The organism is Shinella lacus, assembly GCF_010994755.1.
In the GTDB taxonomy this organism is placed as follows: Bacteria; Pseudomonadota; Alphaproteobacteria; order Rhizobiales; family Rhizobiaceae; genus Shinella; species Shinella lacus.
The window spans coordinates 1-450,205 of sequence record NZ_WHSB02000004.1 but is presented as its reverse complement, the minus strand read 5'-3'; the positions used below and the strand labels follow the sequence as shown (position 1 = coordinate 450,205).

The window sequence follows — 450,205 nt, the reverse complement described above, 5'->3', positions numbered from 1 at the left end:
GCTGCTCTACGATTCGAACCCGGAAGAAGAAGAAGCCGAAACCGAACTGAAGGCATCCGCCATGATTGCAGCCATCCGTGACGCCAAGGCCGGCAATGCCGCGAAGGTCCAGCGCGACGTCGCCTCCGTCGGGGCGGGGGTGAACATCCTGCTCGTCGACCACGAGGACAGCTTCGTGCACACGCTGGCCAACTACTTCCGCCAGACCGGCGCGAATGTGACGACGGTGCGCACGCCGGTGCCGGGGGAGGTGTTCGACCGCCTGAAGCCGGACCTCGTCGTGCTGTCGCCCGGCCCCGGCACGCCGAAGGATTTCGACTGCAAGGCGACGATCAAGAAGGCGCGCGCCCGCAACCTCCCGATCTTCGGCGTCTGCCTCGGCCTCCAGGCGCTCGCCGAGGCCTATGGCGGGGATTTGCGCCAGCTCGCCATTCCCATGCACGGTAAGCCCTCGCGCATCCGCGTGCTGGAGCCCGGCATCGTCTTTTCCGGCCTCGGCCGCGAGGTGACGGTCGGCCGTTACCACTCGATCTTCGCCGATCCCTCGACCCTGCCGCGCGATTTCATCATCACGGCGGAGAGCGAGGACGGCACGATCATGGGCATCGAACATGCCAGCGAACCGGTCGCCGCGGTGCAGTTCCATCCGGAATCGATCATGACGCTCGGCCAGGATGCCGGCATGCGCATGATCGAGAACGTGGTGGCGCACCTGTCCAAAAAAGCCAAGGTAAAAGCCGCCTGAGGCTTTGACAAAACGGCCGAACTGGCCGATAGCAGGCCCAAGAGAAAACCGCGTGCACGTCCCCGTGCGCGCGGTTTTGCGTTGATGGGCACGGCTTTTGCAACTCGGTTGCATCTGCATGGAAAGAACGGCCATGGAAAACACGGATAGCAAGACGGTCAAGCGGCTGGCGCTGTGGGGCATTCCGCTGTCGCTCGGCGTGATGGGGCTGAAGCTCGTCGCCTGGTGGGTGACGGGTTCGGTGGCGCTGCTCTCGGATGGCATGGAATCGAGCGTCAACGTGGTTGCCGCCATCGTCGCCTTCGCGGCCATCACCTATGCGGCAAAGCCCGCCGACAAGACGCATCCCTTCGGCCACCACAAGGCGGAATATCTTTCGGCGGTTCTGGAGGGCGTGCTGATCGTCGTCGCGGCGCTGCTTATCGTTGCGGAAGCGCTGCCCGCGGTCATGGCGCCGACGCCGATCGAAGCGCCGGCGCTCGGCCTCGCCATCAACTTCCTGGCAGGCGTCATCAATGCGATCTGGGCCTTCGTGCTCATCCGCGCCGGCCGGCGCTATCGCTCGCCGGCGCTGTCGGCGGATGGCCAGCATATCCTGTCCGACGTCGTCACATCGATCGGCGTGCTCGTCGGCCTCGTGCTGGCGATCGCGACGGGCTATGCGGTGCTCGATCCGCTGCTGGCGGTGCTCGTTGCGCTCAACATTCTCTACCAGGGCTGGAAGGTCATCGCGCATTCGGTCGACGGGCTGATGGACCATGCGGTGGAGCCGGAGGAAGCCGATGCCATCCAGGCGGCCATCGCCGCCCATGGCGCGGGCTCGCTCGGCGTGCACGACCTGAAGACGCGGCGGGCAGGCTCGGCGACCTTCGTCGATTTCCATCTGGTCGTGCCGGCGTCGATGCCGGTCGGGCAGGCGCATGATATCTGCGACCGGCTGGAGGATGCCATCCGCGCCGTCCAGCCCGGCGCGCAGATCGCCATCCATGTCGAGCCCGAGACGGAAAAGGCGCATGGTATCAGGGTCAAGATCGAGGAGGCATGACGATGAGCAAGACGGACGTATCGGGACTGTCGCAACTGGGGCAGGCGGTGGAGCTTCCCGTCAATCCGGACACCGCGGTGCTGGAAAAGGTGCCGAGCAACCACGCCGGCACGGATTTCGTCGTGCGCTTCACGGCGCCGGAATTCACCTCGCTCTGCCCGATGACCGGCCAGCCGGACTTCGCGCATATCGTCATCGACTATGTGCCGGATGGCTGGCTGGTCGAATCGAAGTCGCTGAAGCTTTACCTGCATTCCTTCCGCAACCATGGCGCCTTCCACGAGGATTGCACGATCGACATCGCCAAGCGGCTCGTCGATCTCTTGCAGCCGAAATGGCTGAGGATCGGCGCCTACTGGTATCCGCGCGGCGGCATTCCGATCGACGTGTTCTGGCAGACGGGGGAGGCGCCGAAGGGCGTCTGGCTGCCCGACCAGGGCGTGCAGCCCTATCGCGGACGCGGATAAGGCGGCGGCGGTTGCCCGCCGCCTCTTAAAAATCAGCCGAAGGCGAGGGCGAGGCCGGCGAGTGCCGTTGCGCCACCGATGATACGGGCCGCGATCGCGCCGCCGGAAAGCCGCGCGATGCCGAGACCAAGCCCGATGCCGGCGCCATGCAGCAGCGCGGTCGCGATGACGAAGCCGATGCCGAAGGACAGCGCGCCGGCCGATCCGAGTTCGCCGCCATGGGCATGGCCGTGGAAGAGCGCGAAGACAGCGACGATCGCGGCCGACACGACCGTGTCGAGCTTCACCGCCATGGCGACGAGCAGGCCTAGGGCCACGACCGAGGCGAGGATGGCGGGCTCGACGAAGGGCAGGGCGATGCCGGCGAGCGCAAGGCTGAAGCCGAGCGCCATGGTCGCAACGAAGGCGGTGGGCACGGCCCACAGCGCCTTGCCACCGATCTGCGCCGCCCAGAGGCCGACGGCGACCATGACGAGGATATGGTCGAGGCCGAACAGCGGATGCGAGAAGCCGGCCATGAAGGAGCCGTGCTCTTGCGGGTTGAGATGGGCAAAGGCCGGTGCCGTCGTGGCGGCGAGCGCTGCAAGCGCCAGCGTGATGCGTCTGATCATGGTGTCCCCTGTTGCGCCGGTGGGAGCCCCGGCGTTTTGTCAATGAGAACCGCATCCTAGGAGCTAGGCTCCGGGCAAGTCCATACGCAAATTGCGTAAGTGCGGGCGGCGGCATTTACCCTGTTTTCCGGTGGCGCGGACGTGCTCTATCGCGCGCTATCGGTTTTGTTGCATTGTCTTGGCCGGTGAGTCGCATTATCTGACAGCGACAGGACTATTCTGACGAGCAATCGGAGATTTTGCATGAGCGACGAGGACGACAAGAAGACGGAACTGCCCCTGGGCAAGGAAACGGAGGCGAACCTTTTCAAGTCGCGTTCGATCTTCATCTATGGGCCGATCAACCAGGAACTGGCGCAGAAGGTCTGCTCGCAGCTCGTGGCGCTCGCCGCCGCCAGCGACGAGGACATCCGCATCTACGTGAATTCGCCGGGCGGCCATGTCGAATCGGGCGATTCGATCCATGACATGATCAAGTTCATCAAGCCGAAGGTCTGGATGATCGGCACGGGCTGGGTCGCCTCCGCCGGTGCGCTGATCTATGTCGCGACGCCGAAGGAACGCCGGCTTTGCCTGCCGAACACCCGCTTCCTGCTTCATCAACCGTCGGGCGGCACCCGTGGCATGGCGTCTGACATCGAGATCCAGGCCCGCGAAATCATCAAGATGAACGAGCGCCTGAACCGGATCTTCGCCGAGGCCACCGGCCAGCCGATCGAGAAGATCGCCAAGGACACGGACCGCGACTACTGGCTTTCGGCCGAAGAGGCCAAGGGCTACGGCCTGGTCTCACGCATCGTCACCTCGCAGGGCGACATCTGAGGCTTTCCGCCTTTCCGAATTGACGAAGCCCTCCCGTCGTGGAGGGCTTTTTCTTTTGGGCGCTTGCGCTTTGCGCCTCCCGCCGGTATAGACGGCCTCATGTTGAAGACCAGCGCACAGATCATCGAACGAGTTTCCCGCGGCAGCGCAGCTGTTCGTGAGCGTTCGCGCGGCTTCTCCTCGCTTCTTCTTCTCGGCCTTACGCGCGGTTGCCGGGTTCGTTGAGGAGCGCCCGGCGGCCGAAAAGCCCGCCCAGGCCATAGCTCCTCGTTTCACCCTACGCATTAATTCCGGTTTGGCCGCCCACGGCCAGCATTCGCCGTCGCAAAATGCGCACGCTTGCGCTAAGACGCTTTCGCGAATGCCGGGACGACGAAGAGACGAAGACGATGATTTTGAAGACCCATACGCCCAAGCAGGGCATGCCCGAGGCCGCCGCCAAGTACCAGGCCTACCCGACCATCAACATCCCGGACCGCACCTGGCCCGGCAAGGTGATCACCGAGGCGCCGATCTGGTGTTCGGTGGACCTGCGCGACGGCAACCAGTCGCTGATCAACCCGATGGGCCACGACCGCAAGGCCCGCATGTTCCAGCTCTTGCTCGACATGGGTTTCAAGGAAATCGAGATCGGTTTCCCCTCCGCCTCGCAGACCGATTTCGACTTCGCCCGCTGGTGCGTCGAGCAGGGCAACGTGCCAAAGGATGTTTCCCTCCAGGTGCTGGTGCAGTGCCGGCCGGAGCTGATCACCCGCACCTTCGAGGCGCTGGAAGGCGCGCATAACCCGATCATCCACTTCTACAATTCCACCAGCGAGTTGCAGCGCCGCGTGGTGTTTGCCAAGGATGTTTCCGGCATCAAGCAGATCGCGACCGATGCGGCCAAGATGATCACCGACATGGCCGCCATGGCCGGCGGCGGCTACCGCTTCGAATATTCGCCGGAAAGCTTCACCGGCACCGAGCTGGAAGTGGCGCTCGAGATCTGCAACGCGGTCGTCGAGATCGTCAAGCCGACGGCCGACAACAAGCTGATCCTCAACCTGCCCTCGACCGTCGAGATGGCGACGCCCAACATCTATGCCGACCAGATCGAGTGGATGTGCCGCAACATCGACAACCGCGAGAACGTCATCATCTCGCTGCACCCGCACAACGACCGCGGCACCGGCATCGCCGCCACCGAACTCGCCTTGATGGCGGGTGCGGACCGCGTCGAAGGCACGCTGTTCGGCAATGGCGAGCGCACCGGCAATGTCGACGTCGTCACGCTGGCCTTGAACATGTACACGCAGGGCGTCGATCCCAAGCTCGACTGCTCCGACATCGAGCGCATCAAGGCGGTCTACGAATATTCCAACGAGATGGCCATTCCCGAGCGCCACCCCTATGTCGGCGAACTTGTCTACACGGCCTTCTCCGGCTCGCACCAGGACGCCATCAACAAGGGCATGAAGGCCATCAAGAAGGCCAACAAGCCGCTTTGGGAAGTGCCCTACCTGCCGATCGACCCGCAGGATGTCGGCCGCTCCTACGAGGCGATCATCCGCATCAACTCGCAGTCCGGCAAGGGTGGCATCGCCTATATCCTGCAGGAAGACTACGGCATCAACCTGCCGCGCAACCTGCAGGTCGAGTTCCGCGAGGAAATCCAGCGCATCACCGACGAGGAGGGCGTGGAGCTGCCCTCGAAGCGCATCCACCAGAGCTTCATGGATCGGTATGTCACGCAGCCCGGCACGCGCCTGCGCTTCGTCGATCACCACACCTATCCGGACGATGCCGGTCAGAAAGGCACGCGCATCGTTGCGGCCGAGGTCACCGACGGCGGCGAGACGAAGCGCATCGAAGGCAAGGGCACCGGCCCGATCGACGGCTTCATCAACGCGCTGTCGATCTATCTCGGCATCCCGATGTCCGTGGCGGATTATTCCGAGCATTCGCTCCAGCACGGCTCGAACGCCGCCGCCATCGCCTATGTGGAAGTCGAGCATCCGGGCGGCAAACTGTTCGGCGTCGGCATCAACACCAACATCGTGACGGCCTCGCTCGAAGCCATCGTTTCGGCCGCCAACCGCGTGCTCGCGATCCGCGGCTGAGCCGTTTGCGCGTCACAATCGAATGCGCCCCGGTCGCCTTGCGGCCGGGGTTTTTTGTATCAGTACATTCTTAACTATCCTGTGAAATATTATAGTTCATAGCGAAAGGCTGCCTCGATCGATGAGGTGGCGGCAATGATTGCTTGATCGCGGAGCTGCCTCTGGCGGCCGATACCCATTGCGTGCGCGGCGCGAAAAGCCGCAAATTTCTGCTTTTCAGGACATTACGGAATGCCAGTCGCGACCCGGCTTATGGCTGGCCATGTCGCGTGGCTACTCATCGGGGGAGATGTGACTATGGGCATGCGCTTCGGAATTTCCACCCGTCTCGGGCTAGGCTTCGGCTTTCTCGTCGTTTTGATGATGGTGTTGACGTGGACATCGGTCTCGCAGGTCAACAGCATCAACCACGACCTTGGCCGCATCAACGATGTTAACAGCGTCAAGCAGCGTTTCGCGATCAACTATCGCGGCAGCGTGCACGACCGCGCCATCGCCATCCGTGACGTGGTGCTCGTCAGTTCGGACGACGAGCGCAAGGAGGCGATCGCGCTGATCGACAAGCTCGCCGCCACCTATGCCGAAAACGAAAAGAAGATGGCGGACATGGTGACGCCGCCCGATGGTGCAACCGCCGAGGAACGCACGATCCTCGCGGAAATCGCCGACATCCAGGCGAAGACCAATCCGCTCGTGGCCGAGATCATCGATCTGATCGCCAAGGGCGACGCGGCAAACGCACATACTGTGCTGCTCGAAAAGGCCCGTCCGCTCTTCGTCTCCTGGCTCGGCGCCATCAACAAGTTCATCGACTACCAAGAGAACCTCAACAAGACGATCGGCGGCGATGTCCGCACGTCGGCGAGCGGCTTCGGGAACCTGGCGATGATCGAGCTTTCGGTCGCCGTCGTGCTGGCGCTTGCCGCTGCCTTCCTGGCGAGCCGCTCGATCACGCGCCCGGTCGGCCAGCTGCGCGCCACGCTTGGGGCAATGGCCCGCGGCGAACTGGACAGCTAGTCGGTGACCGACGGCCGCAAGGACGAGATCGGCGACCTGGCGCGCGCCGTTGCCGAGGTTCGCGATGCGACCCGCGCCCGGGCTGACGAACGCTCGCGTGTCGATGCAGACCGCGCCGCCGCCGAGCATGCCCGCATGAGCGCCGATGCGGATGCCCGCTCCATCCAGGCCTCGCGCACCGCGACCGCTGTCGGCGAGATCGGGCTCGCCCTCGAAGAGATGGCAAACGGCCGCCTCGACTACCGCATCACGCAGGGCTTCGACGCCGAACTCGATACGCTGCGCGTCAACTTCAACGCCTCGATCGGCAAGTTGCAGGAGACCGTCGAGGCGATCGGCCGCATTGCCGGCTCCATCGATGCCGGTGCCCGCGAGATCAGCGGTGCCACCAACGATCTCGCCCGCCGCACGGAGCAGCAGGCGGCCTCCGTCGAGGAGACGGCGGCGGCGCTGGACGAGATATCGACGACGGTCGCCGACTCGACCAAGCGGGCGGAAGAGGCGGGCTCGCTCGTTGCCGAAACCCGCCGCAACGCGGAAAAGTCCGGTGACGTCGTCGCCCAGGCGGTTGCCGCAATGGGCGAGATCGAGCGCTCGTCCACCGAGATCAACAACATCATCAGCGTCATCGACGACATCGCCTTCCAGACAAACCTGCTGGCGCTCAATGCCGGCGTCGAGGCGGCGCGGGCCGGCGAGGCGGGCAAGGGTTTTGCCGTCGTCGCGCAGGAGGTCCGTGAACTCGCCCAGCGCTCCGCCACGGCGGCAAAGGAGATCAAGCAATTGATCAACAGTTCCGGCGAACAGGTCCGCGCCGGCGTGTCCCTCGTCGGGCAGACCGGCACGGCGCTGACGGGCATCGTCTCCGGCGTGCAGGAGATCAACCGTCACGTCGTCTCGATCGTGGAGGCTGCCCGTGAGCAGGCGACCGCGCTGAAGGAGATCAACGCCGCCGTCAACAGCATGGACCAGTCGATCCAGCAGAACGCGGCGATGGTAGAGGAGACATCCGCCGCCAGCCAGACGCTTGCAAGCGAATCCGTCTCGCTTTCCGGCCTGCTCGCGCAGTTCCGCGACGGCGGCCAGCGCCGCCCGGCAGCGGTTGCGTCGTCGCAGGCCCGCTCCGCGCCGGCACGGCGTTCCGCACCGGCGTCACACGGCAATGCGGCCCTCAAGGCGAGCGAATGGGAAGACTTCTGATCGTTGCAGCGATCTGATCAAGCCGGCTGGATTCCAACGAATCCGGCCGGTTCTGTTTTGCCGTCAGATCGACGCGGACACGGTTTCCGCCAGCCGCTCCAGCCCAGGATCGGCCGAGGGGCCGACCACTACATAGGAGGCGTTGCCCTTCTGCCAGGAGACGAGGCCGATGTCGTTGCGCATGCTCTCGGAGAGGGCCGTCGCGCTTCCGACCGGGTCGCTCTGGAGGAAGCAGATGGCGAAGATCTCGTTTTCGGCGTTGCGGTAGAGAAGCTGCGCTGTCGGCTTGCCGCCGGCGACCAGCAGGCGTGCGCCTTCGAACGTGAGGTTCTGGCCGGACAGGTCGGGCAGGGCAAAATTCACGCCGGTGCTGGCCGAAAGCCATTCGACGATGTGATCCTGCTCGCTCGCCGGCACTTCCACGAGATGGCGCGTCTGGCGCGAATAGATGCGGTGATAGTCGGCGATGTCGTCGAGCCAGGTGCGGGCAGGGGCGAACTGGGTGGAGGCGAGTTCCTGCGCGGCGTCCCGCTGCTCGGAGACGAGGTAGCCGGCGGCACCGCCGGCGATGAACAGCGCCATCGAGGCGGCAAGCGCCTTCGGCCAGAACGGCGATTTTCTGCGCGGGGCGGCGGTGGCGATCGGAATGGCGGCGAAACCCGATTTCGGCGGTTCGTCCTCGGTCTTGCCGGCGTCCTTGATGTTGCGCACCAGATCGAGCGGGATCGGTTCCTGCAACAGCCTGTCGAAGGCGCGCGCACCGAATTCGCTGCCGAGCTTCAGTTTCTCGTAGACGCCGCGCGCGTCGTCGTCCTCGGCGAGGATGGCGTTGATTTCGTCCACTTCCGAATCCGGAAGCTGGCCATCGAGATAGGCCGACAAGCGTACTTCGAGCGGGAGACCCTGTGTGCTTTCCACGATCAGGCCCTCCTTTCCATCTGTTCGGAGATCATGGCCGCAAGCCTGATGCGGGCCGCCGAAAGCCGGCTCATCACGGTGCCGATCGGTATCCCCAGGATATCCGCTGCCTCCCGGTAGCTATGGCCTTCCACATTCACCAGGAGGAAGACGCTCGAAAGGCCTTCCGGCATGGTCATGATCAACTTGTGCAACTGCTTGGCATAGACCGCCTTGTCCGCTGATGCCTCGACATGCAGGTTATCCTGCTCGGCAACATCTACCGTGCCGGACCCTGTGCGGACCTTTCGCTTGCGGATTTCGTCCACCCAGAGATTGCGCGTCATGGCATAAACCCAGCTTTCCAGCCGGCCTTCCCCGTTCCAGAGATGGCTTCGCGTGATGGCTCGCTCGCATGCCTCCTGTACGAGGTCGTCGGCATCGCTGCCGTTTCGCGTCAGTGTCATGGCGAAACGACGCAGCTTCGGCAGCAAATTGACCAATTCTCGTCGGAACTCATTCGATTCTGCCGTCGGACGCATTGCTTTTCCAAGGAAACGTTCGGGATCAAAACTCTATTCGCCCCCGGGTGGGCAGCGAGTGTCTGATATGAAACATTCTTCCTAAGCTCTGCAAGCATGAACGGCAACCCGGAGCGCAGTTTCCCGCGTTCCCTCAACGATTGATCTTTTGTTGGCCGGCGCCGTCCCGTTTTCGGACGGCGCGGCCAGCGATGTCAGTAAGTGGTGCGCTCGCCACCGAGCGACTGGAGCAGGGCGCGGTAAGCCCAGGTGTTCTCGCCGCCGCGATCGCGGATTTCGACGAGCTGGACGCGGGCACCCTCGATGTCACCCTGCTCGATCAGGGCCTGGCCCATATAGGAGCGGGCGAGAATGTAGTTTTCGTCCTTCTGCAGCGCCCGCTTGTAATAGGTCATGCCGAGCTGCATGTCGCCGAGCTTGCGGGTGTTGTAGCCCATGTAGTTGAGAATGCGCGGGTCTTCCTGGTCGGAAGCGGCGCGCAGCGCCCGCAGCGCGTTCTCGTACTGGCCGGCATAGGCGAATTCGCGGGCCGCCTCATAGAGCTTGTTGTCGATCTCGATCTGGCTCTTCTTCTCTTCGCCTTCCGGCGGCTTTTCCTCGGCCGGCGTGCCTTCGGTCGGCGTCACTTCCGCCGGCTTCAGGTCCTCGGGCGCGACGCATTCCTTCTTTTCCTCGTTCCAGATCTTGCCGTCCGTGCAGGTGGTCGTCGTTTCGGTGGCGACCGGCGGCGTCGTGGTGTCGGAATCCGCCGCGCGGGCGGCGACAAGCGCCGTCAGCGAGGCGGCGGCGCAGAATGAAAGCAGCATGGTGTGGCGGAGCATTGTCATGGGTTCCCCTCTCTATCGGATCGTCTGCCGGGCGCTGGCCGTCTCGTTTGGACCTGCCCTTCCTGCATATCGCAGGCAGGTCTCTCTGAGGAGTTGTTACGGATGGCGGGAGGGATTTATTCGGCCTCGCTTTAGAAACGCGTCGTCTCCGCGAGCGTCAGCGCAAGGCCGTCCTGGGTCAGCGCGTAGCGCTCGCGCATGACGTTCCAGTTCCCCGGCGCACCGGAAATCGAGAAGAGATTGTAGCCGGCCGGCGGCTTGTGGCCGCCAGGTCCCTGCGAGGCGGATGCGATGCCGACGACCGGCACCTGCTTCGTCTGGCCGGGCAGCCAGTGCACGGTGTTGAGATGGGTGTGGCCGTGCAGCACGAGCTCCGCACCGCCGGTGGAGATGGTGGCGGCGAAGCGGCGGATACCGATCATGCGCTTGTGGAAGGATGTCGCGCCGCGGATCGGCGGATGGTGGATCATCACGACGCGGAAGAGGCCCGCTTCACCCGCCGCGCGCAGCATGTTGACCGCCTCGCGCGCCTGCCGGCTGCCGAAATAGCCCGAAGCGGAAAAGGGCGGCGTCGCCACCGCCGTCGAGCAGCCGATGATCGCCACCTGGCCGCGCACGCGCAGATAGGGGAAGACGTGCACGTCCTCTTCCCATTCCGCAGGGGCCGCGTCGCCGCGCATGTAGGGATACCAGGCGCGTGTCGACTTCTCGTAGGCGCCGCGCACATAGGCGTCGTGGTTGCCCGGCACGACCGAGACGTGCTCCGGCGTGCCCGCTTCCGGCAGCCATTTCTTCACGGCCGCGAATTCGAGCGAGGAGGCGAGGTTCACCAGGTCGCCGGTGATTGCCAGATGGTCCGGGTCGCGCCGCTCGATATCGTCGAGCACCAGGTCGAGCGTGTTGGTGAACAGGTGCCGGCGGCGGTTGCGGTGCCAGTTGACGAAGCCGGTGATGCGCTTAGAAAACAGCTCCAGGAATGTCAGGGCGGGCAGAGGCCCAAGATGGACGTCCGATATATGGGCAAGTCTGAACATACCTTTCCTTAGAGCATAAGGCCGTTAAGGGAAACGCAAGGCGTGGATATTCGCGACGCTTTGACGCTGCAAGACTTGATTTGGCCCAAAGGTTCCGGCGAAGTGCCAGAATGGAACACGACACGCCGACAAGCACTACGCCGCCGACCCGCCGCCTGCTGGCGCGGCTGGTAACGCGCATGGCGCATGGTTACTTCGCGCTTGCCCGCGGCATGACGATGGGCGTGCGCGCGGCCTGTTTCGACGATGCAGGCCGCGTCTTCCTGGTTCGCCACAGCTACGTGCCCGGCTGGCACCTGCCGGGTGGCGGCATCGAGCGCGGCGAGACGGCGCTGGAGGCGCTGGAGAAGGAAATGCGGGAGGAGGGCAACCTCGCCCTCGGCGCGCCGCCAGCGCTCGTTCATGTCTATTTCAACCGGCAGACCAGCCGGCGCGACCATGTGCTGCTCTATCGCTGCGACGGCGTCACGCAGACGGCGCCGCGCCTCAAGGACCGCGAGATCGTCGAGGCGGGCTTCTTTGCGCTGGATGCGCTGCCGGTCGCCACCACGCTCGCCACGAGCCGGCGGCTGGAGGAACTCGCCGGCCGGGCGCCGTTTGCGGATTTCTGGTAGGTCAGGCGGCCTTGAGTTACTCCCGGCCATGCGGCGCTTCGAGGTCGATCTCCGGGCCGACCGGCACGATGCCCGTCGGGTTGATCGCCGTGTGCGAGCGGTAATAGTGCTCCTTGATGTGGCGCATGTTCACCATCCCGGCGATGCCGGGCACCTGGTAAAGCTCGCGCAGGTAGCCGGCAAGGCTCGGGTAATCGGCGATGCGGCGGATGTTGCACTTGAAGTGGCCGACATAGACCGGATCGAAGCGCACCAGCGTCGTGAAGAGCCGCCAGTCGGCCTCCGTGATACGGTCGCCGGTGAGGTAGCGTTTTTGGGAAAGCCGCGTCTCCAGCCTGTCCAGCGTCTCGAAAATCTTTACGACAGCGTCGTCATAGGCGGCCTGCGTCGTGGCAAACCCGGCCTTGTAGACGCCGTTGTTGACGCTGTCGTAGATCGTGTCGTTCAGCGCATCGATCTCGGCGCGCAGGTCTTGCGGATAAAAGTCGTCGCGCGAGCCGGTAATGCCATCGAAGGCGGTGTTGAACATGCGGATGATCTCGGCTGATTCGTTGGAGACCATGCGGTTCTGTTTCTTGTCCCACAGGACGGGCACGGTGACGCGGCCGGAATAATGCGGATCGGCTTTCTGGTAGACCTCGTAGAGCGCGGACGCGCCGAACAGCGGGTCGAGCGTGCCGCCATTCTCGCCCTTGAATTCCCAGCCCTTCGCCAGCATCAGCGGATCGACAACGGAGACGGTGATCAAGTCCTCCAGCTTTTTCAGCTTGCGGAAGATCAGCGTGCGGTGCGCCCAGGGGCAGGCATAGGAGACGTAGAGGTGGTAGCGCCCGGCTTCGGCCGCAAAGCCGCCTTCTCCCGAGGGGCCGGGCGCGCCATCCGGCGTGATCCAGTTGCGGAACTGCGAGGCGGCGCGCTCGAAACGGCCCTTCGTCGCCTTCGTATCGTACCAGACGTCGTGCCAGACGCCGTCCACCAGCATGCCCATGATCGTTCCTTCCGCTTTGTATCTTCGCTTTTAGATAGCGCATGGGCGGGGCGTGGATAGGCGCATTTTGATGAACAGTGCGTTTTGCTCTTTGACAAGCGGCGATTTTCTGCTATCCGCGCTGGTCAGGACCGGCGCGATTGGCCGGCAAGGAAGACGAACGAATGTTCTACCCGGGAAGCCCACGACGACGCTGATGCCCCCGCACGCACCCTTCGACGGTGCGCGATCACCCGCATCCACAGCTTCGCATACGGTTTCTCGCTTCCCATGAACATGCTCAAGCACGATCTCGTCTACCTGACGGAAGATGCGTCCCACGACGCGGCCATCGAACACATCAACGAAGAAGCCTTCGGCCCCGGCCGGCATGTGCGCGCCGCCGCCCGCATCCGCGAGCAGGGCCCGCACGACCTGTCGCTCTCCTTCATCTGCACCGATGACGGCGAGACGATCGCCTCCGTGCGCATGACGCCGGTGCTGGCCGGCGGCGTGAAGGGCCACTTGCTCGGCCCGCTCGCCGTGCGCCCCTCGCACAAGAACCAGGGCATCGGCCGCGAACTGCTGCGCATCGCCTGCGCCGCCGCCAAGCGCAAGGGCTCGGAAGCCGTGGTCCTCGTCGGCGATCCGCCCTATTACGGCCCGCTCGGCTTTGAGAAGGTCGCGTGGAACGCGCTCACATTTCCGGGGCCGGTCGATCCGGCGCGGGTGCTGGTCATGCCCTTTGCGACGGATACGCATGAACGGCTGAAGGGCGTCATCGCCTGGCGCTGCGACGAGGGGCAAGCCCCCCGCCGGGATTGATCAGTCCTTCAATTCCATGAAGCGGATGCGGTTCTGGAAGGGGTCGGTCACGGTCACCTCCCACCGCGAGCCTTCATCCTCCAGCCCCGGCTTCATGTAGCGATAGTCCTTGCCGATCAGCTCCTTCTGGAAGCCGCGGATGCCCTTCATGTAGACGACCATGTTGCCGCCCGGCGTGGCGTCGCCCGCATGTTCGGAAAGGTGCAGCCGCAGCCCGCCGCGCGACACCTGGGTGTAGAGCGGGAAATTGTCGCCATAGCGATGCTCCCAGTCTACGGAAAAGCCGAGGAAGCCGAGATAGAATTCATGCGCCTTCGCCACATCGAAGATGCGCACGATCGGCACGGCCTGCTCGAATTGCGGACCGCTCGCCGGCGGCTTCGCCTCGATTTTCGCGGACAGGATGTTCCACGTTTCGACGCCGAACTGGCGGGCGACGATTTCCAGCGCTTCGCTGTGGGTGATCTCGATCGTGCGGGCGGCGAGCGCCTCCCGCAGGGTTTTCGCCATGGTTTTGGCATCGCGATAGTCGCGCATATCCGTTCCTCATCTCCGGCGAAGTCTTCGTCAGTGCCCGCATTGCCGACGCCTTCGCCCAACGATGAACGGTGGAGAAAGGTTTTCTGGGGAGGCGTTCGCCATGCCTTGGAAAGGCGCGGATCTGCCGGCCGCCTCCGGCCGTGCGGCCAGGCTAAAACATTTCCGGTTCGCCGGAAATGTTTTAGATTTTTGTTTTTGACGCATTGTCCGACGCCGAAGCGATGCCGCTTCGGCTGGAAATGCTTTGGCCGAACGGCACGGGCGATTCCAGCCGAAAAGGGGTCAGCGTCCTTCGCGATACCAGGTGGCGGAGAAGGCGAGCAACAGCAGGCCGACGCCGGCAAAACCGGCGAAGAGCGGCAGCGAGTTGATGCCCTTCAGCACGGTCTCGTCCGTCATTCGCAGCGACAGGCGGTTTGCATCCGCCGTGCGCACCTGGCCGGTGACCGGCAAGAGCGGCGGCAGCGAGATCGCGTCGCCATTCTCGTCGACGAGGCGGCGCACGGTGCCCCTGGTGGCGTCGGCGAGGGGCTTCAGCGTCTCCGTCGTCGAGATCGTCGCCTTGAATTCCGGCGCATCGACCGCGCCGACATGCACGAGCGCGCTCAGATCGTCATTGGTGATCTCGTAGAGGCCCGTCTCGGTGGTCGGCACTTCGGCGCGGTAGAGGCCGGGCTCGGCTTCGGTGAGCGCCACCTGTTGCGTGGCGCCGGAGGGCAGCTTCAGCGTCGCCTCACCGGGCGCATCGCCGATCGTCTGGCGGTTAATCTGGAGCGTGCGGCCGAACGTGCGCGCCGTCAGAGCTTCCTCTTCCAGCGCCGGCTCCTGCATCAGCCAATGGGCGGTGCGGCGATAGAGCGAGACATGCGGGCCGCCGCCTTCGAAGCCGCGCGCCCAGAGCCAGCCCTGGTCGGAGAGCAGCATGGCGACGCGGCCCTTGCCGGCGCGGTTCAGTACCAGCAGCGGCTTGCCCTCGTTCGCTTCCATCACGACATTGCCCTCGGGGCGCTGCACGTCGACGGTGCGGAACCAGCGGCCCCAGCGCGGCGGCTCTTCGCCGGCCCCTTCGAGCCCGCGGGTGACGGGGTGCTTGCGGCCCTGTTCGGACAGGCGCGGATAGAAGGCGGCCTCGTTCATCGAGCCGGTCGGGTTGGCCGGCAGCACGACGGACAGCGGCGTGCTGGCGATCGAATCGTTGCCCGCATGTTCCGGCCCTGCCGCGATCAGCAGCGCGCCGCCGTTTTCGACATATTGCGCGATGTTGTCGTAGTAGAGGATCGGCAGCACGCCACGGTGCTGGTAGCGGTCGAAGATGATCAGGTCGAACTCGTTGATCTTGTCGACGAAGAGTTCGCGCGTCGGGAAGGCGATCAGCGACAGTTCGTTGATCGGCGTTCCGTCCTGCTTTTCCGGTGGCCGCAAAATCGTGAAGTGCACGAGGTCGATGGCCGTGTCGGACTTCAAGAGATTGCGCCAGGCGCGCTCACCTGCATGCGGTTCGCCGGAGACCAGCAGCACGCGCAGGTTCTCGCGGATGCCCTCGATGACATGGACCGCGCGGTTGTTCGCCGTGGTGATCTCGCCCTCGACCGGGGCGACCTCGAATTCCAGAATGTTGTTGCCGCCGCGCGGAACGGTGAAGCCCAGCGGCTGCTCGGTGCCGGGCTCGGAGATCTCCGAGGCGATCTCGTTGCCGTTGAGGCGCACGGTGACGCGGGCGGCCGCGTCGGTGCCGGCGCCATCGTCCACCACGCGGAACTTCAGCTCCTGCGGTTCGCCGACGATGCCGAAGCGCGGGGCGCTGACCACCTCGATGCGGCGGTCGAACTCGTCCGGCCGGCCGGTGATCAGCCCGTGGATCGGCGCGTCGAAGCCGGAAAAGGCGGACGCCTCCGGAATGTCGTGCACCTGGCCGTCGGTAATCAGGATCGCGCCGCCGACGCGCGAGCGCGGCACGTCAGCGATGGCCGCGTTGAGGGCGTCGAACAGGCGTGTCGAGGGCGTGTCGGACGTGCCGTCGTCGCCCGCCTCCACGATGCGCGGCTCGATGCGGGGATAGCGCGCAAAGCGTTCCCTGAGCCCTTCCAGCGCGGCATTGGTCGCGGCAGTGCGCGCTTCGCTGTCCTGGCTCTGGCTGCGGTCGACGATGACCGGCACGACCGTCGACAGCGCCTCGCGGTCCTCCTGCAGGAAGACCGGGTTGGCGAGCGCCAGCACGAGCAGCGCCAGCGCGATGGCGCGCACGAAGGACCCGCGCAGGCCCCGCCAGAAACCGAGTGCCGCCAGCGCCACGCCGGCCAGCGCGATCAAGGCGATGGCGATCCAGGGCAGGAAGGGGGAGAACTGGATGGTCATGTCATTGTCCCAGCCGTTCGAGGAGGGCGGGCACATGTACCTGGTCCGCCTTGTAGTTGCCGGTGAGCATGTACATCATGATGTTGACGCCGGAGCGGAAGGCGTGGTCGCGCTGCACCTCGTCCGGCGGCACCGTCGGCAGCAGCGCCATGCCATTGGCGTCGATCGCCCAGGCGCCGGCAAAGTCGTTGCCCGTGATCATGATCGGCGAGACGCCGTCGCCGGCGCGCGCCGGGCGGGTCGGGTCTTCGGCGCGGTCGAGCTCCGCCTCGATCCACAGCGGGCTTCCGGCATAACGGCCGGGGAAATTCGCAAGCAGATAGAAGGCCTTGGTGAGAACGTGATCGGCCGGCACCGGCTCCAGCGGCGGAATGTCGAGGTTGGCGAGGATCGCCTGGAGGCGCTCGGTGTTCGGGCTCGTCGCCGTGTCGTTGAGCGAGACGAACTGGTCGCGCGTATCGAACAGCACCGTTCCGCCATTGCGCATATAGGCGTCGATGCGGCTGATCGCGGCGCTCGACGGCATCGCGGCCGTGGCGCTCACCGGCCAGTAGATGATCGGGTAGAGCGACAGCTCATCCTTGGAAATATCCACGCCGACCGGCTGGCCGGGCTCCAGCGTCGTGCGGTAGGTGAGGAATTCCGTGAGGCCGGCGAGGCCGCGTTCGGAAATCCGGTCCACCTCGCCCTCGCCGGTGACGACATAGGCGAGATGCGTCGTGTCGAGCCGCGACAGGATCGCCTCGTCGCCGGGCTTAGCATCATCCGCCCGGCTTTCCGAGGGAAACGCCAGGAGTGTGGTGGCGAAGAGCGCCAGCAGCAGGGCAGCGGTAGCGCCGCGCGCCGGCCGGCGGCGGACCGCAGCGGCGAAGGCGCCGCCGATGAAGAGCACGATGGCGCAGTCGGCCAGGAGCAGCAGGGCTGCGAGCGTGAAGAGATGCGGTTTCAGCGACCAGGTCTCCCTGCCGGCCAGCGGTTCGCGTAGGACCGACGTGCCCTCGGCGACCATAAGCGGGCGGATTTCGTGGCCCGGCGGGAAGAGGTTGTGCGCGACATAACCGTCCTCCGTGCCGTAGAGGCCGGGCGGATTGTCGAAGCTTGCGATCCGGCGCGTGCCGTCGCCAGTGGCGAGCGGTTTGGCTTCGCCGGTGGCGGCGGCGAGCGTGCCGTTCGCGGTCATCAGGCGGTAGGGCGGCAGGCCGGGGCTTTGCTCGCCATCGCTGGTCGAGACGCCGCCGCCGCGCGAAAGCTGTACGGTGCGGCGAAGCATTTCGACGAAATCGCCCGACAGCGGCAGGTTGGACCAGCCGGTTTCGGCGCTGATGTGGAACAGCACGAGGCGGCCGGAGCCGAGCGGGCCGGTCGTCACCAGTGGCGTGCCGTCGGCAAGGCTTGCCCAGGTGCGTTCGGCAAGGTCCGGCGTCGGTTCGGCGAGCACCTGGCGCTTGATGAGGATGTTGTCCGGCGCGCGCATGCCGAAGAACGGGCTGTTTTGCGGATAGGCGGAGAGCGGCTGGGGCTCGGACCAGGACAGAGCGCCGCCGAGCGCGCGTTCGCCCTTGCGCAGCAGCACCGGCACCAGCGGATCGTCGGCAGGGGCGGCGGCGAGGCGCGGGCCGGCAAAGCGGATCAGCATGCCGCCCGCCTCGATCCAGCGGCGAACCTCGCCCTGCGCATCCTCCGGCAGGCGGCCGATATCGGCCATGATCAGCACGGAGGGGTTCTGTTCCAGGAGTTCGGGGATCGCCACCGAAAGGTCGGCGACGCTCGGCTCCAGCAGGTCGGCATAGGGCGCGAGCGCGCGGTTGATATAGTGCAGCGGCGAAAGCAGCGGCTGGCTGGCATCCACCACCTCGCCGGACAGGAAGGCGACGCGGCGGCGGCGGAAACCGTCATCCAGCAGGTAGGTGCCGCCGGCATTGGCGAGCCCGTCGATCGTCACGCGGGCGAAGTCGTTGCGCAGTTCGAAGGGCGCGGTGATCGTGCCCGTCGTGGTCGTGCTGCCGGCTGCGAAATCGGCCGTGCCAGTGGCGATCGGCCGGCCGCGCGAATCATGCGCCGTCAGCGGCAGGCTTTGCGCCGCGCCGCCCTCAAGGCGGGTGAGCGTCAGGGAGAGCGCATCCGCACCGTTCGTGGCGGCAGTGATGGCGACGGCGGAGGCGCCGTCCCCCTGAATCATGCGGAATTCGGCGGGGGACAACGCCTGCAGGGCGGCGACCGTCTCGTCGGTCTCGCCGGTCGCCATGCCGTCGCTGATGAAGGCGATGGTGCCCGGTGCTGTCCCGTCGAGCGCGGTGCTGAGCGATGCGACGGCGGTGGCGCGGTCGGCGGGCAACGGGCGGGGTTCGGCGGCGGCGAGGCGGTTGCGGGCGGTCGCGGCATCGACCGGCACGGCGTCGTGCTGGCGGTCGGCGGTCAGCACCAGCGAGATCGGCACGTCGCGGCTTTCCGCATCATCGATCAGCGTGGATACGGTATCGACGCGGCGCTGCCAGTCGGTGGCGGAGGCCCAACTGTTGTCGACGACGAGCACCAGCGGGCCGGTGCTGGCGAGCGTGTTGGTGCGCGGGTTGAAGACCGGGTCGGCGATGGCGAAGATGATGGCGGCGGCCATCAGCATGCGCAGCAGCGTCAGCCACCAGGGGCTCTGCGCCGGCGTTTCCTCGCGCTTCATGATGGAAGCGAGGATGGCGAAGGGCGGGAAGACCTCGACGAGCGGCTTCGGCGGCGTCAGGCGCAGCAGCCACCAGATGACGGGCAGCAGCACCAGCGTCGTGAGAACGGCGGGAAAGGCGAAGGCGAAAGCGCTCATCGGCCGCGGCCCTCCGTCTTCATCGCCGGCATGCCGGAAAGGTACATGTGCACGGCGACCAGCGCCTCGGAGGCGAGCCGGTCGGTGCGGTGGGGCACGAAGCTCCAGCCGAGATGGCGCAGATTGTCGGCCAGCGCCTCCCGGCGCGCGACATAGGCGCGGGCATACTCGTCCTTCAGCGTCTCGGCGCGGCCGGCGGTGAGCTTCTGGCCGGATTCCGGATCGGTGAATTCGGTGCGCCCGACATAGGGGAACACTTCTTCCGCCGGATCGGCGATCTCGACGACATGGCCGCGCAGGCCGCGGCGGGCAAGCGGCCCGAGCCGGTCCATCACGTCCTCGACGGGATCGAGAAAATCGCCGATCAGCACGATGTCGCTGCTGCCGCGGATCATGCTGGTATCCGGCAGGCCGCCGGTCGTGCCGTTGTGCATGAGGGCGGTTGCCAGACGCTCGGCGGCGTTGCGCGCGGCGATCGGCTCCATGATGCCGGGGCAGCCGATGCGCTCGCCGGAGCGGGCGAGGATTTCGGCGAGTGCCAACAGCAGCACGAGCGCGCGGCTCTCCTTCGAGACGCTGCCGAAGGTGGATTTGTACATCATCGACGGCGAGAGATCGGCCCAGATCCAGACGGTGTGGGCTGCCTCCCATTCGCGGTCGCGAACATAGGTGTGGTCGTCGCGCGCCGAGCGGCGCCAGTCGATGCGCGACAGGCTTTCGCCGTCGACATAGGGGCGGAACTGCCAGAAATTCTCGCCGATGCCGCGCTTGCGGCGGCCGTGCCAGCCGGCGATGACGGTGTTGGCGAGGCGTTGCGCCTCGACCATGCAGTCGGGGATGAAGGCAGCCCGGGCCTGCGCCCGCGAGAGCACCTCGCGGGTCGGGGTCGGTTGGACGATCTGGCCGACGGACGCCATGCTCTTTGCTCCGCTCAGCCGCCCGCCTGCCGGACAAGGCCTGCGATGACATCACGCACGGACATGCCCTCGGCGCGGGCGCCAAAAGTCAGCGCCATGCGGTGCTGCAGGACGGGTTCGGCCAGCGCCAGCACGTCGTCGACGGAGGGCGCGAGGCGGCCTTCGTAAAGCGCGCGGGCACGGGCACAGAGCATCAGCGCCTGGCCGGCGCGCGGGCCTGGACCCCAGGCGACGTGCTTGTCGGTGCCGGCGACGCCATTGCCCGGGCGGGCGGAGCGCACCAGCGAGAGGATCGCGTCGAGCACCTTTTCGCTGACCGGCATCTGGCGGATGAGGGTCTGAATTTCGATGAGCCGTTCGGCGGAGATTGCCGCACTGGCATGCGCCTCGTGCACGCCGGTGGTTTCCAGCAGGATCTGCCGCTCGGCGGCGAGTTCCGGGTAATCGACATCGACCTGCAGCAGGAAGCGGTCAAGCTGGGCTTCCGGCAGCGGATAGGTGCCTTCCTGCTCCAGCGGGTTCTGCGTCGCGAGCACGTGGAAGGGCTTCGGCAGGTCGTTGGTCTGGCCGGCGACCGTCACGTGATATTCCTGCATGGCCTGGAGCAGGGCGGACTGGGTGCGCGGCGAGGCGCGGTTGATCTCGTCGGCCATCAGGAGCTGCGTGAAGATCGGGCCGGGCACGAAGCGGAAGGAGCGCTTGCCGTTCTCGTCCTGGTCCATCACTTCGGAGCCGAGGATATCGGAGGGCATCAGGTCGGGCGTGAACTGGATGCGGCTGGAGGCAAGCCCGAGCACGGTGCCGAGCGTGGCGACCAGCTTGGTCTTGGCGAGGCCCGGCACGCCGACCAAGAGCGCATGGCCCCCGGAGAGCACGGCAAGCATGGTCTGCTCGACCACGCTTTCCTGGCCGAAGATCACCTTGCCCACTTTCTGGCGGATGATGGCGATATCGGAGAGCGCGCGCTCGGCGGCGGCGATGACCGCTTTTTCGTCCAGGCCTGCCTCGGGGGAATTCTGAACGCCCATGGTCGTCTCCAGTGTCGGTTCCAACGTAACACGAATCGTGGCTTTGCCATGTTCGCATGCTTCATAGAGAGCTTATTAGCTCACCCGTGGCTGACAAGCGGCCACGAAATGACTATCTCGTGAGAAAGAGGTGTATCCACCCTTTCCTCGATCAAGAGGGCCTCAATCAAGAGGACCCTCTCGCGGAGATAGGGTTCAACCGGGACGGAACAATGGCAACGGGCGAAATTCGCGAAAGCAGCGACGCGGCGGGACTGGCCGCCTTGATCTCGCGGGCAGCCGCGGAAACCGGCGGGCGCGGCCTGCCGCCGGTCGAGCGCTGGAACCCGCCGTTCTGCGGCGACATCGACATGGAGATCCGCGCCGACGGCACCTGGTTCTACATGGGCACGCCGATCGGCCGCGCGCCGCTGGTGCGGCTGTTCTCGACGGTGCTGCGCAAGGACGAGGACGGCAACACTTACCTGGTGACGCCGGTCGAGCGGGTCGGAATCCGCGTCGTCGATGCGCCGTTCCTGGCGGTCGAGATGAATGCGGCGGGCGAGGGCGAGGCGCAGACCCTGACCTTTCGCACCAATGTCGGCGATGTCGTGGAGGCGGGGGCGGAGCATCCGCTGCGTTTCGTGATTGCCGGTGAAAACAATGAGTTGAAGCCGTATCTTCTCGTTCGCGGCCGGCTGGAGGCGCTCGTCTCGCGGGCGGTGATGTACGAACTGGTCGAGCTCGGCGAGACGATCGAGATCGACGGCGTGGAGATGTTTGCGCTACGCTCCGGTGGCGTGGTTTTCCCGGTCATGCCGGCGGCCGAGCTGGATCAGCTTTCCCGATGAGTTTTCCACCTTACAGCGCCGCGGAATTCCGCCGCCGGGCCATGCAGCAGACCCTCACGCTCGGCGACGAGAGCTGGCGCGATCATGGCGACAGCCTGCTCAATCCCTCGGTCATTCCCCATCTCGAAGGCATGCACCTGCGCGACGCCGCCGTGCTGATCCCCGTCGTCGACGATGGCGAGGAGGCGCGCGTCATCTTCACGCAGCGCACCACCACCATGCGCAAACATTCCGGCCAGGTCGCCTTTCCGGGCGGAGCGGTCGATGACGAGGATGCGGACGTGGAAGCGGCGGCGATGCGCGAGGCGGAGGAAGAGATCAGTCTCGACCGCCGTTTCGTCGAGCCGGTCGGCCGCCTGCCGCAGTACAAGGCGCTGTCCGGCTTTTCCATTACGCCGGTGCTGGCGGTGGTGCAGCCGGGCTTCGAGCTGATCGCCAACCCCGACGAGGTGGAAGCGGTCTTCGATGTGCCGCTCTCCTTCCTGATGGACCCGCGCAACCACGAACGCGGCAGCGGCGTCTGGCTCGGCGCCGAGCGGCACTATTATCGTCTGCCCTATGAGGGGCGGAACATCTGGGGTATCACCGCCGGCATCGTGCGGATGATCTATGAAAGGCTTTATGCATGACCTCTGTTTCGGGCGAGGCGTGGTTTACCGATCCGGCGCTCGTGCGCGTGCTGGCGCTGCTCAACAGCGACGGCGGCGAGGGGCGCGTGGCGGGCGGTGCCGTGCGCAACAGCCTGATGGGCCTGCCGGTCGCCGATGTCGATATCGCCACGACGCTGAAGCCGGAGGCGGTTGCCGAGCGGGCGAATGTCGCCGACATCAAGGCGGTGCCGACCGGCATCGAGCATGGCACGGTGACGCTGGTGATCGACGGAAAACCCTTCGAGGTGACGACGCTGCGCCGCGACGTCGAGACCGACGGCCGGCACGCCGAGGTCGCCTTCGGCGCGGACTGGCAGATGGATGCCGAGCGGCGCGACCTCACCATCAACGCGCTCTATGCGACCGCGGAGGGCACGGTCGTCGATCTCGTGAACGGCTTGGCCGATATCGAGAGCCGCACGGTGCGGTTCATCGGCGATGCCGCGACGCGCATCGCGGAGGATCACCTGCGCATCCTGCGCTTCTTCCGCTTCTTCGCGCTCTATGGCAGCGGGCGGCCGGATGCCGAGGGCCTGAAGGCCTGCGCGCGGGCGAAGGACAAGCTCGGAAAGCTCTCGGCCGAACGGGTCTGGTCGGAGACGAAGAAGCTGCTGGCGGCGCCTGATCCCGGCCGCGCGCTGCTCTGGATGCGCCAGGCCGGCGTGCTCACCGAAATCCTGCCCGAGACGGAAAAATGGGGCATCGACGCCATTCCCGGGCTGATCGACGCCGAAAAGGCCTTCGGCTGGACGCCGGATGCGCTGCTGCGGCTGGCCGCCATGGTGCCGGCGGACCGCGAGCGGCTGAAGGTGCTCGCCGAGCGTCTGCGCCTGTCCAAGGCGGAGGCGGCGACGCTTGATTATTGGGCTTCTGCGCCGGAGATCGCGCCAAAACTGGCGGAAACGGCCTTCGACCGGTTGCTCTATCGCAACGGCCCGCAGGGGCTGACGATGCGGCTGAAACTGGCGCTCGCCGGCGCCCGGGCGCGCGGCCTCGGCGATGCAGACGCGCTGGCTTTCGCCGGCCTGTGCCAGCGGCTGCTGGCGCGGGTACAGAAATGGCAGAAACCATCCTTCCCGTTGAACGGCGCGGATGTGCTGGCAGCCGGTCTTCCGGCGGGGCCGAAGGTCGGCACGCTGCTTGGCGCGATCGAAGAGGAATGGGTGGCGGGCAATTTCCATGAGGGCCGGGCAAAGTTGCTTGCCCGGCTGGAAGCCCTCGTCAGGGAAGGCTGAGAAATGTCACGCGGCGTCGGCGGCTTTTTCGTCGACGATGCGTTCCTTGATGTGATCGACGGTGCTTTCCCGGATCATCGTCTCGCCATGTGCGGTGCGCATGTGCTCGACGGCGCGGCGCACGACTTCGGCGTCGTCATTGGCCCGCGTATGCCAGTCGCATCCGGGGACGAGTGAACCGCATTCAAAAAGTCTCATGACCTATCTCCTGTCGTTTCAACGGAACCAGTGTAGCAGATGAGGCCCGATCGGCCAAACCGGGACCGGACCCGCGGCTGAAAGAGCCGTCGTCAGAAACGGCAAAAGCCGCCCGGAGTTCCGCTCCGGCTTAGGAATATTCGAGGCGCTCCCAGACAGCCGTCAGGCGGCGTCTTCGTCCTTTGCCCAGGCGTCGAAGCAGGCGGACGACTGCAACTGTTCCGGCCGTGTATGGTGGTCGGCGAGGTGGTGGACCGTGCCGCCGGCAATGCGCCGCCGGGCTTCTTCGACGAAATAGGAATGTGGAAGGTCCATGCCGCTTTCGACGCGCATGGTTTCTGCAAAACGATCGAGAAAATCGGCGGATTGCGGGTCGATGCCCGACGTTGCCGCATGCTGTGTCGCGACTGTCATGATAACCTCCTCCATGAGATCATGCCCGAGCATGATACCACGAAAGGGGTAGAGCCGTTAATCACAAGGCCGTATTGCCCACCGTTATTTCAAGGCCAGCGCACCACCGGGGGCAGCGACGAAAGGATGGAATCGACATTGCCGCCGGTCTTCAGGCCGAAGATCGTGCCGCGGTCGTAGAGCAGGTTGAACTCGACGTAGCGGCCGCGTCGCACGAGCTGCTCGTCGCGGTCCTCTTCCGTCCAGCCCTTGTTGAAGTTCGAGCGCACGATGCGCGGATAGACCATGGCGAAGGCGCGGCCGACATCCTGGGTGAAGGCGAAATCCGCCTCCCAGCCGCCGATCTCTTCCGGCGAATGCAGCCAGTCGTAGAAGATGCCGCCGGTGCCGCGCGGCTCATTGCGGTGCTTCAGGAAGAAGTAGTCGTCGCACCAGTCCTTGAACTTCGCGTGGTCTGCGACCGGATGGCGGTTGCAGGTGATCTCCATCGCCTTGTGGAAGAGCTGGGTATCGGGATCGTCCATCACGCGGCGGCGGTCGAGCACCGGCGTCAGGTCCGCGCCGCCGCCGAACCAGCGGCTGGTGGTGACGACCATGCGGGTGTTCATGTGCACGGCCGGCACGTTGGGGTTCACCGGATGGGCGATCAGCGAGATGCCGGAGGCCCAGAAGCGCGGGTCCTCGTCGGCGCCGGGAATCTGGCCGCGGAATTCCGGCGAGAACTCGCCATGGACGGTGGAGGTGTGCACGCCGACCTTCTCGAAGACGCGGCCGTCCATCATCGACATGCGGCCGCCGCCGCCTTCGCCATTGTCGCGCTGCCAGTCCTTGCCGACGAAGCGGCCGGGCGGCAGGTCGGACAGCGGGCCTTCCAGTTCGTCTTCCAGCGCCTCGAAGCTGGCGCAGATCGCGTCGCGAAGATGTTCGAACCAGGCGCGGGCGTCGGCCTTCTTGTCTTCGATATCCTCGGGCAGGCCTTTCGGCAGGTCTGGTCGTTCCATGGTGCTTCCCGCTGCCGGCGGAGCGCCGCCGAATCGCATTTTCGCCACAGTTCCCAACTTTGCGCCATTTGGCAACCGCGCAGCGCGATCGGCCGGGGCGGCAGGACTCGCAAAACGTGCCGCGGCGGCTTATCTTCCTTACGTTGAATGTGCTGCCGGAGGAAATCTGTATGGCGCGTGTTCCCGGTCCGCCCCCGATGCAGGGGCTCCGGCGCCAGATCGAGCGCCGCCGCCGCGAAAACCCCGCGGGCGACGGCCATTTCGTGCGCGAGACCTTCTGCCTCGAGCGGCAGGCGGCGCGGGAAAAGGCGCGCGAATGGTTCGACCAATGGCCCAAAGCCGCCTACTGGACGGAGGTCGAGAGCTGGCGCGCCATGGAAGGCGACCGCATCGAATTCACCATGCGCCGCCTGCCCAGCGCCGACTGAGGCCTAGGACCGATCGACATTCAGCCCATGCCGGTCTGCAAAATGGCGCTTTTGCGCGCTTCCGGTGCTCACGTACATTGAGTACGCTGCGCTCCGGGTCACGCAAAATCACCATTTTCGCCGCGGCCTGTGCTGAATGTCGATCGGTCCTACGCCGCCATCGCGATGCGCCGGCTTTCCTGCGTGCGTCCGCCATACCCCCAGCTTTCCATCGGGACTTCGCGCACGATCACGTAGGTGACCGGGTGGAGCGGCGCGCCGACGGCCTCTTCCAGCAGCGCATAGGCGGCGGCGATGAAGCGCTCCTTTTCCTCCGCCGTGTTGGTGCCCTCGCTGACGGTGACTTCGAGATAGCCGGCGGCCGGCTGCCGGCGCACGCCGACGGTCCAGGCCTCGGCGTTCGTCTCCTCGATGAAGACGGCGGTCGCCTCGGCGCGCTTGTTGAGCAGGGTTGCCGCAAGGCGGGTGGCCTCGTCCTGGAGATGCAGGCGCTCGGCATAGGTGAGGCTGCGGCCGGCAATGCGGATATGAAGGAAGGGCATGGTCGTCTCCTGTCGCTGTTGACGGGATGAGCCTATTGCGCGACTATCGTTTTTAAAATTGAGAAGTGTTATCGTAATGGTTTTGGAAAACTGAATGTTTTCGTCGCGCAATTTCGACATGGACGTGCTGCGCACCTTCGTCACCGGGGTGCGCTTCGGCAGTTTCGCCAAGGCCGCGGAGGCGCGGGGTCGCACGCCCCCGGCCGTCAGCCTGCAACTGAAAAAGCTGTCGGATATGAGCGGGCAGACGCTGTTCACCAAACAGGGCAGGGGGCTGGCGCTCACCGATGCCGGCGAGGCGCTCTACGATTATGCGGTGCGCATTCTGGAACTGAACGACGAGGCGATGATGATGCTTGGCTCCAGCCGCTCGCTCGATGGCTGGCTGCGCATCGGTATCCCGCAGGATTTTGCCGAAACCTCGCTGCCGCCGGTGCTCGGCCGGTTTTCGCGGGCGCATCCGAAGCTTCGGGTGGAGGCGCGGGTCGATCGCGGCGCCAAGCTGGTAGCGGCGGTGGAACGCGGCGATCTCGACATGGCGGTCACCTGGGGCGGGCAGAAGAGCGCCCATTGCCGGCATATCGCCACGCACCCGATCGTCTGGATCGCGGCGGCGGATTATGACCTGCCGCCCGGCGAGCCGGTGCCGCTCATCGCCTTCGACCCGCCCTGTTCCTTCCGCGCCGCCGCCGTCGATGCGCTCTCGGCCACGGGGCGCGACTGGCGGCAAGTCTTTGCCAGCCCTGGCCTTGCCGGGCTCTGGGCGGCGGTGACGGCGGGGCTCGGCGTGACCATCCGCACCATGACGGCGGTGCCGCCGCATCTGCGCGTGCTTGATCCCGAGCGGGCCGGCTTGCCGGCGCTCGGCAGCGTCGACCTGATGCTGCACACCGCCGAGGCCGTGCCCGCCGCACCGGTGTCGCGTCTGCGGGATATTTTGCTCGAAATGCTTGTTGTCCCGTCCTGATGGCACCAACCGCGGGAAGTTCGATTGACGCCGGACCGCCGCCCCCCTATCTTGCCGCCATCATCATCAACAGAAAGGCGCCGTTGCGGTTCTAAAGCACGGCTTACAGTCCTTGTTCGAACTCGCGATTGCCGTCTTCCTCATCCTCCTCAACGGGGTCTTTGCCCTTTCCGAACTTTCCATCGTTTCCGCGCGTAAACCGCGCCTGAAGACCATGGCCGCGCAGGGCTCGCGCGGTGCCGCCGCCGCGCTGCGGCTGGCGGAAAACCCCGGGAAATTCCTCTCCACCGTGCAGATCGGCATCACGCTCATCGGCGTTCTTGCGGGTGCCTTTTCGGGTGCGGCCCTCGGTAGCCGCCTGCGTGACATCCTGTTTGCCGAGGGCGTGCCGGACTGGCTGGCCGATCCGCTCGGCTACGGTATCGTCATCTTCCTCATCACCTATCTCTCGGTCGTCGTCGGCGAACTGGTGCCCAAGCAGATCGCGCTGAAGAACCCGGAGCGTTTCGCAACGCTCGTGGCGCCGGCCATGTCGCTGCTCTCCAAGATCGGTGCGCCGGCCGTCTGGATCCTCGATGCCTCGACGCGGCTGATCTTCCGCCTGCTCGGCCAGCACCAGGTTGCCGAAAGCATCGTCACCGACGAGGAGATCAAGACGATCGTCGCCGAAGCCGAAGCCGCCGGCGTCATCGAAGGCGGCGAGAAACTGATGATCGCCGGCGTCATGCGCTTTTCCGACCGCGAGGCGCGCGGCCTCATGACGCCGCGAAACGACGTCGACTGGATCGACCTCGGCGATACGGTGGAGGAAATCCACCAGCAGCTCGTCGACAGCCAGCATGGCCGCCTGCCGGTCGCCGATGGCGGGCCGGAGACCATCGTCGGCATCGTGCAGAAGCGCGAGCTGCTCTCCGCGCTGCTCACCGGCCAGCCGCTCGACATCCGCACCTTCATCCGTCCCGCGCCGATCGTGCCGGATACGATGGATGCGATGCGCGTGCTTGAAAAGCTGCGCAATTCCGAAGTGCCGATGATGCTCGTGCATGACGAATACGGCCACTTCGAAGGCGTCATTACGCCCGCCGACGTGCTGGAAGCGATCGCCGGCGTCTTCCGCGCCGATATCGAGGAAGGCGACGACGAACATGCCGTGCAGCGCGAGGACGGCTCCTGGCTGATCGCCGGTTCCATGCCGATCGACGAGATGGCCGACCGCCTCGGCCTGCTGCTGCCGGCCCGCCGCAGCTACCAGACCGCCGCCGGCATGGTCATTGAATCGCTGCAGAAGCTGCCGAAGACCGGCGAGGTCACGGAAACCCAGGGCTGGCGCTTCGAAGTCGTCGACATGGACGGTCGCCGCGTCGACAAGCTGCTCGCCACGCGCCTCGATTAAGCCGGATCGGGTTCGAGCAATCTCGGACCCGGCCCTTCCGCGGCAAGCGTGTCCCACGGGTTGCGCAGCGGACATTCCTGCATGGACAGGCACCCGCAGCCGATGCAGCCGTCGAGCTGGTTGCGCAGCTTGGTAAGCCGCGCGATGCGCTCGTCGAGCAGGCTGCGCCAGGTCTCAGAGAGCTTGCGCCAGTCCTGCGCCGTCAGCGGGCGGTCGTGCGGCAGCACGGACAGCGCGTCCGCGATTTCCGACAGGGGAATGCCGGTGCGCTGCGCCACCTTGATGACCGCGACGCGGCGCAGGATGCTGCGCGGATAGCGCCGCTGGTTGCCGCGGTTGCGCTGGCTGCGGATCAGCCCTTTCGTCTCGTAGAAATGCAACGTGGACACCGCCACCCCGCTGCGTTCGGCGACCTCGCCGACGCTGAGTTCCCGGGGGATGGCGTCGCGCGCGTTTTTTTCAGTCATGGCTGTTGACCTCAACTTTGCTTGAGGTTTTATACCAGCGGCTCCCTGCTTTTCCAACATGGAGCTGAACCGCATGACAGACAGACTGACCATCGCCCTCATCTATGGCAGCGGCCGCGAAGGGCGTTTCGCCGATACGATCGCGGGATGGCTGGAACCGGCGCTGGCGGGCTTCGGGCAATACACCATCATCCGCATCGATCCGGTGGAGCTGACCTTCACGCCCGGCGGCCTCGACGAGGCCTCGGCACAGCTGGTCGAAAGCCGGATCTCGCAGGCGGATGCATTCCTCATCGTCACGCCGGAATACAACCACGCCTATCCGGCGGCGCTGAAGGCGATCATCGATTGCTGCTTCAGGCCCTGGCATGCCAAGCCCATCGCCTTCGTCTCCTATGGCGGCGTTTCCGGCGGCCTGCGCGCCGTCGAGCAACTCCGCCTGGTCTTCGCCGAGCTGCACGCCGTGGCGATCCGTGAAACGGTGAGCCTGTCGCACGCCTGGACGCAGTTCGACCCGGTCGGCAATCCCTTCCGCCCCGGCCAGCTCAACGGCCAGCTTGCCGTGCTCATGAAGCGGCTTTCCTGGTGGGCGCATGCTCTGAAGGCGGCGCGCATCGCGACGCGCTATGACGAGGTGGCGGCATGAAGCCGGACTTTTATGCGACGGCAGAAGTCGCCCGCTCCCGCGACGAACGCCGGCGCAATGCGACGCTGCTCTTCATCAGCACGCTCACCATCATGTCGGGCGCGACGATCTCAGCCTCGCTGCCCGGCATCGCCGCGCGGTTTGCCGATGTGGAGAATGTCGCGCTGCTGAGCCGGCTGGTGCTGACGCTGCCGGCGATGTTCATTGCGTTGTTTTCTCCGGCGGCGGGTTTCCTCGTCGACCGTTTCGGTCGCAAGCCGCTGCTGCTTGCCTCGCTCGGGCTGTTCGCCGTTGCGGGTGCCTCCGGCCTCATCCTCGACACGCTGCCCGGCCTCCTCATCGGGCGCGCCGTGCTGGGCCTTGCCGTCGGCGGCATCATGACGGCGACGACGGCGCTGGTCGGCGATTTCTTCCAGGGGCCGGCGCGTGATCGCTATATGGGCCTGCAACAGGCCTTCGCCGGCATCGGCGGCACGATCTTCCTGACCGGCGGCGGGTTCCTCGCCGAAGTGCACTGGCGCGGGCCGTTCTTTATCTACACGGTGGCGATCCTGCTGGTGCCGGCAGCACTCGCCTTCCTGCCGGAGCCGCGCCGGGTTCGCCCGGCCGGTCCCGCCACGGGGAGGGGCAGGCTCGACGGGCGCACGACGGCGCTGCTCGCCCTGCTGTTCCTCGCCGCCGCCGTCAACATGATCGCCTTCTACATGATCCCGACGCAGCTTCCCTTCTATCTCGAATCCCTTGGCTTCGCCGCACCCAGCCTTGCCGGCACGGCGATCGGCGCTGGACAGCTCGTCGGGGTGGCGAGCGCGCTCGCCTTCGCGCCGTTCCGCCGCCTGCTCGGCATCATGGGTGTCTTCGGCCTCGGCTTCGTCTCGGCCGGGCTGTCGTTCCTGCTGCTTTCGGGGGCGGAAAGCTACGGCAGCGTGCTGGCGGCCATGGCGGTGTCGGGCATCTGCATGGGCACGATCATGCCGAATTTCGCCGCTGCCGCCATGCTGCTGGCGCCGCCGGCACTGCGCGGCCGCATCTCGGGCCTGCTGGTATCGGGCATCTTTGCCGGCCAGTTCCTGTCGCCGATCGTCTCGCAGCCGCTGATCACCGCCACGGGTTATGACGGCGCTTACATGATCGTCGGCTCGGTGGTGCTGGTCTTCGGCATCGCGGCCGCGGCGGTGCGGCTGGCGCGGCCGGGTCATGGTTAGGTCAGACGAAACCCGTCTGGCGCAGCGCCTCGCCGCAGATCATCGCGGCGGAGAGCGCGACATTGATGGAGCGCTGTCCCTCGACCATCGGAATGAGCACCCGGCCATCCGCCGTGTCGTGCACGCGGTCCGGCACGCCCGCACTTTCGCGGCCGAAGAGCAGGATGTCGTCCGGCCGATAGGCGAAATCCGTGTAGCGCTCCGCCGCCTTGGTGGAGGCGAGCACGAGGCGGCGGCCGCTTGCAGCCCGCCACGCCTCGAAATGCTCCCAGCTCACATGTCGCGTCAGCGTCACGGCGGCGAGGTAGTCCATGCCGGCGCGTTTCAGGCTGCGGTCGGAGATGTCGAAGCCGGCCGGCTCTATAATGTCGACCGACAGGCCGAGGCAGGCGGCGAAACGCAGGATCGTGCCGGTATTGCCGGCGATATCGGGCTGGTAGAGGGCGATGTGGAGCGCGGACATGGGCTGTCGCCTATTCCAGATGTGGCGACAAGGCAACAGAATTGGCCGGAGCGATGAAATTGCGACAAAGTCACTGGCAAATTGCGTCGTTTCAGGCTAACCAAGGCGCATCTACAACGCGAGAAGAGGGAGGATCATGATGGATACCACGCATCGATTGCGCCTCCCGGCTGGAATCACGCCTCTTCTCGCTTAGGCACCTCGCCGCACAAAATCCCATCGCATACCTTATTCAATTCGCTGTGTGACGTTTTCCTCGCCGCGCGGCAGTCCTGCCGGAACTCCGTTCCTGACCGCGCCGTTTTGCGTTGTCCGTCTCGGTTCCGTCTTTATGTATTACGGAGAAAGCCATGTTCGGCTGGTTCGAAAGACGTTTGAATCCCTATCCTTCCGAGGCGCCCTCGCTGCCGCCGAAGGGCCTTTTCGCCTTCCTGTGGCACTATACCAGGCCCGCGGGCCTGTGGCTCTTCGTGCTCGGCTTCTGCTCCATGGTGCTCGGCATCGCGGAAGTGCTGCTGTTCCAGTTCCTCGGCAACATCATCGACTGGCTGTCGAACAGCGACCCGAACACGTTCCTGTCGCGTGAGGGCGGCACGCTGATCTGGATGGCGGCGCTGCTGCTTATCGTCATCCCGGGCGTGGGCGCGTTGCACACCATGACCATGCACCAGGCGCTCGCGGGCAATTTCCCGATGATCGCCCGCTGGCAGATGCACCGCTACCTGATCCGCCAGAGCATGACCTTCTTCTCCAACGAGTTCGCCGGACGCGTTTCGACGAAGGTGATGCAGACGGCGCTTGCCGTGCGTGAGACCGTGATGAAGATCATCGACGTCTTCATCTATGTCGTCAGCTATTTCATCTCGATGATCGCGATCATCGCCTCGGCGGACCTGCGTCTCGTCGTGCCGCTGCTCGTGTGGTTCGTCGTCTACGTCTGCATCCTGCGCTATTTCGTGCCGAAGCTCATGGTGATCTCGCGCGAGCAGGCGGATGCGCGCTCGATGATGACGGGCCGGATCGTCGACAGCTATACCAACATCGCGACGGTGAAGCTGTTCTCGCATGCCGGCCGGGAGGAAACCTATGCCCGCGAAGGCATGGATGGCTTCCTGCAGACCGTGCACAAGCAGATGCGCCTCATCACGCTGTTCAACATCACGATCGACATCAACAATGTCGTGACGATGTTCTTCACCGCGGCGGTCGGCATCTACTTCTGGATGAACGGCGACGTTTCGGTCGGTGCCGTGGCGGTGGCCGTGGGCCTTGCCATGCGCATCAACGGCATGTCGCAGTGGGTGATGTGGGAAGTGACCGCGCTGTTCGAGAATATCGGCACGGTCTATGACGGCATGGGTATGATGACCAAGCCGCACGACATCAAGGATGGTCCCGAAGCGCCGCCGCTGCCGGTTTCCAAGGGTGCGATCAGCTTCGACCACGTCCGCTTCCACTACGGCAAGAATAAGGGCGTAATCGAGGACCTGTCGCTGTCGATCGGTGCCGGCGAAAAGGTCGGCCTCGTCGGCCGCTCCGGCGCCGGCAAGACGACGCTGATGAACGTGCTTTTGCGGTTTTACGATCTCGAATCCGGCAAGATCACGATCGACGGCAAGGACATCGCGACGGTCACGCAGGACAGCCTGCGCTCGCAGATCGGCGTGGTGACGCAGGATACCTCGCTGCTGCACCGCTCGATCCGCGACAACATCGCCTACGGCAAGCCGGAAGCGACGGACGCGGAGATCATCGAGGCGGCCAAGCGCGCGAATGCCTGGGAGTTCATCGAAAGCCTCGTCGACCAGCAGGGTCGTGCCGGCCTCGATGCCCAGGTCGGCGAACGCGGCGTCAAACTCTCTGGCGGCCAGCGCCAGCGCATCGCGATCGCCCGCGTCTTCCTGAAGGACGCGCCGATCCTGGTGCTGGACGAGGCGACCTCGGCGCTCGATTCGGAAGTCGAGGCGGCGATCCAGGAAAACCTCTTCGCCCTCATGCAGGGTAAGACGGTGATCGCGATTGCCCACCGCCTCTCGACGCTGACGGAGATGGACCGTGTCGTCGTGCTCGAAAAGGGCCATCTGCACGAGACCGGCACCCATGCCGAGCTCGTCGCCAGGGGCGGCATCTACGCCGACCTCTGGGCCCGCCAGTCCGGCGGCTTCATCGCCGACGACGCCGAAGCGGAAGTGGCGGCGGAGTAACCGGACAGAAGACACCCCTTTCCAGCAGAAGGGGTGTCTTCATAATAGTTCTTATCCGCGAGCCCGCGCAAAAGTGGTGCACGTTGAGAACGGTCGTAGATCGTCACCACCTTTCCAATCTTTAATTTGTCCCCCGCCCAAAACCGCCTATATCGGAGGCATGATCTTCCGCACGCTCTTCTCCTGGTTCGAGAACTGGATTCAGCCCTTTGCGCGGCGGGATGACCTTCGGCCGCCGCAGGGGCTGCTCGCCTTCATCTGGTTCTATGTCAGCCAGGCCAAGGCGCCGTTTGCGGCGATGCTGGTGCTGGGCGGTATTACGGCGGGCATCGAGGCGGCGACCTTCTGGTTCGTCGGGCGGCTGGTCGACATCCTGGCGACGGTCAAACCCGGTGACGGGTGGAGCGGGCTGATTGCGGCGCATGGGCCGGAACTGCTCCTGATGCTCGGTCTCATCGGCCTCGTGCGATTCGTCGTCACCTTCCTGACGGCGCTGGTCGACCAGCAGGTGATCACGCCGGGCTTCTACAATCTGGTGCGCTGGCAGTCCTATGTGCATGTCGCGCGCCAGTCGCTCTCCTTCTTCCAGAACGATTTCTCCGGCCGAATCGTCACGAAGGTCTGGTCGGCGGGGCAGGCGACCGGCGACGTCATCACGTCGTTCATGGAAAGCATCTGGTTCGTGACGATCTACACGGCCTCGACGCTGGTGCTGCTCGGCGGGCTGGACTGGCGGCTGGCCGCCGTGCTGGCCGTGTGGCTCCTGGTCTTCTCGGTGCTCGCGCGCTATTTCGTGCCGCGCATCCGCGAACATTCGCGCCAGACCGCCGAGGCCGCGTCCATGCTCAGCGGCCGCATGGTCGATGCCTATTCCAACATCCAGACGCTGAAACTGTTCGGGCGCGACGACGCGAACGACCGCTACATGCGCAACGGCTTCGACATCTTCCAGACAACTACGTTGAACTTCACGCGGTTCCTCACCGGCGTGCGGGCCTCGATGGCGCTCGTTTCCGGCCTGATGATCGTCGCCATGGCGGTGCTGTCCATCCATCTCTGGCTCGGCGGCATCGCCAGTTCCGGCGCTGTCGCCTTCACCATGGCGCTGGTGCTGCGGCTGAACTTTTTGCTCAACCGGCTGATGACGCAGTTGAACAGCATCATGCGCAATATCGGCACGATCCAGAATTCCGCCGACCTCATCTCACAGCCGATCGGCCTCGTCGATGTGCCGGATGCGACGGAGATGAAGGTCACGCGGCCGGAAATCCGCTTCGAGAACGTCCGCTTCCATTACGGCCGCCAGTCCGGCGTCATCGACGACCTGACGCTGTCGATCCGGCCGGGCGAGAAGGTGGGCATTGTCGGCCGGTCGGGCGCCGGCAAGTCGACGCTGGTCAACCTGCTGTTGCGCTTCTACGATCTGGAAGGCGGCCGCATCCTCGTCGGCGGCGAGAACATTGCGCGCGTGACGCAGGAGAGCCTGCGCGCCAATATCGGCATGGTCAGCCAGGATACCGCGCTTTTGCACCGCTCGATCCGCGACAATATCCTGTTCGGCAATCCGGATGCCACCGAGGCCGAGGTGATCGAGGCGGCGAAGAAGGCCGAGGCGCACGATTTCATCCTGTCGCTCGAAGACCAGCGCGGCCGCACCGGCTATGACGCCCATGTCGGCGAGCGCGGGGTGAAACTCTCCGGCGGCCAGCGCCAGCGCATCGCGATCGCCCGCGTCATGCTGAAGGACGCGCCGATCCTCGTGCTCGACGAGGCGACCTCGGCGCTCGATAGCGAGGTCGAGGCGGCGATCCAGTCCAATCTCGAACGCCTGATGCGTGGCAAGACCGTGCTCGCCATCGCCCATCGCCTCTCCACCATCGCCGCCCTCGATCGCCTGATCGTCATGGACCGCGGTTCCATCGTGGAGGAGGGCACCCATGCCGAGCTCGTCTCGCGCGGCGGGCTCTATGCGGATCTCTGGTCGCGCCAGTCCGGCGGGTTCCTCGGACACGAGGAAGCGGCGCAATAGGGCCGCAAAGCGTCGTTTCGCGACTGCTTTTTCAGACGGGAAGCGCTGGATGTTCAAGGTGATGGGGGTGGCTTGTCAAGATGCCCCGTTTTTCCCGCGACAATGTGCCCACCTCCCCTTGCCAAGGCTGGACATAATTTGCGATCAAGCATAGAACGCGCCGGATTGACGGGGAATCTATGGCCGTATTGTGTCCGGATCTGACCGGTTTCCAAGGGGCGTGGCGGGTTTCCGCAGACTTTGCGTGAGAGGATGGTTTAGCCGTGAGCGAACACGAGACATCAAGCGAATCCCTGGGCGAGCCCACTCGCCGCGATTTCCTTTACCTGACCACCGGGATGGCTGGCGTCGTGGGCGGCGTGGCAGTTGCCTGGCCGTTCATCGACCAGATGCGTCCGGATGCGTCGACGCTGGCGCTCGGCGCCATCGATGTCGACGTCTCCAGCCTGACGCCCGGCATGTCCCTGACCGTCAAGTGGCGCGGCAAGCCGGTGTTCATCCGTAACCGGACGGACCAGGAAGTTGCGGAAGCCAAGGCCGTCGAGCTTGGCGACCTCAAGGACCCGGTCGCACGCAACGCCAATATCGCGACCGACGCCCAGGCGACGGACCTTGATCGTTCGGCGGGCGCGGGCAAGGAAAACTGGATCATCATGGTCGGTGTCTGTACCCACCTCGGCTGTATTCCGCTCGGCCAGGCCGGCGATTTCGGCGGGTGGTTCTGTCCCTGTCATGGTTCTCACTACGATACCGCTGGTCGTATTCGTAAGGGTCCGGCCCCCGAGAACCTCGCCGTGCCGACCTTCGCGTTCGTTACCGACACAGTTATCAAGATCGGTTGAGGGGACACCTGATAATGAGTGCTGATCATTCCACCTACCAGCCGACGACTGGCATCGAAAAATGGGTCGACTCGCGCCTGCCTCTGCCGCGCATGATCCATGACAGCTTCGTCTCCTACCCGGTTCCGCGCAACCTGAACTATGCCTACACCTTCGGCGCCATGCTGTCGGTGATGCTGATCGTGCAGATCCTGACCGGTATCGTTCTGGCCATGCACTATGCGGCCGAAACCACCGTCGCGTTCAACTCGGTCGAGAAGATCATGCGCGACGTGAACCACGGCTGGCTGCTGCGCTACATGCACGCCAACGGTGCGTCGTTCTTCTTCATCGCGGTCTACCTGCACATTGCCCGCGGCCTTTACTACGGCTCCTACAAGGCGCCGCGCGAAATCCTCTGGATCCTCGGCGTGGTCATCTACCTCCTGATGATGGCGACGGGCTTCATGGGCTACGTTCTGCCCTGGGGCCAGATGTCCTTCTGGGGTGCGACGGTTATCACCGGCTTCTTCTCGGCCTTCCCGTGGGTCGGCGAGTGGATCCAGCAGTTCCTGCTCGGCGGCTTCGCGGTCGACAATCCGACGCTGAACCGCTTCTTCGCGCTGCATTACCTGCTGCCCTTCATGATCGCCGGCGTCGTCGTTCTGCACGTCTGGGCGCTGCACGTCACCGGCCAGACCAACCCGACCGGCGTCGAGGTGAAGTCCAAGACCGACACGGTCGCCTTCACGCCCTATGCCACGCTGAAGGACGCTCTCGGCGTCTCGGTCTTCCTGATCATCTTCGCCTGGTTCGTCTTCTACATGCCGAACTATCTCGGCCACCCGGACAACTACATTCCGGCTGACCCGCTGAAGACCCCCGCCCACATCGTTCCGGAATGGTACTACCTGCCGTTCTACGCGATGCTGCGCGCCATCACCTTCAACGTCGGCCCGATCGACTCCAAGCTCGGCGGCGTCCTCGTGATGTTTGGCGCGATCATCGTGCTGTTCTTCCTGCCCTGGCTCGATACGTCCAAGGTTCGGTCCGCCGTCTACCGCCCGTGGTACAAGCTGTTCTTCTGGATCTTCGTGGCCAACGCCATCCTGCTCGGCTGGCTCGGCGCCATGCCGGCAGAAGGCATCTATGTCATCCTCTCGCAGCTCGGCACGCTCTACTACTTCGGCTTCTTCCTCGTCATCATGCCGATCCTCGGCCTGATCGAGACCCCGAAGCGCATTCCGAATTCGATTACGGAAGCGGTTCTGGAAAAGAAGAACGCCAAGCTGGCCAAGGCCTGAGAGCGAGGACTAGGAACCATGTCAATGAAAAAGCTTGTTGCAGGCCTTCTGTCGCTCGCACTCGTCGCCGGTCTCGGCGTCTCCTTCGCCACGGCGGAAGAGGCAGCGCCCGCCGCCGGTGCAGAGGCGGAACACGCCACGCCGCACTATCCGATGCATAAGCCGAAGGAACAGGAATGGTCGTTTGCCGGTCCGTTCGGCAAGTATGACAAGGGCCAGCTCCAGCGCGGCCTGAAGGTCTACACCGAAGTCTGTTCGGCCTGCCATTCGATGAGCCTGGTCTCCTTCCGCACGCTGGAAGGTCTTGGTTACTCGGAGGCGCAGGTCAAAGCATTCGCGGCGAACTACGAAGTGCAGGACGGCCCGAACAGCGACGGTGAAATGTTCACCCGCAAGGCCGTTCCGTCCGACTATTTCCCGTCGCCCTATGCAAACCACGAGGCGGCTGCCGCCTCGAACAATGGCGCGGCCCCGCCGGACTTCTCGCTGATCGCCAAGGCGCGCGGCATCACCCGCGGCTTCCCGCAGTTCGTCTTCGACATCTTCACGCAGTACCAGTCCGGCGGACCGGACTACATCTACTCGCTGCTGACCGGATACGACGAAGAGAAGCCGGCGCATCTCGAAGTCGCCGAAGGCACGCACTTCAACCCGTACTTCGCCAATGCCGCCGCACTCGCCATGGCCAAGCCGCTCTCCGACGACCAGGTCACCTATGACGACGGTTCGCCGCAGACGGTCGACCAGTACGCGCACGACGTTGCCGCCTTCCTGATGTGGGCCGCAGAGCCGCATCTCGAAGAGCGCAAGCGTACCGGCTTCATGGTCATGGTCTTCCTGGTGATCTTCACCGGCCTGATCTACCTGACGAAGAAGTCGGTCTACGCGAACAAGGAACACTGAGCGGCTACACCGCTCGGCAGCAAAGGCGGCCTCCGGGCCGCCTTTTTTGTTGAGGGCCAGCGCCTCACCTGCAATAACCGGAGGAAAGCCCTCCGCAGTCGGGAATCCCCATGTCCACGCTCGAAAACGAACTCGTCGCCGCGATCCGCAACATTCCGGATTATCCCAAGCCCGGCATCATGTTCCGCGACATCACCACGCTGCTCGGTAACCCGCGGGCCTTCCGCCGCGCGGTGGACGAGCTGGTGCATCCCTATGCGGGCATCGGCATCGCCAAGGTCGCCGGCATCGAGGCGCGCGGCTTCATCCTCGGCGGCGCCATGGCGCACCAGCTGTCGACCGGCTTCGTGCCGATCCGCAAGAAGGGCAAGCTGCCGCACGAGACCGTGCGCATCGCCTACAGCCTGGAATATGGCGTGGACGAGATGGAAATGCACAAGGACGCCATCAAGCCCGGCGAGAAGGTGATCCTCGTCGACGACCTGATTGCCACCGGCGGCACGGCGGAGGCGGCGGTGAAGCTCCTGCGCCAGATCGGCGCCGACATCGTGGCGGCTTGCTTCGTAATCGACCTGCCGGATCTCGGCGGGCGCAAGAAGCTCGAAGCGCTGAACGTGGAAGTGCGCACGCTGGTGGCGTTCGAGGGGCACTGAGCCCCTCGACGATCAAACGAATTCCAGCACCGTGCTTTCGAATCGGATGACCGGTTCGCCGTTCTGGTTCTTGCCCGCACACAGGATCGTGTTGACCAGGCGGCCGGCGCGGGAGGTGAGCTCGCGGGACGCCAGCAGGGTCACCGAATAGGTAATGGTATCGCCGGCAAAGACCGGCTTCAGCCAGCTTAGCTTCGTAAAACCCGGGGAGGGGCCGAGGTTCGGCGGCGTGATGCCTTCGCGGACGAGCCGCTTGCATTCGCCGAGCCAGAACGGCACGAAACATTTCATCCAGCCGGCGCTGGAATGCCAGCCCGAGGCGCAGAGGCCGCCGAACAGGGCCTCTTTCGCCAGTTCCTCGTCGAGGTGGAAGGGTTGCGGGTCGAAGTTCTTCGCGAAGCGGATGATGTCTTCAGCAGTGAAGGTCAGGCTGCCGATCTCGACCGTCTGGCCGAGGGCATAGAGTTCAACCATGCGCATGGGCGGCTCCTTCGCTCGGCGCCAGGCGCATCATGTTGATATATTCGCTGACGGCGACGATCTCGCCGCGTTGGTTCGTCACCTCGGCGCGAAAGCGCACGATGCCGATCTCCGGGCGCGAGCGCGAGGCACGGGCGTCTAGCACCACGCAATGGCCGCCGAGCGTATCGCCGGCCAGCACCGGCCGCTTCCATTCCATGAGGTCCACGCCGGGCGAGCCTTCCGAAGTCGAGCCGTTGATATAGGCCTCGTAGAGCATGCGCATCATCACCGCGCTGGTGTGCCAGCCGGAGGCTGCGAGTCCGCCCAGAATGCTGGCGCGGCCGGCCTCTTCGTCGAGATGCATCGGCTGCGGATCGAATTCCGTCGCGAACGCGATGATCTCGTCTGCCGTCAGGGTCCGCTCGACAAAGTCGAAGCGGCGGCCCGGCGTAAAATCTTCAAAAGTGTAGCGCGTCACATCCAGATCCGTCTTGTTGCGGGCGAACAATGGCGAGCGCGGCAGGGTTTTGCAAGGTCCTGACGGGCCGATCGCTTGCCAGCGGGCCCCCCGTGCGTAAGGTGGCGCCGGTTGCGGACACGAGGAGACGACGATCCATGCAGACCTTGAAATCCGTGCTCGAGGGCGCAGCCGGCGAGGGCATCATCTCCGCCGATCAGGCCGGCAGCCTGCTGCCCTATATGGAGGCGCGCGGCGTGCTTTTGCAGCCGCCGCGCACGGATGCAGTGGATATTGCCGGCGCGGAGGAGGATCGCGCCATTGCGCCGATCGAGGATACCGAGGCGCCGCGTTTCGTGCGCGGTTTCCATGATGTGCTGATCACCATCGGCGTCGCCATCGTCATGGCGGGTGTGTGGGGCGTCGGCGCGTTCTTCGCCGCGCTGCCGGCCATCATCATCCTGGCCGAAATTCTGGTGAGGCGGCAGCGGCTGGCGCTGCCGGCCGTGCTGCTGACGCTTCTTTATGTGCACTGGATCTTCGTCACGACGATCATCGCGCTGGACAGCTTCATGGGGCAGCCGGAGCCGGAACCGGTGCTGCATTTCGTGCTCGTCCTCCTGCCGTTCGCCGTGCTGCTGCCGCCCTTCTACTGGCGCTATCGCATTCCGCTGTCGCTCAGCCTGTGCTTCCTGTCGGTCGCCGCCGTCGTTCTCGCCTTGATTTTCCTCGGGCTTTCGCGCCTCACCGGAAGCACCGAAGTGATCGCCGATCATCCCATCATCTCGTCGGCCATCTTCTTGGCGGCCGCACTGGTGCTGTTTGCCGTGGCCATGGTCTATGACCTGTCGGACCGGTTCCGCGTCACGCGCCGCTCCGACGTCGCCTTCTGGCTGCACCTGATCACGGCGCCGGCGCTGCTCTATTCGACGCTGGCCTTCGTGTTCCTCGGCGATTTCGCCAATGAGCGGCTGTTCAGCGGCAGCAAGGGCCTGCCGGACGCGCTCATCATCGTCGGCGTCGTCGTGGTGCTCATGGCAATCGGGCTGGTTCTCGACCGGCGGGCATTCGTCACCTCCGGGCTGGTTTCGCTCGGCCTGGCGGTCGCGAGCCTGCTGCAAGGCGTTGAGGCGGCACCCGAGAGCTACGTCTTCCTGACGCTGCTGATCGTCGGCCTGGTGGTGCTGACCATCGGCATCGGCTGGCCGCATTTCCGGCGCTGGACGATGACGCCGCTGCCCGCGACGCTCAAAGAAAAACTGCCGCCCCTTCGGTGAAGGGCGGCAGCTTGAACGGTGTCGGGAATGTCGGGCTGTTGCTTCAGGTGTTGAAGCGGAAGTGGATGACGTCGCCGTCCTGGACGACATATTCCTTGCCTTCGTCGCGGCCCTTGCCGGCTTCCTTGGCGCCCACTTCGCCCTTGTAGGCGATGTAGTCGTCATAGGCGATGGTGAAGGCGCGGATGAAGCCGCGTTCGAAATCTGTGTGGATGACGCCGGCCGCCTGCGGGGCCTTGGTGCCGCGCACGATGGTCCAGGCGCGGGTTTCCTTGGGGCCGACCGTGAAATAGGTGATCAGGTCGAGCAGGTGGTAACCGGCGCGGATCAGCCGGTCGAGGCCCGCTTCCTCAAGGCCGAGCGCCGAGAGGAATTCGACTGATTCCTCTTCCGGAAGCTGGGCGACCTCGGATTCGATCGCGGCCGAGATGATGACGCATTCCGCACCCTGTTCCTTCGCCATGGCGGCGACGGCTTCGGTATGCGCATTGCCGGTCGACGCGTCGGCTTCCGAAACGTTGCAGACGTAGAGGACGGGATGCGAGGTCAGGAGGTTCAGGCCCTTCAGGACCTCGATCTCTTCCGGCGCCAGCGTCTTCAGCAGAAGGCGGGCCGGCTTGCCCTCGTTCAACAGCTTGACCACGGCTTCCATGATCGGCAGTTGTGCGAGCGAATCCTTGTCCTTGCTGGCCGCGCGCTTGCGGGTCTGCTCGACGCGGCGTTCCAGGCTTTCGAGGTCGGCGAGCATCAGCTCGGTCTCGATCGTGTCGGCATCGCTGACCGGATTGATGCGGCCCTCGACATGGGTGATGTCGTCGTCCTCGAAGCAGCGCAGCACATGCACCACGGCATCGACTTCGCGGATGTTGGCGAGGAACTTGTTGCCGAGGCCTTCACCCTTCGACGCGCCGCGCACGAGGCCGGCGATGTCGACGAAGGAGATGCGCGTCGGGATGATCTCCTTGGAGCCGGCGATGGACGCGAGCGCCTTCATGCGCGGGTCCGGCACCGCCACTTCGCCGGTGTTCGGCTCGATGGTGCAGAAGGGATAGTTTGCCGCCTGCGCCGCCGCCGTCTTGGTCAGCGCGTTGAAGAGGGTCGACTTGCCGACATTCGGCAGACCGACGATACCGCATTTGAAGCCCATTGAGGTGGTCCATTCGTCTCGAAATTCGTTGCCATCGCTATGGGCGAAGGACGGGGCAGGGTCAAGTGTTTGCGGCACGCAAGGCCTTGAAGTCGAGCTTCGTGCGGTGCACAATAGGTTTCTGACACCGCTCGAAGGCAAATCGCGAGGAGACTTTCGATGAGCAATGGTGATGTTACCCTCACCCCGAAGATCGACACGAAGCCCAAGCTCGAACGGCCGAAGCTCTACAAGGTCATCCTCGTCAACGACGATTACACGCCGCGCGAATTCGTCGTGCTGGTGCTGAAGGCCGTCTTCCGCATGAACGCGGATGCGAGCCAGCGCGTGATGATCACCGCGCACAAGCTCGGCACCTGCGTGGTCGTCGTCTGCGCCCGCGACATCGCCGAAACCAAGGCGAAGGAGGCGACCGACCTCGCCAAGGAGGCGGGATTCCCGCTGATGTTCCAGACGGAGCCGGAAGAGTAGTTTCACCCGATATTAGCGGTTTCTGTCTAACATGCCGTCATGTTCGAAGAAGCCTCCACCTGGCATTATGCCGTCGCCTTCGTGCTCTTCCTCATTCTGGGGGCGGTCGGGCATGTCTGCCGCGCGGTCTTCAACGTCCTGCCCGACCGGCTGTCGGACAAGCCGATGCTGGATCTCATGATCAGCGACGGTTACAATATGGACGACCATATCCTCGGCACAGAATATGACGATGCCGGCTATTACCGGCTCGATTCCTGGCGGAATTTCCGCAATTCCACCCTCGGCTGCGGGTTTGCCGGCATCGCCGTGATGCTGTGCTCCGAGGGTGCGTCCGGTGTTATCGCGCACGGCATCGAGACCGGGTTTGCCTGGCTGTGGGACCTGTTTCTCTACCGTCTCCAGACGCTGCGCTGGCTGTAGCGATCACTCGCCCTTGTTGCCGAGCAGCTTCTTCAGCATCTCCGCCATCGGTCCCGTCGTCGGGAGAATCTTGGGCTGGGCGTGGTTGCGGGCCGCGCGGATGTGGGATTGGGCGGCGGGTTTTTGCGCGGGTGCTTTTTCCCCGTCCGGCTTGCTGCCGGTGGCGAGCGCCAGCTTGTTCATCAGCTGCGAATCCTCGCCGCGCACCAGCATCTCGGCATTGAGGGCCAGTTCGTCGAGCAGCGGGTCGAGCCAGGTGTGGTCGGCTTTGGCGAAGTCGCCGAGCACATGGTTGGTGACGAGTTCCTTCACACCCGGATGGCCGATGCCGAGGCGCAGCCGGCGGTATTCCCGGCCGCAATGGGCGTCGATCGACTTGATGCCGTTGTGCCCGCCATGGCCGCCGCCGGTCTTGATGCGTGCCTTGCCGGGGGCAAGGTCCAGTTCGTCGTAGATCGCGACGATGTCCTTGGGTTCGAGCTTGAAAAAGCGCATCGCCTCGCCGACGGATTCGCCCGACAGGTTCATGAAGGTCTGCGGCTTGACGAGCAGCACCTTCTCCCCGGCAATCTCGCCTTCGGAGATTTCCGCCTTGAACTTCTTCGACCAGGGCGAGAACGGGTTCTTGCGGTGGATCGCGTCCACCGCCATGAAACCGATATTGTGGCGGTTGCCCGCATATTTTGCGCCCGGATTGCCGAGCCCGGCGATGATCAGCATGGAAGGATCCGTCAAAACGATCTGTTGCCGCTTTCACCACCGCGAAAGTGGCCTAAAGTCAACCGTTGAAGATTATTTCTTCGCGCCGTTCTCCGCGGTGCGGGTGCTCGGCGGCAGGCCGTAGGCGGTGAAGATGCGGTCCTGCTCTCCGCTCATGATCAGCTTGTCGAGTTCGGCCTGCAGGCTCTTGATGAGGTCTGGCGGCGTGTCCTTGTGGCAGGCGATGCCGTAGACCTGGCCGGCCAACATCATCGCCTTTTCGACCGGCTGGCCGTCCTTCACCATTTTCTCGTAGGTCTTGATGGAGGTGGGCATCAGGTCGATGCGGCCGCTCAGGAGCTTGCGCACGGTGATGTCGATATCGCTTGCGAGATCGATGTCCTTGAAGCCGATCAGTTCGAGCGCCTCGACGGCGAAGTCGCCGCGCTGCGAGCCGACCCTCAATTCGCGCGCCTTGACGATCGTCAGCCCATCGTATTTTTCGCCCTTGCGCTTCAGGAGAACCATCTGGTCCTTGAGGAGCGGATTGACCCAGACGAAGCGCTCGGCGCGCTCGCGGTTGTAGCCCGTGGTGAAGACGCAATGCATCGGCTGGTTTTCGGCCATGGCGAAGGCACGCGCCCAGGGCATGATTTCCAGCGTGTAGTCGATGCCGGCCGCCTTGGCGATCGCCTCGACCTGGTCGACCGCGATGCCGGTGATCTTGCCGTCCTTCGTGTAGTTGAAAGGGGCGTATTCCTCGGTGACGAAATGCAGCGTTTCGGCAAGCGGTGCGGAGAGGGGGGCGAGCGACAGGCTGAGCGTCAAAAACAGCGTCTTCATCGTCTCGTCCTCGTTCCTCGTCAGGAGGCGGCGGCCAGGCGCTCGGGCGGCCTGGCCGGCATCGTGAATTCGTCCAGCTTTTGAAGCAGCGCGTCAAGCGGCAGCGGCCGGCTCAGCAGATAGCCCTGGCCGAACTCGATGTTCATCGCCTGGAGGATGTCCCATTGTTCCTCCGTCTCGATGCCCTCGGCCACGACCGCGCAGCCCATCTGGTGCGAGATGGTGCGGATGCCTTCGACCAGCATGCGGCTCTTGCGGCGCACGTCCGGCTGGTCGGAGGACAGCGAGCGGGTGAAGGACTGGTCGACCTTGACGATATCGACGGGGAAGCGGTTCAGGTAGGAAAGCGACGAATAGCCGGTGCCGAAATCGTCGAGCGCGATGCGGCAGCCGAGCTCGGAGAGCGCGTCGAGCACGTCGCGCACCACCGGATTGTCGAGCATCAGCACGGCCTCGGTGATTTCCACGACGATGCGCGAGGGCGTGATGCCGTTTTCGAGCAGCAGGGCGGCAAGGCGGTTCGGCAGGACCGGCTCGAACTGCAAGGGCGAGAAATTGACCGCGAGATAGGTGTCGGACAGCCCGTCGAGCTTGGAGATGACGGCGAGGCTGGCGATGGATTTCGACAGGATGCAATCGCCGATGCGGCCGATCGAGCCGTTCTCCTCGGCAATGCCGATGATCTCGGCCGGCGGCAGCAGGCCGCGCTCGGGGTGGTTCAGGCGCATCAGCGCCTCGAAGCCGGCCACGCGCCCGTCGGACAGGCAGACGATCGGCTGGAGATAGGCGGTAAACCAGTCGTCGCGCAGGCCCTGATCGATGAACTGCTCGGTTTCCAGGCGCTTGCGGGCGATATCGACCATGTTGTTGTCGAAGAGCTGCACGCCGTTCTTGCCGTCGCGCTTGCGGGCATACATGGCCATGTCCGACTTTTGCAGCAGGCAGGCGGCCGTGGCGGCGTGGTCGGGATAGATCGCGACGCCGATGCTGGCGCTGACATTGAGTTCGGCGCCGTTGACGACGAGCGGCGCGCGCAGGCTTGAAACCAGGCGTTCGCTGACATCCAGGGCGAGCTGGCGGGCGTTCGGCGCGGAAAGCAGGATGGCGAATTCGTCGCCGCCGAGCCGCGCGATCCGGTCATTGGCGCGCAACTGCCGGCGCAGGCGCATCGCCACCTGGCAGAGCACGTCGTCGCCGGCGGCATGGCCGAGATTGTCGTTGATCCACTTGAAGCGGTCGAGGTCGACGAAGAGGCAGGCGAGTTGGTGGCCGAGCGTGTCGACCTCGCCGATCAGCTCGTCGAGCACGCCCTCGAAGCCCTGGCGGTTGAGCAGGCCCGTCAGGTGGTCGGTGATCGCCTGGCGGTGGTTGCGGTTTTCCGCCTCCTTGAGGTCGGTGACATCGGTCATGACCGAGAGCGACAGCGCCTGGCGGCCGCTGCTCGCCTCCGCGCCGGTTTCAAGGATCAGCACGTCGATCACGCTGCCATCGGCGCAGCGGAAGCGCACCGTCACCTCGCAGATGCCGGCCTCCGATTTGCTGGTCGCGTGGCGTTTGCGGTAGGTTTCGCGGCATTCCTCGGCGACGAAATCGGTGAATTCCTGGCCGATCACATGCTCGCGGCGGTAGCCGGTCGCGGTCAGCCAGTAGTCGCTGACGGCGGTGATGCGGTTCGCCGCATCGATGGAGAAGAGCATGGCGGGCGTGAGGTTGTAGATGTCGGTGGCGCGGGTATGCGCCAGCTTCAGCTCGTTTTCCTCGCGCTCCAGCTTGCTCTGCATCTCGTTGAAATTATGGGCGAGCGCGCCCATCTCGTCGTTCGAGGTCCAGTCGACATGATGGCGCGAGCCGAGCCGCCGGGTCGCCTCGATCGCCGCCGTCAGGCGCATCAGCGGGCGGATGATGGTGATGCGGTTGCCGATGATGGCAGCGGTGAAGAGCGTTGCCACGGCAAAGAAGAAGATGGCGAAGATGCCCATCTCGTCCTTGGTGAAGCGCGAGAACAGGCCTTCCTTGCGGATCCAGATTTCCGCCGAGCCGACCTTCTTGATGCCGTCGCTGGCGCGGTAGAGGATATCGGTCTTGACGATGGAGCGCGCGTCGTTCGGATCGGGGCTGAGTTCGGGCTTGCGGATGTCGATCACATCCGAGGTGTCGCGCACGCGCACGAAGCTGATATCGGCGTCCGCCTGGAGCGCGCCGACGATCTGGTCGATGCTGTCCTTGTCGAAATCCCACAGCGGTTTTCCGAGCGCCTGCACATTGGCCTTCAGCAGCACTTCGGTGTTTTCCAGGCGCTCGCGCGCCACGCGGTCGGACGACAGGATGAGGAAGAGCACGAAGAGCGGTGCCACGAAAACGAGCAGGGCGCCGATGACGATGGCAATGAAGCGGCTCTCCACCGAATGCATTTTCATGCCGGTTGCCCCCCTGCCATGATGCGAAGCCAGCCCATAGTGCCCCTCTTAGGCTTTCGTCGTTCTTCCCGGGCTTAGCCTTTCACCAAAGTCTTAAATGTTGCTGAAATGCCGATCCGGAAAAGTGCTGATAATTCAGACTTCCCGCAACGGTAGCGCTGGCATTTTGACAAAGAAAAACCCCGCATCCGGGCGGATGCGGGGTTTTCGAGAAGGATCCCGTTAAGAGGGATTATTCTTCCGTAGCAGCCACTTCTTCTTCTTCCTTCACGCCAGCAGCCGGAACGGCGATGGTGGCGATCGTGAAGTCGCGGTCGGTGATGACCGGGCTCGTGCCCTTGGGCAGCTTGATGTTGGAAATGTGGATGCCGTCGCCGACCTTGAGGCCAGCGAGGTCGGCCGTCAGGAATTCCGGAATGTCGCCGGCCGAAGCATGCAGCTCGACAGCGTGGCGTACGATGTTCAGAACGCCGCCGGCCTTGATGCCCGGGGACTTCTCTTCGTTGACGAAGTGAACCGGCACTTCGACGACGACATGGGTGTCGCCCGAAACGCGGAGGAAGTCGACATGCATGGTGAAGTCGCGGACCGGATCAAGCTGGTAGTCCTTCGGGAGCACCTTGATCTTCTCGCCGTTGACGTCGATCGTGGCGACCGTCGTCTTGAAGCCGCCGGCGTGGATACGCTGGGTGACGTCCTTGGTCGAGATGGCGATCGAAAGCGGGGACTGCTTGTCGCCATAGATAACTGCAGGAATAAGACCGTTGCGGCGAAGTTCACGGGAGGACCCCTTACCAACCCGTTCGCGCGTTTCGGCCTTGAGCTCGTAAGTGTCGTGGCTCATGGCTTAACCTTTCGTGTGTTACTGGAGAGCTTTGCGCAGGCGGAGTGAACCGCGGCTGCGTAAAACTTGAGGATTTTTTGAAAGCCTCATCCGCATTGCCTCCAAGGGTGTCTACGCGGACGGGGGCTCGATAAACGAGAATGCCCGGAAATGCAAGGCCCGCGCCCCGATTGACCCCCGCATTGACATGGTGCGGTCACGATTGGATGTTGGGTATAGACCAGATCGGCGAAGGAGACCACGATGCGACGACAGATCCTGATGGCCTCGGCCGCCCTTGCGCTCGTCTGCGCAAGCCCTGCTCTGGCACAGGAGGTCTCGGCATCCGGGGCCGAGAGCATGCAGCAGAAGCTGACGCGCTACCTGCCGCAGGATATGATCGACGCCGGCCTGGTGACGGTGAAGGCCGCAAGCTCGTTCTACGAGCTGCGCTTCAACCCGACGGTGCTCATCGACAAGGCGAAGACCGGCGCGGTGCAGGTCGAGGGCCTGAAGCCGCTGACGGCCTATCTGCGGCCGATGCCGGAGGGCACCTACCGCATCGAGGCGAACGACAGTCTCGACATCAAGGGCACGATCGACGCCGCACCCGGCAAGAACTCCTTCACCTATCTCGTCGAGTCGATGAAGCTCGACGGCATCTACGATCCGGAAATCCTCTATTTCACCTCCGCCGACTGGACGGCAAAGCGGCTCGCCTTCACCAGCACCTCCTCGCAGGAAAGCGTGACGGCCAGCGTCGGCGAGACGGCGATGCGCGTTGCGGCCGAGAAGAAGGATGCCGGCACGCTCGACATCACCAGCACCGGCGTGATGAAGGCCTTTGCCGAGACGATCACCGGAGGCCCGAGTGGCCGCGTCGATATCGGGGCGGACACGGTCGATATCGATGTCAGCCTGGATGGCGCGCGCTACAAGGTGATGCAGGAACTCGTCTTCTTCGTGCTCGACAACATGCACAAGGACAAGCTCGAAGCGCCGGATGCGGCGCGGCTGAAGGAGTTGCTGCGCGCCTCCATGCCGATCTTCGACAACCTGACGGAGACGATCAAGGCTTCGAACGTGACGGTCGGAACGGACAAGGGCACGTTCGGCGCGGCGGCCGTCAGCTACAATCTCGACATGAACGGCATCGCGCATTCGACCCGCTTCGGGTTCGGTTTCGACGTCGAAGGACCGAAGCCGCCGGCCGGCGTGCTGCCCGTCGCCTTCGAGGGCGCGCTGCCGGAGCGGGCGACCTTCAAGGCGGCCGTCACCAATCTCGACCTTGCCGGCGCTGTCACCTATCTGCTCGACAATGCGGATTTCACCAAGACGGAACCGCTGACCGAGGCGCAGAACAAGGAGATCGGCCGCATCATCCTGCCGGACGGCTCGATGACGGTGCAGTTCGAGGACGTCTCGGCGGTCTCGCCGATCTATGACGTGCACCTGTCCGGCACGATGCTCGTCTATCCGGAACAGAAGGATCGCCACAGCGCCGACGTGAAGATCACCATGCGCGAGTTCGACAAGACGGTCGCCTATCTCCAGAAGAATGCCGCCACCGTGCCGGAGTTCGGCCAGGCGGCCTTCGGGCTTTTGATGATGAAGGGCCTCGCGCGTGACGCGGGCGGCGGCGCGCAGGTCTGGGACCTCAAGGTCGGCGAGGACGGCAAGGTGCTGATCAACGGCCAGCCGCTGCCGTTCCAGCAGTAAGGTTTCAGCCGCGGCGCTTGGCGGTGAGCCGGGCGAGCCCCAGCATCAGGCCGCCGGCGACCAGTCCCCAGAACGCGCCGGAAATGCCGGCAAACGAGACGCCCGAGGCGGTAACGAGGAAGGTCACTGCCGCCGCTTCGCGTCCCTCGATTTCCTTGAAGGCATTGAGCGCGGAATTGGCGAAGGCGCTGATCAGCGCGAGGCCGGCGACCGCCTGTATGAGGATCGGCGGGGCGAGGGCGACGAAGGCTGTGACCGCGCCGACGAAGGGGCCGAACACCACATAGCAGACACCCGCGACGATCGGCGCCCAATAGCGTCTCTTCGGGTCCGGATGGGCATCGCTGCCGGCGCACATGGCGGCGGTGATGGCCGCGAGGTTCACCGCGTGGCTGCCGAAGGGGGCCGAGAGCAGGGAAAAGACGCCGGTCGTGGCGAAAAGGGGCGCTGGCGCGGGTTCGTAGCCGTTGACCTTCAGCACGGCGATGCCCGGAATATTCTGCGAGGCCATGGTGACGATGAACAGCGGCAAGGCGATGCCGACGAAGCCCGCCACTGTGAAGATTGGCATCACGAATTCCGGGTTCGGCGCCAGCGAATCAGCGAGGCCGGCCAGCGCGCCCGGCGGCACCTCGACGCCGAAGGCCAGTACGGCGATGAAGGCGGCAAGCGCCGCCGGCACCGCATAGAGCCGGTTGAACGCGCCGACGATTGCCCAGGCCAGCACGATCGGCAGGCCGAGCAAGGGATTGAAGGCGATCGCCTTGGCTGGCGCGAAACAAAGGCCGATCAGCACGCCCGCAAGCATGGCGTTGGCGAGCGAGGTTGGAATGGCGGCGACCATGCGCCCGAGCGGCTTCCAGAGGCCGGCAATGACGATCAGCACGCCACAGACGAGAAACCCGCCGACCGCCGTCTGGAAACCGCCCTCGATGGGACCGGAATTGGCGAGCAGGGCCGCGCCCGGCGTCGACCAGGCGATGGCGATCGGAAGCCTGGTCACGGCGCTGAGCAGGATCATGCTCACGCCAAGCGCCACGCAGACGGCCATGAGGCCGGACGTGGCCTGCGCCTCCGTGGCGCCGACGCCGGTGAGGCCGTGCAGCACGACCGCGAAGGAGCTGGCAAAGCCGACGAAGGCGGTGAGGACGCCCATGAAAAGGGCCTGGGCGGAAAAGTCACGAAGCATGATGAAATCGGTCATGGAAAGGGAGGCGCAGTCGTAACAGGCGGCGTGGTGCTTGGAAACAGCCTTGTCGGGGCAGGGCGCCGTTACCACATGGAGGCTTCGACCTTGGTGCTGCTGGACCAGCCGGCAGAAACGTGGCTATAGTCCTTGAGCGTTGTATTCTAATGCGACGATCGGTCGGAAGCTTTCGGGGAGGAGAGCGGATGCCTGCGCGTTTCGATCACGCGGATCATGTTCAGACCGTTGCGGCCCATGCCTCGGCTGCGGCGAGTTCGCCCGTTGCCGCCTCGTGGCGGCGCTGCCTCACCCTGCATGGCCTTTCTCCGGAAGAGGCGCGCGTGCCCTGGCGGCTCACCGAATCGGAATTCCGCCAGGCCCGCGCCCGCTCCAGCGCCCTCATCGAGGAAGCATCCGGCGAGATCGACCGGCTGTTTGCCACCGTCGGCAAGGCCGGCTGCTGCCTGCTCCTGACGGACGAGAACGGCATTGCGCTGGAACGCCGGGGTGCTGCCGGCGACGATCGCGATTTCCGCGGCGTCGGGCTCTGGTCCGGCACGGTCTGGAGCGAGGCGAGCGTCGGCACCAATGGCATCGGCACGGCGCTTGCCGACGAGCGGCCGGTGCTGATCCTCCGCGACCAGCATTTCCTCTCGCAGAATACCGGGCTCTCCTGCACGACGGCGCCGATCCGCGATCATACCGGCCGCATCGCTGCCGCGATCGACATCTCCACCTGCCGCGACGATGCGAACGAGATGACCATGTCGATCCTCTCGCAGGCCGTGCGCGACGCGGCCGCCCGCATCGAGGCGGGGTTGTTCCGCCGCGCCTTCGCCGCCGCCCGCATCCTGCTCGTCCCCGTCGATGGCCGCGCGGCACCGGCGCTTCTTGCCGTCGACCGCGACGATCTCGTGCTCGGCGCCACCCGCGCGGCGCGCCAGTTCCTGGGCCTCGACGACCGGCGTATCGCCGCCGGCGTTCCCGCGTCCGATCTCCTGCATGAGAACCGGGCGGAGGAAGGCGGCGACCTCGACGATGCCGAGCGCGCAGCGCTTCGCCGCGTGCTTTCGCGCGCCGGCGGCAATGTCAGCCAGGCGGCCGACCAGCTCGGCATCAGCCGCGCGACGCTTTACCGGAAGATGAAGAAGCTCTCGATCAACTGATGCTGCGGCGCAGCACAGCCTGTCGCATCGCTCTGTCTCAATTCTGAAACAGTCCCCGCCGCCATCGCCGGCACGCCCCTATCATGAACGCGCGAAGCGCAGCACCATCCTCTCCGACGGCCCATCCGGGGCCTTTTCGTGGGAGGAAAGACCATGCTGCATCAGAAGATCGTCGAAAACCCGTACAAGACGAAGTACGGCAACTTCATCGGTGGCGAGTGGAAGGAGCCGGTCGCCGGCCGCTACTTCGACAACATCACGCCGATCACCGGCGGCAAGCTGTGCGAGATCGCGCGCTCCGACGCCGCCGACATCGAACTCGCGCTCGACGCCGCACATGCCGCCAAGGACAAGTGGGGCCGCACTTCGGCCACCGAGCGCTCCAACATCCTCATGAAGATCGCCCAGCGTATGGAGGACAATCTCGACCTTCTCGCCCGCGCGGAAACCTGGGACAACGGCAAGCCGCTGCGCGAAACCATGGCAGCCGACATTCCGCTCGCCATCGACCATTTCCGCTATTTCGCCTCGTGCGTTCGCGCGCAGGAAGGCTCGATCGGCGAGGTCGACCATGAGACGATCGCCTACCACTTTCACGAGCCGCTCGGCGTCGTCGGCCAGATCATCCCCTGGAACTTCCCGATCCTGATGGCGACATGGAAACTCGCTCCCGCACTTGCCGCCGGCAATTGCGTCGTGCTGAAGCCCGCCGAACAGACGCCGTCCTCGATCCTGCTCTGGGCCGAACTCGTCGGCGACCTGCTGCCGGCCGGTGTGCTCAACATCGTCAACGGCTTTGGTCTGGAAGCCGGCAAGCCGCTCGCCTCCAACCCGCGCATCGCCAAGATCGCGTTCACCGGCGAGACGACGACCGGCCGCCTGATCATGCAATATGCCAGCCAGAACCTCATTCCCGTCACGCTGGAACTCGGCGGCAAGTCGCCGAACATCTTCTTCGCCGACGTGATGAACGAAGACGACGACTATCTCGACAAGGCGCTCGAAGGTTTTGCGATGTTCGCGCTGAACCAGGGCGAGGTCTGCACATGCCCGAGCCGTGCGCTGGTGCATGAGAAGATCTACGATCGTTTCATGGAAAAGGCCGTCAAGCGCGTCGAGAAGATCGTACAGGGCAACCCGCTCGACATGGCGACGATGATCGGTGCGCAGGCATCCTCCGAACAGCTCGAAAAGATCCTGTCCTACATGGATATCGGCCGCCAGGAAGGCGCGGAAGTGCTGACCGGCGGCGGGCGCAACGAACTTGAAGGCGACCTTGCCGGCGGTTATTACGTCAAGCCGACCATCTTCCGGGGTCACAACAAGATGCGCGTCTTCCAAGAGGAAATCTTCGGGCCGGTGGTCTCGGTCACGACCTTCAAGGACGACGCGGAAGCGCTCGAAATCGCCAACGACACGCTTTACGGCCTCGGTGCCGGCGTGTGGAGCCGCGATGCGAACCGCTGCTACCATTTCGGCCGCGACATCCAGTCTGGCCGCGTGTGGACCAATTGCTACCATGCCTATCCGGCCCACGCCGCCTTCGGTGGTTACAAGCAGTCGGGCATCGGCCGCGAAACGCACAAGATGATGCTGGACCACTACCAGCAGACCAAGAACATGCTGGTCAGCTACTCTCCCAAGGCGCTCGGCTTCTTCTGAGCGACCGCCTCCCTTCTCCCCGCCTGCGGGGCGAAGGCAACAGACGGGCGGACCGGGGCGTGACCCCCACCTTGCCCAACCGCCCGACCCTCTCCCCCAGCGGGGAGAGGGTACGCTTTTGGAGGAGAGCCGCATGACCGAGACGACTGGCGAGCCGCGCGTGGTGGCGACCGATGCAGCGCTTGCGCTGATCCGGGAAATCCAGGCGGATTATCCGAAAATCCTGTTCCACCAGTCCGGCGGGTGCTGCGACGGCTCCTCGCCGATGTGTTACCCGACGGACGACTACATCGTCGGCGACCGGGACGTGAAGCTTGGCGAAATCGGCGGGGTGCCGGTCTATATCAGCGAGAGCCAGTTCGGCGTGTGGCAGCACACGCAGCTGATCATCGATGTCGTGCCCGGCCGGGGCGGCATGTTCTCGCTCGACAATGGCCGGGAGAAACGCTTCCTCACCCGCTCGCGCCTGTTCGGCGGCGGCGAGGCCTGCCCGCTGCCGGGGCGTTGAAGCTGAAGAATACCCTCGCTCCATCCCCGACGTCATCCTCGGCCTTAAGCCGAGGATCCATCTGCACGCTCGGAGGGTGGATGGTCGGGTCAAGCCCGACCATGACGGAGGAGAGGTTTGGCGGATTGTGTCAGCAGTCTGACCCGCGGTAACGGCGGGCTCGTCGTTTCATATAATGACGTTCTCAGCGCACCGGGCACTGGCCGGACTTGAAGACGCGGAAGCCGGCGGCTTCGGCCGAGCAGGCATTGCCGAACTCCTTCAGATCGTTGCCGCGGCGGCCGCAGACCGGATTGAAGTCCATCGTGCAGGCCCGCTGGTCGCGCGGCCGCTCGCGGTCGCCCCGATTGTCGCCCTCACGATCGCGATCCCGGCGGTCCCTGTCGTTGCGATTGCGATCACGGTCGCGGTTCTGGTCCCTGTCGCGGTCGGGACGGCTCCAGCCGTCGCGATCCTGATCCTGGTCCTGCCAGCCGACATTGTCGCGATCCGGGCGGCGGAACTGGCATTCCCCGCGGCCGACGATGCCGTAGCCGCTGGCGCGCGCTTCGCAGGCATTGGCGAAGGTCTGGCGGTCACGGCCGCGCTCGCCGCAGACCGGCGCATATTCGCGCGTGCACATTTGCGGCGGGCGCGGATTGTAGCCGCTGCCGCCCTGGTCGACCTCGACCGAGCAGGCCGCAAGCGTGCCGGCGGCAAGAAGGATGGCAAGGCGGCCCGCCAGCCGGCGGAAGAATGGCGACATCGAAATCATGGATTTCCCCTAACGAATCTATGCGGAACTTAGCGCATAAAGCGAGGAGCCGGTATCGGCCGCGGGCAGAAATCGAAACGGTGGAAAATCAGTCGAAGAGGCTCGATACCGACTCTTCCGCGCTGGTGCGGTTGATCGCCTCGCCGAGCAGGTTGGCCGTCGAGATGACGCGGATGTTGTGCGCCGACTGGACGGAGGTGGTCGGCTGGATCGAGTCGGTGATCACAAGCTCCTTGAGCTTGGAGGAGGTCACGCGGGCCACGGCACCACCGGAGAGCACGCCGTGCGTGATGTAGGCGGTGACGCTGGTCGCGCCGTTCTTCAGCAGCGCTTCGGCCGCGTTGCAGAGCGTGCCGCCCGAATCGACGATATCGTCGATCAGCAGACAGTCCTTGCCGGTGACATCGCCGATGACGTTCATCACTTCGGATTCGCCTGCGCGTTCGCGGCGCTTGTCGACGATCGCCAGTTGGCAATCGAGGCGCTTGGCGAGCGCACGGGCGCGCACCACGCCGCCGACGTCCGGCGAGACGACCATGACGTTTTCGAGATTGTAGTTTTCCTTCACGTCACGCGCCAGGATCGGCACGGCGTAGAGGTTGTCGGTCGGAATGTCGAAGAAGCCCTGGATCTGGCCGGCATGCAGGTCGAGCGTCAGCACGCGGTCGGCGCCCGCCTCGGTGATGAGGTTGGCGACGAGCTTTGCCGAGATCGGTGTGCGCGGACCCGGCTTGCGGTCCTGGCGGGCGTAACCGAAATAGGGGATCACGGCGGTGATGCGCCGCGCCGAGGAGCGGCGCATGGCATCGATCATGATCAGCAGTTCCATCAGGTGGTCGTTGGTCGGGAACGAGGTCGACTGCACGACGAACACGTCTTCGCCGCGCACGTTTTCCTGGATTTCGACGAAGATCTCCTGGTCTGCGAAGCGTCTGACCGTGGCACGGCCGAGCGGGACATTCAGATAATTGCAGATCGCTTCGGCCAGAAGCCGGTTCGAATTGCCCGCGAAAACCTTCATCTATGGTCCGCCTGTGCTTATGCTGATGGGGGGCCTTTTACCGGCAATGCCTGCGAATGCAAGGGCTTTGCCGTATGGGAAAAGCGTTTCTTCGCATTTGCCTGTGATTAAACCCCGGACGTGCTTAACCGCGCGTGGCGCCGCGCCAGTCGAGATACTCGCGGATCGTCTTCTGGGCGATGCCCTCCATCGTGCGTGCCGGTACAGCCGCCCACGGATCGGATGCCGTGCCCGAGACACTTTCCTGCCCCTGGATGCGATGGAGCCGCGCGCCGCTGCCGTCGAGCACGTCCCAGACATAGACCACGGTCGTCTTGCCATTGTCGTTCATCGCGGAAAAGTAGCCCTTCAGGATGTATTTGCTGGAATTGTCGGAAGCGCTGCGGATCGTCAGGCCGTTGGTGCGTGCTTCCGCGCCCAGCCGCTTGGAGAGCGGCGTGACCGCCTCGACCGGCGCGCCGATGATCGGTAGGAAGCGGATCGTCTCGCCGGCCTCGGCAGCGGTCGGGACGGCCGCGATCTCCTCGGCGCCGACCGAGGTTTCCGCTGCCAGCGAGCGCTGCGCCGTGGTGCGGGCAAGGGCGGCGTCGGATTGCGTGGTGTCGCGCCGCGTGCCGCTGTTGCGGGCGAGCGCGTCGGCCTGGGCCTCAAGCGTGCCGGCGGTGTCCGTGCCGGTCGAGGTGCCGTTGCCGTTGGCGGGCGTGAAGGCGGTTTCCTGCGTGGTCGTGGTGACCGGCGTCGACTGCGCGCTCATCTGGTCGAGGTCGTTCTGGGTGACGGGCGGCGAGTTGAAGCTGCCGCCGCCGACATCGACCTGCGGCGTCAGCGCATCCGTGCTGTTGCAGCCGGCAAGGGTGGCAATGAGGCCGATCAGTGCTAGCCGCGTCATCAGCTCCTGCATCGTTTTCGTCCGTGTCCTGTGGGAGGCCTTTTTGCCTCCTCCGTCCCCGCAACGATTTATGGGTGGCGCTCCATTGCCTGTCAATTGCGGGATCTTGTGAGCCCTCACCGGCCCGTCAGACTTCGATGAAATCCAGTCCGTAGCGCGACAGTGGTTTTGGCGTGTCCGTCGTCGTCAGATAGGTCTGGCCGAGCGTCATCGCGGTGCCGGTGTCGGAGTCCAGGATGATCGTGTGGACGAAGAGCGACATGTTCGGCTCGATCTCCTGCGGGTTGCCGAGCAGGAACATCTGCTGGTCCATCCAGGAGGGCGCAAAGCGCGCGCCGACGGAATAGCCGCAGGTGTTCAGCCGGTGGCGCGCAAGGCCGCGCTCGTCGATGAGGCGGGCGAAGGTCTCGAAGACGGTGCCGAAGGTATTGCCGGGGCGCAGCACCATTTCCATCGCCTGGATTGCCTCGCGGCAGGCGCTGTAGAGCTCGCGGTGGCGGTTGGACGGCGTACCGATGAGGGCGGTGCGCATCATCGGCGCATGGTAGCGGGCGCTGACGCCGGCCCATTCGAGGGTCAGTTGGTCCTCGGCATCGAGCTTGCGTCGGCCGGACTTGGAGCGGCAGAGCAGGGCATCGGCGCCGGAGCCGATGACGAACTCGTTGGCGGGATAATCGCCGCCGCCGGCCAGCACCGCACCCTGGAGCGCGGCCAGGATCGTCGCCTCGTCGCCGCCGGGAACGATCAGCGGCAGGGCCGCTGCCAGCGCGTCGTCGGACAGGGCGGCGGCACGCTCGACATAGGCGATCTCGGCCGGGCTCTTGATGAGGCGCAGGCGGCTGACGATCGCCGAGGCGTCGACGATCTGGCCGAAACTCTGGAGCTGGTTGTCGAGCAGGCGCGCATTGCGGCCGGTGAGGCCATGCGTGTCATATTCGATGCCGATGCGGCAGCCGAGAAGGTCGAGGTCGGAGAGCAGGTTCTTCAGGTCCATCGTCGGGTCCGCATTGACGCGGTCGACCCAGATCTCGATTTTTTCGATGTTGGAGGTGTGGCGGGCCTGGCGCAGGTCCGCGGAGCGCGTCAGCAGCACCATCTGGCCGTTCGCCTTGACGATGAGCGTCTGGAAGAAGCAGTAGCCGAACGTGTCGTAGCCGGTCAGCCAGTACATGCTCTCCTGCGAAAACAGCAGCATGGCCTCGATCTTCTCTTCGCGCATGCGCGACGTCAGGCGCTGGAGCCGGTTGGCGTATTCCTCGGTGTCGAAGTGAAGGGCCATGGCGGTGTTCTCCCCCGTCCTCATCTAATCTGTGGGCTTACGCCCTTATCATGATCGCCGAAATCTGGCGTCCGTAATCGGGCTCCTGCCGGTGGGTCGTGCGCCGGTAGGAGTAGAAGCGATCCTCGTCGGGATAGGTGCAGATATCGAGGTTTTCTGCCGTCACCCCGGCATCGCTCAGCCGCTGCGTGGTCAGTCCCGGCAGGTCGAACATGGCATGCCCGGCCTTTTGCGAGGGCGTGAAATAGCGCTCGTAGGCTTTATCGACCGCGAGGAAGCGTTCGACGAATTCCGGGCCGACCTCGTAATTTTCACGCCCGATCGAAGGGCCGAGGCTGGCGAGGATGTTTTCGCGTTTCGCGCCAAGCGCTTCCATCGCGGCGATGGTGTTTTCCAGCACGCCATAGAGCGCGCCCTTCCAGCCGGCGTGCGCCGCGCCGACGACGCGTGCCTGCGGGTCGCAGAACAGGATCGGGCCGCAATCGGCCGCCAGCACGCCGAGCACGATGCCGGGCGTGGCGCTGACCAGCGCGTCGGCCTGTGGCCGCGCGCCGTCATAGCTGTCGTCGACCACGATCACGTCGGGCGAATGGACCTGGTGCACGGTGGCGAGCCGCTCCGGCGCGGCTGCGAACCAGCGCGCGACGCGGGCGCGATTCTCCTCGACATTGCCGCGCGCGTCCTTCGAGCCGAGACCGACATTGAGGCCGCGATAGATTCCCTCCGATACGCCGCCGGCCCGGGTGAAGAAGCCGTGCTGCGCCGCATAACCGGCGCCTTTCGCCAACAGCGGGCTTTCGATCGGGGAGGGAAGCGCTTTATCCTGCATGGTCTCTCGGCTGGGCTTGGGGACGGGCTGCCGGGCAAGGATTCCGCCGGGGCATTCGGGGTGCAAATCGGGCCGGATGTTGTCCGGCCCGAGGCCCGGTGTCAATCCGGCTGGCGGAAGGGAGACAGTGCGAGCTGCGTGCTGCCGACGGCTAACACCTTGAAAAGATCGCCCATTTTACCCGCACCCGAGCCTGCCAGCCGGTCGACATCGGCAAGAATCGACTGCTGCGTCGCCTCGTCGCGGTGGCGGCCGAGCGCGGAGGCGCGTTCGCCGATGCCGAGGCCGACGAGGAAATCACCCTGGTGCAGCATGCCGTGCACATGCAGGCCCGCACTGAGGGCAGCACCGGCCAGGCGTTCGAAGTCGACATGGCTCGTCAGGTCCGCCTCGCCGGGATGGGCGAGCGGCGGGTCGAAATCGTGTTTCAGTACCGCCTGCAACGTATCGCCGAAGCCGGTGACGAAATGGCCGTAGTCGATCACCAGCGCGGTGCCGCCGAAACGGGCGATACGCTCGCCGATCGTCGCCATCACGGCTTCGCGGGCCGGCGCGATCTCGAAGATTGTGCCGTTCGGCACGGACTTGTGATGTTCCGGCATGAGCGCCGGGTCGAGGCTGGCGACACCGGCGGCGAAGGTGAGTTCATCCTCGGCGTCGAGGCCAACCAGGCGTTCGCGAAACCCGGCCGTGGTCTTGATGAACTGGCGGATCGGGATCGCGTCGAAAAGCTCGTTGGCGGCGAGCAGGACGAAACCGTCCGGCAGTTCCTCGAAACTGTCGTGCCAGGTGACGCGGGAGGCGTGTGTGCCGAGCGTCTCGTGCTGGATGGTGCGCAGCTTCGGGCTCGTCTCGATCAGGTGGATCGTCGCGCTGTCATAGAGCTGCGGCGCGAGCTTGGCGATGACGCGCAGCATGTCGGCCATCATCGTGCCGCGGCCGGGGCCGATCTCGGCGATGCGCACCTCGGAAGGCCCGCCGTGTTTCTGCCAGGCATGGACGAGGAAGATGCCGAGCATCTCGCCGAATAGTTGGCTCACCTCCGGTGCCGTGACGAAATCGCCGGCGCGGCCGAAGGGGTCTCGGGTGCGGTAATAGCCGTGTTCGGGATCGGCGAGGCAGAGCGCGAAATAGTCGGTGACGCTGATCGGGCCGTTGGTGCGGATCAGCGCCTTGATCTTGCGGGCGAGGGGTGTCGGCATGGGCGTGCTCAGGCGCTTGCCGGCCGGGCCGCGCGGGCACGAACGATCGCCCACAGGCCGAGGGCGAGCATGGGCAGCGAGAGCAGCATGCCCATGGTGAGCCAGCCGCCGACGAGATAGCCGAGCTGCGGGTCCGGCTCGCGGAAGAACTCCACCGTGATGCGCGACAGCGCATAGCCTGCGACGAAGATGCCGGTGACGATGCCGGGGCGCTTCAGGGCGCCGAACCGATAGATGGCGATGGCGAGCACGGCGAGAAGGACGATGCCTTCGAGGCCTGCCTCATAGAGCTGGCTCGGATGGCGGGCGAAGGGGCCGGCCTCCGGGAAGATGACGGCCCAGGGCGCGTCCGACAGGCGGCCCCAGAGCTCGCCGTTGACGAAATTGGCGATGCGGCCGAAGAACAGGCCGATCGGCACGACGGCGGCGACGATGTCGAACAGGCTCCACATCGCGATACCGTTGCGGCGGGCGAAGAGGATCATGGCGAGCGTCGTGCCCGCAAGGCCGCCATGGAAGGACATGCCGCCGTTCCAGACCTGGAGGGCGCGCAGCGGATCGGCCGCGACGTTCGGGAAATCGTAGAACAGGATATAGCCGATGCGGCCGCCCAGAATGATGCCGACGGCGGCCCAGACGAGGAAGTCGTCGAGCTGGGTGCGGCTCATCGGCGCGCCGCCCACCCACAGCCGCGGCGTCTCGATCAGCCGGCGCGCATAGACCCAGCCGAGCAGGATGCCCACGACATAGGCGATGCCGTACCAGTGCACGGCCACCGGGCCGATGGAGAAGGCGATCGGATCGATCTCCGGGTAGGGCATGATGGCGAAGAGTTGGGCTATGTTCGTCAAGGCTAATGTCTTCCGGTTTTCGCGCGGAAGATGGAGGCGCCTTACGGCAGGGTCAAGGCGATAAATCGTGATAGGGCGCCGCCGAGTGGCCCGAACGGCCGGCGATCCACCGGAATCCGCTTGCAAGGAACGGTTCCAGACCCTACCTCAGTGCCAAGGCGCGGGCGAGGATTGCCCGCAGGACCACCATCGACACCCGAGGAGGGCAGACCATGACCACCGGTGCCAACCGCATTCTCGACGACTTCGCCAAGCTGATGACCGATGCCGCCGGCGCCGCCCAGGGCGTGCGCAAGGAGGCCGAGACGGTGTTCCGCGCGCAGGCCGAACGCTTCATCAACGGCATGGACCTCGTCAAGCGCGAGGAATTCGAAGCGGTGCGCGAAATGGCGATCAAGGCGCGGGACGAAAACGACGCGCTGCTGAAGCGCATCGAGGCCCTCGAAGCCCGCCTCAACACGGGCAACTGAGCTGTTTCAGGACAGGTTTTGCTAGACGAGAGCCGGTTGGCGTGATTCACATCGCGCCAACCGTTTTTTTTAATAAAATTTTTACCCCTGTGGACACATCCGAAAAGCCCTTTTCGCAGAGTCCTTTAAGCCTCCGACCTGAATCTTTTTCGCAACCTCTGTCCACAACCGGGCGGAGAAAATGGCGGGGCGGGGGCTGGCGTCGTGACTCCGCCGTTATACACTGATTTTAAATGATGATTCGAGACGGGCAGCGCAAGCTTCGGGCAGGGTAAGTCGTCCAGATTGCGTTTAGTGCCGAGCAATCATTCAGTGTTGTATCTCCGAGTATGGTTTGCAGCGTCGCGGTGTGAGCGCGATTTTGCACGCCTGCCGGTCGAGAAGGTGATGCATGAGCCTTATGGAATTGGATATCGGGCGTCAGTCCAACCCGGTCGACATGATCGAGTTCGTCGCGGCCAACAATGATTGGACCTTCGAACGCTCCGGCGAAGACGAGATCGCGATGACCGTCGAGGGCAAGTGGACGGACTACCACGTCTCCTTCTCGTGGATGGAAGAGTTCGAGGCGCTGCACCTTGCCTGCGCCTTCGACATCAAGGTTCCCGAAAGCCGCGTCGCCGAGGTGCACTGCCTGCTCTCGCATGTGAACGGCCAGGTGCTGATGGGCCATTTCGACCTGTGGCGCCGCGAGGACGTGGTGATCTTCCGCCAGTCGCTGCTGCTTGCCGGCGGTGCCGAGCCCACCAACAAGCAGGTCGAGGTGCTGCTCTCCAGCGCGCTTGAAGCCTGCGAAGCCTATTTCCAGGCCTTCCAGTTCGTCGTCTGGTCCGGCATGGCGGCTGAAGCCGCCGTCGATGCGGTGCTCTTCGAGACCGTCGGAGAAGCGTAAAAATGGCAGTTGCAGGTTCAGGGCCAATCGTTCTCATCGGCGCCGGCAATATGGGCGGCGCGATGCTGGCCGGCTGGTTGAAGAGCGGCATTGCCGGCTCCTCGGTGATCGTGATCGATCCCGGCCCGCAGCCGGCCATGGCCAAGCTGATCGCCGATAACGGTGCGCGCCATGAAACGGCAGCCCCCGAGGGCTTGAAGGCCGGCATCCTCTTCGTCGCACTCAAGCCGCAGCTCATCGATCAGGTCCTGCCGGGCCTGAAGGGGCTGGTCGGGCCGGAGACCGTCGTGGTTTCGGTTGCCGCCGGCAAGACGATCGCCAATCTCGAAGGTCATCTCGGCGAGGCCGCCACCGTGCGCGCCATGCCGAACACGCCGGCGATGATCGGCCGCGGCGTGACGGGCGCCTTTGCCAATGCCCGGGTTTCCGAAACGCAGCGCGATTTCGTGCATTCCCTGCTGAAGGTCAGCGGTCCCGTCGAATGGGTCGCGACCGAGGGCGATATCGACGCCGTCACGGCGGTCTCGGGCAGCGGCCCGGCCTATGTTTTCTATCTCGTCGAGTGCATGGCGGAGGCAGGGCGCAAATTGGGCCTGCCGGCGGACCTCGCCATGCGGCTCGCACGGGAAACCGTCGCGGGGGCTGGTGAATTGCTTCACCAGTCCCCCGACGACGCCGGCCGCCTGCGCCAGAACGTCACCTCGCCCGGCGGCACCACGGCCGCGGCCCTCTCGGTCCTGATGGCGGAGAACGGCATGCAGCCGCTCTTCGACAAGGCCATCGCCGCCGCCCGCACGCGCGCCGAGGAACTGGCGGGCTGAGCTCGTTGTTTTACGCAATTCCTGACGGAAGACCGCTTCACACTTTTCCTGGAATTGCTTCCAAGGATTTCCCATGAGCGACACCATTACCTATGCCGATTTCGAACGTGTCGATATTCGCGTCGGCACCATCATCGAGGCGCTGCCCTTTCCGGAAGCGCGGAAGCCGGCCTACAAGCTGACGATCGATTTCGGCCCCGAGATCGGCACGAAGAAATCCTCGGCGCAGATCACCGTACACTACACGCTGGAAGAACTCGTCGGTCGCCAGGTGCTGGCCGTCGTCAACTTCCCGCCGCGCCAGATCGGTCCGGTGCGCTCGGAAGTGCTGACGCTCGGCTTCGAGGACGAGACTGGCGCGATCGTTCTCGCCGGCGTCGGCCAGCCGGTGCCCAACGGCAAGAAGATGTGCTGAGCCCGCGAGAGACGACTAGCCTTACCTCACCCACCATCGTCATCCTCGGGCTCGACCCGAGGATCCACGCCCACCCGCTGCGGGTGGATGCTCGGCTCAAGGCCGAGCATGACGGAGGAGGGGTTGGAGGCCTGTGGTCTGGAGAGCCAGGCCTAGTGGATATCCCGCGACACCGGCGGTCCTAGCCGGAAGTCGGTAAATTCGGCCTCAAAACCTTCGCGCTGCGGCGAGCAGGCCGTGACGCCGACCGAGAGGTCCGGAACCTCCGGCGGGAAATAGGCGAGGCGGGCCACCCGCCATTCCGTCAGGGCGTCCGTCCGATACTGGATGAAAAGCGCGTCGCCGTTGCGTGTCACCCGCACCGAGATCAGGTCGAACTCGTGGTCGATGCGGAAGGCGGACCAGTCGGAATGGCCGCGCGTCACCACCACGCTGAAATGTTTCGCGCCGTCGGTGAATTCGATGCCGCATTTCACCCACAGGGTTTCGTCGTGGCGGATCATAAGACCGGCCTGGTCGTAGAGCGTGTCGTAATGCCCGCGAAACGTCGTCTCCAGCGTGAAGTCGCCGGTCCATGATCGGTGCAGGAAATGGCCGCTGTCAGGCTGGAAGCCGTAATAGGTGCGCTGCCAGAAATCCGTCTTGAGGCCGGTCTTGATGTGGAGGTGGCCGTCGCGGACGGCACCTGCCGGCGGCGGATTAAACCAGGTCATGCCGTCAAAGGGAAAATCGCTCATCGGTTCCTCCTGTCGATCATGCAGGAATGCGGATCGTCGCGCGGAGCCCGCCCATCGGGCTGTCCGACAGCGTGACATTGCCGCCGTGGCTGCGCGCGATGTCGCGGGCGATGGCAAGGCCGAGGCCGGTGCCCGACGCATCGAGATTGCGCGCCTCGTCGAGGCGGAAGAACGGCTTGAAGACGTCGTCGCGCGAGCGCTCCGGAATGCCCGGTCCGTCGTCGTCGACGGTGATGGTCAGCCATTTGGCGCGGTGGCGCGCCTCGACATGCACCGTCTTGGCATAGCGCATCGAATTCGAGACGAGGTTGCCGACGAGCCGGCTGAAGGCGTTCGGGCGCACCATGACGTCTTCTTCGCCGTCGATCTCGCTGGAGAAGGCGCGTTCGTGCAGTTCGGCTTCCATGGCGAACTTTTCGAAGAGGTCGGAGAGCCGCAATTGCCCCACATCCTCCTCGACATCGCCGCGCGCGAAGGAGAGATAGCCTTCGAGCATGGTCTGCATGTCGGCGACATCCTTGTGCAGGCCCTGCAGGTCCGGATTGTCGCCGGCGAGCGCCAGCTGCAGCTTGAAGCGGGTGAGGATCGTGCGCAGGTCGTGGCTGACGCCGGTCAGCATGGCGGTGCGCTGTTCCATCTGGCGCTCGATGCGCTCGCGCATGAGGATGAAGGCGAGTCCGGCGCGGCGCACCTCGTCGGCGCCGCGCGGCGCGAAATCCTCCGGCATCTTCTGGCCCTTGCCAAAGCTTTCCGCCGCCTGCGCCAGCGCCAGGATCGGCCGGATCTGGCCGCGCAGGAAGAGGATCGAGATGGTGATCAGCACCAGCGAGGTGCCGACCATCCAGAGCAGGAAGATATGGGTGTTGGAGGCATAGGCCTGGTTGCGCCGGGCGTAGACGCGCAGGATCTTGTTGTCGAGCAGGATGCGGATCTCGACAAGATTGCTTTCGCCGACGGTGTCGATCCAGAACGGGCGGCGTATCTGGCGCACGATTTCTTCGCTCAGGATTTCATCCAGGATGTTGAAGAACGGCTTGGTGCGTGGCGCCGGCAACTCGGTGCCGGGTTCGATGGCGACGTTCAACTCCAGCCGCTCGCGCGCGATGCGGATGATCTCGGTATAGTTGGCATCCTGCGGGTAGGTGTCGATGAGATCGATGATGGCGGCGATGTCGCGCGTGACGGCGGTCGACAGGCGCTGCGTCACGAGCTGCCAGTGGCGCTCCATGAAGACGAAGGCGACGACCGATTGCAGCAGCACCATCGGGATGATGATGATGAGCAGCGAGCGCGCATAAAGACCTGTCGGCAACTGGCGGCGCAGCCAGCGGCCGAGACGCTTCCAGCCGGCGGCCGGCGCGCGCTCGATATCCCGCTTGAAGGTCTCGAACGTGGTCATCGGACCGGTATTTCCCTATGGGCGCGGTGGCGTTTCTGCGAGTCGCGCCAAGAGCTTGCCTTCGGGTTTTCATGCAAAGGCGCACGGAAAACCGCGTTAAAGCTTTTGTTGAAGTGACCTCGGCAGCGCACGGTCAGCCTTGCTCCACGCTCAATCGATAGCCGATGCCGCGCACGGTTTGCAGCCACACCGGGTTGGACGGATCGTCCTCGATCTTACGCCTCAAGCGATTGATCTGCACGTCGATTGTGCGTTCTCCCACTTCTGTTTCTTCGCCGATCAGCTCGTGGCGCGGAATGGTTTCGCCGGCGCGCAGCGAGAAGAGCAGCATGATCTCCTGCTCGCGGTCGGTCAGCCGGATGGCGTCGCTGCCGCGCTTCAGCTCCTTGCGCACGATGGAGAAGGTGTAGGGGCCGAACATGACCTGCTCGATCTTCGGCGTCGTCGGCGGGGCGTTGCGCTTGAGGATGTTGTTGATGCGCAGCACCAGTTCGCGCGGCTCGAAGGGTTTGGAGAGATAATCGTCCGCGCCGGCCTCCAGGCCTTCGATGCGGGCCTTGGATTCGGCGAGCGCCGTCAGCATCAGGATCGGCACGGGGCGGATGTCGCGCAGGCTTTTCGTCAGCGACAGGCCGCTTTCGCCGGGCATCATCACGTCCATGATGATGAGGTCGAAATCGAGGCCGCGCAGCTTCCGCCGTGCCTCGTCCGCATCGCCCGCCACGGTCACGCGAAAACCCTGCTCCATCAGGTAGCGGTTGAGCAGCTCGCGGATGCGGGTGTCGTCGTCGACGACGAGAAGATGGGATGCGTCGTCGGAGGGTGCGCCGGCAGCGGTCATCGTCTTCCTCCTTTAGTCTTTCATTCGGTCTTGGCGTTCTGCATGCCGGTGAGGAACTGGATCACCACCCGGCGGTCGTCCGCGTTCATCGCCTCAAATGCACGGGCGATGCGGCGGGATTGCGGCTCGGCAAGCGCCAGCGCCAGGTCCCGTCCGGCCCGTGTCGGGTAGAGCTTTCGCTGGCGGCGATCCTCGGGGCCGGCCACCTGCTGGATATAGCCGGAATCGATCAGCTGCTTCAAGACGCGCGCCAGGCTCTGCTTGGTGATCTTCAGCGTGTCGAGCAGGTCGGCGACCGTCATGCCGGGCTCGCGGTTGACAAAGTGCACGACGCGGTGGTGCGCGCGGCCGAAGCCGCTCTTTTCCAGGATCGCGTCGGGATCGGAAATGAAGTCGCGATAGGCGAAGAAGAAGCCCTCGATGATCTCGAAATCGATGCGTCCGCCGCCTGTCATGGCATCCTCGTGCAGCTCGTCTTCGCCGCTCTTGTCCGCCACCTGCCGGGCCACGTTGTCATTTCCTTTCATGCCTTGCCGTCCCCGCGTAATTTATAGCAAAATACGTCAGTTTTATTGACATATTTTTCCGCCCTTGATAGGGTCCGCGCGCATTGCGGTCCCCGGGCGCCGAAGAATTCCGGTGTTTTGCCGATCCCCAATCCGGATTACGCTCTCAATCAGGTAATCCTGCCCGTTTCTGGTTAGACCGTAACGGGCGAAACAATCAACTTGAAAGAATGGCGCGGCAGCGCCGGAGGATGACACGATGGCAGTTCCCTTTGACCAACTGGACGGACAAATCTGGTTCAACGGCGAATTCGTCGACTGGAAGGACGCAAAGATTCACGTGCTGACGCACGGCCTGCATTATGCAAGCGCGGTGTTCGAAGGCGAGCGCGCCTATGGCGGGCGCATCTTCAAGCTCACCGAGCATAACCAGCGCCTGCATGCCTCGGCCGAAATCCTCGGCTTCAAGATCCCCTATTCGGTGGAAGAGCTCGATGCGGCCACCACCGAACTCCTGAAGCGCCAGGGCTTTTCGGAAGCCTATGCGCGGCCGATCGCCTGGCGCGGTTCGGAGATGATGGGCGTTTCGGCGCAGAACAACCGCATCAACGTGGCAATCGCCATCTGGCAGTGGGGCAGCTACTTCAATCCGGCCGAAAAGCTGAAGGGCATCCGCCTCGATATTGCCGAGTACCGCCGCCCGGACCCGAAGACCGCGCCGTCGAAGTCGAAGGCTGCCGGCCTCTACATGATCTGCACGATCTCCAAGCACGCCGCCGAAGCCAAGGGCTATGCGGATGCGTTGATGCTCGACTATCGCGGCCAGGTGGCGGAAGCCACCGGCGCCAACGTCTTCTTCGTCAAGGACGGCGTCATCCACACGCCGGTGCCGGACTGCTTCCTCGACGGTATTACGCGCCGCACGGTTATCGGTCTCGCCAAGCGCCGCGGCTATGAGGTCGTCGAGCGGGTGATCATGCCGGAAGAGCTTTCGGACTTCTCCGAATGCTTCCTGACCGGTTCGGCCGCCGAAGTGACGCCGGTCTCGGAAATCGGTCCCTACCGCTTCACGCCGGGCACGATCTGCGAAACGCTGATGAACGACTACATGAAAGAAGTCTACCCGGTCGCGGCAGCTGCGGAATAAGCGGCTGCGGGTGTGGAAACACCCCCCTCTGCCCTGCCGGGCAGAGGGGGGTAAACCCCACCACAACAAAGGCGGCCACAAGGGCCGCCTTCTCTTTTTCAAATAGGCCCGCAGCTTACCGCTTGCCGAGCACGGCGCCGACGATCGCCGTCAGCACGCCGCCGCCGACGAGGCCGCCGATGCCGTCGGCGACCAGGCCGCTGAGGCCGGCTTCACCGCCCAGCATCTGCAAGAGAAGGCCGCCCCCGACCCCGCCGATGGCGCCGACCACGGTGCGCACGATCGCGCTCACGGCTGCCTGTTTCAACGCGGCACCGGCCACATTGCCGCCGATGGCGCCGGCGATGAGCTGCGTGATGATGGGTACCAATGCTTCCATGACTTCCCCTCCGAAAGGTCCACCCGGAATGAGAGTGCCCGAGCCGGACGCTTGCCTCGCTGCCGGGCGCGGTCTGGAGCCCGCGCGCCGTTGCCGAAAAATTCGGCAGCTGCAACGTGCGAACAATTTTGGGATAAGTCAATTTACCCGTGTGCGTCCTGCACCGGAGATTTGCCCCGCAGATCTGGCCATGAAAAGAGGCGGCCGCTTGCGCGACCGCCTCCTCCTTCCCCGCATGGCTTGGTGCCGCGGTTGTTATTCTGCTGCCGCGATGACGCCGCGGCGGATCTGGTCTTCCTCGATCGATTCGAAGAGGGCGCGGAAATTGCCCTCGCCGAAACCTTCGTCGCCCTTCCTCTGGATGAACTCGAAGAAGATCGGGCCGATCACGGTTTTCGAGAAGATCTGCAAAAGGATCTTCGTCATGCCGCCATCGACGACGCCTTCGCCGTCGATCAGGATGCCGTGTTTCTTCATGCGCTCGACAGGCTCCTCATGACCGACGACGCGCACATAGGAGCGGTCGTAATAGGTCTCCGGCGGGCCGGGCATGAATTTCACGCCGTTTGCCGCGAGCTTGTCGGTGGCGTCGTAGATCCCGTCCGTGCCGACGGCGATGTGCTGGATGCCTTCGCCCTTGTATTTCTTCAGGTATTCGACGATCTGGCTCGTCTCGTCCTTCGATTCGTTCAGCGGGATGCGGATCTTGCCGCAGGCGGACGTGATGGCGCGCGAGACGAGGCCGGTGATGCGGCCGTCAATGTCGAAGAAATGGATCTGCTTGAAGTTGAAGAGTTCGCGGTAGAAATCCCACCACTTGTCCATGTTGCCGCGATAGACATTGTGGGTCAGGTGATCGAGGAAATAGAAGCCGACACCTTCCGGCTTCGGATCGCGCGCGCCCGTCCAGTCGAATTCCGCGTCATAGGCGGAACCCTTGGCGCCGTATTTCTCGATGAAGTAGAGCAGGGAGCCGCCGATGCCGACGATGGCCGGCACATCGAGCGCCTTGTCGTCGCCGTCATAGGGCGTGGCACCCTTGGAGACGGCATGCTCGAAGGCATGTTTCGCATCGACCACGCGCCAGGCCATCGAGGCGGCGCAGGGGCCGTGCACGTCGGCGAATTTCATGGCATGCGAGCCGGGCTCGGCATTGATGACATAGTTGATGTCGCCCTGGCGCCAGACGGAGATCGCCTTCTCGCGGTGGGTTGCGACCTTGCTGTAGCCCATGCGGGCAAAAAGCTCTTCCAGCTTTTCCGGCTCGGGATGGGCGAACTCGACGAACTCGAACCCGTCGGTGCCGGCCGGGTTGTCGGCGGTGATCACGGCCGGCGGTGCGTCATGCGGGAAAGGTCCCATGGTTCGTCCTCCTCGATTGGATGTGGGAGGAGTATGGCGCGTCTTCCATGCAATGTGCGTGCATAGTACTTGCATTTTGGCAAATCGATGCGATGTTCGTGCATGAATATGAGTAAAGGAGGGCAATCCATGCAGCTCGACGACTTCGACCGAAAGCTGCTGATGCATTTGCAGCAGGATGCGCGCCTGACGAACAACGAGCTGTCGGAGCGCATCAACCTGTCGCCCTCGCAATGTTCGCGCCGGCGCATCCGGCTGGAGGAGGAAGGCGTCATCCGCGCCTACCGGGCGGAGCTCGACCGGGAAAAGCTCGGCCTCGGCATCGTCATCGTCGTCACGGTGACGCTCTCCACGCACAACCGCGACAATGCGGTGCGCTTCGCGCGGCTGATCTCCAACCTGCCGGAAGTGCTGGAGGCGTTTTCGCTGACGGGCGAGATGGACTACATCATCAAGGTGGTGGTGCCGAACCTCAAGGCGCTCTCCGCCTTCGTCAACGACGTGCTGCTGCCGCACGAATCCGTCTCGCATGTGAAGACGGCGATCGTGCTCGACACCTTGAAGGAAACGACCGCCTTGCCGCTCTGAGGATTGTTGCCCTTCGGCAACAGCCGTCCGCATTGCCCTGTTCCCGGCGGAACACGTTGGAGTCCGGTGCCGTTGTAGAAACCAGACACACACGGACAAGATGTCAGGGAACAGGACAATGCAGTCGAACTCCACCAGCCAGCAGAACCCGGTCGCGACGCGCCTGCGTCCCGTCGTCTACCTCTATGCCGCGGTCAATATCGCCGTCGTCGCTCTGCTCTTCTCCACCGTCTCGCCGACGCTTGCGACCGGCCCTGCGCAGGAACTGGCAAGCCTGCGCTGAGTTCGCGCTTGGTCTTCGCTCTGCCTTGCGGCTATATCAGGCGCAAAGCGGCAACCGAGCGAGGACCCCATGGGCATGCTTCAGGCGGGCATCATTCCCGTCACCCCCTTCCAGCAGAACTGCACCATTCTCTTCGACAACGAGACGAAGGAAGGCGTGGTCGTCGATCCCGGCGGCGACGTGGAGGTGATCCTGCAGACGGTGAAGGACAACGGCATCACGGTGAAGGAAATCTGGCTGACGCACGGCCATATCGACCATGCCGGCGGCGCCAAGGAACTGAAGGAAGCGCTCGGCATCGACATCGTCGGCCCGCACAAGGACGATCTCTCCCTGTTGCAGCGGCTGGAAGCGCAGGCCTCCATGTTCGGTGTGCCGATGAAGGTCAGCAACGTCGTGCCGGACCGCTGGCTGGAGGATGGCGACAAGGTGTCCTTCGGCGACCACGAGTTCGAGGTCTATCACACGCCGGGCCATGCGCCCGGCCACGTCATCTACTTCAACCGCGGCCAGGGTTTCGCCCATCTTGGCGACGTGCTGTTCCAAGGCTCGATCGGCCGCACGGACCTGCCGGGCGGCAACCACCAGCAACTGCTGGATTCGATCCGCGACAAGGTGTTTCCGCTCGGCGACGAGGTCGGCTTCCTCTGCGGCCACGGCCCGGGCGGCAAGATCGGCGAGGAGCGCCGCACCAACCCGTTCCTGCGGGGTCTCTAGAAGTGAAAAAGGCGGGCGCCATGTGGCGCCCGCCTTTTGATGTGAGACCGCTTTCGCCTCAGCCGGCGGTGCAGAAGTGCTCCAGGCCGTCGTAACCGACGAAGGTTCCGGTGTTCGGGTTGAACGACCGGTAGCGCTGCGAGCAGTAGTTATACCAGGACTGGGTCCACGGCTCATAGGTCGGCACGACGACCGGCTGGCGATAGATCACGCGCGGCTCGGGCTCCGGGTAATAATCCGGCTCCACATAGACGCGGCGTTCTTCATAACGCGGCTGGTTGGCGATCGCGTTGCCGATGATGACGCCCGTGGCCAAGCCCAGCGCACCGCCGATGACGGCATCGCGGCCATGGTTGCGACCGTGATTGCGGCCATAGTCGCGGTCGCGGTTATGGCGGCGCGGCTTGCGATATTCGTAGGGGTCGCCTTCGCGCCAGTAGCCGTCACGATTGCGGTCGCGTGCTTCAACGACGCCCGCGGTTGCGGTGAGCGTCGTCGCGGCGACGGCAGCGGACAACACGAGTGTCTTGATGAATTTGTTCATAGTGCCGTTCCTTTGGACGCCGGCCTTTGCCGGTGATGACGGGAACAAACTAAAAGAGTACGGCTGAACGGTGGCTGAACGAAAAAACCCGGCATCTCTGCCGGGCTCCAACTTGAAAATCCTGAGTGAAAGCCGGTTCAGCCGGCGATCTGCAGGTTGACCGCCTTCGGCCCCTTGCCGCGACGATCAGGTTCCGTGTCGAAGCTTACCTTCTGGTTCTCGGAAAGGCCGTTCAGGCCGGAAGCCTGCACAGCGGAAATGTGTACGAAGATATCTGCACCACCGTTGTCGGGCTTGATGAAGCCAAAGCCCTTCTCGGTGTTGAAGAATTTTACGGTGCCAGTCTCGGCCATGCGTCAGGTCCTTTTCTCTCTGCCCGTATATTTGGCGGCGGGCAGCATATAGTTTTGCCCCAAGGGGCGTTAGGCAGGCAGTTCTCGAGGTTGAGGAAAGGGTCCTGTTTTCACCGCAGCCAGCCATCCCCAGACAATCTTATGGACTGTGCGGATCTTGGCTGCCCGGAATTATTTCGCGTCTCCGGCGCGCTTTTATTCAAGGTCTTCCCGTGTTCGCAAATTGCCCGAACGGCGCAAGAGTGATGCGTTTGTGTGAAATTGGCAAGCAAAAGTTTTGGGGTGTGTTTGATGTGCCTCACTTTGGTCAAATTCCGGGCGATTGCCGAAAAATGCCGCAGGTTACAGGCGCATCGCACCGTCTGGTATGACTTATATTGTGAGGCTCAAAGCAACGTGCGCGGCGGGCGCCGCCGTCACTCCGTCGCGCTCGCGCGGGACACGCGCAGTAGTGTGCCGCTGGCATCGTCGGTCAGGAGAAGCAGGGCTCCGTCGGGCGCCACGACCACGTCGCGGATGCGGCCGAACTCGCCGTCGAACAGCCGCTCTTCCGAGACGATCGCCCCGCTCTCGTCGCGCTCTAGGCGAGCGAGGAGCTGGTATTTGAGCGCCGCGACGAGAAGGTTGCCGTCCCATTCCGGGAACATCGCGCCGCGGTAGACGGCTATCGCGCCCGGCGCAATGGACGGGTCCCAATAATAAAGCGGGTCCTCGAAACCCTTGGCCGACGAGCCGAGGTCGAATTCGGCGCCCGAATAATGCCGGCCATAGGAAACGAGCGGCCAGCCGTAGTTGCGGCCGGGCTGCGGGTTGTTGATCTCGTCGCCGCCGCGCGCGCCATGCTCGGCCGACAGGAGCGTGCCGTTCTTCGGGTCGATCGCCAGGCCTTGCGGGTTGCGGTGGCCCTTCGACCAGATTTCGGCAAGCCCGTCGGAGGTGCCGAGGAAGGGATTGTCGGCATGCGGGCTGCCGTCCGGGTTGATGTGCAGGATGGCGCCGGCATGGTCGCGCGGGTCCTGCGCGCGTTCGTCCTCGCCGCGGTCGCCGATGCCGAAGAACAGGCTGCCGTCCTTGGCAACCGCGATGCGCAAGCCGAAATGCTGGCCGCGCGGCGTAAGCCGGCTCATCAGGAAGATGCGTGTCGTGTCTTCGAGCGCGGTGTCGTCGGCCGAGAGTTTGGCCTTGGCGACCGCCGTGCCGGCGCCGCCATCGCCCCTGGCGCTGTAGGTCAGGTAGAGCGTGCGGCTCGTCGCGAAATCGGGGGCGAGCGCGATATCGAGCAGGCCGCCCTGGCCGGTCGTCGCGACGGCGGGCACACCGCTGATCGGGGCGGAGATCCGGCCGTTCTTCACGAGGCGGAGCGTGCCCTGCTTTTCCGAGACGAGGTAGCCGCCATCCGGCAGGACTTCGACGGACCAGGGCTGCTTCAGGCCGGTCGCCAGCGTCTCGACGACGAGCGGGGCCTTCTTGCTGGGGAATTCGCGGGTTTCTGCGGCGGCGGGGGAGGTGGCAAGTGTGGCGGCGAAAAGGAATGCCGCGGTCGCGCTCTTTACAATGGCTTGCACGCGCCGAATGTCCTGTCGCATCACCGTCTCCCGTCCTTCGCCGTTAACTGGCCCAGAGCGGGGCGGCTTTCAAGAGCGCAGTCGGCGCGGTGGCGTCACTTTTGCGTGGGCTGAAGGTCGGTGGCGGTCTTCTCGATGCCGGACGTCTTGATCGTGTCCAGCGCCACGGCCGGCGGCGACATCAGGCTGATGACCATCGCGACGCAGGCGGCGAGCGCCGTCATGGCGATCAGGAACATGGCGCGGGCCTCGCGCACCTTCGGCTTGTTGCCGACCTTGTCCTCGTCCAGAAACATCGTTTTCCCCTTCGTCTTCCGCTTCGCTGTGACATCGAAAAAGCCCGCCGAAGTCGGCGCTTGAAGGACCGAATTGCGGCAAGGCACGGCATTTATTGTGGCGAAAAGATGGCAGGGTAAAAAAGCCGGATTTTCAGTGTTTTCGGCCGAATAGACCGCCCGGTTCCGCCGTTCTAGATGCCTCTTCGGCCGAACTGGCGGAGGGGCCGGACGACACGCGTTTCGGCGGGTGCGGCGCTTGCTGCCGCGGTGAGTTCGGCCAGCGCCTGCACGGGCTCGTCCTCAAGCTCGGGGTAGGTGAGATTGAAGCTCGTCGGCGCCAGTTCCGGACGGGCGAGCAGGTAGCCCTGCATCAGCGGACCGCCCATCTCGCGGCACATCTCGATCATCTCCGGCTCCTCGATGCCGGCCACGATGGCGGTGATGCCCTTCTGGGCGAACTGGCCGATGACGACGCGCAGCAGCGCAAGGCCGGCGGAGTTTTCGGCAAAGCTGCCGAGCCAGGCCGTATCGAAGGTCACGAATTGCGGCTGCAACCGTTGCAGGCGTTCGAGGTCGCGGTCTTCCCCGGTATAGTCATCGATGGCGATGGCGAAGCCGCTTTCGTGCAGCCGCGTGGCGAAACGCGACAGCACGTCCGGGTCGTCATAGGGATGTTCGCGGATCTCGCAGGCAATACGTGCCGGCGGCAGGCCGGCCTCATGGGCCGCAAGCCGCAGCCACTCCACCTCCTGGCGGATCGCCGGCTGCGTCAAATAGAGGCCCGCCTGGAAGTTGATGATCAGCGCCGCGTCTCGGCGGCCGAGCGCCCCGGCATTCAGGATATGCAGGCTGCGGCAAAGGCCGTCCACCGCGGCGCGCTCCTCCGGCGGCACGCGCTGGAAGAAATCGGCGGGCGAGCAGGGCATGTCGCCCATGCTGGCGCGGATCAGGCCCTTGAACGCTGCGATCTGCAACCGGCCGTCCGCCCGTTCCGAAAAGATCGGCTGGAGGGCGGATTGCAGCAGATAGGGGCCATAGAGCGCGCTGAGGGCGCCGTCCGGTTGACGGACGAGATTGGAAAATATGCTTCTTTCGCTCATGCAGCGCACCATCCGCCGGAACGATCACGACGGGGCCAGCATAGGCGGCACCCCTTAACGGCACCTTAATCTTTCGCGTAAAAATCTCCATTGTTAAAAGTCGTTTCAACCAATTAGTGTGATGATTTCACGACGCCGCCACAATTCATTCGCGTCGTTGATGGCGTTCATGAAATTTTGCGTGCACGCCCGGCTTTTCCGCTTTTTTCGCCCTTCGCGCTTGCAAGACCGGCGCACATTCGACATAGACCTAACCGCTATGGAGCCCGGCGCTCCGGGTCCATGGCGTCAAGCCGTCTTTGAACCCGATGAGGACATCTCCATCATGGCCTTTCTTGCCGACGCCCTTTCCCGTGTGAAGCCTTCCGCCACCATCGCCGTTTCCCAGAAAGCGCGCGAGCTGAAAGCCAAAGGCCGTGACGTCATCGGGCTTGGTGCAGGTGAACCCGACTTCGACACGCCGGACAATATCAAGCAGGCGGCCATCGACGCGATCAACCGCGGCGAGACGAAGTACACGCCGGTCTCCGGCATTCCGGAGCTGCGCGAGGCGATCGCCAAGAAGTTCAAGCGCGAAAACAACCTCGACTACACGGCCGCGCAGACGATCGTCGGCACCGGCGGAAAGCAGATTCTTTTCAACGCCTTCATGGCCACCATGAATGCGGGCGATGAAGTCGTTATCCCGACACCTTACTGGGTGTCCTACCCGGAAATGGTGTCGCTGTGCGGCGGCACGCCGGTCTTCGTCGCGACGACGCAGGAAAACAATTTCAAGCTGAAGGCCGAAGATCTCGAAAAGGCGATCACGCCGAAGACCAAGTGGTTCATCTTCAACTCGCCCTCCAACCCGTCGGGCGCTGCCTATAGCCATGACGAGTTGAAGGCGCTGACGGACGTGCTGATGCGCCATCCGCAGGTCTGGGTGTTGACCGACGACATGTACGAGCACCTGACCTATGGCGACTTCAAGTTCGCGACGCCGGTCGAAGTCGAGCCCGGCCTCTACGACCGCACGCTGACGATGAACGGCGTCTCCAAGGCCTATGCGATGACCGGCTGGCGTATCGGCTATGCGGCCGGCCCGCTCTCGCTCATCAAGGCGATGGACATGATCCAGGGCCAGCAGACCTCCGGTGCGTGCTCGATCGCCCAGTGGGCGGCCGTCGAGGCGCTGAACGGCACGCAGGCCTTCATTCCGGAAAACAAGAAGATCTTCGAAGGCCGCCGCGACCTCGTCGTCTCCATGCTGAACCAGGCCAAGGGCATCGAGTGCCCGTCGCCGGAAGGTGCCTTCTACGTCTATCCGTCCTGCAAGGGGCTGATCGGCAAGACCGCGCCGTCGGGCAAGGTCATCGAGACGGACGAGGATTTCGTGTCGGAACTCTTGGAATCGGAAGGTGTCGCCGTCGTGCACGGCTCGGCCTTCGGCCTCGGCCCGAACTTCCGCATTTCCTACGCCACCTCGGAAGAGCAACTCGAAGAGGCCTGCAAGCGCATCCAGCGCTTCTGCGCGGCCTGCAAGTAACACGGCTTTGCCACCACGATCGAAACCCGCCGGAGACGGCGGGTTTTTTGTTTCCGGGCCGTGACATTTCCGCTTTCGCTTCCGATATAGGGAAAAGACGAACATCGGAGCAGGACCATGAAAGCCAAGTCACTCCCCATCGCCGGCCTGGTGACCCTTCTCGCCGCCACATCTGCGCTTGCCGCGGACGGCTATGGCAATGCCGAGCGGGGCGAGGCAGCGCCGCATGGCAGGATCGTGGTCAACGACCGCGCCGAGGCGATGTCGATCTACGATTATTTCCTGAACAATCCGGGCAAGTCCCGCACCGTGCGCTTCGATCCGGGCGAATATTACAAGGGCCTGACCCGCGAGTACGACCGCTAAAGGCCAATCCTCCCTCTATAAGCCGATCATCGTCAGCATGATGAAGGTGGCGAAGAGGATGAAGTGCGTCATGCCCTCGATGGCGTTCGTCTCGCCGTCATTGAGGTTGATGGCGGCGGCGATCAGCGTGATCATCACCATGACCGTCTGAACCGGCGTCATCGCCATGACGAAGGGCTGGCCGGTATAGAGCGCGATCGCCTCCATCACCGGCACCGTCAGGATGACGGTGGAGAGCGAGGCGCCCATGGCGATGTTGACGACGGACTGCATGCGGTTGGCAAGTGCAGCGCGCAGCGCCGTCAGGATTTCCGGCGCCGCCGAGATCGCCGCCACGACTACCGCCATGAGTGCGGGCGGTGCACCGGAGCCTTTTAAGCCCACGCCAAGCAGCACGGACATCACTTCCGCAAGTGCGCCGATCAGCACGACGCCGAGAACGATCACGACGATTGAGAAGGTCGCCGGTTCGTTCTCGACCGGCGCCTTGCGCGGCAGGCCTTCCTTCCGCTCGGCGCGCGGATAGGCATAGCTGAAGAAATAAGAGTGCGGGCCGACCTGCATGCGCAGGAAGACGCCGTAGAGCGCGATCATCGCGCCGATGGTGAAGGCGGAATAGAGGTGCCAGCTTTCGCGCGGCACGAATTCCGGCACGACCATGGAAATGCCCATGGCCGTCAGGATCATCACGCCATAGGTCTTTCCCGAATCGTCATTGTAGGGCTGTTCGCCATGGCGGATGCCGCCAAGCAGCGCCGCGAGGCCGAGGATGCCGTTGATGTCGAGCATCACCGCGGCATAGATCGTGTCGCGCACCAGCGTCGGCGAGGTCTCGCCCTGCATCATGATCGCCAGCACGACCACCTCCACCAGCACCGCCGCCAGCGTCAGGATCATCGTGCCATAGGGATCGCCGACCTTCGAGGCGAGGATTTCCGCATGGTGCGCGATGCGCGTCGAGACGAGGATGATCGCGACGACCAGCGCGAAAGCCGCGACGAGCAGCGGCAGGCGCCCCATCTCCAGGAGGCTGTGTTCCGTCGCATAGGCGAGGATGGCGGCCGCGAGGCCGACGAACAGGACACGTTCCTTCATAAGGCTGGAGAGCATGGGCGGGCGGGCTCCTCGGCAGATGCGGCTGCCCTAGATGTAGCCGAGCTGCGCCAAAAGGAAACGCCCGCGGTGGAGGAAACCGCGGGCGTTTTACCTCCACGGGGGAGGCGGGTGCGGGCGCGCCGGATTGCGGCGACGTGCCCGCACGGGATGTCAGGCGACGTTTTCGAGGATCGGGTAATCCGTGTAGCCCTTGGCGCCGCCGCCGTAGAACGTGCCCTGGTCCGGGGCGTTCAGCACCGTGTCGTTCTTCAGCCGCTCGACGAGGTCCGGGTTGGCGATGAAGAGCTTGCCGAAGGCGACGAGGTCGGCCTTGTTTTCTTCAATGGCGTCGATCGCGAGTTCGCGGTTGTAGCCGTTGTTGACCATCCAGGCCGCCTTGCCGCCGGCCGCCTGGTAGGCTGCGCGCAGTGCCGCATAGTCGAACGGCGTGTCGCCCTGCTGGTGATCGCGCGGGCCGCCCGTGGCGCCTTCGATGACGTGGATATAGGCGAGGCCGTATTTGGCGAGGCCTTCGACGACATAGGTGAAGAGCGGCTGCGGGTTCGGGTCGGAGGAATCGTTGGCGGGCGTTACCGGCGAGATGCGGATGGCCGTGCGGCCGGCGCCGATTTCCGCGGTGATCGCATCGACGACCTGGAAGAGCAGGCGGGCGCGGTTTTCGATCGAGCCGCCATATTCATCCGTGCGGACATTGCTGCCGGAGCGCAGGAACTGGTCGATGAGGTAGCCATTGGCGGCGTGGATCTCGACGCCGTCGAAGCCGGCATCGATCGCGGCGCGGGCGGCGCGGCGGTAATCCTCGATGATGCCCGGAAGCTCGTTAAGCTCAAGGGCACGCGGCTCGGAGGTTTCGGCGAAGGTGCCGGTGCCGTCCTCGTTGATGAGGTAGGTCTTCGACTTGGCGCGGATCGCCGACGGGGCGACCGGCTTGCCGCCGTTCGGCTGGAGCGTGTCATGCGAGATACGGCCGACATGCCACATCTGCACGACGATCTTGCCGCCGGCCTTGTGCACGGCGTCGGTGACCTGCTTCCAGCCTTCGAGCGCTTCCGGCTTGTAGAGGCCCGGCACGTCGGCATAGCCCTGGCCCTGGTGGGTGATGGCGGTCGCTTCGGTGATCAGCAGGCCGGCGGTGGCGCGCTGCTCGTAATAGGCGGCGTTCAGCGTGTTCGGCACGGCGCCCGGCGAGCGGTTGCGCGTCAGCGGCGCCATGACGATGCGGTTTGCGAGCTGGATATCACCGATCTTGAGGGGGTCGAAGAGCGAGGTCATGAAGGGTCCTATTCTGGCTTGGGAAGCGCTCAGAGTGCGCGGTTGATGTGGTGGAGAAAGGCCGCGATCTTTTCGTCGTCGCGTTTGAAGAACACCCACTGGCCGACCTTGCGCGTGGTGACGAGACCGGCGCGCTGCAAGGTGGCAAGGTGGGCGGAAACCGTGGACTGCGAGAGTTCGCAGCGCTTTTCGATCTGGCCGGCGCAGACGCCGAAGTCCAAAGGATGCTCCTGCCCGGCGAAATGCTCGCCCGGATCCTTGAGCCAGGCAAGGATCTCCAGCCGCTTGGGATGGGCAAGCGCCTTCAGGATTTCGATTTCGTCGGTGTCGGGCGCGGTCATCTCTATCGTGATCTGTCGATGATTATATCGTATGTTCCCGATATTGTGTTCGCCGCTTGCCGATACAAGGGGGCCACCCCAAAAAAGGCTACAAAAAATCGGCAAAAAAAGAGGGCCACAAGCGAAGCCTGGGCCCTACAGTTGTGAAGGTTTATAACCTCCAGAGGGGAACAGCCAACGCGCGGCACTGGGAGGAGAAAGACCGCAAGTGCGTTGGCTATCACGAATATGGAGAAGGCGAGCCGCTTCTTCAAGAGAAGGACGTGCCAAGTTTTCTAACAATGTTGAAAATTTTGCCTTGGTTAATGAAAGGCAAAAAAAGAGGGCCGCAAGATCAACTTGGGCCCTTTATAGTTTTGAAGGTAATAAAACCTCCAGAGGGGAACAGCTGCTGCGGTGGCACTGGGAGGAAAAAGCCACCAAAGTGCATCAGCTGGCTGCGATATGGTGGTTTTTTGGGCATACATCAATCATTTAATGTGCATGCCAGCCATGCATTAGGCGCAGGCCTTGCCGATCACCCTTTTTAGAAGTTCCAGTTGCGTGCCTTGGCGACGATGAAATCCCTGAAAACCTTGAGTTTCGCGGAGTTCTTCATCTCGCTCGGATAGCAGAAATAGGTATCGAAGGACGGGATGTCGGCGCTCACCGGCAACTGCAGGAGGCCGGGATCGCGTCCGACAATATAGTCCGGCAGCATCGCGACGCCGATGCCGAGCAGGCAGGCGCGCTTGATCGAGGTCTGGCTGTTGATTTGCAGGATGGAGGGGCGGGGATTGTCCGAATCGCGGCCCGCGATCTCCAGCCAGTTGACGTCGAGCAGGTAGTTCGGTGCCGGCTCCCCGAAGGTGATGATCTTGTGGTTGTCGAGATCGTCGATCGACTGCGGCTCGCCGTAGCGGTTGATGTAGGAGGGTGCGGCATAGACGTGCATGTGCACGGTGAAGAGCTTGCGCTGGATGAGGTCCGACTGCTGGGGCTCGCGGAGCCGAATGGCGCAGTCGGCATGGCGCATGTTCACGTCCAGCTCCTCGTTGTCGAGGATGAGCTGCACCTGCATGTCCGGGTAGAGGGCGAGGAATTCCTGTACCTTGTCGGTCAGCCAGCCCTGGCCGAGACCGACCGTGGTGGTGATGCGCAGCTTGCCGCTCGGCTTCTCGGTGTTTTCGGTGAGCTGCACGCGCACGCTTTCGAGCTTCATCAGCACGTCGTGGGCGGTTCGATAGAGGATTTCGCCCTGTTCGGTGAGGATCAGGCCGCGGGCATGGCGATGGAAGAGTTTGATGCCGACATCCTGCTCCAGCGCACTCACCTGGCGGCTGATGGCCGACTGCGAGAGGTGCAGCTTGTCTGCCGCATGCGTGAACGAGCCGGCCTCGGCCGCGGCATGAAAAATCCGCAGCTTGTCCCAATCCAGCGGCATTCTATCCCCCATATGTCTTTATGGCGGGGAACCATAGGTTTCCCGCCTGGTCGCTGATTCAACTGTTCCCACGTGGGAGGTCGGATCGTATCCGCCTCCCTTAGTTGGCGGCTTCTACTCGGCCGCAATTGCGACAGGCATATGACCTGCAAGGTATTTTTCGGTTTCCAGAGCCGCCATGCAGCCCATGCCGGCGGCCGTGACCGCCTGGCGATAGATGTCGTCGGTGACATCGCCTGCGGCAAAAACGCCCGGCACGTCCGTCGCCGTGGAATCGGCCGCCGTCCAGAGGTAGCCGTTCGGCTTCTGGCGCAGCTTGCCCTTGAAGAGTTCGACCGCCGGCGCATGGCCGATCGCCACGAAGACGCCGTCGATGGCGACGTCGCGCGTCTCGCCGGTCTTCACGTTGCGCAGCTTCACGCCGTTGACGGAGGCCGGCATCGGGGGCTTCGGATCGGCGCCCAGATATTCGACGACCTCATGGTCCCAGACGATCTTCACGTTCTCCTTGGCGAACAGGCGCTCCTGAAGGATTTTTTCCGCACGGAAACCGTCGCGGCGGTGAACCACGGTCACGGTCTTGGCGAGGTTCGAAAGGTAAAGCGCCTCCTCGACGGCCGAATTGCCGCCGCCAACGACGATGACGTCCTTGTTGCGGTAGAAGAAGCCGTCGCAGGTGGCGCAGGCCGATACGCCAAAGCCCATGAACTTGTGCTCGGTCTCGATGCCGAGCCACTTCGCCTTCGCGCCCGTGGCGATGATCAGCGCGTCGGCGGTCCATTCGGTGCCGCTGTCGGTGGAGACGCGGAAGGGGCGCACGTTCATGTCGACATTGGTGACGAGGTCGTTGACGATCTCGGCGCCGACATGTTGCGCCTGCTTCAGCATCTGTTCCATCATCCAGGGGCCCTGGACCGGATCGGCATAACCCGGATAGTTTTCCACGTCGGTGGTGATCATCAGCTGGCCGCCCTGTTCCATGCCGGCGATCAGCACGGGCTCCAGCATGGCGCGGGCGGTGTAGATGGCGGCGGTGTAGCCGGCAGGGCCGGACCCGATGATGAGCACCTTTACATGACGGGCAGACATGGTCGTTCCTTTCGGGGTTCTTGCCCCAATCGCCAAGCCGCGCGGTTGCGCGCAGGCATCGGCCAGCGTGTCGTTGTTCGACCTTCATTTATGAAGGGAGTGCCGCGAGTTTCAAGTGCGCGCGCGGCTTTGCCAACAGACAAGCGAAGGCGCGTGACATATTTGTGCCTCTTGCACTAACAATGTTGCGCTGATGCGGCGATTCGGGTCACATCCGGTCGTCATCCTGAAAGGTTTCGAAAAGTCCCATGTTCCGTGCCGAACTCGACGCTATCGACATGCGTATCCTGAAAGAGCTTCAGGCCGACGGCCGGATGACCAATGTGGAGCTGGCCGCCCGCGCCGGTATTTCCGCGCCGCCCTGTTTGCGCCGTGTGCGAAAGCTGGAGGAGGCAGGCATCATCGAGGGTTATACGGCGCTCCTGAACGCGCCGTCGCTCGGCTACGATCTCGTCGCCTTCTGCATGGTCGGGCTGAAGCACCAGTCGGAGGCGAACCTCAAGGCCTTTGCCGCCGCAACCGGCGAATGGTCGATGGTGCGTCAGGCCTGGATGGTCTCCGGCGACAGCGATTTCCTGCTGCACTGCGTTGCCGAAAACCTCACCCGATTCCAGGATTTCGTCATCGAGGTGCTGACGGCCAATGCGCAGGTCGATACCGTGCGCACCATGCTGACCATCCGCCAGGTCAAGAAGGTCGGGCTGGTCGAGCTCTGAAATTCCAAAAACGCGACAGGATTTCTTCCGCAAGTGCCGGCGTGGAATTCACCGGCGCATGGCTGCCGCTTGCCGGGGCCTCGGGAAACTGGCCGATGGTGGTTTCCCGGGAAAGTGCCGCGATGAAGCGGTCTATCTTGTCGTGCCGGCCGGAGGGCTGGAAAATTTGCACGGGCACGCCCAAAGCGGCTGCCTCGCCCACCATGTTGGTCGAATCGCCGGTCACGACGATCTCGTCGGCCCAGGCGAGATAGGCGAGCAGCGGGTTTTCGCCCGTGCCATCCCAGAAGCGAGCGTTCGGTTCCTTCGCGAGGTCTGCGAGCGCCTTGGCGAGCGAGGGCGGTGTGCGGCGCGAGGCCGTGATCATCAGCCCACATCCTTCGTCGAGTTTTGCGCGCAGCCCGCCGAGCAGGCGGTCGATATCGCCTTGCGTGAACCGGTGATGCCGGCCGTTCCCGCCGACGAGCACGGTGATGCGCGGTTGGGGCAGGGGTGTCAGGGCGGCCTCGAAGGCAGCATGCGCCTCTGCCAGCCGTTGCGGCGAGAGCCGGTTGGGGGCGGTGGTGACGACGAGCACATCGTCGCCGCGCGGTGCGTCGTGCTGCTGCACAATCATCAGGTCCGCGCCGTGCCGGCAGGTGCGCGGGTCCTTGAAGAGCACGCAGAAGGTGGCCGGCGACAGCGATTTCAGCTTGCGCAGATAGGGCACCGCGCGCCGGCCCGTGGCGAGGCAGATGTCGGGCCACGGTGGCACGAGCGGTGAGCCAGTCTTCGACGGTGCGTCCTTCGGGTCGATCGGCCCCCAGGGCATCAGCCAGGTGAAGGCGCGGCGCGGCGTGACGCGGCGCAGGATTGGCGCGGCACCCAACGCCTCCGCAAGGCCGACCAGCGGCTGTTCGTCGCCGGCCTTGCCGTCCGTCAGGACCCAGACGACGGGGGCGCCGCTTTCCGCCATCTCAGGACCGCGGTCCCGTCAGGAGTTTTTCGTAGACGGAAAACTCCTTTTCCAGCATCTGCCGGGTGGTGAAATTCGCCAGGACGTGTCGCCGGCCGTTTTCGCCCATGGCGGCCAGACGCTCGGGATTGGAGAGTGCGTCTTCCAGCGCGGCGGCCAGCGCGGCGACGTCGCCGGGTGGCACGAGCCAGCCGGTCTCGCCGGGCAGCACCGTTTCGAGGCTGCCGCCGTGGTTGGTGGCGATGACAGGCGTTCCCATCGCCTGGGCCTCGATCGCCGCGCGGCCGAAGGCTTCCGGGTCCGTGGAGGCGGAGACGGCGAGGTCGGCGGCGGCGAGGAGGGCGGGCACGTCTCGCCGGCTACCGGTGAAATGCAGGCGGCCTTCGAGGCCGAGGCGGGCGCTGTCGCGCTGCAATTCGGCAACCAGCGCCTCGGAGCCGCCGCCGACGAAGGCGAGGCACAGGTCGGGCCGGGCGAGGCGGGCGGCGGCTTCCAGGAGCACGGCATGGCCCTTCCACCGCGTGACGCGGCCGACCATCACCACCAGCGGACCGTCGGCTGTTGCCCCGAGTTCGGCCCGCAACGCCGCCCGTGTCTTGGCGGAAATGCTCGCGGGGTCGAAAAGCGCCGGCTCGACGCCGCGGGGGGCGACGACCACGCGAGATTCCGGAAAGCCGTAGACCTCGGTGATGTGCCGGCGGATGAACTGCGAGTTCGCGATGACCAGCGGCGCGCGCAACATGGCGCTGTTGTAGAAGCGTTTCAGGGCATTGCCGTGGCTGTAGACGCCGTGAAAGGTCGTCACGAAATGCACCGGCCGTTTCGCGAGGCGCCGCGCTAGCAGGCCGACCCAGGCCGGCACGCGGCTGCGGGCATGGATGATGTCGATGCCTTCCGCGTCGACGAGCCGCGCGATGGCGCGTGCTGCCGAAACGGCGGCGAAGGGCGATTTCTTGCCGACCGGGATTGTCACATGCCGGGCGCCGGCAGCCTCTGCCGCCGCGACCAGCGGTCCGCCGGCGCTGGCGATCCAGTTCGCCACGCCGAGGGTGCCGAGATGGCCGGCCATTTCCACCGCGCTGCGCTCCACCCCGCCATCGCCAAGCGCCGGCAGAAGCTGGATGATGCGGGGTGCCGCGGCCTCTCCGTCGCGCACGGCAAAATCCTTGATCTTGCGCTGCCAGGTCTGTTCGCGGGCGTGCCGGGCGGCGTTTTCGCCGAGGCGCTCGCGAAGCGCGCGGTCGCCGAGCAGTCTGTCCAGCGCCGCCGTCACGGAGGCGCCGTCGGCGCCGTCGCAGAGCAGGCCGGTCTCGCCGTCGAGCACGGCGTCGGAGGCGCCGCCGTCGCGGCCGGCGAGGCTCGGCACGCCATGCCAGGCGGCTTCGAGATAGACAAGGCCGAAGCCTTCGACGGAGTTGCCCTCGCGGCGGGCGGGCATGGCGAAGACATCGGCGAGTTGGAGAAGGGCGGCCTTTTCGTCCTCCGAGACGCGGCCGTGGAAGATCACGGCATCCGCGACGCCGGCCTCCCGGGCGAGGGTTTCCAGCCGCGCGCGATCCGCGCCGTCACCGGCGACATGAAGTTTCAGGCCGGGATAGGCGGGGCCGAGTTTCGCCACGGCTTCGATTAGCTTGTCGACGCCCTTGCGCGGCTCCAGCCGGCAGAGCGTCATGATCTGCAAGCCGTCGCCATGGAGGGTGCGCAGCGCCTGCACCCGTTCCGGATCGGCGTCCGCCTGGGCGGGAACGGTGGGGGTGACGACGCGCAGCCGCTCGGCCTTCACGTAAGGCGCTGCAAGGCCGGCGGTGAAGGAGGAATTGGCGATGACGTCCGCCGCCTTGGCCATGGCGGCGCGGATGCGCTCGGCCTTGCGCGGGGAGGGCGTTGCCGGGAACTCCATGCCGTGGGCGAGCACGGTGATCGGCACGGCGACGGTGCCGAGGTTTTCGACGCTTTTCCAGGTATCGGCGATGATCTGGTCGAAAGCGCCTTTGCGGGTGAGTTTCTCCGCCGCGCGCGCCTTGCGCCAGCGCCGCAGCGGTTTCCAGCCGGAAAAGCGCGTGATGCGGAACGGCCGCTTCGGATCCGCCGCGTCCGCTTTGCCGTCGGCGAGAACCGTGACGGTGTGCCCGCTTTCCTGAAGCGCGAGCGCCATCGATCCCATCATGTTTTCGATCCCGCCGACGTCAGGCGGAAAACATTGCGTCAGTATAAGGATGTTCATCGTGATGATAGGCTGTCGGGGCTCGATGGGACTGCCCGCGCGCGATGGCGGCGGCATGTTTCGCAGAACTCCTATCACCGCGGGCCGATATGGTCTATGGAGGCGCGCGCGACAGGAGACGATGACGAATGCAGACGATAGCATGCATGAAATGGGGCACGCGATATCCGGCGGATTATGTCAACCGCCTGTGGTCCATGATCAAGCGCAACACCGTTCGCCCCACCCGGCTCGTTTGTTTTACGGAAGATCCCAGCGGCATCGACCCGGCCGTCGCCGTCTTCCCGCTGCCGCCGATCAATATTCCCGAGCGCGTCGCCTGGAAGCCGTGGCGCAAGATCTCGCTGTGGCAGGCGCCGCTGGCCGATCTCGAAGGCGATGTGCTGTTCGTCGATCTCGACGTGGTCATCACCGGGCCGCTCGACGACTTCTTCGATTATGCGCCGGGCCGATTCTGCATCGCGGAAAACTGGACGCAGCTTGGTAAGGGCATCGGCAACACCTCGGTCTATCGCTGGACCGTCGGCACCAACACACACATCTTCAACGACTTCATCCGCGACCCGGATGCCAAGGTCAACAAGCATATCATCTCGCAGCGTTACGTCTCCGCTGCCGCCGAGGGCATGACCTATTGGCCGGCCGAATGGTGCGTCAGCTTCAAGCACACGCTTTTGCCGCGCTGGCCGATGAATTTCTTCAAGGACGTGCCGCTGCCGTCGGCCACCCGCATCGTCGCGTTCACCGGCAAGCCGGACCCGGACGAGGCGGTGATCGGCGAATGGCCGGTCAAGGCCTGGTGGAAGAAGGCCTACAAACACGTGCGGCCGACGAAGTGGATCGACGAGAACTGGCGCTAGATTTTTGTTTTGCCGCATTGTCCGACGCCAAAGCGATGCTGCTTTGGCCGGAAATGCTCAGCGCACATTCTCCAGATACCATCGATAGGCGCGGGAAATGCCTTGGCGCAGGTCCGTGGCCGGCCGCCAGCCCAGGCGCGCCAGCTTTTCGTTCGACATCAGCTTGCGCGGCGTGCCGTCCGGTTTTGACGGATCGGTCTCGATCCGGCCTTCGAAGCCGACGACGTCAGCGATGAGCTTCATCAGGTCGAGAATCGGGATGTCTTCGCCCGAGCCGACATTGATGTGCTCGTAGTCCTCATAGTTCTTCAGGATGAAGACGAGCGCATCAGCGCAGTCCTCGCTGAACAGGAATTCGCGGCGCGGCGTGCCGGAACCCCAGATCGTTACATGGTCGAGGCCTGCAAGCTTCGCCTCATGCGCCTTGCGGATGAGCGCCGGCACGACGTGGCTGGTCTGGAGGTCGAAATTGTCGTGGGGGCCGTAGAGGTTCGTCGGCATGGCGGAGATGAAGCGGGCGCCATGCTGCTTCATATAGGCCTGGCACAGCTTGATGCCGGCGATCTTGGCGATCGCGTACCACTCGTTGGTCGGCTCAAGGTCGCCGGTGAGCAGCGCATTTTCCTTGATCGGCTGCGGCGCGAATTTCGGGTAGATGCAGCTCGACCCGAGGAAGAGCAGCTTTTCGACACCCGCCTCATGGGCGGATTTGATGACGTTCAGTTCCATCGTCAGGTTGCGCTGGAGGAACTCCACCGGGTTGCGGTCATTGGCGAGGATGCCGCCGACCTTGGCGGCCGCCATGACCACGGCGTGCGGCCGGTGTTCTGCGAGGAAGCGCTCGACATCGGACCGTTCTTCGAGATCGACCGTGTCGCGCTGGGCGAAGAGGATCTCGCAATTCTCTGCTTCGAGCCGCCTCGCGACGGCGCTGCCGACCATGCCGCGATGGCCGGCGACCCAGACGCGTTTTCCCTTGAGCTCATACATGTCAGAGCCGGCCCTTGTCGGAGAACTCTTTCTGCATGAGCTTCAGGTCTTCCCGTACCATTTCGCGGGCAAGCTCGTGCGCACTCGTCTCGTGGCGCCAGCCGAGCACCGTCTCGGCCTTTTTGGGATCGCCGAGCAGGAGGTCCACTTCCGTCGGGCGGAAGTACCGCGGGTCGATGCTGATCAGGCATTTGCCGGTCGCGGCGTCAAAACCCTTCTCGTCGGCGCCCTGGCCCTCCCAGCGGATGGTCATGCCGACCTCGGCAAAGCACCATTCGGCGAACTGGCGCACGGTGGTCGTGGTGCCGGTCGCCAGCACGTAGTCGTTGCCCTGCGGCTGTTGCAGCATCAGCCACATGCCGCGCACATATTCCTTGGCATGGCCCCAGTCGCGCTTGGCGTCGAGATTGCCGAGGAAGAGCTGGTCCTGCTGGCCGAGCTTGATGGCGGCGACGGCGCGGGTGATCTTTCGCGTCACGAAGGTTTCGCCGCGCAGCGGGCTTTCGTGGTTGAAGAGGATACCGTTCGAGGCGTGCAGGCCATAGGCCTCGCGGTAGTTCACGACGATCCAGTAGGCGTAGAGCTTGGCCGCCGCATAGGGCGAGCGCGGATAAAACGGCGTCGTCTCGCTCTGGGGAACCTCCTGCGCCTTGCCGTAGAGTTCGGAGGTGGAGGCCTGGTAGAAGCGTGTCTTCTTCTCCAGCCCCAGGATGCGGATCGCCTCCAACATGCGCAGCGTCCCGATCGCGTCGGCATTGGCGGTATATTCCGGCGTCTCGAAGCTCACCTGCACATGGCTCTGGGCGGCGAGGTTGTAGATCTCGTCTGGCTGGGTCTGCTGCACGATGCGCACGAGGTTCGTCGCATCCGTCATGTCGCCGTAATGCAGGAAGAACTGCGGATCGGGCTCGTGCGGGTCCTCGTAGATGTGCTCGATGCGCCCGGTATTGAACGAGGAGGAGCGGCGCTTGATGCCGTGCACGATGTAGCCCTTATCGAGCAGCAATTGCGCGAGATAGGCGCCATCCTGACCCGTTACGCCCGTAATCAAAGCCACCGGTTTCTTGGACAAGTCTGTTCTCCAGGGTGAAGGTGCAAGCGGCTTAAACCCGAACGCCCGGGCGATCAACCGCCGAATCCGGGCGGCGGATGTTATCGCGCCAGGAGGCCGGCGATGCGGTTCTTCAGGTGAAGCGCCTCGCGGAAGGCAAAATCACCTGCCGTCAGCAGCGGATGGCCCTTGCGGGACGCGCGCTGGCTCTTCAGCACGGCCGCGCCGTTGCCGCGCGGCGCGGTGCCGTTCTTGGCGACGATATTGGCGATCAGCGTGAGGATATTGTGGTCTTCCAGCACGCGGCGGCGCGCCTCGATGATGGCGGGCAGGCGCTTCTCGTATTCACCGTTGTCGATCGCCGCGCGCGTGATGGCGAAGGCCTCGTCCGGCTTGCGGATGTCGATGGCGATGAAGCTCTCGGCCGGGAAATAATCGGCAGCGTTCGGTGCGCCGAAATAGAAGGGCAGCGACAGGCCGAGGAAGGGGTCGGCGAGCTTTTCGGTGAAATGGTGCGGGGCGAGGTGGTTCTCGATCGCGAGATGATACTTGTAGGGATCGATCGATTCCGCCTTGTCATCGACTGGCCGGTGGCCGCGGCCGAAAACGTCGAGGTCGGGCATGCGCGCGGCCATGGCCTGCGTGAAATCGTAGCGCAGCCGGTGCAGCGTGTGGCCCTGCCGCTTGGTCGAGCAGACCGTGCCGATGACTTTCGTCTTTTCCGGAAAGTGCCCGGCAATTTCATCGGCGGTCATCAGGTGCTGGCTGCCGTTGCCGTAGAACCAGCGCAGGCCCGCCTGGCTGTAGATCCGGCCGGGATGGCGCAGCGCGAAGGGCTCCTGGCTCGTCACCACATGGCCGAACTGCCGCGTATAGGCACGGCTGTAGATCTTGATGCCGGAGGGTTCCGTCGTGAAGAGGATGGTGTTTTGCGGCGCGCAGGCAAGCGTTTCCACCCGCATCGGGCGGCGTTCGCCACCGGCAGGCGGCATGTTCTCGTAGACCGCCAGCCAGTCGTAGTCGCGCGCATCCGGATCGAAGGTGAAGGTCACGCCGTGGCGTTGCGCAAAGCCTGCAGAAAGCTGCCGGGCAAGCGGGCTTATGCCATGCCCCCGGTTGATCGGGCCCATGACCTTGACCACGGTGGCAGTGCTGCCGCCACCGGCTGGGCTATTGTCGTCTTCGGAAAGAATGGCGGTTCTCCTTCGAACGGCCGCTCGCGATCAGCCCCAGGTGACGGCAAGGATCTCGTAGGCCTTGGCGCCGCCGGGTGCGTTCACTTCGATCGAATCGCCGACTTCCTTGCCGATCAGCGCACGGGCGATCGGCGAGGAGATGGAGATGCGGCCCTGCTTCACGTCGGCTTCCTGGTCGCCGACGATCTGGTAGACCTTCTCTTCCTCGGTGTCCTCGTCGACGAGCTTCACCTTGGCGCCGAACTTGATCTTGGCGCCGGACATCTTGGAAAGGTCGATGACCTCGGCGCGCGCGACGTAGTCCTCGACCTCGGCGATGCGGCCTTCATTGTGGCTCTGGGCTTCCTTGGCAGCGTGGTATTCGGCGTTTTCGGACAGGTCGCCATGGGCGCGTGCTTCGGCGATCGCTTCGATGATTCTCGGACGCTCTTCCTGCTGGCGCCAGCGCAGTTCTTCCTGCAGCTTGACGAAACCGCCGTGAGTCATCGGTACTTTTTCAACCATTTTATCCCGTCCTTCAGCCCGCGTCGCGCGGGCTCCCGCCCGCATGAACGCAAAAGAAAACGGTCTCCGGAGAAGATTCCCCGGAACCGTCGAAAGCATTTGAACGATGCTTATAGCAGATTGCGTCGGGCGAAAGCCAGTTTTTTCGCCGCAGGTGCAGCATCCGCCCACAGCGCCCGGAACAATCGGCCGCGTCTTCCAGTTAGCCGAATATCGCGGGAGGCGTGCATGACAATCGACAATTCGGACACGGACATGAGGAGCAGACCATGAGCGTGATGCAGAAGATTTCCGGTTATTTCAAGCAGCTCGCCGGCGAAGTGTCGGGCAACCAGGCCATGCACGACGAAGGGCGCCGCGAGGCGGCGGAGACCGGCTACCAGGAAAAACACGAGCAGGTGGTGCCCGTCGAGCCGCGCACGGTGCCGGGTGCAGAAAGCGTCGTGTCGGCAGAGACCGGCCGCGAAAAGGTCATCCATGCCGATGCGGTGCCGCAGTTCGAGGTTTCGCAGGCCGGCCGCAGCAATGACGGCGTTTCGAGCGCCAAGCCGCGCGTCATCACCGGCAGCGACGATGCCACTGTGCACCGCACGCCGCCCGGCATAGCGGCGCCCGCCCGCGACTGGTCCGCCGGTTTCGATGAGACCGCACCGCGGCAGGATACCGAGACCGGCGTCACCGATTATTCCGACCCCGAACAACTGAAGCTATACCGCCTCGTCCCGCTCGCGTCCGCCACGGACACCAACTGGGATCTCGCGCCGAACCAGGGCGAAGTGGTGGTGCGTGCCCGCTCCTCGGGCGACGCCCGCGTGGTCGCAGCTGAAGCGGAGCTCGATTATCTGGAAATCGATGCGCTGCCTGCGGACGGCAATTCCACCACCTCGTCCAGCGCCTTCCGCAACGAGAAACTTTACGCCGTCGTCGATGAGAGCGATCCGGCCTATCCGCTGGACGGCCCGCGGGAAGTCGTCGCCGGCACCGTGCGTGTCGACAACATCCGCCCAACCGAGCTTTGAGGAGGTCGCCATGACCCGCAGCCAATCCGCCCGCACGGCGGCCAAACAGCGTGACATTCAGGACGAGGTGGCGGCGGCCGACCGCAAAGCCGGGGAGGACAAGGCGAAGGCCATGCAGGCCGGCGCGCGCCTCTATCCCGTGCCGCCCTTTCCCGAGCAGCACCAGCCGAAACCCGGCAATGAGGCCAAGCTCGATCCTGCACCGATGTATGACGCGCCCTTCTATAAGGGCTCGGAAAAGCTGAAGGGCAAGGTGGCGCTCATCACCGGCGGCGATTCCGGCATCGGCCGGGCCGTCGCCGTGCTCTTCGCCCGCGAGGGTGCGGACGTGGCGATCGCCCATCTTGCCGAAGGCGGCGACGCGAAGGACACGATCGCCGCCGTCGAGGCGGAGGGTCGGCGCTGCATCGCGCTTTCCGGCGACGTTAAGGACAAGGTTTTTTGCCGCATTGCGGTCAAACGCACGGTGAAGGAGCTTGGCCGGCTCGACGTTCTCGTCAACAACGCCGCCTTCCAGGTCCATGCCAAGGATATTCTGGACCTCTCGGAAGAGCATTTCGACGAGACGCTGAAGACCAATCTCTATGGCTATTTCTTCATGGCGCAGGCGGCGGTGCCGCACATGGAGGCGGGTTCCGCCATCATCAACACCGGCTCTGTGACCGGCCTCGAAGGCTCCAAGGCCCTGCTCGACTATTCGATGACCAAGGGCGGCATCCATGCCTTTACGCGCTCGCTGGCAAGCCAGCTCGTGCCGCGCGGCATCCGCGTCAATGCGGTGGCGCCCGGCCCGGTCTGGACGCCGCTCAACCCCTCGGACAAGGAGGCGGAAGACGTCGCCAAATTTGGCGCCGACACGCCGATGAAGCGCCCCGCCCAGCCAGAGGAGCTGGCGCCCGCCTATGTCTTCCTCGCCTCGCCGCAATGCTCCAGCTATATCACCGGCGAAGTCCTTCCCATCATCGGCGGCTATTGAGCCGCCGATGCCAACCGCTTTTTCATTGACTGCGCTCTCTAGAACATATAGTGAACAAATATGAAGAAATCGCTGCAACAACGCTTGGCCATCCTATCCGATGCCGCCAAATACGATGCCTCGTGCGCTTCCAGCGGAACGGTCAAGCGCGACTCCGTTGCGTCGGGCGGGCTGGGCTCGACGGAAGGGGCGGGGATCTGCCATGCCTATGCGCCGGACGGGCGCTGCATCTCGCTCTTGAAGATCCTGCTCACCAATTTCTGCATCTTCGATTGCGCCTATTGCATCAACCGCTCCTCCAGCAATGTCGAGCGCGCCCGCTTCACGCCGGAGGAGGTGGTCTGGCTGACGCTGGAATTCTACCGGCGCAACTATATCGAGGGGCTTTTCCTTTCCTCCGGCATCATCCGCTCGCCGGATCATACGATGGGCGAGATGGTGCGGGTGGCGCGTGAACTGCGCACCGTGCACGGCTTTCGCGGCTATATCCATCTCAAGTCCATTCCCGACGCCGCACCGGAGCTGATCGAGGAGGCGGGGCTTTATGCCGATCGCCTCTCGCTCAACATCGAGCTACCGACGGATGCCGGCATAGGCCGGTTTGCGCCGGAAAAGCGACCGGACGGCATTCGCCGCGCGATGGGTGACCTGCGCCGCAAGATTGAGGCGGCGGACGATCCCACTCTCCAGACCAAGCGGCGCAAGCGCTTCGTGCCGGGTGGCCAGAGCACGCAGATGATCGTCGGCGCCGATGGCGCGGACGATGCGACGATCCTGAAGACGAGTGCCCGGCTTTACGGCAGCTACGGCCTGAAGCGCGTCTATTATTCCGCCTTCAGCCCCATTCCCGATGCGTCGCGCGCGCTGCCGCTGATCAAGCCGCCTCTGGTGCGCGAGCACCGGCTCTACCAGGCAGACTGGCTCTACCGCTTCTATGGGTTCGGCGTGGACGAGATCACCTCCGGGACCGGCGGCATGCTGGATCTCGACATGGACCCCAAGCTTGCCTGGGCGCTTGCCAACCGCGACGCCTTTCCGATGAACGTCAACCGGGCGGAGCGCGAACGGCTGCTGCGCGTGCCGGGCCTCGGCACGAAGACGGTGGATGCCATCCTCTCCAGCCGCCGCTTCCGCCGCCTGCGGCTGGAGGATCTGGCGCGGCTCGGCGTGTCGCTGCGCAAGGTGCGCGCCTTCATCGAGGCGGAGGGTTGGACGCCGCGGCGGCTGGCCGATCGCGCCGACCTGAAGACGCTTTTTGCGCGCAAACCGGAACAGCTTTCGTTGCTCTGATGCACACGATCCCTCTTGTCGGACGAGGCGATTTTTCCGAGTGGCGCGACGCCGCCCGCGCACTCGCTGCCGCCGGCATTTCGCCGCGCGAGGCGGACTGGCGCATTTGCGGGGTGGAGCATGAGCTTTTCGATGCCGTCGCGCCGCCGCAATTGCCGAAGCCGGATGCCGCCGCCCCGCCGCTCACCGTGCCGCCGGCCTTCCTGCCCCTGGCCGAGGCTGTCGTCTGCCATACGGAGCCCGGCCGGTTTCACATGCTCTACCGGCTGCTCTGGCGCCTGCAATCGGATCGCCGCCTGCTGGAACTGACGGCGGACAAGGATGTCGCCTGGGCGCGGCTTCTCGCCAAGAACGTCCATCGCGACAGCCACAAGATGACGGCCTTCGTGCGTTTCAAGGAGATTGCCGGCGAGACGGCGGGGCGCCGACGGTTTTTTGCCTGGTTCGAGCCGTCGCATTTCGTCGTGGCGCGCACCGCACCGTTCTTCCGCCGGCGCTTTGCCGACATGGACTGGATCATCGCGACGCCGAACGGCACGGCAAGCTGGGATGGCGAGACCCTGATCTTCGACACGCGCCCCGGCGAAAATCCCGGCCATGGCGACCCGACCGATGAACTCTGGCGCACCTATTATGCAAGCATCTTCAATCCGGCCCGCCTGAAGCTGAAGGCCATGCAGGCCGAGATGCCGAAGAAATACTGGCGCAACCTGCCGGAAGCCGATCTCATTCCCGAGATGATCGCCAATGCCGAGGCGAATGTGCGCGCCATGGCCGAGCGCGCCGCGAGCGACCCGCCGCTCTTCCACTATCGCCTCCAGGAGGCCGCGCAGCCCCTGTCGCAGATCGTGCCTGCCGGCGCCGGCACGATCGAGGCGGTGCGCGAGGAGGCGCGCCACTGCACGCGCTGCCCGCTACATTGCACAGCGACGCAGACCGTTTTCGGCGAGGGGCCGCAGGATGCAAGCGTGATGATGGTCGGCGAGCAGCCGGGCGACCAGGAAGACCTCGCCGGCCGCCCCTTCGTCGGCCCGGCGGGCAAGGTTTTTGACGCGGTGCTGAAGGAGGCCGGCATCCCCCGGCCGTCCCTCTATCTCACCAATGCGGTGAAACATTTCAAATATGAGCCGCGCGGCAAACGCCGCATCCACCAGAAACCGGACCGCGGCGAAATCGACCATTGCCGCTGGTGGCTGGCAAAGGAGGTCGAACTCGTCAAGCCACGTCTGATCGTGGCGATGGGCGCCACCGCGCTCTATGCGCTGAGCGGTGAACAAAGGCCGCTCAATCAGGTCCGCGGCAAACCGATCGCCATGCAGGGCGACATGGTCCTATACCCGACCATCCACCCGTCCTACCTGCTCCGCCTGCCGAATGAGGCCGAACGCCAACGCCAGCACGCGCTGTTCGTCGAGGACATGCTGATGGTCGGGCATTTGAAGGAGACGATGGGGTAGGTTATGCAGCCTGCGAAAGCAGGTCCTTGGGCAGATGCGCGCGCGCGTCGAGCACTTCGAGGCCGACGATGCGGCCGTCCTTGTCGAAATCGAGCATGATGCCCTGCGACACCTCTTCCGTCTCGATGATGTCCTCATGCGAGAAGCGGATATAGGCCGCGTCCACGACGGGGTCGTATTCGACTTTCACGGTCATGCCGGCTTCCTGGCGCCTCTGTCGATAAATGCGGATATTATTCGTACCTCATCGCTCGCTTCAACACAAACGACGCGCAATATGCGCCCGTCGAGTGCCTCTATCGCGCGATAGCGTCGCTCCACCTCGGGTCCGGACGGGTCGCTCAAACGCCATTCAGGCGCACGAACGGTAGCCTCGATCCAGGCTGGATCAAGCTTGCGCTCCCGCATCACGGTTTCGGCGTGAAGCGAGTAGCGCAAGGGCTTGTCCATTATGGCCTCTCAGAAATACGACTGCAACGGCCGCACTTCGAGCTGGCCCTGCTTGAGCGCCCGGATCGCCTGGGCGGCGGCAAGGGCGCCGGCCATGGTGGTGTAGTAGGGCACCTTCTGCATCAGCGCGGCGCGGCGGAGCGACTTGGAGTCCGAGATGGCCTTGTTGCCGTCCGTCGTGTTGATGACAAGCTGGACCTGGCGGTTGCGGATGGCGTCCTCGATATGCGGGCGGCCTTCCTGCACCTTGTTGATCTTGACCGCCTCGATGCCCTTTTCGGCGAGGAAGCGGGCGGTGCCGGAGGTCGCCATCACCTTGAAGCCGATGCCGGTGAGGATGTTGATGGCCGGCAGCACGCGGTCCTTGTCCTCGTCGCGCACCGAGACGAAGACGGTTCCTTCGCGCGGCAGGTCGACGCCGGCGCCGAGCTGCGATTTGGCGAAGGCCAGCGCGAAATCGGTGTCGAGGCCGATGACCTCGCCGGTCGAGCGCATTTCGGGGCCGAGCAGCGTATCGACGCCCGGGAAGCGGGCGAAGGGGAACACGGCTTCCTTGACGGCGATGTGCTTGAGGTTGCGCGGGTCCGGCTTTTCGCCATAGGCGGCGATCGCCGCGTCGAGGCTCTCGCCGGCCATGATGCGGGCGGCGATCTTGGCGATCGGCGCGCCGATGGTCTTGGCGACGAAAGGCACCGTGCGCGAGGCACGCGGGTTGACTTCCAGCACGTAGATCGTGCCGTCCTTGATGGCATATTGCACGTTCATCAGGCCGCCGACATTCAGCGCCTTGGCAAGCGCCTTGGTCTGGCGTTCCAGCTCGTCGACGGTCTCGCTGGAGAGCGTGTGGACCGGCAGCGAGCAGGCGCTGTCGCCCGAATGGATGCCGGCTTCCTCGATATGCTCCATGATGCCGGAGACGAAGACGTCCTTGCCGTCCGAGATGGCGTCGACATCGACTTCGACGGCATTCGACAGGTAGCTGTCGAAGAGCAGCGGGTTCTTGCCGAGCAGCGTGTTGATCTGGCCAGTCTTGTCGTTCGGGTAGCGCTGCTTGATGTCTTCCGGCACCAGTTCCGGCACGGTGTCGAGCAGGTAGGTCTGCAGCATCGATTCCGAATGGATGATCTGCATGGCGCGGCCGCCGAGCACGTAGGACGGGCGCACGACGAGCGGGAAGCCGATCTCGGCGGCGACGAGGCGCGACTGCTCGACCGAATAGGCGATGCCGTTGTTCGGCTGGGCGAGGTCGAGCTTCTGGAGCAGCTTCTGGAAGCGGTCGCGGTCTTCGGCCAGGTCGATCATGTCGGGCGCGGTGCCGAGGATCGGGATGCCGTTCTTTTCCAGTGCCTCGGCGAGCTTCAGCGGAGTCTGGCCGCCGAACTGCACGATGACGCCGACGAGTTCGCCCCTGGTCTGCTCGGCCTTCAGGATCTCGATGACGTCTTCGGCCGTCAGCGGCTCGAAATAGAGACGGTCGGAGGTGTCGTAGTCGGTCGAGACGGTTTCCGGGTTGCAGTTGATCATGATCGCTTCATAGCCGGCATCCTTCAGCGCGAAGGCGGCGTGGCAGCAGCAATAATCGAACTCGATGCCCTGGCCGATGCGGTTCGGGCCGCCGCCGAGGATGACGACCTTCTTGCGATCCGAAATGCCGGCCTCGGAGCGCGCGGCTCCTGCAAACGGCGTCTCGTAGGTCGAGTACATATAGGCGGTCGGCGAGGCGAATTCGGCCGCGCAGGTATCGATGCGCTTGAAGACCGGGCGCACGTCGAGGTGATTGCGCAGTTCGGCCACTTCCTTCGGGCGCTTGGCCGAAAGGGTGGCGAGGCGCGCGTCGGAGAAGCCCATGGCCTTCAGCATGCGCAGGTTTTCGGCGTCTTCCGGCAGGCCGTGCTCGCGGATGCGGGCCTCCATGTCGACGATCGCCTTGAACTGCTCGATGAACCACGGGTCGATCTTGGAACCGTCATGTACCTCTTCGGGGGTGAGGCCGAGGCGCAGCGCCTGGGCGACCATGCGCAGGCGATCGGGCGTCGGGCGGGAGATCGCGGCGCGGATGGCGTTGCGGTCGTTGCCGTCGCCGAGGCCCGGGATTTCGATCTCGTCGAGACCGGTCAGGCCGGTTTCGAGGCCGCGCAGGGCCTTCTGCAAGGATTCGGCGAAGGTGCGGCCGATCGCCATCACTTCACCGACCGACTTCATCGCGGTGGTCAGCGTCGGCTCGGCGCCGGGGAATTTTTCGAAGGCGAAGCGCGGGATCTTCGTCACCACGTAATCGATCGACGGTTCAAAGGAGGCCGGGGTCGCACCACCGGTGATGTCGTTTTCCAGCTCGTCGAGCGTGTAGCCGATGGCGAGTTTTGCCGCGATCTTGGCGATCGGGAAGCCGGTCGCCTTGGAGGCGAGCGCGGAGGAGCGCGAGACGCGCGGGTTCATTTCGATGACGACGAGGCGGCCGTTGGCGGGGTTGACGGCGAACTGCACGTTCGAGCCGCCGGTCTCGACGCCGATCTCGCGCAGCACCGCGATCGAGGCGTTGCGCATGATCTGGTATTCCTTGTCCGTCAGGGTCAAGGCAGGTGCGACGGTGATACTATCGCCGGTGTGCACGCCCATCGGGTCGATGTTTTCGATCGAGCAGATGATGATGCAGTTGTCCGCCGTGTCGCGGACGACCTCCATCTCATATTCCTTCCAGCCGAGCACCGATTCCTCGATCAGCACTTCCGTGGTCGGGGAGGCGTCGAGGCCGGAATTGACGATTTCGAAGAATTCCGAGCGGTTGTAGGCGATGCCGCCGCCAGTGCCGCCGAGCGTGAAGGACGGGCGGATGATGGCGGGCAGGCCGATCACGTCGAGCGCCTGCGCACCGATCGCCATGGCGTGGCTCATATAGCGCTGCTTGCGGTCGGTCTCGCCGAGGTTCCACTGGTTTTCCAGCTCGTCCAGCGCCTTGTCCAGCGCATCGCCGGAAAGCTCGGCCTTCACCCTGGCGCGCTCGGCCTCGTGCACCTTGCGGTCGAGGTCCTTGATCTCGGTGGCGTTGGCGAGCAGCGACTTCGGCGTTTCGAGGCCGATGCGGGCCATCGCCTCGCGGAAGAGTGCGCGGTCCTCGGCCATGTCGATGGCGGCGGGCTTGGCGCCGATCATCTCGACATTGTAGCGCTCCAGCACGCCCATGCGCTTCAGGGAGAGCGCGGTGTTGAGCGCGGTCTGGCCGCCCATGGTCGGCAGCAGCGCGTCCGGGCGTTCCTTGGCGATGATCTTGGCGACGACTTCCGGCGTGATCGGCTCGACGTAGGTGGCGTCGGCCAGGCCTGGGTCGGTCATGATCGTTGCCGGGTTGGAGTTGACGAGGATGACGCGGTAGCCCTCCTCCTTCAGCGCCTTGCAGGCCTGGGTGCCGGAATAGTCGAATTCGCAGGCCTGGCCGATGACGATCGGCCCCGCGCCGATGATGAGGATCGATTTCAAATCTTGGCGCTTGGGCATGTCTCTATCCGTTCTTCCGCGTGCGCGAAAATCCGGCCAAGGTGATGGGTTCACCGGCCGGGCGCGCAAAAATGGTCTGTCAAGGCTAGAAGCGGCTTATAGGCAAATGCGGAGGCGAGCGGAACCCCGAAAATGGAGCAATCGACAGGAAAAGTGCCGCTCTGTTTCCAGCGCCGCGCCCGCCCGATATACCCTTGGTTCGAACGGCCCGAGGCAAGGCCGAAAGCGAGCGGAAATATATGTTGATCTGGGAGGCCGGACCATGCTGCCGCAAGAAACGGATGTCCTGATCGTCGGGGCAGGGCCGACCGGCCTTGCGCTGGCCGTCACCCTGCAACAGGCGGGCGTTGCCCATGTGATCGTCGACCGGCTGGCCGCCGGCCAGAACACGTCGCGGGCGGCCGTCATCCATGCGCATACGCTGGAGGTGCTGGAGCATATCGGCGTCACCGACGTGTTGGAGCAGCGTGGCCTGCCGCTCACGCGCTTTGCGCTGCGCGAGCATGACAAGGCGCTGCTGGAGCTCGACTTTTCCATGCTGCCGTCGCGCTATGCGCAGATCCTGATGATCCCGCAGGACGAGACGGAGACGATCCTTGCCGAGCGGCTGTCGAGCCTCGGCGGCACGATATATCGCGGCGCTTCGGCGACGACGATCGAGCCGGACGCGACGGGTGCGGTCGTCCATCTCGATACGCCCGAGGGTGTGCAGAGCATCCGCGCCCGCTATGTCGTCGGCGGCGACGGCATGCACAGTGTGGTGCGCAGCGCTGCCGGCATCACCTTCGATGGCGAGACCTACAGCGAATCCTTCGTGCTCGCCGACGTGCATATGGACTGGGCACTGAGCGACGAGGTGTCGCTGTTCTTTTCGCCGGAGGGCATGGCCGTCGTCGCGCCGCTGCCGGGCGGGCGCTATCGCATCGTGGCCCCCGTCGAGGACGCGCCGGAGGCGCCGGACGTGGCCTTGGTGCAGGCGATTCTCGACGCGCGCGGGCTGCGCAAGGGCGTCAGCAGGGTGCGCGACGTGATCTGGAGTTCGCGGTTTCGCGTGCACCACCGGGTCGCCTCGCGTTACCGCGCCGGGCCGTTCTTCCTCATGGGCGATGCCGCGCATGTGCATAGCCCGGCCGGCGGGCAGGGCATGAACACGGGGCTCGTCGATGCCGTCGTGCTTGGCCGGCTGCTGGCCGACGTGCTCACCGGCAAGGCGCCGGAGGCGACGCTGGACCTCTATGAGGAGAAGCGTCGGCCGGCGGCGGCCGAGGTGCTGGAACTGGCAGGCCGCCTGACGAAGATCGCGACGGTCCGCAGCCGCATCGGCCGGACCTTGCGCAATATCGCCCTGCGGCTTCTCGGCACCTCGCCCGTCTTCTGCCGCAAGCTCGCCCTCAACGTCTCGGGCCTTGCCCGCAAAGGGCTTGGAATGGTTCCCACGCGCTGAGCGCGGGTCAGTCCGTCGCGAGAATGCCGGGCAGTTCCTTCAGGATGCTGTCGCGTGCCCTGAGGCTGGTGCGCGGTTCCTGTTTCTTCTCGTCCTGTATCAGCCGGGCGAAGACGACGGTGCGCTCGTCGCGGCGCGCCCAGCCGACATACCAGCCATAGGGGCGGCCGTATTCCGGCGTACCGTCGGCCTTGCGGGAATAGGCCATGCCCGTCTTGCCCTGCACGCCCCAGCCGTCCTCGATGTCGCGCCGCTCGACGATCTCCATGGCCCTGTCCATCGCATCGGCGGCGACCGGTAGTTCGTGGTTCACCAGCTTTTTCAGGAATTCCACCTGTTCGCGCGGCGAGATTTTCAGCGAGGAGGCGATCCAGGCGCGTTCCAGGCCGTTGTCCTTGCCGGGATCGCCCGCCATGTCGGCATTGCCGTATCCGAAAGCGTCGGCATAGTCGCGCAGCTGCTCGTAGCCGAGGAATTCGGCGATGCGCTGCGAATACCAGACGACGGACAATTCCATCCAGCGCTTCGGGCTGGTCGGCTGCCGCCAGGCATCGCCGCCCCAGTCCGGATAACCCTTCATGAAGGGCAGCACCGGTTCCTCGGCGTCTTCGAGATAGCCCGAATCGTAGCCCATCACGGCGAGCGGCACCTTGAAGGTGGAGGCGGGCGTCACGCGGGTCGTGCAGTCGCCCTTTTCCAGAAAGACCTCGTCGCTTCCCGCATCGGCGACGATGGTACAAATAATGCGGGCTTGCGCCGGCACGCTCATGCCCGCGGCCAGCAGGACGCCGGCCGCGAAAAGACGGATGTCCATCACGTTTTCCTCGAATTTTGAATGGCTTGCGCATTCTGGATAGCAATGCTTTGATGGTCTGGCAAAAGATCAATACTGGTCTCAGCCATGAGGAAAACTGGGGCATTGCCATGGTTCGGCCATATCTGCCGCTGAACGCGTTTCGCGCTTTCGAAGCCTCCGCCCGGCACCTGAGTTTTACGCGCGCGGCGATCGAGCTGAACGTGACGCAGGCGGCCGTCAGCCATCAGGTGAAGAGCCTGGAGGACCAGCTGGGTGTCGTGCTGTTCAAGCGCCTGCCGCGCGGGCTGATGATCACGGCGGAGGGCGAAAGCCTGCTGCCGGTGCTGCGCGACAGCTTCGACCGCATGGCTGACGTGGTGGAGCGCTTTCGCGGCGGGCATGTGCGGGAAATCCTGACGATCGGCGCCGTCGGCACCTTTGCGGTCGGCTGGCTGCTGCCGCGGCTGGCGAGTTTCCGCGAGCGCCATCCCTTCGTGGAGGTGCGGCTTTCCACCAACAACAACCGCGTGGACCTCGCCGCCGAGGGCCTCGACTTTGCCATCCGCTTCGGTGCCGGCGCCTGGCATGGCACGGATGCGGTCCGCCTGTTCGACGCGCCGCTCTCGGTGCTCGCCATTCCCGCGGTGGCGCGCGACCTGAAGGAGCCCGCCGACTTGCTCGGCATGACGCTGCTGCGCTCCTACCGCCGCGATGAGTGGACGCGCTGGTTCGAGGCCGCCGGGCTGCCGCGCACGCCGCCGCCGCAGAACGCCATCGTCTTCGATACCTCGCTCGCCATGATGGAGGTGGTGCTGCAAGGGGCGGGCGTCGGCCTCGCGCCGCCCTTGATGTTTTCGCGGTTGCTGGGGGCGGGGGCGGTGGTGCAGCCGTTCAAGACCAGCGTGACGCTCGGCAGCTACTGGCTGACCCGACTGCAGTCGCGCAGCGTCAGCCCCGCCATGTCCGCCTTCGCGGCCTGGCTGGAACAGGCGGTGGCGGAGGAGGGGCTGAGCTGAATGTCGATTGGTCCTAGGCCAGTCCCGGCATGACCAGCACCTTCACCTCGCCCGGTCGTGGCGGATTGGTCACCGCATCCGGCAGTTCATCGAGGCCGATGCGGCGGGAGACCAGGCGGTCGACCTTGATCGTGCCGGCGGCGATGAGGGCGGCGGCGCGGCCGTGCGTGAAGGGATTGACGAAGGAGGTCAGGATTTTCACCTCGCGGAAGAGCAGGTCGAAGGGCTCGAACGCCACGGTTTCCCCCTGCGGCATCACGCCGAGAATGACCACCGTGCCGCCATTGCGCGCAAGTCTCGGCGCCTGCTCCACCGTTTCGGCCACGCCGGCGCATTCGATGACCACGTCCGCCCCGCCCGGCAGCAGGCCGGCCTTTCCGGCGATGCCCTGGATGACGTCGCTGGCGGTGGGGTCGAAGGAACCGGTTGCGCCGATCTCCTCGGCGAGCGCCCGGCGCACCGCCTGACGGGTGACCAGGATGACGGAGGCGGCACCGGCAAGGCGGGCGAGCTGCACGACCAGCATGCCGATCACCCCGCCGCCGAGCATCACGACGGAGCTGCCGGGCTCTATGCCCGCCATGTCGATGCCGTGCAGGCAGCAGGCGAGCGGTTCGCAGAAAGCGCCGTGTTCCGGCGGCAGCGAGAGGGGCAGTTCATAGGCCTGCTTCTGCGGCACCAGAACATATTCGGCAAAACCGCCGTCGCGGTGAATGCCGATCGCCTGCAGGTTTTCGCAGAGGTTGACGCGGCCGCGCTGGCATTGGGCGCAGCGGCCGCAATGGATGTTCGGATCGCCGGTGATGCGCATGCCGGGGCGAAAATGGATGACGGCATGGCCGACCGCCTCGACGATGCCGGAAAATTCATGGCCAAGCGTCACCGGCGGCTTGCAGGGGAATTCGCCGTGGAAGAGGTGGCGGTCCGTGCCGCAGATGCCGGCGGCTTCAATCCGCACGAGCAGGTCGTCCGGGCCGGGCACCGGCTTTTCCACCTCGCGCACGAAAAATCCGCCGATCGCTTCCAGCCGCGCCGCCTTCATGCCGTCCTCCCATTTTCCTCGAGAGGATTAGGAGCGGGAACGGCCGGCGCGGTCAAGTCAGGTTGCGGCGACGCTTTAGTTCGGCATCGGTCGGCGTGTCGAACTCGAAGGAGCCGGTGGTGACCTCGCCGGCGCGGGCATATTTGCTGATGACGACGCCGGTGTCGCTGGTGCGCGAATCGACGAGCGTCAGCGCGCGCGGGAAGGCGGTGTCGCCGAACAGCCGCTTGCCCTTGCCCAGGATGACCGGGAAGGTGAAAACGTTGATCTCGTCGACGAGGTCGTTTTCGAACAGCGCCTTCAGGAACTCCGTCGAGCCCTGCGTCAGCAGGTCCGGTCCGTCCTCGTTTTTCAACGCCCTCACGGCGGCGATTGCGTCTGCGCCAAGAACGTGGCTGTTCTGCCAGGTGGCCCTGAAGGCCGGGTTGCGGGTCGCGACATATTTGTTGATGCGGTCGAAGAGCGGGCCGATCGGGTCGTCCTTCTCGACATAGGGCCAATGGGCGGCGAAGATGTCGTAGGTCTTGCGGCCGAGCAGCAGGTCGAAGGGTTTTGCAAACATCTCGCCGACCGCGGCACCGCCCTTCTCGTCGAAAAGCGGGGCCACCCAGCCGCCGAACTTGAAGCCACCGATCGGGTCCTCCAGCGGCCCGCCCGGCGCCTGCATGACGCCGTCGAGGCTGACGAATGCGCCGACATTGATCTTTCTCATGGGTCTTCTCCTCGCGTGATCGCTTGACTGATATCTAGAGACGCGCGGCGAAAGGGCGATCCGACACGGGGCTGAAAAATTATCAGCCGCGGCCCCAGCGGGCGCGCACCGCCTCGGCCCGGCTGCGGCTCACCGGTATTTCCCGCCCGTCCTTGAGCAGGATCGTGAGCCGGCCATCGCCGCGCAGGAGTTTTTCGACATGGGCGTCGGCGACGAAATGCGAACGGTGCACGGAAAGGCCGGGCGTGGGGCCGAGTTCCTCCAGCGCATCGGAAAAGCGCAGCAGGATCAATTCCCGGCCGCGGCTCGTCGTCACCTCGGTATAGTGGTCGGCGACGGTGAGATGCAAGATCGCACCGCGGTTTTCCGGCTTCAGGCGCCGCAGCAGCAAGACCTCGGCCCGTTCCTCCCGCGCAGGCGCCGGAGAGAGCGCTTGCGCCTGCTTGCTGCTCATCGTCATGAAGGTCAGGCCGCAGAACAGAGCGGAGAGCAGGAGGCCGGTCGCGATGCTTTCGGCGAGCACGGAAGGAGTGATCGTGCCGCCGAAGGTCAGCAGGCTGATCGCTTCCGTCGCAAGCCCGACGGGCACGCCGGCAATCAGCGTGCCGAGCGCCATGCGGCCGAAAAGGCTCGGGATGCGGTGGGCAAACAGCGTGTTGACGACGACGATGGTGACGATGGCTATGCCCCAGGCGACGGCGTGCAGCACGAGCCAGAAGCCGAGGCGCGGCACGGCGGCAAGCCGCTGAGACGTGCCGTAGGGGCCGGTCACCCAGAAGATCAGAACGACGGCGCCGAAGGTCGCCCAGAAGCGGGGCGAGCGCAGGAAGACCTGCAGTTCACGAAGCGCGGATTGCAGGAAGGGGCGTTCCACGAAGTTTTCCGTCCATTCGGGCCAAAGCGTTTGAGGCGATCCGATCAATGTCTGAAGACCGGAGCGATTTCAACCGCATCCGGAGCCCGCCATGACCTTCGAGCCGCTTCTCAACGCCCCTTCCGCCGTCCAGTTCCATGTGGCGACCGTGCTGCCGGCGGCCGTGCTCGGCGCCGTCCTGCTCGCCCGTCCGAAGGGCACGCCGGCCCATCGTCTCCTTGGAAAAATCTGGTTGTTGCTGATGGTTGCGACGAGTTTTTCGACCTTCTTCATCCACGACCTAAAGGTGATCGGCGACTTCAGCCCGATCCATCTGCTCTCCGTCTACGTCATCGTCGGCAGCGTGCCGGCGATCCGTGCCGCGCGCCGCCGCGATATCCGCGCGCACCGCGCGCATGTGGCCGGCATGTATTTCGGCGGCATCGTCGTGGCCGGGCTTTTCACGCTGGTGCCGCACCGCGTGATGGGCGCCATGATCTTCGATGGCGCCTCCGGTCTGGCAAGCGGGCTGGCGGCCGCCATCGTCAGCGTGCTGCTCGTCGCGGCGGGTGGGCTGGCCGTTCGCGAGGCCGGTTGGCTCGATCGCCTGCCGGCGGTTTTCCGTCGGCGCTGACGGCTGCTTTTCATTTTGCAAGGCGCCCGCCAGGCCCTATAAGCTGGTGCTGAGGAACGAATTCACTTTGTGGACGTTCGTCGGCAATCAATTCGGGGAAATGCGCCATGGAATGGAAAGGTCGCCGTCAGTCGAGCAATGTCGAGGACCAGCGCGGGGCCGGGGGCGGCCCTTCGCTCGGCCGCGGCAATGGCGGGTTCCGTATTCCGATGGGCGGCGGACGTCGCGCCGGCGGCGGTATGAGCATCGGCACGATCATCTTCCTCGTCGTCATCTACTTCATCTTCAAGGCGATGGGCATCGACCTGTTGCAGGTGATGGGCGAGGGCGGCGGGCAGGTCAGCGTGCCGGGCTTCGAGCAGACGGAAAGCGCCAGCCAGCGCTCCTCGCCGCAGGAAGAGGAACGCAAGGCCTTCATGGCGACGGTGCTTGCCGAGACCGAAGACACCTGGAACGGCATCTTCCAGACGGCCGGCGAACGCTACGAGGAGCCCAAGATGGTGCTCTTCTCGGGCTCCGTTCAGTCCGCCTGCGGCTTTGCCTCGGCGGCGTCCGGCCCGTTCTATTGCCCGGGCGACCGCAAGCTCTATCTCGACATGAGCTTCTTCGACGAACTCGCCAACAAGTTCGACGCGTCGGGCGATTTCGCGCAGGCCTATGTCGTCGCCCACGAGGTCGGCCACCATGTGCAGAACCTCACCGGCGTGCTGCCGCGCTTCAACCAGCAGCGCCAGCGCATGAGCGAGGTCGAGGCCAACCAGATGTCGATCCGCGTCGAGCTCCAGGCCGATTGCTATGCCGGCATCTGGGGCAAATATACCGAGCAGAAGGGTCTTCTGGAGCGCGGCGACCTGGAGGAGGCGCTGAACGCCGCAACCCAGATCGGCGACGACACGCTGCAGAAGCGCACGCAGGGTTACGTCGTGCCGGAAAGCTTCAACCACGGCACATCCGAGCAGCGCCGCCGCTGGTTCAAGCGCGGCTTCGACACCGGCCGGGTCGATGCCTGCGATACGTTCAAGGGCGATGTGTGATGAGGGATGCGCCGGCGGCACTGCCGCCGTCGGCGACCTTCAGGTCTTCCTCGACGATCGAGGCATATTTGCCGGAATGGGTGAGCGCGACCGCCAGCGCCACGACGAGCGTCGGCACGGCGATCGCGAGATTGCCGCGCAACTGCCAGAAGAACGGCCGGTGCACGACCTTTACCCACAGCAGGAAGGCCGCCGGAATGCCGGCGAAGGCCAGCATGTGAAAGGCGAAGCGCAGCGGCTGGAAGGGAGCACCTTCGCCCTGTTCCGCGGCGCGAAACACCCCGTCATCGTCCATGAACCAGGCGGCGGCCGCTGCAATGAGCAGCAGCAGGATGAAGAGCGGCTTCATCACGTTTTTCCACGAGAAGATGACGCAGGTGGCGATGAACAGGCAGAAGAAGCCGCTCGTCACCAACACCAGCGTGTCCGGCCGCGCGCCGAGCAGCGCCCAGGTCTCCATCCAGAAATCGCGGCTGGTGATCAGGAAGAGATAGAGGCCGGTCGCCAGGCTCACCGTCAGGCTCGCGAAGCTGGGTCTGGCGGAAAGATGGCTCGGGGCAGAGCGGGTCGACATTGCCGGTCCTCAAGAACTGATGCGCAGGCACACATCTCGGCGCGCACCGTTACCGGCGCATGACAATCCGCGTGTATCCGCGCATTTCTCTCACGAGGAACCTGACAGGACGCTGACGACGGGCCGTGCTGCGCGGCCCGTCGTCAGGGGAATCAGGCGCGCTTTTCGCTGTCCATATGGGCAAGCTGCGCGGCGGGGTAACGCTCGCCGGCCGCCGCATCCTTCGGCATGGCGGCTTCGATGGCCGCCAGATCGGCCTCGCTCAGCGAAACCGCCTGCGCGCCCAGCGCTTCCGCCAGCCGGTCGCGGCGGCGGGCGCCGATGAGGGGGACAATATCCGCGCCCTTCGCGGCGACCCAGGCGATGGCGAGCTGGGCGACGCTCGCACCCTTCTCCTCGGCGACGCGGCGCAGCGCCTCGACGAGGGCGAGGTTCTGCTCGACATTGCCCTCCTGGAAGCGCGGGCTGATGCTGCGGAAATCGCCGCCGGCGCTCGCGCCCTTTTGCCAATGGCCGCTGATCAGGCCGCGCGACAGCACGCCATAGGCGGTGATCGGGACGCCGAGCGCCCGGCAGGTCGGCAGGATGTCCGCCTCGATGCCGCGCGAGATCAGCGAATATTCGATCTGCAAATCCGCGATCGGGTGAACGGCGGCGGCGCGGCGGATGGTTTCCGACCCCACTTCCGACAGCCCGATATGGCGGATGTACCCGGCCTTCACGAGGTCGGCGAGCACACCGACGGTCTCCTCGATCGGCACGGCCGGGTCGAGGCGGGAGGGGCGGTAGATATCGATATAATCGGTGCCGAGCCGTTGCAGCGAATAGGCGAGGAAATTCCGGATCGCCGCCGGGCGCGAATCGTAGCCGCTCCACGCGCCGTCCGGACCGCGCAGCGCGCCGAACTTCACGCTGATCACCACGTCCTCGCGCAGGCGGTCGCTGAGCGCTTCGGCGATCAGCATCTCGTTGTGGCCCATGCCGTAGAAATCGCCGGTGTCGAGCAGGTTGATGCCGGCGTCGAGGGCGGCGTGGATGGTGGCGATGCTTTCGGCCCGGTCGGCCGGGCCATACATGCCGGACATGCCCATGCAGCCGAGCCCGATGGTGGAAACGGCGGGGCCGGTCTTGCCGAGGTGGGTGGTCTTCATGGCGTCTCTCCTGTGATCTGCCGTTCGGTCGAGAGCCTTTTACCGCGCCGGCCTTTGTGCGATAATCCGTCCTCTCCTGAACAGCTTGTGCGGTTTTCCAAACAATGAGCCAAATCCCCCTTGCCGATCTCGATGCCTTCGTGGCCATCGCCCGGGTGAAGAGTTTTCGCGCGGCCGCGAAACTTCGCGGCGTTTCCGCCTCGGCGCTGTCAGAGGCGATGCGGCGGCTGGAAGGGCGGCTCGACCTGCGCCTGTTCAACCGCACGACGCGCAGCGTGACGCTGACCGATGCCGGCGAGCGCCTGCTGGAACGCCTGGCGCCGGCGCTTGCCGAAGTCGAGGCGGCGATCGATGGCGTCAACAGCCTGCGCAACCGCCCGGTCGGCCGGCTGCGGCTCAACGTGCCGGGCGTCGTCGCCCGCTTCGTGCTGCCGCCGATCGCGACACCCTTCCTCCAGGCCTATCCCGGCATCACGCTGGAGGTCGCCTCCAACGATGCCCTGGTCGACGTGCTCGCCGAAGGTTTCGACGCCGGCATCCGCTATGAGGAGGCGCTGCACCAGGACATGATCGCCGTGCCGATCGGCCCGCGCCGGCAGCGTTTTGTCGTCGCCGCCGCACCATCCTACATCACCGAGCACGGCGCGCCGGACCATCCGCGCGACCTGATGCAGCATCGCTGCATCCTGCACCGGTTCGCCAGCGGCCGCGTGCTGCCCTGGGCCTTCGAACGCGGTGAGGAGAAGATGTCCCTGATGCCGCCCGCCTGCCTCATCTCCGGATCGAACGAGGTGGAACTGCACGCCGCCGAGGCCGGCCTCGGCCTCGTCTGCACCTTCGAGGAGTTCCTCGCGCCGGCGCTTGCCACCGGCGCGCTCCGGATCGTAATGCCGGAGTGGGTCCAGACCTTTTCCGGCCCTTTCCTCTACTATCCGAGCCGCATCCTGATGCCGGCGCCGTTGCGCGCTTTCGTCGATTTCGTGAAGGCCAATCCCTGGCCCGAATGAGGCGAAGCATCAGTGTGCCGCATCCGCATCATCAAAAATTTTGCGATGTTCACGGATTGTTTCGCGGGAAAAAGTGAAATACAACTCCTCGCCTGACGTTTTGCCCGCCGCGATGGGCGCCGATCATTCCAGAGGTGACACCATGATCGATGCCAGGTCCACCCGGCGGGGGCTCTTTCTCGTCTTCATGATCATGTTTCTCGACGTGATCGGCATCGCCATCATCATGCCGGTGCTGCCGACCTATCTGCGCGAACTGACCGGTGACGACATCAGCCAGGCGGCGATCGACGGCGGCTGGCTGCTGCTCGTCTATGCCGGCATGCAGTTCCTGTTCGCGCCCTTCATCGGCAACCTGTCGGATCGGTTCGGCCGGCGGCCGGTGCTGCTCGCCTGCATCCTCACCTTCGCCATCGACAACCTCATCTGCGCGCTCGCCACCAGCTACTGGATGCTCTTCATCGGCCGGGTGCTGGCCGGCATCAGCGGCGCAAGCTTCGGCACCGCAGCCGCCTATATCGCCGACGTCTCCACCGACGAGACGCGCGCGAAAAATTTCGGGCTGATGGGCATCGCCTTCGGCACGGGTTTCGCGCTCGGGCCGGTCATCGGCGGCCTGCTCGGCGAATTCGGGCCCCGCATTCCTTTCTATGGCGCGGCGGCGCTCGCCTTTCTCAATTTCGTCGCGGCCTGGGTCCTGCTGCCGGAAAGCCTGGAGCCCGCCAACCGCCGCCGCTTCGAGTTCTCCCGCGCCAATCCGCTCGGCGCGCTCTTGCAGATGCGGCAATATCCGGGCGTGCTCTGGGTCGGGCTCGTGTTCTTCTGTTACTGGCTGGCGCATGCCGTCTACCCCTCCGTCTGGCCCTTCGTTGCAGCGCTCCGCTACGGCTGGAGCGAAGGGCAGATCGGGCTGTCGCTCGGCGTTTTCGGCATCGGCGGGGCGGTCGTCATGGCCTTCGTGCTGCCGCGCGTCGTGCCGAAGCTCGGCGAATACCGCACCGCGATCGTCGGCCTCGCCTTCGCCGCACTCGGCCTCTCCGGTTATGCCGCAGCGTGGCAGGGCTGGATGGTCTATGCGGTGATCGCGCTGACGGCACTGGAAAGCCTTGCCGACCCGCCGCTGCGCTCGATCGCATCGGTCCGTGTGCCGCCATCGGCCCAGGGCGAGTTGCAGGGCGCGCTCACCAGCGTCTCCAGCATCACGACGATTGTCGGGCCGCTGATCTTCACGCAGGTCTTCAGCCACTTCACGGGGCCGGCCGCGCCGGTGGTCTTTGCCGGCGCGCCCTATGCGCTGGCGGCGGTGATCCTTTTCATCGGCCTCGTGATTTTCATCGTGAAGCTGCGCGGCGCCGATGCGGGGCCAAGCGAGACTCTGGCCGCGCAATCGCCCTGAAGCGCTTTCAACCGTGACGTTTTGACGAAATTTTCGCGCAAAACCTGCGCGAGAAACCCGATTCAGCGCATTTTTGATGAAAAGATCACAGCTACTCGATTGATCGCGGCGGGACTTTGTGATCCGAAGCGTCACGAAAGTGAGAATTATGATGCACATGGCCACGCACCGCGCGGACAATAGCTGGGGCGCCCATTTCCGGGCGACCTTCACCCTCGGCGTGCCGTTGATCGGCGCGCAGCTCGCCCAGCTCGGCATTCACACGACGGACGTGGTCATCCTCGGCCGCCTGGGGGCCGCGCATCTGGCGGCAATCGTGCTGGCGAGCCAGTTCTTCTTCACCATCTTCATCCTCGGTTCCGGCTTCGCCAATGCCGTGATGCCCATGGTGGCGCAGGCCTATGGCCGGGGCGATGCCGTCTCCGTGCGCCGCTCGGTGCGCATGGGCATGTGGGTGGTGCTGATCTATGCGGCGCTGATGATCCCGGTCTTCTACAATGTCGAGGGCATCCTGCTCTATGCCGGCCAGAAGCCGGAGGTGGCGGCCCTTGCCGGCAGCTACCTGAAGATCGCGCAATGGGCCATGGCGCCGGCGCTGCTCTTCATGACGCTGCGCGGCCTCGTCAGCGCGCATGGCCGGGCGGGCGTCGTACTTTATGTCACGATCGTCATCCTGTCGGTCAACGCCTTCTTCGCCTATGCGCTGGTGCTTGGCCATTTCGGCTTCCCGGCACTCGGCATCGAGGGGGCGGCGATCGTTTCCGTCGCGGTCAATATTTTGAGCTTCTTGCTGCTTACCGCCTATATCCAGCTTCGCCCGGAGCTGCGGCGCTACGAGCTATTCGTGCGTTTCTGGCGGCCGGACTGGCAGGCCTTCCGCGAGGTCGTTCAGCTCGGTCTGCCGATCGGCCTGACGATGCTCGCCGAAGTCACGCTTTTCACCGGCGCCTCGCTGCTGATGGGCAATATCGGCACGCTGGAACTCGCCGCGCACGGTATTGCGCTCCAGCTCGCCTCGATCGCCTTCATGATTCCGCTCGGCCTGGCGCAGGCCGGCACGGTGCGCGTCGGCGTGGCGCATGGCCGGGGTGATCGCCTCGGCGTGGTCCGCGCATCCTGGGCAGTGCTGGTCGTCGCGGCGGCCATCGCTGTCGGCGGCGGCATTCTCTTTGCGGTCGCACCCACCACGCTCGCCTCGATCTTCCTCGACACGGCCGGCAAGGATTCGGCCGCCGTCCTGGCGATCGCCGGTCCCTTCGTGGTGATCGCGGGTATCTTTCAGCTCGTCGACGGGCTCCAGGCGATTGCCGCCGGCCTGCTGCGCGGGCTGAAGGACACGCGCATTCCGATGATCCTGGCGCTGATCTCCTATTGGCCGATCGGCTTCCTCTGCGCCTGGTTCTTCGCCTTCCCGGCCGGCTTCGGCGGCGTCGGCGTCTGGTTCGGCTTCGTCAGCGGTCTTGCCGCCGCCGCCATCCTGCTCAACTGGCGCTTCTATCGCCTTGTGACCCAGGGCGCGGCGCGGCCCGCCTGAATGCAAAAAAAGGCCCCGGACGCGACGTCCGGGGCCTTTTGTTTTGCGGAAGGTGAAGCTTACGCCCGTTCCGGAATGGCCTCTTCGCCCTTCTTCTCGCGCACCAGGTTGATGAAGCGGCGGAAGAGGTAGTGGCTGTCCTGCGGGCCGGGCGAGGCCTCGGGATGGTGCTGTACGGAAAAGACCGGCTTGCCAACGAGGCGCAGGCCGCAATTCGAGCCGTCGAACAGCGAGACGTGGGTTTCTTCCACGCCTTCCGGCAGCGAGGCCGAGGCCACGGCAAAACCGTGGTTCATCGAGACGATCTCGACCTTGCCGGTCGTGTGGTCCTTCACCGGATGGTTGGCGCCGTGGTGGCCCTGGTGCATCTTTTCGGTCGTGGCGCCGACGGCAAGGCCGAGCATCTGGTGGCCGAGGCAGATGCCGAAGACCGGAATACCCGTCTCGATCAGCGTCCTGATGACCGGCACGGCATATTCGCCGGTCGCCGCCGGGTCGCCCGGGCCGTTCGACAGGAAGATGCCGTCCGGCTTCTGCGCCAGCACTTCGTCCGCGGTGGAGGTTGCCGGCATGACGGTAACCTTGCAGCCGAGGCCGGCGAAGAGGCGCAGGATGTTGCGCTTCACGCCGTAGTCGAGTGCCACGATGTGGTATTTCACGTCCGCGTCCGCGAGGTCCGCGTAGCCTTCGTTCCAGACCCAGGGCTCCTGGCTCCAGCGCGAGGACTGGCCGGAGGAGGCGACCTTGGCGAGGTCGAGGCCGACGAGGCCGCTCCAGGCCTTGGCTTCCGCCTTCAGCGTCTCGATGTCGAAGACGCCGTTCGGGTCATGCGCGATGACCGCGTTCGGCGCGCCATTCTCGCGGATCCAGGCGGTCAGCGCCCGCGTGTCGATGCCCGAGAGGCCGATGATGCCGCGGGCCTTCAGCCAGCCGTCGAGATGTTTTGCAGAGCGGTAGCTCGAAGGGTCGGTGATGTCGGCCTTGAAGATCGTGCCCACGGCGCCGTGGCGGGCGGCGGGCGTCAGGTCCTCGATGTCCTCGTCATTGGCGCCGATATTGCCGATATGCGGGAAGGTGAAGGTGACGATCTGGCCGAGATAGGAGGGGTCGGTCAGGATTTCCTGGTAGCCCGTCAGCGCCGTGTTGAAGCAGACTTCGGCGGTCACCTTGCCGGTGGCGCCGATGCCCTTGCCTTCGATCACCGTGCCGTCGGCGAGGACGAGCAGGGCGGTCGGCTTGTCGGTGGTCCATGCGGGGGTCGAGGTCATGAGTATCCCGTTTCCGGTGCCGGGCGTAAGGCTTGAAAGCCGGGCGGCCGCGCACCATTTATCTCGCAGGCAAGGGCGCGCGGAAACCCGCGTTGGTTCGCCCTGATTGCCAAATTTCGTGCAGGTGCCGGAAAATAGACAAAGCGGATGACGGGGTCAACCGCCGCCTGTGGATTGCGTGGAATTATAAAGCGTTGAAATTCAAACGCTTATGTAATCCGTTTGCCCGCGGCCCCTTTGCCGGTCTATGAGCATGCACGAGAAAGCACTATCGAAGACCGCTCGCGCATCCGGCGCCGGGCGGCTTCCTATGGAGAAAATGATGCGCGAGCAATTCGCAAATGCGCTGAAGGATGCGCTGAAGGCCAAGGATTCCTGCCGCGTTTCGACGCTCAGGTTGATTCAGGCAACGATCAAGGATCGCGATATCGCCAATCGCGGCGTGGGCAAGGGCCCGGTCGCCGACGACGAGATCATGCAGATCCTCGCCAAGATGATCAAGCAGCGCGAGGAATCCGCCAAGATCTTCGGCGAAAACGGCCGCCCGGAGCTTGCCGCCCAGGAGCGCCAGGAAATCGTCGTGATCGAAAGCTTCATGCCGGCGCAGATTCCGGAAGAGAAGATGAAGGAACTCTGTGCCTCGCTGGTCAGCGAAACCGGCGCGCATGGCCTGCGCGACATGGGCAAGTGCATGAACGCTTTGAAGGAGCGCTATCCCGGCCAGATGGACTTCGCCAAGGCCTCCGGCGTGGTGAAGGAACTGCTGAAATAATCCGGTAACTACCGGATCTACAGGGAAGGGCGGCGTCAGCCGCCCTTTTTGTTTGTGGACGTTTCGTGTCGCGGCACGATCCAGCGCCCTTGACGGGAACCAAAAACGCCGCGCACAGTTAAACACCGCGAAACAGGAGCCTGACGATGCGTGCGCGCATCGGCCCGCCCCGGCGAAGTGCATGCTGTGCCGCCGGTTTTGTTCATGCGTAGACGCCCCGGTGGCCGTTCTCGTTAACGGAGACCGAGCCGATGCGCGTGACCTTTCTTCTTTTTCCCCTTGGCATGTTCGCCCTTGCCGGCCCCGCCCTTGCGCATGACGCGGCGAGCGGCTGGCAATACGAGCAGTTCTGTTGCAACGGCAACAGCCACAATGGCGACTGCCAGATGATCCCGGCGACGACCGTGCGCATCATCAAGGGCGGCTACCAGGTGACGCTCGCGCCCGGTGACCACCGGCTTGCCACGCGCGCCCATATCTTCCGCCTGCCGCAGGATACGACCCGCCACTCGCCGGATGGCGAATATCATCTCTGCCTCTACCCGACCGAGGACACGCCGCGCTGTTTCTACGCGCCGGACATGGGCTTTTGACGGGCAGCCTGTGAATTGCTGTGGGCAGCCGAGTAGTGCTGGCGATAGCTCCCCCGCATGGTTATATGGAGCCTGATCGAGGTATCCATGCGCTTTTCCAACGCCTTCCTAGACGAGATCCGCGACCGCGTCTCCATTTCCGACGTGATCGGCAAGCGCGTGACCTGGGATCGCCGCAAGACCAATGTGTCGCGCGGCGACTATTGGGCCTGCTGCCCGTTCCATGGTGAAAAGTCGCCGAGCTTCCACTGCGAGGACCGCAAGGGCCGCTATCATTGTTTCGGCTGCGGCGTCTCCGGCGACCATTTCCGCTTCCTCACCGATCTCGACGGGCTTTCCTTCCCCGAGGCCGTACAGCAGATCGCCGACCTGGCGGGCGTCGCCATGCCTCAACCGGACCGCGAGGCCGAGCAGCGGGAGAAGGAGCGCACCGGCCTCGTCGAGGTCATGGAGATGGCGGCGCGCTTCTTCGAGGACCAGCTCCAGACGCCGGCCGGCGCCAAGGCGCGCGCGTATCTGCGCGACCGCGGGCTGACGGGCCGCACCATCGAGACGTTCCGGCTCGGCTACGCGCCGGAAAGCCGCAATGCGCTGAAGGAATTCCTGGCCGGCAAGGGCGTGCCGAAGGAATCGATCGAGGCCTGCGGCCTCGTCGTGCACGGGCCAGATCGCCCTGTCTCTTACGACCGGTTCCGCGACCGCATCATGTTCCCCATCCTCTCCGTGCGCGAAAAGGTCATCGCCTTCGGCGGCCGCGCGATGTCGCCGGATGCGCAGGCGAAATACCTCAACTCCAACGAGACCGAGCTCTTCCACAAGGGCAGCGTGCTCTACAACCACGCCCGCGCCCGAAAGGGCGCTCAAGGAGTTGACGGCGCCGGCACGATCATCGCCGTCGAAGGCTATATGGACGTGATCGCGCTCTACCAGGCGGGCATCGAGAATGCCGTGGCGCCACTCGGCACGGCGCTCACCGAAAACCAGCTCGACCTCTTGTGGAAGATGACGCCGGAACCGGTGCTGTGCTTCGATGGCGATGGTGCCGGCATCCGTGCGGCAAACCGCGCCGCCGAGCTCGCGCTGCCCTTCATCAAGCCGGAGCGCACCATACGCTTCGCATTGCTGCCGGATGGCAAGGACCCGGACGACCTGGTGCGCAACGAGGGCCGCGCGCCCTTCGACAAGGTGATGGCCGCCGCGCGCCCGCTTGCCGAGATGATCTGGAACCGGGAAGTGCAGGGCGCCTCCTTCGACACGCCGGAAAGCCGCGCCGCGCTCGAAGCGCGCCTGCGCCAGGTGACGGCTGCGATCGTCGACGAGGACGTGCGGCGCCACTACCAGCAGAACATGCGCGACCGGCTGAACGCCTTCTTCCGCCCCGCCCAGCAGCGGCAGGGCGGCGGCACCTTTTCCGGCAATCGGCAGGGCCGGGGCGGGCGCAATGCGCCGCAGGGCAATGCGGTCTCGTCCGGCATATCGGATCGGCTGGCGCGATCCTCGCTTGTGCGCGGCGCCGAAGGGCTGCCGCCCTTGCGCGAAAGCGTGCTGGCGCTCACCGTCGTCAACCATCCCGGCCTGTTCTTCAGCGACTACGACGAGATCGCCATCATCGAATATGAGCACCGCGACCTGCAGCGGCTGTGGTCGTCGCTGCTCGGCATTGCCGGCTCCGTCGGTGCGAGGCTCGCGCGCGACCGGTTGATCGAGGAGCTGGAGACGGCGGGTTTCGATGGGCTGCTCAAGGGCCTCGACCAGCAGGTCCGCAACTCCCGCCTCTGGACCGCGACGGCGGAGGCCGCCCCCGAGGACGCCCGCGAAGGCTTCCTCCAGGCGCTCGCGCTGCACAAGCGCACCCGAGCGCTGCTCTGGCAGCGCCGCGAGCTGGAGCGCGAACTCGCGGTCTCGACCGAAGAGGGCGACGGCGAACGCGTGCCGCAGATCCTGCGCGCCCTTCAGGAGGTGCAGATGGAGACGATGCGCATGGAAAACCAGGAAGCCATCATCGAGGGTTTTGGCGTGCTGTCCGGCAGGGTAAAAGGGCCGGCGGGGAAGTAGGAGCGCTCTTGCGACCCCGGTGGGAGTGAGCATGGCCTGCCGGAACAATCCGCAGAGGATGGCGCCCAACAGGGCAAGTGTCGCGCCGATGCCCACCGTTTTTCTCCCTTCTCTCAATTTATTTGCAACTTAGCCTTGAAATCAGAACAAATCAAGAACATTGTGTGTGAAGGCAAAAGCTGGCGGTCGGGCGGTTGCCCATGGTGGTGCACTTGGCCAGAATGAAAGGAGGAAGGTGCCATTGATGACCCAGACCAAACCGTCCCGTTCTCTCTCCGCGCTGTTCGACGCGCCGTCGGCGCCGCTCGACGTGTTGAAGCGCGTCTACGGCTACGACGCCTTCCGCGGCAAGCAGCAGGCGGTTGTGGAGCATGTGGCCGCGGGGGGCGATGCGGTCGTGCTGTTTCCGACGGGCGCGGGCAAATCGCTGTGCTTCCAGATCCCGGCGCTCTGCCGCGAGGGTGTCGGCATCGTCATCTCTCCACTGATTGCGCTGATGCGCGACCAGGTGGAGGCATTGAAGCAGCTTGGCGTCAGCGCGGCGGCGCTCAATTCCTCGCTGACACGTGACGAGTTCTTTGCTGTGCGCGATTCGATGCGCGCGGGCACGCTCGACCTGCTCTACGTCACACCGGAGCGCATCGTCACGGAGGGGTTCGCCGAGCTGGTGGCCGATGCCCGCATCGCGCTCTTCGCCATCGACGAGGCGCATTGCGTGTCGCAATGGGGGCACGATTTCCGGCCGGAATACCGCACGCTCGGCATGCTCGGCGAGCGATACCCCGGCGTGCCGCGCATCGCGCTGACGGCGACCGCCGACCCGCATACCCGCGGCGATATCATCGAGCGGCTCGGCTTGCAGGATGCCGAGGTTTTCACCACCAGCTTCGACCGGCCGAACATTTCCTACGAGATCGCCGAGCGCGACCAGGCGCGTCAGCAGTTGTTGCGTTTCCTCGGACGCCACCAGGGCGAGAGCGGCATCGTCTACTGCCTGTCGCGCGCCAAGGTCGAGGACACGGCCGAATGGCTGAACACGCAGGGTGTTCGCGCGCTGCCCTATCATGCGGGCTTCGACCGTGCCGTGCGCGATGCCAACCAGGATGCCTTCCTGAAGGAGGAAAACCTCTGCCTTGTCGCGACCGTCGCCTTCGGCATGGGCATCGACAAGCCGGATGTGCGCTATGTCGCCCATCTCGACCTGCCGGGTTCGGTGGAGGCCTATTACCAGGAGACGGGGCGCGCCGGGCGTGACGGCCTGCCGTCGGATGCCTGGATGGCCTATGGCATGGCCGACGTCGTGCAGCGCCGCAGGATGATCGACGAGGGCAATGCGGCCGACGAGATCAAACGCATCGAGCGCGCCAAGCTGATGGCGCTGCTCGCCATCTGCGAAACGTCCGGTTGCAGGCGCAAGGCGATCCTGGCGCATTTCGGCGAATCGCATGCCGACCAGTGCGACAATTGCGATACCTGCCGCAACCCGGTCGAGACCTGGGATGGTACCGAGGCCGCCATCAAGGCGCTTGCCGCGGTCTACCGCACCGGCGAGCGTTTTGGCGCGGCGCATGTCATCGACGTGCTGATGGGGTCGGTTAACGAGAAGACGGAGCGCTTCGGCCATACCGAAATGCCGGTCTTCGGTGCGGGCAAGGACATCGCGCCGCGCATCTGGCAGTCGATCTTCCGGCAGTTGCTGGCGTCCGGCCTGATCAGCGTCGATCATGCCGCCTTCGGTGCGCTGAAGCTGGAGGAGGAGGCGCGCGCCGTCTTCCGCCGCGAGCGGGAGGTGTTTTTCCGCAAGGACCGGCCGCAGGCGGGCCGCAAGGGCAAGGCCGGAAACTCGCCCGCCGCCCGCGAGCGCTCCAACCTTGCCGGCTCGGAACGCGAGCTTTTCGAGCTGCTGCGCGCCGAGCGCCTCGCCATCGCCAAGGACCTCGACGTACCGCCCTATGTCGTGTTCCCGGATACGACGCTGATCGCGCTCGCCAAGGAGCGGCCGCGTGACCGGGAGGAACTTCTGGACATCCCCGGCATCGGTGTTTCCAAGCGCGACCGGTTCGGTGATGCCTTTCTGGCCGTCATCGAGGAATTTGCCGGGTAGTTTTTTATAAGCCTGTCGGAACGTTCGTGGCTCGTTCGTCCTTGCTGTAGTTCACCAAGGAGGACGTCACGATGAAAGTCACGCAGCATCTCTGGTTCGAAAAGGACATGGAGGCCGCCATCGGCCTCTATACGTCGCTGATCCCCGGCTCTTCGGTCCACTGGGTTTCGCCGCTGCTTGCGGAAACGCCGAGTGGCCCGCCGGGCAGCGTCAAGATCGCGAGCTTCACGCTGGGCGACCAGCGCTACATGGCGATCGAGGCCGGCCCGCTCGATCCGTTCAACCACAGCTTTTCCATCATGGTCGAATGCGAGACGCAGGGCGATCTCGACCGGTTGTGGGATGCGCTGAGGGAGGGCGGCTCGGTGGAACAATGCGGCTGGCTGAAGGACCGCTGGGGCCTCTCCTGGCAGATCGCGCCGGCGCGGCTTGGCGAGTTGATGAGCGACCCCGATCAGGCGAAGGTCAAGCGCGTCACCGAGGCGATGCTGACGATGGTGAAGCTGGACATTGCCGGCTTGGAGGCCGCCGCCGCGGCGCGTTGATCGACCGTTGTTCCGGCGTTGGCTGAGGGGCGCCTTTACATCCGGACCGTCATCCCGCCGTCCACCACCAGCACATGGCCGTTGACGAAGGAGGCGGCGTCGCTGGCGAGGAACAGGGCGGCGCCGGCGATTTCGTCGGCGCGCGCCCAGCGCTGGACGGGGATGCGCTGGCGCACGAAGGGCATAAGCTCCTCGTCGGCGGCGAGCACGGCGTTGGTTTCCGTGGCGAACCAGCCGGGCGCGATGGCGTTGCTGGTGATGCCGTGCGGGCCGTATTCGACGGCCATGCTGCGCATCAGGCCGGTCAGGCCGTGTTTTGCAGCCGGGTAGATGCCGTCGTTCGGCATGGCGACATGGCCGCCGATCGAGGTGATGGAGATGAGGCGGCCGTGGCAGTGGCGTTTCATCAGGGCGGCCGCGTCTCGGGCGAGGCTGGCGGCGGCGAGAAGATCGGTGCGGATCAGCTCGTCGATGGCCTCGTCGTCCATCTCGGAAAGCGGCCGGCGGTCGCGGGCGCCGACATTGTTGACGAGCACGTCGAGCCGGCCATGTTCGCGGTCGATCGCGGCCAGCGTTTCGCGCTGGGCGGCGCGGTCGGCGATGTCGAAGGCGCTCGCGGACGCGCTGCCGCCTGCTTCCGTGATCGCGGCCACGGCGGCCTCCAGCGTTGCGGCGGTGCGGCCGGTCAGCACGACATGGGCGCCCGCCTCGGCGAGCGCCTTGGCGATCTCGAAGCCGAGGCCGCGGGCGGCACCCGTCACCAGCGCCACGTGGCCCTTCTGGGAAAACCTGTCCAGTATCGTCATCGTCGCACCCTTTTTCCGGCCGCCACCGGACAGGCGCAGGCCGGTTCTGTCAATCCCTTCCGTCAATCCGGGCACGGCTTTGCCTGCCGGGAAAAAAACGGCTATGTCCGGCAGGAAAAGGACTTTGCCATGGCCCAGAATATCTACGACCAGCCCGCCTTTTTCGAAGGCTACAGTAGCCTTCCGCGCTCGGTGCACGGGCTTGCGGGGGCGGCGGAATGGGGCTCGGTGCGCGCGCTGCTGCCGGATCTCAAGGGCCGCCGCATCGTCGATCTCGGCTGCGGATTCGGCTGGTTCGCGCGGCATGCGGCGGCGGAAGGGGCTGAAAGTGTGCTCGGCCTCGATCTTTCGGAAAACATGATCGCGCGCGCCCGGGCGGAAACGGCCTCGCCGGCCGTGCGCTACGAGATCGCCGATCTCGACACGCTCGACCTGCCGCAGGGCGCCTTCGATTTCGCCTATTCGTCGCTCGCCTTCCACTATGTCGCGGATTTCGACCGGCTGGCGCGTACGGTCCATGCCGCGCTGACGCCGGGCGCGTCCTTCGTCTTCACCATCGAACATCCGGTTTTCATGGCGCCGTCGGCACCGGACTGGGCGGAGGTCGGCGGACGGACGGTCTGGCCGGTTGATGGCTACCTGGTCGAAGGCCCGCGCACGACGGATTGGCTCGCCAAGGGCGTCGTCAAATATCACCGCACGCTCGGCACGACGCTGAATGCGCTGATTGCGGCGGGCTTCACGATCCGCCATGTCGAGGAGTGGCGGCCGAGTGCGGCACAGCTTGCCGAGCATCCGGAATGGCAGGTGGAACTGAACCGGCCGATGTTCCTGCTGATCGCCTGCGCGCGCGGTTGAAAACAGCGAAAGGGCGACGAGAGCCCTTTACGCGGCTTGCGGCTGCGCTAGAACTATCCCCGTGGAAATCGCCGGCATCACGATCAAAAAGACAGCCCGCGTTCAATCGGAAGGGGAGCCAAGCGATGGGAAAACTGAAATTGCCGCTCGACGGTGCCTGCCGCTGCGGGCGCGTCAAAATCCGCATCAGCGCGCCGCCGCTCATCGCCATGGCCTGTCATTGCACCGGCTGCCAGCGCATGTCGGGCAGCGCCTATTCCCTGAGCGCGGCGATCCCGACGGAGGGTTTTGCCGTTATCGAGGGCGAGCCGGTCATCGCCGGCGCCAGCCCCGAGGCCGGCCATCATTTCTGCCCGGATTGCATGACATGGATGTTCACGCGGCCGCAGGGGCTCGATTTCTTTGTCAATGTGCGCCCGACCATGCTCGACGATGTGAGCTGGTACAGCCCCTTCGTCGAGACCTATGTGAGTGAAAAGCTCGCCTGGGCGACGACGCCCGCCAAGCACAGCTATGAAAAATTCCCCCCGATGGAGGATTTTCAGCCGCTGATGGCCGGTTATGCCGCGAGCATCGCCTAAGCCGCCCCTTTCTCAAAGCCGTGAGTGCGTGCCCATGACCTCCGCCTTCATCGCCCATCTGCAATCCGAAATCGACGGCCTCAAGGCCGGCGGCCTCTACAAGGCCGAGCGCGTCATCACCTCCAAGCAGGCCGGCGAGATCACCGTGATCTCCGGCGAGCGCGTGCTGAATTTCTGCGCCAACAACTATCTCGGCCTAGCCGACAATGCGGAACTGGCGGAAGCCGGCAAGGCGGCGCTCGACCGCTATGGCTACGGCATGGCCTCGGTGCGCTTCATCTGCGGCACGCAGAAGGAGCACAAGCAACTCGAAGCGCGCATCTCAGCCTTCCTCGGGTTGGAAGACACGATCCTCTATTCCTCCTGTTTCGATGCGAATGGCGGGCTGTTCGAGACGCTGCTCGGCGAGGAGGACGCCATCATCTCCGATGCGCTGAACCACGCCTCGATCATCGACGGCGTGCGGCTCTCCAAGGCGAAGCGCTTCCGCTATGCCAACAATGACATGGCGGCGCTCGAAGAGGAGCTGAAGAAGGCGGAAGGCGCGCGCTTCAAGCTGATCGCCACCGATGGCGTCTTCTCGATGGACGGCATCATCGCCAATCTCCGCGGCGTCTGCGACCTCGCGGAAAAATACGGCGCCATGGTCATGGTGGACGACAGCCACGCGGTCGGCTTCGTCGGCAAACATGGCCGCGGCTCGGCGGAACATTGCGGTGTCGAGGGCCGGGTCGATATCATCACCGGCACACTCGGCAAGGCGCTGGGCGGGGCTTCCGGCGGGTACACGTCCGGCAAGCGCGAGGTCGTGGAGTGGCTGCGCCAGCGCTCGCGGCCCTATCTCTTCTCCAACACGCTCGCCCCCGTCATCGCGAGCGCCTCGCTGAAGGTCTTCGACCTCATCGACAATGGCGATGCGCTTCGCCAGCGGCTCTATGCCAATGCGGATCTCTTCCGCACCGAGATGACGAAGCTCGGCTTCACGCTTGCGGGCGAGGGGCATGCGATCATTCCGGTCATGCTGGGCGATGCGGCACTGGCGCAGGACATGGCGTCGCGCATGCTGGCGAAGGGGGTCTATGTCATCGGCTTTTCCTTCCCCGTCGTGCCGCGCGGCCAGGCGCGCATCCGCACCCAGATGTCGGCGGCGCATAGCGAGGCGGATGTCCGCAAGGCGATCGCCGTCTTCGCCGAGGTCGGGCGCGAACTGGGTGTGATTTAAAGAATCCTCTGAATCCCTTGCGGAGATTTCGTCATGTCGAACATGATGCGTGCGCTGGTTAAAGCGAAACCTGAAGTCGGCCTCTGGATGGAGAATGTCCCCGTGCCGGAGGTCGGGCCGAACGACGTGCTGATCCGGGTGAAGAAGTCGGCGATCTGCGGCACGGACGTGCATATCTGGAACTGGGACCACTGGGCCCAGAAGACCATTCCGGTGCCGATGGTCGTCGGCCATGAATTCGTCGGCGAGATTGCCGAGATTGGCTCCTCCGTTACGAAATACCATGTCGGCGAGCGGGTCTCGGGCGAGGGGCACATCGTCTGCGGCAAGTGCCGCAACTGCCGCGCCGGCCGCGGGCACCTCTGCCACTACACCAAGGGCGTCGGCGTCAACCGCCCCGGCTCCTTCGGCGAATATGTCTGCATTCCCGAGCACAATGTCGTGCCGATCCCGGACGATGTTCCCGATGAGGTGGCCGCGATCTTCGATCCCTTCGGCAATGCCGTGCACACCGCACTCTCCTTCGATCTGGTGGGCGAGGACGTGCTGGTGACGGGCGCGGGGCCGATCGGCATCATGGGCGCGATGGTCGCGAAGCGCTCCGGCGCACGCAAGGTCGTGATCACCGACATCAATCCTGTCCGCCTCGATCTCGCCCGCAAGGTCGGCATCGAGTATGTCGTCGACGCCTCGAAGCAGGATCTCGCCGAGGTGATGACCGAGATCGGCATGACCGAGGGCTTTGACGTCGGCCTTGAAATGTCCGGCGCGCCGCCGGCCTTCCGCTCGATGATCGACACGATGAACAATGGCGGCAAGATCGCCATTCTCGGCATCGCGCCGGACGGTTTCGGCATCGACTGGAACAAGGTGATCTTCAAGATGCTGACGCTGAAGGGCATCTACGGCCGCGAGATGTTCGAGACCTGGTACAAGATGATCGCCTTCGTGCAGGGCGGGCTGGATCTTTCGCCGATCATCACCCACCGCATCAGGATCGACGAATTCCGCGACGGGTTCGAGGCGATGCGCTCGGGCAATTCCGGCAAGGTCGTCATGGACTGGCACTGAGCAGGCCGCGAACGCGTGCAGCGGTGCGATAAAAGAATCGGGAGGAGTTTTTCGAATGAAATACGAGGGAAGCTGTCATTGCGGCGCCATCGCCTTTGAGGTGGAGGGCGAATTCGATACGGGGCTCGACTGCAACTGTTCGCTGTGCCGCCGACGCGGCGGCCTGCTCGCCTTCGTGCCGCGGGACAGCCTGGTGCTGACGACGCCGGAGGCGAACGTCTCGACCTACCAGTTCAACCGCCACATGATCGAGCATCATTTCTGTGCCAAATGCGGCATTGCGCCCTATGGCGAGGGCAAGGACCCGAAGGGAAACGGCATGGCGGCGGTCAATCTGCGCTGCATTCCGGCGATCGATCTTGAGACACTGGCGATCACAAAGGTGGACGGAAAGTCGTTTTGAAACCCTGACGTGCGAATCGCTGTCGTGAGACGCGTGGGGGCGCGGGTAATGCGGCTCTTGTCTTTTCGGGATTTGCGCCTACATGAAGGCTCAATCGCCCGGATCCGCCGACTTTCCTGTCCGCGAACCCGAATCGGAACCTTTTGCGGCTTTTTTGCCGGAAAAGCTTGACGTAACCGAAAATTCTGGGAATCACCATTGTTGGCGAGCAAGGAATGGGTACGGCGGATCGGGAAGTCATGTCAATTGTGTTGCCTCGGCAACATGTCCACAGTCCCGCGGGCCGGGATGTGGTTAATCGGGATTTAATTGTCAATCCGTTAGGTGAGGGATGCCGTGAGGCGATTGCGCATGCCGAAGGGCGATCGGCTGCGGAAACCCTGACCGCTTGAAAACTGGATGCTCAGGAAAGCGACGAAATAAATGGCGACAAAGGTCAAAGAGAACGAGGAAGTCGAAAACGAACGCGAAGGCGCATCCGACGGCCCACTTCTCGATCTTTCCGATGATGCAGTCAAGAAGATGATCAAGGCCGCCAAGAAGCGCGGCTATGTCACCATGGACGAGCTGAATTCGGTCCTGCCTTCCGAGGAAGTCACCTCGGAGCAGATCGAGGACACGATGGCCATGCTCTCCGACATGGGCATCAACGTCATCGAGGACGAGGACGCCGAAGAGGCGAGCCAGGGCGGCGACGACGAGTCGAGCGACGACGACAACGAGAGCGAAGGCGGCGAAATCGCTTCTTCGAGCGGCACCGCGCTTGCGACCGCGAAGAAGAAGGAGCCGACCGACCGTACGGACGACCCGGTGCGCATGTACCTGCGCGAAATGGGGTCCGTCGAACTGTTGTCGCGCGAAGGCGAAATCGCCATCGCCAAGCGCATCGAAGCCGGCCGCGAGACGATGATCGCCGGCCTCTGTGAGAGCCCGCTGACGTTCCAGGCCATCATCATCTGGCGGGATGAACTCAACGAAGGCCAGACGCTGCTGCGCGAGATCATCGACCTCGAGACGACCTATTCGGGTCCCGAGGCGAAGGCTGCTCCCCAGTTCCAGAGCCCGGAAAAAATCGAGGCCGACCGTAAGGCGGCCGAAGAGAAGGAAAAGAACCGCCGCCCGCGCGCCGCCAACGACGACGACATCACCAATGTCGGCGGCGACGGCATGCCGCCGGAGGAGGAGGAAGAGGACGACGACGAGTCGAACCTCTCGCTCGCCGCCATGGAAGCGGAACTGCGCCCGCAGGTCATGGAAACGCTCGACACGATCGCCGAGACCTACAAGAAGCTGCGCAAGCTGCAGGACCAGCAGGTGGAAGCCCGCCTGCAGGCGACCGGTACGCTCTCGCCCGCCCAGGAGCGCCGCTACAAGGAGCTCAAGGACGAGCTGATCACGGCCGTCAAGTCGCTGTCGCTGAACCAGAACCGCGTCGACAGCCTCGTCGAGCAGCTCTACGACATCAACAAGCGCCTCGTGCAGAACGAGGGCCGCCTGCTGCGTCTGGCTGAAAGCTACGGCGTCAAGCGTGACTCGTTCCTGGAACAGTATAACGGTGCGGAACTCGATCCGAACTGGATGAAGTCGATCGCCAACCTGGCCGCCCGTGGCTGGAAGGAATTCGCCAAGAGCGAAAACACGACGATCCGCGACATCCGCCAGGAGATCCAGAACCTCGCCACCGAGACCGGCATTTCCATCTCGGAATTCCGCCGCATCGTACACATGGTACAGAAGGGCGAGCGCGAGGCGCGCATCGCCAAGAAGGAGATGGTGGAAGCCAACCTCCGTCTCGTGATCTCGATCGCCAAGAAGTACACGAACCGCGGGCTTCAGTTCCTCGATCTCATTCAGGAGGGCAATATTGGCCTCATGAAGGCGGTCGACAAGTTCGAGTATCGCCGCGGCTACAAGTTCTCCACCTACGCGACGTGGTGGATCCGGCAGGCGATCACCCGTTCGATCGCCGACCAGGCCCGCACGATCCGCATTCCGGTGCACATGATCGAGACGATCAACAAGATCGTGCGCACCTCGCGCCAGATGCTGCACGAGATCGGCCGCGAGCCGACCCCGGAAGAACTGGCCGAAAAGCTCGCCATGCCGCTCGAAAAGGTCCGCAAGGTCCTGAAGATCGCGAAGGAGCCGATCTCGCTCGAAACCCCGGTGGGTGACGAAGAGGATTCGCATCTCGGCGATTTCATCGAGGACAAGAACGCGCTGCTGCCGATCGACGCCGCCATCCAGGCGAACCTGCGCGAAACGACGACCCGCGTGCTGGCATCGCTCACGCCGCGCGAAGAGCGCGTCCTGCGCATGCGCTTCGGCATCGGCATGAACACCGACCACACGCTCGAAGAAGTCGGCCAGCAGTTCTCGGTCACCCGCGAACGTATCCGCCAGATCGAAGCGAAGGCGCTGCGCAAGCTGAAGCACCCGAGCCGCTCCAGGAAGCTGCGCTCGTTCCTGGATAGCTGAGGCGATAGACAGACAAAGAAAGCCCCGTTACCCAAAAGGTCGCGGGGCTTTTTATATCTAGGCCAGCTTTGTCGGATCGCCGAACTCGGCATTCAGCCGTATCGCTTCGCGCACCAGCAGGCTTGCACTTTCCGCATCGACGCTGTCACCCTCGACAAAGGTCATCGTCGCCATCTCGTATTTGCCGCCGGGTTTCAGGCGTGGTTCGCTGCCGCGCAGCCGCTGGCCGCGCCAGAAGCCGAAGAGCACGCGGGTTTCTTCGGTGCGGATCAAGAGGGCAGGGCCGTTGGAGAAATAGACGAGGTGGCCCCATTTGATGCGTTCGTCGAGGTCGCCCGCGGCAAGAACCGCGGCGCGCAGGGCCTCCAAGATCTGCCGATGCCAGCCGCTCTGGGCGGCGACATAGGCTTCGGGGCTCTCCGCCGGCTTTTCCTTGCGCATCATGGGCTTTCCTCCCGCTCAGCGATCCTATCGCGAAAAGCCGTCGCCGTGCCAGCGGTTGCACCGGCTCGAGCGGCATGCAAGGTTTGCGGCCATGACACAGGCAGCGGAAGAAGGGATGGTCATGCGGGATTGGTTCTGGCGCCTCGCTCTGTCTTTCTCGGCCACAGGCCTCGTGCTCGGCACGTTGCTCTTTGCCGCATCGCTGACGCCGAGCTTGTTGCCGCGCCCCTATGTCACGCAGGGCCTGCTTTCCGGCGTTGCCATGGCCTGTGGTTATGGCCTCGGCGTGCTCCTGGCCGCGCTCTGGTTCTGGCTCGAACTGCCGGAGCCGAAGGATCGTGTGCGGCTGTGGCTGAAGGCGGCGGCGGGCGGTGTGTGCGGCGTGGTGGTGCTGGTGTTCCTGTGGCGCACCGCCGAATGGCAGAATTCCATTCGCGCGCTGATGGACCTGCCGCCGATCGAGACGGCGCATCCCTTCTATGTCGGCCTCATCGCGCTTGCCCTGTTTCTCGTGCTGTTCGGCCTCGGGCGTCTTTTTGCGTTTCTCGTCCGGCTTTTCGCCAGCACCTCGCGCCGCGCGGCCCCGCGGCGGCTCTCCTATGTCATCGGCACGGTGCTTGCCGCGACCCTGTTCTGGACGCTCGCCGACGGGCTTCTCGTGCGCTTCGTGCTGCACACGGCCGATTCGTCCTTCCGACGGCTCGACCAGGTGATCGAGCCGGATACGGCCGAGCCCTCCGATCCGTTGAAATCCGGCAGCGCCGCCTCGCTGGTGCGCTGGGATGACCTCGGCCGCATGGGCCGCTCGTTCGTCGCCACGGGTCCGGCGGCCAAGGATATTGCCGCCTTCACCGGCAAACCGGCTTTTGAGCCGCTGCGTGTCTATGCCGGCCTCAACGCGGCCGAGACGCCGGAGGCGCGCGCAAAAATCGCGCTCGACGAGCTTATCCGCGTCGGCGGCTTCGAGCGCTCGACGCTGCTCGTCGTCATGCCGACCGGCACCGGCTGGATCGATCCGGAAGGCATCGACACGGTCGAGTACCTGCACCATGGCGACATCGCGAGCGTTGCCATCCAGTATTCCTATCTCGCGAGCTGGCTCTCGCTGCTGGCCGAGCCGGATTATGGCGCGGAGGCCGCCCGCGCGTTGTTCCGCGCCGTCTATGGCCACTGGACCACGCTGCCGAAGGAGAGCCGCCCCAAACTCTATCTCTATGGCCTTAGCCTCGGCGCGCTCTCCTCCGAACAATCGGCCGAACTCTTCGAGGTGATCGGCGATCCCTACCAGGGTGCGCTCTGGGCCGGCCCGCCATTTCCGAGCCGCATCTGGCGCAAGATGACGGCGGACCGCAATCCCGGCACGCCCGCCTGGCTGCCGCGTTTTCGCGACGGCTCCTATGTGCGCTTCACCAGCCAGCGCAATGTGCTGCCGCAGGCGGGCGACCATTGGGGGCCGATGCGCATCGTCTACCTGCAATATGCCAGCGACCCGATCGTCTTCTACGATCCCTATTCCTTCTATCGCCAACCGGAATGGATGACGGTGCCGCGCGGTCCGGATGTCTCGCCGGATTTTGCCTGGTATCCCGTCGTTACCTTCCTGCAACTGACGCTCGACATGGCGATGGCGACGACCACGCCGATGGGGCTCGGCCACGTCTATGCCGGGGAGCACTATGTCGATCCGTGGATCGCGGTGACGGGGGTGACGGACTGGAGCGAGGCGGATGTTGCGCGGCTCAAGGAGAAATTTCGCGCAGGGCGTTGAGGGGAAGCTCCCATCCACAAACAAAAACGCCGGGGTTTCCCCCGGCGTTTCCCATTCCAAATCGCAAACCTTACTCGGCAGCGACGATCTTGCCGTCTTCCCACTTGAAGAGCGAGAAGCTCTGCGAGGTGAGGTCGCCCGTTTCGCCGTAGGTGAGCTTGCCGATGGCGGTGGGGATGGCTTCGCCGGACTTCAGCGCCGCGGCAACGGCGGCGGAGTCTTCCGCGCTGCCGGCCTTCTCGATGCCGGCCTTCAGCACTTCGACGGCGGCATAGGCGTTGAGCGTGAAGGCTTCCGGCGGGATGCCCTTTTCCTTGAGCACTGAGACGGCTGCCTGCGAATCAGCGCTTTTCAGCGCGTCCGAGGCGTTGGTGAACAGCGTGCCGCCAGCGGCTTCGTTGCCGATCGCCCAATATTCGCTGTTCGACAGGCCTTCGCCGCCGATGATCGTGGCATTGACCGAAAGATCCTTCAGCTGGCGGGCGAGCAGGCCGCCTTCCGGATGGTAACCGCCAAAATAGATGACCTCGACGCCATCGGCCTTGAGGCGGGTGATCAGCGCGCTGAAATCCTTGTCGCCGGGCGTGACCGAATCGTAGAGCGCTTCGGTGATGCCACCCTTGTTGAGCGCCGCCTTGAATGCATCCGCCAGGCCCTTGCCATAGGCGCCCTTGTCGTGAACGATGGCGACCTTCTTGTCCTTGAGCGTGTTGACGACATAGGCGGCGGCGACTTCCGCCTGCTGGTCGTCGCGACCGCAGGTGCGCAGCACGTTGGTAAGGCCGCGGGCCGTCAGGTCCGGCGCGGTTGCCGTCGGAGTGACCATCAGCACGCCGTTTTCAGCGAAAACGTCCGAGGCCGGGATCGCGACGCCCGAGGTCACTGGTCCGACGACGAAGCGGATGCCTTCGCCGACGATCTGGTTGGCGGCCGAAACACCCTGCTTGGGCTCGCCGGCATCGTCCGCCAGCTTCAGCACGACCTGTTCGCCGAGAATGCCGCCGTTCTTGTTGATCTCGGCAACGGCCGCTTCGGCACCGTTCTTGACCTGGTCGCCGTAGGCTGCGACCGGGCCGGTCAGCGGTGCGACGAGGCCGATGACGATATCGGCATGGGCGAGCGGCGCAAAGGCGACGGAAGCCGCGAGCAGGGCTCCGGCGAAAATTGGCTTCTTCATGATTTTTCTCCTGGCTGGGGCCTTGGGAAGGCCCGGTCGCAAACGCTCACGGATGGCGAGGTCCAGATCCGATGGCAGAGCGGGTTCTTTCACGGTCCGGAACAATCGTGCGCGAAAGGCCGGCGTGCTGCAGATTGATTAGGCCGGAAGGCCAAAAAGCGCAACAAAATAATGCATTTGCATATTTGATGGGCGGATCACACCCGTGAATGGAAGCGCTGTTCCCGGCATTTGAATCAAAACGGATTGTTAAGATTTACGATTTATAAATATCCGGAAATTCTGAGGAACTGCGATGCGTTGCGTCTTGGTCGTCGTCCTCCTGTTGCTTGCCGGCTGCGCGTCCGTCCCCCGACAGACGCAGAACGCCTGTGCCATCTTCGAGCAACGTGACGGCATGTTCGATAACTGGCGGCGAGCCGCCTACCGCGCCGAGCGGGAATATGGCGTGCCTGTGCCCGTGCTGATGGCGACGATCTACACGGAGTCCGGCTTCCGCCATAATGCCCGCCCGCCGCGCACCAAACTCCTGGGCTTCATTCCGTGGAAGCGCCAGTCGACGGCGCTGGGCTTCTCCCAGGCGCTCGATGGCACCTGGGCACGCTACAAGCGCGTGACGGGCCGCTGGACGGCAAACCGCACGGATTTCTCCGACGCGATCCGCTTCATCGGTTGGTATCACAGCGAGAGCAACCGAAAGAACGGCATCGCGCTCAACGACACCTACCGGCTCTACATCGCCTATTACCACGGCCATGCCGGCTACAAGCGCGGCAACTGGAGCGGCACGGCAAAGGCCGGCGCCAAGCGCGCCGCCAACATGGCGTCCAGCTATTCGCGCCAGTTGCGCGACTGCGGGTCTTGGTAGGTGCGGTAGGGCCGGTCGAGAGCAACAGCTTGATCTTCACCAGAGTTCCGGATACAAATCCCGCCATTGCGGGTTGAATGCCTCGATCAGTTCGATTTTCCATTGCCGATACCAGCGCTTCAGCGACTTTTCACGCTGAATGGCGGTGCCGATACCCAGGTGCTCCTCGTACCAGACCAGCCTTGTGCAACTGTGTTGCCGCGTAAAGCCTGGTGTCAGGCCCTCGCGATGTTCATGAACGCGTCGCTCAAGGTCGGAGGTGACGCCAATGTAGAGCGTGCCATGCCTCTGGTTGGTCACGATGTAAACATATCCCGCCATGCGGGAAATGTGTGCCGTTCTGGATCCTCGGGTCAAGCCCGAGGATGACGAAAGAAGAGAGGGCGGCGTGCAAAACGGCCGCCCCGTATGCCGCGACCATTCAAGGGGGCAGCACGTCACCTCCCCACTGTCATCCTCGGGCTTGACCCGAGGATCCACCATCACCGTAGAGCGTTCGTGGTTGGTTCGCCTTGGTCTTCACAAAAAAACGCACCCCCTTGTCGGATCCGCCCGGTGACACACGTCCTTGGCATGTCCAACCCAAAGGAGGAGACGATCATGACCTATGTCGATGGATTCCTGGTGGCCGTGCCGAAGGCCAATCTGGAGGCTTATAAGGATATGGCGCGCCTGGGGGGCGAGGTGTGGAAGGAATATGGCGCGATCGATTATGTCGAATGCATCGGCGACGACGTGCCCTATGGCGAGCTCACCTCGTTTCCGCGCGCCGTGCAGGCGAAGGAGGACGAGGTCGTCGTCTTTTCCTGGATCACCTATGAATCGCGCGAAAAGCGCGACGAAATCATGGCCAAGGTGATGGCGGACGAGCGTCTGAAGGGCGACCAGTGGAAGAACGTCTTCGACGGCAAGCGCATGATCTATGGCGGCTTCCGCGCCTTCGTCGAGTTGTGAGCGAAGCGCGGGTGCGCTATCACCGCATCCAACACGATGAAAGGGATGCGCCATGAAGGACCTTTATTACGCGATCGTCGGCACCACCACGGATACGAATATGGGTCTCGCGCGCTTCATGGGCGTGATCATCGTCTTCATCGCGGTCGTCGGCACCCTGTTCTGGGCGATCGGCGGCTGAGGCGGGCGCCATGCCGCAAAAGATCCTGACGGTCGCGACCCGCGGGCAGGGGCTCTACGAGTTCACCCGCGAGGCCGCTGCCTTTGTGCAGGAGGCCGGCGGGGAGGAGGGGTTGCTGACGGTCTTCGTCCGCCACACCTCCTGCTCGCTGCTCATCCAGGAAAATGCCGATCCGGATGTCCGGCGCGATCTCGACCAGTTCTTCCGCCGCCTCGTGCCGCCCTCCGACGATCCCTCCATGCGCTGGATCGTGCACACGATGGAAGGGCCGGACGACATGCCGGCCCATATCAAGGCAGCGCTGACCCAGGTCTCGGTCGGCATTCCTGTCATCGCCGGGCGCCTGGCGCTCGGCACATGGCAGGGCCTCTACCTCTTCGAGCACCGCGACCGGCCGCACCGGCGCGAAATCGTGCTGCATCTCGGCCCTTGACGGAACCCGTTCACACGGAGGAACGTTCCTGGCGTGGCTCACGAGAGGAGAGATCCATGTCAGACACGGAAAGCATCAACCACGCCGTCATCGAGGCGCTGAATGCCCGGGATTTTGCCGCACTCGCCGCAAAGGTCCATGAGGACGTCTCGATCTCCGGCATCGGCGAGGGTATGGACAACGGCCGCGACGCGCTGCGCGACCGTCTCGCCCGGCATTTCGAAGCGTTTGATGAAAACTATGGCGATGCGCTGGTGATGAGCGATGCGCTCGGCCACAACGTCGCGATCCGCCTGACGGCGCACGGCAAATCCGCCGCCGGCGCCACCTATTCGAAGGAGAAGATCCTGCTGCTCGAGCTCGAGGAGGGATCCATCACCCGCATTGCGTTCTTTTCCGGTTCATGAAGTTGAACGGCGGCTGAACGGCGGCTTCGGCCTGCGTTCAGCCTCCCCCCGCTAAGGTCTCCTCAATCGCCGGACACGACGGTCCGGTGCAAGCGAACAGGAGATCCCGATGACCAGCTTTCTGAAAAACACCCTTCTTGCCGCCGTGCTCGGCCTCGGTGCCCTGACCGCTTTCGCCCCGGCTGCGTCCGCCGCGAATATCGAGCTGTCGGTCGAGACCGTCGGTTACCGCAACGGCTTCCTCGAAGTGCGCGATCATGATCGCGGCCGCGACCGCTGGGATCGCCGCCACGACCGCCGCCATGGCAACTGGGGCGGTGGCCGCGGCCGCTGCGATATCGGCCTTGCCGTCGCCAAGGCGCGCGATTTCGGCCTGCGCCGCGCCCGCGTGGCCGATGTGACGCCGCGCAAGGTCGTCGTCGAGGGCTTCCGCTACCAGGGCTACAGCCGCATGGTCTTCGCAAACGACCGTCATTGCCCGGTTCTCTGGCGTTAAGGGCGACCGGCCTTCCGGCTTCTGCCTGACGGACGCCGCTCGCCTCGTCACCCCCGGCCGGCGAACGGCTACCCTCCCGGTTTGCGCCGGGAGGGTTCTTTGCGTTCTGGTACGGGCATTGTGAACCCGCAAACGAAAAAGGGCCGGTTTCCCGGCCCTTTCGTTCATGGCTTTCGCGCGTCTCAGGTGCCGAGCGCGAAGGTTACGTTGACGACGACGGAATAGCTGTTCTCGCCGGTCGCGAGCGGCACGGAGGCCCCTTCGGCATAGTCCTTGGCCATGGCGCGCATCATCGGCACGGGTTCCGCGCGGTAGTTGGTTTCGGAAATCTCCAGCACGCGGCCGAGGCCGACGCCGGCAGCGGACGTCAGTTCCTTGGCCTTGGCGATGGCATTCTCGACGGCCTTCTTGCGCGCCGCGCTGACGGCCGTGTCCGGCTTGTCGTTGGTGAAGCGGATGCCGCCGCCCTGGTTGGCGCCAAGCGTCACGGCCTTGTCGAGGATCTCGCCGAGCTTGGAAAGATCGCGCACACGCAGCGTCACCGTGTTGGTGACCTGGAAGCCCGTCAGAATCGGCGGCGGGTTTTCGCCCGTCGAGCTCTGCGGATACTGGTATTGCGGGTTGATCATGAAGCCGGAGGTCTGCAGGTCGCGTTCCGCGATGCCGGCGTCCTTGAGGGCTGCAAGAATCTCGGCCATCGCCTTGTTGTTGGCATCGAGCGCCTCGCGGGCGGTCTTGGCATCCTTGACGACGCCAAGGTCGATCAGTGCCATGTCGGGCGCGATTTCCGCGCTGCCTTCGCCGGTAACGACGATGGTGGCCTCGCGCGGCTTTGCGGCGTCCTGCGCGCGGGCGGCCATGGGAACGGCAGCGGCGAGAGCGAGCGAAAGCGCGAAGAGGCCGGCACCCGCGCGGCGGCCCAGTGTTCCGTAGAACATGAAGACTATCTCCTGATGGTTGTGTCCCTCGCGCCGTTCTTCGCCCGGGATTGTGTAGAGAATACGGCGGTGCTTGTGAGGCCCGCCGAATTCGTCTAGACGATCTCTAACCGTCGGCCGCCATTGACCGACGGCCCCTGGTCGAGACTGGGAAGGGCCTGTAGCTCAATGGTTAGAGCCGGCGGCTCATAACCGCTTGGTTGGGGGTTCGAGTCCCTCCGGGCCCACCACTCCCCTTCGTCCAGTAAAGTCCAGATTGGGCGAGGGGATGCAGGATAATCACGGCTTTTCAACGTGTTCGCGCTACCTATTTATCCAATGTAGCTCGCCGCGAATTTTCGGAATTTTGACACGAGAAACCGGAATTTTTGAAATTCCGGAGTGGGTGACAAAATCGGCTTTAAAGGCGAATCAAATGGGCTTTGAGGGCCGCAAGAAGCTGACGTGCATCGGAAAGGGTTTGCATACTTGATCGGTTTGCTTCGCGAAAAGAAGATACAACGTCACTAAAGACCCCTTCTTTAATGAGGGCGGCGAGCCGCTGCCTGAAGGGGGCGAGGTTGTCGAATTCAGGCGGCCCGTTCTTTTTATTCATTTCTTCTCCTTCCGCACCGCTTCGATGTTATTGGTGTAGATCGCCGAGCCAATGAAGTTGTGGGTGATGCTGTCGATCGACCATTCCCCATCAGCATCGCGGTCGATGCCAGAAACCTTCAGCTTGGCCTCGGCCTGGCGCGTTTCCTTCCCGACGACGGTCAAGGACAGCTTTTCCTCTTCCCGATCGGAATTCTTGCGCTGGCCCTTAACCGCCTCCTTCGCCTCCGCCTCGTCCTGGTACAGTTCCGGGATCTCGTAGACCGGGCCGTCGCCATCCTTTTCCTCGACCTTCTTTCGGGTCACAGTCGCCGGGTCGTGCCAATAGGCGCGCACGGTGCCGTATTTGGCGCGGGCGCAACCGCGCAGGCGGTAGGCGTCTTCGCCATGGAGATCGTCCGGGCCAATCTCGACATCGGGCAGCGCCTGGCCGGAGATCGACATGCCCTTTCCCTTGCGGGCGAAGACGAGATGGCCGTCCTTTGATGTCGGGACCGCGCCGAGGCGCTGACCGATCTGGCTCAGCATATGCCAGTCGCTCTCGTTGAGCTGGGCGCGATACGGGATCTTTATGTTGGCGAGGTCGGGATCCACGGCCGGCGACAGGTTCATTTCGCCGGCGATCTGGTTGACAATTTCCTTGATCGTTTTGCCGTCCCAGGCACGGTTCTTTTTCTCCTTCGACTTTTCGCCGACGCCGCCCGCACGGGCGATAACGGTGAGCCGGCGCTTCGGCCCGCTCTTCTCGGCATCCTCGATCGTATAGCTGCCGAACCGCTTCGGTCCTCCGGTCTCGCGGTAGCCGCCACCAAAAACGAGCGGATCGCCCTTCTGTGGCCGGTCGATGACGTCGCCGGCATTGTCCAGCTCGACGGTAACGCCGTCGCTCTCAATGCCGGTGCCATCCGTGACGGTCGCGCGGATGAGGCGCGGCTGCATGAGGCCGGAGACGTTGCGACCGTTAATCGAGCAGTAGATCTGCGGCGTGAAGCCCTTCATGTGAATATCCTCACGCTGGCGGCCGGCGCGATCGGGCGTTCCGGCAGGTCGGGGCAGACAATTCGAAGGCCGGCGGGCAACATCGGCGGATAGCGGCACAGGCCGGGATTGGCTTCGAGGATGGCAACGAGGCCTTCCGGCCGGTCTCCATAAACCTTCCAGGCGATCTCGTCGGCCATGTCTCCTTCGGTCGTGATGATGATCTTTGCCATCTCACAATCCAAAGAAGCCGGTGAGGCCGCCACCAGGACCATCAGCGCCAAAGCGCGACCAGCTGGCGAGGAGGCCGATCATACCGGGCCGACCGCGCTGGTCGAGATAGCTATGGTCCTGCTCGATCGAGGTGAGCGCGTACCAGCCAAGCATGCGCCAGTCGCCGCGAATGAAGGGCAAGGGAATGCCGGCATCGCCGACCGCCTGCAGACGTCCGATCGCGCTTTCGGAATGGCCCGATCGGGCGAGCGGGAACAGCACGGCCTCCATGCTCAATTCTCCGGGTCCACGGCCGAGGAACTGGATGGCGCTCTCGCCAGAGAGGCGCTCTGTCGAAGGCCAGCGCCATTCGTCCAGGCTGGTCACCCGGCGCGGGGAGACGCCGCGCATCTCAAACTTGAAGCCGCCGAACTGCATGAGCGACATGGCTAACCCACGTCGGCCAGCGTTCCCGCGAGCCGCCTTTCGAGTTCGATGCCGAGACTATTGACCCCCTCGGCCGCGTCCTTGACGCCGTTCAGGACGATCGAGCCGATCGTGAGCGACCGCCCGCCAGCGCCACCGGCAACCTGCACCGACGCCACCCCGCCAGCACTGCCGGTCGAGGCTGCGGCTATGCGGCCGGCAATACCCTGGGCGGCGCGGAGCGGGCTCTGCTCGCTCTCCATGCCGCCTGCGAGCTGCTGGGCGATCTTGCGGCCCATGAGAGGCAGGTTGCGCAGAGGGCCGATCTTCGCCGGGGATTGTGGAAGCCGCCCGGCAACTGGGGATACCAGTGCGGCTGAAGCCGCTGCCGCGATCAAAGGTGCGGCCGCCTGAATGCCGGCCGCGAACTGTACGCCCACCTTGTAGCCGGAGGTATAGGCCGAGATGGCATTGATGGTTGCTTCAATTGCGCTGGCCGTCGCCTTGATCGCCTGCTCCGCCTTCTTGCCGCCCTGTTCCATCCCCTTGGCGAGACCGTCTCCAGCCTTCTGGCCGGCTGCGGCCGTTTCCAGTTCGGCACCACCCATGCCCTGCATGCCAAGTTCTGAAAGGCTGGCCTTCTTCAAAAGCGCCCGGCGGTTCTGACGGCCCCAGTTGCGTGCAGGCTCCTCGGCGCCAGCGACATACTCGCGGCCTGTGCCCTTGCCATAGCGTTCCGCAAGCCATCGCGCCGATCCGGGCTCGGCTGGCAGGTTGTCCTCGCGCCGGCTCGGGGTGGGGATCGTACCTGTGCTGATGCCGAGAAACTGCTGACTATGGCGACCGGTCGAGGGGCGCGCCTTGCCCGCCGTATAGATCTCACGGGCGCGTTGTCGGCTTTCCATCTCTTCGATCACCGTCATGATCGACGGGATTTCACCGCGTCCCTTGCGGGCGAGCGCCTGCTCATAAAAGTAAGAACCGTCCATCGGGCCAGCGTTAGGATTGTAGGCTCGATACCGCCGCATGAATTCGTCACGGTCGTTGTTGACCATGTCGCCACTATCGCCGCTCATGGCGTTACGGCGAGCCTCGATATCCTCCATGGACTTCGACAGGCGGTTCATGGCGTCTGTCACGAACGGGATTGCCTTGGATGCAATCATCTCGGCTTGGTTTTGAATATTGCTTGAAAGGCGGTTCCAGCTTTCCGTTGCGTTGTCTGTCGCCTTCGTGAAATCCCGCATGACCGTGCCACCGGCATTTCCATAACGGCTGGCAGCAGCGAAGACCTCATCGAGCTTGGAAATCAGCGAGGAGAGCGCCGAGTTCGCCTGAACGTCGGGCATCAATTCCTTGAGCTTGAACGTGTCGCCCTTCGTCACGTCGCGGATTTTCTTGAGCAGCTCGAAGGTCGGGTCGAGGCCCTTTTTGTTGGCGTCGGCAAACACCTTCTTGACGTTGATGCCCATCTTCGAGGCGTTTTTGATGAAGTCGCCCGAGGTGAACTTGTCGAGCATGTTCTCGAAGTTCGTCGCCGCTTCATCCGAGGTGCCGGCCGTCGCACGGATCGCCTGCGCCATGGCGGAAAAATTGCGCACGCCTTCAAGGCCGGTAGACCCGAGCTTTGCCATTTTGGCGAAGATGGATGGCGCATTGCGCGCCATGTCGCGAACTTCGAACTGGCCTTCCTTGCCGGCGAGCGCCATGGCGTCGAAGGCTGTCATCAGTTCATTGGCGCCGACCTTCATATTGTTCTGGAGAGCGACAGCCGTCTTGCCGGCGTCGATCGTTTCCGCCCTGGTCGCCTTGGCGAAGGTCAGAACGCTGTCGGTCATCGCGGCAGCGTCATCGCCGCCGAGACCGCCCGCCATCAGCTCGCCGAAGACGCCATAGGCGCCCTTCGTGCCGACACCGGCGCGCACGCCAGCGGGCTTCAGGATCTTGTCGAAGAGCGCCGCCTTCTCGTCGGAATATTCCCCGAGCACCTGGAGCTGATCGCGCTCATATTCGACGGCGGCCGCCAGCTGCATCGACTCCTTGAGTATGAGACCGGCGCCCGCCACGCCGCCGACACCAAGGCCGAGGCCGCCGATGAAGGCGCCACCGATGCCGCGAATGCCGGACAGCGCGCCGCCGGCCGCAAGCGCGGTGCTGCTGCGAACCTGCTGCTGTTGTCTGCGGATGAGCCGCTCTTGCTGGCGCTCCAGGGCGCTGGCTTCGATCTTCTGCCGGCGCATGGCTTCCGTGGAGCGATGGATAGCCTGGGTCGCCCGCTGCTCATTGGCGACGAAGCGTCCGGAGCTGTCACGGAGGCGGTCATTGGCGCGGGCAAGGCCAGACGCCTCGCGCTCGGCGCCATCGGCGGCACGCGCGAGGTCGCGAAGCGATCGCTCGCCCGCCTTGGCCTTGTCCAGGCCCTTCATCAAAAATTCGATGACGACTGAGGCTTTCATCGGCCCTTAAACACCTCTTCCAAGAACCGTCAAAAGCGCCTTGAGGGATCCGCCTTGCGCCTGGCGCCGGGCGCCGGCCGTGATGGCAAAGAAGCGAAGCCGATCGAGCGGAAACCGCCGGAGATCGGCGAAGGAGAAAGGATAGACCGACGCGATCTCCTCAATGACCCCTAGGAGGGCTGCCCCGCCGCGCCGGCCTTCGAAGGGTCCTCGACGTCGCCTTCATCCCCGCTGGCCTTGTCGCTTTGCCACTGGCGATCGTACCAGCTCGACACCTTGACGATGTCGGCGGGTCGCAGCTTGCGGATCAGCGCGAAGGGCACGTCCGCGCAGATGGCGGCAACCTGTGCCTCCAGTTCGGCGCGGCTGGCGCCCTCGCGGATCATGGCGGCGGCGTCGAAATAGTCGCCGGCCTCCATCTCGCGAAGCGTGATGCTGGTGAACGCCTGATCGCCGAAGTCGACCTTGCGGGAAAAGTGGATGGTTTCGGCCGGCATGGTCAGCGTCTCCCGATCGCGCGGCTGCTCTCTGCAAGCAGGTTGCCCGAGCCGTCGTCAAATATCCCGTTCTCGGGATCGTGGTGCAATTCCAGGATGCCGTTGCGGAAGCGCCGGTAGTTGACCAGGAAGAGCGGGATCTTGATGCCTTCCGGCTTCTTGCGGTCCCAGTCTGGAAACTCAAGGTCCATCGTGGCAAGGCAGCGGATGGTGATGTTCGACGTCACCTGCGAGCGGCTGTCGAACAGCTCCCGGCGAAAGATGAACGACTGCGGCGCCTTCACGCTGAGACCGAAGACCCGCATGGCGTCGACGTCATAGGTGTAGAGGCCGAGCGTGGCCGTTTGCTCTTCGAGCATCATCGGCACGGACGTTTCGCCGGACATGCCGCCACCCGCGATCTTCTCGCGGATCCATTTGAAGTCGGGCTCCTCAAAGCTCGCGGCCTCGGCAAACTTGCCCTTGCCGTCGATGAATGCGGACCAGGCGCGGCCGATATCCTTCATGATCTTCCCCTTTAAGCCGCAGCGGCGAGGTCGCGGACGATGTCCTCGACCAGCACATCGAAATACTTCTTGTTCCGGCGACTGCCGGCGATGATGGCGTGCATCGGCGGGGTTTCCTCCGCGTCAAACTCGAAGCGAATGATGCCGCGACGGAGTTGGCTGCTCTGGTTCAGCTCCGGCAGGAAAAATGCGCGGCCGTCGATGATGGCGCCGGCTTCCTTGAACTCCAGCAGCTTGTCGCCGAGGGAAGAGATCGCCTCGACGGCCACCGTCGACTGCATCGGCGCATCGACCACCGGGGCGAAGCCGGCAGCGACCATTTCTTCGAGCGCGTAGCGGGTGCGCACGACATTGGAGAACATCCAGTCGTCGTCGTTGGATGCGGTGAGACCACCCCAGTAACGCCAGCCGCCCTCGCGCACGATGGTGTTGATGCGGTTCTCGTTGAGGAGTGTCGCCTCGGTGTCCGCGTCCGTATAGTCGAAGCTGATCGGCCGTTCCGTGCCGACGATCCCGCCAATGACGGAGTTCGACCAGGACACCCAGAACCCGGCCGGCTTCTTGGCGGCGATATCGCCATCGCGCATGATCTTGAGGCCGAGGCCAGCGACGAAGGCTTCCGCCGGCTGGATGATGTTGAGGCCGGTGTCCGGATCGGGCGCCAGCACGCGCGGTGCGATCAGGTCGAGGGCCATGGAGCTGAAATCCGCCCGAGCGGCGAGCGCGTCGGCCTTGGCGGTCGGGAGACCGACGAGCATGCGGGAGCGCTGGCGCTCCAGCCACGGCACCATGGCCGCGACGACAGGATTGGCGGCGTTGCTGATCCGCTGGGTGAAGCCCGGCAGCATATAGGTCTTCGGCTTGAAACCGAGTTCGGACTTCGCATGTTTGAAGGCGTGCCAGCCGGTCGCCGATCCAGCCGAACCGACCATGTTGGCGATGGTCGCCTCGGCGTCCGCGCCCTCGGTGACACGAACGATTGCGATGCGCGGGAGGTAGGAGCCACCGGCTGCGACAATGAGGTTGTTGATCTGGTCGCGGAGTGTGCCCGTCGCACCCAGCGCTTCGATCTGGGCGGGATCGCCGATCAGGCCGATCGGCTGGTTGATCGGGAATTCGCCGGCATCGGCAGCGGGCGCCGTGCCGAGAATGCCGAATGTCCCCTGCTCGACGGTGGTGAAGCTGACGGAGCCTTCCGGAACGCTCTCGACGAAAGAGCCGTGCTTGTATCCAAGTGCCGTCAACGCGGCCTCCTTCGGTGATTGCGGTTGTCACCGCAATCCATGGAGCCGCAAAGGAGGAAAACGAATGGTCCGAATTCGGACCTTCGGCACTAGGGCCAGTAACCGTCGTCGGTATAATCAGCCGGGATCGGTTCTTCATCCTTGATGGCACGGGCCGCGAAAATCAAGCCCTGCTTGTGCGCCATGGCCGTCTGACCGAACGTAAAGACGGTCTGGGCGTCCATCGGATAGACCGAGTTATCGGCTGCGATCCACATGAAGTCGCTGTCGCCACCATGCCAGCGAAGGTTCCCTACAACGGCGCCGTTCATCATGGCGGCGAGTGCTGCGAGAGATGCGCCGGTGATGTTTTCGCGGTCCTCTGGGCGCGACTGGTAGAGGATGCCCCCGAACACGAAACCGGCTGAGATGCGGCGATCGCGTTCTGCATCAACGTCGGCCGAGGTCGGCGGCAAAGGCGCAGGCGGTGGTGGCGACGGCAAAAGCTCGTATCTGCCGGGAAAATGCTGCTCGACGAACGCTTCGTCGGCGACGATCGAGTTGACGTGGTTTCCTTCGATGTCGAAGATTTTGTACCGCATCAATAGACCTCCAGGATGAAGAAGCCGTCGCCGCCCTTTTCTGTGGCCGCGGTCCCGCTCGCGCAACACGCGCCGCCGGTTGCACCAAAGAGCGCTTCGCTGTTGCCTCTCGCTGTGGCCGAGCCGGACTGTCCTTGCGCGCCGCCACCCCCGCCCAAGAAGCCCGGAATTCCGGAGAACGCGGCGCTCGTGCTGTTCTGATATGCGCCGCCACCCCCGCCTCCTAAACCGGCCGGGTCTGCCGTTGTATTTTTCCCAGCGGATCCGGAACCGGATGCCAGGAGCCATGAGGCCAGCGAGACGCTTGGCGAGATCGTGGTGCCCGGAGCGCCATCTCCGGCCCCCGATGTCCTGGTCTCACCGTCGCCGTGGGAGCCGCCTCCGCCCGTCGCAAGCAAGCCAGCATTCGCGTCACCACCGTGACCGCCGACACCGCCACCGCCGGTCGCGATCTGGTTATGATTGCCGAGGATATCGCCGCCACGTCCATTGCTGTCGAGAAGAGGAACCGAGCCGCCACCAGTCGCGCGGACATCTGTCGACGAATTGCCGGCCGCAGCATTTCCGCCTCTGCATCCCGATACGTTCTCATCACCACCCGTCGCGATGCCTCCTGCTCCGCCAGGGAGAGCAACGTTGCCAGCCGCATTCGCCTGGCCGGGTCCACCCCCTCCTGCGATCATGTTCAGCCCGTTCGGACCCGTGATCGTCGAGTTGCCCCCGGCATTGCCTTGGACGGTCCCGTTGGTGGTGGACACACCAGCGCCACCAGCCCCTGGAGCGAGGGTAAGAGTATCACCGGCCTTCAGCTTGATGATCTTTGTGCATCGCGCGCCGGAGCCGCCGCCGGTCGCGTTACCGCCGGCCCCACGGCGAGCACCCCCACTTCCGGACGCGCCGAAGGCGGAAGCTTTAACCGTGCAGTCGCGAGGCGCTGTCCAGGTTCTGGCCTTCAGCGCGATAACAATTTGAGCGGATGGTGCTGCGGTTGAGCCAAAAAGAGCGGAGTAATTCATGCAAGCACCTCTGGAAAAGCTTTCCACGTCCCGAACAGGTACGTCATCCGGACGCCGCGCTTGTCCTCGTCGAGGACGAGGTCTTCGGCGGCGCCCTCGATGGTCGAGCCGTTGCGAGCGATCGTGACGGTGTTGGCGCCATCTCGGTAGACCCTGACGGGCGTGCCAGCGGCCGGCGTTACGGGAAGTGTCACCACGATCGCACCGCTTGCCGTGTTGGCAACCAGCTTGTCACCGACGATGGCCGTACGGTTTGCGGTGATGACCGTCGCGAGGTCGGCCTTGACGGCAGCGGTCGCATTGGCGGCCGTGGTGGCGGCAGCGTCGAGCGCCGTCTGGTCTGCTTTGCCGTCGAGCTGCTTAACGTGCTCCGGCCCCATCAGGCCGGCGCGGTTCTTATTGGCAACAGGTGTCGGCATCAGACCCTCCAGTCATCGAGAGCAGAGGCCGGCGAGCCGACCGGGATGGCATAGGGCGAGCCCGCCCAGACCGGATCGACCTGGCCGAGGACGGTCTCCGGCTGGAGCGAGCATTTGAGGACGTAGGGCTGACCGTCCGCCATCAGGCCGGCATCGGTGGCGATGATGCATTCGGCCATCGCCTCGATCTCCGCGTCACGGCTCGGCGTGCGGATCACCAGATATGAGCCGGGCGCCGTCACCTCTGGCGAGGTCTCATTGCCTTCGGCGTCATAGCTGGCCCGCGCATGCACGATGCGCGTCGGCATGATGGATCGCTCGCCGTCCGTCCAGCTTGGCGGGTTGTCTTCCGGCGCGGGCCAGGCCGCATCGCGAGCGGCGTCATCGGCATAAATCAAGATATGGTCGATCATGCCGTGATCCTCTGTAGGTCAGTGGCGCTCAGGGCCTTGGGCCAATAGATGATGCGGCGGATAAACCCACGAAGATGGTTTCCAGTACCAAGCCAATCGCCGCCTATTGAGAGGCGTGACAACGCTGGTACTGTAACCGATGTATCAGCTACAGCCACGGCCCCGTTCACAGACATACGCACCGCGCTCGTGGCGTAGGTTGTCGCCATCTTCGCTGTCGCCGCGTCGATTGTTGGCCCAGGGGGCAGGCTCAAATTCCAGCCCCCGCCGCCCAGAGTATAAATTCTGCCGTCTGTATTCAAAGCGCCAAATAAGGCATTAGGGTAGGTCCCATCGGACAGCGTCCATGCTAGTTGCGATGCGCCATACGCGGGGGCCCTGAATTCCGCGAAAATCGTCCCCTCGATCGGATTAAAGAAATCCGTAAAATCCGTCCCGCTGATGACCATACTATCCGCATTGCGCACGACCGCCGCCGAGGTGGTCGGGACGTAGGGCCCGGGGAAGGCGGTTTGGGTGAGTTGGGCGCCCCATGCGTTGACCCCGGACGTGCCGTCGCCGGTGTACGACAGCGCCGTCCCATTATGCAGTCCAAACTGCCCGCCGATCGACGTTGTAGTGTCAGATGTTGCAGTGACCCATACTAGATAGACCCCATCGCTAACCTTCGCGAATGAGCCCGAACCCGAGGCAAAGCCGGTTCCATAAGCGAAAGCTGCGGTGGTAATTGCACCCGCCTCCGGGTTGAAGCGCATCTGGACGCCACCGGCATACCCAGCCCCGAAGAGGTTCAGAACAATCTGGCGGCCCTTGCCGGCCTTCACAAAAAGAGAGAGAGTGTAAGGCAGAGCGCTGGCGCTCTTGGTCGCCACCCTCGAAATGCTGTGCTGGGACGTTGCTGCATCCTCAACCAGAGCATCCATCGTCAGGTTTCCGTCTGGAGCAATCGTCGCATCGGCTGAGACAGTCAGGTTAGCCTTGAACCAGGCCGCATTATCGAACTGCTCCGAGTAAAGCAGCAGGTTCGTGTAAGCACTAAAGAACCCCGCCCCCTTCGGCTTTCCATCTACATCGTAGTCGATCACCGGCGCATTGGCAGCGGTCGGAACCAAGACGCCCTTGGAATTCTGCCGATACCCACCACCCGTCGCGCGTGTCAGGTTGCCCTTGAACGGCGCTCCATTGATGTCGGTAAGATCGAGATTGAGCGTCGGCAACACATCCACGCGATCGAGCACGTTGACGATCTGACCGGCCGAAGACGCAGCCAGCGCGGCAGACGTCGCCGCCTGATCGCGATAGCCGAGAGCGGTATCGCGGTAACCGGCAGCGGCCGAGGCAAAACCCTGCGCACTGAACCGCGCCGTCTCGGCTGCGGACTGTGCCGATGCCGCGCTCGAAACGTGGCCCGCCGCCGTGGCAACGTGAGCCGCCGCCGCATCCCGCGCGTCTTGTGTCAGGCCGAGAAGCGCCTGCACCTGCTCCAGCATCGAGACCTCGGCAAGAGCCGACAGCAGTCCGACCTCGACGTAGCAGTCATTGTGCGGTCCCTCACTGCCGTTCACGGTGAGGATGTTGACCACGAGCGTGCTGGTCTCCTTGTTCCAGGAGACGACACGGGCAGCCGCGAAATCGGCCGCGCTCGCATTATGGCCGATCATGACGATCGGAGCTGGCGAAAAGCCGATCGGCCCGGAGACGTCGAGCGAGAGGGAAAGCCCGTTCTGGACGTCGAAGATCACCGGACCATCGATATCGGCCGAGGTGTAGTGGCCCTCCTGAAGGGCCTGCACGACAACCGAACCGTCCGTGAACAGCTCGGAAAAGTTCGTCGTGATCTGCTGGACGAGATCATCGACGGCGGCGACCTGGCCCGCCTGGAGATCCGAGATGGCCTCGGCCGCTGCTTCACCGCGCTCGTGAAGCAGGCTCAAGGCCCGCTTCAGGTTGTCCAGCAGCCGGTCGCCCGGAAGGTCGAAGAGGGAGGCAGGGTTGGTTGCCATTTACTGCGTGACCTTCGAGAACACTTTCGCGATGGCGATCGGGAACGCGATATTGTTGGTCGAGGCCAGCACATGCGTCTGGTAGACGTCATTTGACGGATCGACCGTGAATTCCCATGTCGCCTCGACGGCGTTGTTTTCGGGGATCGGTTTGATAACCGGTGCGCCAACAGGGTTGACGACCGTCGTCAGCGCCGTGCCGTGGTGAATCTTGGCGCTCAGCGTATGGCGGGCCGCGTCATATTTGGGGATCGTCGCGGTGACATAAAGTTTCACCCATGTCGTGCCAGACGGCACGGTACGGGCCTTGCTGATGTAATGAACGTCGTCATCTGCACGAAACACCGTGCGTTCCGAGCCCGTGAGATCAAGCACCGGCATCACCCACTCGTTCCCGGTCAGGAAAGCCCGGAAGTCGTAGGTTGCTGTGGTGCCAACGCCAAAGACGTCGGTGGGATCAGGATCCGGGGCCGTTTCGTCCGACGGCAGGTTCGCCATCGTCTTCCATGCCCCGCCCGAATTGGCCTGCCAGGCAACACCCGTGTTGTCCGGCACTACCGCCGGGCAGTTGATGTCGACGTTTTGCACGCCACCCGAAAGCGACAGGTTGTTCAAGCGAACATCCAGCGTCGTGGCGCGGAACTTACAGTATTCTACGGCGTGAGCCATGTCCTGCGTGATCGAACCGACGAAGAAGTTGCCGTCCGTGCTCTCGAAGTAGTTGCCACCAAGGAACTGGTCACCGGTTGCCATTGCAACCGTGACGTTGCCGGTAACAGAGGTGACGTAACCGACGCCCTCGCGCCCAACATGCGCCGGAACCGGGAAGGCAAAGCGCGTCATCGTCGCATCCTTGCCGCGGACATAGCGAACAAAGCTGGACGAATTCAGCGTGACGGTCTGGAGCGTCTTTTCCGGGTCCGGAGAGCCGTCTGGCCGCAGCTTGCAGAGTGCTACTGTGATTTCCGCGCCGTTCTCCCAATTGAGCAGGCCGAGGCGGATCGCCGGGATATAACGTTCCTGCGACTGCAACCAGGTCTGCGCCTTGATGACGCCCTGGATGGTCAGGTTCGTCTTGCGCCAGACGTCATAGCTGTAGACGTAGCGATCGACGATGACGCCATAGCGCCAGTAGCGGTTCCAGTAGGGATAGCGGTTGATGTAGTAGCCGTAGGGATAGGCGAACGCCTCTGCCTGCTGCGCCCAGACGCGATACACAATGTCCGTCTGGTAGCGCAGCGGATGCCAGAGCAGCGGGTTCATATAATGGTAGTAGCCGCCATAGCGGATGCGGACGCGGGTCATGTGCATGCGGACAAGCGACATGGTCTGTGTGACGGTCCCGCCGAGCGGCGCGGTCTGGCCCGTCGAATGCACGATATGGCCGATCTCGGGATCGTAGGCGGGGAAGAGCACGCCCTTGTCCTGGTGCATCAGGCGGATGTCGTTCGCGTTGAACAGTGAGAGCGGAACGCGGTCTTCTGCGGCATAAGGCGCCTGCAAGCCTTCGTCGACACGACCCTTGAAGTCGGGATGCGCCGTGTTGACCTCGCTGTCATTGGCAAGCCGATCGAGCGCATAGGGTGCGCCCGTGTCGCCGATATCGTTGACGTCCTTCAGCGTCGCGACGTCGTAGATGATCTGGTCGAGGGTCGCGTAGCTGACGGTGGACTTCAGGAAGCCGGAGATGCCGACCAGGTCGTTGCGCAGCGCCTGCACCTCGCCGCGCACCACGTCGAGGATGGCGCCCTGCTGAGAAATAATCGCGTCGAGATCGTTGACCGACCGGATGCGGTGATCGTCGAGCATTTCCGGATCGCCGACGATGCCGTTGACATCGAGGACGATGCGGCAGAACGGCACGACGTTTGCGGGGATCGGCGGATCAAGCTCCTGGGTGGACAGACCGGAGGCAAGCTTTGCGATCTCGACGACGTTGCGAACGTAGGGCGAAACGGTGGTGACGATGTCCTGCGTGGTCGTTCCACCAGCGCCATCCGGCACCTCGACCGTCTTATCACGAGAGACGGCCGGCGCCGGGCGATCGTCGATGCCCTGTCCTGCGAGCACCACGACGCGCTTCTGGCCCGCGATCAGCGGCTTTTCCGCGACCAGGCTGACTGTGACGGGCGCTTCGAGCGCATACTGGCGGAAGTTCACATAGGCAGCGCCGGTGGCGACGACGACGGCGTTCTGCCCGTCCTTGACGGTGGAGAACCCGCGATAGCGGGCCGTGCCGAGCCAGTCCTGGGTCAACATCTCGTCGCCGGCCTGCGGGAACGTGCCCAGGCGATCGACGTCTTCCTGGCGGAAGTGTTCGTCCTGGCTGATTGTGACGCGTTGATACATGAGGCTATCTCCTGCTCATAAGTTTGACCGCGCCGATGCGGGTGCGTTCGTCGATGTCGTTGAAGTCCGCGACAGTGAGGTCGCGCACCACGTTGAAGTTCACGGTGACGAGATCGCGGGCGACCTGGGCACTGGCGATCGCCGACAAGACGTCCTTGGTTTTGTCGATCGGGTCGGGCGTGATGCGGCTTCCGGAAAACGGAAAGCCGCGCTTCCTCGGCCGCGCCACCAGGACGGCCAGTTCCTTGGTGAAGGCGGCGCGCGGCAGACGCGAACGGCCGATGGCACCGGTGCGCGGCCGGGAGCCGGATGGCCCGGTGCCATCGGCAACCCGAAGCGCCAGATAGAAATCCTCGCGCGCCGGTGCGGCGGCGACCGCGCCGCCAACGGGCGTGCGGCCGACGACGATGCGCCAGGGGCGATGTGGATGCGGGATCGGCACGCGGCGCGGTGTCGCCTCTGCCGGCATCATCGATGGAAGGCCGGGCTTCATGTCGAACGGGTCGGTCGATACCGGCCGCCAGTCGAAGTCGAAGACACGGCGCGTCGATGCCGGCTTGCCGATCGGACGGGTGAGCGGGCCTTGGCCTACGGCAAGCGTTGCGGAGGGCGCGACCGGAACAGAGACGCGCTCGATCTCGGCGATCGCCACGCCATCCGGATCGAACGCCTCGCCGGAGACCACGAGAGCGGTGACCTTGTCACCCTTGCGCAGCTCGGCCCGGCGCGCCTGCTGCATGGGCGAGCCGCGAAACACTGGATGGCGTCCGAGTGCCCCGCCGAGCGGCGGCGTCTTCGTCGCGCGCGGCGGCAGCGGATAGATGCGGATCTCCGGCAGGGCGCGAAGCCATGCCTCATAAGCTTCCGGCGTCGGCGATCGACCGATCATGAAACCGTCGCGTGGCAGATGGTAGGAAATCAGCTCGGCATCGGCATAACCGCAGGCCATGCGATCGGCCGGGATTGTGCCCTTGAGGCGATGGAATGCGGGCTGCTCCAGCACGACCTGGCGCTTGCGATGTTCTGGCCAATCGGCGCGCCAGTAATCCGTCGACCATCCCCAGGCAAGATGCGGCAGGGCTTCTGCCGGGACCAGGACAGGGTTCGCCATCAGGGCGATCGGATCGTCCAGGTCGGCCGCGAGCGCGCCGATTGCGGCGGCTGCGCGTTGTGGGATGGTCGATGATTGCAGCGGCAGCAGGTGCAGCTCAGGCGGCAAAGGATTGCTCACGGCATCACCTCGACAATGACGTCATCGATGACGAGCCGGATCGCCACCTCGGGGCGCCGCAAGATGTTTTCCGTCAGGCCCGTCATGCTGACCGTGATGACGGGCGGCACATGGGCGGCGGCATAGAGCGCGTCGACATAGAGGCCGGCATTGATGCGATGCACTGACGCGGCATAGGCTTCAAGCTTCGTGCGCGCTGCCAAGCGCACCGGCGTCGGGTCAGGGCCACGCGGAATGGCAAGCCGCACCGTCACATGCCGCTCGTCGATCTCGGCGGGCAGGACCGTGAGAATGTCTGTCGACTGGGTTGCGCCTTCCGGCTGGAAGGCGCGGATGATCGCGGCGAGCACCGCATCGGAAACCGCGCCCGTTTCATTGCGGCCAAGCAGGCGCAGTTCGATGCGCCCGCCGTCACGGCGGATCGGTCGAACGTCCTTTATGGCGTCTTTGAAGGCACTTCGAACGCGGAATATATAGCCGCCATGGGTAATGCCGAGATCCGCCATGGCTTCGGGCGCGAGCTGGCCGCGCGCGCGATAGTCTTCGTCGAGTTCGCCCGGCAGGCGTGGCGTGCGATGATAGGTGGTGAGGATGTGGTCGAGCGCCGGGCCTTTTGCATAGGCAAGCAGGATCGAGCGGGCATCCTCGTTGTGCTCCTGCTCCTTCATGATGAGGCGGAGCGCCCACACTTGGCAGATCTTCTGAAAGCTATCGCCCTCGAAGACGCCACGCCATTGCGGGAGGGCTTCTTTCAGCGCCGCGACGAAGGCGGCAACCTCGGCTTCGGGATCGATGGTGCGAACGACTTGCGGCGCGGGAAGGCTGGAAATGTCGAGCGTCGTCGTCATGCTGCCGCCTTCAGCCGCTCAAGGGCGATGTCATGGCTTTCGCCGGAGAAGAGATCGTCAAAGTGGCAAAGCACGCCATACTGGCCGTCGCGGCCGGCCGTCACCTCGGAGGCATGGGTGAAGCGAACGACGGCTTCACCAGTCTCAAGGTCGCGGATGGTGTCGGTGGCAGCGGCGATGTCGGCCAGCAGCTCAAGGATCTCGGTGCGATCGCCAGGCGCGTCGACATAGTCCGGCACATCCGAGCCATACCAGCGGCGCAGGACACGCAGCCCGACGCGGGTTCCGAAGACGTCGATCAGCAGGACCTCGACATAGGGCCAGCCTTCGACGATCTGGAATGTGTTCCGGTCGAGGCCACGCGGAATGCGCATGTCAGGCTCCTTCGCCTTCCGAGCCGCCGGCCTTGCCCTTCGGTTTTACGGCAGGCTTGGAGCCGGCAAGGCGGATTTCCTCGGAGAGCAGCGGGTACTTTGCCTCGCCCTCGGTCAGGTCGATCGTCGCGCCGGTGCCAAGAGGCGCGCGCGCCGGGAACGTGTCGGTGAGGATTTCGTAGGTCTTCTTTTCCATGGTGCTTCCTTCAGCTTTGTGGCGGCCCGGTGAGACCGTCCATGTCGTCACCGGTATGGATGTGATTATTGCCGACATTGACGCCTTCGTGCTCGAAGGCTCCACCCTCGGCGCGGACGTCGCCGTCGACATGCAGCCGGCCCTTGATATCGAGGCCGCCACTGTGGAAGCGCAGCACGGCTCCGCCGATCGTCTGGATCAGCTCGCCATCGGCCGCTTGCTCCGGGTGAGCGTTCTGATCGGAGAAGCCGCCAAGGATGACACGGGACGCCTGGCCGAGCTCGCCGTCCGGCGAGATGACCGTGACGCGCTCGCCGATCGATGGGCGCGAGATCGACTTTACCGCCCCGGCGCGCTCCGAGAATTCCAACCACGGTGAAGGGACCGGAGAACCTTCCGGGCCAAGGTCGGCCTTCAGCTTTTTGGGATCATCGGGATGATGCTCGATGACCTTGCCTTCACGCACCATGTTCAGCAGCCGGCGCTTCAGCTCGCGGATCTCGATGTGCTGGCGCAGCATGGTGCGCAGCAGGAAGGTGTTGGACGCCTGGGCTCCGCTCATGGTGCGATCTCCGCCGGGTCGAAGCCCTCGGGCCAGATGATCTGGATTGCTTCCTCGGCACCTTCGCGGGCAAAGTTCTCGCCGATGATCACGCGGATCTTGAAGAGGACCGCCCAAAGCGCGATACCCTCATCGTCAAGGTCGTTGCCATCGGCGATGTCGATCGAGAGGTCCTCGGCCAGGCCGACGCCGGAAAGCGCTGGCCAGTCGCGGTCCTCGTCGGCCGCGCCGGGGGTGATGCGGGCGAGCGATGTCTCAACGGCGAGTGCCAAGGCGATCGCCCTGTCCTGGCTATCGAGCAAATCGCCTTCTGCGGTGATGACGGCAGCGGCGAAGGGAACGACCAGGACGCGTTCGCCGGACGGAAGATCTTCGGTGGTGAGCTTGCCGAAGAGGCCGATGCGAAGGGCCGGCGCGAAGACGCCGATCGCCTTGATGTCTTCAACGCTCATGCGGCCACGATGGCGGCCGACGTCGCGGAACTCAGGATGCCGGGTCTCAAGCAGGATCGAGAGGCGCTTGTTGATTTCAGCGAGCATCACCAGCTCCTGCGGAAATGAAGGCTTCGGTGAAGGCGATGATTTCTGGCTCGTTGGCGGCCGAGATCCCGACATAGGGGCGCGCCGGCATTGTCACGCTTTTCGCCATGAAGAACTGACCACCGCTGGAGAATGCGAGCGCGTTCTTGTTCTTCGGCACGATCTTGCCGCCATGCTGGTGGATGCCGGCATAGACCAGGTTGGAGCCGACCTCTACGGAATTGCCCGCCACCTCGTGGTGGATGCTGTCGTCGAGGGCGCCCGAGCGAAACAGGATGGAGGTGCCTTCGCGGTTGGGCTTCCACGCCTCACCGGCCGGCGAGGTCTTCTCCGATCGGATGCGCTTCTGGGTCTGCGACGTGACGATGCCGCCAAGCTCATCGAGATACTGCGGCACATCCGGATCGGCGATCTGCGCGATGACCTTCGCGGCCTCTTCAAGCCCGCTTGCAACGATCCTCACGGCCATCTCAAATGATCTCCGTCTTGCGGTCGAAATACCGCTCGCGGGAGATGACGAAGACGTCGTCGGAACCTGTCGTGCCCGGCATGCCGGTATCGGGATTGGAGGCCGGTTCGTTGCCGGCAAGGGTGACTTCACCCTTCGCGACCTGTTGAAACAGCTTCAGCGCATCCTCGTAGCGCTGGCGCATTTCGCTCGTGCCCGTCGCGCGGTCACGCGACTGCATGTAGATCGCCACGTCGATAACCGCCGACACCAGGAAGTCCGGCGGATTGACCAGCGGCACGGCGTACTTCTTGTCGACGTAGCTGTTGGCAAGGCTGGTCGCCTTGGTGAGCACGCTGTTCAGCGCCGCGTCATTGCGGACCCGCGTGTTGTCGCGGTCGGAAAGCTTCAGGACGTACGCCGCCCCAAACGCCAGTTCCATATCCTCGATCGTCGCATACTGGGTCATCGACGTGCCTTGGCTTTGGGTAAAGTGAATGCCACTGTTTCCGATGGTCCCTTGCGGGTTCCTGTTCCATCGGGGGGCTTCGGGTTTGCTGCCGGCTCTGGCCTATCGGCACCTCCGGCTTCTACCGCTCGCGGCGCTCCCCGCAGGTATTTCAGCGAACCGGGCGCAGGTCCGGCTCGTTTTCGAGCAGCTTCACCTGCTCTTCGGTCAGGTCGGCGAGGTCGACCGGGACCGCCTCGCGGGCGGGGAAGCGAATGCCGGCACGGCGGATGCCGTTGATGGACATCAGCTTCAGCACACGGCCTTCCCTCTTCTCACTGCCTTCGGCGTTGGCATTCTCGTTCTCATTGGTGCTAGTCGGGGCTTTCGCCATGTCGTTTCTCCTTTGCGGGTCTCGGGAAACGGGCGAGGCACCCGTTTCCGGAAACCCGCTGGCGGCGGGAGGATACCGCCAGCGGCATGCACGTCGCTCACGACGCGCGGATCAGGGGAGCCACGGCACCACGAGGGTTTCGACCTTCTTGTAGTTCGGGTTGTCGGAGCCGTTCGACAGGCGCTGAAGGTTCAGGATCTCGTCGGCCTTCTTCATGTTGCTCGGGCCGCAGACGAGAAGGTTGGGAACCACGCCGAGCGGCTTTCCGCCGTCGCGCTTGAACTGCATCATGGCGAGGTACGCCGCATCGAAATTCGCCGTGTCGAGCACAGCCTTGGAGCCGAAGGCCATCTGCCAGAAGCCGTAGCCGGCCGCACCTCGGGCGCGCGTGCCATAGCGGAACTCGTCGCGATTGAAGACATCGTCCGACGTCTCGGGGCTGTCCTTGATGATCAGCTCGGCCTTTTCGCGGTCCTGGTAGATAAACGGCTTCAGGCTGCGATTGGTGCAGAGCAGATACCAAGGTGCGGACGAACCCGCCTGCATATTGGAAACCGACTGCTCGACGCCGGCAGCGTCAACCACGGGATGGTCGGTATCGAAGAAGTACTGCCCGTCATAGCACTTCGAGGTGAAGCCCCCGGGCAAGGCCTCCTGATAGATGAGTTCTTCGGGTAGGCGCGCGGCGTTCTCGCCCATCATGGCGATGGCGGGGGTGTAGGTGCCGTACTGATCGTCGGAGATTGCATCGCGGATGACCGCGACGGTCTCTTCGTACTTCTTGTTCTTGAGCTGGTAGGCTTCGCTGTCGAGGTTCTTGACGAAACGTTCGCCAATCCACTCCCGCATGCCGGATGTCTGCTTCATCCAGCCATAGGTCTCGATCAGCGTCGACGACGGAATGACCGTGGTGATGCGCAGATAGGTCTGTTCGACCCCGGAAAAGGCATTGCGGAACGCCGTCTTGAAGCCGGTGTTCATGATCGAGAGGTTGGTCTTGTTGATGATCATCGGTCGGTTCTCGTGTTGGTGATGAAGGTTCCGGCCGATTAGCCGAAGGTGACCCAGACGCCGCCGGCATCGACGTCGTGGCACTTCCCGGCAACGGATTGGGTGTTGCCGCCGGCATTGGTCGCCGAGACGGTTTCGTCATCGACGATAAAGACGTCTTTGCCGATCGAGGCAGCCGTCACCGGATCGCCGGACGAATTCTTCAGGTAGAAGGTGCCGCGCCGGATCTTGACGCGGATGGCGTTCGCGGCGCCGCCGGAATTATCGGCCGTCTCCTGGGCGAGGCCGAGAGCGACGAGGCCGGTCGCGGTGCGACCAGGCGCGGCTACGCCCGCGTCGTTGACGGCAATGGTGCCCTGCCAGATGCGGGTCGCAGCCTTGACGCCGATCTCACGATCTTCGCCCTGGCGGGTGATGGTGTTGCGCGGTCCTGCGGCGGCCATGCGGAAAGTCCTTTCGAGGTGGCGCAGCTACCGGCGCCGTTGCGGGGTCAGGTTCGGCGGCGCTCAGGCGCCGTCGCGGGTTTTCTTGGCGTCCTCTTCGGAGATGCCCATGCGGCGCAGCACTTCGACCTCCTCGCGGGAGAAGGCCGCGCCCTTGCCGAGTTCAGCGGCGCGCGTCGTCGCGTCTTCGCCGGGCTTGACGATCGGCGACAGGCGGGAGAGGCGCTCCTGGTACTTCGTGACGCCGATCGCGCGGCACAGCTCCAGCTCGCTTTCCTTCACGGCCGGAATGACCTTGCCTTCAGCAATGGCGCCTTCGACGGCCGAGGTGACGGCGCGATCGGTATCGGCGTTCTTCAGGGTCTCGATCTCGGTCTTCTGCTGCGAGCACAGCTCGACAACAGCGTCATGATCCTTGCGGGCGACGAAGAGTTCCGGGTCCGGCTTCTCCGCCTTGCGGGTGAGCAGCTCGACGCTGGTCTTGTCAGCATTGATCTTGGAGAGGATTTCCGTCTCGGTGGCGTCTTCCTTCAGGCCGAGCGCAAGCGCGATGGTTTTCATGTCCTGGTCCTTTTCGGTTGGGTCGCGGCGCAACAGCGCCGGCAGAAAGAGGGCGGGGTCGTTGGTCAGCGCGACAGAGGAGATGCGCACGACGTTTCGGCTGGCGTCCGGATGCACGACGGGGGAAATGTAGCGATAGGCTTTGCCCTCGACGGCCTCACGGCCATCGCGGTTCCAGTCGACCTTGCCCCACAGGGCGCCCTCGCGGACCTCGATATCCTTCACCCAGGCAACGGCCGGCGCGGACAGGCCTTCCGGTGCGCGCAGGTGCGTGGCGTGCTCGTAGTCGACGGGCATGTCCTTGCGATCGGCGCGAAACGCGGTGACGACGGCGTCCGGCGTGCGGTTGGAAAAGGCGCGGCCGTCGCGGGCGACGATGTCACCAGCGGGGACGAGCAGAATCCAGTCCGGCGCGGTGGCGCTGTCGGGCAGGAGCTGCGAGCAGAGAATGGCGGCGAGTGCGTTTTGCATGCCGGCGAATAAACAACATCGCAGGGGCTTTTTGCCGGGTCCGAAATCGGACCGTCAATCGAGATCTTGGGGGAAAGACCGGTGGGCGTTGCGCGAACCGGCTGAAGGAAACCTAGCCATCACGGTCGGCAGGCGCAAGAGGGGCCGACCACGCAACAACACTGTCAGATTTAAAGCACTTTTAAAGGCCGTGGGCGCGCGATTGCCCCCTGGTCGCTGTCGTCGCCCGGCCGGAGTCGCTCCGCGCGTCCCACGCCGCCCTGACGATGACGGAACTGAAAGTTGAAAATGCCTGCGGGAAGGCGTATGTTGATGGTGCGCGCCGATTAGTGTGCTGTCCGTCTGAGGGCTGGGAGGGATCACGTCCTCCGCGCGCATCACTCCCCCTTCAATCGTTGTTCAACACGTCTCACCTGGTCGAGCCGATCGGGAGACGCGCTATGGAATGTGACCAGGCGCAGGAAGCCCGAGGCCATCTTGCGCACGGCGCCGACAAAGAAAGTCCCGTCGAGTTGCTTCCAGAACTGCCGGCTGCCGTCCGGCCGCTTGACCTTCTCGTCCTCGTCGACCATCGCCTGAAACTCGGCGAAGCGTCCCAGCTCCGTCATGGCGTGCTTTTCGGTCTTCACGCCGATGGCGCGGTTGCTCACCGAGATCAGCGTGCCGGTCGCGCCCAGCTCGGCCGCGAGATCCGGAGCGATGGCGACAGGAAGGTCGACCTGCTCGGCCATGCGCATGTAGGCTTCCGGCGCCCGGCTCTGCCAGAAATCTGCGATGACCTTCTTCGCTTCCGCGATCGGTGCTTGCTCTAGGCGCTGCGACAACGCGCTAACGAGGGTCTTCGCCCTGGCCTTGCCCGGATTGGTATGCCAGCCGGGGTCGATGCCCTCGGGGATCATGGAGACTTCGCCGGTGCGCTTGTTGCGGAACTCCTTCAGCTTGACCTCGGGTGCTCCTTCAGGCGCACCGATCTCGTTGGCTTCGAACTGTGTGATCTGGCGGAGCCGGCATTTGCAGCCCCACCCGTTGGGAGGATAGTGCGTATCCCAGAATGGATCGTCGACAGGAAGCACGGTCGGGCGATTGGCGATGGCCTCATGATGCGGGCGGTGCTGTTCGCTCGGGCCGAGCTCGTACACGAAATAGGGCAAGCCGCGCTTGGTGCGCTGGGCACGCTCCCACTGACCGGCGGCATAGGCCGACCTGGTGTTGGCCCAATAGATCGTTTGAAGGCGGCGCGGGCTTCCGAGCTGCACGATCTTCTGTTCGCCCGTCGCGGGGTCTACCATCGGCCTCTTGCCCCACCAGCCGAGCGCGACCAGGCGCGGTGTCAGCTCCTGGCGAAACTGCTCAAAGGGGATGCCGTCGCGTATAGCGCGCTCTATTTCCTGTCGTACCGTGCGGAGGACGTCCATTTCCATGGCCTTGGCCACGGTGAACTCATGGGCGTGCTCTTCGGCCCAGGTGTCGAGGTGGTGAAACGAAACCCGATAGCCTTTGCTCTCAACGTGTGCGATGGCCTCCGGGGGCGGGTTCCGGCGGCGAACGTTATCAGCCATCTTCGCGGCCGCCGCCCATAATGCGGGCAACAAAGGTTGCCGCCGCCAGGCGACCTCCCAGGCCGACATCTCCGGTAGTTACGTTTTCCAGCGCCTTAAGCAGGGAGGGAAAGTCAGTGGCCGCCGCCGTCGCTTTTCGGATGGCGTCCATCAGCGGAGAGAGCTGCTCTTCCCATTCCGCCGTCATTTCCTCGGCGAAACCTTCGGTTATATCGTCGGCGGCGATCGACATGGGCGATGCCGTCTTGTCGAACAGACGGCGCATGGCCTCGGCCGCATCCTTCGGCGTGGGCTCCTTCGGCGGCTCTTCCTTCTTCGTTCCGCCGAGCACCTCCTCGCCATCGACCGGATCGCGCCACCCGAGCTTCTCACGCACCGGCCCGGCCGGGACCGTGCCGCCCATTTCGACGAAGGTTTTCGTCGCGTCCATGAGCAGTTTGATGTCTTCCGGGTCAGGCACCGGGAACGTGACCTGAGGCGCGTCCACATGAGCGCCGTGGTTGAAAGCGACAAACGGATCGACCACGTCGCGCTGCACCGTCGCCGCCATGTCGTCGCCGTCAGCGCGCAGAATCAGCAAGCGAATATCGTCATGTACGTTCGCCTGGGCTTCAGATGAGCCATCATCCGACGTCATCGTCTGACCGAGGATCAGCTTTGCGAACTGGTCATCGAGATATTCGGCCATGCCCTTGAAGGCATTTTCCCCGGCATTGCCCGCCTTGGTCTCGATGAATTCCAGCAGCATGCTTTCCGGGATGATGCAGCCGCCGTCAGCCGCGACGTTCGCCACGGCCTTCAGGAGCGCACGCTTGTCTTCCTTCGAGGCGTTCGGCCCGTATTTGCCGATACGGAATGGCATGCCGTAGATTTCAAGAAACGACATCCAGTCCTTCAGGCTGAAGCTCTTCAGCATGAATATCCAGCAGGCCGTGCGCGCGAGGCCCTGGCGGATCGGCAGACCGGACAAGAGCGTCGGGATGTGCACTACATACTTTGCCTGGGGAAGTTCGACGCCCTCGAAGACGCCGTCATGGCGCAGCCGCAATTCTCGGCCGGTGATGCGGTCGAACTGGAAATGCCGCTGGTCGCGCTGGACGATGCGGGGCAACGACCAGAACGAGCCGTCCATCCGCCAGAGGTTTTCGGCCACCGCAAAGCCCTTGGCGATGCCATCGGCAAGGTGCATCATCGTGCTACGGAAGGCTGTCGTGTCGAGCATGCGCTGGACGCTGGCGGAAATTTCCTTGTCCTTCGCGCTCTTGCTGGCTGCCTCGACGACAGGTGCGAGGTTTCGAATCGCGAGTTTGCGCTGGGCGAGCGCCATCCGGTACTGCGGTTCGCGTTCCTCCATCTCCTCGGCAAGGGTGAGATAGTCGCGGAAATCGCCACCGGGATCGCCACTTTCCTTGAGGATGCGGGCTAACCGGGAAGGCGTGAGGCCGGACGCGACATTCTCATTCCAGAGCGAGCGAACGCCCGTCAGCGTGGGCGCGCTCTGCTCCTCGAGGAGCACCTGTTTTTGCGGAGCCTTGAGCGGATTTCCAAAACGGTCGAGCAGGGTCATTACCAAAGTCCTCCGCGCCCGAACGGCGAAGCGTCGTCGCTCCGATCGCGTTCGGACCAGTCGTCGTCGTCGATGTCGGATATCGGGGTGTAGGCATATTCCCGCCCCATGAAGCGGCTCGCGAAGTGAGCGAGCGCCAGCGCAATGGCGAAGTCGCCATGCCGCTTCTTGCCGGTCTCACCCGATCGAAGGTCAGGGACGCGCGGAACACCGGCGATCATCTTGACGAGGCGAAGATCGAGTAGGTGGTTGACGTTCTTCGAAATGGCGATCGCCGCATCTTCGAAGGCGACCTTCAGCGGCGGCATGTTGATGCGATACCAGTCCATGCTGAATTTGATGGACCAGATCATGCCGGCATCTTCTTCGCTCTCGCGGAAGCCGAAGATGCGGCCCATGTCTTCCGCGACCGTCCAGCCCATGCCGGTGGCGTCGAAGGCGGCGCCGATCAAGCGAGGTGCAGCTTTCAGAATCGTCCTGGTGATGAGTTTCTGCTCGTCACCTGGTACGCGGCGCAGTTCGACCGTCAGCGCGGTTTCGCGCTTGAGCACCTTGTCGATCGACAGGAGGGTGCCGACGGTGAGGTCGCCGACGCGGGCAAAGTCGAAGCCGAAAGCGTGCTGCTTCTCCGGGTCCAGAGCTCTCAGCGCCTCGCGCAGCTGCTCCATGAAGGGCGCCATAAGGGCAGCCTGCTCCAGCTTGGAGAGAAGCAGATAGTTATCGGGCAGGTCGAGCGTGAGCACGGGTGCGTCCGACGTCATCCGGGCTTCGATGAGCGGCGTGGTCAGCCAGGCGCCGGAGCCCTGGCTTGGCACGCAGTATAGTTCCTCGTCGGAAGCTTCGTCGTAAAATTCGATGAGTTCCTGCCGCCACTTTGCCTCCGCCTCGGGCGACCATTCAAGGCCATTGACGAGGCAGATGCGCTGATAGAGGCCATCATTCAGCGCATCGTCGAGGTCGATGCGCAGATGTTTGTATTTGAGGCGGCCGCCAAGAATATCCTGAATCTTGACGTTGAATTCGTTCTCGGCGCCGTTGTGGGTCGAGCAGACAACGACCTGGCCGCCCCAGGTGAGGAACGCAAGGCCGGCTTTCAGCAGTTCCTTCAGATTATCGACAAACGCCGCTTCGTCGATGATCAGGAGGCCATCCTTACCGCGAAGTGATCGCGGTGCAGATGAGAGGCCGACGACTTCAAAGCCGCTCGCGAACTTGATGCGGAACGCCTGGATAGACTGATTGCCCTCGGCGGTCTCATCCTTGAACAGGAATTCATCGACTTCCGAGGCCGCAAAGGAATAAGCCTTGGCCCACATGGCGCACGCGTCGATGAACTCGCGGGTCATCTCCTGCGAATAGGAGATATAAAGTGCGTCCTTACCGCCGGCCTTTTTGGCGCGCGCTGCGCGCAGCACGGCATAGGCGGCGAGCGCCCAGGTCTCGCCGATGCGCCGCGACTTCTCGATGAAAAGCACACGGCAGGCGGCGGTCTCCAGAAGCGCGATCGTCCGGCTTTGATAGCCGAGCAGCGCCTTGGGCAGGCCGAATTTCTCGATGATCTCAGGAATGACGTCGGTCGCCTGGCGGCGAGCTTCCGCCCACTGCTCCGGCGTGATGGCGACGGTCATGCCTTTTCAACCCCGAGGATCTTGGAAAGGATTTCCTGCGCGGTGTCGTCGGAAAGCCCCTTCGCCTTGGCGACGGTTTCGACCGCCTCCCGCGCCTGGCTGGCAATTTCCGCCTGGAGCTTCTGCCGGCGCTGCGTCGAGACATTCTCCGCCATGGAAAGGCGATAGAGCGCGGCGGCGGCCTGGTGCGCTTCCTTCGGCACGAATCCGTCGTCGGCCGCGTTCTCCATCATCTCGAAAATGATGGTCTTCAGGAGCCGGGTGGAAGCCTGCGTCAGCTTGTCGGCGTCTTCGCCATCAGTACGCGCGACCACGGCGTCGGCGATCATCTGGCTACGCTGAAGCCGATGCGTCACCTTCGCCAGGCGCAGGGCATGCCGGTTGAAGGACGAGAAATGCGGGATGTCGAAGGCAAGGCCGAGCTCGCCCTGCAGGGCAATCAGCTTCATGCGGAATTCGGCATAGATTTCCGTCTGGCTTTTCGGGGTGTTGGCAAGCTCTTGCGCCGCCCAGGCAACAATGGCTTCGCATTCCTCGGGCAACTGATCGATGGCGGATGGCCGGGGTCTCGTGTGCGGCGTCATGGCGGATTACTCCGCATCGCCGGGTGCCTGAACGCCGGCAAGCACCGTGCGCCGCTCGACATGGTCACGGCCACGGCGGGTGATTTCCGCCGAAGTTTCGGTGCCCTCCGTACGGGTGCGCACCGCGCCTACCTCGCTCTCAAGCCAGAGCAGCTGGTTGCGGATGTAATCCCGGCTCTTGCGGTAGGAGAACCGCTCAAGGCTCAACTGGATGAGGAACGTGTTGGTGGTGCCGCCAGATTTCGGGTCGGCCAAGTCCTTCAAGATGATCAGCCTGATGTTCTGATCTACCCAAGTCGCGTAGTCTTCTGTCAGCATTTCGCGCCCCTCAGGCTGCTTTGCTCATAAGGAAGTCCTCGACGCGCCTGGTCGCGCGCTCCGTGGCCTCCGACGATTTCACCATGGTCGACATCTGCCCCTTCATCTCGGTCAAATCGAGCTGGAGCTTGTGCACCGTCTCCTTGTCGGGCATGTGCCGCATCTCATCTTCCAGGCGCTGGATGCGCTTATCGTGGTCCGAGATCGTCACGGCGGCCCTCTTCGCGTCGGATTTGAGGAAGAGCACGACAGACGAGCCGACCGAGATCAGCAGTGCGATCAGGCCTAGCCAGTCCTTCAGGGGAGAGACGTCCATCATGGATTCCCTTCAACGGCAGCGACGGCCGCGACCGCAGCCGCCCGCCTAGTTTCACAGGTCGTCAGGGCCGCCCGATCGGCGCCCCAGTTGGTCGCAACCTCCCGCGAGGAAAGATCGCGGTCGGGAAGTTCGCGGGGATCGGCGCAGGGCTGACGGGCAACCTCGGGCAGCATGACGGGGCGCTGTTCGACACGCACGAGCGGCACGGGTTCAGTTCGGGAGCAGGCGGACGCGATCACGGCCGAGGCCGCAAGCATCGCCGAAAGGCAAGGCCGCATTCGCAATCTCCATGGTGGTGAGCTGTTCCTCGACGGCACGCACACGCGCGTTCGCTTCCGTCTCGATGGCCAATGCCGCCTTCGCCTGGTTGGCAATCTGGCGGTTTGCGTCCGCATTCGCGCGCTCAATCTGCGCCGACCAATGGGCGTCCCGGCTTTCGGTGGCCGCTTTTGCCGCCCGCCCGATCATGTCATCGAACTTGACCAGGATAAGCCATAAGACGAGCAGGCCGAAACAGAGCAGCGCTAACCCGGCGAGGACGGGAAGCGCTGCTTGACGAAACATCCCATCAATCACGATTCACCTCCCGGCTGATCGCGAGGCAAGTTGGAGGCGCGAAAATCCATGGAGCCGGAGATGCGATGGATGCCGAGCATGGCGGCGATCAACGCTACCATGGACGGGACGGCAATCGTGCCGAAGGCTACGGCCTCGGACCTGCCCAGCAACGCGCCGATGGCGCAGAGCAGGATGACGGTCCAGGCCAGAACCGACGAGTAAAGCAGATGCCGCTTGGAGGTCGAATAGGAGGGCTTTTCCGGGATCATCGTTCAGCGCTCATTCGAAGATGCGGGAACGCCTGCGGCCGTCAAGTAGACGCGGCCGGGACGCTCGGGCTCGCCGGTTCTCGGCCAGCGGGTATCGGAAAGCCGATCCTTCTCGATGCGGGAGATCCGCACGCTGTTGCCCTGGTTGCCGCCAAGGATATGGAAGTGGGTCTTGTCCTCGCCGACATAGATTCCGACATGGCCGCCGCCATCGCGAGTGAATGTCATGATCGCCCCGAGGGCAGGCGCGGCGAGCTGGCGGCCGAGTTTGTTGTACTGAAGGGCGCCGAGCGGATTTGCGGGCAAAGGTTCGCGTGGCAGCGTCAGGCCCAGCACATGCGCCATGAACAGCCCGCACCAGGCGATGTCGTCATCTTTGAAGAAGCTGGCGACCCAACCGCCGAGGCGCTTTGCCCAGTCCATGATCGTCGGATTACTGCCCTTGCCGACGACTTCGCGCACGCCGATTAGACGACGGGCTTCGCGCATCCAGACCGGTTCAGCCGGCAACTCCGGCGCTTTCTCATAGACGGTGAGGCCGCTGGCTTTGGTATTCGGTGCTTTGCGGAGCGCATTGACGGTGGCCCGATCGGCCACACCCGTGATGTCCAGATGTTCGCTCGCCTGGAACCGCTCAAGGGCGCGGTACATTTCCCGGCCGGGCACGCCATCCATTGCGCCGCCATAAGCGCCGTGCACGCGCAGACGTGCGATCAGCCATTCGTCGAAGTTCATGAAAGCCCCCAGGTCGGGACAGCCGGCGACGGCGGCTGTCGTGGGGGCACAATGCTATGGGGGTGGCGTGGGTCGAATGGTCCGATTTCGGACCGTCAGTCTTCGCTATTGCTGAAGAGGTCGTCTTGAGGAGCAGGTCGGCCGATCTTGCGGCGCTGATCGGTCACCGTCGATCGTGCCACGCCCAGAGCGCGTGTGATGCGGGCAATCGACCAGCCCTGCATCGTCATGTCCGTGATGGCACGGCGACGGCGGCGCATTTGTCCGCCGAGTGCAGGCGGGATGTCAAGGTAGCTGTCCGCATACCGCTTCACAAGCTTGCCCGCGGCCTCGTCGCCGACAAGCTCCACGAGCCAGTGACCGGGTTTAAGGTTTTTCGGGATGAAGATCCGGCAACACGCCTTTTCCCGCCCGAGCAATAGCGCCGCCCGATCGCCGGCAACGTCGGCGATTTCGTTCAGCAGGGGCGAGAACCAGGCGCGCTCGGGAAGCTGCTCACTCATTTGGCTATTCCATCGCCTCCATGCCGCAGCCGCCGTCGCATGCCATGCGCAGATGCTTGCGCGCGCCGACCAGGGCGAGATGAAGCTGACCGCCGCACCGGGAGCATTCCACGGTTCGGCGATCCTCGCCGGCCGCCACCATGTCCGCCTTCTGCATCAGGCAAACCAGCAGCACTTCGAAAATGTTGGCGTGGGCTTCCGGTATCTCGGTCATGCCTGACCTTTCGGCATCTTGCGGATGCGCTGGCCGAGCAGGTTCATGGCGTCGATCCACTGCTGGTCGGTCAGATCGCGGATCGTTTCGTCCAGGTCGAGCAGGTCCGTGACGACCTTCCAGAAATCCCGGCTGCCGTTCGGGCTGAGCTTTGCCCACTGCGCGCGGGCGATCTTATAGCCGTGGCGGGTCATCCAGTCCGGGCAAGGCTTGTGGTCCGTCCAGTCGACGCCATGGCGGGCAAGCATCGCTTTCATGGCTTCGATGACGGACTGGCCGTCGCTGTGCGCATGGATGAACCGCACGTCGTCGATGCCCTTGACCTGGTGGCCGAGCGCGAAGCTTTCGATGGCGCTATCGCGCCGATCGGCGATGACGCCGAGATTGTAAAGCGCGATCCAGAGCGCCCGCATCTTCGGAACATACTTCCCGGTGAAGGGGGATTTGCGGGTGCGGCCGTCGACACGCGGCGACTTGCGGGAGGCGTAACCCTCGTTCTCGAAGGTTTGCAGCACCTTCCACAGCTCGGGATCCGTCATCTCTTTCGTCGATGATTTGCCGACAATGGCCATACATTTGGCGCGGCGGGTGTCGTCGTCGAGGCCGGCCTGTTTGGCAGCGGCATGAATGCGTCCGACCAGGCTCATGGCTCGGCTCCTTCGGCTTCGGGTTTGCTCGGGGAAAATTGCGGCACGAAAATGCGGGCATAGACGAACTGGACGGTGCAGCCGTGTTCCTCGAAGGCCCGCCAGCGATCCGGGTCTTCTGGCGTGGCGATCGTCGCAATCGCCTCGGCCGGTGTCCGTCGATAGGTGTGCTCTATGATCGAGCCGCCCGGCGTCATGATCGCATAGCCCTGGGTGAAGGAAGGGGGGAAGAGACGCGACGTCAAAGCAGGCGCCCCCCACGGAAGCGGCGATGCGGGCCGCGTGCGAGGATCTCGCGAACCGATGCCATGAAGGCTTCGATCGCGAGAATTGCCGCCCGGTCTCCAACGGCGGTTCGAAGGGCAGGCAACAAATACGCCTGGCCATCGCGCTGAAGGCCGCCATGCTGGCGCAGGACGCGGCGAAGGCGATTGCCGTGCCCCGCGACAACGCCCATGGCGCCCTTCGGGACGCGGCGCGACACGCTGACTTTCCCTGTTCTCCAGCAAACGATGTGCGCCATTTCAGACCCACTCCCCGTAAAGAAGGATGTGGGCGACCTTCTTGGCCAGCCTCTTCATGCTGAATGAGGGGAAGAGGTCACCGTGAAGGATAAGCTCGCCATCGACTTTGCCGCGCGTGCCGATCGCGCGGAGCCTGGCCGACGCATCCGCCCAGTCCCGGCCCTCGATATGAACTGCAAAGGTTTGCTCGCCGACGCGATAGCTGCACGTAAACCAGGTGAGTTTGTCAGACACGGCCGGCTCCGCCCGTGTTTGTGGCGTAATCGAGGGCGTCCTCGCGCTGCTCTGTTGTGCCGTGCTGCAACATGACCGCAGCCATTTGATCTGCCGTCGCTTGCGAACCGTTGGCCGGATTGAAGTGCTCGGTCGTGCTTGGGGTCGGCTTGGGAATAATGGTCCCGTCGATCGCGATGCACACGATCGGCAGATTTCCAAGCTTGGCGGCATCCCAAGTTGCATGCGAAGCATCGCGGTAGGGTGGGTCGAAGTAATGCGCGCCACCCGGACCGATGCAGGGTTCCTGTGATGAGCCGCGCTTGGTGGAGCCGATCTCGATAACGATCGAATCCCGCACCTTCGCGTAGTTCTCATCTTCTCGGCGAATGTCGTACTCATTGAGTGCGATGCTCAACTCGTACTTGCAAACCCAGTCGCGGTAGCCGAATTCGTCGGCGGGCTTGTCTGTCGCTTCCCATCGCAGCTGAAGGCGCGTGTTGCTCATGGCTCGCCCCCGATCCTGGTTCTGGTGGTGCCGCCGAAATGTCGGCGGAAATCCCAATCGAAGAACGTGTAAAAATGTTCGCGCGCCGGCAGGGGGAGGTCGCTGTAGCGAGGCGCCGCGGGGCAAGACGAGCTGTTTTTGCGCTCGCTCGGATCGAGGTCCAGAAGCAACATCAGATCGTTTAGCTCCATGATCTCCGTTCCGAGATCCGGGCGCAGGTACATGAAGAGGCTTTTCCGATTTTCGGGAACCGGACTGCGCACGGCATATCTGGGATAATATCGGGTGCCGGCGCTATCGAACGGATCGGTAAAGACGATCGGGTTTTCGATAAGCCATTCCTCAAAGGGCGCGGAAACCGATCGCAACAACTTTTCGCGCCATGCCGGTGTGCCACGGTCGGAGATCGCGACGGACTTGCAGTAATGGTAGACGGACCACAGCCGCGCGACCGGCTCACGAAAGACGCCAACGCGTCTCCAGCGATCATAGCCGAAAGGAATGCCGTCTGCCTCCATGTGGCGATACGGACGGAAAGACATGGGATAATTTTTCGCGATCTGATCGGAAAGTGACGTGCTGCCAGTGCGCGGCGGCGTGATCAGGACCAGTTCTTTTTCGGGAATAATGATCATTCGACCGATCCCTTTGATGATGGGGCGGAGGCGTCGAGCTCTTTCAACACCTCGTCTGCCAGGCGCTCGAAATGATCCCGGTCTCGGTGGATTTCGATGGTGATCGATCCGAGGGCGCGGCATTCCGGGCAATTCTCGTAATCGGCCCGGAAATGCTCGCACATCGTAAGCACGCCGCGCTTCACCTCGTCGCGCTGGCGCACTTCGATCTCGTCGGGCGCGAGGAAGTCGAGCTCCAGCGGGTGGCAGAGGCCGGGCTGCTCGCAGCCATCGAATCGCACATGCACATAGTGCTTGTGTGTATCGGCCTCCTTCAGGATGGTCCCGAATTCACCGGTGACGCTATGCTCGACGCGCCCGCCGACGACGGGACGGACGCCGTAATAACGGAAGATGTATTCATACTGGCCCGTCATTCCGCACCCGCCTTGTCGCCAGCTTCGGCGACCACTTCTGCGTTGAGCGTCCAGGCCGCAATATGAGATGCGGCCGGGCAGATAGTGTGCGCAAAGATCTCGCGCTCGCCCTGGGCAGCGAACCGCGCGGAGCACTCAAAGGTGGCGATGACGATCATGCGCTCGTCGATCAGTTCCGTGCGCAGCGCGCCACACGCCGGGCACCGGGATTGAGCCAGCAGCTTTTTTGCGTGGTTTGAGGAAAGAAGGGCCATGGGAAGGGCCTCACGCTTTGGCTAGGTCGATCGTGATTGCTTCCCAAGCCGCTTCGAGGTTGCGGCGACTGTAGAAGCGGACATATTCCTTGGAGCCGGTGACGCGGATCGAGGCGCGAATGGCTTCCATAGCGCGCTTCCAACGCTCCTCCTCAATCTCCAGCCGCAGAAGCATGAACAGCTCTGATTTGTTGATCTGGCCTTCGCGATCGGTATTGAACGCGCGCGCGACGATCGACTGAATTTCCGGCCGGCTTTCGGCCGACCATTCCGTGAGGCATTCGTCGATAAGGCTCTTGGCGATCTGGAGTTCAGGGCCGAATTCGATGCGGTCGGAAACCTGCACGCGAACCTGCATCAGGCCGTCATAACTCTGATATGTGCGGTTCCCCTTCTTCCCGCCGATCTTCGCCCCATATTCCTGTGCGAGCAGCGCGTCGAAGCTACACAGGTCACCCATCGTGTGATCGCGAAAGCGGGAAATCCTGCCGTTGAGGTCGGCGGCAAAGCCGATGATTTTGCGGACGAGCTCGTCCTGAAGCTTGTCGGCCGGCGCGACGTTGGTCAGCGGGATCGCCTGACCTTTGCCGTCGATCATGCATTCGCGGCCTTTAACAATGACGATGCCGGTGCCCGGCTGTTCCTCGTAATTGATGGCGTCCATGATTTAAAGTCCTTTCAAAGGTCGGTTAAGGCGGGGGAGAGAGCGGTCTGGTCGAGCACGTCGGTTTCGCCGAGAAGCCGGCTGCATTCGGCGGCGTAGTGGGTGACGCCGAAACAAAGCGCCCGGATCTCCTCCATCGAGGGGAGCACGTCGCGGAAGGCAGAGGAGAGGATGCGTTCCGCTACATCGAGCGGATCGATGTCGTTGAAGCACTGGCGCACACGATCGGCGCTTTGCCCGGCCTCTGCCAACAGGGTGACAGCGTCGACCAGTGCCCGATAATTGGTGGCAACCTGCGGATCGGTTTCCAGCGCTGCCGTGATCTTGGAGACGCCGTGCGAGACGGTCGCATGATCGCGACCGCCCATGAATCGCCCGATCGCGGAATAAGAATGCGTCGTCAGGCGGCTCGCCAGCGTCCAGGCCATATGCCGGGGCAGAACGGTCCCCGCATCCCGGCGCCGCGAATAGAGCTGAAGCACCGGCACGGAATAGGCGGACGAGACGGCCTCGGTGATAAGGCGGCAAGTGATCATGGCTTGCCCCCGAAATCCGGTCGAATGACATTGTCGCCGGGCAAGGTTTCCGCTGCAGCCTTCAACTCGCTCGTCACGACCTGGCGAAGTTCACGGGCCGCTTCCAAATGGCGCAACGCACCTATCTCGCGCTCCTGGAGGATGGCCAGATGGCGAAGCGTGCGAATGACCTTCAGCAGGTTGCGCACATCCGCGCCGCCGATGACGATTGTTTCGTCATCGGCAATCTTGCGGTGAGGAGCGAAGGTGTCAGAAAGCATCTGAAGCCCATCGCTCAAGTTCAATGTCTGGGCCCGGCGCATCAGAGATCCTCGACGTCGCGGTTGCGCCAGGCGGCTTCCAAATGCTTCTTCTCAAGCTCCGGCGCCGGCCGGCCGGCTGCGAAGCACGCAATCTTGATGGTGCGGTCGATCTGCCGAAGCGCGCCGCCCTTCATGCCGATCCCGAACAGGAACCGGGTGCAGGAAGCATCCAGGATGCCCCATTGCTCGATAAAGGCGCGCACGTCATCCTCCCGGCCGGGGTCGCGCTTGAGGTTCTTGTCGATCCGACTGACGATCTGGTCACGGCTTGCCGCGTTCGGACCGTCCTGGCTGATGCGGCGACGGATGCCGGAATTGCCGACGAGCGCCACGCCGCAGTCGTACTTGTCCGAGAAATGCCGGAACTGGTTGACCGCCCGGCCATCGGCATGCTGGGCCTCGTCGATGATCAGGAGCGAATTGCCGCTGCGCTTTAACCGCTCGCCAAGCACCTCAACGACTTCGCCCTGGTTGAAGACACGCACGCCGAACTGGCGTGCCAGCATGTTCATCGCGCCGGTCACGGTCGTGGCCTTCTCGTGCAACGTGACCATGTGAACGTGCGGCTTCGCGCGGCGGTAGGCTTCGCAGGCGACCGTCTTGCCGCGCCCTGCATCGAGAGTGACGGTCACGAAACCGGCAATGGTCTGCGCAAGCAGCAGGGTCTTGTGGATTTCGGCCGAGGCATTCGACGGAAAGAAATCCGGCGATCTCGGAAGGGTAGAGGTCAGGCTGGCGGCGTCTTCGACCGCGTCCAACCAGCGGGCGATCGTGACGTTCGCGTTTTCAAGGATGCCGTCGAGCGTGCCGGACATCCACAGCGAAAACGAGCTATCGGCCATGCCGATGCGCTTGCTGGTTTCGGACTTCGTCCAGCTATTTTTCGAGGCGATATCGACGACGCGGCTTCGGAGGTCGCGCCAGGCGCCTACCTCGTCGGCGGGGTGCTTCGCCAGAAACTTCGCCGAAGGCTCCAGTTCGGGCCAACGGGCGCTCATGCTTGTGCTTACGTTCATGTTCATTACAATGGTTCCTTGTGGAGTGCCCATAGGGGCTATTGTCGCGGCCGGGTTGTCCCCGGCCGCTTTTTTGTCAGGAACCGTACTCACTACTTTTCGGCTCTATGCTTCCGCCCGGCGACTGATGCCGGAGGGAATGGGATGATCGAGCTGTCGCCCGAAATCTTGGAAAGGGTCGCGGTAATGCCGGCCTCGAACTCCTCGTCGGACATCACGTCGTCGTCGGCCTCGATGGCGAGGTTGCCGGTGACCAGGCGCGTGACGGCCGGGCGGATTTTCCGCTTCGGCGCGGGCGTGTCTTCGACGCTGTAGAGGTCGGCCAGCTCGTCGGCGGAGAACTTGCGCTCCATGTCGAGGAGGGTCTTCTTGCTCTTCAGCCAGGCCTTGCGGTTCCGGTTGTGGATGTTCGCGGCTTCAACGTCGCGGAACTTGCCCTTTTCGGTGCAGGGTGCCGAGCAGATGAGGTGGCCGTCGGGGGCGTAAACCTTGATCGGCTCGTGCAGCGCGTCGGGATCGAAGCGGATTTTGACCTTCCGCCCGGCCCATTCGATGAGCGCATCCGACCAATAGACGTTCTTCTCGTAGTGGATATCGCCTCGGCCCTTGCGGGCGTGCAGCACCTTTTCGGCCAGCAGCCAGAAATCCCGTTGCGCCTGGGTCGCCTGGCGAATGATCGTCGAGGGGTGGCGGAAGCTCGCCTCGAACGTCTCGTCGAAGCTCCTGCCCTTGGCGGTCTCTGACTTCCGGCCGGTGCGGGCGTTGTGTTCGGCGATGCGCTCGGCAACATGCTGCTGCAACACGTCGAGCTGGACGGCGCGCTTGCGATAGTTCTCGGGCTTTTCGTTGGTGTTGCGGCCGGTGTAGCAGCCGGACATGGCGGGATGCTTCGAGATCTCCTCGGCGAGATCCTTCCAGGCGCGCTCGATCGGCTTCGATTGGCCCGCATAGGGCCTCGTGAAATGCGGCTCGGACCCGAAATTCACAAGGATGCCAGCAACTTCGTCCTCGTCGATGCCAAACCGATTCACCTTCTTCGGCTTCTTTCTGAAGCGGTTGCGGTGCGTGGCGCGTCCTGAGATCGCCTCGCTGGCGAAGGCGCGGCCATTATCCATGTAGAAGTGTTCGGGAATGCCGAAGTCCTCGATCATGTCGCCGATGCAGGCGCGCACCACGTCCCATGTCTCGGCGGAGGCAAGGCGCCATGACAGGATCTTGCCAGAGAAAATGTCCTGGATGCCGAGCAGGATGACGCGAACAGGGTTCTTGGCATTCCAGGGCGCCCATACGAAAAGGTCGAGCTGGTGGCCATCCGTGTTGACGATCTCCAGCGCGTGCAGGTGATCCTTCGTGCGCACCTGCGGCGGATAGAGCTGCTCGGCCTTCTTCTTGCCGAGGCGGGCATAGACCTGCACGGCCTTCTCCACCTCGGCATCGAGGCGGCGGCGCAAGGCGCGCTCGGACGGGATTGGCGACCAATTCTTTTTCTTTGCCGCTGCTTCCATCCGGCGATAGCACGCCGAGAAGCCGGAGCCCTCCGGTCGAAGATAATCCGACTTCAGAGCCGCCCAGGCATCCGGGTGGCAATCGGCGCGGTTTTCGTGAACGAGGCCGTCTTCCGTGTACTTGGGGGCAAGCGCGGGGAGCCAGTCTTCCTGGTCAATGCCCTTCAGCCGGGCGCGCCACTCGTAATAGGTCGAAGACGAAACGCCGTGACGGTCAAGCACGCGGGTGAGGGCGGCTTCGACGCTGGCGCTGTCACAGGAGATGAGGCGCGCCGCAAGGGCCTTCTCCGCATCCATGATGACGTTGAGACGCGCGTGGCAGATCGCGCGGTGATCGTCGGTCATCGCCTCGAAGGCGACCCAATGGAGACGTTTCCGCTTCTCGCGGCTTTCAGCGCGGGCGGCTTCCTCGCCCGCGATGACGGCGAGCTTCAATTGTGCAGAGCGCGGCAGCAGCGTGACATGGTATTCGTAGCCGCCGCCGCGACGATCGAGCTTGCGCACCCGCTCGACGTCGCTCTTCCATCCGCAACGGTTCGCCATGTCGTGGATGCCGCGTTCTGTGGTCGGCAGGCCCGGCAGGCGCAGCTCGGCCAGCATGGGGATCGTGAACCACTCGCCGCTCATTTGCGCCCCCGCCGAATGGTGACGGGGGTGGCCTGGAGCACCTTCAGCTCGGCCGTGAGCGCGCGGCGCTCCTGCTGGATACGGGCGATTTCGGCAAGGCGCGCTTCGTCGCCTTCGAGCAGCAGCAAGCCGTCATCGGAAACGATGGTGTCCCATAGCCAGGTGGCGCCGGTGGCGCGGACGAAGGCCTTGAACCGCACCAGGCTGATATCGTGGGCCGCTGCACTCTCGGCCGTATAGGCGTCGAGCGTGGCCTTGGAGACGCCAGCGACCGCGAGATAATCTGCCATGCGCGCGGCGATCGTCGGGCGATCGAAGGGGCATTCGCGAATGGCGCGGGCCATGTCGCGCTTCAGGCGGGCGCGGAACCGGTCGATATCGATCCGGTCGGCGGCGGCGCGGACGGGAAAAAGCTGCTCTTTCCAGAAGTCGAGCTGGGAGGGGTCGCGCTTCGTCATGCCGCCACCGCCTCGCGCCGGGCTTCGTCCATCATGTCGCCGAGCGCCGTACCCGAGATATCGAGCGGATCGATACCGGCATGCACGAGGAACTCGTAACGGGTCTGCTCGTCGGCCTCGTCCCAGGCGGCGGTCAGCTTCTTCAGCAGCGCGGCCTGCAGGTCGATCGGCGGCGCGGCCGGCTTGTCGGCACCGAGCACTTTGCGGACATCCGGCTCAATCTTGAGGCCGGCTGCGATCCCGGCCTGTTTGGCCTCGGGAAGGCCGGCGAGCTTCAAGAGAAGCTTCTGGTCGTTTTCCGCATCGGTACCGCGTACAGCGTTGCGAAGGGCGGGATGCAGTTTCAGCCCGATCCGCGAGGCGTATTCATATGTCCGCTGGCCGAAACCGAAGCGGTCTTTGATGCGGTCCGAGATCTCGCGCCCGGGCGTGAAAATCAAACCGCAATCGTTGCGGTTTGATTTTCTATCGCCTCCACGACCGATTTTGCCGAACTTCTCCTCATAGAGTTCCCGGAACTTCGCGACGAATATGCCGCGATCGAGAGCGGTCAGATCGTTGCGATACAGGTTCTCCGAGATCTCGATTAGCTGCGCCTCTTCGGCATCGGCCGATACAACGATGACGTCGATCTCTTCCCACTTGTTCAGCTTGGCGCCGAACAGGCGGTGCCCACCAGCGATCAACGTCCACGGTGTCGTTCCGCCATTGGCGGCCGGCGTCGAGCGCACGGTCAGCGGATTAATGAGCCCGCGATCGGCCATGGAGGCGGCGATTGCGGTTGCAACCTCTTCGTCGACGGGGCGAGCGCGCTCGCCGACGAAGATGGAGGAAACGGGGATGGTCTTAAAGGATGCCATCAGGCGACCTCGTCATAGGGCTGCTCGTCGTCGGTCATGCGCAGGAACAGGAGCACCCGCGCGCGTTCGGCCATGGTCTGGTAGTGCTGGGCAAAGCGGTCATGCGCGATGCGGGCATCAACGGTGCGGATTGCACGGTTGATCGCCTCGCGGGAGCGGTCCTCCATCTCGACCACGCGGCGCTTCGGCCAGGCGAATTCGCGGATGACCAGGTGCATGGCGATCTGCCGGGCAAGCGCTGCGTCGAACCATTCGTGCGGCGGGTCGACGATGTCGCGGATCGCAAGGTGCGGGAAACCCTCCCGCACCGCGCAAAGGCAGGCATGAACCGTCGCTTCATAGACCTGCTTCTGGTCGTATCGGTTCAGCATGCGACCCTGCTTTCCATCTCGTCAGCAAGGGCGCGAAGCTGGCCGGCAACGATCGCCTCGGCCTTCCGGCGCACCTCGGCGTGAAGCTGGACGATGGTTTCCTCAACCATACGGTCGCGGATGGCATGGAGCTGCGATGCCATCACATCCGTGGGCGTGCGCATCTCCGGCGAAGCCGCCGCGAGGAAGCTCTGAGGGGTGAGGGGCACGAAGGCGTCTGCGGCCAGGGCCTCCGGCTGCACCAGAACTTGGGCCTCACTCGCTGCCGGCTGGGCGTCGACGATCGAGGGCACCTTCGGCTCGGCTGCCACCCTCGGCGGTCGCCCTTTCCGTTTGACGGGCTCTTCCGGCGCCGGCTGCGCAATCGCGTCAGGCTCGACGATCTGGCGGGCCGGCCGGTCGACCTGGCCAGCGCGCACGGCCTTGGCATAGGCCACAAAGCCGCGCCATGAAGGTTCCATGTGCCCGATGGCACGCATGGCGTCGAAGAAGGCTTCAAACGCCTTTTCGTCCGCGTCGTCGGGGTCGGCTCCGGCGGTCTGGATCGCGTCCCAAGCTGCTGCAAGCGCCGGCATCGCGCCTTCCGGCAGGTTCTCGAAATAGCCAGGCGTCGGCGCCAGCGGGCTGACCGGCGTGGCAATGCCGGCCGATATCTCCGGCCGGCCCGCCATGCCGATTTTAACGGCGGCGAGCCACTGCACCACCAGCTTCCGTGCCGGCGGCGCAACCCCCGCAGAGTTCAGGCGGGAAATGAAATTGGAATAGAGGATCGGCAGGCTGTAGCCGGGCTCCTGCGCCTCATCGTAAAGGCGCTGCACGGCCGGGATGGCCCTGACATCAAGGTCAGAAAAGAAGGGGATCACGTCGTTCATTGTGCGTTTTCCTTCGGGGTGGTTTTGACGATCGCCTGCGCAAGTTCGCGCTGCATGTGCAGGGCGAACACGTCGAGCAGCTTGGCGTTCTGGTCGCTGTCGGGGCTGGAGAGCAGGCTCATGGCCATTTCGCCGGGCGAGTAGGGAATGTTCATGGCCTCGCCCCAGCCCTTGGCCTCGGCGGTCAGCCATTCCTTGATGGCCTCGGCGACGATCTGGTTTTCCAACTCGACGCTGTCGGGGCTGTAGCCGCCGTCGATCATTGCCTGTTGCAGGCTGACCGCCATCGCGACGATCCGGTAGGCCGTACGCGCCTTCGCAGCGGCCGAAGACAAGCCGCCCGCCAGATCGTTGGCAATTTCGGCCAGCTCCGTTTGCACGTCGCGAACCCAAACCGCCCACTCGTCGACGGAGGGGCCGGCGATATCGACGGCGCGAAGCTCGGTGCAGAAGAGATTGTAGCTGAAATCGGTGGTCTGCGAGCCGAGCTCCTGGTGCCGGATACGCTCGATGGCGCGGCGTACCACCGGAATGGCGCGCGGCGGTATCCGGTCGAAGAAGGGGATTACTGCAGCATTTACCAGTGCGATCATTGGAGGCCTCCTGAGACCTGGTTGAGCAGGCTGATCAGCGAGGCGGCGAGGCCGAGGAACGCGGTACTGAAAATCAACACGGTCTGCGCCGCCGTGCAGAGCGGCCGGCGGGCGGGGATGAAAAGCGGGTGCGGCATGTCGATTTCGCTCTGTCGTTTCGACATTGGCGAAGCTCCGAAAATGCGGGAGGGTGAGGACAAGGAACGGAAATGGAGACCAGAGATGACCGACCGGATGACAGCAGATGAAATGCTGGTGGCGCGGATCAATGCGATGGAGCGGCGCATCGCGCAGCTGGAAGGCTGGACCGGGGCCGACGAAGACGGGGCCACGGAAGACGGCGAGGTTTCAGTGGCCGAGCAGCTGCTGGCGCAGGATTCGATCATCACGAACCTGCTGCGATATCTGGAAGTCGTCGCGCCAGGCTTCTCGGTGGCCGAACTGCGGGGCAAAATCCTTCGGATGGAGAAGGAGCATTTCGAGCAAATCATCAAGACGCAAGGGATGCCGAAATCCCAAGCCCGCCGGCTGTACGAGAGATCGTGCCGGATCATTGTGGATCACCTTCCGATGTCCCGTCATGACGAGCCTGCCAAAGATCAACGCCGATCTCCTCAGCTAACTCTTGTGGGCGCAGCGCCAAAAAATGACGATGAGCCGCCTGCGCAGCCTTGAGGTACGCGCGGCGATCTCTTGCGTGTTGGCGGGCCGCATCAATGTCGGTGACGCGGCCAGTCATGCCGCTGCTCCGCAGGACATGCCATCCGCTGGCGTCTGACGGCGCGCATAGCGATAGTTCTCGGCCGGCTGCGGGCTCTTGCGCGTGCCGTCAGCGTGATAGCGAGAGAACCAGAGATGCTCGGGGCGCCGCCCGAGCGCGGCGGCAATCGCCCGTTCGCCGGCAACATGCGGCTCGTGGACCGCATTGCCTGCGGTGCCACGGGGTAGCCGGTAATCCTCGTCGATCTGCGCGAGCGTCAGTTCTTTGCGGGCAAGCAGGTCGCGGATGCGGCCCACCTCTTTCAGACGGCGCGACTTGGCGCGCTCAAGCTTGCCGGTCTCATCGGCACGGTGCATAAAATGATCCTTCCAGAAGGGAGGCCCTGGCCGGCCTCCTTTTTTGGGGTGTTGAAATCTGCGAACACAGAAAGGATAAGCACATTTATGCTTTATGACAAGCACAAATGTGCTGGCTTCTATGAAGGAAAAGCCAAACACGGAAACGATCGGATCGCGTGCTAAAAAAGTGCGTGAGGATCTTGAGCTAAGTCAGCAGGCCATCGCTGATAGGATGAGCGTATCTCTCCGGGCCTGGCAGAAAATGGAGCGAGATGAGGGCACGCCCAGCGGCGAGACGTTGCTGAATTTCGGAAAGGTCGGTGTTAACCCAGGATGGATTCTGACCGGGCTTGGCCCAAGAAGCGCCGTCACATGGCTAAGCGCGGCAGTGGAAGATGAGATATTCATCCGGATCAGCGACATGGTCCAAGAAGAACACCAAAATGCGAACATCACGCTTCCTCCGAGAACGCTCGCGACGATGGTGCGCAGCATCTTCGACGACGTCATCGAAGCCCTCGACCCGAAGGCTGGGCCTGATGAGGTGGATGGGATACTGGCTGCGGAAACTGCAAAGCTGAAACGGGAATTGTATGAGGCAAGTCTCGAACCCGGCTCGAGGAAACGCGAGGCCTCATGATCGTCGAGATGAGCGACGAGCAGCGGAAGAAAGACGCAGGATCGACGGCGCCCGGAAACGCGTACCAGGTGCTACTGTCGAAGATGTTTTTCGAGCCCGGAAGAGAAAGTCCCAACTCCCTCGGCCCCGGGATGGCCGCCCCCACACGCCTTAAATCAAAGCACAACCCCAAACAGCGCAAACCACTACAGCCTAAAAGCTAGTGGTTGAGTGGCGGCGGTTCAAACAATCCCTGCTGTAAGTGCAATGATGGTAAATTCCGGTCGCCACGGTACCGGCAGTCGGCGCCGGAGCCGGGGGTTGAACACGCGCTTCACAGACACGCCGATGCGCTTTTAGCCGGAGCTTGGACATGGCACATCGCCCCCGGCCGAAAAGGCCACGGCGAATGCGCCAGCCGCCAGGCTGCGCATGTGTTCGGCTGCCGCTATGGCGGCGCGCCTATGTGAAGTCAGGGTGTTCAAGCCCGCTACCGTTATAGTTGCCCGCCCCGCGCGCGAGCAAACGGATTATTGCCTTCCAACCGGTTTTCGGGCAAAGGCGATCGGGCCTCGTCGAGCGACCTGCAGGGCGAATGTGTGTCCGCTTTTTGCACCCGAACCCGCACCGCACTTCATTCTTGAAAATTGCCGCTTCCCGCGTAGAGGAGCCGGATTTCCAACGTTTCCCGGCAGGAGTGAAGGGACTTCATTCTTGGATTTGATTTTTCAGCCGAGTTGGAGCCCTGATAGCTGAAAACAGCGCTCTGCCTTAAAGGCGGCTCCATCGAATATTTTCAATGGTTTGAAGCCGCGTTAAAGGCGTCCGGGGGTTTTCTGAAGCCCGCTTGAGGCCGCCCGCGATCCTCTGCCGTTTGGCCACGCCGGCAGGCCGCCAGCGCGCAATCCGCTGACAAACCGCGCCGCGCCCCGGAATGCGGCCCCTCGCGCCAAGCCGCTGAACTTCCGACGCTTTTTCAGATAATCCGCCGACTTCCCATATATTCCTAGAATTCCGGATACCCGTGTCAGACAACATCCAATACGGCTCTCGGTCGAGCGGTGACATCCGGCCTTATTGGGAGGCGTGCTAGCTAATCTATACGCCCGCCATTTCGCCTGCTTGGCTCATATCCATCCAGGCTAGCTCCAAGACGTGGCCGTCGGGATCTTCGACGGCGCGGTTGTAGAGGAAGCCCATGTCCAGCGGCTCGCGAATATCGGCCTTGCCGCCCGCTACTGCGCCCGCATCGGCGATCGCGTCGACATGCTCCCTGCTGTCATGGCTGAGCGCGATCAGCACTTGGCAGCTTGCATGCGCATCAGCGACCGGCTTCGGGGTGAAGGTCGAAAAATAGTCGCGCGACAACAACTGAAATGTGATGTCATCTGACCAAACCATGCTGGACGCCTGTTCATCACTGAACTGGGCGTTTTTCCGGCAGCCGATCGCCTCGTAGAAGCGGGTTGCGGCAGCCAGATCCTTTACCGGCAGGTTGACGAAAATCATCTTTGGCATTGCCTATTCTCCTTTGGTTGAATTTTTATGCGCGCTGAAGTGGCGGCGCGGGTTGCTTGTCGGCCGTGGCTACAGCCACTCCGTGATGAACCGGCGGCTGGCGTGGATGTCGATCATCTCGACCTCGTCACTGACGCCTGTGAACCGGTGAGGCGTATCCGGGGCGACCACAACGATCTCCCCCGCTACAGCGTCCAGGCTCTGTGTGCCGACCGTGAAACGCACCACTCCCTTCCGGACGAGAAAAGTCTCCGAATAGGGATGACGGTGGAGTGCCGGCCCTCCGCCCGGTCTGTCGAGCCGGGTGAATATGATCGACACGCCGGATCCAAAGCCGCCGCCCTGAAACTCGCCGTCCCAGGATGTCGCACCGTCTGTCCATTTGATGCTGTTGGTCGCCATGACAGTCTCCATTGCTTGAAAGGAGATTTGCCGCTAAAAGTGGAATTCGGGTAGTGGCAAAAATGAAATGCCGGATTTCGTGCAGCAGCGACTTCAATGGAATGATCTGAGCCTGATCCTCGCTGTGGCGCGGTCGGGCTCATTTGCGGGTGCCGCCGTGCGGCTCGGGGTGAGCACGCCCACAGTGTTTCGCCACGCCAGGGCGGTGGAGGAGCGGCTGGGAACCCTGGTCTTTCATCGTGACACGACCGGTGTGTCTCTCACCGCCGCCGGGAGAGAGGCTGCCGCCTTGGCCGAACGTATCGATGAGGATATCGGTGCGCTCGAGGCGCGTGTCGGCAACGAGAATTCCGACGCGGCTGGGACAGTCCGGTTGGCGACCGTGGATACCCTTGTGGCAGGCCCCTTGATGCCGTTGATCCGGCGCTTCGGGTCGGAACATCCTGCCATCTTGCTTGATTTGCGCTCAAGCGTAAGCATGTCGGATCTGCGCCAGCGGGAAGTCGATGCCGCGCTACGCGCCGGCGGCGAACCGCCCGAAAGCCTTGTCGGTCGGAAGCTCTGCCGGATCGCCGTTTCGGTTTACCGCAGCAGTGGAGACGGTGATGGCATGGCTGACGACAAGGCCTGGGTTGTCCCCAACGCCGAGCTCGCCCATCTGGCCTCGGCGCGATGGCTGAAGGACACCGGCCGGTATTCCGGCGCCGCACTTCAGGTCAACAGCCTCTATACGCTCACCGAAGCCGTCGCCAGCGGCATCGGCTCCGGCATCCTGCCCTGCTATCTGGCGGACCTCGACCCGAGGCTCACCCGGGTGGGCGAACCTATTGACGAACTCTCGAGCGATCTTTGGTTCCTGACGCATAGCGAACTGCGCCACACTAGGCGCATCAGGGTTCTATCTGAATTCCTTGCAAAGGAATTCCAGGCGCTACGGCCACTGTTTCACGGCGAGCGACCTGCTTGACGGCAGGAATATTTCTGGGCCGGCCGACTACCACATTCCCAGCGCGAACATGTCGAATTTCAGGAGAATGAGCTTTTGGCGAAATTTCGCGACTTGCGCCTGGCAGTCCGGCTTTGGCTGGTATTTCTTGTCCAGTTGGAAGCTGTAATTTTCAAGGCTTCTGTAGATGTTTGCCGCTGCCTCTTCCTGGGCGTCGTCGAACAATGTTGTATCGATCGCAGTATTGCCCATCTTAAGTTCTATCGCTTTGAGGAGGCCGTTGTCCCTGATCTTGTCCATCATCGATAGGCCGACGCCATCCACTTGGGACGATATCTTGTTTATGAGGTCATCGGTCTTGTCGCGGCGGTCAAGGTTTATCTGCCCGGTGACCTTTTCCAGGCCTTTCACGACAACGCCTTTGAGGTAGGTGTCACGGAGGAAGCTCGCCTGTCCTTTACTTCCCGTTTTGCGATATTCTTCGACAAGCAGGTAAAAGCCCGTTTCATTGGCGGAATATGCTGTCGTTGAGTAATGGAAAAGGTTGGACCGGCGTGTCTTGGTATCGACCATGCCCCTGATCACCTGCGCGATTTCATGCTTAGCCAACTGCCCGTCTCCCTTCGTTGCCGCCAAGGCGCGGTCTCTTTTAGCGGCGTTATCGTCCGTGAACCTCCGTCTTCGGGTTCTTCCGGTGCTTTGGCAATCAGTTGGTGGCGAAAACCTTCGGGCGAATCCAGCCAAATTTGGGTCAATAGAAAATCGGATAATCACCAATGATATCCAGCCGTTAAAAGCCGATTTCGGCGCCAGACAATAACGGTGCTGCCGCTCTCCGGCGCAGCCAGATGGCGCGCAGGCTCATATTGCATTCTGTTGAACAATCGTAGTAATGTTATTCAACAAGATTGCGATCGGCGTTTTGCGCCGCCGTAAGGAGGAGGGAGTTTCATGAAGCCTAATCCGATAACCGCGCAGCCCGCCGATGCCGTGGCGCGCAAGGCAATCGCTCCGGTGGTTTGTTATCCGGTAGAGACGTTGCCGCGGCCCGATCTTGCGAGCTATCGGGCGCTGAGGGATGGTCTTACGCTGGTCGAGACCGTCGTCGTGCCGCCGCGCGAGGCGGCGACGTGGGCGGTGCCGGCGGGGTATTTTTGCCGGATCGTTTGCAGCGAAGGGGCGCAGGTCGGCGATCTCAACCTGTTCAATGCGAAGGATCTGAAGGAGCGGCTTTATACGGGCAAGACACGGGCGCTGAACGGCACGCATGTCGGGCTTGGCGACCAGCTGTTTTCCAATTTCCCCTATCTTCGGCCGATCGCCACCATCACGCATGACACGCTGGACTGGTACGGTTTCGACGAGTTCGGCGGGGCGGTGCATGATGTCATCGGCACGCGCTGCGATCCCTATACGCACAATCTCCTGAGCCATGGCGGGCAGTATCATCACTGCTGCCACTCGAACCTGACGCGCGCCTTCGCGGCGAAGACGGGCATGGCACTGCGCGAGGCGGAGAGCTATGTGCATGACGTCCTGAACGTCTTCATGTGCACGGGCTTCACGCGCGATACGGGACAGTATTTCATGAAGGCGAGCCCGGTGCGGCCGGGGGATTATCTGGAGTTCTTTGCGGAGATCGATCTGCTTGGCTGCATGTCGGCCTGCCCGGGCGGGGATTGCTCGGCGCAGCATTCCTCCGACACGGCGAAGTGCTATCCAATGGTCGTTGAGATCTACAAGCCCGCCGGCCTGCCGGAGGGCTGGGCGCCGCCGGCCGTGAACGGCTACGACGGCACCCACGGGCTTTAAGCGTCAGCGCGGCCGGCGGACGGCGCGGATCTTTCCGCTTCGGCCGCCGCCGCAGAAGAAGCGGTCGCCGCCGTCGGATTCGAGGCCGGATACGCCGGTTCCCTCGGGCATGACGATGGTGTCGAGCACCGCGCCCGTCTTCGGGTCCAGGCGGCGCAGGTCGCTTTCCTCGCCCTCCCAGGTGCCGTGCCACAATTCGCCATCCACCCAGGTGACGCCGGTCACCATGCGGTTGCTCTGGATGACGCGGAGGACGGCGCCGGTCTCGGGATCGATCTGGTGGATCTGCTTGCTGCGATATTGCCCGACCCAGAGCGAGCCTTCCGCCCAGGTGAGGCCGGAATCGCCGCCTTCGCCGGGGGCGGGGATGGTGGCGAGCACCGCGCCGGAGGCGGGATCGATCTTGCGGATGCGGTCTTCCGCGATCTGGAAGAGGTGGCGGCCGTCATAGGCGGTGCCGGCATGGGCGGCGATGTCGATCGAGCGCAGCACGGTGCCCTCGTCCGGGTCCACCGCATTGACCTTGTCGCCGGAGGCGAACCAGACGGTTTTACCGTCATAGGTGACGCCATGGACCTGCTCCACGCCGGGGAACGGGCCGTATTCGCGGATGATATCTGCTTGGGAAGTGGTCATCGTCTGTCTCCTTTGGATCGTTGAATGATGCGATCCTAATCGCCCGGCAGCGGACCCGGGAGTAACAAGAGTGTCGAGAAAGCGCCGGCCGTGGGCGTGAGCCAGCGGCGGGTGCGCCCGCCGCCGATCGCCTGCACCTTTCCGGCGGCCGAAAGCTGTTCGAGCGCGCGCTGCACGGTGCGCGCGCTGGTGCCGAGCGCGATCGAAAGCGCGGAGCTCGACCAGGCCTCGCCATCGGCGAAGAGCGCCAGCACCTCGGCATGCGGTTCGTCCAGCGGCGGGGCGAGCACGGCGACCGGCCGGTCCTCGCGTGGCGCCAGCAGGAAACCATCCTTTGTGGCGGTGATGTCCGCCAGCGGCTCCAGCTCCGCGCGCAGCCGGCCCATTTCCACACGCAGCCGGGCGCGGTGGGATTCGTCGGCATGCCTGGCGCGGAAGGCGTTGAAGAGCAGCGTTTTCCGGCCGGCATCATCGGGCCAGGCCTCGGCCAGCGTCCTGAGCAGGGAAAACAGGATCGGCCGGGTGGCGAGCGAAATCGACCGCTCCCCGCAGCGGACGACGTGGCGGCAGGCGTCGACGACGAGCGTTTGCGTTGCAAGCAGCGCTTCGACGGCGTCGGGAAGCAGCGGGCGTTCCGCGCCGCGGGTTATCAGGCGGGCGGCCGGTTTTTGCAGGATGGCGGCGGCGTCCTCCACCTCCGCCATCAGGGCCGGGATGCGGGCCTGCCTGGCGGCGTCTGCGGCGCGGGCGAAGGCCTCGCGGGCCATCGTGGTGCGCAGCCGGCGGATCGCGATGCCGGCGGCGGCCAGTTCGTGCGCGGTGCGCAGCGGCGGGGGAAGCGTCGCCGGATCGACCTCGGCGAGCAGGGCCGCGGCATCGTCCAGCCGGCCGATCAGCAGCAGGCGGCGGATCGCGAGCGTTCTGGCATGGGCGGCGTTAAGGCGGTCGCCGTGGGCCGCGAGCGTCGCGCCGGCTGCGGCGAGCGCCTTTACCGGCCAGGTGAGATCGCGCGACACGAGGGCGATTTCCGCCTCGGCGACGACGCAGCGCGCCCGCGCCACGGCCTCCCGCGGGCCGAAGGCGCGGGCTGCACTTTTCAGCAGGGTTTTCGCGCGGTCGAGCTCGCCGAGCTGCGCCATGGCGATGCCGCGCAGGGCCAGCGCGGGCGCGTCGTCACGTAACGCCACGCGGTTCAGCGCGCCGAGCGGATCGCCGGTGGCAAGGGCCCGGGCGGCGGCTGTGATCATCGAGTCCATGGTTTTCCCGTCACACTTGTAACTCCCGCGCTCCGGTGTTGCCCGCCTATTTTGGGCGCACCGAAACAGGAGAATGGAGTTTCCCGATGCGCAATCAAGTCGTTTCGCACGAGGACTGGTTGGCGGCCCGCCTGGAATTGCTCGCCGCCGAGAAGGAATTTTCCCGCCAGCGCGAGGCGCTGACGCGCCGCCGCATGGCCATGCCCTGGGAACGCGTGGAGAAACCCTATCGTTTCGAGGGACCGAAGGGCGTGGCGACGCTGGAGGATCTGTTCGGCGGTCGCTCGCAGCTCCTCGTCTATCATTTCATGCTCGGGCCGGACTGGCAGGAGGGCTGCAAGCACTGCTCCTTCTGGGCTGACAATTTCGACGGCATTCCGGTCCATCTGGCTCAGCGCGACGTGACCTTCACGGCGATCTCGCGCGCGCCGCTGCCGCAGATCGAGGCCTACCGGCAGCGCATGGGCTGGCATTTCCCCTGGGTGTCGTCCGGCGCCAGCGATTTCAACTTCGATTACCAGGCGTCGGCGACGCCCGAAGAGCTCGCGGCGGGCCGCGCCGTCTACAATTTTGCGATTCGTCCGGTCACGGTGTCGGAAATGGTCGGCGTCAGCGTCTTTTACAGGAGCGGGCCGGGTGAGGTGTACCACACCTATTCCTGCTACGCGCGCGGGGTCGAGATGCTGAACGGTGCCTATCACTACCTCGACCTCGTGCCGAAGGGCCGCGACGAAGGCGGCCTGCGCTATCCGATGGAATGGGTGAAGCGGCACGATGAGTATTGATTTTGGGGCGGCTCCGGCCAAAAATCCGGCCGGCCGCGAAGGGAGATGACAATGATCCATACGCATTATCGCTGGGTGATCGTCGCTGCGGGCGGCCTGCTCGGCTGCATCGCCATCGGCGCCATGTTCTCGCTGCCGGTCTTCCTGCTGCCCATATCGAAGGACACGGGCTGGTCGGTGACGGGCGTTTCCACCGCCATGACCATCGGCTTCCTGGCCATGGCCTTCGCCAGCATGGTCTGGGGCGGCCTGTCGGACCGCTGGGGGCCGCGGCCGGTGGTGCTCACCGGCTCGGTGCTGCTCGCCGCAAGCCTGGGGCTTGCCAGCATCGCGACGTCGCTCGTCGCCTTCCAGTTCGTCTTCGGCCTGCTCGTCGGTATCGCTGCCGCCGCGGTCTTCGCGCCGATGATGGCCTGCGTGACGGGCTGGTTCGACACGCATCGCAGCCTTGCCGTCTCGCTGGTTTCGGCGGGCATGGGCATGGCGCCGATGACCATGTCGCCCTTCGCCGCCTGGCTGGTCTCCGGCTACGACTGGCGCACCTCCATGCAGATCATCGCCGTCGTCGTCGCGGTGGTGATGATCCCGGTCTCGCTTCTGGTGCGGCGTGCGCCGGCGCTCGAGGCGGGCGGCGCCGATCTGGTTGAGGCCGACGAGCCGCAGGGCGGCATGAGTACGCGCGACGTGCTGAAATCGCCGCAATTCGTCATTCTCTGCCTGACGAACTTCTTCTGCTGCGCCACCCATTCGGGGCCGATCTTCCACACGGTGAGTTATGCCATCACCTGCGGCATCCCGATGATCGCGGCCGTCTCGATCTACAGCATCGAAGGGCTGGCCGGCCTCGGCGGCCGTGTCGCCTTCGGCATCCTCGGCGACCGGTTCGGCGCCAAGCACATCCTCGTGCTCGGGTTGCTCGCGCAGGCTTTTGGCGCGCTGGCTTACGTCTTCACCGGCGGGCTTGCCTCGTTCTACATCGTCGCCGGCCTGTTCGGCTTCATCTATGCGGGCGTGATGCCGCTTTATGCGGTGATCGCGCGGGAAAACTTTCCGCTGCGCATGATGGGCACGGTCATCGGCGGCACGGCCATGGCCGGCAGCCTCGGCATGGCGCTCGGGCCGGTTGCCGGCGGGCTGATCTACGATACTTTCGCCAGCTACACCTGGCTCTATGTCGGCTCCTGGGGCATCGGCATCGGCGCTTTCCTGATCGCCATGACCTTCAAGCCGGTGCCGAAGGCGCGGGAAGCGCTTGCGGCAGCTTGATCGCGACGCACGAAAAACCCGCCGTCAAAGGACGGCGGGTTTTGTTCGAGATCATGGTTGTTATGCCGCGCCGGCGGGATCGCCGATCGGCATCAAAGCGGGCTTGGTGGCCTGCTCGCGTTTGATTTTCTCGTCTTCCGTTTCCATCTCGCTGCCCTCGACGGGAGCGCCGTCCTCGGGCTTGCGTTTCTCGGGAGAAGGATTTTTTGGGTTCGTCATGGTGCGTCTCCTCAAAAGTTCAGGAACTGCTCGGGGTCGCGGCGGGCGCGCATGAGAAGGTCCAGCTCCCGCTTGGAGGGACCGAACTTCTCGAACAGGCGCCTGGCCTCCTGCGCGGGCAGGTCATAGGCCGCGCGAAAGGTTTCCACCGTGTAGCGTTCTCCCGAGAGCCTTCGATGGTCGGGAAAGAGCTTGGATTGGTCCGGCATATGCGATCACGCCTAATGGTCTTCGACGGTCCTTCAACCGGAAAGGCGGGCGATTGTTCCGATGGGTGCGGGGAAAAATTCGGGCGGAGCGCCAGCCCGCTTGTGCCGCGCTGAATGATGCGAGGCCTGGTGGGAAAACTGCCGCGCGAACCGGGCGAAACAGAGACGGGGCCGGAGCATTCACGATCCGACCCCGCCGTCCGGGAGAAACTTTTCAGGAGCCTGCTACCGGCGCGCGCATCTAAAATTCGTCACACGTAAATTGCATACCGTGAGACCCGGTTGATTGTATTTTGTCGTTGTTTCAGCTCGCCGGCAAGCCTTTTCATATGGCGAAATGGCTTTTTATACGGCGCCTCCAACCTGTTCATGTCGGACGTACATAGCTTGATGACCATTGTACATGGGAAGTCCGGGCGGATTGTCGACATTTCATGTCTGAAAGTGTTGATGATAATTTTTTTGCATCGTACACAATAATTGCGATCCAAATGGTCGCGGTGTGGGGGCGGGGCTGCTGGAGGGCGGCGTTGCCTGCCGCACCCAACAACACCCGATTGGGAGGGGAAGCATGAAACAGGCACTTCTGACGATCTGCGCGGCGGCGCTCGGGCTTTCGGTTGCCGGGGCGGCATCGGCGGCGGGCACGCTTGAAACCGTGAAGGCGCGCGGCAAGCTCGTCTGCGGCGTATCGCTGGCAACGCCGGGCTTTGCGGCGCCGGATGACAAGGGCCGCATGCAGGGCTTCGATGCCGATATCTGCCGCTCGATTGCGGCTGCGGTGTTCGGTGATGGCGACAAGGTCGATTTCGTCCCGACCAACATCAACACGCGCTTCCAGGCGCTGCAATCCGGCGAAATCGACGTTCTGTCGCGCCAGACCACCCACACCTTCTCGCGCGACGCTTCGCTCGGCCTCGATTTCGGCCCGACGGTGTTTTATGACGGCCAGGGCCTGATGGTCGCCAAGTCGCTCGGCGTTTCCAGCGCCAAGGAGCTGACGGAAGCCGCGATCTGCACCCTGCCGGGCACCACGACGGCGCAGAACATTTCCGACTTCTTCCGCGCCATCAACGGCAAGTTCGAACTCGTCGTCTTCGAAAGCCCGGACGAGAACCGCGCCGCCTTCTATTCCGGCCGCTGCGAGGCGATCACCTCGGACCGCTCGGACCTCGCCTCGATCCGCGCCGTCGCCAACAATCCGGACGACTATATCGTCCTGCCGGAGACCATCTCCAAGGAGCCGCTGGCGCCGGCCTTCCGCCAGAACGATTCCAACTGGGGTGATATCGTTTCCTGGTCGGTCTGGCTGCTGATGGCGGCGGAAGAGAAGGGCATCACCCAGGCGAATGTCGACGAGAAGCTGAAGAGCGAGGACCCGGACGTGCAGCGCATGCTGGGCGCCACCGAGGAACTCGGCAAGATGCTCGGCCTCGATAACAAGTGGGGCTACAACGTCATCAAGAGCGTCGGCAATTACGGCGAAGTCTTCGAGCGCAACCTCGGCGAGGGCACCAAGCTCGGTCTGACCCGCGGCCCGAACGCCCTGTGGAATGCCGGCGGACTGATCTACTCGCCGCCGATCCGCTGATCGCCCCATAGCCGGACGCGCGCCTTTTTTGCGCGCGTCCCCTTTCCCTATATCCGGCGGCGAGGTTTCATGGCTTTCCTGCATGACATGCGCTTTCGCGCCTATTTTTATCAGGTCGTCGCGATCGGTTTCGTGGTGTTGGCCGGTTGGACGATGTTTTCGACGGCCAGCGACAACCTCGCCAAGCAGAACATCGCGACCGGCTTCGACTTCCTGACGCGGCCGGCGGGCTTCGTCATCACCGAGGCCGCTATCGCCTTCGAGGCGACGGATACGGTCGGCCGGGCGATCCTCGTCGGCATCGCCAATACGGTGAAGGTGTCGCTGCTCGCCGCCATCTTCGGCACGCTGCTCGGCCTTGGCGTCGGCATCGCGCGCATGTCACACAATCCGCTGCTGGCGCGCCTTGCGCTCACCTATGTCGAGCTTCTGCGCAATGTGCCGCTGCTGCTCTATCTCTTCCTCTGGTATTCGCTGATCATCCTCGTGCTGCCGCCGGTCAAGCAGGCGCTGAACCTTCTGCCCGGCGTCTACCTCTCAAACAGCGGCCTCGTCGTGCCGGCGGCCCTGCTGCAAAGCGGTGGCCTGGCGCTTCTCGCCTGCCTCGTCGGCGGCGCGGCGGCGGCGTTCTTCATCCGCACGGTGGCGACGCGCAGGCGCATTGCGACCGGCCAGCCGAACCAGGGCGGCTTGCTTGCGATTGCCGCATTGCTCGCACCTGTCTTTCTTCTCTGGCTTGCCGGCGGGTTCAGCGTCGATTGGGATTTCCCGACGGCTGGAAAGTTCCGCCTGACGGCCGGGCTGCATGTGCGGCCGGAATTCGTGGCGCTGCTTTTCGGGCTGGCGCTCAGCGCCTCGGCCAATGTCGCGGAAATCGTGCGCGCCGGCATTCAGGCGGTCGGCAAGGGGCAGTGGGAGGCATCCGCGGCGCTCGGGCTTTCGCGGGGAAAAACCATGCGGCTCGTCGTGCTGCCGCAGGCGCTGCGCATCATCATCCCGCCGCTCACCAACACCTATCTCACCGTCTTCAAGAACAGTTCGCTGGCGATTGCCATCGGTTATCCGGACCTCGTCATGGTCTCCAACACGGTGATGAACCAGACCGGCCAGGCGATCGAGACCATCGCAATCTTCATGGGCGTCTATCTCGCGCTGTCGATCACCATCTCGCTGATCATGAACTGGTACAATGCGCATGTCGCGCTGAAGGAGCGCTGACATGGCCGATGTTCAAATGCTGGCACTCGCCCCGCCGCAACCGGCGCCGACCGCCCAACGCCTCGGCAAGCTCTCCGCCTATTTCGGCACGCCGGGCAACACGATCATCAGCGTGGCATCGATCGCCATCATCCTGTTCGTCATCAAGCTCGCCTTCGGCTGGCTGGTCGTCGATGCGGTGTTTTCCGGCAATGGCGAGACCTGCAAGGTATCGGGCGGCGCCTGCTGGCCGTTCGTCGCGCAAAAACTGCGCTACATGCTGTTCGGCTTCTACCCTTACGAGGAGCAATGGCGGCCGCTCACGGCGCTTCTCCTGCTGTTCGGTGCCTGCGGCGTCTCGATGGTCCCGCGCTTCTGGAGCCGAGCCCTGCTCGTCGCCTGGATCGTCGTCATCCTGCCGGTGCTCTATATTCTGATGGCGGGCGGTCTCTTCGGGCTGACGCCGGTGCCGACCACGAGCTGGGGCGGCCTGCCGCTGTCCTTCCTGCTCTCCTTCATCGGGCTGACGCTCGCCATGCCGCTCGGCATCGTGCTGGCGCTTGCGCGCGCCTCCAACCTGCCGGCAATTCGCGTGCTGGCCGTCGGTTTCATCGAGATCGTGCGCGGCGTGCCGCTGATCAGCATCCTCTTCATGGCCACGGTGATGCTGCCGCTGTTCATGCCGGATGGCGTGACCATCGACAAACTGGTGCGTGCGCAGGTGGCGATCATCCTTTTCGCCTCGGCCTATATTGCCGAGATCGTGCGTGGCGGTCTTCAGGACGTTCCCGTCGGCCAGTTCGAGGCGGGAAAATCGCTCGGGCTGCATTACTGGCAGGTCATGCGCAAGATCGTGCTGCCGCAGGCCTTGAAGAAGGTCATCCCGCCGATGGTGGGTCTGTTCATCGGTTTCTTCCAGGATACGACGCTCGTCACCATCGTCGGCCTCGTGGATTTCCTCGATACGGTGCGCTCCGCCATCCGCGACCCGGAATGGCAGGGCATTGCCGTGCTCGAAGGCTACCTCGTCGCCGCCGCCGTCTACTTCACCTTCAGCGCCCTGATGGGAGCCTATAGCCGCTTCCTCGAACAGCATTTCAGGACGACCCATGCCTAGAACCGTCATCCGCAACGCCCATACGATCGTCGCCTATGACGCGGCCCGCGGCGGGCATGCCTATATGTATGATGCGGACGTCGTCTTCGACGCGAACGGGTTCGTTCAGGTCGGCGGCCACTATGACGGGCCGTTCGAGCGCGAAATTTCCGGCCGCGATCGCATGGTCCTGCCGGGCTTCGTCAACGTGCATTGCCATTCCGGCGAGGAGCCGATTTCCAAGAGCCTGTTCGAGGATGCCGGCACGGCGGCGCTCTGGGGCCAGGCGATGTACGAATATTCGACGCTGATCGAGATCGGCGACGATGCGGTGCAGGCGGCACTCACCGTCATGCTCGGCGACCTGCTGCGCAGCGGTGTCACCACCTTCGTCGATATCGCCGGCACGCACGAGTGCTGGCTGCCGACGCTCGCGCAGAGCGGCGCGCGCGCCTATGTCGCCCCCGGCTTCCGCGAGGCCGCCTGGCATGTGGAAGACAGCCACCGGCTCGATTTCCGCTGGAACGAGGCGCGCGGCCGAGAGGCCTTTGCCCGGGCGCTGGAAACGGTCGATGCCGCCGAGGCCCATCCCTCCGGCCGGCTCGGCGGCGTGATCGCGCCGGCACAGGTCGAGACTTGCTCGCCGGAACTGTTGCAGGAGGCGGCCGAGGCGGCGCGCTCGCGCGGCGTGCCGATCACCATCCATGCCGCGCAGACCATGGCCGAACACGAGGAACTCCTGCGCCGCCACGGCCTCACCGCCGTGCACTATCTCGAAAAGCTCGGCATTCTCGGGCCGGACCTCATCCTCGGCCATTGCATCTTCATCGACAGCCACAGCTGGACGCGCCAGCGCACGGCGCTCGACCTGGAGCGGCTGGCGAAAAGCGGCACTACCGTCGCCCATTGCCCGGTCACGTTTTCGCGCAGCGGCATGGTTTTGCAGTCGCTCGGGCGTTACCGGACAAACGGTGTCAACGTGGCTCTCGGCACGGACAGCTATCCGTTCAACATGCTGGAGGAGATGCGCATGGCGATGATCTGCGCCCGCATCGCCGGCGGCTCGGTGTTTGACGTTTCGACGGCTGATGTCTTCGAAGCGGCGACGCTGACCGGTGCCAAGGCTCTCGGACGCAGCGATATTGGCCGCATCGCCCCGGGCGCCAAGGCGGATTTTTCGCTGATCGACCTCAAGCATCCCGGCATGCAGCCGGTCTATGATCCGCTGCGCAACCTGCTGCATTGCGCGGCCGAGCGCGCGGTTGCCGCCGTCTATGTCGACGGCACCTGCGTGATGGAGAACGACCGGCCGACGCTGGTCGACTATGACGGCGCGCTTCAGGAATTGCAGGCGGTGCAGGATTTCGCGGTGCGCCGCTTGCCGGCGAACGATCCGCGCGGACGCCCCGCTTCGGAACTGGCGCCGCTCTCGTTGCCGGTGCTGCCGCATCCGTGATGCTGCGGATCGCCAAGGCGCGGGGGAGGCCCTATGATGCTTCTCCCGATCCCTGACGCAGCTTCGCCGACCATGCCCCGACGTCTGACCTTTCTCCGCACCTCGGCCGCCCTTGCCGGCGGCTGGCTGCTCTTGCTGGTCGCTTTCGGCCTCTATTCGGCGACAAGTCACCGGCAGGCGCTGGAGCAGGACGTGTCGGAAAGCGGGCGTTCGTTGCAGCGCGCCATCTCGCAGCGCGTCGCCCAGCATGATGCCCATCTGACGAGCCTCAGCGCGCTCGGCCTCGCGCAGGCGCAGCCATCGGCGGATTTCGACCTCGTCGCCAGATCGATCCTGCGCTTCTATCCGCGCGTCGTCGCCATCGACCTCATCCGCCTGCCGGCCGGCGAGGTGGTGAGCTCCGCAAAATCCGCGGACGGCTCGACGGTCGACCCCGCGCAGGTCGCAAAGGCGGTCGAGGGCCTCGCCTCCGGCAAGGCCGTCTATGGCGCGGATACCCGGTCCGGCCATTATCGCCTGATGAAGCGCATGAACGACACCCTGGCCGTCAGCCTAGATATCGACGGCGCCAAACTTATCGAGGGCGAGGAACTGCCGCGCTGGGCCGCACTGACGCTGGCGACCGCCGACGGGCCGCTCATCGAAACCGGCGCGAAACAGCCCGCCGCATCCTCCTTCCTCGCGCGCACCATCCGCTTCGATGCGCCGATCGCCAGCGCCACGCAGCCGCTGCGACTCTCGCTGCAACGGCATGTCACGCTCGCCGAGCTTCTGCCCGTACTGCCGCTCGCGCTCTTCGCGGCGATATCGCTCGCCGGGCTGGTGCTCGTGCGCTCGCTGCTGCGGCACCGGCAGGACGCGGCCGTGGCGCGGGCGGCGGTCGAGGCCGCGTCGCGGCGCGAGGCGCTGCGGCAGCATGAGACGAAGCTTGCTCATGCGCTGCGCATCAACAGCATGGGCGAGATGGCGTCGGGCATCGCCCATGAGCTGACCCAGCCGCTGACGGCACTTCTGAGCCAGAGCCAGGCCGGGCGGCGCATCGCGGCGGCTAATGGCTTGCAGGACACGCCGATCGACACCGTGCTCGCCGCCAATGTGCTCCAGGCCAAGCGCGCGGCGGCTATTCTGGTGCGGCTGCGCGCCTATGTCGGCAAGAGCGCGGAGGCGCCGGGCGTGCACGACCTCTGCCGCCACGTCGCCGATATCGTGGCGCTGTCACGCATCGACCTCGACCGGCGCGGCATCGCGCTCGATCTCGACCTGCCCGATGCCCCGGCGCCGGCGCGCGTCGATCCGGTGGAGATCGAGCAGGTTATCCACAACCTCGTCCGCAACGCCGCCGATGCGGTGGAGCAGGCAGGCCGGGCGGATGGACGGGTTTCGGTCTCCTTGCGGGCTGCGGGGCAGACCTATGAGATCCTGGTCGCGGACAACGGCACGGGCATTGCCGACAATGTCCTGCCGCGGCTGTTCGAGCCATTCTTCTCCAGCAAGCCGGACGGTATGGGGCTTGGGCTCAGCCTGTGCGAAAGCATCGTCGAGCGTTTCGACGGCAGCATCTCGGCGGCAAACGGAGCAGGGGGCGGGGCGGTGTTCACCGTGCGCCTGCCCGCCGCGCACGAGACGCAGACACAAGAGGAAGCAGCGGAATGACGATGGCGCCGGTCTATCTGGTCGATGACGACGAGGGCGTTCGCAGCGCCCTGTCGCTGCTGCTCGGCACCTACGGCATCCGCATCGAGACGTTTGGCGACCCCGCAGCCTTCCTGGCGCGTGCGCCAAAACTGAAACCCGGCGTGCTGCTGCTCGACTTGCGCATGCCGGCGATCACCGGCTTGCAACTGCACGAAAAACTTGCGGCCATCGGCTGCGACTGGCCGACCATCATCTGCACCGGCCATGGTGACGTGCATGCCTGCCGCCGCGCCTTCAAGGCGGGCGTCGTCGACTTCCTGACGAAGCCGGTCGACGAGCAGGTGCTGATCGAGGCCCTGCAACAGGCGTCCGGCGCGCTCGACGTGCATGCGGAGCGGGCGGAGGCGGCGAAGCTCGTGGCGCAACTGACCGATCGCGAGCGCGAGGTGCTGGACATGGTCGGCCGCGGCTGGTCGACGCGGGAGATCGCGGAGGCCCTGCAACTCTCGCCCCGCACGGTGGATACGCACCGGGCGAACATCGCCCAGAAACTCGGCACGACCTCGGTCGCCGAGTTCGCGCGCCTCGCCTTGATCGGCCAGGCTCCGTAGTCCTACGGACCCCGCTCCGTCCGTCCACCGATACCGCCACAAGCGGAAATCTCCGAAAAGAGGGCCGTCGCCGCCAACGAGACCCGGGCGGCCCAGATGGAGATAACGATGAAGACGTTCGTAGCCGCTGCCTTTGCCGCCCTCACGCTTGCCGGCGCCGCCCAGGCTGAAATCCTCACCGAGCGCAACATGCCGCTCGACATCGCCGTCGAAGCGGCCGATGCCGCGGTCAAGGCCTGCGCGGCCAAGAAGTTCAACGTGACGGTGGCCGTGGTCGACCGCGCCGGCGTCACCCGCGTCGTGCTGCGCGCCGACCGCGCCGGCCCGCACACGCTCGACAGCGCCGTCCGCAAGGCCTACACCGCCGCGTCCTTCCGCACCCCGACTCAGAAGATCGCTGAAAATGTCGGCAAGAACCCGGCCGCAGCCCAGCTCGTCTCGATCGAAAACCTGCTCGTGCTTGCCGGCGGCGTACCGGTGAAGGCCGGCGAAGAGACGATCGGCGCCATCGGCGTCGGCGGTGCACCGAGCGGCGACATCGACGACGAATGCGCCCGCGCCGGCATCGAAGCGGTCAGCGCCAAGCTGAAGTAATTCATTCGCTTGAGAAAAAGCCCCGGTGTCGTGCGGACATCGGGGCTTTTCGCGTTTGCGTGCCTTGCATCAAGCTGGTGACGACGGTCGCCACCGTCATTTCTGGGATTCCTATTCGCGGCCGGGCGAAATATGAGTGATTCATGGATGATTCGGCAGCGATTCGATTTTCCGATCGTTGCGGCAGGGCGTTCCGGACGGTCTCCCTGCTCGCAACCTTTGCGGCGGCAGCGATGGTCGCCGGCTGTGCAGCGCGGCCGGGCGTCGGCATCGCGACGCTTTCGACCACCGTGCCGACGTCGAGCGCGCTGGTTCTGCCCGCGCCGGGCTCCCTGTCGATTATCAGCGTGGTCCAGCGGCAATATACCAATGCGATCGAGCAGCAGATCGCTCTTTCGACGTCGGCCGCCACTTCCGGCCAGAATTTCATCAGTATCCAGGCCTTGGGGCCAGCGGAAACGGTGGCCCTGCCGGCCGGCGCGCTCGCCTTCAAGCCCGTGCAGCACGGTGCCATCCGCAGCGAGATGCGCACCTACCTGCCGGGCCGTTCGCTCGCGATCTCGGCGAATTTCGTGCGCAACAACTATGGACCCTTCGGCTATGCCTATGGACGGGGTGCTGGCGATGACGGCTGCCTCTACGGCTGGCAGCAGATCCGCTCGGACGAGGCCGATCGCAACCACCTGAACAGCCTTGGCATGCTCCAGATCCGCCTGCGCGTCTGCCAGACGGGCGCAAGCGAAAAGGAGCTGGTCGAGATGATGTATGGCTACACCATCGTCGGCGGCTTTTCCGGCACGACCTGGAACCCATACGGCACGCCGGCCTCCGTCGATAGCCAGATCGGCGGCGGCCAACCGCTGCGCGTTGCGGTGGAGGAGCGCAAGGTGCCGGTGGCAACCGTTCGCGTGGAGACCGAAGCACGCGTGCCCGCGACCCGCCGCCTGCCGGAGAAGAAGCCTACGCTTCTCGACACGGGAGACGCCGTCATCGTGCCGTCGCCTTCGGGCGGGGCGAGCACGGAAACCGAAGGCGAGGCCGTCGTGGTGCCGTCGCCCGTATGTGTTACATCGACTACCGGATCGACAACCTGCAATTGATTTAGGGGCCGCCAACCTCATTTTTCGTTAACATAATGGTGCGTAAGGTTTGCCCAAACGCGCTATGACGGCGAAGGACGGCGAATGAGACATATTGGCACGGTCATCCTGTGGGCGATGATTTCCGCCGTGGTGATCCTCGTGATCACGCTGCCCATCAACCTCCAGACCCAGCTTGTTGCCAGCATCGCGGTCGTCACCTTCATGGCGGTCATCAAGGTGCTGCGCGCCGAGGGAATCTGGCGCCTGATCGCGCTCGCCTTCGGCACGGCCGTCGTGCTGCGTTATGTCTACTGGCGCTCGACCAGTACGCTGCCGCCGCTGAACCAGCTGGAAAACTTCATTCCCGGCTTCCTGCTCTACCTCGCCGAAATGTACAGCGTGATGATGCTGGCGCTCAGCCTCTTCGTCGTCGCCATGCCGCTGCCGCCGCGCAAGAGCCGTGTCGCGGAGACGGGCAAGCTGCCTTCCGTCGACGTGTTCGTGCCGAGCTACAACGAGGATATCGGCCTTCTCGCCAACACGCTCGCCGCCGCCAAGGCGATGGATTATCCGCCGGAAAAGCTGACCGTCTGGCTGCTCGACGATGGCGGCACGGAGCAGAAGCGCAATGCGGCCGCCGTCATAGAGGCGCAGATGGCCGAAGCCCGCCACCGCGAGCTCCAGGCGCTCTGCCGCGATCTCAACGTCAACTACCTGACCCGCGCCCGCAACGAACATGCCAAGGCCGGCAACATGAACAACGGCATGCAGCATTCGACGGGTGAACTCATCGCCATCTTCGATGCGGACCATGCACCGGCACGCGACTTCCTGCGCGAGACGGTCGGCTATTTCGCGGACGACCAAAAACTCTTCCTCGTCCAGACGCCGCACTTCTTCCTCAACCCGGACCCGCTGGAGCGCAACCTGCGCACCTTCGAGACGATGCCGAGCGAAAACGAGATGTTCTACGGCATCATCCAGCGCGGCCTCGACAAGTGGAACGCCTCGTTCTTCTGCGGCTCGGCGGCGGTGCTCCGGCGCACCGCGCTCAACGAGGCCGGCGGCTTTTCCGGCCTTTCGATCACCGAGGACTGCGAGACGGCGCTCGCGCTGCATTCGCGCGGCTGGAACAGCGTGTATGTCGACAAGCCGCTGATCGCCGGCCTGCAGCCTGCCACCTTCGCCAGCTTCATCGGCCAGCGCAGCCGCTGGGCGCAGGGCATGATGCAGATCCTGCGTTTCCGCTTTCCGCTGTTCAAGCGCGGGCTCACCGTGCCGCAGCGCCTTTGTTACATGTCGTCGATGCTGTTCTGGCTGTTCCCGTTCCCGCGCACGATCTTCCTCTTCGCGCCGCTGTTCTACCTGTTCTTCGATCTCGAAATCTTCACGGCATCGGGTGGCGAGTTCCTCGGCTATACGCTCGCCTACATGCTCGTGAACCTGATGATGCAGAACTATCTCTACGGCTCGTTCCGCTGGCCGTGGATTTCCGAACTCTACGAATATGTGCAGAGCGTGCACCTGCTGCCCGCCGTCGTCTCGGTGATGCTGAACCCGACCAAGCCGACCTTCAAGGTGACGGCGAAGGACGAATCGATCGCGGTGGCGCGGCTGTCGGAAATCAGCCGGCCGTTCTTCGTCATCTTCGCCGTGCTGTTCATCGCCTTCCTGATGAGCATCTACCGCTTCTATTCCGAACCCTACAAGGCGGACGTCACACTCGTCGTCGGCGCCTGGAACCTCTTGAACCTCCTCATCGCCGGCTGCGCGCTCGGTGTCGTTTCGGAGCGCAGCGAGCGGGCGGCGAGCCGGCGCGTGACCGTCAAGCGGCGCTGCACCTTCGTCGCCGGCGGCCTGCACCATCCGGCGACGCTGGAGAACGTTTCGGCACATGGCGCGCGCGTGCAGGTCTTCGGCCTGGAGGCGGAGCTTGCGACGGGTGTGCGGGGCGAACTGCGTTTCACGCCCTACGGCTCCGATCATGAGGAGGCCCTGCCGGTCGATGTGCGCAATGTGGAAAACCAGGGCAGCGTGGTCGCCGTCGGCTGCCGCTTCCTGCCGGAGGAGGCGCGGCACCATTCGCTCGTCGCCGACCTGATCTTCGCCAACTCCAACCAGTGGAGCGATTTCCAGGTGTCGCGGCGCTACAATCCGGGCCTGTTCCGCGGTTCGCTGTGGTTCCTGGGCGTCGCCCTCTACCAGACGAGCCGCGGGCTCGTCTATTTCGCGCGCAGCTTCGGCGGCGGCAAGCGGGAGGCTGCACCGTGATGCTCCCTCCTGCAAGGACCGCGCTCATCGGCCTCGTTTTCGCGCTGACCGCCTCCGTCGCGTTCGGACAGGATTCGGCTGTACCCTTCGACATGTCCGGCGAACGCACACCGGGTACGGAGCAGAAGCCGGTGGTCGAGGGCGGCACGCCTGTGACGACGACCGAAACCAAGGAGCCGGAAAAGAAGGTCGCGACGCCCGATCCGCTGACCCGGCGCTATATCGTTCCCGCGACCTCGCTGCTTCTCGAAGGCGAGGCGGCGAGCCAGTCCTTCCCGGTCTTCCTCACCCCGCAGCAGGCCGAGAGCGCGACGTCGATCAACCTCGGCTATTCCAACGCCGTCGTGGTGGCGCCGGAATCCTCGCGGCTGACCGTCGTCGTCAACGACGTTTCGGTCGGCGAACTGCCGGTGCAGTCGGCCGAGGGCACCAAGGACATGCGGTTCGACCTGCCGAAGGGATTGCTCCGGCCGGGTCTCAACCGCGTCACCTTCAACGCCGTGCACCGCCACCGCACCGACTGTACGGTCCGCTCGACCTACGACCTGTGGACCGCGGTCGATCCGGCGCGCACCTTCCTGACGGTGCCGGCCGATACCAGCGGCCGGCTTCTGACCACCGACGACATCGCCGCCATCGGCCTCGGGCCGACCGGGCAGACGAAATTCGTCATGGTGGCGCCGGACATGGGCCAGCCGGTCGCCACCAATGCGCTGATGCGGCTGAGCCAGGGCCTCGCGCTGATGGCGAAGATGCCGAACCAGACATTTGATATCGTTGACGCGCTGCCGGCGACGGCCGGTGCCGGCGAGATGACGGTGCTGGTCGGCACCGCCGACGACCTGGCGGCGATGCTGCCGAGCCTGCCGGTAACGGCGCGGTCCTCCGCGGTCGCCACCTTCGTTGATGCGCCTGCGGGCAACCGCAAGATCTTCGTCGTCAGTGGGCCGGACTGGCCCTCGATCGAGGGAGCGGTGGAGGGCATGCTGGCGCCCATCGACCGGCCGCTCGGCGTCACGCGCGAAGCGCTCAGCGTGCGCCAGCGCAATGCCACCGAAATGCCGCTGGTCTCCGGCGAGATGTCGCTATCCTTCGCCTCGCTCGGCGTGCGCACCGGCGAATTCACTGGGCGGCGCTACCGCACCGGCTTCGACATCGGCATCCCCTCGGACTTCTATGCGGATGCCTATGGCGAGGCGCGGCTGCTGCTCGATGCGGCCTACTCGCCGGAAGTGCTGCCGGGCAGCCATATCGATATCTATGTCAACGGCAACATCGCCACCACCGTGCCGATCACCAGCCGCAACGGCGGCATTTTCCGCCATCTGCCGATCCGCGTGACCATGCGGCATTTCCGGCCGGGGCCGAACCGCGTCGACATCGAGACCGTGCTGATGACGGAGGCGGACAAGATCTGCGCGCCGGGCGCCAGCGCCAGCGAGGAGCCGCGGTTCGCGCTGTTCGATTCGTCCGAATTCCGCATGCCGCGCTTCGCCCGCGTCGCGCGCCTGCCGAACCTGTCCGCTCTGTCCGGCACGGGTTTTCCCTATAACGGCCAGGTCGATCCGACGGCGCTCTACCTCGACCGTCTCGACGCGGACACGCTTTCGACGAGCGCGACCTTCCTTGGCAAGATGGCGGTTTCGAGCGGGCGGGCGCTGCTGGTGAGGCCGGAATCCTCGGCGCTGGCGATCGGCGAGCGCAACGCCATTCTCGTCGGCACCATTTCGCAGCTTCCGCCTCTGGTCCTCGGCCAGACGCATATTGCCGCCGAAAGCGCCTCCTCCTGGGGCGGTCCGGCCGATGGCGGCGGCGAACGCGGTGCGACGCAGGAAGCCTTCGACGAATGGCAGTCGCGCGTGCGTGGCGGCTCTTGGCGCGGGCAGATTTCGGCGCTCGAAACCTGGTTGCAGGAAACGTTCGACATTTCTCTTTCTTCGTTGCGCCTGCTTCCCGGCGAAGAGGAACTCGTCGTGCCGGACGACACCGCGCGCTTCCTCGTCGCACAGGGTAACAGCCCGGAGGAGAGCGCGACCTGGACCGTGCTTTCCGCGCCCACCGGCGTCGATCTCAAGGCCGGCATGGTGGCAATGGCGCAGGACGATCGCTGGCAGCAGCTCGACGGTTATGTGAGCCTCGACAGCAAGGGCGTGCAAGCGCTCGATACGCGCGCGGTGAGCCGCACCCGCTTCGTCGCCACGCAGCCCTGGACCTTTGCCAACATGCGGCTTGTCGCGGCGAACTGGCTGTCCTCCAATATCCTCGCCTATGCCGTGCTGTTCTGCGCGCTGGCGATCCTGCTCGGCATCGCGACTTCGGGTCTGCTTCGCCGCTTCGGACGGGGCGGCTGAGCCGCCCGTTTACCGGCGGTTAACCGTAACAGGGTTTTATCACAACTGGTTGGCTCTTCTTGGGGGACGCGGCGACGCGTTCCACGTTCATGGCGCATGGTGTCGTCGCGGTTCAAGCCGGAGCTTGGTGTTGGTGATGTACCGAAGGATATTCGGGATGAAGTCGATCCTTCTTGCGTTCGTCCTCGTCTCCGCCGGCGTGGCAAGCGTCGCAGGCGTGTCGTTCGGCGTGCCTGAAGGGCTGCGGAAGGGTTTGCCGCGCCTTAGCGCGGGAACCGACGATTTCGCCACCAGCAGCACGCAGGAAAGCCTTCCCCGCCTCGCCAAGCAGGACCGCGTGGAAATCGCGCAAGCCCAGCAGACGGCGCAGGCGACGGGTACGGAGCAAACGCCGGTTACGGCGGTCACCGCGAACAAGCCGGTCGTCGACGAAAGTGCGCTACGCTACTTCGCGGCCCGCGGCGATACCGCCCGGCTGAACGCAGAGATCGCCCGGCTGCGCACGCTCTATCCCACCTGGATACCGCCGGAAAATCCGCTCGCCGTTCCGGTCAACGAAGACAAGCAGCTCGAGGAGATGTGGGCGCTCTACAGCCAGTCGCGGTATGCCGACGTGCGCGCGGCGATCGCCAAGCGCCAGCAGGAAGACCCGCAATGGACGCCGCCCGCCGACCTAGTCGATCGCCTCGACGTGGCGGAGAAGCGCGCGGCCCTCGTCGCCGCCTCCAATGCCGGCAAGAGCGAGGATGTCGTGCGCCTCGGCGCGGAGACGCCGAGCCTGCTCACATGCAGCGATGCCGACGTGCTCTGGCGCGTCGCCGAGGCCTTCGTGAAGACCGACCGCATGCAGCGCGGCAAGGATGCCTATGGCTACATGCTCGACAATTGCACGGACGGGCCGGTGCGCATCGCGACCGTGCAGAAGGCTTCGACTCTGCTGAAATACGGCGACATGCAGGATCTCATCGCCCGCGAGCGCACCGGCACGGACGGCGTGAAGGAATTCGAGACGATCCGCGGCGACCTTGCCCGGCGCTTCGTCGGCGAGGGCGACGAGGATGCCGCGATCACAGTGGCGCCGGCCTATCTGAAGATCGTCGAAAAGCTGGTGGCGGACGAGGGGCTTGCCTCCGATGCGCTGCTGCTCGGCTGGTATCACCTGCGCCGCGAGCAGAACGCCGCCGCCGAACCTTTCTTCCGCAAGGCGCGTGCCGTCGAGGATTCAGCCTCGGCCTCGCAGGGCCTGGCGCTCATCCTGCTCGCCCGCAAGATGCCGATCGAGGCGGAGGATGTGATGTATGCCTGGCGCACCACATCCGACCAGGCGATGGCGACCTATCTCGCCGCGACCGCCAACCTGCTCGCGCTCGATCCGCCGCCGAAACTTGACGCCAAGGTGCTGAACCGCATCGCGCAGGTGACGCTTGAAGAAAAGCACCCGGAGACCGGCGAGCAGTTCGGCTGGTATGCGCTCGCCATGGACCAGCCGACGACGGCCGAGGAGTGGTTTGCCCAGGTGCTGAAGTGGAAGGCCGATTACGAGCCCGCCGCCTATGGCCTCGGCGTGGTGCGCCTGCGGCTGGAGGACCTTGCCGGCCTTGCCGCGGTCAAGCAGGCCTGGGGCGAGCGCTCGGAACGTATCGCGCTGCTTGGCGAGCGTGACACCAGCGACGACGCGGCCCCCGTGCGGCGCGGGCGCGAGGCGCTCGTCGCCCGCACCCAGCGGCGCCTGCCGGCGCGTGAGACGGCGGTCGAGGAGGTCGCGCTGAAGCCGCAGCGCATCGTGCGCACGGCGCGCCGGGCGGAAGGCGCCGTCGATTGCCGCAGCACGCGTGATCCGCGCAGCCTTTCTCCCGCAAGTGCGCTGTCGCTCGGCTGGTGCCTGATGGAGATCAACCGGCCGCTGGAAGCCGCGCAGGCCTTCGAGGCCGCGCTCTCCGGCGAGGGCCGCACGCGCAGCGACGCCGCCTATGGCCAGAGCCTCGCCTACCTGCGCGCCGGGCTGACCAGCGACGCCGCCGTGGCGGCCACCAAGGCGACGCTCGACCAGAGCCGCGGCGCCGAACTGCAGACCGCCATCCTCTCCGACCGCGCCGTCAGCAGTTTCCGGGCGAAACGGTTTCGCGAGACCCTGGTCTATCTCGACCAGCGGGCGCAGTTCCGCGCCGAGCCGACGGACCTGATGGTGCTGCGCGCCTATGCCTATAAGAACCTCGGCATGCGCATCGACGCCCAGCGGCTCTTCGAGGCGCTCAGCGAGACCGGCCGGCAGGACGCCATCCGCGCGCTTGCCGAGATGCGCCGGGAACGGGACGGGCGCCAGTAACGCGATTTGGCCGCAATCGCCGGGGAGGATGTGGGCCATGCGTCTCGGGTTTCTCATCTTTGCCCTGTTTGTCTCGCCGGTCGCCGCGGCGGAAAACCTCTATGTCGTCTGCGACAACGGCCTTCGCTGCGTGAAGGCGCCGTGCCCGTCCTCCACCATGCGCAATCTCGAAACCGGCGAGGAATTCAGGGGCGTGGCTCCCGATATCGCCGGGCTTTCGGACGCCGACCAGCAACGTATCCGTGAAACGGATGCACTCTATTACGGCAGGCTCGTGCTGAGCGGGCACACGGAAAACCGCGAGCAGGATATTGCGGGCAAGCGCCAGAGCCTGCCGGTCCTCGTCATCACCGGTATCGCGCGCGAATCCACGGCCGCCGAGCGGCGGCACTGCCGCGCCGGTTAATCGCGGTCGGGCGCACCGAGCGGGAAATACGCGCGGTACGGACGCCCTTCATCCACGGCGCGGGCGAAGGAGGGGCGGGCGAGCAGGCGCCTGCGGTAGGCGTGCACGCGCTCGAAGGCCGGGTCGATGGCATGCGTCCAGTCCGCGTAGAACAGGAAGGGTGCGGCGGCGCAGTCGGCGAGCGTGAAGGCATCGCCGCAGGCCCAGAGCCTGCCCTCCATGTGCTGGTCGAGCCAGGCATAGGCGCATTCCAGCATCTTTCGCGCCTCGGCATCGCCGAGGGGATCGCGGTCCTTTTCCTGCCGGATGGCATTGAAGACGATGCGCTGCTGCGGCGTCGAGACATAGTTGTCGAAGAAGCGGTCCAGCATGCGCACGTCGAGTGCCACCTTCGGATCGTCGGGAACGAGTTTGACCGGTCCCGGATAATAGAGCCCGAGATATTCGATGACCACGCTCGCCTCCATGACGGTGCGCTCGCCGTCGACGAGGATCGGAAAGCGCTTGATCGGCCAGCGCGCCTCGAAATCCGCAAGCGTATCGGGATCGTTGTGGTCGAGCATGCGGTATTCGAAATCGATGCCGTTTTCATAAAGCGCGATCAGCGCCTTCTGGCAGTAGCTCGAGAAGGGATGGGCGTAGAGAACGGGTTTCATGGCAACCTCCGCGTCTGCGGAACGGTTGTCGCAAATCTGCTTGCAAATTGCAATCGGATTTTGAGGTCAGCCGGCGCGCAGCAGCAGCACCTGCCGCAGGCTCTCGCCATGCGGCCTGGAAAATTGCATCTGGGCGACCGGGATTGCCAGAACCAGAACGACCAGCGCCGTCACGAACAGCATTCCCGGATGCAGCAATCTCGATTTCACGCGTCACCTCATACTCGAATGGCCGATCTATCCACGCCGAACCTGACGCCGCGCTGAACGTCGCGTTCAGCCGGCTGTCAGTTTGCTCCGCCAGGAAGCGCCGGACACAAGACGTGAAAGGACATCCGATGCGCGAAAGAACCGGCCCGGCCGGCAGAGCCGTTTTCTGGCGGCCGCAACTCGGCAGCATTGCGGTCAGCATCCTGACGGCGATCTATCTGCTGGCCTTGACCAACCGGAGCTTCTGGGAAAAGGGCTGGCTCTATCTCGATGGCCGGGCGACGACCTTCGCCTCCATCGTCATCGGCATCGCCTGCCTCTACATCGCGCTCTGCGTCACCGTATCGGTGAAATATGTGATGAAGCCGATCTTCATCCTGCTGATCCTGACGAGCGCGTCCGGCGCCTGGTTCATGGACAGCTACGGGACGATCATCGACATGGAGATGCTGCGCAACGCGGCCGAGACGAACAGTGCCGAGGCCGGACACCTGATCACGCCGGGCTTTCTCTTCCACATGCTGGTCTTCGGCGTGTTGCCCTCGGCGCTTCTCGTTTGGGTGAACGTTCAGCATTACACGTTCTTCTGGAAACTGCGGGCCAATCTCGTCGTCATCGTGCCGGCGCTCATCATCGCGCTGGTGGCCGGCTTCTCCCATGCCCGGGTCTATGCCGCAACCGCGCGCACGCATCGCGACTGGTTCCAGACGCTGAACCCCGTCATCCCGCTCGTCACCGCCGCCCGCTTCGCGGTCCGCCAGACGGCGGACCGCAATGTGGTCGCCGCGCCCATCGGCGAGGATGCCCGGATCGGCGACGCACCGCTTGGCGTGCGCAAGCCGCGGCTGATGATCGTCGTTGCCGGCGAGACCGCGCGGGCCGACAATTTTTCGCTCGGCGGTTACGGTCGCGAGACCAATCCGGAACTGAAGGCGAAGGACATTCGCTATTTTTCCGACACGACGAGCTGCGGCACCGCGACGGCCGTCTCGCTGCCCTGCATGTTCTCCGTCTATACCCGCAGCGCCTATTCGCATGACAAGGGGCTGGCGACGCAGAACCTGCTCGACGTGCTCTCCCATGCGGGCGTGGACGTCGAGTGGTGGGACAACAATACCGGCAGCAAGAAGATCGCCGCACGCGTCAAGGAACGCTCGCTGATCGAAGGCGGCGACCCGCGTTATTGTTCGGGCGGCGAGTGCCGGGACCAGGTGCTGCTCGACAATCTCGACGGCTGGATCGGCTCGGTCCAGAAGGACACCGTGCTGGTTCTTCATCAGATCGGAAGCCACGGCCCGGCCTATTTCGAGCGTTATCCGCAGGAATTCCGCCGGTTCACGCCCGATTGCCGCACCGCCGAGTTTTCCGACTGCACGCGCGAGGAAATCGTCAACGCCTATGACAACACGATCCTCTATACGGACCACATTCTTGCCGGCGTGATCGACCGGCTGGAGAAGGAGCAGGGCCGGCTCGACGTCTCCATGCTCTATATGTCCGACCACGGCGAATCGCTCGGCGAATTCGGCCTGTACCTGCATGGCGCGCCCTATATGATCGCGCCGAGCCAGCAGACCCATGTGCCCTTCGTGCTCTGGCTCGGCAAGGATGCCAAGGCCGCCTATTCCGCCGCCTGCCTCGATGCCGAGACCACGAAGCCGCAATCGCACGATAACCTCTTCCACACCGTGCTCGGCCTGATGCGGGTGGAGACGAAAGTGCGTGATCCGGCGCTCGATCTCGTTTCCCGTTGCCGGTCGGGGGCGCTCTCCTGATCGGCAAGGGTGCTGGCAACGGGAACTGTCCCGTGTATTCTCCCGCTTCGGACGGTGATCGGCGCCGAAGGGCGCCTGCGAAAACCGTCGCAGCGATGCGGAGAGACGGGCATTTGAGAATTCTGCTGATCGAGGACGATGCCGTGCTGGGCGAGGCGGTGCGTGACTACGTCGCCGGGCTCGGCCATGCCGTCGACTGGATGCAGACGCTCGATGATGGCCGCACGGCCTCCGGCACGGTCGATTACGACCTCGTACTGCTCGACCTGCGCCTGCCGGATGGCAGCGGGCTCAGCCTGCTCAAGGACCTGCGCCGGGCAGGCGCCGTCACGCCCGTCATCATCCTCACCGCGCATGACCAGATTTCCGACCGCATCGAGGGGCTGAACAGCGGGGCGGACGACTATCTCGTCAAGCCGTTCAATCTCGGTGAACTCGGCGCGCGCATGCTCGCCGTCGCGCGGCGTTATGCCGGTGCCGCCGTTCCTGTTCTTGAGGCAGGGCCGCTGACCATCCAGCTGGCCGACCGCCGCGTGCTGCGCGAAGGCACGCCGGTCGATCTCTCCAGCCGCGAATGGGCGGTGCTGGCGCGGCTCGCCGCACGGCCCGACGCCATCGTTTCCAAGGGGCAGATCGAGGAGGCGCTCTACGCCTTCGGCTCGGAGATCGAGAGCAACACGGTGGAAGTCTATGTCAGCCGGCTGCGCAAGAAGCTCGGCAAGGATTGCGTCGAGACGCTGCGCGGCATCGGCTACAGGCTCGGCCGATGAGGAAGCCCTTCGCCTTCCCGCCGAAGAGCCTGGCCGGCCAGCTCATGCTGTGGATCACTGCGAGCGTCACGGCGCTGTGGCTTGTCGCCGTGGGTTTTGGCGCGTTGGTCATGCATGACGAGTTCGGCGAGATCTTCGACAGCTCGTTGCAGGAAACGGCGGAGCGGCTGGTGCCGCTGGTCGTCGACGACCTACGCCGGCGCAACGACATCAACGAGCCGCGCCGCATCGAGCGCTCGCCGTCGCAGCCGGGCGAGGAATACCTGACTTACCAGGTGCGCGACGCGAGTGGTCATGTGCTGCTGCATTCCCACACGGCATCCGAACAGCCCTTCGAGGCACCGCTGAAGGTCGGTTTCCGCGATGGGGAGACGGGGCGGTTCTACACGGCCTCGACGCCGGACGGTTCCATCTTCGTGCAGGTGAAGGATTCTGCCGCCGAGCGGCAGGAGGCGATGTTCGAAGGCACGCTCGCGCTGCTACTGCCGGTGCTGCTCATCGTGCCGGTGACGGTCCTCGCCGTCTGGTTCGTCGTGCGGCGCGTGCTGTCGCCCGTCGAGACGCTGCGGGCGGCGATCGGCGAAAAGGACGGTGGCAATCTCGCAGCGATCGAGGCCGTCAGCCTGCCGCAAGAGCTTCAGCCGATCCTGCGTTCGGTCAATCTACTGCTGGCGCGCCTGCGTTCGGTGCTCGCCGCCGAGCGGGAATTCACCTCGAACAGTGCGCATGAGCTGCGCACGCCCATTGCCGGCGCGCTGGCGCAGACGCAGCTTCTCCTCTCCGAGCTGAAGGACGCGCCGGTGCGCGCCCGTGCCCAGCAGATCGAGGCATCGTTGCAAAAACTCACAAAACTCACCGAAAAGCTGCTCCAACTCGCCCGCGCCGAGGCCGGCATCGGCGTCAGCGAAACCACCTTCGACGTCGCCGATGTGGTCGGGGTCGTCGTGACGGATTTCCAGCGTGCATCGGAAGATGCGGGCCGCATCCGCTTCCGCAACGATTTCGCCGGGCAGGGACAACGCGAAGGCACAGCCGATGCCTTTGCCATCGTGCTGCGCAACCTCGTCGAAAATGCCCTGCTGCATGGGCGGGTAGACGAACCGGTCGAGATCCTCCTGACGGGGGAAGGCAATGTACGGATCCTAAACGGGGCGGCCCGTTTGTCCGATGCGGAGCTGTCAACCGTGCGCAAACGGTTCTCCCGCGGCAAGACGCTTGCCGCCGGTTCCGGGCTCGGCCTGTCCATCGCCGACCGGCTGCTTGCGCAGATGCGCGCAAGCCTTGTCCTGACCTCGCCCATTCCCGGGCGTGTTGATGGATTCCAGGCAGACGTCATGTTTCCGGACGCCCGCTGACCGCATCATTGCGGCACCATCTGCGCCATTTCCGAACAGTCTCGTTTTCCAGCATTCCCGCCTTCCGCAGGGGCAGGCGGATACTCACAATTTTTTCTATTAGCATGTGAGAAATATGTGGCTTTCTGACTTATTCTGTGGTTTTCTGTGGTCATAATCAAGAAAAGGTGGGGAACATGGGTCGCAAACCGGAAGACTACGCGCGGCTGCTCGCCAGCGCGCTTTGCAAGTTGCATGCAGCGGAATGCCGTGGGGCATCGCCCCTCATCTCTGAAGACAGTGTGCGGGTGATCAGCGAAACCATCGCCGCGGCGATGGAAGATGCCCGGAAAATTCAAATAGATCAGGAACATGCGGCGTTGCTCGAACGCCGCGAACGCATACATTTACATTCCTGACGTCTCTCCAGTCTGCGCCGCCGTGTGTGCTTGTGCTCGCGGCGGCGGCTTTTTATGGTAGGTGCTAGCAATTCCAGCAAACGTGTTGAGCTGTTTTGCGTTCGGAATTGCGCGATACGTCAAACGCGCCTGACCATCGGGAGGAGACGAGGTGCCGACTGAAGCCGCGCGCGTGGTGCGCGATACGTCCGCCGACCCGGAATTCGGGCCGTGGCTGGCGCAGGCCTCGATCCTCGTCGTCGATGACGAGCCGGGCATGCGCAACTTCCTGATGCGAACGCTTTCGCCGCGCTGCAAGCGGCTGGAGCTGGCCGCCGATACGGACGAGGCCTCGCGCAAGCTCGACCAGCACCATTTCGACGTGGTGATCCTCGACAACATCATGCCACGCAAGAACGGCGTCGAATGGCTTGCCGAACAGCGCGCCATCGGCTTCTTCGCCGACGCCATCCTGATGACGGCCTATGCCGATCTCGAAACCGCCATCCAGGCGCTGCGCGCCGGCGCGGTCGATTTCGTGCTGAAACCCTTCCGCTCCAACCAGCTGCTCAACGCGGTGGCGCGCTGCCTCGACCGTATCCGCCTGCAACGCGAAAACTATGTGCTGCGCTACGAGCTGAAGGCGACCTCCGATCATATCCTGCTGCGCGACCGGCTGATCGGCGAATCCTCCGCCATCGCCCGCGTGCGCGACACCATCGCCCGCGTTGCGCCTTTGCCGACGACGGTGCTGCTCACCGGCCAGTCCGGCACCGGCAAGGAGGTGGCGGCGCGCTCACTGCACACGCTCTCCGACCGGGAGGCGAAACCCTTCGTGCCGGTCAATTGCGGGGCGATCCCGCCGGACATGATCGAAAGCGAGCTGTTCGGGCATCTCAAGGGCGCCTTTACCGGCGCGGAACGGGCGCGCGAGGGTCTGTTCCTGCATGCGCAGGGCGGCACGCTGTTCCTCGACGAGATCAGCGAAATGCCGCCGGCGACGCAGAGCAAGCTGCTGCGCGTGCTGGAGGACCGCAAGGTGCGCCCGGTCGGCTCCGAGCGCGAGGTGCCGGTCGACCTGCGTTTCGTCTTCGCCACCAATGCGGAGCTGGAGAAGGAAGTGCAGGCCGGGCGCTTCCGCGCCGACCTGTTCTTCCGCATCAATGTCATGCAGATCCATCTTCCGCCGCTGAAGGAGCGGGATGGCGACGCGGTGGAGCTTGCGACGCTCTTCATGAAGAAGCTCTCGGCGCAGCTCGCCATGCCGGTCGTGCCGATCGACGCGACGGTGCGCCGGGCGCTTTCCGCCTATGACTGGCCAGGCAATGTGCGCGAATTGCGCAACCTCATCGAGCGCACGCTGATCCTCGGCCGCTTCCCGGAGGGGTTCGGCTCCGGCGCGCCGGCACTGGCCGCTGAGGCGGGCGGGTCGCTTGCCGATGTCGAGCGGCGCCACATCCTGGCGGTGCTTTCCGCCTGCAACGGCCAGCGCGACGAGGCGGCGCGCCAGCTCGGCATTTCGCGCAAGACGATCGACAGAAAACTGGCTGCCTGGGATGGCTGACGGCAGGCACGCCATCCGGCCGGCGCGCTCGGTGCGCTACCGGCTGCTCGCCATCGCCCTCCTGCCCATGCTGGTGATCCTGCCGCTCTTGCTCGGCGTCACCGTCTATCGCTGGAACGAGAAATTCGATGCGACGCTGATCTCCAAGGTCAATGGCGACCTGACGATCGCGCACCAGTATCTCGCGCACATCCTCGACAATACCGGCGAGCACGTCACCGCGCTCGGCGCCTCGGCGCGGTTCCGCGATGTCGCGAATGACGGTGCGGCGCTGAAGACCCTTTTGAACGACGCCCGCGCGCGGTTGGAACTCGATTTCCTCTATGTGATCGCGCCGGATGGAGGTCTCGTCGCTTCGGTGACGGAGGAGACCGCGGGTGCGCTCCGCACCGACTGGCCGGTCATTCGCGACGCACTCGCGGGAAAACCCTCGACGGGGGTCGATATCTTCGAGAATGCCGACCTCGAAAAGCTCTCCCCGGACCTCGCCGCCCGCGCCAAGCTGCCGCTCGTCTCGACGCCGAATGCGGTGCCGACCGAGCGCAAGGAGGAGGCGCGCGGCATGGTCATACAGAGCGCCAGCCCCGTCACGCTCGGCGAGGGGCGCCAGGCGGTGCTTGTCGGCGGCATCCTGCTCAACCAGAACCTCGTCTTCATCGACACGATCAACGACCTCGTCTACCGCGAGGCGAGCCTGCCTGAGGGCAGCCAGGGCACGGCGACGCTGTTCCTTGACGACGTGCGCATCAGCACCAATGTTCGGCTGTTCGAGGGGCGGCGTGCGCTTGGCACGCGCGTTTCCGCCGCCGTGCGCTCGGCCGTGCTCGGCGAGGGGCGCACCTGGCTCGACAGCGCCTTCGTCGTCAACGACTGGTATATTTCCGCCTACGAACCGATCACGGACAGCCACGGCAAGCGCGTCGGCATGCTCTATGTCGGCTTCTTGGAAGCGCCCTTCACGGCAGCGAAATACCAGACCGTGCTCACCATCGTCGCTGCCTTCTTCGCCATCACCGCGGCGAGCGTGCCGATTTTCCTGCGCTGGGCGCGCGGTATCTTCGAGCCGCTGGAACGGGTTGACGCCACTATCGCGCGGGTGGAGAGCGGCGATCTCGGCGCGCGCACCGGCCCCGTCGACAGCCAGGACGAGATCGGCCGCGTCGCCGTGCATCTCGACGACCTCTTGAACCAGCTCGAACGAAGCGACCAGGAACTGCGGCGTTGGAACGAGGAGCTGAACGCGCGTGTCGACGAGCGCACCCGCGAGCTGCAACTCGCCAACCGCCAGCTTGAGGCGACGACCAAGCAGCTCATCCTCTCGGAAAAACTCGCGGCCATCGGCGAGATCACGGCCGGCGTCGCGCATGAGATCAACAACCCGATCGCCGTGATGCAGGGCAATCTGGAGGTCGTGCGCGCCGTGGTGGGCGACCGGGCGGAACTGGCGAAGGTGGAATTCCAGCTTCTCGACGAACAGATCCAGCGCATCAGCCAGATCGTCACGAAACTCCTGCAATTCGCCAAGCCGGAAGAGTTCGCCGGCTTCGTCGATCGGCATGCGCCGGGCCTTGCGGTGGCGGATTGCATGCCGCTCGTCCAGCACCTGCTGGCGAGAGCGGCCATCGAGGTGCGGCTGGAAAACACCGCCGAGCGACTGGTGCTGATGAACCGCACCGAGCTGCAACAGGTCGTCGTCAACCTCGTCGTCAACGCCATCCACGCCATGCCGGATGGCGGACGGCTGACGATTGCGACCCGCGATCGGGATCGCGAGGGGCGGCCGGGCGTCGAGCTCGTCGTCAGCGATACGGGCGTCGGCATGGACCCGGACCTCGTCGCCAAGGTCTTCGATCCGTTCTTCACCACCAAGCGGCAGGAGGGGACCGGCCTCGGTCTTTCCATCAGCCAGACGCTGGTGACGCGGCAGGGCGGCGCCATATCCGTCGCCAGCCGTCCGGGCGAGGGCGCGACCTTCACGGTCTGGCTGCCCGAGGTCGACTGACCGGACAGTTTGTCCGTCGCATCCGGACAAACTGTCCATTCTGATTCCGCTCTTTCCCTCAAATCTTTGATTTTTCAGGAAATCCGCTTTGGCACGTGCCTTGCAAGGTTTCGCGCGGGAGGTTCGGTGGCTGGCGTTTCGCACGGAGGATGCGGGCGGGCGGTGCCGAAGGGGCGGTTTTCGCCCGGCTCCCCATCACGAAAATCTTCGCACCGAGGGGTGCGTCGCGGAGGAGACCCAATGACTGCATCGACCGAGACCTATGCCGGAACTTATTCCGGCAGCATCCTCGACCGGGAGCGCATTATCGCGAAACCCGGCTTCAACCGCTGGCTCGTTCCGCCGGCAGCCCTTGCCATCCATCTCTGTATCGGCATGGCCTATGGCTTCAGCGTGTTCTGGCTGCCGCTGTCCAAAGCCATTCCGGTAACGGATCCGGCCTGCGCCGATCTCAACCTCATCTCCGCGCTCTTCACCACGAGCTGCAACTGGCGTGTCGCCGATCTCGGCTGGATCTACACGCTGTTCTTCGTGCTGCTCGGCTGCTCCGCCGCCATCTGGGGCGGCTGGCTGGAGCGCGTCGGCCCGCGCAAGGCGGGCTTCGTCTCGGCCTGCTGCTGGTGCGGCGGCATCGTCGTCGCAGCGCTCGGCGTCATGAGCCATCAATTGTGGCTGATGTGGCTCGGTGCGGGCGTCATCGGCGGCGTCGGCCTCGGCCTCGGCTATATCTCCCCCGTTTCCACGCTGATCAAGTGGTTCCCAGACCGGCGCGGCATGGCGACCGGCATGGCGATCATGGGTTTTGGCGGCGGCGCGATGATCGGTGCGCCGCTCGCCAACCTGCTGATGAACGCCTTCAAGACGGACGTCACCGCCGGCGTGTGGCAGACCTTCCTCGTGATGGCGGCGATCTACTTCTGCTTCATGATGGGCGGCGCCTTTGGCTACCGCATCCCGCCGGCCGGCTGGCGTCCGGAAGGCTGGACGCCGCCGGCCTCCAAGTCGACGATGATCACCACCAAGCACGTTCACCTGCGCGATGCGCACAAGACCACGCAGTTCTGGCTGATCTGGCTGGTGCTGTGCCTCAACGTCTCGGCCGGCATCGGCGTGATCGGCATGGCCTCGCCCATGCTGCAGGAAATCTTCGGTGGCCGCCTGATCGGCCAGCCGGACCTGACCTTCAGCCAGCTCGGCACCGACCAGAAGGCGGCCATCGCGGCGATCGCGGCGGGCTTTACCGGCCTGCTGTCGCTCTTCAACATCGGCGGGCGGTTCTTCTGGGCATCGCTCTCCGACAAGATCGGCCGCAAGAACACCTATTACACCTTCTTCGTGCTCGGCATCGTGCTCTATGCCGCCGCACCGACGCTCGCCGACATGGGCAACAAGGCGCTCTTCGTGCTGGCCTTCGGCATCATCCTGTCGATGTATGGCGGCGGCTTTGCCACTATCCCGGCCTATCTCGCCGACATTTTCGGCACGCAGTTCGTGGGCGCAATCCACGGCCGCCTGCTGACGGCCTGGGCGACCGCCGGCATCGTCGGCCCCGTCGTGGTCAACTATATCCGCGAGGCGCAGATCGCCGCCGGCGTCGAGCCGGGGCCGTCGCTCTATACCGGCACGATGTATATCCTCGCCGGCATGCTGGCGGTGGGGCTCGTCGCCAATTCGCTGGTGCGGCCCCTTGCGGAGAAATGGTTCATGTCGGACGAAGAGGTCGCGTCGTTACAGGCGAAGACGGCTGCCGCGAATGCCGGCCCGACCGGCTCCTTCGGCATCGGCAAGGGTGGCTTCGACGGCAAGGCGGCGCTCGCCTGGGCCGTTGTCGGCATTCCGCTCATCTGGGGCATCTGGGTGACGGTCAAGAACACCGCCGCGTTGTTCTAAGAGCCTTCAAGGAACGCTTCGAAGCCCCCGGTTCGCGCCGGGGGCTTTCTTTTTTGCCCTTGCGGCGTTCTTGCATTTCGACCAAACGAGAGGGGTTGCAGACACGAGGAGGATGGTATGACCGAATGGGGCAGGACCGGCAAGGACAGGATCGCACTGGTCACGGGTGGCGGCACGGGCATTGGGCTGGCGGTCGCGCGCGGCCTCAGCGCCGAGGGTTATGCCGTCATCATCACCGGCCGCCGGGCCGCGGTGCTGGAGACGGCGGCGGCGGAGATTTCCACTGAAACGGGCAATCCGGTGCGCGCCATCGCCTGCGACGTTGGCGACCCCGCGCAGGTCGCGGCGGCCTTCGAACAGGTGAAGCAGGAGTTCGGCCGGCTCGACGTGCTGGTCAACAATGCCGGCTCCAACGTCTCGCCGGCGCTCCTGGAAGACATTCCCTTCGCGGAGTGGAGCAACATCCTTGCGGCCAACCTGACGGGCGCCTTCCTTTGCACTCAGCAGGCCTTCAAGCTCATGAAGGACCAGAACCCGCGGGGCGGGCGCATCATCAACAACGGCTCGATATCCGCCACCGCGCCGCGGCCCAATTCCGCGCCCTATACCGCCACGAAACACGCCATCACCGGCCTCACCAAGTCGATTGCGCTCGACGGCCGCAAATACGACATCGCCTGCGGCCAGATCGATATCGGCAACGCGGCGACCGACATGACGGCGCGGATGAACGCCGGCGTGCTCCAGGCGAATGGCGACATCGCCAGCGAACCGACCATGTCGGTCAAACACGTCGCCGATGCCGTGATCTACATGGCCAGCCTTCCGCTCGACGCCAATGTGCTGACGATGACGGTGATGGCGACGGCGATGCCCTTCGTCGGGCGCGGGTAGGGCGCTACCGCCGCCGTGGCTCGCCGCCTTCGGCGTAGACTGTCTTCTGCTGGAACTTGAAGACGTGGCCGCAGCGGCAGCGGATCATGTGCTTGTCTGGATATTTCGACGGGCGTTCCGTGAGGAAGCCGCGCGGCAGCGAATCGACGGCGAAATCCGGGTTCTTCCGGCTCGGCATGTCGTCTTCGGAGACTTCGGCATAGCCGGAATTGCCGCACATGGCGCATTCGAGCTTGCGCGAGTAGCGGTCACGGGCGGCCATGGACGACTCCTTTGTGAGATTCTGGCGTCAGATGCTGGTTCGCCGTTAATAGGCATGGTGCCCGGTGGTTTCAATGGCTCAGGGCGCAAGCAGCGCCTGAAGGATGGCGATGATGCGCCGGTGCTGGTGGGCGTGGCGCGTGCGCACGTTGACGGCGGCATAGACGGCCTGCGCGATCGGCTCGGCGCCGGCGACCCGGCTTGCCGTGCCGGTGCCGATGAGCCGCCTGGCATCGGCGGCCGGCACATAGGCGGAGCCGCCGAGCTTCTGCATCAGCGCCAGGATGGCGGTCGTCTCGCCGCTGGCGATGGGCGCGGTGGAGAGCCCCGGATGGGCCTGCCGGTGCAGCCGGTCGAAGGCCGGCGAATAGACCGCCTGGATATAGTCCTCCGGCTTCACCTCCGCGATATCAGCCACCCTGTTGCTCACCATCTCGTAGATCACGTCGCCGATGCGCTCATAGTGCAGGTCCGGCAGGTAATGCGGCGTGAAGAGAATGGCGAGGTCGAGGTCGCCCGCGTCGAGATCACGGTTCATCTGGTTGGAATAGTCGACCTCCAGGTAGATCGAGGTGCCCGGCAGTTCCTTGCGCACCGCCGAAAGCCAGTCGCCGGCATAGTGGGCGGCGAGGTCGTGCTGCAGGCCGATGCGCATGGAGCGCTCGTAGGCGCCGGCCGTTTCCACTGCGCGCGCCGCCTCGTGCCACTGGTGTTGCAGCGCCTTGGCGTGATCGAGGAAGCGCAGGCCCGCGGCGGTTGGCTGCGTGCCGCCCTTGTTGCGCGCGAAGAGTTTTCGCGCGAACGTGGCTTCCAGCGCATTGATGCGGTGGGTGACGGTCGATTGCGTGATGTTCAGGCGCTCCGCCGTGCGGTTGAAATTCCGGGTTTCCATGAGGTCCAGGAACGTCTCGATCAGGATAATCTGCATGGATGCGCCATTTTTTCCCAGTGTTTGGCGCAAGTGTAATCGAAGGTATCGATTAATAAAGGGAATTCCGCGGCTTGCTGCGCAGCGCTTTGGTTGACACAAATTCGGGGCGCAAAGAAGGGGAACGAGAATGTCCGCACTGCCTAGCCATGCCCGTGTCGTCATCATCGGCGGAGGCGCCGTGGGCGCCTCGGCGCTCTACCACCTGGCCAAGGCCGGGTGGACGGATTGCGTGCTGCTGGAAAAGAACGAGCTGACCGCCGGCTCCACCTGGCACGCCGCCGGCAACGTGCCGACGTTTTCCTCGTCCTGGTCGATCATGAACATGCAGCGCTATTCGGCCTCGCTCTACCGGGAACTGGGCGCGCTGGTCGATTACCCGATGAACTACCACGTCACCGGCTCGATCCGCCTCGGCCATTCGAAGGAGCGGTTGCAGGAGTTTAAGCGCGTCGTCGGCATGGGCCGCTACCAGGGCATGGACCTCGACATCCTCTCGCCCGACGAGATGCGCGGAAAGTATCCCTTCCTCGAAACGCACGACCTGACCGGCGCGCTCTACGACCCCTACGACGGCGACATCGACCCGGCGCAGCTCACCCAGGCGCTGGCCAAGGGCGCGCGCGACATGGGTGCGAAAATCTTCCGCTTCTGTCCCGCCACCGGCGCACGCCGGGAGGGGGATGAATGGGTGATTTCCACGCCGCAGGGCGAAATCCGCTGCGAGAAGGTCGTCAATGCCGCCGGCTATTATGCGCGGGAGGTCGGCAAATGGTTCGGCCGTGACGTGCCGATGATGGTGATGAGCCATCAGTACATGCTGTTCGAGGAAATTCCCGAACTCGCCGCCTGGTCGCGCGAAGCCGGCCACAAGCTGCCGCTGCTGCGCGATGTGGATAGTTCCTACTATCTGCGGCAGGAAAAGACCGGCATGAACCTCGGCCCGTACGAGCGCAATTGCAAGGCGCATTGGGTGACGCCGGACGATCCGATGCCGGACGATTTTTCGTTCCAGCTCTTCCCGGACGATCTCGACCGGCTGGAATGGTATCTGAACGACGCCGTCGAGCGCGTGCCGATCCTCGGTACCGCCGGCCTGTCTCGCATGATCAACGGGCCGATCCCCTATGCGCCGGACGGCAACCCGTTGCTCGGGCCGATGCCGGGCGTGCCGAACGCTTTTGAAGCCTGCGTCTTCACCTTCGGCATCTGCCAGGCGGGTGGTGCGGGCAAGGTGCTGGCGGAATGGGTCACCGAAGGCGAGACGGAGTGGGACATGTGGTCCTGCGACCCGCGCCGCTACACCAGCTTCGCAGCCGACAAGGATTATTGCGTCGCCAAGGGCATGGAAATCTACGGCCACGAATATGCCATGCATTTCCCGAAACACGCCTGGCCGGCCGGACGCGACCGGAAACTTTCGCCGATCCATGATCGCATCAAGGCGCTGGGCGCACAGTTCAAGCCCTATAACGGCTGGGAGCGCGCCAACTGGTATGCCCAGCCTGGCGACGACCTTTCGGAAGAATCGACCCAGACCTGGAACCGCGAAGGCCCCTGGCGGGCGCGCATCGAAGCGGAATGCCGTGCCGTCACCGAGGCAGCCGGCATTCTCGACCTGCCCGGCTTCTCGCGCTTCCGCGTGAAGGGCGAGGGGGCGACAGCATGGCTCTCGACGCTGACCACCGGCAAGCTGCCGAAACCCGGCCGCATCGGCCTTGCCTATTTCTCCGACGACAAGGGCCGCATCGTCACGGAAATGTCCGTGATGATGCTGGACGAGGATTTCTTCTTCCTGATCACGGCCGCGACCGCGCAGTGGCACGATTTCGAATGGCTGCAAAAGCACCTGCCCAAGGATGCCGCCTTCACCATCGACGACGTGACGGAAAGTTTTTCCTGCCAGATCCTTTCCGGCCCGAAGTCCCGCGCCATCCTCGCCGACGTGACGGATGCGGATCTCCAGAAGGGCTGGCTCACCCACCAGAGCTGCCAGATCGCCGGCCGCTGGTGCCAGCTCGTGCGCGTCTCCTTTGCCGGTGAACTCGGCTGGGAAATCCACACCAAGGTCGAGGACACGGCGACGATCTTCGATGCCGTCTGGGAGGCGGGGCAGAAGCACGGGCTCAGGCCTTTCGGCATGGAAGCGCTGGATTCGCTGCGCATCGAGAAGAGCTATCGCTCCTGGAAGGGGGACCTTTCGACCGACTACACCATCCTTCAGGGCGGCCTCGACCGCTTCGTCGACTGGACCAAGCCTGACTTCAAGGGCAAGGCGGCGCTGGAGCGGGAGAAGCAGCAGGGCGTGACAAAACGCTTCGTGACGCTGACCGTGGAGGCCGGCGAGTGCGACGCGCCCTACATGTCGACGCTGTGGCATGACGGGAAAGTGGTCGGCGAGACGACCTCGGGCAACTGGGGCTATCGAACCGGCAAGTCCATTGCGCTCGGCATGCTCAGGGCCGACCTCACCGTGCCCGGCACGGAAATCGAGGTCGAGATCTATGGCGACCGTTTCAAGGCGGTGGTCCAGCCCGACGGCCCGCTCTTCGATCCCAACAATGAAAGACTGCGTGCATGAGCAAGCCCATCCCTTCGAAGGCGAGAGCCGTCATCATCGGCGGCGGTGTCTCCGGCTGTTCGGTCGCCTATCATCTCGCCAAACTCGGCTGGACGGATGTGGTGCTCCTGGAGCGCAAGCAGCTTACCTCCGGCACCACCTGGCATGCGGCGGGCCTGATCGGCCAGCTGCGCGCCTCGCAGAACATGACGCGGCTCGCGAAATATTCAGCCGACCTCTACACCAAGCTCGAAGCGGAGACCGGCATCGGCACCGGCATGCGCCAGTGCGGCTCGATGACCGTGGCGCTCACCGAGGAGCGCAAGGAGGAGATCTACCGCCAGGCCTCGCTCGCCCGCGCCTTCGACATCGACGTGCGCGAAATCACCGTCGACGAGGTGAAGGCGATGTATCCGCACCTCAACACGGCGGATGTGAAGGCAGCCGTGCAGCTGCCGCTCGACGGCCAGTGCGACCCGGCGAACATCGCCATGGCGCTCGCCAAGGGGGCGCGGCAGAACGGCGCGACGGTTATCGAGGGCGTCAAAGTGACGTCGGTCGTGACCAAGGACGGTCGCGTGACGGGCGTTACCTGCGAGCAGAACGGCGAGACCTTTACCATCGAGACCGACAACGTCGTCAATGCCGCCGGCATGTGGGGGCGCACGCTCGCCGACATGTCGGGCGTCACGCTGCCGCTGCATGCCTGCGAGCATTTCTACATCGTCACGGAGCCGATCCCGAACCTGCAACGGTTGCCGGTGCTGCGCGTGCCGGATGAGTGCACCTACTACAAGGAAGACGCCGGCAAGATGCTGATCGGCGCTTTCGAGCTGAAGGCCAAGCCCTGGGGCATGGAAGGCATCTCGGAAGATTTCTGCTTCGACCAGTTGCCGGAGGATTTCGATCACTTCCAGCCGATCCTCGAAAACGCCATCAACCGCATGCCGATGCTGGAAACTGCCGGCATCCATACCTTCTTCAACGGCCCGGAAAGCTTTACGCCGGACGACCGCTACTATCTCGGCGAGGCGCCGGAGCTGAAGGGCTATTGGGTTGCCGCCGGCTACAATTCCATCGGCATCGTCTCCTCCGGCGGCGCCGGCATGGCGCTGGCGCAATGGATGAATGACGGCGAGGCGCCGTTCGATCTGTGGGAGGTCGATATCCGCCGCGCGCAACCGTTCCAGAAGAACCGCGCCTATCTCAAGGACCGCGTCTCCGAAACGCTTGGCCTGCTCTATGCCGACCACTTCCCCTATCGTCAGATGGCGACGGCCCGCGGCGTGCGGCGCTCGCCGCTGCATGAGCACCTGAAGGCCCGCGGTGCCGTCTTCGGTGAGGTGGCGGGCTGGGAGCGCGCCAACTGGTTCGCCAAAGAGGGGCAGGAGCGGGAATACCGCTATTCGTGGAAGCGGCAGAACTGGTTCGAAAACCAGAGGCAAGAGCACCTCGCGGTCCGCAACGGCGTCGGCCTCTTCGACATGACGTCCTTCGGCAAGATCCGCGTGGAGGGCCGCGATGCGCTCGCCTTCCTGCAACGTCTGTGCGCCAACCAGATGGACGTCGCGCCCGGCAAGATCGTTTATACCCAGATGCTGAACCAACGCGGCGGCATCGAGAGCGACCTGACGGTGACGCGCCTGTCGGAAACCGCCTTCTTCCTCGTCGTGCCGGGCGCTACGCTCCAGCGCGACCTTGCCTGGCTGCGCAAGCATCTCAATGACGAGTTCGTCGTCATCACCGATGTCACGGCGGCTGAAAGCGTGCTCTGCGTCATGGGTCCGAAGGCGCGCGACCTCATGCAGAAGGTGAGCCCGAACGATTTTTCCAATGCGGCGCATCCCTTCGCCTCCGCCCGGCAGATCGAGGTCGGGATGGGCCTCGCCCGCGCCCACCGCGTCACCTATGTCGGCGAACTCGGCTGGGAGCTTTATGTCTCCACCGACCAGACGGCGCATGTCTTTGGGGCGTTGGAGGAAGCCGGCGTGGATGTGGGGCTGAAACTCTGCGGCCTGCACACGCTCGATTCGTGCCGCATCGAAAAGGCCTTCCGCCATTTCGGCCATGATATCACCGACGAGGACCATGTGCTCGAAGCCGGCCTCGGCTTTGCCGTGCGCACCAAGAAGGGCGACTTCCTCGGCCGCGACGCGGTGTTGCGGAAGGAAGAGGAGGGGCTGAAGCGCCGCATGGTGCAGTTCCGGCTTACCGATCCGCAGCCGCTGCTCTTCCACAACGAGGCGCTGGTGCGCGACGGCAAGATCGTCTCGACCATCACGTCGGGCAATTACGGCCACCATCTCGGCGGCGCGATCGGCATGGGCTATGTTCCCTGCGCCGGCGAGAGCGAGGCGGATATACTTGCCTCCCGCTACGAGATCGAGATCGCCGGCGTGCGGGTGAAGGCTGAAGCCTCGCTTGTTCCGATGTACGATCCAAAGTCGGAAAGGGTAAGGGCATGACGACACTTGCCGAACGCCACGAACGCTTTTACGCGCTGCACCAGTCGGGCTGCTTCGTCATCCCGAACCCCTGGGATATCGGCTCCGCCCGCATGATGGCGGCTGCCGGCGCCGTGGCGCTTGCCACCACCTCCGCCGGCTTCGCCTTCACGCTCGGCCGGCCGGACATGGGCCGCGTCACCCGCGAGGAGGCGCTGAAACATGCCGAGGACCTCGTGCGCGCCACGCCGCTGCCCGTCTCCGGCGATTTCGAGAACGGTTTTGCCGATGCGCCGGACGAGGTTGCCGAAACCATCCGGCTTGCGGCCGGGGTGGGCCTTTCCGGTTGCTCGATCGAGGATACGCAGATGGTCGAGGGCAACCCGGCCTATGGGTTCGACCTCGCCGTGGAGCGCATCCGCGCGGCGGCCGATGCCGCCCGGTCGCTCGGCCAACCCTTCATTCTCTGTGCGCGTGCCGATGGCGTGATGAACGGCGTCTACGATCTGGATGAGGCCATCCGGCGCATCCAGGCCTTCGAAAAGGCCGGCGCCGATCTCGTCTATGTGCCAGTGCCGCCGGGTGCGGATGAGTTGCGTCGCGTCGTGCAGTCGGTTTCGAAACCGGTCAATGCGCTCGCCGCGGGGCCGCTGCGCCAGCTTACGGTGCCGCAATTCGCGGAGATGGGCGTGCGCCGCATCTCGCTCGGCTCGACCATCGCCCGCGTCACCCATGCGGCGATCGCCGAGCAGATGGAGGCCATCGTCAAGGATGGCAGCTTCGTCAAATTGTCCGCTGCAATCTCCGGCGACCGGGTCAACGCGATGCTCGATGAAGGTGCCGACGAAGCCTAGCGCCCGTAGGCCCGCACGTCGCGCACGCCAAAATCCCATTCGGGCGTGGTCACGGGGGTGATGTCGCTGCCGGGGAAGACGGCGAAGGTGCTGAAGGCCTGGCTTTCGCCCGGCAGCACGCGCAGCACGATCAGCGCGTCGTCGCGGCCGACCTCCCGGCAGGTGCCGTTCGGGCAATCGGAGAGCACGACGTCGAGGCGGAAGGACTGCATGGGCACGGTGCCCTTGTTGGTGATGCGGCCCGTTACCCGAAAACTCGTCTTCGTCTGGCCGGCAATGGCCTCCGTTTCGGAGAGCTCGACATTGTCCGCCGAAAGCGCCGGTGCCGCAGCGTCCTGCACCACGACCTCGCCGGAGGGAGCTCGCTCTTCCACGAACCATATGAGCAGTGCCGCGGCAAGGCCGATGGCCACCACGATGGTGAGTGCGGGCTCGACCCAGCTCTGAAAGCGCCGGAAGCGCAGTGCGAGATAAAGAATTGCCGCCGCTGCGACTGCGAATGCCCAGATCATTCAGGTCCTCCTGGGCATCATATAGCGTGCGCGGCGGCCCGTCGAAAGGCCGCTCCCCTCACTTTGCCTTGAGGCTGATCCAATAGGCGCCGTCGAAGGGCACGGCGGCGAAGCGCTCGTTGATTTCCTTCATCGTCTGATTGGGATCGATATCGCCGAAAATCTCCGGGCGCAGCCAGTGCGCGAAGGCCTCGGCGGCGAGGATATTGAGCGGCACGGCGTTGAAGAAATTCCACAGGCCATGGACGCGTTCGTCCTTCACCGCCTTCAGATTGGTGAGGAAGGGGCTGGAGACGGCGCGTGCCAGCGTCTCGCGCGCCTCGTTCGGATCGACGCCGGGGCCGATGGAGAAGGCGCTGTAGGTGCCGCCCGGCGAGGCGGTGGCGATATAGACGTCCGGATTGGCCGCAACGAGGAATTCCGAGCTGATGATGCCGCCCTGCGCCGGCAAGCTTTCGGCGATGTTGCGGCTGCCGGTGATGGCGATGAAGGCGCCAAGCCCGCCGGTTCCATAGGCATAGCAGCACTTTTCCGGATTGGGGAAGGCGTCCATCAGCACGGTCGGGCCGGGTTCCTTGTGTTCGGCCACCCGGTTGCGGATGCGCTTGACGCGCGCCTCGTAAAAATCGGCAAACGCGTTCGCCTGCTCCTCGCGGTTCATCACCTGGCCGAGCAGGCGCATGTTGCCGGCGGTGTTGTTCAGCGCGTCGCTGTTGAAATCGACGACGACGACGGGCACGCCGGTCTGTTCCAGATAGCCGATCGCCTGCTTGCCAAGCTCGGTATCGGCCTGCCAGTTGGCGAGGATGGCGAGGTCGGCCTTGAGCGAAAGTGCTGCCTCGAAGGACACGGTGATGCCGTCGCCGATGATCGGCACCTCCTCGATCTTCGGGAACTTGTCCTTGAAGCGCGCATAGATTTCCGGGTTGTCGCCCTTCATGTCGCTCGCCCAGCCGGCAAGGATGCTGACAGGATCGGGATGCACCAGCGACAGCGCCACCAGGTTGAAGCCGCTGCCAAGCAGCACGGCCTTGGGCTCGGCCGGAATGGTGACTTCGCGGCCGAGCGCGTCCGTGACGGTCAACGGGTACTGCACCTCGGCGCGGGCCGGCAGCGCGGCGAGGATCAGGAAGGCGGCGAGGGCGAGGAGGCGCATGGTCATTGTTTTCTCAGTTCCGGCAGGGCGCAGAGTTCGCCGCAGCCGGGAATGCCGGGCAGCATGTAGCGCAGGCAGCAGACTTTCCGGCGACAGTGGACCGCGCCGTATTCCATCTCATGGCGCAGGCAGCCGTGGAAGGGATTGCGGCTGCCATTTGCCAGTTGCGGGCAATCGAAGAGTTGGCGCGACGGCCAATGGTCGTCGCCTTCGGCGGGCGACCGGTCCGTCGCGTTGAAGGCATAGTCGATATAGACGGCCGCATTGTTCCAGGCGAGTTTCGGCGCAATGCCGGTCTTTTCCTTGAACAGCGCGACGACGCGGGCGAGGTGGCAGTCGACCAGCGGCGTGATGACGTCGACGAGGTCCTTGCTTTCGCTCCAGTCGCCCTCATGCGGCAGGCCGAAGGCACGCGGCAGGCCGTCTTCGCCGATGGCGATGGTCATCTCGTCAAGGGCGATGGGCGGCGTAATCTCCGCCCGGCGCGCGACGACATAGGGGATGGTCAGCGCGGAAAAATAGTAGAGTGACCAGAAGGAGGCGACCGCGCGTCGGTCCGCGCTGCCGTGGACCGCGGCATAGCGGTCGAGCGTTTGCGAAAACCCGTCCCCCGCCAGGAAATCGCCGAGCGGCACGGCGCCGTCAAGGTCGGACGAGAGCATCATCTTCTCGCCGCACCAGGCGTGCTCGCCGGTAAAGACCGCTTTCAGGCCCTGGGGCCTGAAAGCGGTTTCGCCGTCCTGGGAGGAAAGGTTCGTCAAGGGCTTACCACGAATATTTCAGGCTGCCGATGACCGTGCGGCCCTGGTCGCGGTAGCAGAAACCGGCCGAGCACACGGCATCCTGACGGTCGAACAGGTTCGTCGCGTTGACCTGCAGCTTCAGGCCCTCGAACTCCTTGTTGATCGCGGCGAAATCGTAGTCGATCGACGCGTCGACAAAGGCGCGCGAGGCGTTCTTCGAGACATTTTCGTCGCTGCCGTAGCTGGAGCCGGTGAAGCGCACGCCCGCGCCAAAACCGAGGCCGGCAAGCGCGCCGTCTTCCGGCATATCGTAATGCGCCCAGAGCGAGGCCATGTGGCGCGGGATGGAGGAGACGTCGTTGCCGATGGTGCCGGCCGGGCCGTCGATGATCTTCGCCTGCGTATAGGTGTAGGAGGCGATCAGCGACAGGCCGTTGTCGAGGCTGGTGGAGGCTTCGAGTTCCAGGCCGCGCGAGCGGAGCTTGCCGCGCTGCACCTGGATGTTGGCCGGGCCGGTCGGCAGATCGACGACTTCGTAATAGAGGCCGTTCGTCTGGTCGATGTTGAAGAGCGCGGCGGTGATGAGCGTGTTGCTGTCCGGCAGCAGGTATTTCACGCCGACTTCCTGTTGTTCGCTCTCGGTCGGCTTGAAGGGGTTGCCGGTCGCCATGTTCACGCCGGCATTGGGCGAAAACGCGGTCGAGTAGCTGGCATAGGGCGTGATGCCCCATTCGGTCTCATAGGTCACGCCGGCGCGCCAGGTGAAGGCGCGGTCGTCCTGGCTGATCGTGTCGAGGGCGCCGGAGGCGAGGTCCGTGTTGTCGGTATCGGTGGAGACCCAGTCGTAGCGGCCGCCGAGCGTGAAGGTCAGCGCGTCGTAGCGGATCTGGTCCTGCATGTAGAGGCCGGTGATCAACTGGTCCTGCACGCTCTTCGTCTGGAAGGCGATCGGATCGACCGGGCGGCCGCGCGTCGGGTCGTTGATGTCGAGCGGCGGCGAGACGCCATAGCCGTTCAACGACTTCCAATAGACCTTGGTGAAATCGACGCCGGTGAGCAGCGTGTGTTCCAGCGCGCCGGTCTCGAACTTGGCTTCGAGCTGGTTGTCGATCGTGTAGGTGTTCAGCCACTCCTCGAATGTGCCGGCGCTGCTGTCGAGTAGCGTCGGGTCGGCGGCGTTCGGCTGGTAGGCGAAGGCCCAGTCGGCATCGACGTTGAGCCAGGAGGCGCGAGCGTTCTGGCGGAAGGTGAAGGTCTCGTTCAGGCGACGCTCGAACTCGTAGCCGATGCGGCCCTGGTTCTGGATGGAGTCGTTATAGGCCGGGTTGCCGGCGAAGAAATCGCTGACCTTGCCGGTGGCCGGATCATAATAATAGGCCGCCGTGCCGCCCGTCTTGGTGCGCGAATATTCGCCGAGGATGGTGAGGCGCGTGTCCTCGTCCGGCTTCCAGGTGAAGGCCGGCGCGATATAGGCGCGGTCGTCGGGCACGCCGACCTGCTCGGTGTCGGCGCTGCGCATGAGGCCGGTCAGGCGGTAGTAGAAGGGGTCTTCGTCGTTGATCGGGCCGGAAAGGTCGAACTGGCCCTGGTAGCGGTCGTGGCTGCCGTACTGCACCTGCACTTCGCGCAGCGCCTCTTCCGTCGGGCGCTTGCTGATGAGGTTGTAGAGGCCGCCGGCACCGGAGGCGCCGTAGAGCGCCGAGGAGGGGCCGCGCAGGATCGACACGCCTTCGAGGCCGTAGGGCTCTGTTTTGAACAGCGAGGAGCCGGCGCCCGGCTGGCGCAGGTTGTCGCGGAAGACGCCGGTATAGGTCACGTCGAAGCCGCGCACCGTGAAACTGTCGAAGCGCGGGTCAAAACCGTAGCCGCCGACGCGGGTGCCGGGTGTATAGGCCAGCGTGTCGAGCAGGGTCTGCGGGTTGCGGTCTTCGAGCTGCTGCTGCGTGACCGAGGAGATCGACTGCGGGGTCTGGATGAAGGGCGTATCGATCTTGGCGCCCGTCGCGCTGCTCTTGCCGACATAGCCATCCGCGGTGATGACGCCGCCGCTGCCGCCATCCACGACGATGTCTTCGAGAACGGTCGCGCCGCCCTGCGTCGCCGTCGCCTGGTCCTGTGCAAGGGCGACCGTGGCGAGCGTGAGGAGGGACGTGCCGGCGAGCGCCAGGCGGTACATCGTGCGGGAAGAGTTGTGCATGCGGGGTCTTTCTGACGAAGCGGATCAATAAGATGACCGTTTTTATCAGGATTCAGCTCGCTGCAACATATTATATGACTAGAACAGTCATGATTCAGCCTGTGTTGCCAACGTGCAACACAGGCTGGGGATGAATTGCACTCAGAAGGCGAGGCTGCCGGCCATCAGTGCAAGCACTAGGAAAATCAAGAAGATGACGATGGCGATCGCGAACAGGATCTTGGCGATCGTCGCCGTTGCCGCCGAGACGCCGGAGAAGCCGAGGAAGCCGGCGATCAGCGAGATGACGAGGAAAATCAGTGCCCATTTCAGCATGGCGTTGTCTCCAGATGTATGGACAGAAGGACGCGCGAGGGCAAAAAAAGTTCCCGTCTAGGTGAGTTGATCAGCCGGGACTGGGCGATGGCGGCGGAAGCGGCGCAGCATTCTCGCCGCGCCCACCAGCCCCCAGCCGAGGCACGCGCCTGTCGTGGCCCAGAGGAGGCCGGCCGGTGTCACGGGAACGGCCGGCTGGAAATCCCGCCACGCATTGGTGAGGATCATGTCGTCGGCATTGCGCAGGAGCGCGAAGGGTTTTGCGAAGGGCGACGTCCGGGCCATGCCGGCGGATTGGCGGGCGATCGTCTCGAAGCGGGTGAGGGTGCGGCGCATCGACTGGCCGCGATTGCGCAGGAAGGGTTCGCCGGCGCCGTCATAGATCGCGAGCGCCTGTGTGCGGTCGATGCCGGCAAGCGTGGCGTCGCGGTCGAAATCGGCGACGATGATGCGCAGTTCATCGAGCGCGCCGCCGAGGCGCTGCTGGTATTGCTGCGCGAATTCCGGCGCCTGCGAAAAGGCGAGCGCGCCGACTAAGGCGGCGGTTGCAGTCGCGGTGCGGGACAAAATCCTCATGCCGTTCTCCCGGGACATCACATCCCGAGAGCGGAACCGCCGGAGCGGCCAAAAGTTTCCGTCAGCCGTGGCTGATCATGACGTGGCGCACGGCGGTATAGTCCTCCAGCGCATAGATCGACATGTCCTTGCCATAGCCCGACTGCTTGACGCCGCCATGCGGCATTTCGGTCGTCAGCATGAAATGCGTGTTGATCCAGGTGCAGCCATATTGCAGGCGGGCGGCGGCCTTCATCGCCTTTCCGATGTCCTTGGTCCAGACGGAGGAGGCGAGGCCGTAATCGCTGTCATTCGCCCAGGCGACCGCCTGGTCGGCCTCGGAAAAGCGGGTGACGGAGACGACGGGGCCGAACACCTCGCGCCGCACGATCTCGTCGTCCTGCGTGGCGCCGGCAACCACCGTCGGCTGGAAGAAATAGCCCTCGTCGCTGCCCGCGCGGCCGCCCGTGGTGATCTCGACATGTTTGAGTTCGGATGCGCGCTCGACGAAGCTCGCCACCCGGTCGCGCTGGCGCTTGGAGATCAGCGGGCCGATCTCGTTCAGCGAGTCGTCCGGGTCGTTGTACTTGATGGTCGAGACGGCCGCCGAAAGATCGGCGACGAGCTTTTCGTAGATGCCGTCCTGCGCATAGATGCGGCAGGCCGCCGTGCAGTCCTGGCCGGCATTGTAATAGCCGAAGGCGCGGATGCCCGCGACGACGGCCTCCAGGTCCGCATCGTCGAAGACGACGACCGGGGCCTTGCCGCCGAGTTCCAGATGGGTGCGTTTCACGGTCTTTGCCGCCGCCGCCAGCACCTTCTTGCCGGTCGCCACATCGCCGGTGATCGAGACCATGTTAATCTTCGGATGGTTGATCAGCGCATTGCCGACCGTCTCGCCGCGGCCGAGCACGATGTTGACCACGCCCTCCGGCAGTATATCGGCAAGCAGCTTGGCCATCTTCAGAGCCGTCAGCGGCGTCTGCTCGGAGGGCTTGAAGACCACCGTGTTGCCGCCGGCAATGGCGGGCGCCAGCTTCCAGGCCATCATCATCAGCGGATAGTTCCACGGCGCAATCGAGCCGACGATGCCGATCGGGTCGCGGCGCACCATGGATGTGAAGCCGGGCAGGTATTCGGCGGCGACGGGGGCATTGAGCGAGCGGATGGCCCCGGCGAAAAAGCGCCAGCAATCGACGATGGCCGGCAGTTCGTCATTGCGCGCCGCGTTGATCGGCTTGCCGCAATTCAGCGATTCCAGTGCCGCGAAGGCGTCGGCGTCCTTCTCGATCGCGTCGGCGATCCGCAAGAGGTAGCCCGAGCGTTCGGCGGGCGTGGTGGTGGCCCAGGAGACGAAGGCCTTTTCGGCGGCATCCACCGCAGCGTCGATCTGCGCATAGGAGGCTTCCGGCAGGTCGACGATCTTGGCGCCGGTCTTCGGGTTCAGGATGTGCTCCTCGACTTCCGTGCCGGCCTCGAAGCGCGCGCCGATCAGCATTTGGGTGTCCATCGATGTTCTCCCTTGTGTCGTCATTTGCCGCCGCCGGCGACCTGGTCGCCGTCGCGGGTGAGGTAGTAGGCGCCGAGGATCGGCAGGAAGGTCAGCAGCACGACGACCATGGCGACGACGTTCGTCACCGGCCGCTGGCGCGGGCGCACCAGCTCCTCCAGCATCCAGATCGGCAGGGTCGATTGCTGGCCGGCGGTGAAGGTCGTCACGATCACCTCGTCGAAGGAGAGCGCGAAGGCGAGCATGCCGCCGGCAAGCAGTGCCGTGCCGATATTCGGCAGGATGATGTAGCGGAAGGTCTGGAAACCATCGGCGCCAAGGTCCATCGACGCTTCGATCAGCGAGCCCGAGACGCGGCGGAAGCGGGCGACCGCATTGTTGTAGACGACCACGACGCAGAAGGTCGCGTGGCCGAGCACGATCGTCCAGAACGAGAAGGGGATTTCCGCGAAGGAAAAGGCCGAGCGCAGTGCGATGCCGGTGATGATGCCGGGCAGCGCGATCGGCAGGATGACGAGCAGCGAGATCGTCTCGCGGCCGAAGAATTTCGTCTGGCTGACGGCGGCGGCGCAGAGCGTGCCGAGCACCAGCGCGATGGCCGTGGAGATCGCGGCGACGCGCACCGAAAGGCCCATCGCCGCCCAGACGTCCGGCCGGTTCCAGGTGACGGCGAACCATTGCAACGTATAGCCCGGCGGGGGGAACTGGTAGCTCTTCTCCTCCGTGGTGAACGCATAGAGGAAGATCAGCAGGATCGGCAGGTGCAGGAAGGCGAGGCCGGCACCGGCGGCGATCTTCAGGCCCAGCGGCGCGGCGTTGTTCCGGTCAGAGCGCATCGAAGGCCCCCTGTCGCTTGGCCATCCAGAGATAGAGGCCCATGATGACGATCGGTACGACGGTGAAGGCGGCGGCGAGCGGGATGTTGCCGGCCGTGCCCTGCTGGGCATAGACCGCCTGGCCGATAAAGAGCCGCGACGAGCCGATGATCTGTGGGATGATGTAGTCGCCCAAGGTCAGCGAGAAGGTGAAGATCGAGCCGGCGATGATGCCGGGCAGCGCGAGCGGAAACAGCACGTAGCGGAAGGTCTGCGCCGGGTGGCCGCCGAGATCGGCGGAGGCCTCGATGAGGTTGCCCGGCACGCGCTCCAGCGCCGCCTGGATCGGCAGGATCATGAAGGGCATCCAGACATAGATGAAGACGATGAAGGTGCCGGTGTAGCTGATCGACAGCGACGTGCCGCCGACGACCGGCAGCGACAGCCAGGCATCCAGCACCCAGAGCAGGTTCAGCTTAGCGAGCGCCCAGGTGACGATGCCCTCCTTGGCGAGGATCAGCTTCCAGGCATAGACCTTCACCAGATAGCTCGACCACAGCGGCAGCATGACGCCGAGATAGAAGATGACCTTCCACTTTCCCCTGGCGTACCGCGCCGCATAATAGGCGATCGGGAAGGCGATAACGGCGGAAGCGAGCGTCACCAGCACGGCCATGACGACGGTGCGCAGGATGATGTCGAAATTCGATGGGATGAGGAGCTGGCGATAGGTCGCGAGCGTAAACTCGTAATTGATCAGCCCGGAGAAATCGTCGATCGAGAAGAAGCTCTGCAACAGCAGCGCGAACAGCGAGCCGAGATAGATGACGCCGAGCCAGAGCAGCGGCGGCGTCAGCATCAGCAGCAGCAGAATCTTCGGGTTGCGCCAGAAGAAATCCGAAAGCCGCCCGGAGGTGTTTTCGCGGCGCGCGAGGATGGAGGTGTCGGCGGCGATCGTCATTGGGCGCCGTCCATCTGATGCAGGTCGTCGGCTAGGAAGGAGAAGGTGACGGTCTCGCCCTCGGCCGGCACCGCAAGCGAGGCCGGCACCATAGCGGCGACCCGGGCGCCCGCCGCCTCGACTGTCACGCGGTTCGCGGCACCCAAAAAGCTCGCGGCGACGACGCGGCCGGTGAAATGTTTGCGGCCCGGCCCGCTCTCGCCAAGCGTGATCGCCTCCGGGCGCAGGCTCGCATAGCCCTTGCTGAAGCCGAGGCCTGCCACGAAATCCGGCGGCAGCACATTGGAGGAGCCGACGAAATCCGCGACGAAACGCGTCTTCGGTCGCTTGTAGACCTCTTCCGGCGTGCCGAGCTGCTGGATCTTGCCGTCGTTGAACACGGCGATACGGTCTGCCATGGAGAGCGCCTCGCCCTGGTCGTGCGTGACGAACACGAAGGTGATGCCGAGCGATTTCTGCAACGATTTCAGCTCTTCCTGCATCTGTTCGCGCAGCTTGAGGTCGAGCGCGCCGAGCGGTTCGTCGAGCAGCAGCACGCGGGGGCGGTTGACGAGGGCTCGTGCCAGCGCCACGCGCTGCCGCTGGCCGCCGGAAAGCTGGCCGGGCCGGCGCGTGCCGTAGCCGGGCAGCTTCACCATGGCGAGCGCCTCTTCCGCCGCCTTCAGCCGTTCGGCCTTGGCGACGCCCTTGACCATCAGCCCATAGGCGACGTTTTCGAGGATCGAGAGATGCGGGAACAGCGCATAGTCCTGGAACACCGTGTTGACGTTGCGCCGGTAGGGCGGCACGCCCTCCGCCGTCTCGCCGAAGATCTCGATATGGCCGGACGTCGGCTGCTCGAAGCCCGCCATCAGGCGCAGGCACGTCGTCTTGCCGGACCCCGACGGCCCCAGCATGGCGAAGAACTCGCCCTCGGCAATCGCCAAATCCACACTATCTACGGCGCGCACGGCACCGAAATGGCGGGAGACTTGCTGGAACAGGACGGCGGTCATGGGGGCTCCGGGTGTTATTTTGGGCAAGGGCAGCGAGCGCCCATCGCAAATCGTCGTCATGGGTAGAAGACGGCGCAACTCGTCAATCTCCCCCCTTGTGGGGGAGATGCCCGGCAGGGCAGAGGGGGGTATCTACCGCCCGCGTTTCGATGTGCCGCTTCGCGGCCACCCCCCTCTGTCACCTTCGGTGACATCTCCCCCACAAGGGGGAGATCGGTTGGTGTAGGCCGCGCCGTTCTAAATCAACGTCCGCCGATCACGCCGATATAGTCGGAGACCCAGCGGTGGTAGGGCACGCATTCGCTTTGGCTTTCGCACTTGGCAACCGGCGTGCGCCAGAAGTGGATCTTCTCGAAGTTCTCAAAACCGTTGGTCTTGCAGCCTTCGTCGGTCAGCAGCGCATTGCCCTTGCAGGCTGCCGGAACCGAAGGCACGGCGCCGAACCAGGCGGCCGCGTCACCCTGCACCTTGGCGGAAAGCGAATGTTCCATCCACATATAGGCGCAGTTCGGATGCTGGCTTTCGGCATGCAGCATTGTCGTGTCCGACCAGCCCGTCACGCCCTCTTCCGGGAAGGTCGAGGCGATCTTCTGCTTTTCCGCCTGCATCAGGTTCACCTGGAACGGCCAGGAGCCGGACGCCACGACGCCTTCGTTCTTGAAGTCGTCGATCTGGATCATCGCATCGTGCCAGTAGCGGCCGACGAGCGTGCGCTGGACGCGCAGCAGGTCGAGGGCGGCCTTGTACTGGTCTTCGTTGAGCTCGTAGGGATCCTTGATGCCGAGATCCGGCTTGTGCGCCATCAGGTACTGCGCGGCGTCGGCAATGTGGATCGGGCCGTCATAGGCCTGCACGCGGCCCTTGTTCGACTTGCCATCCGGCAGCGTCATTTCCTCGAAGACGACGTTCCAGCTCTTCGGCGCTTCGTCCTTGAAGGCATCGGTGTTGTACATCAGCACGTTCGGGCCCCAGAGATAGGGGGTGCCGTAGTGCACGCCGTTCACCGTGTGCCAGGGTGCGTTCTGCAGGCGCTCGTCGACGGTCTTCCAGCTCGGAATGAGGTCGGTGTTGATCGGCTGCACGCGCTTGCCCGCAACGAGGCGCAGCGACGCGTCGCCCGAGGCGGTGACGAGGTCGAAGCCGCCTTCGTTCATCAGGGCGACCATTTCGTCGGAGGTGGCGGCGGTCTTCACGGTGACCTTGCAGCTCGTCTTCTTCTCGAATTCGGTGACCCAGTCGTAGTTCTTGTCCGTCTCGCCGCGCTCGATATAGCCGGCCCAGGCGACGATGGACACTTCGCCTTCGCCGGCGCCAAGCTCCTTCAGCGGCTCTTGGGCGAGGGCGGATGCGGTGAAGGCGAGCGAAAGGGTGAGCGCGGTGCAGGAATGCAGAAGTCGCTTCATGTCAGTCTCCCGGTGTGATCCGCTTCGTGCGGTATTGTTCCCGAAAGAAAAGGTGCCGCGCTTTCGCCGCTTTCGCAAATTCATTAATCAGAATGTCGCTATCGGAAATTCCGAAACCGGCGGCATTTATCGCCCACGCCCGCTGCGCAATGCCTCCGCCAGCCCGACGAAATCCCGCGCCGCCTGCGGCAGGCTGGAGCCCTTGCGCCAGACCATGCCGACCTGCACGACGGGCAGCGCGCCGGAAACGTCGCGGCTTTCGATGCGGTCGCCTTCCAGCGACCAGGGGCGGTAGACGAGATCGGGCAGCAGCGCGATGCCGGCGCCGGTGGCGACCAAGCTGCGCACGGCTTCCACCGAGCGCGTGCGGAAGGCGACGTGCGGGCGGGCGCCGAGTGCGGAGAGCAGTTTTCCCGTGTTCTCCTCGATTTCGTCGACCGTCAGCATGATCAGCGGTTCCTTGGCGATATCGCTGACGGAGATGATATCGGCGGAGACGAGGGGATGGCCGATCGGCAGCCAGAGCCGATAGGGCGAGGTCTCGATGATTTCCGCCTGGAGCGCCATGCGGTCGCGGAGATTCGAGATGACCATGACCGCGACGTCGAGCTCGCCGCCGACCAGCAGGTGTTCGAGATAGGAGCCGTTGTCCTCGATGGCGCTGACATCGATGCCGGGGAAGCCGCGGCGGTAGCGCGAGAGCAGGTCCGAGAGCACGTAGCCGGCGACGAGCGAGGTGACGCCGAGATTGAGCTGGCCCTTTTCGGCCGTGCGGTTGTCGGAGAAGGAACGGCGCGCATCGGAGACGTCGGCGAGGATCTTTGTCGCGTGGCGCAGGAACTGGTGGCCGTTATGCGTCGTGGTCAGGCCGCGCGGGTGGCGATCGAACAGCTCGACGCCGAGATCGGATTCGAGTTCCTTGATCGCCTCGGTGATCGAGGATTGCGAGATCGAGAGGTTTTGCGCCGCGCGCGTCACCGAACCCTGCTCTGCGACGGCGACGAAATATTGCAATTGCCGGAAGGTGAATGCCATGGCGGCAGTTAATATGGCCGGGTCGGGCGAGGCAAGCGGCGAAAATTCCGTGGGAAAGCCGCTGACGGGACAGGTCTTGTTGCGTAGCATGGTTATGATGCCGGCAATCGACGAGGAGTTGCCATGACCGGACGTCCCATGCCCAGCGAAGCGGGCATTCTTGCCTTCCACCAGCGCTGCGAGGATTTTTATCCCGCCGATGCCGTCGATGCGGATATCGTGCAGCAGCGCGCCTGGTACAACGCGCTCTGCGCCGTCTTCGATGCGCCGGCGCCGGCGGGCATGGTCAAGGTCGACGGGCTTGTCGCGGAGCGCATCCCGATCCGCCGCTACCGGCCGGCCACGGTCTCGACCGAGACGCGGCTTTTCTACATCCATGGCGGCGGGTTCGTCGTCGGGTCGCTTGAGAGCCATGATGCGATCTGCGCGGAGATTTCCGAGGCCGCGGGGGCCGAACTCGTCTCCGTCGATTACCGGCTTTCGCCGGAGCACGTCTGGCCCGCGGCCTTCGACGATTGCTGGGCGGTGCTGATCGATCTCCTGCTGGAGCCGCATCCCGTCGTCGTGATCGGCGACAGCGCGGGCGGCAATCTTGCGGCCGGCATCGTGCTGCGGGCGCGCGACGAGGGGCTGGAAGGCATTGTCGGGCAGGCGTTGGTCTATCCCGGCCTTGGCGGCGATCTGGTGTCGGGCTCCTTTGAGGAGATGGCCGAGGCGCCGGGGCTTTCGACGGCCGATACCAGCTATTACCGCGAGATCTACAAGGCGCCGGAGGATGCGGCACACGCCTTTCCGCTCCGGTCGGAAAACCTGGCCGGCCTGCCGCCCGCCTTCATCACCGGCGCTTTTTTCGATCCGCTGCGTGACGATGCGCGGGCCTATGCGGCGCGGCTGGCGCTGGCCGGCGTGCCGGTGGAATTTCGCGAGGAGAAGCAGATGATCCATGCCTGGCTACGGGCGCGCTTCATGAGCGAGGGGGCGAGGGTCGGCTTTGCGGCGCTGTGCGATGCAGTCCGCCGGATGGCACGGCCATGAGCGGCATCACCAATCTCGACGTGCTGCTCGCGACCATGGAGCCGGCGCTGGTGGAGGGCGGCTTCGTCTATGCCAGCGTGCCGGCTGGCGAGCTTGCGGCGCATCTGTCGCGCGGACCGATCGGGCTTTTCCGCGAGGAGGAGGGCATCACGCTGATCCTGCCCGCCGACGCTGCGGATGGCCTTGCCGCAAGTTCGCCGATGCGGATGATCACGCTCACCGTGCATTCCTCGCTGGAGGCCGTCGGCCTGACGGCGGCCTTTGCCACGGCGTTGACCGTGGACGGCATCAGCGCCAACGTGGTTGCCGGCTACCATCACGACCATATATTCGTGCCGGAGCGGGATGCCGAACGGGCGCTCGAAACCTTGCGGGCCTTGTCCCGCGCGGCGCGTGAAAAGGGAGAAGCATGATGAAGGTTCTGCGGTTTGCCGGTGTCGCCCTGGCGTTCGGTATGTTTGCGGCGGTGCCGTTGATGTCCTTTGCCGAGGATGCGGCCGTGCCCATCCCGGCCTGCGCCCTCTCCGGTTCGAAAAGCGTCTTCATCGGCGGCGCCCCGGCGCTGCGCCTCTCCGACGTGGTGAATTGCCCGCCGGAGCTTTACGAGATCGTGCCGAGCATCATGATCGAAGGCCAGCCCATGGTGAAATTCCGCTCGGGCGTCGGCGAGAAGGGCAATTGCACGGCGCGGGGTGATGAGACGGTGAGCGTCGAAGGCGGCTCTGCCAGCCGGCTTGGGGATGTGACCTGCACGCAGAATTGAGGGATTGAAGCCCGCCGGAGTTTGTTGGCGAGGCCAACCCTATCCTCTCCGTCATCCTTGGGCTTGACCCGAGGATCCACTGTTTGCGTCGAGTGATGGATCCTCGGGTCAAGCCCGAGGATGACGGAGGAGAGGTTTTCGGGTTTTTGACAGGCGGCGGCGGGTGACAAAGCCACCCGCCGCTTTGTCAGTTGCCGGCGCTTTCCATGCGTCGGGTCGTCAGCACCTTTTCCAGCCAGCCGATTTCCATCTCGGGAACCGACTTGAGCAGCAGGTCGGTGTAGTCGTCGAAGGGCGGTGACAGCACCTTCGATTTCGGGCCGAAGCGGACGAGTTTTCCCCGGTGCATCACCGCCACCGAGTCGGCGATGGCGCGCACGATAGCGATGTCGTGGGTGATGAACATGTAGGAGACGTGGGTTTCGTCCTGGAGTTTGAGCAGCAGCTTCAGGATGCCTTCGGCCACCAGCGGGTCGAGGGCGGAGGTCGGCTCGTCGCAGAGGATGAGTTCCGGCTTGGCCGCAAGCGCGCGCGCGATCGCCACGCGCTGCTTCTGGCCGCCGGAAAGCTCGGCCGGATACCGATCTGCGAAGCGGCCGCCCATTTCGATCTGCTCCAGCAGTTCCTTCACCCGCTCGGTCTTCTTTGCGCCACGCAGGCCATAATAGAAGGTGAGTGGACGGCCGACGATGTCGCGCACCGTCTGGCGCGGGTTCATCGCCGTGTCGGCCATCTGGTAGATCATCTGAACGCGGCGCAGCTCGTCGTTCGACCGGCCCTTCAGCGCCTTCGGCAAGGGCTTGCCGTCGAAGCTGATCGTGCCTTCCTGTGGCGGCAGCAGGCCGGTGATGACGCGGGCGAGGGTGGATTTTCCAGAGCCCGATTCGCCCACCACCGCCAGCGTCTGGCCCTTCGGCAGGTGCAGCGAGACGTTCTGCAACACCTTGAAACCGTTGGAATAACCAGCGGTGATGTTCTCCACCTTCAAAAGTGTGTCCGACTGGTCGGGGGCTTCCTCGCGCTTGGTGCCGCGCACGTTGACCAGCGCGCGGGTATAGTCCTGGGTCGGCGCCTCGATGATCTGCTTCACCGAGCCGTATTCCACCATCTTGCCGTGCCGGAGCACGAGGATGTCGTCCGTGATCTGCGCCACGACGGCGAGGTCGTGGGTGATGTAGAGCGCGGCCGTATTCGTTTCCTCGATCGCATGCTTGATGGCGGCAAGCACGTCGATCTGCGTCGTCACGTCAAGCGCGGTGGTGGGCTCGTCGAAGACGATGAGTTCCGGGTTCGGGCAGAGCGCCATGGCGGTCATGGCGCGCTGGAGCTGGCCGCCCGAGACCTGATGCGGGTAGCGCTGGCCGAAGGTTTCGGGGTTCGGCAGGCCGAGCACCTTGAAGAGGTAGAGCGCACGTTTTTCCGCGTCCGCACGGCTCATGATGCCGTGTTTCAGCGACGCTTCGATCACCTGTTCGCCGAGCCGGTGGGCAGGATTGAAGGCCGCTGCCGCCGATTGCGCGACGTAGCAGACCTTGGCGCCGCGCACCTTGCGGATGCCGTTCGGACCGAGCTTCAGCAGGTCCTGCCCGTTGAGCAGCACCTCGCCGCCGGTAATCCGCACCCCGCCGCGCCCATAGGCGAGCGCGGTGAGGCCGATCGTCGACTTGCCGGCGCCGGATTCGCCGATGAGGCCGAGCACCTTGCCTTTTTCGACGTCGAAGGACACGCCTTCGACGAGGGTGACGGTGCGCGGCGGCTCGCCCGGCGGGTAGCTGGTCGCCTCGATCTTGAGGTTCTTGACAGACAGCAGATCAGGCATCGCCGCGCCCTCCCTTGAGGCTCGAGGTGCGTTTCATCAGCCAGTCGACGACGAGGTTGACGCAGATGGCCAGCCCCGCAATCGCACCGCCCGGAATGAGGGCGGCCGAAATGCCGAAGATGATGCCGTCCTTGTTGTCCTTCACCATGCCGCCCCAGTCCGCTGCCGGCGGCTGGATGCCGAGGCCGAGGAAGGAGAGGGTGGAGAGGAACAGGATGGAGAAGGCGAAGCGCAGGCCGAATTCGGCGAGCAGCGGCGAGAGCGTGTTGGGCAGGATTTCCCGGAAGATGATCCAGCCCGTGCCTTCGCCGCGAAGCCGCGCCGCTTCCACGAACTCCATGACGGCCACGTCGAGTGCTACGGCGCGGCCGATGCGGTAGACGCGGGTTGAGTCGAGGACCGCCATCACGAGGATGAGGATCCAGAGCTGCTGCGGCAGCACGGCGAGCACGACGAGTGCGAAGATCAGCGTCGGGATCGCCATCATCAGGTCGTTGAAGCGCGAGAAGATCTGGTCGATCAGCCCGCCCGTCACCGCCGCGATGAAGGAGAGCAGCATGCCCAGCGAGAAGGAAAGCACGGTTGCCGCCAGCGCCACGAAGATCGTGGTGCGGGCGCCGAAGATCAGCCGCGAGAAGAGGTCGCGGCCGAGATTGTCGGTGCCGAGAAGATAGGCGCCACCCATCGGCTCCCAGACGGAGCCGACGATCTGGCTTTCGCCATAAGGCGCGATGAGGGGGGCGAAGACGGCACAGAAGAGGGAGAGCGCGATGCCCAGGATGCCGACCCAGGCGCTGACAGGAATGGAGGAAAGTCTCATCGCGGGTGCCTCAATCTGGGGTTCGCGATGATCGCAAGGATATCGGCGAACATGTTGAGGAAGATGTAGAAGGCGGCGAAGATCAGGCCGCAGGCCTGCACCACCGGCATGTCGCGCACCGTCACGGCGTCGACCATGTACTGGCCCATGCCGGGATAGACGAAGACCACTTCCACGACGACGACGCCGACCACGAGATAGGCGAGGTTGAGCGCGATGACGTTGATGACCGGCGCCAGCGCGTTCGGGGCGGCATGTTTCGCGATGACGCGAAGGCTGCCGAGACCCTTGAGTTCGGCCGTCTCCACATAGGCAGACGACATGACGTTGAGGATCGCGGCCCGCGTCATGCGCATCATGTGGGCGAGCACGACGAGCACCAGCGTTGCCGTCGGCAATGCGATGGCGGAGAGGCGCTGGCCGATGGTCATCGATTCATAGACCGTCGCGGGGAAGGTCGCGACGCCCATCTGCACGGCGAAGAACAGGATCAGCAGGTAACCGACGAAGAACTCGGGAAGCGAGATCGCCGCAAGCGAGATGACGTTGATGATCTTGTCCGGCAGGCGGTTTCGATATTGCACCGCGAGCATGCCGAGGCCGACGGCGAGCGGCACGGAGATGATGGCCGCGAAGAAGGCGAGGAACAGCGAATTGCCGAGGCGCTTGCCGATCTGCTCGCTGACCGAGTTTTTCGACGCCCAGGAATTGCCGAAATCACCCTGGACGGCGCCGCCGAGCCATTTGAAGTAGCGGGTGGTGGCCGGCTGGTCGAGGCCGAGATCCTTGCGGATGTTCTCGATGGCCTGCGGCGTTGCGGACTGGCCGAGATAGGTGGTGGCGAAGTCGCCGGGCAGGGCTTCCACGCCCCCGAAGATCATCAGGGACACGGCGAAGAGCAAGGCCACGCTGAGCGCGAGGCGTTGCAGGATGAGCGCAGCGAGGGGGCTGCTCTTGCTGAGTTTCGCCCAGAACGAGGGCGACCCTTCGTTGAAGGGGGCTCCAGTGGACGCAACCGACCCGGCAACGCCGACAGACTGCGGGGCTTCGCCCGCAGTCGTCGTTGCTGTCAGCTCCGGACCGTGCGCCGGTCCGCGGCCGGTCATCAGGCGTCGAGCCACACGCGGGTTGCGACATAGCCGTTCGACATGTCGTTGCCGATATCGTGCACGTAGCCCTTCACGTTCTTGCCGCAGGCGTTCACGAAGTCGTTGAACATCGGCAGGATCAGGCCGCCTTCGTCACGCACCATCATGGCCATGGTGCGGTACATTTCCTTGCGCTTGGCCTCGTCGAGTTCCGAGCGGGCTTCGAGAACCATCTTGTCGAAGTCTTCGCGCAGGAAGCGCGTGTCGTTCCAGTCGGCCTTCGAGAGGTAGGCGGTCGAGTACATCTGGTCCTGGGTCGGGCGGCCGCCCCAGTAGGAGGTCGAGAAGGGCTGGACGTTCCAGACGTTCGACCAGTAGCCGTCGCCGGGCTCGCGCTTCACTTCGATCTCGATGCCGGCCTTCTTGGCGCTCTCCTGGTAGAGAACGGCGGCGTCGACTGCACCCGGGAAGGCGACGTCGGACGTGCGCAGCAGGACAGAGCCGCTGTGGCCCGACTTCTTGTAGTGGAAGGCCGCCTTGTCCGGGTCATAGGCGCGCTGCTCGATGCCTTCCGGGAAGAGGGCATAGGTCTCGTTGATCGGGAAGTCGTTGCCGATCTTGCCGTAGCCGCCGAGCACCTTTTCCAGCATCGTCTCGCGGTCCATCGCATATTTCAGCGCCAGACGCAGGTCGTTGTTGTCGAACGGCGCCGTGTTGCAATGCATGATGAACACGTAGTGGCCGCGGCCGGAGGTGGAGAGAATGTCCACGGTCGGCGCGCGCTTCAGGAGGTCGACGGTCTTCGGATCGACGCGGTTGATATAGTGCACCTGGCCGGAGGACAGGGCCGCGATGCGGGCCGTCGCGTCGTTCATCGCGATCATTTCGATCGAGTCTACGAAGCCGCGGTCCTGGCGCCAGTCGTCCGCATTGCGCTCGAAGGTGGCGCGTACGCCGGCCTCGAAGCTCGTGACCTTGTAGGGGCCGGTGCCGATCATGGCATTCGGATCGTCGAGGCCGCCATTCGGCTGGATGACGAGGTGGTAGTCGGTGAGCAGCAGCGGCAGGTCGGCATTGCCTTCCGTCAGCACGAGCACGAGCTTGTCGCCGTCGGCCTTGATTTCCTTGATCGACTTCATGACGCCGAGCGCGCCCGATTCCGACTTCTCGTCGGTGTGGCGTTGCAGCGTCTTGATGACGTCGTCGACCGTCAGTTCCTTGCCGTCGTGGAATTTCACGCCCTTGCGGATGGCGAAGGTCCAGGTCGAGGCGTCGGCGGACGGCTCCCAGGATTCGGCAAGTGCCGGAACCGGCTTGCCGGTCAGCGGCTCGGATTCGACAAGCATGTCGCCCCAGTTGCGGCCGACGACGAACATGAACTGCGAAAGCGCCTTGGCCGGGTCCTTCGAGTCGGTCGCGGCAGCGCCTTCGAGGCCGAGCTTGAGGGCTCCGCCGCGCTTCGGCTCCTGCGCCTTGGCGGCAGTGTCGAACATGGTGCCGGCGACGGCGAGCGTGATGCCGAATGCAGCGGCACGGCCCATGAATTCGCGGCGGTTCATCTGGCCGAGCGTGACCTGGCTGGTGAGGTATTTGGTGTAATCAGTCATTCCCCTGTTCCCTTTTGCTGGCCCTGAAGTGGGCAATTGTTATTGTGATTGGCAGAATTTCTGTTTTTGGCCTCCATGGCAACCTCCCGTCCGAGATTTGTGACGGTGGCGGTGCATGTCCTCGTCTTCCGAAAGCCTCCTCTTCCTGCCGAGCAGCGGCCCTGTTCCATAAAGCTATTCAAATGCAGGGCGTCTGTAACGCCCTAATTTATCTTGGTCTTCCAAAAGCCTGGCTTATGGAAGGATGCAGGCCGCGCCCGATGCAGGGGCGCGGACGCTATCGTCCCTTCCAGACGGGATCGCGTTTTTCGGCGAAGGCGCGCGCGCCTTCGAGCTGATCCTCGCTGGAATAGAGAATATCCACCGTCTTGAACTGCCGGCGGGTGATCTTGTTCATGGTCGCCTGGAAGGTCTCGCCCTCGGCGGCGCGCACCACTTCCTTGATGGCGGCATAGACGAGCGGCGGGCCGCTTTCGAGCAGACGGGCAAGCTCCCACGCCCGGTCGAGCAGCTTGTCGGCGGGCAGGATTTCGTTGACGAAACCCCAGCGATGCGCCTCCTGCACGTCGAGCCAGCGGCCGGTCAGAAGCATGTCCATGGCGATGTGGTAGGGGATGCGCTTCGGCAGCTTGATCGAGGCGGCATCCGCCACGGTGCCGGAGCGAATTTCCGGCAGCGCGAAGGTCGCGTGTTCGGCGGCGAGGATGAGGTCGGTGGAGAGCGCGATTTCGAGTCCGCCGCCGCAGCAGATGCCGTTGATGGCCGCGATGATCGGCTTGTTGAGGTCGCGCAGTTCCTGCATGCCGCCGAAGCCGCCGACACCGTAATCGCCGTCGACCGCATCGCCCGCGGCCGCCGCTTTCAGGTCCCATCCTGGACAGAAGAATTTTTCCCCCGCACCCGTGATAATGGCGACGCGCAGGCTGTCGTCGTCGCGGAAATCGGCAAAGATCTTGCCCATGAGGCGGCTCGTCACGAGGTCGATGGCGTTGGCCTTCGGGCGATCGATCGTGATTTCCAGGATGCCGCCTTCGCGGCGTTGCAGGATCGGTCCGGTCATGGGTTTTTCCTTAGACGGATCAGCGCGTCGGCTGCGACGACACCGTCGCCAGCTGGCAGCACCATTACGGGATTAACGTCCAGTTCTTCGATTATTGAAGCGTTTGAAACGACATAGGATGCCGCTGATGCGACGGCGGCGACAAGAGCGTCGATATCGCCCTTCGCAGCGCCGCGATAACCGCCGAGAAGCTTCGAAATCTTCAATCCGGCGATGGCCGCGCGAATGGTTTTCTCGTCCGTCGGCAGGGTCAGGATGGCGGAATCTTCGAGCAGTTCGACCAGGATGCCGCCGGCGCCGATGGTCAGGACCGGACCGGCAACGGGATCGCGCATCGCGCCGACGATGAGTTCGGCGACGGGTTTGCCCACCATCTTTTCGACGAGGAAACCGGAGGCGACGCCCGCCATGGCCTTGGCCGCATCGAGCACGGCCTCGCGACTGGCGAGGTTGAGCTTGACCGCGCCGGCCTCGGTCTTGTGCGCGACGCCAAGGCCCTTGAGAACCACCGGAAAGCCGAGATCTTGCGCGGCATCAGCCGCGGCTTCCGCGGTCTCGGCGGTGAGGCCCTTCGGCACGGGCAGGCCGTGCGCGGCGAGTGCCTGCTTGGCCTCGTGTTCGGTGAGCGTGACGGCTTCACCTTCGCCGACCGCGGTCTTCAGCAGCGGCGCGGGCAGGGGTTTTGCCCAGATTTCGCCGATGCCGGCGGCGGCTTCCGCGGCGGCGAGCGCCTCCTCGATACCGTAGAAGGGCACGACGCCGTTCTGCATCAGCATTTCGGCCGTCGCTTCCGGCATGTTTTCGCCCATGCTGGCGACGATGCCGGCATTCGCCCCGGTCGCCTTCGAGGCGTCGATGACGGCGTGGCAGGTGGTGATCCAGTCGGCGGCGTCGCAGCGGTCGAGGCGGGGGAAATCGAGCACGACGAGGTTCAGCGCATAGCCGCCCTGCATCATGGTCGTGAAGGCGGCAGTCTGCTTCTCACGGTTGCCCCAGACGAAGGTGTGGTAGTCGAGCGGATTGGAGATCGTCACCATCTGGCCGAGCGTCTCGCGCAGCGGCTGGCGCTGCTCCTGCTTCAGCTCGCGGTAGTTGACCTTCCGCTTCACCCCGGCATCCGCCATCAGCGAGGCTTCGCCGCCGGAGCAGCTCATCGACGAGATGTCGTAATTTGTGAGCGGGCCGGCGACATGCAGCAGCTTCAGCGTTTCGAGCAGTTCGGGCAGCGTTTCGACGCGGCCGATGCCGAGGCGCGACAGCAGTGCGGAGGAGACCGCGTCGTTTCCGGCGAGCGAGGCCGTGTGCGAGACTGTGGCAAGCTGCGCCTGCTCGGACTTGCCGACCTTCAGGGTGACGACCGGCTTCTTCAGTTCGCGGGAACGAAGCGCCAGGCGCTCCAGCGATTCAAGGCTGTCAAAACCCTCGATATGCAGGCCGACGGCGGTGACGCGGGGGTCTTCCAGCACGGCGCAGGCGAGGTCGGCGAGGCCGGTTTGCGCCTGGTTGCCGGCGGTCAGGATATAGGCCAGCGGCAGGCCACGCTGCTGCATGGAAATGTTGCAGGCGATGTTGGAGGACTGCGTGAGGACGGCGACGCCCTTGTCGATGCGCAGCATGCCGTGCTGGTCGGGCCAGAGCAGGGCGCCGTCCAGCATGTTGATGAAGCCGTAGCAGTTCGGGCCGAGGATCGGCATATCGCCGGCGGCCTCCACCAGCGCCTTCTGCAAATCGTCGCCATCGGCAAGCTCGCTGACGGCCTCGCGGAAACCCGAGGCGTAGCAGACCGCGCCGCCGGCACCACGGGCCGAGAGGTCGCGGATGATGCTGATGGTCAGTTCGCGGTTGACGCCGACGAAGGAGGCGTCGGGCGCGCCCGGCAGGTCGGCGACGGAGCGGTAGCATTTGCGCCCTAGGATTTCCTCCTCGCGCGGATGCACCGGCCAGATCTCGCCGGAAAAACCCATCTTGTCGCACTGGAAGATGACGCGGCGCGCTTCCTTGCCGCCGAAGACGGCGATGGAGCGGGGCCGGATCAGACGGTCGAGGGATCGTGTCATGTCGACATTACGCTCCGAGCGGCCTGAGCAGATCACGGCTGATGATGTGCCGCTGGATTTCCGACGTGCCGTCCCAGATGCGCTCGACGCGGGCATCGCGCCAGAAGCGGGCGAGCGGCAGGTCGTCCATCAGGCCCATGCCGCCATAGATCTGGATCGCCTCGTCGGTGACGCGGGCAAGCATTTCCGTGGCGTAGACCTTTGCGGATGCGATCTCGCGGTTCGACGGCAGGCCCTGATCGAGGCGCCAGGCGGCCGACAGCGTGAGCAGGTCGGCGGCGTCGATCTCGGTGATCATGTCGGCGAGTTTGAAGGAGACGCCCTGGTTGGCGCCGATCGGCTTGCCGAACTGCTTGCGCTCGGCGGCGTAGTTGAGCGCGTAGTCGAAGGCGCGCCGCGCGCGGCCGACAGAGGTGGCGGCGACGGTGAGGCGGGTCGCATAGAGCCAGTCGTTGGCGATGTCGAAGCCCTTGTGCACCTCGCCGAGGATCTGGGCGGAGGACAGGCGGCAATCGTCGAAGTTCAGGATGCAGTTCTTGTAGCCGCGGTGCGAGACGGATTCGTAGCCGTCGCGGATTTCGAAGCCGGGCGTGCCGCGGTCGACGAGGAAGCAGGTGATGAGTTTCTTCTTGCCGCGCGGCGTGTCTTCCTCGCCGGTCGCGATGAAGACGATGACGAAATCGGCGATGTTGGCGTGGCTGATGAAATGCTTCGTGCCGTTGACGATCCAGTCGTCGCCGTCCTTTCGGGCGAAACACTTCATGCCGCGCACGTCGGAGCCGGCATCCGGCTCGGTCATGGCGAGCGCATCGAACTTTTCGCCGCTGACGGCGGGCAGCAGGTAGCGTTCGCGCTGCTCGTCGTTGCAGGCCATCAGGATGCCGGAGGGGCGGCCGAAGAAGACCGTCAGCGCCATGGAGCCGCGGCCGAGTTCACGCTCGACGAGGGTGAAGGAGGCGTGGTCGAGGCCGGCGCCGCCGACCTCTTCCGGCATGTTGCAGCCGAAGAAGCCGATTTCCTTGCACTTGCGGGCGATTTCCCGGCCGAGTTCTGGCGGCACATGGCCGGTGCGCTCGACCTCGTTTTCGTGCGGATAGATTTCCGTTTCGACGAAGGAGCGGACCGTGTCCACGATCATCTGCTGTTCGTCGGTCAATGCGAAATTCATGGCAGTCCCCCTCGTATTTTTGCGGGCCGCGTGGCGGCCTGATGCCCTTTGCGGGCGTCTCCCCCGATTGCCGGGAGAGACCGAGTTTCGCGTCCGGCGCCGTTCCTCTTCGGCGCCCTGGCGGATGTTTCAGGCGCGCTTCTGCCCGACATGCCGCCCGACACCGTCCGGCGCCGGCAGCTTGGCATGGGCTTGCGCAATCTCCGCAACCTTCGCCAGCACGTCCGCAGGCGCATCGACGCTCTTGCCTGCTTTGCTGTCGACGTGCAGCGCCATCTGCTCGGCCGTCGCGATAACGTCGCCGGTCGCGGCGTCGTGGATGCGGGTGAAGAAGTGCAGCCGCTTGTTGTCGGAGGAGAGAAGCTGGAGCGTGGTGTAGAGCGCCTGGCCGAGCTTGCCTTCGCCGAGATGGCGGATGTGGGTTTCCACCGTGTAGTAGCTGTGGCCGGCCTCAACATAGGCGAAGTCGACGCCGATCAGCCGGAGCAGCGCATCCATCGTATCGCCGAAGAGCTGGAGATAGCGGTGCTCGGTCATATGGCCGTTGTAATCGACCCAGGCGGCGTTGACCTTGGTGTCGACAAGGCGTAGCGGTTCGGCGGCCGAGACCTCGACCTTCGCCTTGCCGGCCTTCGACCAGAGATGTTCCTCGAACTCGGCGAGCAGCTTGCCTGCGCCCCAGCCCTTGCCGTCGTCGCCGGCCTTCAGCGCATGCATGATGCCGACGAGGTTCTGGTCGCGGATGCGCTCCAGGTCGCGGATGCCGCGGGCGCCGGACTGGTCGTCCGACTGCTGGGCGATCTTTTCCACCAACTCGTCGTTGAGATCGACGACGTCGGTGAGCTTCGTCCAGGGCCAGGAGAGGCAGGGGCCGAACTGGGCGAGGAAGTGGCGCATGCCGGCCTCGCCGCCGGCGATGCGGTAGGTCTCGAACATGCCCATCTGCGCCCAGCGGATGCCGAACGAATAGCGGATCACGTCGTCGAGCGTCTCGGTGTCGCAGATGTCGTCCTTGATGAGCCAGAGGCCCTCGCGCCAGACGGCTTCGAGCAGACGATCGCCGACGAAGGCCTCGATCTCCTTCTTGATGATCACGCCCTTCATGCCGATCGGCGCCAGTTTCGCCTTGGCGTCTTCGAGCGTCTGCTTGCTGGTCTTTTCGCCACCGACGAGCTCGGCCAGCGGCAGCAGGTAGACGGGGTTGTAGGGATGCGCCACGAACAGGCGTTCGGGGTGCTTCATGTCGCGCTGCAGATCGGTCGGCATGAGGCCGGAGGTGGAGGAGCCGATCAGGGCTTCGGGCTTTGCGGCCGCGTCGATCTGGGTGAGGACGCCGCGCTTCATTTCCAGCCGCTCGGGCACGCTTTCCTGAATCCAGTCAGCGTCTTGGACGGCTTCTTCCAAGCTTTTGCAGAAGGTGATTTTACCCTTTGGCGGCAGCGGCGCCATGGTGAGCATGCCATAGGCACGCTCGGCGTTCGCCATCACTTCGCCGATGATGCGCTCGGCTTCCGGATGCGGATCGAAAATATTGACGTCGATGCCGGCGAGCGCGAAACGCGCGACCCAGGCCCCGCCGATGACACCGCCGCCGACGCAGGCCGCCTTGTTGATCGTGCTCATTTCGGTGCCCGCTTCTGGAGTTTCAGCTTTTCGCGCACTTCGGCCGGGCCGATGATGCGTGCGCCCATGCTTTCGACGACGTTGACGGCCTTTTCGACGAGCTGCGCATTGGTGGCGAGCTGGCCCTTGCCGACATAGAGGTTGTCTTCAAGACCGACGCGGACATTGCCGCCGGCGAGCACGGCCGCGGCCGGATAGGCCATGGCGTTGCGGCCGATCGAGAAGGCGGAGAAGGTCCAGGACGACGGTACGTTGTTGACCATCGCCATGAAGGTGTTGAGGTCGTCGGGCGCGCCCCACGGAATGCCCATGCAGAGCTGGATGAGCACCGGGTCCTCGATGATGCCTTCCTCGACGAGCTGCTTGGCGAACCAGAGATGACCGGTGTCGAAGGCCTCGATTTCCGGGCGGACGCCGAGGTCCGTCATCATCTTGCCCATGGCGCGCAGCATGGACGGCGTGTTGGTCATCACATAGTCGCCGAGCGAAAAGTTCATCGTGCCGCAATCGAGCGTACAGATTTCCGGCAGGCATTCGGCGACGTGGGAAACACGCTCGGTGGCGCCGACCATGTCGGTGCCGTTGGGGTTCAGCGGCAGCGGCTGTTCGGTGTTGCCGAAGATCATGTCGCCGCCCATTCCGGCGGTGAGGTTCAGCACCACGTCCACCTCGGCATCGCGGATGCGCTCGGTCACTTCGCGATAGAGATCGTTGCGGCGGCTCGGCGCGCCGGTCTCCGGATCGCGGACGTGGCAATGCACGACGGCGGCGCCGGCCTTGGCGGCGTCGATCGCCGATTCGGCGATCTGCTTGGGCGAGCGCGGTACGTGGGGCGATTTGCCGGCGGTGTCGCCGGAGCCGGTGACGGCGCAGGTGATGAAGACATCACGGTTCATGGCTAAGGGCATGTGGTCTCTCCCAGAATTCTTGTGGGGGACATTACGAGCCAAGAGGAGGCGCAGTGCTTTCACTTTTCGGATCTATCCTTGACAATTCGAGAGGTGAGCACGCATGCTTTCGCCATGCTGGATCCATCCTCCGAGACACTCGACATCGATATCCTCGTCCTGCCCGAGACGAACCTCATCCTCGTCGCCTCGGTCATCGAACCCTTGCGCGCGGCAAACCGCATCTCCGGGCAGGACCTCTACTGCTGGCGCATCTTCTCGCCGGATGGCCAGCCGATCGAGACGCGCAGCCGCATTCCCGTGCCGGTCGATGGCCTGTTCCGGCCGGAGAAGGAGACCCAGCCGCTTTTCGTGCTTTCCTCCTATCAATGGCAGATGAGTGCGACGCCTCTGTTGCGGCGCCAGCTTTCGCAGACGGCGCGTTATCGCAGCATGATGGCCGGCATCGAATCGGGCAGCTGGCTGCTGGCGCAGGCGAGCCTGCTCGACGGCCATTCGGTGACGATCCACTGGGAGGACATGGAGGAATTCGCCTCCGCCTTTCCGCAGATCGGCGTGGTGCGCGAGCGTTATGTGATCGATGGCAAGCGCATCACGACGGGCGGCTCATTGCCAACGCTGGATTTGATGCTGGAGATCATCCGCCGCCGGCAGGGCTATTCGCTGGCGCTCGAAGTGTCGCGGCTCTTCATCTACGAGCACGAGCGCACCGGCGGCCTGCTTCAGGTGCCGGCGCTGGGCAATATGCGTGTCGCCGACCAGCGCGTCAGCCAGGCGGTGCGGCTGATGGAGGAGACGGTGGACGCGCCGCTGACGCTGACGCGGCTTGCCAAACGCGTCGGCATCAGCGCGCGGCATTTGCAGGACCTGTTCCAGGAATCGATGGGCGTGGCGCCGCACCAGCATTATCTGGCGCTCAGGCTCAACGCGGCCCGGCGCAAGGTGATCGAGACCAAATCGGAATTCGCCGACATCGCCGCGCTGACCGGTTTCAACTCCTCCTCCGCCTTCTCGCGCAGCTACCGGGCGCACTATCACGAAAGCCCGACGGAGACCCGGCGGCGGCTGAGGGCTGGGGCGAAGGGCTAAGTCTTCGCGAGCAAAGGCAGCATCGTCTCGGCCGCCTGCCGGGAGAGCGCATCGCGCGGCCAGACGAGGCTCAGCGATTGCTGGTAGGCCGGGTAGAGCGGCAGCAGCGTCGGCGGCGGGTTGATGTTGGCGACGGAATGTTCCGGCAGCACGGAGAGATGGCCGTGGCGGAGCACGAGGTTGATGATGACCGGGATCGAATCAACTTCGACCAGCGTCAGGCGCGAGCGTTCCGCCGGGGTCAGCGTCGCTTCGAGGAAGCGGTCCGTCATCTGCCGCAGGCCGCTCCGCGGGCTCGGCACGGCAATGGGATAGCGCCGCAGCAGGGCTGCGAAATCCTGCCGTTCCGCCTCGTCCAGTGAGCGCGGGCCGGCGAGCGCCAGTTGCGAGCGGCCGATCAGTTGGCCCTCGAATTCGGCGGGGTAGTGGTCGGTGTCGAGCAGGATCAGGTCGAAACGGCGGTTCTTCAGGCCGGAGATAAGATCATCCGCCGTGGTGGAGGAGAGGAAGAGCGGCTGGCGCGGCCGCGCCGCCCGCCATTCGACCGTCAGGCGGGCGAGCATGGCGGCGATCTCGCTTTCATGGCCGAAGGGGATGATCGTGCCGAGCCGCCAGGTGGCGGCGCTGCGGCGAAACCGTTCCGCCGAGGCGGCCGACAGCGCCTCCCAGGCCGCGCCGATGCGCTCGGCAAGCGCCAGCGCCTCGAGGCCGGCCGGCGTGCAGCTGATCCCCGTCGCCGAACGCTCCAGCAATTTGCAGCCAAGCGCCTCTTCCAGATGGCTGAGCTGGCGGGTGAGTTGCGGCTGGCCGAGGCCGAGGCTTTTGGCGGCGCCGTTGATGCTGCCGGTTCTGGCAACGGTGGCGAAACGGGCGAGGGCGGAGAGCGAGATGGCGTCTCGTGATCCTTCGCCGAGCGCGGCAAGGGCGGCGGCGGATCCGGCGATCTCTGCAAAGCGCGGCAGGCGGGTTTCGGCCTCCAGCGTCGGCACCAGCGCCTGCCCGTCACGGCGCACCAGCGGCACCGACAGGCTGGCCTCGACGCGCCGCAGCGCCGCGCTGGCGCTGGAGGCCGGGCGGCCCATCGCGGCGGCCGCCCTGCGGATGCCGCGTTCTTCAAGAATGCTGTGCACAAGGCAGAGGGTGGATAGATCCAAGGGTGCGGTCCTTCGCGCTGCCGTCTTCCGTTCGGTTTATAACATGGACCGTACGGATTTTGGGATATCTGTTTGCGCCACGATGCGCATAACATCCATCTCTAGTTTCTACGCAATTCCGGACGGAAAACCGCTTCACACTTTTCCTGGAATTGCTTAGGGAAAAACAGGCTTCCAAACATGCTCGCTTCCGCCGATACGCTCTATCTCACCGGTCAACCGCTCGACTTCGCAACGCTGGAGGCGATCGGCGCTGCCACGCGACGGCCGGTCGCCTGCGAGATCGGCATGGGCCGCGTCGGCGCCTCGCGCCTCGTCATCACGGATCGTCTTGCCACGGGCCTGCCGATCTACGGCGCCAATACGGGCGTCGGCTCGATGAAGGACAAGCTCTGGACGGCCGACGACCTGGTGGAGTTCAACAACAACCTGGTGAAGGCCCACCATTTCGGCACCGGCGAGCCCTTCACCTTGCCGATCGTGCGCAAGGCGATGGCGATCCGCGTCAACACCGCGCTCGGCGGCTATTCCGGCTGCAGCCCGGAGCTGATCGACGCCTTCCTCGCGCTGCTCGAAAAGGATGTCGTGCCCGTCGTGCGCCGGCATGGCTCGATGGGCTGCGCCGATATCGGCCTGATGGGGCAGATCGCCTCGGTGATAACCGGCGACGGCGAGGCCTGGTATGGCGGCGAGCGCCTGCCGGCCGCGGACGCGCTGAAGCGCGCCGGCCTCGCCCCCTATCGCATGCAGCCGCGCGATGCGCTGGCGGCGCTCAGCGTCAATGCCATCTCGCATGCCGCCGCCGCCAATGTGGTGCGCGAGGCGGCAAAGGCCATCCGCAATCTCATGGTGACGGGCCTGCTCTCTTCGCTGGCGCTCGGCGCCTCGGCCGATCCTTGGCGGGTGGCCGCCCGGCTCTCCGCCCATGGCGAGGCGCTGGCCGGCTGCTGGTTCGAGGCGCAGGCTTCTTCCGGCCATTGGCCGAAACCGTCCGCCATCCACGATCCGCTCAGCCTGCGCATGACCGCCCAGGTGTTCGGCGCCTGCCTCGATACGCTGCTGCTGGCCGCCGAGCGCATCGTCGAGGCGACCGCGCAGTCGGACGACAATCCGGTGGTGATGGACAACCACGTCATGGCCTCCGGCGGTTCGCTGCCGCTCTCGACCACGCTCTATGTCGAGGCGGCGCAGACGGGCTTTGCCCATCTCGCCCGCAACGTGCTGAACCGCTGTGTGCTGCTGGCGAACGGGGTGCGACGCAACCTGCCGGTCAATCTCGTGGCGCCCGGCGAGGCGGCGACGGGGTTCGGCCCGCTGCTGAAACTCGCCGTCGAACTCTACATGCGCATCCAGTCGCTGGCGGTGCCGATCTCGGCGCAGTCGATCGTGGTTGCCGGCGGCCTCGAAGAGGAGGCGACCTTCCTGCCTCTCATCGTCGAGCGCATGGAAAGCCAGGTGCGCGACCTCCGCCAGCTCGCCGCCCTCGAAGCCATGCTGTCCGCACAGGCAATCGACCTTGCCGGCGACAATGTCGAGGGCGTGGTTGCCGTTGCCTATGCCCGCACGCGGGCGGTGAGCCCGTTCTATCGCAAGGACCGGCCGCTTTCCGCCGAGATCGAGGCGCTCGACCGCGACCTGGCGAGCCCCGAGGCGCTCGCCGCCTTCGTCGAGGCGGCGCCGATGGCGGGCATCGACACTTTCTTCGCCCTTAAATTCTGACGGGAGAACCAGATGGCCGATTTCGATCTCGTTCTGAAAGGCACCGTGGTGCTCGCGAACCGCGTCGTCGAGGGCGGCCATGTCGCCGTCCGTGATGGCAAGGTGGTGCATGTCGGGCAGGGCGCGATGCCGGCAGCCAAGGAACGGCACGACCTTTCCGGCGCGCTGATCCTGCCTGGCGCCATCGACGCGCAGGTGCATTCGCTGTCGCAGAAGAACCAGGAGGATTTCCTCTGGTCGACGCGCTCGGCGGCGGCCGGTGGTGTGACGACCATCGTCGACATGCCCTATGACGAGGGCAATCTCGTCTGCTCAGCCGAGGCCGTGAAAATCAAGGTCGACCATGCGTCGCCGCAGGCCCGCGTCGATTTCGCGCTCTATGGCACGGTCGATCCGGAGGAGGGGCCGGCGCGTATCAGCGAGATGGTCGAGGCCGGCGTCGCCGCGTTCAAGTTCTCCACCTTCGGCACCGACCCGAAGCGGTTTCCACGCATTCCCGCCGCCCTCCTGGAAGACTGCTTCCGCGCCATCGCTCCGACGGGGCTGACGGCCGGCGTGCACAACGAGGATGACGAGGCGGTGCGTGCGGCGATCGCCAAGGTCAAAGCCCTGGGCATCACCGACTACCGCGCCCACGGCCTGTCGCGCCCGCCGCTGACGGAGCTGCTGGCCTCCAACCAGATCTACGAGACCGGCGCCGAAACCGGCTGCCCGGCGCATGTGGTGCATTGCTCGCTCGGCCGCGGCTACGAGATCGCCGCCGCCTACCGCGCGCAAGGGCACCGCGCCACCATCGAATGCTGCATCCACTACCTGACGCTCGACGAGGAGAACGACGTCGCCCGCCTCGGCGGCAAGGCGAAGATCAACCCGCCGATCCGCCCGCGCGTCGAGGTGGAAAAGCTTTGGCGCCATGTCGCCGAAGGCAATGTCACGCTGGTTTCCACCGACCATGTCAGCTGGTCGGAGGACCGCAAGACCAATCCGGACATGCTGGCGAACGCGTCGGGCGTGCCGGGGCTGGAGGTTATGGTGCCGCTCTTCGTCAAGGGTGCGCTGGAGCGCGGCATTCCGCTGACCCGTGCCGCCGAGCTGATGACGCTGAACCCGGCCCGCCATTTCCGGCTTGACCACGTCAAGGGTGCGTTGGAGGCCGGCAAGGATGCCGACATCACCGTGCTGACGCCCGAGCCCTACACCTACGACTCGGTCGCCAGCGGCCACAACGTCGTCGGCTGGTCGCCCTATAACGGCATTCGCCTGCCGTGGCGCGTTTCCGCCACCTATCTGCGCGGCAAGCTCGCCTTCGACGGCACCAAGGTGCTGGCCGAGCCCGGCACCGGCGCCTTCGTGCGCCCGCTGCCGACGCTCGTTTCGGGCCGCGCCTGATGGCCGCGCCAAAAACCAATCTGCCGGTCGATCCCGCCCGCATACAGGATGTGATCGACGGCCTCGCCCGGCTCACCGAGCCCGGCCGGCCCTATACGCGGCGTGCCTTTACCGCTCTGTTCCCGGCGGGGCGGGATTTTCTTCTCGAAAAATTTCAGGCCGCGGGGCTTGAGACACGCGTGGATGCCGCGGGCAATCTCGTCGCTCGGCGCGCGGGCAAAAAGCCCGGCCTCGGCACGATCATGCTCGGTTCCCATTCCGACACGGTGCCGGATGGCGGGCGTTATGACGGCATTGCCGGCGTGGCAGTGGCGCTGGAAGTGGCCCGGTCGCTCGCCGACCAGGGCATCGAGCTCGACCACGACCTGGAGGTCGTCGATTTCCTCGCCGAGGAAGTGTCGATCTTCGGCGTGTCCTGCATCGGCAGCCGCGGCATGGCCGGCGTGTTGCCGGAGGAGTGGTTTTCGCGCGAAAGCAACGGGCTGACGTTGGAACAGGGCATTCGCGATGCCGGCGGCGATCCGGCGCGCATTGCCGTCGAAGCGCGCAAGGATATCGCGGCCTTTCTAGAACTGCATATCGAGCAAGGCCCGGTGCTCGAAACCGAAAAGCGCGATATCGGCGTGGTGACGGCAATCGCCGGCATTACGCGCATCGAGATCATCGTGCAGGGCCGCGCGGACCATGCCGGCACCACGCCGATGGGCAATCGTGCCGATGCGCTCGCGGCGGCCGCGCGGCTGGTGACGGGCATCGAGGCGCTGGCGAAATCGCTCTCCGACGGGCCAAGCCATTTCACGGCGACGGTCGGCGAGTTCTCCATCGAGCCGAATGCCGCCAATGTCGTTCCCTCCCGCGTGCGCCTGCTGATCGATGCGCGGGCGGAGGATCGCGCCGCGATGGACCTCTTCGCGGCATCGCTGGACCTGATGGCCGAGCAACTGGGGCGCGAGACGGGCACCGTCATCGAAGCGCCGCGCCGCATCTCCGACAACCCACCGACGCCCGGCGATCCGATGCTGCTCGACGTGCTGGACGCCGCTTGCGAGGTTGCGGGCGCCACGCATCGCCGCATGGCGTCCGGTGCCGGTCACGACACGGCCTGGATGGCGCGGGTGACGCGCTCGGCGATGATCTTCGTGCCCTGCCTTGGCGGTCGCAGCCATGCGCCCGAAGAGTTCGCCGAAACGGACGACATCGCGCTCGGCGCGGCGGTGCTTTTTAACGCAGTGATTCAGCTGGATAAGATCTTGAGTCAGGAGGACGTCTGATGGGCCGGATTCTAAAGGAAAAAGACGTCGAGGCGGCGGTCAAGGGCGGCTCGGTCTATGCCGCCGGCGGTGGCGGCTGGGCGGATCATGGCCGCATGCTCGGCTATGCCGCAGTGTCGATCGGCAAGCCGGAACTGGTCTCCATCGACGAGCTTTCCGACGACGACTGGGTGGCGACGGCGGCGGCCATTGGCGCCCCGGCCTCGACCACACCGTGGGAGATGCGCGGCGTCGATTACGTGAAGGCCGTCGAGCTTTTGCAGGAGGCGCTTGGCGAGAAGGTCGCCGCGCTGATGGTCGGCCAGAACGGCAAGTCGTCGACGCTGAATGGCTGGCTGCCGTCGGCCATCCTCGGCACCAAGGTGCTGGATGCCGTGGGTGACATGCGCGCGCACCCGACCGGCGACATGGGGTCGATCGGCATGGCCGGCTCCCCCGAACAGATGATCCAGACGGCCGTCGGCGGAAACCGCGACGAGAACCGCTATATCGAGCTCGTCGTGCGCGGCGCGACCGCAAAGGTCTCGCCCATCCTGCGAACCGCCTCCGACATGTCCGGCGGCTTCATCGCCTCCTGCCGCAATCCGCTGCGGGCCTCCTATGTGCGCAAGAATGCGGCGCTCGGCGGCATTTCACTGGCGCTGACCCTCGGTGAGGCGATCCTCGCGGCGGAGGGCAAGGGCGGCTCGGCGATCATCGACGCGATCGTCAAGACGACGGGCGGCGCGATCCTTTCCGAAGGCACGATCACCGACAAGTCGGTGGTCTATACCAAGGAAGCCTTCGACATCGGCACCGTGACGCTCGGCAAGGGCGACAGCGCGACGGTGCTGCATGTCATGAACGAATACATGGCGGTGGAATCGGCCGCGGGCAAACGCCTCGCGACCTTCCCGGATGTCATCACCACGCTTTCGCCGGAAGGCGAGCCGCTCAGCGTCGGCCAGCTCGAAGTCGGCATGAAGCTCTTCGTGCTGCATGTGCCCAAGACCATCATCCCGCTCGCCTCCAGCGTGCTCGATCCGACGGTGTATCCGTCTGTGGAGAAGGCGATGGGGATCGATCTGGTGAGCTACGCGCTGGCCTGAAGAGACTTGAGGAGACAACCATGCCCAAACCCAATCCGCGCCATCCGAACTATCCGATCCCCAGCGGCGACGTGCTGCGCGCCAAGGGCTGGCGGCAGGAGGGGTTGTTGCGGTTGCTTGAAAACGTGCTGTCGGTTGGTGAGGATCCGGACAATCTCATAGTCTACGCGGCCCTCGGCAAGGCGGCGCGCAACTGGGCGGCGCATCGAGCGATCGTCAAGGCGCTGACTGACATGGACGAGGACCAGACGCTGGTCATCCAGTCCGGCAAGCCGGTCGGGCTGCTCAGGACCCATGCGAAGGCGCCGCTCGTCATCATGGCGAACTGCAACATCGTCGGGCAATGGGCCAAGGCCGAGGTGTTCTATGAACTTCAGCGCAAGGGGCTGATCTGCTGGGGCGGGCTGACGGCCGGGGCCTGGCAATATATCGGCAGCCAGGGCGTCATCCAGGGCACCTATGAAGTCTTTATGCGCATCGCGGAAAAGCGGTTTGGCGGCAGCCTTGCCGGCCGATTCATCCTCACCGCCGGCCTCGGCGGCATGGGCGGCGCGCAACCGCTGGCCGGCCGCATGGCGGGGGCGGCCATCCTTTGCGTCGATATCGATCCGGCGCGCGCGGCGGCGCGCAAGGCGGTCGGCTATCTCGAACATGTGGCGCCGGATCTCGACACGGCGCTGGCGATGATCGACGAGGCGGTGAAGGACAAACGCGCGACCTCGATCGGCCTCGTCGGCAATGCTGCGGAAATCTACCCGGAGATCGCGCGGCGCGGCATCGTGCCGGATATCGTCACCGACCAGACCTCGGCGCATGATCTCGTCTACGGCTATGTGCCGAAGGGCATGAGCCTCGACCAGGTGAAGGGGCTGCGCGATGACGGGCAGGGGCAGCTGATGGCGGCAAGCCGGGCCTCGATCGTCGAGCACGTCTCGGCGATGCTGGAGTTCCAGAAGCAAGGCTCGGAAGTCTTCGACAATGGCAACCTCATCCGCACGCAGGCGCGGGAAGGCGGCGTTGCCAATGCCTTCGACATTCCGATTTTCACCGAAGCCTATCTGCGGCCGCTGTTTGCGCGCGCCATCGGGCCGTTCCGCTGGATGGCGCTGTCCGGCGAGGAAAGCGATATCGCGCGCATCGATGATCTTGTCTTGCAGATGTTTCCGGACAACCGGATCGTCACCAACTGGATCCGGCTTGCCCGCGAAAACGTGCCCTTCGAGGGGTTGCCGGCGCGCATTGCCTGGCTCGGTCACGGCGAGCGCACGGAGCTTGCACTGGCGGTCAACAAGCTGGTCGCGGCGGGTGAACTCAAGGGGCCGATCGCTTTTTCGCGTGACCATCTCGATGCCGGGGCCATGGCGCATCCGAACATCATGACGGAGCGCATGAAGGATGGGTCGGATGCCATTGCCGACTGGCCGCTGCTCGATGCCATGCTGCTCACCTCCTCGATGGCCGACCTCGTCGTCATCCATTCCGGCGGCGGTGGTTATGCGGGCTACATGACGAGCTGCGGCGTGACGCTGGTCGCGGATGGCACGGAAGCGGGCGCGGAACGGCTCGACCATGCCTTGACGAACGACACCTCGCTCGGTGTGATCCGCTACGCCGATGCCGGTTATGACGAGTCGCTCGACGAGATCGAAAAGAAGAGCATCGGCTACGTCAGGGTTGGGTAAACCCGGAAGGGTGCGATGCTGTTCAAGGCGGCGGTGCTGGAGAGGATCGGGCGGGGTGAGGTGACACTCGCCTTTCGCCGCTGGACGAAGCCGACGGTCAGGGCCGGCGGCACGCTTCGCACCGCGGCCGGCGTGCTTGCCATCGACAGCGTCGAGCCGGTGGACCTGGCGGCGTTTTCCGAGGCCGATATCCGTGCGGCGGGCTATGCGTCGCGGGAGGCGCTCGAGCGCGACCTTCGGCCGGCGGGCGATCTCTACCGCATCGCCTTCCATGTCGCGGGCGCGGACCCGCGGGAAAACCTGCGCGAAAACGATACGCTTGACGCTGACGATATGGCGGCACTGAAAGCCCGGCTGGAAAGGCTCGACCGCGACCAGCCATGGACCGGTTCGGTGCTCTCCATGATTGCGGAAAAGGACGGCCGGACGGCGGCGGAGATGGCTGAGCGGCTCGGCGTGGAGAAACTGGCGCTCAAGCGAAAGATACGCCAGCTCAAGGAGTTGGGGCTGACGGAGAGCCTTGCCGTCGGCTATCGGCTTTCGCCGCGTGGACACGCTTTCGTGAAGGGCGTCGTCAAGGATCGTGACAGCTCCCAGGGCTAAGTACCTGAAATGTCGAGTCCTCCGTAAACCTCGCATTTAACATTTCGCGGTAATCTTCCGTTAGTAATTCCGTCCCTGTGTCGAAAGGGCGGGCCTTCGGTTAGTTTTGCGTGCGAGTGCCAATGCGTCTTTCGATCCTTTCAGCGATCCTCCTCGGCTGTGCCTCGATGGCCGGCTGTGCGTCGAGCTCGAATCCCACGGCGGCGCTGTCGATCAAGCCGTCGGCGGAAATCACGAGCTCCGTTTCCAAGGGCAGCAATCCCGTTCCGGAAGTTGCGGTCGGCGAAAGCAAGGTGACGGCGGAAGGTGCCGAAATGCTCGCCTGGGCAGGGCCGGGTGCGGATTCCCACGTTTTCGAAAGCGTCACCAAACAATCGGCAATTCCCTCTGAACGGCCGGAAGAGGCGCTGACGGCCGTCGAGACGCCCTCAGAAGGTCGCTCGAAAAAACGGTCGCGCATCTACAGCCAGCAGTTCCGCGATGCGCATCCGATCAATTTCGGCAAGCGCGCGCCGCGGCATTACCAGGTGCACGGCGTCGACGTGTCGCGCTGGCAGGGCGATATCGACTGGATGAAGCTGCGCACGCAGGGCGCCAACTTCGCCTTCATCAAGGCGACCGACGGCGGCGACCATCTCGACCCGATGTTCCAGAAGAACTGGCGCAGGGCCAAGGAAGCTGGCATCCGGCGCGGCGCGTACCACTTCTTTTACTGGTGCCGCGTCGCGAGCTCGCAGGCCGAATGGTTCATCCGCAACGTTCCGAAGGATCCGGATGCGCTGCCGCCGGTGATCGACGCGGAATATAACGGCGAATCGAGCTGCAAGCGGCGTCTCACCCGCGCGCAATATGTCGAGAAGATCCAGGTCTTCTCCGATATGCTGGAACGCCATTATGGCAAGCGGCCGATCATCTATACGGCGCCGGATTTTTACGAGGACAACCTTTCGGGTGAACTCAAGAACCATCCGTTCTGGCTGCGCTCGGTTGCCGCGCACCCGTCGAAGCGCTACCCGAACCGCCGCTGGATGTTCTGGCAGTATTCCGGTTCCGGCCTGTCGCACGGCGTAACGGGGAAGATCGACCTCAACGTCTTTGCCGGCAGCGAGAGCGATTGGCACAACTGGCTGAACGGTCAGTCGGGTACAAAAACGGCGAGCCGCGACTGATTGCCGATGAGATCCCGCGGATAATCGGGACGATCTACTTCTGTTTCTGCGGATAGATCGTCTCGCCGCGCTTCAGCATGTCCACGAAGGCCTCGATGTTCCGCTTGCGGGCGGCGTCCGTCTTGATGTTGTGCATGCGGAAGGCGAGCGCGAAGCGGTTCTGTTCAGTGAGCCTGCCGAGCATGTCCTTGGCGGCGGGGTCTGCGTCGATTGCGGCTTGCAGGTCCGGCGGGATTTTCAGGTCCTTGCCGCTGCCATAGGCCTTGTCCCAGCGGCCATCCGCCTTCGCCGCCTCGACGTGCTTCAGGCCGTGTTCCGTCATGCGGCCCTCTTCGACCAGGCGGGCGACCGTGTCGACATTTTTCTTGCTCCACACGCTCTTGCGCCCGCGCGGGCAGTAGCGCTGGAAAAAGCTCTTTTCGTCCAAGGCCTTGCGGATGGCGTCGATCCAGCCCCAGCAGAGCACCGCTTCGATTGCTTCTTCCGCCGTGATGGACTTGAGGCCTGAGCCGCGCTTGTGGATCTTGATCCACACCTCCGGCGCCGTGTCGTGGTTTTCGCCGAGCCAGCGGTAGAAGCTTTCGGGGTCTGGAAATTCCCGGACATGAGCGGGATTGATTTCCACAGGCGCCATCTCGTTTTCCCCTGATCTGCCGTTCGGCGTGGCCGCTTTGCATCTGCCGGTCCTCAATGATGGGGTATGCCGAAGATGTGATGCCCCCGCTTCTTGCCAGCCTGCTCCCGCTTTGGCTAGCCATCGGTGCTAACCCGTTTTCCCCATTTGGAGTTCATATCGAGAATGCCTACGGTTTGCTCATTGTCGCGCCGCGCGTTTTTCCTGGGCGCCGCCGCGACGCTTGCGGGCTGCGCGACCACGTCGACATCGGTAAAGGTCGCACCGGTTCCCAAGACGGTCAGCTATCCCATCGTGCCGGCGACGGTGGAGGAACTGGAGGCGCGCTACGCCGCAGTGGAAGACGGCGGGCACGTCATTCCGGCCATTCCCTACACGCAGATCGACCCGAAATATTACCGCCAGCGCGTCAAGGACCCGACCGGCGAGCCGGCCGGCACGGTTGTCGTCGATACGCCCGGCCGCTTCCTCTATGTGGTGGAGCCGGGCGGCACGGCGATGCGCTATGGTGTCGGCATCGGCCGCGACGGTTTTGCCTGGGAGGGCGAGGGCATCATCCACTGGCGCCAGCCCTGGCCGCGCTGGAAGGTGCCGGCGGACATGATCGCCCGCACGCCGAGCCTCGCAAAATACTCCGTGGAAAACGGCGGCATGGAGCCGGGCATCAAGAACCCGCTCGGCGCGCGTGCGCTCTACATCTTCCAGAACGGTCAGGATACGCTCTACCGCCTGCACGGCTCGCCGGAATGGGCGTCGATCGGCAAGGCGACGTCGTCGGGCTGCGTACGGCTGATCAACCAGGATGTGCTTGATCTCTACAAGCGTGTTGGCTACCACGCTCGCATCGTCGTGCATCAGGGGGCGATGGGCGCGGCGGTCTAAGCAATTCCAGCAAAAGTGTGCAGCGGTTTTGCGTCCGGAATTGCGTTAAGAGTGTGCCTAAGTCACGGTTTCGCCGCCGTCGACCACGAGAATCTGGCCGGTCATGTAGCTTGACCGGTCGGAGACGAGGAAGAGGATCGGCTCGGCGATTTCTTCGACATCCGCCCATCGGCCCATCGGCACCTTTTCCTTGATATAGGCCTCGATCGCCTCGCGCCCGCCCATCTGGCTGATGAAGGGCCGGTTGAAGGGCGTATCGACCCAGCCGGGGCAGAGCGCGTTGACGCGCACGCCGTGGCGCGCATAGTCGCCGGCCATCTGCTTGGTCATGGCGATGACGGCGTGTTTCGTCGTGGTGTAGGCGATCATCTCGCGGTCGTAGAGCACGCCGGAGGAGGACGCGGTGTTGAGGATGACGCCCTTGCCCTGCGCCTTCATGGCCGGCATGACGAGGCGGGCGGCCATGAGGTGGGCGCGCACATTGAGGTTCCACGAGAGGTCCAGCCCGTCGAGCGGCACGCTTTCGAGGTCGCCGGCCACCTGCGCGCCGGCATGATTGTGCAGGATATCGATGCGGCCGTGGCGCGAGAGCACGGCGGCGACCGCCATCTTCAGCTCCACGTCGTCGGTGACGTCGACGATGACCGCCTCCGCCTTGCCGCCCTCGGCCTTGATGAAATCGACGGTTTCGCCGGCGCGCGTCTCGTCGAGGTCGGCGACGCAGACGGTGGCACCCTCGCGCGCCATGATGCGCGCGCCGGCCCGGCCGATGCCGGAGCCCGCTCCGGTGACGATGGCGACACGGTTCTTCAGGATCATCGGTCTCACTCCCCGGCAGGCGATTTTCTGGTTTTCTCCCGCATCAGCAGGCGGGCGATCAGGATAAGCATGAGCGAGGCGACGAGGACCATGGTGGCGATCGCATTGACCTCCGGCGTCACGCCGCGACGGATCGAGGCGAAGACGTAGATCGGCAGCGTCGTCTTCGAGCCCGCGACGAAGAAGGCCACGATAAAATCGTCGAAGGAGAAGGTGAACGCAAGCAGGAAGCCGGCGAGCACCGACGGCAGGATCTGCGGCAGCACGATCTGGCGGAAGGTGGTGAGCGGTGTGGCGTAAAGATCGGCCGAGGCCTCGACGATATCGCGCCCCAGCGTGGCGATGCGCGCCTTCACGATCATGGTGACGAGCGCCATGGTGAAAAGACCGTGCGCGGCGATGATCGAGCCGTAGCCGAGGCCGAGCTGCGGTGGTTTCTCGCCGGGCCAGATGGCGGCGATGGCCGGGTTGATGGCGCCGAAGACAGCAACGAGGGCGACCAGCGTCGCGATGCCGATGACGACGCCCGGCACGACGATCGCGGCGGCGAGCAGGCCATCGAAGACGGCGCGGGCGCGGCTGCCCAGCCGTTCGAGGCCAAGCGCGGCCATCGTGCCGAAGACGGCGGCGAGCGTGGCGCTGACGACGGCGATGATCAGGCTGTTCTGCAAAGCCGTGACGAGGAACGGGTTGGCCAGCGCCTTGCCGTACCACTCCGTGGAGAAGCCGGTGAACTCGCTCGCATTGCGCCCCGCATTGAAGGAGAACAGCACGACCAGCGCGATTGGCGCGTAGAGGAAAAGATAGACGGACGTGATCAGCGCGCGCATCAGACGAGATCCACCTGTCTGGTGCCGGAAATCCGCCAGGCGATGCGCATGGCGACCATCAGCACCACCACGACGATGGCGACCAGCGTGACGGCGATGGCCGAGCCGAAGGGCCAGTTGCGCGATTGCAGGAAAAGATCGACCAGCGCATTGCCGATGAAGAACACCTTGCCGCCGCCCAAGAGCTGCGGGATGAGGTACTCGCCGAGCAGCAGGATGGTGACGAGCGCCACCCCCGTCATGACGCCCGGCAGCGACAGCGGCAGCGTGACGGAGAAGAAGGTCGAGACGGGTTTGGCGCCGAGATCGGCCGAGGCTTCCAGCAGGCGCCGGTCGAGCTTTTCGAGGCTGACATAGATCGGCATGATCATCAGCGGCAGGTAGCCGTAGACGATGCCGAGCAGCACGGCGCCGGGCGTGTTGAGCAGGCGCACGTCTTCGATGCCGATCATGTCCAGCAGGTTCGGAATGCCGCGCGAGCCGAGGATGTACATCCAGGCATAGGTGCGCACCAGCAGGCTCGTCCAGAAGGGGACGACGACCAGTGAGACCAGCAGCAGCCGGTAGCGCGGGTTCGCCTTGACGGCGAGGTAATAGGCCGTGGGATACGCGACGATGAGGCAGACGAAGGCGCCGACCGGCGCGAGCATCAGCGTGTTCCAGTAGGCGGCGGACCGGGCCGGCAGGTTGGCATATTGCGCGAAGGTGAACGCCGTCTGGTAACCGCCCGCCGGTCCGCGCTCGCCGACGGAAAACACCATCATGGCGATGAAGGGCAGCACGAGGAAGACGAACAGCCAGACGGACGCCGGCGCCAGCAGCGCCGTCGTCACCAGCCGTCTCTTTGTCGTCATCGTCAGGGGCATTGTTTCGAGTCCTGTTGCGCATAAGAGGGTCGCCCCTCATCCGGCCTGCCGGCCACCTTCTCCCCGCAAGCGGGGAGAAGGAAATGTGTGGCTGCGTCCCGTTCCCTCTGGAAAGGAATGATACGGCGCCGCTGATCCCTTCGCCCCGCTTGCGGGGAGAAGGTGGCGGCAGCCGGATGAGGGGCTTCCCGCTACGCCGACTTGAACCGCGCCATCAGCTCCGCGCGCGCCGGGTCGGTCAGCGTCACGGCTGCGCCGAACTCCAGCGGGGTCAGCGCTGCCTCGTCCGGATAGACGATCTTGTTGCCGGTGATCTCGGCGGGCAGCAGCGAGAGCACGCGGCTGTCGGTGGTGGGCGCGCCGTTGGCGACGTGTTCCTTCACGGCGTTTTGCGGGTCCATCAGGAAGTTCAGCAGCGCATAACCGGCCGGCTTGTTGGCGGCGCTCGTCGGGACCGCGTAGAAATCCGACCAGATTTCGCCGCCATCCGTGCCGAGCACGAACTGGATTTCCGGGATGTCGCGGTTGAGCTGCGCGCCGTCATTGGTCCAGCACATGGTCATCCACGCGTCCGAAGCGCGCATGGAGGGCTGGTAGTCGCTGTTGATGGCGTAGAGATGCGGCTTGACCTTGATCAGCAGCTCCTCGGCCTTGGCAAGCTCTTCGGGCTTCACGGAATTGAACGAGAAGCCGAGCGAGACGAGCGCGTTGCCGATGGTGGTGAGCTGGTAGTCGTGCACCATGGCGCGGCCATCGGCCTCGGTCATCGCGACCTCGAAGAATTCCTTCCAGCTCGTGACCGGCGACTTCACCTTGTCAGAGTTGAAGGCGATGCCCGTCGTGCCCCAGTTCTTCGGCAGGGCGAAAACCTTGCCGTCGACGGTGCCTTCGTTGGTGAAGCGGGTGTTCTGGGTCTTCGGGTCGAAATTCGGCACCTTGGCAAGGTCGATCGGGTCGATCAGGCCGAGGCTGACATAGGTGGAGATCGTGTAGTTGGTGGGCACGAACAGGTCCCAGCCGGTGCCGCCGGCCTGGAGCTTTGCGAGCATTTCCTCGTTCGAGCCGAAGACATTGACCTCGACGGCAACGCCGGTCGCGGCGGTGAAGGCCTCGAAGGTCGCCGGGTCGTGATAGTTCGGCCAGGTGGCGAGCGACATGGCGGAGCCGAGGTCTTCCGCCGCATAGGCTTCCGACGAGAAGAGGCCGGGCTGGCGGGCGAGCACGGCGGCGGCAAGGCCGAGGCCGGTGACGCCAAGGAAGTGGCGGCGGGTGACCGAACCGCGCTTCAGGCGCATGAATTCTTCCGTCAGATCACGGGCACTGATCGGGGCATTCTCTCTGAACCATTTGGACATCACACTGTTCCCTTGTTGTCGTGACGGGCCTGTTTCCCTCAGGCCGGAAAGATATGCGCTGTACCGGGATCGAAGCTTATTGCGACCCGCTCGCCCGGTGCGACGAGGTCGTTTTCTGATTGGCTCTGGCGTTCGGCCGTGATGAGGAAGTCGCCGAGGCCATCGACGGCGACGGAATATTCGGCGGCCGAGCCGAGGAAGATGCGGTGCGTGACGGTGCCTTCCAGCGTGGTGGCGCCGGCCTGGCGGGAGAGGCGGATCGCCTCCGGCCGGAGCGCCACGGTGACGGCGCCGGGGGCGAGGTCCGTTCGCCCGGAGGCGAGCGCCGAACCATTGCCGAGGCGCACCATGCCGCCGGCTTCCATCGTGCCGTCGAAGCGGTTGGTCTTGCCGACGAAATCGGCGACGAAGAGATCGGCGGGACGGTCGTAGACTTCTTGGGGCGTGGCAAGCTGACGGATGCTGCCGGCGCTCATCACGCAGACGAGGTCGCTCATCGACAGCGCTTCCTCCTGGTCGTGGGTGACGAGAACGAAGGTGATGCCGAGGTCGCGTTGCAGCGTCTGCAGCTCGATCTGCATGGCGGTGCGCAGCTTCTTGTCGAGGGCGGCGAGCGGCTCGTCGAGCAGCAGCACGGAAGGCTTGTTGACGAGCGCACGCGCCAGCGCCACGCGCTGCTGCTGGCCGCCGGACATTTCATGGATGCGGCGCTTCGAAAAGCCGGAAAGGCGCACCATTTCCAGTGCCTCGCCGACGCGGCGTGAGATTTCCGCTGCCGGCAGTCTCGGCCGTAGCTGCTTCAGCCCGTAGGCGACGTTTTGCTCGACGTCGAAATGCGGGAAGAGGGCATATTGCTGGAAGACCATGTTGACCGGGCGGCGATAGGCCGGAACTCCATTGGCCACATTGCCGGCGATCAGCACCTCGCCCTCCGTCGGCTGCTCGAAGCCGCCGATCATGCGCAGGCATGTCGTCTTGCCGCAGCCGGACGGCCCTAGAAGGGCGACGAACGCGCCCTTGGGCACGGCGAGATTGATGTCGGAGACCGCGGTCACCGCGCCATAGCGCTTGGTCACCGAACGGAACTCGATGTCGTTCGTTGGGGCGGATGTCACGTCTGTTCCCTGCGGTTGTTGGTCTCTCAGCGATCTCTGCCGCTTTGGCCACCGTCGGGAGGAATGCTAGTCAGCCGCCGGTGGGCGGTATATACCCCGAGAGAGGTATTTTATCCGTAAATCGGCTGTGGGAGGAGTATATCTCACGAGCGGCGAAAAACGGCCGCCATTGGGGAATCGGAGGAGCGTCGGCGTCATGCGAGTCGATTTCACGGGCCTTTTCCGCGCGCTTGCCGGCTGGGCCGGCGAGACGGAGGTTTCCGACCGGCAGACCGGCGAAACCCTGCTCGCCATGATGCGCGCCCTGGTGCGCTTCGACGATATCGTCATCTTCGCCTATCGCGACAAGGCCCGGCCGATCGACCTGTTCAGCACCTTCGATGCGGATGACCACCACATCTACGTCACGCTCTACCAGGCCGGCCCCTACCTGCTCGATCCGTTCTACCACACGACCCGCGCGGAGAAGGCCGGCGTTTTTCGCATGCGGGAACTGGCGCCGGACCGGTTCTTCTCCAGCGAATATTTTCGAACCTATTATTCGCAGACCCGGCTTGCCGAGGAACTCGGCTTCTTCGTGCCGACGGCGGATGGCGTGACGGTGGTCGTGTCGCTGATGCGCCGGGAAAAGACCGGCGTCTTCCCGGCCCCGGAGCTTGCCTTGCTTAACGACGCCGAACCCTTCGTCGCCGCCTTCGTGCGCCGTGCGTGGGGCGATCTTGCCGGCCGCTTTGCTGGGCCGGGGCGAGGGCGGCGCGCAGAGCCGGTGAGCGAGGCGGACCGGGTGTGGCGCAAGCTCAACCTCACGGACCGCGAGGCCTCGATCATCGAGCTTGTGTTGCAGGGCCATTCGTCGGAATCGATCGGCCTGAAACTCGACATTTCCACCGGCACGGTAAAGGTCCACCGCCGCAACGTCTACCGCAAGCTCGGGATCTCGTCGCAGATCCAGTTGCTGTCGATCTATTTGAAGAACCTTCAGTCCTGAATCGACGAAAGCCCGGCATCGCTACCGAGCTCTCTAAACATTTCAATGGCTTGCCATCTCAAGCTGCCGGAACGATTCCGGTCATTGAGACGTCGATTCAGGAAACGGTTGCCAGTGCCACCTGCGCCCGCGCGTCGATGATCTGGCGCGCCGCGTTCGCGGCTTCCTTGCCCTTGAGGACGAAGTGATCGCGGAAGAAGGCGATGTGGGCTTCGGATTCCTGGAAATTGTGCGGCGTCAGCACGGCGGAGAGCACGGGCACGTTGGTGTCCAGGCCGACGCGGACGATGGCGTCGACCACGGTGCCGGCGACGAAATCGTGGCGGTAGATGCCGCCGTCGACGACGAGCGCTACGCCGAGGATGGCCGAATAGCGGCCGGTGCGGGCGAGGAGCTGGGCGTGCAGCGGGATTTCGAGTGCGCCGGGCACGTCGATGATGTCGACGTCTTCCGCGCGGCCGCCGAGTGCTGCCCATTCGGCAACAAAGGAATCGACTGCCCGATCGACGATGCCGGCGTGCCAGCGGGCACGGATGACGGCGATCCGGGAGACGGGGGTTGCATTCGCATTCATGTCTAGGCCTTTCAAGGGTTGAGCCATTTTTCAATGATCCCCTTGGGCGAACACGCACGAGGTTTGAAACCCGACCGAAATCGGGTGCCTCCTGCTTGCCCTCTTCCATCCGGACTATGACCGTCGGCTCCGGCATCGCACCGGATCTGCTGACCCTTCCGTTTGGGGCGGAAGGCGCTCGCGGGCTCCTGGATCGCTCCAGATACCGCCGGTGGGGAGTTTCACCCCGCCCTGAGAACGATGGAAGATTAGCCGGCCGTCGCCCGGAGATCAAATCCCGAGGCGACGGAAAACACGCAAATCACGACAGATTTTTCCACGCCGCGGCGGAAAAATAGAATGACTGGAGCGCTTCCGGTGAACTCCGGTTCACCGGGAACGCTCCAGGTTTTTGTTCTCGCCGCATTATCCGACGCCGACGCGATGCCGCTTCGGCTGGAAATGCTCTCGCTCAGTCGCGGATGATCAGAAGATCGCCGGCGGTGAATCGCAGCGTGGCGGTCTCGCCGACGGCCGGCGGCACGAGGCCGGGGCTGTTGAACATGTCGAAGGAGATGACGGCGGGGCCGACCTTCATGCGGGTGCGGATGACCGAGCCGAGGAAGTTCGAGGAGATGACCTCGCCGGTCAGCGCCGTGTCGCCCTTGGCATCCGGCGCCGTCGAGCCCGCTTCCGGGCGCAGCGCCAGGGAGACCGTGTCGCCGACCTTCACATTGCCGAGCGGTTCGCGCAGCGTCACGCCCTGGTCGCCGATGGTGATGCGGTTGGCCACCGGGTCGACGACCTTCGCCTCGATCAGGTTCAGCGTGCCGACGAAGTTGGCGACGAAGCGAGTGGCGGGGCGGTTGTAGATCTCGGCCGGCTTGCCGATCTGGTCGGCCTTGCCGGCGTTCATGACGACGATGCGGTCGGAGATCGACAGCGCCTCTTCCTGGTCATGCGTGACGAAGACCGTGGTGATGCCGAGTTGCTGCTGGATCATGCGGATTTCTTCGCGCAGCGACACGCGGATCTTGGCGTCGAGGGCCGAGAGCGGCTCGTCGAGCAGCAGCACCTGCGGCTTCGGTGCCAGCGCGCGGGCGAGCGCCACGCGCTGCTGCTGGCCGCCGGACATCTGGTAGGGGTAGCGTTCGGCAAGGTGGTCGAGCTTGATGAGGCCGAGCATTTCCTTGACGCGGGCGTCGATCTCGGCTTTCGGCTTGCCGGCGATCTTGAGGCCGAAGGCGACGTTTTCGGCGACGTTCATGTTCGGGAAGAGGGCGTAGGCCTGGAAGACCATGCCGATGTTGCGTTGGTTGGGCTTCAGGTTCGCCTGGCTCTTGCCGTTGACGGTGATCGAGCCGCCGGTCGGCGTTTCGAAGCCGGCGATCATGCGCAGAACCGTCGTCTTGCCGCAGCCCGACGGGCCGAGAAAGGAGACGAACTCGCCCTTCTCGATGGCCATGTTGAAATCCTTAACGACCTGCACCGGGCCGAAGGCCTTCTGGATGTTGCTGAGATTGAGAAACGACATGGAGATCCTCAGGCCTTGAGCGGCGCGGTTTTCTGGAAGCGGGAGACGAGTTGCAGGAAGCCCATGCTCAGCCAGGTGATCGCGAAGGCGATGATGGCGAGCGCGGAGGGCTCATAGGCCTTGTTGGCGCCGACGAGCTGGAGATAGGGACCGAAAGCCGGCCGGTTCAGCAGGGCGGCCATGGTGAACTCGCCCATGACGATGGCAAAGGTGATGAAGGCGCCGGAGAGCACGCCGCTCATGACATTCGGGAAGATGCAGCGGAACATGATCGTCGGCCACTTGGCGCCGAGGCTTTCGGCGGCCTCGGTCAAGGTCGCGACGTCGATGGCGCGCATCGCCGTGTCGACCGCCCGGTACATGTAGGGCAGCGACAGCGTCATGTAGGAGAACATCAAAAGCACGTTGGTGCCGCTGGTCGTGTTGGTGAGCGGCAGCCAGGACGACGAATTGTAGAGGCGCAGGTAGCCGAAGACGATGACGATGGCCGGGATGACGAGCGGTAAGAGCGTGATGAACTCGATGACCGGGCGGATCTGCGGCAGGCGCAGGCGCACCCAGTAGGCGGTCGGCACCACGAGCAGCATGCCGAAGACGATCGTCAAGAGCGCCATCAGCATGGAATAGCCGAAGGTGGCGCGGAACTGCAGGTCGGAGAAGACCGACTGGTAGGCGTCGAACGTGTATTCGCCGCGCCGCATGCGCAACGAGAATTCGAAGGTGCCGATGAGCGGCACGATGAAATAGATGACGCCGATGGCGATGGCGATCCAGGCGAGGAGGCGGGACGACTTCATTTCTGCCACCGTTCAGCGCGCGAGCGCAGCCAGATGTAGAGGATATTGGAGGCGCCGGTGATGACGATCATGCCGAGCGCCAGCGCATAGCCGAGATTGGGGTTGTGCAGCACGTCGCCGCGGATCTGCGCATAGAGCAGGATTGGCACGATGTTGAGCGAGGAGCCGGTCAGCGCATAGGCCGTGGCGATGGCGCCGAAGGCATTGGCGAACAGCAGCAGCGTCGTGCCCATCAGGCTCGGCCAGAGGATCGGCAAGGCCACCAGGCGCCAGTATTGCCAGTTCGAGGCACCGAGGATTTCCGAAGCTTCGCGCCATTCCTTCTTCAGGCCGTCCAGCGCCGGCGTCAAGATCAGCACCATCAGCGGAATCTGGAAGAACATGTAGGTGATGGTGAGGCCGAAGAAGGAGAGGAGGTTGAAGCCGGTCGAATAGAGGTTGAAACCGAACCACTCGTTGAGGAACACCGTCACGAGGCCGGTGCGGCCGAGCGTGGCGATGAAGGCGAAGGCGAGCGGCACGCCGGCGAAGTTGGAGGCGACGCCGGAGAAGGTGAGCATGCCCGAGCGGATCCAGCTCGGCAGCCCGCCGAGCACGATAGCCCAGGCGAGGAAGAAACCGATGAGCGCGCCGCCGAGCGAGGAGGCGACGGAGACCTTGATCGAGATCCAGTAGGCGCTGAGGATCGTCGGATGCGTCAGGTCTTTGATGTTCTGGAAGGTGAATTCGCCCTGCGGGTTGAAGAAGGCGCCGGCCACCAGATAGAGCGTCGGCAGGATGAGGAACATCAGCGCAAAGATCATGAAGGGCGCGATACCGAGCCAATCGATGACCTTGCGACGGTCTATCAGGGTTGCGGTGCTCATAGGGGCGGCGGGTCCCGGGTGCGAGGCGAGGAAAGAATTTTAGAGAAAAGAATTTCAGACGGAAACGGCTGGCGCGCAATCGTGACGCACACCAGCCGGGAATGCCAGGCCCTTCCCGCCGCGGACGGCGGGAAGGGGTATCTGCACGATGTTACTGGACGTTGGCGCCGACGACGCTGTCCCACTTCGTGGTGATCACGCCCTTGCCGGCTTCCTGCTCTTCGAGCGTCGGGAAGACAGCCTTTTCATAGGCTTCTGCCGGCGGCAGCTTGTCGAGCATTTCCTGCGGGATCTTGCCGTTCTTGGCGAGATCGTTGAAGCGGATGGGGTGGCAATAGCCCTTCAGGTAGCCGAGCTGGCCTTCGTCGGAATAGAGGTACTCCATCCAGAGCTTGGCAGCGTTCGGGTGCGGTGCGAAGGCCGAGATCGCCTGGACGTAGACGCCGGCGACGACGCCGGTTGCCGGAACGACGACTTCGAGCGGCGGGTTGCCGCCGAGCGTGTCGCGCCAGGACAGGCCGTTATAGTCCCATGCGATGACGATCGGGGTCGAGCCCTGGGCGAGCGAAGCCGACTTGCCGATGACCGGAACGAAGTTGCCGGCCTTGTTGACTTCGGCAAACAGCGCCAGACCGGCTTCACCGATCTTCGCGGCGTCCTTTTCACCGGTGGCGAGCCCGGCAGCGTAGGCGGCCTGAACGGCCTGGTTCGACGTGCGCGGGTCGCCGGCGAGTGCTACGGCGTTGGCGTAGTCGGCCTTGGTCAGGTCCTTCCAGTCCTTCGGAACTTCCTTGACGATGTCGGTGTTCACGACGAACGAGAGAACGCCGTAATAGTCGCCGTACCAGTGGCCGTCAGCATCCTTGGCGCTGTCCGGGATCGAATCCCAGGTTTCGACCTTGTAGGGCTGGATCAGGCCTTCGGCCTTGGACGACGGGCCGAAGGACAGGCCGACGTCGATGACGTCAGGAGCCTGGTCGCCGGTGTTGCCCTTGTTGGCCTTGATGGCTTCGATTTCGTCGCCCGAGCCTGCGTCCGGGTTCAGTTCGTTGACCGTGATTTCCGGGTACTTGGCCTTGAAGCCGGCAATAATGTCGCCGTAGCCGCACCAGGAATGCGGAAGCGCGATGGTCGTCAGCTTGCCTTCGGCCTTGGCGGCAGCGACGAGCTCGGCGCTCGGCTCGGCAAAGGCAAACGAGGAGGACGCAACCACCATTGCGGTGGAGAGCGAAAGCAGGCGTCTCGTATGTGACATCACGGGTGTTCTCCTTGTTGTGAGTCAGTCAACTTCGGCGAAGCTGATACTGGCGACAGATGAAGCTTATGTGACAGTTTTGTTTCGGTTTTTTCGTATGCCTGTTAGGATTTGCCAGAGACCTCCGGCCGGGGTTTTCGAAAAAGCCGGCTGGCCTCGAAGAGGCCCTCCAGCGTCTTCATGCGATCGCTGGTCTCTTCCCAGCCCGAACTCTGCACCGCTTCGATGAGCGCCTCGACGATAAAAAGCGTCACGACGGACGAATCCCAGGCCGACGGCGCCTCGATATGGACGCGAAAAACCTTCGCGGCGACCTTGGCGACGGGCGAGGCCCACTGGTCGGTGAAGAGCACGATCTCGACGCCGCGCTCGCGGGCGATCCGACCGAGCGTCTCCATTTCCTGCTCGTAGCGGCGGATGTCGAAGATGACGAGCACGTCGCCCGCCTTCATGTTCAGCACGTAGTGCGGCCATGAACTCGGATTGGACGCGATCTGGGTGACGTGCGGGCGGATGACCTGCAAATGCGTGAAGAGGTAGTCGGCAAGCGCCTTGGTGATGCGCCCGCCGATGATGTAGATGCTGCGCTGGCGGTCGGCGAGGAGGGCGCTCGCCCCGTTGAACTCGGCGGTCTCGACCTGCGACAGGGTCTGGCGCAGGTTGTTCATGATCGCGTCGGCAAAACGGTTGAGGATATGCGTGCCCGGCGCGTTGGCCGCCCAGCGGTCGTGTTTGCTGATCGGGCTGGAAAGCGTCGCCTCCAGCTCATGGTGCAGGCGGGCCTGGAAATCCGGAAAGCCGCGGAACCCAAGCTTCTGCACCATGCGGGCGACCGTCGGGGTCGACACGCCGGCGTTTTCCGCGACCGTCGTGATGGAACCGAGGCCGGAGACGGGATAATTGTCGAGCAGCGATGCGGCCAGCTGTTTTTCGGCACGGGTCAGCGTGGCGAAATGAGCATGGATCACATCCGACACCGTCATGGATGCTTGGTTAAGCGTCAAATTCTTCCCCTGCGGCCCGGTCTTTCGCCGGGCTTTTGAAGATAAAACGCACTGTCACAATTCAAGTCAAATGTTTTTTTGAAGAGATTTTTTCATTGGACCGTTGACATGGACAAAACTGTGAAGAATTCTCTTCAGAAATGACAAGAGCCGGTCGAGGGGATCAGGCCCGATGGGAATTCTGACTGGAGAGGAGGGCGACCCCGTCGCCCTTGAAAACAGTGCTGCGCGTGGCCGGGTGATCCTCGTCTGCGAGCATGCCTCCCGCTTGCTTCCGAAGGCGCTCGGTACGCTGGGTCTTACGGAAGAAGCGCTCGCAAGCCATATCGCCTGGGATCCCGGCGCGCTCGCCGTATCGCGCCTGATGGCCAGAAGCCTTGATGCGACGCTGGTTTTCCAGCGTTTTTCGCGCCTCGTCTATGATTGCAACCGCCCGCCCGAATCGCCGGCCGCCATGCCGGAAAAGAGCGAGGTCTTCGAGGTGCCGGGCAATGCCGGCCTCGACCAGGCGGCGCGCGATGCCCGCACCGAGGCTCTCTACCTGCCGTTCCGCAAGGGGCTCGGCCGCCTCGTCGAAAACCGGATCGCCGAGGGGCGGCCGCCGGTCATCGTGACGATGCACAGTTTCACGCCGGTCTATTTCGGAAAGCCGCGTGCCGTCGAGATCGGCATCCTGCACGATGCGGATACGCGGCTTGCCGATGCCATGCTGGCCGCGGCCGGCGAAAAAAGCCTTTACGACACCCGCCGCAACGAGCCCTACGGGCCTGAAGACGGCGTGACGCATACTTTGAAAGAGCATGGCCTCGCGAACGGCCTGCCCAATGTGATGATAGAGGTCCGCAACGACCTCATTAAAGACGAAGCCGGCCAAGGGGTCGTGGCCGACTATCTGACGGGACTGCTCCTCGAGAGCCTGCCCAAAGTACAATAAGAACCGACCCGGGGAACAAGCGTCTGTGGAGACGGAAATGAACACGAACTGGAGAGGCCAAGCGGATGCTTATGTTGTCGTATCGGAGGGCCGGCCGGGCTGAAAATGCCGTCACTGCCAGCAAAGGCAGGGGTCATGCCTGATTTCATCAAGCGCTATGTGCGCGTCGTCGACACGTTCAACCGGCGCGTCGGCATTCTTGCCATGTATTTGATTTTTGCGATGTTCGCGATCCTACTCTATTCATCCGTCTCGAAGGCATTCCACCTGCCGGCGAACTGGACGCTGGAATCCGCGCAGTTCACCATGGCCGCCTACTATATGCTCGGCGGTGCCTTTGCCATGCAGACCAGCGACCATGTGCGCATGGACCTTTTCTACAGCGACTGGTCGGTGCGCAAGCGGGCCGCGTTCGACACGATCACCGTCATCGCGCTGATCATCTTCCTCGGTTTCATGCTTTACGGCGGTATCGCCAGCACCACCTACGCCATCCAGTTTAAGGAAAAGAGTTTTAGCGCATGGGCGCCTTATATGGCGCCGATCAAGATCGTCATGACCTTCGGCGTCGTGATGATGCTTGCTCAGGCATTTTCCTCGCTGTTCAAGGATATCGCTGAATTGCGGGGAAGGCCCATCGCATGAGTTATGAATTCATCGCAATCACGATGTTTGCGGCCATGATGGTGCTGCTGCTCACGGGGCAGCGGGTCTTTGCCGTCATCGGTTTCGTCGGCGTCGTCGCCGCCTATCTGCTGTGGGGCGAGGGCGGTTCGGAAATGGGCTTCGCATCGGCCATGAAGCTCGTCAAATGGTATCCGATGCTGACGGTGCCGATGTTCGTGTTCATGGGCTACATGCTGTCGGAATCGGGCATCGCCGAAGACCTCTACAAGGCATTCCACGTCTGGATGGGGCCGATCAACGGCGGACTGGCGCTCGGCACGATCGGCCTGATGGTGATCATATCCGCCATGAACGGGCTTTCGGTTGCCGGCATGGCGATCGGTGCTACGATCGCACTGCCGGAGCTGTTGCGCCGCGGGTACGACAAGGTAATGACGACGGGCGTCGTGCAGGGCGGCTCGACGCTCGGCATCCTCATCCCGCCGAGCATCGTGCTCGTGCTTTACGGCATGATCGCCCGCGTGCCGGTCGGCCAACTCTGGCTCGCTGGCCTGCTTCCGGGCCTTCTGATGGCGACGCTGATGGCGATCTACGTCTATGTGCGCTGCCGGATCAATCCGTTGCTTGGACCGGCGCTGCCGATGGAAGAACGCAACGTGCCCCTGGGCGAAAAGCTGAAGCTGCTTACAGCGGGTATTCTGCCGCTCGGCATCTTCGCGCTGATGATGTCGCTGTTCCTGAGCGGTATTACCAGCCTAGTGGAAAGCTCCGCCATCGGCGCGATCTCCTCGGCGCTGGTCGCCTGGTGGCGCGGCCGGCTCACCGGCCGGCTGTGGAACGACGTGCTGCAGAAGACGCTTGGCATCACCTGCATGTTCATGTGGATTCTGATCGCCTCGCTCTGCTTCGGTGCCGTTTTCGACGGCCTCGGCGCGGTCAAGTCGATCGAGCGTTTCTTCCTCGGCGACCTCGGCCTTGAGCCGTGGCAGGTGCTGGTGCTGATGCAACTGTCGTTCCTGATCATGGGGATGTTCCTCGACGACACGGCGATGCTCGTCATCGTGGCGCCGCTCTACATTCCGCTCGTCCAGAAACTCGGCTTCGATCTCGTCTGGTACGGCGTGCTCTACACGATTACCTGCCAGATCGCCTACATCACGCCGCCCTTCGGCTACAACCTGTTCATGATGCGTGCCATGGCGCCGCCCGGCATTGGCATGTCCGACATCTACAAATCGATCTGGCCTTTCGTCGGGATCATGGTCGCAAGCCTGATCATCATCGGCTGCTTCCCGGAGATCGCGACGTGGCTGCCGGAGAATTTCTACGCAAAATGACCAATTATGCCCGGCGGCCACGGCCGCCGGTTTCCACGGAGCAATGAGGCCGGATAGAAGAAAAGACCATTGACAGACCGGGGCAAACGGCCGTTCCCGGCAGAAAACCAAACGATAACCAGAGGGATATAGATATGACCAACAGAAGGCAGTTTCTTACCAGGGCCGGTGCCGCGACGATCGGTGCTGCCGGTGCCGTAACGCTTGCGGCGCCTGCCGTCGTCAAGGCGCAGACGGCCATCAAGTGGCGCTTCCAGACCTATGCTGGTGCTGCACTTGGCGAGCATGTCACCAAGCCGATCATCGACGCGATCAATGCTACCGCCAAGGGCGAGCTCGAAATCGAACTCTTCTACGCCGACCAGATCGTGCCGACCGGCGAACTGTTCCGCGCGCTCCAGGCCGGCACGATCGACGCCGTTCATTCGGACGACGATTCAATGGCCTCGCCTGCGGAGGTCGCGACCTTCGGCGGCTATTTCCCGCTCGCCACCAAGCAGATCCTCGACGTGCCGGTGCTGTTCAAGCAATACGGCCTCGCCGATATCTGGAGGACGGCCTACGAGAAAGTCGGCGGCGTTGTCTGGCTGTCGTCCTCGGGCCAGGATCCGTGCCACTTTAACACCAAGAAGCCCATCAACACCCTTGCCGACCTCCAGGGCCTGCGTCTCTACACCTTCCCAACGGCCGGCCGGTTCCTGAGCCAGTTCGGCGTCGTGCCGGTGACGATCCCCTACGAGGATGCGCAGGTGGCCGTTCAGACGGGCGAACTCGACGGCATGGCCTGGTCGGGCATCACCGAAGACTACACGGTCGGCTGGGCCGACGTCACCGAGCACTTCCTGACCAACAACATTTCGGGCGCCTGGATCGGCTCGTTCTTCGTCAACGAGAAGAAGTGGGCGGAACTGCCGGACCATCTGAAGAAGCTTGTCATGACGGCGATCGAGGCCGGCAACAACTACCGCGACCAGTGGTACTGGGGTGGTGAGGCGAAGCTGCGCGCCGAGGGTACGAAGCTGAAACTCACCAGCATTCCGGCTGCCGAATGGAAGCCGGTCGAGGATGCCGCAAAGGTATTCTGGAAGGAGATCGCGGAGCAGGGCGAAGTGGCCGCCAAGGTCGTCAAGATCTTCGAGGATTACAACGCCGTCATCAACAAGGCCGGACCGCCCTACGTCAACGGCTGATCCCGCCAAACTCCTCGGACCGGGCCTTGACGGCCCGGTCCGGCACGACGCCATAACCCCCAGGACCGCCCCATGACCATGACCTATAGCTTTAATGATCTGAAGAAGGATGTTGCCGACGGCCGCATCGACACCGTTCTCGCCTGCCTCGTCGACATGCAGGGCCGTCTCATGGGCAAGCGTTTTCACGCGGTCTATTTCGTGGAAAGCGCCTTCGAGGAGACGCATAGCTGCAACTACCTGCTCGCCACCGACATCGAGATGGAGACCGTTGCCGGCTACAAGTCGACGAGCTGGGAAGCGGGCTACGGCGACTATACGATGAAGCCGGACCTTTCGACGCTGCGCAAGCTGCCCTGGCTCGAAGGCACGGCGCTGGTTCTCTGCGACGTGCTTGACCACCACACCCATGAGGAAGTGCCGCATTCGCCGCGCGCCATCCTAAAGAAGCAGGTCAAGCGCCTCGAAGCCATGGGCCTGAAGCCGTTCATGGCGAGCGAGCTCGAATTCTTCCTGTTCGACCAGACCTTCGACGACGCACGCGAGAGCGGCTACCGCGATCTGCGCCCCGCCTCGGGCTATAACGAGGACTACCACATCTTCCAGACCACCAAGGAAGAGGACGTGATGCGGGCGCTGCGCAATGGCCTGCAGGGCGCCGGCATTCCGGTGGAGAATTCCAAGGGCGAGGCTTCGCCCGGCCAGGAAGAGATCAACGTGCGGTATGCCGAGGCCGTCACGATGGCCGACCGGCATTCGATCATCAAGAACGCCACCAAGGAAATCGCCTGGCAGCGCGGCAAGTCCGTCACCTTCCTTGCAAAGTGGAACTACAATTCCGCAGGCTCCTCGTCGCATATCCACCAGTCGCTGTGGAGCGTCGACGGCAAGGAAGCGAAGTTCTTCGACAAGGAAGCCAAGTACGGCATGTCGGAGCTGATGCGGAACTATGTGGCCGGCCTCTTGGCGCATGCCAGCGAAATCACCTACTTCCTCGCGCCCTACATCAATTCCTACAAGCGCTTCGTCGCCGGCACTTTCGCGCCGACCAAGGCGATCTGGAGCAAGGACAACCGCACGGCCGGCTATCGCCTGTGCGGCGAAGGCACCAAGGGCATCCGCATCGAATGCCGCGTCGGCGGTTCGGACCTCAATCCGTATCTCGCTATGGCCGCGCTGCTCGCCGCCGGCATTGCCGGCATCGAGGAGAAGCTGGAGCTTGAGGCGCCCTTCGTCGGCGATGCCTATGGCGGCAAGGATGCCCGCGAAATCCCGAAGACCCTGCGCGGCGCCACCGCGGCGCTGAAGGATTCCAAGATGCTGCGCGACGCTTTCGGCGACGACGTCATCGAACATTATGTCCGCGCGGCCGAATGGGAGCAGGAAGAGTACGATCGCCGCATCACCGACTGGGAGGTGGCGCGGGGCTTCGAGAGAGCGTAAGAACGGCGCGGGTCTGCCCCTCGACGCCTGCGGGAGACCATCTCGCAGGCGTTCAGGCGCGGCGACCGCCGTCAAAACCAGAATTCCGAAAGAACCAACAGGAAGTCGATCATGACTGTGATCAAATGCATATCCCCCGTGGATGGCTCGGTTTACGCCGAGCGTGAGTCGCTGCCGCTGGCAGCGGCGCAGGACGTCGTCGCCCGCGCGAAGAAGGCGCAGAAATCCTGGGCGAAGCGCCCGCTGGAAGACCGTATCCAGCTCGTGCTGAAGGGTGTGGCCCGCGTCAACGAGATGGCCGACGAGATCGTGCCGGAAATCGCCTGGCAGATGGGCCGCCCGGTCCGCTACGGTGGCGAGTTCAAGGGCTTCAACGAGCGTTCCAACTACGTCGCCGAGATCGCCGGCTCGTCGCTGGCGCCGATCGTCATCGAGAACAGCGAGCGCTTCGAGCGCCGCATCGAGCGCGAGCCGCATGGCGTCGTCTTTGTTATTGCGCCGTGGAACTATCCCTACATGACCGCGATCAACACGATCGCGCCGGCGCTGATGGCCGGCAACACGGTCATCATCAAGCATGCCGCGCAGACGCTGCTCGTCGGCGAGCGGCTGGTGCGCGCCTTCAACGAGGCCGGCGTGCCGGAAGACGTCTTCCAGAACGTCTTCCTCGACCATGACACGACCTCGGCGTTGATCGCCGGCAATGCGTTCGATTTCATCAACTTCACCGGCTCCGTCGAGGGCGGCCGCTCCATCGAGCGCGCCGCTGCCGGCACGTTCACGCCGGTCGGTCTGGAACTCGGCGGCAAGGACCCGGGCTACGTCATGGAAGACGCGGACCTGGACGCCGCCGTCGACACGCTGATGGACGGCGCCACCTACAATTCCGGCCAGTGCTGCTGCGGCATCGAGCGCGTCTACGTCAACGAGAAGCTCTACGACGCCTTCGTCGAAAAGTCGGTCGCCTGGGTGTCGAACTACAAGCTCGGCAACCCGCTCGATCCCGAAACGACGCTCGGCCCGATGGCGCACAAGCGCTTTGCCGCGACCGTGCGGTCGCAGATCGCCGATGCGGTTTCGAAGGGCGCCAAGGCGCTGGTCGATCCCAAGCTGTTCCCGGCCGATGACGGCGGCGCCTATGTCGCCCCGCAGGTGCTCGTCGATGTCGATCATTCGATGGAGTTCATGACGGAAGAAACCTTCGGCCCCGCCGTTGGCATCATGAAGGTGAAGAGCGACGAAGAGGCGCTCGCCCTGATGAACGACTGCAAGTACGGCCTTACCGTTTCGCTCTGGACGAAAGACTCTGACCGCGCCGCCCGCATCGCCCGCGATCTGGAGACCGGCACCGTGTTCCAGAACCGCGCCGACTATCTCGATCCGGCGCTCTGCTGGACCGGCGTCAAGGAAACGGGCCGTGGCGGCTCGCTCTCCGTCATCGGTTTCCACAACCTCACCCGACCGAAATCCTATCACTTCAGGAAAGCTTGAAGAGCATGACCATCACCGCCAACTGGAGCTACCCGACCGCCATCAAGTTCGGGGCAGGGCGCATCAAGGAACTGGCCGATCATTGCAAGGCGGTCGGCATGAAGAAGCCGCTGCTCGTCACCGATCGCGGCCTGTCCACGATGCCGATCACGCAGAACGCACTCGATATCCTGGACGCCGCCGGCCTCGGCCGGGCGATGTTCGCCGATGTCGACCCGAACCCGAACGACAAGAACCTCGATGCCGGCGTAAAAGCCTTCAAGGACGGCGGCCATGACGGCGTCGTCGCCTTCGGCGGCGGCTCGGGCCTCGACCTCGGCAAGGCGGTCGCCTTCATGTCGGGCCAGACGCGCCCGGTCTGGGATTTCGAGGATATCGGCGACTGGTGGACGCGCGCCAATTCCGACGGCATCGCGCCGATCGTCGCCGTGCCGACGACGGCCGGCACCGGCTCGGAAGCCGGCCGCGCCTCGGTCGTCACCAATTCCGAGACGCACACCAAGAAGGTGATCTTCCACCCGAAGTTCCTGCCTTCGGTGACGATCTGCGACCCGGAACTGACGGTCGGCATGCCAAAGGTCATCACGGCCGGCACCGGCATGGACGCCTTTGCCCATTGCCTGGAAGCCTATTGCTCGCCGTTCTACCACCCGATGAGCCAGGGCATCGCGCTCGAAGGCCTGCGCCTCGTCAAGGAATACCTGCCGCGCGCCTACAAGGACGGCACGGATATCGAGGCCCGCGCCAACATGATGTCGGCCGCCGCCATGGGCGCCGTCGCCTTCCAGAAGGGTCTCGGCGCGATCCACTCGCTGTCGCACCCGGTCGGCGCGATCTACAACACGCACCATGGCATGACCAATGCCGTCGTGATGCCGCCGGTGCTGACCTTCAACCGTCCGGCGATCGAAGCGAAGATCGCCAGCGCCGCCGCCTATCTCGGCATTGCCGGCGGTTTCGACGGCTTCTTCGACTACGTGTTGCGCCTGCGCGAAGAGCTCGGCGTGCCGGACAAGCTGTCGGCGCTCGGCGTCGGTACGGACCGGATCGACGAGATGTCGGCCATGGCGATCGTCGACCCGACGGCCGGCGGCAACCCGGTGGAACTGACGCTGGACGCCGCAAAGCGTCTCTTCGTCGAGTGCATCTGACAATCAAGAAGGGCGGCGGTCGCAGGATCGCCGCCCCGATTTCTACTCCCTCAATATTACGGATTGCATCGCGCACCGGTTGTCATCAAAATGTCATTCTACTGTCATGATTTGCGAGCCGCTTTTTCCGGCGCGGCGTGACGGTCTGATGCGGCGGTAAAGTGATGGCGGTCATATCCATAGCGAACGCCAAGGGCGGTTCGGGCAAGACTACAGCGGCGGTGCTGCTGGCGAGTGAACTCGTTGAGCGTGGCGCACGCATCTGCCTTCTCGATTGCGACGACCTGAAACTGGCTGCCGCCTGGGCGCGGGCCGCACGGCTCGGCGAAGGCCTGACGCTGGTGGAAAACGTCGCCGCCTCCAATCTCGCCAGCCCGCTCAGGGCCATGCGCAGCAGCCACCATCACGTCATCATCGATCTTTCCGGCGCGCGCGATGCGCTGGTGGCGCTGGCCGTCGGGCTTTCCGATCTGGTGCTGGTGCCCGTGCAGGGTTGCGCCATGGATAGCCGCGGGGCCGCCCATGTGCTCGAACTCATCGATCTCGTCAGCGCCAATGCACACAAGCCGATCAACCGGGCCGTCGTGCTGTCGCGCGTCAATCCGCTCGTCACCACCCGGGCGCTGCGCAATGTGAAGTCGGTGCTGGATGCGGCGAAAATTCCGGTGGTCTCGACGCCGATCATCGAGCGCAGCGCGTTTCGCGACATGTTCGAGACCGGCGGCACGCTTCATTCGATGCAGGGCGGCCGGATCAGCAATCTCGACAAGGCGGTCCTCAACATGCAGGCCTTTGCCAGCGACGTGCTTCGGCTCGTCGGCGCGGAGGAAAGCTGGAAGCCGCGGGCGAGGGCGGAGATTCGCACCGCCGCGTCGGATGGACAGCCGGCGGCGGCGTGGTAGGCACCCCTCAATTCTTACCGTTAATTATTGACAAAAGCCCGGAAACCACAGGTTTGCCGGGCTTTTTCCTGTCCGGGCGCAAATTCGCGCCGTCATCTCATTAATCTTCGCGATGCGGAAATTTCCACTTCGTTAACCATGTTTTGAAAGATTTGAGGAAGCGGGCGCCATTTGCACGGGGTCGCCTGACGAGAGCGATGACCAAGCTCGCAGCATTTTTTGAGGTACGACATGCCAGTCATCACATTTGCCAATGCCAAGGGCGGCGCGGGCAAGACCACCGCTGCCCTCATCCTTGCAACGGAGCTTGCAAGCCAGGGCCATCGCGTCACCATTCTCGACGCCGACCCGCAGCGCTGGATCAGCCACTGGCACGAGATTTCCGGCCGCCAGCGCAATATCGCCGTGATCTCGGAAGTCTCGATGGCCTCCATCCAGTGCCATATCCGCGAGAACCGCGACACGACCGACTATTTCATCATCGACCTCGCCGGTGCGCGCGATGCGCTCGTCGCCACCGCCATCGGCCTGTCGGACCATGTGATGATCCCGGTGCAGGGCTGTGCGATGGATGCGCGCGGCGCGGCGCAGATCCTTGAACTGCTGAAGCAGCTCGACGAGAAGGCGGGTATCCGCATCAACCATTCGGTCGTGCTCACCCGCATGAACGCCATGGTGACGACCCGCGCCATGACCACCATCAAGGGGCTGCTGTCGGCCCGCGGTGTCACCGTGCTCGATACGCCGATCGGCGAGCGCACCGCCTTCCGCGACATTTTCGACTGTGGCGGCACGCTCTATTCGATGGACCCGGCCAAGGTGAGCAACCTCGACAAGGCGCGCGAAAACGCGCGGCTCTTCGCCGAGGAAGTGCTGCGCCTCATGCCGGTGCCCAAGCGCACATCGACGGAGCGCGGCTTCTTCCGCACGATCCAGCGGGCGGCCTGATCCCCGGACTTGACGAAAGACAAAAACGGCTGCGACCAATTGCGCAGCCGTTTCCCAAGATTGCACGCCCGCTGGTAATGAACAATTTACCACGGCTAACCTAGTGATATCGCAACAGAAAGCTTGATCCACGGAGGCCCGGTGCCTCCGGCAGGACCTATGACGGGTCGCGGGACCGGCATCGCCGCCCCGATGGACATTGTTCTTCCATTTCCATAGCCGTCAGGATACCCGCAAGTATGAAGCCGACCCCTGCGACCGCCAGCCAGAATCACGACATCGCGCGCCGTCTGGATTATCTCGGCCTCGACGAACCGGCCCTGAAGCGGCTGCGCAGCCTCAAACCCTTCATCGAGAAGGAGCTCGGCCCGGCGCTCGACAAGTTCTATGCGATCGTGCGCAAGAGCCCGGAGGTCAACCACCTGTTTTCCTCCGACGCCCATATCGACCGCGCCAAGAAGGCGCAGATCGGCCATTGGGCAAACATCGCCGCCGGCGATTTCACCGGCGATTATGCCGCCAAGGTGCAGACGATCGGCCATGTTCATGCGCGCATCGGGCTGGAGCCGCGCTGGTATATCGGCGGTTATGCGCTGATCGTCGAACATCTGCTCGCCGAGGCCGTGAAATCGCTCTGGCCGAAGCCGGGCCTCTTCAGCCGCCAGGAGATCACGCCGGACGAATTTGCCGCAAAGTTCTCCAGCTTGCTCAAGGCGATGTTCCTCGACATGGACCTTTCGATCTCGGTCTATATGGACACGTCCGACGTCACCAAGCAGCAGGCGGTGCAGGCGCAAGTCGTGGCCGAAGAGCGTAAGATCGTCGGCGACAGTTTTGGCGCGGCTTTGAAGCGCATTTCCGACGGCGACCTGACGGCGCGCATCACCGGCCCGCTGCCGCAGGCCTATGAGGCGCTGCGCGACGACTTCAACCATGCCATGTCCACGCTGGCACAGGCCATCGGCAATATCGGCGTCGGTGCCGGCTCGATCCATCTCAGCGCCCAGGAGATCGCGGCCGCGTCCGACGATCTCGCCAAGCGCACGGAGCGGCAGGCGGCAAACCTCGAAGAGACGGCGGCCGCCGTCGAGCAGGTCACGACCACCGTGCGCCAAACCGCGCAGAGCGCCAACGAGGCGAATGCCCTCGTGATGGCGGCGCGTGACAATGCGCAGCGCGGCGGCGAGGTGGTGGAGCATGCGATCGTCGCCATGGGCGAGATCCAGGCCTCGTCTTCGGCCATTGCCAACATTGTCGAGGTGATCGACGAGATTGCCTTCCAGACCAACCTGCTCGCGCTCAATGCCGGCATCGAGGCCGCGCGGGCGGGCGAGGCGGGGCGCGGCTTCGCGGTCGTCGCCTCGGAAGTGCGCGCCCTTGCCCAGCGCTGTGCGGATGCCGCCAAGGACATCCAGAACCTCATCGTTAAGTCGCATGGCCAGGTCGAGGATGGCGTGCGCTCGGTCAACGAGGTCGCCCAGTCGCTGCGCCAGATCGTGTCGCAGGTGGTGGATGTCAGCGCGGTCTTCAACACCATCCGCTCCAGCACGGCGGAGCAGGCGACGGGCCTGCAGGCGGTGAACCAGGCGGTCAACGCCATGGACCAGATCACCCAGCAGAATGCCGCCATGGTCGAGCAGGCCAATGCCGCCAGCCAGGCGCTGACGCAGGAAGCCGCTTCCATCGCCGCCCAGCTCAGCGCCTTCCGCACCGGTGGGACGGCCCAGCCGGCGCACGGCTCCGGTTACACACGCGCCGCCTGAACCATCGGCATCAGAGCGGCGTGGCACGCCGCTCTATTTCTGCATGCGCGCCTTCAGCAGGTCCATCAGCTTGCCATTTCTCGGTAGCGTATCGGCCTTGCCCTGGTCTTTCAGCCAGTAGAACTGGCCGGGCTTCACCTTTGCCGACAGCTCGTAGTCCATGCCTTCCCACTCATCCTCGCGGAAGGAATAGAAGGCCCAGTGGCCGCCTTTTTCCTCCACCGCATCCATCACGTCGGTGAGATAGGTGCCGCAATCGGCCCAGAGCCGCATGCAGCCGAATTCAGCGGCGACCACGCGCGTCGGCGGCAGGCCCTGCGCCTTCGCCCAATCGAAGGCCGTGTCGATATGCTGTGCGACGGCCTTGCGATCCCATGTCGTCCTGCCGCCGGCATAGTCCGTCGTGATGCCGGGATAGGAGAGCGGCGTTTCGCGCTTCATGTTCGGCGCGCTGGTCGCGTCATAGGGTTCGTACATGTGGAAGGCGTAGAGCACCTTGTCGTCGGCAAGCCGCTTCGGCCAGGCGGCGAGAGCACGCGGATTGGCATAGTAGCCGCCATCCACCATGACCGGCGTCACCGGATCGACGGCGCGGATTGCTTCGATCATGCGTGCATAGAGCTGCGGCAGGTCGCGGGTGCCACCGGCATTCTTCTGCTGCCAAGCCTGGATGTCCGCCATGGCGGCGTTTTCCGTAAGCCCGGTGGTCTTTTCCGGCGCCGGCTCGTTGAGCAGGTTATAGGCGGCGACGGCAGGGTGGTCTTTCAGCGCGCCGGCGAGATCGCCCCAGAATTTGACGGCCTGGCCGGCAAAGGCCGGATCGGACCACAGCCGATCGTCGAATTTGCCGCCGTTCTGCTGCTTCCAACGGGCGCCGGGCAGGCTGAGCGGCGTCACCACGACCTTGAGGCCGGCGGCATGCGCGGCATCGAGTGCTTTCTTCAGCCTCTCCAGATCCTTCGCCGGAAGACCCTCATAGTGATCGGCGTTGCCGATGAGAAAATCGCGACCTTCACCCTTCCATTTGCTGAAGGTGAGGCGCACCCAGGAGGCGCCCGTTGCCGCCAGTGCCTCGAAATAGGCGGCATCCGGCTCGCCGGCATTAAAACTGTTGCCGCCCTTTTGCGGGCTGTCCCAAAAGGTCATGAGATCGGCGGCGGAGGCTGGGGTGCAGGCCAGCGCGAGACAGAGGAGGGCGGGGCGGAATTTTGCGAGCATGGGACACCGAATGCGTGAATGCGGCCCGTCAGGGAGCCGGAGGACGGCCGGATGCTTCGCCGCAAAAATGGGCATTTTCCGGTTCGCTTCGTGGCGGAAGCGCGCCTTTCCATCGCGCAAACAAAAGCCGGCCCATAAGGCCGGCTTCGGATCATGCCATGGAGCGTGTCAGTCGACGAATTCGACCGTGACGCCGGCGCTCGTCATCTTGGCGAGCTCGGTCGCATCCCAGTTGGTCATGCGGATGCAGCCGTGGCTCTGCGTCTTGCCGATCTTCGAGGGTTCCGGCGTGCCGTGGATGCCGTAGGTCGGCTTCGACAGCGCGATCCACACGGTGCCGACCGGGCCGTTCGGGCCGGGCTGCAGCGTCAGCACCTTGTTGTTTTCGCCCTGCTGGAAGTTGATCTTCGGATTGTAGGTGTAACCCGGATTGAGCGCGATGCGCTCGACGGTGACCAGGCCGGAGGGCGAGGGCGTGTCGGCGGAACCGATGCTGGCCGGATAGGCGGCGATCAGCGTGCCGTCCGCGGCATAGGCGAGAATCTGCTTGCGGCCCTTGTCGGCGAGGATTTTTGCCACCTTGCCGGTCTTCGCCACGCCGGTGTCGATGACCTTGACGATCGTGCCGGGGATGGTGAAGTCGACGCCCGGATTGATCTCCTTGAGATAGGCCTCGTCCATGTGGAACTTTTCGGCCAGCATCTCCGTCGTGGACGTGAAGGAGAGATGCGGCAGCGCCGCCTTCTGGGCGTAGTCTTCCGGGATGGCGGCGACATAGGGGCCGGCGGCATCGGCGGCGGTTATTTCGTAGGTGGTGAACGCCATGCCGCCCGACAGGCGCAGGCGCTCCAGGATGTCGTCGGCATTGTTCGGGTCGAGCGTCTCGCCCGACACGCTCTGCCAGGCCTCGATCGCCTTGGTGACGTTGGAGCCCTTCTTGCCGTCGATCACGCCCGGCGAGAAACCCTCGCGGTCGAGAAAGACCTGGAGCGCTGTGATCTCGGCCGAGGACATCTTGCCGATGGCGATGGCCGGCTCGAATTTCGGGCCGGGCACGAATTCCGCATTGGGGTCGACGCCGTTTTCCGGCAGGGCCGCATTGTCGCCGTTGCCGTCGAAATCGGGCAGGGGCTGCGAGCCGCCGAAATCGGCATCCGGCAGTTCCTGGCGCTCGATATCGCCCGGCAGCGCTTCGCGCATCTCCGGCACGGAACTGGTCGTCAGCTCGTCGCCGAACTCGGATTCGGGTGCCGGCGGAAAATAGTCGGGGTTGGTTTCCGGGTAGCCCTGCACCGCGCGGTAGCGATCGCGCCGCGGGCGGGAATCGCCGCGGGCGAAATAGCGGTCGGCGGACTGGGCCGTGGCGATGATATTGCCCCAGCCATCGACATAGACCGTGCGTCCGCGATTGTCGCGCATCACGCGGGCATCGTCGGGAATGTAGTCGAGCAGGTCGCCTTCGGGCGAAACCAGCACCGTATCGTTCGAGAGATAGGTCTGCGCATGGGCAGGGGCCAGCGCGAATCCGAGCACGGATGCCGCAGTAAGAAGCGAAACGCTTGTTTTAAAAATAGAATTCACGACTCTAGACCTGCCAGCTTGCACATAACGCGCGGACGGAACACTTCAATTCAGACCTTAATATGGAAAATCTGAATCGATGGTGAACGTAAGGTCAACGCGCATGGCAAAAACTTGTGATCGCCCGCGTTGGTTCCCGCGGAAAGATTATACGCCCCATAGCCTCGCGACGCCTTTGATCCTAGCATGCCCGCTTTCATTGTCCCTTTCACCGGAGCCCCGGATGACCTTTGCCTTGACCGCCGACACGCCAGACCAGTCGTTCCGCCTCGCGCTGACGCCGCAATCGGCGCTCGATGTCGGCAGCGCGGTCTTCCATGGGGTGGAACTCGCGCCGGGCGCCGCGGTTCCCTCGGATGGCGATCCGCGCATCGACAAGGCGCTGCCGGGTTTCATGTTCACCTGCGGGCCGGATCATATCCGCCATCCGGTGCCGATCGAAGGGGCTGCCGACGGGCGGCGCTACCCGCTGCACGGCTCGCTGTCGTCCAGCCCGGCGCGCGACATCCTGATCGAGGAGGACGAGGGCGAACTGGTGTGCGAGGGGCGGGTCGCCGTCGCGCTTGCGCATGGCGGTGCGGCCGATCTCGCCCGCCGCTGGCGCGTCGACCGGGGCACCGGCCATATCACGCTGGAGGACGTCGTCACCAACCGCGGCGAGACCTCCTGGCCGCCCTTCGGCATGTACCACATCAATTTCGGCACCGGCCTCTTCGACGAGAACACGCGGCTGACCGGCGCGATGCTGCCCGGCGGCAGCCTGCCGTGGCGGTTCGACGAGGGTGACATGAAGATCTTCTGCGTGCCGGCGGCGGAGACGGCGAAACACGGCTGGGCGGAGATCGCGATCGGCCCGATCGCAGCGCTTGGCGGCCGCAGCGTGCAGATCCGCTTCCGCACCGATACGTTGCCTTATCTTCAGGTCTGGCGGAACCAGTCGCCGGGCTGTGCCGTGCTCGGCATCGAGCCGGTGTCGCATCGCCTTGCGCCCCGCGAAGAACTGATCGCTGCCGGCGATGCGCCGGATTTCGCGCCTGGTGAAAGCGTCGGTTACGGGCTGGCCTTCGAGGTCCGGTAGAGCGTTTCTTCATTTGCCCGAAAAGCGAAAACGCTTTTTGTTTCCATGCGATTGCGGACACAAAAGCGCTTCGCGCCCGTGCCGCCGCCACGCTAGATTTCGCATGATTGACGCTCCTGCGCCGCGGGCGTAAACGGTGAGCACCCCATTTTTGAAAAGGAACCACCCATGGATATCCGCGCGATCAACGACGAATATTCCGTCTCCGGCCAGATCGAAGTCGAAGACCTCGACGCGATCGCCAACCTGGGGTTCAAATCCATCGTCTGCCACCGCCCCGACCATGAGCAGCCCGACCAGCCGGAGTTTTCCGCCATCGCCGCGCGCGCGAAGGAACTCGGCATCGAAGTGGCGCATGTGCCGGTCGGCTCGATGGGTGTGACGGCCGAAGCCGTGCACGGCATGGTCGACGCGCTCGACGAATTGCCCCGCCCGATGCTCGGCTATTGCCGCTCCGGTGCGCGCTCGACGAAGATTTACGAGCAGACGCAGCACATTCGCGGCTGAGACGGTGAGGGGCGTTCCACGCCCCTCATACAGCGTTACTTCCCGCTACGAATATCCGACAGCGTGCGCGTCGGCGTTATCGCTTCGGGGTCGAGCTTCACCTCGATGATCGCCGGCTTGCCGCTGGCGCGTGCCCGCAGGAAGGCGGCTGCGAACTCTTCCGTCTTCTCAACCGTCTCGCCATGCCCGCCATAGGCGAAGGCCAGCGCTGCAAAATCCGGATTGGTGAGGTCCGTGGCGCTGACGCGGCCGGGATAATCCCGCTCCTGATGCATGCGGATCGTGCCGTAGATGCCGTTGTTGACGACGACGGTGATGATCGGGAGGTTGTAGCGCACGGCGGTCGCGAATTCCTGGCCGTGCATGAGGAAGCAGCCGTCGCCGGCAAAGCAGATGACTTCGCGCTCGGGAAACAGGCGCTTCGCGGCCACGGCGGCCGGCAGGCCATAGCCCATCGAGCCGGAGGTTGGAGCGGCCTGCGTGGCGAAGCGGCGGAACCGGTGGAAGCGGTGCACCCAGGTCGCATAATTTCCGGCGCCATTGGTGAAGATCGTGTCTTCCGGCGTGTTTTCTTCCAGCCACGCGACGATCGGCCCCATCTGCACGTCGCCGGGGCCGCTTTGCGGCGGCGTCGACCAGGCGAGATAGGCCTGGTGCATGGCGGCCGTGCGCGCCGTCCAGCGGGGTGCGGTTTTCGGCGCGAGATCCTCGAGCGCTGCGACGAAATCCTCGGGCGCCGCCGAGATCGCGAGATCCGGGCGGTAGACGCGGCCGAGCTCGGACGGATCGGGATAGACATGCACCAGCTTTTGCTGCGGGTAGGGGCTCTGAATCAGGCTGTAGGTCGAGGACGGCATCTCGGAATAGCGCCCGCCGAGCAACACGACGAGATCCGCCTCGCGGATTTCCTTGCCCAGCGCCGGGTTGATGCCGATACCGGAATCGCCCGCATAATTCGGATGCAGGTGATCGAACAGCATCTGCCGGCGGAACGAACAGGCGACCGGCAGCGACCAGCGCTCGGCAAAGGCGGTGAAGGCCGAAACGCTGGCCTCGGACCAGCGCGTGCCGCCGAGAATGACGAGCGGGCGTTCTGCCGCCTCCAGAAGCCGCGCCAGTTCCTCTACCTGCCTGCGGCCCGGATGGGCCTCGACGGGCATGTAGGGCCTGGCCTCGACGGTCTCGACTTCGTCCGTCAGCATATCCTCCGGCAGCGCCAGCACGACCGGGCCGGGCCGTCCCGACGTGGCGACGGCGAAGGCGCGGGTGATGAATTCCGGAATGCGCCGCGCATCGTCGATATCAGCCACCCACTTGGCGACTTCGGTGAAGGCGCGGCGATATTCCACTTCCTGGAAGGCCTCGCGCTCGCGCGCATCGCGCTGCACCTGGCCGATGAACAGGATCATCGGGATCGAATCCTGCCGCGCGATATGCAGGCCGGCCGAAGCATTGGTGGCGCCGGGGCCGCGGGTGACCATGCAGATGCCGGGCTGGCCGGTGAGCCGGCCCCAGCAATCCGCCATCATCGCCGCGCCGCCTTCCTGGCGGCAGACGAGCACGTCGATATCCGTATCGTGCAGCGCATCGAGCACGGCGAGATAGCTTTCGCCCGGCACGCAGGCGACGCGCTTGACGCCGTTGGCAACGAGGGCGTCGACGATCAACTGGCCACCGGTCTTCATGCGCTTTTCTTTCCTGCTTCGAGGGATTGCAGTTCTGCCATCACGGCATCGGTATGTTCGCCAAGCCGCGGGCTCGGCCGGTCGTAGACAAGCGGCGTCTCGGAGAAAACGATCGGGGTGCGCACGCCCGGAATAAGGTTGCCATCGGCATCCGGCAGGTCGACGCGCAGCCCGCGCGCCTTCACCTGCGGGTCGTCGAAGGTTTCGGCGATGGAGTTGATCGGCCCGGCCGGCACGCCCTCGCGCTCGCAGGCATCGAGCAATTCGGCCTTGGTGACCTTGGCGGTCGCGCCCGTAACGCGGCGGCGAACCTCGTCGCGGTTGGCGACGCGGGCGCGGTTGGTGGCGAAGCGCTCGTCGTCGGCCACGCCATCGAGCTTCAGGAGCCCGCAGAGCTTGCGGAACTGCCCGTCATTGCCGACGGCCAAAATAATGTAGCCATCCGACGTCGGCACGACCTCGTAGGGCGAGATGTTGGGATGCGCATTGCCGAGCCGCCTGGGCGCCGTGCCGGAGGCCAGAAAATTCATGTTCTGGTTCGCCATGACGGCGGATTGCACGTCGAGCAGCGCCATGTCGACATGCTGGCCATGGCCGGTCTTCATGACATGGATGAGCGCCGCCTGAATGGCGGTGACGGCATAGATGCCGGTGAAGATATCGGCGATCGCCACGCCCGCCTTCATCGGCTCGCCATCCGGCGCACCCGTCACCGACATGAAGCCGGACATGCCCTGCACGATATAATCGTAGCCGGCACGAGCGGCATAGGGACCATCCTGGCCGAAGCCGGTGATCGAGCAATAGACGAGTTTCGGGTGTTTCTCGGCGAGGCTCCGGTAGTCGAGCCCGTATTTCACGAGGCCGCCGACCTTGAAATTCTCGATCACCACGTCGGCGGTCGCGATCAGGCGGTGCACGGTGTCCCGGCCTTCCTCGGTCCTGAGATCGACTGAGATCGAGCGTTTGCCGCGGTTGGTGGAGTGGTAATAGGCGGCCGACAGGTTTTCGCCGTCCTTGCCCGTTACGAAGGGCGGGCCCCAGGCGCGCGTGTCGTCGCCGCCCTCCGGATTTTCGATCTTGATGACGTCAGCGCCGAGATCGGCCAGCATCTGCCCGGCCCAGGGGCCGGCAAGAACCCGCGCCAGCTCGATGACCCGGATGCCGGAAAGCGGCAGGTTCGACTTCTCCATCGTGCACTCCCTCTTCGACGGCCGCGATACGGCCGACCGCCGGGCTTTTCGCCCGTTTTGCTCTGGATAACAAAAAGGCGGCAGGCACGATAGCCGCGGGCCGGCGGGACATCATGACGGCTGAGACTGACATGATGTTTTTCGCGCGCGGCCGCGTCAGATGGGTGTTGAAACCGGCGGGATCGTCGCCGTCTTGTTGAGCTTGCGTTCGCGCCAGATGACATAGAGGCCCGAGGCGATGATGATGGCGATGCCGAGCCATTTCACCGCATCCGGCAGGTCGCCGAACACCCACCAGCCGAGAATGCTGGCCGAGACGATCTCCAGATATTGCAGCGGCGCCAGCGTGGAGGCGGGGGCCGCGCGATAGGCATAGACGCCGAGCACGCCGGCAATGGTGGCCGCGACGGCGGCCGCGGCAATATAGAGCGTGTTCGCCATGTCCGGCATCACGGGCGTCAGGAAGGCGATGCCGGTGGCGCTGCCGAAGACGAGGAGCAGGCCGGAGAACAGCCCGCCCCAGAGCCCCGCATAGAACTGCATCGACCAGGGATCTTCCTTCTGCGAGACGAGCCGCGTCAGCAGGAAGAACAGCGCCAGCGAAAAGGCCGAGACGACCGGCAGCAGCGCGATCGGGCCGACCTCCTGCAGGCTCGGCTGGATGACCAGCAGCGAGCCGAAGAAGCCGACGCCGCAGGCCGTATAGCGTCGCCAGCCGATGGTCTCCTTCAGCACGATCGAGCCGAGGATGGTCAGGATGATCGGCTCGACGAAGAAGATCGCAATCGCATCCGCCACTTCCATGACAGCGAGCGGCGTGACGAAGGTGATCATGGTGATGGCCATCAGGAGGCCTCGTGCGGCATGCAGCCCGGTCTTCCTCCAGGTCACGTCGAACAGCGTGCCGCGCATCAGACAGATCGGTCCCAGCACCGTCATCTGGAAGAGCAGGCGCACGAAGGTGATCTCGGTCGCCGGCACGGAGGTGACGGCGAGTTTTGCGAAAATATCGATGATCGGCGAGATGAGCACCGAGAGCACCATGAGGACGAGCCCAAGGCTGACCTCGTTGCGCAGCGGCGTGATGGCTGTTGTGGTCATGCGTGTTCCGGTGCGCGGCGCCGCTCGGCGACCACCCGCTGGCACCAGCAGGCGAAGGCGTCGATGGCGGGCTCGCGCAGAGCCCGGCTCTCCTTCAGTGTTTCGTGACGCAGGCCGCGATAGACGATCGTCGTGACGTCCTCAAGCCGCGATTTCTTCAGTCGTTCGGCAAAGGCGAGCGTCGCCCGGCCGCAATCGGTTGCCGGGTCCTCGTCGCCGCCCGCCAGGTGGATCGGCAAGCTTTTTGGCAGGCGCGCGAGGCCGTCCGCGGAGGCGCCGGCAAAGGTGACGGCAAAGATGTCGATCCACATCGAGACATTGACGTCGAAGCCGCAGAGCGGATCGGCGACATAGGCGTCCACCTCAGCCGCATCGTGGGACAGCCAGTCGAATTCCGTCCGCCGTCCGGCGATCGATCTGCCCCAGGCGCCGAAGGTGAGGCGCGGTAGGATGCCGCTCGGCACGTCCGATCCCTTCAGCATGCGCTCCGCCGCCAGCACGATCTGCGCCACGCGGCCCGCAAGGCCGGGTTCGAAGTTGGAATTCCAGACGGCGAGCGCGTCGATATCCGCGGCATGGTTTTGCGCGAAGGCGAGCGCCAGCAGGCCGCCCATCGAATGGCCGAACAGCACGATCGGCAGGCCCGGATGGCGCGCGGCCGCGTAATCGCGCACCGCCCGCATGTCCTCGATCACGCGGGCAATGCCGTTCCGTGGCGCGAACTGCCCGCGCGGCGCATCGGGTGCCGTGGTGAAGCCATGGCCGCGATGATCATGGGCGTAGACATGAAAGCCTTCGGAGGCCATGCACGCGGCAAAATCCGCGTAACGCACGCTGTGTTCGGCAAGGCCGTGGCTCAAAAGCAGGATGCCGCTCGCCTCGCCGCGGGCGGGCTCGTGGCGCAGCGCCAGCGTCGCCCCACTGGGGCTTTTCAGCGTCCCGGCTTCAGAAAACACCGCCATTCCTCCCGTTTGCGCAAGGTCAACGCGATTTGCCATGCAAAGACAATGGGATGCGGCGTGTATTTTTGGAAATCCTCGCGCATTTCGGGATTTTTCCGATTCAGGGTTGCAATTTCTGGATTTTTGGTTGCATATGATCTTGTTTTGTTCTCATCAGGGGCCGGTCATGAAGACGCAAGCTGCACTGACTTTCAAAGCCGCATTGTCCTTTCTCGTCCTATGTCTATCGTTCTTCGCAGGCCCCGGTCTCGCGATCGCCCAATCGGTGCCGGCCGGGGAGCCGGTGCGCGAGGTTCTTTCGATCAGCTGGCAGCCCGGCTATTGCGCGGCGCGGCCGAAAAGCCGCGGCTGCGCGGATTTCTCCGCCACGTCGCCTGCCGCCCGGCAATTCTCGCTGGTGAGCCTCTTCCAGGTGCGCAAGAGCTATTGCGGCATCGAGGCCGATCTGAAACAGCGGGCGCGCAAGGGCAAATGGACGGAGTTGCCGGACATCATGCTCGCCTCCGGCACCAAGCAGCGCCTGCTCGCCGCCATGCCCGCCGCGCGCCTCGGCCTCGACCGCCAGCAATGGCTGAGAAGCGGCAGTTGCGTCGCGGCCTCCGCAGAAGCCTATTACAGCCGGTCGCTGGACCTGCTCGACCAGCTCAATGCCTCGCCGGTGCGCACGCTCTTCACGGAAAAGGCGGGCGGGCCCATCAAACTCGCCGACGTCCGGGCGGCCTTCGACAAGGCTTTTGGCGCCGGTGCCGGCGAGCGGGTGCGTCTGAGCTGCCGCAAGACGGGCGACAAGACCGTGGTGATCGGCCTCACCATCGGCATTGCCGGGGACGACGGCAAGCTGGCAGCGCTGATCGGCGGCGCGTCGCCGACGAAGTCGCGCTGCATAGAGGGTATCACAGGAGTTGCGCAGGCGGGCTGATCGCCGGGAGCGAACGGGCGGTCCATGCGTGCGGAGGCCGATAACGCGGCTTTCTTACATTGCCGCGGGCAGAGAATTCGCCTACATAGCGGGCAAATTCGTCCGACCCGGAGCACGTTTGCATGGCACGTCAATTCATCTACCACATGTCGGGGCTCAACAAGTCCTACGGCGCCAAGAAGATCCTCGAAAACGTCAACCTGTCCTTCTACCCGGATGCCAAGATCGGTATCCTCGGCCCGAACGGCGCCGGTAAATCGACGGTGCTGCGCATCATCGCCGGCCAGGACAAGGAATATACCGGTGAAGCCTGGCTCGCCGATGGCGCGACCGTCGGCTACCTGGAGCAGGAACCGCATCTCGACCCGACCAAGACCGCCTTCGAGAACGTCATGGTCGGCGTTGCCGACAAGACCGCCATCATCGACCGCTACAACGAGCTGATGATGAACTATTCCGACGAGACGGCGGACGAGGGCGCCAAGCTTCAGGATATCATCGACAGCCAGAACCTCTGGGACCTGGAACAGCAGGTCGAGATGGCGATGGAAGCGCTGCGCTGCCCGCCGAAGGATTCCGACGTCACGCTGCTGTCGGGTGGCGAACGCCGCCGTATCGCGCTCTGCCGCCTGCTGCTGTCGCAGCCGGACCTGCTGCTGCTCGACGAACCGACCAACCATCTCGACGCCGAAACCATCGCCTGGCTGGAAAAGCATCTGCGCGACTATCCGGGCGCCGTGATGATGATCACCCACGATCGCTACTTCCTCGACAACGTGACGGGCTGGATCCTCGAACTCGACCGCGGCCGCGGCATTCCCTATGAAGGCAACTACTCTGCCTATCTCCAGGCCAAGGCCAAGCGCATGAAGCAGGAAAGCCGCGAAGAAGCCGGCCGCCAGAAGGCGCTGTCGCGCGAACAGGAGTGGATCGCCTCCAGCCCGAAGGCGCGTCAGGCGAAGTCCAAGGCCCGTATCAAGGCCTACGAACAACTGGTCGATGCGGCGGAAAACATCCGGCCCGGCGACGCCCAGATCATCATCCCGGTCTCCGAGCGCCTCGGCAACGTGGTCATCGAGCTGGAAGGCATCACCAAGGGTTTTGACGGTCGCACGCTGATCAACGACCTGTCGATCAAGCTGCCGCCGGGCGGCATCGTCGGCATTATCGGCCCGAACGGCGCCGGCAAATCGACGCTGTTCAAGATGATCACCGGCCAGGAAACGCCCGATAGCGGCTCGATCCGTATCGGCGATACCGTGCACCTCGGCTATGTCGACCAGAGCCGCGACGCGCTCGACGGCAACAAGACGGTCTGGGAGGAAATCTCCGGCGGCGCCGAAGTCGTCAAGCTCGGCAAGTTCGAGATGAATTCGCGCGCCTATTGCGGTGCCTTCAACTTCAAGGGCGGCGACCAGCAGCAGAAGGTCGGCAATCTTTCGGGCGGCCAGCGCAACCGCGTGCACCTTGCCAAGATGCTGAAGGCCGGCGGCAACGTGCTGCTGCTCGACGAACCGACCAATGACCTCGACACGGAAACGCTCGGTGCGCTTGAAAGCGCGCTTGAGAGCTTTGCCGGTTGCGCGATCATCATCAGCCACGATCGCATGTTCCTCGACCGCCTCGCGACCCACATCCTGGCCTTCGAAGGCGACGGTCATGTCGAATGGTTCGAGGGCAACTTCGAGGACTACGAAGAGGACAAGGTCCGCCGTCTCGGCCCCGATGCCCTCAACCCCGGCAGCCAGGCCTACAAGCGCTTGACGCGCTGAGCCGAAGCGCCATCACAGGCTTTGAGAAACCCCGGCTTGCCGGGGTTTTTCTTTGGGTCCGTTGGTGGGAAGATCAGCGACACGGATTTGCCCTTGCGCGACGCGGGTTAATCACATAAACATATCTTTATGTCTTGATTGGATTGGTCATGGGCGACATGCAGAAACTCGGACTGGACGACATCGTGGAGATCCTGAAGGCGGCGGGCGAACCGACGCGCCTTCGCCTCATCGCGCTGCTCGCGCATGGCGATCTCACCGTGACGGATCTCACCGACATCCTCGGCCAGTCCCAGCCGCGCATCTCGCGCCACCTGAAGCTCCTTGCGGAAGCGGCCCTCATCGATCGCTACCAGGAGGGCGCCTGGGCGTTCTTCCGGCTGAGCCAGGGTGGTCCGGCCGTGGCGCTCGCCCGTCAGCTCCTTGAAGCCAGCGATCGGGCGGATGCGGTTTTCGCCCGCGACGACGAGCGGCTTCGGGCGCTCAAGAAGATCCGCTCCGACAAGGCGCAGGCCTATTTCAGCCGCAACGCGGCGGAGTGGGATGCCGTGCGCCGTCTGCATGTCAGCGAGGCGGAAGTCGAGGCGAAGCTCGCCGAGTTGATCGGCACCGAGCCCGTCGATGCCTTTCTCGACCTCGGCACCGGCACGGGGCGCATCCTCCAGCTCTTCGAAGGGCTTTACCGGCGCGGCGTCGGCGTCGATGCCAGCCGTGACATGCTCGCGGTCGCGCGCGCCAATCTCGACCGCGCCGGCATCACCAAGGCCTCGATCCGCCACGGCGACATTTTCAACCTGCCCCTGGAGCGCGACGAGTTCGACGTCGTGACGATCCATCAGGTCCTGCACTTCCTCGAAGAGCCGGAAGCGGCGATCGGGGAGGCGGCGCGCATGCTGGCCCCCGGCGGGCGCCTCGCCATCATCGACCTCGCGCCGCACGCGCTGGAGCACCTGCGCGACGAACACGCCCATATCCGCCTCGGCTTTTCGCACCAGACGATGTCCGAATGGCTGGAGAAGGCAGGACTCGCCGTCGAGCAGGTCGTCGACCTCAACCCCGCGCATTCGACCAATGATGCGCTGACCGTTACCATCTGGCTTGCCCGCGACCAGCGCGTGCGGGCGGCCGACCCCATCGCGATCCGCAGGAGGAGTTGACATGAAACCGGCGACCCTAAGCCCAGCCCGCAAGGACATCCGCCTGTCTTTCGAGTTCTTCCCGCCGAAATCGGCGGAGGCCGAAGGCCAGCTCTGGGAAACGGCCGCCGAGCTTTCGGCCTATGATCCGGGTTTCATGTCGGTGACCTACGGCGCCGGCGGCTCCACCAAGGTGCCGACGCTGTCGACCGTGCGCCAGCTCCTGAAGATGGGCCTGCCTGCCGCCTCGCACCTCACCTGCGTCGGCGCGACGAAGGAAGAGGTGCATGCCGTGGTGGCCGATTTCCAGGCGGTCGGGGTGCGGCACTTCGTGGCCCTGCGTGGCGATCCGCCGGGCGGCGTGGGCACGGCTTACCATCCGCATCCGGGCGGCTATGCCAATGCTGCGGAACTCGCCGCCGGCCTGCGCGGTCTCGCCGATTTCGAGATCTCGGTGTCCGCCTATCCGGAAAAACACCCGCAGAGCCCGGATGTCGCGGCCGATATCGACATGCTGAAGCGCAAGGTGGATGGCGGTGCGACGCGCGCCCTCACCCAGTTCTTCTTCGAGAACGACGATTTCGAGCGTTACCTGGAGCGTGTGCGCAAGGCGGGAATCACGATCCCCGTCGTGCCGGGCATCCTGCCGGTGCACAACCTTTCCCAGGTCCAGAAATTTGCCGGCATGTGCGGCGCCTCGGTGCCGGGCTGGCTTGCCGATCGGCTGGCGCCGGTCGACGACCGGCCTCAGGAGCGCGCGGCAGTGGCAATCGACCTTGCGGCCAGGCAGATCGAGGATCTCATCGCCCGCGGCATCGGCGAGTTCCATTTCTATACGATGAACCGCGCCACGCTGGTCTCGGCCGTCTGCGACCGTGTCGGCTTCGCCAAGATCGACCGCCGGCCCGCCGCCGGCGCCGCGGCCTGAGCCTTCAAAACGCTGCCTGAAATGAAAATGCATGGCGCCGTCTCCGGGGCCATGCATCTTTCATGAATTCGTTTCGGCAGGGTCTTTTGTTATTTTTCGTCCCTGACCTCCCGGACTGCGCTTGGTTCGCTTCAGATGAAGATCATCGTTGCGATGAAGAGGAACGCTGCACTGATCATCAGAACATTCAAGGAATGTGTGAGTCCCATGGCTTACCTCCTTGCGTTTGCGGCCTGATATTACGACCGAAAAAAGCGTGTTGGAAAGGTGTTTTGTTGCTGCGCTGCAACATACGGCCAATGGCGGCCGGTTATTCACAGCGCTAACCTGCTGAATTTCCTCCCTTAATGTGGATGCCACAAAAAATTCACAATCCCTACCAGATGACGAATGCCGACATTGTGCATTTACCATTGTGGCGCAAGTCGGGCCGACGATCCGGCGGATTGCCATGAAACGGCCGGCAGCGCGCTTTGTTCCCGGCTTTTTCAGGCGCGCCGGAAACGGGCGAAAACGCGCCCGTCGAGCACCACCAGGCCGAACAGCACGAGGGCCATGCCGAGCATGCCGAGCGCCGTCAGTTCTTCACCGAGGAAGAGCATGCCGGCGAGGATGGCGCTCGGCGGCACGAGCAGGGTGACGAGGGACGTATTGGTCGCGCCGGCCGCCGCCATGATTCGGAAGAACAGGATGTAGCCGTAGGCGGTCGAGATGAGCGCCAGCGCCAGCACGGCGAGGATGGCGGTCAGCGGCGGCAGGGAAAGCTGCCAGGGCGTGTCGAGCGCGAAGGAGACCGGCAGCATCAGCAGCGTCGAGGCGGTGAGCTGGCCGGCGGCCGTGACCGGCGGGGCGACGCCGCGGAAGCGTTTGCCATAGGTCGCGGCTAGGCCGTAGGAGACGGCGGCGAACACGGGCAGCAGCACGGCCCAGAGCGGTGGGCCGCTGTCGCCCGTAAAGGGGGCAAGCGCGCGCGGGCCGATCAGCACCGCGGTGCCGACGAGGCCGATGAGGCAGCCGGCGATCTTCTGCGAGGAGAGCTTTTCGTCTTCCGTCATCTTGTTGGCAATGAGAACCGTGAAGATCGGCGTCGTGGCGTTCAAGATGGCGGCAAGCCCGGCGCCGATCTGCGTCTGGCCGAGGAAGATCAGCATGTGCGGCACGGCGTTGTTGATGAGGCCGAGCAACAGGAATTCACGCCAGCGGGCGCGCAGCGTCGGGTAGATGCCGAAACGGCCGGCAATATAGATATGGAGGGCGAGGGCGGCGATGCCGACGCGCAGCAGCACCAGCGTCGCCGGCGGTATGTAGGCGACGGCCACGCGGGCGAAGAAGAAGGAGCCGCCCCAGATCATGCCGAGGAGGGCCAGCAGGCCCCAGGTCTGGATGCTCATGCCCGTTGCTGCCGGGGCGGCGCGCTGTTCCATCATCCCCTCCCAGGGCATGTCGTCAAAATAGAAACAGCCCGGCATGACCGGGCTGCGTTCTTGGTCTCGTCCTGTCCTATAATACCGGGCGGCGCGCGGCCACCCGATTTCGTCAGAGGGCGGAGAGCAGGGCCTGCGTCGCCCAGCCGTCGGCCGGCAGGCCGAGGCGGAGCTGTTCCTTCTGGATCGCGGCGCGCGTGCCGGAGCCAAGGATGCCGTCGACCTTGCCGACGTCGTGGCCGAGGCCTTGCAGCTTGGTCTGGAGCTGCTTCATGCCGTCTTCGGAAAGGCCCTCTTCCGGCGTGCCGCGCTCATAGGGCGGAGCGCCGGCGAGACGCGTCGCGAAGTAGGCGGCCGACGTCGTGTAGATGAAGGACTGGTTCCATTCGAGATAGATGTTGAAGTTCGGATAGGTGATGAAGGCTGGGCCCTTGCGGCCCTGCGGGATCACCAGCGAGGCTTCGAGATTGCCGAAGGAGGTGTCGCCGTCGCGCGGCGTCACGCCGAGCGCGAACCAGTCGGCGGCCTTCATGCCCGGCTGCAGGCCGGTCTTTTCGAAGGGCAGCACGTCCGGCACGGAGACTTCCTGGATCCAGGGCTGGCCCTTCACGAAGCCGAGATGCTGGATGAATTTCGCGGCCGTCAGGATGGCGTCCGGCGAGCTCTTCTTGACGTCGATATGGCCGTCGCCGTCGCCGTCCACGCCGAATTCGATGATGTCCTTCGGCAGCATCTGCACCTGGCCGATTTCGCCGGCCCAGGCGCCCGTCGTGCCGTTCGGGTCGAGGTCGCCATGGCCGACCATCTCGACGGCTGCGAGAAGCTGCGGACGGAAGAGTTCCGGGCGGCGGCAGTCATGCGACAGTGTCACCAGGGCGTTGCGGGTGTTGAAATCGCCCTGCACGGCGCCGAAGTCGGTTTCCATCGCCCAGAAGGCGGCGATGACCGCGCCGGGCACGCCGAATTCCTGCTCGGAGCGGGCGAAGACGGAGGAGAGGTCCGTCAGCTTCTTGCGGCCGATGTCGAGGCGCGACTGGCTGACCGTGCGCTTGGAAAATTCGAGGAAGGTCTGGCGGAAGACGCCCTGGGCGCGGTCACGCGACAGCACTTTCGGGTCGATCGCGGCACCGGCAAGCGCGCGGTCGGCGATCTCGGCGGAAACGCCGCGCGTCAGCGCCTCGGCCTTCACGCCCTGAAGGAAGGCGCTGATATCGCCACCACAGACCGCGGCGGGCTCTGCTGCCGTGCCTGCGGCCGTCTGGGCATGGGCGCCGCCGGCGAGGAGAAGCGCCGTGAGGCTTGCCGCGAGTATCGTCTTCAGGTTTTGCCGCATCGTGAATGCTCCTTGGGTCCGTTGCCCTGCTATCTCAGATTGGCCCGGCTGTCTCAGATGAATGTGACGGAAGCAAGAAGAAAAAGGCAACCTCGGCGTGCTGCCGCTTTTTGTCACGCAATTGTGCTGGAATCAGCGGGAAACCGTCGCCACCCAGGTGTTCCAGTTCTTGGCGGAACCCGCGAAGACGTTGATATCCGTGTCGCCGGAAATGCCCGGAACCACGCCCGTCGAGGTGTACTGCCAGAACGCCCACTTGCGTGACGAATAGATGTTTTCCGGATGCTCGGCCACCGCGCGCAGCCAGAAGGGATAGTTCTCGAAATGGCCGACGAGATTTTCGCGGTGGAAGTCGACGGTCGTGTAGATGATCGGCCGCTTGCCGTAATGTGCTTCGAGGCGGTCCATGAAGCGCTTGAGCGCGACGCGCACCTCGTCGGCCGGCGGGCGGGTCTTGCAGGTCGGCGAGGCGGGGTTCCATTCGGCATCCAGCACCGGAGGAAGCTGCACGGCCTGCTTGGGCACATTGGCGATGAACCAGTCGGCCTGCGCATCCGCCGTCGAGCAGAAATAATAGAAGTGATAGGGCGCGTGCGCGACACCGGCGGCGCGGGCACCGCTCCAATATTCGTTGAACCGGCTGTCCAGACGGTCCGTGCCCTCGGTCGCCTTCAGGAAGGCGAAGGAGACGCCGCCCTTCTTCACGGCGTGCCAGTCGATATCGCCGTTCCACTTCGAAACGTCGATGCCGTGCACCTGATGACGATGCGGCGTGCGCGCGCCGAAATCCTGTGGATCCTTGTCCTCGAAGCGCGGCGGCACGGAAGCGGTCGCCACGAGATCGTAGTCGGTGGTGGAACAGGACGTGGCGAGGAAGGCGAGGGGCAGGAGAGCCAGAATGAGCCGACGCATGGAGGTCCCGTGTTTCGCGCGTTTACCAATCCTGCCTCGAATGGGGCGGGCCGTAAAGGGGAGCGCGCGAGCAGGTCCCATGACCTATCGCTTATTTTCGTAAAATTACGGTTAGCGGGACGTTAAACCGGGGCGGCGGCTGATACCGCCGCCCGGATCAATGTCAGAACTTCATGCTGACGCCGAGCATGATGGAGTGCGAATCGAGGTCGCCCCGGCGGCCTGCCGCATCGAAGATGTCGGAATTGCCGTAGTCGGTGTAGCGATACTCGACGCGGCCCGCCACCGTGTCGGTGAAGGCCTGCTCGACGCCGGCGCCGACCGTCCAGCCATGCGCCGTGTCCTTTTCCGTCACGCCGGCATCGCGGTCCCGGAGTTCGGCGCGGGTGAAGGCCCAGCCGCCGGTGCCGTAGATCAGCGTGCGGTCGAAGGCGTAGCCGAGACGCGCGCGGACCGACCCGCCCCAGTTCGTCTCTGCCTCGTAGCGCGTGCCGCCGGACGAGAAGCGCTCGTTGTTGAAGTCGTGTTTGACGTCGGCTTCGACACCGTAGACCCAACCATTGTTGAAGAAGTTATAGCCGGCGAAGGCGCCAAGCGCGAAGCCGCCGAGATCCTGGTCGATGGCAGGCGCCGGGCCACCCGAATCGGCGTTCGTCCAGCCGTAACCGCCGTTCACACCGACATAGAAGCCGCCCCAATCGTAGATGCCGGCCGTCTCGACGATTGGTGTTTCGATCGGCGGTTCGGCAACGGCCATGTCGGCCGCGAAGACCGGAAGCGCACCGGCGGAAACGAGGATGCCGGCGGCACCGAAGATCATGGATTTCATCTGATGGTCCTTCCCACTCGATAGTCGCGCAAAGCCCCACGCACGAATGACAACAAGGCCCGAACGCCTGAAGCCGGCCATGGTTCCCTGGAGACGGAATCCCGTTGAATCTTGGGGGCGAATGCCAACGCTCCCTTAACACTCTGTCATTCTTTGTCCTCTAGAAACATTCGTGCGGCCGATGCCCGGTCGAATGCGCCCTGTTGTCATGATAACAACGGTTTAGGGTTACATGATGTTGAAAAACTTCTCCCCGAAGATCGAGCAGCGCTATGCGTTGGTGGGATCGGTTTTCGGAGCCTTCCTACCGACAATATGTGTAGCCGCCGACCAGTTTCTGCGCGACCATACGCAGGCCAGCCTTTTCGGTTTTTCCGCGCCGACCGCCACCGCACTTGCCCTCATGCCGGTCTTTTTTGGCGTCGGCTTCTACGAGATCGGCCGGTCGAAGGCGCGGCTTGTCGCCGAACTTCACCAGCGCCGGCAGACGGAGCAGCGGCTGACGCACGAGGCCTATCACGACCGGCTGACCGGGCTTGCGAACCGCTTCTGCCTGGAGCGCGATATCCAGGCGGTCGTGGAGGGCAGCGACGAGGACGACCGTCCGGCGCTGCTGCTGCTCGATCTCGACCGTTTCAAGTTCGTCAATGACAGCCTCGGCCATGATGTGGGCGATGCGCTGCTCGCGGCTATTGCCGTGCGCCTCCAGCGCGCGCTTTCGGCAACGGCGCGCGTCTACCGGCTCGGCGGCGACGAATTCGTCGTGACGATCGCCGGACGGCCCTCCGAGGGCAAGATCGAGAATGTCTGCCGCACGATCTGCGATCTGTTCCAGGACCCGTTCGAGCTGAAGCGCCACCGGGTTTCCAGCGGCTGCAGCATCGGCGTGACCTATATGGAGGCCGGTGACAACTCGATGTCGGAGCTCCTGAAGCGCGCCGATGTCGCGCTCTATGAGGCGAAGGGCATGCCGGGCAGCGGCTTCCGCTTCTTCGATGCGGCGCTCGCCGCCGCCGTCCAGGCACGCGCGGCCATCGAGCACGATCTCGCCCGCGCAATGGGTGCGGAGGAATTCTTCCTCGAATACCAGCCGATCGTCGGCGTCGAGAGCCGCGTCGTGCGCTCCTTCGAGGCGCTGCTGCGCTGGCGGCATCCCGAAAAGGGGCGGATCATGCCGGACCTGTTCATTCCGGCGGCGGAAAAGACCGGCCTCATCCTGCCGCTCGGCAACTGGGTGGTGCGCGAGGCCTGCCGGGAGGCCGCGAAGTGGCCCGCACCGGCCGGCGTCGCCGTCAATGTCGTCGGCGACCAGTTCAAGGACCGCGCCTTCGTCGACTATGTGAAGACGTGCCTGGCCGAGGCCGGGCTTGCGCCGGGACGCCTCACCATCGAGGTGACGGAATCGGTGTTCTCGGTCGACGAGACGGTGATCCGCGAGAGCCTCTGCGAGCTGCGCGACCATGGCGTGCGCGTCGCGCTCGACGATTTCGGCATCGGCTTTTCCTCTATCAACAACCTGCGCGCCTTCCCGATCGACCAGTTGAAGATCGACCGCTCCTTTGCGCGCGCGATGATGGAGAGCAAGCGGGACGCCGACCTGGTCGATATCATCCTGAAGCTCGGCCAGACATTCCAGGTGACGACCACGGTGGAGGGCATCGAATCGGAAGGCCAGCTTGATTTCATCCGCCAGCGTGGCGCTTCCGAGGCCCAGGGTTTCCTGATTTCCGGGCCGGTGGCCGCTCAGGATGTGATGCGCTTCCTTCTACACACGGAAAATCGTCGTTCGGCCTGACGTTGTCACAAGCGCGAAAAGCCTTTTCATGACAGTGGAATCCTGCTTGTCTCGCGACTGGAAGGAGAGGCCGTTATGAGACGATTCTACAGGCTGGCCGCTTGGGTGCTTTCCCTCCTTGCCCTCGTCGTCCTGGTGGGGGCGAGCTGGCTCATCGTATCGCCGCCCGCGCTGCTCAGTGTCGGCTCCGGTTATGCCGCAAAAATCGTCTGCTCCAGCGTCTTCGTTTCCGGCCGCGACCCGGCGCAAGTGCTTGCCGAGGACGTGCAGGCGCCCGGCCATCCGCTGTTGAAGCTGATGCGGCAGGACGTCGATCTCGCGGGCAAGACCGTGACGACCCATCTGCTCGGCCTCTTCGCACCGGGTTATGCCGCCTGGCACGAAGGATTCGGCTGCTCCAGCGTGCCGGACGGCGATTTCCGCGCCGCGCATCAGGCCGTTTCCGATATCGCGCTGCCGAAACTGCCTGTCGCGGACCCGGCCGTGGCCTGGCCGGATGGCGAGGCTGTGACGCTGGACGCAGACCTGTTGGCGCTGCTTGCCGATACGAGCCTCACCGGGCCGGGCATGCGCGCGACCGTGGTGGTGCATGACGGGCGCATCGTCGCGGAAGCCTATGGTGACGGTTTTGACGCCAAGACACCGCTGCTCGGCTGGTCGATGACCAAGTCGGTCAATGCGGCGCTCGTCGGGCGGCTGATGCAGGCCGGGGCGCTTTCGCCGGAGATGAAGGGCCTGTTTCCGGAATGGCGGGAGGATGCGCGCTCCGAGATCACGCTCGCCCAGCTTCTCGCCATGGAAAGCGGGCTCGCCTTCAACGAGAGCTACGGCGATGTCGCCGATGTCACGCGCATGCTCTTCCTGGAGCCGGACATGACGCGATTCGTACTTTCGCTGCCGCTGGAGGCCAATCCAGGCGAAAAGTTCAACTATTCGAGCGGCACCGCGATGCTGCTGTCACGCCTGTGGATGGGCGCGCTCGGCGGCCGCAGCCAGGCGCTGTCCTTCCCGGCAAAGGCGCTGTTTGCGCCGCTCGGCATGGCAAGCGCGGTGATGGAGCCGGACGAGACCGGCATCTTCGTCGGTTCGTCCTACATGTATGCGACGGCGCGCGACTGGGCGCGGTTCTCGCTGTTTCTCTTGAACGACGGTGTCTGGAAGGGGAGCCGGCTGCTGCCGGCAGGGTTCGTCGGCGCCATGGCGACGCCGACCAGGGCCTCGGGCGGCGCCTATAGCCAGATGCAGACCTGGACCATGGGGCCGGGCCGGGAGAGCGACACGGATTACGGCCTGCCGGATGAGACGTTCTGGATACTCGGCCATGACGGGCAGTCGGCCGCGATCATCCCTTCGCGCAAGCTGGCGGTGATCCGGCTGGGGCTGACGCCGTCGAAACGCGGCTATCGGCCCCAGGTCCTGATCAAGCGCATCCTCGACGTGCTGGATGCGAAAACCGCTCAGGCACCGACCTGAGCGATCCAGTCGTTGAGGTTGTAGGTGTTGGAGATGCGCGCGACCTTGCCGTCGCGGATATCGAAGAAGGCGCCGGCGGGCAGCACATAGGTCTGGCCGTTTGCCTCCGGCAGGCCCTCGTCGGTGGCGAGATACTGGCCGTTGACGACGAATTCCGCCGCACCCCGTTTGCCGTCCTCGCTCGACATGATGACGATGTCGGTCAGCGTCTCGCGGTAGCTGCGGTTCATATGCGCCATGAAGTCGCGAAATGCCTGCTTGCCGACCTGGCGACCGCCCTGGTTGATGTCGTGGACGACGTCGTCGTGCAAGAGATCGAGGAAGGCCTCCATATCCTGCCTGTTGAAAGCATCGTAATAGGCGCGGATCGTCTCTTTTGCTGGCATGTCATCCCTCATATCAATGGCGTCAGGCGGAACCAGATCGCCTTATAGCATTGTTCAAGCCTTTGGGAACATTCACGGATCATGCACATCAAGATCGTCCAGGGAGAAGCCGTGACGCCGCATATCGCGGACCTCGCGCGGCTGCGCACGCACGTTTTCCGTGCTTTTCCGTACCTCTACGAAGGCAGCGAGGACTACGAGGCCTCCTATCTCGCGACCTATGCAAGGTCGCCCGAAAGCCTGTTCGTGCTGGCGCTCGACGGCGAGCGCATCGTCGGCGCCTCGACCGGCGTGCCGATGCCGGATGCGTCGGACGTTTTTCAAGCGCCGTTCATCGCCGCCGGCATCGCGCCGGAAAAGATCTTCTATTTCGGCGAATCGGTGCTGCTTTCAAGCTACCGGGGCAGGGGGCTCGGCGTGCGCTTCTTCGAGGAGCGCGAAGCCTATGCGCGCCGCCTCGGCCGCTTCGACTGGTGCAGCTTCTGCGCCGTCGAACGGCCGCAGGACCATCCCCTGCGCCCGACGGACTATGTGCCGCTCGATGCATTCTGGGGCAAGCGCGGATACGAGCACCGCGCGGATCTGCGCACGATGCTGGCCTGGCAGGATATCGGGGAAGACAACGAGACGGAAAAGCCGATGTCGTTCTGGCTGAAGGCCGCGCGGTAGCGGCTTATCTCAGGCCGGTCTCGTCGAGCAGGCCCTTGCGCTTGGCGTGGTAATAATAACCGGCGGCGTAGAGGCGCACCGCGCCGTCGTTCTTGTCGTCCGCGACCATCCAGGCGCCGCGCAGGTATTTGCCGGCATATTTGATGTTCGTCTCGGCGTCGAACAGGCCTTCGGCCGGGCCGTCGAAGCCCATGCTCTTGGCCGTCGCATATTTGATCTGCATCAGGCCGTAATGGCCGCGATTATAGGCCTTGGGATTGTAGGTGCTCTCGCGCTTGACGACGCGATGCAGCAGCGATTCCGGTATGCCATAGAGCGCCGCATATTTGCTGATGATCGCGTCGATCGGCGTGCCGGACTTCTTGAAAGGCTGATCGCCCTGCGTCACGACGAGACGCGTCTGTGTCGTCAGCACGGCGTTGCTGATGAGCGCCGGCTTGGCCATCGGCACGATCTTGCGGCTGGCGACAAGCTGTTCGAGGCCTTCGGGCTCGCCGCTGTCGAAGCCCGGCTCCATCACCGAGACGCCGATGACCGTGTCCATGGGCTGGACCTTGGTCGCCGTGTTGCCGGCAAGGGCGGCCGTCGCGGCGGCTGCACCCGTCATGGATTTTGATTCCGTAAGGGCCGAGACCGGCACGGCACCGCCTTCGGCATCGGTCGCAACGGCAACCATGATCGGTGTGGGCAGGGCTTGTGCCGTGTTCTCCGTGCCGGGCTTTGCGGCGGGGAGGGCGGCATAGGCGACTTCGGTCGTCGTGCCGTCCGCAGCGGCAATCTCCGTGGTCGACGTGGGCGACACGGTTTTCGCCGAGGTCGCGTCGTCGGCGACGCTGGCGCAGCCGGCAAGCGTAACAAGAAGGCCTGCGCAGGCAAGCGTGGCAAGGCGTGCTGGACGGGAAACGGAAGTATCAGCCATGGTCGTCGCTCTCGGTTTGCCGGGATGCGCGGGCGCTGGAACGCCCGCACGTTTTGCAAATCAATCGGCCGTGGCCGTCCCCGTCCATAGCCGATCAGGCGCGAAGCGGCAACCCGTAGGCTTACCGACGTCTCAGGTGGTCGCCCGCTTGAGGCCGGCGGTGAGCAATCCGGCACCGATCAGCAGCGTGCCGCCGGTGCGGTTGACGGCCTTCTGGACCGAGGGTTTGCGGATGGTCTTGCGGGCGGCGGCGGCGAGCAGGGCGTAGGAAAAGGCGTTCAGCGTGGCGAGCACGAGGAAGGTCACTTCGAAGATCACCATCTGCGGCAGCACCGGCTGGGTAAGGTCGAGGAACTGCGGCAGGAAGGCGACGAAGAAGATGATGCTCTTGGGGTTCAGCGCCGTCACCACATAGGCGTGGGCGAAGATGCGGAACGGCTTTTCCTCCGCGGGCGCCTCGCCTTCGGCACCGCTGGAGACGGGTGCCCGCCACAGCTTGATGCCGAGCCAGATGAGATAGGCGGCGCCCACCCATTTCAACACGGTGAAGACGGCGGCGGAGGTCGCGAGCAGCGCGCCGAGGCCGAGCATGGAGGCGGTCATGGCGGTGAAATCGCCGAGGGCCACGCCCGCAACGGTGGCGCCTGCGGTGCGGCGGCCATGGCCGAGCGCATAGGAGATCACGAGGAGGATCGTCGGGCCTGGAATGGCCAGCATGACGGCGGAGGCTGCGGCGAAGGCCAGCCAATGTTCGAAGGACATAAAAAACTCCCCGGATCAGTATCGATCCGGGGAGCAAGCCATCACGCTATTTTGGCGTCAAGAACAATCATCAGTCCGCCGGCTTCCACTTCTGGCCGATGACATCCATCACCTCGCCGAACCACTTTGCCGAGGTATCGAAGTGCTTGCCGCCCTTGATGCGCGGGAACTCGATGGTGCGGAGCTTCCCGCCCTGGCCCTCGTCATGGCCGGTGACGCCGGAGACCTTGTTCAGCGCGCTTTCGACGGCGAGGTCGGTCATGCTCTGGATCAGGCGCAGGTCGTCGCGGTTGGCCGGTGCCGAGCGGGCGTAGTAGCCGGACTTCTGAACCATGGAACGTTCTGCGCCGAGAAGCGCCGCGAACTGCTTGGAGAACCAGTTGCCGACATTGATCGTGTCGATCTTCACGTGGCCGAAGGCGTCGCGCTTGACGGTTTCGCCGGCCGCTTCCCGCTCGGCGACGATGGCGTCGAGGCAGGCGCCTTCCGAAACGAAGAGCGTGACGAAGCCGGCGCGGTCCATGGTGGCCTTCAGGCGTTCGGCCTCGGCCTCCAGGTTGAAGTCCAGCTCCGGCAGGTAGAGGCCGTCGATGTTCTTCAGTTGCTTGTTCATCATGAAGCCGTCGACATATTCGTTGGCGCCGGTTTTCTGGATATAGGCGCGCGCGGTGGCGGCGGTGAGCCAGCCGCAATGGCGGCCCATCACTTCATGTACGACCAGCGTCTTCGGTGCCGCACTTTGTTCGTTGCTGACATGGTCGAAGAAGCCGGCGCCGACTTCGGCTGCCGTCCAGGCGCCGAGCGACTGGCGGATCGGCACGACGTCGTTGTCGACCGTCTTCGGCAGGCCGACGACGGTGAGGTTGTAGCCGTTGGCGCCAAGATAGGCGGCAAGGTCGGCGGCCGTCGTGTTGGTGTCGTCGCCGCCGATCGTGTGCAGTATGGTGATGCCGTCCTTGGCGAGGCGCTCGGCGGCCACACGCAGCGGGTTCTCGCCTTCCTTGACGAGGCCGCGCTTCACGCAGTCGGCGGCGTTCGTCAGCTTGACGCGGCTGTTGCCGATCGGCGAGCCGCCGTAACGGTGCAGGAGCGGCGCCTTTTCGCGCATGTCCTTGGTGATCTCGATGCGGTCGCCAAGCAGCACGCCCTGGTAGCCCGAGCGATAGGCGACCAGCTCGATCTCCGGTGCGACGTCGCTGTAACGCTCGATGAGGCCTCCGACGGCGGACGACAGGCAGGGCGCGAGCCCGCCGGCGGTCAGCATTGCGACTTTCTGCTTGGCCATAATTCCTCCTCGGCTTCAGCACGTCTGGATGGGTGGGCGTTGTCTAGCGCAGAATCCCCCTCAAGGGAAACGGCGCGGTGAACTTATCCGCACTCCATGACGGATTGTCTTTCGTGCTCCACAGGCGAAAATCCCGCAGCGCCGGATTTCCGATGCCTCCACTTCATGAGGGCCATCAAAATTTCGTCATCCGGACAAGAAATGCGGGTTCCGTGCCTTGCTTTCCCTGCAATTGTCTGATCAAGATCACCTTATGTTCCAGAATTCGCCCAGTTGCTTCATCAGTGCCGTGTGGGATCGCCTCGTCGGCATGGTCTCGGATGCCGCCAGCAACGTGCTGTCCGGCGTGGTGGAAGCCGTGCGTACCCTTTTCGAAGGGGATCCGGAAACGCGCAAGCAGGTTGCCTTCTCGATCGCGATGATCGCGCTTTCCGCCAAGATGGCGAAGGCGGACGGCATCGTCACGACGGCCGAGGTGGATGCCTTCAAGGACATCTTCAAATATCCGGATAACCAGGCGGCCAATGTCGCCCGGCTCTATAACCTCGCGCGCCAGGATGTCGCCGGCTACGAGGCCTATGCGGAGAAGATGAAGGCGCTCTGCGTCTCCTGCGAGAAGAATTGCCCGATCCTGGAAGACATCGTCGATGGCCTGTTCCATATCGCCAAGGCTGACGGTCTGATCCACGAGAACGAGATGGCCTTCCTCGGCCGTGTCGCCGAAATCTTCGGCATGGCCGACGAGCGCTTCGAGCAGATCACCGCGCGCCACGTCCATGTCAGCGGTCGTGACCCTTATAAAGTTCTGGGCGTCAAGCCGAGCGACGATTTTGCCGAGATCCGCAAGCGCTACCGGGTGCTTGCCTCGGAGAACCATCCTGATAGGCTGGTGGCGCGTGGCGTGCCGGCCGAGTTCCATCAGATCGCGAACGACCGCATGGCCGCGCTCAACGCTGCCTATGAGGCGATCGAGAAGGAACGCTGCGCTGCATGAGCGCATTCACATGTGACTATTCCGGTGCGACCGCCGCGCCGTCGCCGAACTTTGGCGAACGGGCGGGCGGGCGCTCCCCGGACATCATCCTCCTGCATTATACCGGCATGGCAACGGCAGACGGCGCGCTGAAGTGGCTTCGCGCGCCGGAAAGCCAGGTCTCCTGTCATTACTTCGTGCATGAGGATGGGCGCGTCGAGCAGCTCGTGCGCGAGGCGGACCGCGCCTGGCATGCCGGGAAAAGCGTCTGGAAGGGTGAGGCCGACATCAATTCGGCCTCCATCGGCATCGAGATCGCCAATGCCGGCCATCCCGGCGGGCTGCCGGATTTCCCCGAAATGCAGGTGAAAGCGGTCGTCGAACTGTGTCTCGATTGTGGCAGAAGGTGGGAAATCGCCCCCGAGCGGGTGCTGGCGCACAGCGATGTGGCCCCCATTCGCAAGGTCGATCCGGGTGAAAAATTCCCCTGGATGCGCCTCCATGCCGCGGGTGTCGGGCACTGGGTGACGCCATCGCCGATCGCCGGCGGGCGCTTCTTCCAGCGCGGCGATTTGGGCCAACCCGTCGAAGCCTTGCAGACGATGCTGTCGCTCTACGGCTATGGCACTGAAATCAATGGTTTTTACTCGGAAAAAACCGAAGGGGACGTGGCCGCTTTCCAGCGTCATTTCCGGCCGGAACGGGTCGATGGCATTGCCGATTTTTCGACCATAGACACGCTGCACAGGCTGCTTTCCGCCCTGCCGCGGCTGGCCGCCTGACAGCCTTTACGAATATTCGAATATTACAGACTGTAACAGAAGTTTACCGCTTCGCCACATCCTGACCCGATTGGCCATGTCTTTTCCGGCTGCGTTCAGTGCAGCGCAACATGCGGTCAGGGCCTGATCGCTATCAACGAGGATCGAGACGTTTGCGCGGTCTGTGCGGCTTGAGATGCCGCCGGCCAGGGCTCTGCCTTTGCGCCTTTTGGAGACGAAAACTAGATGAGAAGACTTCTTGCTGCCCTTAGCGCGGCCTGCTTTTGTGTGTCCGTTTTTTCCGCCGGAATGGCGCATGCCGAGGCCACCAACGGGCCGACGAAAAAACAATATCTCTTCCAGCCCTCCGCCAAGGAAGATGCGGGCAGCAAGGCGAAACCCACCAAGGTTTCCAGCAAGGCGAAATCCCAAAAGGTAGCCAGCAAGACGAAATCCCGCAAAGTATCCAGCAAGCGCTCCAAGCGCACGACGGTCGTCGACAAGGACGGCGTGGTCGTCGGCAAGCTGAAGACCTTCAACAGCACGACCGGTTACCCCAAGGCGGAAAACCCGCTGACGGCGGACCTCAAGTCGGCAAGCTATTCCAGCCTGATCCAGACCTATGCGAAGACCTATGGCGTGCCGGTGGATCTCGCCCATGCCGTCGTTCGCGTCGAGAGCAATTTCAACCCGCGGGCGCGCGGCAGTGCCGGCGAAATCGGCCTCATGCAGATCAAGCCGGCAACAGCACGCGCCATGGGCTATAGCGGCGGCGCCAAGGGTCTCTACGATCCGGAAACCAACATCAAGTTCGGCATGAAGTATCTCGCCATGGCCCATGAGCTCGGCGGCGGCACGACCTGCGGCACGATCCTGAAATACAATGCCGGCCATGGCGCCAAGCGCATGAACCCGGTCTCCAAGCGCTATTGCGGCAAGGTCCAGAGCATCATCGACTAATGTCGACGGTAACGTTTCGCGGGCTGGATTCGGCCCGCGAGCATGCTATGCCGTCAGCGTTCAGGTGAGGATGCAGCATGGATCGGCATTTCGATTTCGTCGTCGTCGGCAGGGGCATGATGGGGGCTGCGGCAGCGCGGCACCTGTCGAGAACGGGCGCTTCCGTGGCGCTCGTCGGCCGGGGCGAACCGACCGACTGGCAAAACCATGACGGCGTCTTCTCCAGCCATTACGACAGCGGCCGCATCACCCGCACGATCGACGAGGACCCGGACTGGGCGCTGCTCGCCAATCGCTCCATTGCGCGCTATCGCGAGATCGAGGCCGAGAGCGGCATCGCCTTCTACGGCGAGACCGGCTGCCTGATCTGCGGTCCCGCCGGCGGCGACTTCGTCAATTCGGTCGAGGCGGTGGCGAAGCGCCACGGGCTCGACGCACCCGTGCTCGACCGCGCGGAACTGCGCTCGCGTTTCCCCTGGTTCGACCTTCCGGAAACCTCGGCGGGCGTCTTCGAGGCGAAGGGTGCCGGTTATATCGACCCGCGCAAGCTCGTCGCCGCGCAGATCGTCTGCTTCGAGAAGGCGGGCGGTGTTTCTATTCTTGAGGATGTGGTCTCGGTGACCGATGCGGGCGACTGGGCGACGGTCACGCTGAAGTCGGGCGAGGTCGTGACGGGCGGGCGCGTGCTGGTGGCGACCGGCGGCTTTTCGCGGGCACCAGGGCTGTTGCCGAAGGTGCCGGCGCTGACGATCAAGGCGCGCACGGTCGTGCTGGCGCAGCTTTCGCCGGGGCAGGCGGCAGCTTACCAGGAGATGCCGTCCTGGATCGACGAGAGCACCATCCCCTCGGAGCATTTCTACTTCCTGCCGCCGATCGTCTATCCGGACGGCCAGTCCTACCTGAAGATCGGTGGCGATCCGACGGACATCGAGATCGAGGAGGAGCAGGCGATCCGCGACTGGTTCCGCGGCGAGGGTGGTCCGGAAGCGGCCGCCCATCTGAAGCGGCTGCTGGCCCGTTCCATTCCGGATCTCGATCCGGTGCGGCTCGTCTCCGTTCCCTGCGTCACGACGTACACGGTGCACGGCTATCCCTATGCCGGCTTCGTCGGGGGCGAGCGCGTGGCGCTTCTGACGGGCGGCAACGGGACGGCGGCGAAAAGTTCCGACGAGATCGGCCGTATCGGTGCGGACCTGGTGATTCGCGGCCGGATGGACGAACCGGACTACAAGTCGGATTTCGCGGTTCATTTCCGCTAAGCTCCGTTTCTCTCTGGTCTTTCCGTTCCGCATAGGCTAGTCAGCGCCTGCCAGTTGGCCGGGCAGCCGCGCCTTGCAAGTGCCGAAAGGCCGCAGGGTGAGGAAAGTCCGGGCTCCACGGAAACACGGTGCCGGATAACGTCCGGCGGGGGCGACCCCAGGGAAAGTGCCACAGAAAGCAAACCGCCTTCCTCGGAAGGTAAGGGTGAAAGGGTGGGGTAAGAGCCCACCGCGGTCCTGGCGACAGGGCTGGCAAGGCAAACCCCACCGGGAGCAAAACCGAATAGGGATGACGCGAAACGCGCAAGCGTTTCAGCCCGTTTCCGGGCCGGTCATCCGGGTGGGTTGCAAGAGGCCGGGCGCAAGTCCGGTCCCAGATGAATGGCTGCCACGTTCCGGTTTCGACCGGAGCCATACAGAACCCGGCTTACAGGCCAACTGGCAAAAAACCTCCTCCTGACGATGATTTTTTATGAAGTGCTAATGCGCTGAAATCCTTGGGGTTCGCGCATGCCTTGCCGCGCGTTGAAACGCACGCGACCGGTGTTTCAGAATGTGTAAATACAAGGCCTTGGGCGGCGTTTTCTAACCATTTGTTAAACTTAACGCCTTATAAACGTTTGACGGTCCGATGACCGGGAAAGAGGTTCCTTCCCATTGACGCCCATATGGTCCCATGGTATCCCAAAATCACACTGCACGAGGACGCATGAGCGTCCGACCATCGCAAAGCTTTGAGGCTAACCGGCTGGGGACGGTGCGACGCGAATGCGTTGCATCTGGGCTGGTCCATGCGCGTGGTGTTGTGTTGGTTATGCCGGGGCGGATGCACAGCGTTCCGGTAGGGGAAGCGGCTGTAGCGTGTCATGAACCGATTCCTGTCGAATGCGACAAACAGGATCGATGCAAAGGGGAGGGTTTCCGTCCCCTCGGCATTCCGTTCCGTTCTGTCGCAGCGCGACATCCGGGAGCTGTACTGCTTTCAGGATTTCACCTTTCCGGCCATCAGCGTCGGTGGGCTGGATTTGCTCGATCGTTTGGAGCGCCAGATCGCCAGCGAGGATGTTTTTTCGCCGAAAGCCAATCGGATGTCGCTCCTCATTCACGGGGGCGGCGTCTTCATGAAGCTCGATTCGGAGGGGCGCCTGCCGGTCACGGATTTCATCCGGGACTATACGGGCATCACCACGGACGTGACCTTTGTCGGTCGGGCGGATCATTTTCAGCTCTGGGCACCGCAAGCATTCGAAGAGACGCAGGCGGCCGCCCGGGAAGAGTTCAGGTTGCGAGGTCTGGGCTCGGGGTAAGACGGAGAATCGGAATGACGGCGGATCTTGGCGGAGGTTTTACTGAAGCCGATGACGGACCGGTCCGTCACATTCCGGTTCTTCTCTCGGAGGTCATCGCGGCGCTCGCGCCCAAACCCGGCCAGGTCATTCTTGACGGCACCTTCGGCGCCGGCGGCTACACATCCGCCATCCTGGCCGAAGGGGCAAATGTCATCGGGCTCGACCGCGATCCCAACGCGATTGCCGGCGGCCAGCCGCTGGTCGAAGCTTCGGGCGGACGGCTTTCCCTCATCCACTCCCGCTTTTCCGAGCTTGCCGATCACGCGCCCGCGGGCGGTCTCGACGGCGTCGTGCTCGATATCGGCGTTTCGTCCATGCAGATCGACGAGGCCGAACGCGGCTTCTCTTTCCAGAAGAACGGCCCGCTCGACATGCGCATGTCGGCCTCGGGCGTTTCGGCGGCCGATGTCGTCAACCGTGCAAAAGTCTCCGACCTCATCCGCATCTTCGGTTTCCTCGGCGAGGAGAAGCAGGCCGGCCGCATCGCCCGCGCCATCGAGAAGGCGCGCGAGAAGGAACCCTTCACCACGACGCGCCAGCTTGCCAACCTCATCGAGCTGACGACGCCGCGCAAGGCGAAGGACAAGATCCATCCGGCGACGCGCGTCTTCCAGGCGCTGCGCGTCTTCGTCAACGACGAGCTCGGCGAACTCGCCGAAGCGCTGTTTGCCGCCGAGCGTGCCTTGAAGCCGGGTGGACGGCTGATCGTCGTCAGTTTTCATTCGCTGGAAGACCGGATCGTCAAGAAATTCTTCCTGGATCGCGCCGGAAAGGCTGCCGGATCCCGGCATTTGCCCGAAGTTCACGACAAAGCCGCAACCTTCGCACCAGTCGGGCGCCCTATGGTGGCGGCCAGCGACGAGGAGAGTGCGGTCAATCCGCGCGCAAGATCCGCGAAGCTTAGGGCAGGCGAGCGCACCAGCGCTCCTGCCGGGACGGATGATCTGTCCATTTTCAACCTGCCCAACCTTGCCAGCCTTGAGAAGATGGGAAGCTGAGTGATGTTCCGTACCCTTGATGTCGTGATGATCGCCGTCATGACCGCAGCAGCCACCGTCACCTACTCGATCAAGCACCAGGCCGAGAACAAGCTCGAGCAGGTGCGCAAGCTCGATGCCGAGATCAAGCTGGAAGAAGACACGATCGACCTGCTGAAGGCCGACTGGGCGCTGCTGACCCAGCCGAACCGCCTCAACCGCCTGGTCAAAGCCTACGAGACCGACCTGAAGCTCGTGCCGACCGAATCGACCCAGCTTGCGCAGCCGAGCGAGCTGCCCATGGCGACGGCCGAGCTGCCGGCGCTGGAGCCGGAGAAGGACGAGAAGGTCGCCCAGGACGGCAAGAAGACCAAGAAGAAGACCACGGACGCAATCCAAACCGGATCGGTGGCCAACTGATGTCGTTTCTCTCCCGCATCATGGACGTCAAGAGCAAGGCGCATTTCAACGCCGGCGGCAACAATAACAATAGGACCGGCGGCAATGGCGGCCAGGCCTTCGAGGGCACGCGCAAGCGCACGGGCTCGCAGGCCCGCAGCCGCGTCGCCGTCATCATCTGCTGCTTCGGCATGGTCTATGCCGTGATCGGCGGGCGCCTGGTGCAATATGGCATGGCCTCGCCGGAGACCGTGTCCTCGATCGGCCCGGCCGACCACCTGATGGCCTCGCGCCCCGACATCGTCGACCGCAACGGCGAAATCCTCGCCACCGACATCCGCACGGTCTCGCTCTATGCCGAACCGCACAAGATCGTCGATGCGGACGAGGCGGTCGAAATGCTCGCCACCGTGCTGCCGGAACTCGACCGGCGCGGCATCTACCGCAAGCTCACCTCGAAATCCCGTTTCCAGTGGCTGAAGCGCCAGCTGACCCCCAAGCAGCAGAGCCGCATTCTCGCGCTCGGCATTCCCGGCGTCGGCTTCCGGCCGGAAAAGCGCCGCTTCTATCCGGGCGGCGTCACCGCCTCGCACATCGTCGGCCACGTCAATATCGACAACCGCGGCATTGCCGGCATGGAGCGCTACATCGACAGCCAGGGTCTCGCCGACCTTGCCGCCATCGGCATGACGAGCGACGCCAAGCTGGAGCCGGTGCGGCTTTCGATCGACCTGCGCGTCCAGGCCATCGTGCGCGATGTCGTTGCGACGGGCATGGAGAAATACAAGGCGCTGGCCGCCGGTGCCGTCGTGATGGACGTGCACACCGGCGAGATCCTCGCCATGGCCTCCGTGCCGGATTATGACCCGAACAACCCGGCCGCCGGCGCCAAGGACGGCTGGATGAACCGCATGTCGAACGGCACGTTCGAGATGGGCTCGACCTTCAAGAGCTTCACCACCGCGATGGCGCTCGATTCGGGCAAGGTGAAGCTTACCGACAGTTTTGACGCGCGCGCGCCGATCCGCATCGGCGGCTTCACCATCAAGGACTTCCACGGAAAACACCGCGTGCTGACCGTGCCGGAAATCTTCCAGTATTCCTCGAACATCGGCACGGCGAAGATGGCCGACGTCGTCGGCATTGCCGGGCACAAGGAATTCCTGACCCGCATGGGCCTGCTCACCAAGCTCGACACGGAACTGCCGGAGGTGAAGACCCCGTCGCAGCCGCGCGAATGGAAGAAGATCAACTCGATCACCATCTCCTTCGGCCACGGCGTCTCGACGACGCCGTTGCAGACGGCGGTGGCGGCGGCAGCGCTGATGAACGGCGGCCTGCTCATCAACCCGACCTTCCTGCCGCGCACGGCCGAAGAGGCGAACGAGGTGGCCAAGGTGGTCGTCAAGCCGGAAACCGGCGAGCAGATGCGCTACCTCTTCAAGCTCAACGCAAACGACGGTTCCGGCCGCCGCGCGCTGGTTCCGGGCTTCAATGTCGGCGGAAAGACAGGCACGGCCAACAAGGTCGTCGGCGGGCGGTATTCCAACACGCAGAACTTCAACGCCTTCCTCTCGGCCTTCCCGATCGACGACCCGAAATACGTGGTTCTGACCTTCATCGACGCGCCGCAGACGGGCGAGGGCGGGGGTCGCACCGCCGGCCTCAACGCCGCTCCGATGGTCGGCGAGATCATCCGCCGCTCGGCAGCCCTTCTCGGTGTAAAGCCGAAATTTGGTGAGGACGGGTCTGCCTTGCTTGTGTCTTATTGAATGGAGAAGACGGGACGCCGATTCGGAAGCGAAACGGCGGCCCATGGAAAGCAACAGAGCAGACAATGAAGATCAGTGACCTTGCCGGACCCGAAACCAACGACCTGGGCGCCGCCGCCGCGATAGACATCAGCGGCATAACCAGCGACAGCCGGAAGGTGAAGCCGGGCGACCTCTTCGTCGCTCTTTCGGGCACCAAGGCCGATGGCAGCGCCTTCGTTGCCGATGCGGTTTCCCGGGGTGCCGCTGCCGTCGTGGTGTCCACTGGTGCCGCCGTCGAAGCCGCCGTTCCGGTCATTTCCGTTGCCGAGCCGCGCCGTTTCCTGGCGCTCGCCGCCGCCCGTTTCCATGGCCGCCAGCCGGAGACCATGGTCGCCGTCACCGGCACCGCGGGAAAGACCTCCGTCGCCTCCTTCACGCGCCAGATCTGGGCGCATGCCGGCCATGCGGCCGCGATGATCGGCACGACCGGTGTCGTCGCGCCCGGCCGCAACGATTACGGCTCGCTGACGACGCCCGATCCGGTGTCGTTGCATGAACTCCTCGCCGAACTGGCCGATGCCGGCGTTACACATGCGGCGATGGAAGCCTCAAGCCATGGCCTCGACCAGGCGCGCCTCGACGGCGTGAAGCTCGCCGCCGCGGCCTTCACCAATCTCGGCCGCGACCATATGGATTACCATCCGACGGTCGAGCACTACATGGCCTCCAAGATGCGGCTGTTCGATACGCTGCTGCCGAAGGGTTTTCCCGCCATCATCTATGCCGACGACGAATGGTCTGGCGTTGCGACGGATGCCGCGCGCAAGGCCGGGCTCGACGTGCGCACGGTCGGCCGCAAGGGCGACTATCTGGCGCTGAAGCGCGTCGAGCATTTCCGCCACAAGCAGACCGCCGAAGTGCATGTCGGCGACGATATCTATGAAGTGCACATTCCGCTCGCCGGCGATTTCCAGGTGGCGAATGCATTGGTCGCGGCGGGCCTCGCCATGTCGACCGGCGTTCCCGCACCTATCGCGATGGCCGCACTCGAAAAGCTCATCGGCGCCTCCGGCCGCCTCGAACTGGTCGGCCATGCGAAGAACGGCGCGCTCGCCTATGTCGACTACGCCCATAAGCCGGATGCGCTGGAAAACGTGCTGACCTCCGTTCGCCCCTTCACGACCGGCCGCGTCATCGTGGTCTTCGGCTGCGGCGGCGACCGGGACAGGGGCAAACGACCGATCATGGGCGAGATCGCCACGCGGCTTGCCGACGTGGTCATCGTCACCGACGACAATCCGCGCTCCGAAGTGCCGGCCACCATCCGCGCCGAGATCTTGGACGCCGCCAAGGGCGCCACCGAGATCGGCGACCGGGCGGAGGCGATCCGCAGCGCCGTGCGCATGTTGCAGTCGGGCGATACGCTGATCGTCGCGGGCAAGGGGCATGAGGAGGGGCAGACCGTTGGCGCGGTGACGCTGCCGTTCTCCGACCATGCCGAATTGCGCAAGGCCTTGGAGGAGCTCGACCGGTGAAATGGCTCTGGACCAGCGCTGATCTCGTCGCGGCCATGCATGGCCGTCCCATCGGCAACCTGCCGCAGGGCGTGACCGGCATTTCCATCGACAGCCGCGCGATCGGGGCCGGCGAAGCCTTCTTCGCCATCAAGGGCGACCGCGTCGACGGCCATGATTTCGCAAGTTTCGCCGTCGCCAATGGCGCCGCACTGCTCGTCGTCAGCGAGGGCAAGCTGCCGGCACTCGGCCGGCTCGTGACGCCGATGATCGTGGTGCCGGACGTTCTCCAGGCACTGGTCGATCTCGGCTGCGCTGCGCGCGATCGCACCGCGGCCCGCATCATCGCGGTCACCGGCTCCGTCGGCAAGACGACCAGCAAGGAGATGCTGCGCCAGGCACTGTCGCCGTCCGGCAGCGTGCATGCCTCCGTCGCCTCTTTTAATAACCATTGGGGTGTGCCGCTGACGCTCGCCCGCATGGCGGAAACCACGGATTTCGGCATTTTCGAAATCGGCATGAACCATGCCAACGAGATCCGTCCGTTGGTCGCCATGGTGCGCCCGCATGTGGCGATGATCACGACGATCGCGCCGGCCCATCTCGGCAATTTCCGCGACCTCGAAGAAATTGCCGCCGCCAAGGCGGAAATCTTCGAGGGCGTCGTGCCGGGCGGCCATGCCATCCTCAACCGCGACAACGAGCAGTTCGCCTTCCTGGAAAAGGCCGCGAAGGCAGCCGGCGTTTCGCATATCCACAGTTTCGGCGCCGATCCGAAGGCGGAGTTCCGCCTGCTCGATTTCATGCCGAGCGCCGAGGGCGGCCTGCTTCGCGCGGCAATCGGCGGGCAGACGCTGGAAGTGCCGATGGGTGCGCCCGGCCGGCACATCGCGGAAAACGCCGTGGCCGTGCTCGGCGCCGTGCACCTCACCGGCGGCGATATCGAGAAGGCGATGGCGGGCCTTGCTACCATGCAGGCCGAAAAGGGCCGCGGGCGCCGTTACCAGCTTGCCCGGGATGGCGGCTGGTTCACGCTGATCGACGAAAGCTACAATGCCAACCCGGCCTCGATGCGCGCCGCAATCGCGCTCTTGCGCGATGCCGAGCCGCATGAGGGTGGCCGGCGCATCGCCGTGCTTGGCGACATGCTGGAAATGGGCGAGCACTCGCCCGCTGTCCATGCCGGCCTTGCCGAACCGCTGGTGGAAGCCGGTATAGGCGACGTCTGGCTTGCCGGCCCCGACATGGCGGCGCTGAGGGATGCGCTACCGGAGGGCGTGCAGAGGGACTATCGCGACACCGCCGACGACCTCGCCGCCTTCGCGCTTGGCGCAGTGCGGGCGGGCGACGTGCTGGTCGTCAAATCGTCGAAGGGCACGGGATTCAGCCGCATCGTGGCGGCCCTGCTTGACAAATATCCGGCGTTCTCCGAGAGGGGACGCGAGAGTTGAGGAGGTTCGGCCGGGCAGACGTCCGTCGGACCTCGTTCTTTATGTAATTTACTTCTCTGTCTGTCGGCCCGTCACGCCGCGGGCGTTTCGGGGAACCTTTTGGGGAAAGGGTGACAATGCTGCTTTGGCTCGTCGAGCTGGCTGACACCGTTCAGGTGTTCAACCTGTTCCGCTACATTACCTTCCGGACGGGCGCTGCGCTGTTCACCTCGGCCACCATCGTCTTCCTGTTCGGGCCGATGATCATCGCCTCCCTGCGCATCCGCCAGGGCAAGGGTCAGCCGATCCGCGCCGACGGGCCGCAGACCCATTTCAAGAAGGCCGGCACCCCCACTATGGGCGGCCTGATGATCCTCGCCGGCATCGTCGGCAGCGCGCTGCTCTGGGCGGATCTCTCCAACGTCTATGTGGTCGCCACGCTGCTCGTGACGCTCGGCTTCGGCGCTATCGGCTTCTACGACGACTACTTGAAGGTCACCAAGCAGACCGACAAGGGCTTTTCCGGTAAGGCGCGCCTCGCGCTGGAATTCATCATCGCGGGTGCTGCGACCTATTTCATGATGCGCGCCTCGCTGGCGACGGGACCGGCGGGCTCGACCTTCGGCTCCTCGATCGCCTTCCCCTTCGCCAAGGACTTCATGGTCAATCTTGGCATCTTCTTCGTGCTGTTCGGCGGCTTCGTCATCGTCGCGGCCGGCAATGCGGTGAACCTGACGGACGGCCTCGACGGCCTCGCCACCGTTCCAGTGATGATTTCCGCGGCCTCCTTCGGCGTCATCGCCTATCTCGCTGGCAACGCGGTGTTCGCGAATTACCTGCAGATCCATTTCGTGCCCGGCACTGGGGAACTGGCCGTCGTGCTCGGCGCGGTCATAGGCGCCGGCCTCGGCTTCCTGTGGTTCAACGCGCCGCCCGCTGCCATCTTCATGGGCGATACGGGTTCGCTGGCGCTCGGCGGCCTGATCGGGACGGTGGCGGTCGCCACCAAGCACGAGATCGTCATGGCGATCATCGGCGGCCTCTTCGTCATGGAGACGCTGTCGGTCATCATCCAGGTCGCCTCGTTCAAGCTCACGGGAAAACGCGTCTTCCTCATGGCGCCGATCCACCACCATTTCGAGAAGAAGGGCTGGACGGAAAGCCAGGTCGTCGTGCGCTTCTGGATCATCGCCGTCGTGCTCGGCCTGGTCGGCCTCTCCACGCTCAAGCTGCGGTGAGGCGTCGATGATCCCCGTCACCACCTTCAAGGGCAAGGCGGTCGCGCTCTTCGGGCTCGGCGGCTCCGGCCTTGCGACGGCGCTGGCGCTTGCCGCCGGCGGTGCGGACGTGACCGCCTGGGACGACAGCGCGGCGAGCGTCGAGAATGCCGCCACTGCCGGCGTGAAGACCGGTGACCTGCGCAATCTCGACTGGACCACCATCGCCGCACTGGTGCTCTCGCCCGGCGTGCCGCTGACCCATCCGAAGCCCCATTGGAGCGCCGATCTCGCGCGCGCCGCCGGCGTGGAAGTGATCGGCGACATCGAGCTTTTCGTGCGCGAGCGCCGCGTCCACGCCCCGGATTGCCCCTTCATCGCCATCACCGGCACGAACGGCAAGTCGACCACCACGGCGCTGATCGCCCATATCCTGAAATCGAGCGGCCGCGACACGCAGCTCGGCGGCAATATCGGCACGGCCGTGCTGACGCTCGATCCGCCGAAGGCCGGCCGCTTCTACGTGGTCGAGTGCTCGTCCTACCAGATCGACCTCGCGCCGACGCTCAACCCCTCGGCCGGCATCCTGCTCAACGTGACGCCCGATCATCTCGATCGCCATGGCTCGATCGAGCACTATGCCGACATCAAGGAGCGCCTGGTCGCCGGCAGCAGGACCGCGATCGTCGGTGTCGACGACAGCTATTGCGAACGCATCGCCGACCGCATCGAGCGGGCCGGCACCAACGTCGTGCGCGTCTCCAAGCGCAATGTGCTCGCCGATGGCATCTATGCCGATGGCGCTCGTCTTGTGCTCGCCCGGAATGGTGCGACGCATGAGGTCGCCGATCTCTCGCTGATCCAGACGCTGCGCGGCGCCCACAATGCCCAGAACGCTGCGGCCGCCGTCGGCGCCTGCCTTGCGGTCGGCGTCAGCGAGGATGAGATCCGCGCCGGCCTTGCCTCGTTCCCGGGACTGAAGCACCGCATGCAGCCTGTCGGGCGCAAGGGCGACACGCTGTTCGTCAACGATTCCAAGGCCACCAATGCCGATGCCGCGGCCCCGGCGCTGTCGAGCTTCGAGCGCATCTACTGGATTGCCGGTGGTGTCCCGAAAGAAGGCGGCATTTCCGCGCTCGGCGAATTCTTCCCGAAGATCGCCAAGGCCTATCTGATCGGCGAGGCGGCGCCTGCCTTTGCGGCGACGCTCGGCGAGGCGGTGCCTTTCGAGATGTCCGGCACGCTGGAGCGCGCCGTCGAGGATGCGGCGGCGGATGCCGGGCGGGATGGGAGCGGCCCCGTTGCCGTTCTCCTATCCCCGGCTTGCGCAAGCTTCGACCAGTACAAGAACTTTGAAGTCAGAGGCGACGCCTTCGTGAAACATGTCGCGGCGCTGCCGGGCGTGTCCATGCTTATTGAAGTTTGAACGGAAGCAATTCCCGTAAACGTGTGCGGCGGCGGCGTTTGGAATTGTTTTGCAACAGAGGAAAGAGACATGGTTAGTCGTGCCGAACGTGGTGCATTGGCGGACTGGTTCTGGACGATAGACCGGTTCTTCCTCGCGGCCTTCATCCTTTTGATGGGCCTCGGCTTCATGCTGTCCTTTGCGGCGAGCCCACCGGTCGCCGAGCGTCTCGGGCTCGACAGCTTCCACTTCGTCAAGCGCCATGCGGTGTTCCTGCTGCCGGCGATTGCCGTGATGTTCGGCATCTCCTTCATGTCGCCGCGCCAGGTGCGGCGCGCAGCGATGATCCTTCTCGTCATTTCGCTCGCTGCCATGGTGCTGGCGCTGTTCTTCGGCGTCGAGGTCAAGGGGTCGCGGCGCTGGATTTCCATCGGCAGCTTCTCCATCCAGCCGTCGGAATTCATGAAGCCGGCCTTCGTCGTCATCTGCGCCTGGCTTTTCGCCGAACATGCCCGCCAGCCGGAAATCCCCGGCAACCTCTTCGCTATCATCCTCTTCGGTATCGTCGCGGCACTGCTCGTCGCCCAGCCCGACCTTGGCCAGACCATCCTGACGGCCGCCGTATGGGGCGGCATGTTCTTCATGGCCGGCATGCCCTGGCTGTGGATCATCGTGCTCGGCGGTGCAGCCGTCGGCGGCCTTCTGACGGCCTATACGTTCCTGCCGCACGTGGCGGGCCGTATCGACAAATTCATGACCGGCGAGGGCGACACGTTCCAGATGGATACGGCGCGCGAAGCCATCATCCGCGGCGACTGGTTCGGCCAGGGGCCGGGTGAGGGCACCGTCAAGCGCATCATCCCGGACAGCCATACCGACTTCATCTTCTCCGTTGCGGCCGAAGAGTTCGGCATCCTGTTCTGCATGGTCATCGTGCTGATCTTCGCCTTCGTGGTGATGCGCGGCCTCAACCATGCCTTCAAGGAGCGCAACGATTTCACGCGGTTTGCCGTCGCCGGCCTCGTCTTGCAGATGGGCACGCAGTCGATGATCAATATCGGCGTGAACCTCGAACTGCTGCCGGCCAAGGGCATGACGCTGCCGCTGATTTCCTACGGCGGCTCGTCGATGATCGCGATCTGCGTGACGGCCGGCTTCATCCTGGCGCTGACCCGCCACCGTCCGGAAAAGCGCGCTTCCGAGCGCAGCCTCTTCCGCGGCGGTATCGTGGCGCCGGCCGAATAAGGGTTTTGCATGGACAAAGGCATCGTTCTTCTCGCCGCGGGTGGCACCGGCGGCCATCTCTTTCCCGCAGAGGCGCTGGCGCATGAGCTGAAGGCCGGCGGCTGGTCGGTGCATCTCGTGACCGACAGCCGCGCGGAGCGTTTTGCGGGGAAGTTCCCGGCGGAGGCGATCCATGTCGTGCCCTCCGCCACAATCGGCTCGAAGAACCCGATCAGCGTCGCCCGCTCGCTCTTCACGCTGTGGACCGGCATGCGCGCCGCGCGAAAACTGATGGCGCGGCTGAGGCCGAAGGTGGTCGTCGGTTTCGGCGGGTATCCGACCGTGCCGCCGCTGCTTGCCGCGACCGGCATGGGCATCCCCTCGATGATCCATGAGCAGAACGCCGTGATGGGCCGCGCCAACAAGGCGCTGGCGAACCGCGTCAAGGCGATTGCCGGCGGGTTCCTGCCGGAGACCGGCGGTCAATATGCCGACAAGACGGTGACGACGGGCAACCCGGTCCGCCCCGCCGTGCTTGAGGCTGCGGCCATTCCCTACGAGCCCTCGACGGACGGCGAATTCCGTCTCGTCGTCTTCGGCGGCAGCCAGGGCGCGCAGTTCTTCTCCAAGGCCATCCCCTCGGCGATTGCCGCGATGGAACCGGCCGACCGTGCACGGCTGAGAATCACCCAGCAGGCGCGGACGGAAGACCGCGACGAGGTGGTGCGGACCTATGCCGAGCTCGGCATTCCGGCCGATGTCTCGCCCTTCTTCAACGACATGGCGGAGCGCATCGGGCGCGCGCACCTGATCATCAGCCGCTCAGGCGCCTCGACGGTTTCGGAAGTCTCGGTCATCGGCCGGCCTGCCGTGCTCGTGCCCTATCCCTATGCGCTGGATCACGACCAGGCGGCGAATGCTGCGGCCCTTGCTTCGGGTGGTGGTGCGAAGGTCATTGCGCAGGCGGAGCTTTCCACGGAGCGGCTCGCCAGCATCGTTACCAAGGCGATGCATGACCCGGCCCGCATGACGGCCATGGCCGAGAGCGCCAGAAAGGCCGGAAAACCGGATGCCGCGCGCTTGCTCGCATCGATGGTTGAGGCTATTGCGGGCGGCAGGACGATAGCACAATTCAAGGGAGAACGGCCATGAAGATGCCGCAGAGCATAGGGCTCGTTCATTTCATCGGCATTGGCGGCATCGGCATGAGCGGCATTGCCGAGGTGCTGCACAATCTCGGCCACAAGGTCCAGGGCTCCGACCAGGCGGAGAGCGCCAACGTGCAGCGCCTGCGCGAAAAGGGCATCGAGGTTTTCGTCGGCCACAAGCCGGAAAACCTCGGTGAAGCCGAAGTGGTCGTCGTCTCGACCGCCATTCGCAAGAACAATCCGGAACTCGTCGCGGCGCGCGAAAAGCTGCTGCCGGTGGTGCGCCGGGCCGAAATGCTCGCCGAGCTGATGCGCTTCCGCAATGCCATCGCCATCGGTGGCACGCATGGCAAGACGACGACGACCTCGATGGTCGCGACGCTGCTGGAAGCCGGCGGACTCGATCCGACGGTCATCAATGGCGGCATCATCAACGCCTATGGCACCAACGCCCGCATGGGCGAGGGCGAGTGGATGGTCGTCGAGGCCGACGAATCGGACGGCACTTTCCTGAAGCTGCCCGCCGACATCGCCGTCGTCACCAATATCGACCCGGAACATCTCGACCACTACGGCAATTTCGATGCCGTGCGCGCGGCCTTCCGCCAGTTCGTCGAGAACGTGCCGTTCTATGGTTTCGGCGTCATGTGCCTCGACCATCCGGAAGTGCAGGCGATGGTCAGCCGCATCGAGGACCGCAAGGTCATCACCTATGGCGAAAATCCGCAGGCCGACGTGCGATTCGGCAATATCCGCATGGACGGCGCGACCTCGGTCTTCGACGTGGAAATCCGCCGCCGCCGCACGGGGCAGGTGATTTCGCTGAAGGACCTGCGCCTGCCGATGCCGGGTCGCCACAACGTTTCCAACGCCACGGCCGCCATTGCCGTCGCCCAGCGCCTCGGCATGTCGCCGGAGGCGATCGCCAGGGGGCTGGCAAGTTTTGGCGGCGTCAAGCGTCGCTTCACGCTGACCGGCAACTGGAACGGCGTCAGCGTCTATGACGACTACGGCCACCATCCGGTCGAGATCAAGGCCGTGCTGCGTGCCGCGCGCGAGGCCTGTGCCGGCCGCATCATCGCGATCCACCAGCCGCACCGCTACAGCCGCGTGGCGAGCCTGTTCGAGGAATTCGCCGGCTGCTTCAACGATGCGGACACCGTGATGATTGCGCCGGTCTATGCGGCGGGCGAGGATCCGATCGAGGGCGTGAGTGCGGAAGAGCTGGTTTCGCGCATCAAATCCGGCGGCCACCGCGATGCCCGCTTCCTGCAATCACCGGAAGCATTGGCGCCGATCGTCGCCGCCATTGCAAAGCCGGGCGACTTTGTGGTTCTCTTGGGCGCTGGCAGCATTACATATTGGGCGCAGGCGCTGCCGAAGGAACTGGCAGACATTTCGGGACAGGTGGCATGAAGCAGGTGGATGGTGCAAAACTACTGGCGTCGCTGGGCGAGGGGATCGGGCAAGTCCGCGGCCGCCTGACGCCGGATGCACCGATGGACCGCGTGACCTGGTTCCGCGCCGGCGGTCTCGCCGAGCTGATGTTCCATCCGCATGATGTCGACGATCTCGTCACCTTCCTGAAGATCGTGCCGGAAGAAGTTCCGCTCACCGTCATCGGCGTTGGCTCGAACCTGCTGGTGCGCGACGGCGGCATTCCCGGCATCGTCATCCGGCTTTCGGCCAAGGGTTTCGGCGATGTGGAGCTTGCCGGCGAAAACCGCATCAAGGCGGGCTGCATCTGCCCGGACAAGAACCTGGCCGCCATGGCGCTCGACCACGGCCTTGCCGGCTTCGAATTCTATTACGGCATTCCCGGCGCCATCGGCGGTGCACTGCGCATGAATGCCGGCGCCAATGGCGGGGAAACGAAGGATGTCGTCGTCGAGGTGCACGCCGTCGACCGCAAGGGGAACCAGCATGTGCTGAGCAATGCCGACATGGGTTACACCTACCGCCATTCCGCGGCATCCCCCGACCTGATCTTCACGCACGCGGTCTTCCAGGGCGAGGCGGGTGACAAGACGGAGATCCGCGCCAAGATGGATGCGGTGCGTCAGCACCGCGAGACGGTGCAGCCGATCCGTGAAAAGACCGGCGGTTCGACCTTCAAGAATCCGGAAGGCCATTCCGCCTGGAAGCTGATCGACGAGGCCGGCTGCCGCGGCATGATGATCGGCGGTGCGCAGATGTCGCCGATGCATTGCAACTTCATGATCAACACCGGGCAGGCGACGGGCTACGAGCTGGAATATCTCGGCGAGACCGTGCGCAGCCGCGTGCAGGAGCATTCCGGCATCCTGCTGCAATGGGAAATCAAGCGCCTCGGCAGGTTCATGCCGGGCTATGAGGTAAAGGAATTCCTGGGCCGCGCAACGGCCTGATACGTCGTACCCTTGCTGGGGAGTTCGCGGGCGTTTTTCGAACGTCGCGCCACTCCCTCTCCCCCATCAGGCAAGTATCTCAAAAACTGTGTGAGATCGCGCATCCTGTGCGCGACGCACCCTGCTTGTGCGGGGTGGATGGGGGCATTTCTTGTTCAAAAAACTCTCTGCCGAGTTCATCGGCACCTTCTGGCTGATCTTTTGCGGCTGCGGCAGCGGCGTGCTGGCTGCCGCCGTTCCGGAGGTCGGTATCGGCCTGCTCGGCGTTTCTCTGTCCGCGGGCCTCGCGCTGATGGCGATGATCTATGCGATCGGCGGCGTTTCCGGCGGGCACATGAACCCGGCCGTTTCCGTGGGCCTGGCGGTTGCCGGCAAGTTTCCGGCCCGCCACATCCTGCCCTATATCCTGGCGCAGGTCGCGGGGGCGACCGCGGCGGCGGCCGTACTCTTTCTCGTCGCGTCCGGTAAGGCGAGCTTCCAGCCGGGCGGTTTCGCCTCGAACGGTTACGGCGATCTTTCACCGGGCGGCTATTCGCTGGCGGCGGGTTTCGTCGCCGAAGTGGTGCTGATGGCGCTCTTCCTTTTCATCATCCTCGGCTCGACCCATCGCCGCGCGACGAAGGACATAGCGCCCGTCGTCATTGGCCTCAGCCTGACGGTGATCATCCTCGTCTCGATCCCGATCACCAACACCTCGCTGAACCCGGCCCGTTCGACGGGTGTGGCGTTCTTCGCCGAGACGGCGGCGCTGTCGCAGTTGTGGCTGTTCTGGCTGGCGCCGATGCTTGGCGCGGTCATCGGTGCGGTGGTCTGGAAGGTGGTCGGCGAGGACGGTTGAGCGCACGGAAGAAACGACCGCATGACGGGAATTGTATGATTATTAGAAATCGTGCAGATTTCCATTTTCATTCAGCTTCCGTTCAGGGAAGTTTAGCGACACCTATTCAAATCGCGCGATGGTTGCGCGATTGGCGCTGCTCCAGCCGCGCTTGGAATAGGGGGCTCTCATGTTTAAAAAACTTTCTGCCGAATTTCTCGGCACGTTCTGGCTCGTCTTCGGCGGCTGCGGCAGTGCCGTGCTCGCCGCCGCTTTCCCGGGCCTCGGTATCGGCTATGTCGGCGTCTCCTTCGCCTTCGGCCTGACCGTTCTCACCATGGCCTATACGGTCGGCGGCATTTCGGGCGGGCACTTCAACCCGGCGGTTTCCGTGGGCCTGACGGTTGCCGGCAAATTCCCGGCCGCAAGCCTCGTGCCCTATATCGTGGCGCAGGTCGTGGGTGCGGTCGTGGCCGCTGGCGTGCTCTACCTCATCGCCTCCGGCAAGACCGGTTTCCAGGCGGGCGGTTTTGCCTCTAACGGCTATAGCGAGCTTTCGCCGGGCGGTTACTCGCTGACGGCGGCGCTCGTTGCCGAAGTGGTGCTGACGGCGTTCTTCCTGATCATCATTCTCGGCTCGACGCATGGCCGTGCGCCGGTCGGCTTCGCGCCGATCGCCATCGGCCTCAGCCTGACGCTGATCCATCTCGTGTCGATCCCGGTGACGAACACCTCGGTCAACCCGGCGCGCTCCACGGGCGTGGCGCTCTTCGCCGAGACGGCGGCGCTGTCGCAGCTCTGGCTGTTCTGGCTCGCGCCGATCGTCGGCGCGGTGATCGGCGCCGTGGCCTGGAAGATCGTCGGCGAAGACGACTGATCGCAGGGCAAAAAAAGACCCGCCGCGTTGCCGCGGCGGGTTTTTCAATCTTGGAAGGCTCAGACCTCTTCCTTGCCCGAAAGCAGGATGCAGGCGAGCGTGATGAGTGCCGCGATGCCGAGGTAATAGCCGACATAGGTCATGCCGTAATTCGCCTGCAGCCACGTCGCGATGTAAGGCGCGAGCGACGCACCGAAGATGCCGGCGAAGTTGAAGGTGATCGACGAGCCGGTATAGCGCACCTTCGTGGGGAAGGGGGCGGCAAGCGCCGTGCCGATCAGGCCGTAGGTCATGCCCATCAGCGCCATGGCGAGGACCACGAAGATGAAGATCGCCGTTTCGCCGCTCGTCATCAGGCCGGGCAGGAAGAACGAGAAGATGCCGATCAGGACCGTGGTGGCGATCAGCACCTCGCGGCGGCCGAATTTCTCCGCCAGCTTGCCGGCGATCGGGATGAAGATGCCGAAGAGCACCGAGCCGACGAGCTGGATTTCCAGCGCCTCGACGAAGGGGATGCCGAGCACCTTGATGTTGTAGGACAGAAGGTAGGCCGAGCCGATATAGAACAGCACGAAGGTCGCCAGCGCCACGAAGGTGCCGAGCACGAGGCTGCGCTTGTGGTTGCGGAAGAGCTCCACGACCGGCACTTCGACGCGCTCCTGCTTCTCGATGGCCTTCTGGAAGGCCGGCGTCTCGGTGATCGACAGGCGCACCCACAGTCCGACGGCGATCAGCACGATCGACGCGATGAAGGGCACGCGCCAGCCCCAGGCGAGCAGCGATTCCTGCGACATGACATGCAGCAGCAGCCAGAAGACGCCGGAGGAGAGGAACAGGCCGACCGGTGCGCCGAGCTGCGGAAACATGCCGTACCAGCTGCGCTTGCCCGGAGGGGCGTTTTCGGTGGCGAGCAGCACGGCACCGCCCCATTCGCCGCCAAGCCCGAAGCCCTGGCCGAAGCGGCAGAGTGCCAGCAGCAGCGGCGCCAGCACGCCGATCGTCTCGTAGGACGGCAGCAGGCCGATGATGACGGTCGAGACGCCCATGGTCAGAAGCGCCGCGACGAGCGTCGTCTTGCGGCCGACGCGGTCGCCGTAATGGCCGAAGACGATGGCGCCAAGCGGGCGGGCGAAGAAGGCGATGGAGAAGGTCGCGAAGGACGCGAGAAGTGCGGTCGTCGGATCGCTGTTCGGGAAGAACAGCGTCGGGAAGACCAGCACGGCGGCCGTGGCGTAGACGTAGAAATCGAAGAATTCGATGGTCGTTCCGACCAGGCTTGCAAAGAGAACACGCGCCGGGGAGTTAAGCCCGGCGCGGTTGGCATGCGTCGCGGTCGGCGACCCGGATGCGATTGAATCGCTCATCGTGGGTGCCTTTTTGATTGTTTTTCCTTGCCGTCTTGGGAGGCAGCAGGGGGCTAATACGCCAACCGACTGGTCGATGAAACAATAAATGTGCCCGAAAGAGCGGAAAATCGTACTTTTCGTGCGCCCGCGCGGCCGCCTTATTTACCAAGGCTTCGCGGCCGCGTTTACCACCCGCTCTCGCGTCCCGGTTTCGGCCATCCTCTTGCACACTTCGCAACTCTCTGATTCCAGAGAGAGAATCGAAGCGTGACTTGATTCGGCCCGAGGAAAATTTTCTCACGGTCGCGTCCGGTTAACGAAAGTAAACGCTTCATTAACCTTAATGACGCTCTAGTGATCCCATCTCGTTCGCCGAGTCGGACCGCAGACGCAAATCAGGTCCGCACAAGCGACGAGGGGCAGTGTTGGGACTTAAGTTGGGGGTTCTATGAGCGTGAAGCATGTCGCGATGCTGATGGGTGGTTTTTCGTCGGAACGGCCGGTGAGCCTTTCGTCGGGCAACGCCTGCGCCGACGCGCTTGAGGCCGAGGGCTACCAGGTGACCCGCGTCGATGTCGGCCACGACATTGCAAGCGTGCTGGGCGAATTGAAGCCGGACGTCGCCTTCAATGCGCTGCACGGTCCCTTCGGCGAGGACGGCACCATCCAGGGCATCCTCGAATTTCTCGAAATCCCCTATACCCATTCCGGCGTGCTCGCTTCCGCGCTCGCCATGGATAAGGCGCAGGCGAAGATCATCGCCAAGGCGGCCGGCATTCCGATCGCCGAACAGCGGCTGATGAACCGTTTCGATTTCACCTCCGCCCACCCGATGAAGCCGCCCTATGTGGTGAAGCCGGTGCGCGAGGGCTCGTCCTTCGGCGTGGTCATGGTCAAGGAAGACCAATCACATCCGCCGCAGATCATCACGTCCTCGGAATGGCGCTACGGCGATAGCGTCATGGTCGAGCGCTACATCTATGGCCGCGAGCTCACCTGCGGCGTCATGGGCGATGTCGCGCTTGGTGTCACGGAAGTGGTGCCGCAGGGCCACGCCTTCTATGACTATGATTCCAAATATGTGAAAGGCGGCTCGAAACACGTCATCCCGGCGCAAATTTCACCGAATATTTACCAAAAAGTACAAACACTCTCCCTCAAGGCGCATCAAGCGATCGGGTGCCGTGGCGTCAGCCGTTCCGACTTCCGCTACGACGATCGATTCTCCGAGAATGGCGAGCTTGTATGGCTGGAGATCAACACCCAGCCAGGCATGACCCCTACCTCCCTGGTGCCCGAAATGGCCGTTCATGCCGGCCATTCCTTTGGTGAATTCTTGCGGTGGATGGTGGAGGACGCGTCGTGTTTGCGTTGAGCGTCAAGAAGAGCAGGGTGCGCCCCGTCGGACTTCCGGATACGGAAGCCGGTCGCGTGCTGCCACGCCCGCTGCGCCGGATCGTGCGTTTCCTGGTCAGCCTTGCGGCCGGCCGCATCTATATTCCCAGCCACACCGGCAGTGTCGCGACCGCGCTCTTCCTCGGCGCCACGGGTCTCTACGGCATGTCGCTCGGCGGACACTCGCAGGATGTCGCCCAGGCCTCCACGACGGCAATCGGCTTTGCCATCGAGGACGTCAAGGTTTCGGGCAACAACGAGACCTCGGAAATCGACATCCTGGAGCGCCTCGGCCTCGACGGCACGACCTCGCTGGTCGCGCTCGACGTCAACGAAGCGCGCAAGCAGCTGATCGAATTGCCCTGGGTCGAGGATGCCTCGGTCCGCAAGGTCTATCCGGGCACCATCGAGATCACGCTCAACGAGCGTGAAGCCTTCGGGATTTGGCAGCACGGCACCGACCTGTCGCTGATCGAGAAGAACGGCAGCGTGATCGCGCCGCTGCGCGACAACAAGTTTTCCACGCTGCCGCTGTTCGTCGGCCGAGATGCCGAGACGGCGGCGGCGGAGTTCGCAGCCGAATTCGAGAGCTGGCCGGAAATCAAGACGCGGGTGAAGGCCTATATCCGGGTCGCCGGCCGCCGCTGGGACCTGCGCCTCGACAACGGCATCGTCGTGAAACTGCCGGAACACAATGTGCCGCGCGCCATGGACGTGCTGGCGACGCTGGAAGCGGAGCAGGGGCTGTTGGAGCGGGATATCGCGGCGGTCGACCTGCGGTTGGAAGACCGCACGACGGTCCGTCTGACGGAAGGGGCGCTGGAACGTCGCAATGCGGCGGTCGAGCAGAGGGCAAAGGACCTGAAGAAGGCAGCGAAGCGCACATGAGCATTTTCGGTTCGTCCCATTTTGGCCTGCCGCGCCTGAAGCCGCTTTCCTCCAAGCGGGCGCATGTCGTTTCGGTCCTCGACATCGGCTCCACCAAGGTCGTCTGCATGATCGGCCGGCTGACGCCGCGCGCCGAGAGCGAGATCCTGCCCGGCCGCACGCACAATGTCGAAGTCATCGGCATCGGCCACCAGAAATCCCGCGGGGTGAAGAACGGCGTCATCACCGATCTCGATGCGGCTGAAAGCGTCGTGCGGCTTGCCGTCGATGCGGCCGAGCGCATGGCCGGCCTCACCATCGAGAGCCTGATCGTCAACGTCTCCGCCGGCCGCCTGCAGAGCGACGTCTACACCGCGACCATCGATCTCGGCGGCCAGGAAGTCGATGCGAACGACCTGCGCAAGGTGCTTGCGGTGGCCGGCCAGCAGTCGCTGCGCCAGGACCGCGCCATCCTGCACTCGCTGCCGACCGGTTTCTCGCTCGACGGCGAACGCGGCATCCGCGATCCGCTCTCCATGTTCGGCGACGTGCTCGGCGTCGACATGCATGTGCTGACCGCCGAACGCGCATCGCTGAAGAACCTCGAACTCTGCATCAATCGTGCACACCTCTCCGTCGAGGGCATGGTTGCGACGCCCTATGCGAGCGGCCTTTCGGCGCTCGTTGACGACGAAGTCGAACTCGGCTGCGCCTGCATCGACATGGGCGGCGGCACGACGACGATCTCGGTGTTCGCCGAAGGCAAGCTGGTGCATTCCGATGCGGTCTCGCTCGGCGGCCACCACGTCACCACGGACCTTGCGCGCGGCCTTTCGACCCGCATCGAGGATGCCGAACGCCTCAAGGTCGTACACGGCTCGGCGCTGCCGAACGCCAGCGACGACCGCGATATCGTCACCGTCCCGCCGATCGGCGACGACGACCGCGACCAGCCGACCCATGTGCCACGCGCGCTGCTGTCGCGCATCGTGCGGGCCCGCATCGAAGAGACCATCGAGCTCATCCGCGACCGCATCCAGCGATCCGGCTTCTCGCCGATCGTCGGAAAACGCATCGTGCTGACGGGTGGCGCCAGCCAGCTCACCGGCCTGCCAGAAGTGGCCCGCCGCATCCTCGCCCGCAACGTCCGCATCGGCCGCCCGCTCGGCGTGTCCGGCCTGCCGACGGCGGCGAAGGGACCGGCCTTTTCGACGGCGGTCGGGCTGATGATCTATCCGCAGGTAGCGGAACTGGAAGAACACGCTGTGCAGGGCGGCATGCTCTCGCAGCTCACGGGTGGCAACGGCCGTATCGCCCGCATGGGCCAGTGGCTGAAGGAAAGTTTCTGACGGGTTTCCCGGCGGCGTAGTGCCGGGAAAGACCGACATCTGAGTTTTGGGAATAGACCGGCTGGGCGAAGCGGCCGGAAACGAAAGGAACACTGCAATGACTATCAAGCTCCAGAAGCCGGACATCACCGAGCTGAAGCCCCGCATCACCGTCTTCGGCGTCGGGGGCGGCGGCGGCAACGCCGTCAACAACATGATCACCGCGGGCCTGGAAGGCGTCGATTTCGTCGTTGCCAACACCGACGCCCAGGCGCTGACCATGACCAAGGCGACGCGGATCATCCAAATGGGTGTCGCCGTCACCGAAGGTCTCGGCGCCGGCTCGCAGCCGGAAGTCGGCCGCGCTGCCGCCGAAGAGTGCATCGATGAGATCATCGACCACCTGAACGGCACCCACATGTGCTTCGTCACCGCCGGCATGGGCGGCGGCACGGGCACCGGTGCGGCTCCGGTCGTCGCCCAGGCCGCCCGCAACAAGGGCATCCTGACCGTCGGCGTTGTCACCAAGCCGTTCCACTTCGAAGGCGGCCGCCGTATGCGTCTTGCCGAAGAGGGCATCCAGGAACTGCAGAAGTCGGTCGACACCCTGATCGTCATCCCGAACCAGAACCTCTTCCGCATCGCCAACGACAAGACCACCTTCGCCGACGCCTTCGCGATGGCCGACCAGGTGCTCTATTCGGGCGTCGCCTGCATCACCGACCTGATGGTCAAGGAAGGCCTGATCAACCTCGACTTCGCCGACGTCCGTTCGGTGATGCGCGAGATGGGCCGCGCCATGATGGGTACGGGCGAAGCTTCGGGCGAAGGCCGCGCCATGGCCGCCGCTGAAGCCGCAATCGCCAACCCGCTGCTCGACGAAACCTCGATGAAGGGCGCGCAGGGCCTGCTGATCTCGATCACCGGCGGCCGTGACCTTACCCTCTTCGAAGTCGACGAAGCCGCAACCCGTATCCGCGAGGAAGTCGATCCGGACGCAAACATCATACTCGGCGCTACCTTCGATGAAGAGCTCGAAGGCCTGATCCGCGTTTCCGTTGTTGCAACCGGTATCGACCGCGCGGCCTCGGAGGTGGCTGCACGTAATGCTGACTTTCGCAACCTCAGCAAGCCGGTAGTTCGCCCGTCCGCCGCCGTTCCGGTCCAGGCCGTGGCACCCGCTCCCCAGCCGGTCGCCCAGCAGCCGGTCATGCAGCAGCCGGTCGTCCAGCAGCCCATGGTCGATCCGATCGCCGAAGCCATCCGCGCCTCGGAAGAGAGCCTCGAGCGCGAGCTTGCCATTCCGGTCAGCCGCCCGGCGCAGATGCAGCAGCCGGTCGCTTCCATCCAGGAAGAGCCGCGCCTGCAGAACCGCCTGTTCTCCGCCCCGGCCGAAACGCCGGTGCAGCGCCCGGTCCAGCAGCAGCCGGTGCAGCAGGCTCCGGTCATGCAGCAGCGCGTCGAGCCTGCCGCTCCGATCATCCGCCAGGAGCCGCAGACCATGCGCATGCCGAAGATCGAGGATTTTCCGCCGGTCGTGCAGGCAGAGATGGACCACCGTTCGGCCCAGCAGCCGGTCGCCTCGCACCACGAAGAGCGTGGTCCGATGGGCCTCTTGAAGCGCCTGACCTCGTCGCTCGGCCGTCATGAGGAAACGCAGGCCGCCCAGGAGCCGGCGGCACCGGCCCAGCAGCAGCGCCGCCCGCTTTCGCCGGAAGCCAGCCTCTACGCCCCGCGTCGCGGCCAGCTCGACGACCACGGCCGCGTCAACCCGCAGCCGCGTGCACTCGGCGAGGACGACCAGCTGGAGATCCCGGCGTTCCTCCGTCGCCAGTCGAACTGAGGCCGCCCGCAGGGTCGTGTTACAGAATGCCCGGATCCAGGTCCGGGCATTTTCTATTGTGCTTTATCTTCAAGGGCTTGGGGGCTGAAGCAAGCGTAACAAAGCGAAAGAAACAGTGATTTGTCTGACACTGAGGGACCTACTACATTCAGCGTGGGCACAGGGGCCAGTCAGGAATCGGATCGTCGGCGCAAGCCGGAACGCACCAAATCACTCCAGACTTTCGGGCGAACTTTGTCGGTGGGCGCAACGCGCCCGGCCAAGGGTTTCCTTGGGCCGTGAAATAAGATGTCGGCGAAGAATCAGCCGATAGTAAGACGAGGCGAATGCACATGACGATCGGTATGCTCGGTTTCCAGACGACGATTTCCCACCCGGTGACGATTGCCGGGACGGGCGTCCATTCCGGCGCAGCCGTGTCGATCACCTTCAATCCTGCCGAAGCCGACTTCGGCATCGTCTTCCAGCGCCAGCATGACGACGGCACGGTCAGCGAATATCGCGCGGTCTCCTCGCAGGTCGGCAACACGGATCTGTGCACCGTTCTCGGCTTTTCGCCGACGACGTCGATCGCCACGGTCGAGCATGTCATGGCCGCGCTCTATGCGCTCGGCCTCGACAATGTGCTGATCGAAGTGCACGGCGCCGAAATGCCGATCATGGACGGCAGCTCCGCGCCCTTCATCGACGCGATCGACCAGGTCGGCCTCATCCCGCTTTCGGTCAAGCGCCGCTACATCCGAATCATCAAGCCGGTCCGTGTCGAGGCAGGCGCCTCCTGGGCCGAGTTCTCGCCCTATGACGGCACGCGATTCGAAGTCGAGATTGATTTCGACTGCCCGCTGATCGGCCGCCAGGCCTGGAAGGGCGACCTGACGCCGCTGACCTTCCGCAACGAATTGTCGCGCGCCCGCACCTTCGGCTTCATGCGCGATGTGGAAAAGCTCTGGGCATCCGGCCATGCGCTCGGCTCGTCGCTGGAAAATTCCGTCGTCATCTCCGACGACAACACGGTCATCAACGTCGAGGGCCTGCGCTACGCCAAGGACGAGTTCGTGCGCCACAAGACGCTCGACGCCGTGGGCGACCTGGCACTTGCCGGCGCGCAGTTCATCGGCTGCTACCGCTCCTATCGCGGCGGCCACAAGATGAACGCCTATGCGCTGAAGGCGCTGCTCAGCGACCGCACCGCTTATGAAGTGGTCGAAGCGGCTGTCCCGCGCTCGCGCGCCGGACAGCGCGAACTGATCGCCGTCAACGCCCCGGAATTCGCCCCCTGGTCCCTTTAAGGGTAGTGGCCGGTTCCGGTTGCCGCTTTCCCGACACCTCCGCCATAAAAATGCGTTAATGCGCCGGCATGGCGTTGCGGTCTTCAGGCATTTGGAGATAGAACGCGGGGCGCGCGTGTGTCGGGCTGACCGCATGGGGCGCCGTTGAACTGGGATTATCACATGGTTGTTGCAGGGTCTGTTGGTGTGAAGAAGACGGCGCGCATTGTCTATCTTACGCTTTTCGCGGCGGGATCCTCCGTCGCTCTTTCCGCATGCCAGTCGGATCCGGACATCGACATCACGAAGCTTTCGGCTGAGACCGAATCTTCCGATACGCTCTACAATCAGGGCCTTGCCAACCTCAATGCCGGCAAGGTGACGGAGGCGGGCCGCAAGTTCGAGGCCGTCGACCGCCAGCATCCGTTCTCCGAGCAGGCGCGCAAGGCGCTCGTCATGTCGGCCTTCACGAATTATCGCCAGGGCCGCAACGAAGAGGCGATCGCCGCCGGCAAGCGTTACCTCAATCTCTATCCGGGTTCGTCCGATGCGGCCTACGCGCAATATATCGTCGGCCTCGCCTACTGGAAGCAGATCCCGAGCGTGACGCAGGACCAGCGCGCCTCCGCGCAGACGCTGGAAGCCATGCAGGCCGTCGTCGAGAACTACCCCGATTCGGAATATGTCGAGGACGCGCAGACCAAGATCCGTTTCGCCCGCGACCAGCTCGCCGGCAAGGAAATGCAGGTCGGCCGCTATTATCTCGAACGCAAGGAATTCATCGCGGCTGCCAGCCGCTTCCGCGTGGTCGTCGAAAAGTACCCGATGACCAACCAGATCGAGGAAGCGCTCGCCCGTCTCGTCGAGACCTATTATGCAATGGGCGTCGAGACCGAGGCGCAGACCGCCGCCGCCGTGCTCGGCCATAACTATCCCGATAGCCAGTGGTATGCCGACAGCTACAAGCTGCTTCAGTCCAAGGGTCTGGAGCCGCGTGAAAACAGTGGGTCCTGGATTTCGCGTGCAGGCAAGAATCTGCTCGGCGTCTGACGCAAAAGAGATATGACAGGGCCATGCTGGCGCAGCTATCGATCCGCGATATCGTCCTGATCGAACGGCTCGACCTTGCGTTCGAGCCCGGTCTCTCCGTGCTGACGGGCGAGACGGGCGCGGGTAAATCCATCCTCCTCGACAGCCTTTCGCTGGCGCTCGGCGGGCGCGGCGATGGTTCGCTGGTGCGCCATGGCACGGAGCGCGGCCAGGTGACGGCCGTCTTCGACGTGCCGAACGCCCATGCCGCCCGCGCGCTTTTGCGCGACAACGGCATCGACGACGACGGCGACCTGATCTTCCGCCGCCAGCAATCCGCCGACGGCCGCACCAAGGCCTATGTCAACGACCAGCCGGTTTCCGTGCAGCTCATGCGCCAAGCCGGCCAGCTTCTCGTCGAAATCCACGGCCAGCACGACGACCGCGCGCTCGTCGATACGGACGCGCACCGCCTGCTGCTAGACGCCTTCGGCGGTCTCGGCGAGGCGGCGACCGAGGTCGGCACGCTCTACCACCGCTGGAAGGAGGCCGAGCGCACGCTGCGGCGTCACCGCGACAAGGTCGAGGCCGCCGCCCGCGAGGCCGATTACCTGCGCTCCTCTGTCGACGAACTGGAAGCACTCTCGCCGCAGGACGGCGAGGAGGATGCGCTGGCGGAAGTGCGCGCCCGCATGATGAAGGCCGAGCGCATTGCCGGCGACATCAACGAGGCGAGCGAATTCCTGAACGGCCATGCCTCGCCCGTGCCGCTGATCGCCGCCCTCGTGCGCCGGCTGGAGCGCAAGAGCCACGAGGCGCCGGGCCTGCTGGAGGAAACCGTCGAACTGCTCGACCAGGCGCTGGGCCAGCTTTCTGACGCGCAGATGGCCGTCGAGGCGGCGCTGCGCAAGACGGAATACGATCCCAAGGAACTGGAGCGCACGGAAGAACGCCTCTTTGCGCTGCGGGCCGCTGCCCGCAAATATTCGGTTCCCGTCACCGGCCTGCCGGCGCTTGCGGCAAAGATGATCGCCGATCTGGCCGATCTCGATGCCGGCGAGGAGAAGCTGGTGCAGCTCCAGGCGCGGCTCACCGAGATGCGCGCCGCCTTCGAGCTTGCCGCCCGGTCCTTGTCTGAAAAACGCCACCACACGGCCGAAGCGCTCGCCGCCGCCGTCATGGCGGAACTGCCGGCGCTGAAGCTGGAGCGCGCGCGCTTTACCGTCCAGATCGCCACCGATCCGGACGGTGGCGCGGAGGAGGGGATCGACACGGTCGAGTTCCACGTCCAGACCAACCCCGGCACGCGCCCCGGCCCGATCATGAAGGTCGCCTCGGGCGGCGAACTCTCGCGTTTCCTGCTGGCGCTGAAGGTGGCGCTGGCCGACCGCGGTTCGGCGCCCACGCTCGTCTTCGACGAAATCGACACCGGTGTCGGCGGCGCCGTCGCAGACGCGATCGGCCAGCGCCTGAAGCGTCTCTCCGCGACGGTGCAGGTGCTCTCCGTCACCCACGCCCCCCAGGTCGCCGCCCGTGCCGCGACGCATCTGCTGATCTCCAAAGGCCCCGTCGAAGGCAGCGAGACCGTCGCCACCCGCGTTGCCCGCATGGACGACAGCGCCCGCACGGAAGAAATCGCCCGCATGCTCGCCGGCGCCTCGGTGACAGACGAGGCGAGGGCGGCGGCGGCGCGGTTGTTGTCCGGCGGCGTCTGAGCATCGCTCCCATCTTTCCTTTCGCCAAGTTTGCTCTAAAACGACTCCAAATCCGGAGCATGCCATGGCGAACGCGAAAACACCCGTCGAGACCCTGACCGAAGAAGAGGCTGCGGCCGAGCTGGCCTTTCTGGCGGCGGAGATCGCGCGCAATGACGAGCTCTATCACGGGCAGGATGCGCCCGAGATTTCGGACGCCGACTATGATGCGCTGAAGCGGCGCAACGAGGAGATCGAGGCGCGGTTTCCCGCATTGGTGCGCGATGACAGCCCCTCGCGCCGGGTGGGCTCCGCGCCGCTGCCGACCTTCGCGCCGATCACCCATTCCCGCCCGATGCTGTCGCTCGACAACACGTTTTCCGACGAGGACGTGCGCGATTTCGTCAATTCGGTCTATCGCTTCCTCGGCCGCCTGCCGGACGAATCGATCGCGTTTACCGCCGAACCGAAGATCGACGGGCTCTCGATGTCGATCCGCTACGAGAACGGCCGGCTGGTCAGCGCCGCGACGCGCGGCGATGGTACGACGGGCGAAAACGTCACGGCCAACGTGCTGACCATCGGCGAAATCCCCAACCGCCTGCCGGCCGGTGCGCCTGACGTCGTCGAGGTACGCGGCGAAGTCTACATGGCCAAGAGCGACTTCCTCGCGCTGAACGAAAAGATGGCGGCGGACGGCAAGCAGACCTACGTCAACCCGCGCAACACCGCCGCCGGCTCGTTGCGCCAGCTCGATGCGACGGTGACCGCGAGCCGCAAGCTGCGCTTCTTCGCCTATGCCTGGGGCGAAATGTCCGCCATGCCGGCCGACACGCAATATGGCATGATCGAGGTGCTGAAATCCTGGGGCTTCCCCGTCAATCCGATGACGAAGCGGCTGTCGCGCGTCGATGACATCATCGCGCATTACCGCGAGATCGGCCTTGCCCGCCCGGACCTCGATTATGACATCGACGGCGTCGTCTACAAGGTGGACGAACTGGCGCTGCAGGAGCGCCTCGGCTTCCGCTCGCGCTCGCCGCGCTGGGCGACCGCACACAAGTTTCCGGCCGAGCAGGCCTTCACGACCGTGGAGAAGATCGACATCCAGGTGGGCCGCACCGGCGCGCTGACGCCCGTCGCGCGCCTCACGCCCGTCACCGTTGGCGGCGTGGTGGTCACCAATGCGACGCTGCACAATGCCGATTATATCGAGGGCATCGGCAATAGCGGCGAGCGCATCCGCGCCGAGGAGCACGATATCCGCATCGGCGACACCGTCATCGTGCAGCGCGCGGGCGACGTGATCCCGCAGGTGCTGGACGTGGTGATGGAAAAGCGGCCGGCGGATGCCGTTGCCTATGAGTTCCCGAAAACCTGCCCGGTCTGCGGCAGCCATGCGGTGCGTGAGCGCAACGAAAAAACCGGCCGGCTCGATTCGGTCACGCGCTGCACCGGCGGCTTCGTCTGCCGCGCGCAGGCGGTGGAGCATCTCAAACATTTCGTCTCGCGCAATGCCTTCGATATCGAGGGGTTGGGCTCGAAGCAGATCGACTTCTTCTTCGAGGCGGAAGACCCGTCGCTGACGATCCGCACCGCGCCGGATATTTTTACGCTGGAAAAGCGGCAGGCGGATTCTCTGACGAAGCTCGAAAACATCGATGGCTTCGGCAAGGTGAGCGTGCGCAAACTCTATGACGCCATCGATGCGCGCCGGTCGATTTCCCTCAACCGCTTCATTTACGCGCTCGGCATCCGCCATGTCGGCGAGACGAATGCCAAGCTTCTGGCGCGTGCCTACGGCACCTATGCCGCTTTCGCGGAAGCGATGACGGCGTCCGTCTCGCTCTCGGGCGAGGCCTGGAGCGAGCTCAACAGCATCGACGGTATCGGCGAGGTCGTCGCGCGGGCGATGGTGGAATTCTACAAGGAGCCGCGCAATCTCGACGTGATCGGCCGGCTGTTGCAGGAGGTGACGCCGGAGGCTGCCGAAGCGGTGGTCGTCACCTCAAGCCCGGTCTCCGGCAAAACGGTGGTGTTCACCGGCTCGCTGGAGAAGATGACGCGTGACGAGGCGAAGGCGATGGCGGAGCGGCTGGGCGCCAAGGTGGCGGGCTCGGTGTCCAAGAAGACCGATCTCGTGGTGGCCGGACCGGGCGCCGGCTCCAAGCTCGACAAGGCGAAGGAATTCAATGTCGAGGTGATCGACGAGGACGGCTGGTTCGAGCGGATCAAATCCTAGTTTTGGGGAACAGTGACGGTCGAGCCGCGCACGAGGAAGCGGCCGTCGAAGGTCATCGGCACGCCCTGTCCGGCATTGTAGTCGAGCGTGCCGCCGAGATAGGCGTGCATATGCAGGTGCGGTTCGGTCGAATTGCCGGAATTGCCGACGCGGCCGAGCGTTTCGCCTTCGCTGACGATGGACCCGGCCGCGACCGCAATCGAGCCCTTGCGGAAATGCGCAAGCAGGATGCGCGCCGTGCCGCAGGCAAGGATGACGTGGTTGCCGGCCGGCTGCTCGGTGTTGGTTTCGAAGATGCGATTGTCGTCGACGCCGTCATGGATCGAGATGGCGACGCCGGTGCACGGGCTTTTCACCTCCCGGTCGAAGATCTCGTAGTCGGAAAGCTCTTTCGGCATCAGCCCGTCGGCGCGGGCGCCAAAACCGTTGAGCGCGACGATATCGAGCGCGAAGCGCTGGCTCTGGTCGGCATGGTGATTGTTGATGGCCGTCGCGCTGCCACCCTGGCCGATATAGTAGTGGCCGGCGGCGAAGGGGAAGGCGAGCTCCACGGCGCTATCCTGATAGCCGTAGCCCGACAGCGCGCGGGCGGTGAGCGCCAGGAAGAACACCGCCATCGCCGCGGTGAAGCCGTGCGCGCGCATCGTCGAGGGCGAGCGGTTCCAGTCGCGGCCGCGCAGGCGCTGGTAGGAGAGGGCGGCGCAGGCGGCGTAGGCGACCGGCAGCAGGATCGCCAGCGTTGTGCTCAGAAAATCCCAGCGGCCGATGACGGCGATGAAGGCGAAATAGGATGCGCCGTACAGCACGCGCATGATCCAGCCCAGCCTGTCGGGCGGGCGCGGCAGCCATAGCCATAGAAGAAAGAAGGCTGGCAGGAGAACCTGCGTCGTCAGCAGGATGAGAAGGGGCATTTCCATGGTTCGAGCCTTGCGGGATCTGCCATGCCCTTTTCTCGTCGGCGGACACGGACGGTTGCCTCCTGCTCAATCCATCGGGGCGAAATTGGTTCCACCTTGCCGGCCGTCGTCCACAGCTTGTCGTTGATTTACGGATCGGTATATCCCGCAGGCCGGATATCGAGCGTGCGGCCCGCCGGATCGGCCTGGAACAGGATGGCGCCGGTCGCCTTCGATTCCGCTGCGACATAGTCGAAGACGACGTGGTTTTCCTCGATTACCCTGTCTCCCTCCGTCAGCCGGCCGATGACGGTGACGGCCGCGGCGGTGGTGGTCGCGGTGTTGTAGATGTCGAAGGTGACGCGGCGGCCGGTGGTGGCCTTCTCCGTCGTCAGCACGGTGATGGAGAGGTCCGGCGGCGTCGCCTCACGGGTAAAGGCCTCCCAGCCGAGCCAGCCGAGCATGCCGGCGATCAGCACGGCGGAGACGAGGCCGGTCAGCCATTCGATCCAGTGCGGATCGTGGCGTTCGCGGTGGCGGCCCTTTTCGGTCTTCGTCATCGTCGCCTCACAGGATGAGCCGCGCGGCGGCGGCGCCGAGCGAAGCGGGAAAACCGAGCACGATGACGGAGAGCATGATCTCGACGGCGGAACTGTCGCCGAGCCGCTCGAAGATCCACAGCGTGAAGACGCTGATCGACAGCGCGATGACGTAGCCCGGTAAGGTGAAGCGCACGAAGGCGTGCCACCAGGGGGTTTCCGGTGAAAGCTCGTGCCCGCCGGTAAAGGACACCGCATAGACGAAGCCGTGCATGAGCGCGATGGAGAGGACGGTGACGACGATGGCGTGCCAGATCGTCATCTTGTAGGCGAGCACCATCATCTCGTCGGTGGGCGCGATGTTGAGCGAGAGGAAGAGCGCGCCTGCTCCCATCATGAGGAGTTCGGCGGGGTAGCGCGTTTCCGTCGCGTCGTCGCTGTCCTCGTCGTCGTCATGGCCGAGCTGGCTGCGGCCGAGCATGGCGCCGATGCTGGCCGGCACCGATTGCAGCGCAACCTTGCCGACGAGTTCGCTTGCCGGCATGCCGCCTTTCAGCAGGCCGAGCGCCGACAGCACGACGAGGCTGGTGAGAATGCCGATGCCATAGGCGATGATCGCGTCGCGGACCGCCTCGCGCCAGGTGAAGGTCTCCTCGAAGCCGATGCGATGGGCGAGGAGTACCAGCAGGGGAATGTTGATGAGGAGAAGCAGCAGCAGGCGTTCGCGCGCCATGTAGAAGCCGAGATACCACATTTCCATGGTCATCAGCATGGGCAGCGCCAGGAAAAGCGCGCCGGCGACGCCGCGGCCGAGGCCGGTCACGAAGCGGCTGAATTCACTTCTCTCGTCCCGGGCGGATGCCGCTTCGCCTGCCATTCAAAATCCCCTCGCAAAAGCGCGAGGGAAACGCGGCGCGGTCATGATAGTTCCGCGCCGCCGAAGGCCGTCAGGAGTAATCCGGCTTCTTCGCCTTCGGCTTGCGCGGGGCGCCGTCCGGCTTGGCGAATTTCTCGTCGCGCTTGCCCTTGAAGGGCTTTGCGCCTGCGAAGGGTTTTGCCGGCTTCTTGCTGTCGCCGTCGCGGTCCTTCCAGTGCGGCTTGGCGGCGGCACCCGCCGACTTGTCGCCGTCACGCTTCTCGAAACGCGGCTTCTTGTCGAATTCGCCCTTCGGCTTCCAGTCGGGGCGGCGCTCCGGCTTGTCGTAGCGCGGGTTCTTCTCGCCCGGCATGCGCTCATAGGGCTGCGGGGTGAGGTCCGGCTGGCCGTCGAGCTTCGTCACGCGGATGCCGCGCTCCAGCATGCTGGTCGGGCCGAGATGGCCGAGGAAACCATCGGCGGCTGCGGCGGAGAGTTCCACGAAGGTCTCCTCCGGCTGCATCTTGATCGCGCCGATCTCGTTCTTGGTGATGTTGCCGTTGCGGCAGAGCATCGGGATCAGCCAGCGCGGCTCGGCGCGCTGCTTGCGGCCGACCGAGACGGAAATCCAGACGCTGGAGCCAAAGCCGTCGCGCGGGCGCTTGGTTTCGGCCGGGATGAAATCGTTGCCGCGCTCGCGCGGCTTGCGCTGTTCGAGCGACACCTCGATCAGGTCTTCCGGCGCCGAACGGCCGGCCTTGAAGAAGCGGGCGACGGCGGCGGCGAGCTGTTTCGCATCGTAGCGTGCGACGAGGGCGTCGATGGTTTCGATCTCGTCCTCGCCGATCTTGTCGGTCAGCGTCGGGTCGGCGAGCAGGCGCTCGTCGTCGCGGCGCAGGATGTCCTCGGCCGAGGGCGGGGTTGCCCAGTTCGCCTTGAGATTGGCGATCTGGAGCAGGCGCTCGGCCTTGCGGCGGGCGCTCAGCGGCACGATGAGGGCGCTGACGCCCTTGCGGCCGGCGCGGCCGGTGCGGCCCGAACGGTGCAGCAGCGTGTCCGGATTGGTCGGCAGGTCCGCGTGGATGACGAGTTCGAGGTTCGGCAAGTCGATGCCCCGGGCCGCGACGTCGGTCGCGATGCAGACGCGGGCGCGGCCGTCGCGCATGGCTTGGAGCGCGTGGGTGCGTTCGTTCTGGCTGAGTTCGCCCGACAGCGCCACGACCGAGAAGCCGCGATTGTTGAAGCGGGCGGTGAGGTGGTTCACCGCAGCGCGCGTCGAACAGAACACGATGGCGTTCTGGGCGTCATAGAAGCGCAGAACGTTGATGATGGCGTTCTCGCGGTCGGAGGGCGCCACGAGCAGGGCGCGATAGTCGATATCGACATGCTGCTCGCGTTCGGCGGCGGTCGAGATGCGCATCGCGTTGCGCTGGTAGTTTTTCGCAAGAGCCGCGATTTCCTTCGGCACGGTGGCCGAGAACATCAGCGTGCGGCGGTCTTCGGGTGCGGCTTCGAGGATGAATTCGAGGTCTTCGCGGAAACCGAGGTCGAGCATCTCGTCGGCTTCGTCGAGCACGACGGCGCGGATGGCGCTGAGATCGAGGTTGCCACGGGTGATGTGGTCGCGCAGGCGGCCGGGCGTGCCGACGATGATATGCGCGCCGCGCTCAAGCACGCGGCGTTCGGTGCGCATGTCCATGCCGCCGACGCAGGAGGCCATGACGGCGCCGGTCATCTCGTAGAGCCAGTCCAGCTCACGGTTGACCTGCATGGCGAGTTCGCGGGTCGGCGCGATGACGAGGGCGAGCGGGCTTGCGGCGCGCTCGAAGCGTTCCGCGCCGCCGAGCAGCGTGGGCGCGAGCGCCAGGCCGAAGGCCACGGTCTTGCCGGAGCCGGTCTGCGCGGAGACCAGCGCGTCGGCGTCGCTCAGCTTGGGGTCGGAGACGGTGATCTGGACGGGCGTCAGCGTGGTGTAGCCGCGTTTTTCCAACGCCTTTGCCATCGCCGGAGCGAGGCCTTCAAAACTTGTCATCTAGGGTCTTTCGGAATTCGGGTTCCGCGACGGACTGGCGTCGCACTCTCAGCCCATCCGTGACAGGCATGTGGTGCGCTCTCTACCGGCGATTGGCCGAAATGTACAGTGCGCAAAACGCAACGCTGCCCAGCGGGCCGGCCGATCGCCGGCAAAGGTGTTTGCCGATTGTCTTTTTGCGCTGCACAAGATAGAAAACGGCGCCCCCTCAAGATGGTCCGGAAGAGACCGCGCGGGCGGCATCGCCTGCGGGAGAGGGCGAGAGCAAGGAGGAGCCGCCGATGCAGACGTTCACCACCATCGCGGATTTGCGCGCGGCCCTTGCGCCGCATCGGCTGGACGGCCGCACCATCGGCCTCGTGCCCACCATGGGCTATCTTCATGTCGGCCATATGGAGCTCGCCCGCCGCGCGCGCGCCGAAAACGATATCGTCGTCGCCACCATTTTCGTCAATCCGCTGCAGTTCGGCGCCAACGAGGATCTGGCGCGCTATCCGCGCGATCTCGCCCGCGACCAGGCGATGCTGGAAGCCGAAGGCGTGCACTATCTCTTCGCGCCCGGCGTGGCGGACATGTATCCGCGGCCGATGGAGACGGTGGTCGACGTGCCGAAGCTCGGCGCCGAGCTGGAAGGCTCCGTGCGCCCCGGCCATTTCGCGGGCGTCGCAACGGTCGTGACGAAACTCTTCAACATTGCCGGCCCGGACCGCGCCTATTTCGGCGAGAAGGATTTCCAGCAGCTCACCATCATCCGCCGCATGGCCGAGGACCTCGCCCAGCCCGTCGAGGTGGTCGGCGTCCCCACGGTGCGCGAGGCCGACGGGCTCGCCTGTTCGTCGCGCAATGTCTATCTTTCGGCGGAGGAACGTGCCGCCGCCGCCATCGTGCCGCGGGCGCTCAACGAGGCCGAACGGCTGATCGCCGCCGGTGAAACGGATGCGGCGCGGGTGGAGGAGGCTGTCACCGCCTTCCTGCGCGCCGAGCCCCTGGCCAGGCCCGAAGTGGTCGCGCTGCGCGACCCGGAAACGCTGGCCGACATAGACGGAATTGGTGAAAATCCGGTTCTTTTGTTGCTTTTTGTGCGCTTCGGGAGCACGAAACTCCTCGACAACCGGGTCATCGACCCGAAAAACGTGAAAATTGCAAAGGTAGCGTGACATGAGCGTACACACTGCGAAACGCCGTCTGGCGCCCGCCGACATCCGCGCCCTCAAGGGTGACCGGCCCATCGTCAGCCTCACCGCCTATACGACGCCGATTGCCAAGCTCATGGATCCGCATGTCGATTTCATGCTGGTTGGCGACAGCCTCGGCATGGTGCTCTACGGCCTGGATTCGACCGTCGGCGTGACGATCGAGATGATGATCGCGCACGGCCAGGCCGTCATGCGCGGCTCGTCGAATGCCTGTGTCGTCGTCGACCTGCCGTTCGGCTCCTACCAGCAGTCGAAGGAACAGGCCTTCGCCACCGCCGCCCGCGTGCTGAAGGAAACCGGCTGTTCGGCGATCAAGCTGGAAGGCGGCGCGGAAATGGCCGAGACCGTGGATTTCCTCACGCAGCGCGGCATTCCGGTGCTCGGCCATGTCGGCCTGATGCCGCAGCTCATCAACACGACCGGCGGCTATCGCTCGCTCGGCCGCAATGACAAGGAAGTCGAAAAGATCCGCCGGGATGCCGCGGCCATCGACGATGCCGGCGCCTTCGCCATCGTCATCGAGGGCACGGTGGAGCCGCTGGCGCGCGAAATCACCGGCAAGGTCAAGGCGCCGACCATCGGCATCGGCGCGTCGCCGGAATGCGACGGTCAAGTGCTGGTGGTCGACGACGTGCTCGGTATCTTCACCGATTTCAAGCCGCGCTTCGTCAAGCATTTCGCCAACCTGGCCCCGGTCATGAGCGAGGCCTTCGCGACCTATGCTGAAGAGGTAAAGGCGCGCAGCTTCCCCGGTCCCGAGCACACATTTCAGCTCAAAAAGAGCTGACCTCAGCGCCGCTTGGTAAAATCTCTCCTCCGTCATCCTCGGGCTTGACCGAGGATTCATATCCTGCGGCACGCCTTGAATTCGTTGCTTGGATCCTCGGGTCAAGCCCGAGGATGACGGAGGAGAGTGAGGCGGCATCCATCAGCGCCGGGCTAAAAACGGCATTGAATGATCAACGGCGCTGAACGGTCCATCAGCCATATTGGTTTGCGGGTGGACCGTCGCTGCTCTATGGCTTCGCCATTGCAACATTGAGCAGACCCATGACCCCCGCCACGAAAGAAGAAATCCGCGACGCCTTCCGGCGTGGCAGTGCCGTCGCAATCGCCGCCGCCCCGTTCGCCGTACTCTTCGGCGCCGTCGCCGTCGATAATGGCCTGACGATCGCGGAAGCGGCGCTGATGAGCGCCACGCTTTATGCCGGGGCGAGCCAGCTCGTCGGCGTCGAGCTCTTCAACCATCATGTGGCGCCGTGGTTGGTGGTGCTGTCGATCTTCGCCGTCAACTTCCGCCATGTGCTCTATTCGGCGGCGATCGCCGCGCATATCCGGCACCTGACCTTCTGGCAGAAGGCGACGTCGCTGTTCCTGCTGACCGACCCGCAATTCGCCGAAACCGAGCGGCGTGCCGATTCCGGCATCCGCGTCAGCTATATCTGGTCCATGGTGCTCGGCCTCAGCGTCTATGTGCCCTGGCTGTGCCTCACCATTATCGGCGGCTTTCTCGGCAACCTGATCGGCGATCCCAAGGCTATCGGCATCGACGTGCTGCTGCCGATCTATTTCATGGGCCTCGTTCTTGGTTTCCGCAGCCGGGCGAACTGGCTGCCGGTGGTGCTTGCCTCGGGCGCGGGCTCGATCCTGGCGCTGCATTTCGTCGGCTCGCCCTGGCATGTCAGCCTCGGCGCGCTCGCCGGCATCCTCGTTGCGGCCGTGCTGCCGCTCGACGGCAAGGAGGCCGCGACCCTCGGCGAGACCGTGGAAGGGGAGGCGTGAGCATGGAAACGTTCTTTCACACGCAGACGCTGCTGATCATCGCCGCCGGCGCCATCGCAACCTATCTCACGCGCATCGGCGGCTATGTATTCATCACGCGCATGAAGCGCATTCCGCCGCGCGTCGAGGCGGCGCTGAACGCCGTCCCGGCGGCCGTGCTCACCACGCTGGTGGCGCCGGCTGCCGTAACGGGTGGACTCGACGTGAGCCTCACCCTGCTCGTCGCGCTCGTCGTCGGCCTGCGCCTTTCCGTCCTGCCGATGCTGGCGATCGGCTGGATCGTCGTGATGACTCTGCGTCACGTCATCGGCTGATCACCGCCGTTGCCTGTTCGAGCCAGCGTTTCGTTGCGTCATCCGACAGCAGCGGCAGGAGCTTTTCGCGCGTTTCCGCGTGATAGGCGTTGAGCCAGGCGAGCTCTTCGTCCGTCAGTAGTGATGCGACCACGAGGCGGCGGTCGATCGGGCAGAAGGTCAGCGTCTCGAAGCTGAGCATGTCGAGATCGCCGCCCTCGACGGGGGCTGCCGGCAGCACGTGGATCAGGTTCTCGATGCGGATGCCGAAGGCGCCGGGGCGGTAGTAGCCGGGCTCGTTCGACAGGATCATGCCGGCAAGAAGCTCCTGCGTTGACAGCCGCGCGATGCGCTGCGGGCCTTCATGCACCGAGAGGTAGGAGCCGACGCCGTGGCCGGTGCCGTGGGCGAAGTCCGCACCCGCCTTCCACAGCGCGATGCGGGCGAGCGGATCGAGGTCGCAGCCGCGCGAGCCCTTCGGGAAACGCGCCGTGCTGATCGCGATCATGCCCTTCAGCACCAGCGTGAAGAAGCGCTTCTGTTCCTCCGGCACCGCGCCGATCGCCACGGTGCGGGTGATGTCCGTCGTGCCGTTGATATATTGCGCGCCGGAATCGATGAGAAAAAGCGTGCCCGGCTCGAGGGTCGTGTCCGTTTCGGTCGTCACGCGGTAGTGCATGATGGCGGCGTGCGCGCCGGCGCCGGCGATCGTGTCGAAGGAGACGTCCTTCAGCGGGTTCTGCTGGCGCTCGCCGACATTGCGGCGCACCTCTTCCAGCTTCCTGGTCACGGCGATTTCGGTCTGCGAGCCCGGGGTCGTGCTGTCCAGCCATGCCAGGAACTCGACCATGGCGGCACCGTCCTGCAGATGCGCGCGCGCCGAGCCCTGAAGCTCGACGGCATTCTTGCAGGCGCGGGGCAGGCGGGCGGGATCGACCGCCTCGACCAGCGTGCCGGCCTTGGCGCGCACGATCTCGGCGAGTGCGAAGGGCGCCTGGTCGGGATCGATGAGGATGCGTTTTCCGTCCGCCGCCAGCGCCGTAATGCGCTCGTCGAACTGCGAGGGCGCCACGAGGTCGGCGAGCTGGGTTAGATAGGCTTCCTGCTCGATGCCGGTCTTGCGCTTGTCGAGGAAGAGCTGCGGACGGCCGTCCGCCGGGATGATGGCGCGGGCGAGCGGATGCGGCGTGTGCGGCACGTCGCTACCGCGGATGTTGAAGATCCAGGCGATGGAGGAGGGGTCGGTGACGGCGAGCGCGTCGGCGCCGGCCTTGGCGGTGGCTTCCGCCATCTTCACGAGTTTATCGCGGGCGAGTTCGCCGGCCTGGTCGATGGCCTGGATGGTCACGCGGCCGAGCGGTTCGGCCGGGCGGCCGGTCCAGGCCTTGTCGAGCGGATTGTGCGGCAAGAAGACGAGCGTGCCGCCAAGGCCGGCGAGCGCCTTTTCCAGCCGGCGCACTTCTGCGCCGGTGTGCAGCCAGGGGTCGATGCCGAGCCGAAAACCCTTCGGCGCATGGTTTTGCAGCCAGAGATGCGGCGGCTCGCCAACAAGGTCGCCGCCGGTGAAGACGCTGCCGTCCACCTGTTCGGCAAGCTGGGTGACGTAGCGGCCATCGACGAAGACGATCGCCTGGCCGCGCATGACGAGGGCGACGCCGGCCGAGCCGGTAAAACCCGTCAGCCAGGACAGACGCTCGGCCGAGGCCGGCACATATTCGCCCTGGTATTCGTCGGCGCGCGGCACGAGGAAACCGTCGATGCCGAGCGCGTCGAAGGAGGCGCGCAGCGCATCCGTGCGTTCGCGACCGAACTGGGGCGTGGAGGTGACGTCGAAACTCTGGAACATGGGGGACTTCCGGTAAGGCGATGAATCGTGCCGGCAATCTAGCCGATCGTTCCCCCGCGTCAAAGGCGGGAAAGGTATCCTTCCAGCACGGCGCGGGTGAGGCGCTGGTTGTTGCGATACCAGTCGTCATCGGTGAAGAAGACGGGTTCGCCCGCATCCCAGCCGCTCATCGAAAAATCCGACTGGCGGGCGAAGAAGGCGACGAATTCCGCTTCGGTGGCCCATTCGGCGATCGGCGCGCCGAAATAGACGCCGCCATCCTGCACGTCCGCCAGCATCACACCGGCCTCGGTGCGGATGAGGCCCTGACCGCAGAAATCGCGGTGAAAATCGTAGATCACGCCGTGGTTCGGCTCTTCCGCCATCAGCTTGCGCCATATGCGCTCGGCCAGCGGCGCACCGAGCGGTCTTTTGTCCAGCGCATCGCGAAGCGATTCCGAAACCCGGCGGCGGTCTTCCTCCGAGCGTGTCGTGCTCTCGACGGCCTGCGGGTTGCGGCGGGCCTGGATGGTGGCGCGGATCGCGACCCAGAGCACGAAGACGATGATGGCGAGCGCGATGAGCGGGATGATGGTCGCAGCCATGGTCAGAGGGGTCCGGCCGTGGTTTGAAGAGGTCTTGGATTGGACTTATGCATCTTGCGCATGGCACCTATTCCACAAAGGCTCTGTCGCGATTTTCTGAATCGATTATAAGCAGCGCCAACGAAGCGAACTTAAAACGCGCTTCAAGCGAAACGAAGTGAAAGTTCCTCCAGTCCTTCGAATCGCAAAAAGCTAGGTGTTCCGATCAGGCGTCTTGCCGGTCACTCCTCCTCCCTCCTCCGGGAAGGCGCTCGGAACACATAGGCCCGCTTGAGCGCTCCTCCTCCTCAAGCTCGCGGGCATGGCCGGTTCGCCGGTCCATAGGCGGTGCCTCTGGCACCGCCTTTTTCTTTTCTCCCGCCCCCTTAGCGACGATCGAGATGGATCGTCACCCAGCCTTCGCGCCAGATGGTGCGCACATGGCGCAGGCCGGCACCGTTATAGGCGGCGAGCACCTTCCAGCGCTGCGAGGCGAGGATACCCGACAGGATGACGTCGCCGCCCGGCGCGAGCTGCGCCGCAAGCTGCGGCGCCATGCGCATCAGCGGGCGGGCGAGGATGTTGGCGATGATCAGGTCGAAGGGGCCGTGGCGGCCGAAGGCGGTGGAGTGGAAGCCCGGCGCGGTTTCCAGCGCGATGCCGGAAGCGATGCCATTGAGGCGGACGTTTTCGCGCGCGACGCGGGTGGCGATCGGGTCGATGTCGGTGGCGAGCACCTGGACGGGGCCGAGCTTGCGCGCGGCGATCGCCAGCACGCCGCTGCCTGTCCCAAGGTCAAGCACGCGCCTGACTCTGCGCGAACGCATCACGCCGGAGATGACCTCAAGGCAGCCCGCCGTCGTGCCGTGATGGCCGGTGCCGAAGGCCTGGCCGGCGTCGATCTCGATGGCGATCTCGCCGGCGCGCACCTTGCCGCGGTCATGCGAGCCGTGCACCACGAAGCGGGCGGCGCGCACGGGCTTCAGCCCTTCCAGCGACTTGGCGATCCAGTCGATGTCCGGCAGTTCCTCGCGCTGGATTTCGCTATCGGGGAAATCGGCGGCGAGAAGGGCTGCGAAGCGTTCGTGGATCTCCGCCTCGTCCGGGCGGAACATGTAGATGGAGGCTTCCCAGATGTCCCGCTTCTCGTCGATCTCCATCGTCGCGATGGCGTAGCCTTCTTCCTCGAAGGCGTCGGTCATCAGCGAGAGTGCGGCATCGGCCAGCTTCTCGGTCGTGGTGATGTAGAGGCGGATTTCGCTCACGGCTGGGGTCCCTGTTGTCAGGGCTCCGCCTAGCATGTCCGAAAGCCGAGGGCAAAGGCGGATCGCCCGCCCAGCCGCTTATCCCTTGATGAGGTTGGCGAGCTTCTGTTCGGCGACGTCGGCATTCTCGCCGTAGGCGATGGTGCCGGTGAAGCGGCCGGTCGCGTCGAGCAGGAAGACGGATGCGGTATGGTCCATCGTGTAGTCGCCATCCGGCTTCTTTTCGTCGAGCGGCACCTTGCGATAGTAGACGCGGAAACCCTTGACCATCTCCAGAACCTTTTCCGGCGGGCCGGAAATGCCGGTGATGCGCTTGGAGACGTTGCCGACATACTGGCCGATCAGTTCCGGCGTATCGCGCTCGGGATCGACGGTAATGAAATAGGCCTGCATCTTCGAGCCGTCCGGATCGACCTTGCTCAGCCAGCCGTTCAGCTCGAACAGCGTGGTCGGGCAGACCTCCGGGCAATGGGTGAAGCCGAAGAACAGGGCGGTCGGCTTGCCGGTGAAGGCCTTTTCGCTGATCGGCTTGCCATCCTGCGCGACGAGCGTGAAGGGCACGCCGAACGGGCCGCCCGTCACCTCGTTCTTCGCGCCGGTCATTTCCAGCGTCAGCCAGCCGAGCAGCGCGGCGACGAGGGCGACGGCGATCCAGAGTACGAGGCGCAGGGTCTTCATGGCAGTCCTTCGATGGGGCTATGTCGGCAGGTGTTCGCCGGTGTCATAGTCCTTCGCCGGGGCGGGAGCAAAGGCGCCAATTGCCGCAACGGGAAATGCTCGCGGGATTGTGATCAGAAGCACCAGGCCATGCCGGATTCGGCAAGGCTCAAAAAGATCGCCGAGCCATGCTCCAGCCAGCCGGCAAAGGCGGCGGTGGCGGCCATGACGCCGAGGCCGAGCGCGATGAGCGCAGCGGGCAGAGCGATATATCGGCTGGTCGTCTTTTCCATGTGCGCGAATATAGCGTGAAACGGCAGGTTTTGGAACCGCTCCCCCTCACGCAACGTTTGATAATCCGGCGGGTCGGAATCTATCAATTTTTACTAAAATACAGGTTCCCGCACTCAATCCTTAGCCATTGTTTAATCTCTCTTTGTCACGGTCCGGATACGCATAAGGGCCGGAATCGGTCCATCGGGCATGATGTCCATCGACCGCGGGAGACGGCGAGGAAGCGTATTTCACCCAGGATCCAGAAGGGATGCCGCGGCGAGGGCCGGGCTCGATCGGGCGAACCGCATCATGTCTCACGAAAATTCAGCGAAGGGCCGGACCCTTTCCGTCAGTTCCCGTCTTGCGACGCTCGGCGCCGCCGCGTTCCTCGGCTTCGGCGCGATGCTCGCGGCTGGCTGGTACGGCGGCACGACGATCCGCGCGGCCTCCGAAGCCGCCGTCTCCATCCAGAACAATGTCGATCAGGTCGAGGCCATGCGCCTTGCCAATGTCGATCTGGTGCTCGTCGCGATGGACAGCATCATCGACCGCGACGAGAAGGCCATCCAGCCGGCGCGGCTGGAAACGATTGCGGCATCGCTGAAGACGCTGAAAGATGGCTCGGAGGCGGCAAAGCGCCTCGCAGCCGAACTCGGCAAGCCGGCGCTGCTCGATTCTTACGCCGGCGACCTGCAGCAGATCGAAACCGCGATCTCCGTCGATCTCAAGAAGATGATCGAGGAGGGCGCGCCGATCGAGGCCTTCGCGGCGATCGACGACGCCATCGACAGCGGCGGCGAGCGCATGACGACGGCGCTGGGCGCACTGGCGGAGGAAGGCTCGGCGCTGCTTCAGGCGCGCGTCAACGATGCGCAGCATGCCTCGTCGACATCCATCCAGTACCAGATCGCCATTGGCCTTTTCGGCATGATCACGCTGCTCGGCCTGATCGTCTATCACGGCAACATGCTGCGCCGGGGTATCTTCGCCGTGCGCGACAGCATGCAGCGCATTCTGTCCGGCGACCTCAACACCGTCGTCGCCGCCACCGAACGGGGCGACGAGATCGGCGAGATGGCGCGCTCCGCGGAAGCCTTTCGCCACGCCGCCGTCGAAAAGCGCGCACTGGAACACGCGAACGAAGAGACCCGCACGAAAATCGAAACCGAACGGCATGGCCGCGAGGCGGTTGCCCGCGACGACGAACAGCAGGTGAAGGTGGCCGTCGAGGCGCTCGGCCGCGGCCTCAACCGGTTGTCGGACGGCGACCTGACGGTCGTTCTCCTCGATCCCTTCCGCGCCGATCTCGAGCAATTGCGCACCGACTTCAACAACACCGTCGAGCGCCTGCGCAATGTCATGGCCGAGGTGAAGGACAATACCGGCTCCATCCAGTCGAACAGCGGGCAGATGCGCGCGGCGGCCGACGACCTCGCTCGGCGGACCGAGCAGCAGGCGGCCTCGCTGGAGGAAACCTCCGCAGCGCTCGAAGAGATCATGACCACGGTGCGCACGGCGACGGCGCGGGCGGAAGAGGCCGGCCAGATGGTCGATTCGACCAAGGCGAGCGCGGTGGAATCCGAGCGCATCGTCAGCGACGCCATGGCCGCCATGCAGCGCATCGAAGGTGCGTCCAGCGAGATCGGCAAGATCATCAACGTCATCGACGAGATCGCCTTCCAGACCAACCTCTTGGCGCTGAATGCCGGCGTCGAGGCTGCCCGTGCAGGCGAGGCCGGCAAAGGCTTTGCGGTCGTGGCGCAGGAGGTGCGTGAACTCGCCCAGCGCGCGGCCGGTGCTGCCAAGGACATCAAGAGCCTCGTCACGCGCTCCTCGGACGAGGTGAAGACCGGCTCCCGCCTGGTGCAGGCGACCGGCGAATCGCTCGGCCGCATCGGCGGCGACGTGCTGCGCATCCACGAACACATGAGCTCGATCGTCACCGCCGCGCGCGAACAGACGAGCGGCCTCCAGGAAATCAACGTCGCCGTCACCCAGATGGACCAGGTGACGCAGCAGAACGCCGCCATGGTCGAAGAGACCAATGCGGCAAGCCATACGCTGGCCCAGGACGCGGAAAACCTCTCGCGCCTCGTCGGCCAGTTCCAGATCCGCGAGGGCGCACGCGCCTCCGTCGGTAGCCCGAGGGCGGTCTCCACCGCCTCCCGTCCCGCCCCGTCCCCGGCAAGAAACCTTGTCTCCAAGGTTGCCGGAGCATTCAGCAGCAGTGCAGCGTCCAAAGGCAATGCCCAGGCCGCCGCCGAGAACTGGGAAGAGTTCTGATCATGTCCAACGCCATCAAACAGTCCGGCGCCTTTCTCGAAATCGTCTCCTTTCACTTAGGGGAACAGGAATTCTGCATTGACATCATGGCCATCCGCGAAATCCGCGGCTGGGCACCGGTGACGCCGATGCCGCACACGCCGCCCTACGTGCTCGGCCTCATCAACCTGCGCGGCGCGGTGATCCCGGTCATCGACATGGCCTGCCGCCTCGGCATGAAGATGACGGAGCCGTCCGAGCGTTCCGCCATCATCGTCACCGACATTGCCGGCAAGCTGGTCGGCCTGCTGGTCGAGCAGGTCTCCGACATGATGACCATCAAGAGCGAGGACCTTCAGCCGGCGCCGGAGATCATTCCGGAAGCCCAGCGCGCCTTCTGCCGCGGCATCGTGGCGCTGGAAAAGTCGATGGTCTGCTTCCTCAACCTCGACACCGTCATCGCCGACGAACTCGCCCAGGCCGCCTGATCGGGTCTAGGGAAGCATCTCGGGCCTTGTGCACCCGACCGTTTTTCGGTCGGGTGCTTTTGCATGTCGGCAAGTAGTTCCATCTGAAGTTTCGAATATTTGCGCTTTTGAATGCACGATCTTGTGATGATTTATTAGGAACCAAGCGAAGGTGTTGCCGTTTCCTCCATGCTTCCAAAGAGAAACAATGGAGAATTCCCATGAAGAAGACAGTCACCATCGCTCTTGCTTCGCTTCTCGCCATCGCACCCGCCGCCGGCATTGCCTATGCGCAGGATGCAACGGCACCCATGACCTCCGACGGCATGTCGACGGGCTCCATCGCGGCCGATAGCGTGGACGTCGTGAAGATTTCCTCGCTTGAAGCCGATGACAGCCAGCGCGGCGAGGCCGAGCGCCTGACGCTGAAGGCAAACGATCCGGCCACTATGGAAAAGGTCCAGAGCGAGCTGCAGGGCGTGCCGGGCCTGGCCGATGCGCTGGCCTCCAAGAACGTCCAGCTTGAGAACGTCGTTGAAATCCAGACCTCTGCGACCGGCGGCAAGGTCGTCTACGTCAAGTAAATGGCCAATCACCGCGAAAAATGCCCCGGACCTTTCAGGTGCCGGGGCGTTTTTTATGGTTTGCCGTTTTCCCAGGTGACGGTCTCGCCATAGAGCGGCACGGTGGAGATCGACATCTTTGCCGATCCCTCGGTGAGTTCGCGCGAATGGGCGAGATAGATCAGCGTATCGTTCTTCTTGTCGTAGATGCGCGTGACGATCAGCGCCTTCCAGATCAGCGACAGGCCGGACTTGAAGACCTCTTCGCCCTCGCGGTCGAGCTCTATGTCGCCGATGGTGATCGGGCCGGTCTGCTGGCAGGAGATGGCGTTGTTCGATGGGTCTTCGAACCAGTTGCCCTTCTTCAGGCGGTCGATGACGGAACGGTCGAAATAGGTGACATGGCAGGTGACGCCGGAGACCTCGGGATCGGTGACCGCATCGACATAGATATCGTTGCCGATCCAGTCGACGCCGACCTTGCCGACGGTCTCGGCGGTCGCAGGCACGGCGGCGAGCGCCAAGAGGCCGGCGGCGATGACTGTGCGGGGGCGGAAAGAGGCAAAAGTCTTGAGCGGCATCATTGGTCTCCTTGTTCCGCTATCACGTAAGGGACGGACCGCCGCTTGCAAGGTGCCGCGTCAGGATTTCGCGGCGGCGATGATGGCGCGCACGGCGTCCCTGTCGGTCAACGTCAGTTCGTATTCGCGGTCCTTCTCCGTGCCGCCCATGCCGACATGCGGATTGCGGAAGGTCATGCCGCTCGGCACGGTCGTCAGCGCCGCGAAGTGCAGTTCGGTGAGGCCGGTCTCGTCGCGGACCTTTTGGATGTTTTCCGCATCGAGCGCGCCGCAGCCCATGACGACGATACGGCCGCCAGCCTGTTCGTGGGCGCTTTTCAGGATGGCAATGCCTTCAAGCGCGGTGTCGCGCTGGCCGGAGGTCAGCACGCGGTTCACGCCGCAGCGGATGAGCGCTTCCAGCGCCTCGCCGGCATCCGCCGTCATGTCGAAGGCGCGATGGCAGGTGACGGACATCGGGCGCGCGGCCTCGACCAGCGTCTTGGTGCGCGCCTCGTCGATCCGGCCGTCCGGCGTCAGGCAGCCGATGACGACACCCGCGACACCTTCCTCGCGCAGCGCCTTGATGTCTTCGACCATCGTCTCGAATTCCGTTTCCGAATACAGAAAATCGCCGCCGCGGGGGCGAATGATGACGTGGACGGGGATTTTTGCCGCCTTCACCGTGGCGCGGATCGTGGCGAGGCTCGGCGTCAGGCCGCCTTCGACCAGGCTCGCGCAGAGCTCCACCCGGTCGGCACCGGCGTCCTGCGCGGCGAGAAAACCGTCGATGCCTTCGACGCAGAGTTCGATGAGGGGCTTGGTCATGGCGTTTTTCCGGTCTTCGAGGTCAGGCTTCGCGCCAGACGGTTTTCAGGAGCCGCAGCCAGTTTTCCCGGCAAAGCTTCGCAAGGTCGTCTTCGCCGTAGCCGGCGCAGCGCAGCGCCTCGACGAGCGCCTGGTTGCCGGCGGCATCGCCGATCGCGGCGGGGATGGTCGCGCCGTCGAAATCCGAGCCGAGCGCCACGCAGTCGATGCCCATGCGATCCACCATGTGGTCGATATGGCGCACCATGTCGGAAAGGGGCGTATCGGCATTTTCGAGGCCGTCGGGGCGCAGCATGGTGGTGGCATAGTTGAGGCCGGCAATGCCCTTGCGCTCGCGGATCGCGTCGAGCTGGCGGTCGGTGAGGTTGCGCGAGATCGGCGTCAGCGCGTGCGCATTGGAATGGGTGGCGACGAGCGGCGCGGTGCTGATGCGCTCGACGTCCCAGAAACCTTGTTCGGTAATGTGGGCGAGGTCGATCATGATGCCGAGCCGGTCGCAGGCCTTGATCAGCTCGAAGCCGGCATCGGTGAGGCCGGGGCCGGTATCGGGCGAGGAGGGGAAGGCGAAGGGCACGCCATGGCCGAACAGGTTGTGGCGGCTCCAGACGGGGCCGAGCGAGCGCAGGCCCTTGGCATGGAAGGTTTCGAGGTTCGAGAGGTCCTTTGCAATCGGCTCGCAGCCCTCGATATGGAGGACGGCGGCGAAGCGGCCGCTGTCCATCGCGGCGCGAATGTCTGCGGTGGAGCGGCAGATTGACAGGCCGCCGGCCTGCTCCAGCCTTGAGGCGATGTCCGTCATTTCAAGCGCGATCTTCAGCGCTTCGGCCTGATCGCGCGGGCCGACCATGCGGACACTGTAATGGCCGTTCTGGTCCACTTCGCGGGCCGGATAATCTTCCTTCGGCGGGATGAACATGGCGCAGAAGCCGCCGGCCAGGCCGCCCTTGCGGGCGCGGGGCGCGTCGATATGGCCCTTGTCCGTGCCCTCGACGAATTCGGCGATCGGGTCGGCTCCCTTCTGTGCATTTTCCCAAAGGCGCAGGAGAACGTCGTTATGGCCGTCGAAGATCAATTGCATGTGCCGCTCCGAAAAAGAAACGCATCCGATCGGTTGGGTAGAACCGATTCCGCCGATGCCCGCAAGGCGACGGCGGTCGCTCTCAGGCGGCGAAGACCGGCGTGCCGGCAATCCAGGTGGAGACGACGTCGACATCGCGGCCGATGACGGCGAAATCCGCATCGTGGCCATGGGTGAGGCGGCCCTTGCGGCCCGTCATGCCGATGGCTTCCGCCGGATAGAGCGAGGCCATGCGCAGTGCTTCCTCCAGGCCGATGCCGGCGTGGTCGCGCATGAAGCGGATGCAGGAGGCCATGTCGATGTCGGCGCCGGCCAGCGTGCCGTCGGCCAGCGTCAGGCGCCCGCCCTCGCGAAAGATTTCGCGGCCGTTGAGGAAGAAGCTCGTCATGTCGGTGCCGATGGTCGACATGGCGTCGGTGACGAGGAAGATGCGGCCGGGGCCGCGTTTTGCCCGCAATGCGACGCCGATCGAGGCGGGATCGACGTGGAAGCCGTCGGCGATCAGGCCGGCATTCAGGTGGCCGAGGTCCAAGGCGGCGCCGACCATGCCGGGCTCACGGTGGCCGAGCGGGCTCATGGCGTTGAAGAGGTGCGTCATCATGCTGGCGCCCGCCTCGACGGCGGCAGCGGCCGTGCGGTAGCCGCAATCCGAATGGCCGAGGCTGACGGTGACGCCGGCGGCCTTGAGTGCCGCGATCTGCGCGTTGCTGGCGTTTTCCGGCGCGAGCGTCATTAGCAGCGCTTCGAGGCCCTGGCGGGCCGCGATGGTGCGGTCGAGATCGGCCTGTTCCATCGGGCGGATCAGCTGCGGGTCGTGCGCGCCCTTGCGGGCGACGGAGAGATGCGGGCCTTCGAGATGCAGGCCGAGGAAGCCGGGCACGTTTGCCTTACGGGCCGCAAGGCCGGCGGCGATCGTATCGGTGGTCACCGCGCGGTTGTCGGTGATCAGCGTCGGCAGCAGCGCGGTCGTGCCGAAGCGGGCATGGGCCGCGCAAATGGTGCGGATGCCGTCGAGGTCCGGCCGCTCGTTCAGCAGCACGCCGCCGCCGCCATTGACCTGGAGGTCGATGAAGCCGGGGACGAGCGACAGCCCGTCCATCGGCACGATGCGGGCGTCGCCCGGCAGCTCTTTCCGCGCGACGATGCCGGCGACCTTGCCGCCGTCGATCAGGAGCGCGCTGTCCTCATGCCACAGATCGCCGTCGAAAATCCGGGCGCCGGTAATGGCGGTGCGCGCAGTCATCGGGTTTCCGTCACTTTCTTGAGGTTGACCGGCTTGTCGGGATCGAGGCCGCGCCCGCGCGACCAGGCTTCGACGAAGCCATAGAAGGGTACGATGAGGGCAAGCGCATCGGTGATCGGGTGGCCGGTGGCGACGAAGGGCAGTTTGCGCGCGCTTTTCGCACCGGCGGCGGTGACGCCGGCATAGGCGCCGCGGTCGGCGAGGCTGTCGGCCATGCCGGTGACGGAGGCTTCCGCCGCGTCGCGGGCGGCAAGGGCCACGACTGGGAAGGACGGGCCGACGAGGGCGACCGGGCCGTGCAGCACTTCCGCGGAGGAATAGGCCTCGGCATGCATGCCCGAGGTTTCCTTGAACTTCAGCGCCGCCTCGCTGGCGATCGCCAGGCCCGGGCCGCGGCCGAGCACGTAGAGCGACTGGGCGTCCTTGAGGTCGTCGGCAAGCTCGCTCCAGTCGAGCGCCACGGCCTTGGCGAACTGTTCCGGCAGGTTCTTGACGGCGCGGTCGAGGTCGGTGTCGCCCGTCCATTCGGCGAGCACGGCAAGGCCGGCGACGATGGAGTTCACGTAGGACTTCGTGGCGGCAACGCTGATTTCTGGGCCGGCCGAGAGGTCGAGCGAATGCAGGCAGGCGTCTGCCAGCGGCGAGGGCAGCGTGTTGGTGAGCGCAATCGAGATCGCGCCGCCCTTCGTCGCGCCTTCCGCCATGGCGACGATGTCCGGGCTCTTGCCGGACTGGGAGATGGCGATGGCGGCAGCACCGCCGAGCTTCAGCTTGGCGCCGTAGATGGAGGCGAGCGACGGGCCGAGGGAGGCGACCGGCCGGCCGGCGGTGAGTTCGATCGCATATTTCAGGAAGAGGGCGGCGTGGTCGGACGAGCCACGGGCGACGGTCACGAAGAACTGCGGGTCGCGTTCGCGTAGCGCCTTGCCGGCGGCCGTGATGGCGCTGGCGGAATTGGCCAGCAGGCGGGCTGCCGCTTCCGGGATCTCGTTGATTTCTTTCCGCATGTTGGTCTGCATGGCATTACCTTTGTCTGTTTGGACGCTTACGTCTCGGAGAGCGTCAGTTCGGCGACGAAATCGTAGGCGTCGCCGCGATAGATCGACCGGGTAAATTCGACGACCCGGCCGGAACGAAGATAGGAGACCCGCTCGATGGAAAGCCCTGCCGATCCGGCTGGCACGCCGAGCATGGCGGCATCGGGGTCCTTCATGTTGTAGGCGGAAATGCGCTGCACCGCGCGCACCGGCCGGCAGCCGCGCTTTTCCAGCGCCGCATAGAGCGAACCCTGTACCTGCAACGGATCCGGCAGGAATTCCGCCGAGATGCAGGCGCGCTCGATGGCGAGCGGCATGTCGTCCGCCACGCGCAGGCGCCCGAGGCGGGCGACGAGGGCGTCTGCGGGGAGGCCAAGCATCATCATCTCGTCGGGCGAGGGGTGGAACAGGCCGCGGTCGAGCCATTCGGCCTTGGTCGTCAGGCCGCGGCGCGCCATGTCCTCGGTAAAGGAGGTGAGGCGGGAGAGCGACTGCTGCACCTTGGCGACCGGTTTGGCGACGAAGGTGCCAGAGCCGTGGCGGCGCACCAGCAGGCCATCCTTGACGAGGTCGTCGACCGCCTTTCGCACCGTGACGCGGCTGACATTGGCGTGGTCGGCGAGGTCGCGTTCGGCCGGCAGCGCATCGCCGTGGTTCAGCTTGCCGGAGGTGATGGCGTCTTCCAGCGTCTGGCGCAGTTTCAGGTAGAGCGGGCCGGGCACGCCCGATTGCAGGCTTTCCGGGGTGAGGATCGCGGCGAGGGGCGTGCTCATGCGGCGGCTCCCGTGCGCTGTCTGTATCGGTTGGCGGCGAGAGCCACGGCGCCCGTCAGGGCATCCGCTTCGGCCTCCACCAGGATCGACCGGTGCCGCTCGGACAGCCATTCCGGATAGAGCGGTGCCAGCCCGCCGAGCAGGCAGAGGCGCGGTGCGCCGGCAAGCGCCATGATGGCATCGAGGGAGGCGTTCACCGATGCGGCCCCTGCCTTGACGATGGCGATTGCCTGCGGGTCGCCCTGGCGGGCATGGTCGAAGACCAAAGGTGCGTAGCGGCCGAAATCGCCGGGCTTGGAGAGACGGGCGAATTCGACGATGCCGCGCGGATCATGCTTGAACTCGTCCAGCACGGCATCCGTGACGCCCGAGCGGGGAATGACGCCGTCATGGGCGAGCAGCGCTTCCTGCAACAGCGCATGGCCGACGCGCGCGCCGCCGCCGAGATCGCCGACGGTAAAACCCCAGCCGCCGATGTAGCGGACCACATTGTTCTTGCGCCCCATATAGATGGAGCCGGTGCCGAGGATCGCCACCGCACCGTCCTCATCGCCGATCGCGCCCTGGAGGGCGATCAGGCCGTCGGAATCAATGTCGGTGTGGCGGAAGGGTAAGCGGTCGTGCACATAACGGGTGAGATCGCCGACATTGGTGCCGGCAAGGCCGAGAAAGGCGGAGGCGCCGGTGACACCGGTCTCGTCGAACCCGGCATCGCGATAGGCGGCCTTGGCGGCTTCCGTGATCGAAATGATCGCATTGTTGGGGTCGGTCAGGATATTGGCCGCGCCGCTCTTGCCGCGGCCGAGAATGACGCCATGCGGGTCTGCGACCGCGGCACGGCAACTCGTTCCTCCCCCGTCGATACCGAGAATGTAATCCGTCATGGGCACCTCCGGAGACAACGATACCAAAAAAATACCATTAACCAAGGGGTATGGTGGTATCGAAAATAAGCTTTCGTGCAAATTATTGATTTTAAATAATAAAAATATCTGGTGCCAAAAAAGTGGTCTCAAAAATTAATTTCCTATGGACAATTGGTATTTTTTTGGCATTAATTTCGGGCAGAGGAGATATGGCGATGACTGCAGGCAGGACCGAAGGCAGGCATGATCAGGCAAGCGGGCTCGACGAGCGTCAGCCCGTGGATGTCCTGAAAGTGCTGGCCGATGCGCAGAAGGCCGCGGCCGCCGTGGTCGATGCCGCGCTCGCCGATATAGCCGCTGCGGCGCGCCTTGCCGCCGATGCGATTCTGGCCGGCCGGCGCCTCGTCTATGTGGGCGCCGGCAGCTCCGGCCTGATGGCCATGGCCGATGCGCTCGAACTTCCCGGCACCTACGGCATCGCCCGTGATCGCATCGTCATCCTGTTGGCTGGCGGCGCTGCGAGCCTCGAAGATCTCGCCGGCGGTTATGAGGACGACCGCGACCTTGCCTTCAATGATGCCTCGGCTGCTTCGATCGGTGCGGGAGACTGCGTGATTGCCGTTTCCGCGAGCGGCAGCACGCCCTATGTGCTGGCGATCGCCGATTATGCGCGCGAGAAGGGCGCCTCCGTCGTGGCGCTTGCCAACAATCCGGGTGCGGTGCTTTTCGAAGGTGCCGATGTCTCGATCCTGTTGCAGACGCCGCCGGAGGTGATTTCCGGCTCGACGCGCATGGGGGCGGGCACGGCCCAGAAGATCGCCTTCAACCTGTTTTCCACGCTGGTCGGCGTGCATCTCGGCCACGTGCACGATGGCCACATGGTCAATCTCAAGGCCGACAATATCAAGCTGAAGGGGCGGGCCTGCCGCATCGTGTCCGACATTTCCGGTGTCGGGCTCGATGAGGCGGAACGCCTGCTTGCGCGTTCAGAAGGCTCGGTCAAGACGGCCGTCCTGCTCGCCGCGGGGGCAGAGGACGCCAGCGTCGCTGCGGCGGTGCTGGAGCGGTCGGGGCAAAGCCTCCGGCGCGCCCTCAAGGCTCTCGGATAACATGGTCTCAAAACGCGCTGCGGCGCATAAAAGGGGAGAATGAAATGACACGCAACGCAATCAAGGGGCTGCTCCTTGCAACGAGCATTCTCGGCACGGCCGGGCTCGCGCAGGCGCAGGACGTGACGCTCACCATCGAAAGCTGGCGCAACGACGACCTGTCGATCTGGCAGGAAAAGATCATCCCGGCCTTCGAAGCGAAGAACCCCGGCATCAAGGTCGTCTTCTCGCCGACCGCGCCGACCGAATATAACGCCGCGCTGAACGCCAAGCTCGATGCCGGTTCCGCAGGCGACCTCATCACCTGCCGTCCGTTCGACGCCTCGCTGGAACTCTTCAACAAGGGCCACCTTGCCAGCCTGAACGACCTGCCGGGCATGGAGAACTTCTCCGACGTCGCCAAGTCCGCCTGGACGACGGACGATGGCGCGACGTCGTTCTGCGTGCCGATGGCCTCGGTCATCCACGGCTTCATCTACAACAAGGATGCCTTCGACCAGCTCGGCATCGCGGTTCCGGCGACGGAAGCCGAATTCTTCGCCGCCCTCGACAAGATCAAGGCCGACGGCAACTTCATTCCGCTCGCCATGGGCACGAAGGACCTCTGGGAAGCCGCGACCATGGGCTACCAGAACATCGGCCCGACCTACTGGAAGGGCGAGGAAGGCCGCAAGGCGCTCATCAAGGGCGAGCAGAAGCTGACCGACGAAGGCTGGGTCGAGCCCTACCGCGTGCTGGCCAAGTGGAAGGATTACCTCGGCGACGGCTTCGAAGCCCAGACCTATCCGGACAGCCAGAACCTCTTCACGCTCGGCCGCGCTGCCATCTATCCGGCCGGCTCGTGGGAAATCGGCCTGTTCAACACCCAGGCACAGTTCAAGATGGGCGCCTTCCCGCCGCCGGTGAAGAATGCCGGCGACACCTGCTACATCTCCGACCACAACGACATCGGCGTCGGCCTCAATGCCAAGAGCGCCAATTCGGAAGCCGCAAAGAAGCTCCTGACCTTCATCGCGTCCCCCGAATTCGCCGACATCTACGCCAACTCGCTGCCGGGCTTCTTCAGCCTGAATTCGACCGCGGTGAAGATGGCCGATCCGCTCGCCCAGGAATTCGTTTCCTGGCGTGAAAAGTGCCAGCCGTCGATCCGCTCGACCTACCAGATCCTGTCGCGCGGCACGCCGAACCTCGAAAACGAGACCTGGACGGAATCCGCCAACGTCATCAACGGCACGGATACGCCGGAAGTGGCTGGCGAGAAGCTCCAGAAGGGCCTCGATAGCTGGTACAAGCCGGCCAAGTAAGCCTCAGTTTCGGCTGCTGAATTCTGCTTGAGGCGCAGGCGATGCCTGCGCCGGCCCTCTCCCCATAAATCCTGGGGGGAGGGATTTGAGGCAGTGCTGCTCGAAGCGACCGGCGCATGCCATATCCCTTTTCGTCCCGGTGGACAGAGGGTGCCGAAGGGCAAATTCGGGGAGCGACCCCGGCACTATCGTGTATGCTGAAATCGTCATGTGCGGCACAACCGCCGCGCACGGCGTTCGTGCATGCGGACGTCAACGAACAAGAACCGGAGGGGCGAGCTGGGCCATGACCGACATACCTTCTTCTCATGATGCAACAGGGCTGATCAAGCGGCCGAAGCGCTGGCATATCGGCGTTTTCCTGCTGCCGGCCTTCATCGTCTATTCGGCGGTGATGATCCTGCCGCTTATCGAGACGCTGCGCCTCTCGCTGTTCAACACGGTGGACGGCCAGTCGACCTTCGTGGGCCTCGGCAATTTCAAGGTGTTGTTCGGCGACGAGCGCTGGTCCGAGGATTTCTGGAACGCGCTGAAGAACAACGTCATCTTCTTTATCATCCACATGCTGGTGCAGAACCCGATCGGCGTGGCGCTCGCGGCCATGCTGTCGATCCAGAAGCTGCGCTTCGCGGCCTTCTACCGCACGGCGATCTTCCTGCCGACGCTTTTGTCCTTCGTCATCGTCGGCTTCATCTGGAAGCTGATCCTCTCGCCGATCTGGGGCGTGTCGCCCTACCTGATGGATCTTGTCGGCCTGAAGTCGTTCTTCTCGCCCTGGCTCGGCAAGCCGAACTCGGCGCTGATCGCGGTGTCGCTGATCTCGGTCTGGCAATATGTCGGCATCCCGATGATGCTGATCTATGCGGCGCTGCTCAATATCCCCGAAGAGGTGATCGAGGCCGCCGAATGCGACGGTGTGACGGGCTGGAGCCAGTTCTGGAAGATCAAGCTGCCGCTGATCCTGCCCGCCATCGGCATCATCTCGATCCTCACCTTCGTCGGCAACTTCAACGCCTTCGACCTGGTCTATACCGTGCAGGGCGCGCTCGCCGGGCCGGACGGGGCGACGGACATTCTCGGCACGCTGCTCTACCGCACCTTCTTCGGGTTCCAGCTCCAGCTCGGCGACCGCTCGATGGGGGCGACGATCGCGACGGTCATGTTTCTCATCATCCTCGCCGGCGTCTCGCTGTATCTCTTCGTCATCCAGCGGCGCATCCGCCGCTACCAGTTCTGATCGGGAGGGCCGGATATGTCCAAAGCACGCCATTCGCTGACCCGTACCGGGCTCGTCCATCTGGCGCTGATCGGCTACGCGGTGATCTCCATCTTCCCCGTGTTCCTGACGCTGATCAACTCGATGAAGGATCGCAACGCGATCTTCCGCAATCCCATGCAGGTGCCGACTTTCGAAACCTTCGACCTCGTGGGCTACACGACGGTGCTGGGGCAGGGTGATTTTGCGACCTACTTCCAGAACAGCTTCATCGTGACGGTGGTCTCCATCGCGCTCGTGCTGCTGTTCGGCGCCATGGCCGCCTTCGCGCTTTCGGAATACCGCTTCCGCGGCAACATGCTGATGGGGCTCTACCTCGCCATCGGCATCATGATCCCGATCCGCCTCGGCACGGTGGCGATCCTCCAGGGCATGGTGGCGACGGGGCTGGTCAACACGCTGACGGCACTGGTGCTCGTCTATACCGCGCAGGGCATTCCGCTCGCCGTCTTCATCCTGTCGGAATTCATGCGGACCGTCTCCGACGACCTGAAGAATGCCGGGCGCATCGACGGGCTTTCGGAATATTCGATCTTCTTCCGCCTCGTCCTGCCGCTCGTCAGGCCGGCCATGGCGACGGTCGCGGTCTTCACGATGATCCCGATCTGGAACGACCTGTGGTTTCCGCTGATCCTGGCGCCGAGCGAGGCGACCAAGACGGTGACGCTCGGCTCGCAGATCTTCATCGGCCAGTTCGTCACCAACTGGAATGCGGTGCTTGCGGCGCTGTCGCTCGCGATCCTGCCGGTCCTCGTCCTCTACTTCATCTTCTCGCGGCAGCTGATCCGCGGCATCACCTCGGGAGCAGTCAAGTGAGTTCTGCCATTCGCGTTCTTTCCGCCGGCCTCGGCAATATGGGCCGCAGCCATGCGCTCGCCTATCACGAAAATCCGGGTTTCGAGATCGTCGGGCTCGTCAACCGCTCGAAGGTTCCGGTTCCGGCCGGGCTCGAAGGCTATGAGATCCTGCCCTCCTTCCACGAGGCGCTGAAGGAGCTGAAGCCGGAGCTCTGCTCGATCAACACCTATTCGGACAGCCATGCCGAATATGCCATCGCGGCGATGGAAGCCGGCGCCCATGTCTTCGTGGAAAAGCCGCTGGCGACCACGACGGCGGATGCGGAGCGGGTCGTCGCCTGCGCCCGGGAAAACGGCCGCAAGCTGATCGTCGGCTACATCCTGCGCCACCATCCGTCCTGGATGCGGCTCATCGAGGAAGCCCGCAAGCTCGGCGGTCCCTATGTGTTCCGCATGAACCTGAACCAGCAGTCGAGCGGGCCGACCTGGGCGACCCACAAGGCGCTGATGCAGACCACACCGCCGATCGTCGACTGCGGCGTGCACTATCTCGACGTGATGTGCCAGATCACCGACGCGAAACCCGTCGAGGTGCGCGGCATGGGCCTGCGCCTTTCGAACGAAATCGCGCCGGACATGTACAATTACGGCCATCTCCAGGTGTTTTTCGACGACGGCTCGCTCGGCTGGTACGAGGCGGGCTGGGGGCCGATGATCTCCGAAACGGCCTTCTTCGTGAAGGACGTCATGTCGCCGAACGGCTCGGTCTCGATCGTCATGGACCCGAACGCCAAGTCCGACGACATCGACACGCACACCAAGACCGCGGTCATCCGCCTGCACAATGCGGCCACTGGCCCGGACGGCAAGTTCCTGTCGCCGGACGAGGACCTGCGCATGGCGGGCGAGCCCGGCCACCAGGAACTCTGCGACCGCGAACAGGCCTTCGTGCTGAAGGCGATCCGTGAGGATATCGATCTCTCGCGCCACATGGACGATGCGGTGCAGTCGCTGAAAATCTGCCTCGCGGCCGATGAAAGTGTCAGAACCGGCCAACCGGTCAAGCTTTAAGGGGATATCAGTGGGCTCTCTTCAACTTAAATCCGTGCGCAAGTCCTTCGGCAATGTCGATGTCATCAAGGGCATCGACCTCGACGTGCAGGACGGCGAATTCGTCATCTTCGTCGGCCCCTCCGGCTGCGGGAAATCGACGCTTCTGCGCATCATCGCCGGCCTTGAGGATGCGACCTCCGGCTCAATCAGCATCGACGGGACGGAAGTGGCGACCGTGCCGCCGGCCAAGCGCGGCATCGCCATGGTGTTCCAGTCCTACGCGCTTTATCCGCACCTGACGGTGAAGGACAATATGGGCCTCGGCCTCAAGCAGGCGGGCACGCCGAAGGCGGAGATCGAAAGCCGCGTCGACAAGGCGTCGAACATGCTGTCGCTGGACAAATACCTGGCCCGCCGCCCGGCCGAACTGTCCGGTGGCCAGCGCCAGCGCGTCGCGATCGGCCGGGCCATCGTGCGTGAACCGAAGTTGTTCCTGTTCGACGAGCCGCTTTCCAACCTCGATGCGGCGCTGCGCGTCAACACCCGCCTGGAGATCGCGAGGCTGCATCGGGAACTCAAGGCGACGATGATCTATGTCACGCACGACCAGGTCGAGGCGATGACGCTGGCCGACAAGATCGTCGTGCTGGATGCCGGCGTGATCCAGCAGATCGGTTCGCCGATGGAGCTCTACAACCGGCCGGCCAACCTCTTCGTTGCCGGTTTCATCGGGTCGCCGGCGATGAACTTCATCGATGCGGGCCGGCTCGGTATTGCCGATGCGAAGACCATCGGTATCCGGCCGGAGCACCTGGCCCTGTCGCGCGACAGTGGCGAGTGGCAGGCAAAAGCCGTGCATGTCGAACACCTTGGCGCCGACACGATCGTTTATCTCGAATCGGAAAAGGTGGGCTTCTTCACCGTCCGCCTGTTCGGTGAACATCACTATGCCGTCGATGACGTGGTCTTCGCCACGCCGGGCGCCGGCCAGTTGCATCGTTTCGATGCGAACGGCAAAGCGATACGTTGAGGACCCTCATCACGATCCGGTGATCAGGGTGGATTGCGGCAAGTCGAGCTGTGATCTACGATTGTCAAACGTCAGAAACTAACATACAGCCTTGTTTGTATGTTGCGGTGCGGTGGTCCTGTGATCACCGCACCTTCATGTTTTCAGCACCCTGCCGCCAATTCCGGCCGGCACTGCCTATGGAAGAACCCATGCGTTTCGCGAAACCGATTTCGATTGTGACCTTTGGCGCCCTTTTGATTCTCGCCGGCTGCCAGGAAGAACAGGCACAGCAGGGAGGCGCTGCATTTCCGCCGCCGCAGGTGGCCGTGGTCACCGTGAAGGCCGAGGACGTGCCGATCACCAACGACCTGCCAGGCCGCATTGCCGCGACCCGCACGGCGGAAGTGCGCCCGCGCGCGACCGGCATCATCATCGAACGCATCTTCGAGCAAGGTTCGCTGGTCAAGGAAGGCGACGTTCTCTACCGCATCGACCCGGCCTCGTTCCAAGTACAGGTCACCAGCGCCGAAGCGACGCTGCGCCGCGCCAGGGCCGTGCAGGCCCAGGCGCGCAACACCGCCGACCGCCAGGAGCAGCTTCGCAAGTCGAATGTTGCCTCCGCGCAGACCTACGACGACGCCGTAGCGCAGCTCGCACAGGCGGATGCCGATGTTGCGATCGCCGAGGCGAGCCTGGCGACCGCCAAGCTCAATCTCGAATATACCGACGTCAAGGCGCCGATCAGCGGCCGCATCGGGCGCGCGCTGATCACCGAGGGTGCGCTGGTTTCGGCCAACGGCACGGAAAATCTCGCGACGATCCAGCAGCTCGACCCCGTCTATGCCGACTTCACCCAGTCGGCGACGGACCTCATCCGGCTGCGCAAGGCGTTGCAGGACGGCGCCCTGATGGCTGACAACAATTCTGCGAAGGTCAAGCTGGTGCTGGACGACGGCACGGCCTATGCGCATCCAGGCAAACTGCTGTTCTCCGAAGCCGCCGTCGACGAGACGACCGGCCAGGTGACGCTGCGCGGCGAGTTCCCGAACCCGGACGGCGACCTGCTGCCGGGCATGTATGTGCGCGTGCAGATCGAGCAGGGCATCGAGAAGGACGCCGTCATCGTGCCGCAGCAGGCGGTGCAGCGCGACGCTTCGGGCAGCGCGCTCGTCTACGTCGTTTCCGCCGATAACAAGGCCGGCACCCGCAGCGTGCGCGTCGGCCGCGCCGCCGGCACGAACTGGGTCATCACCGATGGCCTGAAGAACGGCGAAAAGATCATCGTCGAGGGCTTCCAGAAGGTTCAGCCGGGCGGCGAGGTCGTGCCGGCCGAATGGGACCCGAACGCGGTTGCCAGGGACTCGCAGCCGGCTGCCGAAGGTGATGCTGCCAAGGCCGGTGAAGCCGGCAAGGCTGAAGACGGTGCTGCAAAGACCGACGAGGCTGGCAAGGCGGAAGGCGGCGAGGACGCTGCCAAGACCGAGCCGGCGAAGTGAGGATCTGAACGATGCCCAGTTTTTTCATCGACAGGCCGATTTTCGCCTGGGTCGTCGCGATCTTCATCATGATCGCCGGCGCCATCTCCATCCCGCTCTTGCCGATCGCGCAATATCCGGACGTCGCCCCGCCGCAGATCACGGTATCGACGACCTATTCCGGCGCGTCCTCACAGGACACCTACCAGAGCGTCACCAAGCTCATCGAGGATGAGCTGAACGGCGTCGAGGGCATGCTCTATTTCGAATCGACCTCGAGTGCCTCGGGTTCGGCTGAAATCAACATCACCTTCGCACCCGGCACCGATCCGAGCCAGGTCTCGGTCGACGTGCAGAACCGCGTCAGCCGCGTTGAGCCGCGCCTGCCCGATTCCGTGCGCCGCCAGGGCGTGCAGGTCGAAGAGGCCGGCTCCGGCTTCCTGTTGATCGTCGCGCTGACCTCCACCGATGGCTCGATGGATGCCATCAGCCTCGGCGACTACGTCAACCGCAACGTCCTCTCCGAAATCCAGCGCGTGCCCGGCGTCGGCCGTGCGCAGCTTTTTGCCACGCAGCGCTCCATGCGCATCTGGCTCGATCCCGCCAAGATGCTCGGCCTCAACCTGACGGCCGCCGACATCACCGCCGCCGTCCAGGCGCAGAACGCACAGATCGCGGCCGGCAGCATCGGCGCGCAGCCAAACCCGATCACCCAGCAGATCGCGGCACCCGTCAACATCAAGGGCCAGCTCACGACGCCGGAAGAGTTCGGCGCCATCGTGCTGCGTGCGAATGCGGACGGCTCGGCTGTGCGCCTGCGTGACGTCGCGCGCATCGAAGTGGGCGGCGAGACCTATTCCTTCTCGACGCGCCTCAACGGGCAGCCGTCGGCCGCCGTCGCCGTGCAGCTTTCGCCGACCGGCAACGCCATGGCGACCTCGGAGGCGATCAAGGCGCGCATGGACGAGCTTGCGGAATTCTTCCCGCCGGGCCTCGAATATTCGACGCCCTACGACACTTCGCCCTTCGTCAAGGTGTCGATCGAGAAGGTGCTGCACACGCTGCTTGAAGCCGTCGGCCTCGTCTTCCTCGTGATGTTCCTGTTCCTGCAGAACATCCGCTACACGATCATCCCGACGCTCGTCGTGCCGGTCGCCCTTCTCGGCACCTGCGCCGTCATGCTCGCCATGGGCTTCTCCATCAACGTGCTGACGATGTTCGCCATGGTGCTCGCCATCGGCATTCTCGTCGACGATGCGATCATCGTGGTGGAGAACGTCGAGCGCATCATGTCGGAAGAGGGGCTGCCCCCGAAGGAGGCGACCCGCAAGGCGATGAAGCAGATCACCGGCGCTGTCATCGGCATCACGCTGGTGCTTGCCTCGGTGTTCATCCCGATGGGCTTCTTTCCGGGCGCCGTTGGCGTCATCTACCAGCAGTTCTCGCTGACGATGGTCGTCTCGATCCTGTTCTCCGCCTTCCTCGCGCTCTCGCTGACACCGGCGCTGGCGGGCAGCTTCCTGAAGCAGGTTCCGAAGGGGCACCACCACACCAAGCGCGGCTTCTTCGGCTGGTTCAACCGCGGTTTCGACCGCTCTTCGAAAGGCTATAGCGGCAGCGTGAGCTGGTTGATCCGCCGCACCGGCCGGTTCATGGTGATCTACCTCGCCATCCTCGCCGGCCTCGGCTACCTGTTCATGAAGCTGCCGTCGTCGTTCCTGCCGGACGAGGACCAGGGCTTTGCCATCGTCATGATGCAGCTTCCCTCGGAAGCGACGGGCCACCGGACCGACGAAGTGCTCACTCAGGTCGAGCAGATCTTCGGCAAGGAGCCCGCGGTCGAGACGATCGTCGGCATCAACGGCTTCTCCTTCTTCGGTTCGGGGCAGAACGCGGGCCTGGCCTTCGTGACGCTGAAGGACTGGAGCGAGCGCGGGCCGGAGAACTCGGCGCAGGCGATTGCCGGACGCGCCAGCATGGCGATGAGCCAGATCAAGGATGCGATCAGCTTCGCGCTGTCGCCGCCGCCGATCCAGGGTCTCGGCACGACGGGCGGCTTCTCGTTCCGTCTGCAGGACCGCGGCGGCCTCGGCCAGCAGGCGCTGTCGGCCGCAAGTGCCCAGCTTCTCGGCCTTGCGGCCCAGAGCAATGTGGTTGCGGGCGTGCGCGTCGAGGGCATGCCGGATGCGGCGCAGGTCAATGTCGTGATCGATCGCGAGAAGGCCAACACCTTCGGCGTGACCTTCGCCGACATCAACTCGACGATCTCGACCAATCTCGGCTCAACCTATGTCAACGACTTCCCGAATGCCGGGCGCATGCAGCGCGTGACGGTCCAGGCGGATCAGAACGAACGCATGCAGGTGGCCGATCTCTTGAAACTCAACGTGCGCAATTCGAGCGGGGGCATGGTGCCGCTCTCGGCCTTTGCGACCGCGGAGTGGACGATGGCGCCGACGCAGACGGTCGGCTACAACGGCTATCCCGCCGTGCGCTTCAGCGGAGATACGAAGCCCGGCTTCTCCTCCGGTGATGCGATTGCGGAAATGCAGCGGCTTGCCGCCCAGCTTCCGCCGGGCTTCGGCTACGAGTGGACGGGCCAGTCGTTGCAGGAAATCCAGTCCGGTTCGCAGGCGCCGATCCTTGTCGGCCTGTCGATCCTCCTGGTGTTCCTGTGCCTTGCGGCGCTCTATGAAAGCTGGTCGATCCCGTTTGCTGTCATCCTCGTCGTGCCGCTCGGCGTCATCGGCGCGGTCATCGCGGTGACGCTGCGCGACATGTCGAACGACGTGTACTTCAAGGTCGGCCTGATCGCGATCATCGGCCTCTCGGCGAAGAACGCGATTTTGATCATCGAGTTCGCCAAGGAGCTGATGGAGGACGGCAAGTCGCTGATCGATGCGACGATCGAGGCCTGCCACCTGCGTTTCCGCCCGATCCTGATGACCTCGCTTGCCTTCACGCTCGGCGTTCTGCCGCTCGCGATCGCGACGGGCGCAAGCTCGGGCAGCCAGCGTGCCATCGGCACCGGCGTGATGGGCGGCATGATCACCGCCACGGTGCTCGCCATCTTCTTCGTGCCGATCTTCTTCGTCTTCGTGATGAAGCTGTTCGGCTACGGCAAGAAGAAAAAGGAGGAGCCGGCTCCGGTCGCAAGCCCGGCGGAGTAGGCCGCCATGCGCCGGACCAAGGCAGAGGCCAAGGAAACCCGCCAGCAGATCCTGCTGGCGGCCGAAAAGGTCTTCTACGAAAAGGGTGTCGCCCATGCCTCTATGGAGGATGTGGCGCGCGCCGCGGGGGTCACCCGCGGCGCCATCTACTGGCACTTCGCCAATCGGGCGGATCTCGTGCTGGAACTCTACAACTCGCTGCCCATGCCGCAGGAAGATCTCATCGCCCGCGAATTGGAGGCGGAGAACGCGGATGTCTTCGGCGTTCTGGAGCGGGTGGGCCGGGAATGGCTGGAACTGCTCGCCACCGACGAGCACCGCCAGCGCATCCTCTCGATCCTGCTGCGCTGCGATACAAGCGGCGAATTCGCCGCCATTTCCGAACGCCAGAACGATCTCGACGACGAGCACATGCAGGCGCTGGAAGCCGCCTTTGCCAAGGCGGAGGGCCAGGGCAAGCTCGACGGCGCCTGGACGCCACGCTCCGCGGCGTCCATGTTGCGCTGGGTCATCAAGGGGCTATGCTCGGAATGGCTGCTGTTCGGCCGCCGCTTCGACATTGCCAGCGAAGGCAAGGACGCTCTACACCGGCTGTTTGCGACCTATGCCTCGCACGCGCCGTCAGCGCGATAGGCCTCCAGCCGCGCGATCCAGTCGGCGCCGATCTTCCAGCGCCTGAGCACCGAAACCGGATCTTCCGCATCGAGTCGCGAACAGATGCGGTAGATTTCCAGCACTTCCGGCGTCATCTCGCCGCGCTGGCAGAAATACATCGCCGCCGCATAGCGCGCCCGCCCGGACCATTCGGCGCCGGGTGGTGTCGCGATGATCTGCCAGTTGCAGCGGGTTTCCTCGTCCATGTTACTTGAGGCCGGGCGGTGTGGCCGTGCGGCGGGCGAGCTTGACGAAGGGCCGCGGCACGATCTTCGCGCGTTTCATCATCTTCTGGTATTTCAGCTCCCGCATCGCATAGATCTCCACCCACAGGTCGTCCGTGAACTTCGAGCCGTAAGGCCGTTCGAGGCTGGCGATCGCGATGTTGCGCTTGGCCGTCGGCGACCAGATCGCGGCGGTGACGAGGCCGGCCTCGTGTTTCTGGCGATGATAGACGAGGGCATGCTCGGCGGGAATATTCCCTTCGATTTCAAGGCCGACGAGGATGTGCTTCAGAGTTTGATTCCGCCGCGCATCGAGGATCGCGCGCCGCCCGTTGAAGTTCGGCTTGTCGGGATCGACCAGCCATTCCAGGCCGATTTCATCAGGCATGCGCACCCGGTCGGCGCGCAACGCCCCTTCGGCAGTGACAAAATCCGCATTGGCGACGATGAAGCCCGTCTCGATGCGCGCCTGATCCAGCGCGCCGAAGCCGATCGCGCGGATGGCGTGTTCCTGCCCGGCATTCCACAGGCGGTCCCACAGCGAGAGCGCTTTTGCGCGCGGCACGAAGAGTTCGTAGCCGAGGTCGCCGGTGAAGCCGGTGCGCGAGATCGTCACCGTGCCGTCCTCATGCGGGAAGGTGGCGATGTCGAAGGGTTTCAGTTTTTCCGTGCCGACGAAGCCGGCGTCGCGCAGCACCGCATGGCTGGTCGGTCCCTGCAAGGCGAGGCCGGCGATCTCCTCCGTCTCCTCGCGGATATCGACGGAAAAGCCGAAGGCGCTATCGAGCAGCCAGGGCAGATGGCGTTCCTGGCAGCAGAGGCGGAATTCCTGCTCGCCGAGGCGGAAGAGCGTGCCGTCGTCCAGCACATGGCCGTGGTCGTCGCACCAAGCGGTGTAATGCACGCGGTTGACGCCGAGTTTCCGCACGTCGCGCAGCGTCAGGCGGTTGAGGTAGCGTTCGGCATCCGCGCCGGTGATGCGGTATTTCACCATGGGCGAGATGTCGAAGAGCGCGGCGGTGGAGCGGATGGCGAAATATTCGAGCTCGCCGTCGAACAGCGAATGCGGCGCCTTGTAGCCCGCCCAGTTGTACCAGTCGTTGACTTCGCTCAGCGCCATCAGCCGGTCGTGGAACGGCGTTTCCAGGCGGGGCAGGCGGATATGGTCGCGGGCGGCGCGGCGCAGTTCGGCGGCGGATTTTGTCATGGCGTTCATGCTTTCGCTCCCGAAAGGATGTGGCGCGCGGCGTTCCAGCCTGGCAGGCCGGAAATGCCGCCGCCCGGATGCGCGCCGGCGCTCGCGAGATAGAGCCCCTCGATTGGCGTTTTGTAACCGGAGGCCGCACTGGTCGGTCGGTTGATCAGCAGTTGGTCGGCTTGCAATTCGCCATGATGCCAATGCCCGCCAGGCAGATTGTACTCCGCCTCGATATCGACCGGCGTCATCAGGCTGGCGGCGACGACGGATTTTCCGATGCCCGGCGCGTGACGCTCCAGCGTCTCCAGCACGATCTTCAGGAAAGCCGGTTTGCCAGCCTCCCAGCCCGCCTTGAGGCGATAGGGCGCGTATTGCACGAGCGCCGAGAGCGTGCAGCCGCCGGCCAGCGCCAGCGAGGGATCGGCAAGGCTTGGCAAGGTTATCTCCATGACCGGATCGGTGGAGAACTCGCCGTACTTGGCCGGGTTGAAGGCGCTTTCCACCTGCTGCATCGAGCGCACCAGCACGATGCGCCCATTGCGGGCCGCCGCCGGAAGGCCTTCGAAATTCGGGACACTGTCCAGCGCGAGGTCGAGCTTGGCGACATTGCCGTAGCTGCGCACGTTCTTCACCGAGCGCACGAAGCCGGTGCCGCTTTCGGCGGGATCGACAAGGTTGAGGAAAGTAGTCTGCGGGTGGATCGCCGAGACGACAATGGGGGCGGTGATCTCCGTGCCGTCGCGCGTGACGACACCGCTGGTGCGGCCGCGGTCGGCGAGGATGCGGCCGACGGGCGTGCCACAGCGGATGGTCACGCCGGCCTTTTCCGCCGCGCGCACGAAGGCGGGGGCGACGCTCGCCATGCCGCCGGACGGCACATATTGGCCGCCCGTCTTGCCGGCCACGTCGCCGGTCAGGCGATAGTAGAGGCCGAGCAGCGAGGTGGGGGAGCGTGGGCCGAGATGCACGCCGAGCGTCGCGTCGAAGGCGACGAGGCCCTTCAGGCGGTCGTCGGTCAGATATTCGTCCGCCACGTCGGCGACGTTCATCAGCAGCATGCGCAGGAAATCGCGGCCTTCGCTGCGGCCCTTGCGGATCAGCCCGAGGCCGGCGGCGGCAAAGGTCGCGAAATCGCCGAGCGCGATGGCGCCGATCTGCGGCGGCGGGCGGCGCAGGAAACGCTTCAGCACGCCGGCCTGGAAGGCGAGCTTCGTGCGCATGGCGGCGAACGCGGCGGCCTCTTCGGCGGAGACGCCGTCGATGGTCTCGCCATAGGCACCCTTGAGCACGACGGCCTTGCCTGAGCCGTCGAGCACGGTCGTTGGCAGCAGCGTCTCGCCGCCTGCAAGATCGAGGCCGAGGTCGCGGGCGACTTCGGCATCCAGCCGGTTGACGAGATGGGCGAGGCCGGCGGAGCGGAAGCCGGGGGCGAATTCGCGGCCCCGGGTCGCGCCGCCCGGTTCGTTCGCTGCTTCCAGCACCAGCACCTTGCGGCCGCCCTTGGCGAGGCGGGTGGCGGCGGCGAGCCCATTGTGGCCGGCGCCGATAACGATCGCATCAAATGACGTCATGGGCTTTGCTCATCTGTTCGGGGGTACGCTTCAGATCGCGCAGGATTTCGGCGGCGGCGTTGCGGCCGGGCGCGCCCATCACGCCGCCGCCCGGATGGGTGGAGGAGCCGCACATGTAGAGCCCGTGAATGGGGCTGCGATACTGGGCATAACCCGGCACCGGCCGGTTGAAGAGAAGCTGGTCGAAGGTGAGTTCACCCTGGAAGATGTTGCCTTCTGTGAGGCCCACCTCATTCTCGATTTCGCGCGGCGTGCGCACTTCCATATGCACGATGCGCTCGCGAAAGCCCGGCGAATAGCTGGCGATCTGGCTGATGACGGTTTCGGCGAAGGCGTCGCGGTCGGCATCCGTCCAGTCGCGGCCCTCCACCTTCGGCGGGCAATATTGCACGAAGCAGCTCATGAAATGTTTGCCGGGCGAGGCCATGGTCGGGTCGAGCGTCGTCGGGATGACCATGTCGAGGAAGGGATCGGTCGACCAGCGCCCGTCCTTCCAGTCGTCATAGGCGCGCTCCATGCGCTCGATCGAATCGGTGAAATGCATGTCGCCGCGCATGCAGGAGGAGCCCTCGGGGAGCGCCGGGAATTCCGGCAGGCTGTCGAGCGCGATGTTCACCTTGCCCGACGAGCCGCGCATCTTGAAATGCTTGACGCGGTGGACGAAGTCGCCGGGCAGCGCGTCCTCGTCGACGAGTTTCAGGAAGGTGCGCTTCACATCGGCACTCGAGACGACGAGATCGGCGCGCACCTCGTCGCCATTGGCGAGCACGACGCCCGTCGTGCGGCCGCCGCGGGCGAGGATCTTCGAGACTTCGGCATCGGTGCGGATCACGCCGCCGGCAGCCTCGAAGGAGCGGGCGAGGGCCTGCGTCACCGCGCCCATGCCACCGCGGGCATAACCCCAGGCGCCGACCGAGCCGTCCACTTCGCCCATATAGTGGTGCAGCAGGACATAGGCCGTGCCGGGCGACATCGGGCCGAGCGCGGTGCCGATGATGCCGGAAAGGGCGAGGTAGGCCTTGATGACGTCCGTCTCGAAATATTCATCGAGATAGTCGGAGATCGACATGGTCCAGAAGCGCAGCGTCTCGGCCATTTCGTGCGGGCTGAACTCGCCGAACTTCTTGGCGAGATAGAGCAGCTCGGAAATGTCGCGCGGGCGGAAGCTGAACGGGTCGGGTGCGGTGCGCATCAAGAGCGGCTGGATGAAGCGGCACTGGCGGGTGACGTCGCGAGCGTAGCGCTCGTAGGCTTCCGCGTCGCGCTTCGAATAGCGCGCGAATTCGCGGCGGTGGCTGTCGTGGTCGCGGTAGGAGGCGAGGTAGTCGCCGTCGCGGGTGAAGACCGCGCCACCCTCGTAGGCGATGACCTGGAGGCCATGTTTCGGCAGTTCGAGGTCGCGCATGATCTCGGGCCGGAACAGCGAGCAGACATAGGAACAGTTGGAATAGAGGAAGCCGGGCGTGAGCTCGCGGCTGGTCGCGGCACCGCCGACCCACCCATTCTTTTCCAGCACCGCGACCTTGAGGCCGGAGCGCTGGAGATAACACGCCGTGACCAGCCCATTATGGCCGCCGCCGACGATCAGGGCGTCGTACTTTTGCATTTTCGATGTCTCCCTTGTTTCTAAAAGCTGCATCAAAAGCAAAATGTTGTCCAGAGATTCTGAATGATCATTCAGCAAGTATCTTGCAATCTCCTGATTATGCGCTAGAATTTCGACCCATCGACAAGCGCACGGCCACGCGGCCGCTAGGGTGACGGAGGCCATGACGGCGACGGTTGAGGACGGTGCGGCCCTGGAGCCCGAATATGACGAGGCGGCGATCCGCTTTCTCGGCGTGCTGTGGGGCGAGGGCTATCTTTCGCCCGGCGGGCCGGCGGAGGTCGATCGCGTGCTTTCCGGCGTCGCGCTGCAAGGCCGGCATGTTCTCGATTTCGGCTGCGGTGCGGGTGGCATCACCCTGCATATCGCCAGGACCTATGCGCCGGCCGAAATCGTCGGCTACGATGTCGAGCAGCCGGTGATCGACCGGGCGCGTGCGGCCGCGATCGCCGCGGGGTTTTCATCCGTCGCGCACTTCGTTTCCAGCCCGCCCGGCCGGCTGCCGTTCGACGACGGGCAATTCGACGTCATCTTCTCCAAGGATGCGATGATCCATGTGCGCGACAAGGAGGCGCTGTTTTCCGAGCTTTTTCGCGTGCTGAAGCCCGGCGGGGTCTTTGCCGCATCCGACTGGCTGATCGCCCATGACGGCGAGCCGAGCCCCGAGATGAAGGACTATATCGCCGCCGAGGGCCTGAGCTTCGGCATGGCCTCGTCGCGCCGCTACCTGCGCGCGATGGCGGCGGCGGGGTTCGTGGACGGCGCGGTGGAAAGCCGCAATGCCTGGTATCGCGACGTGGCGCGCGAGGAGCTCGCGCGACTGAAGGGACCGCTCTACGCCGCCGCGGTGGCGGCCGTGGGCGAAGCCCATGTCGAGAAGAATATCCGCACTTGGACGGCCATGCAGAAGGTTCTTGACAGCGGGGAGCATTGTCCCACTCATCTGCGCGGCAGCAAGCCGGCCGCGGGAGTGAGCCCGTGACCGTGCTGCTCAGAAATCCCAAGGGCAAGGTGACGGTGAAGATGCGGGCAGGCGGGGCTGAACAGGGCTCGGGCGACGGCGAGAAGCGGGGCCGCAAGGCCTCCAAGGAAACGAGGCGGCAGCAGCTCATCGAGGCGACGATCGATTCGCTCGCCAAGCGCGGTTATTCCGACACCACGCTCGCCGACGTGGCTGACGGCGCCGGCCTTTCCCGCGGCATCGTCAACTTCCATTTCGAGAGCAAGGAAAACCTGCTCATCGCGACGCTGCAATATATGTCGGAAGAGTACGGCGACCATTGGAATGCCGCGCTGGAAAAGGCCGGTCCAAGCGTCGCCAGCCGCCTGTGGGCCATCGTTCACGCGGATTTCGACCGCAAGATCTGCACCAAGCGCAAGCTGGCGGCCTGGTGCGCCTTCTGGGGCGAGGCGAAGTCGCGGCCGACCTACCAGGCGCTCTGCGGCGCGCGTGACGTCAAATACCAGGAAACAGTGATCTCGCTCTGCACCGAGCTGAAGGCCGAGGGCGGCTATGCCTACGAGCCGGAGCCGATGGCGCTGTCGCTCTGCGCCATGCTGGAAGGGCTGTGGCTGCGCCTGATGATGGGCGACGGCACCACGCGGGAGAAGGCGCTGGAGGCGGCGATCGCCTTCGTCGCGATCGCTTTCCCGAAACATCTCACGATCCAAGGACCACAACCACAATAGGGAACCCGAAAACGGGGAAGGAGTACGGCATGAAGACTGCTAACACGGCCAGGCGCACCACAACGGCGGCATTGGCCGCTCTCCTCGCCCTCACAACCGCGCTTCCCGCCTTCGCCGCCGATACGCTTACCGTCTTCGACTGGTCCGGCTACGAGGACCCCGCCTTCCACCCCGCCTACACCGAAAAACACGGCGGCTCGCCGGATTTTTCCTTCTTCGGCGATGAGGAGGAAGCTTTCCAGAAACTGCGCTCCGGCTTCAAGGCCGATATCGCGCATCCCTGCGCGCAAAGCATCGTGAAATGGCGCGAGGCCGGTCTGCTGGAGCCGCTCGACACCGCCAAGCTCACGGCCTGGAACGACATGCTGCCGGCCTTCAAGTCGATGAAGAACCTGATGACGGCCGAGGACGGTACGGCCTGGTTCATCCCCTTCGAATGGGGCAACACAGTGCTGACCTATCGCACCGATACGGTGAAGCCGGAAGAAGTCGCCTCGCTGAAGGCCTTTGCCGATCCGAAATTCAAGGACCGCGTGTCGATCGGCGACAATGTCGACGACGCCTACGCGCTGGCGGGCCTCGCCATCGGCCTCAAGGACCTGACGGCGATGACGGATGCGCAGTTCCAGGAGGCGTCGGCCTTCCTGCGCGCCGTGCACCAGAACGTGCGGCTCTACTGGACGGACAACACCGATCTCAGCCAGGCGATGGCGAGCGGCGAGGTCGATCTCGCCTGGGCGTGGAACGAGACGGCGACGACGCTGCAGGCCGAGGGCCAGCCGGTGGTGATCAAGAAGGATACGACGGAAGGGCTTTCGACCTGGGTTTGTGGCTATTCGCGGCTGAAGGGCGGCGAAGGCAGCCCCGATCTCGCCTATGACTACCTGAACGCCGTCACCGATCCGGCCGTTGCCGCCTATATGGTGGAAAGCTGGGGTTATGGCCATTCCAACGCCAAGGGCATGGCCGCCGTCGACCCGAAAATCCTTGCCGACAAGGGCTATGCGGATGTCGAATCCTTCGTCGCCAACACGCTCTTCCAGGCGCCGATCCCGACGGAGTTGCGGCAGAAGATGATCGCCGAGTTCGAGAAGATCAAATCGGGGTATTGAGGGGCAGAGGGGCTCCCGGCTTCGAACGACGAAGATGGGAGCCCGATCTTCTTGGAACGTCTCGCAGCTACCCGCGTTTTGCTTGCCTCAGTTTGCGTGAGGTATTGCGTCATGGACCCGAAACGCTGGAGTAAACCGATCACATTCGAAACGCCCCGTCTTGGCCAGTACAGGACGATCGCCAGCACACAGGAAGCGGCAAGGGCGCTTGAGAACGACTGGCCCGTGGAAAAGGGGCGGCAGCTCAAGGAAGCGCGCAAGATGTGCGTGGCGGTGCTTGCCGGCAGGAAGCCGCCCTCGGAGGCGAGAAACGCCTTCATTGCCGCCGCCGTCGAGGCACACGTTTTCGTACGGGAAAAGTGAATCTCGAACGGCCTTTTTTAGACCCGACGTACCGCTTCATACTCCGCCAGAAGCACGAACGCATCCGGATCATAGGCGAGGCGGATTTCTGCGCCGATCGGCAGGTCGTCCGCGCCGTGATCGTTGGTCTCGACCATGGAGAGCGGCTGTTCCAGCCCGTCGACGCCGACGGTCAGATGCGTGACTTCGCCGAAATAGGCGCGGTTCTCGATGCGGCCGGCGAGTTCGTGCGGGGCGCGGTCGTTGTCCCAGAGCAGGCGCAGGCGTTCCGGGCGAATGCCGACGGTGACGTGGCCGTTCTCGGCCGTAAAACCGTGCGGCTTGTCGAGGTTGACGGCGCCGAAGCGGGCGGCGTCGACCGAGACGGCGTTGCCCTGTTCGCCCAGCACCTTCGCCGTCAGGAAGTTCATGCCGCCCAGGAAGTCGGCGACTTTTCGCGTGCGCGGGCGCTGGTAGATTTCCTTCGGCGTCGCGATCTGCGCAATGCGGCCGCCGAACATCACGGCGATGCGGTCGGAAAGCGCCAGCGCCTCGTACTGGTCGTGCGTGACGAGGATGAAGGTAATCCCGACGGCCTTTTGCAGCGTGCGCAGTTCCACCTGCATTTCCTCGCGCAGCTTCTTGTCGAGGGCCGACAGCGGCTCGTCGAGCAGCAGCACCTTCGGGCGCATGACGAGGGCGCGGGCGAGCGCCACGCGCTGGCGCTGGCCGCCGGAAAGTTCGTGCGCCTTGCGTTTTCCGAGGCTGGACAGGCGCACCTGGTCGAGCGCGTCGCCTACGCGTTTCTTCTCGTCTTCCGGCGAGAGTTTCAGCCGCTTCAGGCCGTAGGCGACGTTTTCGGCGACGTCGAGATGGGGGAAGATGGCGTAGTTCTGGAACACCATGTTGGTCGGCCGCTTGTTCGGCGGCAGCGTCAGCGAGGGGGCGCCATCGATAAAGATCTCGCCGGCCGTCGGCGTCTCGAAGCCGGCAATCGAGCGCAGCAGCGTGGTCTTGCCGCAACCGGAGGGGCCGAGCAGCGAGAAGAACTCGCCTTCGCCGATGGTCAGCGAGACGTCGTCGAGCGCCTTGTAGATGCCGTAGAACTTCGACACGTTCTGGATCTCGATCATGGGACGGTCGGGCATGGATCGCTCCTAGAATTTGTCAGGGGAAAGTGGAAACCGGTTTTCCCGAGAAGACAAACGAAAACAAAAGAATCTAGAGCAGGTCTGGTTCAGTCTGAACCAGACCTGCTCTAGGGCAGCATGAGCGCCAGCTGCGTGCGTTTTTCGGCACGGCGGCGCAGGATTTCGGCGAGGGTCAGCATCAGGATCGAGGCGACGAGCATGATCGTGCCGAGCGCCAGCACGCCGGGCAGCTTGGCGGCGAAGCGCAGCTGGCCCCAGATATAGACCGGCAGCGTCGGCGCGGTGCCGGACAGGAAGAAGGCGAGGATGAACTCGTCGAGCGAGATGGTGAAGGTGACGAGCAGGCTGGAGACGATGGCAGGCGCCACGACCGGCAGCGTGACGCGCCGGAAAGTGCCGATGGCGGTTTCGCCGAGGTCGTAGGAGGCTTCTTCCAGGCTGCGGTCGAAGCCCTCGAAGCCGGAGACGAGCACGGACATCGCATAGGGCACGCAGAACACGGTCTGGCCGAGGATGACGGTGACGAGCGACAGCTCGATGCCTATGGCCAGCACGATCATCAGCAGCGATACCGCGACGATGATTTCCGGCAGGAAGAGCGGCGCCATGATGAGGCCTGCCGCCGTCCTCTGCCCGCGAAACCTGTAGCGCGTGATGGCGCGCGCCGCGCAGATGCCGAGCACGGTGGAGAGCACTGCCACCGATATGCCGACGACGAGGCTGTTCCAGGCCGCTTCCATCATCACCGAATTGCCGGCAAGCGAGGCGTACCATTTGGTGGTGAAGCCGGCGAGCGGGAAGGTCGTCGTCGCCGCATTGTTGAAGGAGAAGACCGGCAGCAGCAGGATCGGCAGGTAGAGGAAGAGGAAATAGACCGCGACATAGACCGGCAGCCAGGGAATGAAGCGCAGGCGCTGCGTGAGGACGCTCATTTGATCCTCCTGACGATGAATTTCAGCGCGAGCACGACGGCGGCTGCGGCGAGCGAGACGAGGATCATCGTCGTCACGGAGAGGGCGGCGCCGAGCGGCCAGTTCGCGCCCTTGCCGAACTGCGCCTGGATGGCGGTCGCGATCATCACGCCGTCCTTGCCGCCGACGAGGCGCGGCGTCACGTAGTCGCCGACGGTCGGGATCATCACGATGAGGAAGGCCGAGACGACGCCCGGCAGAGACAGCGGCAGGGTGACGCGGAAGAAGGCGCGCAGCCGGCTGTCGCCGAGGTCGCGCGCGGCCTCGATATAGGTGCGGTCGATCTTCTGCAGCGAGACGTAGATCGGCAGGATGGCGAAGGCGGCCCAGCTGTGCACCAGCGTGATGACGACGGCGTTGGAATTGTAGAGGAGCGAGGCCACCGGCTTGTCGATGAGGCCCATCGAGATGAGGCCGGTGTTCATGACGCCGCCATAGCCGAGGATGACCTTCCAGGACATGACGCGCAGCAGGTAGCTGGTCCAGCACGGCACGGTGACGAGGAAGAGCCAGAGGTTCTTGTGCACCCCGCCATGGAAGGAGATGAACCAGGCGATGGGGTAGGAGAAGACGACCGTGACCACGCTCACCGTCAGCGAGATCCACAGCGAGCGGATGAAGAGGTCGCGATAGATCGGTTCGGTCAGCGCTTGGCGGTAGTTTTCCAGCGTGAAGGTGCGGTCGATGTCGAGATAGTTCTGGGTCCAGAAACTGTAGGCGATGACGATGAGGACCGGGAGAAAAAGCAGCGCCAGCGCATAGAGGAAGGTCGGCGAGATCATGGCGAGGCCGCGGGCCTCTTCGCTGCGTGTCCAGGCCCGGCGTTTTGCCGGGGAGGGCGTGTCAGCGATCCTGTCGAACGCCGCCGCCGTCATGGGGCGGGGCTCCGGTCGCGGCAACATTCATAGAGCGTGAGACTTCCCGTTCCCATGTGGTGCGCCTTTTCGGCTTTGTGTGTTCCCTAATGACAACATGCGCCCGAATCCCCGTTGAAATCAAGCCCCACTTCTGCAATATTGATTGAACGAACATTCAATATGATTGGGAAATACAAAATCTTTCATATTGTTGTGGTCAGAATCTTCCTGGTAAATAATCGATGGAGCGGGACATGGCGGCAATTCCGAAGACGGCGAACGAGGACCTGCGTGCCGACGAGGCCGCCGGTGATGAGATCACCCGGCTGGCCGAGCGCCATCTCGTGCAGCCCTGGCCGGTCTCCGGCTCGATCGGTGCCGAGGCGCGCGGGCGCATCGAAGCGGGCGAGGGCATCTATGTGACGGATGCCAGCGGCCGAAAACTGATCGACGGGCCTGCCGGCATGTGGTGCGTCAATGCCGGCCATCGCAACAAGGAACTCGCCGACGTCATGGCGTCGCAGGCCATGGAGCTTTCCTACAATTCGCCCTGGTACACGACGAACACGCCCTCCGCCGTGCTATCCGCGCGGCTCGCCGAGCACGCGCCGGACGGCGTCGACCATGTCTTCTACACGACGGGCGGTTCCTCGGCAGTGGAGACGGCGCTGCGCTTCATGCAGTTCGCCAACAATGTGAAGGGCCGGCCGGAGAAGAAGCTGATCGTCTCGCGGCAGGGCGGCTATCACGGCTCGACCTATCTTTCCGCCTCGCTCAACGGCCGGCCGCGCGACCATGACTGGATGGACAGCGCGTCGGACCTCGTCGTGAAACTCTCCTGCCCGGACCCGTTCCGCCGGCCGGAGGGCATGAGCGTCGAAGCCTTCTGCGATTTCCTCGTGGAAGAATTCCGCGGCGTCATCAAGGAGAAGGGGGCCGAGAATATCGGCGCCTTAATCGCCGAGCCCGTCATGGCCTCCGGCGGCGTCATCGTGCCGCCCGCCGGCTACCTCAAGCGCATGCATGCGCTTTGCCGCGCCAACGACATCCTCTTCATCGCCGACGAGGTGGTGACGGCCTTCGGGCGCCTCGGCCATGTCTTCGCGTCGAAGGATGTCTTCGATATCGAGCCGGACATGATCACCTTCGCCAAGGGCGTCACGTCCGGTTATTTCCCGCTCGGCGGCGTGATGATCGCGGGCCGGCTGTTCGAGGAACTGCGCCGCTCCAACCATTCGGAGGCGATGTTCGCGCATGGGCTCACCTACTCCAGCCATCCGGTCGGCTGCGCCGTAGCGCTGAAGAATCTCGACATCCTGGAAGGCGGCCTTCTGGCGCATGCACGGGCGGTGTCGGATCATTTCCAGACGAGCCTCAAGGCGCTGGAAGACCTGCCGCTCGTCGGCGAGGTGCGCGGCCTCGGGCTGATGGCCTGCGTCGAATGTGTCGCCGATCGGGTCAGCAACAATCCGCTGACGCTCGATCTCGAAGTGGGAAAACGCATCGACCGGCATTGCCAGGAACTCGGCCTCCTGGTGCGTCCGCTCATCAGCATGTGCGTGATGTCGCCGCCGCTCACCATCTCGACAGCCCAGATCGACGACATGGCGGCGATCCTGCGCCGCGGCATCGAGCTCACCATGGACGACCTGACCCGCGAGGGGCTCTGGAAGGGCTGAGCCCGTCCGGACAAGACCCTGTTTGGACCGACATTCCCTGGTCCAAACGTTTGAGGCCCGCGAAAGCGGGCCTCTTTTTTGGTTGGTGGTTTAGCGGCTTTCGACGAGGCCGGCATTGACCTCCGCCATCGCCTTCTCCTCCGGCGCCTCCTTCAGCGTCACCACCGGCAGCACCTTGCGAATGTGGTCGTGGTGGGTGCGCACGCCATATTCGAGGTCGGAGAGGTAGAAGCCGGCAAAGGCGTTGGAGGTCATCGCCTCGTTCGACCAGACGGTGAGCTGCACGTCTTCGGACTGCGTGTCGCGGTCGATGCGATAGGCGAGGTAGCGGGCGAGGCGCTGGGCGCGGTCTTCCTCGCGGTAGCGGTAGATGCCGCCGCGCAGCAGCGTCTTGCCGACGCCGATGGGGAATTCCTGGTAGAACTGCATGGTCTCCGGCGTCACTGCAATCACGCAGTTGGGGAACAGGCCGAAATAGATCCAGGCCTTGCGCAGCCGTTCGGGAAGCCGCGGGTTGTCCTGCGAGATCTTGACGTAGTTGCGCACGCTCCAGCGCCGGCCGGCATGGGGATTGTAGGTGGCGAAGGACCGGCAGAGGCCGTCGACGAAGGGTTCGTCGTAATAGGTCGAGCCGTAGAGATCCTGAAGGGCCGGATGCGCCATCGCGACATGGTAGCCCTCGTTGTCGACGTCGCGCACGGACTTCCAGTTGACCGGGCTTTCCTGTGTCCAGATGCCGCCCGCCGGCACCATCTCCTCGGAACGGTAGTGCGAAAGTTCGTCCTCGAAGGGCTTCATCAGTTCGGCGACGGAGGGTTGGGGGCCGGGCGCGAAGCGGATGAAGACGAAACCCTGCCAGATTTCGCATTCGAGCGATTTCAGCGCGAATTCGTTCTTGTCGAGCGGCGGGAAGCTGCGCGGGCGGGCGGCGCCACGCAAGGTGCCGTCGAGATTGTAGACCCAGCCGTGGAAGGGACAGACGAGCGCGTTGCGGCAGCTGCCCTTTTCATCGGCGACGAGGCGCGAGCCCCGGTGGCGGCAGATATTGTGGAAGGCGCGCACGGCGCCGTCCTGCCCGCGCAGGATGAGTGCGCGCTCGCCGACGACGTCCATGGCAAGGTAGTTGCCGGGCTCGGGAATGTCGGAGACGTGGCAGGCGATCTGCCAGTGCTCGCGGAAGACATGCTGCTTTTCGAGCTCCAGCAGGGCGGGGCTATGGTAGCACCAGCCCGGGAGTCCGCTCCTGTCCCAGTCGTTCGGAACATTGATATCGCGGATCATCTCGTTCATGTCGCTCCCCTTATTTTGCTGAACGTTCATTCAATATAAGCACAATTTCCGTTCAAAAGGAATAGCTTGCGAAGAGCTGTTGTTTTTGAATCAAGAAAAACTCGGTCGCGGCGCGGCCGAGGAGGGGCGGATTTTCGGCGAAAACCGCGTCGGTGTCGCAGCTTAACGGCAGGTTTTGACGCGCGTTACCGGTCGAGTTCCGGGTAGTAGCGTTCCATGTAGCTGGGCCTCAGCTTCTCGCCGATCATGCAATCGGCGCTTTCGCCGGCGGCGCGGATCACGCGGGCGGGCGGTTCGGCGCCGCTGACTTCGAGGATCAGCTTGCGGCGGATGGCGATGGCGAAATCCTCCGACTCCTGCACCGGCAGCACGAAGGCGCCCGGACCGCCGATGACGCAGTTCGAATAATAGTCGTCGAGCGAGCCATAGGCGGCCGAGGGGCGGATCATGATGGCGAGGCCGTTGATGATGATGCCGAGCGCGGTGGCGGCATCGCGAGCGGGCGTCACGGGCGGTCCGAAATTGTTCGGGCCGTCGCCGGAAACGTCGATGACGCGGCGCATGCCGGAATAACCGTTCCCATCGAAGAGTTTCGCGCCGTAGACGATGGCGCCGGAGATCGACGTGCCGCGGCGCGTTGCGATCGGTCGGGCCTCCAATTGTGCGGCGAAGGCCTTGGCGTCTTCCGGCCCGGAGATGATCTGCCAGGGCAGGTGCGAGCTGTCGCGGATCGTGCCGGCCCATTCGAAATAGCTGATGGCGATGCGGCCGGTCAGGCCGTCGCGCACGGCATTGACGAAATCGGGGTGTCGGAGCGCATCCACGTAGCCGGCGCGCTGTACCTGCGCCTCCTCCAGGTCCATCGAGCCGGAGACGTCGACCGCGAGCACCAGCTCCACATCGACCTCCTGGTCGGAGGCGGCGGCGATCTCGGCGCCGGCCGTCAGGCTCATCAGCAAGGCAAGCGTTGTCAGCATGGCCGTCACCTATGTGCATATCCCGGACGGCAAATGTATCACGAACCGCGGAAGGAAAGGACGGGCACAGTTCAAAAATCGGTGATGCCGGCGAATAGCCGCCCGCCCGCGACCGTCAGATTGCTGTTCCAGCGATTTTCGGACGCCGGGAACGGGACTTGCCTTCGGGCAGAGAAAGCAGATCGAGATGGGCTTCAAGGATATTTTCAGCACGCTTCGCAACAGGATGTTCGGCCGCGCCGAGAGCACGCCGGCGGAGCCGCTTTCGCCGCAGGAACGGCTGGTCCGCGACTACGATCTCTACCTCATCGACCTCTATGACGAGATTCCGGCCCTCGTTCCGCAGCGCGACGCCATGCGGATCGCCTGGGGCAACGGCGATTTCGAGGCCTACCAGCGCGCCTTCGAGGCCGCGCGGGCCGGTGGCATGATCACTGAGAGCGGCCGGCCGCACTATTCCCTGGTGAAGGACTGGTTCTTCGAACCCTTCCTGGAGCTGCCGGACGAGGAAGCGCCGGCGCATGAGGAGATGCTCAAGCCGTTCCGGGCCTTCTTCCAGCGCAGCCCGTCGCCGTTTTCCGCCGCCACCTATGCCGATGCGCTGCGCGTAACCGCCTTCGCGCGGCGCGGCACCGCCTATGGGCGTTTCGTGCGGCCGGAGCAGTGGAAGAGCTACGAGGAGCTGCTGAAAGAAGCGGACGACGTGCTCGACAGCCATCCGGACCCGGAAAATTTCAGCTGGCGGATGAGCGATTACCGCCGCGCGGCGAATGAGGGCAGCTTCGAGATCTTCAAGGCGCGCTTCGAGAGGGCCTGGCTGCTCGACCGCTACAATGTCGATCTCTGCCGGGCGCATGCCCGCATGATCATGCCGCGCTGGCTCGGCCGCGACGCGCACGACCTCGAAAACTTTGCGCGACGGGCGGTCGAACTGACCCGGGAGCGTTTCGGCCTCGGCTTCTATGCGCTGATCCAGCAGGCGAACACCGATGTCGGCGATCACGAGCTTGCCGATACGCTCTGCGATCCGGCCCTCGTCAAGCAGGGCTTCGAGGACCTGCTTGCCCGCTTCCCGGCGCCGAGCGTGATGAACCTTTACGCCGACATGCTCGAATGGATGGGCGATACCGAGGCGCTTGCCGATCTTCTGGAGACCCGTTTCCGCGTGATGGTGCCGCAGATCTGGTACGGCGACACGCGCGGCGAGAAGATTTCCTACGTCTTCGACACGCTGCTGGAAGCAGCCGACGTGCTGGAACAGCGCCGCGCCCGCAAACGCGCCTGATGGCTTAAAGCGCCGTCAGCTCGCGGATCGCCATGCGCTTGTAGGCCTCGACCAGCAGATTGCCCTCCGCCCGCGCGACCGAGACGGCAAGGCGCATGGTTGCCTCGCCGAGATGCATGACGAGAAGGGCGGTCGCCTCGATCCTTTGCGGATCGGCCTGCGGCCGCAGCGCCGTCAGCCGGGCGGCGAGCAGCGCGCCGTTGCGCCGGCTTTCCTCGACCTCCATGGCCCGCAGCGCCCCGTCCGCCTGCACCGCCGACCAGATGTCGCGGATGACGGGTTCTGCGAGGAAGATCGCGTAATAGGTATCGATCAGGCTGGCGAAGGCGGTGCCGAGGTCGTTCATGCTTTCGACGGCGGCGAGGCCTTCGGCGATGCAGGCGCGGCTGTCCTCGTTGCAGCGTTCGGCGAGCGCATGCACCACGGCGCTCTTGTCGGGAAAATACTGGTAGAGTGAGCCGATCGAGATGCCCGTGCGCTGGGCGAGCTCGCTCATGCGCAGCGCATCGCTGCCCGTTTCGGCAATCATTTCCGTCGCGTTCGCAAGGATCGCGTCTACCCGGTCGCGGCTGCGTTTCTGGGTCGGCGCGCGGCGTATCTGCGTTTCGCTCGGCTCTCGTTCCACCGTCAGCTCCAAAGGCTCGAATAATCCGTCTTGACAAATACGAGGATTCCTCACATTTTGCAAACATGAGTGATGCTCACATTTTGGAGGATGGAAAGATGATGAACAAGCGCATTCTGCTTCTGGGCGGCGAGGGCAAGACGGGGCGGCCGATCGCCGAAAGATTGCGGGAAAAGGGATATGCGGTGCGGGTCGCCTCGCGCTCGGCGGGCATCCCGTTCGACTGGCGCGATGCATCCGGCTGGCCGGCGGTGCTGGCGGGCGTGGATGCGCTCTACATCGCCTATCAACCGGACCTCGCGGTGCCGGGCTCCGACGACGATATCCGCCGGCTCTCCCGCCTTGCCGCCGAGGCCGGCGTCCAGCGCATCGTGCTGCTTTCCGGCCGCGGCGAGGATGCGGCGGAGGCGAGCGAGGAGGCGATGAAGGAGGCGGGCATCCCCTGGACCGTGCTGCGCGGAAGCTGGTTCTTCCAGAATTTCAGCGAGGGCCTGTTTGCCGAACAGATCCTGGCGGGCGAGCTGGTGCTGCCCTCCAGCACGGTCCGCGAGCCCTTCGTCGATACGCGCGACATTGCCGACGTGGCCGTGGCGGCGCTGACGGAGGAGGGGCACGCCGGCAGGACCTATGAACTGACCGGCCCGCGGCTGATGACCTTTCGCGAGGCGGTAGCGGAGTTTTCCGCGGCGGGCGGGCGCGCGGTCGCCTATACGCCGGTGACCGTCGAGGCCTATGCTGGCATCCTGCGCGAGGCCGGCATTCCGGAGGATGTCATCTGGCTCGTCACCTACCTGTTCGGCTCGGTGCTCGACGGGCGCAACGAGTCGCTCAGGACCGACATCGAGCAGGTGCTCGGCCGGCCGCCGCGCGATTTTGCAGATTTCGCCCGCGATGTCGCGGCAACCGGTTTCTGGAGGAGCTGATCATGGCAAGCGTTTTCCCCATCCTGACCTTTTTCGCCATCCTCGCGGCAGCGCTCAATGCCGGCCTGTTCTTCATCTTTTCCGTCTGCATCATGGCCGCCTTTGCGCGCCTGACGCCCGCGGAAGGGGCGGCGGCGATGAACGCCATCAATGTCGTCATCCTGAACCCATGGTTTGCCACAGCCTTCTTCGGTGCCGCGGCTTTGTCGCTGGCACTCGTCGTCATCGGCTTCCTGCAGGGCGGGGCTGGCGGGCTCATGGCCGTGGCCGGCGGCTTGGTCTTCCTCGTCGCGGTCATTGGCGTGACGATGGTCTTCAACGTGCCGCTCAACGATGCGCTCGCCGCGGCCCCCGCCGGCAGCGCGGAACAGGCGACGCTCTGGCAGCGCTATCTCGACGTCTGGACGCCATGGAACCATGTGCGCACGCTCGGCTCGCTTGCCGCCGTCGGGCTTTTCGCGCTCGCCTTCCGCCAGGGGGTGCCGCTCGGCTGAGGCCGGGCTGGCGCTCGCCCCTTCGGCCTGCTAGCTCTTGCATCAGAGACCGCCGGAGCCGACCTTGCAGGACATTACAGACCTTTCCGCCCTTGCCCTTTCCGCCGCCATCGCCGAGCGCAGGCTCGACTCCCGAAGCGTCATGGCGGCCTACCTTGCCCGCATCGAGGCGATCAATCCGCGCATCAACGCCATCGTCAGCCTCCGCCCGGCGGAAGAGCTGCTGGCCGAGGCGGACGAGGCCGACCGGGCGCTTGCGGCGGGAGACTATCGCGGCTGGCTGCACGGCTTGCCCTTCGCGGTGAAGGACCTCTCCGAGGCGAAGGGCATCCTCTGTTCCTTCGGTTCCGCGAACTATGCGGATTTCGTGCCGGATTATGACGACATCCATGTCGAGCGCATCCGGGCGGCCGGCGCCATCGTCATCGGCAAGACTAATGCGCCGGAAATGGGCCTCGGCTCGCACAGCTACAACCCGGTCTTCGGCGTTACGCGGAACCCCTACGATACCGGCAAGAGCGCCGGCGGCTCCTCCGGCGGTGCGGCGGCAGCGCTTGCGGCGCGGCTGCTGCCGGTGGCCGATGGCAGCGACATGATGGGCTCTCTGCGCAATCCCGCCGGCTTCAACAATGTCGTCGGCTTCCGCCCGTCCTTCGGCCGCGTGCCCTCGCTCGGCAACGAGCTTTTCCTTGGCCAGCTCGCCGTCAATGGGCCGATGGGGCGCAGCGTCGCCGATGTCGCGGCCCTTCTCGCGACGCAGGCGGGGCATGATCCGCGCGATCCGCTGTCGCTGGTCGACGAGGATCTCTCGCTGGACGGCAGCCGCGATCTCTCCGGCGCCCGCATCGGCTGGCTTGGCGATTTCGGCGGCTACCTGCCGTTCGAGCCGGGCGTGCTGGAGCTTTGCCGCGAGACGCTCGACGTCTTCCGGCGGCTCGGCTGCACGGTGGAGGAGGTCGCGCCGGGCTTCGACATGGCGCGGCTGTGGCAGACCTGGCGCACGCTGCGCCATTTCCTCGTCGCCGGCGGGCAGGCCGCCGATTACGACGATCCGGCGCGGCGCGCGAACATGAAGCCGGAGATGCTGTGGGAAGTCGACAACGGCCGCGCGCTTTCGGCGGCGGAGGTCTATGCGGCGTCGCTCGGCCGCAGCGACTGGCATCGCTATGTCTCTGGCCTCTTCGAGCGCTACGATTTCCTCATCCTGCCTTCAGCCCAGGTCTTCCCGTTCGAGGCCGAACTAGACTGGCCGAAGGCGATCGACGGGCGGGCGATGGACACCTATCACCGCTGGATGGAAGTGGTCATCGGGCCGACGCTCGCCGGCCTTCCCGTCGCCGCAATGCCGGCCGGCTTCGGGGCAAACGGGCTGCCCGCGGGCATCCAGATCATCGGCCGCGCGCGGGCCGATCGTGACGTGCTGGCGGCCGCTGCGGCCTATGAAAAGGCCACCGACTGGCTCGCCCGGCCTCCCCAGTTTTAGGGATGCGGGCCGCAAGGCCACGTCATCGCCGCATTCTCGTGACAGGCAGCCTTGCCGGGCGGTGAGGACACCCCGGCGGATTCCTTCAAAAACACGAGGCGCCGTTTAGGAATTGCTTACCATATTTCGTCATTCTTTGCTCGTTCGGCAGAAGTCCGGGGCGCGTGGCCCCGATGCCTGCCGCCAGCGTAAAGGCCCTCGGACTGTCTGTTCCGCGGCCGCGTCGAGTAACGAGTATCGGGTAACGAGTATCATGGCGTCTGTGTACTGTTCCGCGCGTTCCGCGTCGAAATCCCGTCGGGGCCGTTCCGCGGGCATCCTTCTCAGCACATTGCTTGCCTGCGGCGTCATCGCCGGGTCCGCCTGGGCCGTCGTCTCGACGCTCGGTGCCATGCAGGAGGCGGCAACGTCGCTTTCGGACGGCAAGAAGGCCATTGCCGGCACGCTCCATATCAAGACACCCGCCAGGGAAAAGGCCGCCGATAGGGTGGTGAAGATCGCGAAATTCTCGCGGCTCTCGCAGCCCTCGGAAAGCGAGCTTCGCCAGAAGCAGCTGACCGCCGAGGCGATCCAGGTCGCGCACCAGCGCAAGATTTCGGTCCAGCTCGCCTCCGCCGTGAAGCGCGAGAAGGCCAAGGCGGCGTTGATCGAGGCGGCCTATGCCCGCGCCGAGCGCTCCGTCGAACAGGAGAAGGCGATCACCGGCCAGCCGGCCATGGTGACCGCGCTCGTCGAGGATACCTCCGCCCGCAAGGACATCCAGCCCTTCGGCCTCGTCATGCAGAAGCCGCAGACGGAAGAGGAAAACCTCCTCAGCCAGATCCCGCTGCCGGAAGCCAAGCCCGCGCTCGAGACCGTCGTCATCGAAAAGCCGGTGGTGATGGAAGGAGAAAAGCCGGTCGCGCGCAACAAGCGCGAAAAGGCGAAAGACAAGGACAAGGAAGAGGTCGCCTACGCCAAGCCCGACCGGTCGCTGTTCGGCAACCTGTTCAAGGGCGGCAGCGGCAGCAGCAATGGCACGGGTTGGCTCGGCAAGGGAACGCGCGTCGCGATCTACGACGTCTCCAACGCGACGGTCTACATGCCCGACGGCACGAAGCTGCGCGCCCATTCCGGCATCGGCAAGATGCGCGACAATCCGCGCTACGAGCACGTCAAGATGAACGGGCCGACGCCGGCCGGCATCTATCGCCTGAAGATGCGCGAGCGGCGTTTCCACGGCGTCGAGGCAATCCGTATGACCTCCATCGACGGGCGTGACCCGAAGAACCGCACGGGCCTCCTGACGCACACCAACCTTCTGCGCAACCAGAAGGGCTCGCATGGCTGCGTCGCCTTCCAGAACTACGAGCCGTTCCTCAACGCCTTCAAGCGTGGGCACATCACCATGATGATCGTGGTGCCGGAACTGCCGTCGTCGCGCACCCAGCTTGCCGCGCTCTACCGCAAGGCCGGCGCCTGACATTTTTCGCGTGAACCCTGAAACCGGCGCCCTTGGTGCCGGTTTTCTGCATTTTCCGGTCGGGCGCGGAGATTTTCTCCAAATGTTGTGAGCAATAACCATTTGGTTTAGCAAATGCTAAGAATTTCGGGTCAAATTTAACCAACTTCTTTTGATGGCTAGCTTTGCCTAAGCCACATCGACGTGGGGACCCAGACGTGACTGCCTTCGATTTCGGATTGAATTCCCGCTCCGTGCTTGCCGCGATGAACCGCTCCCAGGCGATCATCGAATTCGACCTTTCCGGCAGGATCCTGCACGCCAACGAGAATTTCCTGCAGGCCGTCGGCTATGAGCTTTCGGAGGTCGTCGGCCAGCACCACCGCATGTTCGTCGACCCGGCGGAGGCCGCATCGGCGGAATATGCGGCCTTCTGGGCGCGGCTTGCCGAAGGGCATTTCGACCGGCGCCAGTACAAGCGCATCGCCAAGGGTGGCCGCGAGATCTGGATCGAGGCCTCCTACAATCCCGTCTTCCGCGGCAAGAAGCCGGTGAAGGTGGTGAAGTTTGCGACCGACATCACGGCCATGAAGCGCAAGGCGATGGAGGATGAGGGCAAGCTCGCGGCGCTGAGCCGGGCGCAGGCGATCATCGAATTCACGCCGAAGGGCGACATCCTCGGCGCCAACGAGAATTTCCTCGCCACCCTCGGCTACCAGCTTTCGGAGATCGTCGGCCGGCATCATTCCCTGTTCTGCGCGCCGGACTATGTGGCGAGTGCGGCCTACAAGGATTTCTGGGCGCGGCTTGCCGAAGGGCATTTCGTGTCCGACCAGTTCACCCGCGTCACCAAGGGTGGCAGCCGTATCCATATCCAGGCCTCCTACAACCCGATCCTCGATGCCGATGGCAAGGTGTTCAAGGTGGTGAAGTTCGCGACCGATGTGACGGAGCGCGTGCGGGCGATCGAGGAGATCGGTGCGGGGCTCGGGCGCCTTGCCGAATGCAACATCCGCATGACGATCGACCGTGAATTCATCCGCGAATTCGAGCCGCTGCGGCGGGATTTCAACAATTCGATCGGCGCCTTCCAGGAAACCCTCTCGCAGGTGCTCGACCAGACCTATATCCAGAACCGTAGTGGCCAGGAGATGCGCAAGGCGGCCGAGGATCTCTCGGAACGTACGCGCCAACAGGCCGTCGCACTCGAAGAAACCGCAGCAGCACTGACGCAGGCAACCGTCGCCGTGCGCTCCTCGACCGACCGGACGCGGGAGACGCGCAAGCTCGTCCAGGACGCCCGCGCCTCGGCAAACAGCTCTGCCGACGTCGTGAACAATACCGTGACCGCCATGCAGCGCATCGAGGCCGCTTCAAGCGAGATCAGCCAGATCATCGGCGTCATCGACGAGATCGCATTCCAGACCAATCTGCTTGCGCTGAATGCCGGCGTGGAGGCTGCGCGGGCGGGCGAAGCGGGCAGGGGCTTTGCGGTCGTTGCGCAGGAGGTTCGCGAACTGGCGCAGCGCTCCGCAAAGGCGGCGCGCGAGATCAAGACGCTGATCACCAATTCCAGCGCTGAAGTTAAGGATGGTGTGCGTCTCGTCGGCGAGACCGGCCGAGCCCTTCGCGAGATCGAAAACTTCGTCGAAGAGATCGACCACAATGTCGACGCGATAGCGACCTCTGCCGCCGAACAGGCGAGCGGTCTCGAAGAGATCAGTGCCGCTGTTTCGGACGTCGACCGCATCACGCAGGAAAACGCCGCCATGGTAGAGCGTACGACCTCCACGAGCCAATCCCTAGCCGACGGTGCGATAACGCTCAGCGACCTTGTCAACCGGTTCCAACTCAACCGTCGCACGCTTCGCCGTGACGGAAGCGAAATCTGGACGCCGGAAGAGCGCGCCGCCCGGCTCGGCGCGGTGCGCAAGGCCTCCTGACCGATTGAAGGCAGGGCCGCTCTTATGGCCCCGTCATTTCCTTTCGACGAAACCGTCCAGCACGCGTTTCTGTCCGGCGCGGTCGAAGTCGATCGTCAGCTTGTTGCCCTCGATCGCCGCGACATTGCCGTTGCCGAATTTCAGGTGGAAGACCCGGTCGCCGACGGCGAATTTCGACGGTTCGCTCGTGGTCGATTTCGCCACCAGCTCCCCTTCGATCATGCGCGAGCGCGGGCCGCTCTCGCCATAACCGACGCGCTCGACGGCGTGGCCGGAGCGCGAGCCCCAGTTGTCGCGCGTGGCTTCCGTGCGGTTCGCCTGGGCGCGGCGCCAGCCGGGCGTCGAATAGGCGTTCTGGAACGGCTCCTGCTTGTCGAAGCGCGACTGGCCATAACCGCCGCGGCCGTAACCGCCATAGGACTGTTCCACCTCGGCCACTTCCACATGCGCTTCCGGCAATTCGTCGAGGAAGCGGGAGGGCAGCGTCGATTGCCAGAGGCCGTGGATGCGGCGGTTGGAGACGAACCAGATATGGCAGCGGCGTTTTGCACGCGTGATGCCGACATAGGCGAGGCGGCGCTCCTCCTCCAGCCCCGAGCGGCCGCCCTCGTCGAGTGCGCGCTGGTGCGGGAACAGGCCTTCCTCCCAGCCGGGCAGGAAGACCGTCTCGAATTCGAGGCCTTTTGCCGAGTGCAGCGTCATGATCGAGACGGCGTCGAGCTCGGCATTCTGCTCGGCATCCATGACCAGCGAGACGTGGTCGAGGAAGCCGCGCATGGATTCGAAGGCCTCCATCGAGCGGATCAGTTCCTTGAGGTTGTCGAGGCGCCCCGGGCCTTCCGCCGATTTGTCGGCCTGCCACATGGCCGTATAGCCGCTCTCGTCGAGGATCTGCTCGGCAAGGTCGGTGTGCGGCATGGTCTCCAGGAGCGACTGCCAGCGGCGGAAATCCGTGACGACGTCGAACAGCGCCTTGCGGGCCTTCGGCTTCAGCTCGTCGGTCTCGATGATGTCGGATGCGGCGGCGAGCATGGGGATGTCGCGGGCGCGCGCATAGTCGTGCAGGTTGCGGATCGTCGTGTCGCCGAGACCGCGCTTCGGCGTGTTGACGATGCGCTCGAAGGCGAGGTCGTCGGCCGGTTGGCTGACCAGGCGGAAATAGGCCATGGCATCGCGGATTTCGAGCCGCTCGTAGAAGCGCGGGCCGCCGATGACACGGTAGTTGATGCCGAGCGTGACGAAACGGTCTTCGAACTCGCGCATCTGGAAGGAGGCGCGCACGAGGATCGCCATGTCGTTGAGCTTGTGCTTCTGGCGCTGGAGCTGCTCGATCTCCTCGCCGACGGCGCGGGCTTCTTCCTCGGAATCCCAGGCCGCATGCACGACGACCTTGTCGTCGTCAGGATCCTTGCGGTCGGTGAAGAGCGTCTTGCCCAGCCGGTCCTCGTTATGCGCGATGAGGTGGCCGGCAGCGCCGAGGATATGGGCGGTCGAGCGGTAGTTGCGCTCCAGCTTGACGACGCGGGCGCCCGGGAAATCCTTCTCGAAGCGCAGGATGTTGTCCACCTCCGCGCCGCGCCAGCCGTAGATCGACTGGTCGTCGTCGCCGACGCAGCAGACATTCTGCGGCGTGCCCTTTTGGCGCTGGGCGAGCAGGCGCAGCCACATATACTGGGCGGTGTTGGTGTCCTGATACTCATCGACGAGGATATAGCGGAATTTCTGGTGGTATTCGGCCAGCACATCCGGATTGGCGCGGAACAGGCGGATCGGGTGCAGCAGCAGGTCGCCGAAATCGCAGGCGTTCAGCGTCTTCAGGCGGTTCTGGTAGGCGATATAGAGTTCGCGGCCCTTGCCGTTGGCAAAGGCGCGCGCGTCACCCTCGGGGATCTGCGCCGGATCAAGGCCCTTGTTCTTCCAGCCGTCGATCATGCCGGCGAACTGCTTTGCCGGCCAGCGCTTGTCGTCGATGCCCTCGGCCTGGATGATCTGCTTGATCAGGCGCACGACGTCGTCGGTGTCGAGGATGGAGAAATCCGAGCGCAGGCCGACGAGTTCGGCATGGCGGCGCAGCAGCTTCACGCCGATCGAGTGGAAGGTGCCGAGCCAGGGCATGCCTTCGACAGCGCCGCCGACGAGGAGGCCGATGCGCTCCTTCATCTCGCGCGCGGCCTTGTTTGTGAAGGTCACGGCCAGCATCTGGCTGGGATAGGCGCGGCCGGTCGCCAGGATATGGGCGATGCGGGTGGTCAGCACGCGCGTCTTGCCGGTGCCGGCGCCCGCGAGCACCAGCAGGGGGCCGTCTAGCGTCTCCACCGCCTCGCGCTGCTCCGGATTGAGGCCGGAGAGGTAGTCGGGCGTGCGGTGGGCATCGCGGGCGGCCATGGCGCGCGCGGCGATACCGCCCGCCGGCTTTTCCTTTGGCGCCGGGGGCTTTCCGGAAAGCTGCGGGTCCTCGTCGAAGAAGGGAATGTCGTCGTAACCGCTGATCATGCGGCTCAATGTAGTGATTCGGTCTCGAAAGACCAGTTTTCCGTTCTGCTTTTATTCCGCGGGGAAAAACAATGGCCAGAAGATTGTGGAAAGCCGCGCCCTTCAGGGCGTGGCGCGGTCCGCATCGAAGACGGCGTCCACGGGCAGCTGGAGGGCGGTCGCAAGCTGGTTCGTCTTGCCGGCAAGCGAGACGATGGCGAGCAGCTCGGCATATTGCGCATCCGTCATGCCCTTGGCCTTGGCGGCGGCCGTGTGGGAGTGGACGCAGTAGCTGCACCCGTTCGTCACCGAGACGGCGATATAGAGCATTTCCTTGACCAGCGGATCGAGCGTCGAGGGTGTCGCCATCACCGCCTTCACCTCCGCCCAGGTGTGCTCCAGGAGCGCCGGGTCGAAGGCGAGGTAGCGCCACATATTGTTGACGAAGTCGGATTTGCGGGTGGCGCGGATGTCGTCGAACACCGCCCTGACGCGCGGATCGGCTTCGATGTCTTGGGCTGGCTTGACGGTGCTCATGGTTCCTCCGGAAGAAAAGGCCGGCGGGAAAGCCGCCGGCCGATGGGTTCAGGCCAGCGCGAACACGCGGGCAGGGCCGCCCGTACCGCCGCGCACCTTTGGCGCGCCCACGATGAGGGTCGCGCCCTTGGCCGGAAGCTGGTGCAGATTGGCGGCCGCTTCAAGCCCCCAATGGCCTGAGGCAAGCCAGGAATAGTGCGTCGCGAAATCCGGCGAGATGCCGTAGTCGAGCGACAGCGTATCGACCGCGATGCCCACGGCGCTGGAGTTTTCCGCCAGATACTGCACGGCTTCGACGTGGAAGCCGGGGAAGTGCATCTTGCCCTCGGCATCCGCATTGCGGAACTTGTCGGTGCCCAGATGCTTGTCCCAACCGGAGAGCAGCGCCACGCAGGCCTTTTCCGGCAGGTCGCCATTGGCGGCAATCCAGGCCTTGATGTCGTCCGGTGTCAGCTGCGCATCCGCGTTCGCCGCCGCCTTCTCGCGGATGTCGATGACGGCGAGCGGCACGACGAGGTCGGAGACCGGGATTTCGGCGACCGATTTGCCGTCCTCGGAAAAGTGCAGCGGCGCATCGACATGGGTGCCGGTGTGCTCGTTCACCCGCAGTTCGAAGAGATTGAACTTGTGTTCCTTGTAGTTGAACTTCTGCTCGCGCCAGAACTGCTGCTGCCCGAAGAAAGTCGGAAACTCCTCGTAGAGTTCGTGGGTGAGGTCCGTCGCCTTGCTCGGCGCTTGCGCGAGCGCCGGGCTCAGCGCACCGGAGCTGGCAGCCGCAACCGTTGCGGCGCCTGCAGCGGCGGCACGGAAAAAGTTTCTTCTCGAAAGCATGCGGTTCTTGACGGTATCGATGACGCAGGCGTCGCACATGGTTCTTCCCCCTGTCGGTGAATGCGTTGATGAAACAATACTGAAATAAGGCTCGGCCATACTGGCGCAAGAAAGCTATCACACGCACCGGATCGGTCCAGTCACGCGCATGCTCGGATAGGGGGTGGCGAGGGAAGATTTCTCCACCTTTTCTTACATTTCGGTAACAGAACAGACCGCCAATCTTACATTTCGGTAATGATCGTATTCTTTCATTGCCCGTTCATTTGCAAAGCGGGATACTTGGTCTATGTCGCACTGCAACAGGTGACGGTTCGCTTCCATCGGAGACAGATTGCATGCGGGTTTGGAAACAGCTCCTCATAAGCCTCGGCGTCATTTCGGCCGGGGTCTTGCTCTGGGGTCGCTTCGTGCCCGGGGCGAACGACATGCTGGAGGCCGCAGGCCTGCCCGGCACGCTCGTTGCCGCGATTGCGCCGGCCGGTGAAGGCCAGGCCGAGGGAGGCCGCGAAGGCGGCCGCCGCGGCGGTTTCGGCGGTGGGCCGGTGCTCGTCGCCACCAAGCCTGTCGCCATGTCCGTCGTCAACGACCGGCTGAATGCCATCGGCGACGGCGAGGCGATCCGCACCGTCACGGTGACGCCCTATGCCACCGGCAACCTGACCGAAGTGCTCGTCGAATCCGGCGACCGGGTGGAGCAGGGCCAGGTGATCGCCCGCCTCGACAGCGACGAGCAGCGCATCGCCGCCGACCAGGCACGCGTGGCGCGTGAAAGCGCGCAGCAGAAGCTGAAGCGCGTCCAGAGCATCAAGTCCTCCATGAGCGTCGCCGAATTGCAGGATGCCGAGACCGCGCTGAAGGCGGCGGAACTGGTGTTGCAGAATGCCGAGCTGACGCTGCGCCGCCGCGACATCACCGCGCCCTATGGCGGCGTGGTCGGCATCATCTCCGTCAATGCCGGCGATTACGTCACCACCACCACGGCGATCGCCCGCATCGACGACCGCTCGGAAATCCTCGTCGACTACTGGGTGCCGGAGCGGTTCGCGACGAGCATACGCGTCGGCGGCGACGTCTCGGCGACCGCGGTGGCGCGGCCGGGCGAAACCTTCAACGGCAAGGTACAGGCGATCGACAACCGCATCGACCAGGAGAGCAGGACTTTGCGCGTGCGTGCGCGCATCGAAAATCCCGAGGACCTGCTGCGCGCCGGCATGTCCTTCCAGGTGACCATGCAGTTTGCCGGTGATCTCTATCCAAGCGTCGATCCGCTCTCCGTGCAGTGGAGCGCCGAAGGCTCCTATGTCTGGCGCGTCAAGGGCGAGAAGGTCGAGCGCGTGCCGATCCACATCATCCAGCGCAACCCGGACAAGGTGCTCATCAAGGCCGAGATCGGCGAGGGCGACCAGATCGTCACCGAAGGCGTGCAGACGCTGCGGCCGGGTGGTGCAGTGCGCACCGCCGAGCAGGACGGCCAGGTCACGTCCTCCGTGACGGAGGGCACGTAATGTCGGGCGAGGGGAACGGCGTCAACGAATCCGGCAAGGCGGGTTTTACCGCGCTTTTCATTCGCCGGCCGATCTTCGCCCTCGTGCTCAACACGCTGATCGTCGTTGCCGGCCTCGCCGCCTTCAACGGCGTGGAAATCCGCGAACTCCCCTCCGTCGACCAGCCGGTCATCAGCGTCTCGACGGAATTCGACGGCGCTTCGCCGGAAACGGTCGACCGCGAACTGACGGATGTGATCGAAGGGGCGGTCTCGCGCGTCCAGGGCATCAAGGACATTTCCTCGCAGTCGTCCTTCGAGCGCAGCCGCGTCACCCTGCAATTCTCCGACACGACGGACGTCAACCAGGCGGCAAACGACGTGCGCGACGCGCTTGGCCGCGTGGCAAACCAGCTTCCCGATGGCGCGGACGAGCCGCGCGTCGTGAAAGCCGATGCCGATAGCCAGCCGATCATGCGGCTCGCGCTGACCTCCGATACGCAATCGCTCGAAGACCTGACGCTGCTGGCCGAAAACGAGATCACCGACCGGCTCGCCTCGGTGGAAGGCGTTGCCGACGTCGCCGTTTATGGCGACCAGGAGAAGATTTTTCGCGTCGACGTCGATCAGTCGAAGCTTGCGGCGCGCGGCCTGACGGTCGCGGATCTCCGCAATGCGCTGGCGACCGCCGCCTTCGACGTGCCGGCCGGCTCGTTGAAGAGCCAGAGCCAGGACATCACGGTGCGCGCAACGGCCGACCTTGCGACCCCGGCCGATTTCGAGAACCTCATCATCAAGAACCGCGTGCGCCTCGGCGACGTCTCCATGGTGACGATGGGGCCGGACGAGGGCTCGACGGCGTTGCGTTCCAATGGGCGCCAGGGCATCGGGCTTGGCATCATCCGTCAGGCGCAGTCGAACACGCTCGATATTTCCGCCGGCGTGAAGCAGATGGTGGCGCAGTTCGAGACCATTCTGCCCAAGGGCACCGAGATCAAGATCACCAGCGACGACGCCGTCTTCATCGATGGCGCGATCCACGAGGTGGAGATCGCGCTCGTCGTTGCCGTCGTGATCGTCACGCTCGTCATCTATCTCTTCCTGCTTGACTGGCGGGCGACGCTCATCCCCACGATCAGCATGCCGATCGCGCTGATCGGTACGATCGCCGCCATCTACATGGCCGGCTTCTCCGTCAACATCCTGACGCTGCTCGCCATCGTTCTGGCGACGGGCCTCGTCGTGGACGACGCGATCGTGGTGCTGGAAAACATCGTGCGGCGGCGCGCAGAAGGCCTGAAGCCGCGCGCGGCCGCCATCCTCGGCACGCTGGAAGTGTTCTTCGCCGTCATCGCGACGACCGCCACGCTCGCCGCCGTCTTCATACCGCTCTCCTTCCTGCCGGGCCAGGCGGGGCGTCTCTTCCGCGAATTCGGCTTCGTGCTCGCCTTTGCCATCCTGCTTTCCTCCTTCGTGGCGCTCACGCTGTGCCCGATGCTTGCCTCACGCATGCTGACCAAGGATATGTCGCACGGACATACGGGCCTTCTCGCCCGCATAGGCGGCGCCTGCTCGCGCTTTTACCGCTCGACGCTAAGTGCCTGCCTCGGCGCGCCGTTCATCGTCTTCGTCGTTGCGCTTCTCTTCACCGCCGCCGGTGCGACTTCCTTCTTCACCATCAAATCGGAGCTGACGCCAAGCGAAGACCGCTCGATGGTGATGCTGCGCGTGAACGCGCCGCAGGGCGTGTCGCTGGAATATGCGCAGGAGCAGATGAAGCTGATCGAAAACAAGCTTCGTCCGCTCTACGACAAGGGGGAAATCGTCAACATCTTCTCCATTTCGGGGCAGGGCGGTTCCACGAACAGCGGGTTCATGGTGCTCACACTCGCCCAGTGGGACCAGCGCGATCGCACGCAGCAGCAGATCGTACAGGACATCAACCAGGCGGTCGGTTCGGTGCCCTCTGTGCGCGCCTTCGCCATGCAGCCGAACAGTCTCGGCATCCGCGGCGCCGGCAACGGCCTGCAGGTGGCGCTCGTCGGCAACGACTATACCAAGCTCGGCAATGCCGCCGCCGAGCTGGTGCGCAAGATCGAGGACAGCGGCCGCTTCCAGAACGTGCGGCTGAATTACGAAGCGAACCAGGCGCAGCTTTCGGTGACCGTCGACCGCGAACGCGCCGCCGATCTCGGCATCGACATTACCGGGCTTTCGGCCGCCTTGCAGGCCATGCTGGAGGGCACGAGCGTCGTCGACATCTATGTCGAGGGGCAGGCCTATCCCGTAAAGCTCTCCTCGACGACGCAGCCGATCAACGATCCGACGGATCTGGAAAACATCTTCCTCAAGACCGGCGACGGCAAGATCGTGCCGATGTCCTCCATCGCCTCGCTGGAGGAGCGCGCGGTCGCGCCCCAGTTGTCGCGCGAGCAGCAGTTGCGCGCGGTCTCGCTTTCGGCGGGGCTGAAGGATGGTCTGGCGCTCGGCGATGCCCTGACGCTGGTGCAGGACATGGCCGAACCGCTGCTGCCGGAAGGCTCGCGTCTGATGCCGATGGCGGAAGCCGCCACGCTTCAGGAAAATTCGGGCGGCCTCTTCGTCACCTTCGGCTTTGCCATCGTCATCATCTTCCTCGTGCTCGCCGCGCAGTTCGAGAGTTTCGTCAGCGCCGTGATCATCATGGTGACGGTGCCGCTGGGCCTTGCCTGCGCCGTCTTCGCGATGATCCTGACGGGCACGACGCTCAACATCTACAGCCAGATCGGGCTCGTGCTGCTCGTGGGCATCATGGCCAAGAACGGCATCCTGATCGTCGAATTCGCCAACCAGTTGCGCGACCGCGGCCAGGATGTGCGCAGCGCCATCGAGGACGCCGCAAACATCCGCCTGCGCCCGGTGCTGATGACGATGATCGCCACCGTCGTCGGCGCGGTGCCGCTGGTGCTGGCGAGCGGTGCGGGCGCGGAAGCGCGCATCTCGCTTGGCTGGGTGCTGGTCGGCGGCCTCGGCCTTGCGACGGTCGTCACCCTCTACCTGACGCCCGTCGCCTATCTGGTGATCGCCCGCTATACGAGCCCGCATGCGGACGAGGAAAAGCGCCTTGCCGCCGAATTGCAGCATGCCGACGCCCTCGCCAAGGCCGGCAACGGCGCCCTGCCGCAGGCGGCGGAATGAGCCTCTGCGGCCATGACCTGATATTGCGGCTGGACAGCCGGGCGCCAATTTGCTGAGTAAACCCGCACAGGCAGTGAGGGGGAAACGATGGCATTGACGGATATCAGGAGCGGCGCGCGCAACGAGGCGGGCATCGCCGAGGCGCTGGCACGGCTTGCCGATCGTTTCGGCCCGCGGTTCCAGACCGGAGAGGCGATCCGGAGCCAGCACGCGCACACCACCACCTATATCCCCGCCCAGCTTCCCGACGGCGTCGTCTTCGTCGAGACTGCCGAGGAGGTGAAGGCGGTCGTGGCACTTTGCGCGGAGCTGAAGGTGCCGGTCATCCCCTTCGGCACGGGCTCCTCGCTGGAAGGGCAGGTCAACGCGCCGAACGGCGGCATTTCCATCGATTTCAACAACATGAAGCGCGTGCTCGAAGTGAATGCCGAGGATCTCGACTGCACCGTCGAGCCCGGCATCACCCGCGAGGAGTTGAACACTTATCTGCGCGACACCGGTCTGTTCTTCCCGATCGATCCCGGCGCGAACGCCTCGATCGGCGGCATGGCCTCGACGCGCGCCTCCGGCACGAACGCCGTGCGCTACGGCACGATGAAGGACAATGTGCTGGCCGTCACCGCCGTGACGGCGACCGGCGAGGAAATCCGCACCGCCCGGCGCGCACGAAAATCCTCCGCCGGCTATGACCTGACGCGCCTCTTCGTCGGCGCCGAGGGCACGCTCGGCGTGCTCACCTCGATCACGCTGCGTCTCCAGGGCATTCCCGCGGTCATCGCCGGTGGCATCTGCGGCTTCCCGACACTGAAGGATGCCTGCGACGCCGTGATCATGACCATCCAGCTCGGCATTCCCGTCGCCCGCATCGAGCTCGTCAACACGTTGCAGATCAAGGCCTGCAATGCCTATTCGGGCCTGACGCTGCCTGAACAGCCGACGCTTTTCGTCGAGTTTCACGGCAATGCGGAAAGCGTGCGCCTGCAATCGGAAGAATTTGGCGCGATCGCGGCGGATTTCGGCGGTGGTGAATTCCAGTGGACCGCGGATGCCGAGGAGCGCGCGAAACTCTGGAAGGCGCGGCACAATGTCTACTGGGCGGCGAAGGCGCTGCGGCCGGGTTATGCCGTCATCGCGACCGATGTCTGCGTGCCGATCTCGCGGCTTGCCGATTGCGTGGCGGATACCGAAGCCGACATCGAAGAGCATGGCCTGCTCGCGCCGATCGTCGGCCATGCCGGCGACGGCAATTTCCATGTCAGCCTCGTCTTCGACGACAAGGACCCGGCCCATGTGGAACAGGTGGAGGCCTTCGTCGGCCGGCTCAATGCGCGGGCGCTCGCCATGGACGGCACCTGCACGGGCGAACATGGGATCGGGCAGGGCAAGCAGGCTTTCCTGCCGGGGGAGCTCGGCGGGTCGGTTCTCGTCATGCAACAGATCAAGCGGGCGCTCGATCCGGACAACATTCTGAACCCTGGCAAGATTTTTTCGACCCTCTCGGACAATTAGACGTTATCCTTATGTGGTTGAAGGAAATTCGAGGCATGCGGCGTGCTTTCTAGGATCATGCTCTTCGTTGGCGGCCTGGTGGTCGTGGCGCTCTTTGCAGCGCTGCTCGCGCCGCTCTTCGTCGACTGGACGAGCTTTCGGCAGGATTTCGAGCGCGAGGCGAGCCGCATCATGGGCCGCACCGTGGTCGTGCACGGCAGCGTCGATGCGCGGCTGATCCCGTTCCCGTCCGTCACGCTCAACGACGTGCGCGTCGGCTCGCCGGAGGATGGCCGGCCACTGGTCGAGGTCGCGCGCTTCTCGATGGATGCGGAACTGGCGCCGTTCCTGTCCGGCGAGGCATTGATCTTCGACATGCGCCTTGAGGAACCCAAGGCGCGCATCAAACTCTATCAAGATGGCACGCTGGACTGGGCGCGCGGCCGCAAGTCCGACATCCCGGCCCGTACCGTGATCCTGGAAAACGTCGCGATCACCGGCGGCGAGATCGAATTCGTCGACGAACAGACCGGTCGCACACGCCATGTCACCGGGCTCGACGCGCAGGTTTCGGCGAAATCGCTGGGCGGCCCGTGGCGCATTGACGGGCGCGGGGCGCTCGATGGCGAAAGCGGCGCTTTCCAGCTCTCGAGCGGGCAGGTGGAGAACGGCGCGCTGTCGCTGCGCGCCCGCATCGTGCCCGACCGGCTCGCCTTCAACGCCGATCTCGAAGGCGCGATCAAGGTCGCCGACTTCCGCCCGCTTTACGACGGCAATTTCACCGTCTCGGAAAAACCGCGCCCGAAGGGCGAGGGGCCGGCCGATCCGATCCGGGTGACGGGCAAGTTCGAGCTTTCCAACGAGCGCATCCGCGTGCCCGAATACCGCCTTGAAGCGGGGCCTGCCGCCGATCCCTATGTGGTGACCGGCGAGGCGACGCTCGACACCGGCCGCAAGCCGGAATTCCTGTTGATTGCTGACGGCCAGCAGATCGACGTCAACCGCATCGGCAATAGCGGCGAGACCGGCAAGACCGGCCGCGACCCGCAGATGTCCGCCCGCCAGCGGCTTCAGGCGCTGCTGGCGATCGCCGCCGATATCCCCATCCCGCAGGTGCCCGGCCGTGCCAGCCTGTTCCTGCCGGCCGTGGTGGTCGGCGATACGACGGTGCGCGAAATCCGCCTCGACGTGAAGCCGGACGGCGATGGCTGGCGGATCGAGCGGGCGGATGCGATCCTGCCCGGCCGCACCGCGCTGGAGGCCAAGGGGCGGCTGATGCTGCGCGAAAACCGCGGCTTCGTCGGCGACCTGCTGATCGCCTCCAACCAGCCCTCGGGGCTTGCCACGTGGCTCGCCGGCTCGGTGGACCCGGAAATTCGCAAGCTGAAGACCGCCGGCTTTTCCGCGCAGGTGAACCTGACCGACGAGTTGCAGCGCTTCGAAAACCTAGAAATCGCCATCGGCGGCGCCTCGCTGACCGGGCGGCTGGAGCGGGAATCCCGGTCGGACGCGACACCCGCGCTGTCGCTGGAACTGCGCGGCAACGAGGTGCAGCTGGATTCGCTGCGTGCCCTTGTCGGCCTCGTCGCCGGCGATGCGTCGTTGACGACCGTTCTCGACCATTCCATAGCCCTCGACTTGACGGCGGACCGGTTCCTCGCTTTCGGTGAAAGTGCGACGGATGTGAGCGCTGCGCTCTCGGTGAAGGACGGCCTCCTGACGCTCACCCGCCTCAACGTCGCCTCGCTCGAAGGCGCGACGCTCTCGGCAAGCGGCACGCTGGGCGGCTCGCTCGCGGCTCCGAGCGCGGGCCTTGAAATCCGGCTGAAGGCGGCGGCGATGGAGCCGGTCGCGGCCCTTCTGGCGCGGCATCTGCCGGCCCATCCGCTGCTGTCGCGCTTCGTCGCCAATGCCGGCTATTACGACAATGCCGATCTCGCCGTTCGCGCCGCCGTGTCCGGCGAGGCGGGCAGCCCGGCGACGATCAGCGTTTCCGGCCCCGTCAACGAGGGGCGGGTCGAGTTCAAGCTTTCCACCGCCACGCCCGCCGATCTGCTGCTGGGGCGCAATTTCGAGCTGGATGGCAGCATCTTCAACCCGCAATCCGTCGTGCTTGCCGGCCAGGTCGGCCTAGATCCGTTGCCCTTCGACGCCGATCCGGACGGCAGCGTCACCTTCCGCGTGACCCAGCCGGAAGACGGCGCGGCGACCGTTTCGGCGGCGTTCAAGGCGGGCAGCACGTCGATCTCCGCCAAGGGCACCGCAGCACTTTCCGCCGAGGATTTTCTCGCCGGCACGCTCGCGATTTCGGCCAAGAGCGACGATATCGAGCCCTATCTGATGATGAACGGCATCGCCGTTCCGCAGGCCGGCGCAGGCCTGCCGCTGACGGCGCAGGCGTCCGTTGCAACCAATGCGCAGGCGATCGCGATCACCGACATAACTGGCGAGGCCGATCGCAACACCTTCTCCGGCAACCTGACGCTTGATCGCGCGGCCGCCACGCTGAAGGGTGCCGGTGCGCTACGCTTCGATACGGTGGATTTCGCCTTCCTGGCGGAGGCCATTGCCGGGCCGGTGAGCGATGTCCTCGAAGGCGGGCTGAATGCCGCGCCGCTGGTGCAGCCGCTCCAGGATGCGGCCGATATTTCCGTGGCGCTCGAAGCCGGCGCGTTCTGGCCGGGGCTTTATGGCGCTGTCGAAGGGTTCAAGGCAAACCTCGTCTGGAAGGGCGGCGAACTCACGATGACCGACATGGCCGGTGACTGGCTCGGCGGCAAGCTCTCCGGCCGCGTCAAGGTTGCCAATGCCGAGGAGAACGGCCTGTTCGAAGCGCGTACAGAACTTGCGGGCGTCGACCTGTCGAAGATCGTCTGGGCCGGGCCGGAAGGGGCGGCTGCGACGGGCAAGGCGGATGTGACGCTCGCCGTCGATGCCTCGGGCAAGAGCGTGCGCACGATGGTCGAGGGCGCCAGCGGCTCGGGCGAGGTGCGGGTGTCCGATCTCGTCCTGCGCGGGCTCGATACCGGCGCGCTGCCGTCGCTTCTGGCGGAAGCCGATCGCATCGAGGGCGACATCACGCAGGAACGCGTGGCCGGTTTTGCGTCGAACGCCATCCTGAAGGGCGAGGCGGTGCTGGGCGCGGTGCGCATCCCCTTCGCGCTGGCGGGCGGCAAGCTGCGTGTCCAGAGCGTCGCGGCCGAGGACGGTAAGGCGGGGCTTTCGGGCGACGCGGATATCGATCTCGCCGGTGATACCATGACGGGGCGCCTCTCCGTCACCTACAAGGCGGGCGAGGACGCGCTGGCCGGCGCCGAGCCGGAAGTGGCGCTTTCCTATCGCGGCCTCGTCGAGGCGCCGGGCTTCGAGCTCGATGTGCAGCCGCTCGCCAACTACCTTTCGCTGCGCCGCTTCGAGACGGAGCGCCGGCGGGTGGAGACCTTGCAGGCCAATGTGCTGGAAAAGCAGCGCCTGCGGCGCGAGGCGGCGCTCTACCGCTCGCGGGCGGATGCGCGCGCCGCACTTGCCGAAGCGATGCGCCTGCAGGTCGAGGAAGAGACGCGGCGGCGTGCGGAGGCGCGTGAACGCGCCGAGAAGGAGCGCACCGCCCGGGAGGCCGCCGAAGAGGCCGAGCGCGCGCGCCGCAAGGCCGCGGACGACGCCCGCCTCCTGCTGGAGGCGCAGGAAGAGGCTCGTCGCCTGGCCGAACAGCGGGCAGCGGCCGAGGCGCGCAAGGCGGAAGACGAAGCGGCGCGGCGGCGCCTGCCGGTAAACCCGGAAGAGGGCGTCGAGCGGGGCGGCGAACTGCCGCCGCTGGAGGGCGGGCAAAGCCTGAACTTCGACGCGCTGCCGGGCCTCAATTAGCGGCGCCGGCCTTTTCCTTCAGCCATTCCAGCACATGCAGGCGCAGCGCCGAGGAGAGGTTGCCGTCGACACCGCGGCCGTCGTCGATCTCGCGGATGAGGGCGGCGACGGGAATACCGCGCGCATCGGCAATGGCCCTCAGCTCGTCGTGAAAGGCCGGTTCGAGCGAGAAGCTCGTGCGGTGGCCGTGCAGCGTGGTGGAATATTTGCGGATCATGCCCATCCTTACGCAGTGAATCAGGCGATTGGCAGATCGAATCCGATATTTCCGGCAAGCGTTTGAAATCTCAGTCCTTATCGTCGTCGGACCGCTCGATGCGGCCCTGGTCGAGCGACTTCTGCGCCTTTTCGTTCAGCGCGCGCGTCAGCGTCTTCTCCGCCTTCGTACGACCGAAGGCGGCGCGGTTCTGCTCGGCCTGCTTTTCCTTTTCGGAGCGGGCTTTCTGCTTGCGGAACTGGCGGAGATTGACGACGTCGCCGCTCATCGCGAAAAACTCAGTTCTTCTTGCGGAAGGAATCGAGCGAGACGACGGAGCCACCCTTGTTGTTGTCGTCGCCACCGGTGGGCGGGGTCGGCTCTTCCGTGGTGGTCTCCTCGACCTTTTCCGCAAAAGCGGGATAGGCGGTGATCTCGGCGGAGTGCTCTTCTTCCTCCTCCACGGCCGGCACGTCGAATTCCAGCTCGAAGCTGACCGACGGGTCATAGAAGCCGCGGATCGCGTTGAACGGGATGACGAGCTTTTCCGGCGTGTCGGAGAAGGAGAGGCCGATCTCGAACAGGCTCTCGGTGACCTTGAGGTCCCAGAACTGGTGCTGGACGACGATGGTCATCTGTTCGGCATATTTCGCCTTCAGGTGCTGCGAGATGCGCACGCCGGGGGCATTGGTCAGGAAGGTGATGAAAAAATGGTGCTCGCCGGGCAAGTGTCCCGTGACCGCAACTTCGGACAGAACCTTGCGAATGACGCTGCGCAGCGCGTCCTGGGCGAGAATGTCGTAACGAATGTGGTCTTGCGCCATCAGTTCCTGTCTTTCTTCCAGCCTTTGTCATCAGGCATTGCAACGCGTTCTCATACCTTCCGGCACGAGTCATCTGGCACAGCTATAGACCATTTCAAGGGATTGGAGAAGGTGAAGGCTTCTGTTGCCAGGTGCCTTCGGACCCCGCCTAAGAGTGCGACCCCTTAGGACTTTGAGTGAAGTGTCACACCGCGATTAAGCAGCGAGACGAGCTTCCGCATAGTTGTCGTTTGCAACTACAAGTTTAGCCCGATAACGGTGGTACAATGCCGAGCAAAAAGTCGATCTTTACGCCCTTGTCGATCCTATTTCGCCCCCATCAAAAGCCGGTCGGTCGCGTATGACCGGTTTTTGGTGGAGGCGCCGGGTACCGCCCCCGGGTCCAATGGGTTTATTACACCGCTCATTTATTGCCGTAGCTGCCGAAGCAGCACTTCACATATAGGCGCTCTCTTGCGCCAAGAAAAGGGTTTTATGACAAGGATATGTGGAAGTTTGGCTCAGGCGGTTTCGGCCAGCGGCGGGGCGCTGTCCTGCGCCCAGTGTTTCTGGAAATCCGCAAGCGGCATCGGGCGGCCGAAATAATAGCCCTGGAACTCGGTGCAGCCGAAGGATTGCAGGAAAACGAACTGTTCCTTCGTCTCGATGCCCTCGGCGACGACGGAGAGATCGAGCATGCGGGCGATATCGAAGATGCTTTTCAGCAGGAAGCGGTTGCGCAGGTTTTCCGGCGCCTCCTGCACGAAGGAGCGGTCGATCTTGATCTCGTGGATGGGCAACTGGCGCAGGTAGCTGAGGGAGGAATAACCGGTGCCGAAATCGTCGAGCGAGATGGTAAGGCCGGCCGCACGCAGCGCCCGCATCTTCTCCACGATCGTATCGATGTCCGTCGCCATCAGGCTTTCGGTCAATTCCAGCTTCAGCCGGGCCGGATCGACCTTGAGCGCCTCGATGCGGCTGAGCACGGAGGCGACGAAATCGGGTTTCATGAACTGGTCGACGCTGACATTGATCGAGAGCACGAGATCGCGCGCGCCTTCCTCCTGCTGCCAGAGGGCGAGCGTCTTGCAGGCTTCCAGCACCACCCATCCGCCGATCGCCGGCATCAGCCCGGCCTGTTCGGCAAGCGGAATGAAATCGATCGGCGGCGCATAGCTGCCATCGGCCTTCTTCCAGCGCAACAACGCTTCCGCGCCCATCAGCCGGCCGGTCTCGTCCACTTGCGGCTGGTAGAAGAGTTCGAATTCGCGGTTGGCGAGTGCGATGCGGATCTCACGCGCCTGGTCGAGATTTCGCGCGAATTCGAGCTGCATGACGTAGACGCCGCCGCACAGCATGACGACGGCGATGATCGTGTTCACCCAGGCGCCGACAAGCCGGTATTCGTCGGCGATCGGCTGTGCGAAGGGCAGGGCTGCCTCGGTGCTGGCGAAGACCACGAAGGCGGCAAGGCAAAGCGCGATGATCACGAGCTGCGCAACCGACTGCTCGCGCCGGTAATTGATGTAGCCGAGCAGGGTGAGCACCAGCAGGAAGAGATGACAGACCCGCGGGGCGGCATCGTTCGGCACGTCGAACAGCAGGCAGAAGACGACGACGATGACGAAAAAGGCGATCTGCGAGAACATGAGGGCGGCCGAAAGCTGGTTGCCGCGCGCCAGCGCGAAGCTGGCAATCGCCGTCATCACCACGGCCGCATCCATCGCCGCCAGCGACCACGCCTGCATATAGGCGAAAACCAGGCCCCAGCCGATCGTCAGCGCGCCCACGGCAAGAGAGGCCATGCCATAGGCAAGCCGGAAACGGTGCGAATAGTCCTCAGTCTGTTTCACGGGCGGCGACCGTTCGTTGCGGCCTGCCCCACCGGGCCGGCCATCCGGATACACCTACCGGAAATTCCTTCAGAAAGTACAAAAATGCCACCAGAAGGCGAGGGCAGGCGCCAGGACGCGCCGCAGATCAGGCGTTTATTAGCGCTTGACTTGCCATCACAGCGTGAAAAACATGGGCGTCGGCAGGACCACCATGACGGCGGCGGCCGAGTGACCGGAGAGGAGACCCCATGACCGACTATCTCGCAGATGTCCGCAAATATGACAGCGGTGCGGACGAGGCCATCGTCAAGAAGATCGTAAGCCATCTCGGCATCGCGCTGCGCAACCGCGACTCCTCGCTGGTCTCCTGCTCCGACCCCGACGAACTGAACCGCGTCAAGGAAAAGTGGTGTGCCAAGAAGTTCGGCATCACCGGCGAGGCCGCCGACAAGGCGGTCGAAGCAGTCTGCAAGGCCATGGCCGACGACCGCACGAAATCGCGCGTCACCTTCTATTATCTCACCGCCAAGGAACTCGGAACGCTCGGCGCGCTGGCCTAAGGAAAACCGGGGAAATCCCTTTTCGCCCTATGGTCGCCGCCGCTCTCGCTTTAGTATCTCACGCTGGACAACGAATCGGCGGCGCCCATGCAGCAATATCTCGATCTTCTCGCCCATGTGATGGAAAACGGCACCGACCGGCCGGACCGGACGGGCACCGGCACGCGCGGCGTCTTCGGCCACCAGATGCGCTTTGACCTTTCCGAAGGTTTTCCGGTGCTGACCACCAAGAAGCTGCACCTGCGCTCGATCATCCATGAGCTGCTATGGTTCCTGAAGGGCGACACCAACATCGCCTACCTGCACGAAAACGGCGTCACCATCTGGGACGAATGGGCCGACGAGAATGGCGAGCTCGGCCCGGTCTACGGCTATCAGTGGCGCTCCTGGCCGACCCATGACGGCAGGCATCTCGACCAGATCGTCGCGGTGCTCGACGGCATCAAGCGCAACCCGAATTCGCGCCGCCATATCGTCTCGGCCTGGAACCCGGCGCTCGTCGACGAAATGGCGCTGCCGCCCTGCCATTGCCTGTTCCAGTTCTACGTGGCGGACGGCAAGCTCTCGTGCCAGCTCTACCAGCGCTCCGCCGACATCTTCCTCGGCGTGCCCTTCAACATCGCCTCCTATGCCCTGCTCACCATGATGGTGGCGCAGGTGAGCGGTTTGCAGCCGGGCGATTTCGTGCACACGCTGGGCGACGCGCATATCTATGCCAACCATTTCGAGCAGGCGCGCACGCAATTGACGCGCCGGCCGAAACCCTTGCCCTTCATGAAGCTCAATCCGGACGTGAAGGACCTTTTCTCCTTCAAATTCGATGACTTCACCCTTATCGGCTACGAAGCCGATTCAACCATCAAGGCGCCCATAGCCGTTTGATTTTCAGGAACCCGCATGACCGAAGCCAAGATCGTCCTCGTCGTGGCCGTCGCGCGAAACGGCGTCATCGGCCGCGATGGCGACCTGCCGTGGCGCCTGCCGTCGGACCTAAAGCGCTTCAAGCAGCTGACGCTCGGCAAGCCGGTGCTGATGGGGCGCAAGACCTGGGCTTCGATCGGCAAGCCGCTGCCGGGCCGGCCGAACATCGTCATCACCCGCGATGCAAGTTTTGCGGCGCCGGGCGCCGAAGTCGTCTCGTCTCTCGACGAGGGACTGGTCGCCGCGCGTCGTGAGGCAAAGGACCTCGGCGTGGACGAAATCTGCGTCATCGGCGGCGGGCAGATCTATGCGCAGGTCTTCGACCGCGCGGACGTGCTGCATGTCACCCATGTCGAGGCGGATGTGGAGGGCGATACGCGCTTTCCCGAGATCGATCCGGGCGTTTTCGAAAAGACTATCGAAGAGCCGATCCCGCAGGGCGAGAAGGACAGCCACGCCATGCGCTTCGTCACCTGGCGCCGGAAGACGGCCGCGTAAACCATAAATCGTGCCGATCACGAACTATTTTGCCGCACAAACCCGTCAGGTCACGCGGATTTGTTGAAAGGTGCCGGAGGGATACCTATAACGGGTTCACCTTGCGTAGCGCGGCGAAACATTCCGCGAGATGCGGCCTGAAGCAGTTCCGGCAAAAGTGCGATGCGGTTTTGCATCCGGAACTGCGCATAAACAAGAAATGGAGTGTTTTCGTGTTTCGGAGAAATGCGGACATGCTTCATGGGGATTTGAGAGAAAGAGGTATTGATGCCCTGGAGTAATCAGAACGGCGGCGGCGGCCCTTGGGGCGGCGGCGGCGGCGGTGGCGGAAACAATCAGGGGCCATGGGGGCAGGGACCGAACCGTCCCCGCGGCGGCGGCGGAGGCAGCAATGGCGGCCCGCCGGACCTTGAGGATATCATCCGGCGCGGCCAGGACCGGCTGAAGAGCGTCATGCCCGGCGGCATCAATGGTGGCGCGGTCGTCATCGCGCTGCTGCTCGTCGGCGTCTTCTGGCTGATGAACTCCATCTATACCGTCCAGCCGGACGAGCGCGGCGTTGAACTGCGCTTCGGCAAGCCGAAGCAGGAAATCTCCATGCCCGGCCTGCACTTCCACATGTGGCCGTTCGAAACCGTCGAACTCGTCAAGATCACCGAGCAGCAGCAGAATATCGGCCGCCGCACGGCAGCGTCGAATTCGGATGCCTCCGGCCTGATGCTGACCGGCGACCAGAACATCGTCAACGTGCAGTTCTCGGTGCTCTATTCGGTCACGGATCCGGAAGCCTACCTCTTCAACCTCGAATATCCCGCAGAGACGCTGCAGCAGGTTTCCGAAAGCGCCATGCGCGAAGTCGTCGGCCGCCGTCCGGCCCAGGACATTTTCCGCGACAACCGCCAGGCGATTGCGGAAGGTGTGAAGACGACGATCCAGGCGACCATGGATGCCTATGGCGCCGGCATCTCGATCAACACCGTCGCGATCGAGGATGCGGCCCCGCCGCGCGAAGTGGCTGACGCCTTCGACGAAGTGCAGCGCGCCGAGCAGGATGAAGACCGTTTCCTCGAAGAAGCCAACCAGTATGCCAACCAGAAGCTCGGCCTTGCGCGTGGTCAGTCGGCGCAGTTGCGTGAAGAAGCTGCCGCCTACAAGGACCGTGTCGTCAAGGAGGCGGAAGGTGAAGCGTCCCGCTTCCTCTCGGTCTACGAGCAATACAAGCTGGCTCCCGACGTGACCCGCAAGCGCCTCTTCCTCGAAACGATGGAAGGCGTGATGAAGAACTCCAAGAAGGTCATCATCGACGAGAAGCAGGGCGGACAGGGCGTCGTACCCTTCCTGCCGCTGAACGAACTCGGCCGCGGAACGACCCAGCAACAGCAGAGCACGGGGGGCACTCAGTAATGGGCAACCGTCTACCAGCCATTCTGATCGCCGTCGGCGTTCTCCTGTTCATCGCCTATTCGTCGGTGTTCGTCGTCAACGAGCGCCAGCAGGCGATCGTCATCCGCTTCGGTCAGATCCAGGACGTCAAGGCCGAGCCCGGCCTCTACTTCAAGCTGCCCTTCGGCTTCATGGATGCCGACAGCGTGCAGTACATCCAGGACCAGGCCCTGCGCTTCGATCTCGACGATATCCGCGTCCAGGTTTCGGGCGGCAAGTTCTACGAAGTCGATGCCTTCGTGGTCTACAAGATCACGGATGCGCGCCGCTTCCGCGAAGCGGTCTCGGGTGACCGGGAATCGGCCGAATCGCGCCTGCGCACCCGTCTCGATGCGGCCCTTCGCCGGGTCTACGGTCTGCGCGGCTTCGAATCCGCACTGTCGGAAGAGCGCGCGTCGATGATGCGCGAAGTCCGCGGCGAACTGACGAACGACGCCTCCAACCTGGGTCTCACGATCTCGGACGTGCGTATCCGTCGCACGGACCTCACGCAGGAAGTCTCGCAGCAGACCTTCGAGCGCATGAAGGCCGAGCGTCTGGCGGAAGCCGAACTCATCCGCGCCCGCGGTAACGAAGCAGGCCAGCGCCGCCGCGCCATCGCCGACCGCCAGGTCGTCGAGTTCATCGCCGCGGCCCAGCGCGATTCGGAAATCCTGCGAGGCGAGGGCGAAGGCGAGCGCAACCGCGTCTTCGGCGAAGCCTTCTCGCAGGACCCGGCCTTCTTCGACTTCTACCGGTCGATGAGCGCCTACGCTGCGTCCATGACGTCGTCCGACACCACGCTGGTGCTGTCGCCGCAGTCGGAATTCTTCCGCTACTTCGAGGATGCGGCGGGCACGACGCCCACCACCTCGGGGGCTGCGACGGGCACGACGAACGGCACGGCAACGACGCCGACGACGACGGCAAACTGACGCCGTGGCCGATTTCCTGACGGGAATCGCCTTCTTCATGATCATCGAGGGGCTGGTGTACGCACTGGCCCCTTCGATTTTGAAGCGCATGGCGGAAATGTTGCCGCAGATTCCGGAAAGCCAGTTGCGCGTCTCGGGGCTCGTTGCCGTGGCGCTCGGCGTGGTCATGGTCTGGTTCATTCGGGGCGGGTGAACGCGACGGCTTGCAGCCGCCCGCGAAGACGGGCAAGACTTCACATCAAATTCAACGCGGCGGACTGATTTTCGCCGTATCCGCGGCAAACACTCGCCACGATGGCCAGGACAAGAGGATGCCGAATATGGCTTTGAAGATGAGGTCCAGCGCAGCGCAGACGGCACTCGCGCTCGCGATGAGTTTTTCGCTGGTCGCGGGTGGGCCGTTCGTGGCGCCGGCGCTAGCACAGGTGAAGCCGGCGGCAGGCCCGGATTCGGTCGCCGACCTTGCCGAAAGTCTGCTTGACGCGGTGGTCAACATTTCCACCTCGCAGAACGTCAAGAGCGACGACAAGGCACCCGTGCCGCAGGTGCCGGAAGGTTCGCCCTTCCAGGATTTCTTCGACGAATTCTTCAAGGGCGAAGGCGGCGAGGGCGGCGGCAACCAGGGGCAGACGGTCAATTCACTCGGTTCGGGCTTCGTCATCGATCCCTCGGGCTTCATCGCCACGAACAATCACGTCATCGAGGGCGCGGACGATATCGAGGTGAATTTCGCCAACGGCTCGAAGCTGAAGGCGAAGCTCGTCGGCACCGACCCGAAGACCGACCTTGCGCTCTTGAAGGTCGAGCCGAAAGCGCCGCTGAAGGCGGTGCCCTTCGGTGATTCCCGCACCATGCGCATCGGCGACTGGGTGATGGCCATCGGCAACCCGTTCGGGCTTGGCGGTTCGGTGACGGTCGGCATCATTTCTGCCCGTGGCCGTAACATCAATGCCGGCCCCTACGACAACTTCATCCAGACGGATGCCGCGATCAACCGCGGCAATTCCGGCGGCCCGCTCTTCAACATGAAGGGCGAGGTCATCGGCATCAACACGGCGATCATCTCGCCGTCGGGCGGCTCGATCGGCATCGGCTTCTCCGTGCCGACGGAGCTTGCGCAGAACATCTTCACGCAGCTTCGCGATTTCGGCGAGACGCGGCGCGGCTGGCTTGGCGTGCGCATCCAGCCGGTCACCGACGATATTGCGGAAAGCCTCAGCATGGCCGAGGCGAAGGGCGCGCTCGTTGCCGGCATCATCAAGGGCGGGCCGGTCGACAACGGCTCGATCGAGACCGGCGACGTCATCATCCGTTTCGACGGCAAGGAAGTCGATGAGATGCGCGACCTGCCGCGCGTCGTGGCCGAAAGCCCGGTCGGCAAGGCGGTCGACGTCGTGCTCTTGCGCGACGGCAAGGAGATGACCGTCAAGGTCACCCTCGGCCGCCTCGAGGACGGCGAGAAGGAGGCCGGCGACGACGCCGTGACCCAGGAGGACACCCCGACCGAGGACGGCACGACGCCGCAGACCGGCGAGCAGGTGCAGCCCAGCAAGGCCGACACGGTGCTCGGCATGGGCATCAGCGACCTCGACGAGCAGGCGCGCAAGACCTTTGAGATCCTCGAAAGCGTCAAGGGCGTCGTGATCACCGAAGTGACGCCGGAATCGGCCGCCTCCGAGCGCGGCATCGTGCCGGGCGATGTGATCGTCGAGGTCGGCCAGGAGGCCGTGACGACCGCCGAAGAGGTGAAGACCCGCGTCGCCAAGCTGAAATCGGAAGACCGGCGCAACGCGCTCCTGATGATCGCCAACCGCACCGGCGCGTTGCGCTACATCACGGTGCGCATCGACTAAAGGCGAGTCCGTTCAGGAGCTTGCCGGCGAAAATTGCCGGATAGAATCGGGCCGCTGGAGCACTGCTTCAGCGGCCAATCCGCCACACCTCTCCTCCGTCATCCTCGGGCTTGACCCGAGGACCCATGCCACGAGCTCAAGGCGTGCCGTGGCACGTGGATCCTCGGGTCAAGCCCGAGGATGACGGAGGAGAGGTGTGTGTCCAAGGATGGCGGAGCGTGCGGAGCGAGGTTTTCCGCGACCGGCTTACGTCGTCACGAAATCCGATTTGCGATATCCCTGGAGATAGAGCAGCGCGGTGAGGTCGCCGTGGTCGATGCGGATCCTGGCTTCCGCTGCTACGGCCGGCTTGGCGTGCAGGGCGACGCCGGCGCCGGAGAGGTGCAGCATGCCGAGGTCGTTGGCGCCGTCGCCGACGGCCATCGCCTCTTCCGGCGAAATGCCGAGGCGTTCGGAAATCTCGATGAGGGCATCCACCTTCGCTTGCTTGCCGAGGATCGGTTCGGCCACTTCGCCGGTGAGCTTTCCGTCGGCATCGAGCAGCAGGTTGGCGCGGTTCTCGTCGAAGCCGAGCATGGCGGCGATGCGGCTGGTGAACACAGTGAAACCGCCCGAGACGAGGGCGGTGTAAAAGCCCTTGGCCTTCATGGTCGCGATCAGTTCGCGCCCGCCGGGCGTCAGCGTGATGCGCTTGGCGATGACCTCGTCGATGACGGAGACGGGCAGGCCCTTCAGCAGCGCGACGCGCTCGCGAAGGGCGGGCTCGAAGGCGATTTCGCCGTTCATGGCGCGCGCGGTGATGGTTGCCACCCGGTCCTTGAGGCCGACTTCGGCGGCGAGCTCGTCGATGCATTCCTGGCCGATCATGGTGGAATCCATGTCGGCGATCAGGAGCTTCTTGCGCCGCGTTTCCGCGTCCTGAATGGCGAAATCGACCGGCGCGTTGCCGATTGTCGCGGAGATTTTGTCGCGCGCGGCGGCGATATCGCTGTCGTCGCGCAGCGCGATGTCGCAGGCGATGCCGTCGGCGAGCCAGTAGAGGCCGGAGGCCTTGACGTGATCGGCGGCCTTTTCGGCGAGCGCTGGGGTCAGGACAGGATTTGACGGATTGGCGACAAGCGTGGCAACGAAAGCCATGATGAGAAACCTTGATCGAAAGCAGGACGCGATCCTGATAACCGGACCGACGGCAAGCGGCAAGTCCGCGCTCGCCGTACGGCTGGCGCGCGAGCACGATGGCGTGGTGGTCAATGCCGACAGCATGCAGGTCTACGACACGCTGAACATCCTCACCGCGCGGCCGCAGCCGGAGGATATGGGCGGCATCGACCATCGCCTCTATGGTCATGTGCCGGCGGGTGCCGCCTATTCCACCGGCGACTGGCAGCGCGAGGCGACGGGCCTCGTGGCTGAGCTCAGGGCGCGCGGCAAGCTGCCGGTCTTCGTCGGCGGCACGGGCCTTTATTTTCGTGCACTGACCGGCGGGCTTGCGGATATGCCCGTCATTCCCGACGATGTTCGCGAGCGCGTTCGCGGCCGACTTGCCGCTGAAGGGACAGAGGCCCTGCACCGAGACCTTGCGGGGCGCGACCCGCAGACGGCCGCCCGCCTGAAACCGGGCGACGGCCAGCGCATTCTTCGCGCGCTGGAGGTGCTGGAGACGACGGGGCGGTCGATTTCCACGTTCCAGGCGGCGGCGGGGCCGGCGGTGATCGATCCGGAGCGGGCGGAAAAGATTGTCGTGCTGCCCGACCGCGCCGTGCTTGCCAAGCGCATCAACCGGCGGTTCGCCACCATGCTGACATCCGGCGCGGTGGAGGAGGTGAAGGCACTGCTGGCGCTCGATCTTTCGCCCGCCATGCCGGTCATGAAGGCGATCGGTGTGCCGCAGATCGCGGCGATGCTGGTGGGCGAGATGAGCGAGGCCGAGGTCATCGAACGCGGCGCGGCGGCGACCCGGCAATATGCCAAGCGCCAGATGACCTGGTTCCGCAACCAGCTCGATGACAGCTGGCAGCGGATCGATCCGCTATCCTCTAGCGTCGAATAAGACTGCTTAGCGGTTTCTTCAAAAGCTGCTCGCGGATCGAAGATCCTTCGCGCCGGGGCTCCTGCTGTTCGCCGAAGGCCGGGGCGGGGCGCGCCGGCTGGCGGTAGGGATCGGCGGCCGGGCGCGGCGGCTCGGAGGTGAGCTCGCGGCGGATCGACTCGAAGCGCTCCTGTGTCGACGGTTCGTAGGCGCCCTGGGCGCCAGGCAGCATGTCCGGTCGGTAGGGTTCCGGCATGGGCGGCGTTGCCGGTCGCGCTGCGGCGGTGGCAGCGGCGGCCTGGAGCGTGTCGATATAGTCTTCCTCGTCCTCGTAGGGCGCATCCTCGTAGCCGGTTGGCAGGGCGCCCTGGGGCTGCGAGGCGAGGTAGGAATTCTGGAATCCGGAAATATCCGGCCCGGAGATCGCGCGCATGCGCGACACGATCGAGCGCAGGTCGACGCTCTGTGGCGTTTCGTCGGTGACCTTGACGCTGGTGCCGTTGGTCTTCGGCAGGCGGTCCGCCTCCACGCGCGTGAAGCGCATGCGCATCGGCACCGCGACGGCCTCGCCAAACGCAATCGCCTCGCCATTGCCGATTGAGGAGATGAAGCTCGTCGTCGAGGATGAGGAATTGGGGATCGCCGAGCGGATGATTTCCTGGTCGTGCTCGTTGGCAAGGCGCATGGCGAAGATCGTCGAGCACTGCGAGAGGATGGTCGGGTCGAGTTCGCCGGGGCGCTGCGTGATGATGCCGAGCGAGACGCCGTATTTGCGGCCTTCCTTGGCGATGCGGGCGATCGCCTGGCGCGTCGGCGTGAAGCCGAGCTTGGGATCGGCCGGCACGTAGCGGTGCGCCTCTTCGCAGACCACCAGCATATGCACGCCGCCATTGCTCCACAGGCCGATTTCGAAGGCCATGCGGCAGAGCACGGAGGCGACCGAATTGACGACTTCCGACGGGATGCCGGCAAGCTGGAAGGTCGTTACCGGCTTGCCGTCGCCGGGAATGCGGAAGATGCGGGCGATCGTGTCGAGGATCGTGTCGGTGATCGTGTTCGAGGAGAACATGAAATGATAGCGCGGGTCGTTGATCGCCGACATGATCTTGACCTTGAGCGAGCGCAGATGCGGCTTTTCCGACCGGCCTTCGAGCCTGCCGATGCGCTCGTCGACGAGCGCCAGCAGGTCGGCGATGCGGAAGGGCACCGGCGTATCGGCCGTCACCGAGCTCTTCTCGGTCGCGCGGCGCATCAGGCCGTTTTCGCTCGTGCCGCGGAAGGCGCGTTTGGCTTCCGGGATCAGGTCGCGGAGAATGTCCATCTCCTCCGGCACCGGCGGGCGGCCGCGGAAGACGACTTCGGCGAATTCCTCCAGCCGGAACAGCCAGAAGGGCAGGTCGAGCGTATCCGTATCGATGACGACGGCGAGGTCGCCGAAGGCGGAGGCGAATTCGTTGTGCGGGTCGAGGATCAGCACGCGCAGGCGCGGATCGGCCTGGATCGCCTTGTGCAGCAGCAGCGTGACGGAAGTGGACTTGCCGACGCCAGTCGTGCCGACGATGGCGAAATGTTTCTCCAGCATGGAGGGTACATGGATCGTCGCGTCGAGCGTCTCGTCCTGCGTCAGCTTGCCGATCGTGCAGACGTCGTTCTTGCCGGTGTCATAGACCTTGGCGAGGTCGGAGGCGCGGATGCGGTGGGCGATCGCGCCGAGATGGGGATAGTCCGTGATGCCGGCGGAGAAAGTCTCGCGTCCATCCGCGCTGACATTCACTTCGCCGAGAAGCTCGACCTCGATGCGGAAGACCGTGTCGTGGTTCTCCACCCAGCTCTGCTGGTCGGTGGACATGGAATAGACCAGCGCCACGACGCGGTTGCGACCGACGGAGATGGAGATGAGGCGGCCGACCGCCCAGAGTTCCGTAAGCGCCGTCTGGCCACCCTCGGCGACAGCGCTGATCGTGGCACGGGACCCGTTGCAGGCGACGATGCGCCCGAGCAGACGGTTGCCCACCATGCCATCCCGGCGCTCCTGCTCGCCGGCGACGATCGAATTTTGGAAATCATTGTTCAGCAATCACGGCACTCCTTGCCATCAAAGAGTGACCTTATCGGCTGCCGCTTAATAAGACGTTTCGGCGCGACGCATCTTTGAGTTGTAGTTTCTCAAATATGCGGGAATCCGTGCCGTTTCGAAACAGATGGAAAGGGCGTTGACGTGCGTGGGCTTTGTGGCTAACACTTCGCCCCATGAAAAATCTGACGGCAAACATTCTTGTGGTGGGAACGCGCATGGGCAGGATGGTGTAACCATCCGGCGAAAGCACCCATGCGCGGTAAGCAGGCTCCTCCAAGGGGCCTTTTTTTATGCCCAGAAATTCGATAATCACCCCGAAATACGAATAGAGACGGACGGGAATCCGATGAGCGGAACAGAAAACCAGATGACGGGCGCGGAAATTGTCTTGCAGGCGCTGCGGGACAATGGCGTAGAACATATTTTCGGCTATCCGGGCGGTGCCGTCCTGCCGATCTATGACGAGATCTTCCAGCAGGACGACATCGAGCATATCCTCGTGCGCCACGAGCAGGGCGCCGGCCACATGGCCGAAGGCTATGCCCGCTCCACCGGCAAGGTCGGCGTCATGCTCGTCACCTCCGGCCCGGGCGCGACCAATGCCGTCACGCCGCTGCAGGACGCGCTGATGGATTCGATCCCGCTCGTCTGCCTCACCGGCCAGGTCCCGACCACGCTCATCGGCTCGGATGCCTTCCAGGAGTGTGACACGGTCGGCATCACGCGCCCCTGCACCAAGCACAACTGGCTGGTCAAGGACGTCAACGATCTCGCCCGCATCATCCATGAGGCCTTCCGCGTCGCCCAGTCCGGTCGTCCCGGCCCGGTCGTCGTCGATATCCCGAAGGACGTGCAGTTTGCGACCGGCACCTATACGCCGCCGTCCGCAGCCCCCATCCAGAAGAGCTACCAGCCGAAATTGCAGGGCGATGCCCGCCAGATCGAGGCGGCCGTCCACCTGATGAAGACGGCGCGCCGTCCGGTCATCTATTCCGGCGGCGGCGTCATCAATTCCGGCCCGGAGGCTTCGCGGCTGCTGCGCGAGCTGGTCGAGATCACCGGCTTCCCGATCACCTCGACCCTGATGGGCCTCGGCGCCTATCCGCATTCCGGCAAGAACTGGCTGGGCATGCTCGGCATGCACGGTTCCTACGAGGCGAACATGGCGATGCATGATTGCGACGTCATGATCTGCATCGGCGCGCGCTTCGACGACCGTATCACCGGCCGCCTGAACGCCTTTTCGCCGAACTCGAAGAAGATCCACATCGATATCGACCCGTCCTCGATCAACAAGAATGTCCGCGTCGACGTTCCGATCCTCGGCGATGTCGGCAATATCCTGGAAGACATGGTCCGGCTGTGGCGCGCAGGCTCCAAGGATTACGACAAGGCGATCCAGGGCGACTGGTGGTCGTCAATCGCCCGGTGGCGGGCACGCAACTCGTTTGCCTACAAGCAGAGCAACGACGTCATCATGCCGCAATATGCGATCCAGCGGCTCTATGAGCTGACCAAGGACCGCGACACCTACATCACGACGGAAGTCGGCCAGCACCAGATGTGGGCGGCGCAGTTCTACGGTTTCGAGCAGCCGAACCGCTGGATGACCTCGGGCGGCCTCGGCACGATGGGCTACGGCTTCCCGGCGGCGATCGGGGTGCAGGTCGCGCATCGCGACAGCCTCGTCATCGACATTGCCGGCGACGCCTCGATCCAGATGTGCATTCAGGAAATGAGCTGTGCGGTTCAGTATAACCTGCCGGTCAAGATCTTCATCCTGAACAACCAATACATGGGCATGGTGCGCCAGTGGCAGCAGCTCTTGCACGGCAACCGCCTGTCGAATTCCTACACGGAAGCGATGCCGGACTTCGTCAAGCTTGCGGATGCCTATGGCGGTGTCGGCATTTCCTGCGACAAGCCGGGTGATCTCGACGGCGCGATCCAGGAGATGATCGACGTCAAGCGTCCAGTCATCTTCGATTGCCGCGTCGCCAACCTCGCCAACTGCTTCCCGATGATCCCGTCCGGCAAGGCGCATAACGAAATGCTGCTTCCCGACGAGGCCACGGACGAAGCGGTCGCCAATGCGATCGACGCCAAGGGCCGCCAGCTCGTTTGATGAAAAGGTAGAGAAGATTATGAACGCACACCTACAGCCCACGGGCTCTGCCTATTTCATCGCCAAGGAAACCCAGGTCGCGGAGAGCCACACGCTCTCCGTGCTCGTCGACAACGAGCCGGGCGTGCTTGCGCGCGTCATCGGCCTGTTTTCCGGCCGCGGCTACAATATCGAAAGCCTCACAGTCTCCGAGACCGAGCATGAATCGCACCTGTCGCGCATCACCATCGTGACGCGCGGCACGCCGGGCGTGCTGGAACAGATCAAGTCGCAGCTTGAGCGCATCGTACCGGTCCACCGGGTCGTCGATCTCACCGTTCGCGCCAAGATCATGGGGCAGGAGCGGCCGATCGAGCGCGAAGTGGCGCTGGTCAAGGTCACCGGCTCCGGCGAGATGCGGGCGGAAACGCTGCGCCTGGCGGACGCTTTCCACGCCAAGGTGGTCGATGCGACGGTCGATCACTTCATCTTCGAGATCACCGGCAAATCCTCCAAGGTCGACCAGTTCGTGGCCGTCATGAAGCCGCTCGGCCTCTCCGAAGTCTGCCGTACCGGCATCGCGGCGATGAACCGCGGCCCGCAGGGCATGTAATTGGCGGCGGCGCGGCATTGCCTGCTTGCTGCCTCGGCCATCGCCGTGATGCTTGCATCACCGGTGGTCCGGGCGGAGGGCGACGATGCCGCGCCATCCGTCGTCAGTAGCTACGATGCCGTCGGCGCGCTGGTTCGCGACAGCCAAGAAATCCAGTCGCATTACAAGGTCTGCCCCGCCGATATCGCCAAGACGGCCCGGCCGCTCTGGAAGGGCGTCTGGGCGAGCGCCGACTGGTCGGAAGAACGCTGCGAGCGTGATCTCGACGCCTGCCACCGCGACTGCATGGAATGGCGCAACGAGAATGCCTGCTTCGCGCTTGGCCGCGTCTTCGAGGATGCGAAACCCGCCGTCTCGCCGCATCTGGCGCAGATGCTGTTTGCCGAGGCCTGCGCGCTCGGCAGCCGCGGCGGCTGCACAAACCGCGCTTCCGGCATCCGCAACGGGCAATATGACGGCGATCCGATGGGGGAGGCCGCGCCCGAGGCGCTGTCATCCTGCTACTTCCGGACATTTTCCATCAGCTGCGGTGACGGCGACGCCTGGGGCTGCACCATGCTCGGGCAATCCTACCAGATCGGCGAGGGCGTCGGCCGGGATGCCGGCGCGGCACGCCGGCACTATCTGCAATCCTGCGAGATCAACCCGGATTTCCCCGCCTGCGACTTCGCCAAGAGCCTGATGCAGGACCTCGACAGCAAGGAGCAGTAGGCTAGATCATCTCCAGCGGCCGCTTGCGGGTCGGCGGCGGGAAGGCTTCGTCGAGGATACGAAGATCCTCCGAGGTGAGCCGAATCTCCGAGGCGCGGAAATTTTCGCGCACGCGCTCCGGCGAGCCGGATTTCGGGATGGCGATGACGCCCGGCTTCGTCAGCAGGAAGGCAAGCGCGACCTGCGCGGAGCTCGCATGGTGGATACGGCCGATTTCCTCCAGCACCGGATGGCCGACCAGGCGGCCCTCGTCGAGCGGCGAATAGGCCATGATCGGCACGCCCTGCACCTGGCTCCAGCGCAACAGGTCATATTCGATGCCGCGGCGGGCGAGGTTGTAGAGCACCTGGTTGGCGAGCGGGCGCGCCGGCTCCGCCACGTCGAGCAGTTCCACCATGTCGTCCTGGTCGAAGTTGGAGACGCCCCAGGCGCCGATCTTGCCTTGTGCCTTCAGCGTCTCGAAGGCCTCGACGGTCTCGGCGAGCGGGTGGTTGCCGCGCCAGTGCAGCAGGTAGAGCTCGATATGGTCGGTGCCGAGGCGCTTCAGGCTCGCCTCGCAGGCGGCGACCGTACCGGTGCGGCTGGCATTGTAGGGTAGCACCTTGCTGACGACGAAAACCCCGTCGCGGCGGCCCCTGATCGCCTCGCCGACCACCGTCTCCGCGCCGCCGTCGGCATACATTTCCGCGGTGTCGATCAGCGTCATGCCGAGGTCGAGCCCGGCGCGCAGGCTTGCGGCTTCCTCGGCCGGTGATGACCCGCTCTCGCCCATATGCCAGGTGCCGAGGCCGAGCGCCGGCACCTGCCGTCCGCCGGGGAAGGTGACTGCGGGAAGTTCCGCTTTCATGTTTCTACTCCGTTCAGGCGCCATGCATCAGCGATACGAATTGTATGCATGACAAGAATTGGCTGGTCGTCGCAAAGAGATGGACTATCAATCGCAAAAAACAACTGGAATATGCGAGAACCTGCATGCAGATCGAAATCTTTCTGGCGCTGCTGGTCTTCGCCTTCACCACGTCCATCACCCCCGGCCCGAACAACATGATGCTCTTCGCCTCGGGCGTGAACTTCGGTTTCGTGCGCACGATCCCGCATATGTGCGGCATTGGCGTCGGTTTCCTCGTGTTGTTGCTCGCCGTCGGCTTCGGGCTCGGTGCGTTGTTGGAGGCCGTACCGCTGGTCTATACGGTGCTGAAATTCGCGGGCGGCGCCTATCTGTTGTGGATCGCCTGGAAGATCGCCATGTCGCGCACGCTCTCGGAAGGCAAGGCGGGGGCAAGGCCGATGAGCTTTCTCCAGGCCGCCGCTTTCCAATGGGTGAACCCCAAGGCCTGGGTGATGGCCGTCTCCGCCATGGCGACCTATACCAACGCGGCGAACTATACGCTGAGCGTGCTCATCGTCGGCGTCGCCTTCGCGCTGGTCAATTTCCCGAGCGTTTCCACCTGGGCCGGCTTCGGCTCGGCGCTACGCCAGTGGCTGTCGGATCCCGTGCGGCTCAAGTGGTTCAACATCACCATGGCGCTGCTGCTCGTCGCCAGCCTCTGGCCGATGCTGCGCTAGAGTTTGTCAGGGAAAAGTGGAAACCGGTTTTCCCGAAAGACAAACGAGCACAAAAGGGTCTAGCGTATGAAGGACAAGCCAAGCCGGAGGGACCGCCTTGTCTCATGACCATGACGACCACCATCACCAAGACAACCATTTTTCGCCGATGGAAGCGCGGGTGCGCGCGCTCGAAACCATCCTGACGCAGAAGGGGCTGATCGACCCGCAGGCGATCGACGCCATCGTCGAGACCTACGAGACGAAGATCGGCCCGCGCAACGGCGCGCGCGTCGTCGCCAAGGCCTGGGCGGAACCGGATTTTGCCGACTGGCTGCGGCGGGACGCGACGGAGGCGATCGCCAGCCTCAGCTATACCGGCCGGCAGGGCGAACATATGCGGGCGGTGTTCAACGATGCGCAGACGCACAACCTCGTCGTCTGCACGCTCTGCTCCTGTTATCCCTGGTCCGTGCTCGGCCTGCCGCCCGTCTGGTACAAGGCGCCGGCCTATCGGTCGCGCGCCGTCATCGATCCGCGCGGCGTGCTGGAAGAGTTCGGCGTAACGCTTTCGCCGGACAAGAAAATCCGCGTCTGGGATTCGACCGCGGAATTGCGCTACCTCGTCATTCCCGAGCGGCCCGCGGGCACGGAAGGGCTCGACCAGGCAGCGCTTGCTGATCTCGTGACGCGCGACGCCATGATCGGCACCGGGCTGGCGCTCGCGCCGGAGGCACGGCCATGAACGGGCCGCACGACCTTGGCGGCCAGCATGGCATGGGGCCGGTCGCGCCCGAGCCCAACGAGCCGTATTTCCACGCCGAATGGGAGCGGCAGGCGCTGGGCGTGACGATCTCCTGCGGCGCTTTCGGCGCCTGGACGCTCGATGAAAGCCGCCATGCGCGCGAAAACATCCCACCCGCCACCTATCTCGCCGCGAGCTATTACGAGATCTGGATCCGCGCGCTGGAGGTGCTGCTTCAGCGGCACGGTTTCGTCAGCGCGGCGGAACTCGCCGAGGGCAGGATGCTGGAAAAGGGTGCGGCACCAAAGCGCGTGCTGAAGGCCGACATGGTGGCCGCCGTCCTGGCGAAGGGCGGGCCGTGCGACCGTCCGCTCGACACCGCGCCGCGCTTTGCCGCCGGCGAGCGGGTGCGTACGCGCAACTTCAATCCGACGACGCATACCCGCCTGCCGCGTTATGCGCGCGATAAGGTCGGCGTGGTCGAGACGGTGCAGGGCTCCTTCGTCTTCCCCGACGACAATGCACATGGCCGGGGCGAAAATCCGCAATGGGTCTATACCGTCGTCTTCGACGGCGGGGAGATCTGGGGCGAGGGCGCGGCACCCGGCCTTACCGTCTCGATCGATGCCTGGGAGAGCTATCTTGAGCCGGTGTGAGACGCCGGCCGATTCTCCCGGCCTGCCGAAATCCGCCGAGGGCGATCCGGTTTTTGCCGAGCCCTGGCAGGCGCAGGCCTTCGCCATGACGGTGCGCCTGCACGAGCAGGGCATGTTCACCTGGGCGGAATGGGCGTCGGCGCTGTCGCGCGAGGTGCATCGTCCCGGTCGCGCCGACGATGGCCGCGACTATTTCGATTGCTGGGTCGCCGCCCTTTCGTCGCTCGTTTCGGAGCGCGGCGTCGCGAGCGAGGCCGAGCAGGATGCGCTGTCCCACCGCTGGGAGCGTGCCGCCGAGGCGACGCCGCATGGCAAGCCGATCCTGCTGGAGAATGCGCCGGATTAAGACCGGTCGGCGACGAAGCGGGCGAGCCATGGCCCGATCAGCGTGACGAGAACCAGCCGCGCCGTCTGCAGCGTCATGACGAAGGCGATGTCGACATTGCTCGATGCCGCGATGACGGCAATCGAGTCGAGCCCGCCGGGGCTGGTCGAGAGATAGGCGGTGAGCGGATCGACGCCGAGTACGAGGATCAGCAGGCCGGCGAGCAGGCCGGAAAAGCTGATCAGTGCGAGGATCGAGACGACGGTCGGTAGAAGCGCGCGGCGCGCATGCATAAGGATGGCGCGGGTGAAGCCGAGGCCGATGTTCCAGCCGAGCAAGGTGAAGGCGATGACCAGCAGCCATTGCGGCAGCTCTATCGTCACCGTGCCGGAGGAGTTCAGCACCGCGGCGAGCGCGAAGGGCAGCAGGAAGGCGCCGGCCGGGATGCGCAGCTTCTGCCCGACGAGGCCGGCGGTGACGCCGATCACCAGCATGGCGGCCAGCGGCAGCATCGGCACCGGCTCGAACCAGGCATGCGGCGGTATCACCGCGCCGTCATGGCCGCCGAAATGGGCGACGAGCGTCGCGACGCTCGCGACGAAGACGACGCGCAGATATTGCATGAAGGCGACGAGCCGCGCATCCGCGCCATAGGCCTCCGCCATCATCAGCATGGTGGAGGCGGCGCCGGGGGACGATCCCCAGATCGCCGTGGTGCCCGGCAGGAGGCCGGTGCGGGCGATCATCCAGCCGGAGAACGTGCTCATGCCGATGACGGAGAGCACGACGAACATCATCAGCAGCCAGTTTTCCGTGAACGTGCCGACGAAATCCTGCGACACCATGGTGGCGATCATCAGCGCCAGCACGACCTGCACGAAAAAGAAGAAGATGCGCGGCAGGCGGATCGTGCCGCCGGCAAGCGCCACGAATATGCCGGCGAGCATCGGCCCCATCAGGAGGGCGGCGGGAAAGCCGGCGATCTCCAGTGGCACTGTGGTGAAGAGCGACAGGCAGCCGACAAGGCCCCACTGCAGCCAGGCCGGCAACCGGCCGGCGCCGCTCGGTGCGCTCGTGTCGTCATTCGGATTTCGGGAGGCGGGCAAATCATCGCTCCGGAAGGTTAGCGTCTCAATACAGGCAAGCGCGCGCGGCGAACAGGGTCAAATCAGGGGGTAGGCGATTCCTTCGGCACTCTTGTGAACTCGGCGTCCCGCCCCTTGCTTCGCAGGCGCGAATCCTGCCAAGTCCGGGCATGGAATTTGCACCCCAACAGGATGAAGCGCTGAAGGCCGTCGCACGATGGCTGAAGGAAGGGCGCGCGCCGCTGTTCCGGCTGTTCGGTTATGCCGGCACGGGCAAGACGACCCTGGCGCGCCACTTTGCCGAAAATGTCGATGGCGAGGTGCTGTTCGCCGCCTTCACCGGCAAGGCGGCCCAGGTGCTGCGCTCGAAGGGCGCCACCAATGCCCGCACGATCCATTCGCTGATCTATCGTTCGCGCGGCGAGGAAGAGGTGTCGGACGAGGAGACGGGCAAAACCTCGATCTCGCCGATGTTCACGATCAACCGCCAGAGCCCCGTCAGCAAGGCCGCGCTCGTCGTCGTGGACGAATGCTCGATGGTCGACGAGGCGCTCGGCAAGGACCTGATGAGCTTCGGCACGCCGATCCTCGTGCTCGGCGATCCCGGCCAGCTTCCACCGGTCTCCGGCGGCGGCTACTTTACCAACCAGGAGCCGGACTACCTGCTGACGGATATTCATCGGCAGGCGCGAGATAACCCGATCCTTCATCTCGCCATGCAGATCCGTGAGGGCGGCGATATCGCTTACGGCGATTATGGCGCAGCGCGCGTCATCGGGCGCAACGAGGTCGACCAGTCGCTGGTTCTCGATGCCGACCAGGTGCTTGTCGGCACCAACAAGACGCGGCGCCGCTACAACCAGCGGCTCCGGGAACTCAAGGGGTTTACGACCGAATACCCGCAATCCGGCGACAAGCTGGTGTGCCTGCGCAACGATCCTGCCAAGGGCCTGCTCAACGGTTCGCTCTGGCAGGTGATGAGTTCGTCCAAGGAGACTGTGAAGCCCGGCATCAACCTGATGATCCGGCCGGAAGACGACGACATGGATCGCGGCGCGGCCAAGATCAAGCTCCTGAAGGCCGCCTTCGAGAATGTCACCGAGGAAATTCCCTGGACGACGCGCAAGCGCTACGACGACTTCGATTTCGGCTATGCGCTGACCGTGCACAAAGCGCAGGGTTCGCAGTGGAACAATGTCGTGCTGTTCGATGAAAGTTACGCATTCCGCGACACGCGCGAACGCTGGCTCTACACCGCCATCACGCGCGCCGCGGAAACGCTTACCATCGTCCGGTAGCCAGGACCCCGCACGACGGACCGCCCATCAGGGAGCGGATAGAAGGGCCGGTCGTCATGTCCGGCCTATGCGTCGGCCTCAGTGGCCGACGATCCCGAGCATGACCGCCTTGGCGACGGCCTGGAAACGGTTGTTGCTGTTGAACTTGGCGATGATGTTCTTTTCCATCACCTGCACTTCGCCGGGCTCGATTTCGAGTGCGCGGGCGATGCGGCTCGTCGGGTAACCTTCCGCCATCAGGGTGAGGCAACGCAGCTCCGCCGCCGCGAGGCTGGCGCTGGGCGTGTTGTCATTGGTCTCGCTTTCATGGGCGGCACTGAAATCGAGCAGCTCGTTGATCTGCTGCATCTGCCGGCGGATCGTCGATTGCTGCGCGGCGAGTTCGCGCTTGCGGGCGGTCATGGCGTTGCGGAAGACTCCGTCGGCCTCTTCCTGGCTTTCGGCCGCCGAGAGGTGCTCCAGCAGTTCCTGGATCACGGCGACAGGCATGCCCGTCTCGCGGCAGGTATTGACCACCGCCATCTGCTGGATTTCCTCGGGGCCGTAGACCCGCATGGGGCCGACGCGGGCCGCCGTCAGCAAGCCCTTTTCCTCGTAGAAATGCAGCGTGCGATGGGTCACGCCGAAGGCATTCGCCATGTCGGCGATGGCAAGGCGCCCTTCCGGCAGGTTTTCCGGCAAGGGTGCGACGGGCAGGAAACGAATGGATTTGCGCGCGCCCGTCCGGCTGTCGGCCTTCTTCGACTCATTGGTCATCATGAAAGCGGCCCGCAAATAAGAAATCTGGTCATGTGCTTAACCCCCGGTCGCCGGCAAAAATCCTCTTCCCCGTGAAGTCTGGATCTAATGCCGGCGGACAATGCCCACCATTCCCCCGGCTGTGCAGGCCGATGGAACTGTATACGATCGCGCAAAGGTTCCCGATCCGTTTCGCGACGCGATTGTGCAGGATCATGAACCCGAGCGGCACACATTACCAATCCGCCCAGCATCGTAAAATAAACCCAAGGCTTGGGCGTGCCTATCGTTATATCTAGGGATGTATTTTCTGGTGGCGCGGGCGCGTGGGCTGCAAGGAAAAGGCGAGTGCTACCGGGTCAGGCTGAAGCTCGTTCCGTCCGGAATCGGCGCTTCGGCAAGGGCCGCGGAGGGCTGCAGCGTGCAGGCGGACGGCCGGCCGAGCGGGGGCGTGCCGCGCGGCGGACCCTGTTCGCTATGCGCAAGACATTCCATCGTGCCGCTTGCCGTGCCCGTGCGCATGGCGTGGCGATAGAGCGGCCCGGTCGCCGACAGGGTGCGGGCGGCGAAATTGACCGCCTCGTAGGCAATGCCCGCCTTGCTGCGCAGCTGCTCGGGGGAGAAATGCCGCGCATAGACCGTGTCGCCGGATTGTTCGTGGATCAGGCGCGCATAGATGCCATGGCCGTCCGACCGATTCTCGATGCGGATCGAATAGGAGAGCGGATGCGTGTCGGCCGCCTCGCGCTTGTCGACGAGGTGCACGGTCCGGTGATAGCCGGCGGAGCCAGCAATGGCGCGGGCGAGCGCATTGCATTCGCCGCCCGACGGCCAGCATTGCACGATGTGCAGGCTCGGCAGGGCCTGGGCGCGGCCGGCAAGCCGGTTCTGCACCGAGAGCACGAGCTGCGCCTTGGCGATCGCCGCATTGGTCGCCTCCGGGTAGACGGAGGGCGCCAGGAAGAACAGCGGCAACAGCGAGAACAGGGCGATCGGCGAGGAGATCGGCGCCGGCAGCCAGGAGCGGCGTGGAGCGGGCTTCTGCCGCACCAGCGGACGCGCGATGGCCGCTACGGCCGGAGCCGGTTCCGGGCGATACTTGAGGATGCTGTATTCGGGAACGTAGCTGCCGAGCGGCACGCGAATGCGCAGGTGATCCGCTGCACCTTCCGTCTCGTAATAGTGTTCGAGAAGCTTTCTGAGCTTGCCGGCCTGGACGCGTACCAGCGGATCGTTGCCGGCGTCGAAACCCGATGGACGGGCGAAGACGTCGATGCCGATGCTGTAGCCCTTCAATTGGGCCGCCTTGCCGGACAGTTCGTTCTCGACGATGTAGGAGAGGAACGAGCGCAGCCGCTCGGAACGGGCGAAGGTCTCGCTGGTGATGACGGCGTTGAGCGCGCGCCGCACGAGATCGCACGCCGGCCTGTCGGTCCTGCTCATGGTGTTGCCACAGAGGAGGCCATCTTCGCTGCCTGGTTTCCTTCCCGTTCCGATATCGAGTCGCTGGAGCGCGCTATCCCCAAAATTCTGGGGGAGTTTATCGGTGATTCTTGATGATGGGCAAGGGGCGAGGCGATCCCTCCCGGCCAAATCGCGCGCGCGCCCCGTTCCTGCGGCTCTTGCGGCGATTGCCCTTGTGGAAACAACAGGCTAGACCTGTGTCCTGCAACAGGAGCCCGCTTCGTCATGCCTGCGAAACTGTCGGTCAATCTCAACGCCATCGCCATGCTGCGCAACCGCCGGGACCTGCCCTGGCCGAGCGTCACGAGCCTTGGCCGGATCGCCCTTCAGGCCGGCGCCAGCGGGCTTACCGTGCATCCGCGGCCGGACCAGCGCCATGTGCGCTTCTCCGACCTCGCGCCGATCCGCAACCTCATCGACAGCGAATTTGCCGGGCTGGAATTCAACATCGAAGGTTTTCCGGAAGAGGGGTTCATGCGCCTCGTCGAGGAGCATCGCCCCGAACAGGTGACGCTGGTGCCGGACGATCCGTCGCAGGCGACCTCGGACCATGGCTGGGATTTTCGCAGGAGCCACAATCTTCTCGGCAATATCGTCGGCCGGCTGAAGAAGCTCGGGCTTCGTGTCTCGGTCTTTGCCGATGGCGCGCCGGACCGCGAGGCGTTGACGATCGCGAAAGAGGTCGGCGCCGACCGGATCGAGCTTTATACCGGCCCCTATGGCGGCTGCTACGACGATCCGGCGGAAGCCCAGCGCATTGCCGACGTGCTCGGCGAGACGGCGGATATCGCCTTCGATCTCGGCCTCGACGTCAATGCCGGCCACGACCTGACGGTCGCCAACCTGCCGATGCTGGTGGCGCGCATTCCGCGTCTTGCCGAGGTGTCGATCGGCCACGGCCTGACTGCCGATGCGCTGGAATATGGCATGGCGGAATCGGTGCGCCGCTTCTGCCGCGCCTGCGGCCAGGACGTCTGACCGCGTAGTGCGGCGCCCTTTAGGAGCGCCGCACCAAAAAAACATCAGCCGAGAAACGCTGCCTTGCTGGCGGCGACGAAATCCTCGAACGCGGTCAGCGGGCGGCCGGACAGCGTTTCGGCATCGCTGGTCACCACCGCGATCTTGCCCTCGCGCGTGTTGGCGTCGAAGGAGACGATGGTGGGGATGAAGCCTTCCGGCAGGCCGGCGCCCTTGAGGCCCTCGGCAAGCTGGGCGTCCGTCACATGCACCACATTGAGCGGCTTGCCGGTTGCAGCGGAAACGATGGCGGCGATCTCTTCCGCCGTGTGGGTCTGCGGGCCGGTCAGCGTGTAGGTTTTGCTTTCGTCGCCGGCCTTCAGCACCGCGCCGGTGATGGCGGCGGCGGTGTCGTCGCGGGTGATATGGGCGATCTTGCCCTCACCGGTGGCGGTGTACCAGGAGCCGGTTGCAAGTGCGTGGGGCAGCGACATGAAGAGGTTTTCCGCATACCAGCCGTCGCGCAGGATCGTGTAGGGGATGCCGGTCGCCTTGATCGCCTGTTCGGTGCCGAGATGGTCGGGCGCGAAGGTGACGAGCGAATCGTCCGGCTGCGGCATGGAGGTGTAGAGAATGTGCTTCGCGCCGGCCTTCTTTGCGGCGGCGACGGCGGCCTTGTGCTGGGCGAGGCGGCGGCCCGGCTTGTCGAGCGCGTCCGTCGAGATGATCAGCACCTTGCCGGCACCGGCAAAGGCGGCGTCGAGCGAGGCCTCATCGTCGAAATCGGCGGCGCGGACCGTGACGCCCTTGGCGGCATAGGCCTCCAGCTTGGCGGTGTCGCGCGTCGTGGCGATGATATCGGCCGGTGCGACCTTGCCGGAGGCGATGAGCTTGTCGAGGACGAGGCGGCCGAGCTGGCCGGAGGCGCCGGTAACGAGAACTGTGTCGGTCATGTCTATGGCCTTTCTGGCAGGGCTGGCGGGGAGGCGCCTACGATTCCTGCTGAGGGTTGGTCTCTTATTGAGACTTGCTCTTATCTGGTGATCTGCTAGAGCCTGTAAAGGAGGCAGTTTTTTCTGCGGTGGTTACCTGGAGGGAACCTTCTATGAACAAGATCGTCGAGCGCGCCGAGGGCGAACGCGTCATGCTGATCGACGGCATCGCCATGTCAATGGACGATTGTCCGGTGCGCGACGTGCTGGACAGCGTCGGCGGCAAGTGGACCTCGTTGATGATCCTCGGCCTTGCCGACGGCCCCCGCCGCTTTTCGCAGCTCCGCCGCTTCATCCCGGACATTTCGCAGCGCATGCTGACCCAGACGCTGCGCGACCTCCAGCGCGACGGCTACCTGACGCGCACCGTCTACCCCACCCAGCCGCCAAGCGTCGAATATGGGCTGACGCCGCTTGGCCACTCCTTCCTTGCGCTTCTGCGCTCCCTCGTGCAGTGGTCTACGGAGAACCACGGCGCGATCCGGGCTGCACGCTTGGTCTATGACGCCGCGAAGGACTGACGCACCGGGGAAGGCGGCATGAAGCGACTGGATATCGGCATTGCCGGCGCGGGGCCTGCGGGGCTTGCGACCGCGCTCTTTCTGGCGCGCGTCGGCCATCGGGTGGAGCTCATCGAGCGCTTCGACCAACCATCGCCCGTCGGCTCCGGCCTGCTGATGCAGCCGACGGGGCTCACCGTGCTCGACGCCCTCGGCCTGTCCCCGGCCATCCACGCGCTCGGCAACCGCATCGACCGGCTGCACGGCGCGGATGCCCGCAGCGGAAGAACCGTGCTCGACGTGCGCTACGACGCGCTTTCCGGCGGTCGTTATGGCCTTGCCGTGCACCGGGCGGCGCTGTTTTCTGTTTTGCATGATGCGGTGGTGGCCGAAGGGCTGCCCATCCGCACCGGCATCACGCTGGCCAAGGCGGAAACCCGCCAGGCCCGCACGGCGCTGCACGATCCGGACGGCGAGATCGTCGGCGATTATGACCTGGTGATCGATGCGACCGGCGCGCGCTCGCAGCTCGTCGCGGCCTCTATCGTCTCGCCGCATGTGCGGGAGCTGCCCTGGGGTGCCTTCTGGGCGACGCTCGATTGCGACGGCATCGCGCATGATGCGCGCGCACTTGCCCAACGCTATGACGCTGCGAAGGTGATGATCGGCGTCCTGCCGGTCGGGCGGGCGCATGCGGGCGAGGGGCGCAAGGCCGCCTTCTTCTGGAGCCTCAAGACGGCGGAGGCGGAGGCGGTGAAACAGGCGGGGCTGGAGCGCTGGAAGGCCGGCATCCGCGGCTATTGGCCGGAGACGGCGCCCTTTCTCGACCAGATCACGGATTGGGACCAGCTGACGCCCGCCCGCTACGCCCACCGCACCACGCTGCCGCCCTATGCGGATGGCATTGTCTTCATCGGCGACAGCGCCCATTCGACGAGCCCGCAGCTCGGGCAGGGGGCGAACATGGCGCTGCTCGACGCGGCCGCGCTGGCGCATGCCCTGTCATCGGCGGCGTCGCTGGAGGAGGGGCTGGCGGCCTATGCGGCCGCCCGGCGCAACCATGTGCGGCTGTTCCAGCTTCTCTCCTATGTCTTCACGCCGTTCTATCAGTCGGATTCGCAGGCGATCGCGTGGCTGCGCGACCGGCTGGTCGCGACCGTCGCGAAAATTCCGCCGGCGCCGCAGATCCTGGCGGCGATCGTCTCCGGCACGCTGAGCGACCCGTTCGCACGGGCCGGGCTGGAGGAATGCCGCTGGCGGGAGAAAGCGCTTCGCGAGGCTTGAGCGGCTTCAGGCGGCCTTGCTGGCAACGATCGGGCCAAGCGCGAAATCGACGGCCGCCCTGGCATGGATCGCGGTCGAATCGAAGCCCGGCAGCGGCAGGTTTTCGGGATCGAGCAGCAGGCAGATTTCCGTGCAGCCGAGGATGACGCAGTCCGCACCCTGTTCGCGCGCCGCCTCTATCAGGGCGAGCACGTGCTCGCGGGAGGTTTCAAGCACCTTGCCCTGGCAGAGCTCGTTGAAGATGACGTCGTGGATCAGCGTGCGGCCGGCGTCATCCGGCACCACCACGTCGAGGCCGGCCGCCTTCATGCGGTCCGCGTAAAAACCATGTTCCATCGTGTAGCGCGTGGCGAGCAGCAGCGGGCGGCGCTTGCCGGCCGCGAAAATTTCGCGTGCGGTCTCATCGATGATGTTGAGGAGCGGCGCCTTGACGGCGGCCTGAACCGCATCGGCGACGAGATGCATGGTGTTGGTGCAGATCAGCACGCAGTCCGCGCCGGCCTTTTCGAGACCGGCGGCCACGGCGCCGAGGCGCTCGCCGGCGGCATCCCAGCGGCCCGCCTTCTGAAGGTCGACGATCGACTGAAAATCCACCGAATGCACCAGCACGTCCGCCGAATGCAGGCCGCCCAGCCGCGCACGCACCGCCTCGTTGATCATGCGGTAATAGACCGCCGTGCTCTCAAAGCTCATGCCGCCGATAAGGCCGATCGTCTTCATGCTCGTCTCCCGCTGGTGATGTCCATGACAACCAGAGTGCCGCGCCCTTCGCGGCGATTGTTCGCAAAGTTTCGACCGATTTGGCATGGATGCGCTAATTATTATTGCCATATTGGTAATATGCGCGCTTTCATTGCCCCGTCTTTGAATTGAGCGGAGAATCTCGGCGTGCTGGATGAGCGGGACCGGAAATTGCTGGCGCTGTTGCAGGAGGATGCGGGCGCGCCCGTCGCCGTGCTGGCGGAGAAGGTGAACCTGTCGCTCTCAGCCTGTGCGCGCCGCATCCAGCGGCTGGAGGAAAGCGGGCACATTGCGGGGCGGGTGGCGCTGCTCGACCGCGACAAGATGGGCGTGCCGACGACGGTTTTTGCGCTGATCAAGACGGCGCATCACAGCGATGACTGGATCGCGCTGTTTTCCCGGGCGATCGCCGATATTCCCGAGGTCGTCGAGGCGCATCGGCTGACGGGCAATTACGACTATATTCTCAAGATCGTGCTGCCGCGGGTCGAGCATTACGACGTGGTCTACAAGCGCATCGTGCGCAAGGTCGAGCTTTTCGACGTTTCCGCCTCGATTTCCATGGAGGTGCTGAAAAGCGGATCGCGCCTGCCGGTCGATCACGCCGAATAGCGGGCATAAAAAAGCCGGTCGAAACCGGCCTTTCCATTTCAGTGCCGTGGCGCCGATCAGGCTGCGGCGAGCTGATCAGCCGACATCTTGCCGGACTTGCGGTCGCGGACCAGCTCGAAGCTGACCTTCTGACCTTCGTCCAGACCCGTGAGGCCGGCGCGCTGAACGGCGGAGATGTGGACGAAAACGTCCGGCTCACCGCTGTCCTGCTGAATGAAGCCGTAGCCCTTGGTCGTGTTGAACCACTTTACGGTACCAGTTGCCATGACGAAACCTTTCTAAGCCGTCAAATCAATCTTCGGTCGCCGGTTTGGCGACCATGGGAGGTCGAATTTGAAGGGTAGGTTCGTACTGCAGGCGGGAACGCCTGCAAATGCAGAAGTCAACGTTCAAATCTCGATGCGGGAGAAATAAGTGCTTCGACGCCCCGGGTCAAGACAGGAGCGCGCCGGCTTTTGTGCTTGATCAATCCGGCGGTGAGAGGGCTGGATCGTTCGCACATTTCGCGATCGGCAACTGGCGGAAGGAATGGATGGCGAGGATGCGGCCGTCGGCATCGTCGGTGTCGACGCTCATGCAGGCGCAGGCATACCCATAATTGCCGTTGGTGCGCACATAGTCGCCGGCAGAAATGTCCGGGATGATGTCGATGCCGTCAGGCTCCTCCCCGCCACCCTGCGTCATCAATGTCCAGCTTCCGTCGGCATCGTTCAGCCACCAGTTCGCCGGTGTGGGATTGTGCAGCCAGCCGCAGCGGTTTTCGGCGGCGTCAGCGGCCGTGCCGGCAAGAGCGATCAGGAGGGCACTCAGGAGCAGTCTTTTCATCGCCATATCCTCACTTCACGATCTTCTTGCAGTGAAACATGTCGCCGCTCGCTTCCGACGCCCAGTCCATCTCGCTGTCGGTGATGTTGGCAAGGCCGATGCGGTAGTCGTCGGCAAAGGTCAGCGTATAGGCGCCGCCGTCCTTTTCGCTTTTGACGATCGGCATTGGGCCTTCGCCCGAATCATAGGTGTCGGCGGTGAACGTGAATGTCGCGACCTCGCAATTCCAGGTGCCGACATAGGGCGGCTCCTCGGCGGCGATTGCGGGCAGGGCGGAGAGAAGAAGGGCGGCAGCGGCGAGGCGAAACATGGCGGGAATCCGTCGCAGGAGGGCAGGCACTCCCATAACGGGTAGCGCCTGCCCCTTATTCCCGTATTCCCATGCGATGAAAAGAAAAAGTCCCGTCAGAACGGGACTCTTTCTGGATCAGGCAGGACGCCGCTTGTCGACGCGGTGATGGTCGAGGAAGGCGGCAATGGCAGCCTCGCCGTAGAGGCGACGCTGTTCGACGAGAGCCACGGCCAGCCGGGCGGCATCGCCGAAGGTAAGGATGTCCGCGCCGGCGGTGGCCGGATTGCGGGCAAGGGTGTCGGCAACGATCTCCGCCATGGTGCGTGGCAGGATATCCGTGCACTCGCGCATGCTTTCGAAGACGATGCCGATGGGAATGATCTGGTCTTCGTAGATCACCATCGGTTCGGCGCGTTCGTCTTCCCAGGCGTCAAAGGCTTCCAGGGCGTCGCCGAACACTTGCTGCAGAGTGATGGGAGCATGTCCTTCGTGAAGGTCTGGCAGGAAATTCAACATTTTCTGTCTCCTTGGCGTAAGGGCGTTTCGCTTCGTACTCCTGATACTCAGGCCTCGATGCCGGCATGGCCGTGCTTGTCCAGAACGGCCTGCTGCACCGCAGGTCTCACAAATCTTAACAATCGGAAACGTCTTGGGAAGCGAAAAATTTTGTGCGGGCTGTGGTGCCTAAACGATTTGGAAGGACTTCTGTTTCAAATCAGCGACATAGCGGAATAAAAATTTCTTCATCGTTGTGCATTGCAGCGATTATTGCGTGCTGCAGCAGGCCTCGGAAGCAGGATTTTGCCCCGCAAATCACCCGCTTTCCCTCCCTTGCAAGAAGTGTGTTGACCGGGCCGGCGGAGATCGCTAGAAGATGCCGAACCGTACGGTACGGTACGCAAGATTTCGACAGGGGAACATCGTGCATTTCGTGGAGCAGGGCAGAGCGGGCGCAGCCGCCGCGGGACTGACGGAACGTCAGGGCGCGGTGCTGGAGCGTGCGCTCGGCCTGCTGGTCGAAGGCGGCGAGCGGGCGTTGACGACGGCCGGTGTGGCGCGCGCGGCGAATTGCTCGAAGGAAAGCCTCTATAAATGGTTCGGGGATCGCGACGGGCTGATCTCCGCGATGATCACATACCAGGCCGGCAAGGTGCGCACGGTCGAGGTGAGCGCGGGCGCGCTGACGGCAGAGACGCTGCGCAAACATCTCTTCGCTTTTGCCTGCGACCTCATCGACGTGCTTTTGGGCGATGTGTCGCTGGCGCTGAACCGCCTCGCCATCGGCCAGGCGAGCCGCGAGGGCGCCGGGCTCGGCCGCCTGTTGCAGGAGCGCGGCCGCCGGCAGATCGGCAAACGCGCCGCAGCGCTGCTCGAAGCCGGCCGCAAGGCAAAGCTGCTTGCCTTCGACAGTGCAGACGAGGCATACGGCACGCTCTACGGCTTGATCGTCTCCGACATGCATCTGCGCATGCTGCTCGGGGAAGATGCCGGGGCATTGAAAAAGGAATTCTCGCCGCGGGCGGAGAAGGCGGTGGATGCCTTCCTGACGCTCTACGGCGCGAAAGGGTAAGACCGGCCGGACGAACCGCCGGTTCAATTCAAACAGACAGCAAGGGAAGGAAACATCGATGCGCGTCTATTACGATCGTGATGCCGATCTCAACCTCATCAAGGCGAAGAATGTCGTCATCGTCGGCTACGGCTCCCAGGGCCGCGCCCACGCCCTCAACCTCAAGGATTCCGGCGCCAAGAACGTCGTGATCGCGCTCAAGGCCGGTTCGCCGACCGTCAAGAAGGCCGAAGCCGACGGCTTCAAGGTCATGACCGTCGCCGACGCCGCCAAGTGGGGCGACCTCCTGATGATGGCGACGCCGGACGAGCTCCAGGCCGACATCTACAAGGCCGACATCGCCGGCAACATCCGCGACGGCGCTGCCATCGCCTTCGCGCACGGCCTCAACGTGCATTTCGGCCTCATCGAGCCGAAGTCCTCGGTCGACGTCGTCATGATCGCGCCGAAGGGCCCGGGCCACACGGTTCGCGGCGAATACCAGAAGGGCGGCGGCGTTCCCTGCCTCGTTGCCGTTCACCAGAACGCTTCGGGCAACGCGCTTGACCTCGCACTCTCCTACGCCTGCGGCGTCGGCGGCGGCCGTTCGGGCATCATCGAGACCAACTTCAAGGAAGAGTGCGAAACCGACCTCTTCGGCGAACAGGTCGTTCTGTGCGGCGGTCTCGTCGAACTGATCCGCGCCGGTTTCGAAACGCTGGTCGAAGGCGGCTACGCGCCGGAAATGGCCTATTTCGAGTGCCTGCACGAAGTTAAGCTGATCGTCGACCTTATCTATGAAGGCGGCATCGCCAACATGAACTACTCGATCTCCAACACGGCCGAGTGGGGCGAATACGTCTCCGGCCCGCGCATCATCACCGCCGAAACGAAGGCCGAGATGAAGCGCGTCCTGACGGACATCCAGACCGGCAAGTTCACCTCCGAGTGGATGCAGGAATGGAAGGCCGGCGGCGCACGCTTCAAGGGCATCCGCCGCAACAACGACTCGCACCAGATCGAAGAAGTCGGCGCGAAGCTGCGCGGCATGATGCCGTGGATCGGCAAGAACAAGCTCGTCGACAAGGCCGTGAACTAAGCAGCTTGCCGATCCCCGTTCTTTGCTTGCATGCCTGCGGCAATGCGGTGATCGGCAAGAACAAGCTGGTCGACAAGGCCGTCAACTAAGCGCATCTGCCCCTTCCGGGCATACAAGGCCGGGCGGTTTTCCGCCCGGTTTTTTATTTCAGTCAGACTGAAATAATGCAGTGCATCCTTCCGCGACGCTGCGGTGCAGCAAGTAATAAACTTGCGCGAAGCGCCGAACAGGAACAAAATACAGTAGTGTTTCGTTCCGCTGTCAGGAGGATAGTGCGATGACCACGATTATCCAATACTTCGCTTGGTTCGATCTTTTGATCCTGGGCAGTATAGCCACGCTTGTGCTGCTCAGCCTCTACAGCGACCGGGCGACCTGAGCGCGTCCGGCGCGTGAAAAGGCAGCCGGGGTGACGCCGCTCCGGCGAGATTAAATTCGCACGAAACCTCGGTCGCGTGCGCATGTCTTCTTGGTGCGAATATTTAGGTCAGCATTATTGACATAAAAACGGCGCCGTGATGAGGTGCGTTCAAACAACAGACCGAGGAAACCCCTATGTTCAAATGGGAACAGGCCTTCGCGACGCGTGCGTCGCGCATGAAGGCGTCCGAAATCCGTGAGCTGCTGAAACTGCTCGAACGGCCCGACATCATCTCGTTCGCCGGCGGCATCCCGGATCCGGCGCTGTTTCCAAAGGAAGCCTTTTCCGCCGCCTATACGGACGTGCTTTCGGGCGAGGGGGCCGCGGCCGGCCTGCAATATTCCGTCAGCGAAGGCTACAAGCCGCTGCGCGACTGGCTCGCCGGCGAAATGGGCAAGCTCGGCATTCCCTGTTCGGCCGACAATGTCTTCATCGTCTCCGGCTCGCAGCAGGGCCTCGATTATCTCGGAAAGCTCTTCCTGTCGCCGAACGACACGGCGCTTGTGACCTGGCCGACCTATCTCGGCGCGCTCCAGGCCTTCAATGCCTACGAGCCGACCTATGACCGGCTGAACCTTTCCGGCAACCGCACGCCGGATGCCTACCGGGTGACGGCGGCGGATGCGGGCGGGCGGGTGAAGTTCGCCTATCTCTCCGCCGACTTCGCCAATCCGACCGGCGAAACGGTCGACCGTGCCGGCCGCGAGAAGCTTCTGACGCTTGCCGAAGAGCTGGATATCCCGATCATCGAGGACGCCGCCTATCAGTCGCTGCGTTACGACGGCGAGGCCGTGCCGCCGATCCTGGCGCTGGAAATCGCCGCCAAGGGCGATATCGACGCCGCCCGCACCATCTATTGCGGCAGCTTTTCGAAGACGCTGGCCCCGGGCCTGCGCGTCGGCTACATCGTCGCGGCGGCCCCCGTCATCCGCAAGCTTGTCTTGATGAAGCAGGCGGCGGACCTGCATTCCTCCACCATCAACCAGATGGCGATCGCTCATGTCGCTGAGCGCGGTTTCGACGCGCAGGTCGAAAAGATCCGCGCCGCCTATAGCGTGCGCCGCAACGCCATGCTGGCCGCCCTTCAGAAATACATGCCGGAAGGTGTCAGCTGGACGAAGCCCGAGGGTGGTATGTTCGTCTGGGTCACGCTGCCGGCCGGCATGGATGGCGCGGCGCTGCTCGCCCGTTCCATCGAGACCGAAAAGGTCGCCTTCGTACCCGGCCAGGCGTTCCACGCCGATGGCAGCGGCGCCAACACGCTACGCCTCAGCTTCTCCTGCGCCGACGCCGCGACGATCGAGGAAGGCATCTCCCGCCTCGGCCGCCTGCTCGGCAAGGAACGCCTCGCGGCTTGATCCGGGCGTTCGCTGGAGAGAAAAGAAGCAACAGCGCCTCTGCACCCCCCTCTGCCCTGCCGGGCATCTCCCCCTCAAGGGGGAGTGTTTACATTGAACGCTTTTGAGATTCTGCTATGGGGGTGATTTGCGTGGAGGCAGGTGATGGATTGCCCGGGCTGTGGTGGTGTCGATCTGATCAAGCGCGGCAGCAAGGCCGGCCATCAACGCTATCGATGTCGCGCCTGCGGCCGCTATAGCACCGACAGTCAGCCCCGGTTTAGCGCGAAGACCAAGGCCATGGCGATCGAGATGTACATGAATAGCA

General features: G+C 64.4%; 443 protein-coding genes, 1 tRNA gene, 2 other RNA genes, 1 pseudogene and 1 riboswitch (1 of these 448 cut by a window edge). Of the genes and pseudogenes, 214 read left to right on the top strand and 233 right to left on the bottom strand.

The annotated features are described in order from the left end of the window. From GB927_RS13655 to queF, 3 genes are all read left to right on the top strand, one after another. Positions 1-745, top strand: partial view of an anthranilate synthase gene (locus tag GB927_RS13655; protein WP_256117561.1) — the final stretch only. It extends 1,445 nt beyond the left edge of the window; the window shows 745 of its 2,190 coding nt (coding positions 1,446-2,190); the start codon falls outside the window, past its left edge; its stop codon occupies positions 743-745. A gap of 133 nt (positions 746-878) precedes the next feature. Continuing rightward, positions 879-1,790 (top strand): cation diffusion facilitator family transporter, encoded by a 912-nt coding sequence (locus GB927_RS13650; protein WP_256117560.1) that lies wholly within the window; start codon positions 879-881, stop codon positions 1,788-1,790. A 2-nt stretch (positions 1,791-1,792) separates the two neighbouring features. Then, positions 1,793-2,257: a preQ(1) synthase gene (gene queF, locus GB927_RS13645; protein WP_256117558.1), complete on the top strand. Its 465-nt coding sequence runs from the start codon at positions 1,793-1,795 to the stop codon at positions 2,255-2,257. A gap of 32 nt (positions 2,258-2,289) precedes the next feature. On the opposite strand, the gene GB927_RS13640 is transcribed toward queF, so the two are convergent. Continuing rightward, positions 2,290-2,868 (bottom strand): HupE/UreJ family protein, encoded by a 579-nt coding sequence (locus GB927_RS13640; protein ID WP_256117557.1) that lies wholly within the window; start codon positions 2,866-2,868, stop codon positions 2,290-2,292. Positions 2,869-3,111: 243 nt separating this feature from the next. Between GB927_RS13640 and GB927_RS13635 the strand changes: the two genes are divergently transcribed. The 3 genes and pseudogenes from GB927_RS13635 to GB927_RS13625 all read left to right on the top strand — a co-directional run bounded on the left by GB927_RS13635 (position 3,112) and on the right by GB927_RS13625 (position 8,006). Next, positions 3,112-3,690: an ATP-dependent Clp protease proteolytic subunit gene (locus tag GB927_RS13635; protein WP_256117556.1), complete on the top strand. Its 579-nt coding sequence runs from the start codon at positions 3,112-3,114 to the stop codon at positions 3,688-3,690. A gap of 389 nt (positions 3,691-4,079) precedes the next feature. Next, positions 4,080-5,789 carry a 2-isopropylmalate synthase gene (gene leuA, locus GB927_RS13630; protein WP_256117555.1) on the top strand — a complete coding sequence of 570 codons (1,710 nt, stop codon included), beginning with the start codon at positions 4,080-4,082 and terminating at the stop codon, positions 5,787-5,789. 297 nt (positions 5,790-6,086) lie between these two features. Beyond that, positions 6,087-8,006, top strand: a pseudogene (locus GB927_RS13625) (methyl-accepting chemotaxis protein). Between the two features lie 63 nt (positions 8,007-8,069). Here GB927_RS13625 and GB927_RS13620 read toward each other — a convergent pair. The 4 genes from GB927_RS13620 to GB927_RS13605 form a co-directional block, all read right to left on the bottom strand. Further along, on the bottom strand, positions 8,070-8,924 hold the full coding sequence (locus GB927_RS13620; RefSeq protein ID WP_256117554.1) for an anti-sigma factor family protein: 855 nt from the start codon (positions 8,922-8,924) through the stop codon (positions 8,070-8,072). 2 nt (positions 8,925-8,926) lie between these two features. After that, entirely contained in the window at positions 8,927-9,445 is a 519-nt protein-coding gene (locus GB927_RS13615; protein WP_256117553.1) for an RNA polymerase sigma factor, read from the bottom strand. Positions 9,446-9,639: 194 nt separating this feature from the next. Next, entirely contained in the window at positions 9,640-10,272 is a 633-nt protein-coding gene (locus GB927_RS13610) for a tetratricopeptide repeat protein (protein WP_439655490.1), read from the bottom strand. Positions 10,273-10,403: 131 nt separating this feature from the next. Then, positions 10,404-11,306, bottom strand: a complete 903-nt coding sequence (locus GB927_RS13605) for a metallophosphoesterase family protein (protein ID WP_256117552.1) — start codon at positions 11,304-11,306, stop codon at positions 10,404-10,406. Positions 11,307-11,416: 110 nt separating this feature from the next. Between GB927_RS13605 and GB927_RS13600 the strand changes: the two genes are divergently transcribed. Continuing rightward, positions 11,417-11,920 (top strand): NUDIX domain-containing protein, encoded by a 504-nt coding sequence (locus GB927_RS13600; RefSeq protein ID WP_256117551.1) that lies wholly within the window; start codon positions 11,417-11,419, stop codon positions 11,918-11,920. A gap of 16 nt (positions 11,921-11,936) precedes the next feature. On the opposite strand, the gene GB927_RS13595 is transcribed toward GB927_RS13600, so the two are convergent. Further along, positions 11,937-12,908: a glutathione S-transferase family protein gene (locus GB927_RS13595; RefSeq protein ID WP_256117550.1), complete on the bottom strand. Its 972-nt coding sequence runs from the start codon at positions 12,906-12,908 to the stop codon at positions 11,937-11,939. A gap of 276 nt (positions 12,909-13,184) precedes the next feature. Between GB927_RS13595 and GB927_RS13590 the strand changes: the two genes are divergently transcribed. Next, positions 13,185-13,712, top strand: a complete 528-nt coding sequence (locus GB927_RS13590) for a GNAT family N-acetyltransferase (protein WP_369431657.1) — start codon at positions 13,185-13,187, stop codon at positions 13,710-13,712. Here the strand turns inward: GB927_RS13590 and GB927_RS13585 are convergent, their stop codons facing one another. The 5 genes from GB927_RS13585 to GB927_RS13565 all read right to left on the bottom strand — a co-directional run bounded on the left by GB927_RS13585 (position 13,713) and on the right by GB927_RS13565 (position 21,364). Next, complete coding sequence (locus GB927_RS13585; RefSeq protein WP_256117548.1) at positions 13,713-14,249, bottom strand: glyoxalase superfamily protein; 537 nt, start codon at positions 14,247-14,249, stop codon at positions 13,713-13,715. A 285-nt stretch (positions 14,250-14,534) separates the two neighbouring features. Next, positions 14,535-16,607, bottom strand: coding sequence for a hypothetical protein (locus GB927_RS13580; RefSeq protein ID WP_256117547.1), 2,073 nt, complete (start codon positions 16,605-16,607; stop codon positions 14,535-14,537). A gap of 1 nt (position 16,608) precedes the next feature. After that, a complete protein-coding gene (locus GB927_RS13575) occupies positions 16,609-19,419 on the bottom strand; it encodes a DUF4159 domain-containing protein (RefSeq protein ID WP_256117545.1) in 2,811 nt (936 codons plus the stop codon). Further along, a complete protein-coding gene (locus GB927_RS13570; protein WP_256117544.1) occupies positions 19,416-20,336 on the bottom strand; it encodes a DUF58 domain-containing protein in 921 nt (306 codons plus the stop codon). The genes GB927_RS13575 and GB927_RS13570 overlap by 4 nt, the downstream gene beginning before the upstream one ends. Before the next feature lie 14 nt (positions 20,337-20,350). Next, on the bottom strand, positions 20,351-21,364 hold the full coding sequence (locus tag GB927_RS13565) for an AAA family ATPase (RefSeq protein ID WP_256117542.1): 1,014 nt from the start codon (positions 21,362-21,364) through the stop codon (positions 20,351-20,353). Between the two features lie 212 nt (positions 21,365-21,576). Here GB927_RS13565 and GB927_RS13560 point away from each other — a divergent pair, with 212 nt between their 5' ends. The 3 genes from GB927_RS13560 to GB927_RS13550 are packed head-to-tail and all read left to right on the top strand — an operon-like array spanning position 21,577 to position 24,079. After that, entirely contained in the window at positions 21,577-22,194 is a 618-nt protein-coding gene (locus GB927_RS13560) for a DUF1285 domain-containing protein (protein ID WP_256117541.1), read from the top strand. After that, entirely contained in the window at positions 22,191-22,823 is a 633-nt protein-coding gene (locus GB927_RS13555) for a CoA pyrophosphatase (RefSeq protein ID WP_256117540.1), read from the top strand. Before GB927_RS13560 ends, GB927_RS13555 begins: the two co-directional genes overlap by 4 nt. After that, on the top strand, positions 22,820-24,079 hold the full coding sequence (locus GB927_RS13550; RefSeq protein ID WP_256117538.1) for a CCA tRNA nucleotidyltransferase: 1,260 nt from the start codon (positions 22,820-22,822) through the stop codon (positions 24,077-24,079). The genes GB927_RS13555 and GB927_RS13550 overlap by 4 nt, the downstream gene beginning before the upstream one ends. A gap of 6 nt (positions 24,080-24,085) precedes the next feature. On the opposite strand, the gene GB927_RS13545 is transcribed toward GB927_RS13550, so the two are convergent. From GB927_RS13545 to hemF, 3 genes are all read right to left on the bottom strand, one after another. Beyond that, positions 24,086-24,277 carry a DUF1059 domain-containing protein gene (locus GB927_RS13545; protein WP_069058059.1) on the bottom strand — a complete coding sequence of 64 codons (192 nt, stop codon included), beginning with the start codon at positions 24,275-24,277 and terminating at the stop codon, positions 24,086-24,088. A 162-nt stretch (positions 24,278-24,439) separates the two neighbouring features. Next, on the bottom strand, positions 24,440-24,691 hold the full coding sequence (locus tag GB927_RS13540) for a hypothetical protein (RefSeq protein ID WP_256117536.1): 252 nt from the start codon (positions 24,689-24,691) through the stop codon (positions 24,440-24,442). An 89-nt stretch (positions 24,692-24,780) separates the two neighbouring features. Then, on the bottom strand, positions 24,781-25,692 hold the full coding sequence (hemF, locus tag GB927_RS13535) for an oxygen-dependent coproporphyrinogen oxidase (protein WP_256117535.1): 912 nt from the start codon (positions 25,690-25,692) through the stop codon (positions 24,781-24,783). Positions 25,693-25,862: 170 nt separating this feature from the next. Here hemF and GB927_RS13530 point away from each other — a divergent pair, with 170 nt between their 5' ends. After that, a complete protein-coding gene (locus tag GB927_RS13530) occupies positions 25,863-26,120 on the top strand; it encodes a hypothetical protein (protein WP_256117534.1) in 258 nt (85 codons plus the stop codon). A gap of 149 nt (positions 26,121-26,269) precedes the next feature. On the opposite strand, the gene GB927_RS13525 is transcribed toward GB927_RS13530, so the two are convergent. Next, positions 26,270-26,662, bottom strand: a complete 393-nt coding sequence (locus tag GB927_RS13525) for a tautomerase family protein (protein ID WP_256117533.1) — start codon at positions 26,660-26,662, stop codon at positions 26,270-26,272. 94 nt (positions 26,663-26,756) lie between these two features. On the opposite strand from GB927_RS13525, the gene GB927_RS13520 reads away from it, so the two are divergent. Both GB927_RS13520 and GB927_RS13515 read left to right on the top strand, forming a co-directional pair. Beyond that, positions 26,757-27,629 (top strand): LysR substrate-binding domain-containing protein, encoded by an 873-nt coding sequence (locus GB927_RS13520; RefSeq protein WP_256117532.1) that lies wholly within the window; start codon positions 26,757-26,759, stop codon positions 27,627-27,629. Positions 27,630-27,741: 112 nt separating this feature from the next. Beyond that, complete coding sequence (locus GB927_RS13515) at positions 27,742-29,022, top strand: hemolysin family protein (RefSeq protein WP_256117531.1); 1,281 nt, start codon at positions 27,742-27,744, stop codon at positions 29,020-29,022. Here GB927_RS13515 and soxR read toward each other — a convergent pair. Further along, a complete protein-coding gene (gene soxR, locus GB927_RS13510; RefSeq protein WP_256117530.1) occupies positions 29,019-29,489 on the bottom strand; it encodes a redox-sensitive transcriptional activator SoxR in 471 nt (156 codons plus the stop codon). The genes GB927_RS13515 and soxR overlap by 4 nt on opposite strands. Before the next feature lie 73 nt (positions 29,490-29,562). On the opposite strand from soxR, the gene GB927_RS13505 reads away from it, so the two are divergent. Together GB927_RS13505 and GB927_RS13500 are read left to right on the top strand one after the other, a co-directional pair. Next, positions 29,563-30,135 carry an NADPH-dependent FMN reductase gene (locus GB927_RS13505; protein WP_256117529.1) on the top strand — a complete coding sequence of 191 codons (573 nt, stop codon included), beginning with the start codon at positions 29,563-29,565 and terminating at the stop codon, positions 30,133-30,135. After that, positions 30,132-31,340: an MFS transporter gene (locus GB927_RS13500; RefSeq protein ID WP_256117528.1), complete on the top strand. Its 1,209-nt coding sequence runs from the start codon at positions 30,132-30,134 to the stop codon at positions 31,338-31,340. The genes GB927_RS13505 and GB927_RS13500 overlap by 4 nt, the downstream gene beginning before the upstream one ends. Position 31,341: 1 nt before the next feature. On the opposite strand, the gene GB927_RS13495 is transcribed toward GB927_RS13500, so the two are convergent. Beyond that, positions 31,342-31,803: a tRNA (cytidine(34)-2'-O)-methyltransferase gene (locus GB927_RS13495; protein WP_256117527.1), complete on the bottom strand. Its 462-nt coding sequence runs from the start codon at positions 31,801-31,803 to the stop codon at positions 31,342-31,344. Between the two features lie 350 nt (positions 31,804-32,153). Between GB927_RS13495 and GB927_RS13490 the strand changes: the two genes are divergently transcribed. The 6 genes from GB927_RS13490 to GB927_RS13465 all read left to right on the top strand — a co-directional run bounded on the left by GB927_RS13490 (position 32,154) and on the right by GB927_RS13465 (position 39,717). After that, a complete protein-coding gene (locus GB927_RS13490) occupies positions 32,154-34,007 on the top strand; it encodes an ABC transporter ATP-binding protein (protein WP_256117526.1) in 1,854 nt (617 codons plus the stop codon). A gap of 160 nt (positions 34,008-34,167) precedes the next feature. Beyond that, positions 34,168-36,036, top strand: a complete 1,869-nt coding sequence (locus GB927_RS13485) for an ABC transporter ATP-binding protein (RefSeq protein WP_256117524.1) — start codon at positions 34,168-34,170, stop codon at positions 36,034-36,036. Between the two features lie 263 nt (positions 36,037-36,299). Next, on the top strand, positions 36,300-36,878 hold the full coding sequence (petA, locus tag GB927_RS13480) for a ubiquinol-cytochrome c reductase iron-sulfur subunit (RefSeq protein ID WP_256117523.1): 579 nt from the start codon (positions 36,300-36,302) through the stop codon (positions 36,876-36,878). 14 nt (positions 36,879-36,892) lie between these two features. Continuing rightward, the gene (locus GB927_RS13475) at positions 36,893-38,161 is read left to right on the top strand and encodes a cytochrome b (RefSeq protein WP_256117521.1); all 1,269 of its coding nucleotides are present in this window, start codon (positions 36,893-36,895) and stop codon (positions 38,159-38,161) included. Positions 38,162-38,185: 24 nt separating this feature from the next. Continuing rightward, on the top strand, positions 38,186-39,064 hold the full coding sequence (locus GB927_RS13470) for a cytochrome c1 (RefSeq protein ID WP_256117519.1): 879 nt from the start codon (positions 38,186-38,188) through the stop codon (positions 39,062-39,064). 110 nt (positions 39,065-39,174) lie between these two features. Then, entirely contained in the window at positions 39,175-39,717 is a 543-nt protein-coding gene (locus tag GB927_RS13465; RefSeq protein WP_256117518.1) for an adenine phosphoribosyltransferase, read from the top strand. Positions 39,718-39,729: 12 nt separating this feature from the next. Here the strand turns inward: GB927_RS13465 and GB927_RS13460 are convergent, their stop codons facing one another. Continuing rightward, positions 39,730-40,197: a MaoC family dehydratase gene (locus GB927_RS13460; RefSeq protein WP_256117517.1), complete on the bottom strand. Its 468-nt coding sequence runs from the start codon at positions 40,195-40,197 to the stop codon at positions 39,730-39,732. Next, positions 40,184-40,663 (bottom strand): MaoC family dehydratase, encoded by a 480-nt coding sequence (locus tag GB927_RS13455; RefSeq protein WP_256117786.1) that lies wholly within the window; start codon positions 40,661-40,663, stop codon positions 40,184-40,186. Before GB927_RS13455 ends, GB927_RS13460 begins: the two co-directional genes overlap by 14 nt. A gap of 131 nt (positions 40,664-40,794) precedes the next feature. Between GB927_RS13455 and GB927_RS13450 the strand changes: the two genes are divergently transcribed. Beyond that, positions 40,795-41,913 (top strand): hypothetical protein, encoded by a 1,119-nt coding sequence (locus GB927_RS13450; protein ID WP_256117516.1) that lies wholly within the window; start codon positions 40,795-40,797, stop codon positions 41,911-41,913. 43 nt (positions 41,914-41,956) lie between these two features. Here the strand turns inward: GB927_RS13450 and ychF are convergent, their stop codons facing one another. After that, positions 41,957-43,060, bottom strand: a complete 1,104-nt coding sequence (ychF, locus tag GB927_RS13445) for a redox-regulated ATPase YchF (protein ID WP_256117515.1) — start codon at positions 43,058-43,060, stop codon at positions 41,957-41,959. 159 nt (positions 43,061-43,219) lie between these two features. On the opposite strand from ychF, the gene clpS reads away from it, so the two are divergent. Both clpS and GB927_RS13435 read left to right on the top strand, forming a co-directional pair. After that, positions 43,220-43,531 (top strand): ATP-dependent Clp protease adapter ClpS, encoded by a 312-nt coding sequence (clpS, locus tag GB927_RS13440; protein ID WP_256117514.1) that lies wholly within the window; start codon positions 43,220-43,222, stop codon positions 43,529-43,531. Positions 43,532-43,570: 39 nt separating this feature from the next. Then, the gene (locus tag GB927_RS13435; RefSeq protein WP_256117512.1) at positions 43,571-43,954 is read left to right on the top strand and encodes a hypothetical protein; all 384 of its coding nucleotides are present in this window, start codon (positions 43,571-43,573) and stop codon (positions 43,952-43,954) included. A gap of 3 nt (positions 43,955-43,957) precedes the next feature. Here the strand turns inward: GB927_RS13435 and pth are convergent, their stop codons facing one another. The 4 genes from pth to GB927_RS13415 form a co-directional block, all read right to left on the bottom strand. Next, positions 43,958-44,674: an aminoacyl-tRNA hydrolase gene (pth, locus tag GB927_RS13430; RefSeq protein ID WP_256117511.1), complete on the bottom strand. Its 717-nt coding sequence runs from the start codon at positions 44,672-44,674 to the stop codon at positions 43,958-43,960. 72 nt (positions 44,675-44,746) lie between these two features. Then, positions 44,747-45,496: a substrate-binding periplasmic protein gene (locus GB927_RS13425; RefSeq protein WP_256117509.1), complete on the bottom strand. Its 750-nt coding sequence runs from the start codon at positions 45,494-45,496 to the stop codon at positions 44,747-44,749. Positions 45,497-45,516: 20 nt separating this feature from the next. Next, positions 45,517-47,907, bottom strand: a complete 2,391-nt coding sequence (locus tag GB927_RS13420) for a putative bifunctional diguanylate cyclase/phosphodiesterase (RefSeq protein WP_256117785.1) — start codon at positions 47,905-47,907, stop codon at positions 45,517-45,519. Positions 47,908-48,145: 238 nt separating this feature from the next. Further along, a complete protein-coding gene (locus GB927_RS13415) occupies positions 48,146-48,757 on the bottom strand; it encodes a 50S ribosomal protein L25/general stress protein Ctc (protein ID WP_256117508.1) in 612 nt (203 codons plus the stop codon). A gap of 243 nt (positions 48,758-49,000) precedes the next feature. Between GB927_RS13415 and GB927_RS13410 the strand changes: the two genes are divergently transcribed. Continuing rightward, positions 49,001-50,455: a hypothetical protein gene (locus tag GB927_RS13410; protein ID WP_256117507.1), complete on the top strand. Its 1,455-nt coding sequence runs from the start codon at positions 49,001-49,003 to the stop codon at positions 50,453-50,455. 4 nt (positions 50,456-50,459) lie between these two features. Here GB927_RS13410 and GB927_RS13405 read toward each other — a convergent pair whose 3' ends face one another. Next, a complete protein-coding gene (locus tag GB927_RS13405; RefSeq protein ID WP_256117784.1) occupies positions 50,460-51,644 on the bottom strand; it encodes a benzoate/H(+) symporter BenE family transporter in 1,185 nt (394 codons plus the stop codon). 203 nt (positions 51,645-51,847) lie between these two features. Here GB927_RS13405 and GB927_RS13400 point away from each other — a divergent pair, with 203 nt between their 5' ends. The 3 genes from GB927_RS13400 (at position 51,848) to GB927_RS13390 (ending at position 54,977) form a co-directional block, all read left to right on the top strand. Next, positions 51,848-52,807 carry a helix-turn-helix domain-containing protein gene (locus tag GB927_RS13400; RefSeq protein WP_256117504.1) on the top strand — a complete coding sequence of 320 codons (960 nt, stop codon included), beginning with the start codon at positions 51,848-51,850 and terminating at the stop codon, positions 52,805-52,807. Between the two features lie 153 nt (positions 52,808-52,960). Continuing rightward, positions 52,961-54,469 carry an aldehyde dehydrogenase gene (gene adh / locus GB927_RS13395; RefSeq protein ID WP_256117503.1) on the top strand — a complete coding sequence of 503 codons (1,509 nt, stop codon included), beginning with the start codon at positions 52,961-52,963 and terminating at the stop codon, positions 54,467-54,469. Between the two features lie 133 nt (positions 54,470-54,602). Then, the gene (locus GB927_RS13390) at positions 54,603-54,977 is read left to right on the top strand and encodes a DUF779 domain-containing protein (RefSeq protein WP_256117501.1); all 375 of its coding nucleotides are present in this window, start codon (positions 54,603-54,605) and stop codon (positions 54,975-54,977) included. Between the two features lie 184 nt (positions 54,978-55,161). Here the strand turns inward: GB927_RS13390 and GB927_RS13385 are convergent, their stop codons facing one another. The 7 genes from GB927_RS13385 to lgt all read right to left on the bottom strand — a co-directional run bounded on the left by GB927_RS13385 (position 55,162) and on the right by lgt (position 61,772). Next, the gene (locus GB927_RS13385; RefSeq protein WP_256117500.1) at positions 55,162-55,731 is read right to left on the bottom strand and encodes a Kazal-type serine protease inhibitor family protein; all 570 of its coding nucleotides are present in this window, start codon (positions 55,729-55,731) and stop codon (positions 55,162-55,164) included. An 88-nt stretch (positions 55,732-55,819) separates the two neighbouring features. Continuing rightward, positions 55,820-56,752 carry a ribose-phosphate pyrophosphokinase gene (locus tag GB927_RS13380; RefSeq protein ID WP_256117499.1) on the bottom strand — a complete coding sequence of 311 codons (933 nt, stop codon included), beginning with the start codon at positions 56,750-56,752 and terminating at the stop codon, positions 55,820-55,822. A gap of 124 nt (positions 56,753-56,876) precedes the next feature. After that, the gene (locus GB927_RS13375; protein ID WP_256117498.1) at positions 56,877-57,653 is read right to left on the bottom strand and encodes a hypothetical protein; all 777 of its coding nucleotides are present in this window, start codon (positions 57,651-57,653) and stop codon (positions 56,877-56,879) included. Positions 57,654-57,768: 115 nt separating this feature from the next. Continuing rightward, positions 57,769-58,920 (bottom strand): M24 family metallopeptidase, encoded by a 1,152-nt coding sequence (locus GB927_RS13370; RefSeq protein ID WP_256117497.1) that lies wholly within the window; start codon positions 58,918-58,920, stop codon positions 57,769-57,771. Between the two features lie 37 nt (positions 58,921-58,957). After that, complete coding sequence (gene pgeF / locus GB927_RS13365; protein WP_256117496.1) at positions 58,958-59,749, bottom strand: peptidoglycan editing factor PgeF; 792 nt, start codon at positions 59,747-59,749, stop codon at positions 58,958-58,960. Between the two features lie 101 nt (positions 59,750-59,850). After that, a complete protein-coding gene (locus tag GB927_RS13360; RefSeq protein ID WP_256117495.1) occupies positions 59,851-60,951 on the bottom strand; it encodes a class I SAM-dependent methyltransferase in 1,101 nt (366 codons plus the stop codon). An 8-nt stretch (positions 60,952-60,959) separates the two neighbouring features. Further along, positions 60,960-61,772, bottom strand: a complete 813-nt coding sequence (gene lgt, locus GB927_RS13355) for a prolipoprotein diacylglyceryl transferase (RefSeq protein ID WP_439655494.1) — start codon at positions 61,770-61,772, stop codon at positions 60,960-60,962. Positions 61,773-62,014: 242 nt separating this feature from the next. Here lgt and GB927_RS13350 point away from each other — a divergent pair, with 242 nt between their 5' ends. The 4 genes from GB927_RS13350 to GB927_RS13335 all read left to right on the top strand — a co-directional run bounded on the left by GB927_RS13350 (position 62,015) and on the right by GB927_RS13335 (position 64,400). Beyond that, positions 62,015-62,272 carry an accessory factor UbiK family protein gene (locus tag GB927_RS13350; protein WP_117366739.1) on the top strand — a complete coding sequence of 86 codons (258 nt, stop codon included), beginning with the start codon at positions 62,015-62,017 and terminating at the stop codon, positions 62,270-62,272. 391 nt (positions 62,273-62,663) lie between these two features. Further along, positions 62,664-63,164 (top strand): type III secretion system chaperone family protein, encoded by a 501-nt coding sequence (locus tag GB927_RS13345; protein ID WP_256117491.1) that lies wholly within the window; start codon positions 62,664-62,666, stop codon positions 63,162-63,164. A 2-nt stretch (positions 63,165-63,166) separates the two neighbouring features. Next, a complete protein-coding gene (proC, locus tag GB927_RS13340) occupies positions 63,167-63,985 on the top strand; it encodes a pyrroline-5-carboxylate reductase (RefSeq protein ID WP_256117490.1) in 819 nt (272 codons plus the stop codon). Positions 63,986-64,058: 73 nt separating this feature from the next. Continuing rightward, complete coding sequence (locus GB927_RS13335; protein ID WP_256117488.1) at positions 64,059-64,400, top strand: tRNA-binding protein; 342 nt, start codon at positions 64,059-64,061, stop codon at positions 64,398-64,400. A gap of 152 nt (positions 64,401-64,552) precedes the next feature. Here GB927_RS13335 and GB927_RS13330 read toward each other — a convergent pair whose 3' ends face one another. The 4 genes from GB927_RS13330 to GB927_RS13315 form a co-directional block, all read right to left on the bottom strand. Further along, positions 64,553-65,137: a DUF1349 domain-containing protein gene (locus tag GB927_RS13330; protein WP_256117487.1), complete on the bottom strand. Its 585-nt coding sequence runs from the start codon at positions 65,135-65,137 to the stop codon at positions 64,553-64,555. A 16-nt stretch (positions 65,138-65,153) separates the two neighbouring features. Beyond that, the gene (locus tag GB927_RS13325) at positions 65,154-66,536 is read right to left on the bottom strand and encodes an ATP-binding protein (protein ID WP_256117486.1); all 1,383 of its coding nucleotides are present in this window, start codon (positions 66,534-66,536) and stop codon (positions 65,154-65,156) included. 133 nt (positions 66,537-66,669) lie between these two features. After that, on the bottom strand, positions 66,670-67,377 hold the full coding sequence (locus GB927_RS13320; protein WP_256117484.1) for a response regulator: 708 nt from the start codon (positions 67,375-67,377) through the stop codon (positions 66,670-66,672). Positions 67,378-67,397: 20 nt separating this feature from the next. Continuing rightward, a complete protein-coding gene (locus GB927_RS13315) occupies positions 67,398-67,832 on the bottom strand; it encodes a MarR family winged helix-turn-helix transcriptional regulator (RefSeq protein WP_256117783.1) in 435 nt (144 codons plus the stop codon). Positions 67,833-68,142: 310 nt separating this feature from the next. Here GB927_RS13315 and GB927_RS13310 point away from each other — a divergent pair, with 310 nt between their 5' ends. After that, positions 68,143-69,030: a branched-chain amino acid aminotransferase gene (locus GB927_RS13310; protein ID WP_256117483.1), complete on the top strand. Its 888-nt coding sequence runs from the start codon at positions 68,143-68,145 to the stop codon at positions 69,028-69,030. Positions 69,031-69,145: 115 nt separating this feature from the next. Here the strand turns inward: GB927_RS13310 and GB927_RS13305 are convergent, their stop codons facing one another. After that, the gene (locus tag GB927_RS13305) at positions 69,146-69,409 is read right to left on the bottom strand and encodes a hypothetical protein (protein ID WP_256117482.1); all 264 of its coding nucleotides are present in this window, start codon (positions 69,407-69,409) and stop codon (positions 69,146-69,148) included. Between the two features lie 255 nt (positions 69,410-69,664). Then, a complete protein-coding gene (gene hppD, locus GB927_RS13300; RefSeq protein WP_256117481.1) occupies positions 69,665-70,771 on the bottom strand; it encodes a 4-hydroxyphenylpyruvate dioxygenase in 1,107 nt (368 codons plus the stop codon). A gap of 129 nt (positions 70,772-70,900) precedes the next feature. Between hppD and GB927_RS13295 the strand changes: the two genes are divergently transcribed. From GB927_RS13295 to GB927_RS13285, 3 genes are all read left to right on the top strand, one after another. Continuing rightward, the gene (locus tag GB927_RS13295) at positions 70,901-71,359 is read left to right on the top strand and encodes an Lrp/AsnC family transcriptional regulator (RefSeq protein WP_256117478.1); all 459 of its coding nucleotides are present in this window, start codon (positions 70,901-70,903) and stop codon (positions 71,357-71,359) included. Between the two features lie 118 nt (positions 71,360-71,477). Then, on the top strand, positions 71,478-71,642 hold the full coding sequence (locus GB927_RS13290; RefSeq protein ID WP_256117477.1) for a hypothetical protein: 165 nt from the start codon (positions 71,478-71,480) through the stop codon (positions 71,640-71,642). 75 nt (positions 71,643-71,717) lie between these two features. Further along, on the top strand, positions 71,718-72,359 hold the full coding sequence (locus GB927_RS13285) for an MBL fold metallo-hydrolase (RefSeq protein WP_256117782.1): 642 nt from the start codon (positions 71,718-71,720) through the stop codon (positions 72,357-72,359). A 58-nt stretch (positions 72,360-72,417) separates the two neighbouring features. Here GB927_RS13285 and GB927_RS13280 read toward each other — a convergent pair whose 3' ends face one another. The 5 genes from GB927_RS13280 to GB927_RS13260 all read right to left on the bottom strand — a co-directional run bounded on the left by GB927_RS13280 (position 72,418) and on the right by GB927_RS13260 (position 76,199). Further along, entirely contained in the window at positions 72,418-72,903 is a 486-nt protein-coding gene (locus GB927_RS13280; RefSeq protein ID WP_256117476.1) for a BA14K family protein, read from the bottom strand. 137 nt (positions 72,904-73,040) lie between these two features. Continuing rightward, positions 73,041-73,256: a cold-shock protein gene (locus tag GB927_RS13275; protein ID WP_064330734.1), complete on the bottom strand. Its 216-nt coding sequence runs from the start codon at positions 73,254-73,256 to the stop codon at positions 73,041-73,043. A 416-nt stretch (positions 73,257-73,672) separates the two neighbouring features. After that, positions 73,673-74,842 (bottom strand): PQQ-dependent sugar dehydrogenase, encoded by a 1,170-nt coding sequence (locus tag GB927_RS13270; protein WP_256117475.1) that lies wholly within the window; start codon positions 74,840-74,842, stop codon positions 73,673-73,675. A gap of 74 nt (positions 74,843-74,916) precedes the next feature. Continuing rightward, entirely contained in the window at positions 74,917-75,117 is a 201-nt protein-coding gene (locus GB927_RS13265) for a hypothetical protein (protein WP_256117474.1), read from the bottom strand. Between the two features lie 173 nt (positions 75,118-75,290). Then, positions 75,291-76,199 (bottom strand): EAL domain-containing protein, encoded by a 909-nt coding sequence (locus tag GB927_RS13260; protein ID WP_256117473.1) that lies wholly within the window; start codon positions 76,197-76,199, stop codon positions 75,291-75,293. 325 nt (positions 76,200-76,524) lie between these two features. Here GB927_RS13260 and GB927_RS13255 point away from each other — a divergent pair, with 325 nt between their 5' ends. Together GB927_RS13255 and GB927_RS13250 are read left to right on the top strand one after the other, a co-directional pair. Then, a complete protein-coding gene (locus tag GB927_RS13255; RefSeq protein WP_256117472.1) occupies positions 76,525-77,727 on the top strand; it encodes a pyridoxal phosphate-dependent aminotransferase in 1,203 nt (400 codons plus the stop codon). Between the two features lie 117 nt (positions 77,728-77,844). Continuing rightward, positions 77,845-78,093 (top strand): hypothetical protein, encoded by a 249-nt coding sequence (locus tag GB927_RS13250; RefSeq protein WP_256117471.1) that lies wholly within the window; start codon positions 77,845-77,847, stop codon positions 78,091-78,093. A 15-nt stretch (positions 78,094-78,108) separates the two neighbouring features. On the opposite strand, the gene GB927_RS13245 is transcribed toward GB927_RS13250, so the two are convergent. From GB927_RS13245 to trxB, 5 genes are all read right to left on the bottom strand, one after another. Next, complete coding sequence (locus GB927_RS13245) at positions 78,109-79,203, bottom strand: calcium:cation antiporter (RefSeq protein ID WP_256117470.1); 1,095 nt, start codon at positions 79,201-79,203, stop codon at positions 78,109-78,111. A gap of 156 nt (positions 79,204-79,359) precedes the next feature. Continuing rightward, entirely contained in the window at positions 79,360-80,481 is a 1,122-nt protein-coding gene (locus tag GB927_RS13240) for an alkene reductase (protein ID WP_256117469.1), read from the bottom strand. 29 nt (positions 80,482-80,510) lie between these two features. Further along, the gene (locus GB927_RS13235) at positions 80,511-80,822 is read right to left on the bottom strand and encodes an ArsR/SmtB family transcription factor (RefSeq protein ID WP_256117467.1); all 312 of its coding nucleotides are present in this window, start codon (positions 80,820-80,822) and stop codon (positions 80,511-80,513) included. A 526-nt stretch (positions 80,823-81,348) separates the two neighbouring features. Beyond that, entirely contained in the window at positions 81,349-82,245 is an 897-nt protein-coding gene (locus tag GB927_RS13230; RefSeq protein WP_256117466.1) for a LysR family transcriptional regulator VtlR, read from the bottom strand. A 114-nt stretch (positions 82,246-82,359) separates the two neighbouring features. Further along, positions 82,360-83,334: a thioredoxin-disulfide reductase gene (gene trxB, locus GB927_RS13225; protein WP_256117465.1), complete on the bottom strand. Its 975-nt coding sequence runs from the start codon at positions 83,332-83,334 to the stop codon at positions 82,360-82,362. 248 nt (positions 83,335-83,582) lie between these two features. Between trxB and GB927_RS13220 the strand changes: the two genes are divergently transcribed. Beyond that, the gene (locus GB927_RS13220; protein WP_256117464.1) at positions 83,583-84,050 is read left to right on the top strand and encodes an Lrp/AsnC family transcriptional regulator; all 468 of its coding nucleotides are present in this window, start codon (positions 83,583-83,585) and stop codon (positions 84,048-84,050) included. On the opposite strand, the gene GB927_RS13215 is transcribed toward GB927_RS13220, so the two are convergent. Beyond that, positions 84,022-85,005 carry a mitochondrial fission ELM1 family protein gene (locus GB927_RS13215; protein ID WP_256117463.1) on the bottom strand — a complete coding sequence of 328 codons (984 nt, stop codon included), beginning with the start codon at positions 85,003-85,005 and terminating at the stop codon, positions 84,022-84,024. The two genes, GB927_RS13220 and GB927_RS13215, sit on opposite strands and share 29 nt — an antisense overlap. 1 nt (position 85,006) lies before the next feature. Further along, entirely contained in the window at positions 85,007-87,229 is a 2,223-nt protein-coding gene (locus GB927_RS13210; RefSeq protein ID WP_256117462.1) for a glycosyltransferase, read from the bottom strand. 128 nt (positions 87,230-87,357) lie between these two features. Between GB927_RS13210 and GB927_RS13205 the strand changes: the two genes are divergently transcribed. After that, positions 87,358-88,089: a hypothetical protein gene (locus GB927_RS13205; protein ID WP_256117461.1), complete on the top strand. Its 732-nt coding sequence runs from the start codon at positions 87,358-87,360 to the stop codon at positions 88,087-88,089. A 57-nt stretch (positions 88,090-88,146) separates the two neighbouring features. On the opposite strand, the gene fcl is transcribed toward GB927_RS13205, so the two are convergent. The 4 genes from fcl to greA form a co-directional block, all read right to left on the bottom strand. Beyond that, positions 88,147-89,079 carry a GDP-L-fucose synthase gene (gene fcl / locus GB927_RS13200; protein WP_256117460.1) on the bottom strand — a complete coding sequence of 311 codons (933 nt, stop codon included), beginning with the start codon at positions 89,077-89,079 and terminating at the stop codon, positions 88,147-88,149. Between the two features lies 1 nt (position 89,080). Beyond that, on the bottom strand, positions 89,081-90,151 hold the full coding sequence (gene gmd, locus GB927_RS13195) for a GDP-mannose 4,6-dehydratase (protein WP_256117459.1): 1,071 nt from the start codon (positions 90,149-90,151) through the stop codon (positions 89,081-89,083). Positions 90,152-90,231: 80 nt separating this feature from the next. After that, the gene (locus GB927_RS13190; protein WP_256117458.1) at positions 90,232-91,272 is read right to left on the bottom strand and encodes a glycosyltransferase family 10 domain-containing protein; all 1,041 of its coding nucleotides are present in this window, start codon (positions 91,270-91,272) and stop codon (positions 90,232-90,234) included. 81 nt (positions 91,273-91,353) lie between these two features. Then, complete coding sequence (gene greA, locus GB927_RS13185; RefSeq protein ID WP_256117457.1) at positions 91,354-91,830, bottom strand: transcription elongation factor GreA; 477 nt, start codon at positions 91,828-91,830, stop codon at positions 91,354-91,356. 701 nt (positions 91,831-92,531) lie between these two features. On the opposite strand from greA, the gene GB927_RS13180 reads away from it, so the two are divergent. From GB927_RS13180 to GB927_RS13165, 4 genes are read left to right on the top strand one after another with little or no spacing between them, the layout of a single operon-like run. After that, entirely contained in the window at positions 92,532-92,849 is a 318-nt protein-coding gene (locus GB927_RS13180; protein WP_256117781.1) for a hypothetical protein, read from the top strand. Between the two features lie 10 nt (positions 92,850-92,859). Continuing rightward, positions 92,860-93,825 (top strand): SDR family oxidoreductase, encoded by a 966-nt coding sequence (locus tag GB927_RS13175; protein WP_256117455.1) that lies wholly within the window; start codon positions 92,860-92,862, stop codon positions 93,823-93,825. A 60-nt stretch (positions 93,826-93,885) separates the two neighbouring features. Further along, a complete protein-coding gene (locus GB927_RS13170) occupies positions 93,886-95,115 on the top strand; it encodes a putative DNA modification/repair radical SAM protein (RefSeq protein ID WP_256117453.1) in 1,230 nt (409 codons plus the stop codon). Beyond that, a complete protein-coding gene (locus GB927_RS13165) occupies positions 95,115-96,572 on the top strand; it encodes a UdgX family uracil-DNA binding protein (RefSeq protein WP_256117452.1) in 1,458 nt (485 codons plus the stop codon). The genes GB927_RS13170 and GB927_RS13165 overlap by 1 nt, the downstream gene beginning before the upstream one ends. A gap of 1 nt (position 96,573) precedes the next feature. Here GB927_RS13165 and GB927_RS13160 read toward each other — a convergent pair whose 3' ends face one another. The 3 genes from GB927_RS13160 to carB are packed head-to-tail and all read right to left on the bottom strand — an operon-like array spanning position 96,574 to position 100,514. After that, a complete protein-coding gene (locus GB927_RS13160) occupies positions 96,574-96,768 on the bottom strand; it encodes a DUF2283 domain-containing protein (RefSeq protein WP_256117451.1) in 195 nt (64 codons plus the stop codon). Beyond that, entirely contained in the window at positions 96,765-97,022 is a 258-nt protein-coding gene (locus tag GB927_RS13155) for a DUF4258 domain-containing protein (protein ID WP_256117450.1), read from the bottom strand. The genes GB927_RS13160 and GB927_RS13155 overlap by 4 nt, the downstream gene beginning before the upstream one ends. Before the next feature lie 9 nt (positions 97,023-97,031). Further along, on the bottom strand, positions 97,032-100,514 hold the full coding sequence (carB, locus tag GB927_RS13150) for a carbamoyl-phosphate synthase large subunit (RefSeq protein WP_256117449.1): 3,483 nt from the start codon (positions 100,512-100,514) through the stop codon (positions 97,032-97,034). Positions 100,515-100,776: 262 nt separating this feature from the next. On the opposite strand from carB, the gene GB927_RS13145 reads away from it, so the two are divergent. Continuing rightward, positions 100,777-101,958: an FAD-dependent monooxygenase gene (locus GB927_RS13145; protein WP_256117441.1), complete on the top strand. Its 1,182-nt coding sequence runs from the start codon at positions 100,777-100,779 to the stop codon at positions 101,956-101,958. Between the two features lie 7 nt (positions 101,959-101,965). Here GB927_RS13145 and blaOXA read toward each other — a convergent pair whose 3' ends face one another. Next, positions 101,966-102,772, bottom strand: coding sequence for a class D beta-lactamase (gene blaOXA, locus GB927_RS13140; RefSeq protein ID WP_256117440.1), 807 nt, complete (start codon positions 102,770-102,772; stop codon positions 101,966-101,968). Between the two features lie 110 nt (positions 102,773-102,882). Here blaOXA and GB927_RS13135 point away from each other — a divergent pair, with 110 nt between their 5' ends. Next, complete coding sequence (locus tag GB927_RS13135; RefSeq protein ID WP_256117780.1) at positions 102,883-103,770, top strand: LysR family transcriptional regulator; 888 nt, start codon at positions 102,883-102,885, stop codon at positions 103,768-103,770. A gap of 13 nt (positions 103,771-103,783) precedes the next feature. Here GB927_RS13135 and GB927_RS13130 read toward each other — a convergent pair whose 3' ends face one another. The 3 genes from GB927_RS13130 to GB927_RS13120 form a co-directional block, all read right to left on the bottom strand. Next, on the bottom strand, positions 103,784-104,812 hold the full coding sequence (locus tag GB927_RS13130) for a zinc-dependent alcohol dehydrogenase family protein (protein WP_256117439.1): 1,029 nt from the start codon (positions 104,810-104,812) through the stop codon (positions 103,784-103,786). 52 nt (positions 104,813-104,864) lie between these two features. Further along, positions 104,865-105,524, bottom strand: coding sequence for a dihydrofolate reductase family protein (locus tag GB927_RS13125; protein ID WP_256117438.1), 660 nt, complete (start codon positions 105,522-105,524; stop codon positions 104,865-104,867). 82 nt (positions 105,525-105,606) lie between these two features. Beyond that, a complete protein-coding gene (locus tag GB927_RS13120; protein ID WP_256117437.1) occupies positions 105,607-106,398 on the bottom strand; it encodes a LytTR family DNA-binding domain-containing protein in 792 nt (263 codons plus the stop codon). Between the two features lie 91 nt (positions 106,399-106,489). Here GB927_RS13120 and GB927_RS13115 point away from each other — a divergent pair, with 91 nt between their 5' ends. Then, positions 106,490-107,011, top strand: coding sequence for a DUF2306 domain-containing protein (locus tag GB927_RS13115; protein WP_256117436.1), 522 nt, complete (start codon positions 106,490-106,492; stop codon positions 107,009-107,011). A gap of 107 nt (positions 107,012-107,118) precedes the next feature. Continuing rightward, positions 107,119-108,045, top strand: a complete 927-nt coding sequence (gene ypfJ / locus GB927_RS13110) for a KPN_02809 family neutral zinc metallopeptidase (RefSeq protein ID WP_256117435.1) — start codon at positions 107,119-107,121, stop codon at positions 108,043-108,045. Here the strand turns inward: ypfJ and GB927_RS13105 are convergent. Together GB927_RS13105 and GB927_RS13100 are read right to left on the bottom strand one after the other, a co-directional pair. Beyond that, on the bottom strand, positions 108,029-108,619 hold the full coding sequence (locus GB927_RS13105) for a phosphoethanolamine transferase domain-containing protein (protein ID WP_256117434.1): 591 nt from the start codon (positions 108,617-108,619) through the stop codon (positions 108,029-108,031). The two genes, ypfJ and GB927_RS13105, sit on opposite strands and share 17 nt — an antisense overlap. Before the next feature lie 152 nt (positions 108,620-108,771). Next, the gene (locus GB927_RS13100) at positions 108,772-109,770 is read right to left on the bottom strand and encodes an aldo/keto reductase (RefSeq protein ID WP_256117433.1); all 999 of its coding nucleotides are present in this window, start codon (positions 109,768-109,770) and stop codon (positions 108,772-108,774) included. 104 nt (positions 109,771-109,874) lie between these two features. Between GB927_RS13100 and GB927_RS13095 the strand changes: the two genes are divergently transcribed. The 3 genes from GB927_RS13095 (at position 109,875) to GB927_RS13085 (ending at position 113,707) form a co-directional block, all read left to right on the top strand. Then, complete coding sequence (locus tag GB927_RS13095) at positions 109,875-110,777, top strand: LysR family transcriptional regulator (protein WP_256117431.1); 903 nt, start codon at positions 109,875-109,877, stop codon at positions 110,775-110,777. Positions 110,778-110,919: 142 nt separating this feature from the next. After that, entirely contained in the window at positions 110,920-112,173 is a 1,254-nt protein-coding gene (locus tag GB927_RS13090; RefSeq protein WP_256117430.1) for a TCR/Tet family MFS transporter, read from the top strand. 148 nt (positions 112,174-112,321) lie between these two features. After that, positions 112,322-113,707: an MATE family efflux transporter gene (locus GB927_RS13085; RefSeq protein WP_439655489.1), complete on the top strand. Its 1,386-nt coding sequence runs from the start codon at positions 112,322-112,324 to the stop codon at positions 113,705-113,707. 59 nt (positions 113,708-113,766) lie between these two features. Here the strand turns inward: GB927_RS13085 and carA are convergent, their stop codons facing one another. Continuing rightward, entirely contained in the window at positions 113,767-114,975 is a 1,209-nt protein-coding gene (carA, locus tag GB927_RS13080; RefSeq protein WP_256117428.1) for a glutamine-hydrolyzing carbamoyl-phosphate synthase small subunit, read from the bottom strand. Between the two features lie 322 nt (positions 114,976-115,297). On the opposite strand from carA, the gene GB927_RS13075 reads away from it, so the two are divergent. The 5 genes from GB927_RS13075 to GB927_RS13055 all read left to right on the top strand — a co-directional run bounded on the left by GB927_RS13075 (position 115,298) and on the right by GB927_RS13055 (position 121,044). Beyond that, the gene (locus GB927_RS13075) at positions 115,298-115,747 is read left to right on the top strand and encodes a GatB/YqeY domain-containing protein (protein ID WP_256117427.1); all 450 of its coding nucleotides are present in this window, start codon (positions 115,298-115,300) and stop codon (positions 115,745-115,747) included. A 251-nt stretch (positions 115,748-115,998) separates the two neighbouring features. Beyond that, on the top strand, positions 115,999-116,340 hold the full coding sequence (locus GB927_RS13070) for a hypothetical protein (protein ID WP_256117426.1): 342 nt from the start codon (positions 115,999-116,001) through the stop codon (positions 116,338-116,340). An 87-nt stretch (positions 116,341-116,427) separates the two neighbouring features. Next, on the top strand, positions 116,428-118,395 hold the full coding sequence (gene dnaG / locus GB927_RS13065; RefSeq protein WP_256117425.1) for a DNA primase: 1,968 nt from the start codon (positions 116,428-116,430) through the stop codon (positions 118,393-118,395). Positions 118,396-118,639: 244 nt separating this feature from the next. Next, a complete protein-coding gene (gene recQ / locus GB927_RS13060) occupies positions 118,640-120,499 on the top strand; it encodes a DNA helicase RecQ (RefSeq protein ID WP_256117424.1) in 1,860 nt (619 codons plus the stop codon). A 71-nt stretch (positions 120,500-120,570) separates the two neighbouring features. Beyond that, a complete protein-coding gene (locus tag GB927_RS13055) occupies positions 120,571-121,044 on the top strand; it encodes a VOC family protein (RefSeq protein WP_256117423.1) in 474 nt (157 codons plus the stop codon). A gap of 35 nt (positions 121,045-121,079) precedes the next feature. Here GB927_RS13055 and GB927_RS13050 read toward each other — a convergent pair whose 3' ends face one another. Beyond that, positions 121,080-121,850, bottom strand: a complete 771-nt coding sequence (locus GB927_RS13050) for an SDR family oxidoreductase (RefSeq protein WP_256117422.1) — start codon at positions 121,848-121,850, stop codon at positions 121,080-121,082. A gap of 129 nt (positions 121,851-121,979) precedes the next feature. On the opposite strand from GB927_RS13050, the gene GB927_RS13045 reads away from it, so the two are divergent. The 6 genes from GB927_RS13045 to rpoD all read left to right on the top strand — a co-directional run bounded on the left by GB927_RS13045 (position 121,980) and on the right by rpoD (position 128,463). Beyond that, positions 121,980-122,708 carry a class I SAM-dependent methyltransferase gene (locus GB927_RS13045; protein ID WP_256117421.1) on the top strand — a complete coding sequence of 243 codons (729 nt, stop codon included), beginning with the start codon at positions 121,980-121,982 and terminating at the stop codon, positions 122,706-122,708. Positions 122,709-122,833: 125 nt separating this feature from the next. Beyond that, on the top strand, positions 122,834-123,289 hold the full coding sequence (locus GB927_RS13040) for a GFA family protein (protein ID WP_256117420.1): 456 nt from the start codon (positions 122,834-122,836) through the stop codon (positions 123,287-123,289). A gap of 34 nt (positions 123,290-123,323) precedes the next feature. Further along, entirely contained in the window at positions 123,324-124,511 is a 1,188-nt protein-coding gene (locus tag GB927_RS13035) for a glycine C-acetyltransferase (protein ID WP_256117419.1), read from the top strand. A 33-nt stretch (positions 124,512-124,544) separates the two neighbouring features. Beyond that, complete coding sequence (gene tdh, locus GB927_RS13030; RefSeq protein ID WP_256117418.1) at positions 124,545-125,582, top strand: L-threonine 3-dehydrogenase; 1,038 nt, start codon at positions 124,545-124,547, stop codon at positions 125,580-125,582. 55 nt (positions 125,583-125,637) lie between these two features. After that, positions 125,638-125,985, top strand: a complete 348-nt coding sequence (locus GB927_RS13025; RefSeq protein ID WP_256117416.1) for a GFA family protein — start codon at positions 125,638-125,640, stop codon at positions 125,983-125,985. A gap of 423 nt (positions 125,986-126,408) precedes the next feature. Continuing rightward, a complete protein-coding gene (gene rpoD / locus GB927_RS13020; RefSeq protein WP_256117414.1) occupies positions 126,409-128,463 on the top strand; it encodes an RNA polymerase sigma factor RpoD in 2,055 nt (684 codons plus the stop codon). A 57-nt stretch (positions 128,464-128,520) separates the two neighbouring features. On the opposite strand, the gene GB927_RS13015 is transcribed toward rpoD, so the two are convergent. Continuing rightward, positions 128,521-128,907 carry a DUF1801 domain-containing protein gene (locus tag GB927_RS13015; protein ID WP_256117412.1) on the bottom strand — a complete coding sequence of 129 codons (387 nt, stop codon included), beginning with the start codon at positions 128,905-128,907 and terminating at the stop codon, positions 128,521-128,523. 115 nt (positions 128,908-129,022) lie between these two features. On the opposite strand from GB927_RS13015, the gene GB927_RS13010 reads away from it, so the two are divergent. Then, positions 129,023-130,675 (top strand): alpha/beta hydrolase, encoded by a 1,653-nt coding sequence (locus GB927_RS13010; RefSeq protein ID WP_256117411.1) that lies wholly within the window; start codon positions 129,023-129,025, stop codon positions 130,673-130,675. Between the two features lie 70 nt (positions 130,676-130,745). On the opposite strand, the gene GB927_RS13005 is transcribed toward GB927_RS13010, so the two are convergent. After that, on the bottom strand, positions 130,746-131,852 hold the full coding sequence (locus GB927_RS13005) for a branched-chain amino acid ABC transporter substrate-binding protein (RefSeq protein ID WP_256117410.1): 1,107 nt from the start codon (positions 131,850-131,852) through the stop codon (positions 130,746-130,748). A 295-nt stretch (positions 131,853-132,147) separates the two neighbouring features. Here GB927_RS13005 and GB927_RS13000 point away from each other — a divergent pair, with 295 nt between their 5' ends. Then, the gene (locus GB927_RS13000; protein WP_256117409.1) at positions 132,148-132,720 is read left to right on the top strand and encodes a transglycosylase SLT domain-containing protein; all 573 of its coding nucleotides are present in this window, start codon (positions 132,148-132,150) and stop codon (positions 132,718-132,720) included. A gap of 36 nt (positions 132,721-132,756) precedes the next feature. Here GB927_RS13000 and GB927_RS12995 read toward each other — a convergent pair whose 3' ends face one another. Next, on the bottom strand, positions 132,757-133,041 hold the full coding sequence (locus GB927_RS12995) for a GIY-YIG nuclease family protein (protein ID WP_256117408.1): 285 nt from the start codon (positions 133,039-133,041) through the stop codon (positions 132,757-132,759). Positions 133,042-133,320: 279 nt separating this feature from the next. On the opposite strand from GB927_RS12995, the gene GB927_RS12990 reads away from it, so the two are divergent. From GB927_RS12990 to GB927_RS12970, 5 genes are all read left to right on the top strand, one after another. Then, positions 133,321-133,674 carry a DUF1428 domain-containing protein gene (locus GB927_RS12990; protein WP_256117407.1) on the top strand — a complete coding sequence of 118 codons (354 nt, stop codon included), beginning with the start codon at positions 133,321-133,323 and terminating at the stop codon, positions 133,672-133,674. A 52-nt stretch (positions 133,675-133,726) separates the two neighbouring features. After that, positions 133,727-133,855: a hypothetical protein gene (locus GB927_RS12985; RefSeq protein WP_256117405.1), complete on the top strand. Its 129-nt coding sequence runs from the start codon at positions 133,727-133,729 to the stop codon at positions 133,853-133,855. A gap of 10 nt (positions 133,856-133,865) precedes the next feature. Continuing rightward, positions 133,866-134,288, top strand: a complete 423-nt coding sequence (locus tag GB927_RS12980) for a secondary thiamine-phosphate synthase enzyme YjbQ (protein ID WP_256117404.1) — start codon at positions 133,866-133,868, stop codon at positions 134,286-134,288. 56 nt (positions 134,289-134,344) lie between these two features. Further along, on the top strand, positions 134,345-134,695 hold the full coding sequence (locus tag GB927_RS12975) for a nuclear transport factor 2 family protein (RefSeq protein WP_256117399.1): 351 nt from the start codon (positions 134,345-134,347) through the stop codon (positions 134,693-134,695). Positions 134,696-134,804: 109 nt separating this feature from the next. Beyond that, positions 134,805-135,191, top strand: a complete 387-nt coding sequence (locus tag GB927_RS12970) for a hypothetical protein (RefSeq protein WP_256117397.1) — start codon at positions 134,805-134,807, stop codon at positions 135,189-135,191. Positions 135,192-135,373: 182 nt separating this feature from the next. On the opposite strand, the gene GB927_RS12965 is transcribed toward GB927_RS12970, so the two are convergent. Further along, complete coding sequence (locus GB927_RS12965; protein WP_256117396.1) at positions 135,374-136,129, bottom strand: SIMPL domain-containing protein; 756 nt, start codon at positions 136,127-136,129, stop codon at positions 135,374-135,376. Between the two features lie 154 nt (positions 136,130-136,283). Here GB927_RS12965 and GB927_RS12960 point away from each other — a divergent pair. Next, positions 136,284-136,359 (top strand) — tRNA-Ile (locus tag GB927_RS12960). Between the two features lie 170 nt (positions 136,360-136,529). On the opposite strand, the gene GB927_RS12955 is transcribed toward GB927_RS12960, so the two are convergent. From GB927_RS12955 to GB927_RS12680, 56 genes are all read right to left on the bottom strand, one after another. Continuing rightward, positions 136,530-136,724, bottom strand: a complete 195-nt coding sequence (locus GB927_RS12955; protein ID WP_256117395.1) for a hypothetical protein — start codon at positions 136,722-136,724, stop codon at positions 136,530-136,532. Beyond that, on the bottom strand, positions 136,721-137,722 hold the full coding sequence (locus tag GB927_RS12950) for a contractile injection system protein, VgrG/Pvc8 family (RefSeq protein ID WP_256117394.1): 1,002 nt from the start codon (positions 137,720-137,722) through the stop codon (positions 136,721-136,723). Before GB927_RS12950 ends, GB927_RS12955 begins: the two co-directional genes overlap by 4 nt. Then, positions 137,719-137,934: a tail protein X gene (locus GB927_RS12945; protein WP_256117392.1), complete on the bottom strand. Its 216-nt coding sequence runs from the start codon at positions 137,932-137,934 to the stop codon at positions 137,719-137,721. The genes GB927_RS12950 and GB927_RS12945 overlap by 4 nt, the downstream gene beginning before the upstream one ends. Before the next feature lies 1 nt (position 137,935). Beyond that, entirely contained in the window at positions 137,936-138,361 is a 426-nt protein-coding gene (locus tag GB927_RS12940) for a phage tail protein (RefSeq protein WP_256117391.1), read from the bottom strand. A gap of 2 nt (positions 138,362-138,363) precedes the next feature. Beyond that, the gene (locus GB927_RS12935) at positions 138,364-140,796 is read right to left on the bottom strand and encodes a phage tail tape measure protein (RefSeq protein ID WP_256117390.1); all 2,433 of its coding nucleotides are present in this window, start codon (positions 140,794-140,796) and stop codon (positions 138,364-138,366) included. 170 nt (positions 140,797-140,966) lie between these two features. Further along, positions 140,967-141,293, bottom strand: coding sequence for a phage tail assembly protein (locus GB927_RS12930; protein WP_256117389.1), 327 nt, complete (start codon positions 141,291-141,293; stop codon positions 140,967-140,969). Positions 141,294-141,295: 2 nt separating this feature from the next. Beyond that, positions 141,296-141,799 carry a phage major tail tube protein gene (locus GB927_RS12925; protein ID WP_256117388.1) on the bottom strand — a complete coding sequence of 168 codons (504 nt, stop codon included), beginning with the start codon at positions 141,797-141,799 and terminating at the stop codon, positions 141,296-141,298. Between the two features lie 11 nt (positions 141,800-141,810). Further along, positions 141,811-143,043 carry a phage tail sheath protein gene (locus tag GB927_RS12920; RefSeq protein ID WP_256117387.1) on the bottom strand — a complete coding sequence of 411 codons (1,233 nt, stop codon included), beginning with the start codon at positions 143,041-143,043 and terminating at the stop codon, positions 141,811-141,813. Between the two features lie 89 nt (positions 143,044-143,132). Beyond that, entirely contained in the window at positions 143,133-143,624 is a 492-nt protein-coding gene (locus GB927_RS12915; RefSeq protein WP_256117385.1) for a DUF4376 domain-containing protein, read from the bottom strand. Beyond that, positions 143,624-144,382, bottom strand: a complete 759-nt coding sequence (locus GB927_RS12910) for a hypothetical protein (RefSeq protein ID WP_256117383.1) — start codon at positions 144,380-144,382, stop codon at positions 143,624-143,626. The genes GB927_RS12915 and GB927_RS12910 overlap by 1 nt, the downstream gene beginning before the upstream one ends. A gap of 254 nt (positions 144,383-144,636) precedes the next feature. After that, entirely contained in the window at positions 144,637-145,059 is a 423-nt protein-coding gene (locus GB927_RS12905; RefSeq protein ID WP_256117382.1) for a hypothetical protein, read from the bottom strand. After that, positions 145,059-145,472, bottom strand: a complete 414-nt coding sequence (locus GB927_RS12900; RefSeq protein WP_256117381.1) for a hypothetical protein — start codon at positions 145,470-145,472, stop codon at positions 145,059-145,061. The genes GB927_RS12905 and GB927_RS12900 overlap by 1 nt, the downstream gene beginning before the upstream one ends. Continuing rightward, complete coding sequence (locus GB927_RS12895) at positions 145,469-147,475, bottom strand: phage head spike fiber domain-containing protein (protein WP_256117380.1); 2,007 nt, start codon at positions 147,473-147,475, stop codon at positions 145,469-145,471. The genes GB927_RS12900 and GB927_RS12895 overlap by 4 nt, the downstream gene beginning before the upstream one ends. Continuing rightward, entirely contained in the window at positions 147,476-149,824 is a 2,349-nt protein-coding gene (locus GB927_RS12890) for a hypothetical protein (protein ID WP_256117379.1), read from the bottom strand. Positions 149,825-149,828: 4 nt separating this feature from the next. Further along, a complete protein-coding gene (locus GB927_RS12885; RefSeq protein WP_256117378.1) occupies positions 149,829-151,055 on the bottom strand; it encodes a phage tail protein I in 1,227 nt (408 codons plus the stop codon). Further along, positions 151,052-151,903 (bottom strand): baseplate J/gp47 family protein, encoded by an 852-nt coding sequence (locus GB927_RS12880; protein ID WP_256117377.1) that lies wholly within the window; start codon positions 151,901-151,903, stop codon positions 151,052-151,054. The genes GB927_RS12885 and GB927_RS12880 overlap by 4 nt, the downstream gene beginning before the upstream one ends. Further along, positions 151,900-152,277, bottom strand: a complete 378-nt coding sequence (locus GB927_RS12875; protein WP_256117375.1) for a GPW/gp25 family protein — start codon at positions 152,275-152,277, stop codon at positions 151,900-151,902. The genes GB927_RS12880 and GB927_RS12875 overlap by 4 nt, the downstream gene beginning before the upstream one ends. Before the next feature lies 1 nt (position 152,278). Continuing rightward, positions 152,279-152,473: a hypothetical protein gene (locus GB927_RS12870; RefSeq protein ID WP_256117373.1), complete on the bottom strand. Its 195-nt coding sequence runs from the start codon at positions 152,471-152,473 to the stop codon at positions 152,279-152,281. A 10-nt stretch (positions 152,474-152,483) separates the two neighbouring features. After that, on the bottom strand, positions 152,484-153,035 hold the full coding sequence (locus GB927_RS12865) for a hypothetical protein (protein ID WP_256117792.1): 552 nt from the start codon (positions 153,033-153,035) through the stop codon (positions 152,484-152,486). Further along, positions 153,032-153,574, bottom strand: coding sequence for a hypothetical protein (locus GB927_RS12860; RefSeq protein ID WP_256117372.1), 543 nt, complete (start codon positions 153,572-153,574; stop codon positions 153,032-153,034). Before GB927_RS12860 ends, GB927_RS12865 begins: the two co-directional genes overlap by 4 nt. Continuing rightward, positions 153,564-154,043, bottom strand: coding sequence for a phage virion morphogenesis protein (locus tag GB927_RS12855; RefSeq protein WP_256117371.1), 480 nt, complete (start codon positions 154,041-154,043; stop codon positions 153,564-153,566). The genes GB927_RS12860 and GB927_RS12855 overlap by 11 nt, the downstream gene beginning before the upstream one ends. A 1-nt stretch (position 154,044) precedes the next feature. Then, positions 154,045-154,491 carry a gp436 family protein gene (locus GB927_RS12850; RefSeq protein ID WP_256117369.1) on the bottom strand — a complete coding sequence of 149 codons (447 nt, stop codon included), beginning with the start codon at positions 154,489-154,491 and terminating at the stop codon, positions 154,045-154,047. A gap of 151 nt (positions 154,492-154,642) precedes the next feature. Next, on the bottom strand, positions 154,643-154,864 hold the full coding sequence (locus tag GB927_RS12845; RefSeq protein WP_256117368.1) for an HI1506-related protein: 222 nt from the start codon (positions 154,862-154,864) through the stop codon (positions 154,643-154,645). Positions 154,865-154,975: 111 nt separating this feature from the next. Further along, the gene (locus GB927_RS12840) at positions 154,976-155,875 is read right to left on the bottom strand and encodes a Mu-like prophage major head subunit gpT family protein (RefSeq protein ID WP_256117367.1); all 900 of its coding nucleotides are present in this window, start codon (positions 155,873-155,875) and stop codon (positions 154,976-154,978) included. Positions 155,876-155,913: 38 nt separating this feature from the next. Continuing rightward, the gene (locus tag GB927_RS12835) at positions 155,914-156,318 is read right to left on the bottom strand and encodes a hypothetical protein (RefSeq protein ID WP_256117365.1); all 405 of its coding nucleotides are present in this window, start codon (positions 156,316-156,318) and stop codon (positions 155,914-155,916) included. A gap of 63 nt (positions 156,319-156,381) precedes the next feature. Then, positions 156,382-157,350 (bottom strand): phage protease, encoded by a 969-nt coding sequence (locus GB927_RS12830; protein ID WP_256117364.1) that lies wholly within the window; start codon positions 157,348-157,350, stop codon positions 156,382-156,384. A gap of 377 nt (positions 157,351-157,727) precedes the next feature. Continuing rightward, entirely contained in the window at positions 157,728-158,909 is a 1,182-nt protein-coding gene (locus GB927_RS12825; RefSeq protein WP_256117362.1) for a phage head morphogenesis protein, read from the bottom strand. Continuing rightward, entirely contained in the window at positions 158,902-160,476 is a 1,575-nt protein-coding gene (locus tag GB927_RS12820) for a DUF935 domain-containing protein (protein WP_256117361.1), read from the bottom strand. Before GB927_RS12820 ends, GB927_RS12825 begins: the two co-directional genes overlap by 8 nt. Beyond that, positions 160,476-162,104: a terminase large subunit domain-containing protein gene (locus GB927_RS12815; RefSeq protein ID WP_256117360.1), complete on the bottom strand. Its 1,629-nt coding sequence runs from the start codon at positions 162,102-162,104 to the stop codon at positions 160,476-160,478. The genes GB927_RS12820 and GB927_RS12815 overlap by 1 nt, the downstream gene beginning before the upstream one ends. Then, positions 162,101-162,688 (bottom strand): DUF3486 family protein, encoded by a 588-nt coding sequence (locus tag GB927_RS12810; protein ID WP_256117359.1) that lies wholly within the window; start codon positions 162,686-162,688, stop codon positions 162,101-162,103. The genes GB927_RS12815 and GB927_RS12810 overlap by 4 nt, the downstream gene beginning before the upstream one ends. A 6-nt stretch (positions 162,689-162,694) precedes the next feature. Further along, positions 162,695-163,006, bottom strand: coding sequence for a VpaChn25_0724 family phage protein (locus GB927_RS12805; RefSeq protein ID WP_256117358.1), 312 nt, complete (start codon positions 163,004-163,006; stop codon positions 162,695-162,697). Positions 163,007-163,016: 10 nt separating this feature from the next. Then, the gene (locus tag GB927_RS12800) at positions 163,017-163,322 is read right to left on the bottom strand and encodes a DUF2730 family protein (RefSeq protein WP_256117357.1); all 306 of its coding nucleotides are present in this window, start codon (positions 163,320-163,322) and stop codon (positions 163,017-163,019) included. 213 nt (positions 163,323-163,535) lie between these two features. Next, positions 163,536-163,889, bottom strand: coding sequence for a hypothetical protein (locus GB927_RS12795; RefSeq protein ID WP_256117356.1), 354 nt, complete (start codon positions 163,887-163,889; stop codon positions 163,536-163,538). Positions 163,890-163,897: 8 nt separating this feature from the next. After that, complete coding sequence (locus tag GB927_RS12790) at positions 163,898-164,152, bottom strand: NAD(P)+ transhydrogenase beta chain (protein ID WP_256117354.1); 255 nt, start codon at positions 164,150-164,152, stop codon at positions 163,898-163,900. Between the two features lie 3 nt (positions 164,153-164,155). Beyond that, positions 164,156-164,887 (bottom strand): NlpC/P60 family protein, encoded by a 732-nt coding sequence (locus tag GB927_RS12785; RefSeq protein ID WP_256117353.1) that lies wholly within the window; start codon positions 164,885-164,887, stop codon positions 164,156-164,158. 95 nt (positions 164,888-164,982) lie between these two features. Then, positions 164,983-165,390 (bottom strand): hypothetical protein, encoded by a 408-nt coding sequence (locus tag GB927_RS12780; RefSeq protein ID WP_256117352.1) that lies wholly within the window; start codon positions 165,388-165,390, stop codon positions 164,983-164,985. A gap of 4 nt (positions 165,391-165,394) precedes the next feature. Continuing rightward, positions 165,395-165,604: a hypothetical protein gene (locus GB927_RS12775; RefSeq protein WP_256117351.1), complete on the bottom strand. Its 210-nt coding sequence runs from the start codon at positions 165,602-165,604 to the stop codon at positions 165,395-165,397. Next, on the bottom strand, positions 165,601-166,251 hold the full coding sequence (locus GB927_RS12770) for a regulatory protein GemA (protein ID WP_256117350.1): 651 nt from the start codon (positions 166,249-166,251) through the stop codon (positions 165,601-165,603). Before GB927_RS12770 ends, GB927_RS12775 begins: the two co-directional genes overlap by 4 nt. Further along, positions 166,248-166,496 carry a hypothetical protein gene (locus GB927_RS12765; RefSeq protein WP_256117349.1) on the bottom strand — a complete coding sequence of 83 codons (249 nt, stop codon included), beginning with the start codon at positions 166,494-166,496 and terminating at the stop codon, positions 166,248-166,250. The genes GB927_RS12770 and GB927_RS12765 overlap by 4 nt, the downstream gene beginning before the upstream one ends. Continuing rightward, complete coding sequence (locus GB927_RS12760; protein WP_256117348.1) at positions 166,493-166,735, bottom strand: hypothetical protein; 243 nt, start codon at positions 166,733-166,735, stop codon at positions 166,493-166,495. Before GB927_RS12760 ends, GB927_RS12765 begins: the two co-directional genes overlap by 4 nt. A 40-nt stretch (positions 166,736-166,775) precedes the next feature. After that, positions 166,776-167,009: a hypothetical protein gene (locus tag GB927_RS12755; protein ID WP_256117347.1), complete on the bottom strand. Its 234-nt coding sequence runs from the start codon at positions 167,007-167,009 to the stop codon at positions 166,776-166,778. Next, positions 167,002-167,496: a hypothetical protein gene (locus GB927_RS12750; protein ID WP_256117346.1), complete on the bottom strand. Its 495-nt coding sequence runs from the start codon at positions 167,494-167,496 to the stop codon at positions 167,002-167,004. Before GB927_RS12750 ends, GB927_RS12755 begins: the two co-directional genes overlap by 8 nt. Beyond that, positions 167,493-168,131 (bottom strand): hypothetical protein, encoded by a 639-nt coding sequence (locus tag GB927_RS12745; protein WP_256117345.1) that lies wholly within the window; start codon positions 168,129-168,131, stop codon positions 167,493-167,495. The genes GB927_RS12750 and GB927_RS12745 overlap by 4 nt, the downstream gene beginning before the upstream one ends. Beyond that, positions 168,128-168,547, bottom strand: a complete 420-nt coding sequence (locus tag GB927_RS12740; RefSeq protein WP_256117344.1) for a hypothetical protein — start codon at positions 168,545-168,547, stop codon at positions 168,128-168,130. The genes GB927_RS12745 and GB927_RS12740 overlap by 4 nt, the downstream gene beginning before the upstream one ends. Continuing rightward, positions 168,544-168,801, bottom strand: coding sequence for a hypothetical protein (locus GB927_RS12735; protein WP_256117343.1), 258 nt, complete (start codon positions 168,799-168,801; stop codon positions 168,544-168,546). The genes GB927_RS12740 and GB927_RS12735 overlap by 4 nt, the downstream gene beginning before the upstream one ends. Positions 168,802-168,811: 10 nt before the next feature. Continuing rightward, positions 168,812-169,465, bottom strand: coding sequence for a DUF3164 family protein (locus GB927_RS12730; protein ID WP_256117342.1), 654 nt, complete (start codon positions 169,463-169,465; stop codon positions 168,812-168,814). 14 nt (positions 169,466-169,479) lie between these two features. Then, complete coding sequence (locus GB927_RS12725) at positions 169,480-170,001, bottom strand: helix-turn-helix domain-containing protein (RefSeq protein WP_256117341.1); 522 nt, start codon at positions 169,999-170,001, stop codon at positions 169,480-169,482. Further along, positions 169,998-170,303: a hypothetical protein gene (locus GB927_RS12720; protein ID WP_256117339.1), complete on the bottom strand. Its 306-nt coding sequence runs from the start codon at positions 170,301-170,303 to the stop codon at positions 169,998-170,000. Before GB927_RS12720 ends, GB927_RS12725 begins: the two co-directional genes overlap by 4 nt. After that, a complete protein-coding gene (locus GB927_RS12715; RefSeq protein ID WP_256117338.1) occupies positions 170,303-171,325 on the bottom strand; it encodes an AAA family ATPase in 1,023 nt (340 codons plus the stop codon). The genes GB927_RS12720 and GB927_RS12715 overlap by 1 nt, the downstream gene beginning before the upstream one ends. 86 nt (positions 171,326-171,411) lie before the next feature. Continuing rightward, positions 171,412-173,451 (bottom strand): transposase domain-containing protein, encoded by a 2,040-nt coding sequence (locus tag GB927_RS12710; protein ID WP_256117337.1) that lies wholly within the window; start codon positions 173,449-173,451, stop codon positions 171,412-171,414. Then, the gene (locus GB927_RS12705) at positions 173,448-173,909 is read right to left on the bottom strand and encodes a hypothetical protein (RefSeq protein WP_256117336.1); all 462 of its coding nucleotides are present in this window, start codon (positions 173,907-173,909) and stop codon (positions 173,448-173,450) included. The genes GB927_RS12710 and GB927_RS12705 overlap by 4 nt, the downstream gene beginning before the upstream one ends. Beyond that, complete coding sequence (locus GB927_RS12700) at positions 173,906-174,769, bottom strand: ParB N-terminal domain-containing protein (RefSeq protein WP_256117335.1); 864 nt, start codon at positions 174,767-174,769, stop codon at positions 173,906-173,908. Before GB927_RS12700 ends, GB927_RS12705 begins: the two co-directional genes overlap by 4 nt. Next, the gene (locus tag GB927_RS12695; RefSeq protein WP_256117334.1) at positions 174,769-175,140 is read right to left on the bottom strand and encodes a hypothetical protein; all 372 of its coding nucleotides are present in this window, start codon (positions 175,138-175,140) and stop codon (positions 174,769-174,771) included. Before GB927_RS12695 ends, GB927_RS12700 begins: the two co-directional genes overlap by 1 nt. Continuing rightward, on the bottom strand, positions 175,134-176,012 hold the full coding sequence (locus GB927_RS12690; protein WP_256117333.1) for a hypothetical protein: 879 nt from the start codon (positions 176,010-176,012) through the stop codon (positions 175,134-175,136). The genes GB927_RS12695 and GB927_RS12690 overlap by 7 nt, the downstream gene beginning before the upstream one ends. Further along, a complete protein-coding gene (locus GB927_RS12685; RefSeq protein ID WP_256117332.1) occupies positions 176,009-176,605 on the bottom strand; it encodes a hypothetical protein in 597 nt (198 codons plus the stop codon). The genes GB927_RS12690 and GB927_RS12685 overlap by 4 nt, the downstream gene beginning before the upstream one ends. Continuing rightward, positions 176,602-176,769: a hypothetical protein gene (locus GB927_RS12680; protein WP_256117331.1), complete on the bottom strand. Its 168-nt coding sequence runs from the start codon at positions 176,767-176,769 to the stop codon at positions 176,602-176,604. Before GB927_RS12680 ends, GB927_RS12685 begins: the two co-directional genes overlap by 4 nt. 58 nt (positions 176,770-176,827) lie before the next feature. On the opposite strand from GB927_RS12680, the gene GB927_RS12675 reads away from it, so the two are divergent. Then, positions 176,828-177,280: a hypothetical protein gene (locus GB927_RS12675; protein ID WP_256117330.1), complete on the top strand. Its 453-nt coding sequence runs from the start codon at positions 176,828-176,830 to the stop codon at positions 177,278-177,280. Between the two features lie 60 nt (positions 177,281-177,340). Here GB927_RS12675 and GB927_RS12670 read toward each other — a convergent pair whose 3' ends face one another. Beyond that, positions 177,341-177,682: a helix-turn-helix domain-containing protein gene (locus GB927_RS12670; RefSeq protein WP_256117329.1), complete on the bottom strand. Its 342-nt coding sequence runs from the start codon at positions 177,680-177,682 to the stop codon at positions 177,341-177,343. 94 nt (positions 177,683-177,776) lie between these two features. Here GB927_RS12670 and GB927_RS12665 point away from each other — a divergent pair, with 94 nt between their 5' ends. Then, entirely contained in the window at positions 177,777-178,304 is a 528-nt protein-coding gene (locus GB927_RS12665) for a helix-turn-helix domain-containing protein (RefSeq protein WP_256117327.1), read from the top strand. A gap of 1,077 nt (positions 178,305-179,381) precedes the next feature. Here the strand turns inward: GB927_RS12665 and GB927_RS12660 are convergent. Beyond that, positions 179,382-179,801, bottom strand: coding sequence for a VOC family protein (locus tag GB927_RS12660; protein WP_256117326.1), 420 nt, complete (start codon positions 179,799-179,801; stop codon positions 179,382-179,384). Positions 179,802-179,870: 69 nt separating this feature from the next. Next, positions 179,871-180,203, bottom strand: a complete 333-nt coding sequence (locus tag GB927_RS12655) for a cupin domain-containing protein (protein ID WP_256117325.1) — start codon at positions 180,201-180,203, stop codon at positions 179,871-179,873. Between the two features lie 67 nt (positions 180,204-180,270). On the opposite strand from GB927_RS12655, the gene GB927_RS12650 reads away from it, so the two are divergent. Continuing rightward, positions 180,271-181,170 (top strand): LysR family transcriptional regulator, encoded by a 900-nt coding sequence (locus tag GB927_RS12650; protein WP_256117324.1) that lies wholly within the window; start codon positions 180,271-180,273, stop codon positions 181,168-181,170. 27 nt (positions 181,171-181,197) lie between these two features. Here the strand turns inward: GB927_RS12650 and GB927_RS12645 are convergent, their stop codons facing one another. Further along, entirely contained in the window at positions 181,198-181,785 is a 588-nt protein-coding gene (locus tag GB927_RS12645) for a hypothetical protein (RefSeq protein ID WP_256117323.1), read from the bottom strand. 315 nt (positions 181,786-182,100) lie between these two features. On the opposite strand from GB927_RS12645, the gene GB927_RS12640 reads away from it, so the two are divergent. After that, entirely contained in the window at positions 182,101-182,961 is an 861-nt protein-coding gene (locus GB927_RS12640) for an urea carboxylase-associated family protein (protein WP_256117322.1), read from the top strand. Positions 182,962-182,964: 3 nt separating this feature from the next. On the opposite strand, the gene GB927_RS12635 is transcribed toward GB927_RS12640, so the two are convergent. Together GB927_RS12635 and GB927_RS12630 are read right to left on the bottom strand one after the other, a co-directional pair. Beyond that, a complete protein-coding gene (locus GB927_RS12635) occupies positions 182,965-183,597 on the bottom strand; it encodes a Vgb family protein (RefSeq protein WP_256117320.1) in 633 nt (210 codons plus the stop codon). A gap of 35 nt (positions 183,598-183,632) precedes the next feature. Beyond that, positions 183,633-184,853, bottom strand: a complete 1,221-nt coding sequence (locus GB927_RS12630; protein WP_256117318.1) for a Fic family protein — start codon at positions 184,851-184,853, stop codon at positions 183,633-183,635. Positions 184,854-184,939: 86 nt separating this feature from the next. Between GB927_RS12630 and GB927_RS12625 the strand changes: the two genes are divergently transcribed. Together GB927_RS12625 and GB927_RS12620 are read left to right on the top strand one after the other, a co-directional pair. Continuing rightward, positions 184,940-185,638: a DUF899 domain-containing protein gene (locus GB927_RS12625; RefSeq protein WP_256117317.1), complete on the top strand. Its 699-nt coding sequence runs from the start codon at positions 184,940-184,942 to the stop codon at positions 185,636-185,638. A gap of 51 nt (positions 185,639-185,689) precedes the next feature. Continuing rightward, positions 185,690-186,904 carry an MFS transporter gene (locus tag GB927_RS12620; protein ID WP_256117315.1) on the top strand — a complete coding sequence of 405 codons (1,215 nt, stop codon included), beginning with the start codon at positions 185,690-185,692 and terminating at the stop codon, positions 186,902-186,904. A gap of 60 nt (positions 186,905-186,964) precedes the next feature. Here GB927_RS12620 and GB927_RS12615 read toward each other — a convergent pair whose 3' ends face one another. After that, the gene (locus GB927_RS12615) at positions 186,965-187,123 is read right to left on the bottom strand and encodes a hypothetical protein (protein WP_256117314.1); all 159 of its coding nucleotides are present in this window, start codon (positions 187,121-187,123) and stop codon (positions 186,965-186,967) included. An 11-nt stretch (positions 187,124-187,134) separates the two neighbouring features. Continuing rightward, on the bottom strand, positions 187,135-187,332 hold the full coding sequence (locus GB927_RS12610) for a hypothetical protein (protein ID WP_256117311.1): 198 nt from the start codon (positions 187,330-187,332) through the stop codon (positions 187,135-187,137). A 571-nt stretch (positions 187,333-187,903) separates the two neighbouring features. Here GB927_RS12610 and GB927_RS12605 point away from each other — a divergent pair. The 12 genes from GB927_RS12605 to GB927_RS12550 all read left to right on the top strand — a co-directional run bounded on the left by GB927_RS12605 (position 187,904) and on the right by GB927_RS12550 (position 203,948). Beyond that, positions 187,904-188,923 carry an amino acid ABC transporter substrate-binding protein gene (locus GB927_RS12605; protein ID WP_256117310.1) on the top strand — a complete coding sequence of 340 codons (1,020 nt, stop codon included), beginning with the start codon at positions 187,904-187,906 and terminating at the stop codon, positions 188,921-188,923. A gap of 69 nt (positions 188,924-188,992) precedes the next feature. After that, entirely contained in the window at positions 188,993-190,141 is a 1,149-nt protein-coding gene (locus GB927_RS12600; protein WP_256117309.1) for an amino acid ABC transporter permease, read from the top strand. A gap of 1 nt (position 190,142) precedes the next feature. Continuing rightward, a complete protein-coding gene (locus GB927_RS12595) occupies positions 190,143-191,237 on the top strand; it encodes an amino acid ABC transporter permease (protein WP_256117308.1) in 1,095 nt (364 codons plus the stop codon). Continuing rightward, positions 191,230-192,672: an amidohydrolase family protein gene (locus tag GB927_RS12590; protein ID WP_256117307.1), complete on the top strand. Its 1,443-nt coding sequence runs from the start codon at positions 191,230-191,232 to the stop codon at positions 192,670-192,672. The genes GB927_RS12595 and GB927_RS12590 overlap by 8 nt, the downstream gene beginning before the upstream one ends. Before the next feature lie 72 nt (positions 192,673-192,744). Next, positions 192,745-194,325 carry a sensor histidine kinase gene (locus tag GB927_RS12585; RefSeq protein ID WP_256117306.1) on the top strand — a complete coding sequence of 527 codons (1,581 nt, stop codon included), beginning with the start codon at positions 192,745-192,747 and terminating at the stop codon, positions 194,323-194,325. After that, entirely contained in the window at positions 194,322-194,918 is a 597-nt protein-coding gene (locus GB927_RS12580) for a response regulator transcription factor (RefSeq protein ID WP_256117305.1), read from the top strand. The genes GB927_RS12585 and GB927_RS12580 overlap by 4 nt, the downstream gene beginning before the upstream one ends. Before the next feature lie 108 nt (positions 194,919-195,026). Then, complete coding sequence (locus tag GB927_RS12575) at positions 195,027-195,512, top strand: GlcG/HbpS family heme-binding protein (protein WP_256117304.1); 486 nt, start codon at positions 195,027-195,029, stop codon at positions 195,510-195,512. A 143-nt stretch (positions 195,513-195,655) separates the two neighbouring features. Next, the gene (gene bcsN / locus GB927_RS12570) at positions 195,656-196,612 is read left to right on the top strand and encodes a cellulose biosynthesis protein BcsN (protein WP_256117302.1); all 957 of its coding nucleotides are present in this window, start codon (positions 195,656-195,658) and stop codon (positions 196,610-196,612) included. 84 nt (positions 196,613-196,696) lie between these two features. Further along, the gene (gene bcsA, locus GB927_RS12565; protein WP_256117301.1) at positions 196,697-198,865 is read left to right on the top strand and encodes a UDP-forming cellulose synthase catalytic subunit; all 2,169 of its coding nucleotides are present in this window, start codon (positions 196,697-196,699) and stop codon (positions 198,863-198,865) included. Further along, entirely contained in the window at positions 198,865-201,216 is a 2,352-nt protein-coding gene (locus GB927_RS12560) for a cellulose biosynthesis cyclic di-GMP-binding regulatory protein BcsB (protein WP_256117778.1), read from the top strand. Before bcsA ends, GB927_RS12560 begins: the two co-directional genes overlap by 1 nt. Positions 201,217-201,373: 157 nt before the next feature. After that, a complete protein-coding gene (locus tag GB927_RS12555) occupies positions 201,374-203,542 on the top strand; it encodes a cellulose synthase (RefSeq protein WP_256117299.1) in 2,169 nt (722 codons plus the stop codon). Positions 203,543-203,579: 37 nt separating this feature from the next. After that, positions 203,580-203,948: a hypothetical protein gene (locus GB927_RS12550; protein ID WP_256117298.1), complete on the top strand. Its 369-nt coding sequence runs from the start codon at positions 203,580-203,582 to the stop codon at positions 203,946-203,948. Here GB927_RS12550 and GB927_RS12545 read toward each other — a convergent pair. Both GB927_RS12545 and GB927_RS12540 read right to left on the bottom strand, forming a co-directional pair. Further along, the gene (locus GB927_RS12545; RefSeq protein WP_256117297.1) at positions 203,945-204,604 is read right to left on the bottom strand and encodes a glutathione S-transferase family protein; all 660 of its coding nucleotides are present in this window, start codon (positions 204,602-204,604) and stop codon (positions 203,945-203,947) included. The genes GB927_RS12550 and GB927_RS12545 overlap by 4 nt on opposite strands. A 66-nt stretch (positions 204,605-204,670) precedes the next feature. After that, the gene (locus GB927_RS12540) at positions 204,671-204,814 is read right to left on the bottom strand and encodes a hypothetical protein (RefSeq protein ID WP_256117295.1); all 144 of its coding nucleotides are present in this window, start codon (positions 204,812-204,814) and stop codon (positions 204,671-204,673) included. A 128-nt stretch (positions 204,815-204,942) separates the two neighbouring features. Between GB927_RS12540 and GB927_RS12535 the strand changes: the two genes are divergently transcribed. The 8 genes from GB927_RS12535 (at position 204,943) to GB927_RS12500 (ending at position 215,441) form a co-directional block, all read left to right on the top strand. After that, a complete protein-coding gene (locus GB927_RS12535) occupies positions 204,943-206,589 on the top strand; it encodes a phosphoethanolamine transferase (protein ID WP_256117294.1) in 1,647 nt (548 codons plus the stop codon). A 113-nt stretch (positions 206,590-206,702) separates the two neighbouring features. After that, complete coding sequence (locus tag GB927_RS12530) at positions 206,703-207,359, top strand: response regulator transcription factor (protein ID WP_256117293.1); 657 nt, start codon at positions 206,703-206,705, stop codon at positions 207,357-207,359. Next, entirely contained in the window at positions 207,356-208,714 is a 1,359-nt protein-coding gene (locus tag GB927_RS12525) for a histidine kinase dimerization/phospho-acceptor domain-containing protein (protein WP_256117291.1), read from the top strand. The genes GB927_RS12530 and GB927_RS12525 overlap by 4 nt, the downstream gene beginning before the upstream one ends. Positions 208,715-208,890: 176 nt before the next feature. Next, positions 208,891-209,112 carry a hypothetical protein gene (locus GB927_RS12520; RefSeq protein ID WP_256117290.1) on the top strand — a complete coding sequence of 74 codons (222 nt, stop codon included), beginning with the start codon at positions 208,891-208,893 and terminating at the stop codon, positions 209,110-209,112. 151 nt (positions 209,113-209,263) lie between these two features. Beyond that, positions 209,264-210,655 carry a sigma-54-dependent transcriptional regulator gene (locus tag GB927_RS12515; protein ID WP_256117289.1) on the top strand — a complete coding sequence of 464 codons (1,392 nt, stop codon included), beginning with the start codon at positions 209,264-209,266 and terminating at the stop codon, positions 210,653-210,655. Next, positions 210,648-212,657 carry a sensor histidine kinase gene (locus GB927_RS12510; RefSeq protein WP_256117288.1) on the top strand — a complete coding sequence of 670 codons (2,010 nt, stop codon included), beginning with the start codon at positions 210,648-210,650 and terminating at the stop codon, positions 212,655-212,657. Before GB927_RS12515 ends, GB927_RS12510 begins: the two co-directional genes overlap by 8 nt. 240 nt (positions 212,658-212,897) lie before the next feature. Next, positions 212,898-214,547 carry an OFA family MFS transporter gene (locus GB927_RS12505; protein ID WP_256117286.1) on the top strand — a complete coding sequence of 550 codons (1,650 nt, stop codon included), beginning with the start codon at positions 212,898-212,900 and terminating at the stop codon, positions 214,545-214,547. A gap of 117 nt (positions 214,548-214,664) precedes the next feature. Then, positions 214,665-215,441, top strand: a complete 777-nt coding sequence (locus tag GB927_RS12500) for an SDR family oxidoreductase (RefSeq protein ID WP_256117285.1) — start codon at positions 214,665-214,667, stop codon at positions 215,439-215,441. A gap of 4 nt (positions 215,442-215,445) precedes the next feature. On the opposite strand, the gene GB927_RS12495 is transcribed toward GB927_RS12500, so the two are convergent. Next, the gene (locus GB927_RS12495; protein WP_256117283.1) at positions 215,446-215,703 is read right to left on the bottom strand and encodes a hypothetical protein; all 258 of its coding nucleotides are present in this window, start codon (positions 215,701-215,703) and stop codon (positions 215,446-215,448) included. 78 nt (positions 215,704-215,781) lie between these two features. After that, complete coding sequence (locus GB927_RS12490) at positions 215,782-216,630, bottom strand: LysR family transcriptional regulator (RefSeq protein WP_256117281.1); 849 nt, start codon at positions 216,628-216,630, stop codon at positions 215,782-215,784. A 130-nt stretch (positions 216,631-216,760) separates the two neighbouring features. Here GB927_RS12490 and GB927_RS12485 point away from each other — a divergent pair, with 130 nt between their 5' ends. Genes GB927_RS12485 through GB927_RS12475 form a run of 3 tightly spaced genes read left to right on the top strand, consistent with a single transcriptional unit; the run spans position 216,761 to position 222,488 of the window. Then, complete coding sequence (locus tag GB927_RS12485) at positions 216,761-219,211, top strand: GcvT family protein (RefSeq protein WP_256117279.1); 2,451 nt, start codon at positions 216,761-216,763, stop codon at positions 219,209-219,211. Further along, complete coding sequence (locus tag GB927_RS12480) at positions 219,208-221,655, top strand: GcvT family protein (protein WP_256117278.1); 2,448 nt, start codon at positions 219,208-219,210, stop codon at positions 221,653-221,655. Before GB927_RS12485 ends, GB927_RS12480 begins: the two co-directional genes overlap by 4 nt. Continuing rightward, a complete protein-coding gene (locus tag GB927_RS12475) occupies positions 221,652-222,488 on the top strand; it encodes an isocitrate lyase/PEP mutase family protein (protein ID WP_256117277.1) in 837 nt (278 codons plus the stop codon). The genes GB927_RS12480 and GB927_RS12475 overlap by 4 nt, the downstream gene beginning before the upstream one ends. Here the strand turns inward: GB927_RS12475 and GB927_RS12470 are convergent. From GB927_RS12470 to GB927_RS12415, 12 genes are all read right to left on the bottom strand, one after another. Continuing rightward, the gene (locus tag GB927_RS12470; RefSeq protein ID WP_256117276.1) at positions 222,485-223,000 is read right to left on the bottom strand and encodes a hypothetical protein; all 516 of its coding nucleotides are present in this window, start codon (positions 222,998-223,000) and stop codon (positions 222,485-222,487) included. The two genes, GB927_RS12475 and GB927_RS12470, sit on opposite strands and share 4 nt — an antisense overlap. Before the next feature lie 58 nt (positions 223,001-223,058). Then, positions 223,059-224,162 (bottom strand): ABC transporter substrate-binding protein, encoded by a 1,104-nt coding sequence (locus tag GB927_RS12465; protein WP_256117275.1) that lies wholly within the window; start codon positions 224,160-224,162, stop codon positions 223,059-223,061. Then, a complete protein-coding gene (gene fhuF / locus GB927_RS12460; protein WP_256117777.1) occupies positions 224,159-224,821 on the bottom strand; it encodes a siderophore-iron reductase FhuF in 663 nt (220 codons plus the stop codon). Before fhuF ends, GB927_RS12465 begins: the two co-directional genes overlap by 4 nt. 100 nt (positions 224,822-224,921) lie before the next feature. After that, positions 224,922-227,096 carry a TonB-dependent siderophore receptor gene (locus GB927_RS12455; protein ID WP_256117274.1) on the bottom strand — a complete coding sequence of 725 codons (2,175 nt, stop codon included), beginning with the start codon at positions 227,094-227,096 and terminating at the stop codon, positions 224,922-224,924. A gap of 141 nt (positions 227,097-227,237) precedes the next feature. Continuing rightward, on the bottom strand, positions 227,238-227,411 hold the full coding sequence (locus GB927_RS12450) for a DUF1328 domain-containing protein (RefSeq protein WP_256117273.1): 174 nt from the start codon (positions 227,409-227,411) through the stop codon (positions 227,238-227,240). 57 nt (positions 227,412-227,468) lie between these two features. Beyond that, the gene (locus tag GB927_RS12445; RefSeq protein WP_256117271.1) at positions 227,469-227,987 is read right to left on the bottom strand and encodes a DUF2937 family protein; all 519 of its coding nucleotides are present in this window, start codon (positions 227,985-227,987) and stop codon (positions 227,469-227,471) included. Positions 227,988-228,048: 61 nt separating this feature from the next. Next, the gene (locus GB927_RS12440; protein ID WP_256117270.1) at positions 228,049-229,476 is read right to left on the bottom strand and encodes a gamma-aminobutyraldehyde dehydrogenase; all 1,428 of its coding nucleotides are present in this window, start codon (positions 229,474-229,476) and stop codon (positions 228,049-228,051) included. Between the two features lie 20 nt (positions 229,477-229,496). After that, positions 229,497-230,312: an ABC transporter permease gene (locus tag GB927_RS12435; RefSeq protein WP_256117269.1), complete on the bottom strand. Its 816-nt coding sequence runs from the start codon at positions 230,310-230,312 to the stop codon at positions 229,497-229,499. Then, positions 230,302-231,252, bottom strand: a complete 951-nt coding sequence (locus tag GB927_RS12430) for an ABC transporter permease (RefSeq protein ID WP_256117268.1) — start codon at positions 231,250-231,252, stop codon at positions 230,302-230,304. The genes GB927_RS12435 and GB927_RS12430 overlap by 11 nt, the downstream gene beginning before the upstream one ends. Continuing rightward, positions 231,249-232,247, bottom strand: coding sequence for an ABC transporter ATP-binding protein (locus GB927_RS12425; RefSeq protein WP_256117267.1), 999 nt, complete (start codon positions 232,245-232,247; stop codon positions 231,249-231,251). The genes GB927_RS12430 and GB927_RS12425 overlap by 4 nt, the downstream gene beginning before the upstream one ends. A gap of 242 nt (positions 232,248-232,489) precedes the next feature. Beyond that, positions 232,490-233,650 carry an ABC transporter substrate-binding protein gene (locus GB927_RS12420; RefSeq protein ID WP_256117266.1) on the bottom strand — a complete coding sequence of 387 codons (1,161 nt, stop codon included), beginning with the start codon at positions 233,648-233,650 and terminating at the stop codon, positions 232,490-232,492. 126 nt (positions 233,651-233,776) lie between these two features. Next, entirely contained in the window at positions 233,777-234,685 is a 909-nt protein-coding gene (locus tag GB927_RS12415) for a LysR family transcriptional regulator (protein ID WP_256117776.1), read from the bottom strand. A 123-nt stretch (positions 234,686-234,808) separates the two neighbouring features. On the opposite strand from GB927_RS12415, the gene GB927_RS12410 reads away from it, so the two are divergent. The 3 genes from GB927_RS12410 to GB927_RS12400 are packed head-to-tail and all read left to right on the top strand — an operon-like array spanning position 234,809 to position 236,483. Next, positions 234,809-235,720 carry an alpha/beta hydrolase gene (locus GB927_RS12410; protein ID WP_256117264.1) on the top strand — a complete coding sequence of 304 codons (912 nt, stop codon included), beginning with the start codon at positions 234,809-234,811 and terminating at the stop codon, positions 235,718-235,720. Continuing rightward, positions 235,717-236,133, top strand: a complete 417-nt coding sequence (locus GB927_RS12405) for an ACT domain-containing protein (RefSeq protein ID WP_256117263.1) — start codon at positions 235,717-235,719, stop codon at positions 236,131-236,133. Before GB927_RS12410 ends, GB927_RS12405 begins: the two co-directional genes overlap by 4 nt. Then, a complete protein-coding gene (locus tag GB927_RS12400; protein WP_256117261.1) occupies positions 236,130-236,483 on the top strand; it encodes a PAAR domain-containing protein in 354 nt (117 codons plus the stop codon). Before GB927_RS12405 ends, GB927_RS12400 begins: the two co-directional genes overlap by 4 nt. Positions 236,484-236,670: 187 nt before the next feature. On the opposite strand, the gene GB927_RS12395 is transcribed toward GB927_RS12400, so the two are convergent. The 9 genes from GB927_RS12395 to bcoG form a co-directional block, all read right to left on the bottom strand. Next, positions 236,671-238,302, bottom strand: a complete 1,632-nt coding sequence (locus GB927_RS12395; RefSeq protein WP_256117260.1) for an ABC transporter ATP-binding protein — start codon at positions 238,300-238,302, stop codon at positions 236,671-236,673. Beyond that, entirely contained in the window at positions 238,295-239,122 is an 828-nt protein-coding gene (locus GB927_RS12390) for an ABC transporter permease (RefSeq protein ID WP_256117258.1), read from the bottom strand. Before GB927_RS12390 ends, GB927_RS12395 begins: the two co-directional genes overlap by 8 nt. Further along, positions 239,119-240,228, bottom strand: a complete 1,110-nt coding sequence (locus tag GB927_RS12385) for an ABC transporter permease (protein WP_305111306.1) — start codon at positions 240,226-240,228, stop codon at positions 239,119-239,121. The genes GB927_RS12390 and GB927_RS12385 overlap by 4 nt, the downstream gene beginning before the upstream one ends. Further along, positions 240,228-241,817 (bottom strand): ABC transporter substrate-binding protein, encoded by a 1,590-nt coding sequence (locus GB927_RS12380; protein ID WP_256117256.1) that lies wholly within the window; start codon positions 241,815-241,817, stop codon positions 240,228-240,230. The genes GB927_RS12385 and GB927_RS12380 overlap by 1 nt, the downstream gene beginning before the upstream one ends. Positions 241,818-242,094: 277 nt before the next feature. Beyond that, a complete protein-coding gene (locus GB927_RS12375; RefSeq protein ID WP_256117254.1) occupies positions 242,095-242,877 on the bottom strand; it encodes a carnitinyl-CoA dehydratase in 783 nt (260 codons plus the stop codon). Then, a complete protein-coding gene (locus GB927_RS12370) occupies positions 242,874-244,934 on the bottom strand; it encodes an acetate--CoA ligase family protein (RefSeq protein ID WP_256117253.1) in 2,061 nt (686 codons plus the stop codon). Before GB927_RS12370 ends, GB927_RS12375 begins: the two co-directional genes overlap by 4 nt. A 7-nt stretch (positions 244,935-244,941) precedes the next feature. After that, a complete protein-coding gene (locus GB927_RS12365; RefSeq protein WP_256117251.1) occupies positions 244,942-246,102 on the bottom strand; it encodes an acyl-CoA dehydrogenase family protein in 1,161 nt (386 codons plus the stop codon). Between the two features lie 129 nt (positions 246,103-246,231). Beyond that, positions 246,232-247,725, bottom strand: coding sequence for a carnitine 3-dehydrogenase (locus GB927_RS12360; RefSeq protein ID WP_256117250.1), 1,494 nt, complete (start codon positions 247,723-247,725; stop codon positions 246,232-246,234). Continuing rightward, complete coding sequence (gene bcoG, locus GB927_RS12355; protein ID WP_256117248.1) at positions 247,722-248,633, bottom strand: 3-dehydrocarnitine:acetyl-CoA trimethylamine transferase BcoG; 912 nt, start codon at positions 248,631-248,633, stop codon at positions 247,722-247,724. Before bcoG ends, GB927_RS12360 begins: the two co-directional genes overlap by 4 nt. Before the next feature lie 114 nt (positions 248,634-248,747). On the opposite strand from bcoG, the gene GB927_RS12350 reads away from it, so the two are divergent. Continuing rightward, entirely contained in the window at positions 248,748-249,722 is a 975-nt protein-coding gene (locus GB927_RS12350) for a GlxA family transcriptional regulator (RefSeq protein WP_435267907.1), read from the top strand. Here the strand turns inward: GB927_RS12350 and GB927_RS12345 are convergent. Then, complete coding sequence (locus GB927_RS12345) at positions 249,719-250,876, bottom strand: LysR family transcriptional regulator (protein WP_256117247.1); 1,158 nt, start codon at positions 250,874-250,876, stop codon at positions 249,719-249,721. The genes GB927_RS12350 and GB927_RS12345 overlap by 4 nt on opposite strands. A 180-nt stretch (positions 250,877-251,056) precedes the next feature. Between GB927_RS12345 and GB927_RS12340 the strand changes: the two genes are divergently transcribed. From GB927_RS12340 to GB927_RS12310, 7 genes are all read left to right on the top strand, one after another. Further along, positions 251,057-252,595, top strand: coding sequence for an aromatic amino acid lyase (locus GB927_RS12340; RefSeq protein WP_256117246.1), 1,539 nt, complete (start codon positions 251,057-251,059; stop codon positions 252,593-252,595). Positions 252,596-252,607: 12 nt separating this feature from the next. After that, entirely contained in the window at positions 252,608-253,984 is a 1,377-nt protein-coding gene (gene ertD, locus GB927_RS12335) for a hydantoin-5-propionate amidohydrolase (RefSeq protein ID WP_256117245.1), read from the top strand. After that, entirely contained in the window at positions 253,984-255,255 is a 1,272-nt protein-coding gene (locus GB927_RS12330) for a Zn-dependent hydrolase (protein WP_256117243.1), read from the top strand. The genes ertD and GB927_RS12330 overlap by 1 nt, the downstream gene beginning before the upstream one ends. Further along, positions 255,255-256,343, top strand: coding sequence for a thiohydantoin desulfurase (gene ertC, locus GB927_RS12325; RefSeq protein WP_256117242.1), 1,089 nt, complete (start codon positions 255,255-255,257; stop codon positions 256,341-256,343). The genes GB927_RS12330 and ertC overlap by 1 nt, the downstream gene beginning before the upstream one ends. A gap of 20 nt (positions 256,344-256,363) precedes the next feature. After that, entirely contained in the window at positions 256,364-258,025 is a 1,662-nt protein-coding gene (gene ertB, locus GB927_RS12320) for a thiourocanate hydratase (protein ID WP_256117241.1), read from the top strand. A 15-nt stretch (positions 258,026-258,040) separates the two neighbouring features. Continuing rightward, positions 258,041-258,628 (top strand): helix-turn-helix domain-containing protein, encoded by a 588-nt coding sequence (locus tag GB927_RS12315; RefSeq protein ID WP_256117240.1) that lies wholly within the window; start codon positions 258,041-258,043, stop codon positions 258,626-258,628. Between the two features lie 122 nt (positions 258,629-258,750). Further along, positions 258,751-259,797, top strand: a complete 1,047-nt coding sequence (locus GB927_RS12310; protein WP_256117238.1) for a glycoside hydrolase family 25 protein — start codon at positions 258,751-258,753, stop codon at positions 259,795-259,797. Between the two features lie 34 nt (positions 259,798-259,831). Here GB927_RS12310 and GB927_RS12305 read toward each other — a convergent pair whose 3' ends face one another. Further along, positions 259,832-260,431 carry a YdeI/OmpD-associated family protein gene (locus tag GB927_RS12305; RefSeq protein WP_256117236.1) on the bottom strand — a complete coding sequence of 200 codons (600 nt, stop codon included), beginning with the start codon at positions 260,429-260,431 and terminating at the stop codon, positions 259,832-259,834. 165 nt (positions 260,432-260,596) lie between these two features. Between GB927_RS12305 and GB927_RS12300 the strand changes: the two genes are divergently transcribed. Continuing rightward, positions 260,597-261,313 (top strand): L,D-transpeptidase, encoded by a 717-nt coding sequence (locus GB927_RS12300; RefSeq protein ID WP_256117234.1) that lies wholly within the window; start codon positions 260,597-260,599, stop codon positions 261,311-261,313. A gap of 57 nt (positions 261,314-261,370) precedes the next feature. On the opposite strand, the gene GB927_RS12295 is transcribed toward GB927_RS12300, so the two are convergent. The 5 genes from GB927_RS12295 to GB927_RS12275 form a co-directional block, all read right to left on the bottom strand. Further along, positions 261,371-262,132, bottom strand: a complete 762-nt coding sequence (locus GB927_RS12295; protein WP_256117233.1) for an SDR family NAD(P)-dependent oxidoreductase — start codon at positions 262,130-262,132, stop codon at positions 261,371-261,373. A 5-nt stretch (positions 262,133-262,137) separates the two neighbouring features. Further along, positions 262,138-262,962, bottom strand: a complete 825-nt coding sequence (locus GB927_RS12290; protein ID WP_256117232.1) for an ABC transporter permease — start codon at positions 262,960-262,962, stop codon at positions 262,138-262,140. Next, positions 262,962-263,828, bottom strand: coding sequence for an ABC transporter permease (locus GB927_RS12285; RefSeq protein ID WP_256117231.1), 867 nt, complete (start codon positions 263,826-263,828; stop codon positions 262,962-262,964). The genes GB927_RS12290 and GB927_RS12285 overlap by 1 nt, the downstream gene beginning before the upstream one ends. Positions 263,829-264,019: 191 nt before the next feature. Continuing rightward, positions 264,020-265,183 carry a polyamine ABC transporter substrate-binding protein gene (locus GB927_RS12280; protein ID WP_256117230.1) on the bottom strand — a complete coding sequence of 388 codons (1,164 nt, stop codon included), beginning with the start codon at positions 265,181-265,183 and terminating at the stop codon, positions 264,020-264,022. Between the two features lie 38 nt (positions 265,184-265,221). Continuing rightward, positions 265,222-266,298 carry an ABC transporter ATP-binding protein gene (locus GB927_RS12275; protein ID WP_256117229.1) on the bottom strand — a complete coding sequence of 359 codons (1,077 nt, stop codon included), beginning with the start codon at positions 266,296-266,298 and terminating at the stop codon, positions 265,222-265,224. 196 nt (positions 266,299-266,494) lie between these two features. On the opposite strand from GB927_RS12275, the gene GB927_RS12270 reads away from it, so the two are divergent. Further along, entirely contained in the window at positions 266,495-267,286 is a 792-nt protein-coding gene (locus GB927_RS12270) for a helix-turn-helix transcriptional regulator (RefSeq protein ID WP_256117228.1), read from the top strand. 97 nt (positions 267,287-267,383) lie between these two features. On the opposite strand, the gene GB927_RS12265 is transcribed toward GB927_RS12270, so the two are convergent. The 6 genes from GB927_RS12265 to GB927_RS12240 all read right to left on the bottom strand — a co-directional run bounded on the left by GB927_RS12265 (position 267,384) and on the right by GB927_RS12240 (position 273,274). Further along, positions 267,384-267,860 carry a 6,7-dimethyl-8-ribityllumazine synthase gene (locus GB927_RS12265; RefSeq protein WP_256117227.1) on the bottom strand — a complete coding sequence of 159 codons (477 nt, stop codon included), beginning with the start codon at positions 267,858-267,860 and terminating at the stop codon, positions 267,384-267,386. 93 nt (positions 267,861-267,953) lie between these two features. After that, a riboswitch (FMN riboswitch) is annotated at positions 267,954-268,103 on the bottom strand. Between the two features lie 208 nt (positions 268,104-268,311). Continuing rightward, the gene (locus tag GB927_RS12260) at positions 268,312-269,373 is read right to left on the bottom strand and encodes an ABC transporter ATP-binding protein (protein ID WP_256117226.1); all 1,062 of its coding nucleotides are present in this window, start codon (positions 269,371-269,373) and stop codon (positions 268,312-268,314) included. An 8-nt stretch (positions 269,374-269,381) separates the two neighbouring features. Beyond that, positions 269,382-270,170, bottom strand: coding sequence for an ABC transporter permease (locus GB927_RS12255; RefSeq protein ID WP_256117224.1), 789 nt, complete (start codon positions 270,168-270,170; stop codon positions 269,382-269,384). Next, a complete protein-coding gene (locus GB927_RS12250) occupies positions 270,167-271,036 on the bottom strand; it encodes an ABC transporter permease (RefSeq protein WP_256117222.1) in 870 nt (289 codons plus the stop codon). The genes GB927_RS12255 and GB927_RS12250 overlap by 4 nt, the downstream gene beginning before the upstream one ends. A 151-nt stretch (positions 271,037-271,187) precedes the next feature. Beyond that, complete coding sequence (locus GB927_RS12245; RefSeq protein WP_305111293.1) at positions 271,188-272,291, bottom strand: ABC transporter substrate-binding protein; 1,104 nt, start codon at positions 272,289-272,291, stop codon at positions 271,188-271,190. A 104-nt stretch (positions 272,292-272,395) separates the two neighbouring features. Next, positions 272,396-273,274 (bottom strand): MurR/RpiR family transcriptional regulator, encoded by an 879-nt coding sequence (locus tag GB927_RS12240; RefSeq protein WP_439616439.1) that lies wholly within the window; start codon positions 273,272-273,274, stop codon positions 272,396-272,398. Positions 273,275-273,467: 193 nt separating this feature from the next. Here GB927_RS12240 and GB927_RS12235 point away from each other — a divergent pair, with 193 nt between their 5' ends. The 10 genes from GB927_RS12235 (at position 273,468) to GB927_RS12190 (ending at position 285,081) form a co-directional block, all read left to right on the top strand. Beyond that, positions 273,468-274,229 carry an N-formylglutamate amidohydrolase gene (locus GB927_RS12235; protein WP_256117217.1) on the top strand — a complete coding sequence of 254 codons (762 nt, stop codon included), beginning with the start codon at positions 273,468-273,470 and terminating at the stop codon, positions 274,227-274,229. A 135-nt stretch (positions 274,230-274,364) separates the two neighbouring features. Then, positions 274,365-274,874 (top strand): TRAP transporter small permease subunit, encoded by a 510-nt coding sequence (locus GB927_RS12230; protein WP_256117216.1) that lies wholly within the window; start codon positions 274,365-274,367, stop codon positions 274,872-274,874. Next, positions 274,871-276,193, top strand: coding sequence for a TRAP transporter large permease (locus GB927_RS12225; RefSeq protein ID WP_256117215.1), 1,323 nt, complete (start codon positions 274,871-274,873; stop codon positions 276,191-276,193). Before GB927_RS12230 ends, GB927_RS12225 begins: the two co-directional genes overlap by 4 nt. 134 nt (positions 276,194-276,327) lie before the next feature. Beyond that, a complete protein-coding gene (locus tag GB927_RS12220) occupies positions 276,328-277,383 on the top strand; it encodes a TRAP transporter substrate-binding protein (protein ID WP_256117212.1) in 1,056 nt (351 codons plus the stop codon). A 78-nt stretch (positions 277,384-277,461) separates the two neighbouring features. Beyond that, positions 277,462-278,826, top strand: coding sequence for a glutamine synthetase family protein (locus GB927_RS12215; protein WP_256117774.1), 1,365 nt, complete (start codon positions 277,462-277,464; stop codon positions 278,824-278,826). 111 nt (positions 278,827-278,937) lie between these two features. Continuing rightward, positions 278,938-280,317: an aldehyde dehydrogenase family protein gene (locus GB927_RS12210; RefSeq protein WP_256117211.1), complete on the top strand. Its 1,380-nt coding sequence runs from the start codon at positions 278,938-278,940 to the stop codon at positions 280,315-280,317. A 5-nt stretch (positions 280,318-280,322) separates the two neighbouring features. Then, complete coding sequence (locus GB927_RS12205; RefSeq protein ID WP_256117209.1) at positions 280,323-281,468, top strand: iron-containing alcohol dehydrogenase; 1,146 nt, start codon at positions 280,323-280,325, stop codon at positions 281,466-281,468. Between the two features lie 164 nt (positions 281,469-281,632). Next, entirely contained in the window at positions 281,633-282,370 is a 738-nt protein-coding gene (locus GB927_RS12200) for an AAA family ATPase (protein ID WP_256117208.1), read from the top strand. A 231-nt stretch (positions 282,371-282,601) separates the two neighbouring features. Further along, the gene (locus tag GB927_RS12195) at positions 282,602-283,318 is read left to right on the top strand and encodes an AAA family ATPase (RefSeq protein WP_256117207.1); all 717 of its coding nucleotides are present in this window, start codon (positions 282,602-282,604) and stop codon (positions 283,316-283,318) included. A 239-nt stretch (positions 283,319-283,557) separates the two neighbouring features. After that, entirely contained in the window at positions 283,558-285,081 is a 1,524-nt protein-coding gene (locus tag GB927_RS12190; protein ID WP_256117206.1) for a globin-coupled sensor protein, read from the top strand. 33 nt (positions 285,082-285,114) lie between these two features. Here the strand turns inward: GB927_RS12190 and GB927_RS12185 are convergent, their stop codons facing one another. Continuing rightward, positions 285,115-286,299, bottom strand: a complete 1,185-nt coding sequence (locus GB927_RS12185; RefSeq protein WP_256117205.1) for a glycoside hydrolase family 5 protein — start codon at positions 286,297-286,299, stop codon at positions 285,115-285,117. Positions 286,300-286,467: 168 nt separating this feature from the next. Beyond that, entirely contained in the window at positions 286,468-287,832 is a 1,365-nt protein-coding gene (locus GB927_RS12180) for a L,D-transpeptidase family protein (RefSeq protein ID WP_439655488.1), read from the bottom strand. A gap of 271 nt (positions 287,833-288,103) precedes the next feature. Here GB927_RS12180 and GB927_RS12175 point away from each other — a divergent pair, with 271 nt between their 5' ends. Both GB927_RS12175 and GB927_RS12170 read left to right on the top strand, forming a co-directional pair. Beyond that, positions 288,104-288,958, top strand: coding sequence for a DUF4432 family protein (locus tag GB927_RS12175; protein WP_256117203.1), 855 nt, complete (start codon positions 288,104-288,106; stop codon positions 288,956-288,958). A 168-nt stretch (positions 288,959-289,126) separates the two neighbouring features. Further along, complete coding sequence (locus GB927_RS12170; RefSeq protein ID WP_256117202.1) at positions 289,127-289,465, top strand: protein tyrosine phosphatase family protein; 339 nt, start codon at positions 289,127-289,129, stop codon at positions 289,463-289,465. A 35-nt stretch (positions 289,466-289,500) separates the two neighbouring features. Here GB927_RS12170 and GB927_RS12165 read toward each other — a convergent pair whose 3' ends face one another. The 4 genes from GB927_RS12165 to GB927_RS12150 form a co-directional block, all read right to left on the bottom strand. Further along, positions 289,501-291,150, bottom strand: coding sequence for a thiamine pyrophosphate-binding protein (locus GB927_RS12165; RefSeq protein ID WP_256117200.1), 1,650 nt, complete (start codon positions 291,148-291,150; stop codon positions 289,501-289,503). Beyond that, positions 291,147-292,343: a succinate--glutarate CoA-transferase gene (gene caiB, locus GB927_RS12160; protein ID WP_256117199.1), complete on the bottom strand. Its 1,197-nt coding sequence runs from the start codon at positions 292,341-292,343 to the stop codon at positions 291,147-291,149. The genes GB927_RS12165 and caiB overlap by 4 nt, the downstream gene beginning before the upstream one ends. A gap of 156 nt (positions 292,344-292,499) precedes the next feature. Next, positions 292,500-293,444, bottom strand: a complete 945-nt coding sequence (locus GB927_RS12155) for a DMT family transporter (protein ID WP_256117197.1) — start codon at positions 293,442-293,444, stop codon at positions 292,500-292,502. Then, the gene (locus GB927_RS12150) at positions 293,441-294,400 is read right to left on the bottom strand and encodes an alpha/beta fold hydrolase (protein WP_256117195.1); all 960 of its coding nucleotides are present in this window, start codon (positions 294,398-294,400) and stop codon (positions 293,441-293,443) included. The genes GB927_RS12155 and GB927_RS12150 overlap by 4 nt, the downstream gene beginning before the upstream one ends. Positions 294,401-294,572: 172 nt before the next feature. Here GB927_RS12150 and GB927_RS12145 point away from each other — a divergent pair, with 172 nt between their 5' ends. The 4 genes from GB927_RS12145 to metF all read left to right on the top strand — a co-directional run bounded on the left by GB927_RS12145 (position 294,573) and on the right by metF (position 299,161). Further along, positions 294,573-295,325, top strand: a complete 753-nt coding sequence (locus GB927_RS12145; RefSeq protein WP_256117194.1) for a ribonuclease T2 family protein — start codon at positions 294,573-294,575, stop codon at positions 295,323-295,325. A 122-nt stretch (positions 295,326-295,447) separates the two neighbouring features. Further along, positions 295,448-297,097 carry an energy-dependent translational throttle protein EttA gene (ettA, locus tag GB927_RS12140; RefSeq protein WP_256117193.1) on the top strand — a complete coding sequence of 550 codons (1,650 nt, stop codon included), beginning with the start codon at positions 295,448-295,450 and terminating at the stop codon, positions 297,095-297,097. Positions 297,098-297,246: 149 nt separating this feature from the next. Further along, positions 297,247-298,254, top strand: a complete 1,008-nt coding sequence (locus tag GB927_RS12135; protein ID WP_256117192.1) for an ArsR/SmtB family transcription factor — start codon at positions 297,247-297,249, stop codon at positions 298,252-298,254. A 1-nt stretch (position 298,255) separates the two neighbouring features. Then, a complete protein-coding gene (gene metF / locus GB927_RS12130; RefSeq protein ID WP_256117190.1) occupies positions 298,256-299,161 on the top strand; it encodes a methylenetetrahydrofolate reductase [NAD(P)H] in 906 nt (301 codons plus the stop codon). A 488-nt stretch (positions 299,162-299,649) separates the two neighbouring features. Here metF and GB927_RS12125 read toward each other — a convergent pair whose 3' ends face one another. The 4 genes from GB927_RS12125 to GB927_RS12110 all read right to left on the bottom strand — a co-directional run bounded on the left by GB927_RS12125 (position 299,650) and on the right by GB927_RS12110 (position 303,659). After that, positions 299,650-300,585, bottom strand: a complete 936-nt coding sequence (locus GB927_RS12125; protein WP_256117187.1) for a DMT family transporter — start codon at positions 300,583-300,585, stop codon at positions 299,650-299,652. 112 nt (positions 300,586-300,697) lie between these two features. After that, positions 300,698-301,918, bottom strand: a complete 1,221-nt coding sequence (locus tag GB927_RS12120) for a lytic murein transglycosylase (RefSeq protein WP_256117184.1) — start codon at positions 301,916-301,918, stop codon at positions 300,698-300,700. Positions 301,919-302,050: 132 nt separating this feature from the next. Next, a complete protein-coding gene (locus GB927_RS12115; RefSeq protein WP_256117183.1) occupies positions 302,051-302,830 on the bottom strand; it encodes a glycoside hydrolase family 25 protein in 780 nt (259 codons plus the stop codon). A gap of 163 nt (positions 302,831-302,993) precedes the next feature. Beyond that, positions 302,994-303,659, bottom strand: a complete 666-nt coding sequence (locus tag GB927_RS12110) for an outer membrane protein (protein WP_256117182.1) — start codon at positions 303,657-303,659, stop codon at positions 302,994-302,996. A gap of 235 nt (positions 303,660-303,894) precedes the next feature. Here GB927_RS12110 and GB927_RS12105 point away from each other — a divergent pair, with 235 nt between their 5' ends. Both GB927_RS12105 and GB927_RS12100 read left to right on the top strand, forming a co-directional pair. Continuing rightward, positions 303,895-305,454 carry a putative bifunctional diguanylate cyclase/phosphodiesterase gene (locus GB927_RS12105; RefSeq protein WP_256117181.1) on the top strand — a complete coding sequence of 520 codons (1,560 nt, stop codon included), beginning with the start codon at positions 303,895-303,897 and terminating at the stop codon, positions 305,452-305,454. 75 nt (positions 305,455-305,529) lie between these two features. Next, on the top strand, positions 305,530-306,927 hold the full coding sequence (locus GB927_RS12100) for a serine hydrolase domain-containing protein (RefSeq protein WP_256117180.1): 1,398 nt from the start codon (positions 305,530-305,532) through the stop codon (positions 306,925-306,927). Here GB927_RS12100 and GB927_RS12095 read toward each other — a convergent pair. Further along, entirely contained in the window at positions 306,912-307,313 is a 402-nt protein-coding gene (locus tag GB927_RS12095) for a ketosteroid isomerase-related protein (protein WP_256117178.1), read from the bottom strand. The two genes, GB927_RS12100 and GB927_RS12095, sit on opposite strands and share 16 nt — an antisense overlap. A gap of 81 nt (positions 307,314-307,394) precedes the next feature. On the opposite strand from GB927_RS12095, the gene GB927_RS12090 reads away from it, so the two are divergent. After that, entirely contained in the window at positions 307,395-307,982 is a 588-nt protein-coding gene (locus tag GB927_RS12090) for a GNAT family N-acetyltransferase (RefSeq protein ID WP_256117177.1), read from the top strand. Positions 307,983-307,986: 4 nt separating this feature from the next. Here the strand turns inward: GB927_RS12090 and GB927_RS12085 are convergent, their stop codons facing one another. From GB927_RS12085 to GB927_RS12075, 3 genes are all read right to left on the bottom strand, one after another. After that, positions 307,987-308,901 (bottom strand): transglycosylase SLT domain-containing protein, encoded by a 915-nt coding sequence (locus GB927_RS12085; RefSeq protein WP_256117176.1) that lies wholly within the window; start codon positions 308,899-308,901, stop codon positions 307,987-307,989. A 132-nt stretch (positions 308,902-309,033) separates the two neighbouring features. After that, positions 309,034-309,663 carry a LysE family translocator gene (locus GB927_RS12080; RefSeq protein ID WP_256117175.1) on the bottom strand — a complete coding sequence of 210 codons (630 nt, stop codon included), beginning with the start codon at positions 309,661-309,663 and terminating at the stop codon, positions 309,034-309,036. A 70-nt stretch (positions 309,664-309,733) separates the two neighbouring features. Next, the gene (locus GB927_RS12075) at positions 309,734-310,948 is read right to left on the bottom strand and encodes a pyrophosphate--fructose-6-phosphate 1-phosphotransferase (RefSeq protein ID WP_256117172.1); all 1,215 of its coding nucleotides are present in this window, start codon (positions 310,946-310,948) and stop codon (positions 309,734-309,736) included. Between the two features lie 253 nt (positions 310,949-311,201). On the opposite strand from GB927_RS12075, the gene GB927_RS12070 reads away from it, so the two are divergent. The 19 genes from GB927_RS12070 to aqpZ (GB927_RS11980) all read left to right on the top strand — a co-directional run bounded on the left by GB927_RS12070 (position 311,202) and on the right by aqpZ (GB927_RS11980) (position 331,399). Beyond that, positions 311,202-311,942 (top strand): molecular chaperone DjiA, encoded by a 741-nt coding sequence (locus GB927_RS12070; protein ID WP_256117171.1) that lies wholly within the window; start codon positions 311,202-311,204, stop codon positions 311,940-311,942. Continuing rightward, positions 311,939-312,703, top strand: a complete 765-nt coding sequence (locus tag GB927_RS12065) for an N-acetylmuramoyl-L-alanine amidase (protein ID WP_256117170.1) — start codon at positions 311,939-311,941, stop codon at positions 312,701-312,703. The genes GB927_RS12070 and GB927_RS12065 overlap by 4 nt, the downstream gene beginning before the upstream one ends. 489 nt (positions 312,704-313,192) lie before the next feature. Next, entirely contained in the window at positions 313,193-313,642 is a 450-nt protein-coding gene (locus GB927_RS34495; RefSeq protein WP_439655493.1) for a lytic transglycosylase domain-containing protein, read from the top strand. A gap of 77 nt (positions 313,643-313,719) precedes the next feature. Next, entirely contained in the window at positions 313,720-314,901 is a 1,182-nt protein-coding gene (locus GB927_RS12055) for an NAD(P)/FAD-dependent oxidoreductase (RefSeq protein WP_256117168.1), read from the top strand. A gap of 50 nt (positions 314,902-314,951) precedes the next feature. Further along, positions 314,952-315,347, top strand: an RNA gene (gene rnpB / locus GB927_RS12050) — RNase P RNA component class A. A gap of 420 nt (positions 315,348-315,767) precedes the next feature. Continuing rightward, complete coding sequence (gene mraZ, locus GB927_RS12045; RefSeq protein ID WP_256117167.1) at positions 315,768-316,208, top strand: division/cell wall cluster transcriptional repressor MraZ; 441 nt, start codon at positions 315,768-315,770, stop codon at positions 316,206-316,208. Positions 316,209-316,222: 14 nt separating this feature from the next. Then, complete coding sequence (rsmH, locus tag GB927_RS12040) at positions 316,223-317,248, top strand: 16S rRNA (cytosine(1402)-N(4))-methyltransferase RsmH (protein ID WP_256117166.1); 1,026 nt, start codon at positions 316,223-316,225, stop codon at positions 317,246-317,248. 3 nt (positions 317,249-317,251) lie between these two features. Continuing rightward, positions 317,252-317,647 carry a cell division protein FtsL gene (gene ftsL, locus GB927_RS12035; RefSeq protein WP_256117165.1) on the top strand — a complete coding sequence of 132 codons (396 nt, stop codon included), beginning with the start codon at positions 317,252-317,254 and terminating at the stop codon, positions 317,645-317,647. Then, a complete protein-coding gene (locus tag GB927_RS12030) occupies positions 317,647-319,398 on the top strand; it encodes a peptidoglycan D,D-transpeptidase FtsI family protein (protein WP_256117164.1) in 1,752 nt (583 codons plus the stop codon). The genes ftsL and GB927_RS12030 overlap by 1 nt, the downstream gene beginning before the upstream one ends. A 65-nt stretch (positions 319,399-319,463) precedes the next feature. Next, a complete protein-coding gene (locus GB927_RS12025) occupies positions 319,464-320,915 on the top strand; it encodes a UDP-N-acetylmuramoyl-L-alanyl-D-glutamate--2,6-diaminopimelate ligase (RefSeq protein ID WP_256117163.1) in 1,452 nt (483 codons plus the stop codon). Beyond that, complete coding sequence (locus tag GB927_RS12020; RefSeq protein WP_256117161.1) at positions 320,912-322,345, top strand: UDP-N-acetylmuramoylalanyl-D-glutamyl-2,6-diaminopimelate--D-alanyl-D-alanine ligase; 1,434 nt, start codon at positions 320,912-320,914, stop codon at positions 322,343-322,345. The genes GB927_RS12025 and GB927_RS12020 overlap by 4 nt, the downstream gene beginning before the upstream one ends. 116 nt (positions 322,346-322,461) lie before the next feature. Next, positions 322,462-323,562, top strand: a complete 1,101-nt coding sequence (mraY, locus tag GB927_RS12015) for a phospho-N-acetylmuramoyl-pentapeptide-transferase (RefSeq protein ID WP_256117159.1) — start codon at positions 322,462-322,464, stop codon at positions 323,560-323,562. A gap of 7 nt (positions 323,563-323,569) precedes the next feature. After that, positions 323,570-324,967: a UDP-N-acetylmuramoyl-L-alanine--D-glutamate ligase gene (murD, locus tag GB927_RS12010; RefSeq protein WP_256117158.1), complete on the top strand. Its 1,398-nt coding sequence runs from the start codon at positions 323,570-323,572 to the stop codon at positions 324,965-324,967. A gap of 69 nt (positions 324,968-325,036) precedes the next feature. Continuing rightward, complete coding sequence (gene ftsW, locus GB927_RS12005; protein WP_256117154.1) at positions 325,037-326,191, top strand: putative lipid II flippase FtsW; 1,155 nt, start codon at positions 325,037-325,039, stop codon at positions 326,189-326,191. A gap of 9 nt (positions 326,192-326,200) precedes the next feature. After that, positions 326,201-327,322 (top strand): undecaprenyldiphospho-muramoylpentapeptide beta-N-acetylglucosaminyltransferase, encoded by a 1,122-nt coding sequence (murG, locus tag GB927_RS12000; RefSeq protein ID WP_256117153.1) that lies wholly within the window; start codon positions 326,201-326,203, stop codon positions 327,320-327,322. Further along, positions 327,319-328,734: a UDP-N-acetylmuramate--L-alanine ligase gene (gene murC / locus GB927_RS11995; RefSeq protein ID WP_256117152.1), complete on the top strand. Its 1,416-nt coding sequence runs from the start codon at positions 327,319-327,321 to the stop codon at positions 328,732-328,734. Before murG ends, murC begins: the two co-directional genes overlap by 4 nt. Then, a complete protein-coding gene (gene murB / locus GB927_RS11990; protein ID WP_256117151.1) occupies positions 328,731-329,705 on the top strand; it encodes a UDP-N-acetylmuramate dehydrogenase in 975 nt (324 codons plus the stop codon). Before murC ends, murB begins: the two co-directional genes overlap by 4 nt. Positions 329,706-329,856: 151 nt before the next feature. Continuing rightward, on the top strand, positions 329,857-330,543 hold the full coding sequence (gene aqpZ / locus GB927_RS11985; RefSeq protein ID WP_256117150.1) for an aquaporin Z: 687 nt from the start codon (positions 329,857-329,859) through the stop codon (positions 330,541-330,543). Between the two features lie 169 nt (positions 330,544-330,712). Then, positions 330,713-331,399: an aquaporin Z gene (aqpZ, locus tag GB927_RS11980; RefSeq protein WP_256117149.1), complete on the top strand. Its 687-nt coding sequence runs from the start codon at positions 330,713-330,715 to the stop codon at positions 331,397-331,399. Positions 331,400-331,458: 59 nt separating this feature from the next. Here aqpZ (GB927_RS11980) and GB927_RS11975 read toward each other — a convergent pair whose 3' ends face one another. Then, on the bottom strand, positions 331,459-332,763 hold the full coding sequence (locus GB927_RS11975) for an MFS transporter (protein WP_256117148.1): 1,305 nt from the start codon (positions 332,761-332,763) through the stop codon (positions 331,459-331,461). A gap of 430 nt (positions 332,764-333,193) precedes the next feature. Here GB927_RS11975 and GB927_RS11970 point away from each other — a divergent pair, with 430 nt between their 5' ends. The 8 genes from GB927_RS11970 (at position 333,194) to ligA (ending at position 344,411) form a co-directional block, all read left to right on the top strand. Further along, entirely contained in the window at positions 333,194-334,120 is a 927-nt protein-coding gene (locus GB927_RS11970; RefSeq protein WP_256117146.1) for a D-alanine--D-alanine ligase, read from the top strand. After that, positions 334,108-335,028, top strand: coding sequence for a cell division protein FtsQ/DivIB (locus GB927_RS11965; protein WP_256117145.1), 921 nt, complete (start codon positions 334,108-334,110; stop codon positions 335,026-335,028). Before GB927_RS11970 ends, GB927_RS11965 begins: the two co-directional genes overlap by 13 nt. After that, on the top strand, positions 335,025-336,356 hold the full coding sequence (gene ftsA / locus GB927_RS11960; protein WP_256117143.1) for a cell division protein FtsA: 1,332 nt from the start codon (positions 335,025-335,027) through the stop codon (positions 336,354-336,356). The genes GB927_RS11965 and ftsA overlap by 4 nt, the downstream gene beginning before the upstream one ends. A gap of 97 nt (positions 336,357-336,453) precedes the next feature. Then, positions 336,454-338,178, top strand: coding sequence for a cell division protein FtsZ (ftsZ, locus tag GB927_RS11955; protein WP_256117142.1), 1,725 nt, complete (start codon positions 336,454-336,456; stop codon positions 338,176-338,178). A 332-nt stretch (positions 338,179-338,510) separates the two neighbouring features. Continuing rightward, positions 338,511-339,467, top strand: a complete 957-nt coding sequence (gene lpxC / locus GB927_RS11950) for a UDP-3-O-acyl-N-acetylglucosamine deacetylase (protein WP_256117141.1) — start codon at positions 338,511-338,513, stop codon at positions 339,465-339,467. A 162-nt stretch (positions 339,468-339,629) separates the two neighbouring features. Next, positions 339,630-340,496, top strand: a complete 867-nt coding sequence (locus tag GB927_RS11945) for an outer membrane protein assembly factor BamD (protein ID WP_256117140.1) — start codon at positions 339,630-339,632, stop codon at positions 340,494-340,496. 23 nt (positions 340,497-340,519) lie between these two features. Next, entirely contained in the window at positions 340,520-342,190 is a 1,671-nt protein-coding gene (recN, locus tag GB927_RS11940; protein WP_256117139.1) for a DNA repair protein RecN, read from the top strand. Positions 342,191-342,254: 64 nt separating this feature from the next. Next, on the top strand, positions 342,255-344,411 hold the full coding sequence (gene ligA / locus GB927_RS11935) for an NAD-dependent DNA ligase LigA (protein ID WP_256117136.1): 2,157 nt from the start codon (positions 342,255-342,257) through the stop codon (positions 344,409-344,411). On the opposite strand, the gene GB927_RS11930 is transcribed toward ligA, so the two are convergent. The 4 genes from GB927_RS11930 to GB927_RS11915 form a co-directional block, all read right to left on the bottom strand. Then, entirely contained in the window at positions 344,408-345,328 is a 921-nt protein-coding gene (locus GB927_RS11930; protein WP_256117135.1) for a M23 family metallopeptidase, read from the bottom strand. The genes ligA and GB927_RS11930 overlap by 4 nt on opposite strands. Positions 345,329-345,456: 128 nt before the next feature. Continuing rightward, a complete protein-coding gene (locus tag GB927_RS11925) occupies positions 345,457-345,867 on the bottom strand; it encodes a TIGR02588 family protein (protein WP_256117133.1) in 411 nt (136 codons plus the stop codon). Between the two features lie 7 nt (positions 345,868-345,874). Next, positions 345,875-346,723: a TIGR02587 family membrane protein gene (locus tag GB927_RS11920; protein WP_256117132.1), complete on the bottom strand. Its 849-nt coding sequence runs from the start codon at positions 346,721-346,723 to the stop codon at positions 345,875-345,877. Positions 346,724-346,793: 70 nt separating this feature from the next. Beyond that, complete coding sequence (locus GB927_RS11915) at positions 346,794-348,734, bottom strand: DEAD/DEAH box helicase (RefSeq protein ID WP_256117131.1); 1,941 nt, start codon at positions 348,732-348,734, stop codon at positions 346,794-346,796. 281 nt (positions 348,735-349,015) lie between these two features. Between GB927_RS11915 and panC the strand changes: the two genes are divergently transcribed. From panC to GB927_RS11895, 4 genes are all read left to right on the top strand, one after another. Then, positions 349,016-349,891 carry a pantoate--beta-alanine ligase gene (gene panC, locus GB927_RS11910; RefSeq protein ID WP_256117130.1) on the top strand — a complete coding sequence of 292 codons (876 nt, stop codon included), beginning with the start codon at positions 349,016-349,018 and terminating at the stop codon, positions 349,889-349,891. 1 nt (position 349,892) lies between these two features. Continuing rightward, the gene (gene panB, locus GB927_RS11905; RefSeq protein ID WP_256117127.1) at positions 349,893-350,717 is read left to right on the top strand and encodes a 3-methyl-2-oxobutanoate hydroxymethyltransferase; all 825 of its coding nucleotides are present in this window, start codon (positions 349,893-349,895) and stop codon (positions 350,715-350,717) included. A 263-nt stretch (positions 350,718-350,980) separates the two neighbouring features. Next, complete coding sequence (locus GB927_RS11900; protein WP_256117123.1) at positions 350,981-351,712, top strand: AzlC family ABC transporter permease; 732 nt, start codon at positions 350,981-350,983, stop codon at positions 351,710-351,712. 2 nt (positions 351,713-351,714) lie between these two features. Beyond that, positions 351,715-352,026 (top strand): AzlD family protein, encoded by a 312-nt coding sequence (locus GB927_RS11895; RefSeq protein ID WP_256117121.1) that lies wholly within the window; start codon positions 351,715-351,717, stop codon positions 352,024-352,026. Here the strand turns inward: GB927_RS11895 and GB927_RS11890 are convergent. The 5 genes from GB927_RS11890 to GB927_RS11870 form a co-directional block, all read right to left on the bottom strand. After that, a complete protein-coding gene (locus GB927_RS11890) occupies positions 352,016-353,851 on the bottom strand; it encodes an aminopeptidase P family protein (protein ID WP_256117120.1) in 1,836 nt (611 codons plus the stop codon). The genes GB927_RS11895 and GB927_RS11890 overlap by 11 nt on opposite strands. Before the next feature lie 59 nt (positions 353,852-353,910). Next, positions 353,911-354,435, bottom strand: a complete 525-nt coding sequence (locus GB927_RS11885; protein ID WP_256117119.1) for a hypothetical protein — start codon at positions 354,433-354,435, stop codon at positions 353,911-353,913. 365 nt (positions 354,436-354,800) lie between these two features. Further along, entirely contained in the window at positions 354,801-355,679 is an 879-nt protein-coding gene (locus GB927_RS11880; protein WP_256117117.1) for a 50S ribosomal protein L11 methyltransferase, read from the bottom strand. A 78-nt stretch (positions 355,680-355,757) separates the two neighbouring features. Beyond that, a complete protein-coding gene (locus GB927_RS11875) occupies positions 355,758-356,357 on the bottom strand; it encodes an SCO family protein (protein ID WP_256117115.1) in 600 nt (199 codons plus the stop codon). A gap of 113 nt (positions 356,358-356,470) precedes the next feature. Next, on the bottom strand, positions 356,471-356,629 hold the full coding sequence (locus GB927_RS11870; protein WP_256117113.1) for a hypothetical protein: 159 nt from the start codon (positions 356,627-356,629) through the stop codon (positions 356,471-356,473). A 292-nt stretch (positions 356,630-356,921) separates the two neighbouring features. Here GB927_RS11870 and GB927_RS11865 point away from each other — a divergent pair, with 292 nt between their 5' ends. From GB927_RS11865 to GB927_RS11855, 3 genes are all read left to right on the top strand, one after another. Then, positions 356,922-358,895, top strand: coding sequence for a methyl-accepting chemotaxis protein (locus GB927_RS11865; RefSeq protein ID WP_256117112.1), 1,974 nt, complete (start codon positions 356,922-356,924; stop codon positions 358,893-358,895). Between the two features lie 2 nt (positions 358,896-358,897). Then, a complete protein-coding gene (locus tag GB927_RS11860; protein WP_256117111.1) occupies positions 358,898-359,362 on the top strand; it encodes a chemotaxis protein CheW in 465 nt (154 codons plus the stop codon). Positions 359,363-359,562: 200 nt separating this feature from the next. Continuing rightward, the gene (locus tag GB927_RS11855; RefSeq protein ID WP_256117110.1) at positions 359,563-359,925 is read left to right on the top strand and encodes a hypothetical protein; all 363 of its coding nucleotides are present in this window, start codon (positions 359,563-359,565) and stop codon (positions 359,923-359,925) included. Between the two features lie 53 nt (positions 359,926-359,978). On the opposite strand, the gene GB927_RS11850 is transcribed toward GB927_RS11855, so the two are convergent. The 7 genes from GB927_RS11850 to GB927_RS11820 form a co-directional block, all read right to left on the bottom strand. Next, the gene (locus GB927_RS11850) at positions 359,979-360,485 is read right to left on the bottom strand and encodes a CreA family protein (protein ID WP_256117109.1); all 507 of its coding nucleotides are present in this window, start codon (positions 360,483-360,485) and stop codon (positions 359,979-359,981) included. Between the two features lie 60 nt (positions 360,486-360,545). Beyond that, positions 360,546-361,292, bottom strand: coding sequence for a copper homeostasis protein CutC (locus GB927_RS11845; protein ID WP_256117108.1), 747 nt, complete (start codon positions 361,290-361,292; stop codon positions 360,546-360,548). 22 nt (positions 361,293-361,314) lie between these two features. Continuing rightward, the gene (locus GB927_RS11840) at positions 361,315-362,370 is read right to left on the bottom strand and encodes a dipeptidase (protein WP_256117106.1); all 1,056 of its coding nucleotides are present in this window, start codon (positions 362,368-362,370) and stop codon (positions 361,315-361,317) included. An 82-nt stretch (positions 362,371-362,452) separates the two neighbouring features. Further along, positions 362,453-363,613: an N-acetylglucosamine-6-phosphate deacetylase gene (gene nagA / locus GB927_RS11835; RefSeq protein ID WP_256117104.1), complete on the bottom strand. Its 1,161-nt coding sequence runs from the start codon at positions 363,611-363,613 to the stop codon at positions 362,453-362,455. Next, positions 363,610-364,632, bottom strand: coding sequence for an SIS domain-containing protein (locus GB927_RS11830; RefSeq protein ID WP_256117103.1), 1,023 nt, complete (start codon positions 364,630-364,632; stop codon positions 363,610-363,612). The genes nagA and GB927_RS11830 overlap by 4 nt, the downstream gene beginning before the upstream one ends. 26 nt (positions 364,633-364,658) lie before the next feature. Then, positions 364,659-365,423 (bottom strand): GntR family transcriptional regulator, encoded by a 765-nt coding sequence (locus GB927_RS11825; RefSeq protein ID WP_256117102.1) that lies wholly within the window; start codon positions 365,421-365,423, stop codon positions 364,659-364,661. Next, entirely contained in the window at positions 365,420-366,307 is an 888-nt protein-coding gene (locus tag GB927_RS11820) for a glucosamine kinase nucleotide-binding domain-containing protein (RefSeq protein WP_256117100.1), read from the bottom strand. The genes GB927_RS11825 and GB927_RS11820 overlap by 4 nt, the downstream gene beginning before the upstream one ends. Positions 366,308-366,504: 197 nt before the next feature. Here GB927_RS11820 and GB927_RS11815 point away from each other — a divergent pair, with 197 nt between their 5' ends. The 9 genes from GB927_RS11815 to GB927_RS11775 all read left to right on the top strand — a co-directional run bounded on the left by GB927_RS11815 (position 366,505) and on the right by GB927_RS11775 (position 378,118). Continuing rightward, positions 366,505-367,398 (top strand): N-acetylmuramic acid 6-phosphate etherase, encoded by an 894-nt coding sequence (locus GB927_RS11815; protein ID WP_256117099.1) that lies wholly within the window; start codon positions 366,505-366,507, stop codon positions 367,396-367,398. A 44-nt stretch (positions 367,399-367,442) separates the two neighbouring features. After that, positions 367,443-368,702: an ABC transporter substrate-binding protein gene (locus tag GB927_RS11810; protein WP_256117097.1), complete on the top strand. Its 1,260-nt coding sequence runs from the start codon at positions 367,443-367,445 to the stop codon at positions 368,700-368,702. A gap of 286 nt (positions 368,703-368,988) precedes the next feature. Then, the gene (locus tag GB927_RS11805) at positions 368,989-369,939 is read left to right on the top strand and encodes a carbohydrate ABC transporter permease (RefSeq protein ID WP_256117095.1); all 951 of its coding nucleotides are present in this window, start codon (positions 368,989-368,991) and stop codon (positions 369,937-369,939) included. Between the two features lie 15 nt (positions 369,940-369,954). After that, entirely contained in the window at positions 369,955-370,794 is an 840-nt protein-coding gene (locus GB927_RS11800; protein WP_256117094.1) for a carbohydrate ABC transporter permease, read from the top strand. Further along, positions 370,791-371,846 carry a Gfo/Idh/MocA family protein gene (locus GB927_RS11795; protein WP_256117093.1) on the top strand — a complete coding sequence of 352 codons (1,056 nt, stop codon included), beginning with the start codon at positions 370,791-370,793 and terminating at the stop codon, positions 371,844-371,846. Before GB927_RS11800 ends, GB927_RS11795 begins: the two co-directional genes overlap by 4 nt. Positions 371,847-371,856: 10 nt before the next feature. After that, positions 371,857-372,858 carry an ABC transporter ATP-binding protein gene (locus GB927_RS11790; RefSeq protein WP_256117091.1) on the top strand — a complete coding sequence of 334 codons (1,002 nt, stop codon included), beginning with the start codon at positions 371,857-371,859 and terminating at the stop codon, positions 372,856-372,858. Positions 372,859-373,049: 191 nt separating this feature from the next. Beyond that, on the top strand, positions 373,050-374,336 hold the full coding sequence (locus tag GB927_RS11785) for an efflux RND transporter periplasmic adaptor subunit (protein ID WP_500809271.1): 1,287 nt from the start codon (positions 373,050-373,052) through the stop codon (positions 374,334-374,336). Between the two features lie 11 nt (positions 374,337-374,347). Further along, positions 374,348-377,485, top strand: a complete 3,138-nt coding sequence (locus GB927_RS11780; protein WP_256117089.1) for a multidrug efflux RND transporter permease subunit — start codon at positions 374,348-374,350, stop codon at positions 377,483-377,485. A gap of 6 nt (positions 377,486-377,491) precedes the next feature. Beyond that, a complete protein-coding gene (locus GB927_RS11775) occupies positions 377,492-378,118 on the top strand; it encodes a TetR family transcriptional regulator (protein WP_256117088.1) in 627 nt (208 codons plus the stop codon). Here GB927_RS11775 and GB927_RS11770 read toward each other — a convergent pair. Genes GB927_RS11770 through GB927_RS11755 form a run of 4 tightly spaced genes read right to left on the bottom strand, consistent with a single transcriptional unit; the run spans position 378,088 to position 382,738 of the window. Continuing rightward, the gene (locus GB927_RS11770) at positions 378,088-378,345 is read right to left on the bottom strand and encodes a hypothetical protein (protein WP_256117087.1); all 258 of its coding nucleotides are present in this window, start codon (positions 378,343-378,345) and stop codon (positions 378,088-378,090) included. The genes GB927_RS11775 and GB927_RS11770 overlap by 31 nt on opposite strands. Position 378,346: 1 nt before the next feature. Further along, on the bottom strand, positions 378,347-379,570 hold the full coding sequence (locus GB927_RS11765; RefSeq protein WP_439655492.1) for an aminomethyl transferase family protein: 1,224 nt from the start codon (positions 379,568-379,570) through the stop codon (positions 378,347-378,349). Positions 379,571-379,575: 5 nt separating this feature from the next. Further along, a complete protein-coding gene (locus GB927_RS11760) occupies positions 379,576-381,132 on the bottom strand; it encodes a phytoene desaturase family protein (protein WP_256117085.1) in 1,557 nt (518 codons plus the stop codon). Then, positions 381,119-382,738 (bottom strand): phytoene desaturase family protein, encoded by a 1,620-nt coding sequence (locus tag GB927_RS11755; protein WP_256117084.1) that lies wholly within the window; start codon positions 382,736-382,738, stop codon positions 381,119-381,121. The genes GB927_RS11760 and GB927_RS11755 overlap by 14 nt, the downstream gene beginning before the upstream one ends. A 163-nt stretch (positions 382,739-382,901) precedes the next feature. Here GB927_RS11755 and GB927_RS11750 point away from each other — a divergent pair, with 163 nt between their 5' ends. The 4 genes from GB927_RS11750 (at position 382,902) to GB927_RS11735 (ending at position 385,902) form a co-directional block, all read left to right on the top strand. Next, entirely contained in the window at positions 382,902-383,720 is an 819-nt protein-coding gene (locus GB927_RS11750) for a methyltransferase domain-containing protein (protein WP_256117083.1), read from the top strand. A 41-nt stretch (positions 383,721-383,761) separates the two neighbouring features. Further along, a complete protein-coding gene (locus GB927_RS11745; RefSeq protein ID WP_256117772.1) occupies positions 383,762-384,427 on the top strand; it encodes a TetR family transcriptional regulator C-terminal domain-containing protein in 666 nt (221 codons plus the stop codon). A gap of 29 nt (positions 384,428-384,456) precedes the next feature. After that, positions 384,457-385,539 carry an extracellular solute-binding protein gene (locus GB927_RS11740; RefSeq protein ID WP_256117081.1) on the top strand — a complete coding sequence of 361 codons (1,083 nt, stop codon included), beginning with the start codon at positions 384,457-384,459 and terminating at the stop codon, positions 385,537-385,539. A gap of 111 nt (positions 385,540-385,650) precedes the next feature. Beyond that, the gene (locus GB927_RS11735) at positions 385,651-385,902 is read left to right on the top strand and encodes a DUF982 domain-containing protein (RefSeq protein ID WP_256117080.1); all 252 of its coding nucleotides are present in this window, start codon (positions 385,651-385,653) and stop codon (positions 385,900-385,902) included. Between the two features lie 17 nt (positions 385,903-385,919). On the opposite strand, the gene GB927_RS11730 is transcribed toward GB927_RS11735, so the two are convergent. From GB927_RS11730 to GB927_RS11720, 3 genes are all read right to left on the bottom strand, one after another. Then, entirely contained in the window at positions 385,920-387,014 is a 1,095-nt protein-coding gene (locus tag GB927_RS11730; protein WP_256117771.1) for an ABC transporter ATP-binding protein, read from the bottom strand. A gap of 125 nt (positions 387,015-387,139) precedes the next feature. Next, positions 387,140-387,964: an ABC transporter permease gene (locus tag GB927_RS11725; RefSeq protein WP_256117079.1), complete on the bottom strand. Its 825-nt coding sequence runs from the start codon at positions 387,962-387,964 to the stop codon at positions 387,140-387,142. Next, positions 387,961-388,878, bottom strand: a complete 918-nt coding sequence (locus GB927_RS11720; RefSeq protein ID WP_256117078.1) for an ABC transporter permease — start codon at positions 388,876-388,878, stop codon at positions 387,961-387,963. Before GB927_RS11720 ends, GB927_RS11725 begins: the two co-directional genes overlap by 4 nt. A 236-nt stretch (positions 388,879-389,114) precedes the next feature. Here GB927_RS11720 and GB927_RS11715 point away from each other — a divergent pair, with 236 nt between their 5' ends. Further along, positions 389,115-390,539: an aminotransferase gene (locus GB927_RS11715; RefSeq protein ID WP_256117077.1), complete on the top strand. Its 1,425-nt coding sequence runs from the start codon at positions 389,115-389,117 to the stop codon at positions 390,537-390,539. 90 nt (positions 390,540-390,629) lie between these two features. On the opposite strand, the gene GB927_RS11710 is transcribed toward GB927_RS11715, so the two are convergent. Continuing rightward, positions 390,630-391,829, bottom strand: coding sequence for an aromatic ring-hydroxylating oxygenase subunit alpha (locus GB927_RS11710; RefSeq protein WP_256117076.1), 1,200 nt, complete (start codon positions 391,827-391,829; stop codon positions 390,630-390,632). A 185-nt stretch (positions 391,830-392,014) separates the two neighbouring features. Next, positions 392,015-392,806, bottom strand: a complete 792-nt coding sequence (locus GB927_RS11705; RefSeq protein WP_256117073.1) for a DUF1194 domain-containing protein — start codon at positions 392,804-392,806, stop codon at positions 392,015-392,017. Positions 392,807-392,993: 187 nt separating this feature from the next. Here GB927_RS11705 and GB927_RS11700 point away from each other — a divergent pair, with 187 nt between their 5' ends. Further along, a complete protein-coding gene (locus tag GB927_RS11700; protein WP_256117072.1) occupies positions 392,994-394,091 on the top strand; it encodes a hypothetical protein in 1,098 nt (365 codons plus the stop codon). Positions 394,092-394,095: 4 nt separating this feature from the next. On the opposite strand, the gene GB927_RS11695 is transcribed toward GB927_RS11700, so the two are convergent. Further along, positions 394,096-394,716, bottom strand: a complete 621-nt coding sequence (locus tag GB927_RS11695; RefSeq protein ID WP_256117071.1) for a TetR/AcrR family transcriptional regulator — start codon at positions 394,714-394,716, stop codon at positions 394,096-394,098. Between the two features lie 98 nt (positions 394,717-394,814). Here GB927_RS11695 and GB927_RS11690 point away from each other — a divergent pair, with 98 nt between their 5' ends. From GB927_RS11690 to GB927_RS11670, 5 genes are all read left to right on the top strand, one after another. Then, complete coding sequence (locus tag GB927_RS11690) at positions 394,815-395,639, top strand: NmrA family NAD(P)-binding protein (RefSeq protein ID WP_256117070.1); 825 nt, start codon at positions 394,815-394,817, stop codon at positions 395,637-395,639. A 2-nt stretch (positions 395,640-395,641) separates the two neighbouring features. Further along, the gene (locus tag GB927_RS11685; protein WP_256117069.1) at positions 395,642-396,133 is read left to right on the top strand and encodes an anthrone oxygenase family protein; all 492 of its coding nucleotides are present in this window, start codon (positions 395,642-395,644) and stop codon (positions 396,131-396,133) included. A 64-nt stretch (positions 396,134-396,197) separates the two neighbouring features. After that, positions 396,198-397,616: an amidase gene (locus tag GB927_RS11680; RefSeq protein WP_256117068.1), complete on the top strand. Its 1,419-nt coding sequence runs from the start codon at positions 396,198-396,200 to the stop codon at positions 397,614-397,616. 253 nt (positions 397,617-397,869) lie between these two features. Continuing rightward, a complete protein-coding gene (locus GB927_RS11675) occupies positions 397,870-399,078 on the top strand; it encodes a DUF2778 domain-containing protein (RefSeq protein ID WP_256117065.1) in 1,209 nt (402 codons plus the stop codon). Positions 399,079-399,323: 245 nt separating this feature from the next. After that, complete coding sequence (locus GB927_RS11670) at positions 399,324-401,000, top strand: methyl-accepting chemotaxis protein (protein ID WP_256117770.1); 1,677 nt, start codon at positions 399,324-399,326, stop codon at positions 400,998-401,000. 33 nt (positions 401,001-401,033) lie between these two features. On the opposite strand, the gene GB927_RS11665 is transcribed toward GB927_RS11670, so the two are convergent. The 3 genes from GB927_RS11665 to GB927_RS11655 form a co-directional block, all read right to left on the bottom strand. Further along, complete coding sequence (locus tag GB927_RS11665; RefSeq protein WP_256117062.1) at positions 401,034-403,493, bottom strand: ATP-dependent helicase; 2,460 nt, start codon at positions 403,491-403,493, stop codon at positions 401,034-401,036. A gap of 102 nt (positions 403,494-403,595) precedes the next feature. Continuing rightward, positions 403,596-404,009, bottom strand: a complete 414-nt coding sequence (locus GB927_RS11660) for a carboxymuconolactone decarboxylase family protein (protein ID WP_256117061.1) — start codon at positions 404,007-404,009, stop codon at positions 403,596-403,598. Between the two features lie 48 nt (positions 404,010-404,057). Beyond that, positions 404,058-404,879 (bottom strand): cyclase family protein, encoded by an 822-nt coding sequence (locus GB927_RS11655; RefSeq protein WP_256117060.1) that lies wholly within the window; start codon positions 404,877-404,879, stop codon positions 404,058-404,060. A gap of 299 nt (positions 404,880-405,178) precedes the next feature. On the opposite strand from GB927_RS11655, the gene GB927_RS11650 reads away from it, so the two are divergent. From GB927_RS11650 to GB927_RS11635, 4 genes are all read left to right on the top strand, one after another. Continuing rightward, on the top strand, positions 405,179-406,348 hold the full coding sequence (locus GB927_RS11650) for an efflux RND transporter periplasmic adaptor subunit (RefSeq protein WP_256117059.1): 1,170 nt from the start codon (positions 405,179-405,181) through the stop codon (positions 406,346-406,348). Next, positions 406,348-409,503 (top strand): efflux RND transporter permease subunit, encoded by a 3,156-nt coding sequence (locus GB927_RS11645; protein WP_256117058.1) that lies wholly within the window; start codon positions 406,348-406,350, stop codon positions 409,501-409,503. Before GB927_RS11650 ends, GB927_RS11645 begins: the two co-directional genes overlap by 1 nt. A gap of 87 nt (positions 409,504-409,590) precedes the next feature. Next, positions 409,591-411,012, top strand: a complete 1,422-nt coding sequence (locus GB927_RS11640) for an FAD-binding oxidoreductase (RefSeq protein WP_256117057.1) — start codon at positions 409,591-409,593, stop codon at positions 411,010-411,012. 57 nt (positions 411,013-411,069) lie between these two features. Beyond that, positions 411,070-414,855, top strand: a complete 3,786-nt coding sequence (locus tag GB927_RS11635; RefSeq protein ID WP_305111454.1) for an AsmA family protein — start codon at positions 411,070-411,072, stop codon at positions 414,853-414,855. Here the strand turns inward: GB927_RS11635 and GB927_RS11630 are convergent. From GB927_RS11630 to GB927_RS34395, 5 genes are all read right to left on the bottom strand, one after another. Continuing rightward, positions 414,848-415,072, bottom strand: coding sequence for a ribbon-helix-helix domain-containing protein (locus GB927_RS11630; protein ID WP_256117053.1), 225 nt, complete (start codon positions 415,070-415,072; stop codon positions 414,848-414,850). The genes GB927_RS11635 and GB927_RS11630 overlap by 8 nt on opposite strands. A gap of 70 nt (positions 415,073-415,142) precedes the next feature. Continuing rightward, the gene (locus GB927_RS11625; protein ID WP_256117052.1) at positions 415,143-415,340 is read right to left on the bottom strand and encodes a DUF4169 family protein; all 198 of its coding nucleotides are present in this window, start codon (positions 415,338-415,340) and stop codon (positions 415,143-415,145) included. Positions 415,341-415,350: 10 nt separating this feature from the next. Beyond that, complete coding sequence (locus GB927_RS11620; protein WP_256117051.1) at positions 415,351-415,875, bottom strand: SspB family protein; 525 nt, start codon at positions 415,873-415,875, stop codon at positions 415,351-415,353. Between the two features lie 110 nt (positions 415,876-415,985). Beyond that, positions 415,986-416,346, bottom strand: a transfer-messenger RNA (tmRNA) gene (gene ssrA / locus GB927_RS11615). A 29-nt stretch (positions 416,347-416,375) separates the two neighbouring features. Next, on the bottom strand, positions 416,376-417,707 hold the full coding sequence (locus GB927_RS34395) for a putative bifunctional diguanylate cyclase/phosphodiesterase (RefSeq protein ID WP_256117050.1): 1,332 nt from the start codon (positions 417,705-417,707) through the stop codon (positions 416,376-416,378). Positions 417,708-417,937: 230 nt separating this feature from the next. Between GB927_RS34395 and GB927_RS11605 the strand changes: the two genes are divergently transcribed. From GB927_RS11605 to GB927_RS11575, 7 genes are all read left to right on the top strand, one after another. After that, complete coding sequence (locus GB927_RS11605) at positions 417,938-418,249, top strand: DUF2853 family protein (RefSeq protein WP_256117049.1); 312 nt, start codon at positions 417,938-417,940, stop codon at positions 418,247-418,249. A gap of 87 nt (positions 418,250-418,336) precedes the next feature. Continuing rightward, a complete protein-coding gene (locus GB927_RS11600; RefSeq protein ID WP_256117048.1) occupies positions 418,337-419,131 on the top strand; it encodes a thymidylate synthase in 795 nt (264 codons plus the stop codon). A 15-nt stretch (positions 419,132-419,146) separates the two neighbouring features. Then, a complete protein-coding gene (locus GB927_RS11595; RefSeq protein ID WP_256117046.1) occupies positions 419,147-419,668 on the top strand; it encodes a dihydrofolate reductase in 522 nt (173 codons plus the stop codon). Positions 419,669-419,935: 267 nt separating this feature from the next. Then, complete coding sequence (gene hflK, locus GB927_RS11590) at positions 419,936-421,072, top strand: FtsH protease activity modulator HflK (RefSeq protein WP_256117045.1); 1,137 nt, start codon at positions 419,936-419,938, stop codon at positions 421,070-421,072. Then, positions 421,072-422,025 (top strand): protease modulator HflC, encoded by a 954-nt coding sequence (gene hflC / locus GB927_RS11585; RefSeq protein WP_256117044.1) that lies wholly within the window; start codon positions 421,072-421,074, stop codon positions 422,023-422,025. Before hflK ends, hflC begins: the two co-directional genes overlap by 1 nt. 4 nt (positions 422,026-422,029) lie before the next feature. After that, positions 422,030-422,218: a DUF2065 domain-containing protein gene (locus GB927_RS11580; protein WP_256117042.1), complete on the top strand. Its 189-nt coding sequence runs from the start codon at positions 422,030-422,032 to the stop codon at positions 422,216-422,218. Between the two features lie 178 nt (positions 422,219-422,396). Beyond that, on the top strand, positions 422,397-423,878 hold the full coding sequence (locus GB927_RS11575) for a DegQ family serine endoprotease (RefSeq protein ID WP_256117769.1): 1,482 nt from the start codon (positions 422,397-422,399) through the stop codon (positions 423,876-423,878). Positions 423,879-424,124: 246 nt separating this feature from the next. Here the strand turns inward: GB927_RS11575 and serB are convergent, their stop codons facing one another. Continuing rightward, the gene (gene serB, locus GB927_RS11570) at positions 424,125-425,015 is read right to left on the bottom strand and encodes a phosphoserine phosphatase SerB (RefSeq protein ID WP_256117041.1); all 891 of its coding nucleotides are present in this window, start codon (positions 425,013-425,015) and stop codon (positions 424,125-424,127) included. Here serB and miaA point away from each other — a divergent pair. Further along, on the top strand, positions 425,014-425,928 hold the full coding sequence (miaA, locus tag GB927_RS11565; RefSeq protein ID WP_256117040.1) for a tRNA (adenosine(37)-N6)-dimethylallyltransferase MiaA: 915 nt from the start codon (positions 425,014-425,016) through the stop codon (positions 425,926-425,928). The two genes, serB and miaA, sit on opposite strands and share 2 nt — an antisense overlap. On the opposite strand, the gene GB927_RS11560 is transcribed toward miaA, so the two are convergent. Continuing rightward, on the bottom strand, positions 425,915-427,924 hold the full coding sequence (locus GB927_RS11560) for an ATP-binding protein (RefSeq protein WP_256117768.1): 2,010 nt from the start codon (positions 427,922-427,924) through the stop codon (positions 425,915-425,917). The genes miaA and GB927_RS11560 overlap by 14 nt on opposite strands. A 406-nt stretch (positions 427,925-428,330) precedes the next feature. Here GB927_RS11560 and GB927_RS11555 point away from each other — a divergent pair, with 406 nt between their 5' ends. From GB927_RS11555 to GB927_RS11545, 3 genes are read left to right on the top strand one after another with little or no spacing between them, the layout of a single operon-like run. Further along, a complete protein-coding gene (locus tag GB927_RS11555) occupies positions 428,331-430,109 on the top strand; it encodes an acetolactate synthase 3 large subunit (RefSeq protein WP_256117039.1) in 1,779 nt (592 codons plus the stop codon). Positions 430,110-430,128: 19 nt separating this feature from the next. Then, entirely contained in the window at positions 430,129-430,701 is a 573-nt protein-coding gene (gene ilvN / locus GB927_RS11550; protein ID WP_256117038.1) for an acetolactate synthase small subunit, read from the top strand. Continuing rightward, positions 430,702-431,412: an SEL1-like repeat protein gene (locus GB927_RS11545; protein ID WP_256117036.1), complete on the top strand. Its 711-nt coding sequence runs from the start codon at positions 430,702-430,704 to the stop codon at positions 431,410-431,412. 1 nt (position 431,413) lies between these two features. Here the strand turns inward: GB927_RS11545 and GB927_RS11540 are convergent, their stop codons facing one another. After that, positions 431,414-432,259 carry an aldo/keto reductase gene (locus GB927_RS11540; protein WP_256117035.1) on the bottom strand — a complete coding sequence of 282 codons (846 nt, stop codon included), beginning with the start codon at positions 432,257-432,259 and terminating at the stop codon, positions 431,414-431,416. A gap of 125 nt (positions 432,260-432,384) precedes the next feature. Here GB927_RS11540 and GB927_RS11535 point away from each other — a divergent pair, with 125 nt between their 5' ends. The 4 genes from GB927_RS11535 to GB927_RS11520 all read left to right on the top strand — a co-directional run bounded on the left by GB927_RS11535 (position 432,385) and on the right by GB927_RS11520 (position 434,704). Next, positions 432,385-432,978 (top strand): LysE family translocator, encoded by a 594-nt coding sequence (locus GB927_RS11535; RefSeq protein WP_256117034.1) that lies wholly within the window; start codon positions 432,385-432,387, stop codon positions 432,976-432,978. Between the two features lie 148 nt (positions 432,979-433,126). Beyond that, entirely contained in the window at positions 433,127-433,702 is a 576-nt protein-coding gene (nthA, locus tag GB927_RS11530) for a nitrile hydratase subunit alpha (protein WP_256117767.1), read from the top strand. Continuing rightward, a complete protein-coding gene (gene nthB, locus GB927_RS11525) occupies positions 433,699-434,358 on the top strand; it encodes a nitrile hydratase subunit beta (protein ID WP_256117033.1) in 660 nt (219 codons plus the stop codon). The genes nthA and nthB overlap by 4 nt, the downstream gene beginning before the upstream one ends. Next, a complete protein-coding gene (locus GB927_RS11520; RefSeq protein ID WP_256117031.1) occupies positions 434,345-434,704 on the top strand; it encodes a nitrile hydratase accessory protein in 360 nt (119 codons plus the stop codon). Before nthB ends, GB927_RS11520 begins: the two co-directional genes overlap by 14 nt. On the opposite strand, the gene GB927_RS11515 is transcribed toward GB927_RS11520, so the two are convergent. Further along, positions 434,701-435,789, bottom strand: a complete 1,089-nt coding sequence (locus GB927_RS11515) for an AbrB family transcriptional regulator (RefSeq protein WP_256117030.1) — start codon at positions 435,787-435,789, stop codon at positions 434,701-434,703. The two genes, GB927_RS11520 and GB927_RS11515, sit on opposite strands and share 4 nt — an antisense overlap. A 149-nt stretch (positions 435,790-435,938) precedes the next feature. Between GB927_RS11515 and GB927_RS11510 the strand changes: the two genes are divergently transcribed. Next, entirely contained in the window at positions 435,939-437,066 is a 1,128-nt protein-coding gene (locus GB927_RS11510; protein ID WP_256117029.1) for an ATP-dependent DNA helicase, read from the top strand. 78 nt (positions 437,067-437,144) lie between these two features. On the opposite strand, the gene GB927_RS11505 is transcribed toward GB927_RS11510, so the two are convergent. Together GB927_RS11505 and GB927_RS11500 are read right to left on the bottom strand one after the other, a co-directional pair. After that, a complete protein-coding gene (locus GB927_RS11505; protein WP_435267202.1) occupies positions 437,145-437,822 on the bottom strand; it encodes a MerR family transcriptional regulator in 678 nt (225 codons plus the stop codon). Positions 437,823-438,155: 333 nt separating this feature from the next. After that, a complete protein-coding gene (locus GB927_RS11500) occupies positions 438,156-439,247 on the bottom strand; it encodes a hypothetical protein (RefSeq protein ID WP_256117027.1) in 1,092 nt (363 codons plus the stop codon). A 246-nt stretch (positions 439,248-439,493) separates the two neighbouring features. Here GB927_RS11500 and GB927_RS11495 point away from each other — a divergent pair, with 246 nt between their 5' ends. Continuing rightward, positions 439,494-440,246, top strand: a complete 753-nt coding sequence (locus GB927_RS11495) for a pyridoxine 5'-phosphate synthase (RefSeq protein WP_256117026.1) — start codon at positions 439,494-439,496, stop codon at positions 440,244-440,246. Positions 440,247-440,290: 44 nt separating this feature from the next. Here the strand turns inward: GB927_RS11495 and GB927_RS11490 are convergent, their stop codons facing one another. After that, the gene (locus GB927_RS11490) at positions 440,291-441,178 is read right to left on the bottom strand and encodes an SDR family oxidoreductase (RefSeq protein ID WP_256117025.1); all 888 of its coding nucleotides are present in this window, start codon (positions 441,176-441,178) and stop codon (positions 440,291-440,293) included. A gap of 152 nt (positions 441,179-441,330) precedes the next feature. On the opposite strand from GB927_RS11490, the gene GB927_RS11485 reads away from it, so the two are divergent. Next, the gene (locus GB927_RS11485) at positions 441,331-441,738 is read left to right on the top strand and encodes a winged helix-turn-helix transcriptional regulator (protein ID WP_256117024.1); all 408 of its coding nucleotides are present in this window, start codon (positions 441,331-441,333) and stop codon (positions 441,736-441,738) included. Between the two features lie 18 nt (positions 441,739-441,756). Continuing rightward, entirely contained in the window at positions 441,757-443,001 is a 1,245-nt protein-coding gene (locus tag GB927_RS11480) for an FAD-dependent oxidoreductase (RefSeq protein WP_256117023.1), read from the top strand. Between the two features lie 6 nt (positions 443,002-443,007). On the opposite strand, the gene GB927_RS11475 is transcribed toward GB927_RS11480, so the two are convergent. Next, on the bottom strand, positions 443,008-443,721 hold the full coding sequence (locus GB927_RS11475) for an aspartate/glutamate racemase family protein (protein ID WP_256117021.1): 714 nt from the start codon (positions 443,719-443,721) through the stop codon (positions 443,008-443,010). Between the two features lie 168 nt (positions 443,722-443,889). Here GB927_RS11475 and GB927_RS11470 point away from each other — a divergent pair, with 168 nt between their 5' ends. Continuing rightward, on the top strand, positions 443,890-444,354 hold the full coding sequence (locus GB927_RS11470; protein WP_256117020.1) for an Lrp/AsnC family transcriptional regulator: 465 nt from the start codon (positions 443,890-443,892) through the stop codon (positions 444,352-444,354). A 56-nt stretch (positions 444,355-444,410) separates the two neighbouring features. Here GB927_RS11470 and GB927_RS11465 read toward each other — a convergent pair whose 3' ends face one another. The 4 genes from GB927_RS11465 to GB927_RS11450 form a co-directional block, all read right to left on the bottom strand. Continuing rightward, complete coding sequence (locus GB927_RS11465; RefSeq protein ID WP_256117019.1) at positions 444,411-444,620, bottom strand: cold-shock protein; 210 nt, start codon at positions 444,618-444,620, stop codon at positions 444,411-444,413. 199 nt (positions 444,621-444,819) lie between these two features. Further along, a complete protein-coding gene (locus GB927_RS11460) occupies positions 444,820-445,179 on the bottom strand; it encodes a DUF4087 domain-containing protein (protein ID WP_256117018.1) in 360 nt (119 codons plus the stop codon). Positions 445,180-445,189: 10 nt separating this feature from the next. Further along, complete coding sequence (locus GB927_RS11455; RefSeq protein WP_256117017.1) at positions 445,190-445,489, bottom strand: hypothetical protein; 300 nt, start codon at positions 445,487-445,489, stop codon at positions 445,190-445,192. A 117-nt stretch (positions 445,490-445,606) separates the two neighbouring features. Next, positions 445,607-445,987, bottom strand: a complete 381-nt coding sequence (locus tag GB927_RS11450) for a BRA0787 family protein (protein WP_256117016.1) — start codon at positions 445,985-445,987, stop codon at positions 445,607-445,609. Between the two features lie 406 nt (positions 445,988-446,393). Here GB927_RS11450 and GB927_RS11445 point away from each other — a divergent pair, with 406 nt between their 5' ends. Both GB927_RS11445 and ilvC read left to right on the top strand, forming a co-directional pair. Continuing rightward, a complete protein-coding gene (locus GB927_RS11445; protein ID WP_256117013.1) occupies positions 446,394-447,041 on the top strand; it encodes a TetR/AcrR family transcriptional regulator C-terminal domain-containing protein in 648 nt (215 codons plus the stop codon). Positions 447,042-447,099: 58 nt separating this feature from the next. Then, the gene (gene ilvC, locus GB927_RS11440) at positions 447,100-448,119 is read left to right on the top strand and encodes a ketol-acid reductoisomerase (RefSeq protein ID WP_256117012.1); all 1,020 of its coding nucleotides are present in this window, start codon (positions 447,100-447,102) and stop codon (positions 448,117-448,119) included. Here the strand turns inward: ilvC and GB927_RS11435 are convergent. Beyond that, a complete protein-coding gene (locus GB927_RS11435; RefSeq protein WP_256117011.1) occupies positions 448,116-448,355 on the bottom strand; it encodes a hypothetical protein in 240 nt (79 codons plus the stop codon). The genes ilvC and GB927_RS11435 overlap by 4 nt on opposite strands. Positions 448,356-448,674: 319 nt before the next feature. On the opposite strand from GB927_RS11435, the gene GB927_RS11430 reads away from it, so the two are divergent. After that, positions 448,675-449,898 carry an aminotransferase-like domain-containing protein gene (locus GB927_RS11430; protein ID WP_256117010.1) on the top strand — a complete coding sequence of 408 codons (1,224 nt, stop codon included), beginning with the start codon at positions 448,675-448,677 and terminating at the stop codon, positions 449,896-449,898. Positions 449,899-450,042: 144 nt separating this feature from the next. Further along, positions 450,043-450,205 (top strand): IS1/IS1595 family N-terminal zinc-binding domain-containing protein (locus tag GB927_RS34390; RefSeq protein WP_369431656.1); only part of this gene is annotated, 163 nt, incomplete at its 3' end.

Bases quoted from the DNA above. Each gene is read 5' to 3' on its own strand.
- GB927_RS13285 (WP_256117782.1), top strand. From the start codon at position 71,718: ATGCTTCAGGCGGGCATCATTCCCGTCACCCCCTTCCAGCAGAACTGC.
- GB927_RS12175 (WP_256117203.1), top strand. From the start codon at position 288,104: ATGACCTTTGCCTTGACCGCCGACACGCCAGACCAGTCGTTCCGCCTC.
- mraY (WP_256117159.1), top strand. From the start codon at position 322,462: ATGCTGCTTTGGCTCGTCGAGCTGGCTGACACCGTTCAGGTGTTCAAC.
- GB927_RS12770 (WP_256117350.1), bottom strand. From the start codon at position 166,251: ATGAGCCTGGTCGGACGCATTCATGCCGCTGCCAAACAGGCCGGCCTC.
- GB927_RS13580 (WP_256117547.1), bottom strand. From the start codon at position 16,607: ATGACCATCCAGTTCTCCCCCTTCCTGCCCTGGATCGCCATCGCCTTG.
- GB927_RS12295 (WP_256117233.1), bottom strand. From the start codon at position 262,132: ATGATCCTGAAGAACCGTGTCGCCATCGTCACCGGAGCGGGCTCCGGC.
- tdh (WP_256117418.1), top strand. From the start codon at position 124,545: ATGTCGAACATGATGCGTGCGCTGGTTAAAGCGAAACCTGAAGTCGGC.
- GB927_RS12245 (WP_305111293.1), bottom strand. From the start codon at position 272,291: ATGTCACATACGAGACGCCTGCTTTCGCTCTCCACCGCAATGGTGGTT.
- GB927_RS12260 (WP_256117226.1), bottom strand. From the start codon at position 269,373: ATGTCGTTTCTCAATCTCAGCAACATCCAGAAGGCCTTCGGCCCGGTG.
- GB927_RS13290 (WP_256117477.1), top strand. From the start codon at position 71,478: ATGCAGTCGAACTCCACCAGCCAGCAGAACCCGGTCGCGACGCGCCTG.
- GB927_RS11455 (WP_256117017.1), bottom strand. From the start codon at position 445,489: ATGTTTCGCCTCGCCGCTGCCGCCCTTCTTCTCTCCGCCCTGCCCGCA.
- GB927_RS12780 (WP_256117352.1), bottom strand. From the start codon at position 165,390: ATGAGTGAGCAGCTTCCCGAGCGCGCCTGGTTCTCGCCCCTGCTGAAC.
- rpoD (WP_256117414.1), top strand. From the start codon at position 126,409: ATGGCGACAAAGGTCAAAGAGAACGAGGAAGTCGAAAACGAACGCGAA.
- GB927_RS12670 (WP_256117329.1), bottom strand. From the start codon at position 177,682: ATGCACCGTGCCGATGAGACCGGCAAGCTTGAGCGCGCCAAGTCGCGC.
- GB927_RS12480 (WP_256117278.1), top strand. From the start codon at position 219,208: ATGAGCAAGCCCATCCCTTCGAAGGCGAGAGCCGTCATCATCGGCGGC.
- ertC (WP_256117242.1), top strand. From the start codon at position 255,255: ATGGGCCGGATTCTAAAGGAAAAAGACGTCGAGGCGGCGGTCAAGGGC.
- GB927_RS11870 (WP_256117113.1), bottom strand. From the start codon at position 356,629: ATGGAAAAGACGACCAGCCGATATATCGCTCTGCCCGCTGCGCTCATC.
- GB927_RS13215 (WP_256117463.1), bottom strand. From the start codon at position 85,005: ATGGCGGAAAGCGGCGCCCCCGTCGTCTGGGTCCTGACGGACGGCAAG.
- GB927_RS12660 (WP_256117326.1), bottom strand. From the start codon at position 179,801: ATGCCAAAGATGATTTTCGTCAACCTGCCGGTAAAGGATCTGGCTGCC.
- GB927_RS11840 (WP_256117106.1), bottom strand. From the start codon at position 362,370: ATGCAATTGATCTTCGACGGCCATAACGACGTTCTCCTGCGCCTTTGG.
- GB927_RS11540 (WP_256117035.1), bottom strand. From the start codon at position 432,259: ATGAAAGCGGAACTTCCCGCAGTCACCTTCCCCGGCGGACGGCAGGTG.
- soxR (WP_256117530.1), bottom strand. From the start codon at position 29,489: ATGACTGAAAAAAACGCGCGCGACGCCATCCCCCGGGAACTCAGCGTC.
- GB927_RS11770 (WP_256117087.1), bottom strand. From the start codon at position 378,345: ATGGACGAGGAAACCCGCTGCAACTGGCAGATCATCGCGACACCACCC.
- GB927_RS11875 (WP_256117115.1), bottom strand. From the start codon at position 356,357: ATGAAGACCCTGCGCCTCGTACTCTGGATCGCCGTCGCCCTCGTCGCC.
- GB927_RS13415 (WP_256117508.1), bottom strand. From the start codon at position 48,757: ATGAGCCACGACACTTACGAGCTCAAGGCCGAAACGCGCGAACGGGTT.
- bcsN (WP_256117302.1), top strand. From the start codon at position 195,656: ATGGATGATTCGGCAGCGATTCGATTTTCCGATCGTTGCGGCAGGGCG.
- GB927_RS12615 (WP_256117314.1), bottom strand. From the start codon at position 187,123: ATGACGAACCCAAAAAATCCTTCTCCCGAGAAACGCAAGCCCGAGGAC.
- GB927_RS13470 (WP_256117519.1), top strand. From the start codon at position 38,186: ATGAAAAAGCTTGTTGCAGGCCTTCTGTCGCTCGCACTCGTCGCCGGT.
- GB927_RS11500 (WP_256117027.1), bottom strand. From the start codon at position 439,247: ATGAGCAGGACCGACAGGCCGGCGTGCGATCTCGTGCGGCGCGCGCTC.
- GB927_RS11480 (WP_256117023.1), top strand. From the start codon at position 441,757: ATGAAGCGACTGGATATCGGCATTGCCGGCGCGGGGCCTGCGGGGCTT.
- GB927_RS13320 (WP_256117484.1), bottom strand. From the start codon at position 67,377: ATGACCGCTGCCGGCGCACCCTCCGACGACGCATCCCATCTTCTCGTC.
- GB927_RS13390 (WP_256117501.1), top strand. From the start codon at position 54,603: ATGACCGAGACGACTGGCGAGCCGCGCGTGGTGGCGACCGATGCAGCG.
- GB927_RS13505 (WP_256117529.1), top strand. From the start codon at position 29,563: ATGACAGACAGACTGACCATCGCCCTCATCTATGGCAGCGGCCGCGAA.
- panB (WP_256117127.1), top strand. From the start codon at position 349,893: ATGAGCGTACACACTGCGAAACGCCGTCTGGCGCCCGCCGACATCCGC.
- GB927_RS12845 (WP_256117368.1), bottom strand. From the start codon at position 154,864: ATGGCGAAAGCCCCGACTAGCACCAATGAGAACGAGAATGCCAACGCC.
- caiB (WP_256117199.1), bottom strand. From the start codon at position 292,343: ATGGAGAAGTCGAACCTGCCGCTTTCCGGCATCCGGGTCATCGAGCTG.
- GB927_RS12720 (WP_256117339.1), bottom strand. From the start codon at position 170,303: ATGCGCCGGGCCCAGACATTGAACTTGAGCGATGGGCTTCAGATGCTT.
- murC (WP_256117152.1), top strand. From the start codon at position 327,319: ATGAAGATGCCGCAGAGCATAGGGCTCGTTCATTTCATCGGCATTGGC.
- blaOXA (WP_256117440.1), bottom strand. From the start codon at position 102,772: ATGGACATCCGTCTTTTCGCGGCCGGCGTCCTGCTGGCCGCGGGCATG.
- GB927_RS11855 (WP_256117110.1), top strand. From the start codon at position 359,563: ATGAAGAAGACAGTCACCATCGCTCTTGCTTCGCTTCTCGCCATCGCA.
- GB927_RS13635 (WP_256117556.1), top strand. From the start codon at position 3,112: ATGAGCGACGAGGACGACAAGAAGACGGAACTGCCCCTGGGCAAGGAA.
- GB927_RS12120 (WP_256117184.1), bottom strand. From the start codon at position 301,918: ATGCGGCAAAACCTGAAGACGATACTCGCGGCAAGCCTCACGGCGCTT.
- GB927_RS12500 (WP_256117285.1), top strand. From the start codon at position 214,665: ATGACCGAATGGGGCAGGACCGGCAAGGACAGGATCGCACTGGTCACG.
- GB927_RS12905 (WP_256117382.1), bottom strand. From the start codon at position 145,059: ATGCCGACACCTGTTGCCAATAAGAACCGCGCCGGCCTGATGGGGCCG.
- GB927_RS12575 (WP_256117304.1), top strand. From the start codon at position 195,027: ATGAAGACGTTCGTAGCCGCTGCCTTTGCCGCCCTCACGCTTGCCGGC.
- GB927_RS12405 (WP_256117263.1), top strand. From the start codon at position 235,717: ATGAGCGGCATCACCAATCTCGACGTGCTGCTCGCGACCATGGAGCCG.
- nthA (WP_256117767.1), top strand. From the start codon at position 433,127: ATGGAAGCGCGGGTGCGCGCGCTCGAAACCATCCTGACGCAGAAGGGG.
- GB927_RS12990 (WP_256117407.1), top strand. From the start codon at position 133,321: ATGACCTATGTCGATGGATTCCTGGTGGCCGTGCCGAAGGCCAATCTG.
- GB927_RS12340 (WP_256117246.1), top strand. From the start codon at position 251,057: ATGCTCGCTTCCGCCGATACGCTCTATCTCACCGGTCAACCGCTCGAC.
- GB927_RS12945 (WP_256117392.1), bottom strand. From the start codon at position 137,934: ATGGCAAAGATCATCATCACGACCGAAGGAGACATGGCCGACGAGATC.
- GB927_RS13025 (WP_256117416.1), top strand. From the start codon at position 125,638: ATGAAATACGAGGGAAGCTGTCATTGCGGCGCCATCGCCTTTGAGGTG.
- GB927_RS13135 (WP_256117780.1), top strand. From the start codon at position 102,883: ATGGTTCGGCCATATCTGCCGCTGAACGCGTTTCGCGCTTTCGAAGCC.
- GB927_RS11755 (WP_256117084.1), bottom strand. From the start codon at position 382,738: ATGCAAAAGTACGACGCCCTGATCGTCGGCGGCGGCCATAATGGGCTG.
- greA (WP_256117457.1), bottom strand. From the start codon at position 91,830: ATGGTTGAAAAAGTACCGATGACTCACGGCGGTTTCGTCAAGCTGCAG.
- GB927_RS12315 (WP_256117240.1), top strand. From the start codon at position 258,041: ATGCTGTTCAAGGCGGCGGTGCTGGAGAGGATCGGGCGGGGTGAGGTG.
- GB927_RS11690 (WP_256117070.1), top strand. From the start codon at position 394,815: ATGATGAACAAGCGCATTCTGCTTCTGGGCGGCGAGGGCAAGACGGGG.
- GB927_RS12870 (WP_256117373.1), bottom strand. From the start codon at position 152,473: ATGGAAAAGAAGACCTACGAAATCCTCACCGACACGTTCCCGGCGCGC.
- GB927_RS13015 (WP_256117412.1), bottom strand. From the start codon at position 128,907: ATGATGCGCAAGGAAAAGCCGGCGGAGAGCCCCGAAGCCTATGTCGCC.
- GB927_RS12600 (WP_256117309.1), top strand. From the start codon at position 188,993: ATGGCTTTCCTGCATGACATGCGCTTTCGCGCCTATTTTTATCAGGTC.
- GB927_RS12510 (WP_256117288.1), top strand. From the start codon at position 210,648: ATGGCTGACGGCAGGCACGCCATCCGGCCGGCGCGCTCGGTGCGCTAC.
- GB927_RS11605 (WP_256117049.1), top strand. From the start codon at position 417,938: ATGACCGACTATCTCGCAGATGTCCGCAAATATGACAGCGGTGCGGAC.
- GB927_RS13160 (WP_256117451.1), bottom strand. From the start codon at position 96,768: ATGACCGTGAAAGTCGAATACGACCCCGTCGTGGACGCGGCCTATATC.
- GB927_RS12425 (WP_256117267.1), bottom strand. From the start codon at position 232,247: ATGACCGCCGTCCTGTTCCAGCAAGTCTCCCGCCATTTCGGTGCCGTG.
- GB927_RS12790 (WP_256117354.1), bottom strand. From the start codon at position 164,152: ATGATCCCGGAAAAGCCCTCCTATTCGACCTCCAAGCGGCATCTGCTT.
- GB927_RS13360 (WP_256117495.1), bottom strand. From the start codon at position 60,951: ATGCCGACACCCCTCGCCCGCAAGATCAAGGCGCTGATCCGCACCAAC.
- GB927_RS12855 (WP_256117371.1), bottom strand. From the start codon at position 154,043: ATGGCCGTGAGGATCGTTGCAAGCGGGCTTGAAGAGGCCGCGAAGGTC.
- GB927_RS11685 (WP_256117069.1), top strand. From the start codon at position 395,642: ATGGCAAGCGTTTTCCCCATCCTGACCTTTTTCGCCATCCTCGCGGCA.
- ftsZ (WP_256117142.1), top strand. From the start codon at position 336,454: ATGACTATCAAGCTCCAGAAGCCGGACATCACCGAGCTGAAGCCCCGC.
- GB927_RS11780 (WP_256117089.1), top strand. From the start codon at position 374,348: ATGCCCAGTTTTTTCATCGACAGGCCGATTTTCGCCTGGGTCGTCGCG.
- GB927_RS12490 (WP_256117281.1), bottom strand. From the start codon at position 216,630: ATGCAGATTATCCTGATCGAGACGTTCCTGGACCTCATGGAAACCCGG.
- GB927_RS11895 (WP_256117121.1), top strand. From the start codon at position 351,715: ATGGAAACGTTCTTTCACACGCAGACGCTGCTGATCATCGCCGCCGGC.
- GB927_RS12270 (WP_256117228.1), top strand. From the start codon at position 266,495: ATGCGAGTCGATTTCACGGGCCTTTTCCGCGCGCTTGCCGGCTGGGCC.
- GB927_RS12785 (WP_256117353.1), bottom strand. From the start codon at position 164,887: ATGAACTTCGACGAATGGCTGATCGCACGTCTGCGCGTGCACGGCGCT.
- GB927_RS12290 (WP_256117232.1), bottom strand. From the start codon at position 262,962: ATGCGCGCGCTGATCACGTCCGTCTATCTTTTCCTCTACGCGCCAATC.
- GB927_RS12590 (WP_256117307.1), top strand. From the start codon at position 191,230: ATGCCTAGAACCGTCATCCGCAACGCCCATACGATCGTCGCCTATGAC.
- GB927_RS13350 (WP_117366739.1), top strand. From the start codon at position 62,015: ATGACCACCGGTGCCAACCGCATTCTCGACGACTTCGCCAAGCTGATG.
- GB927_RS12205 (WP_256117209.1), top strand. From the start codon at position 280,323: ATGACCATCACCGCCAACTGGAGCTACCCGACCGCCATCAAGTTCGGG.
- GB927_RS13165 (WP_256117452.1), top strand. From the start codon at position 95,115: ATGCACACGATCCCTCTTGTCGGACGAGGCGATTTTTCCGAGTGGCGC.
- GB927_RS11735 (WP_256117080.1), top strand. From the start codon at position 385,651: ATGGACCCGAAACGCTGGAGTAAACCGATCACATTCGAAACGCCCCGT.
- GB927_RS12995 (WP_256117408.1), bottom strand. From the start codon at position 133,041: ATGGCGGGATATGTTTACATCGTGACCAACCAGAGGCATGGCACGCTC.
- pgeF (WP_256117496.1), bottom strand. From the start codon at position 59,749: ATGCAGGATAAAGCGCTTCCCTCCCCGATCGAAAGCCCGCTGTTGGCG.
- GB927_RS12805 (WP_256117358.1), bottom strand. From the start codon at position 163,006: ATGCTGACAGAAGACTACGCGACTTGGGTAGATCAGAACATCAGGCTG.
- ettA (WP_256117193.1), top strand. From the start codon at position 295,448: ATGGCACGTCAATTCATCTACCACATGTCGGGGCTCAACAAGTCCTAC.
- GB927_RS12080 (WP_256117175.1), bottom strand. From the start codon at position 309,663: ATGTCCTTCGAACATTGGCTGGCCTTCGCCGCAGCCTCCGCCGTCATG.
- GB927_RS12310 (WP_256117238.1), top strand. From the start codon at position 258,751: ATGCGTCTTTCGATCCTTTCAGCGATCCTCCTCGGCTGTGCCTCGATG.
- serB (WP_256117041.1), bottom strand. From the start codon at position 425,015: ATGGCTTTCGTTGCCACGCTTGTCGCCAATCCGTCAAATCCTGTCCTG.
- GB927_RS12465 (WP_256117275.1), bottom strand. From the start codon at position 224,162: ATGACCATGCGCCTCCTCGCCCTCGCCGCCTTCCTGATCCTCGCCGCG.
- GB927_RS12380 (WP_256117256.1), bottom strand. From the start codon at position 241,817: ATGACTGATTACACCAAATACCTCACCAGCCAGGTCACGCTCGGCCAG.
- GB927_RS13465 (WP_256117518.1), top strand. From the start codon at position 39,175: ATGTCCACGCTCGAAAACGAACTCGTCGCCGCGATCCGCAACATTCCG.
- GB927_RS12815 (WP_256117360.1), bottom strand. From the start codon at position 162,104: ATGACCGTCGCCATCACGCCGGAGCAGTGGGCGGAAGCTCGCCGCCAG.
- GB927_RS13475 (WP_256117521.1), top strand. From the start codon at position 36,893: ATGAGTGCTGATCATTCCACCTACCAGCCGACGACTGGCATCGAAAAA.
- GB927_RS12655 (WP_256117325.1), bottom strand. From the start codon at position 180,203: ATGGCGACCAACAGCATCAAATGGACAGACGGTGCGACATCCTGGGAC.
- GB927_RS12935 (WP_256117390.1), bottom strand. From the start codon at position 140,796: ATGAAAGCCTCAGTCGTCATCGAATTTTTGATGAAGGGCCTGGACAAG.
- GB927_RS11890 (WP_256117120.1), bottom strand. From the start codon at position 353,851: ATGTTCCAGAGTTTCGACGTCACCTCCACGCCCCAGTTCGGTCGCGAA.
- GB927_RS12065 (WP_256117170.1), top strand. From the start codon at position 311,939: ATGAGCGCATTCACATGTGACTATTCCGGTGCGACCGCCGCGCCGTCG.
- GB927_RS12225 (WP_256117215.1), top strand. From the start codon at position 274,871: ATGAGTTATGAATTCATCGCAATCACGATGTTTGCGGCCATGATGGTG.
- GB927_RS12685 (WP_256117332.1), bottom strand. From the start codon at position 176,605: ATGATCGCACTGGTAAATGCTGCAGTAATCCCCTTCTTCGACCGGATA.
- GB927_RS12025 (WP_256117163.1), top strand. From the start codon at position 319,464: ATGAAGATCAGTGACCTTGCCGGACCCGAAACCAACGACCTGGGCGCC.
- mraZ (WP_256117167.1), top strand. From the start codon at position 315,768: ATGAACCGATTCCTGTCGAATGCGACAAACAGGATCGATGCAAAGGGG.
- GB927_RS11560 (WP_256117768.1), bottom strand. From the start codon at position 427,924: ATGGTGGGCAACCGTCTGCTCGGGCGCATCGTCGCCTGCAACGGGTCC.
- hemF (WP_256117535.1), bottom strand. From the start codon at position 25,692: ATGGAACGACCAGACCTGCCGAAAGGCCTGCCCGAGGATATCGAAGAC.
- GB927_RS12970 (WP_256117397.1), top strand. From the start codon at position 134,805: ATGACCAGCTTTCTGAAAAACACCCTTCTTGCCGCCGTGCTCGGCCTC.
- GB927_RS12775 (WP_256117351.1), bottom strand. From the start codon at position 165,604: ATGACCGAGATACCGGAAGCCCACGCCAACATTTTCGAAGTGCTGCTG.
- GB927_RS13585 (WP_256117548.1), bottom strand. From the start codon at position 14,249: ATGCGCGACTATCGCGATGCCAAAACCATGGCGAAAACCCTGCGGGAG.
- GB927_RS12620 (WP_256117315.1), top strand. From the start codon at position 185,690: ATGATCCATACGCATTATCGCTGGGTGATCGTCGCTGCGGGCGGCCTG.
- GB927_RS13375 (WP_256117498.1), bottom strand. From the start codon at position 57,653: ATGCAGGAGCTGATGACGCGGCTAGCACTGATCGGCCTCATTGCCACC.
- GB927_RS13525 (WP_256117533.1), bottom strand. From the start codon at position 26,662: ATGCCCTTCCTTCATATCCGCATTGCCGGCCGCAGCCTCACCTATGCC.
- ypfJ (WP_256117435.1), top strand. From the start codon at position 107,119: ATGGAATGGAAAGGTCGCCGTCAGTCGAGCAATGTCGAGGACCAGCGC.
- GB927_RS12810 (WP_256117359.1), bottom strand. From the start codon at position 162,688: ATGACGCCGCACACGAGACCCCGGCCATCCGCCATCGATCAGTTGCCC.
- GB927_RS11450 (WP_256117016.1), bottom strand. From the start codon at position 445,987: ATGTTGAATTTCCTGCCAGACCTTCACGAAGGACATGCTCCCATCACT.
- GB927_RS11595 (WP_256117046.1), top strand. From the start codon at position 419,147: ATGACCGAAGCCAAGATCGTCCTCGTCGTGGCCGTCGCGCGAAACGGC.
- GB927_RS12875 (WP_256117375.1), bottom strand. From the start codon at position 152,277: ATGCGCATTCCGCGTGGCCTCGACCGGAACACATTCCAGATCGTCGAA.
- GB927_RS12475 (WP_256117277.1), top strand. From the start codon at position 221,652: ATGACGACACTTGCCGAACGCCACGAACGCTTTTACGCGCTGCACCAG.
- GB927_RS12700 (WP_256117335.1), bottom strand. From the start codon at position 174,769: ATGGCATCCTTTAAGACCATCCCCGTTTCCTCCATCTTCGTCGGCGAG.
- GB927_RS13205 (WP_256117461.1), top strand. From the start codon at position 87,358: ATGCAGACGATAGCATGCATGAAATGGGGCACGCGATATCCGGCGGAT.
- GB927_RS12305 (WP_256117236.1), bottom strand. From the start codon at position 260,431: ATGGCGCCTGTGGAAATCAATCCCGCTCATGTCCGGGAATTTCCAGAC.
- leuA (WP_256117555.1), top strand. From the start codon at position 4,080: ATGATTTTGAAGACCCATACGCCCAAGCAGGGCATGCCCGAGGCCGCC.
- GB927_RS12195 (WP_256117207.1), top strand. From the start codon at position 282,602: ATGCCAGTCATCACATTTGCCAATGCCAAGGGCGGCGCGGGCAAGACC.
- GB927_RS13650 (WP_256117560.1), top strand. From the start codon at position 879: ATGGAAAACACGGATAGCAAGACGGTCAAGCGGCTGGCGCTGTGGGGC.
- GB927_RS12415 (WP_256117776.1), bottom strand. From the start codon at position 234,685: ATGGCATTCACCTTCCGGCAATTGCAATATTTCGTCGCCGTCGCAGAG.
- GB927_RS11825 (WP_256117102.1), bottom strand. From the start codon at position 365,423: ATGAGCACGCCCCTCGCCGCGATCCTCACCCCGGAAAGCCTGCAATCG.
- GB927_RS12200 (WP_256117208.1), top strand. From the start codon at position 281,633: ATGGCGGTCATATCCATAGCGAACGCCAAGGGCGGTTCGGGCAAGACT.
- GB927_RS12430 (WP_256117268.1), bottom strand. From the start codon at position 231,252: ATGACGATCGCCGCCGACACCTCCATCCTCGCGCGCCGCGAAAACACC.
- GB927_RS12835 (WP_256117365.1), bottom strand. From the start codon at position 156,318: ATGGCCGCCGCAGGACCGCGCAACACCATCACCCGCCAGGGCGAAGAT.
- GB927_RS13400 (WP_256117504.1), top strand. From the start codon at position 51,848: ATGCCTGCGCGTTTCGATCACGCGGATCATGTTCAGACCGTTGCGGCC.
- GB927_RS13570 (WP_256117544.1), bottom strand. From the start codon at position 20,336: ATGGCGTCCGTCGGCCAGATCGTCCAACCGACCCCGACCCGCGAGGTG.
- ftsL (WP_256117165.1), top strand. From the start codon at position 317,252: ATGTTCCGTACCCTTGATGTCGTGATGATCGCCGTCATGACCGCAGCA.
- GB927_RS12850 (WP_256117369.1), bottom strand. From the start codon at position 154,491: ATGACCCAGTATGCGACGATCGAGGATATGGAACTGGCGTTTGGGGCG.
- GB927_RS11720 (WP_256117078.1), bottom strand. From the start codon at position 388,878: ATGACGGCGGCGGCGTTCGACAGGATCGCTGACACGCCCTCCCCGGCA.
- GB927_RS11740 (WP_256117081.1), top strand. From the start codon at position 384,457: ATGAAGACTGCTAACACGGCCAGGCGCACCACAACGGCGGCATTGGCC.
- GB927_RS11600 (WP_256117048.1), top strand. From the start codon at position 418,337: ATGCAGCAATATCTCGATCTTCTCGCCCATGTGATGGAAAACGGCACC.
- adh (WP_256117503.1), top strand. From the start codon at position 52,961: ATGCTGCATCAGAAGATCGTCGAAAACCCGTACAAGACGAAGTACGGC.
- GB927_RS11845 (WP_256117108.1), bottom strand. From the start codon at position 361,292: ATGACCAAGCCCCTCATCGAACTCTGCGTCGAAGGCATCGACGGTTTT.
- GB927_RS12235 (WP_256117217.1), top strand. From the start codon at position 273,468: ATGGGAATTCTGACTGGAGAGGAGGGCGACCCCGTCGCCCTTGAAAAC.
- GB927_RS12400 (WP_256117261.1), top strand. From the start codon at position 236,130: ATGATGAAGGTTCTGCGGTTTGCCGGTGTCGCCCTGGCGTTCGGTATG.
- GB927_RS12925 (WP_256117388.1), bottom strand. From the start codon at position 141,799: ATGAAGGATATCGGCCGCGCCTGGTCCGCATTCATCGACGGCAAGGGC.
- GB927_RS12410 (WP_256117264.1), top strand. From the start codon at position 234,809: ATGACCGGACGTCCCATGCCCAGCGAAGCGGGCATTCTTGCCTTCCAC.
- GB927_RS12365 (WP_256117251.1), bottom strand. From the start codon at position 246,102: ATGAATTTCGCATTGACCGACGAACAGCAGATGATCGTGGACACGGTC.
- metF (WP_256117190.1), top strand. From the start codon at position 298,256: ATGAAACCGGCGACCCTAAGCCCAGCCCGCAAGGACATCCGCCTGTCT.
- hflK (WP_256117045.1), top strand. From the start codon at position 419,936: ATGCCCTGGAGTAATCAGAACGGCGGCGGCGGCCCTTGGGGCGGCGGC.
- GB927_RS13500 (WP_256117528.1), top strand. From the start codon at position 30,132: ATGAAGCCGGACTTTTATGCGACGGCAGAAGTCGCCCGCTCCCGCGAC.
- ftsW (WP_256117154.1), top strand. From the start codon at position 325,037: ATGGTTAGTCGTGCCGAACGTGGTGCATTGGCGGACTGGTTCTGGACG.
- fhuF (WP_256117777.1), bottom strand. From the start codon at position 224,821: ATGATGCTCTCGTCCGACCTTGACGGCGCCGTGCCGCTCGGCGATTTC.
- GB927_RS13420 (WP_256117785.1), bottom strand. From the start codon at position 47,907: ATGCATTCGGTGGAGAGCCGCTTCATTGCCATCGTCATCGGCGCCCTG.
- GB927_RS12665 (WP_256117327.1), top strand. From the start codon at position 177,777: ATGACAAGCACAAATGTGCTGGCTTCTATGAAGGAAAAGCCAAACACG.
- GB927_RS11850 (WP_256117109.1), bottom strand. From the start codon at position 360,485: ATGCCGCTCAAGACTTTTGCCTCTTTCCGCCCCCGCACAGTCATCGCC.
- GB927_RS13040 (WP_256117420.1), top strand. From the start codon at position 122,834: ATGGGAAAACTGAAATTGCCGCTCGACGGTGCCTGCCGCTGCGGGCGC.
- GB927_RS13560 (WP_256117541.1), top strand. From the start codon at position 21,577: ATGGCAACGGGCGAAATTCGCGAAAGCAGCGACGCGGCGGGACTGGCC.
- GB927_RS12595 (WP_256117308.1), top strand. From the start codon at position 190,143: ATGGCCGATGTTCAAATGCTGGCACTCGCCCCGCCGCAACCGGCGCCG.
- GB927_RS13530 (WP_256117534.1), top strand. From the start codon at position 25,863: ATGGCGCGTGTTCCCGGTCCGCCCCCGATGCAGGGGCTCCGGCGCCAG.
- GB927_RS11945 (WP_256117140.1), top strand. From the start codon at position 339,630: ATGGTTGTTGCAGGGTCTGTTGGTGTGAAGAAGACGGCGCGCATTGTC.
- GB927_RS13275 (WP_064330734.1), bottom strand. From the start codon at position 73,256: ATGGCCGAGACTGGCACCGTAAAATTCTTCAACACCGAGAAGGGCTTT.
- GB927_RS13280 (WP_256117476.1), bottom strand. From the start codon at position 72,903: ATGAACAAATTCATCAAGACACTCGTGTTGTCCGCTGCCGTCGCCGCG.
- GB927_RS11925 (WP_256117133.1), bottom strand. From the start codon at position 345,867: ATGACGAAGACCGAAAAGGGCCGCCACCGCGAACGCCACGATCCGCAC.
- GB927_RS12900 (WP_256117381.1), bottom strand. From the start codon at position 145,472: ATGATCGACCATATCTTGATTTATGCCGATGACGCCGCTCGCGATGCG.
- GB927_RS12860 (WP_256117372.1), bottom strand. From the start codon at position 153,574: ATGCTCGCTGAAATCAACAAGCGCCTCTCGATCCTGCTTGAGACCCGG.
- GB927_RS12170 (WP_256117202.1), top strand. From the start codon at position 289,127: ATGGATATCCGCGCGATCAACGACGAATATTCCGTCTCCGGCCAGATC.
- GB927_RS13640 (WP_256117557.1), bottom strand. From the start codon at position 2,868: ATGATCAGACGCATCACGCTGGCGCTTGCAGCGCTCGCCGCCACGACG.
- pth (WP_256117511.1), bottom strand. From the start codon at position 44,674: ATGCTGATCATCGCCGGGCTCGGCAATCCGGGCGCAAAATATGCGGGC.
- GB927_RS13540 (WP_256117536.1), bottom strand. From the start codon at position 24,691: ATGACAGTCGCGACACAGCATGCGGCAACGTCGGGCATCGACCCGCAA.
- GB927_RS12630 (WP_256117318.1), bottom strand. From the start codon at position 184,853: ATGGACTCGATGATCACAGCCGCCGCCCGGGCCCTTGCCACCGGCGAT.
- GB927_RS11860 (WP_256117111.1), top strand. From the start codon at position 358,898: ATGTCCAACGCCATCAAACAGTCCGGCGCCTTTCTCGAAATCGTCTCC.
- trxB (WP_256117465.1), bottom strand. From the start codon at position 83,334: ATGTCTGCCCGTCATGTAAAGGTGCTCATCATCGGGTCCGGCCCTGCC.
- GB927_RS12100 (WP_256117180.1), top strand. From the start codon at position 305,530: ATGAGACGATTCTACAGGCTGGCCGCTTGGGTGCTTTCCCTCCTTGCC.
- GB927_RS13005 (WP_256117410.1), bottom strand. From the start codon at position 131,852: ATGAAGAAGCCAATTTTCGCCGGAGCCCTGCTCGCGGCTTCCGTCGCC.
- GB927_RS13175 (WP_256117455.1), top strand. From the start codon at position 92,860: ATGACCCGCAGCCAATCCGCCCGCACGGCGGCCAAACAGCGTGACATT.
- GB927_RS13085 (WP_439655489.1), top strand. From the start codon at position 112,322: ATGATGCACATGGCCACGCACCGCGCGGACAATAGCTGGGGCGCCCAT.
- GB927_RS12605 (WP_256117310.1), top strand. From the start codon at position 187,904: ATGAAACAGGCACTTCTGACGATCTGCGCGGCGGCGCTCGGGCTTTCG.
- GB927_RS12385 (WP_305111306.1), bottom strand. From the start codon at position 240,228: ATGACCGGCCGCGGACCGGCGCACGGTCCGGAGCTGACAGCAACGACG.
- recQ (WP_256117424.1), top strand. From the start codon at position 118,640: ATGACCCAGACCAAACCGTCCCGTTCTCTCTCCGCGCTGTTCGACGCG.
- GB927_RS13615 (WP_256117553.1), bottom strand. From the start codon at position 9,445: ATGCGTCCGACGGCAGAATCGAATGAGTTCCGACGAGAATTGGTCAAT.
- GB927_RS11650 (WP_256117059.1), top strand. From the start codon at position 405,179: ATGCGGGTTTGGAAACAGCTCCTCATAAGCCTCGGCGTCATTTCGGCC.
- GB927_RS12650 (WP_256117324.1), top strand. From the start codon at position 180,271: ATGCCGGATTTCGTGCAGCAGCGACTTCAATGGAATGATCTGAGCCTG.
- GB927_RS12690 (WP_256117333.1), bottom strand. From the start codon at position 176,012: ATGAACGACGTGATCCCCTTCTTTTCTGACCTTGATGTCAGGGCCATC.
- GB927_RS12640 (WP_256117322.1), top strand. From the start codon at position 182,101: ATGAAGCCTAATCCGATAACCGCGCAGCCCGCCGATGCCGTGGCGCGC.
- GB927_RS12215 (WP_256117774.1), top strand. From the start codon at position 277,462: ATGACCTATAGCTTTAATGATCTGAAGAAGGATGTTGCCGACGGCCGC.
- queF (WP_256117558.1), top strand. From the start codon at position 1,793: ATGAGCAAGACGGACGTATCGGGACTGTCGCAACTGGGGCAGGCGGTG.
- GB927_RS12230 (WP_256117216.1), top strand. From the start codon at position 274,365: ATGCCTGATTTCATCAAGCGCTATGTGCGCGTCGTCGACACGTTCAAC.
- GB927_RS13145 (WP_256117441.1), top strand. From the start codon at position 100,777: ATGCTGCCGCAAGAAACGGATGTCCTGATCGTCGGGGCAGGGCCGACC.
- GB927_RS13410 (WP_256117507.1), top strand. From the start codon at position 49,001: ATGCGACGACAGATCCTGATGGCCTCGGCCGCCCTTGCGCTCGTCTGC.
- GB927_RS12585 (WP_256117306.1), top strand. From the start codon at position 192,745: ATGCCCCGACGTCTGACCTTTCTCCGCACCTCGGCCGCCCTTGCCGGC.
- GB927_RS11460 (WP_256117018.1), bottom strand. From the start codon at position 445,179: ATGAAAAGACTGCTCCTGAGTGCCCTCCTGATCGCTCTTGCCGGCACG.
- GB927_RS12715 (WP_256117338.1), bottom strand. From the start codon at position 171,325: ATGAACATGAACGTAAGCACAAGCATGAGCGCCCGTTGGCCCGAACTG.
- GB927_RS12975 (WP_256117399.1), top strand. From the start codon at position 134,345: ATGTCAGACACGGAAAGCATCAACCACGCCGTCATCGAGGCGCTGAAT.
- GB927_RS13240 (WP_256117469.1), bottom strand. From the start codon at position 80,481: ATGACCTCGCTCTTCGACCCCCTCAAGATCGGTGATATCCAGCTCGCA.
- GB927_RS12075 (WP_256117172.1), bottom strand. From the start codon at position 310,948: ATGGCCAAGCAGAAAGTCGCAATGCTGACCGCCGGCGGGCTCGCGCCC.
- GB927_RS13595 (WP_256117550.1), bottom strand. From the start codon at position 12,908: ATGGGCATGCTGGTGGACGGCGTCTGGCACGACGTCTGGTACGATACG.
- GB927_RS13255 (WP_256117472.1), top strand. From the start codon at position 76,525: ATGGCCTTTCTTGCCGACGCCCTTTCCCGTGTGAAGCCTTCCGCCACC.
- GB927_RS12545 (WP_256117297.1), bottom strand. From the start codon at position 204,604: ATGAAACCCGTTCTCTACGCCCATCCCTTCTCGAGCTACTGCCAGAAG.
- GB927_RS12185 (WP_256117205.1), bottom strand. From the start codon at position 286,299: ATGCTCGCAAAATTCCGCCCCGCCCTCCTCTGTCTCGCGCTGGCCTGC.
- GB927_RS13050 (WP_256117422.1), bottom strand. From the start codon at position 121,850: ATGACGATACTGGACAGGTTTTCCCAGAAGGGCCACGTGGCGCTGGTG.
- ligA (WP_256117136.1), top strand. From the start codon at position 342,255: ATGGCGAACGCGAAAACACCCGTCGAGACCCTGACCGAAGAAGAGGCT.
- GB927_RS12525 (WP_256117291.1), top strand. From the start codon at position 207,356: ATGAGGAAGCCCTTCGCCTTCCCGCCGAAGAGCCTGGCCGGCCAGCTC.
- GB927_RS12450 (WP_256117273.1), bottom strand. From the start codon at position 227,411: ATGCTGAAATGGGCACTGATTTTCCTCGTCATCTCGCTGATCGCCGGC.
- GB927_RS11885 (WP_256117119.1), bottom strand. From the start codon at position 354,435: ATGGCTGCGACCATCATCCCGCTCATCGCGCTCGCCATCATCGTCTTC.
- GB927_RS12300 (WP_256117234.1), top strand. From the start codon at position 260,597: ATGCCTACGGTTTGCTCATTGTCGCGCCGCGCGTTTTTCCTGGGCGCC.
- GB927_RS11700 (WP_256117072.1), top strand. From the start codon at position 392,994: ATGGGCTTCAAGGATATTTTCAGCACGCTTCGCAACAGGATGTTCGGC.
- GB927_RS13435 (WP_256117512.1), top strand. From the start codon at position 43,571: ATGTTCGAAGAAGCCTCCACCTGGCATTATGCCGTCGCCTTCGTGCTC.
- GB927_RS13210 (WP_256117462.1), bottom strand. From the start codon at position 87,229: ATGAACATCCTTATACTGACGCAATGTTTTCCGCCTGACGTCGGCGGG.
- GB927_RS12635 (WP_256117320.1), bottom strand. From the start codon at position 183,597: ATGACCACTTCCCAAGCAGATATCATCCGCGAATACGGCCCGTTCCCC.
- GB927_RS13095 (WP_256117431.1), top strand. From the start codon at position 109,875: ATGAGCCAAATCCCCCTTGCCGATCTCGATGCCTTCGTGGCCATCGCC.
- GB927_RS12030 (WP_256117164.1), top strand. From the start codon at position 317,647: ATGTCGTTTCTCTCCCGCATCATGGACGTCAAGAGCAAGGCGCATTTC.
- GB927_RS13605 (WP_256117552.1), bottom strand. From the start codon at position 11,306: ATGTTCAGACTTGCCCATATATCGGACGTCCATCTTGGGCCTCTGCCC.
- GB927_RS11750 (WP_256117083.1), top strand. From the start codon at position 382,902: ATGACGGCGACGGTTGAGGACGGTGCGGCCCTGGAGCCCGAATATGAC.
- GB927_RS12735 (WP_256117343.1), bottom strand. From the start codon at position 168,801: ATGGCCCTTCTTTCCTCAAACCACGCAAAAAAGCTGCTGGCTCAATCC.
- dnaG (WP_256117425.1), top strand. From the start codon at position 116,428: ATGCGCTTTTCCAACGCCTTCCTAGACGAGATCCGCGACCGCGTCTCC.
- GB927_RS11865 (WP_256117112.1), top strand. From the start codon at position 356,922: ATGTCTCACGAAAATTCAGCGAAGGGCCGGACCCTTTCCGTCAGTTCC.
- GB927_RS11745 (WP_256117772.1), top strand. From the start codon at position 383,762: ATGCGGGCAGGCGGGGCTGAACAGGGCTCGGGCGACGGCGAGAAGCGG.
- GB927_RS13450 (WP_256117516.1), top strand. From the start codon at position 40,795: ATGCAGACCTTGAAATCCGTGCTCGAGGGCGCAGCCGGCGAGGGCATC.
- GB927_RS12250 (WP_256117222.1), bottom strand. From the start codon at position 271,036: ATGAGCACCGCAACCCTGATAGACCGTCGCAAGGTCATCGATTGGCTC.
- GB927_RS12505 (WP_256117286.1), top strand. From the start codon at position 212,898: ATGACTGCATCGACCGAGACCTATGCCGGAACTTATTCCGGCAGCATC.
- ertD (WP_256117245.1), top strand. From the start codon at position 252,608: ATGGCCGATTTCGATCTCGTTCTGAAAGGCACCGTGGTGCTCGCGAAC.
- GB927_RS13070 (WP_256117426.1), top strand. From the start codon at position 115,999: ATGCGCGTGACCTTTCTTCTTTTTCCCCTTGGCATGTTCGCCCTTGCC.
- GB927_RS12730 (WP_256117342.1), bottom strand. From the start codon at position 169,465: ATGGACGCCATCAATTACGAGGAACAGCCGGGCACCGGCATCGTCATT.
- GB927_RS12555 (WP_256117299.1), top strand. From the start codon at position 201,374: ATGAAGTCGATCCTTCTTGCGTTCGTCCTCGTCTCCGCCGGCGTGGCA.
- GB927_RS13315 (WP_256117783.1), bottom strand. From the start codon at position 67,832: ATGACAGGCGGCGGACGCATCGATTTCGAGATCATCGAGGGCTTCTTC.
- ychF (WP_256117515.1), bottom strand. From the start codon at position 43,060: ATGGGCTTCAAATGCGGTATCGTCGGTCTGCCGAATGTCGGCAAGTCG.
- GB927_RS12965 (WP_256117396.1), bottom strand. From the start codon at position 136,129: ATGTTCTACGGAACACTGGGCCGCCGCGCGGGTGCCGGCCTCTTCGCG.
- GB927_RS12155 (WP_256117197.1), bottom strand. From the start codon at position 293,444: ATGACCACAACAGCCATCACGCCGCTGCGCAACGAGGTCAGCCTTGGG.
- GB927_RS12625 (WP_256117317.1), top strand. From the start codon at position 184,940: ATGCGCAATCAAGTCGTTTCGCACGAGGACTGGTTGGCGGCCCGCCTG.
- GB927_RS13380 (WP_256117499.1), bottom strand. From the start codon at position 56,752: ATGAAGGTTTTCGCGGGCAATTCGAACCGGCTTCTGGCCGAAGCGATC.
- GB927_RS13100 (WP_256117433.1), bottom strand. From the start codon at position 109,770: ATGAAGACCACCCACCTCGGCAAGACCGGCCCCGCCGTTTCCACCATC.
- GB927_RS12895 (WP_256117380.1), bottom strand. From the start codon at position 147,475: ATGGCAACCAACCCTGCCTCCCTCTTCGACCTTCCGGGCGACCGGCTG.
- GB927_RS12395 (WP_256117260.1), bottom strand. From the start codon at position 238,302: ATGCCTGATCTGCTGTCTGTCAAGAACCTCAAGATCGAGGCGACCAGC.
- GB927_RS12795 (WP_256117356.1), bottom strand. From the start codon at position 163,889: ATGTTTCGTCAAGCAGCGCTTCCCGTCCTCGCCGGGTTAGCGCTGCTC.
- GB927_RS12485 (WP_256117279.1), top strand. From the start codon at position 216,761: ATGTCCGCACTGCCTAGCCATGCCCGTGTCGTCATCATCGGCGGAGGC.
- GB927_RS12710 (WP_256117337.1), bottom strand. From the start codon at position 173,451: ATGAGCGGCGAGTGGTTCACGATCCCCATGCTGGCCGAGCTGCGCCTG.
- hppD (WP_256117481.1), bottom strand. From the start codon at position 70,771: ATGGGACCTTTCCCGCATGACGCACCGCCGGCCGTGATCACCGCCGAC.
- GB927_RS11490 (WP_256117025.1), bottom strand. From the start codon at position 441,178: ATGACCGACACAGTTCTCGTTACCGGCGCCTCCGGCCAGCTCGGCCGC.
- GB927_RS13405 (WP_256117784.1), bottom strand. From the start codon at position 51,644: ATGCTTCGTGACTTTTCCGCCCAGGCCCTTTTCATGGGCGTCCTCACC.
- GB927_RS12210 (WP_256117211.1), top strand. From the start codon at position 278,938: ATGACTGTGATCAAATGCATATCCCCCGTGGATGGCTCGGTTTACGCC.
- ilvC (WP_256117012.1), top strand. From the start codon at position 447,100: ATGCGCGTCTATTACGATCGTGATGCCGATCTCAACCTCATCAAGGCG.
- GB927_RS12435 (WP_256117269.1), bottom strand. From the start codon at position 230,312: ATGCGCTCTGACCGGAACAACGCCGCGCCGCTGGGCCTGAAGATCGCC.
- GB927_RS12610 (WP_256117311.1), bottom strand. From the start codon at position 187,332: ATGCCGGACCAATCCAAGCTCTTTCCCGACCATCGAAGGCTCTCGGGA.
- GB927_RS12750 (WP_256117346.1), bottom strand. From the start codon at position 167,496: ATGAGCAACACGCGCCTTCAGCTGCGATGGGAAGCGACAGACAAGCCC.
- GB927_RS11765 (WP_439655492.1), bottom strand. From the start codon at position 379,570: ATGACAAAATCCGCCGCCGAACTGCGCCGCGCCGCCCGCGACCATATC.
- GB927_RS13000 (WP_256117409.1), top strand. From the start codon at position 132,148: ATGCGTTGCGTCTTGGTCGTCGTCCTCCTGTTGCTTGCCGGCTGCGCG.
- GB927_RS12135 (WP_256117192.1), top strand. From the start codon at position 297,247: ATGGGCGACATGCAGAAACTCGGACTGGACGACATCGTGGAGATCCTG.
- GB927_RS12350 (WP_435267907.1), top strand. From the start codon at position 248,748: ATGCTGGATCCATCCTCCGAGACACTCGACATCGATATCCTCGTCCTG.
- GB927_RS12455 (WP_256117274.1), bottom strand. From the start codon at position 227,096: ATGCACAACTCTTCCCGCACGATGTACCGCCTGGCGCTCGCCGGCACG.
- GB927_RS13310 (WP_256117483.1), top strand. From the start codon at position 68,143: ATGGCAGTTCCCTTTGACCAACTGGACGGACAAATCTGGTTCAACGGC.
- GB927_RS13295 (WP_256117478.1), top strand. From the start codon at position 70,901: ATGCAGCTCGACGACTTCGACCGAAAGCTGCTGATGCATTTGCAGCAG.
- GB927_RS11730 (WP_256117771.1), bottom strand. From the start codon at position 387,014: ATGATCGAGATCCAGAACGTGTCGAAGTTCTACGGCATCTACAAGGCG.
- GB927_RS13075 (WP_256117427.1), top strand. From the start codon at position 115,298: ATGCGCGAGCAATTCGCAAATGCGCTGAAGGATGCGCTGAAGGCCAAG.
- GB927_RS11430 (WP_256117010.1), top strand. From the start codon at position 448,675: ATGTTCAAATGGGAACAGGCCTTCGCGACGCGTGCGTCGCGCATGAAG.
- GB927_RS13220 (WP_256117464.1), top strand. From the start codon at position 83,583: ATGTTCCGTGCCGAACTCGACGCTATCGACATGCGTATCCTGAAAGAG.
- recN (WP_256117139.1), top strand. From the start codon at position 340,520: ATGCTGGCGCAGCTATCGATCCGCGATATCGTCCTGATCGAACGGCTC.
- GB927_RS13545 (WP_069058059.1), bottom strand. From the start codon at position 24,277: ATGAGACTTTTTGAATGCGGTTCACTCGTCCCCGGATGCGACTGGCAT.
- GB927_RS11475 (WP_256117021.1), bottom strand. From the start codon at position 443,721: ATGAAGACGATCGGCCTTATCGGCGGCATGAGCTTTGAGAGCACGGCG.
- GB927_RS12980 (WP_256117404.1), top strand. From the start codon at position 133,866: ATGCCGCAAAAGATCCTGACGGTCGCGACCCGCGGGCAGGGGCTCTAC.
- GB927_RS11630 (WP_256117053.1), bottom strand. From the start codon at position 415,072: ATGATCCGCAAATATTCCACCACGCTGCACGGCCACCGCACGAGCTTC.
- GB927_RS13245 (WP_256117470.1), bottom strand. From the start codon at position 79,203: ATGCTCTCCAGCCTTATGAAGGAACGTGTCCTGTTCGTCGGCCTCGCG.
- GB927_RS12550 (WP_256117298.1), top strand. From the start codon at position 203,580: ATGCGTCTCGGGTTTCTCATCTTTGCCCTGTTTGTCTCGCCGGTCGCC.
- GB927_RS11625 (WP_256117052.1), bottom strand. From the start codon at position 415,340: ATGAGCGGCGACGTCGTCAATCTCCGCCAGTTCCGCAAGCAGAAAGCC.
- clpS (WP_256117514.1), top strand. From the start codon at position 43,220: ATGAGCAATGGTGATGTTACCCTCACCCCGAAGATCGACACGAAGCCC.
- GB927_RS11775 (WP_256117088.1), top strand. From the start codon at position 377,492: ATGCGCCGGACCAAGGCAGAGGCCAAGGAAACCCGCCAGCAGATCCTG.
- GB927_RS11930 (WP_256117135.1), bottom strand. From the start codon at position 345,328: ATGGAAATGCCCCTTCTCATCCTGCTGACGACGCAGGTTCTCCTGCCA.
- GB927_RS11830 (WP_256117103.1), bottom strand. From the start codon at position 364,632: ATGCAGACCAACATGCGGAAAGAAATCAACGAGATCCCGGAAGCGGCA.
- GB927_RS13575 (WP_256117545.1), bottom strand. From the start codon at position 19,419: ATGAGCGCTTTCGCCTTCGCCTTTCCCGCCGTTCTCACGACGCTGGTG.
- GB927_RS12890 (WP_256117379.1), bottom strand. From the start codon at position 149,824: ATGTATCAACGCGTCACAATCAGCCAGGACGAACACTTCCGCCAGGAA.
- miaA (WP_256117040.1), top strand. From the start codon at position 425,014: ATGATGAGAAACCTTGATCGAAAGCAGGACGCGATCCTGATAACCGGA.
- rsmH (WP_256117166.1), top strand. From the start codon at position 316,223: ATGACGGCGGATCTTGGCGGAGGTTTTACTGAAGCCGATGACGGACCG.
- GB927_RS13260 (WP_256117473.1), bottom strand. From the start codon at position 76,199: ATGAGCGAAAGAAGCATATTTTCCAATCTCGTCCGTCAACCGGACGGC.
- bcoG (WP_256117248.1), bottom strand. From the start codon at position 248,633: ATGCCCTTAGCCATGAACCGTGATGTCTTCATCACCTGCGCCGTCACC.
- GB927_RS11555 (WP_256117039.1), top strand. From the start codon at position 428,331: ATGAGCGGAACAGAAAACCAGATGACGGGCGCGGAAATTGTCTTGCAG.
- GB927_RS13345 (WP_256117491.1), top strand. From the start codon at position 62,664: ATGAGCCTTATGGAATTGGATATCGGGCGTCAGTCCAACCCGGTCGAC.
- GB927_RS13555 (WP_256117540.1), top strand. From the start codon at position 22,191: ATGAGTTTTCCACCTTACAGCGCCGCGGAATTCCGCCGCCGGGCCATG.
- GB927_RS11710 (WP_256117076.1), bottom strand. From the start codon at position 391,829: ATGAACGAGATGATCCGCGATATCAATGTTCCGAACGACTGGGACAGG.
- GB927_RS12145 (WP_256117194.1), top strand. From the start codon at position 294,573: ATGAAGACGCAAGCTGCACTGACTTTCAAAGCCGCATTGTCCTTTCTC.
- GB927_RS11670 (WP_256117770.1), top strand. From the start codon at position 399,324: ATGAACCGCTCCCAGGCGATCATCGAATTCGACCTTTCCGGCAGGATC.
- GB927_RS13520 (WP_256117532.1), top strand. From the start codon at position 26,757: ATGTTTTCGTCGCGCAATTTCGACATGGACGTGCTGCGCACCTTCGTC.
- GB927_RS11665 (WP_256117062.1), bottom strand. From the start codon at position 403,493: ATGATCAGCGGTTACGACGACATTCCCTTCTTCGACGAGGACCCGCAG.
- GB927_RS13250 (WP_256117471.1), top strand. From the start codon at position 77,845: ATGAAAGCCAAGTCACTCCCCATCGCCGGCCTGGTGACCCTTCTCGCC.
- GB927_RS13590 (WP_369431657.1), top strand. From the start codon at position 13,185: ATGCTCAAGCACGATCTCGTCTACCTGACGGAAGATGCGTCCCACGAC.
- GB927_RS11655 (WP_256117060.1), bottom strand. From the start codon at position 404,879: ATGTGCGACGCCTGCGTCATCGATACCGTCAAGAACCGCATGCTTTCG.
- GB927_RS13600 (WP_256117551.1), top strand. From the start codon at position 11,417: ATGGAACACGACACGCCGACAAGCACTACGCCGCCGACCCGCCGCCTG.
- GB927_RS12695 (WP_256117334.1), bottom strand. From the start codon at position 175,140: ATGCTGAACCGATACGACCAGAAGCAGGTCTATGAAGCGACGGTTCAT.
- GB927_RS11635 (WP_305111454.1), top strand. From the start codon at position 411,070: ATGCTCTTCGTTGGCGGCCTGGTGGTCGTGGCGCTCTTTGCAGCGCTG.
- GB927_RS12285 (WP_256117231.1), bottom strand. From the start codon at position 263,828: ATGCCCCTGACGATGACGACAAAGAGACGGCTGGTGACGACGGCGCTG.
- GB927_RS11505 (WP_435267202.1), bottom strand. From the start codon at position 437,822: ATGACCAATGAGTCGAAGAAGGCCGACAGCCGGACGGGCGCGCGCAAA.
- carA (WP_256117428.1), bottom strand. From the start codon at position 114,975: ATGACCTCGACCCCCGCATGGACCACCGACAAGCCGACCGCCCTGCTC.
- GB927_RS13035 (WP_256117419.1), top strand. From the start codon at position 123,324: ATGACCTCCGCCTTCATCGCCCATCTGCAATCCGAAATCGACGGCCTC.
- GB927_RS11660 (WP_256117061.1), bottom strand. From the start codon at position 404,009: ATGAGCACCGTCAAGCCAGCCCAAGACATCGAAGCCGATCCGCGCGTC.
- GB927_RS12090 (WP_256117177.1), top strand. From the start codon at position 307,395: ATGCACATCAAGATCGTCCAGGGAGAAGCCGTGACGCCGCATATCGCG.
- GB927_RS12705 (WP_256117336.1), bottom strand. From the start codon at position 173,909: ATGACGAAGCGCGACCCCTCCCAGCTCGACTTCTGGAAAGAGCAGCTT.
- GB927_RS12110 (WP_256117182.1), bottom strand. From the start codon at position 303,659: ATGAAATCCATGATCTTCGGTGCCGCCGGCATCCTCGTTTCCGCCGGT.
- GB927_RS11785 (WP_500809271.1), top strand. From the start codon at position 373,050: ATGCGTTTCGCGAAACCGATTTCGATTGTGACCTTTGGCGCCCTTTTG.
- GB927_RS13460 (WP_256117517.1), bottom strand. From the start codon at position 40,197: ATGCGCATGGTTGAACTCTATGCCCTCGGCCAGACGGTCGAGATCGGC.
- GB927_RS11725 (WP_256117079.1), bottom strand. From the start codon at position 387,964: ATGAGCGTCCTCACGCAGCGCCTGCGCTTCATTCCCTGGCTGCCGGTC.
- GB927_RS13130 (WP_256117439.1), bottom strand. From the start codon at position 104,812: ATGAAGGCGGCGCGGCTGGAAGCGATCGGCGGATTTTTCGTGCGCGAG.
- GB927_RS13610 (WP_439655490.1), bottom strand. From the start codon at position 10,272: ATGACAATGCTCCGCCACACCATGCTGCTTTCATTCTGCGCCGCCGCC.
- GB927_RS12560 (WP_256117778.1), top strand. From the start codon at position 198,865: ATGCTCCCTCCTGCAAGGACCGCGCTCATCGGCCTCGTTTTCGCGCTG.
- GB927_RS11705 (WP_256117073.1), bottom strand. From the start codon at position 392,806: ATGCTGACAACGCTTGCCTTGCTGATGAGCCTGACGGCCGGCGCCGAG.
- GB927_RS11485 (WP_256117024.1), top strand. From the start codon at position 441,331: ATGAACAAGATCGTCGAGCGCGCCGAGGGCGAACGCGTCATGCTGATC.
- GB927_RS12880 (WP_256117377.1), bottom strand. From the start codon at position 151,903: ATGACGACGACGCTCGACATTTCCAGCCTTCCCGCGCCGCAAGTCGTT.
- murG (WP_256117153.1), top strand. From the start codon at position 326,201: ATGGACAAAGGCATCGTTCTTCTCGCCGCGGGTGGCACCGGCGGCCAT.
- GB927_RS12580 (WP_256117305.1), top strand. From the start codon at position 194,322: ATGACGATGGCGCCGGTCTATCTGGTCGATGACGACGAGGGCGTTCGC.
- GB927_RS12375 (WP_256117254.1), bottom strand. From the start codon at position 242,877: ATGACCGGACCGATCCTGCAACGCCGCGAAGGCGGCATCCTGGAAATC.
- GB927_RS11465 (WP_256117019.1), bottom strand. From the start codon at position 444,620: ATGGCAACTGGTACCGTAAAGTGGTTCAACACGACCAAGGGCTACGGC.
- GB927_RS13305 (WP_256117482.1), bottom strand. From the start codon at position 69,409: ATGGAAGCATTGGTACCCATCATCACGCAGCTCATCGCCGGCGCCATC.
- lpxC (WP_256117141.1), top strand. From the start codon at position 338,511: ATGACGATCGGTATGCTCGGTTTCCAGACGACGATTTCCCACCCGGTG.
- GB927_RS12800 (WP_256117357.1), bottom strand. From the start codon at position 163,322: ATGGACGTCTCTCCCCTGAAGGACTGGCTAGGCCTGATCGCACTGCTG.
- GB927_RS13090 (WP_256117430.1), top strand. From the start codon at position 110,920: ATGATCGATGCCAGGTCCACCCGGCGGGGGCTCTTTCTCGTCTTCATG.
- murD (WP_256117158.1), top strand. From the start codon at position 323,570: ATGATCCCCGTCACCACCTTCAAGGGCAAGGCGGTCGCGCTCTTCGGG.
- GB927_RS13055 (WP_256117423.1), top strand. From the start codon at position 120,571: ATGAAAGTCACGCAGCATCTCTGGTTCGAAAAGGACATGGAGGCCGCC.
- GB927_RS11645 (WP_256117058.1), top strand. From the start codon at position 406,348: ATGTCGGGCGAGGGGAACGGCGTCAACGAATCCGGCAAGGCGGGTTTT.
- GB927_RS13335 (WP_256117488.1), top strand. From the start codon at position 64,059: ATGAGCGACACCATTACCTATGCCGATTTCGAACGTGTCGATATTCGC.
- GB927_RS11760 (WP_256117085.1), bottom strand. From the start codon at position 381,132: ATGACGTCATTTGATGCGATCGTTATCGGCGCCGGCCACAATGGGCTC.
- GB927_RS11640 (WP_256117057.1), top strand. From the start codon at position 409,591: ATGGCATTGACGGATATCAGGAGCGGCGCGCGCAACGAGGCGGGCATC.
- GB927_RS12445 (WP_256117271.1), bottom strand. From the start codon at position 227,987: ATGAGGATTTTGTCCCGCACCGCGACTGCAACCGCCGCCTTAGTCGGC.
- ftsA (WP_256117143.1), top strand. From the start codon at position 335,025: ATGAGCATTTTCGGTTCGTCCCATTTTGGCCTGCCGCGCCTGAAGCCG.
- GB927_RS11510 (WP_256117029.1), top strand. From the start codon at position 435,939: ATGGAATTTGCACCCCAACAGGATGAAGCGCTGAAGGCCGTCGCACGA.
- GB927_RS12495 (WP_256117283.1), bottom strand. From the start codon at position 215,703: ATGGCCGCCCGTGACCGCTACTCGCGCAAGCTCGAATGCGCCATGTGC.
- panC (WP_256117130.1), top strand. From the start codon at position 349,016: ATGCAGACGTTCACCACCATCGCGGATTTGCGCGCGGCCCTTGCGCCG.
- GB927_RS13490 (WP_256117526.1), top strand. From the start codon at position 32,154: ATGTTCGGCTGGTTCGAAAGACGTTTGAATCCCTATCCTTCCGAGGCG.
- carB (WP_256117449.1), bottom strand. From the start codon at position 100,514: ATGCCCAAGCGCCAAGATTTGAAATCGATCCTCATCATCGGCGCGGGG.
- GB927_RS12520 (WP_256117290.1), top strand. From the start codon at position 208,891: ATGGGTCGCAAACCGGAAGACTACGCGCGGCTGCTCGCCAGCGCGCTT.
- proC (WP_256117490.1), top strand. From the start codon at position 63,167: ATGGCAGTTGCAGGTTCAGGGCCAATCGTTCTCATCGGCGCCGGCAAT.
- GB927_RS12220 (WP_256117212.1), top strand. From the start codon at position 276,328: ATGACCAACAGAAGGCAGTTTCTTACCAGGGCCGGTGCCGCGACGATC.
- GB927_RS12745 (WP_256117345.1), bottom strand. From the start codon at position 168,131: ATGATCATTATTCCCGAAAAAGAACTGGTCCTGATCACGCCGCCGCGC.
- lgt (WP_439655494.1), bottom strand. From the start codon at position 61,772: ATGCCCTACCCGGAGATCGATCCGATCGCCTTCTCCATCGGCCCGGTG.
- GB927_RS12840 (WP_256117367.1), bottom strand. From the start codon at position 155,875: ATGATCATCAACAAGACCAACCTCTCGATCATGAACACCGGCTTCAAG.
- GB927_RS11715 (WP_256117077.1), top strand. From the start codon at position 389,115: ATGGCGGCAATTCCGAAGACGGCGAACGAGGACCTGCGTGCCGACGAG.
- GB927_RS13550 (WP_256117538.1), top strand. From the start codon at position 22,820: ATGACCTCTGTTTCGGGCGAGGCGTGGTTTACCGATCCGGCGCTCGTG.
- GB927_RS13330 (WP_256117487.1), bottom strand. From the start codon at position 65,137: ATGAGCGATTTTCCCTTTGACGGCATGACCTGGTTTAATCCGCCGCCG.
- GB927_RS12115 (WP_256117183.1), bottom strand. From the start codon at position 302,830: ATGCGTCGGCTCATTCTGGCTCTCCTGCCCCTCGCCTTCCTCGCCACG.
- GB927_RS11815 (WP_256117099.1), top strand. From the start codon at position 366,505: ATGACTGCAGGCAGGACCGAAGGCAGGCATGATCAGGCAAGCGGGCTC.
- GB927_RS11805 (WP_256117095.1), top strand. From the start codon at position 368,989: ATGACCGACATACCTTCTTCTCATGATGCAACAGGGCTGATCAAGCGG.
- GB927_RS13265 (WP_256117474.1), bottom strand. From the start codon at position 75,117: ATGTTTCTGGACGAGGACAAGGTCGGCAACAAGCCGAAGGTGCGCGAG.
- GB927_RS12950 (WP_256117394.1), bottom strand. From the start codon at position 137,722: ATGAAGGGCTTCACGCCGCAGATCTACTGCTCGATTAACGGTCGCAAC.
- murB (WP_256117151.1), top strand. From the start codon at position 328,731: ATGAAGCAGGTGGATGGTGCAAAACTACTGGCGTCGCTGGGCGAGGGG.
- GB927_RS13170 (WP_256117453.1), top strand. From the start codon at position 93,886: ATGAAGAAATCGCTGCAACAACGCTTGGCCATCCTATCCGATGCCGCC.
- GB927_RS11920 (WP_256117132.1), bottom strand. From the start codon at position 346,723: ATGGCAGGCGAAGCGGCATCCGCCCGGGACGAGAGAAGTGAATTCAGC.
- GB927_RS13495 (WP_256117527.1), bottom strand. From the start codon at position 31,803: ATGTCCGCGCTCCACATCGCCCTCTACCAGCCCGATATCGCCGGCAAT.
- GB927_RS11800 (WP_256117094.1), top strand. From the start codon at position 369,955: ATGTCCAAAGCACGCCATTCGCTGACCCGTACCGGGCTCGTCCATCTG.
- GB927_RS13105 (WP_256117434.1), bottom strand. From the start codon at position 108,619: ATGTCGACCCGCTCTGCCCCGAGCCATCTTTCCGCCAGACCCAGCTTC.
- GB927_RS12440 (WP_256117270.1), bottom strand. From the start codon at position 229,476: ATGGACACCCAAATGCTGATCGGCGCGCGCTTCGAGGCCGGCACGGAA.
- bcsA (WP_256117301.1), top strand. From the start codon at position 196,697: ATGAGACATATTGGCACGGTCATCCTGTGGGCGATGATTTCCGCCGTG.
- GB927_RS12915 (WP_256117385.1), bottom strand. From the start codon at position 143,624: ATGCGGTACAAAATCTTCGACATCGAAGGAAACCACGTCAACTCGATC.
- GB927_RS12255 (WP_256117224.1), bottom strand. From the start codon at position 270,170: ATGAAGTCGTCCCGCCTCCTCGCCTGGATCGCCATCGCCATCGGCGTC.
- GB927_RS13125 (WP_256117438.1), bottom strand. From the start codon at position 105,524: ATGAGAAAGATCAATGTCGGCGCATTCGTCAGCCTCGACGGCGTCATG.
- GB927_RS12825 (WP_256117362.1), bottom strand. From the start codon at position 158,909: ATGGCTGATAACGTTCGCCGCCGGAACCCGCCCCCGGAGGCCATCGCA.
- GB927_RS12940 (WP_256117391.1), bottom strand. From the start codon at position 138,361: ATGTCGCTCATGCAGTTCGGCGGCTTCAAGTTTGAGATGCGCGGCGTC.
- fcl (WP_256117460.1), bottom strand. From the start codon at position 89,079: ATGTATGAGCTCAAGGGAAAACGCGTCTGGGTCGCCGGCCATCGCGGC.
- GB927_RS12085 (WP_256117176.1), bottom strand. From the start codon at position 308,901: ATGGCTGATACTTCCGTTTCCCGTCCAGCACGCCTTGCCACGCTTGCC.
- GB927_RS12095 (WP_256117178.1), bottom strand. From the start codon at position 307,313: ATGCCAGCAAAAGAGACGATCCGCGCCTATTACGATGCTTTCAACAGG.
- GB927_RS13485 (WP_256117524.1), top strand. From the start codon at position 34,168: ATGATCTTCCGCACGCTCTTCTCCTGGTTCGAGAACTGGATTCAGCCC.
- GB927_RS11810 (WP_256117097.1), top strand. From the start codon at position 367,443: ATGACACGCAACGCAATCAAGGGGCTGCTCCTTGCAACGAGCATTCTC.
- GB927_RS12390 (WP_256117258.1), bottom strand. From the start codon at position 239,122: ATGAGACTTTCCTCCATTCCTGTCAGCGCCTGGGTCGGCATCCTGGGC.
- GB927_RS12725 (WP_256117341.1), bottom strand. From the start codon at position 170,001: ATGATCACTTGCCGCCTTATCACCGAGGCCGTCTCGTCCGCCTATTCC.
- GB927_RS12125 (WP_256117187.1), bottom strand. From the start codon at position 300,585: ATGGAACAGCGCGCCGCCCCGGCAGCAACGGGCATGAGCATCCAGACC.
- GB927_RS11675 (WP_256117065.1), top strand. From the start codon at position 397,870: ATGGCGTCTGTGTACTGTTCCGCGCGTTCCGCGTCGAAATCCCGTCGG.
- GB927_RS12955 (WP_256117395.1), bottom strand. From the start codon at position 136,724: ATGAATAAAAAGAACGGGCCGCCTGAATTCGACAACCTCGCCCCCTTC.
- GB927_RS12820 (WP_256117361.1), bottom strand. From the start codon at position 160,476: ATGACCCTGCTCGACCGTTTTGGAAATCCGCTCAAGGCTCCGCAAAAA.
- nthB (WP_256117033.1), top strand. From the start codon at position 433,699: ATGAACGGGCCGCACGACCTTGGCGGCCAGCATGGCATGGGGCCGGTC.
- GB927_RS13385 (WP_256117500.1), bottom strand. From the start codon at position 55,731: ATGATTTCGATGTCGCCATTCTTCCGCCGGCTGGCGGGCCGCCTTGCC.
- GB927_RS12105 (WP_256117181.1), top strand. From the start codon at position 303,895: ATGTTGAAAAACTTCTCCCCGAAGATCGAGCAGCGCTATGCGTTGGTG.
- GB927_RS11915 (WP_256117131.1), bottom strand. From the start codon at position 348,734: ATGACAAGTTTTGAAGGCCTCGCTCCGGCGATGGCAAAGGCGTTGGAA.
- GB927_RS12165 (WP_256117200.1), bottom strand. From the start codon at position 291,150: ATGAAGACCGGTGGCCAGTTGATCGTCGACGCCCTCGTTGCCAACGGC.
- GB927_RS12265 (WP_256117227.1), bottom strand. From the start codon at position 267,860: ATGAATGCGAATGCAACCCCCGTCTCCCGGATCGCCGTCATCCGTGCC.
- GB927_RS13270 (WP_256117475.1), bottom strand. From the start codon at position 74,842: ATGCGACAGGACATTCGGCGCGTGCAAGCCATTGTAAAGAGCGCGACC.
- GB927_RS12830 (WP_256117364.1), bottom strand. From the start codon at position 157,350: ATGCAAAACGCACTCGCCGCCATTCTCTGCTCGCAGCTCCTGCCCGAC.
- ertB (WP_256117241.1), top strand. From the start codon at position 256,364: ATGCCCAAACCCAATCCGCGCCATCCGAACTATCCGATCCCCAGCGGC.
- GB927_RS13425 (WP_256117509.1), bottom strand. From the start codon at position 45,496: ATGAAGACGCTGTTTTTGACGCTCAGCCTGTCGCTCGCCCCCCTCTCC.
- GB927_RS13370 (WP_256117497.1), bottom strand. From the start codon at position 58,920: ATGGCCCTTCACTTCGACACCGAGGAATACGCCAACCGGCTCCAGCGC.
- GB927_RS12280 (WP_256117230.1), bottom strand. From the start codon at position 265,183: ATGTCCAAATGGTTCAGAGAGAATGCCCCGATCAGTGCCCGTGATCTG.
- GB927_RS12985 (WP_256117405.1), top strand. From the start codon at position 133,727: ATGAAGGACCTTTATTACGCGATCGTCGGCACCACCACGGATACGAAT.
- GB927_RS12930 (WP_256117389.1), bottom strand. From the start codon at position 141,293: ATGCCGGCCGAAACCATCCACTTTTCCCGCAAGGTCGACTTCGGCGAT.
- nagA (WP_256117104.1), bottom strand. From the start codon at position 363,613: ATGACTGCGCGCACCGCCATTACCGGCGCCCGGATTTTCGACGGCGAT.
- GB927_RS11575 (WP_256117769.1), top strand. From the start codon at position 422,397: ATGAGTTTTTCGCTGGTCGCGGGTGGGCCGTTCGTGGCGCCGGCGCTA.
- GB927_RS12675 (WP_256117330.1), top strand. From the start codon at position 176,828: ATGACCGACCGGATGACAGCAGATGAAATGCTGGTGGCGCGGATCAAT.
- GB927_RS12240 (WP_439616439.1), bottom strand. From the start codon at position 273,274: ATGACGGTGTCGGATGTGATCCATGCTCATTTCGCCACGCTGACCCGT.
- GB927_RS12865 (WP_256117792.1), bottom strand. From the start codon at position 153,035: ATGAGCGGAGCCCAGGCGTCCAACACCTTCCTGCTGCGCACCATGCTG.
- GB927_RS12330 (WP_256117243.1), top strand. From the start codon at position 253,984: ATGGCCGCGCCAAAAACCAATCTGCCGGTCGATCCCGCCCGCATACAG.
- GB927_RS11495 (WP_256117026.1), top strand. From the start codon at position 439,494: ATGCCTGCGAAACTGTCGGTCAATCTCAACGCCATCGCCATGCTGCGC.
- GB927_RS13115 (WP_256117436.1), top strand. From the start codon at position 106,490: ATGACCTTCGAGCCGCTTCTCAACGCCCCTTCCGCCGTCCAGTTCCAT.
- hflC (WP_256117044.1), top strand. From the start codon at position 421,072: ATGGGCAACCGTCTACCAGCCATTCTGATCGCCGTCGGCGTTCTCCTG.
- GB927_RS11970 (WP_256117146.1), top strand. From the start codon at position 333,194: ATGAGCGTGAAGCATGTCGCGATGCTGATGGGTGGTTTTTCGTCGGAA.
- GB927_RS11620 (WP_256117051.1), bottom strand. From the start codon at position 415,875: ATGGCGCAAGACCACATTCGTTACGACATTCTCGCCCAGGACGCGCTG.
- GB927_RS12740 (WP_256117344.1), bottom strand. From the start codon at position 168,547: ATGACGGGCCAGTATGAATACATCTTCCGTTATTACGGCGTCCGTCCC.
- GB927_RS13045 (WP_256117421.1), top strand. From the start codon at position 121,980: ATGGCCCAGAATATCTACGACCAGCCCGCCTTTTTCGAAGGCTACAGT.
- GB927_RS11975 (WP_256117148.1), bottom strand. From the start codon at position 332,763: ATGAGCGATTCAATCGCATCCGGGTCGCCGACCGCGACGCATGCCAAC.
- GB927_RS12370 (WP_256117253.1), bottom strand. From the start codon at position 244,934: ATGACACGATCCCTCGACCGTCTGATCCGGCCCCGCTCCATCGCCGTC.
- GB927_RS13010 (WP_256117411.1), top strand. From the start codon at position 129,023: ATGGTCATGCGGGATTGGTTCTGGCGCCTCGCTCTGTCTTTCTCGGCC.
- GB927_RS12420 (WP_256117266.1), bottom strand. From the start codon at position 233,650: ATGAAGCGACTTCTGCATTCCTGCACCGCGCTCACCCTTTCGCTCGCC.
- GB927_RS11900 (WP_256117123.1), top strand. From the start codon at position 350,981: ATGACCCCCGCCACGAAAGAAGAAATCCGCGACGCCTTCCGGCGTGGC.
- GB927_RS12190 (WP_256117206.1), top strand. From the start codon at position 283,558: ATGAAGCCGACCCCTGCGACCGCCAGCCAGAATCACGACATCGCGCGC.
- GB927_RS13230 (WP_256117466.1), bottom strand. From the start codon at position 82,245: ATGCCGCTGGATTGGGACAAGCTGCGGATTTTTCATGCCGCGGCCGAG.
- GB927_RS12535 (WP_256117294.1), top strand. From the start codon at position 204,943: ATGCGCGAAAGAACCGGCCCGGCCGGCAGAGCCGTTTTCTGGCGGCCG.
- GB927_RS13155 (WP_256117450.1), bottom strand. From the start codon at position 97,022: ATGGACAAGCCCTTGCGCTACTCGCTTCACGCCGAAACCGTGATGCGG.
- GB927_RS13565 (WP_256117542.1), bottom strand. From the start codon at position 21,364: ATGGGCGTTCAGAATTCCCCCGAGGCAGGCCTGGACGAAAAAGCGGTC.
- GB927_RS13235 (WP_256117467.1), bottom strand. From the start codon at position 80,822: ATGACCGCGCCCGACACCGACGAAATCGAAATCCTGAAGGCGCTTGCC.
- aqpZ (WP_256117149.1), top strand. From the start codon at position 330,713: ATGTTTAAAAAACTTTCTGCCGAATTTCTCGGCACGTTCTGGCTCGTC.
- GB927_RS12360 (WP_256117250.1), bottom strand. From the start codon at position 247,725: ATGAGCACGATCAACAAGGCGGCCTGCGTCGGCGGCGGTGTCATCGGC.
- GB927_RS12680 (WP_256117331.1), bottom strand. From the start codon at position 176,769: ATGTCGAAACGACAGAGCGAAATCGACATGCCGCACCCGCTTTTCATC.
- GB927_RS11535 (WP_256117034.1), top strand. From the start codon at position 432,385: ATGCAGATCGAAATCTTTCTGGCGCTGCTGGTCTTCGCCTTCACCACG.
- GB927_RS12070 (WP_256117171.1), top strand. From the start codon at position 311,202: ATGTTCCAGAATTCGCCCAGTTGCTTCATCAGTGCCGTGTGGGATCGC.
- GB927_RS12470 (WP_256117276.1), bottom strand. From the start codon at position 223,000: ATGATCTGGGCATTCGCAGTCGCAGCGGCGGCAATTCTTTATCTCGCA.
- GB927_RS11820 (WP_256117100.1), bottom strand. From the start codon at position 366,307: ATGACGGATTACATTCTCGGTATCGACGGGGGAGGAACGAGTTGCCGT.
- GB927_RS13325 (WP_256117486.1), bottom strand. From the start codon at position 66,536: ATGACCACGTTCGAGACCTTCAAGCGGGATATCGAGCGCGCGCCGGCC.
- GB927_RS12055 (WP_256117168.1), top strand. From the start codon at position 313,720: ATGGATCGGCATTTCGATTTCGTCGTCGTCGGCAGGGGCATGATGGGG.
- ilvN (WP_256117038.1), top strand. From the start codon at position 430,129: ATGAACGCACACCTACAGCCCACGGGCTCTGCCTATTTCATCGCCAAG.